431 protein-coding genes, 6 tRNA genes, 1 other RNA gene and 2 riboswitches (1 of these 440 only partly in view) are annotated in these 461,373 nt (G+C 67.8%); of the genes, 211 read left to right on the top strand and 227 right to left on the bottom strand.

Going from position 1 to position 461,373, the window contains the following annotated elements; translation table 11 throughout:
- Positions 1–135: 135 nt before the first annotated feature.
- On the bottom strand, positions 136–1,416 hold the full coding sequence (locus ABT313_RS13815) for a helix-turn-helix domain-containing protein (RefSeq protein ID WP_502883976.1): 1,281 nt from the start codon (positions 1,414–1,416) through the stop codon (positions 136–138).
- A 297-nt stretch (positions 1,417–1,713) separates the two neighbouring features.
- Here ABT313_RS13815 and ABT313_RS13825 point away from each other — a divergent pair, with 297 nt between their 5' ends.
- The 10 genes from ABT313_RS13825 to ABT313_RS13870 all read left to right on the top strand — a co-directional run bounded on the left by ABT313_RS13825 (position 1,714) and on the right by ABT313_RS13870 (position 7,413).
- A complete protein-coding gene (locus ABT313_RS13825; protein WP_350852190.1) occupies positions 1,714–1,914 on the top strand; it encodes a hypothetical protein in 201 nt (66 codons plus the stop codon).
- An 82-nt stretch (positions 1,915–1,996) separates the two neighbouring features.
- A complete protein-coding gene (locus ABT313_RS13830; RefSeq protein WP_350852193.1) occupies positions 1,997–2,323 on the top strand; it encodes a hypothetical protein in 327 nt (108 codons plus the stop codon).
- A gap of 224 nt (positions 2,324–2,547) precedes the next feature.
- A complete protein-coding gene (locus ABT313_RS13835; RefSeq protein WP_350852196.1) occupies positions 2,548–2,808 on the top strand; it encodes a hypothetical protein in 261 nt (86 codons plus the stop codon).
- A 14-nt stretch (positions 2,809–2,822) separates the two neighbouring features.
- Complete coding sequence (locus ABT313_RS13840) at positions 2,823–3,662, top strand: DddA-like double-stranded DNA deaminase toxin (RefSeq protein ID WP_350852199.1); 840 nt, start codon at positions 2,823–2,825, stop codon at positions 3,660–3,662.
- 15 nt (positions 3,663–3,677) lie between these two features.
- On the top strand, positions 3,678–4,130 hold the full coding sequence (locus ABT313_RS13845) for an Imm1 family immunity protein (protein WP_350852201.1): 453 nt from the start codon (positions 3,678–3,680) through the stop codon (positions 4,128–4,130).
- Positions 4,131–4,274: 144 nt separating this feature from the next.
- Entirely contained in the window at positions 4,275–4,511 is a 237-nt protein-coding gene (locus tag ABT313_RS13850) for a hypothetical protein (protein ID WP_350852203.1), read from the top strand.
- Positions 4,492–5,004 carry a DUF6879 family protein gene (locus ABT313_RS13855; protein ID WP_350852206.1) on the top strand — a complete coding sequence of 171 codons (513 nt, stop codon included), beginning with the start codon at positions 4,492–4,494 and terminating at the stop codon, positions 5,002–5,004. Before ABT313_RS13850 ends, ABT313_RS13855 begins: the two co-directional genes overlap by 20 nt.
- A gap of 4 nt (positions 5,005–5,008) precedes the next feature.
- Positions 5,009–5,866, top strand: coding sequence for a helix-turn-helix domain-containing protein (locus ABT313_RS13860; RefSeq protein ID WP_350852209.1), 858 nt, complete (start codon positions 5,009–5,011; stop codon positions 5,864–5,866).
- An 81-nt stretch (positions 5,867–5,947) separates the two neighbouring features.
- Positions 5,948–6,424 carry a hypothetical protein gene (locus ABT313_RS13865; protein WP_350852212.1) on the top strand — a complete coding sequence of 159 codons (477 nt, stop codon included), beginning with the start codon at positions 5,948–5,950 and terminating at the stop codon, positions 6,422–6,424.
- Between the two features lie 413 nt (positions 6,425–6,837).
- Positions 6,838–7,413 carry an HD domain-containing protein gene (locus ABT313_RS13870; RefSeq protein ID WP_350852215.1) on the top strand — a complete coding sequence of 192 codons (576 nt, stop codon included), beginning with the start codon at positions 6,838–6,840 and terminating at the stop codon, positions 7,411–7,413.
- Positions 7,414–7,722: 309 nt separating this feature from the next.
- Here ABT313_RS13870 and ABT313_RS13875 read toward each other — a convergent pair whose 3' ends face one another.
- The 4 genes from ABT313_RS13875 to ABT313_RS13890 form a co-directional block, all read right to left on the bottom strand.
- A complete protein-coding gene (locus ABT313_RS13875) occupies positions 7,723–8,613 on the bottom strand; it encodes a Rossmann-fold NAD(P)-binding domain-containing protein (RefSeq protein WP_350852218.1) in 891 nt (296 codons plus the stop codon).
- Between the two features lie 226 nt (positions 8,614–8,839).
- Complete coding sequence (locus ABT313_RS13880; protein WP_350852221.1) at positions 8,840–9,013, bottom strand: hypothetical protein; 174 nt, start codon at positions 9,011–9,013, stop codon at positions 8,840–8,842.
- Positions 9,014–9,608: 595 nt separating this feature from the next.
- Positions 9,609–10,466 (bottom strand): hypothetical protein, encoded by an 858-nt coding sequence (locus ABT313_RS13885; RefSeq protein WP_350852224.1) that lies wholly within the window; start codon positions 10,464–10,466, stop codon positions 9,609–9,611.
- 47 nt (positions 10,467–10,513) lie between these two features.
- Positions 10,514–11,464: a DUF262 domain-containing protein gene (locus ABT313_RS13890; protein ID WP_350852226.1), complete on the bottom strand. Its 951-nt coding sequence runs from the start codon at positions 11,462–11,464 to the stop codon at positions 10,514–10,516.
- A gap of 240 nt (positions 11,465–11,704) precedes the next feature.
- Here ABT313_RS13890 and ABT313_RS13895 point away from each other — a divergent pair, with 240 nt between their 5' ends.
- The 10 genes from ABT313_RS13895 to ABT313_RS13940 all read left to right on the top strand — a co-directional run bounded on the left by ABT313_RS13895 (position 11,705) and on the right by ABT313_RS13940 (position 28,479).
- The gene (locus ABT313_RS13895) at positions 11,705–12,892 is read left to right on the top strand and encodes a TRAFAC clade GTPase domain-containing protein (protein ID WP_350852229.1); all 1,188 of its coding nucleotides are present in this window, start codon (positions 11,705–11,707) and stop codon (positions 12,890–12,892) included.
- Positions 12,893–13,898: 1,006 nt separating this feature from the next.
- Complete coding sequence (mobF, locus tag ABT313_RS13900; protein ID WP_350852231.1) at positions 13,899–17,525, top strand: MobF family relaxase; 3,627 nt, start codon at positions 13,899–13,901, stop codon at positions 17,523–17,525.
- Between the two features lie 374 nt (positions 17,526–17,899).
- A complete protein-coding gene (locus tag ABT313_RS13905) occupies positions 17,900–18,178 on the top strand; it encodes a hypothetical protein (protein WP_350852234.1) in 279 nt (92 codons plus the stop codon).
- Between the two features lie 592 nt (positions 18,179–18,770).
- The gene (locus ABT313_RS13910; protein ID WP_350852236.1) at positions 18,771–19,730 is read left to right on the top strand and encodes a 5'-nucleotidase; all 960 of its coding nucleotides are present in this window, start codon (positions 18,771–18,773) and stop codon (positions 19,728–19,730) included.
- Positions 19,731–20,120: 390 nt separating this feature from the next.
- Entirely contained in the window at positions 20,121–21,728 is a 1,608-nt protein-coding gene (locus ABT313_RS13915; RefSeq protein WP_502883977.1) for a metallophosphoesterase family protein, read from the top strand.
- A gap of 655 nt (positions 21,729–22,383) precedes the next feature.
- A complete protein-coding gene (locus ABT313_RS13920; RefSeq protein ID WP_350852242.1) occupies positions 22,384–22,935 on the top strand; it encodes a hypothetical protein in 552 nt (183 codons plus the stop codon).
- Entirely contained in the window at positions 22,935–23,474 is a 540-nt protein-coding gene (locus ABT313_RS13925; protein WP_350852245.1) for an NUDIX domain-containing protein, read from the top strand. The genes ABT313_RS13920 and ABT313_RS13925 overlap by 1 nt, the downstream gene beginning before the upstream one ends.
- Positions 23,475–23,586: 112 nt before the next feature.
- Entirely contained in the window at positions 23,587–24,093 is a 507-nt protein-coding gene (locus tag ABT313_RS13930) for an SLATT domain-containing protein (RefSeq protein WP_350855083.1), read from the top strand.
- Positions 24,094–24,463: 370 nt separating this feature from the next.
- Positions 24,464–27,700, top strand: a complete 3,237-nt coding sequence (locus tag ABT313_RS13935; protein WP_350852247.1) for a P-loop NTPase — start codon at positions 24,464–24,466, stop codon at positions 27,698–27,700.
- Positions 27,697–28,479: a hypothetical protein gene (locus ABT313_RS13940; RefSeq protein WP_350852250.1), complete on the top strand. Its 783-nt coding sequence runs from the start codon at positions 27,697–27,699 to the stop codon at positions 28,477–28,479. Before ABT313_RS13935 ends, ABT313_RS13940 begins: the two co-directional genes overlap by 4 nt.
- 1,000 nt (positions 28,480–29,479) lie before the next feature.
- Here ABT313_RS13940 and ABT313_RS13945 read toward each other — a convergent pair.
- Positions 29,480–30,910, bottom strand: coding sequence for a helix-turn-helix domain-containing protein (locus ABT313_RS13945; protein WP_350852253.1), 1,431 nt, complete (start codon positions 30,908–30,910; stop codon positions 29,480–29,482).
- A gap of 245 nt (positions 30,911–31,155) precedes the next feature.
- Positions 31,156–31,228, bottom strand: a tRNA-Lys gene (locus ABT313_RS13950).
- 305 nt (positions 31,229–31,533) lie between these two features.
- Between ABT313_RS13950 and ABT313_RS13955 the strand changes: the two genes are divergently transcribed.
- On the top strand, positions 31,534–32,157 hold the full coding sequence (locus tag ABT313_RS13955) for a G5 domain-containing protein (protein WP_350852256.1): 624 nt from the start codon (positions 31,534–31,536) through the stop codon (positions 32,155–32,157).
- On the opposite strand, the gene ABT313_RS13960 is transcribed toward ABT313_RS13955, so the two are convergent.
- The 3 genes from ABT313_RS13960 to ABT313_RS13970 are packed head-to-tail and all read right to left on the bottom strand — an operon-like array spanning position 32,154 to position 33,578.
- Entirely contained in the window at positions 32,154–32,672 is a 519-nt protein-coding gene (locus ABT313_RS13960) for a YceI family protein (protein ID WP_350852259.1), read from the bottom strand. The two genes, ABT313_RS13955 and ABT313_RS13960, sit on opposite strands and share 4 nt — an antisense overlap.
- 31 nt (positions 32,673–32,703) lie before the next feature.
- Positions 32,704–33,123 (bottom strand): pyridoxamine 5'-phosphate oxidase family protein, encoded by a 420-nt coding sequence (locus tag ABT313_RS13965; RefSeq protein WP_350852262.1) that lies wholly within the window; start codon positions 33,121–33,123, stop codon positions 32,704–32,706.
- A gap of 53 nt (positions 33,124–33,176) precedes the next feature.
- Positions 33,177–33,578 carry a hypothetical protein gene (locus tag ABT313_RS13970; RefSeq protein WP_350852265.1) on the bottom strand — a complete coding sequence of 134 codons (402 nt, stop codon included), beginning with the start codon at positions 33,576–33,578 and terminating at the stop codon, positions 33,177–33,179.
- Between the two features lie 69 nt (positions 33,579–33,647).
- Between ABT313_RS13970 and ABT313_RS13975 the strand changes: the two genes are divergently transcribed.
- The 3 genes from ABT313_RS13975 (at position 33,648) to ABT313_RS13985 (ending at position 37,425) form a co-directional block, all read left to right on the top strand.
- Positions 33,648–33,803: a hypothetical protein gene (locus tag ABT313_RS13975; RefSeq protein ID WP_350852268.1), complete on the top strand. Its 156-nt coding sequence runs from the start codon at positions 33,648–33,650 to the stop codon at positions 33,801–33,803.
- Between the two features lie 69 nt (positions 33,804–33,872).
- Positions 33,873–34,748 (top strand): ArsR/SmtB family transcription factor, encoded by an 876-nt coding sequence (locus ABT313_RS13980; RefSeq protein ID WP_502883978.1) that lies wholly within the window; start codon positions 33,873–33,875, stop codon positions 34,746–34,748.
- A gap of 118 nt (positions 34,749–34,866) precedes the next feature.
- Positions 34,867–37,425, top strand: a complete 2,559-nt coding sequence (locus ABT313_RS13985) for a glycosyl hydrolase (RefSeq protein WP_350852274.1) — start codon at positions 34,867–34,869, stop codon at positions 37,423–37,425.
- Here the strand turns inward: ABT313_RS13985 and ABT313_RS13990 are convergent.
- Positions 37,422–38,423, bottom strand: coding sequence for a LacI family DNA-binding transcriptional regulator (locus tag ABT313_RS13990; protein WP_350852277.1), 1,002 nt, complete (start codon positions 38,421–38,423; stop codon positions 37,422–37,424). The genes ABT313_RS13985 and ABT313_RS13990 overlap by 4 nt on opposite strands.
- Positions 38,424–38,476: 53 nt before the next feature.
- Positions 38,477–38,588: riboswitch (TPP riboswitch) on the top strand.
- Between ABT313_RS13990 and thiS the strand changes: the two genes are divergently transcribed.
- Both thiS and ABT313_RS14000 read left to right on the top strand, forming a co-directional pair.
- Positions 38,579–38,782, top strand: a complete 204-nt coding sequence (thiS, locus tag ABT313_RS13995; protein WP_134105784.1) for a sulfur carrier protein ThiS — start codon at positions 38,579–38,581, stop codon at positions 38,780–38,782. (Overlaps the previous riboswitch by 10 nt.)
- Before the next feature lies 1 nt (position 38,783).
- A complete protein-coding gene (locus tag ABT313_RS14000; RefSeq protein ID WP_350852280.1) occupies positions 38,784–39,557 on the top strand; it encodes a thiazole synthase in 774 nt (257 codons plus the stop codon).
- Here the strand turns inward: ABT313_RS14000 and ABT313_RS14005 are convergent.
- On the bottom strand, positions 39,532–41,394 hold the full coding sequence (locus ABT313_RS14005; RefSeq protein ID WP_350852283.1) for a DUF6807 family protein: 1,863 nt from the start codon (positions 41,392–41,394) through the stop codon (positions 39,532–39,534). The genes ABT313_RS14000 and ABT313_RS14005 overlap by 26 nt on opposite strands.
- Positions 41,395–41,454: 60 nt before the next feature.
- Here ABT313_RS14005 and ABT313_RS14010 point away from each other — a divergent pair, with 60 nt between their 5' ends.
- Positions 41,455–41,841: a RidA family protein gene (locus tag ABT313_RS14010; protein WP_350852286.1), complete on the top strand. Its 387-nt coding sequence runs from the start codon at positions 41,455–41,457 to the stop codon at positions 41,839–41,841.
- On the opposite strand, the gene ABT313_RS14015 is transcribed toward ABT313_RS14010, so the two are convergent.
- Together ABT313_RS14015 and ABT313_RS14020 are read right to left on the bottom strand one after the other, a co-directional pair.
- Positions 41,838–42,710, bottom strand: coding sequence for a serine hydrolase (locus ABT313_RS14015; protein ID WP_350852289.1), 873 nt, complete (start codon positions 42,708–42,710; stop codon positions 41,838–41,840). The two genes, ABT313_RS14010 and ABT313_RS14015, sit on opposite strands and share 4 nt — an antisense overlap.
- Entirely contained in the window at positions 42,707–43,582 is an 876-nt protein-coding gene (locus ABT313_RS14020) for a LysR family transcriptional regulator (protein ID WP_350852292.1), read from the bottom strand. Before ABT313_RS14020 ends, ABT313_RS14015 begins: the two co-directional genes overlap by 4 nt.
- Before the next feature lie 116 nt (positions 43,583–43,698).
- On the opposite strand from ABT313_RS14020, the gene ABT313_RS14025 reads away from it, so the two are divergent.
- On the top strand, positions 43,699–44,631 hold the full coding sequence (locus ABT313_RS14025; protein ID WP_350852294.1) for an MBL fold metallo-hydrolase: 933 nt from the start codon (positions 43,699–43,701) through the stop codon (positions 44,629–44,631).
- On the opposite strand, the gene ABT313_RS14030 is transcribed toward ABT313_RS14025, so the two are convergent.
- Together ABT313_RS14030 and pdxR (ABT313_RS14035) are read right to left on the bottom strand one after the other, a co-directional pair.
- Positions 44,621–45,355 carry a GNAT family N-acetyltransferase gene (locus tag ABT313_RS14030; RefSeq protein ID WP_350852297.1) on the bottom strand — a complete coding sequence of 245 codons (735 nt, stop codon included), beginning with the start codon at positions 45,353–45,355 and terminating at the stop codon, positions 44,621–44,623. The two genes, ABT313_RS14025 and ABT313_RS14030, sit on opposite strands and share 11 nt — an antisense overlap.
- A 52-nt stretch (positions 45,356–45,407) precedes the next feature.
- The gene (pdxR, locus tag ABT313_RS14035) at positions 45,408–46,808 is read right to left on the bottom strand and encodes a MocR-like pyridoxine biosynthesis transcription factor PdxR (RefSeq protein WP_350852300.1); all 1,401 of its coding nucleotides are present in this window, start codon (positions 46,806–46,808) and stop codon (positions 45,408–45,410) included.
- A gap of 107 nt (positions 46,809–46,915) precedes the next feature.
- On the opposite strand from pdxR (ABT313_RS14035), the gene ABT313_RS14040 reads away from it, so the two are divergent.
- From ABT313_RS14040 to ABT313_RS14050, 3 genes are read left to right on the top strand one after another with little or no spacing between them, the layout of a single operon-like run.
- Positions 46,916–48,202 carry an FAD-binding oxidoreductase gene (locus ABT313_RS14040; protein ID WP_350852303.1) on the top strand — a complete coding sequence of 429 codons (1,287 nt, stop codon included), beginning with the start codon at positions 46,916–46,918 and terminating at the stop codon, positions 48,200–48,202.
- Positions 48,203–48,218: 16 nt separating this feature from the next.
- Positions 48,219–48,578: a DUF1622 domain-containing protein gene (locus tag ABT313_RS14045; protein ID WP_350852306.1), complete on the top strand. Its 360-nt coding sequence runs from the start codon at positions 48,219–48,221 to the stop codon at positions 48,576–48,578.
- Positions 48,579–48,585: 7 nt separating this feature from the next.
- Positions 48,586–49,089, top strand: a complete 504-nt coding sequence (locus ABT313_RS14050) for a tetratricopeptide repeat protein (RefSeq protein ID WP_350852309.1) — start codon at positions 48,586–48,588, stop codon at positions 49,087–49,089.
- A gap of 5 nt (positions 49,090–49,094) precedes the next feature.
- Here ABT313_RS14050 and ABT313_RS14055 read toward each other — a convergent pair whose 3' ends face one another.
- From ABT313_RS14055 to ABT313_RS14070, 4 genes are all read right to left on the bottom strand, one after another.
- Positions 49,095–49,943: an SAM-dependent methyltransferase gene (locus tag ABT313_RS14055; protein WP_350852312.1), complete on the bottom strand. Its 849-nt coding sequence runs from the start codon at positions 49,941–49,943 to the stop codon at positions 49,095–49,097.
- Between the two features lie 102 nt (positions 49,944–50,045).
- The gene (locus ABT313_RS14060) at positions 50,046–50,483 is read right to left on the bottom strand and encodes a rhodanese-like domain-containing protein (protein ID WP_350852315.1); all 438 of its coding nucleotides are present in this window, start codon (positions 50,481–50,483) and stop codon (positions 50,046–50,048) included.
- Positions 50,484–50,548: 65 nt separating this feature from the next.
- Positions 50,549–52,435 carry a Na+/H+ antiporter NhaA gene (gene nhaA / locus ABT313_RS14065; RefSeq protein WP_350852317.1) on the bottom strand — a complete coding sequence of 629 codons (1,887 nt, stop codon included), beginning with the start codon at positions 52,433–52,435 and terminating at the stop codon, positions 50,549–50,551.
- A 661-nt stretch (positions 52,436–53,096) separates the two neighbouring features.
- Positions 53,097–53,534 carry a GNAT family N-acetyltransferase gene (locus ABT313_RS14070; protein ID WP_350852320.1) on the bottom strand — a complete coding sequence of 146 codons (438 nt, stop codon included), beginning with the start codon at positions 53,532–53,534 and terminating at the stop codon, positions 53,097–53,099.
- Between the two features lie 304 nt (positions 53,535–53,838).
- Here ABT313_RS14070 and ABT313_RS14075 point away from each other — a divergent pair, with 304 nt between their 5' ends.
- The 3 genes from ABT313_RS14075 (at position 53,839) to ABT313_RS14085 (ending at position 56,631) form a co-directional block, all read left to right on the top strand.
- Positions 53,839–54,537 (top strand): GAF and ANTAR domain-containing protein, encoded by a 699-nt coding sequence (locus ABT313_RS14075; RefSeq protein ID WP_350852324.1) that lies wholly within the window; start codon positions 53,839–53,841, stop codon positions 54,535–54,537.
- Positions 54,538–54,798: 261 nt separating this feature from the next.
- On the top strand, positions 54,799–55,944 hold the full coding sequence (locus ABT313_RS14080; protein ID WP_350852327.1) for an ROK family transcriptional regulator: 1,146 nt from the start codon (positions 54,799–54,801) through the stop codon (positions 55,942–55,944).
- 36 nt (positions 55,945–55,980) lie between these two features.
- Positions 55,981–56,631 (top strand): GNAT family N-acetyltransferase, encoded by a 651-nt coding sequence (locus tag ABT313_RS14085; protein ID WP_350852330.1) that lies wholly within the window; start codon positions 55,981–55,983, stop codon positions 56,629–56,631.
- On the opposite strand, the gene ABT313_RS14090 is transcribed toward ABT313_RS14085, so the two are convergent.
- Positions 56,575–57,111: a CGNR zinc finger domain-containing protein gene (locus ABT313_RS14090; protein WP_350852333.1), complete on the bottom strand. Its 537-nt coding sequence runs from the start codon at positions 57,109–57,111 to the stop codon at positions 56,575–56,577. The two genes, ABT313_RS14085 and ABT313_RS14090, sit on opposite strands and share 57 nt — an antisense overlap.
- Positions 57,112–57,260: 149 nt before the next feature.
- Here ABT313_RS14090 and alr point away from each other — a divergent pair, with 149 nt between their 5' ends.
- The 9 genes from alr (at position 57,261) to ABT313_RS14135 (ending at position 66,932) form a co-directional block, all read left to right on the top strand.
- The gene (gene alr / locus ABT313_RS14095) at positions 57,261–58,397 is read left to right on the top strand and encodes an alanine racemase (protein ID WP_350852336.1); all 1,137 of its coding nucleotides are present in this window, start codon (positions 57,261–57,263) and stop codon (positions 58,395–58,397) included.
- A complete protein-coding gene (locus ABT313_RS14100; RefSeq protein ID WP_350852338.1) occupies positions 58,394–59,359 on the top strand; it encodes a D-alanine--D-alanine ligase family protein in 966 nt (321 codons plus the stop codon). The genes alr and ABT313_RS14100 overlap by 4 nt, the downstream gene beginning before the upstream one ends.
- Positions 59,356–59,976, top strand: a complete 621-nt coding sequence (locus tag ABT313_RS14105; protein WP_350852341.1) for a M15 family metallopeptidase — start codon at positions 59,356–59,358, stop codon at positions 59,974–59,976. The genes ABT313_RS14100 and ABT313_RS14105 overlap by 4 nt, the downstream gene beginning before the upstream one ends.
- A 71-nt stretch (positions 59,977–60,047) precedes the next feature.
- The gene (locus ABT313_RS14110) at positions 60,048–60,542 is read left to right on the top strand and encodes an NAD(P)H-dependent oxidoreductase subunit E (protein ID WP_350852344.1); all 495 of its coding nucleotides are present in this window, start codon (positions 60,048–60,050) and stop codon (positions 60,540–60,542) included.
- On the top strand, positions 60,539–62,050 hold the full coding sequence (locus tag ABT313_RS14115) for a formate dehydrogenase beta subunit (protein WP_350852347.1): 1,512 nt from the start codon (positions 60,539–60,541) through the stop codon (positions 62,048–62,050). The genes ABT313_RS14110 and ABT313_RS14115 overlap by 4 nt, the downstream gene beginning before the upstream one ends.
- Complete coding sequence (fdhF, locus tag ABT313_RS14120; protein ID WP_350852350.1) at positions 62,047–64,869, top strand: formate dehydrogenase subunit alpha; 2,823 nt, start codon at positions 62,047–62,049, stop codon at positions 64,867–64,869. Before ABT313_RS14115 ends, fdhF begins: the two co-directional genes overlap by 4 nt.
- A complete protein-coding gene (locus ABT313_RS14125; protein ID WP_350852353.1) occupies positions 64,866–65,087 on the top strand; it encodes a formate dehydrogenase subunit delta in 222 nt (73 codons plus the stop codon). The genes fdhF and ABT313_RS14125 overlap by 4 nt, the downstream gene beginning before the upstream one ends.
- 131 nt (positions 65,088–65,218) lie before the next feature.
- Positions 65,219–66,406: a molybdopterin molybdotransferase MoeA gene (locus ABT313_RS14130; RefSeq protein ID WP_350852356.1), complete on the top strand. Its 1,188-nt coding sequence runs from the start codon at positions 65,219–65,221 to the stop codon at positions 66,404–66,406.
- Between the two features lie 37 nt (positions 66,407–66,443).
- Positions 66,444–66,932, top strand: a complete 489-nt coding sequence (locus ABT313_RS14135) for an SRPBCC family protein (protein ID WP_350852359.1) — start codon at positions 66,444–66,446, stop codon at positions 66,930–66,932.
- Here ABT313_RS14135 and ABT313_RS14140 read toward each other — a convergent pair.
- Together ABT313_RS14140 and ABT313_RS14145 are read right to left on the bottom strand one after the other, a co-directional pair.
- Positions 66,916–67,341 (bottom strand): MerR family transcriptional regulator, encoded by a 426-nt coding sequence (locus ABT313_RS14140; protein ID WP_350852362.1) that lies wholly within the window; start codon positions 67,339–67,341, stop codon positions 66,916–66,918. The two genes, ABT313_RS14135 and ABT313_RS14140, sit on opposite strands and share 17 nt — an antisense overlap.
- Positions 67,342–67,367: 26 nt before the next feature.
- Entirely contained in the window at positions 67,368–68,402 is a 1,035-nt protein-coding gene (locus ABT313_RS14145) for an aminotransferase class V-fold PLP-dependent enzyme (protein WP_350852365.1), read from the bottom strand.
- Between the two features lie 544 nt (positions 68,403–68,946).
- Here ABT313_RS14145 and ABT313_RS14150 point away from each other — a divergent pair.
- The 8 genes from ABT313_RS14150 to ABT313_RS14185 all read left to right on the top strand — a co-directional run bounded on the left by ABT313_RS14150 (position 68,947) and on the right by ABT313_RS14185 (position 76,819).
- The gene (locus ABT313_RS14150) at positions 68,947–69,144 is read left to right on the top strand and encodes a hypothetical protein (RefSeq protein WP_350852368.1); all 198 of its coding nucleotides are present in this window, start codon (positions 68,947–68,949) and stop codon (positions 69,142–69,144) included.
- A gap of 37 nt (positions 69,145–69,181) precedes the next feature.
- A complete protein-coding gene (locus tag ABT313_RS14155) occupies positions 69,182–70,192 on the top strand; it encodes a LacI family DNA-binding transcriptional regulator (protein ID WP_350852371.1) in 1,011 nt (336 codons plus the stop codon).
- A gap of 96 nt (positions 70,193–70,288) precedes the next feature.
- Positions 70,289–71,578, top strand: coding sequence for an extracellular solute-binding protein (locus ABT313_RS14160; RefSeq protein WP_350852373.1), 1,290 nt, complete (start codon positions 70,289–70,291; stop codon positions 71,576–71,578).
- A 13-nt stretch (positions 71,579–71,591) separates the two neighbouring features.
- Complete coding sequence (locus tag ABT313_RS14165; RefSeq protein ID WP_350852376.1) at positions 71,592–72,476, top strand: carbohydrate ABC transporter permease; 885 nt, start codon at positions 71,592–71,594, stop codon at positions 72,474–72,476.
- On the top strand, positions 72,473–73,372 hold the full coding sequence (locus tag ABT313_RS14170; protein WP_350852378.1) for a carbohydrate ABC transporter permease: 900 nt from the start codon (positions 72,473–72,475) through the stop codon (positions 73,370–73,372). Before ABT313_RS14165 ends, ABT313_RS14170 begins: the two co-directional genes overlap by 4 nt.
- Positions 73,373–73,396: 24 nt before the next feature.
- Positions 73,397–74,899 (top strand): arabinosylfuranosidase ArfA, encoded by a 1,503-nt coding sequence (gene arfA / locus ABT313_RS14175; RefSeq protein ID WP_350852381.1) that lies wholly within the window; start codon positions 73,397–73,399, stop codon positions 74,897–74,899.
- A gap of 54 nt (positions 74,900–74,953) precedes the next feature.
- Positions 74,954–76,138: a Si-specific NAD(P)(+) transhydrogenase gene (gene sthA / locus ABT313_RS14180; protein ID WP_350852384.1), complete on the top strand. Its 1,185-nt coding sequence runs from the start codon at positions 74,954–74,956 to the stop codon at positions 76,136–76,138.
- Between the two features lie 63 nt (positions 76,139–76,201).
- Positions 76,202–76,819, top strand: a complete 618-nt coding sequence (locus ABT313_RS14185) for a TMEM175 family protein (protein WP_350852386.1) — start codon at positions 76,202–76,204, stop codon at positions 76,817–76,819.
- On the opposite strand, the gene ABT313_RS14190 is transcribed toward ABT313_RS14185, so the two are convergent.
- Both ABT313_RS14190 and ABT313_RS14195 read right to left on the bottom strand, forming a co-directional pair.
- Positions 76,803–77,255, bottom strand: coding sequence for a GNAT family N-acetyltransferase (locus tag ABT313_RS14190; RefSeq protein WP_350852389.1), 453 nt, complete (start codon positions 77,253–77,255; stop codon positions 76,803–76,805). The genes ABT313_RS14185 and ABT313_RS14190 overlap by 17 nt on opposite strands.
- Before the next feature lie 10 nt (positions 77,256–77,265).
- Positions 77,266–77,970, bottom strand: coding sequence for a siderophore-interacting protein (locus tag ABT313_RS14195; RefSeq protein ID WP_350852392.1), 705 nt, complete (start codon positions 77,968–77,970; stop codon positions 77,266–77,268).
- 108 nt (positions 77,971–78,078) lie between these two features.
- On the opposite strand from ABT313_RS14195, the gene ABT313_RS14200 reads away from it, so the two are divergent.
- The 3 genes from ABT313_RS14200 to ABT313_RS14210 all read left to right on the top strand — a co-directional run bounded on the left by ABT313_RS14200 (position 78,079) and on the right by ABT313_RS14210 (position 82,772).
- Complete coding sequence (locus ABT313_RS14200; protein WP_350852395.1) at positions 78,079–80,670, top strand: GNAT family N-acetyltransferase; 2,592 nt, start codon at positions 78,079–78,081, stop codon at positions 80,668–80,670.
- Between the two features lie 446 nt (positions 80,671–81,116).
- The gene (locus ABT313_RS14205; protein ID WP_350852398.1) at positions 81,117–81,851 is read left to right on the top strand and encodes a Type 1 glutamine amidotransferase-like domain-containing protein; all 735 of its coding nucleotides are present in this window, start codon (positions 81,117–81,119) and stop codon (positions 81,849–81,851) included.
- A gap of 129 nt (positions 81,852–81,980) precedes the next feature.
- A complete protein-coding gene (locus ABT313_RS14210; RefSeq protein ID WP_350852400.1) occupies positions 81,981–82,772 on the top strand; it encodes an aminoglycoside phosphotransferase family protein in 792 nt (263 codons plus the stop codon).
- Here ABT313_RS14210 and ABT313_RS14215 read toward each other — a convergent pair.
- Positions 82,769–83,602: a phosphotransferase gene (locus ABT313_RS14215; RefSeq protein WP_350852403.1), complete on the bottom strand. Its 834-nt coding sequence runs from the start codon at positions 83,600–83,602 to the stop codon at positions 82,769–82,771. The genes ABT313_RS14210 and ABT313_RS14215 overlap by 4 nt on opposite strands.
- 14 nt (positions 83,603–83,616) lie before the next feature.
- A complete protein-coding gene (locus tag ABT313_RS14220; protein ID WP_350852406.1) occupies positions 83,617–83,916 on the bottom strand; it encodes a VOC family protein in 300 nt (99 codons plus the stop codon).
- Positions 83,917–84,034: 118 nt separating this feature from the next.
- On the opposite strand from ABT313_RS14220, the gene ABT313_RS14225 reads away from it, so the two are divergent.
- Positions 84,035–84,874, top strand: a complete 840-nt coding sequence (locus ABT313_RS14225; protein WP_350852409.1) for a nucleotidyltransferase domain-containing protein — start codon at positions 84,035–84,037, stop codon at positions 84,872–84,874.
- Here the strand turns inward: ABT313_RS14225 and ABT313_RS14230 are convergent, their stop codons facing one another.
- Positions 84,875–85,690 (bottom strand): SAM-dependent methyltransferase, encoded by an 816-nt coding sequence (locus ABT313_RS14230; protein WP_350852412.1) that lies wholly within the window; start codon positions 85,688–85,690, stop codon positions 84,875–84,877.
- Between the two features lie 140 nt (positions 85,691–85,830).
- Between ABT313_RS14230 and ABT313_RS14235 the strand changes: the two genes are divergently transcribed.
- Complete coding sequence (locus ABT313_RS14235; RefSeq protein ID WP_350852415.1) at positions 85,831–87,414, top strand: AfsR/SARP family transcriptional regulator; 1,584 nt, start codon at positions 85,831–85,833, stop codon at positions 87,412–87,414.
- 31 nt (positions 87,415–87,445) lie between these two features.
- Positions 87,446–88,093, top strand: coding sequence for a helix-turn-helix transcriptional regulator (locus tag ABT313_RS14240; RefSeq protein WP_350852418.1), 648 nt, complete (start codon positions 87,446–87,448; stop codon positions 88,091–88,093).
- Positions 88,094–88,356: 263 nt separating this feature from the next.
- Here ABT313_RS14240 and ABT313_RS14245 read toward each other — a convergent pair whose 3' ends face one another.
- From ABT313_RS14245 to glgX, 4 genes are all read right to left on the bottom strand, one after another.
- Positions 88,357–88,545, bottom strand: a complete 189-nt coding sequence (locus tag ABT313_RS14245) for a hypothetical protein (protein WP_350852420.1) — start codon at positions 88,543–88,545, stop codon at positions 88,357–88,359.
- A gap of 156 nt (positions 88,546–88,701) precedes the next feature.
- Positions 88,702–90,429, bottom strand: a complete 1,728-nt coding sequence (gene treZ / locus ABT313_RS14250; protein ID WP_350852423.1) for a malto-oligosyltrehalose trehalohydrolase — start codon at positions 90,427–90,429, stop codon at positions 88,702–88,704.
- 1 nt (position 90,430) lies between these two features.
- Complete coding sequence (treY, locus tag ABT313_RS14255) at positions 90,431–92,827, bottom strand: malto-oligosyltrehalose synthase (RefSeq protein ID WP_350852426.1); 2,397 nt, start codon at positions 92,825–92,827, stop codon at positions 90,431–90,433.
- The gene (glgX, locus tag ABT313_RS14260) at positions 92,824–94,941 is read right to left on the bottom strand and encodes a glycogen debranching protein GlgX (RefSeq protein WP_350852429.1); all 2,118 of its coding nucleotides are present in this window, start codon (positions 94,939–94,941) and stop codon (positions 92,824–92,826) included. Before glgX ends, treY begins: the two co-directional genes overlap by 4 nt.
- A 260-nt stretch (positions 94,942–95,201) precedes the next feature.
- Here glgX and ABT313_RS14265 point away from each other — a divergent pair, with 260 nt between their 5' ends.
- Together ABT313_RS14265 and ABT313_RS14270 are read left to right on the top strand one after the other, a co-directional pair.
- Entirely contained in the window at positions 95,202–95,642 is a 441-nt protein-coding gene (locus ABT313_RS14265; RefSeq protein ID WP_350852432.1) for a hypothetical protein, read from the top strand.
- Positions 95,639–97,774 (top strand): bifunctional polysaccharide deacetylase/glycosyltransferase family 2 protein, encoded by a 2,136-nt coding sequence (locus ABT313_RS14270; RefSeq protein WP_350852435.1) that lies wholly within the window; start codon positions 95,639–95,641, stop codon positions 97,772–97,774. The genes ABT313_RS14265 and ABT313_RS14270 overlap by 4 nt, the downstream gene beginning before the upstream one ends.
- On the opposite strand, the gene ABT313_RS14275 is transcribed toward ABT313_RS14270, so the two are convergent.
- Entirely contained in the window at positions 97,764–98,426 is a 663-nt protein-coding gene (locus ABT313_RS14275; protein ID WP_350852438.1) for a TetR/AcrR family transcriptional regulator, read from the bottom strand. The two genes, ABT313_RS14270 and ABT313_RS14275, sit on opposite strands and share 11 nt — an antisense overlap.
- Positions 98,427–98,493: 67 nt before the next feature.
- On the opposite strand from ABT313_RS14275, the gene ABT313_RS14280 reads away from it, so the two are divergent.
- The 6 genes from ABT313_RS14280 to ABT313_RS14305 are packed head-to-tail and all read left to right on the top strand — an operon-like array spanning position 98,494 to position 104,260.
- The gene (locus ABT313_RS14280) at positions 98,494–99,183 is read left to right on the top strand and encodes a DUF4386 domain-containing protein (protein ID WP_350852441.1); all 690 of its coding nucleotides are present in this window, start codon (positions 98,494–98,496) and stop codon (positions 99,181–99,183) included.
- 3 nt (positions 99,184–99,186) lie between these two features.
- Positions 99,187–99,939, top strand: a complete 753-nt coding sequence (locus ABT313_RS14285; RefSeq protein WP_350852444.1) for a S1 family peptidase — start codon at positions 99,187–99,189, stop codon at positions 99,937–99,939.
- Between the two features lie 5 nt (positions 99,940–99,944).
- The gene (locus ABT313_RS14290; protein WP_350852447.1) at positions 99,945–100,328 is read left to right on the top strand and encodes a cupin domain-containing protein; all 384 of its coding nucleotides are present in this window, start codon (positions 99,945–99,947) and stop codon (positions 100,326–100,328) included.
- Between the two features lie 50 nt (positions 100,329–100,378).
- Positions 100,379–102,142, top strand: coding sequence for a polysaccharide deacetylase family protein (locus tag ABT313_RS14295; protein WP_350852450.1), 1,764 nt, complete (start codon positions 100,379–100,381; stop codon positions 102,140–102,142).
- Positions 102,124–103,272, top strand: coding sequence for a DegT/DnrJ/EryC1/StrS family aminotransferase (locus ABT313_RS14300; protein ID WP_350852453.1), 1,149 nt, complete (start codon positions 102,124–102,126; stop codon positions 103,270–103,272). Before ABT313_RS14295 ends, ABT313_RS14300 begins: the two co-directional genes overlap by 19 nt.
- 7 nt (positions 103,273–103,279) lie before the next feature.
- A complete protein-coding gene (locus ABT313_RS14305; protein ID WP_350852456.1) occupies positions 103,280–104,260 on the top strand; it encodes a phosphotransferase enzyme family protein in 981 nt (326 codons plus the stop codon).
- On the opposite strand, the gene ABT313_RS14310 is transcribed toward ABT313_RS14305, so the two are convergent.
- From ABT313_RS14310 to ABT313_RS14365, 12 genes are all read right to left on the bottom strand, one after another.
- On the bottom strand, positions 104,214–105,446 hold the full coding sequence (locus ABT313_RS14310; protein WP_350852459.1) for a hypothetical protein: 1,233 nt from the start codon (positions 105,444–105,446) through the stop codon (positions 104,214–104,216). The genes ABT313_RS14305 and ABT313_RS14310 overlap by 47 nt on opposite strands.
- Positions 105,447–105,497: 51 nt before the next feature.
- Positions 105,498–106,271: an ATP-binding cassette domain-containing protein gene (locus ABT313_RS14315; protein ID WP_350852462.1), complete on the bottom strand. Its 774-nt coding sequence runs from the start codon at positions 106,269–106,271 to the stop codon at positions 105,498–105,500.
- Positions 106,264–107,238 carry an ABC transporter ATP-binding protein gene (locus tag ABT313_RS14320; protein WP_350852465.1) on the bottom strand — a complete coding sequence of 325 codons (975 nt, stop codon included), beginning with the start codon at positions 107,236–107,238 and terminating at the stop codon, positions 106,264–106,266. The genes ABT313_RS14315 and ABT313_RS14320 overlap by 8 nt, the downstream gene beginning before the upstream one ends.
- A complete protein-coding gene (locus ABT313_RS14325) occupies positions 107,235–108,143 on the bottom strand; it encodes an ABC transporter permease (RefSeq protein WP_350852468.1) in 909 nt (302 codons plus the stop codon). The genes ABT313_RS14320 and ABT313_RS14325 overlap by 4 nt, the downstream gene beginning before the upstream one ends.
- On the bottom strand, positions 108,130–109,107 hold the full coding sequence (locus ABT313_RS14330) for an ABC transporter permease (protein WP_350852471.1): 978 nt from the start codon (positions 109,105–109,107) through the stop codon (positions 108,130–108,132). The genes ABT313_RS14325 and ABT313_RS14330 overlap by 14 nt, the downstream gene beginning before the upstream one ends.
- A 2-nt stretch (positions 109,108–109,109) precedes the next feature.
- Entirely contained in the window at positions 109,110–110,906 is a 1,797-nt protein-coding gene (locus ABT313_RS14335) for a peptide ABC transporter substrate-binding protein (protein WP_350852474.1), read from the bottom strand.
- Between the two features lie 138 nt (positions 110,907–111,044).
- On the bottom strand, positions 111,045–112,610 hold the full coding sequence (gene aceB / locus ABT313_RS14340; protein WP_350852477.1) for a malate synthase A: 1,566 nt from the start codon (positions 112,608–112,610) through the stop codon (positions 111,045–111,047).
- A 10-nt stretch (positions 112,611–112,620) separates the two neighbouring features.
- Positions 112,621–114,618, bottom strand: coding sequence for a beta-galactosidase (locus ABT313_RS14345; protein ID WP_350852480.1), 1,998 nt, complete (start codon positions 114,616–114,618; stop codon positions 112,621–112,623).
- A gap of 20 nt (positions 114,619–114,638) precedes the next feature.
- On the bottom strand, positions 114,639–116,102 hold the full coding sequence (locus ABT313_RS14350; protein ID WP_350852483.1) for a glycoside hydrolase family protein: 1,464 nt from the start codon (positions 116,100–116,102) through the stop codon (positions 114,639–114,641).
- Positions 116,099–116,914: a carbohydrate ABC transporter permease gene (locus ABT313_RS14355; RefSeq protein WP_350852486.1), complete on the bottom strand. Its 816-nt coding sequence runs from the start codon at positions 116,912–116,914 to the stop codon at positions 116,099–116,101. The genes ABT313_RS14350 and ABT313_RS14355 overlap by 4 nt, the downstream gene beginning before the upstream one ends.
- A complete protein-coding gene (locus tag ABT313_RS14360; protein WP_350852489.1) occupies positions 116,911–117,843 on the bottom strand; it encodes a carbohydrate ABC transporter permease in 933 nt (310 codons plus the stop codon). Before ABT313_RS14360 ends, ABT313_RS14355 begins: the two co-directional genes overlap by 4 nt.
- Before the next feature lie 5 nt (positions 117,844–117,848).
- Positions 117,849–119,150 carry an ABC transporter substrate-binding protein gene (locus ABT313_RS14365; protein WP_350852492.1) on the bottom strand — a complete coding sequence of 434 codons (1,302 nt, stop codon included), beginning with the start codon at positions 119,148–119,150 and terminating at the stop codon, positions 117,849–117,851.
- Between the two features lie 136 nt (positions 119,151–119,286).
- Here ABT313_RS14365 and ABT313_RS14370 point away from each other — a divergent pair, with 136 nt between their 5' ends.
- Positions 119,287–120,291, top strand: a complete 1,005-nt coding sequence (locus ABT313_RS14370; protein ID WP_350852495.1) for a LacI family DNA-binding transcriptional regulator — start codon at positions 119,287–119,289, stop codon at positions 120,289–120,291.
- On the opposite strand, the gene ABT313_RS14375 is transcribed toward ABT313_RS14370, so the two are convergent.
- The 5 genes from ABT313_RS14375 to ABT313_RS14395 all read right to left on the bottom strand — a co-directional run bounded on the left by ABT313_RS14375 (position 120,271) and on the right by ABT313_RS14395 (position 126,268).
- Positions 120,271–120,603, bottom strand: coding sequence for a hypothetical protein (locus ABT313_RS14375; RefSeq protein WP_350852498.1), 333 nt, complete (start codon positions 120,601–120,603; stop codon positions 120,271–120,273). The two genes, ABT313_RS14370 and ABT313_RS14375, sit on opposite strands and share 21 nt — an antisense overlap.
- A 370-nt stretch (positions 120,604–120,973) precedes the next feature.
- A complete protein-coding gene (locus tag ABT313_RS14380) occupies positions 120,974–121,807 on the bottom strand; it encodes a hypothetical protein (RefSeq protein WP_350852501.1) in 834 nt (277 codons plus the stop codon).
- Between the two features lie 71 nt (positions 121,808–121,878).
- Entirely contained in the window at positions 121,879–122,736 is an 858-nt protein-coding gene (locus ABT313_RS14385; RefSeq protein WP_350852504.1) for an LLM class F420-dependent oxidoreductase, read from the bottom strand.
- Positions 122,733–123,296 (bottom strand): TetR/AcrR family transcriptional regulator, encoded by a 564-nt coding sequence (locus tag ABT313_RS14390; protein ID WP_350852507.1) that lies wholly within the window; start codon positions 123,294–123,296, stop codon positions 122,733–122,735. The genes ABT313_RS14385 and ABT313_RS14390 overlap by 4 nt, the downstream gene beginning before the upstream one ends.
- Positions 123,297–123,391: 95 nt before the next feature.
- Positions 123,392–126,268 carry a S8 family serine peptidase gene (locus ABT313_RS14395; RefSeq protein WP_350852510.1) on the bottom strand — a complete coding sequence of 959 codons (2,877 nt, stop codon included), beginning with the start codon at positions 126,266–126,268 and terminating at the stop codon, positions 123,392–123,394.
- 269 nt (positions 126,269–126,537) lie between these two features.
- On the opposite strand from ABT313_RS14395, the gene ABT313_RS14400 reads away from it, so the two are divergent.
- The 4 genes from ABT313_RS14400 to ABT313_RS14415 all read left to right on the top strand — a co-directional run bounded on the left by ABT313_RS14400 (position 126,538) and on the right by ABT313_RS14415 (position 130,351).
- Positions 126,538–127,128, top strand: coding sequence for a Pr6Pr family membrane protein (locus tag ABT313_RS14400; RefSeq protein WP_350852513.1), 591 nt, complete (start codon positions 126,538–126,540; stop codon positions 127,126–127,128).
- 1 nt (position 127,129) lies between these two features.
- Positions 127,130–127,666 (top strand): GrpB family protein, encoded by a 537-nt coding sequence (locus ABT313_RS14405; protein ID WP_350852516.1) that lies wholly within the window; start codon positions 127,130–127,132, stop codon positions 127,664–127,666.
- Between the two features lie 470 nt (positions 127,667–128,136).
- Positions 128,137–129,207 (top strand): glycosyltransferase family 2 protein, encoded by a 1,071-nt coding sequence (locus ABT313_RS14410; RefSeq protein WP_350852519.1) that lies wholly within the window; start codon positions 128,137–128,139, stop codon positions 129,205–129,207.
- Positions 129,125–130,351: a hypothetical protein gene (locus ABT313_RS14415; protein ID WP_350852522.1), complete on the top strand. Its 1,227-nt coding sequence runs from the start codon at positions 129,125–129,127 to the stop codon at positions 130,349–130,351. Before ABT313_RS14410 ends, ABT313_RS14415 begins: the two co-directional genes overlap by 83 nt.
- Here the strand turns inward: ABT313_RS14415 and ABT313_RS14420 are convergent.
- Positions 130,325–130,894 (bottom strand): TIGR03086 family metal-binding protein, encoded by a 570-nt coding sequence (locus ABT313_RS14420; protein WP_350852525.1) that lies wholly within the window; start codon positions 130,892–130,894, stop codon positions 130,325–130,327. The genes ABT313_RS14415 and ABT313_RS14420 overlap by 27 nt on opposite strands.
- 126 nt (positions 130,895–131,020) lie before the next feature.
- Between ABT313_RS14420 and ABT313_RS14425 the strand changes: the two genes are divergently transcribed.
- The gene (locus ABT313_RS14425) at positions 131,021–131,968 is read left to right on the top strand and encodes an aldo/keto reductase (protein ID WP_350852528.1); all 948 of its coding nucleotides are present in this window, start codon (positions 131,021–131,023) and stop codon (positions 131,966–131,968) included.
- Positions 131,965–132,309: a YciI family protein gene (locus ABT313_RS14430; RefSeq protein ID WP_137252283.1), complete on the top strand. Its 345-nt coding sequence runs from the start codon at positions 131,965–131,967 to the stop codon at positions 132,307–132,309. Before ABT313_RS14425 ends, ABT313_RS14430 begins: the two co-directional genes overlap by 4 nt.
- Here the strand turns inward: ABT313_RS14430 and ABT313_RS14435 are convergent.
- The 9 genes from ABT313_RS14435 to ABT313_RS14475 form a co-directional block, all read right to left on the bottom strand.
- The gene (locus ABT313_RS14435; RefSeq protein ID WP_350852533.1) at positions 132,306–132,494 is read right to left on the bottom strand and encodes a GNAT family protein; all 189 of its coding nucleotides are present in this window, start codon (positions 132,492–132,494) and stop codon (positions 132,306–132,308) included. The genes ABT313_RS14430 and ABT313_RS14435 overlap by 4 nt on opposite strands.
- A gap of 132 nt (positions 132,495–132,626) precedes the next feature.
- Positions 132,627–132,914, bottom strand: coding sequence for an antibiotic biosynthesis monooxygenase (locus ABT313_RS14440; protein WP_350852536.1), 288 nt, complete (start codon positions 132,912–132,914; stop codon positions 132,627–132,629).
- A gap of 10 nt (positions 132,915–132,924) precedes the next feature.
- Positions 132,925–134,073, bottom strand: a complete 1,149-nt coding sequence (locus ABT313_RS14445) for a VWA domain-containing protein (RefSeq protein ID WP_350852539.1) — start codon at positions 134,071–134,073, stop codon at positions 132,925–132,927.
- Positions 134,070–136,238: a DUF5682 family protein gene (locus ABT313_RS14450; protein ID WP_350852542.1), complete on the bottom strand. Its 2,169-nt coding sequence runs from the start codon at positions 136,236–136,238 to the stop codon at positions 134,070–134,072. The genes ABT313_RS14445 and ABT313_RS14450 overlap by 4 nt, the downstream gene beginning before the upstream one ends.
- Positions 136,235–137,317 (bottom strand): ATP-binding protein, encoded by a 1,083-nt coding sequence (locus ABT313_RS14455; RefSeq protein WP_350852545.1) that lies wholly within the window; start codon positions 137,315–137,317, stop codon positions 136,235–136,237. Before ABT313_RS14455 ends, ABT313_RS14450 begins: the two co-directional genes overlap by 4 nt.
- Entirely contained in the window at positions 137,314–138,717 is a 1,404-nt protein-coding gene (locus ABT313_RS14460) for a DUF5691 domain-containing protein (RefSeq protein ID WP_350852548.1), read from the bottom strand. The genes ABT313_RS14455 and ABT313_RS14460 overlap by 4 nt, the downstream gene beginning before the upstream one ends.
- Positions 138,718–138,739: 22 nt before the next feature.
- Positions 138,740–140,038 (bottom strand): SWIM zinc finger family protein, encoded by a 1,299-nt coding sequence (locus tag ABT313_RS14465; protein ID WP_350852551.1) that lies wholly within the window; start codon positions 140,036–140,038, stop codon positions 138,740–138,742.
- Between the two features lie 195 nt (positions 140,039–140,233).
- Complete coding sequence (locus ABT313_RS14470; protein ID WP_350852554.1) at positions 140,234–142,762, bottom strand: MFS transporter; 2,529 nt, start codon at positions 142,760–142,762, stop codon at positions 140,234–140,236.
- 274 nt (positions 142,763–143,036) lie between these two features.
- On the bottom strand, positions 143,037–143,909 hold the full coding sequence (locus tag ABT313_RS14475) for a LysR family transcriptional regulator (protein ID WP_350852557.1): 873 nt from the start codon (positions 143,907–143,909) through the stop codon (positions 143,037–143,039).
- 78 nt (positions 143,910–143,987) lie between these two features.
- On the opposite strand from ABT313_RS14475, the gene ABT313_RS14480 reads away from it, so the two are divergent.
- Entirely contained in the window at positions 143,988–144,887 is a 900-nt protein-coding gene (locus tag ABT313_RS14480) for a TIGR03564 family F420-dependent LLM class oxidoreductase (RefSeq protein ID WP_350852560.1), read from the top strand.
- 39 nt (positions 144,888–144,926) lie between these two features.
- Positions 144,927–145,988: a serine hydrolase domain-containing protein gene (locus ABT313_RS14485; RefSeq protein WP_350852563.1), complete on the top strand. Its 1,062-nt coding sequence runs from the start codon at positions 144,927–144,929 to the stop codon at positions 145,986–145,988.
- Positions 145,989–146,017: 29 nt separating this feature from the next.
- On the opposite strand, the gene ABT313_RS14490 is transcribed toward ABT313_RS14485, so the two are convergent.
- Positions 146,018–146,194, bottom strand: coding sequence for a hypothetical protein (locus tag ABT313_RS14490; protein WP_350852566.1), 177 nt, complete (start codon positions 146,192–146,194; stop codon positions 146,018–146,020).
- 126 nt (positions 146,195–146,320) lie between these two features.
- Between ABT313_RS14490 and ABT313_RS14495 the strand changes: the two genes are divergently transcribed.
- A complete protein-coding gene (locus ABT313_RS14495) occupies positions 146,321–146,812 on the top strand; it encodes a DNA polymerase ligase N-terminal domain-containing protein (RefSeq protein ID WP_350852568.1) in 492 nt (163 codons plus the stop codon).
- On the opposite strand, the gene ABT313_RS14500 is transcribed toward ABT313_RS14495, so the two are convergent.
- The 5 genes from ABT313_RS14500 to ABT313_RS14520 all read right to left on the bottom strand — a co-directional run bounded on the left by ABT313_RS14500 (position 146,813) and on the right by ABT313_RS14520 (position 150,589).
- Positions 146,813–147,460 carry a nitroreductase family protein gene (locus ABT313_RS14500; protein ID WP_350852571.1) on the bottom strand — a complete coding sequence of 216 codons (648 nt, stop codon included), beginning with the start codon at positions 147,458–147,460 and terminating at the stop codon, positions 146,813–146,815.
- 13 nt (positions 147,461–147,473) lie between these two features.
- On the bottom strand, positions 147,474–148,427 hold the full coding sequence (locus ABT313_RS14505; RefSeq protein ID WP_350852574.1) for a penicillin-insensitive murein endopeptidase: 954 nt from the start codon (positions 148,425–148,427) through the stop codon (positions 147,474–147,476).
- Between the two features lie 67 nt (positions 148,428–148,494).
- Positions 148,495–149,112 (bottom strand): L-threonylcarbamoyladenylate synthase, encoded by a 618-nt coding sequence (locus tag ABT313_RS14510; RefSeq protein WP_350852577.1) that lies wholly within the window; start codon positions 149,110–149,112, stop codon positions 148,495–148,497.
- 11 nt (positions 149,113–149,123) lie between these two features.
- Positions 149,124–149,648: a class F sortase gene (locus tag ABT313_RS14515; protein WP_350852580.1), complete on the bottom strand. Its 525-nt coding sequence runs from the start codon at positions 149,646–149,648 to the stop codon at positions 149,124–149,126.
- A gap of 125 nt (positions 149,649–149,773) precedes the next feature.
- On the bottom strand, positions 149,774–150,589 hold the full coding sequence (locus tag ABT313_RS14520; RefSeq protein WP_350852583.1) for a DUF4397 domain-containing protein: 816 nt from the start codon (positions 150,587–150,589) through the stop codon (positions 149,774–149,776).
- Positions 150,590–150,878: 289 nt separating this feature from the next.
- Between ABT313_RS14520 and ABT313_RS14525 the strand changes: the two genes are divergently transcribed.
- Together ABT313_RS14525 and ABT313_RS14530 are read left to right on the top strand one after the other, a co-directional pair.
- Positions 150,879–151,595 (top strand): hypothetical protein, encoded by a 717-nt coding sequence (locus tag ABT313_RS14525; RefSeq protein ID WP_350852586.1) that lies wholly within the window; start codon positions 150,879–150,881, stop codon positions 151,593–151,595.
- A gap of 4 nt (positions 151,596–151,599) precedes the next feature.
- Positions 151,600–153,099 (top strand): MFS transporter, encoded by a 1,500-nt coding sequence (locus ABT313_RS14530; RefSeq protein WP_350852589.1) that lies wholly within the window; start codon positions 151,600–151,602, stop codon positions 153,097–153,099.
- Between the two features lie 15 nt (positions 153,100–153,114).
- Here ABT313_RS14530 and ABT313_RS14535 read toward each other — a convergent pair whose 3' ends face one another.
- Positions 153,115–153,852 carry a DNA alkylation repair protein gene (locus ABT313_RS14535; RefSeq protein WP_350852592.1) on the bottom strand — a complete coding sequence of 246 codons (738 nt, stop codon included), beginning with the start codon at positions 153,850–153,852 and terminating at the stop codon, positions 153,115–153,117.
- A 230-nt stretch (positions 153,853–154,082) separates the two neighbouring features.
- Between ABT313_RS14535 and ABT313_RS14540 the strand changes: the two genes are divergently transcribed.
- Both ABT313_RS14540 and ABT313_RS14545 read left to right on the top strand, forming a co-directional pair.
- On the top strand, positions 154,083–154,433 hold the full coding sequence (locus ABT313_RS14540; RefSeq protein WP_350852595.1) for an STAS domain-containing protein: 351 nt from the start codon (positions 154,083–154,085) through the stop codon (positions 154,431–154,433).
- 56 nt (positions 154,434–154,489) lie between these two features.
- Positions 154,490–155,215, top strand: coding sequence for a polyprenol monophosphomannose synthase (locus ABT313_RS14545; RefSeq protein WP_350852598.1), 726 nt, complete (start codon positions 154,490–154,492; stop codon positions 155,213–155,215).
- Positions 155,216–155,233: 18 nt separating this feature from the next.
- On the opposite strand, the gene ABT313_RS14550 is transcribed toward ABT313_RS14545, so the two are convergent.
- Positions 155,234–155,581: a metallopeptidase family protein gene (locus tag ABT313_RS14550; protein ID WP_502883997.1), complete on the bottom strand. Its 348-nt coding sequence runs from the start codon at positions 155,579–155,581 to the stop codon at positions 155,234–155,236.
- 20 nt (positions 155,582–155,601) lie between these two features.
- Complete coding sequence (locus ABT313_RS14555) at positions 155,602–156,522, bottom strand: hypothetical protein (protein ID WP_350852604.1); 921 nt, start codon at positions 156,520–156,522, stop codon at positions 155,602–155,604.
- 141 nt (positions 156,523–156,663) lie between these two features.
- Between ABT313_RS14555 and ABT313_RS14560 the strand changes: the two genes are divergently transcribed.
- The 4 genes from ABT313_RS14560 to ABT313_RS14575 all read left to right on the top strand — a co-directional run bounded on the left by ABT313_RS14560 (position 156,664) and on the right by ABT313_RS14575 (position 158,315).
- Entirely contained in the window at positions 156,664–157,860 is a 1,197-nt protein-coding gene (locus tag ABT313_RS14560) for an ImmA/IrrE family metallo-endopeptidase (protein ID WP_350852607.1), read from the top strand.
- Positions 157,861–157,983: 123 nt separating this feature from the next.
- Positions 157,984–158,056 (top strand) — tRNA-Glu (locus ABT313_RS14565).
- Positions 158,057–158,115: 59 nt separating this feature from the next.
- Positions 158,116–158,192, top strand: a tRNA-Asp gene (locus tag ABT313_RS14570).
- A 47-nt stretch (positions 158,193–158,239) separates the two neighbouring features.
- A tRNA-Phe gene (locus tag ABT313_RS14575) sits at positions 158,240–158,315 on the top strand.
- A 403-nt stretch (positions 158,316–158,718) separates the two neighbouring features.
- Here the strand turns inward: ABT313_RS14575 and ABT313_RS14580 are convergent.
- Together ABT313_RS14580 and ABT313_RS14585 are read right to left on the bottom strand one after the other, a co-directional pair.
- A complete protein-coding gene (locus ABT313_RS14580) occupies positions 158,719–159,375 on the bottom strand; it encodes a response regulator (protein WP_350852610.1) in 657 nt (218 codons plus the stop codon).
- Positions 159,372–160,514 (bottom strand): sensor histidine kinase, encoded by a 1,143-nt coding sequence (locus tag ABT313_RS14585; RefSeq protein WP_350852613.1) that lies wholly within the window; start codon positions 160,512–160,514, stop codon positions 159,372–159,374. The genes ABT313_RS14580 and ABT313_RS14585 overlap by 4 nt, the downstream gene beginning before the upstream one ends.
- 155 nt (positions 160,515–160,669) lie before the next feature.
- On the opposite strand from ABT313_RS14585, the gene ABT313_RS14590 reads away from it, so the two are divergent.
- Entirely contained in the window at positions 160,670–162,832 is a 2,163-nt protein-coding gene (locus ABT313_RS14590; protein WP_350852616.1) for an MMPL family transporter, read from the top strand.
- 296 nt (positions 162,833–163,128) lie between these two features.
- On the top strand, positions 163,129–163,764 hold the full coding sequence (locus ABT313_RS14595) for a hypothetical protein (protein ID WP_350852619.1): 636 nt from the start codon (positions 163,129–163,131) through the stop codon (positions 163,762–163,764).
- On the opposite strand, the gene ABT313_RS14600 is transcribed toward ABT313_RS14595, so the two are convergent.
- Positions 163,748–164,485: a phosphotransferase family protein gene (locus tag ABT313_RS14600; RefSeq protein WP_350852622.1), complete on the bottom strand. Its 738-nt coding sequence runs from the start codon at positions 164,483–164,485 to the stop codon at positions 163,748–163,750. The two genes, ABT313_RS14595 and ABT313_RS14600, sit on opposite strands and share 17 nt — an antisense overlap.
- Before the next feature lie 452 nt (positions 164,486–164,937).
- Here ABT313_RS14600 and ABT313_RS14605 point away from each other — a divergent pair, with 452 nt between their 5' ends.
- Entirely contained in the window at positions 164,938–165,945 is a 1,008-nt protein-coding gene (locus tag ABT313_RS14605; RefSeq protein WP_350852625.1) for a hypothetical protein, read from the top strand.
- On the top strand, positions 165,942–167,159 hold the full coding sequence (locus tag ABT313_RS14610) for a hypothetical protein (RefSeq protein ID WP_350852628.1): 1,218 nt from the start codon (positions 165,942–165,944) through the stop codon (positions 167,157–167,159). Before ABT313_RS14605 ends, ABT313_RS14610 begins: the two co-directional genes overlap by 4 nt.
- Here ABT313_RS14610 and ABT313_RS14615 read toward each other — a convergent pair.
- The 5 genes from ABT313_RS14615 to ABT313_RS14635 form a co-directional block, all read right to left on the bottom strand.
- A complete protein-coding gene (locus ABT313_RS14615) occupies positions 167,106–167,582 on the bottom strand; it encodes a GNAT family N-acetyltransferase (RefSeq protein WP_350852630.1) in 477 nt (158 codons plus the stop codon). The two genes, ABT313_RS14610 and ABT313_RS14615, sit on opposite strands and share 54 nt — an antisense overlap.
- Before the next feature lie 88 nt (positions 167,583–167,670).
- Positions 167,671–168,009, bottom strand: coding sequence for a hypothetical protein (locus ABT313_RS14620; protein WP_350852633.1), 339 nt, complete (start codon positions 168,007–168,009; stop codon positions 167,671–167,673).
- 12 nt (positions 168,010–168,021) lie between these two features.
- On the bottom strand, positions 168,022–169,092 hold the full coding sequence (locus tag ABT313_RS14625; protein ID WP_350852636.1) for a serine hydrolase domain-containing protein: 1,071 nt from the start codon (positions 169,090–169,092) through the stop codon (positions 168,022–168,024).
- Positions 169,093–169,170: 78 nt separating this feature from the next.
- Positions 169,171–169,773, bottom strand: a complete 603-nt coding sequence (locus tag ABT313_RS14630; protein ID WP_350852639.1) for a tyrosine-protein phosphatase — start codon at positions 169,771–169,773, stop codon at positions 169,171–169,173.
- A 40-nt stretch (positions 169,774–169,813) separates the two neighbouring features.
- Complete coding sequence (locus tag ABT313_RS14635; protein ID WP_350852642.1) at positions 169,814–171,238, bottom strand: MFS transporter; 1,425 nt, start codon at positions 171,236–171,238, stop codon at positions 169,814–169,816.
- A gap of 92 nt (positions 171,239–171,330) precedes the next feature.
- Here ABT313_RS14635 and ABT313_RS14640 point away from each other — a divergent pair, with 92 nt between their 5' ends.
- Positions 171,331–171,993, top strand: a complete 663-nt coding sequence (locus tag ABT313_RS14640) for a TetR/AcrR family transcriptional regulator (RefSeq protein ID WP_350852645.1) — start codon at positions 171,331–171,333, stop codon at positions 171,991–171,993.
- An 80-nt stretch (positions 171,994–172,073) separates the two neighbouring features.
- Positions 172,074–172,259, top strand: coding sequence for a YegP family protein (locus tag ABT313_RS14645; protein ID WP_350852648.1), 186 nt, complete (start codon positions 172,074–172,076; stop codon positions 172,257–172,259).
- 62 nt (positions 172,260–172,321) lie between these two features.
- Here ABT313_RS14645 and ABT313_RS14650 read toward each other — a convergent pair whose 3' ends face one another.
- Positions 172,322–172,684 carry a YciI family protein gene (locus ABT313_RS14650; protein WP_350852651.1) on the bottom strand — a complete coding sequence of 121 codons (363 nt, stop codon included), beginning with the start codon at positions 172,682–172,684 and terminating at the stop codon, positions 172,322–172,324.
- A gap of 100 nt (positions 172,685–172,784) precedes the next feature.
- Between ABT313_RS14650 and ABT313_RS14655 the strand changes: the two genes are divergently transcribed.
- Both ABT313_RS14655 and ABT313_RS14660 read left to right on the top strand, forming a co-directional pair.
- Positions 172,785–173,738 carry a pyridoxal-phosphate dependent enzyme gene (locus ABT313_RS14655; protein WP_350852654.1) on the top strand — a complete coding sequence of 318 codons (954 nt, stop codon included), beginning with the start codon at positions 172,785–172,787 and terminating at the stop codon, positions 173,736–173,738.
- Between the two features lie 299 nt (positions 173,739–174,037).
- Positions 174,038–174,205, top strand: a riboswitch (cyclic di-AMP (ydaO/yuaA leader).
- Entirely contained in the window at positions 174,205–175,050 is an 846-nt protein-coding gene (locus ABT313_RS14660; protein WP_350852657.1) for a C40 family peptidase, read from the top strand. (Overlaps the previous riboswitch by 1 nt.)
- Before the next feature lie 134 nt (positions 175,051–175,184).
- Here ABT313_RS14660 and ABT313_RS14665 read toward each other — a convergent pair whose 3' ends face one another.
- Both ABT313_RS14665 and ABT313_RS14670 read right to left on the bottom strand, forming a co-directional pair.
- A complete protein-coding gene (locus ABT313_RS14665; protein ID WP_350852660.1) occupies positions 175,185–175,841 on the bottom strand; it encodes a response regulator in 657 nt (218 codons plus the stop codon).
- Positions 175,838–177,031, bottom strand: coding sequence for a sensor histidine kinase (locus tag ABT313_RS14670; RefSeq protein WP_350852663.1), 1,194 nt, complete (start codon positions 177,029–177,031; stop codon positions 175,838–175,840). Before ABT313_RS14670 ends, ABT313_RS14665 begins: the two co-directional genes overlap by 4 nt.
- Before the next feature lie 143 nt (positions 177,032–177,174).
- Between ABT313_RS14670 and ABT313_RS14675 the strand changes: the two genes are divergently transcribed.
- From ABT313_RS14675 to ABT313_RS14685, 3 genes are all read left to right on the top strand, one after another.
- On the top strand, positions 177,175–178,059 hold the full coding sequence (locus tag ABT313_RS14675; protein ID WP_350852666.1) for an ABC transporter ATP-binding protein: 885 nt from the start codon (positions 177,175–177,177) through the stop codon (positions 178,057–178,059).
- A gap of 32 nt (positions 178,060–178,091) precedes the next feature.
- Positions 178,092–178,901: an ABC transporter permease gene (locus tag ABT313_RS14680; protein ID WP_350852668.1), complete on the top strand. Its 810-nt coding sequence runs from the start codon at positions 178,092–178,094 to the stop codon at positions 178,899–178,901.
- 194 nt (positions 178,902–179,095) lie between these two features.
- Positions 179,096–179,281, top strand: coding sequence for a DUF3073 domain-containing protein (locus ABT313_RS14685; protein WP_130387089.1), 186 nt, complete (start codon positions 179,096–179,098; stop codon positions 179,279–179,281).
- A gap of 175 nt (positions 179,282–179,456) precedes the next feature.
- On the opposite strand, the gene purM is transcribed toward ABT313_RS14685, so the two are convergent.
- Both purM and purF read right to left on the bottom strand, forming a co-directional pair.
- The gene (gene purM, locus ABT313_RS14690; RefSeq protein WP_350852672.1) at positions 179,457–180,530 is read right to left on the bottom strand and encodes a phosphoribosylformylglycinamidine cyclo-ligase; all 1,074 of its coding nucleotides are present in this window, start codon (positions 180,528–180,530) and stop codon (positions 179,457–179,459) included.
- An 81-nt stretch (positions 180,531–180,611) separates the two neighbouring features.
- Complete coding sequence (purF, locus tag ABT313_RS14695; protein ID WP_502883982.1) at positions 180,612–182,177, bottom strand: amidophosphoribosyltransferase; 1,566 nt, start codon at positions 182,175–182,177, stop codon at positions 180,612–180,614.
- A 261-nt stretch (positions 182,178–182,438) separates the two neighbouring features.
- On the opposite strand from purF, the gene ABT313_RS14700 reads away from it, so the two are divergent.
- A complete protein-coding gene (locus ABT313_RS14700) occupies positions 182,439–183,419 on the top strand; it encodes a helix-turn-helix transcriptional regulator (protein ID WP_350852678.1) in 981 nt (326 codons plus the stop codon).
- Between the two features lie 5 nt (positions 183,420–183,424).
- Complete coding sequence (locus ABT313_RS14705; RefSeq protein ID WP_350852681.1) at positions 183,425–184,411, top strand: helix-turn-helix transcriptional regulator; 987 nt, start codon at positions 183,425–183,427, stop codon at positions 184,409–184,411.
- A gap of 377 nt (positions 184,412–184,788) precedes the next feature.
- Here ABT313_RS14705 and ABT313_RS14710 read toward each other — a convergent pair whose 3' ends face one another.
- From ABT313_RS14710 to ABT313_RS14725, 4 genes are read right to left on the bottom strand one after another with little or no spacing between them, the layout of a single operon-like run.
- Positions 184,789–186,159, bottom strand: a complete 1,371-nt coding sequence (locus ABT313_RS14710; protein WP_350852684.1) for an NAD(P)(+) transhydrogenase (Re/Si-specific) subunit beta — start codon at positions 186,157–186,159, stop codon at positions 184,789–184,791.
- Complete coding sequence (locus ABT313_RS14715) at positions 186,156–186,461, bottom strand: NAD(P) transhydrogenase subunit alpha part 2 (RefSeq protein WP_130446026.1); 306 nt, start codon at positions 186,459–186,461, stop codon at positions 186,156–186,158. Before ABT313_RS14715 ends, ABT313_RS14710 begins: the two co-directional genes overlap by 4 nt.
- Positions 186,461–187,582: an NAD(P) transhydrogenase subunit alpha gene (locus tag ABT313_RS14720; protein WP_350852687.1), complete on the bottom strand. Its 1,122-nt coding sequence runs from the start codon at positions 187,580–187,582 to the stop codon at positions 186,461–186,463. Before ABT313_RS14720 ends, ABT313_RS14715 begins: the two co-directional genes overlap by 1 nt.
- Before the next feature lie 43 nt (positions 187,583–187,625).
- Positions 187,626–188,960, bottom strand: a complete 1,335-nt coding sequence (locus ABT313_RS14725; protein WP_350852690.1) for a dipeptidase — start codon at positions 188,958–188,960, stop codon at positions 187,626–187,628.
- 117 nt (positions 188,961–189,077) lie between these two features.
- Between ABT313_RS14725 and ABT313_RS14730 the strand changes: the two genes are divergently transcribed.
- The gene (locus ABT313_RS14730) at positions 189,078–190,013 is read left to right on the top strand and encodes a hypothetical protein (RefSeq protein WP_350852693.1); all 936 of its coding nucleotides are present in this window, start codon (positions 189,078–189,080) and stop codon (positions 190,011–190,013) included.
- Here the strand turns inward: ABT313_RS14730 and ABT313_RS14735 are convergent.
- Positions 190,010–191,437, bottom strand: a complete 1,428-nt coding sequence (locus tag ABT313_RS14735; protein WP_350852696.1) for a serine/threonine-protein kinase — start codon at positions 191,435–191,437, stop codon at positions 190,010–190,012. The genes ABT313_RS14730 and ABT313_RS14735 overlap by 4 nt on opposite strands.
- Positions 191,438–191,610: 173 nt before the next feature.
- Between ABT313_RS14735 and ABT313_RS14740 the strand changes: the two genes are divergently transcribed.
- The 9 genes from ABT313_RS14740 to ABT313_RS14780 all read left to right on the top strand — a co-directional run bounded on the left by ABT313_RS14740 (position 191,611) and on the right by ABT313_RS14780 (position 200,746).
- The gene (locus ABT313_RS14740; RefSeq protein ID WP_350852699.1) at positions 191,611–192,771 is read left to right on the top strand and encodes a hypothetical protein; all 1,161 of its coding nucleotides are present in this window, start codon (positions 191,611–191,613) and stop codon (positions 192,769–192,771) included.
- A 1-nt stretch (position 192,772) separates the two neighbouring features.
- The gene (locus ABT313_RS14745; protein ID WP_350852701.1) at positions 192,773–193,993 is read left to right on the top strand and encodes a hypothetical protein; all 1,221 of its coding nucleotides are present in this window, start codon (positions 192,773–192,775) and stop codon (positions 193,991–193,993) included.
- A 57-nt stretch (positions 193,994–194,050) separates the two neighbouring features.
- On the top strand, positions 194,051–194,782 hold the full coding sequence (locus ABT313_RS14750; RefSeq protein ID WP_350852704.1) for a metallophosphoesterase family protein: 732 nt from the start codon (positions 194,051–194,053) through the stop codon (positions 194,780–194,782).
- Positions 194,783–194,799: 17 nt separating this feature from the next.
- Complete coding sequence (locus tag ABT313_RS14755) at positions 194,800–195,924, top strand: histidine kinase (RefSeq protein ID WP_350852706.1); 1,125 nt, start codon at positions 194,800–194,802, stop codon at positions 195,922–195,924.
- Positions 195,925–195,933: 9 nt separating this feature from the next.
- Positions 195,934–196,680, top strand: coding sequence for a LytR/AlgR family response regulator transcription factor (locus tag ABT313_RS14760; RefSeq protein WP_350852709.1), 747 nt, complete (start codon positions 195,934–195,936; stop codon positions 196,678–196,680).
- Positions 196,677–197,057 (top strand): hypothetical protein, encoded by a 381-nt coding sequence (locus tag ABT313_RS14765; RefSeq protein ID WP_350852712.1) that lies wholly within the window; start codon positions 196,677–196,679, stop codon positions 197,055–197,057. The genes ABT313_RS14760 and ABT313_RS14765 overlap by 4 nt, the downstream gene beginning before the upstream one ends.
- The gene (locus tag ABT313_RS14770) at positions 197,058–198,596 is read left to right on the top strand and encodes a sodium/solute symporter (RefSeq protein ID WP_350852715.1); all 1,539 of its coding nucleotides are present in this window, start codon (positions 197,058–197,060) and stop codon (positions 198,594–198,596) included.
- Between the two features lie 174 nt (positions 198,597–198,770).
- Complete coding sequence (locus ABT313_RS14775) at positions 198,771–199,103, top strand: DUF485 domain-containing protein (RefSeq protein WP_350852717.1); 333 nt, start codon at positions 198,771–198,773, stop codon at positions 199,101–199,103.
- 11 nt (positions 199,104–199,114) lie between these two features.
- The gene (locus tag ABT313_RS14780) at positions 199,115–200,746 is read left to right on the top strand and encodes a monocarboxylic acid transporter (RefSeq protein WP_350855085.1); all 1,632 of its coding nucleotides are present in this window, start codon (positions 199,115–199,117) and stop codon (positions 200,744–200,746) included.
- A 114-nt stretch (positions 200,747–200,860) separates the two neighbouring features.
- On the opposite strand, the gene ABT313_RS14785 is transcribed toward ABT313_RS14780, so the two are convergent.
- Genes ABT313_RS14785 through ABT313_RS14795 form a run of 3 tightly spaced genes read right to left on the bottom strand, consistent with a single transcriptional unit; the run spans position 200,861 to position 203,317 of the window.
- Entirely contained in the window at positions 200,861–202,348 is a 1,488-nt protein-coding gene (locus ABT313_RS14785) for a CYTH and CHAD domain-containing protein (protein WP_350852720.1), read from the bottom strand.
- Positions 202,349–202,379: 31 nt separating this feature from the next.
- On the bottom strand, positions 202,380–202,520 hold the full coding sequence (locus ABT313_RS14790; protein WP_350852723.1) for a hypothetical protein: 141 nt from the start codon (positions 202,518–202,520) through the stop codon (positions 202,380–202,382).
- Positions 202,517–203,317 carry a methyltransferase gene (locus ABT313_RS14795; RefSeq protein ID WP_350852726.1) on the bottom strand — a complete coding sequence of 267 codons (801 nt, stop codon included), beginning with the start codon at positions 203,315–203,317 and terminating at the stop codon, positions 202,517–202,519. Before ABT313_RS14795 ends, ABT313_RS14790 begins: the two co-directional genes overlap by 4 nt.
- A gap of 28 nt (positions 203,318–203,345) precedes the next feature.
- Between ABT313_RS14795 and pdxR (ABT313_RS14800) the strand changes: the two genes are divergently transcribed.
- On the top strand, positions 203,346–204,872 hold the full coding sequence (gene pdxR, locus ABT313_RS14800) for a MocR-like pyridoxine biosynthesis transcription factor PdxR (protein ID WP_350852729.1): 1,527 nt from the start codon (positions 203,346–203,348) through the stop codon (positions 204,870–204,872).
- A gap of 5 nt (positions 204,873–204,877) precedes the next feature.
- On the opposite strand, the gene ABT313_RS14805 is transcribed toward pdxR (ABT313_RS14800), so the two are convergent.
- Both ABT313_RS14805 and ABT313_RS14810 read right to left on the bottom strand, forming a co-directional pair.
- Positions 204,878–205,846 carry a hypothetical protein gene (locus tag ABT313_RS14805; protein ID WP_350852732.1) on the bottom strand — a complete coding sequence of 323 codons (969 nt, stop codon included), beginning with the start codon at positions 205,844–205,846 and terminating at the stop codon, positions 204,878–204,880.
- A gap of 13 nt (positions 205,847–205,859) precedes the next feature.
- Positions 205,860–207,146 (bottom strand): MFS transporter, encoded by a 1,287-nt coding sequence (locus tag ABT313_RS14810; protein ID WP_350852735.1) that lies wholly within the window; start codon positions 207,144–207,146, stop codon positions 205,860–205,862.
- Between the two features lie 185 nt (positions 207,147–207,331).
- Between ABT313_RS14810 and ABT313_RS14815 the strand changes: the two genes are divergently transcribed.
- A complete protein-coding gene (locus ABT313_RS14815) occupies positions 207,332–208,141 on the top strand; it encodes a hypothetical protein (protein WP_350852738.1) in 810 nt (269 codons plus the stop codon).
- A 43-nt stretch (positions 208,142–208,184) separates the two neighbouring features.
- On the opposite strand, the gene ABT313_RS14820 is transcribed toward ABT313_RS14815, so the two are convergent.
- Entirely contained in the window at positions 208,185–208,529 is a 345-nt protein-coding gene (locus ABT313_RS14820) for a sterol carrier family protein (RefSeq protein ID WP_350855088.1), read from the bottom strand.
- A gap of 89 nt (positions 208,530–208,618) precedes the next feature.
- Between ABT313_RS14820 and ABT313_RS14825 the strand changes: the two genes are divergently transcribed.
- On the top strand, positions 208,619–209,251 hold the full coding sequence (locus ABT313_RS14825; RefSeq protein ID WP_350852741.1) for a hypothetical protein: 633 nt from the start codon (positions 208,619–208,621) through the stop codon (positions 209,249–209,251).
- Here the strand turns inward: ABT313_RS14825 and ABT313_RS14830 are convergent.
- Together ABT313_RS14830 and ABT313_RS14835 are read right to left on the bottom strand one after the other, a co-directional pair.
- Positions 209,248–210,789 (bottom strand): alpha/beta hydrolase, encoded by a 1,542-nt coding sequence (locus ABT313_RS14830; RefSeq protein ID WP_350852744.1) that lies wholly within the window; start codon positions 210,787–210,789, stop codon positions 209,248–209,250. The genes ABT313_RS14825 and ABT313_RS14830 overlap by 4 nt on opposite strands.
- A complete protein-coding gene (locus tag ABT313_RS14835) occupies positions 210,786–211,778 on the bottom strand; it encodes a PSP1 domain-containing protein (RefSeq protein ID WP_350855089.1) in 993 nt (330 codons plus the stop codon). Before ABT313_RS14835 ends, ABT313_RS14830 begins: the two co-directional genes overlap by 4 nt.
- Before the next feature lie 92 nt (positions 211,779–211,870).
- On the opposite strand from ABT313_RS14835, the gene ABT313_RS14840 reads away from it, so the two are divergent.
- Together ABT313_RS14840 and ABT313_RS14845 are read left to right on the top strand one after the other, a co-directional pair.
- Positions 211,871–212,368 carry a SigE family RNA polymerase sigma factor gene (locus ABT313_RS14840; protein WP_350852747.1) on the top strand — a complete coding sequence of 166 codons (498 nt, stop codon included), beginning with the start codon at positions 211,871–211,873 and terminating at the stop codon, positions 212,366–212,368.
- Positions 212,365–212,919, top strand: a complete 555-nt coding sequence (locus tag ABT313_RS14845; RefSeq protein WP_350852750.1) for a hypothetical protein — start codon at positions 212,365–212,367, stop codon at positions 212,917–212,919. Before ABT313_RS14840 ends, ABT313_RS14845 begins: the two co-directional genes overlap by 4 nt.
- Here ABT313_RS14845 and ABT313_RS14850 read toward each other — a convergent pair whose 3' ends face one another.
- The 5 genes from ABT313_RS14850 to ABT313_RS14870 form a co-directional block, all read right to left on the bottom strand.
- On the bottom strand, positions 212,920–213,999 hold the full coding sequence (locus ABT313_RS14850; protein WP_350852753.1) for a DUF4190 domain-containing protein: 1,080 nt from the start codon (positions 213,997–213,999) through the stop codon (positions 212,920–212,922).
- A gap of 27 nt (positions 214,000–214,026) precedes the next feature.
- On the bottom strand, positions 214,027–214,695 hold the full coding sequence (locus ABT313_RS14855) for a DUF4190 domain-containing protein (protein ID WP_350852756.1): 669 nt from the start codon (positions 214,693–214,695) through the stop codon (positions 214,027–214,029).
- 122 nt (positions 214,696–214,817) lie between these two features.
- Positions 214,818–216,026: a DNA polymerase III subunit delta' gene (locus ABT313_RS14860; RefSeq protein WP_350852759.1), complete on the bottom strand. Its 1,209-nt coding sequence runs from the start codon at positions 216,024–216,026 to the stop codon at positions 214,818–214,820.
- Complete coding sequence (tmk, locus tag ABT313_RS14865; RefSeq protein ID WP_350852762.1) at positions 216,023–218,008, bottom strand: dTMP kinase; 1,986 nt, start codon at positions 218,006–218,008, stop codon at positions 216,023–216,025. Before tmk ends, ABT313_RS14860 begins: the two co-directional genes overlap by 4 nt.
- A gap of 9 nt (positions 218,009–218,017) precedes the next feature.
- Positions 218,018–219,112, bottom strand: a complete 1,095-nt coding sequence (locus ABT313_RS14870; RefSeq protein WP_350852765.1) for a pyridoxal phosphate-dependent aminotransferase — start codon at positions 219,110–219,112, stop codon at positions 218,018–218,020.
- 63 nt (positions 219,113–219,175) lie between these two features.
- Between ABT313_RS14870 and ABT313_RS14875 the strand changes: the two genes are divergently transcribed.
- The gene (locus ABT313_RS14875) at positions 219,176–220,588 is read left to right on the top strand and encodes an aminotransferase-like domain-containing protein (RefSeq protein WP_350852768.1); all 1,413 of its coding nucleotides are present in this window, start codon (positions 219,176–219,178) and stop codon (positions 220,586–220,588) included.
- A 115-nt stretch (positions 220,589–220,703) separates the two neighbouring features.
- Here ABT313_RS14875 and ABT313_RS14880 read toward each other — a convergent pair whose 3' ends face one another.
- The 4 genes from ABT313_RS14880 to ABT313_RS14895 all read right to left on the bottom strand — a co-directional run bounded on the left by ABT313_RS14880 (position 220,704) and on the right by ABT313_RS14895 (position 228,360).
- On the bottom strand, positions 220,704–223,478 hold the full coding sequence (locus ABT313_RS14880; RefSeq protein ID WP_350852771.1) for a glycoside hydrolase family 2 TIM barrel-domain containing protein: 2,775 nt from the start codon (positions 223,476–223,478) through the stop codon (positions 220,704–220,706).
- A gap of 66 nt (positions 223,479–223,544) precedes the next feature.
- Positions 223,545–223,976: a Fur family transcriptional regulator gene (locus ABT313_RS14885; protein WP_134105923.1), complete on the bottom strand. Its 432-nt coding sequence runs from the start codon at positions 223,974–223,976 to the stop codon at positions 223,545–223,547.
- A 10-nt stretch (positions 223,977–223,986) separates the two neighbouring features.
- The gene (gene topA / locus ABT313_RS14890) at positions 223,987–226,683 is read right to left on the bottom strand and encodes a type I DNA topoisomerase (RefSeq protein ID WP_350852775.1); all 2,697 of its coding nucleotides are present in this window, start codon (positions 226,681–226,683) and stop codon (positions 223,987–223,989) included.
- Positions 226,684–226,971: 288 nt separating this feature from the next.
- Complete coding sequence (locus tag ABT313_RS14895; RefSeq protein ID WP_350852778.1) at positions 226,972–228,360, bottom strand: alpha/beta hydrolase; 1,389 nt, start codon at positions 228,358–228,360, stop codon at positions 226,972–226,974.
- Positions 228,361–228,517: 157 nt separating this feature from the next.
- Between ABT313_RS14895 and ABT313_RS14900 the strand changes: the two genes are divergently transcribed.
- Positions 228,518–232,171: an NPCBM/NEW2 domain-containing protein gene (locus tag ABT313_RS14900; protein ID WP_350852781.1), complete on the top strand. Its 3,654-nt coding sequence runs from the start codon at positions 228,518–228,520 to the stop codon at positions 232,169–232,171.
- A 237-nt stretch (positions 232,172–232,408) separates the two neighbouring features.
- Complete coding sequence (locus ABT313_RS14905; RefSeq protein WP_350852784.1) at positions 232,409–233,851, top strand: DUF7059 domain-containing protein; 1,443 nt, start codon at positions 232,409–232,411, stop codon at positions 233,849–233,851.
- Here ABT313_RS14905 and ABT313_RS14910 read toward each other — a convergent pair.
- The gene (locus ABT313_RS14910) at positions 233,845–235,413 is read right to left on the bottom strand and encodes a GGDEF domain-containing protein (RefSeq protein WP_350852787.1); all 1,569 of its coding nucleotides are present in this window, start codon (positions 235,411–235,413) and stop codon (positions 233,845–233,847) included. The two genes, ABT313_RS14905 and ABT313_RS14910, sit on opposite strands and share 7 nt — an antisense overlap.
- Before the next feature lie 39 nt (positions 235,414–235,452).
- Complete coding sequence (locus ABT313_RS14915; protein ID WP_350852790.1) at positions 235,453–237,009, bottom strand: GGDEF domain-containing protein; 1,557 nt, start codon at positions 237,007–237,009, stop codon at positions 235,453–235,455.
- A 207-nt stretch (positions 237,010–237,216) separates the two neighbouring features.
- On the opposite strand from ABT313_RS14915, the gene ABT313_RS14920 reads away from it, so the two are divergent.
- Entirely contained in the window at positions 237,217–238,032 is an 816-nt protein-coding gene (locus tag ABT313_RS14920) for a TIGR03619 family F420-dependent LLM class oxidoreductase (protein ID WP_350852793.1), read from the top strand.
- Here the strand turns inward: ABT313_RS14920 and ABT313_RS14925 are convergent.
- The 8 genes from ABT313_RS14925 to ABT313_RS14960 all read right to left on the bottom strand — a co-directional run bounded on the left by ABT313_RS14925 (position 238,019) and on the right by ABT313_RS14960 (position 247,617).
- Entirely contained in the window at positions 238,019–238,507 is a 489-nt protein-coding gene (locus ABT313_RS14925; RefSeq protein ID WP_350852796.1) for an NUDIX domain-containing protein, read from the bottom strand. The two genes, ABT313_RS14920 and ABT313_RS14925, sit on opposite strands and share 14 nt — an antisense overlap.
- 270 nt (positions 238,508–238,777) lie before the next feature.
- Positions 238,778–240,082 carry a cytochrome P450 gene (locus tag ABT313_RS14930; RefSeq protein ID WP_350855092.1) on the bottom strand — a complete coding sequence of 435 codons (1,305 nt, stop codon included), beginning with the start codon at positions 240,080–240,082 and terminating at the stop codon, positions 238,778–238,780.
- A gap of 316 nt (positions 240,083–240,398) precedes the next feature.
- Positions 240,399–241,193, bottom strand: a complete 795-nt coding sequence (locus ABT313_RS14935; RefSeq protein WP_350852799.1) for a DUF2785 domain-containing protein — start codon at positions 241,191–241,193, stop codon at positions 240,399–240,401.
- A 174-nt stretch (positions 241,194–241,367) separates the two neighbouring features.
- Positions 241,368–242,132, bottom strand: a complete 765-nt coding sequence (locus ABT313_RS14940) for an ABC transporter permease (protein ID WP_350852802.1) — start codon at positions 242,130–242,132, stop codon at positions 241,368–241,370.
- Position 242,133: 1 nt separating this feature from the next.
- The gene (locus tag ABT313_RS14945) at positions 242,134–243,126 is read right to left on the bottom strand and encodes an ABC transporter ATP-binding protein (RefSeq protein ID WP_350852805.1); all 993 of its coding nucleotides are present in this window, start codon (positions 243,124–243,126) and stop codon (positions 242,134–242,136) included.
- A gap of 270 nt (positions 243,127–243,396) precedes the next feature.
- Positions 243,397–244,602, bottom strand: coding sequence for a DUF4142 domain-containing protein (locus ABT313_RS14950; RefSeq protein ID WP_350852808.1), 1,206 nt, complete (start codon positions 244,600–244,602; stop codon positions 243,397–243,399).
- A 126-nt stretch (positions 244,603–244,728) separates the two neighbouring features.
- Entirely contained in the window at positions 244,729–247,032 is a 2,304-nt protein-coding gene (locus tag ABT313_RS14955; RefSeq protein ID WP_350852811.1) for a sodium-translocating pyrophosphatase, read from the bottom strand.
- 225 nt (positions 247,033–247,257) lie between these two features.
- Positions 247,258–247,617, bottom strand: a complete 360-nt coding sequence (locus ABT313_RS14960; RefSeq protein WP_272948965.1) for an STAS domain-containing protein — start codon at positions 247,615–247,617, stop codon at positions 247,258–247,260.
- Between the two features lie 188 nt (positions 247,618–247,805).
- Here ABT313_RS14960 and ABT313_RS14965 point away from each other — a divergent pair, with 188 nt between their 5' ends.
- The 10 genes from ABT313_RS14965 (at position 247,806) to ABT313_RS15010 (ending at position 259,263) form a co-directional block, all read left to right on the top strand.
- Entirely contained in the window at positions 247,806–250,115 is a 2,310-nt protein-coding gene (locus tag ABT313_RS14965) for a DEAD/DEAH box helicase (protein ID WP_350852814.1), read from the top strand.
- Positions 250,116–250,153: 38 nt separating this feature from the next.
- A complete protein-coding gene (locus ABT313_RS14970; protein ID WP_350852817.1) occupies positions 250,154–250,555 on the top strand; it encodes a hypothetical protein in 402 nt (133 codons plus the stop codon).
- 317 nt (positions 250,556–250,872) lie between these two features.
- The gene (locus ABT313_RS14975; protein ID WP_350852820.1) at positions 250,873–251,640 is read left to right on the top strand and encodes a DNA-directed RNA polymerase subunit beta family protein; all 768 of its coding nucleotides are present in this window, start codon (positions 250,873–250,875) and stop codon (positions 251,638–251,640) included.
- Positions 251,641–252,232: 592 nt separating this feature from the next.
- Positions 252,233–253,663: an extracellular solute-binding protein gene (locus ABT313_RS14980; protein WP_350852823.1), complete on the top strand. Its 1,431-nt coding sequence runs from the start codon at positions 252,233–252,235 to the stop codon at positions 253,661–253,663.
- Complete coding sequence (locus ABT313_RS14985) at positions 253,663–254,580, top strand: carbohydrate ABC transporter permease (protein ID WP_350852826.1); 918 nt, start codon at positions 253,663–253,665, stop codon at positions 254,578–254,580. The genes ABT313_RS14980 and ABT313_RS14985 overlap by 1 nt, the downstream gene beginning before the upstream one ends.
- Positions 254,577–255,419, top strand: coding sequence for a carbohydrate ABC transporter permease (locus ABT313_RS14990; RefSeq protein ID WP_350852829.1), 843 nt, complete (start codon positions 254,577–254,579; stop codon positions 255,417–255,419). The genes ABT313_RS14985 and ABT313_RS14990 overlap by 4 nt, the downstream gene beginning before the upstream one ends.
- Entirely contained in the window at positions 255,419–256,567 is a 1,149-nt protein-coding gene (locus ABT313_RS14995) for an ABC transporter ATP-binding protein (protein ID WP_350852832.1), read from the top strand. Before ABT313_RS14990 ends, ABT313_RS14995 begins: the two co-directional genes overlap by 1 nt.
- A 40-nt stretch (positions 256,568–256,607) precedes the next feature.
- The gene (locus ABT313_RS15000; protein ID WP_350852835.1) at positions 256,608–257,855 is read left to right on the top strand and encodes a CehA/McbA family metallohydrolase; all 1,248 of its coding nucleotides are present in this window, start codon (positions 256,608–256,610) and stop codon (positions 257,853–257,855) included.
- A 23-nt stretch (positions 257,856–257,878) separates the two neighbouring features.
- Positions 257,879–258,283 carry a hypothetical protein gene (locus tag ABT313_RS15005; RefSeq protein WP_350852838.1) on the top strand — a complete coding sequence of 135 codons (405 nt, stop codon included), beginning with the start codon at positions 257,879–257,881 and terminating at the stop codon, positions 258,281–258,283.
- 14 nt (positions 258,284–258,297) lie between these two features.
- Positions 258,298–259,263 carry a phosphotransferase gene (locus ABT313_RS15010; RefSeq protein WP_350852841.1) on the top strand — a complete coding sequence of 322 codons (966 nt, stop codon included), beginning with the start codon at positions 258,298–258,300 and terminating at the stop codon, positions 259,261–259,263.
- Between the two features lie 88 nt (positions 259,264–259,351).
- On the opposite strand, the gene ABT313_RS15015 is transcribed toward ABT313_RS15010, so the two are convergent.
- The 3 genes from ABT313_RS15015 to ABT313_RS15020 form a co-directional block, all read right to left on the bottom strand.
- Complete coding sequence (locus ABT313_RS15015) at positions 259,352–259,972, bottom strand: response regulator (protein ID WP_350852843.1); 621 nt, start codon at positions 259,970–259,972, stop codon at positions 259,352–259,354.
- Positions 259,973–260,155: 183 nt separating this feature from the next.
- Entirely contained in the window at positions 260,156–260,998 is an 843-nt protein-coding gene (locus tag ABT313_RS44715; protein WP_502883987.1) for a pilus assembly protein TadG-related protein, read from the bottom strand.
- Positions 260,995–261,330, bottom strand: a complete 336-nt coding sequence (locus ABT313_RS15020; protein WP_350852846.1) for a TadE family type IV pilus minor pilin — start codon at positions 261,328–261,330, stop codon at positions 260,995–260,997. Before ABT313_RS15020 ends, ABT313_RS44715 begins: the two co-directional genes overlap by 4 nt.
- Before the next feature lie 157 nt (positions 261,331–261,487).
- On the opposite strand from ABT313_RS15020, the gene ABT313_RS15025 reads away from it, so the two are divergent.
- On the top strand, positions 261,488–261,733 hold the full coding sequence (locus ABT313_RS15025; RefSeq protein WP_350852848.1) for a hypothetical protein: 246 nt from the start codon (positions 261,488–261,490) through the stop codon (positions 261,731–261,733).
- A gap of 10 nt (positions 261,734–261,743) precedes the next feature.
- On the opposite strand, the gene ABT313_RS15030 is transcribed toward ABT313_RS15025, so the two are convergent.
- From ABT313_RS15030 to ssd, 5 genes are all read right to left on the bottom strand, one after another.
- On the bottom strand, positions 261,744–262,049 hold the full coding sequence (locus ABT313_RS15030; RefSeq protein WP_350852851.1) for a DUF4244 domain-containing protein: 306 nt from the start codon (positions 262,047–262,049) through the stop codon (positions 261,744–261,746).
- Positions 262,050–262,621: 572 nt separating this feature from the next.
- A complete protein-coding gene (locus ABT313_RS15035; RefSeq protein ID WP_350852854.1) occupies positions 262,622–263,338 on the bottom strand; it encodes a type II secretion system F family protein in 717 nt (238 codons plus the stop codon).
- Positions 263,331–263,915: a type II secretion system F family protein gene (locus tag ABT313_RS15040; RefSeq protein ID WP_350852857.1), complete on the bottom strand. Its 585-nt coding sequence runs from the start codon at positions 263,913–263,915 to the stop codon at positions 263,331–263,333. Before ABT313_RS15040 ends, ABT313_RS15035 begins: the two co-directional genes overlap by 8 nt.
- Positions 263,916–264,148: 233 nt before the next feature.
- Positions 264,149–265,324: a TadA family conjugal transfer-associated ATPase gene (locus tag ABT313_RS15045; RefSeq protein WP_350852860.1), complete on the bottom strand. Its 1,176-nt coding sequence runs from the start codon at positions 265,322–265,324 to the stop codon at positions 264,149–264,151.
- A 35-nt stretch (positions 265,325–265,359) separates the two neighbouring features.
- Positions 265,360–266,436 carry a septum site-determining protein Ssd gene (ssd, locus tag ABT313_RS15050; RefSeq protein WP_350852863.1) on the bottom strand — a complete coding sequence of 359 codons (1,077 nt, stop codon included), beginning with the start codon at positions 266,434–266,436 and terminating at the stop codon, positions 265,360–265,362.
- 205 nt (positions 266,437–266,641) lie between these two features.
- Here ssd and ABT313_RS15055 point away from each other — a divergent pair, with 205 nt between their 5' ends.
- Together ABT313_RS15055 and ABT313_RS15060 are read left to right on the top strand one after the other, a co-directional pair.
- Positions 266,642–268,375, top strand: a complete 1,734-nt coding sequence (locus tag ABT313_RS15055; RefSeq protein ID WP_350852866.1) for a glycosyl hydrolase family 18 protein — start codon at positions 266,642–266,644, stop codon at positions 268,373–268,375.
- A gap of 30 nt (positions 268,376–268,405) precedes the next feature.
- Positions 268,406–269,950, top strand: coding sequence for a cellulose binding domain-containing protein (locus ABT313_RS15060; RefSeq protein WP_350852869.1), 1,545 nt, complete (start codon positions 268,406–268,408; stop codon positions 269,948–269,950).
- A 51-nt stretch (positions 269,951–270,001) separates the two neighbouring features.
- Here ABT313_RS15060 and ABT313_RS15065 read toward each other — a convergent pair whose 3' ends face one another.
- Both ABT313_RS15065 and ABT313_RS15070 read right to left on the bottom strand, forming a co-directional pair.
- Positions 270,002–270,796 (bottom strand): SGNH/GDSL hydrolase family protein, encoded by a 795-nt coding sequence (locus tag ABT313_RS15065; protein WP_350852872.1) that lies wholly within the window; start codon positions 270,794–270,796, stop codon positions 270,002–270,004.
- An 88-nt stretch (positions 270,797–270,884) separates the two neighbouring features.
- Positions 270,885–271,772, bottom strand: a complete 888-nt coding sequence (locus ABT313_RS15070; RefSeq protein WP_350852875.1) for a LysR family transcriptional regulator — start codon at positions 271,770–271,772, stop codon at positions 270,885–270,887.
- Between the two features lie 71 nt (positions 271,773–271,843).
- Between ABT313_RS15070 and ABT313_RS15075 the strand changes: the two genes are divergently transcribed.
- The gene (locus tag ABT313_RS15075; protein ID WP_350852878.1) at positions 271,844–273,064 is read left to right on the top strand and encodes an MFS transporter; all 1,221 of its coding nucleotides are present in this window, start codon (positions 271,844–271,846) and stop codon (positions 273,062–273,064) included.
- Positions 273,061–273,510 carry an aminoacyl-tRNA deacylase gene (locus ABT313_RS15080; RefSeq protein WP_137252169.1) on the top strand — a complete coding sequence of 150 codons (450 nt, stop codon included), beginning with the start codon at positions 273,061–273,063 and terminating at the stop codon, positions 273,508–273,510. The genes ABT313_RS15075 and ABT313_RS15080 overlap by 4 nt, the downstream gene beginning before the upstream one ends.
- Here the strand turns inward: ABT313_RS15080 and ABT313_RS15085 are convergent.
- Both ABT313_RS15085 and ABT313_RS15090 read right to left on the bottom strand, forming a co-directional pair.
- Positions 273,507–274,415, bottom strand: a complete 909-nt coding sequence (locus tag ABT313_RS15085; RefSeq protein ID WP_350852882.1) for a helix-turn-helix domain-containing protein — start codon at positions 274,413–274,415, stop codon at positions 273,507–273,509. The genes ABT313_RS15080 and ABT313_RS15085 overlap by 4 nt on opposite strands.
- 2 nt (positions 274,416–274,417) lie before the next feature.
- The gene (locus ABT313_RS15090; RefSeq protein WP_350852885.1) at positions 274,418–276,091 is read right to left on the bottom strand and encodes a chitinase; all 1,674 of its coding nucleotides are present in this window, start codon (positions 276,089–276,091) and stop codon (positions 274,418–274,420) included.
- 404 nt (positions 276,092–276,495) lie between these two features.
- Between ABT313_RS15090 and ABT313_RS15095 the strand changes: the two genes are divergently transcribed.
- Positions 276,496–277,305, top strand: a complete 810-nt coding sequence (locus ABT313_RS15095; protein ID WP_502883988.1) for an HAD family hydrolase — start codon at positions 276,496–276,498, stop codon at positions 277,303–277,305.
- A gap of 271 nt (positions 277,306–277,576) precedes the next feature.
- Here ABT313_RS15095 and ABT313_RS15100 read toward each other — a convergent pair whose 3' ends face one another.
- The gene (locus ABT313_RS15100; RefSeq protein ID WP_350852891.1) at positions 277,577–278,350 is read right to left on the bottom strand and encodes a Fic family protein; all 774 of its coding nucleotides are present in this window, start codon (positions 278,348–278,350) and stop codon (positions 277,577–277,579) included.
- Positions 278,351–278,374: 24 nt separating this feature from the next.
- On the opposite strand from ABT313_RS15100, the gene ABT313_RS15105 reads away from it, so the two are divergent.
- The 4 genes from ABT313_RS15105 (at position 278,375) to ABT313_RS15120 (ending at position 284,424) form a co-directional block, all read left to right on the top strand.
- Positions 278,375–280,597: a bifunctional glycosyltransferase/CDP-glycerol:glycerophosphate glycerophosphotransferase gene (locus ABT313_RS15105; protein WP_350852894.1), complete on the top strand. Its 2,223-nt coding sequence runs from the start codon at positions 278,375–278,377 to the stop codon at positions 280,595–280,597.
- 129 nt (positions 280,598–280,726) lie between these two features.
- Positions 280,727–282,373, top strand: coding sequence for an arginine--tRNA ligase (argS, locus tag ABT313_RS15110; RefSeq protein ID WP_350855095.1), 1,647 nt, complete (start codon positions 280,727–280,729; stop codon positions 282,371–282,373).
- A gap of 16 nt (positions 282,374–282,389) precedes the next feature.
- Entirely contained in the window at positions 282,390–283,418 is a 1,029-nt protein-coding gene (locus ABT313_RS15115) for an alpha/beta hydrolase-fold protein (protein ID WP_350852897.1), read from the top strand.
- 40 nt (positions 283,419–283,458) lie between these two features.
- Positions 283,459–284,424: a GNAT family N-acetyltransferase gene (locus ABT313_RS15120; RefSeq protein WP_350852901.1), complete on the top strand. Its 966-nt coding sequence runs from the start codon at positions 283,459–283,461 to the stop codon at positions 284,422–284,424.
- On the opposite strand, the gene ABT313_RS15125 is transcribed toward ABT313_RS15120, so the two are convergent.
- On the bottom strand, positions 284,399–285,790 hold the full coding sequence (locus tag ABT313_RS15125) for an FAD-binding oxidoreductase (protein WP_350852904.1): 1,392 nt from the start codon (positions 285,788–285,790) through the stop codon (positions 284,399–284,401). The two genes, ABT313_RS15120 and ABT313_RS15125, sit on opposite strands and share 26 nt — an antisense overlap.
- 156 nt (positions 285,791–285,946) lie before the next feature.
- Between ABT313_RS15125 and ABT313_RS15130 the strand changes: the two genes are divergently transcribed.
- Both ABT313_RS15130 and ABT313_RS15135 read left to right on the top strand, forming a co-directional pair.
- The gene (locus ABT313_RS15130) at positions 285,947–287,152 is read left to right on the top strand and encodes a DUF2786 domain-containing protein (RefSeq protein WP_350852907.1); all 1,206 of its coding nucleotides are present in this window, start codon (positions 285,947–285,949) and stop codon (positions 287,150–287,152) included.
- Positions 287,149–287,667, top strand: a complete 519-nt coding sequence (locus ABT313_RS15135; RefSeq protein WP_350852910.1) for a dTDP-4-dehydrorhamnose 3,5-epimerase family protein — start codon at positions 287,149–287,151, stop codon at positions 287,665–287,667. The genes ABT313_RS15130 and ABT313_RS15135 overlap by 4 nt, the downstream gene beginning before the upstream one ends.
- Here the strand turns inward: ABT313_RS15135 and ABT313_RS15140 are convergent.
- A complete protein-coding gene (locus tag ABT313_RS15140; RefSeq protein WP_350852913.1) occupies positions 287,627–288,226 on the bottom strand; it encodes a TetR/AcrR family transcriptional regulator in 600 nt (199 codons plus the stop codon). The two genes, ABT313_RS15135 and ABT313_RS15140, sit on opposite strands and share 41 nt — an antisense overlap.
- 123 nt (positions 288,227–288,349) lie before the next feature.
- On the opposite strand from ABT313_RS15140, the gene ABT313_RS15145 reads away from it, so the two are divergent.
- Positions 288,350–289,843: an MFS transporter gene (locus tag ABT313_RS15145; RefSeq protein ID WP_350852916.1), complete on the top strand. Its 1,494-nt coding sequence runs from the start codon at positions 288,350–288,352 to the stop codon at positions 289,841–289,843.
- On the opposite strand, the gene ABT313_RS15150 is transcribed toward ABT313_RS15145, so the two are convergent.
- Genes ABT313_RS15150 through ABT313_RS15160 form a run of 3 tightly spaced genes read right to left on the bottom strand, consistent with a single transcriptional unit; the run spans position 289,807 to position 292,047 of the window.
- A complete protein-coding gene (locus tag ABT313_RS15150; protein ID WP_350852919.1) occupies positions 289,807–290,553 on the bottom strand; it encodes an SDR family NAD(P)-dependent oxidoreductase in 747 nt (248 codons plus the stop codon). The two genes, ABT313_RS15145 and ABT313_RS15150, sit on opposite strands and share 37 nt — an antisense overlap.
- Positions 290,546–291,799 carry an AMP-binding protein gene (locus ABT313_RS15155; protein ID WP_350852922.1) on the bottom strand — a complete coding sequence of 418 codons (1,254 nt, stop codon included), beginning with the start codon at positions 291,797–291,799 and terminating at the stop codon, positions 290,546–290,548. Before ABT313_RS15155 ends, ABT313_RS15150 begins: the two co-directional genes overlap by 8 nt.
- Entirely contained in the window at positions 291,796–292,047 is a 252-nt protein-coding gene (locus ABT313_RS15160; RefSeq protein ID WP_134105965.1) for a phosphopantetheine-binding protein, read from the bottom strand. The genes ABT313_RS15155 and ABT313_RS15160 overlap by 4 nt, the downstream gene beginning before the upstream one ends.
- A 173-nt stretch (positions 292,048–292,220) precedes the next feature.
- Here ABT313_RS15160 and ABT313_RS15165 point away from each other — a divergent pair, with 173 nt between their 5' ends.
- A complete protein-coding gene (locus tag ABT313_RS15165) occupies positions 292,221–294,659 on the top strand; it encodes a hypothetical protein (protein WP_350852925.1) in 2,439 nt (812 codons plus the stop codon).
- 3 nt (positions 294,660–294,662) lie between these two features.
- Here ABT313_RS15165 and ABT313_RS15170 read toward each other — a convergent pair whose 3' ends face one another.
- Positions 294,663–295,937: an ATP-binding protein gene (locus ABT313_RS15170; RefSeq protein WP_350852928.1), complete on the bottom strand. Its 1,275-nt coding sequence runs from the start codon at positions 295,935–295,937 to the stop codon at positions 294,663–294,665.
- 71 nt (positions 295,938–296,008) lie between these two features.
- Positions 296,009–297,586 carry a glycoside hydrolase family 10-like protein gene (locus ABT313_RS15175; RefSeq protein WP_350852931.1) on the bottom strand — a complete coding sequence of 526 codons (1,578 nt, stop codon included), beginning with the start codon at positions 297,584–297,586 and terminating at the stop codon, positions 296,009–296,011.
- Between the two features lie 84 nt (positions 297,587–297,670).
- On the opposite strand from ABT313_RS15175, the gene ABT313_RS15180 reads away from it, so the two are divergent.
- On the top strand, positions 297,671–298,177 hold the full coding sequence (locus tag ABT313_RS15180) for a GNAT family N-acetyltransferase (protein ID WP_350852933.1): 507 nt from the start codon (positions 297,671–297,673) through the stop codon (positions 298,175–298,177).
- Positions 298,177–299,229 (top strand): pseudaminic acid synthase, encoded by a 1,053-nt coding sequence (gene pseI, locus ABT313_RS15185; RefSeq protein WP_350852935.1) that lies wholly within the window; start codon positions 298,177–298,179, stop codon positions 299,227–299,229. The genes ABT313_RS15180 and pseI overlap by 1 nt, the downstream gene beginning before the upstream one ends.
- On the opposite strand, the gene ABT313_RS15190 is transcribed toward pseI, so the two are convergent.
- Positions 299,226–299,978 (bottom strand): hypothetical protein, encoded by a 753-nt coding sequence (locus ABT313_RS15190; RefSeq protein WP_350852938.1) that lies wholly within the window; start codon positions 299,976–299,978, stop codon positions 299,226–299,228. The two genes, pseI and ABT313_RS15190, sit on opposite strands and share 4 nt — an antisense overlap.
- Positions 299,979–300,139: 161 nt before the next feature.
- Between ABT313_RS15190 and ABT313_RS15195 the strand changes: the two genes are divergently transcribed.
- Positions 300,140–301,531 carry a class I SAM-dependent methyltransferase gene (locus ABT313_RS15195; protein ID WP_350852940.1) on the top strand — a complete coding sequence of 464 codons (1,392 nt, stop codon included), beginning with the start codon at positions 300,140–300,142 and terminating at the stop codon, positions 301,529–301,531.
- Here the strand turns inward: ABT313_RS15195 and ABT313_RS15200 are convergent.
- The 5 genes from ABT313_RS15200 to ABT313_RS15220 are packed head-to-tail and all read right to left on the bottom strand — an operon-like array spanning position 301,528 to position 309,437.
- The gene (locus tag ABT313_RS15200) at positions 301,528–303,675 is read right to left on the bottom strand and encodes a glycosyltransferase family 2 protein (RefSeq protein ID WP_350852943.1); all 2,148 of its coding nucleotides are present in this window, start codon (positions 303,673–303,675) and stop codon (positions 301,528–301,530) included. The genes ABT313_RS15195 and ABT313_RS15200 overlap by 4 nt on opposite strands.
- Complete coding sequence (locus ABT313_RS15205) at positions 303,672–305,540, bottom strand: hypothetical protein (protein WP_350852946.1); 1,869 nt, start codon at positions 305,538–305,540, stop codon at positions 303,672–303,674. Before ABT313_RS15205 ends, ABT313_RS15200 begins: the two co-directional genes overlap by 4 nt.
- Entirely contained in the window at positions 305,533–306,357 is an 825-nt protein-coding gene (locus ABT313_RS15210) for a DNA replication complex GINS family protein (RefSeq protein WP_350852949.1), read from the bottom strand. The genes ABT313_RS15205 and ABT313_RS15210 overlap by 8 nt, the downstream gene beginning before the upstream one ends.
- Positions 306,357–308,639, bottom strand: coding sequence for a glycosyltransferase family 2 protein (locus tag ABT313_RS15215; RefSeq protein WP_350852952.1), 2,283 nt, complete (start codon positions 308,637–308,639; stop codon positions 306,357–306,359). The genes ABT313_RS15210 and ABT313_RS15215 overlap by 1 nt, the downstream gene beginning before the upstream one ends.
- 45 nt (positions 308,640–308,684) lie before the next feature.
- Entirely contained in the window at positions 308,685–309,437 is a 753-nt protein-coding gene (locus ABT313_RS15220; protein WP_350852955.1) for an N-acetyltransferase, read from the bottom strand.
- Between the two features lie 96 nt (positions 309,438–309,533).
- Here ABT313_RS15220 and ABT313_RS15225 point away from each other — a divergent pair, with 96 nt between their 5' ends.
- Positions 309,534–311,762, top strand: a complete 2,229-nt coding sequence (locus tag ABT313_RS15225; RefSeq protein WP_350852958.1) for a hypothetical protein — start codon at positions 309,534–309,536, stop codon at positions 311,760–311,762.
- On the opposite strand, the gene ABT313_RS15230 is transcribed toward ABT313_RS15225, so the two are convergent.
- Positions 311,755–312,771 (bottom strand): PseG/SpsG family protein, encoded by a 1,017-nt coding sequence (locus ABT313_RS15230; protein WP_350852961.1) that lies wholly within the window; start codon positions 312,769–312,771, stop codon positions 311,755–311,757. The two genes, ABT313_RS15225 and ABT313_RS15230, sit on opposite strands and share 8 nt — an antisense overlap.
- 134 nt (positions 312,772–312,905) lie before the next feature.
- On the opposite strand from ABT313_RS15230, the gene pseB reads away from it, so the two are divergent.
- The 10 genes from pseB (at position 312,906) to ABT313_RS15280 (ending at position 325,535) form a co-directional block, all read left to right on the top strand.
- Positions 312,906–313,889 (top strand): UDP-N-acetylglucosamine 4,6-dehydratase (inverting), encoded by a 984-nt coding sequence (pseB, locus tag ABT313_RS15235; protein WP_350852964.1) that lies wholly within the window; start codon positions 312,906–312,908, stop codon positions 313,887–313,889.
- A gap of 2 nt (positions 313,890–313,891) precedes the next feature.
- Positions 313,892–315,016, top strand: coding sequence for a UDP-4-amino-4,6-dideoxy-N-acetyl-beta-L-altrosamine transaminase (gene pseC / locus ABT313_RS15240; RefSeq protein WP_350852966.1), 1,125 nt, complete (start codon positions 313,892–313,894; stop codon positions 315,014–315,016).
- 10 nt (positions 315,017–315,026) lie between these two features.
- The gene (locus ABT313_RS15245) at positions 315,027–316,517 is read left to right on the top strand and encodes a class I SAM-dependent methyltransferase (protein WP_350852969.1); all 1,491 of its coding nucleotides are present in this window, start codon (positions 315,027–315,029) and stop codon (positions 316,515–316,517) included.
- Positions 316,517–317,332, top strand: a complete 816-nt coding sequence (locus ABT313_RS15250) for a hypothetical protein (protein WP_350852972.1) — start codon at positions 316,517–316,519, stop codon at positions 317,330–317,332. Before ABT313_RS15245 ends, ABT313_RS15250 begins: the two co-directional genes overlap by 1 nt.
- The gene (locus ABT313_RS15255; protein ID WP_350852975.1) at positions 317,320–318,066 is read left to right on the top strand and encodes a cytidylyltransferase domain-containing protein; all 747 of its coding nucleotides are present in this window, start codon (positions 317,320–317,322) and stop codon (positions 318,064–318,066) included. The genes ABT313_RS15250 and ABT313_RS15255 overlap by 13 nt, the downstream gene beginning before the upstream one ends.
- A gap of 38 nt (positions 318,067–318,104) precedes the next feature.
- Entirely contained in the window at positions 318,105–318,941 is an 837-nt protein-coding gene (locus ABT313_RS15260) for a methyltransferase domain-containing protein (RefSeq protein WP_350852978.1), read from the top strand.
- A gap of 82 nt (positions 318,942–319,023) precedes the next feature.
- Complete coding sequence (locus tag ABT313_RS15265; RefSeq protein WP_350852981.1) at positions 319,024–319,368, top strand: DUF485 domain-containing protein; 345 nt, start codon at positions 319,024–319,026, stop codon at positions 319,366–319,368.
- Positions 319,365–321,002, top strand: coding sequence for a monocarboxylic acid transporter (locus ABT313_RS15270; RefSeq protein ID WP_350852984.1), 1,638 nt, complete (start codon positions 319,365–319,367; stop codon positions 321,000–321,002). Before ABT313_RS15265 ends, ABT313_RS15270 begins: the two co-directional genes overlap by 4 nt.
- Before the next feature lie 184 nt (positions 321,003–321,186).
- Positions 321,187–324,759, top strand: coding sequence for a discoidin domain-containing protein (locus ABT313_RS15275; RefSeq protein ID WP_350852987.1), 3,573 nt, complete (start codon positions 321,187–321,189; stop codon positions 324,757–324,759).
- Positions 324,760–325,034: 275 nt separating this feature from the next.
- The gene (locus tag ABT313_RS15280; protein WP_350852990.1) at positions 325,035–325,535 is read left to right on the top strand and encodes a hypothetical protein; all 501 of its coding nucleotides are present in this window, start codon (positions 325,035–325,037) and stop codon (positions 325,533–325,535) included.
- Positions 325,536–325,689: 154 nt separating this feature from the next.
- Here the strand turns inward: ABT313_RS15280 and ABT313_RS15285 are convergent, their stop codons facing one another.
- The 3 genes from ABT313_RS15285 to ABT313_RS15295 form a co-directional block, all read right to left on the bottom strand.
- Complete coding sequence (locus tag ABT313_RS15285; RefSeq protein ID WP_350852992.1) at positions 325,690–326,118, bottom strand: MarR family winged helix-turn-helix transcriptional regulator; 429 nt, start codon at positions 326,116–326,118, stop codon at positions 325,690–325,692.
- Between the two features lie 53 nt (positions 326,119–326,171).
- A complete protein-coding gene (gene asnB / locus ABT313_RS15290; protein WP_350852995.1) occupies positions 326,172–328,013 on the bottom strand; it encodes an asparagine synthase (glutamine-hydrolyzing) in 1,842 nt (613 codons plus the stop codon).
- A gap of 90 nt (positions 328,014–328,103) precedes the next feature.
- A complete protein-coding gene (locus ABT313_RS15295; protein WP_350852998.1) occupies positions 328,104–328,556 on the bottom strand; it encodes a hypothetical protein in 453 nt (150 codons plus the stop codon).
- A gap of 49 nt (positions 328,557–328,605) precedes the next feature.
- On the opposite strand from ABT313_RS15295, the gene ABT313_RS15300 reads away from it, so the two are divergent.
- Entirely contained in the window at positions 328,606–329,115 is a 510-nt protein-coding gene (locus ABT313_RS15300) for a DUF402 domain-containing protein (protein ID WP_350853001.1), read from the top strand.
- Between the two features lie 44 nt (positions 329,116–329,159).
- Here ABT313_RS15300 and acs read toward each other — a convergent pair whose 3' ends face one another.
- On the bottom strand, positions 329,160–331,094 hold the full coding sequence (gene acs / locus ABT313_RS15305) for an acetate--CoA ligase (protein ID WP_350855098.1): 1,935 nt from the start codon (positions 331,092–331,094) through the stop codon (positions 329,160–329,162).
- Positions 331,095–331,356: 262 nt separating this feature from the next.
- On the opposite strand from acs, the gene ABT313_RS15310 reads away from it, so the two are divergent.
- The gene (locus tag ABT313_RS15310) at positions 331,357–331,497 is read left to right on the top strand and encodes a hypothetical protein (RefSeq protein WP_350853004.1); all 141 of its coding nucleotides are present in this window, start codon (positions 331,357–331,359) and stop codon (positions 331,495–331,497) included.
- A gap of 166 nt (positions 331,498–331,663) precedes the next feature.
- Here ABT313_RS15310 and ABT313_RS15315 read toward each other — a convergent pair whose 3' ends face one another.
- Positions 331,664–332,107, bottom strand: coding sequence for a MarR family winged helix-turn-helix transcriptional regulator (locus ABT313_RS15315; protein WP_350853007.1), 444 nt, complete (start codon positions 332,105–332,107; stop codon positions 331,664–331,666).
- Between the two features lie 182 nt (positions 332,108–332,289).
- Here ABT313_RS15315 and ABT313_RS15320 point away from each other — a divergent pair, with 182 nt between their 5' ends.
- Positions 332,290–332,964: an SIS domain-containing protein gene (locus ABT313_RS15320; protein WP_350853010.1), complete on the top strand. Its 675-nt coding sequence runs from the start codon at positions 332,290–332,292 to the stop codon at positions 332,962–332,964.
- Between the two features lie 6 nt (positions 332,965–332,970).
- On the top strand, positions 332,971–333,522 hold the full coding sequence (locus tag ABT313_RS15325; protein WP_350853012.1) for a P-loop nucleotide/nucleoside kinase family protein: 552 nt from the start codon (positions 332,971–332,973) through the stop codon (positions 333,520–333,522).
- Positions 333,523–334,371: 849 nt separating this feature from the next.
- On the opposite strand, the gene ABT313_RS15330 is transcribed toward ABT313_RS15325, so the two are convergent.
- Positions 334,372–335,130 carry a GntR family transcriptional regulator gene (locus ABT313_RS15330; RefSeq protein ID WP_350853015.1) on the bottom strand — a complete coding sequence of 253 codons (759 nt, stop codon included), beginning with the start codon at positions 335,128–335,130 and terminating at the stop codon, positions 334,372–334,374.
- Positions 335,131–335,330: 200 nt separating this feature from the next.
- On the opposite strand from ABT313_RS15330, the gene ABT313_RS15335 reads away from it, so the two are divergent.
- Positions 335,331–336,278 (top strand): glutathione S-transferase family protein, encoded by a 948-nt coding sequence (locus tag ABT313_RS15335; RefSeq protein WP_350853018.1) that lies wholly within the window; start codon positions 335,331–335,333, stop codon positions 336,276–336,278.
- Here the strand turns inward: ABT313_RS15335 and ABT313_RS15340 are convergent.
- A complete protein-coding gene (locus ABT313_RS15340) occupies positions 336,271–336,861 on the bottom strand; it encodes a TetR/AcrR family transcriptional regulator (RefSeq protein ID WP_350855101.1) in 591 nt (196 codons plus the stop codon). The genes ABT313_RS15335 and ABT313_RS15340 overlap by 8 nt on opposite strands.
- A 40-nt stretch (positions 336,862–336,901) precedes the next feature.
- Here ABT313_RS15340 and ABT313_RS15345 point away from each other — a divergent pair, with 40 nt between their 5' ends.
- The 4 genes from ABT313_RS15345 (at position 336,902) to ABT313_RS15360 (ending at position 340,274) form a co-directional block, all read left to right on the top strand.
- Complete coding sequence (locus tag ABT313_RS15345; RefSeq protein ID WP_350853021.1) at positions 336,902–337,564, top strand: haloacid dehalogenase type II; 663 nt, start codon at positions 336,902–336,904, stop codon at positions 337,562–337,564.
- 70 nt (positions 337,565–337,634) lie between these two features.
- On the top strand, positions 337,635–338,849 hold the full coding sequence (gene nhaA, locus ABT313_RS15350) for a Na+/H+ antiporter NhaA (protein WP_350853024.1): 1,215 nt from the start codon (positions 337,635–337,637) through the stop codon (positions 338,847–338,849).
- A gap of 52 nt (positions 338,850–338,901) precedes the next feature.
- A complete protein-coding gene (locus tag ABT313_RS15355) occupies positions 338,902–339,345 on the top strand; it encodes a phage holin family protein (protein WP_350853027.1) in 444 nt (147 codons plus the stop codon).
- Positions 339,346–339,425: 80 nt separating this feature from the next.
- Positions 339,426–340,274, top strand: coding sequence for an alpha/beta fold hydrolase (locus tag ABT313_RS15360; protein WP_350853030.1), 849 nt, complete (start codon positions 339,426–339,428; stop codon positions 340,272–340,274).
- Here ABT313_RS15360 and ABT313_RS15365 read toward each other — a convergent pair.
- Genes ABT313_RS15365 through nth form a run of 6 tightly spaced genes read right to left on the bottom strand, consistent with a single transcriptional unit; the run spans position 340,237 to position 344,684 of the window.
- Positions 340,237–340,887, bottom strand: coding sequence for a hypothetical protein (locus tag ABT313_RS15365; RefSeq protein WP_350853033.1), 651 nt, complete (start codon positions 340,885–340,887; stop codon positions 340,237–340,239). The two genes, ABT313_RS15360 and ABT313_RS15365, sit on opposite strands and share 38 nt — an antisense overlap.
- Positions 340,884–341,384 (bottom strand): SigE family RNA polymerase sigma factor, encoded by a 501-nt coding sequence (locus ABT313_RS15370; protein WP_350853036.1) that lies wholly within the window; start codon positions 341,382–341,384, stop codon positions 340,884–340,886. Before ABT313_RS15370 ends, ABT313_RS15365 begins: the two co-directional genes overlap by 4 nt.
- Before the next feature lie 42 nt (positions 341,385–341,426).
- Entirely contained in the window at positions 341,427–342,599 is a 1,173-nt protein-coding gene (locus ABT313_RS15375) for a MarP family serine protease (protein ID WP_350853039.1), read from the bottom strand.
- Positions 342,596–343,300, bottom strand: a complete 705-nt coding sequence (locus ABT313_RS15380) for an NUDIX hydrolase (RefSeq protein WP_350853042.1) — start codon at positions 343,298–343,300, stop codon at positions 342,596–342,598. The genes ABT313_RS15375 and ABT313_RS15380 overlap by 4 nt, the downstream gene beginning before the upstream one ends.
- Positions 343,297–343,911 (bottom strand): TlpA family protein disulfide reductase, encoded by a 615-nt coding sequence (locus ABT313_RS15385; protein ID WP_350853045.1) that lies wholly within the window; start codon positions 343,909–343,911, stop codon positions 343,297–343,299. Before ABT313_RS15385 ends, ABT313_RS15380 begins: the two co-directional genes overlap by 4 nt.
- Positions 343,908–344,684, bottom strand: a complete 777-nt coding sequence (nth, locus tag ABT313_RS15390; protein ID WP_350853048.1) for an endonuclease III — start codon at positions 344,682–344,684, stop codon at positions 343,908–343,910. Before nth ends, ABT313_RS15385 begins: the two co-directional genes overlap by 4 nt.
- A 133-nt stretch (positions 344,685–344,817) precedes the next feature.
- On the opposite strand from nth, the gene ABT313_RS15395 reads away from it, so the two are divergent.
- On the top strand, positions 344,818–345,495 hold the full coding sequence (locus tag ABT313_RS15395) for a Crp/Fnr family transcriptional regulator (protein ID WP_130445909.1): 678 nt from the start codon (positions 344,818–344,820) through the stop codon (positions 345,493–345,495).
- Here ABT313_RS15395 and ABT313_RS15400 read toward each other — a convergent pair.
- Genes ABT313_RS15400 through sp36 form a run of 4 tightly spaced genes read right to left on the bottom strand, consistent with a single transcriptional unit; the run spans position 345,492 to position 347,764 of the window.
- Entirely contained in the window at positions 345,492–346,253 is a 762-nt protein-coding gene (locus ABT313_RS15400) for an MBL fold metallo-hydrolase (protein ID WP_350853051.1), read from the bottom strand. The genes ABT313_RS15395 and ABT313_RS15400 overlap by 4 nt on opposite strands.
- Positions 346,250–347,095: an NUDIX hydrolase gene (locus ABT313_RS15405; RefSeq protein WP_350853054.1), complete on the bottom strand. Its 846-nt coding sequence runs from the start codon at positions 347,093–347,095 to the stop codon at positions 346,250–346,252. Before ABT313_RS15405 ends, ABT313_RS15400 begins: the two co-directional genes overlap by 4 nt.
- Before the next feature lie 49 nt (positions 347,096–347,144).
- Positions 347,145–347,606: a RidA family protein gene (locus tag ABT313_RS15410; protein ID WP_350853057.1), complete on the bottom strand. Its 462-nt coding sequence runs from the start codon at positions 347,604–347,606 to the stop codon at positions 347,145–347,147.
- Positions 347,603–347,764: a Sp36 family protein gene (gene sp36 / locus ABT313_RS15415; protein ID WP_130386959.1), complete on the bottom strand. Its 162-nt coding sequence runs from the start codon at positions 347,762–347,764 to the stop codon at positions 347,603–347,605. The genes ABT313_RS15410 and sp36 overlap by 4 nt, the downstream gene beginning before the upstream one ends.
- Before the next feature lie 49 nt (positions 347,765–347,813).
- Here sp36 and bagA point away from each other — a divergent pair, with 49 nt between their 5' ends.
- The 4 genes from bagA to ABT313_RS15435 all read left to right on the top strand — a co-directional run bounded on the left by bagA (position 347,814) and on the right by ABT313_RS15435 (position 354,852).
- Entirely contained in the window at positions 347,814–348,764 is a 951-nt protein-coding gene (gene bagA / locus ABT313_RS15420) for an ATPase BagA (protein WP_350853061.1), read from the top strand.
- Complete coding sequence (gene bagB / locus ABT313_RS15425) at positions 348,761–349,882, top strand: ArsA family ATPase (protein WP_350853064.1); 1,122 nt, start codon at positions 348,761–348,763, stop codon at positions 349,880–349,882. Before bagA ends, bagB begins: the two co-directional genes overlap by 4 nt.
- A gap of 89 nt (positions 349,883–349,971) precedes the next feature.
- Positions 349,972–352,323, top strand: coding sequence for an endopeptidase La (gene lon / locus ABT313_RS15430; RefSeq protein WP_350853067.1), 2,352 nt, complete (start codon positions 349,972–349,974; stop codon positions 352,321–352,323).
- A 174-nt stretch (positions 352,324–352,497) separates the two neighbouring features.
- Complete coding sequence (locus ABT313_RS15435) at positions 352,498–354,852, top strand: penicillin-binding protein (protein ID WP_350853070.1); 2,355 nt, start codon at positions 352,498–352,500, stop codon at positions 354,850–354,852.
- Positions 354,853–355,443: 591 nt separating this feature from the next.
- Here the strand turns inward: ABT313_RS15435 and ABT313_RS15440 are convergent.
- A complete protein-coding gene (locus tag ABT313_RS15440) occupies positions 355,444–355,911 on the bottom strand; it encodes a GatB/YqeY domain-containing protein (protein WP_350853073.1) in 468 nt (155 codons plus the stop codon).
- Positions 355,912–355,937: 26 nt separating this feature from the next.
- Here ABT313_RS15440 and ABT313_RS15445 point away from each other — a divergent pair, with 26 nt between their 5' ends.
- The 9 genes from ABT313_RS15445 to ABT313_RS15485 all read left to right on the top strand — a co-directional run bounded on the left by ABT313_RS15445 (position 355,938) and on the right by ABT313_RS15485 (position 362,560).
- A complete protein-coding gene (locus tag ABT313_RS15445; protein ID WP_350853075.1) occupies positions 355,938–356,873 on the top strand; it encodes a metallophosphoesterase in 936 nt (311 codons plus the stop codon).
- Positions 356,874–356,897: 24 nt separating this feature from the next.
- Positions 356,898–356,974, top strand: a tRNA-Pro gene (locus tag ABT313_RS15450).
- Between the two features lie 72 nt (positions 356,975–357,046).
- Positions 357,047–358,360 carry a J domain-containing protein gene (locus tag ABT313_RS15455; RefSeq protein ID WP_350853078.1) on the top strand — a complete coding sequence of 438 codons (1,314 nt, stop codon included), beginning with the start codon at positions 357,047–357,049 and terminating at the stop codon, positions 358,358–358,360.
- A 9-nt stretch (positions 358,361–358,369) separates the two neighbouring features.
- A complete protein-coding gene (lipB, locus tag ABT313_RS15460; RefSeq protein ID WP_350853080.1) occupies positions 358,370–358,990 on the top strand; it encodes a lipoyl(octanoyl) transferase LipB in 621 nt (206 codons plus the stop codon).
- Between the two features lie 9 nt (positions 358,991–358,999).
- Positions 359,000–359,404 (top strand): hypothetical protein, encoded by a 405-nt coding sequence (locus ABT313_RS15465; protein ID WP_350853083.1) that lies wholly within the window; start codon positions 359,000–359,002, stop codon positions 359,402–359,404.
- On the top strand, positions 359,397–360,095 hold the full coding sequence (locus ABT313_RS15470; RefSeq protein ID WP_350853085.1) for a carbohydrate-binding family 9-like protein: 699 nt from the start codon (positions 359,397–359,399) through the stop codon (positions 360,093–360,095). Before ABT313_RS15465 ends, ABT313_RS15470 begins: the two co-directional genes overlap by 8 nt.
- Before the next feature lie 54 nt (positions 360,096–360,149).
- Positions 360,150–361,082 carry a tetratricopeptide repeat protein gene (locus ABT313_RS15475; protein ID WP_350853088.1) on the top strand — a complete coding sequence of 311 codons (933 nt, stop codon included), beginning with the start codon at positions 360,150–360,152 and terminating at the stop codon, positions 361,080–361,082.
- A gap of 86 nt (positions 361,083–361,168) precedes the next feature.
- Entirely contained in the window at positions 361,169–361,927 is a 759-nt protein-coding gene (locus ABT313_RS15480) for a CoA transferase subunit A (RefSeq protein WP_350853091.1), read from the top strand.
- A gap of 3 nt (positions 361,928–361,930) precedes the next feature.
- Positions 361,931–362,560: a CoA transferase subunit B gene (locus ABT313_RS15485; RefSeq protein WP_350853094.1), complete on the top strand. Its 630-nt coding sequence runs from the start codon at positions 361,931–361,933 to the stop codon at positions 362,558–362,560.
- Here ABT313_RS15485 and ABT313_RS15490 read toward each other — a convergent pair.
- Positions 362,550–363,791: an alpha/beta hydrolase family protein gene (locus tag ABT313_RS15490; RefSeq protein ID WP_350853096.1), complete on the bottom strand. Its 1,242-nt coding sequence runs from the start codon at positions 363,789–363,791 to the stop codon at positions 362,550–362,552. The two genes, ABT313_RS15485 and ABT313_RS15490, sit on opposite strands and share 11 nt — an antisense overlap.
- Before the next feature lie 75 nt (positions 363,792–363,866).
- Between ABT313_RS15490 and ABT313_RS15495 the strand changes: the two genes are divergently transcribed.
- Positions 363,867–364,772 carry a carbohydrate kinase family protein gene (locus tag ABT313_RS15495; RefSeq protein WP_350853099.1) on the top strand — a complete coding sequence of 302 codons (906 nt, stop codon included), beginning with the start codon at positions 363,867–363,869 and terminating at the stop codon, positions 364,770–364,772.
- A gap of 136 nt (positions 364,773–364,908) precedes the next feature.
- On the opposite strand, the gene ABT313_RS15500 is transcribed toward ABT313_RS15495, so the two are convergent.
- The 4 genes from ABT313_RS15500 to ABT313_RS15515 form a co-directional block, all read right to left on the bottom strand.
- Complete coding sequence (locus ABT313_RS15500; RefSeq protein ID WP_350853102.1) at positions 364,909–365,385, bottom strand: hypothetical protein; 477 nt, start codon at positions 365,383–365,385, stop codon at positions 364,909–364,911.
- 37 nt (positions 365,386–365,422) lie between these two features.
- The gene (locus ABT313_RS15505) at positions 365,423–366,103 is read right to left on the bottom strand and encodes an SDR family oxidoreductase (protein ID WP_350853105.1); all 681 of its coding nucleotides are present in this window, start codon (positions 366,101–366,103) and stop codon (positions 365,423–365,425) included.
- 487 nt (positions 366,104–366,590) lie between these two features.
- Positions 366,591–366,719 (bottom strand): hypothetical protein, encoded by a 129-nt coding sequence (locus ABT313_RS15510; RefSeq protein WP_350853108.1) that lies wholly within the window; start codon positions 366,717–366,719, stop codon positions 366,591–366,593.
- A 476-nt stretch (positions 366,720–367,195) separates the two neighbouring features.
- Positions 367,196–367,915 carry an NUDIX hydrolase gene (locus ABT313_RS15515; protein ID WP_350853111.1) on the bottom strand — a complete coding sequence of 240 codons (720 nt, stop codon included), beginning with the start codon at positions 367,913–367,915 and terminating at the stop codon, positions 367,196–367,198.
- A gap of 79 nt (positions 367,916–367,994) precedes the next feature.
- Between ABT313_RS15515 and ABT313_RS15520 the strand changes: the two genes are divergently transcribed.
- Positions 367,995–368,987, top strand: a complete 993-nt coding sequence (locus ABT313_RS15520) for an SPFH domain-containing protein (protein WP_350853114.1) — start codon at positions 367,995–367,997, stop codon at positions 368,985–368,987.
- 23 nt (positions 368,988–369,010) lie between these two features.
- The gene (locus tag ABT313_RS15525; RefSeq protein WP_350853117.1) at positions 369,011–369,859 is read left to right on the top strand and encodes an NAD(+)/NADH kinase; all 849 of its coding nucleotides are present in this window, start codon (positions 369,011–369,013) and stop codon (positions 369,857–369,859) included.
- 7 nt (positions 369,860–369,866) lie between these two features.
- On the opposite strand, the gene ABT313_RS15530 is transcribed toward ABT313_RS15525, so the two are convergent.
- Positions 369,867–370,613, bottom strand: a complete 747-nt coding sequence (locus ABT313_RS15530; RefSeq protein ID WP_350853119.1) for an SDR family oxidoreductase — start codon at positions 370,611–370,613, stop codon at positions 369,867–369,869.
- Positions 370,614–370,706: 93 nt separating this feature from the next.
- Between ABT313_RS15530 and ABT313_RS15535 the strand changes: the two genes are divergently transcribed.
- Entirely contained in the window at positions 370,707–371,510 is an 804-nt protein-coding gene (locus ABT313_RS15535; RefSeq protein WP_350853122.1) for a helix-turn-helix transcriptional regulator, read from the top strand.
- Here the strand turns inward: ABT313_RS15535 and ABT313_RS15540 are convergent, their stop codons facing one another.
- From ABT313_RS15540 to ABT313_RS15610, 15 genes are read right to left on the bottom strand one after another with little or no spacing between them, the layout of a single operon-like run.
- Positions 371,511–372,479 (bottom strand): hypothetical protein, encoded by a 969-nt coding sequence (locus tag ABT313_RS15540; RefSeq protein ID WP_350853125.1) that lies wholly within the window; start codon positions 372,477–372,479, stop codon positions 371,511–371,513.
- A gap of 47 nt (positions 372,480–372,526) precedes the next feature.
- Positions 372,527–373,666, bottom strand: coding sequence for a glycosyltransferase (locus tag ABT313_RS15545; RefSeq protein ID WP_350853128.1), 1,140 nt, complete (start codon positions 373,664–373,666; stop codon positions 372,527–372,529).
- 12 nt (positions 373,667–373,678) lie between these two features.
- Entirely contained in the window at positions 373,679–376,315 is a 2,637-nt protein-coding gene (locus tag ABT313_RS15550; RefSeq protein ID WP_350853131.1) for a glycosyltransferase family 4 protein, read from the bottom strand.
- Positions 376,312–377,613, bottom strand: coding sequence for a nucleotide sugar dehydrogenase (locus ABT313_RS15555; protein WP_350853134.1), 1,302 nt, complete (start codon positions 377,611–377,613; stop codon positions 376,312–376,314). Before ABT313_RS15555 ends, ABT313_RS15550 begins: the two co-directional genes overlap by 4 nt.
- Before the next feature lie 25 nt (positions 377,614–377,638).
- Positions 377,639–378,847: an acyltransferase family protein gene (locus ABT313_RS15560; protein WP_350853137.1), complete on the bottom strand. Its 1,209-nt coding sequence runs from the start codon at positions 378,845–378,847 to the stop codon at positions 377,639–377,641.
- A 4-nt stretch (positions 378,848–378,851) separates the two neighbouring features.
- Positions 378,852–379,904, bottom strand: a complete 1,053-nt coding sequence (gene wecB, locus ABT313_RS15565) for a non-hydrolyzing UDP-N-acetylglucosamine 2-epimerase (protein WP_350853141.1) — start codon at positions 379,902–379,904, stop codon at positions 378,852–378,854.
- Between the two features lie 2 nt (positions 379,905–379,906).
- Positions 379,907–380,908, bottom strand: a complete 1,002-nt coding sequence (locus ABT313_RS15570; RefSeq protein ID WP_350855102.1) for a Gfo/Idh/MocA family protein — start codon at positions 380,906–380,908, stop codon at positions 379,907–379,909.
- 2 nt (positions 380,909–380,910) lie between these two features.
- Positions 380,911–382,002 (bottom strand): DegT/DnrJ/EryC1/StrS family aminotransferase, encoded by a 1,092-nt coding sequence (locus ABT313_RS15575; protein WP_350855105.1) that lies wholly within the window; start codon positions 382,000–382,002, stop codon positions 380,911–380,913.
- Entirely contained in the window at positions 381,999–382,610 is a 612-nt protein-coding gene (locus ABT313_RS15580) for an acyltransferase (protein WP_502883989.1), read from the bottom strand. Before ABT313_RS15580 ends, ABT313_RS15575 begins: the two co-directional genes overlap by 4 nt.
- Complete coding sequence (locus tag ABT313_RS15585) at positions 382,607–383,800, bottom strand: hypothetical protein (RefSeq protein WP_350853144.1); 1,194 nt, start codon at positions 383,798–383,800, stop codon at positions 382,607–382,609. The genes ABT313_RS15580 and ABT313_RS15585 overlap by 4 nt, the downstream gene beginning before the upstream one ends.
- Entirely contained in the window at positions 383,793–384,509 is a 717-nt protein-coding gene (locus ABT313_RS15590) for a hypothetical protein (RefSeq protein ID WP_350853147.1), read from the bottom strand. Before ABT313_RS15590 ends, ABT313_RS15585 begins: the two co-directional genes overlap by 8 nt.
- The gene (locus tag ABT313_RS15595) at positions 384,506–385,828 is read right to left on the bottom strand and encodes a glycosyltransferase (protein WP_350853150.1); all 1,323 of its coding nucleotides are present in this window, start codon (positions 385,826–385,828) and stop codon (positions 384,506–384,508) included. The genes ABT313_RS15590 and ABT313_RS15595 overlap by 4 nt, the downstream gene beginning before the upstream one ends.
- The gene (locus tag ABT313_RS15600) at positions 385,825–386,919 is read right to left on the bottom strand and encodes a glycosyltransferase (protein WP_350853153.1); all 1,095 of its coding nucleotides are present in this window, start codon (positions 386,917–386,919) and stop codon (positions 385,825–385,827) included. The genes ABT313_RS15595 and ABT313_RS15600 overlap by 4 nt, the downstream gene beginning before the upstream one ends.
- Positions 386,920–386,922: 3 nt before the next feature.
- Entirely contained in the window at positions 386,923–387,741 is an 819-nt protein-coding gene (locus tag ABT313_RS15605; protein WP_350853156.1) for an ABC transporter ATP-binding protein, read from the bottom strand.
- Positions 387,728–388,594 (bottom strand): ABC transporter permease, encoded by an 867-nt coding sequence (locus ABT313_RS15610; protein WP_350853159.1) that lies wholly within the window; start codon positions 388,592–388,594, stop codon positions 387,728–387,730. Before ABT313_RS15610 ends, ABT313_RS15605 begins: the two co-directional genes overlap by 14 nt.
- Positions 388,595–389,795: 1,201 nt before the next feature.
- On the opposite strand from ABT313_RS15610, the gene ABT313_RS15615 reads away from it, so the two are divergent.
- Entirely contained in the window at positions 389,796–390,785 is a 990-nt protein-coding gene (locus ABT313_RS15615) for a helix-turn-helix domain-containing protein (RefSeq protein WP_130445874.1), read from the top strand.
- 53 nt (positions 390,786–390,838) lie between these two features.
- On the opposite strand, the gene ABT313_RS15620 is transcribed toward ABT313_RS15615, so the two are convergent.
- The gene (locus tag ABT313_RS15620; RefSeq protein ID WP_350853162.1) at positions 390,839–391,945 is read right to left on the bottom strand and encodes an aspartate-semialdehyde dehydrogenase; all 1,107 of its coding nucleotides are present in this window, start codon (positions 391,943–391,945) and stop codon (positions 390,839–390,841) included.
- Complete coding sequence (locus ABT313_RS15625; protein ID WP_134106040.1) at positions 391,942–393,210, bottom strand: aspartate kinase; 1,269 nt, start codon at positions 393,208–393,210, stop codon at positions 391,942–391,944. The genes ABT313_RS15620 and ABT313_RS15625 overlap by 4 nt, the downstream gene beginning before the upstream one ends.
- 266 nt (positions 393,211–393,476) lie before the next feature.
- Between ABT313_RS15625 and ABT313_RS15630 the strand changes: the two genes are divergently transcribed.
- Together ABT313_RS15630 and ABT313_RS15635 are read left to right on the top strand one after the other, a co-directional pair.
- A complete protein-coding gene (locus ABT313_RS15630) occupies positions 393,477–393,800 on the top strand; it encodes an ArsR/SmtB family transcription factor (RefSeq protein ID WP_130445872.1) in 324 nt (107 codons plus the stop codon).
- 34 nt (positions 393,801–393,834) lie between these two features.
- Positions 393,835–394,428, top strand: a complete 594-nt coding sequence (locus ABT313_RS15635; RefSeq protein WP_350853166.1) for a dihydrofolate reductase family protein — start codon at positions 393,835–393,837, stop codon at positions 394,426–394,428.
- Here the strand turns inward: ABT313_RS15635 and ABT313_RS15640 are convergent.
- Entirely contained in the window at positions 394,311–395,522 is a 1,212-nt protein-coding gene (locus tag ABT313_RS15640) for an MFS transporter (protein ID WP_350853169.1), read from the bottom strand. The two genes, ABT313_RS15635 and ABT313_RS15640, sit on opposite strands and share 118 nt — an antisense overlap.
- Before the next feature lie 94 nt (positions 395,523–395,616).
- Here ABT313_RS15640 and dinB point away from each other — a divergent pair, with 94 nt between their 5' ends.
- Positions 395,617–396,813, top strand: coding sequence for a DNA polymerase IV (gene dinB / locus ABT313_RS15645; protein ID WP_350855111.1), 1,197 nt, complete (start codon positions 395,617–395,619; stop codon positions 396,811–396,813).
- On the opposite strand, the gene ABT313_RS15650 is transcribed toward dinB, so the two are convergent.
- From ABT313_RS15650 to ABT313_RS15685, 8 genes are all read right to left on the bottom strand, one after another.
- Positions 396,810–397,286, bottom strand: a complete 477-nt coding sequence (locus ABT313_RS15650; RefSeq protein WP_350853172.1) for a GNAT family N-acetyltransferase — start codon at positions 397,284–397,286, stop codon at positions 396,810–396,812. The two genes, dinB and ABT313_RS15650, sit on opposite strands and share 4 nt — an antisense overlap.
- Positions 397,286–398,734 (bottom strand): serine/threonine-protein kinase, encoded by a 1,449-nt coding sequence (locus ABT313_RS15655; protein WP_350853175.1) that lies wholly within the window; start codon positions 398,732–398,734, stop codon positions 397,286–397,288. The genes ABT313_RS15650 and ABT313_RS15655 overlap by 1 nt, the downstream gene beginning before the upstream one ends.
- A gap of 21 nt (positions 398,735–398,755) precedes the next feature.
- A complete protein-coding gene (locus ABT313_RS15660) occupies positions 398,756–399,379 on the bottom strand; it encodes a hypothetical protein (protein ID WP_350853177.1) in 624 nt (207 codons plus the stop codon).
- A gap of 34 nt (positions 399,380–399,413) precedes the next feature.
- Positions 399,414–400,058 carry a DUF5063 domain-containing protein gene (locus ABT313_RS15665; RefSeq protein WP_137252074.1) on the bottom strand — a complete coding sequence of 215 codons (645 nt, stop codon included), beginning with the start codon at positions 400,056–400,058 and terminating at the stop codon, positions 399,414–399,416.
- On the bottom strand, positions 400,051–400,650 hold the full coding sequence (gene recR, locus ABT313_RS15670; RefSeq protein ID WP_350853180.1) for a recombination mediator RecR: 600 nt from the start codon (positions 400,648–400,650) through the stop codon (positions 400,051–400,053). Before recR ends, ABT313_RS15665 begins: the two co-directional genes overlap by 8 nt.
- A 1-nt stretch (position 400,651) precedes the next feature.
- A complete protein-coding gene (locus tag ABT313_RS15675; RefSeq protein WP_350853182.1) occupies positions 400,652–401,206 on the bottom strand; it encodes a YbaB/EbfC family nucleoid-associated protein in 555 nt (184 codons plus the stop codon).
- Between the two features lie 262 nt (positions 401,207–401,468).
- The gene (locus ABT313_RS15680; RefSeq protein ID WP_502883990.1) at positions 401,469–404,405 is read right to left on the bottom strand and encodes a DNA polymerase III subunit gamma and tau; all 2,937 of its coding nucleotides are present in this window, start codon (positions 404,403–404,405) and stop codon (positions 401,469–401,471) included.
- A gap of 105 nt (positions 404,406–404,510) precedes the next feature.
- Positions 404,511–405,149 (bottom strand): nucleoside/nucleotide kinase family protein, encoded by a 639-nt coding sequence (locus ABT313_RS15685; RefSeq protein ID WP_350853185.1) that lies wholly within the window; start codon positions 405,147–405,149, stop codon positions 404,511–404,513.
- Positions 405,150–405,205: 56 nt separating this feature from the next.
- Here ABT313_RS15685 and ABT313_RS15690 point away from each other — a divergent pair, with 56 nt between their 5' ends.
- Positions 405,206–406,021, top strand: coding sequence for a nucleotidyltransferase domain-containing protein (locus tag ABT313_RS15690; protein ID WP_350853187.1), 816 nt, complete (start codon positions 405,206–405,208; stop codon positions 406,019–406,021).
- 71 nt (positions 406,022–406,092) lie between these two features.
- Here ABT313_RS15690 and ABT313_RS15695 read toward each other — a convergent pair whose 3' ends face one another.
- Positions 406,093–407,718, bottom strand: a complete 1,626-nt coding sequence (locus tag ABT313_RS15695) for a long-chain fatty acid--CoA ligase (RefSeq protein WP_350853190.1) — start codon at positions 407,716–407,718, stop codon at positions 406,093–406,095.
- A gap of 164 nt (positions 407,719–407,882) precedes the next feature.
- Between ABT313_RS15695 and ABT313_RS15700 the strand changes: the two genes are divergently transcribed.
- From ABT313_RS15700 to ABT313_RS15710, 3 genes are read left to right on the top strand one after another with little or no spacing between them, the layout of a single operon-like run.
- Positions 407,883–408,359: a MarR family winged helix-turn-helix transcriptional regulator gene (locus ABT313_RS15700; RefSeq protein ID WP_350853193.1), complete on the top strand. Its 477-nt coding sequence runs from the start codon at positions 407,883–407,885 to the stop codon at positions 408,357–408,359.
- A 2-nt stretch (positions 408,360–408,361) separates the two neighbouring features.
- The gene (locus tag ABT313_RS15705; RefSeq protein ID WP_350853196.1) at positions 408,362–408,760 is read left to right on the top strand and encodes an SRPBCC family protein; all 399 of its coding nucleotides are present in this window, start codon (positions 408,362–408,364) and stop codon (positions 408,758–408,760) included.
- A gap of 36 nt (positions 408,761–408,796) precedes the next feature.
- On the top strand, positions 408,797–409,651 hold the full coding sequence (locus ABT313_RS15710; protein WP_350853199.1) for an alpha/beta fold hydrolase: 855 nt from the start codon (positions 408,797–408,799) through the stop codon (positions 409,649–409,651).
- On the opposite strand, the gene nadE is transcribed toward ABT313_RS15710, so the two are convergent.
- Complete coding sequence (gene nadE / locus ABT313_RS15715; RefSeq protein ID WP_350853201.1) at positions 409,644–410,462, bottom strand: NAD(+) synthase; 819 nt, start codon at positions 410,460–410,462, stop codon at positions 409,644–409,646. The two genes, ABT313_RS15710 and nadE, sit on opposite strands and share 8 nt — an antisense overlap.
- 28 nt (positions 410,463–410,490) lie before the next feature.
- Positions 410,491–410,587: signal recognition particle sRNA small type (gene ffs / locus ABT313_RS15720), an RNA gene on the bottom strand.
- Positions 410,588–410,693: 106 nt separating this feature from the next.
- On the opposite strand from ffs, the gene ABT313_RS15725 reads away from it, so the two are divergent.
- Positions 410,694–411,509, top strand: a complete 816-nt coding sequence (locus ABT313_RS15725) for a TIGR03620 family F420-dependent LLM class oxidoreductase (protein ID WP_350853204.1) — start codon at positions 410,694–410,696, stop codon at positions 411,507–411,509.
- Here the strand turns inward: ABT313_RS15725 and ABT313_RS15730 are convergent.
- Positions 411,486–412,010 carry a GNAT family N-acetyltransferase gene (locus tag ABT313_RS15730; protein ID WP_350853207.1) on the bottom strand — a complete coding sequence of 175 codons (525 nt, stop codon included), beginning with the start codon at positions 412,008–412,010 and terminating at the stop codon, positions 411,486–411,488. The genes ABT313_RS15725 and ABT313_RS15730 overlap by 24 nt on opposite strands.
- A 71-nt stretch (positions 412,011–412,081) precedes the next feature.
- Between ABT313_RS15730 and ABT313_RS15735 the strand changes: the two genes are divergently transcribed.
- Positions 412,082–412,169 (top strand) — tRNA-Ser (locus ABT313_RS15735).
- Positions 412,170–412,362: 193 nt separating this feature from the next.
- On the top strand, positions 412,363–413,154 hold the full coding sequence (locus tag ABT313_RS15740) for a DUF7019 family protein (protein WP_350853211.1): 792 nt from the start codon (positions 412,363–412,365) through the stop codon (positions 413,152–413,154).
- Positions 413,155–413,226: 72 nt separating this feature from the next.
- Here ABT313_RS15740 and ABT313_RS15745 read toward each other — a convergent pair whose 3' ends face one another.
- From ABT313_RS15745 to ABT313_RS15800, 12 genes are all read right to left on the bottom strand, one after another.
- Positions 413,227–414,387 carry a tyrosine-type recombinase/integrase gene (locus ABT313_RS15745; protein WP_350853214.1) on the bottom strand — a complete coding sequence of 387 codons (1,161 nt, stop codon included), beginning with the start codon at positions 414,385–414,387 and terminating at the stop codon, positions 413,227–413,229.
- A gap of 79 nt (positions 414,388–414,466) precedes the next feature.
- Positions 414,467–414,739, bottom strand: coding sequence for a helix-turn-helix domain-containing protein (locus ABT313_RS15750; protein WP_350853217.1), 273 nt, complete (start codon positions 414,737–414,739; stop codon positions 414,467–414,469).
- A gap of 80 nt (positions 414,740–414,819) precedes the next feature.
- Positions 414,820–416,478 carry a YfjI family protein gene (locus ABT313_RS15755; RefSeq protein WP_350853220.1) on the bottom strand — a complete coding sequence of 553 codons (1,659 nt, stop codon included), beginning with the start codon at positions 416,476–416,478 and terminating at the stop codon, positions 414,820–414,822.
- A complete protein-coding gene (locus tag ABT313_RS15760; RefSeq protein WP_502883991.1) occupies positions 416,475–417,359 on the bottom strand; it encodes a bifunctional DNA primase/polymerase in 885 nt (294 codons plus the stop codon). Before ABT313_RS15760 ends, ABT313_RS15755 begins: the two co-directional genes overlap by 4 nt.
- Positions 417,360–417,386: 27 nt before the next feature.
- A complete protein-coding gene (locus tag ABT313_RS15765) occupies positions 417,387–417,869 on the bottom strand; it encodes an RRQRL motif-containing zinc-binding protein (protein WP_350853224.1) in 483 nt (160 codons plus the stop codon).
- The gene (locus ABT313_RS15770) at positions 417,869–418,063 is read right to left on the bottom strand and encodes a hypothetical protein (RefSeq protein WP_350853227.1); all 195 of its coding nucleotides are present in this window, start codon (positions 418,061–418,063) and stop codon (positions 417,869–417,871) included. Before ABT313_RS15770 ends, ABT313_RS15765 begins: the two co-directional genes overlap by 1 nt.
- 30 nt (positions 418,064–418,093) lie before the next feature.
- Positions 418,094–418,420, bottom strand: a complete 327-nt coding sequence (locus ABT313_RS15775) for a hypothetical protein (protein WP_350853230.1) — start codon at positions 418,418–418,420, stop codon at positions 418,094–418,096.
- Positions 418,421–418,669: 249 nt separating this feature from the next.
- The gene (locus ABT313_RS15780; protein WP_350853233.1) at positions 418,670–421,039 is read right to left on the bottom strand and encodes a cell division protein FtsK; all 2,370 of its coding nucleotides are present in this window, start codon (positions 421,037–421,039) and stop codon (positions 418,670–418,672) included.
- The gene (locus ABT313_RS15785; protein ID WP_350853236.1) at positions 421,036–422,745 is read right to left on the bottom strand and encodes a DNA cytosine methyltransferase; all 1,710 of its coding nucleotides are present in this window, start codon (positions 422,743–422,745) and stop codon (positions 421,036–421,038) included. Before ABT313_RS15785 ends, ABT313_RS15780 begins: the two co-directional genes overlap by 4 nt.
- Entirely contained in the window at positions 422,745–423,704 is a 960-nt protein-coding gene (locus ABT313_RS15790; protein WP_350853239.1) for a hypothetical protein, read from the bottom strand. Before ABT313_RS15790 ends, ABT313_RS15785 begins: the two co-directional genes overlap by 1 nt.
- Complete coding sequence (locus ABT313_RS15795) at positions 423,701–423,925, bottom strand: hypothetical protein (RefSeq protein WP_350853242.1); 225 nt, start codon at positions 423,923–423,925, stop codon at positions 423,701–423,703. The genes ABT313_RS15790 and ABT313_RS15795 overlap by 4 nt, the downstream gene beginning before the upstream one ends.
- Entirely contained in the window at positions 423,922–424,170 is a 249-nt protein-coding gene (locus ABT313_RS15800; protein WP_350853245.1) for a DUF6284 family protein, read from the bottom strand. The genes ABT313_RS15795 and ABT313_RS15800 overlap by 4 nt, the downstream gene beginning before the upstream one ends.
- A gap of 197 nt (positions 424,171–424,367) precedes the next feature.
- Here ABT313_RS15800 and ABT313_RS15805 point away from each other — a divergent pair, with 197 nt between their 5' ends.
- From ABT313_RS15805 to ABT313_RS15815, 3 genes are all read left to right on the top strand, one after another.
- A complete protein-coding gene (locus ABT313_RS15805) occupies positions 424,368–425,222 on the top strand; it encodes a GntR family transcriptional regulator (RefSeq protein ID WP_350853248.1) in 855 nt (284 codons plus the stop codon).
- Positions 425,219–425,896 carry an HAD family hydrolase gene (locus ABT313_RS15810; RefSeq protein WP_350853251.1) on the top strand — a complete coding sequence of 226 codons (678 nt, stop codon included), beginning with the start codon at positions 425,219–425,221 and terminating at the stop codon, positions 425,894–425,896. The genes ABT313_RS15805 and ABT313_RS15810 overlap by 4 nt, the downstream gene beginning before the upstream one ends.
- Positions 425,897–425,957: 61 nt before the next feature.
- On the top strand, positions 425,958–428,216 hold the full coding sequence (locus ABT313_RS15815; protein ID WP_350853254.1) for a hypothetical protein: 2,259 nt from the start codon (positions 425,958–425,960) through the stop codon (positions 428,214–428,216).
- 414 nt (positions 428,217–428,630) lie between these two features.
- Here ABT313_RS15815 and ABT313_RS15820 read toward each other — a convergent pair whose 3' ends face one another.
- Complete coding sequence (locus ABT313_RS15820; protein ID WP_350853256.1) at positions 428,631–429,290, bottom strand: hypothetical protein; 660 nt, start codon at positions 429,288–429,290, stop codon at positions 428,631–428,633.
- Positions 429,291–430,086: 796 nt separating this feature from the next.
- Here ABT313_RS15820 and ABT313_RS15825 point away from each other — a divergent pair.
- Entirely contained in the window at positions 430,087–431,703 is a 1,617-nt protein-coding gene (locus ABT313_RS15825) for a purple acid phosphatase family protein (protein WP_350853259.1), read from the top strand.
- 119 nt (positions 431,704–431,822) lie between these two features.
- Here the strand turns inward: ABT313_RS15825 and ABT313_RS15830 are convergent, their stop codons facing one another.
- The 7 genes from ABT313_RS15830 to ABT313_RS15860 form a co-directional block, all read right to left on the bottom strand.
- Positions 431,823–432,224: a VOC family protein gene (locus ABT313_RS15830; RefSeq protein WP_350853261.1), complete on the bottom strand. Its 402-nt coding sequence runs from the start codon at positions 432,222–432,224 to the stop codon at positions 431,823–431,825.
- A 20-nt stretch (positions 432,225–432,244) separates the two neighbouring features.
- Positions 432,245–433,390 (bottom strand): RNA polymerase sigma factor, encoded by a 1,146-nt coding sequence (locus ABT313_RS15835; protein WP_502883992.1) that lies wholly within the window; start codon positions 433,388–433,390, stop codon positions 432,245–432,247.
- Positions 433,387–433,797 carry a YciI family protein gene (locus tag ABT313_RS15840; protein ID WP_350853266.1) on the bottom strand — a complete coding sequence of 137 codons (411 nt, stop codon included), beginning with the start codon at positions 433,795–433,797 and terminating at the stop codon, positions 433,387–433,389. The genes ABT313_RS15835 and ABT313_RS15840 overlap by 4 nt, the downstream gene beginning before the upstream one ends.
- 15 nt (positions 433,798–433,812) lie before the next feature.
- Positions 433,813–434,247, bottom strand: coding sequence for a VOC family protein (locus tag ABT313_RS15845; RefSeq protein ID WP_350853268.1), 435 nt, complete (start codon positions 434,245–434,247; stop codon positions 433,813–433,815).
- Positions 434,248–434,340: 93 nt separating this feature from the next.
- Positions 434,341–434,877 (bottom strand): AAA family ATPase, encoded by a 537-nt coding sequence (locus ABT313_RS15850; RefSeq protein WP_350853271.1) that lies wholly within the window; start codon positions 434,875–434,877, stop codon positions 434,341–434,343.
- Complete coding sequence (locus ABT313_RS15855) at positions 434,870–435,535, bottom strand: response regulator (protein ID WP_350853274.1); 666 nt, start codon at positions 435,533–435,535, stop codon at positions 434,870–434,872. The genes ABT313_RS15850 and ABT313_RS15855 overlap by 8 nt, the downstream gene beginning before the upstream one ends.
- Positions 435,532–436,326, bottom strand: a complete 795-nt coding sequence (locus tag ABT313_RS15860; RefSeq protein WP_350853277.1) for a sensor histidine kinase — start codon at positions 436,324–436,326, stop codon at positions 435,532–435,534. Before ABT313_RS15860 ends, ABT313_RS15855 begins: the two co-directional genes overlap by 4 nt.
- Before the next feature lie 138 nt (positions 436,327–436,464).
- Here ABT313_RS15860 and ABT313_RS15865 point away from each other — a divergent pair, with 138 nt between their 5' ends.
- Genes ABT313_RS15865 through ABT313_RS15885 form a run of 5 tightly spaced genes read left to right on the top strand, consistent with a single transcriptional unit; the run spans position 436,465 to position 441,497 of the window.
- The gene (locus ABT313_RS15865) at positions 436,465–437,172 is read left to right on the top strand and encodes an ABC transporter ATP-binding protein (RefSeq protein WP_350853280.1); all 708 of its coding nucleotides are present in this window, start codon (positions 436,465–436,467) and stop codon (positions 437,170–437,172) included.
- Entirely contained in the window at positions 437,169–439,499 is a 2,331-nt protein-coding gene (locus tag ABT313_RS15870; protein WP_350853282.1) for an ABC transporter permease, read from the top strand. Before ABT313_RS15865 ends, ABT313_RS15870 begins: the two co-directional genes overlap by 4 nt.
- A 33-nt stretch (positions 439,500–439,532) precedes the next feature.
- On the top strand, positions 439,533–440,285 hold the full coding sequence (locus tag ABT313_RS15875) for a RibD family protein (protein WP_350853285.1): 753 nt from the start codon (positions 439,533–439,535) through the stop codon (positions 440,283–440,285).
- Positions 440,282–440,770 carry a nucleotidyltransferase domain-containing protein gene (locus ABT313_RS15880; RefSeq protein WP_350853288.1) on the top strand — a complete coding sequence of 163 codons (489 nt, stop codon included), beginning with the start codon at positions 440,282–440,284 and terminating at the stop codon, positions 440,768–440,770. The genes ABT313_RS15875 and ABT313_RS15880 overlap by 4 nt, the downstream gene beginning before the upstream one ends.
- A complete protein-coding gene (locus ABT313_RS15885; protein WP_350853290.1) occupies positions 440,730–441,497 on the top strand; it encodes a class I SAM-dependent methyltransferase in 768 nt (255 codons plus the stop codon). The genes ABT313_RS15880 and ABT313_RS15885 overlap by 41 nt, the downstream gene beginning before the upstream one ends.
- Before the next feature lie 178 nt (positions 441,498–441,675).
- Here the strand turns inward: ABT313_RS15885 and ABT313_RS15890 are convergent, their stop codons facing one another.
- Positions 441,676–442,515 (bottom strand): nitroreductase/quinone reductase family protein, encoded by an 840-nt coding sequence (locus tag ABT313_RS15890; protein WP_350855116.1) that lies wholly within the window; start codon positions 442,513–442,515, stop codon positions 441,676–441,678.
- A gap of 149 nt (positions 442,516–442,664) precedes the next feature.
- On the opposite strand from ABT313_RS15890, the gene ABT313_RS15895 reads away from it, so the two are divergent.
- Entirely contained in the window at positions 442,665–443,198 is a 534-nt protein-coding gene (locus ABT313_RS15895; RefSeq protein WP_350853293.1) for a TetR/AcrR family transcriptional regulator, read from the top strand.
- A gap of 247 nt (positions 443,199–443,445) precedes the next feature.
- Here ABT313_RS15895 and ABT313_RS15900 read toward each other — a convergent pair whose 3' ends face one another.
- The 4 genes from ABT313_RS15900 to ABT313_RS15915 form a co-directional block, all read right to left on the bottom strand.
- The gene (locus ABT313_RS15900; protein ID WP_350853295.1) at positions 443,446–444,348 is read right to left on the bottom strand and encodes a carbohydrate ABC transporter permease; all 903 of its coding nucleotides are present in this window, start codon (positions 444,346–444,348) and stop codon (positions 443,446–443,448) included.
- The gene (locus ABT313_RS15905; protein ID WP_350853298.1) at positions 444,341–445,279 is read right to left on the bottom strand and encodes a carbohydrate ABC transporter permease; all 939 of its coding nucleotides are present in this window, start codon (positions 445,277–445,279) and stop codon (positions 444,341–444,343) included. The genes ABT313_RS15900 and ABT313_RS15905 overlap by 8 nt, the downstream gene beginning before the upstream one ends.
- Positions 445,276–446,550: an extracellular solute-binding protein gene (locus ABT313_RS15910; protein WP_350853300.1), complete on the bottom strand. Its 1,275-nt coding sequence runs from the start codon at positions 446,548–446,550 to the stop codon at positions 445,276–445,278. Before ABT313_RS15910 ends, ABT313_RS15905 begins: the two co-directional genes overlap by 4 nt.
- A gap of 106 nt (positions 446,551–446,656) precedes the next feature.
- Positions 446,657–447,751, bottom strand: a complete 1,095-nt coding sequence (locus tag ABT313_RS15915) for a substrate-binding domain-containing protein (RefSeq protein ID WP_350853303.1) — start codon at positions 447,749–447,751, stop codon at positions 446,657–446,659.
- A 75-nt stretch (positions 447,752–447,826) separates the two neighbouring features.
- Here ABT313_RS15915 and ABT313_RS15920 point away from each other — a divergent pair, with 75 nt between their 5' ends.
- A complete protein-coding gene (locus tag ABT313_RS15920; protein ID WP_350853306.1) occupies positions 447,827–448,444 on the top strand; it encodes a DUF624 domain-containing protein in 618 nt (205 codons plus the stop codon).
- Positions 448,445–448,508: 64 nt separating this feature from the next.
- Positions 448,509–449,990, top strand: coding sequence for an MFS transporter (locus tag ABT313_RS15925; RefSeq protein WP_350853309.1), 1,482 nt, complete (start codon positions 448,509–448,511; stop codon positions 449,988–449,990).
- 45 nt (positions 449,991–450,035) lie between these two features.
- Here the strand turns inward: ABT313_RS15925 and ABT313_RS15930 are convergent, their stop codons facing one another.
- Positions 450,036–450,410, bottom strand: a complete 375-nt coding sequence (locus tag ABT313_RS15930; RefSeq protein WP_350853311.1) for a hypothetical protein — start codon at positions 450,408–450,410, stop codon at positions 450,036–450,038.
- A 145-nt stretch (positions 450,411–450,555) separates the two neighbouring features.
- Between ABT313_RS15930 and ABT313_RS15935 the strand changes: the two genes are divergently transcribed.
- The 3 genes from ABT313_RS15935 to ABT313_RS15945 all read left to right on the top strand — a co-directional run bounded on the left by ABT313_RS15935 (position 450,556) and on the right by ABT313_RS15945 (position 453,682).
- Positions 450,556–453,069 carry a Tex family protein gene (locus ABT313_RS15935; RefSeq protein WP_350853314.1) on the top strand — a complete coding sequence of 838 codons (2,514 nt, stop codon included), beginning with the start codon at positions 450,556–450,558 and terminating at the stop codon, positions 453,067–453,069.
- A gap of 58 nt (positions 453,070–453,127) precedes the next feature.
- Positions 453,128–453,304, top strand: coding sequence for a dihydrofolate reductase family protein (locus tag ABT313_RS15940; protein ID WP_350853317.1), 177 nt, complete (start codon positions 453,128–453,130; stop codon positions 453,302–453,304).
- A 75-nt stretch (positions 453,305–453,379) separates the two neighbouring features.
- Positions 453,380–453,682: a dihydrofolate reductase family protein gene (locus ABT313_RS15945; protein WP_350855119.1), complete on the top strand. Its 303-nt coding sequence runs from the start codon at positions 453,380–453,382 to the stop codon at positions 453,680–453,682.
- Here ABT313_RS15945 and ABT313_RS15950 read toward each other — a convergent pair.
- Both ABT313_RS15950 and ABT313_RS15955 read right to left on the bottom strand, forming a co-directional pair.
- Entirely contained in the window at positions 453,664–453,864 is a 201-nt protein-coding gene (locus tag ABT313_RS15950) for a heavy-metal-associated domain-containing protein (protein ID WP_350853320.1), read from the bottom strand. The two genes, ABT313_RS15945 and ABT313_RS15950, sit on opposite strands and share 19 nt — an antisense overlap.
- Positions 453,861–454,241 (bottom strand): nuclear transport factor 2 family protein, encoded by a 381-nt coding sequence (locus ABT313_RS15955; RefSeq protein WP_350853323.1) that lies wholly within the window; start codon positions 454,239–454,241, stop codon positions 453,861–453,863. Before ABT313_RS15955 ends, ABT313_RS15950 begins: the two co-directional genes overlap by 4 nt.
- A 37-nt stretch (positions 454,242–454,278) precedes the next feature.
- On the opposite strand from ABT313_RS15955, the gene ABT313_RS15960 reads away from it, so the two are divergent.
- Positions 454,279–454,848 carry a TetR/AcrR family transcriptional regulator gene (locus ABT313_RS15960; protein ID WP_350853326.1) on the top strand — a complete coding sequence of 190 codons (570 nt, stop codon included), beginning with the start codon at positions 454,279–454,281 and terminating at the stop codon, positions 454,846–454,848.
- Positions 454,849–454,954: 106 nt separating this feature from the next.
- Here the strand turns inward: ABT313_RS15960 and ABT313_RS15965 are convergent, their stop codons facing one another.
- Both ABT313_RS15965 and ABT313_RS15970 read right to left on the bottom strand, forming a co-directional pair.
- Positions 454,955–455,731, bottom strand: a complete 777-nt coding sequence (locus ABT313_RS15965) for a GNAT family N-acetyltransferase (protein ID WP_350853329.1) — start codon at positions 455,729–455,731, stop codon at positions 454,955–454,957.
- A gap of 24 nt (positions 455,732–455,755) precedes the next feature.
- A complete protein-coding gene (locus ABT313_RS15970) occupies positions 455,756–456,268 on the bottom strand; it encodes a helix-turn-helix domain-containing protein (protein WP_350853332.1) in 513 nt (170 codons plus the stop codon).
- A 62-nt stretch (positions 456,269–456,330) separates the two neighbouring features.
- Between ABT313_RS15970 and ABT313_RS15975 the strand changes: the two genes are divergently transcribed.
- The 3 genes from ABT313_RS15975 to ABT313_RS15985 all read left to right on the top strand — a co-directional run bounded on the left by ABT313_RS15975 (position 456,331) and on the right by ABT313_RS15985 (position 458,329).
- Positions 456,331–457,518 carry an MFS transporter gene (locus ABT313_RS15975; protein WP_350853335.1) on the top strand — a complete coding sequence of 396 codons (1,188 nt, stop codon included), beginning with the start codon at positions 456,331–456,333 and terminating at the stop codon, positions 457,516–457,518.
- A gap of 299 nt (positions 457,519–457,817) precedes the next feature.
- A complete protein-coding gene (locus ABT313_RS15980) occupies positions 457,818–458,003 on the top strand; it encodes a hypothetical protein (protein WP_134106088.1) in 186 nt (61 codons plus the stop codon).
- Positions 458,000–458,329 carry a hypothetical protein gene (locus ABT313_RS15985; RefSeq protein WP_350853339.1) on the top strand — a complete coding sequence of 110 codons (330 nt, stop codon included), beginning with the start codon at positions 458,000–458,002 and terminating at the stop codon, positions 458,327–458,329. The genes ABT313_RS15980 and ABT313_RS15985 overlap by 4 nt, the downstream gene beginning before the upstream one ends.
- A 148-nt stretch (positions 458,330–458,477) precedes the next feature.
- On the opposite strand, the gene ABT313_RS15990 is transcribed toward ABT313_RS15985, so the two are convergent.
- Together ABT313_RS15990 and ABT313_RS15995 are read right to left on the bottom strand one after the other, a co-directional pair.
- Positions 458,478–459,194 carry a hypothetical protein gene (locus ABT313_RS15990; RefSeq protein WP_350853342.1) on the bottom strand — a complete coding sequence of 239 codons (717 nt, stop codon included), beginning with the start codon at positions 459,192–459,194 and terminating at the stop codon, positions 458,478–458,480.
- Between the two features lie 462 nt (positions 459,195–459,656).
- Positions 459,657–460,457: a methyltransferase domain-containing protein gene (locus ABT313_RS15995; protein ID WP_350853345.1), complete on the bottom strand. Its 801-nt coding sequence runs from the start codon at positions 460,455–460,457 to the stop codon at positions 459,657–459,659.
- Positions 460,458–460,546: 89 nt separating this feature from the next.
- Between ABT313_RS15995 and ABT313_RS16000 the strand changes: the two genes are divergently transcribed.
- Positions 460,547–461,373 carry the 5' portion of an aminoglycoside phosphotransferase family protein gene (locus ABT313_RS16000; RefSeq protein ID WP_350853348.1) on the top strand. 34 nt of this gene lie beyond the right edge of the window, so 827 of the gene's 861 nt are visible here — the first part of the coding sequence; it begins with the start codon at positions 460,547–460,549; the stop codon falls past the right edge of the window.

Below are 461,373 nucleotides of genomic sequence, written 5' to 3' on the forward strand. Positions count from 1 at the left end.
GCCGCGGCTTCTTCTTGCCCATGGACTCCATGATGAACATCCTCCCGGAGCACAAGCTCCTGATCTCGGATGTCCGTCAAAACGGGGCAGGCCCATGTTCGTTCGACAACAGCGTTGCTCCTTTGGACGGGGGTCTTACAGCGGCGAGCGCTCGACGGACAGGCGTGCCGAAATGTCCTCGCTCAAGCGCAACAGATGGGCATCGTGGCGGTGGCTGGAGAGTTCCTGGTTGAGGCCGGCGAGTTTGCGAGCGATGACGCCAGAACCAGACTGCTCTGTCAGATCCATGGCGGCGGTTGCGTAGCTCACCGTCTGCTCGACATCTCGGCGCATCACTCCTACGTTTGCCAGGTCCACGAGCACACTACCGCGCCGCCGCAACGACACCGACGTACTCAGTGCTGCTTGCAAGGACCTCTCCGCCAGGTCCGGTTTGCCGAGGAGGGTGTAGCAGGTGCCGCGTTGCTCAGGTAGCCGCGAGCCGTCGAAGCGCAGCCATCCTCCGGTCTGACTCTCGCTACCCAATCCTCTGACTTGTTCGGCCCGTTCCAGTGCTCGCTCGCAGGCACTCAGATCACCCAGTCCGGCGGCGACCTCGGCCTGTACGGCACTTACCCAATGGCGTGTGGAGAGGGCGCTATCGCCTTTAGCGGCCAGCTCGGCCGCCGAGGCCAACATCGGGACCGTGTCCGCGAACTGTTGTTCGTAAACGCTGATGAAGGCGTGCCGAGTCAAGGCACAGGCCCACATGTCGCGGGCACCCGCCTCGCGGGCAGCCTGTGCAGCCAGCGTGTAGCAGTGGGCTGCCGAGGTGTACTGGTCGTTGTCGAAGAAGACCTCGCCGGCCAGCTGGAATAGGTCACAAGTCAGCTCGCAGAGGGCTTGGCGCGTAGCTGCTCGGTGTGTCCGTTTCAGCCGGTCGACCAACTGAGCGAGTTGTTGCGTCACCAGTGGATACACGGCCTGCTTGGCAGTTGCCATCGCGAAGATCCGCCACAGCTGCTGGTTGAAGTTCGCCAGCTCAGAAACCGAGCCGACGTCCAGGGGCCCGCCGGCTGGGAACTCACTCCGGTCGCCGACCAACTCAGCTCCCGCAATAACGGTGCCCGCCAGGCTGAGGAGTCGCAGCAAGCCTCGGCGCGGCAAGTCGGTCTCGGCCAGGCTTCCAGGCATGACCATCTCAGCAGCTGGCCGCGATCCTGATGGTCCACTGTCGCCTAAGACGGCGTTGAGCTCCGCGCTTGAGACGCCCAGAGCCGCCGCGAGCCGCGGGCGGGCGAATGGCACTGGCACGGTACCGCCAGACTCCCAGCGCGCGACCGTCGAGCGGTCCACGCCGAGATGCTCGGCCAAGCGCTCCTGGCTGTACCCAGCAGCGCGTCGCCACTCAGCCAATCGAGTTCGCTTGCCTGCCACCGTCGTTTCTCCATCTCCCCAGCGGTTGCCGAGAGGCTGCCGCGACCGAGCGGCGCTCGTCAAGGATGCGCCAGAGATGCCACAAACGTGCGCTGTCGTGTACCCAGCGTAAGCGATGCAATAGGTCTAGGCCGGACTGGTGGTGTCGCTGGACCTTCCGCCCGCCCCGGCAGGTTGCCGCCCCTCATCCCGAGTAGGAGTTGGAAGCGCCATGACCGGTACATGGGTCCTCACGCTCGTCGCAGTTGTGCTGTACGGGTTCATGATCCGAGACATCTCGGAGGAGGTGCGTGGCAAGTGACTGCCCTCGTCGACGACCCACGCCTGCCCGACCGCCGTGTCCGGGTCTGGTTTGGTGAGCACGTCATCGCGGATTACACCGCCGAGCCGACGACTGCCATCCAGTACCAAGCCGCGATGACTCGACGCTTCGCCAGTCTTCGCATCACCATCGAGCCGGTGACCGTGTCGGCGGATGAAGATGCTGCTCACACATGAGCGGCCAGCACCGGCGCGGCCGATGGTCCCGACTTTGGGTGCGTCTGGTCGCGAAGTTCAGCCGGTGGGTGGACGAGGAGCAGTGACCGACTACACCCGACCCTTGTTGCTTGGCTATGCCCGACGTGACCTGTATCTGTCGGACCGACACGTCGACGATCTGAAGCGTGAACTCGAAGTGTTCGCGCAGCTCGAAGGCTTTGCCATGGGCTCGGTCTACGTCGAAGACCCCGACACCGCTCCGGCTGCGTTCGATGCGCTGGTCGCCTCGGTCAACCGCTACCAGATCGCGACGGTAGTCCTGCCAAGTCTGCGACACCTGGCGCTGCTCGGACACCCGGCAGAGGTACATGTGCAGTTCGAGCGCGTCACAGGGGCTCGCATCATGCCGCACGAGGTCGCCCCATGAACCGGCGGGATCGGTGGGGAGTCCTCCAGCTCAGCCCCTCACGTGCAGAAGATCGCTGCACACCCACCGATCCCGCCACTTGCGGTTCTTGTCCGAGTCCGCCTCTCCCCTGTGGACGGCTCGGCCAAGGACCTCCATTACCGGCTGGCGCGGGACGCGGAGGCGAGTCCGTCCTGCGCCAGCCGTTCCACCATCCCCACGACACCTCGGAGTGAGGCTCACCTATGTCCCAAGTCGAACAGATGAAGATGCAGCTGCACGGTCTGGCTGACCAGTCGCGGCAAGGCGCCGCCAGCTTGGCCGGGTTCAAGCAACGCTTCGAGCAGTCCAGCCAGCACGTGCACGCCCTGATTCGCGGTACGGCGACGCGGGCCGACCAGGACATCGCGATCATGCTCGACGCTGCAGCGAAGTCAGTCGACCAAGCCGTGCAATCGCTGCAGATCGCAGAAGCCGGCTGCCGCAGCTACGCCGACCAGATCTAGCCGGCCGCGGCCGCATGCCCTCCGAGCTGCAGCGGGTCGCCGAACAGCTGCTCGGCTGTCTCAACGAGTCCGCGCGGGCGGTGAGCTACCTGCACGATCGAGCTCGAAAGAGCCGCGAGGCGGCAGCATGGATCGGCGGCACGAGCAACAACCCGAGCGCCCGCATGGCCGCCATGCAGCTCGACCAGGCAGCGAGGCGATGCGAAGAAGCCGCCCACTACCTGTCGCAGGCTGACTCCCGGGCGAGGGCGTGGGTAGAGCAAATGGTCAGTGGCATCCGGACGACCGAGCCGAGCGGTGGGCCAGCAGGTCGTCGATCGCCCAGCCCAGCTGATGGCACCCCACGATCGGATCGACAGAAAGAAGGCAAGCAAGACCGCGAAGCGAGCACAACGGACAAGCTCACCGGAGTCGGCGACGAGACGATCCCGCGAGCCCCTTCCCGACCGTCGTCCAGCGAACCCGACAGGTTCGAACCCGTTGCCCGCGGCATCCTCGAGCGAGTGCCTGTCAGGAAGTTAGGTGACAAGACGCATGGCAAATGGATCAACGCTGCTGACGAGGAAGAGGATCTCGTGAGCGGCTATGACAACGACAGCGCCGACGTCAAGCGGTTCATGGAGGAGCACAACATCAGGATCGCACCGGGTCCGGACACCCTGGGGTCGCACGTCGAGGTCAAGTTCGCCATGCGGATGCGTCGTGACGGCCTGACAGACGAGACCATCATGATCAACAACAGACCCTGCCCCGGCCCGTACGGTTGTCATCGGAACCTGTGGAAGTTCCTCCCTGATGGGGCACGACTGACGGTGTACGGCCCGGACGGATTCAAACGCACCTATCCCGAGTAGAGAGACCAACGAAAGATGAGCTACAGCATCGAGGCCTACTACCGGCACGAACACGACGATCAGCCCCTCTTGATCCGTACTGACTCCGACGTCGAACAACTCGTTGACGAGTTGCTCGGCGAGACGTTCGATCACACGATGGCCGCTCTCTATCTCGCAGAACGGCCGCAGACAGACCAGGGCTATCCGGACCATGACTTCCGGGTCGGCGTCAACGCCGAACGCAAGCTCGGCGGCCTGAAGTTCGCCGGCACGGTCGACGGAGCCGAGGGCGTCTGGTACGCCGTCGGCCAGACCTCGCCGCACGACCGAGTCTTCTACGAGTACGCAGGCCATCCGGAAGACTTCGCGCTCGACTCCGAGGTTTCACTCGACGTACTGCGAGCGGCCGTCAAGGACTTCCTTCACAGCGGCGGCCAGCGACCCACAGGCGTTGAGTGGCGGCCGTGGCCCGAGAACGTCGGCTGAGTTCGATCTCGTAACCCCAGATCTGGCAAGTACCTTGCGCGGACTTGCGAGGTACACGCCAAGACGCTTGGCCACGGGCGGAGGACCGCTCGATGATTTGGCCGAGCACTACCCACAACGCAGTACCCAATCCGGGAGGTCATCGTGGCACTACAGTTCTACGGCAAGGATCCCGACTGCCCAGGCAACAACTGTCCTGCGGTTTTCCGCGACGAGGAGACTGGAGACGTGTACTTCCAGGGTGAGACGGTCGTCGATCCCGCACTGCTGGCCAGGCTGTCCGAGAACTGCGGGATCTCGGACTCAGAGTCTGTGGTGAAGCTGCCCGCCAGGATGGCGGAGATGATTGTGGAGGCGTGCCGTGCCGGAGCCGTCGTTTGATCAACTGCTCGCGAGCAGCAAGCAAATCGTGCTGAAGCTGGAACTCCACGACCAGTACATGCTCGACGATCCCGCATTCGCAGCATGGAGGGTGGGCGACCTAGACCAGGCGGTCCGCGAGTACGCGGGCTGGACGGAGATCGCCAGCTCGGCAACGGCGCGTGGTGTCACGTTGAAGCGCGTCCGGGTCGTCAGTGAACCGGTATCGGAGTACATCGCGTTCGAACATGCCCTGACCTCGCGAGTCAACGTGGTTGCCGGCGAGGCGATTCGCTGGGTACCTCGCGCGCGGGTGTCGGCGATCGCCCTGCCTGGCAACGACGTCTGGATCTTCGACGAGGCAACTCTGCAGTTCGGCCTCTTCGCCGGAGATGGGCGATTCGTCGGCAACGAGGTCAGCACGGATCCAGACGCAGTGAAGCTATGTCTCTCGGCGTTCGAGGCCGCCTGGGAGCTTGGGATCGACCACGAGCAGTACTCCGTTACGCTGTAGCGGGATGTCTGCTTCGCAATCCTCGAGTGCCCAAAGCGCCCGTCAGGCGCTCGCTGACCGGCTGCGGGATATCAGGCTTGACGCGGGACTGTCCGCGCGAGCCCTGGCCACCGCGGCCGGTTGGCATGAGGCCAAGACGTCGAAGATTGAGCACGGCAAACAGCAGCCCTCAGAGGCTGATCTCCGTACCTGGTGCGCAGTCTGCTCGGCGTCCGAACTGCTGCCGGAGCTCATCGCCGAGCTACGGTCCGTCGACTCGATGTGGCTGGACTGGCGACGCGCCGAACGAACCGGACTCCACCACCTCAACGCCTCCGTCCGCGACCTGTACGAACGCACCAGGCAGTACCGCTCCTACTGCCAGACCATGGTGCCCGGTCTCCTGCAGACCGCGGACTACACCACCGCCGTACTCACGTCGATCCGGGACCGCCGACGCGTCACGATCGACGACATCGACGCGACGGTAGCGGAACGCATGGACCGCCGACACATCCTCACCCAGCGCGGGCACACCTTCGCCTTCGTCCTCGAAGAGTCCGCTTTGCGCTACCAACTCGGCGGTCCGGCAGTGCTGGCACAACAACTGCGCCATCTGCTCGACGTCATGATGCTCGCATCCGTGAGCCTCGGTGTGATCCCCGCAGACGTGGACAGATCGTCACGGTGGCCGGTCGAAGACTTCTACATCTTCGACAACGTTCAGGCCAACGTGGAATTGGTGTCGGGCTTCCTCACGATCACTCACCCGCGGGAGATCGCCATGTACGCCGAAACCTTCACGGCACTCAGCAAGCTCGCCGTGTACGGATCAAGCGCTCGCGCCCTGATCAAAGCCTCGCTCGCGGATCTACCTACCTGACATCCTTTCCCCCTCAGGCGACGCGAGCAAGTTCGAGCAAGTTCATCGAGGCCATCAAGACCCGGCTCATACAGTCAGAGCGTGACCATCGGGAACAGATCTCGGGCTGGCAGGACCAGCCAGTACGACGTCGGGACCGTACAGCCCGCGGATTGCCTGCCGGACGGAGAGCACGGCCGACGAGTTCACACCGCAGGCAACTGCTACTCGCTGACCTGCAACTGCAGGCGCGATGACCGCAAGCAAGTCGCCAGGAGATCACCCGCATACGCCTACCTGTGCCTGCCTCTCCTCATCTGCCAACCTGAGGTCACACGCAGCAAAGAGCGCCTGGCAAGCTATGCAGCCGACGCCGGCCTCGAGCTCGCCGCGGTCTTCGTCGAGGAGGACTGGCTGTGCCTGTCGGCGTTCGAACGCCTTTTCCAAGCAACGATCCGCGACAAGGTTGAGGTTATCCTCCTGCCGAGCATGCTGCATTTCACGGTGCTCGGCTCACCACGCTCGATCAAGTCGTCTTTCGAAGCGGTCACTGGGGCACGCGTCGTCACGATTCCCTGACGTTCCGGCCCGGTACGACGGTCGTGGAATCAGGAGCGACGTCGGCCGGCGCCGTTCCGCCTCGGCTTGATCGGCCGACGCCGGCGACCACGCGAATCGAGCCGATCCTGAACGGCGCCGAGTTCGCGCTGCAGGCGCCGTACCGTCGACTCAAACCTGATCAGGAGTGCGGCTAGCGAACCACCTGCTCGAACATCTGACAGATCATGTGAATGCTCCGCTGAATATCCACTGCCTCTGGCAGCAGGAGCTCGCACGTCCAGAGGTTGGAGGACGACTGGGAATTCCGGGAACGAACCGGCCGACGAGTCGAAGCATCCGTCGGCGACAATCCCCCTGTCGGCAGCACCCTAGAGTTGAACAACCTGCGGTGCGCTGTGCAGTTGGCCAACCGATGACGAAACGGAGCAATCGTGACCGATGAGGCTACCGACCGGGACGCAACAGGAGTCGCCGCCTTCGCCTACGAGATGGGCGTGCTCAAGCGGCTCCGTCGGGCCGGATGGTGGCACGTCGGCGTCCGAGACCCCGAGTCCGTCGCAGAGCACAGCCTGCGCGTTGCCCAGCTCGCGGCGCTGATCGCCAGCGAGGAGGGCGGCGATCCGGCGCGGGCGGCGTACCTAGGGATGTGGCACGACTCCCAGGAGACCCGCATCGGCGACGTCCCGCACAGCGCCAAGCCGTACATGGATGTCGCGAGCAACGAACGCATCACCGAAGACCAGGTTGCCGTCCTCCCCGAGGCGGCAGCCAAGAGTATCCGTGAAGCCGTCACCGAGTACGAGGCCGCCGAGACGATCGAGGCCCGCTGCGCGAAAGACGCCGATCGGCTCGAGTGCCTCATGCAGGCCGTCGAATACGGCGAAGCCGGCTACAAGCGCGTCACCGGCTGGATCGAGTCATCCCGCGCCCGAATCCAGACCGACTTTGGCCGACGCCTCGCCGAAGCAGCTCTTCAAACCTCACCACTCGCCTGGCGCGACCGCTGACGCCCCCCAAGTCCTCGGCCCGTAGCGCAAACCTGAAAGCGGGCCGAGGTCGAATCGAGCAACTGTCTGGTCGGCTCACAAGCCGCGATTGACCTGATTCCGAAGAAACTGTGGACTTGAGCAATCAGATCGAGGACTTCAACTCCGAGGCGGTCTGGCGACTGGCGCTACCGAACGCTTGACGACTGGGCCTCATCCCAAGCGGTGAGGAGTTCAGCTTCCCATTCGGGGCGCATCCCAAGCTGGCCTTGCCGTGGGTGGTCGATGAGCCCGTCGCGGTGGAGCGCCTCTCTGAAGTCGTACAGAGTGTCACGCAGTGGTCTGCAGACGAATTCCCGCTTCGGCGGCGCGCCGGCCATCCACTTGCCAGGTACCTTCGGGGATTCGCCATAGCGGGATCTCCGTCCACTGTCGGACGCCCTGTTCATCCAGCCATCTGGGATCCACCCATGCCGGTTGGGCACGGTTTCCGGTCAGTGCCAGGCAGACGTCGATCAGGGCGCCGTACGTCGAGTGGCCGACCGGAGCGACGAGGTTGAAGACACCGTCCCGTTTCGCCTCAAGGGAATTGAGGAGGAACGTTGACACGTCGCGTACGTCGACTGGCTGAATGGGCTGCGCAGGTGGCGCAGGGAGTAGCCATCGACCGCCGCGTGCAGCTCTTGTCAGCAGCTTGAGTCCGCGGCCGACGTACTCACCTGGCCCCAGGATGACTCCGGGCCGCACTACCAAGCTGCGCATGTCTCCGTCCGTCGCAGCTGTCTCGCAGCCCGCCTTCAGCGTGCCGTACTGGCCGCCTATCGAGAGGGCGGCTAGCTCGGGGGAGTCTTCGGTGTAGGTCAGCGACGATGGCCAGGGCGCCGAATCCTCGCTGACAGGGACAGCAGGCCAATCGAGATAGGCACTCACGGTCGAGATGAGCACGTACTGCTCAATCTGCTTGCCGAGCGCCTCCGTCACCCGAGTGACGTCGATCGGTTCAAACGCGCTGGTGTCGATGAGCGCGTCCCATGGGCCAGACTCGGCCAGGCGCTGGAGGTCTACGTCGTTTCGACGATCGCCGAGAACGTGTGTCGCGCCAACTGGCGGCTGCCCATTCTTGCCACGGGAGAAAGCCGTGACCTCCCACCCCCGAGCCAAGGCATCGACGATCAGCGTTCGCCCCAGGAACCAGCTGCCACCGAGGATAAGAAGTCGCATGAGGCAATCTTGCCCTCCGACCGCGTGCCGGGATGACCGACGGAGTTGCGTTCCTCGCCACTCTCGCCCGGCCCAAGCTCCGCGGGTCGACGTGCGTCGCTCGCCATGAAACGACAGCCTCGATCCGAGCACCTTGCTTGCCAGACACGCGAGAGCCGCAAAAGACACGGGCAGGCCACTACCTACGTCCGAGATATTCGAGGCGGGCTGCAGAACCCGCTGCCGCCTAACGACGCTTTCCACCCTCGAAGCTGCCCGGAACGGTGTGGTCCATCGCGTCGACCCTGGCAGGTGCGGGCTTCCTGCTCCTCCCGCGGTCCTTCTTCTTGTCCTTGCCGGCTTCCAGGGGCTCGTATTTGCACTTGACGCATCTGCCGAGTTCGTTGTCGAACGAGAGCACAGACTTCTGCTTGTTGCAGATCGGGCACGTCCGAGTTCGTGCCGGTCCGCGGACCTTCGCCTTGCGGCCGAAGCCCTGCGCGCAGCGAGGGCGTTCCGGAGCACTGACACCTCTCGCCTGGGACAGCAGATACGCCTCGCACGAAGAGTGTGTGGCCAGATACTCCTGAGCCTCAGCAAGTTGCTCGGGCGTAGGTGGATTGTCCGCTGGTTCTACAGCGTCGCCGCTCGCGGCCTCAACGAGTGCTCGCATACGACGAAGCTTGCGTCGGTGTGCGGGTAGCAAGCGGTAGGCGGTGGTCATGCCGATCAACCTTCCTCGATTCAGACGAGCATCGCCAGACTGCCTGGTCCGACAATCAGATGTATCTTGCCGAGTCGCTATTCTCGGATGATCTTCTTCGACTCCAGGCGGTCCAGCAGACGACCGATGGCGACGTACGCTGCTCTGCCCAGTTCGTCGGGGACGCCGGCTGCATACGGTTGCCTGGTGCTAAGCACATGGCAGCGATGCCTGGTCGCGGTTCGCCAGCTAACGGGCAGGCACCTGTCCTTCCGCGCCTGGCGGCGGATTGGCGAGTGGGTCTTGCCGTGCGCTAGAGGACTTCGCTGACGCTCGGCTCCTCACCCGCCTCATCTTCGGGATCTTCTGGCTCGGACTCGAAGGCCTGCGATGTCTCAGTTCCGCCTTCGACTGCACGGGCGCCGATGTCGTGTGCGACTGCCTTGCCCATCACTCCTTCAATTAGGGCGCACAGCGCCGCCCGGCGGGCGACGAAAAAGTCGACGAACCTGTCTTCACGCAGAGCCGCCACCTCGACTTGATGCGCGGCGATGATGGCGTCGAGCTCCGCTGCCGGTATCCTTACCTGGCTCTCGAGGCTCTTCAGGTAGACCGAGGGCGCGTGTCCGCTGAGCTTGATGTTGGTCTTCTTCGCCAACGGCGTCTTGTTGACGATGCTCTCGCGGAGCTCGTCGTCGATGCCATTCTTGAAGCACCACGCTTTCGGGAAGATGTGATGGATGTCGACCTGCATGTCGAGGAAGTGCGCCTTGTCGAACGGCTGGTTCACCAGCCAGTCCACCGTGCCCTGTGCCATCAGCAGAGCGTAAACGCCCTTGTAGGCCGCGGAGTTGCGGGTACGCATCGAGTGCAGGCGGGATTCGACGAAGCTTGCATCCTCGATGGTCTTCGGGCGCTGCATCCTGTCGTCGTGCGACCGTGCCCAGGCTGGTACCTGCTCGAGATCGCGGGCGAATCGACTCTCGATCGCGGCGCCGTACAACTCGCCGAGCACGCCGCACCAGTACCACTGACGAAGAGCCTTGTGAACACCATGTACGTCGGCATCGTCGCCGAGAACGACCTTGATCGTCGCCAAGGGAACGATCTGCTTCGGATACGGAACATCCGCAGCGGTGTGGATGTGCTGCGAGTCAAGGAACCCGGCCACCCACTTGAGCGCCTCGCGGACCTTCGGCGCCCAGGTCAGGTAGTCGGTCAGCTCGAGCCGGAGGATGTCCTCCTTCTTGGCAGTCGTCGCTGTCGGTCCGTGGTACGACGCAAGCAGGCCAACGGCCTGCAGGAAGTCTGTGTTTCCAGGCCAGCCAGTACTGGATAGGCCGACATGATCTGCTGGGTATCGCGCCAGTCGTCATTGAGCCTGAAGTCCACGCCGTGCGTGTCGTAGTAAGCCTTGTCGCCGGCGAAGGTCGCCGTCAGCAACTCGAAGACGTTCAGCGCGAGCCCACCAGTGTTGACCTTCTCGAAGACGGTCGCGACCGCGGACTTGCTGGTCGACGTGTCGAGCTCGATCGCCGGGATGTTGTAGGTCGATGCCGGGCCGACCACGTTCGCGTGGAACTCCGCACCGGTCCCATCCTGAAGCGCGAACAGCCAAGTGACTGTCTCCGCACCGCCGAACAGCAACCGCAGCGGGAAGTACCCGTGCTCGCGTTCCTTGTCCTCATCAGACAGATCAAGGTCGATGTCTCTGCCGAAGTTGCTCCGGACGACGCCGTCGCCCGGCACCGAGATGATCGCGTCATCAAGTCTGTCTTCGCCCGCAAGGGCGGTCTTAATGTGGACGTAGTAGCGACGGCTCAGCTTCTTGCCCCGGCTGTCCTCGGTCTCGACCACGCCGGTGCCGGTGAGTGCCTGCGTCAGCGACGTCAGCCGTTGCTGACCGTCGAGCAGCAGCCAGTCGGGCTCGGTCTCCTCGCCGAGCGTGACGCCTTCGACTGGGCGCGGTTTGAACCTGATCTGATCGTTGCCCGTCTTCAGCAGCATCACGACGCCGAGCGGGTGGCCACGCAGTATCGTCACGAGTAGCTGACGAATACGCTCGTCCTCCCACTTGTACCCACGCTGGAAGTCCGGCAGCTGAATCTTCCCAGTCGTGGTCCACTTCAGGAAGTCACTCAACTCGTACAGTGGCGTCTGGAACCCCATCAGGCATAACCCCCATGACACGAAGCAGCGGCCGCTTGTCGTTCAAGCTCATCACCGCGCGCCTCCCGGCGCTCGATGCCTCTATATCGCCCGTGTGCACGCAGCGTTACAGCCTCCAGGCCGACCGGATGGTCGTGACGTTGTCCCGGGAGCGACGATCTCCACGCGAGGCCGGTGGAATAGCGGGCAGCGATCCCTTCATTTCCGGGTGTGGCAGACGGGGTGAGGTACGTTCGCGCCATGGCGAAATATCCCAGGATCCGTGAGCAGCACATCGCGGTTTTCGGAGAGGGCGGCTCCGGGAAGACGGTGCTGGTTTCCTCGTTCTTCGGGCCGACGCAGGAGGGTTCGTATTCGAACGAACTGTGGGACCTCGTCGCCGACGACACCGGGCAGGGCAACCGCCTCTACCGGAACTTCCTTGGCATGAGAGACCGCGCGAGAGCGCCGCTGACTACCCGCTTCGCGGCCACGACCTACTATTTCTCGGTCAAGCTCAAGGGCGGAGACAATACTGCGGCGAAGAAGCGGCCCTTCGACGCGCTGCGACTCGCATGGCACGACTACCCGGGGGAATGGTTCGAGGAGTCGCCGAGCAGCGAGGAAGAGGCCAATCGCCGCATCGACACATTCCGGTCACTGCTACGCTCCGATGTCGCGTTCTTGCTGGTGGATGGCCAGAAGTTGCTGGACCACGCGGGCGAGGAGGAGCGGTACCTCAAGTCCCTCTTGACGAACTTCCGCCAGGGTGTATTGCGACTCAAGGACGACCTGCTGGGCGATGGGGCCCCTTTGGTCGAGTTCCCCCGCATCTGGATGATGGCACTCTCAAAGGCGGATCTCTTCCCGGACTGGGATGTCTACACATTCCGCGACCTCGTGATCGAGAAGGCCGCCGATCACATCGACGATCTGCGCTCGACGCTTCGAGACCTCGTGGACACGCCTGACGCGCTCTCACTGGGTGAGGATTTCATGCTGCTCTCCTCGGCCAAGTTCGAACTCTCGGAAGTTGGCTCGGAGCCGGTGGAGATCGATGTGACCCAACGGGTCGGGCTGGACCTCATCCTGCCGGTGGCCTCCATGCTTCCCCTGGAACGCCGAGTTCAGTGGAACGAGCGGATGGAGATCCCAAGGAGGGTGCTGGACACGGTGGCGGACGGCGCCGACACCCTGGCTGCGGTTCTGGTGGGCGGGAAGGCCTTTGGCGTCGACAAGTTGGCGGCGAAGTTGCCGAAGGTTGGCCCGTACAGCAAGTTGGTGTTTCCTGCCCTGGCTGCGGCCGCCAAGCTGGCAGGGTCGCAACTCAGAGATCTCAATGCCCAGGCCAGGAAGGACCATGACTTCCTGACCGCGACGCTCACGCAGTTCAAGCTGGACCTGGAGCAAGGCATCAAGGACAAATTGCTCATCAGGAGCCTCAAGTGAGCACTCAGGACCTACCCGGGAGTCTCATCTGGGCCACTCGCGGGCGCTCCTGGGGGTTCCGGTTTCTGCTCGACGGGGGGTGGGCTGACCCTCTTCTGGACTATGAGCGCAGCTTCGCGGGTCTCGAGGGCGAGCCGACGACGTGCCGCCAGGCCCACGGGAAGGTAGCCCTGCGCTTTGCCGATCCTTTGGGGCGGAAAGATGCGGCCGGTCGGGTCATCCCACATGAGTTCGTCGTGTCTGGATACCTGGCCGACGGGATCGAGTCGGTCGAAGACGGCCTGCACCGAATCTGGCCGCTCGTTGCAGAGGCTTATGCCAGAGTCTGGGATGCCGAGATTCCCCCTTCGGCTGCGGACCTCGGCTTCACCACCCAAGGCCGTTGGCCCCCCGACACCACACGGCGTGCTGACAGCGACAGCGGGCGATAAGCCCCCACCCGTCCTAGCAGGACGCCTCCCGGACGGCGTCAACCAGCGTGGGTCGGTGCGGCTTTGACCGTGCGCACCACCCGCGCTGGCCTTCGCCAGCCAGTCGGTGAGCTTGCTCGTTGAAGTCCGCCGTCGATGCGAGCCTCCGGCCCGATTCGCTTCGAGCCAAGCCACTTCACGGAGGTCGAACGGAGCGCACCGGCCCGAGGCGTCAGGGGCCGCATTGTGCGGGTAAGACTTGGGCTGCGCGTTCACCCAACCCAACAATGCCATCGCGGTCGGGAGCATCGGGTGTCCCACCACATACCGATCACGGCACCGCCGGCGGCGCTCGCAGAACCTCGTACACCGCGAAGATTCGATGGATCTTTGCGAAACGCTGCGCGTCTGTACCGGCGCTCAGGTGAGGCTCGGTGAGTGAGCGCCTGCGAACCGGTCGGCGAAGGACCGCCTCAATCCCGGCACACCTCTTGCATGCTCGGGGCGACCCCGCGAGAGCCGTCTCGATCAGACCTGTGAGCGCTCAGCCGTTGAGCTGACATGAGCGACCTGGCGAATCTGCGCAACAGCCCCGTATGGGGCAGGCAACTGTGCTGAGTATCCACCGGATGAACGCCGGCGAGGGCTATCTGTACCTGCTTCGGCATGTCGCTGCTGGCGATGTCGATCGGCGGATGGCGACGCCGTTGACGGCGTACTACACCGCGTCGGGATACCCACATGGCCGTTGGATGGGCCACGGCCTTAGTGGCCTGGCCGATGGCGAGTTGGTCCCGGGGAGCGAGGTGACCGAGGCGCAGATGGCTGCACTGTTCGGGCGCGCGGAAGATCCGCTGACCGGCCGGACGCTCGGCGAGCCGTACCGGGTTTTCAAGAGTCCGGAGGAGCGGATCCGGGACCAAATCCGTGACCTGGACCCGGCCCTGACGGACCCCGAACGTGAGCACGCGGTGGCGCGGATCCGCCGGGAGGAAACGCGGAAGAAGTCGCGGCAGGCGGTCGCTGGGTTCGATCTCACGTTCTCTCCGGTGAAGTCGGTTTCGGCGCTGTGGGCGACTGCCGATGTGGGTATCCAGGAGCAGATCGTCGCTGCCCATCACGAAGCTGTCGCCGACGTGTTGTCGCTGATCGAGCAGCATGCGGCGTTCACCAGGAGCGGCGATGGCGGCATCGCTCAGCTGGATACTCGCGGGGTGATCGCGGCGGCGTTCGATCACTGGGACAGTCGCAGCGGCGACCCGCAACTGCACACTCACGTGGTGGTCGCGAACCGCGTGCAGGGCCCGGACGGCACCTGGCGGACCCTGGATGGGCGCGTGCTGTACCGGGCCGCGGTGGCGATGTCAGAGATCCACAACGTGCTTCTGGCCGACCATCTCACCCGCCGTCTCGGGGTGAATTGGGAGCTTCGCGAACGCGGTTCCCGGCGAAATCCGGCGTTCGAAATCAACGTGATTCCCGACGAACTGATCCGCGAGTTCTCCGCCAGAACCGCACAGATCGAGGCCAACCTCAACGCACTTCTCGACGACCGCGGCGACCAAATCCGGCCACCCGACCGCCGCGAAATGTACGCCCTACGGCAGCACGCAACCCTCATGAACCGCCCTGCCAAACACCACGCCCGACCCCTCGCCGTGCTCATGGAGCAGTGGCGCAAACGCGCCGATCAAGCGATCGGACATGACGCCGTCGCCGCCATCCAACGACCGCTCAACGCGGCCGGCGAGCGTCCCCTGGCAGCCGCAGACCTGAGCGCGGAAACGCTCGACGCGTACGGAGCCGCGACCGTCCTGACACTGCAAACCAAACGCGCGACCTGGACTCGCTGGAACCTCCTCGCCGAAGCAGCACGCCAAACCCGGCTCCTCCGTTTCGCCTCCACCAACGACCGGTTCGCCGCGCTGCAGACGATCCTCGAACGCGCCGAGCAGCGCTCGATCACCCTCACCGCACCCGACCTGGTCACTACCCCTGTCACCCGCGCCAGCGGCGAAGACGTGTTCACCATCCACAACGGCCAGATCTACACCTCACCCGTGATCCTCGGCGCCGAAGCAGTCCTGCTCGACCTCGCCCGCGACACCACCGGACCCACCATCGACCCAGCCACCATCCACACCGCCGGCCTCAGCCCTGACAAAGCCGCCGCACTCGTGCGAATCGCAGCCAGCGGACAGACGCTCGAGGCCCTGATCGGACCCGCCGGCACCGGCAAAACCAGCCTACTCTCCGCACTCACCGCCAACTGGGAAGCCAGGTACGGCGACGGGTCGATCATCGCCCTCGCGCCATCGTCAGCCGCCTCAACCATCCTGTCCGACGCCCTCGGCACCTCCACCGAGAACATCGCGAAATGGATCTACGAGTCCGCCGGCCTCGGCGCCGAACAACGCCGCGACCAGATCCAGCAGACGTCATACGCCGTACACCTGGCAGACCGGTCGCGCCGTCGACGGCGCCAGCAACGGCTTGCTGCACAGCTTGCCGCGCTACACGCCGAACACGACCGCTGGAGCTTCCACAAGAATCAGCTCGTCATCGTCGACGAAGCCTCCATGGCCGGCACCATGGAACTCGCCACAATCGCCCGCGCCGCCAACACCGCCGGCGCCAAACTCCTCCTCGTCGGAGACGACGCCCAACTCTCCGCAGCCGACACAGGAGGCGCCTTCCGCCTCATCGCCAAAGACACCGAAGCCGCCGAACTCACCGACGTCTGGCGCTTCACCAACCCCTGGGAACGCGACGCCAGCCTCGCCCTACGCCGCGGCGGACTCGACGCCATCGACGCATACGACAACCACCATCGGCTGACCGCGGGCTCATCAGAGGCGATGGAAGACGCCGCCTACAAAGCCTGGCTCACCGACACCCACCACGGCAAAGCCAGCCTGCTCATCGCCGCCGACAACACCACCGTCGCACGCCTCAACGCCCGCGCGCGCCTCGACCGCATCACCACCGGCGAAGTCGAACCCGACGGCATCGAACTCCACAACGGCAACCACGTCGGCCTAGGCGACCACATCGTCACGCGCCTCAACAACCGCCGCCTCCCCTACGGCCACCGCCAATTCGTCAAGAACGGCGACCACTGGACCGTCATCCACCGCTGGCCTGACGGCTCCCTCACCGTCCAAAACCACAACCGCGACACCGTCACCCTCCCCAGCAGTTACGTCCAGGAATCCGTCGAACTCGCCTACGCCACCACCGCCCACCGCGCCCAAGGCGCCACCGTAGACACCGCCCACATACTCGTCACCGACCAGCTCACCCGGGCCTTGATGTACGTCGGCATGACCCGCGGCCGCGACGCCAACAACGCCTACATCGCCACCCACCAAACCAGCTCGGACCTCCACGAACCCCACGCTGAACAGACCATGCAAGACGTCCTCGAAGACGTCCTCAACGACCCTGGCGTCGAGCAATCCGCCCACGAAGTCATGCGTCAAGAACTCGACAACGCCACCCGCCTCGACCGGCTCATCCCCATCCACGAACACCTCTGCCAACTCGACGCCAAGAACCGCTACCTGCCCGCGATCGCCGCCTCCGGCCTCGACCCATCCGACCAAGCCGCACTCCAAGCCTCCCCCGCCTACGGCCCACTCATCGCCGAACTCCGCCGCGCCGAAAACGCCGGCCTCGACATCACAGACGTACTCCACCGCGCCGTCGGCCAGTCACCACTCACAACTGCCAACGACCTCGCCGCCGTCATCCACCACAGAGTCCACCGCCTGACCGCCCGATCACTACACAAGACCGGCCACCACCCCGCACAGATCCTCGGCCTCATGACGCCAGCCACCCACGTCAGCGACCCCACACTCATCGCGCCGCTGCGCGAACTCGAATCCCAAATCATCGAACGTGCCAACAGGCTCGGCGACGACCTACTCACCAATCCACCCGCCTGGTACGGCGAATTGCGTCGTACAGCAAGCACTGCACCGCACCACCGACTCCGCGAACTCGCCCGCGACATAGCCGCCTACAGGGAGTGCTACCAGATCCAGGGCGATTCGATCCTCGGAGACGCGCCACCAGCCAGCGCCAGCGAGCAAAGCCGCCAGCGCTCCCGACTCATCAAGGTGCTGGCCGGCTTTTCATCGCAGACTCCCGAACAATTGACACACGAGGCAGGCGTCGTGGATGTGCCAACGCAGTCCGTCTCACCGCGGCCAGACTGACATCGCCACGGCCGGCTCAGGGCGCAGGTAACAACCGCACGAGCGCGCCCGCTCTTGCATGCGGCGAGCCTTCGACGCACAGCTCGCATTGCCACGTGGAGATCGGAAGCGGACAGCGCGAGCAACATACCGAGCGCTCACACTGGTACCGGGCACGCGCGCGGCCGCGTACGGTGTCCAGCGTGGCGACTGCTCCCGGGCATGGCGACGGCGATCCTGCCGACCTCGCCGACGCTCGTGACAAAGCCTGCCGGGGTACAGCTCGCGAGGTCGTGGCACAGGCGATGGCCCAAGTTGGGTGGGTGTCTGGCCGTACGCCGATCCTGCATCATGTAAGCCGGGGTCGGCTCGGCCGGGCGCGATGGTATCCCGGTGTGGCAGACAGCGTGGGCACACCGTGGCGTGATACCCCGTCATACGGACGGGCGGGATGGCGCGAACGTGCGGCATACCTCGGCGGCGATGAGATCTTCGCCGTTGACTACGGCGTCTGCGACCACTGCGCGATTGGCTGGGTCGAAGAAGCCGCTACCGCCGACGGATACACCCGCCCCGGGCTGGCAACCGCTGGACTGGCCGCGATCCGCGCGAGCCACCCGGGAATCACCTGGCACACCGCGGGCTGCCATCTGAAGGGCTTGGAGTCGTTCTGAGTCGCCGTCGGCCGCGATGTACCCGGCAGCTACACACACCAGCAATGCTGCATCAACTTGCACAGACCAGACCGCAGCTCCGCAGCCCGTCTCTTGTCGGTGACAAGCAGACTCGGTTCGAGCCGAGGGCGCTCCCGCAGCGTAGCCGCCAATCCTTGTCGTCACCCGAGACCTTTCGCGTCCACATGATGTCGAACCGCGCGGGACATCCCGGGACACGATCAATCGGATCCTCTCGGTCAACGGCTGTGTTCGATGGCGACCTGCACGCTACCAAATGCGCCAAGGTTGCAGCTGGCAGTGCCGGAGGGACTGTTGACCGGAGACCTCACCAGCGCGCTCAAGGCGTCTATGCCGCGACCAGCGTTCGTCATCCGTAGCGATCTGGCGATATTCAGGCTGGCGTCCTGAAGGCTCGCGGTCTGGCAGGCTGAGGTCATGGAGCGGAGCTCGGTCGAGCAGGACGACCTGCGGGGCGGATCTCGAGGTAAGAGCCGCGCTTCGCGGTACTGCTGCACTCGGGTTCAGAGACGCAGATCTGTATGTCAGCTGACGTGGTCTCTCAGCAACTAAGCGGCCTATCGGAGGACCAGTGGCTTACAAGCTAGACCGAAAACTCGTCGTCGGGATTGCATCCAGCGCACTGTTCGACCTAGGAGAGTCAGACGCCATATTTAGGCGCGATGGAGAGGATGCCTATCGCCAATTTCAAGGGAGACATCTCAATACTCAGCTTATGCCGGGAATTGCGTTCCCATTCATTCGTCGCCTGCTCTCGCTCAATGACTTAGCCTTGGATGGCGAGCGGCTCGTCGAGGTCATTGTCCTATCCCGCAACGATCCCGATACTGGCCTTCGCGTCATGCGGTCAATCGCGTCCCACGGCCTAGGAATCAGCCGCGCCATCTTCACGCAGGGACAAGCGCCATATCGATTTATGCCTTCTCTCAACATGTCTCTATTTCTCTCGGCAGACGAGAATAGTGTGTACGAAGCCGTAGCTGCAGGACTTCCTGCTGGTCGAGTACTGAGTTCATCGTTTGTAGATGATGCCGACGATCAGGAACTTCGAATTGCATTCGACTTCGACGGCGTTCTAGCGGATGACAAGTCGGAACGAGTGTTCCGGGATATCGGAATCACCGGATTTCGGATGTTCGAAGCTCGAAACCTGGCTACGCCTCACGATGCAGGTCCGCTTCGCGACTTCTTAAGAAGCATCAACCAGATTCAGCGTCGCGAGGATGAGCGCCACCGTGAAGATCCCAGCTACAGGAACCGAGTTCGCGTGGCAATCGTGACCGCACGCGACGCACCGACGCACGAGCGGGCACTCGTAAGCCTGAAGGCATGGGGCCTGCGGGTCAACGACGCGTTCTTTTTAGGCGGAATCGACAAGGGCCTGATCACCGATGTTCTCAGGCCGCACATCTACTTCGACGATCAACAAGTGCACCTAGAGCGCACATCGAAGGTCGTTCCCAGCGTTCACGTGCCATTTGGAATTGCCAACGCTCCGCGCACAACGACAGGCACCGACAGTGACGACTGACGGTGACATCAGACGGTAGCCAGACGCCTGCAATGCTCCTTTGACAGCTTCCCCCCGACGGCGCCAGGCGGCTACCCAGCCGGTCTCGGGCACCGCCCATGTACGGTCCACAGCCGATCGGCATCTCTTCAGCCATGCCTCTGACCATGCCATGGCGCCCGCCGGTGAGCCGTCCTCCGTCTTGTCGGCCGTACACGCTAGCATGCATCTCGTGTACCATCGTGCGTTCGACCTACGTCGTGCCGCGTCGGGTTGTCCGGGACCGACTCGATCGACTAATGCGAACGCGGCCGTGCATAGTGCGACCGGGGAGTACTTCGTCCGCCGAAGTAGCGTCGCCTGCGAGTCCGTTGTCGATCGCCGCGAGGAAGACCCGAGGGGAGTGGGCCAGTGGCGCCCAGCATATGGAGGCGACTTCGGACTGACAACCCGAACTTCCGACTCCAACTGGTTCTTCGATTCAGCAACCGGAGGATGGCTGCAGACCTCAACGGCACCATATGGCAGCATCTGCAGATCCTCAAACATACAGGACATTGCTGGTGGGGCTGGTGGCGAGCGCAGAACGCCCTGGATCTCCAGACCGACCCATCGGATGAGTTTAGCCGTCTATTGTCGTCCGGGCCGGCCTACATTGGGATCTTCAGCAAATCTCTCGGCCGAGCGTACATTGCAAAAGTGGACCAGGTCAGAACAAATCATGGCGAGCCCCTGATGACGCCCGAGCGAGCCGCGACACCTGCATACTATTCCTCCGAAGCATTTCCTGCGTGGTTTCGTCTTATCGAACTACGCCGCATCGATGATGTCGAAATATCGGAGATGTCTGAGACCGAAGCTGCCGAATCGGGGATACAGCTGGAAATGCTGGAGGATCTATTCCGCGAACTAGGCACTGTTGAACAGACCGTGATCTGGTTGGACGACGAGGTTGAGCCCAGCCTGCCGACAATGGAACAGGTCGAGAATTCCCGAATTCTGCACATCTCCGACCTCCATTTCGGCGAGAGCCACGAATGGCAGTCAAGCGCTACGCGGCATCCCGGCCGAGTCACGCTGGCCGACGCACTAGAACGGACGTTTGAGCAGCAAGGTCTCGCACCCACGGATACAGGTGTGATCGTGGTATCTGGCGATATCTCTGACCATGGCCCAGACAGAAACCGATATGAAGATGCTCTGGCCTTCTTCAATCGCTTGTTCTCGATGACGGGCCTGTCCTCAAAGAACCTGGTAATAACTCCCGGGAACCACGATGTAACAAGGCATGTGATAGACGGCGGGGAAACACAATTTGATTTCTCGCAACGCCAGTACGATGATAGAATCCGTCAAACTGAAGAATCATATCGCCAGTTTTGTGATGAATTATTTGGTGCGCCAACTGTTATCTCGCGCGTCCGCCGATTCAAGACCCCTTCAACGGAACTGAATTTCCTGCAACTGAATTCAACTCTGCCGCGCGACCAGTACACCAAAGAATATGGTTTCCTTGGCCTGGCACCGCTCGGGCAACTCGAAGGCCTCGGTAAACTCTACAGAGACGCTCGCGCTCGTTCAGAGATTGCTGTCAACATAGCCGTTCAGCATCATCACGTCGTGTCGACGGTCAAGGTCGAGCACGTCCCAGAGGCAATGGCTTCCGAAATACATGACCCGGTCTCAACCATGGTCGATCAGTCGAATCTTGTGGACTGGTGCACTCAATACAATATACGGCTCCTTCTTCACGGCCATCAGCACAAATTGAAATGCCGAGTGATCAGTGACAGGTTCTCGAACGCAGACGGGTTGTTTGTCACCGATGTGATCGGAGCTGGAACAGCTGGGGCCTCTTGGCGCGCCGACGGGGAGGGAATGTCGTTCAACCTGTACGACGTCGGCTCGGAAAATATTCGCTTTCGGAGCTTTGCTATGGATAGAGAGTTGACGCGCCAAGTCCCACTGCGAGATGCAGTGCTCCCAACGTCCGGATGGATGGTTCCCCGTGGCCGTTGACGAAAAGACTCCCGACCGCTCTCTCGTTGGATCGCGGTTGAACTGGATTGATGAAGTCCGCATATCATTGACGAGCGCATTGATTGACCGCCATCTAGCTCCGGCGGAGGCCGTGTTCCAGTGCGAGGGCGCCTTTCCGACGGTACCGCTTAGTCTCTTGCAAGAGTCTACGGTTCATGCTTTTTCGAGAACCCCGGGATCAGCGGAGCCGGCTACGGAAGTTGCGCGACGGCCGCCATGGAGGACCGCTGAGAATGACCTTCTAATGTCGGAGTGGTATTTCACCGAGGACACGATCGATGGCCTAGTTACGTCCTTTGTTCAGACTGGGGATCCGGTCATTTCAATTGGTTGCCCGACAGTGGCATTTCGGGCCGCAGAATCGATGTCCCGAACTATTCTCGTCGACGCGTCTCCTTGGGTCTCAATCGGAACCAGTCCACGGATTGATCATCGTCGACTCGACGTAACTGAAGCGCTGCGCATGGGCGGATGTGGCATCGGAGTCTACTTCATCGATCCTCCATGGCATTTTGACGACTACCGAGCTTGGCTTAGCGCAGTAGCGCCTGTCTTGGAGCCCGGATCACGCGTCTGTCTAGTATTGCCACAGCGCTTATCTTCGAGGGCATCGCAAGCTATCCGAACATATTGCATGGACTTTTTCGCCGCGCGCGGGAGATTCGATCTCCTACCGAATCACGTGGCTTACAGGACCCCGGAATTTGAGCGCGCGATGCTACTGGCCTCTGGTCTCCCGGTTGCCGACTGGCGTCGCGGGGACGTATTGGACGCCCGAATAGACCGGATTGTGCAGCCGGAGCTGATTGATTTCGACGCCCGTGATCTTAGCGATTGGAAGCCGTTCAATATAGGTGGGCGGGTAGTTCGCCTCAGACTTGCCAGCGACGTCACTGATGGTCCAGTGGAGTTCTCTCCGCCGCCTGGAGCGAAAGGTTGGGTGATTCTCAATCCTAGCCGTTCCGCACTGCGCGACGCACGAGTAAATTGCGTGACTTCGTCTGGCGTCGCCCTGAGGATTCGAAGCGGAGCGCGAATGTTGGCCGATTCGCTCGGCGATCTTGAGGCGGGCGTCGCACTGGAGGATGTCATACGACGCCTCGATGCTGGTGTGACGCATACAGGGCGTCTGGAAGAGCTGTTGCTCCAACTCGTCGGCGACAATCAAAAACGGGAGGCGCGCTAATGCGCAGGTACCTCGGTGAGGCATCAGGCGTCACTGTCACTGCAACGCCTCACTATTTCGGCAGGTTCCTCGTCATCAGACGCGCGCGTGACGATAGTCGATTTGGTGGTCATTGGGCGTTCCCGGGAGGGCGAGTTCACTATTTCGAACAGAATGACAGGTTCGGCGATAGCGACGATCGCCGTGTGCTTTGCGAGACCTTGACTGAAGCTGCAGTTCGAGAGGTTCGAGAAGAAACCGGGCTGCGAACGTCGGGGCTTGCCTTCTATACCGACTCGTATGACTCATTAGGCAACCGAGCCGCAGCACACTTTTGCATCGACGTTGAGGATGATCATGTTCTCGTGGATTCCGATGAGGTCATGGACTATCGGTGGGTGAGCACACAAGAGGAACTCCTCAAGTTGACGCCGAGGATAGCCGGGATCGAATACCATCTGGAATATATATTCGACGAGTTGTCCGGGCGCCACACCGGACCGTTTAGACCCCTGTCTATTCTGGACCTAACTCGGGCCGTTTATTCTGAGCATAGTTAGGAAGTTGCTTTGAATAGTTCAATCCAATCTACTATGTGTGCCGGCCGTGGCTAGAGCGATCCAGATAAACCCCCTTCCTTCGTACGACTCGTTCCACATTCGAGACGAGGATGTGTCGGCGCTTGCCGTCTACGAGTGGGCTGAGAGCCAATGCACCGAAGCATTTGACTGGTACATGGCCAGGCGGGTTTGGCCGTCACGTGTTTCCAAATTGCTGCGAGTGATGACTATAGCCCTCGGCGTCATCGGTTCAGGCGTCCCATTCTTCGCGTTGGCTTCTGATTCTCACATAAGTTCCGATTGGGGCTACTTGGGTCTCCTAGTTGCCGCCGGGTGCCTGCTGGGAGATCGAGCTTTCGGATTCTCAGCAAGTTGGTCACGGTATGTCAGGACGGCTATTTCCATAGAGAGTGAGATCGCATCGGCGCGGGCTGAACTACTCTCCGTATTGGCGGCTAATCCATTGCATAAGGATCGAAATGGCTTGATTGCGCAGATTGCCGTCACTCTCATAGCACGTACCAACGAAGCGGTCTCTCACGAGACGGCCGAGTGGATCGAGGATTTTCGTGGAGCGCAGGAGGAGCTTCGCGGCAAGGCTGGGACGCTCGGGCCCTAGATAGCCGACTATCGCACTGCGATTGCCGTATTGATTGACTCATGCGTTGACGCTAGTCGAGATTCCTGGTGACAAACATGCGTTACTACTGATCTGCTTGTGGGGACGCGGGAATGAGTTGGTTGCCGTGCGAGATCTGGAGTAGCCGCTGGGGGCGTGGATGTCGACGGTGGCCGATCGTGGCTTTGCCGAGGACATCGCAACGAGGCCGCGGGGTCGACGTGGGCTGAAAACGATCCACGGTCCGCTTCACGCCGATCGCTTGGCGACGGCCGATGGTGCCTGTAATTCGTCACCCAGGCGGTCACGACACTGGCCTGGCCGCGACTACCTTTGCTATGATGGTCGACTTTGCACAATGAGGAGAACGATGAGCGAACAGTCGTCCGAACTGCACCGCTTCGCCGCGCGGCTCGCTAGTGGCCCATCATTTCTTCTCCTGGGACAGTCGGCCACTCTCGCTGGCGATTCGCCGACCGCCCTGTATCCGTGGAGCGGCGTCTACACGTCGAACACCGGCAAGGGCATTGCTGATCGACTGCGCACTGACCAGCGAACCGTCTCGTCGGTAGCCGCGATGTCCGCGAACGCTTCTCGAAGTCAGACTGATCTTCAGGTCTGTTACCTCTTCGGTGGCGAACACCTTCCCGAGCCCGAGCAGCCTGCGAAGGATATCCTCGAGGCGGCTGACACGCGCCTCCGGGCGCTGCAGGAGCTTTCCCGCCTGGCGGGAGAAACGGTGACTCCCAGGGGCGTCATTGTGATCGATGGTTGGCGACCTGGTGACAAACTTCAATCTTCCGAACTCATTCCTGCGTTGCGTCCACTCGGCCCCGGACAAGCCCACCTCTTCTCTGCGGCCAGATGGGCCGACGACATGTATGTCAAGAGTCTGGCGAACGCGGGTCAGTTGGTCCTACATGACCAAGATCTGAGTGAAGCCCTGAGCGTCCTGGCTGAGTCTGGGGCGGTCAAACTTGACCTCAATGACGTCCGTGGCAGGGTTGCCGGCCATGTCATCGCGCTCGGCGACGGATTCACTGAGATTGACATTCACACGTGGAACCAGATTCGACGGTCAGCCCGTCCTGTCGACCTTGAGTTATTGACGCCGCCCGTCTTCAGTTCTGAGGCGGCCCGTTACCAGGAGTTTCGGAACTTCACTGGGGCACCGGACGGCTCTCCCCGATGGCGTGGTATCGCCGCTGGAATGAACGTCACACGTGACTTCGAGGAGAAGCTTGCGACGGCTGTGACCGAACGGCTGCACGAGCGAGGTCTTCCCAGCCCCGTTGTGCTCATCGGGCAGACTGCAACCGGCAAGACCATCGCGTTGGCTGCGCTCGCGATGAAGCTCGCGCAGGAAGGTGAGTTCGCCATTCTGCATCAGTCCCGACGGACGGTTCGCCCATCATTCGATGACATCGACATGTATGCCGGCTGGGCTGAGGAGCGCGGCGCAAAGGCCACTGTCCTGATCTGGGACGGCATGGTTCACCCCGGTGAGTACGAAGCTCTCGCGCGCCAGTTGCAGAACCGAGGCCGCAAGGTTCTCATCGTCGGATCTGCGTACCAACCGGACAGCGAGACTTCTCGACTCAGCAATTCGCAGTTCATCCCGGCCCCCGCCGATTTAAGTGCTGGCGAGTCGACGCAGCTCCTGGCGCTCCTCAATTCATTCGGGGTTGAATTCGCGGCGCCGAAGGGTGCACTCGATTCGAGCTTTCTGGCCTTTCTCTACCACATGCTCCCTGAGACTGAGTCCGCACTCCGGCGAGGTCTCTCGTACGAGCTGCGCGCCGCCGAGAAGGGCATGGAGCAGCTGGTGCGCAAGCGCGGCGTTGAGGCCACGCGAGAGAACCGTCTCACGGCGATGGCCGCAGCTTTGCAGGCCGCGGGGCTCGAGCTTCTCGAGCTGGCCCCAGAAACTGACAACGACGAGAAGCCACTCAACGAGCAGACGTTCCGTGAGCGCACCTCAATCCAGCGGGTAACGACGCTCGTGTTGGTTGCCGGTCGGCATGGCGTTCCAGTGCCGATCGACCTCGCGCTCCGAATCCTCGGTCGAGAGGGCTCTCAGAGCATCCGGGATGCACTGCGCGCGTTCGACATCATCCGCGAGGTCGACGATGACAGCGGCGAGTACTTCCTGACTGCACGCTCTCACCTGGAAGCCGAACTGCTCGCACAACACGAGATCCCGCTTGAAGTAGAGATCGAGGTCGTGACTGAGGCGATCCGAAACGTCCGAATCGTGGAGGGGTTCAGCAGCGGAGCCGATGAGGTCCAGTTCGTCGTCTCGCTGTTGGAGCGAATAGGCCCTAACTCCCGCAGCCCGAGGTATCGACCGTACTTCCACGAAATCTCGGAAGCGCTCCGCGAACGCAGAGGAGATTCGGGCAGAGTGCACCCCAGGCTCGTGCTTCAGGAGTCCACCTTCGCTCGCGCCTTTGTGCACTGGCAGCAGGAAGCACAGCAGGGGACGCCCGCCGACCGCATCTCCAGTCTCGAGCACAACAGCGACTTGCTGAATGAGGTCTTAGCCAACTCAGACCTTCGCGGCATGATGCGGCTTTCTCTGACTGTCGAACTGGCGTCGACGCTCGGATCGATCATGCACGAAATCCAGAGAGACGGAACGTCGGAACAGCCGGCGAACCTCGTGGGGAGACTGGACGAAATCCTTCGAGCAGTGATGGACGCGCGGGCAATCGATCCGGGCAACCTCCACCCCCTCGACGTCCTCGCGTGGTCGACGCTTGATGCCGTTCGGACAGAAAATCTGCCCCCGCAAGAGCGTCTCAACCGGTTGGCGAACGCTGTCGCCACGCTCGACTCGGTCGACCGCATCGCGCTCAACGAGAGGCAGCGCGCCCAGCTAGACATGCGCCTCAAGCAGCTACAGGAGCTCCTCGGAAACGACGATGCCGTCTGGGAGCGGCTCCGTAGCCTTGAGGTCAACAATGATCCTGCCGCGACGTACTTCCTGGCGAAGTTCGAAGCCGAGACGGGCCAGTCTGGCAAACGCGCCGCGCTCGATCGGCTTTGGGCAGCGCCGCGGACGACGCAGCAGGACTGGCGGTGTGCGCAGTTGCTGCTGGAGCTCACTTGGGAGGACTTGACGGGGAGTCACCTCCTCCAGGGCGAGCGCGTGCCCATCCACCTCTCGGATGCAACGGTCCGGACCCTACTACGGCTGTCTGCCGCTCTTCAGGACGCGGAACTTCCCGACCGATACAAGCTCCTCTTCGTCGAGGGTCTTGCGTACTTCGCGCTGGGAAATTACTCGGACGCCACGAGCACCTTTCGCGAGGTAGAGAATCTCACTCGTCAGCTGGCTCGCCGCATCAACACCGTGCTCGTCCTGGCAGATAGCGACCGGAAGCCCCTCGTGCACACTGGCCGAATCGAGTCGGTGGGTGGCAATTGGGGGAAGGTGCGCGTTGAGGAGCTTGCCACGACCCTCTGGTTCGAGCCGCGGCTGTTTTCCGCTTCGCAAGAGTTCGCTAGGAACCAGCAACTCCCGGGCTTTATCATCGGCTTCAAGCTCACTCGCGGTGCCGTAGCCGAACCGCGCACGATGTTCCGGACGCCGCAGAGCCGATGACGCATCATCTCAAGGCCATAGGCTTCAACAAGAAGGCCTGCACCGGCGCCGATCTGACGTACGAATCCGCGCCTGACGTCCACCCCATCGTCACATCTAAGGACAGTTTCGACAGGCTGGTTTCCGAGTACTATAAGTTCTTTCGCGAAGCCATGGCTGCCGACATTGCGTTTCTTCGAGGTGTTGAGGGCCATCGCGACATCCGGGAATTCGATGAGGCGATCTACCAGCTCCGAACAGCAAGACAACACGACGACAATGCCCAAGCAGTGGCCTTCTACGAGAAGTGGACCACCGACAACGGATCTTGGCAGATCGCCGGAGACGCATTGTCGCTGCTACTCCAGCGCGCGCTGTCGCAGCTCGCTCGCATCAGTAGCCGAGTACGCCGCGATCGGGGGCTGACGTCTGCATGGCGGGATCACGCGCAGGCTGAACCGGCGTCAGTCTTCGAGTCCGTATGCAACGACTTCAACGCGTCATTCGGCGAATCACGTAAGCAGCAGCTGATCAGGAATGTCGAGCGAAAGAAGCGACGGATCCGCGCGGGCCAGGATGTACGAGCTTGGGTCGAGTCATTCTGCGTTGAGGAGATTACCCACCAGTCAATCGATCTCCCGGTTCCCTACTACGAAGTGCTCGATCGGCTCGATCTCATTGGACGTCCACGAGCTCGAGCGGCCATCCTGCTGGCCTACTCGATTAGCGACTCAACGAGGCTGCGCGGTGAGGAGTTCCTCGCAAGGGTCGAGGCAGCTTGGAAGGTATCAGCCGCTTAAGCCTCGGTCCGCCGATGGGCCAGTGAGGTGAGTGTGCGCGAGAGGATGCCCTTCTGTACTGTGAGCCTGGGACTTGCGGCTGTACCAAACAGTCATCTGAGGAAGGCATCTTTTCGATGCGAAACTCTCACGGTCTTGGCAGACATCGGGGGGATCCATTCGACGATTCGAGCCTCGTGTTTGCTGTTGGTCTGGTACGAGCGCTAGCGCCGGCCAAGTCCACTGAGCTGCATCACCTTGCTGATCACCTCACGATACCGACTGACAAGGGGGCGACCGCTGGCTTGAAGATCGCCTCAGTCGCAAACGTGGGTGGTCGCAGACGCGTGATGGCGCTCGCCGGAATTTCCGAGCGTGTCAAGGTAGCCGCCGGGCGGATCGAGGTGCTGCCCGTCCTCGAGGCCCTACACCACATGGACCACGACCACCTCGACGTCGCTGACATTCGCGTACAGCTCGTCAGGATCGACGGAGGCCGCGGCACGATCCCTACTCGCAGCGTCTCGGCGTCGGGATTGCACATGAAGCCTGACCTCCCTGCCGCCGGTGCTCCCGCAGACCAGGTCTACCTCCTTCACTCGGTCTCAGCGTTTCCGAGGCCAGCGCCCGGGGCGAAAAGCGTTCCACTCCCAGCCAGCGGCGCACAGACGGTCGCCATCCGTGACCGGAATTCGCAGGTAGTCACATAGCCGACCCTGTCGCGGCGGTCGCCACCGATGAGCGAGCCGCTGTTGTCCGGACCATGGCGGAGCCTGACTACGAAACACATGAGGCCAACCCTGGCGTCCCTGGCCTAAGCCATCGATCCGACCGGGCGGGTTGAGGCTAAGAGATGCACTCACGTGCTGATGCAACAATCACGGGACCCTGAAGGCCATCTTATGTCAACCTTCAGGGCGGGCTTGTGACCCCAATCCGTAGCGACGTCAGCCGAGCGACATTTCATCCGTCCCGAGTGCCAGCGCCAGCCGCCACCCGTTTTAGGCATTGCCGGGTATTCTCACCAGAGGCCGAGGTTGGCGAATTCTTGGTCTAGGGCTTCGGCTGCGGAGGGGTTGTGGATTCGGCGGCCCATGTAGACGTCTTGGGTTATGGAGACTTGGGCTTGGCCTAGGTGGTCGGCTATTTGGCGGGCGGATTGGCCTCGGCGGTCTAGGGCGGTGGCGGTGGTTTTGCGGAAGGTGTGGGAGCGGATCCAGGTCAAAGCGTCTGAGGGTGAGGGTCGGGCTGCCTGGTCGACTTGGGCGCTGAGGGTGGGCGATGCGTTGAGGTTTATGCGGTAGGTCTTGACGAGGGTGGCTACGAGTTCGCGGTCGAGCTTGATGCGGCCGTTCTCGATTAGCTCGAGTCTGGTCTTTGGCCAGCCGAGTTTCGTGGCGACCTGTTTGCGGGTCAGGCCGGTTTGGAGGCGGGCGGATCGGAGGGTCTCGCCTAGGTCGCGGCGGGCGGTGCTGGCTACGGGGGACAGTGCTCGGCGGAGGGCTCGGCGGACGTTGGAGGGGTCTCGGAAGCCTCCGAGGGAGTCGGCGAAGATGGGGTCGTCGAGGCTCACGCCGGCTGCGTGGCGGCGGCGGAGCATGGTGACGGCCCCGTCGGGCAGGGGTAGGGCACGTACACCCGCCCTCGACTTCGGTGCCTTGCGGAGCAGGCTTTGGCCTGGGACGCGAACAACGGTGTGAGTGATTTGGACGGTGCTGGCTTCTAGGTCGACCTGCGACCACAGGACCGCGAGAGACTCACCGATTCGGACGCCTGTTCCGAGCATGAAGACGACGAGGTCCGGTAGGTCGGCGTGCCGGGCGGCTTCATCGGTGGTCAGCTGTTGGCGCAGGAGGGCGATCTCTTCGGTGGTCAGCGCTCGGGGCGGGTCTTTTGGGCCGGCCTCGACTGCTTCGACCTCGCGGACCGGGTTGACAGTCAGGGCGCCGTACCGGACGGCGAGTTGCATCATCCCGGAGATGACCGCGCGGCAAGTCTTCGCGGTGGGGCGGCCGGCGTTGCGCTTGATGGTTCCGATCACTCTGTCGATGCGGGGTGTCGTTGCCTCACCGATCAGGAGTTCACCGAGGGCAGGACGCACGTAGTTCTTGATGGCTGTGCGGTACGTCGTCAGCGTCGTCGGTGATCGCCGGCCGTCTTCGATACGTTCCTCGAGCTTCTCGATCCAGAGGTCGATGAGGTCGTTGATCTTGTCCGTCGGGCTCAGCTCGCCGTACTGCGAGACCTTTGCCCGGTCTCGTAGCTTCGTGAGTAGGCGGTGCTCGGCTGCGCCTTTGGTCTTGGCGGACGCGGTGACCTCACGGGTATGGCCGTCGTGGTCACGGAAGTACGCGGACGCGCGCCAGGCGACCACCTTGCCCTCGGCGTCCTTCCTCTGAGCACGGGATCGGACGTTGCCCCATGTTCCGATCGGAAGGTGCGGTCTGCTCATCTAGGCCCTCCACAGTCCAGCTGCACGTGGCAGCTCAACGTCTGGGCGGGCCGGGGATCGGACGAAACGGGAGCAGTGCGACACGATGCGAAACGTCGCTCAGCAACGCGCCGCCAGCTGGCTGCGCGGAGCCGCCGACCCCTCTGAAACGGGCATGCACCGGCCACTCGGAGTATTGGCAGAGTTTGCGCAGACCCAACTTTCCAGGCCGAGGCGCCAAACTGCGCCTGACCTGCGGAAACGGGTAGGCCCCGTGGGACTCGAACCCACAACCCGCGGATTAAAAGTCCGCTGCTCTGCCAGTTGAGCTAGAGGCCCTCAGTTGGTGAGGGGAACAGTGTGTCAGGTTTGGGGTCGGATTGCTTGGGCGGGGGTGATCGTCGGGGTGGTTACGGTGTGTGGTGGTTGGGGTTCGTTGGGAGTCGCCGTGCCTGCGGGCTGCCGTCGATCCTGGTGTGTCCGGTGCGACCGGTACTGCGTGGTAGGTCACGGAAGTGACGCAGTGAGGCGTGAGGTCTCGCGGGGTACCGCGCGATGGTGGTACAGATCGGAATTCGCCCGGGGGGTCCGGGTGCTGGTAGTCCTGCCGCGGGGGGAACCGACGGCGGGTTGGGGGGAACATCGTGTTGTTGATTCGTGCTGCGCTGGTTGTGGGGGTCGGCGGGCTTGTTGTTGGGTGTGGGGCGGACTCGGGTACGACGGCCGAGCAGCCGGCTGCGATCGCCAGCGTCCACGTCACGGCCACACCGCGACCGTCGCCGGTCATCAGCCAGGCCACGACCACTCCCGCGCCGATCACCAAGGCCACAGCGAAGCCGACGACCGCGACGACGTCGAAAGAGGTTGTCGAGTTGCGTGTCATTCCGTTCAAGAAGAGGACGGTGACCGATGACTCGCTTCCGAAGGGGGAGAAGACGGTTCGGACTAAGGGTGTGAACGGGACGCGGCGGTTGACGTATCGGGTGACGTTTGTGAATGGCGTGCAGACGGCGAAACACCTGCTTAGGCAGGAGGTTGCTAAGGAGCCGCGGACGCAGATCACCGCTGTCGGGACCAAGGTCGACGAGCCGGAGGAGCCGTCGGGGTGTGATCCGAACTACTCCGGGTGTGTTCCGATCGCTAGTGATGTCGACTGTTCGGGTGGGAGTGGGAACGGGCCGGAGTACGTCCAAGGTCCGATCCAGGTCATCGGGACCGACAAGTACCGTTTGGATGCCGATCACGACGGGATCGCCTGCGAGGATTAGGCGGCGACGAAGACCTGGAGGTCGAGGACCACGGTCGGGCTGACCAAGGCTGTGGTGAAGGCGTTCCAGTTGACCTGCCAGCGGGCGCGTTCGATGGTCAGTGCGGCGGCGAAGGCGATGTCGCCGCCGGGCGTGGAGACGAGTTCGAACGGGACCGTTACCGGGTGGGTGATGCCGCGGATCGTCAGGTCGCCGGTGACGTCAAACCTCGCCCGATCGACCTGCGAGACCTTCGTCGACACGAAGGTGATGATCGGATGCGTCTCCGCGCCGAGAAAGTCCTTGCGGAGCTGGGCGTCGCGGCGTCGGTCGCCGGTTTCGATGCTGTCCGCGCGGATCGTGAGCTGGGCGCTCGACCTGGCCGGATCGTCGCCGTCCAGGTGCACGGCGCCTTCGAACACGTCGAACCGGCCGCGCACCCGGGTGGCCATCCGGTGGCGCGCGACGAACCCGAGCCGCGTCCGCGCGGCGTCGAGCACGTAGTCACCGGTGAGCTGGTTGAGTGTCGTCGTCATACTGGGTCCGACGAGACAGCGGGTCGAAGTGTCAGCCGATGACCCCCGTGGTGATGCGTCGCGGGGTGATGTCGAACATCGAGTCCTCGGGTGGATCGGCCAGGTACGCCGCGCGGAACTCCTCCGGCAGGTACTTCTCCACCATCGCGTTGAGCAGGTCAGGGCTCAGCGGAAGCAGCCTGGCAACGCCTTGCATATTGAGGTACGTCGCAGTTGGTCCGTCGGCCGTCTGCACCGAGAGCGACAGCTCGCCTGACCCTTCACGGTGCAGCCGAGCCTTCTTCGACTTCGCCGGCGTCATCACCTGGAATCTGTTCTCGCCGGGCAAGTGGTGAAACCACACCGGTGTCACATGCGGCGACCAGCCCGGATCGTCGATCGCCAGCACAGCCACCAACGGCTGCGCCAGAAACTCGGCCGCCTCGTCATCGTCCATCGTCCGGAAACCCATGCAACCCTCCACTCATGAAGTAACCACCGACCCTGCCACGAGCCACCGACAGTTCAGGGAGTCGCGAGCGCAGTCGCGACCTCGACGAGCGCATCGTGGTACGCCTGGCTGGTGAAATCGGTGATGGTGGACCGAAGCCAGAAACCGGCGCGGCCGGCCCGGATGCGCTCGATCTGCTGCAAGGCGGCCGGGCTGTAGACGGCCTTGACCCGCCAGTTGGTCAGTTGCCTGGTCTGGACCCTTGCGGCGACGAAGCGCGCGGAGCCCCGGCCCCTGCCGACCACCTCGACGGTCTCCCAGCCCATGCCGCCGAAGCCGTCGGGGACGTAGAGCTTGGCGCCCGCGGGGAAGATCTTCAGGCCGCGCCGAGTCTGTGCACCGCCAGGTCCGTACGGTCGCTCTTCGACGACGTTGGCGACGATGCACCAGACGGCCGGCGGCTCTTCTGACGTCACCTCGGTCACCCTAGTAGCAACAGCAGTGGTTCATACTGCCGTCGTACGGACGAGAGCGAGGAGGGGTTGATGAGTGATCAGGATCCAGTTCAGCCGGATCTGAGTGAGGAAGAGGCTGAGGTCGGGTTCGATCTGGGGACGGACGTGGCGGAGCCGCAGACCGAGTTCGGGTCGCAGAGTTTCGATATTGCCAACGATCTTGGCTATGGGAACGGTCCGGCCTGAGTGCTGACGTACAAGCTGACCTCGCGGGATCTGGCGGAGGTGCGGTTTGCGGTTTCGCCGGTTGCGGAGATGGTGCTATCGTTCCGAGCCCTCAAAGAGCCCGGTCGGTTTCCGTTGCAGCTGGGGTGGGTGCGGGCGGTCCAGCCACGCACAAAAGAGCTCAACTGGGACGTACTGCGGTGGCTCGTCAACGACACGATGGGGAGCCCGGACTTCCTGACCCCGCGGCCCACCTCCCCGCTCACCCAGCTCACCGACGAACTCCAACTGATCGCCGAAGTGGGCAGCGAGACCTTCGCCCGACAGTTCCGAGCGGTCCACGGCGAACTCCCCAAGGACCTCACCATCGACAAGGTCCTCGAGGCATTGCGCCAGTACTGGGACGCCATGATGGCGCCGTACTGGGACCGGATGCGCACGCTCCTCTCGGCGGACATCAGCTACCGCGGCCACGTCCTCACCCAGCACGGGACCGGCGCCATGCTCAACGGGCTGGCGCCCGCGATCACGTACGCCGACGGACTGCTCAAGGTCGACCGCGTAGCAGCCGTGAGCCGGACCGAAGCGATCGACGGCCGCGGCCTCGTGCTCCAGCCGAGCCTGTTCGGCCCACACGCCGTGATCCCGTTCGACCCAGGAGCCGACCCGATCCTGGGCTACCCGCCTCGCGGACAGGCCAATCTGTGGTCGGTCGTCGAGCCACCATCACAACAAGATCTGGCTCAACTGATCGGTACGCCGCGCGCGCACATCCTTGAGCTGCTGACGCATCCCCGCACCACGACCGACCTGGCCGGCGAGCTGAAGGTGACGCCGTCGGCGGTGAGCCAGCATCTCCAACTGCTCCGTCGTACCGGACTCGTCGAGCCGCAACGCACCGGCAAGCAGGTGCTGTACCGCCCCACCGAACTCGCCGCCCTCCTCACCGGCGCCGAGCCCACCTGACGTCAAGGCGGTCGCGAGCTGTTGACACAGCGATCACCCACAGCGATAGTACAAATCGATTTGCATCACGTCGTGGCAGCCGACGTCTCACCTTTACCGCCCTGATCAAGGAGTCGGCATGAGACGTAGTCTTGCCATCGTTCTGGGAATTCTCCTGCTCTGCTTCGGCACTACCGCCCCCGCCCACGCGGCGACTCTCGCCCTCACCCCCATCACCCTCGGCAACGTGTTCACCGACGGCCAACAGGTCAAGATCGGCCTCAGTACAGACGCATCGTCGGTCACCTGGTCGGCCGCCGACGTCAACGGCACCGTCGTCGCGACCGGCAGCCAGGCCGCGGCGAGCACGCTGCAGGTCTCGGTCACCACCCGAGGCTGGTACAAGCTGACCGTCCAAGCCGGCACAGTCAGCGCGCAAACCACCTTCGCCATCCTCAGCCCACTCAGTACGTCGTCGGTCGCCGGCCTCACCACCAACCGTGTCGGCGATTTCGAGAACACCGCGGAAGGCTGGACCTTCTACCCGGGCAGCGAATTCCCGGGTGCAACCGGAAGCTTCGCACTCGACACGACCGACAACCACGATGGCACCAGCTCGGGCAAACTGTCCGGGAACTTCAGCGCCGGCGGGGCATACGTGAGCGTCAACCGCACACTCCCATCGGTCAACGCGTCCAGCGTCAGTTTCTGGGCCAAGTCCCCGAACCTGACGTTCCTCACGTTCCGCATCACCGACTCGACCGGCCAGGTCCACCAGCAGCGCCTAACGTTGTCCGGGGCAACTGATTGGCAGCCGCTCGGCGTCTCCCGGTTCGACGGCGGCAAGCAGTACGTCCACTTCGGCGGCGCCAACGACGGCGTCTGGCACGGTCCCGCCAAGGGCCTCGAGATCGTTCTCGACAAGGGCGCGATCACCGGCGCGACGAGCAGCAGCGTGAGCCTCGACGACTTCACCGTCAACGCCCTGTCGACCAAGCCGACCACACCGCTCGGCGACTACGAGAGCGCGGCCGAAGGCTGGTCGTTCTACCCCGGCAGCGAGTTCGCCGGCGCGACCGGCAGCCTCACCTACGACACGTCGAACCTGCAGGCCGGCGCACAGTCCGCGAAGCTCTCTGGTGACTTCACGGGCGGCGGCAACTACGTCGCGATCCAGCGCACGATGACGCCGATCAACCTGACCGCGCTGAGCCTATGGGTGAAGACGAGTCAGTTGTCGGCCATCGGTCTCCGGCTGACCGACGCGACCGGCCAGGTCCACCAGCAACGCCTGACGCTGTCCGGTTCCACGGCGTGGCAGCAGCTCAATGTCACCACCTTCAACGGAGGCACCGGCTACCTGCACTTCGGCGGCGCCGACGACGGCGTCTGGCACGGTCCCGCGAAGGCGATCATGCTCACGCTGGACAAGAGCCTGATCATCGGCGGCGGTACGACGGCCTCCGTCAACGTCGACGCGGTCGCGGCGACCACGCCCACGACGTACAACGGGGTCGGCACGCACTTCGCCGGGTCCTGGGCGCCGGACGCGATCCCGCTCGTCAGCCAGGCGGGTGCCCGGACTGCCCGCGATGAGGCGTACTGGTCCGCCGCCGAGACCACAGCCGGCACGTACGCGTTCCCGGCCAAGGTCACCACCTACCTGCAGTCCTTCCAGTCGAACGGTCTCGACCCGCTGATGGTCGCGGACTACGGCAACTGCCTCTACGACTGCCCCGACCAGCTCTTCAACGCGCCGTACACCGACGCCGGCCGGACCGCGTTCGCCAACTACGCCAACGCGCTGGCGAACCAGTACCCGCAGGTCCACAACCTCGCGGTGTGGAACGAGTGGGACGTCAACGCGGCCGGTCCGGCGAACAAGTCTCCGGACAGCTACCTCGCGCTGCTCAAGGCGACGTACACCAAGCTGAAGGCCACGCATCCCGATCTCACCATCGTCGGCGGCGGTGACACCGACGTGACACAGCAGGACTGGTTCACGACGTTCTGCCAGCTGGGCGGGCTCAAGTACCTCGACGTCGTGTCCATCCACCCGTACAACTTCCTGCACGCGCCGGAGAGTCTCGGTACGGCGATCGACCAGGTGCGCGCGACGATCCGGCAGTACAACGGCGGTGTCGACAAGCCGATCTGGATCACCGAGGCCGGCTGGTACACCGGCTCCGGCAGCGCGGTCCCGGTCGACGAGCCCACGCAGGCGATGTACATGGCCCGCGAGATGCTCAACGTCCCCGGCCACGACGTCGACCGGTTCTACATGTACGACTTCAAGAACGACGGCATCGACCCGGCCGCGGCCGAGAACAACTTCGGGCTCGTGCACAACGAGGCGGACGCGCTCGGCAAGTACACGCCCAAGCCGTCGTACGTCGCCTATGCGACAGCTGCTCGTCAGCTCCGCGGCGCGACGTTCCTCGGCAAGGAGTACCCGGGCAACGGTCTGATCGACCAGGTCTACGCAGGCAACGACGGTACGCCGTTCCGCGCGATCTGGGCCGCGTCCGGATCCAACACGACGGTGACGGTCAACGCGACCGGCCCCGTCCAGGTCACCAGCCTCTACGGGCTGACCAGCACGATGACACCCAACGCGAACGGCCAGATCACCGTCACGGTCGGCGTCTGGCCGACGTACATCTCGGGCTCGACCGTGACCTCGGTGACCGCCCCTTAGGCGGATTCCCGCGGTACGACGGAAGGCGCGAACAGAATGCGCTGCGGCAGGCCGGCGGCCGTCCCCGCCAGCCTGCCCAGCAGCACCCGGCCGACCGCGCGACCCTGCTCGCGCGGATCGCCCGCGATCGTGGTCAGCGACGGCGAGATCAGCGCGGCGGCCTCGATGTCGTCGAAACCCATCACGGCAAGGTCATCGGGTACGCGCAGGCCCCGGGCGCGGGCAACGTCGAGCGCTCCGATCGCGACCATGTCGTTCGTGCACAGCACCGCCCGCGGCGGTTTGCGTAGTTCGAGCAGCTGCTCCAGACCCGACGTACCACCGGCGCGGGAGAACTCCTCGCGGACGACCAACTGGCTGTTGAACCGCAGCCCGGCCGACGTCAGCGCGCGCCGGTAGCCTCGCACGCGGTCGGCCGGCGGACCGTCACCGGACGGACCGGTGATGAAGCCGATCCGGTGATAGCCGCGACCTATCAGGTACCGCGTCGCGATCTCCCCCGCCGCGAGGTCATCAGAGGTCAGTACGTCGATACCCGCCGAGGCCCGACGCCCGCCCATCAGCGCCACCGGGATCCCAGCCTCGACGGCCGCCGCGACGTCGCTCGCTTTGCTGTAGTAGCCGGCGAACACGATCGCATCGACGCTGCGAGTTACCATCCGTGCGACCAGATCCTTCTCAGCCGAAGGCGAGCCGTCGGTGTTTCCGATCAGCACTTGGTACCCGGGCTCGCTGACCACGTCGAGCAGGCCGCGCGCGACCGACGGGTAGAACGGGTTGGTGATGTCCGGCACGATCAGCGCGATCGTCTGCGTCCGCTGCATCCGCAGGCTGCGCGCGAGCTGGTTCGGCTCCCAGCCCAGCTCGTCCATCACCGACCGCACCCGGGCCTGGGTCGCCTCCGACACATGCCGCCGCCCGGACACCACATGCGAAACCGTCGTCGGGCTGACGCCCGCCCGGGCCGCCACATCCGAGATCCCAACCCGCTTGGCCAAGCCGCTCCCCTCCCGGACACCTTTGGTCACGATAGCGGCCCGGGCGCTATAGTCGAGAGGTCCGCGGGAGCTCGCAGGGAGTGGGCTGAGAGGGTGACTGCACCGTCACCGACCGCTGAACCTGAATCGGGTAATTCCGGCGTAGGGAGGAAGCGATGGAATCCGTCTGGGTGAACGGTACGGCGGTTGACGTGCCGGCCGGCAAGTCCGTGGCCGAGTTGATCACGGAGTACTCCGATCGCACGACCGGTATCGCGGTCGCGGTGAACCAGAACGTGCTGACCAAAGCCGAGTGGGCGCAGACGGCGCTCCAACCAGGCGACCGGGTCGAGATCGTCAGCGCGACGCAGGGAGGTTGAGATGGACGATCCACTGGAGCTCGGCGGGCGCACGTACACGTCCCGGCTCATCATGGGGACCGGCGGTTCGGCCAACCTGGAAGTGATGGAAGAGGCATTGATTGCCTCTGGCACCCAGTTGACCACGGTCGCGATGCGCCGCCTCGGGACCGGGCACGAGGGCTCGGTGCTCGACGTACTCAAGAAGCACAGCATCGACGTCCTGCCGAACACGGCCGGTTGCCACACCGCCGCCGAGGCCGTGCTGACCGCGAAGCTGGCGCGGGAGGCGTTGGAGACCGACCTGATCAAGGTCGAGGTCGTCGCCGACGATCACCTGCTGCTGCCCGACCCGTTCGAGCTGCTCGATGCCGTGGAAGCCTTGGTGGCGGACGGTTTCACCGTGCTGCCGTACACGAACGACGACCCGATCCTGGCCCGCCGGCTCGAGCAGGCAGGCTGCGCGGCTGTCATGCCGTTGGCCGCACCCATCGGTTCGGCGCTCGGGATCCGCAACCCGCACAACATCGCGCTGATCGCGGAAGCGGCGAACGTTCCGGTCATCGTCGACGCCGGCATCGGTACGGCGAGTGACGCCGCGCTGGCGATGGAGCTCGGGTGCGACGCGGTCATGCTCGCGACCCCGGTGACACGTGCGGAGAAGCCTGCCTTGATGGCCGCCGCGATGCGTGATGCTGTCTCCGCAGGACGAGCCGCGCGCCTCGCCGGTCGGGTCCCCCGCCGCTGGCAGTCCGCGCTGGCGTCGTCACCTACAACTGGTCTGCCAACGACTTAGCCTCGGCGAGGTCGACCGGCCGATCCAGCAGGAGCGCGGTGAGCGACAGCGTCAGCTCCTGGTTGGGTTGCAGCGTGAGCGGGCTGTCCCAGGCAAGCGCCGGGCACGCACCGACGTACGAGTCCGTGCGGAGGAACCAACGCCGTACGTCGTCGGGCTGCACCAGCAAGAGCGTCACGTCACCCTGGACGAAGGCCAGCCACGGACTTGTCGAACCGAAGGCGGCGTCGAGGCCCTCACCATCAGCCGACAGCACCGTAGTCCCGGCCACTGGCAGGCGCCAGAAGATCCCGCCGTACGCGGCGCCTTCCCGGCCGGCCGTGGTCGGGTTCTCGATCTGCACCGACCCGTAGCGCGCGGTCAGGACGCTCTGCCAGTCGAGTCGCCAGCCGCCGGCAGCGAGTTCGCCGACGAGACGACGACGTTCGACGAGCTGCGGCCGGCCTTGTTCGTCGTACCAGGTGATGTCGTCGATCAGCTCGTGACCGTCGGCCGTGACGCCACGACTGCGTTGCTGACCGTGGTTCGTCAGCAGGGTCGGGCCTTGGTCGCGAACGTACGTCCGGCCGCCCCAGTGCGAGGTGCCGTTGACGACCGGTACGGCGAGCGAGACGCCGTAGTGATGCCGGTGATCGACCGGACTGACCTCGGTCAGCGGATGCCCGCCGAGCGTACGAACCGGGTGCAGGTACGGCCGCGGCGCGTGCACCTGCGGCATCCGCCGGCCGAACTCGTACCGCGCGAGCAGGCCCGAATCGCTCCCGAGCGCGAAGATGTCGCCCTGCTGCTGCCACGCGAGCCGGCCAGGCGCCGTACCACCGGACGACCGCGGCGCCTGCGGCACCGGCCCCGTGCTCGCACGGACCGCCAGCCGCAGCTCAGGTACGTCGTCCGCGTCGCCGTTCGGTGCCGCGATCGACGCATGCAACCGCCGCCACGCCAGCTCCCCAAGGTCCTTCTGCGGCACGCGAACCGTCGTCAGCGACGGTACGGCGAACCGCGCCAGCCCGATGTCGTCCATCCCGGTCACCGACAGATCAGCCGGTACAGCGACGCCGACCTCGTTGAGCCGAGCCAGCAGACCGAACGCGACCAGATCGTTGAACGCGACCACCGCGGTCACATGCGACTCGAGCACCCGTTCCACCGCGGCGTACCCGTCCTCGATCGACCGCCCGCACTCGAGCCGGACAAGCTCCAGCCCCGGGATCTCCCGCTCGGCAATCTCAAGAGCTCGTAGCCGGAGCGTGTTCGACGCACTCGCCGCCGGGCCGGACAAGAACGCGAGCCGCCGATGCCCCAGCCCGACCAGGTGATCGACCACGATCCGTACGGCGCGGCCGTAATCGACCACCACCGACGAGACGTCCTCCGGGCCTTGCCGGTTGACGAGGATGACCGGCTGCACCTGCGGCAACAGCTCGAGCAACCGCTCCTCGTCCAACCGCGGCGAGACCATGATCAGCGCATCGCATCGCCGTCGCGCCTCGATCGCGATCGAGGCCTCGGCGGTCGGGTCCTCGTCGGTCTCGGCGACCAGCACCCGGTACCCGGCCGCCGCGGATGCGTTCGTGATGCCGCGAAGGATCTGCTGGAACAGCGGGTTGCCCAGATCGGGGACCACCAGCGCGACCATGTTCGTCCGGCCGAGGGACAGGCTGCGGGCCAGGTCGCTGGGCCGGTAGTTGAGCCGGTCGGCGGCCGCACGCACCCGGGCGACGATCTCGGGTGCGACAGTGAGCCGGCCGTTCATCACCCGGGACACGGTCGCCCGCGACACCTCCGCCAGCCGTGCGACGTCGGCGATCGTGATCGAGTCCTTCGGTGTCCGGCCCACCCCCGTATCCTCTCCCGACGGAAACCGGTTTCTCAACCCTTGCCGGGGTATATCTGGTGCATGAGCAACCTGGAGTATCCGAGCGCAGTTGGAGTTGCCCCCGGCAACGGTTACAGCCATGTCGTGACCGGTCACGGGCAGTGGGTGGCGATCGCGGGACAGGTCGCCCTGGACCCCGACGGCAAGCTCGTCGGCATCGGCGATCCCGGCGCCCAGGCCGAGCAGGTGTTCGCCAACCTGGAGCGATGCCTGGCCGGCGCCGGCGCGACCTTCGAGCAGGTGGCGAAGCTGACGGTCTTCGTCACCGACATCGCGTACCTGCCGGCGATCCGCGCCGTCCGCGACAAATACATCCCCGGCAACAAACCCGCGAGCACGGCGGTCCAGGTGGTCTCCCTGTTCAGCCCCGACGCCCTGGTGGAAATCGAGGCGTTCGCGATCGTCTAACGCAGCAGGTCCACAGCCACGCGGGCGGCCTCCCCGATGGCGGCGTCTACGCGTGGCTGCCGGATGTCGCCGCGGGCGGCGAGGGTGAAGACCGCGACGGCGTACGCCGTACCGCCCGGAAGCGTGATCACGCCGACCTCATGCCGCAGGGCGCCGAAGGTCCCGGTCTTCCCCGCGACGCGTACGCCGTCGTGCGGGAAGCCGGACGCCAATCGGTGCAGGAACACCTGCCTATGCATGGTCGCCTTGACGAACTCGGTCTGCCCCGGCGACAGCAACTCCCCCGCCCACAACCGCCGCAGCAACAGCGTCATGTCGCGGGCGCTGGATGCCGATGCGTTCACCGCTTCATAGACGCCGGCCGGATCGGTCTGGTCGTTGTCCGCGAGTACGGCGAGTGCCGCATCCGGATCGTTCGTTCGGGTACGACGCTGCAGGTCCCGCAGGTTGCCCGCGGTACCACGTCGTACCCAGGTCCGCTGCAGACCGAACGACGTGAGCAGCTCCGCTAGCCGAGGCAGCCTGACGATGTCGAGCAGCGCATCCGCGGAAGCGTTGTCGGACAGCGTCATCATCGACAGCGCCAGGTCCCGCAGCGACGCCGTGACCGGGTCCGCGAAGGTGGACAGCCCGGTCGGCCCACCGGTCTTGGTGGCCGGGTCGAGCGTGAGCTGCTGCCGTGGATCGAGTTCGCCGAGATCCACGAGCCGGCAGAACCCGGCCAGCAGCGGCAGCTTGTACACCGAGGCCAGCGGCACGATCCCGTCCGCGTCGACCTCGACCGTCGCGTCGGGCTCGTCCAGCGCGACCGCGTGCAGCCAGCCGCGGACACCGGCGTCCTCGAAGACCGCGCGGATGCGGGCGTTCACGAGGCCACCAGCGCTTCGGTCAGTTGGGCCATCACGTCGTTCGGGCGGAGGAACGGCGTACGCGTCCTCGACCAGACCAGCCGCAGCCGCAACGGCAGCGGATCGTCGGCGAGGCGATGCCGGGTCACGCCGGGCGCGGTCAGCGCCGGATCGGCGGTCACCACGATCGCCTGGCCCGCTGCGGCCATCGCCAGACCGGCTCGCTCATCGGTGACGACGACCGTGCCGCCGGTGGGTCGATGCAGGGCGAGCGTGTCCAGGAACAGGTCGCGGGCCGCCGGAGCCTCCGTCCGCGGGCGAATCGCTACCGGCAATCCCTTGAGCTGCCGCAATCCGACAACCTCCTCGTCCACGAAGCCGGCCGGCGCGAGCGCCCAGGTCGGAAGCAGCGAGACCGGACCGGCCTCGAGGCCGTCCAGCACGACGGGATGCAGTACGGCGGCCAGCGTCAACCGGCCCGTGGTGACCTGGTTGATCAGCGAGCTCGTCGAGGCGGTGACGACTGTGACCCGGCTGCCCGGGATCACCGCGCCGGCCGCGGCCGCGACGGCAGCACCGGCCGAGGGCGGGACTTCGGGCGCCAGACCGAGCCGGATCTCCGGCCCTTCGGGATCGCGGGCGACCGCAGCCTGGTGCAGCTCCTCGATCGAGGTCAGCGCGCGGCGTGCGTACGGCAGCAGCGCGGCTCCGGCGGGGGTGAGCTCGACCCGGCCGGCGCCGCGTTCGAACAGCTTGGCGCCGACGAGGGCCTCGAGGCGACGCAGGCCCTGGGACAGCGGCGGCTGGGTGATGCCGACGACCCGGGCCGCGTCGCCGAAGTGCTGCTCCTCGGCGAGTGCAATGAAAATCTGCAGATGTCTTTCAGTGAGCATGACGTGAATGACCTGCGGTGATATCTCCAGACAATCGCCCCATGCCTGAGAGCATATTCGACACCCGGCTCAGCGCTCGCCTTGACTGACGGTCCAGGACGACGAGAGGAGACAGCGTGAAGGTGAGTCGGAGAGGGATGCTGACAGGCGCGGCGGCTGTTGGCGCGGCTGCCGTGGGAGCGGCCGGCGTGGTCGGCCTTGAAGGCCGGAGTGAGGCAGCGACGACACCAGCCGCGGGGCGTGAGCCGGTGGAGCTGACCTGGTTCGGGACGCATGCGTGGCAGCTGCGCTGCGGGAAAGGCGTCGTACTGACCGATCCGTGGCTGACCCGGTTCAAGACCGGAACGTTCACGCCGGAAGGTGCGGACCCGAAGACGAAGCTCGTGATCAAGCCCGAGGTGATCGACAAGCACCTGAGCACGGCCGACGCGATCCTCGTGCATCACGGGCACTACGACCACATGGCCGATGTGCCTTACGTCGCGAAGAAGACGCAGGCGACCGTGCTGTGCACCGAGACGCACGCCAACCTGCTCCGCGCGATGCGAACGCCGGACGAGCTGCTCTCACCGGTCCGCGGCGGCGAGTACCTGCCGTTCGCCGGCTTCTCGGTCGAGGTGTTCCCGTCCCTGCATTCCTGCAGCGGCAAGCGGCACACGTACGCCTACCCGGGCTATCGGTACGCCGTACCGCCGCGTCCGCGCGTGATCGAGGACCTGGTCGAGGGCGGCACGCTCGCGTTCGTGATCACGATCGGCGGCCTGCGGATCCTCAGCCTGAGTACTGCGAACTTCGACCCGAACGCCCTGCGCGATCTGCAGGTCGACGTGATCTTCGCGGCCCCCGGCGGCGAACCGGGCATCACCGATCGCTTACTGCAGACCATCAAGCCGGTCCGCAAGGTGATCGCGACGCACTGGGACGACTTCGACAAGCCGCTCGACGACCCCGGTGTCCCCTGGACCGACCTAGCTCCGCTGCGCCAGTCGGTCGAGCGGACCGGCGCCGAGTTCGTCGTCCTCGATCACCTGCAGAAGGTCACGCTTTGACGCGGTAGTGGTACCGCGAGACGGTCCGGAAGCCGAGGTTGTCGTAGAGCGTGCGGGCCGGGATGTTGTCCTCCAGCACACTCAGCCACACCCACCTGGCTGTTGCCGCCTGCAACAAACCGCGGATGACGGCGGAGGCGAGGCCCTGCCGCCGGAAGCGTTCGTCGACGGCCAGGCAGTAGAGGCCGGCGGTGTCGTCGACGAGCGCCAGCCGGCCGATCGCCTTCACCTGCTCACCGTCGGGGATGCTTGCGTAGAGAGCCTTGCCCCGGGCAAGGATCTGCTCGGCGGTGGCCCGGTCGGCGGCGCCGCCGCGGCCGTCGACGCTCCACCAGCAGTCCATCCAGGCGGCGGACGGGGTCGAGGAAATATTCACCTCGTCCGCCGTCACGGGCAGCTTCGCGAGCACGTCGGAGAGCGCCGCGCACTGCACCAGCGTGGGGTTGCGCACGGCGTACCCGCGGGCTTCGAGGTGGACGTCCAGGTCGCTCGGCTGGACCGCCGGGCTGATCTGGAACGACGGCGTGATGCCGTGCGCGACGTACAGGCTTTCCACGTAATCCAAGGCCTTGTGGAGGTCGAACGGCGCATTGGCGGGCAGCACCGAGTTGGCTCGCAGGGTGACGCCGGCGTTGCGGCGGACCAGCCAGCCGTCGAGCTCGGTGTTGTCGGCGGCCGGCCAGGCCTGGTTCATCAGCGAGTCCATGCGAGCTTCGGCGATCACTCGACCAAGGGTAGAACCGTCCGGATTGAATTGCAATGAAATGGATATTTATTCATGCGGCGCGGATCGCGGCGATCGCGTCCGCGAGCAGATCGATGCCCTCGACAACTTCCTTCTGGTTGAGCGATCCGTAGCCGAAGACCAGCCCGGCCGGCCCCGAACCGGACACCCAGTACGGCGCCAGCCCGTACACGCCGAGCCCGCGCTCCAACGCCGCCGCCCGCACCGCGTCCTCGGTGAGATCCGGCGGCAGGAACGTCATCACGTGCAGCCCGGCCGACACCCCGACCGGCTCGAGCTCCGGGATCCGCGCCGCCAGCTCGTCCACCAGTGTGTCTCGCAAGAGCCGATACCGCGGCCGCATCCGCCGCAGGTGCCGGTCAAACTCACCGCGCGCGACGAAGTCCGCGAAGGCCAGTTGGTCGAAGACCGGGGACCCGCGATCGTCCATCAGCTTCGCCTGCGCCATCGGCTCGACCAGCCACGCCGGAAGGATCAGCCACCCCAGCCGCAGCCCGGGCGCGAGCGTCTTGCTCGCGGTCCCGGCGTACGCGACGCGCTCCGGCGCCAGCCCCTGCATCGCGCCGATCGGCTCGCGGTCGTAGCGGTACTCCGCGTCGTAGTCGTCCTCGATCACCAGCCCGTCGCGCCGAGCCGCCCACGCGACCAGCGCGGCCCGCGTCTCCGCCGAGGTCACCGCACCGGTCGGGAACTGATGGGCAGCGGTCACGAGCACCACATCCGCACCGGACCGCTCGAGCGCCTCGACGTCGACCCCCGATTCGAGCACCGGTACGCCGACCGCCTCGAGCCCCGCCGCCGCGGCGACGTCCCGCAGATCGTTGTCGGACGGGTCCTCGACGGCCAATCGCTTGTACCCCTGCGCGGCCAGCACCTGCAGCAGCAGCCGTGAACCCTGGGCGAACCCGTTGCAGATCAGCATGTTCTCGGGGCGCGCCGCCGTACCGCGGACCCGGTTGAGGTAGTCGGCGAGCGCCGTACGCAGCTCGATCGTGCCGCGACCGTCGAGGTAGGCGAGGCTGCGGTACGGCGTCTCGTTCAGCACCCGGCGTATCGATCGGAGCCACGCGGCGCGGGGGAACTGCGAGACGTCCGGCCGGCTGTAGCGGAAGTCGATACGCGGCGGGCCGCTCGCGGACCTGTGCGCGGCGGTCGGCTCGACCACGGCGATGTCCGCGACCTGGGTGTATCCGCCGGCCCGGCTGACCAGATACCCCTCGGCGACGAGTTGCTGATAGGCCTCGACGACCACGCCGCGGGACAGCCCGAGGTCCTGTGCCAGCGCGCGGGTGGACGGCATCACCGTGTCCGGCCGCAGCAGCCCGGCCCGGATCCGCGTCCGGATCCCGCTCTCCAACTGCTGATGCAGCGGTACGCCGTTGTCGCGCCGCAGCTCCACCAGGAGTTCCCCGGTCCCGGAACTGGTCCTCATTCGGCTCACACAACTGGACCTTATCGGAGTACCGCTTCGCTGTCAGGGTTGTGGACAGACCAAAACGACAGACCAGAACGACAGAGCCCGACTGGGAGTTGAGAGCGATGACCACGATGCTGCGCACCGGCGACGCCGGCTACGACGAGGCCCGGACCGTCTGGAACGCGATGATCGACCGCCGTCCGGCCGCGATCGCCCGGTGCTCGAGCACCGCCGACGTCGTCGAGGCCGTGCGGTTCGGCCAGGCGGCCGGGCTGGAGATCGCGGTCCGCTGCGGCGGTCACAACATCGCCGGCCTCTCGGTTCCCGACGGCGGGCTGATGATCGATCTGACGCCGATGAACGCGGTGCACGTTGACCCGTCGCAGAAGCGGGCCTGGGTGCAGGGCGGCGCGCTGCTCGGCGAGCTGGACAAGGCGGCGCAGGAGTACGGGCTGGCGACGACCGCAGGGAACGTCTCGCACACCGGCGTCGGCGGGCTGACGCTCGGCGGCGGGATGGGCTGGCTGGCCCGCCGGTTCGGCCTGGCCTGCGACAACGTCGTGTCCTACGAGGTCGTGACCGCGGACGGTTCGGTGGTCCGGGCGAGTGCGGACGAGAACCCCGAGCTGTTCTGGGGTCTGCGCGGCGGTGGCGGGAACTTCGGGATCGTCACCCGGTTCGAGTTCCAGTTGCACGAGATCGGGACGCGGGCGCTGATCGTCGAGCTGACCTACCCCGCGTCGGCCGGCTTCCCCGTACTGCGGGGTTGGCGTGACCTGAACTCGCAGGCTCCGCGCGAGGCGACCTTCACAGCGAGCATCAAGCCGGATTCGATCACGGTCGGCTACGTGTGGGTCGGCGAGGGCGGGTACAGCCTGCTGCCGGCGCTCCGCGCGCTCGGCCCGGTCGTCGACGAGGTTGTCGAGGAGACGACGTACCTGAAGCTGCAGACGCGCGACGACAGCGTGCAGGGTCACCGGTACCGGCGCTACTGGAAGGGGCACTACTTCAAGTCGCTGCCGGATGACGCGATCCGCGCGTTGCTGCGGACCCCGGGTCCGTCCGCGAGCCTGCAGGCGTACGGCGGCGCGATCGCCGACGTACCGGACGGGGACGCGGCGTTCAGCCACCGGGACACGCAGTTCGAGTTCGTCACCGCGACCCGGTGGGAGGACGCGGACGAGGACCAGGCGCGGATCGCCCAGCTCCGGGAGTACGCCGCGACGCTGGCGCAGTACGCGAGCGGTGCGTACGTGAACACGCTGAACGGCGACCCGATCCAGCGCGCGTTCCCGCCGGCGAAGCTGGCGCGGCTGGTCGCGCTGAAGACGGCGTACGACCCGGCGAACGTCTTCCACCTCAACCAGAACATCCGTCCCGGCGAGGCGGGTGCGGAGACCGCCGCCTGACTGGTACCTCTGGAGGGTGGACTTCGAGTCGGTGTTCGCCGATGTGGCCCGGGTGATCGAGGGCGCGGGCGTGGTCATCATGGCCGTCGGCCTGGCCGCCGTCCTGATCCGGTACGCCTATGACGTGGTCCGCAAGGGCGCCGGCAACTACGGCGCCCTGCGGGTCAACCTCGGCCGGGTGATCCTGCTCGGCCTGGAGATCCTGATCCTCGGCGACATCGTCCGGACGATCATCGTCGAGACGTCGGTCGAGAGCGTGCTGGTGCTCGGGCTGATCGTGGTGATCCGGACCGTGCTCAGCTTCACCCTCGAAGTCGAGATTTCGGGGTCCTGGCCGTGGCAGCAGCGCAATAACAACTCGACCGACGCGGCATGATGGAGATGTGAAGACTGAGCTGACGCCGGAGCTGGCCGCGACGATCGAGGAGGCGTTCGCCAAGCGGGACCGGGCGAACATGGGCCCGACGATCGCCTTCTTCGAGAAGCTGCTGAGCGAGCATCCGGACAACCCGCACGTGCTCTACGAGGTCGGCGGGTCCTACGACACTGCCGGCGAGGAGGAGAAGGCGGTCGGGTACTACGAGCGCGCGCTGCCGGGGCTGACCGGGGAGACGCGCCGCAAGTGCCTGCTGCAGTACGGCAGCACGCTGCGCAACCTCGGGCGGTTCGACGAGTCGCTGGCCGTGTTCAAGGACGCGTGCGCGGAGTTCCCGGAATCGGACTCGCTCCGGGTCTTCAAGGCGCTGACCCTGCACGCGGCCGGGAAGCAGGACAAGGCCCTGGCCACGCTGCTGCTGGTGATCGCCGACAAGGTCGACTCGGCCGAGATCAAGCGCTACGAGGCCGCGATCCGCGGGAACGCGGACTACCTGGCCAACCTCGGCTAGCTCGACTACTTCGCGGTCTTGCGGGCGACGCCGCCGTAGATGGCGTCGCGGATGTCGGCCGGGTGCTCCTCGTCGACGCGCCCGCCGGGAACGTGCCACTCGCCCAGCGGGACGACACCCGGCTCGAGGAGCTCCAGGTCGCCGAACAGGGACGTGATCTGCTCGACCGAACGGAACGCCAGGGTCGGGAACGCGTCCTTGACGTTCTCGAGCAGCTCGGTCACCAGCACGTCGACCGGACCGCCGTCGCCCGGGTTGCACGCGTGCGTGATCGCCAGATACGACCCCGGTGGCAGGGCGGCGACGTACTGCGCGGCGATCTCCCGGGTCTGCTCGTAGTCGTGGATGTGGTGCAGCATCAGCGCCATCACCAGCGCGACCGGCTCACCGCCGGTCAGCAGGTCCCTGATCGCCGGGTCCGCCAGCACCTCGTCGGGCTTGGTGAGGTCGGCGGCGGTGAACTGCGTCCGGTCGTTGTCGAGCAGGAGTGCCCGCCCGTGGGCGACCACGGACGGGTCGTTGTCGATGTAGATCACCGAGGCGTCGGCGTTGACCTTCTGGGCGATCTGGTGGGTGTTCTCCGCGGTCGGCAGGCCGGAGCCCGCGTCGATGAACCGCCGGATGCCGGCCTCGTCGGCCAGCCAGGTGATCACGTCGCGGAGCCAGGCCCGGTTCGCCCGGGCCCAGAGCGGGGTCTCCGGCGCGATCTTCATGATCTGCCGGTACAGCGCGCGATCGGACTCGTAGTTGTCCTTGCCGCCGAGGGCGTAGTCGTACACCCGCGCCACGCTCGGGCGCGTGGTGTCGATCCCGTGCGCGACCAGGCCGCTGTCATTCATCGGCTGATCGGTCACACTGTCTCCTCGCGTCGGTCCACTACGAGGGTAACGTACGCAGAGTCAGCGTTTCACCACGGCGAGTTCAATCTGTGTAAAACCTCAACGCTCACAGGGATTTCAGCACGCGCACGCCACCCCGCGCGGCGCGGTGAGCGGATCCGGCAGCCGTCGATCGACACCGTCGGCGGTCTCCACCGGCAGCCCTTCCCGGGCCCAGTACTCGAACCCGCCGATCATCTCCTTGACCGGATATCCCAGTTTCGCGAACTCGAGCGCGGCCCGGGTCGCGCCGTTGCATCCCGGCCCCCAGCAATACGTCACGACAGCCACACCTTCAGGTACGACGGACGCCGCCCGCGCCGCGATCTCCCGCGTCGGCAGGTGGACCGCGCCGGGGACGTGCCCCTGGTCCCAGCTCTCCTGGCTGCGACTGTCGATCAGCACCCAGCCGGTCACCCCGCCGCCGATGTCCGAGGCGACATCCGACACGTCTGTCTCGTACGCCAGCCGCTCCGCAAAGTGTGCGACGGCGGCCTGGTCGATCTGTTTGGTCATGCAGCCAGCGTCAGCCATCCGGCGGTACGGCGAACAGTGGCAGAAATGCCCTAGTGCATCAAGATTCAGCCATGACGCTGGGTGATCTTGGCCCGCGCCCGCGCCACCTTGATCGCCGCCTTCAACGACTCCACGTCGTACGCGCCGTAGTGCCGCTGACCGTTCACGAAGAACGTCGGCGTACCGGACACCCCGCTGGTATCGGCGGACTCGACGTCCTGCGCGACCCGGGCCGCGGCCACATGCCGCTTCACCTCGTCGTGCAGCTTGTCCGCGTCGAGGCCGAGCTCCCGCGCGTACCCCATCAGGTCGGCCGGCTGCAGGTTTTCCTGGTTCGCGAGCAGCAGGTCGTGCATCTCCCAGAACGCGCCCTGCGCGGCCGCGGCCTCGGCCACCTCGGCGGCGATCTGGGCCCTCGGGTGTACGTCGGACAGCGGCAGGTGCCGCCAGACGAATCGGAGGTCGTCGTCCTGCAGGACGTCGCGGACGATCGGCTCGGCCAGCCCACAGTACGGGCACTCGAAGTCGCCGTACTCGACCAGGGTCACCGACGCGTTCTTCGGACCGCGGATGTGGTCGCGCTCCGGATCGACCGGGTCGGTGAGGTCCTGCAGCTGCTCCGCGTTGCCGAGCAGCGCGTACGCCTTCTTCGGCGGGGAGAGCAGCTTGGCCGCGCGGAACACGACCCAGGTGAGCGCCGATGCGATGACCACCGCGGAAAGCAGGCCGACCTTCGCCTCGGCGAGCTGCGGGCCGTCGAACGCGATCGTTGCGATCAGCAAGGAGACGGTGAACCCGATCCCGGCGATCGTCCCGCTGCCGAGCACCGCCGCCCAGCCGACGCCCGCCCGGATCCGGCCGGCGCTGAGACGCTCCAGCAGCCACGACACCGAGGTGACCGCAACAGGCTTGCCGATCACGTACCCGAGCAGGATGCCGAGCGTGATCGGCGAGGTGAACGCGCGCCCGAGGAACGCCATGTCGATCGTCACACCGGCGTTCGCGAGGCCGAACAGCGGGACGATCAGGTAGCTGGTCCACGGGTGGTAGAGGTACTGCAGGCGCTCGTTCGGCGAGATCGTCGTGGTGAGGCCGACGGTCGCCGAGCGTGCGAGCTCCGGGGTCGGCTGCTCGCGGAACAGGCGGAACAGACCGGTCGCCTGCTCCAGCTCTTCTCGTCCGGGCGAGTACGCCGGAGCCGTCAGGCCGATCGCGAGACCGGCGACGACCGGGTCGACACCGGATTCGAGGAGGGCGGCCCACATGAGCACGCCGAGGACGGCGTACAGCCAGGTTTTGCGGACGTGGAACAGCGAGAGGGTCAGCACGACGGCGAACGCGATGATCGCCAGCACGAGCGACATCAGCTGGATGTCCTCGCTGTAGACGACCGCGATGACCACCAGCGCGAGCAGGTCGTCGACGACGAACACCGTCAGCAGGAACACGCGCACCCGATCCGGGACGCCGCGGCCGACCAGCGCGAGCAGGCCGAGGGCAAGCGCGGTGTCCGTGGACATCGCGACACCCCAACCGTGCGAGCCCGGTCCGCCGGCGTTGAACGCGAGGTAGATCAGCACGGGCGCGACCATGCCCGCGATCCCCGCGAGCATCGGCAGGACGAACCGGGTCCGATCACGGAGATCACCGAGATCGAACTCCCGCCGCGCCTCCAGCCCGACCACCAGGAAGAACAGGGTCATCAGCCCGCTGTTGATCCACTCCCGCAGATCCAGGCTCAGTACGTCGTCCCCGAGCCCGATCGACAGATGGGTCCGCCAGAAGTCGTCGTACATCCCCGGGAAGAGATTCGCCCAGAGCAGCGCGAGAACGATCGCGGCCGCAAGAACGCCGGAACTCCCCGCCTCGGTCCGAAGAAAGGACCGCAACGGCGCGGCAACCTCCCGCCGCCAGTTGGTCCTCCCACTGAACAGACCAGTCAAGTCCGCCACAGGGCAAACTCTAACCAGCTTCTTGCAGGAGATGTGGTTGGAGTGTGATCAGCCCACCGCGGTGCTCCGCGCGGCTCCTCCGTCGCCGTGCTACGCGCCGCCCCACCCACCCCCGGGCTCATCGCCCGGAGCATCCCTTCCGGCTATCGCCGGGATCTTCCGGCTGCCGCCGGACCTGCGCGCTGCCGCGCGGTCGACTGCCCCTGGCGAGGCTGATTCGTGTCTGTCGAGGTGGCTGCGGCCGACCCATCGCCGGGGCTACGCGCGACTCGTTCGTCGCCGTGCTCTGCGCCGCCCCACCTACCCCGGGGCTCATCGCCCGGACATTCTTCCGGCTATCGCCGGACCTGCAGGCTACCGCCCGCACCCGTGCGTGCTACCGCGCGGTCGACTGCCCCGTGGCGCTGCCGATTCGTGCTTGTCGAGGTGACTGCTGCAAGCCCGCTCGGTCGACCGCCTCGGGTGCCGCGTGGGCGTGATGATCGAGCTGATTACCCGTGCTGGGAGCCGGCCCGCGGTGAAACAGGTCTGGTGGTGAAGATGAGTTGGCGGGCGTACCGAAGGACGGGTAGTGGTCGAGTGGAGGCTCCGCGTCTGAGCGTGGCTGCCGCCGCGTGTATGGCGTGTCTTCGATCCACTACCCGTTCGTCGGTACCGCCCTTCAGATCAACGTCTTCTTGTAGAAGGTTGCGGAGTCCTCATACCCGAGGGCGAGGTAGAAGTCGCCGGCTCGGCGGCTGGCGAGTGCGAGGTACGAGGCGCCGACAGACCGGGCCCAGCTCTCGGCGTGATCCATCAGGAGACGTCCGATGCCGGCCTGTCGCATCTGCTCGTCGACCATGAGCTCCTCAACCCACGCGACCGGGCCGTTGGCCAGGAACGTGAGATGGCTGTTGCCGAGCAGATAACCGACGACGCCACGCTCAACGGTCTCCGCAACGAGCAGAAGTGTGTCCGGAGCACCGACCAGCTGCCGCCAGGTGGCGTCGAACGCAGCACGCTCGGGCTTGAACGAGGTCGCGAAGTCGCGCGCAAGCGGCCAGACCTGCTCGCCATCGGCTGGGCGAGCCGGGCGTATCAGAACTCGATTGTCGGACATCGGGCTAGTCTGCATCTCCCGCCGGACCGACCGACGACCGGCGCAGAGGGCGGCTGGTTCGCCGAGTCGTGGGAAGTGGCTGCGTTTCGGGAGCCAATCCTCACGACTGGGCGTTCCCGGCACGAACCATCTGCCACGACTCGGCGATCCCGCGCGGCCGGGGTTCTTGGGGTGGGGATCGCGGGGGCTACCTACGACTGCCGAGGGCCGGTGATGGTCTCGTTTCGGTGGAGTGGCTAACGGTGGGTGGGGGTTGGGCTGCATGATGTGCGTGCCCGAAGTACGAACTTGTTCTGGAGCCCCTGTGACCGAGTCTGATCTTGCTTCGTCGGCGGATACGTTCGCCCGGCTGGCGATCGAGTTGCATGATGCGCCTGGTGTCGAGGAGACCATCGATGCTGTTGTGCAGTTTGCGTTACAGGCTCTTAACTGCACGTACGCGGGCGTGGCCCTCTACACCCGCGGTTCGCGCGCGGAGATTGCCGCCGTCACGGACCCCGTCGTCGCGGATGTCTACGAGTTGCAGATCGAGACCGACAACGGTCCGCTGGTGACTGCGCTCCGCGAGCGTACGGCGGTTCTGATCCGCGACACCGACACCGACGGGCGCTGGCCGGAGTGGGCGGCGAAGGTGGCGGCGCTCGGGGTGCGCAGCGTTCTCGACGTACCGCTTGCGACCGGTGACGCAGCGCGACAGACCGTCGGTGTGCTGGGGTTGTACAGCCCGGTCCCGGACGCGTTCACCGAGGACGACGAGGCGATCGCGACCATTCTCGCGCGGCATGCGTCGGTCGCGGTGGCGTCGGCGCGGCACGAGGAGTCGATGGCGCAGGCGGTCGACGCACGGAAGCTGGTCGGCCAGGCGATGGGCATCCTGATGGAGCGCTTCGATGTGGACGCCGACCGGGCGTTCGCGATCCTCAAGCGGTACTCGCAGGACAACAACACCAAGCTCCGCGACGTCGCCCAGCATCTGATCGACACCCGGAAGCTCCCGCACTGAACCGTGCTGACCGGGCGCGACGCATTCTGACAGCGTTGTCCAGGCAACAAGGAGTGAAATCCGTTGCATACTTCGATGAGAGTTGGGTACTGCGCCTCCACGGTGTTCACTCGATTCGAGGGGTGTGGACATCTATCTGTCATTGGGTGAGCTTTGACGCCGGGGCTTGTGCGGCCAGAACGGCGGACCGGGTCACGTCCCGGCGTCCCTCACCCCTCGCGCCGTCGACTCGCGCGCTGATCCGCCGGTTACCCTGACGCAGTGGGTGCCTGGCAGCCGTTGTCCGGTCCGTCACGGCAGGTGGCGTTGGAGATCCTGCTGGACGGGCCGTTGTCGCGCGCCGAGCTCTCTCGCCGCGTCGGCCTGTCCCCAGGCAGCCTCACGCGCCTGACGAAACCCATGGTCGAGTCCGGCCTGCTCGTCGAGGTCGAAGGCGGTCCGACCGACGCCAGGGTCGGCCGCCCGTCGCAACCGCTCGACCTGGACGCGAACGCGCACCATTTCGTCGGCATCAAGCTGACCGGCGACTCCGCGATCGGCGTACTCACAACCCTGCGAGCTGACGTGATCGCCAGCGTCGAGCGTCCGCTCACGGACCCGACTCCTTCCGCGGTCGCCGAGCTCGTCCTCGAGCTCACCGACGAGCTGGCGATCCAGGTCCCGGGCGGTACGGCGATCACCGGGCTCGGCGTCTCGATCGGCGGTCGTGTCGCGAACGGGTCGGAAGTCCGCTGGGGCCCGTACCTCAACTGGGTCGACGTACCCTTCGGCGAGATCCTCGCCGCGCAGACCAGCGTCCCGGTAGTGGTCACGAACGACCTGACCTCGCTGACCGAGGCGACCCACTGGTTCGGCGCCGGGCGGAACTCGGACCGCTTCGTATTGGTCACGATCGGCGCCGGCGTCGGGTACGGGCTGGTCGTCCACAACCAGGTCGTCGACAGCCCTGACGTCACCATCGGCCTGATCGGTCACCACCCACTCCTCCCGGACGGCCCGACCTGCGACCGCGGCCATCGCGGCTGCGCGCTCGGCTTGCTGACCGTCGGTGCGATCACCGACCAGGTCGGTACGGCGATCGGCCGGCCCGTCGGGTACGACGAGGCCCTCGACCTCGCCGCTAAAGGTGATCCCGCGGCGCGCGAGGTGATCAGCCGGGCCGGTCGCGCCCTCGGCAAGCTGATCGCGGCGGCGGCGAACTTCACCATGCCCGAACTCGTCGTCCTCGGCGGTGAGGGCGTCCGGCTGGCCGAAGTCGCACACGACGACCTGCTGGCCGCCCTGCATGCCGACCGGCACCCGTCGGCCGCGGAGCTGCCGATGGTCCTGCAGCCGGCCGACTTCAGCGAGTGGGCCCGCGGCGCCGCGGTCGTCGCGATCCAGACCTTCGTCCTCGGCACCACGTAACTGACTAATAAGCAATAAACAGTTACACTCGCCGGCATGGACATCGTGAGGCGATGGCTGGAGGGCTGGCGGCTGTGCCGCGGGCTGGAGCCGGTGATCGAGTACGACGACGCCTATGCCGCCGTACTGCGGTTGCCCGGTCGCGAGCGGGAGTTGTTCGCGCGCAGCGACGACCCGGAGACCGTCGATCGGCTCGCGGCCGGGCTGGCACCGGATACCTGGCTGACTGTTACCACACAAACCGGTAACGAGATCGCTCGTCGGCTCGAGGCCGCCGGCGCCCGGCCGTTCGAAGAGCAGAAGACGCTGATGTCGATCAACCTGCACCAACACCCGAAGGCAACTGCGGAGTTCGAGTCGGACGGCCCCTTGGAGTACGTGCGGGTGCTGATCGACGGCACGGTCGCGGCCCACGGCATGATGGCGATCGTCGGTGACGACGCGGTGATGCACGACATCCAGACCGAACCGGCGTACCGGCGGCGCGGCCTGGGCAGCATCGTCATGGGGGCGTTGAGCCGGCGGGCGCTCGACCGCGGGGCGAGCACCGGCTTGCTGATGGCGACCACCGACGGGTTCCATCTCTACCGCAAGCTCGGCTGGTTGCCCGAGGCAACCATGGTGACGGCGTCAGGAGACGCGCGCGCGGTGGGCGGCGACCTTGGTGCGGTTCTGACAGGCCGTTGAGCAGAACCGCTGCGTCCGGTTGCGGGTCGAGTCGAGGAAGACGTCCTCACACCGGGTCGCCTCGCAGCGGCGCAGGCGATCGACCTCGTCGCTGCCGAGGAGCATCGCCACCGCGGTAGCGAGCTCGGCCAGCCAGCCCGCGGCCTCGTCCGGGCTGCCGAAGTGCAGGTGCCACGGTGCGCTGTCGCGGCGGACCAGTTGCGGCGCGGCCTTGGTCTCGCGGAGCAGCCCGTTCACCAGGTCGGCGGCGCCATCGACATCCGGCAGGCGCCGCAGAGCGTCGTACAGAGTCCTGGCGCCGGCCTCGTAGTCGGCGATGTCGATGTCGGGGACACGGTTGGTCGTCAGCCGGAGCGCCGCGCGCACGGCCTCGGCGTCGGGGGTCGCCGCCGGACGGCCCTGGCGCGGGTCGGATCCGAAGGTGTTCGCCAGCGCGATCGCCGCCGACAGCGACGCCTTCAGGTGATCGGTGGCCTCCACTCCTCCAGTATCCCCCGGAAAGTTCGGTGACTGGGGACAGGTTCATTCAGATGGATGACCGAGGTCATACCAGGGTCGTAGACGGCGGTTCCGCATCTCCGTCCGCGATCCGATGAAGCGGATCGTTGCCGGAAACAACAATGACTGCCATGTACCTGGTTCAGTCCCGCCACCGCCCGGCGACACGTGGGATCGCCGGATTGTCGGAGGCCGTCGTCGACCTGTCCGCCGTACGCGACAACGTCCGGGCCTTCCGGCAGCGGGTGCCGCAGGACGTGATGGCCGTGGTGAAGGCGGACGCCTTCGGGCACGGCGCAGTACCGGTAGCCCGGGCAGCAGTGGAGGCCGGGGCGACCTGGCTCGGCGTCGCGCATGCAGACGAGGCGTTGCAACTGCGCGCGGCCGGGCTGACCGTACCGATCCTGACCTGGTTGTACGACGCCGCAGAGCTCATGCTGCTCGGCGATATGGACATCGACGTGAGCGTCTCGACCGTCGCCGAGCTACAGCGAGTCGTCTCCATCCCATCCGTCCACTACGTGCACCTCAAGCTGGACACCGGTCTCCACCGGTCCGGCAGTGCACCTGACCAGTGGATCGAACTCACCCGAACGGCGGCGCACTACGAGGCGCTCGGCGCCGTCACGGTCCGCGGGATCTGGTCGCATCTGTCGCACGGCGACTCCGCCGACGCCGTGCAGAGCACGCGGCAGCTGCAGCTCCTGCGGACCGGGGTGGGTCTCGCGCACCGGGCCGGCCTGCGTCCCAGCGTCGTACACCTGGCGAACTCGGCCGGTGCGATCACGCTCGACGCGCCGGACTGCAACCTGGTCCGGATCGGCGCCGGTCTGTACGGGATCGACGAGCTCGGCCTCGGCCTGCGGCCCGCGATGCGGCTGGTGAGCAAGCTGGCCCAGGTACGGCGGGTCCGCGCGGGCGAAGGGGTTTCGTACGGGCACGACTTCGTCGCGGATCGGGACACCACGATCGGGCTCGTCCCGATCGGGTACGCCGACGGGATCCCGCGGGTCGCCGTACGGCAGGCGAGTGTGTGGTGCCACGGCGTACGGATGCCGGTGATCGGGCGGATCGCGATGGACCAGTTCGTCGTCGACGCCGGCGAGGCTGCGGTCGAACCGGGTGAACCGGTGACGATCTTCGGCGACGGATCCACCGGCGAACCGACGGCCGCCGAGTGGGCCGACTGGGCGGGCACCATCCCGCACGAGATCTACTGCGGCATCGGTTCGCGGGTGCCTCGCCGCTACCAGGAGGGCAATCGATGAAGGTCGCGGTGGTGATGGGCGGGGCGAGTCCGGAGCATCAGGTTTCGCTTGCCAGCGGCAAGGGGATCGCGAAGGCGGTCGAGATCCTCGGCCATACGGCGATCCCGATGGTGATCGATGCTGACGGCAACTGGATGGACGGGCAACATGAGGCGATCGAGATTCTGCAGGCGTGTGACGTCACCATCCCGGCGTTGCACGGCGAGGGCGGCGAAGACGGCCGGCTGCAAGGGTTTCTCGAGCAGCTGCACATTCCGTACGTCGGCAGCGGTATCGCCGCCAGCGCTGTCGGACTGGACAAGCACCTGACCAAGGCGGTCCTGCGAGCGCACGGAATCCCGGTCACGCCCGGCGTCACGCTGCGCGGGGCCGAGCTGGCCGACACCGAAGCAGGTCTGCAGAAGCTGAAGGCGGCCGGGCTGGACTTTCCGCTGTTCGTGAAGCCGGGCAACGGCGGATCGAGCTTTGGGGTGTCCAGGGCAACGAACCTCCCGACGCTGCTGGCTGCGATCGCGGATGCCGCCGTACTCGATCCGCATGTGCTCGTCGAGCGCGAGATGGTCGGCCGGGAGATCGACCTCGCGGTGCTCGAGTTCCCGGACGGGCGGGTCGAGACCGCGCCGGCGTTGGAGATCCACGCCGACCCGAAGCAGCCGTTCTTCGATGCGACCGCGAAGTACGACAGCGCGGCCACGCGGTTCGTCGTACCGGCTCCGCTGGATCCCGAGCTGGCCGAGCGGTTGCGGCGTACGGCGATCGACGTCTTCGAGGCCCTCGGGTGTGCCGGGCTTGCCCGGGTGGACTTCTTCGTACCGACCGATGGAGAGCCAGTGGTCAACGAGATCAACACGTTCCCCGGGTTCACGCCGGCGTCGCAGTTCCCGCGGATGTGGGCCGCGGCCGGGATGTCGTACGCCGAGGTGGTCGACACCCTGATCCGTACGGCGGTGGCGCGCGGATGACCGTACTACTGAGTGACGACCGGATCACCGGCATCCCCGCGATCGAGAACGGCGAACCCGTTGTCGACCTGTTCACGCGCGGTGTGGCGACGACCGGTCGCCAGTTCGCACGGGAGAGCGTCGCGGACCGGCTCGCGCTGGCCGATACGTTCCTGCCTGCTGGGATCCGGCTGCATGTCGTCGAGGGACTGCGCCCGATCGAGAGCCAGCAGGAGATCTACGACGGCTACCGCGCCGAACTGCAACGACTCCACCCCGGCATCTCCGACCACGACGTACATGTCCTCGCCAGCCGTTTCGTGTCCCCGATCGAGGTCGCGCCTCACGTAGCCGGCGCCGCGGTCGACCTGACCCTGGTAGGCGCCCACGGCCCGCTAGACCTAGGCACCCCCATCGACGCCACCCCCGAACAAAGCAACGGCGCCTGCTTCTTCGCCGCCACCAACATCAGCCGCGAGGCCCGCACCAACCGCACCCTCCTGGCCGACGTCCTAACCGCCGCCGGCCTCGTCAACTACCCCACCGAGTGGTGGCACTGGTCCTACGGCGACCGCTACTGGGCCTACACAGAAAACCACCCGGCCGCGCTCTACGGCCCCGCACACAGCCTGACCTGATAGACGTCGCCTATCAGGTCATAGGCAGGTTTGCTTTGACCGGGTGGTAGTGGCGACGGAATGTTGTATACATGACGAGCGAGGTCGTGGCTGCTGCCCCTGTGCCGATTCCCGGGCGTGCGCAGCGAGTGCGGGAGATTGCCGGTGAGTTGCGGGGGATGCGTGGGGCGTTGATCCCGATTCTGCATGCGGTGCAGGAGGAGCTCGGGTACGTCGCGCAGGACGATGTCGCGGTGGTGGCCGACGTACTCAACTTGTCGGTGGCCGAGGTGCACGGGGTCGTGACGTTCTACAAGGACTTCAGGCGGGCCGCTCCAGGGCGTACGACGGTGGCCGTTTGTCAGGCGGAGGCCTGTCGCGCGGTGGGCGCGGTCGAGTTGGCGGACTATGCCCGGCTGCGCACAGGTTGTGGGTTCGGCGAGACCTCGGCGGACGGGCGCATCACGCTCGAGGAAGTGTTCTGCTTCGGGAACTGTGCGCTCGGGCCGACGGTGCAGGTCGGCGGCAAGCTGCACGGCCGAGTCAGCCCGGCTCGCCTCGATGCCTTGCTGGGAGAAGCGCGATGAGGATCTTCGTACCGCGTGATTCGGCCGCTCGCTCGGTGGGAGCGGATGAGGTCGCCGAGCGGATCGAGGCTCGCGGCGCTGAAGTCGTCCGCACCGGCTCGCGGGGGATGCTGTGGCTGGAGCCGTTGGTCGAGGTGGAGACGTCTGCCGGGCGGATCGGGTACGGCCCGGTGGCGCCGGAGGACGTGGACGGGTTGATCGCCTCCGGGATGCTCGCGGGCGAAGGCGAGAACCTCGGCCTGGTGGAGGAACTGCCGTGGATGCGGCGGCAGGAGCGGCTGACGTTCAGGCGGGTCGGCGTGATCGATCCGTTGTCGGCCGAGGACTACGAAGCGCACGGCGGGATGAGTGGGTTGCGGCAGGCCCTGGCGATGACACCGGCCGATGTGGTCGAGGCTGTTGTCGAGTCGGGGTTGCGCGGGCGCGGCGGGGCGGGGTTTCCGACCGGGATCAAGTGGCAGACCGTGCTCGGCGCCGAGGCGGATCTCAAGTTCGTCTGTTGTAACGCGGACGAAGGCGATTCCGGCACGTTCGCGGATCGGATGCTGATCGAGGGCGATCCGTTCACGTTGATCGAGGGGATGACGATCGCGGCGTACGCGGTCGGTGCGGCCGAAGGGTACGTCTACCTGCGTTCGGAGTACCCGGACGCAGTCGACACGCTCAAGGCGGCGATCGAGCGGGCGCACGAGGAAGGCTGGTTGGGGCCGGACATTCTCGGCTCAGGGTTCGGCTTCGACCTGCATGTCCGGGTCGGCGCAGGTGCGTACATCTGCGGCGAAGAGACCTCGATGCTCGAGAGCCTGGAGGGCAAGCGCGGCATGGTCCGCGCCAAGCCTCCGATCCCTGCACTGGAAGGGCTTTTCGGCCGCCCGACCGTGGTCAACAACGTGTTGTCGTTGGCAACGGTCCCGACGATCCTCGCGCACGGGGCGGAGACGTACGCCGGCTACGGCTCGGGCCGGTCGCGAGGTACGAGCGTCTTCCAGCTCGGCGGGAACGTCGCCCGCGGCGGGATCGTCGAGACCGCCTTCGGCATCACGCTCGGCGAGCTGGTGAACGACTTCGGCGGCGGAACGGCCAGCGGACGGCCGACGCGCGCCGTCCAGGTCGGCGGCCCGCTCGGCGCGTATCTCCCGGTCGAGCAATTCGATCTTCCAATGGACTACGAGGAGTTCGCCAACGCCGGCGCGATGGTCGGGCATGGCGGGATCGTGGTGTTCGACGACACCGTGGACATGGCCGCGATGGCGCGGTTCGCGTTCGAGTTCTGCGCGGCCGAGTCGTGCGGCAAGTGCACGCCGTGCCGGGTCGGCGCGGTCCGCGGCGTCGAAACGATCGACCGCATCGTGACTGCAACAAACGGCACCGAACGCGACCAGAACCTCGTGGTCCTCGAGGACCTGTGCGAACTGATGACCGACGGCTCGCTCTGCGCGATGGGCGGCCTCACCCCGATGCCTGTACGCAGCGCCGTCCGCCACTTCGGAGAGGACTTCAACGCATGAGCCTGCTCAAAGAACCAGATTTCGGTACTCCGGCCCGGGCCGGCGAGGCGACGATCGAGCTGACCATCGACGGAGTCGACGTACGAGTTCCAGCCGGTACGTCGGTGATGCGCGCCGCGAAGGAGGCGGGTGTCGACGTACCGAAGTTGTGCGCGACCGACAACCTCGAGGCGTTCGGGTCCTGCCGCTTGTGCGTGGTCGAGATCGACGGCGTCAAAGGTACTCCAGCCTCCTGTACGACGCCGGTCCGCGACGGCATGAACGTCCGCACCCAGAACGAGCGGCTCGGCAAACTGCGCCGCGGCGTGATGGAGCTCTACATCTCCGACCACCCGCTCGACTGCCTGACCTGCTCGGCCAACGGCGACTGTGAACTGCAGGACATGGCCGGCGTCACCGGGCTGCGTGAGGTCCGCTACGGCTCGGGCGTCGAAGCCGGCGCCAACCACATGGATCTGGAGACCGACACCTCCAACCCGTACTTCGACTTCGAGGCGTCCAAGTGCATCGCGTGCTCGCGCTGCGTCCGCGCCTGCGACGAAGTACAAGGGACTCTGGCACTGACGATCGAGGGGCGTGGGTTTGATTCCAAGGTCGCGGCCGGTGCCGGGGTGCCGTTCTTCGAGTCGGACTGTGTGTCGTGCGGCGCCTGCGTCCAGGCGTGCCCGACCGCGACGCTGCAGGAGAAGTCGGTCGTCGAGCTCGGGATGCCGACGCGGACCGTCCTGACGACCTGCGCGTACTGCGGTGTCGGCTGCTCGTTCAAGGCCGAGCTGCGGGGCGACGAGCTGGTCCGGATGGTCCCGTACAAGAACGGCGGCGCGAACGAGGGTCACTCGTGTGTGAAGGGCCGGTTCGCGTTCGGGTACGCGAGTCACCCGGACCGGGTGATGGAGCCGATGGTGCGCGACACGATCGCCGACGAGTGGCGGACCGTGTCGTGGGAGGAAGCGATCGGCTTCACCGCGCGCCGGCTGCGGGAGATCCAGGCGCAGCACGGCCAGGGGTCGATCGGGGCGATCACGTCGTCGCGGACGACCAACGAAGAGGTGTACGCCGTCCAGAAGATGGTGCGAGCCGTCTTCGGCAACAACAACGTCGACACCTGCGCGCGGGTCTGCCACTCGCCGACCGGGTACGGGCTGAAGCAGACCTTCGGTGAATCCGCCGGTACGCAGGACTTCCGGTCGGTCGACGAGTCCGACGTGATCCTCGTGATCGGCTCGAACCCGACCGACGCGCACCCGGTGTTCGGGTCGCGGATGAAGCAACGGATCCGCCAGGGCGCGAAGCTGATCGTGATCGACCCGCGGCGCATCGACCTGGTCCGTACGCCGCATATCGAGGCGGCACACCACCTCGAACTGAGGCCCGGGACCAACGTCGCGATCATCAACGCGCTCGCACACGTCGTAGTCACCGAGGACCTGGTCGACCGTGAGTTCGTGACCGCACGCTGCGAGGACTTCGAGGCCTGGGCGGCGTTCATCGCGCAGCCGGAGCACAGTCCCGAGGCGGTCGCCGAGATCTGCGGCGTACCGGCCGACGAGATCCGGGCCGCGGCGCGGTTGTACGCGACTGGCGGGAACGCGGCCATCTACTACGGTCTCGGCGTCACCGAGCACAGCCAGGGCTCGACCATGGTGATGGGGATGGCCAACCTCGCGATGGCGACCGGCAACATCGGCCGGGCCGGCGTCGGCGTGAACCCGATGCGCGGTCAGAACAACGTGCAGGGGTCGTGCGACATGGGTTCGTTCCCGCACGAGCTGCCCGGGTACCGGCACGTGTCCGACGACGACGTCCGGTCGATCTACGAGCACCTCTGGGGCACGCCGATCCTCAACGAGCCGGGGCTGCGGATCCCGAACATGTTCGACGCCGCGATCGACGGATCGTTCAAGGCGCTGTTCGTCCAGGGCGAGGACATCGCGCAGTCCGATCCGAACACGCAGCACGTCTTCGCGGCGCTGGGTGCGCTGGATCTCCTGGTGGTACAGGATCTTTTCGTCAACGAGACCGCGAAGTTCGCGCACGTTCTGTTGCCGGGGACATCGTTCCTGGAGAAGGACGGGACGTTCACGAACGCCGAGCGGCGGATCAACCGGGTGCGGCCGATCATGGCGCCGCGGACCGGGAAGCAGGAGTGGGAGATCATCTGCGAGATCGCGCAGGCGATGGGGTACCCGATGCACTACGACTCGGCCGCGCAGATCATGGACGAGATCGCCATGACGACACCGACGTTCACCGGGGTCTCGTTCGCGAAGCTGGACGAGCTCGGGTCGATCCAGTGGCCGTGCAACGTCGAGCATCCGAGCGGTACGCCGATCATGCATGAGGACGAGTTCACCCGGGGCAAGGGCCGGTTCATGGAGACCATGTACGTGCCGACGTCGGAGCGGTCGACCCGGAAGTTCCCGCTGATCCTGACCACCGGGCGGATCCTCTCGCAGTACAACGTCGGCGCCCAGACCCGTCGTACGGCGAACGTCGCATGGCATGCCGAGGATGTGCTGGAGATCCATCCGCATGACGCCGAGGTACGCGGCGTGACGGACGGGGACCTGGTCGCGCTGTCGAGTCGGGTCGGGCGGACCGAGTTGCGGGCGCGGATCTCGGACCGGATACCCGTCGGCGTCTGCTACACGACGTTCCACCACCCGGTCAGCGGCGCGAACGTCGTCACCACGGACAACTCGGACTGGGCCACCAACTGTCCCGAGTACAAGGTCACCGCAGTGCAGGTGGACCTGATCCCGGCCACCGTCGCCGCCGACGCCGTCCGCGAGCCTGTCGTTGCAGGAGGCAACCGATGAGCAGCGGCGTGCCGCCGTACGTGCGGTTGGCGAACGAGATCGCGGCCCAGTTCGCCCACCGCTCCCCCGAAGACGCGGCGACCGCGATCGCCAACCACCTGAAGGCGACCTGGGACCCGCGGATGAAGCAGGCGCTGATCGCCCATGCCGCGTCGGGCGCGACCGACCTCTCGCCCGCGGCGGCGCTGGCCGCGCGCCACCTCGAAGGCGCTCTGTGACGTATCCCACCCTGTCCGGCGAGCGGGCTCCTTTCGACAACCGCGAGCGGGTTGGAGAGGGTGGTCCTGTGGAGGACGGGCCTGGGAACGCACCTTCCGGAGGCCGCCGTCTTCGGGCGCAGCGGGATGCCGTGGCGTGGGACGCGGCCCGGGTGCTCGCACACGCGGCGGCTCGCCCCGGCGCGGCGGTCTCGCGACCCCTGGGTGAGGCCGATGGATGCGTACTGGGTACGCCGCTTGTGTCGCCGGGCGCAGTCCCTCCGGTCGATCGCGCTGCGATGGACGGGTACGCCGTACGCGGTCCTGGTCCGTGGCAGGTGAGCGGCCATCTCGCGGCCGGCGCCGCGGATCCGGGGACGTTGGCCGACGGGCAGGCGACCGGGATCGTCACAGGAGCGGCGCTGCCGGAGGGTGCGACGGCTGTCGTGCGCTCCGAAGATGCGGTGGTGAACGGTGATCGGCTCGAGGGAGCGGCCAGGGAAGGCCGCCACATTCGCCGGGCCGGCGAGGAGTGCGGGCCCGGCGATCAACTGTTGCCGGCGGGTGTGGTCGTCGGCCCGGCCGTGCTCGGGTTGGCCGCGACGCTCGGGCTCAACCGGCTGACGGTCATCCCCCAGCCGACGGTCGCCGCACTCGTGACCGGAGACGAACTGGTCCACCGCGGCCCGTCCGGTCCGGGTCGCGTACGCGACGCGATCGGGCCCATGCTCCCGGGCCTGGTCACGCGCGCAGGCGCACGGCTGGTCGGCGGCTCGTCCGGAAATCAGCCGGGAACCAGCCCGCCGCGGCCAGCAGTGCAGCATCTGCCGGACTCGTTGGACGAACTCACCAGGGCGCTCGGCGAGACACAGGCCGACCTGATCCTGGTCTCCGGGTCGTCGGCTGCGGGACCAGAGGATCACCTTCGACCGGCGCTCAACGCGCTCGGTGCGGAGTTCGTCGTGGACGGCGTCGCCTGTCGGCCGGGTCATCCTCAGGCCCTGGCGCGGTTGGCCGACGGACGACTCGTGCTCGGACTCCCCGGGAACCCGTTCGCGGCCCTCGTCGCGTTCCTGACGCTCGGCGTCGCGGCCATCACCCGCATGCGCGGTCGCCGGCTCCCCGAGCTCGGCAACATCGCCGTACCCGGTGGTGTGCCGTGTCACCCGACCAGTACCCGGCTCGTCCCGGTGCGGCTGACGGCCCACGGCGCCGTACCGATCGGACATGGCGGATCTGCGATGCTCCGCGGGCCTGCTGTCGCCGACGCGCTGGCCGTCGTTGCCCCCGGTCCGGCCGAGGCCATCGCGGCGCGGCTCCTTCCCCTCGATCCGGCGTAAATGTCGAGGCCGGCGCGAGGCGTCCGACGTACCGGGCATGGATGACTACGGAGTGACCGGCTCGACCACCAACGTCGAGGTACTGATCAAGCTGCCGACCCGCGAGCTGTGGTCCGGCATCACCGCGATCGACCGGTACGGCGAGTGGAGCCCGGAGTGCTACTACGGCGCCTGGCTGGAGGAAGGTTCCCGTTTCGAGGCGCGCAACCGCTTCAAGGACGGGTTCGAGACGTACGTGACCTGCACAGTGACCGTCATGCAGGCGCCGTCCCGCTTCGGCTGGGACGTGTACGGCGACGAAGACGTGCCGTTCGCGCACTGGGAGTACGAGCTGGAGGACCGCGGTGCGGAGACGCTGGTCCGGCAGACGTTCACGCACGGACCCGGCAACAGCGGCATGCGGATGGGCGCGGTCGAGAACCCGGAGCGGGCCGCGGAAGCGATCCAGGGTCGTCTCGACCAGCTGGCGGCGAACATGCGAACGACACTCACCGCGATGGAGACAGCACTCAGGAAGCCTCGCTAGCGCTGGGCTGGGACGGGCCGACCCACAGGCACTCGGCCGTCCCGGCCTCGAGGTGTTCCTCGTAGACGCCGACCTTGTGGCTGATCACGCTCAGGCACTCGGTCAGGTCCTGGATCTGGGACGTGACGTGATCCTGGTGGCTGCGGAGCAGGGCCAGCCGATCCTGCTCGTTGCCGGGGCCCTGCCGGACCAGGTCGGTGTACTTGCGGATGGTGTCGAGCGGCATCCCGGACGAGCGGAACTTGATGCACATGTCCAGCCACTCGACATCGTCCTCGGTATACACACGCCGGCCGTTCGACTCGCGCCGTACCGGATCGGCCAGCAGACCCTCACGCTCGTAGAACCGGAGGGCGTGCACACTCAGCCCGGTCCGCTCCGCCACCTGCCCGATACTCAATCCACGCATGGGGCACCCTAACTCTGCTTCCAGTTCTACAGCAGGGGTTTGAGCGCCTCGAGAGCCTGCTGTACGTCGTCGTCGGTCGAGTAGATGTGGAACGACGCACGCAGCTTCCCGTCGCGTACGGCGGCCCGGATGCCCGCGGCCGCGAAGGCCTCCTGGGCTCCGGGAAGGCTGGTGCTGACGATCGCGCTGTTCGACGGTTCCAGGCCGAGGCCGGCGCGGAACGTGTTCGCGAGGGTGAGGTTGTGGCGGTTGATGGTGTCGACGCCGATCTGCTCGATCAACTCGAGCGCGGGTGCGGCACCGACGAAGCTGAACCAGGCCGGCGACTGGTCGAACCGCCGCGCGCCGGGGGCGAGGTCCATCACGGGTCCGTAGTACGACGCGTGGACGTCGCGGGCGGCGTACCAACCGGCGGCCGACGGGCGGCAACGCTCCTGGAGGCGGGGCGAAAGGTATCCGAGGGTGGCGCCGCGCGGCGACATCAACCACTTGTAGCTGTGGGCAATCAACGCGTCGACGCCGTCGATCCGCATCGGCAACCAGCCGAGCGCCTGCGACGCGTCGATCACCACCAACGCCCCGATCTCCTTGCTGGCAGCAATCACCGCCGGCAGATCGAGTACGACGCCGGTGGACGACTGCACCGCACTCACAGCCACCACGTCGATCCCCGGCGTGATCGCCGCCACCAGCTCATCACCCGGTACGGCGACCACCTGGACGCCACGGTCCGCTTGGACCTGCCACGGGAACACGTTCGATGTGAACTCGACTTCGTCGGTCAGCACCTTCGCCCCGTCCGGCAACGCCGCTGCGATCGGCACCATCGCGGCCGACACCGTGCTACCGACGAACACATCCGCCGCATCGGCCCCAACCAACCGCGCAAACGCTTCCCGCGCCTGCGTCGTCGACTCGTCCCACGGCTCCCAGCTCGTCCGACCCACCCGCCAGTCCCCGAGCGCCGCCTGCAACGCCTCCCACGCCGGCTTCGGCGGCAACCCGTACGACGCCGTGTTCAACCACCCCGGCTCCGCCTCCCACAACCCCTCAATCTCCACACCCACCACCCTAGGTGAAGCCCGCAAGGAAACCCGAGGCATCTCATATAAGCCCGAATAAACAAGAAGACGGCTGTTAAGAGTCTCGAGCAGGAGAGATAGGGGGCTACTCAGAAGCCCTCAAAAGGAAAGAACAAGAAAAGAAGCAAGTTTTAGAGTGGTGGCTGGCTCCGGTGGCGCACCGCAGGTTTGCCTGCGCGTAGTCGGCGCGGCCCCGGAGTGCAGTGTCACGCCGTACTCGGTCGCGACGAACTCACCGACCTCGTAGGCAAAGGCCAAGCGTTCTGTGGACCCTGCTTTCCGGAACAAAGTTGCCGCTGGGTGCAACATTCCTTCCGCAAAGCAGCCAGGAACCGCCGGCGCGCCGCGGGCAGTCGTGGTTGGGGAGGATCTTGTGCCCGAATCGGTGCAGGATCCTCCCCAAGTCCGGTCAGCCAGGGATCCCGGCAGATTTTCTGAATCGCTTTTCATGACTCGGTGGAGGGGCAGGGTTGGTTGTCGGGTCGTATGGTGGGGAGCAGCGAGTGTTGCCAGGGAGGGTGCGATGAGTTTCGACAGGCCTGGGCTGCCACATCCCGGTTACGAGCTGGACCCCGCGGTGGAGGACGTGCTGCGTGAGGAAGGCGTGGAGATGAAGGACGACGCGCCGGACATCGCCGACCACCCTGGCGGCGTGTCGGCGGGGCCGCAGCCGAATCCGCCACGCCGGCCGTCGGACGAAGGCGCGGCCGCGGAGGAGTGAGCTCTGCACTACCGTGGCTGCCCATGAGGGACATGCCATGGCGGTGACGATGCGTGACGTCGCGCGCGAGGCCGGCGTGTCTCCGAAGACGGTCTCGAACGTGATGAACGGCTATCCGTACATCCGTGCCGAGACGCGGACCAAGGTGCTGGCGGCGATCGATGCCCTCGGCTACCGGATGAACATCTCCGCCCGGAACCTGAAGTCCGGGCGGACCGGCGTGATCGGCCTCGCCGTACCCGAGCTGAGCAACCCGTACTTCGCGGAGCTCGCCGACGCGGCGATCGCGGCTGCCGGCGAGCACGGCCTGACGGTGATGATCGAGACCACCGGCGCCGACCGCGAACGGGAGCTGACCGCGCTGGCCCGGCCGCGCGGGCACCTGGTCGACGGCCTGCTGTACAGCCCGCTCGGGCTCGGCCCCGAGGACGTCGACCAGCTCCGCACGCACACCCCGGTGGTCCTGCTCGGCGAACGGATCTTCCACGGCCCGGTCGACCACGTCATGATCGACAACGTCGAGGCCACCAAGGCCGTCGTACGGCATCTCCTCGACCAGGGCCGCCGGCGGATCGCGGTGATCGGCGTGCGACCCCGGGAGGGCGTCGGCACCGCCGCCATCCGGTACGGCGCGTACGCGGACACGCTCAAGGAGTACGGCGTTCCTGTGCCCGAGGAGCTCGCCGTCTCGGGCGGCAAGTGGCACCGGTCGAGCGGGGCGGATGCGATGGCGGAGCTGCTCGCGACCGGGCAGAAATTCGACGCCGTCTTCGCCCTCAACGACACTCTGGCCCTCGGCGCGATCCGGGCGCTGGCCGCGCGCGGGGTGCGGATCCCGGACGACGTGGCGGTGGCCGGCTTCGACAACATCGACGAGGCCAGCTACAGCAGTCCGACCCTGACCACGGTCGACCCCAGCCGGGTCCACATCGCCCGGACCGCGGTCGAGCTCCTGGTCCAGCGGATGGCGGGCGACGCCTCCGAGCACCACGAGATCGTCGCCCCGTACGAACTCCACACCAGGGAATCCACCCTCGGCGCGAGCTGAAGTCTTGACGGTCCCGGAGCAGTCGGGGCATCCTCTCTACACCGATGTAGTACATCGGTGTAGAGAAATCGTGCTCCACTCCGCCCTGGAGGACAGATGCTCCCTCACTCCCCTCCCTTCCGTCCGCGGCGTCGAGCCGTGCTGGGTGGCATGCTCGGCGCCCTCGCCCTGACCGGCTGCGGCACGTTCGACTCCAAACCCAAGGTCCGGGAATGGAACCTGTTCGGCGGCGGCGACGGTGCCCGCCTGCTGCAGATCCACGACCAGTACGTCGCCGAGCACCCGGACGTCGCGTTCCAGGCGCACACGCTGGCCTGGGGCCCGCCGTTCTACACCAAGCTCGCGATGTCGGCGGCCGGCGGCCGGGCGCCCGAGGTCGCGACCATGCACATGTCCCGGCTGAAGGGTTTCAGCCCCACAACCATGCTCGACCCGATCCCGGTGGAGCTGCTCGAGAACGCCGGCGTCCGCCAGTCCGACTTCCTGCCGGCGACCTGGGACCGCTGCGTCATCGACGGCAAGCTGTACGCCGTACCGCTGGACCAGCACCCGTTCGTCCTCTACTACAACCTGGAGATCTGCAAGAAGGCCGGACTGCTCGGGCCGGACAACAAGATCAAGCCGGTCAAGGGCGTCACGCCGTTCCTCGACATGCTCCGCGCGGTCAAGGAGACCACCGGCAAGTACGCCGTCTCCGTCGACACCACCAGCCCGTGGCGGCTCTGGTGGACGCTCTACGGCCAGCTCGAGGGCGAATTCTTCAGCCCCGACGGCAAGGAGCTGGTGATCGACGACACCAAGGCACTCGAGGCCCTGGACTTGATCGCGAAGCTCGCGAGCGAAGGCCTCACGCCGCGCTCGGCGAACTACGCGGCCCTGGTCGCCCAGTTCAGCAACGGGGAGGCCGGGCTGAGTTTCAACGGCGAGTGGGAGGTCACGACGTACCAGACCGCGAAGCTGCCGTTCAGCATGGCGCCGTTCCCGGTCGTGTACGACGTACCGAAGTTCCAGGGTGACTCGCACACGTTCGTGTTGCCGCACCAGGCGCACCGCAACGCCGACGACACGAAGGCGACCGTCGAGTACATCGCCTGGATGCTCAAGCACAGCGTCGAATGGGCGGCCGGCGGGCACATCCCGGCGTACCAGCCGGTGGTGAAGAGCCAGGAGTACCTGGAGCTCAAGCCGCAGGCGGAGTACCGCAGTGTTGCTCCGAACGTGTTCTACGACCCGGACGCGTGGTTCAGCGGCTCGGGAGCACAGCTGGAGAACGAGTCCGCGGCGGCCTTCAGTGGGATCGCGACCGGACAAGCCACACCCAAGTCTGCGCTCGCGCAGTTCAAGGCTGCCACTCAGAAGCTCCTCGACACCCCGTCCCCGGTCTGACAGGAGAACGCCCATGCAAAGACCGGATTGGAAGCAACGTTGGGGCGGCCTGTTCTTCGTCGCGCCGTTCCTGCTGCTGTTCGCGCTGTTCATGCTCTGGCCGATCGCCTCGGGTTTCTGGAACAGCTTCTTCAACACGAGCCTGGCCGGTGTCAAACACGAGTTCCTCGGCCTGCAGAACTGGCGGGACCTGTTCGGCGACCCGGCCGTCTGGTCGTCGCTGAAGAACACGCTCGTCTTCACCGCGATGAGTACGCCGCCGCTGGTGATCATCGCGCTCCTGATGGCCCTGCTGGCCAACCGCAAGGGCATCCTCGGCTGGCTCCTGCGCTTCTCGTACTTCGCTCCGTTCGTCCTGCCGGCGACCGTGGTGACGCTGATCTGGGTGTGGATCTACCAGCCCGGCTTCGGTCTGGTGAACGGGCTGCTGACGGCCGGCGGATTCGCCGAGATCGACTGGCTGAACACCGAGAACAGGGCGATGCTCGCGGTGGTGATCACGACCGTCTGGTGGACGGTCGGGTTCAACTTCCTGCTCTATCTCGCCGCCCTGCAAGGGATTCCGGCGCAGGTCTACGAGGCGGCCGCGATCGACGGGGCGGACGGCCGGCAGCAGCTGTTCCGGATCACGCTGCCGCTGCTGAGCCGGACCACCGGGCTGATCGTCGTACTGCAACTGGTCGCGTCGTTGAAGATCTTCGACCAGATCTACCTGATGACCAACGGCGGGCCGAACTACGCGACCCGGCCGATCATCCAGTACATCTACGAATCCGGCTTCACCAGCTACCGGATCGGCTACGCGTCGGCGATCTCGTACCTGTTCTTCGCGGTCATCGTGATCGTCGCGGTCGCCCAGTTCAAACTGTTCTCCGGCCGAGGGGAGGCGGCGGCATGACGACCACGACGATGCCGACCGAACGGCGGTCCGCCGCGCCTGTCAGCAAGCCGGCCCATAGCGGTCCGGTGAAACCGCGCTGGACCTTCGCCGGAACCGCGACTGCCGTCGGTGCGGTGATCCTCGCCGTACTCTGGCTCGTCCCCCTGCTCTGGGCTCTCGACACGTCGCTGAAGCCGGAGCCGGAGACCACCCGGGCGCCGATCACCTGGTTGCCCGAGGCACCGACCGGCGACGCCTACCGGTCCGTGATCGAGCAGGGCGACCTGATCCGCTGGTTCCTCAACAGCACGGTCGTCTCCGTTCTCGTGACCACTCTGACGCTGTTCGTCTCCGTGCTGGCGGCGTACGGCTTCTCGCGGACGAAGTTCCCGGGGCGCCGGGTGCTGTTCGGCCTGATCATCGCCGGCATCCTGGTGCCGCCGCAGGTGCTGATCGTGCCGCTGTTCCAGGAGATGACCGGCCTCGGTCTGGTCGACACCTACTGGGGCATCGTGCTGCCGCAGGTGGTCGCGCCGGTGATGGTGTTCGTGCTGAAGAAGTTCTTCGACGGCATCTCCCGCGACTACGAGGACGCCGCCCGGGTCGACGGCGCGTCCCGGTGGCGGATCGTCTGGAGCGTGATGGTGCCGATGTCGCGGCCGATCCTGGTTGCCGTCGGCATCTTCACGTTCATCGGGGCCTGGAACAACTTCCTCTGGCCCTTCATCGTGACCACCGACCCGTCAATGATGACGATCCCGGTCGGCCTCGCCAACGTGCAGGGCTCGTACGGCCTGCGCTACGCCCAGATCATGGCATCGGCCGTGCTGGGCGGACTTCCGTTGCTGATCGTCTACGCCCTGTTCCAGCGCCACGTCGTCCGCGGTGTGGGCGACGCGGGGATCAAGGGCTAGACAAACTCTGACAGGAGCAACCTGGTGCCTGCTGCCAACCTGACCATCGACCCCGCGTTCACGATCGCGCCCGTGAACCGGCGTACCTTCGGTACGTTCGTCGAGCACATGGGCCGGTGTGTCTACACCGGCATCTACGAACCCGGCCATGCGACCGCCGACGAGGACGGCTTCCGCAAGGACGTCCTCGAGCTGACCCGGGAGCTCGGCGTGTCCCTGGTGCGTTACCCCGGCGGCAACTTCGTCTCCGGTTACCGCTGGGAGGACGGTGTCGGCCCGCGGGACCAGCGGCCGCGCCGGCTCGACCTGGCCTGGCACAGCGTCGAGACCAACGAGTTCGGTCTGGACGAGTTCGGCAAGTGGTGCGCGAAGGCGGGCCTCGAGCCGATGATGGCGCTCAACCTCGGGACGCGGGGCGTCCAGGAGGCGCTGGACCTGCTCGAGTACGCGAACCACCCGGGCGGTACGGCGTTGTCGGATCTGCGCGAGCAGCATGGCGCGGCGCCGTACGGGATCAAACTGTGGTGCCTGGGCAACGAGTTGGACGGGCCGTGGCAGGTCGGTCACAAGACGCCGACCGAGTACGGGCGCCTCGCGGCGGAGACCGCGCGGGCGATGCGGATGATCGAGCCGGACCTGCAGCTGGTCGCATGCGGATCGTCGTCGTCGCGGATGCCGCTGTTCGGGACCTGGGAGCGCGACGTACTGCGGGAGACCTACGACCTCGTCGAGTACGTCTCCTGCCACGCGTACTACGGGAACGACGACGGCGACACCGCCTCGTTCCTGGCGTCCGCGGTGAACATGGACCACTTCATCGAGTCCGTGATCGCGACCGCGGATCACGTCGGCGCGGAACTCAAGAGCAGCAAGAAGATCAGCATCTCGTTCGACGAGTGGAACGTCTGGTACGGCGAGCGCTCCCGTCGTACCGACGGCCCGCACGATCAGTGGGAGGTCGCGCCGCGACGGATCGAGGACGAGTACAACGTCACCGATGCCGTTGTCCTCGGCAACCTGTTGATCTCGTTGCTGCGGCACAGCGACCGGGTCGGCGTCGCCTGCCTGGCCCAGCTCGCGAACGTGATCGCCCCGATCATGACCGAGCCCGGCGGCGCGGCCTGGCGGCAGCCGACGTTCCACCCGTTCGCGATCACGTCCCGGCTCGCGGCCGGTCAGGTCCTCCGGGTCGAGACCGATTCGCCGCTCACCACGACGGCGAAGTACGGCGAGGTACCGGCGGTCGACGCGGTTGCGACGTACGACGAGGGCAAGGTCGCGATCTTCGCCGTCAACCGGTCGACCGACGGCCCGATCGAGGTCACCATCGACGTCAGCCGCACCGGTGTCACGACCGTCGCCGAGGCGCTGATCATGCACGACGCGGACCCGCTGGCCGTCAACTCGTCCACCGACCCCGACCGCGTCGTTCCGCAACAGCTCGAGGCGGCCACGCTTGTCGACGGCAAGCTGACCGTTACGCTCCCGGCCATCAGCTGGACAGCTGTTTCACTGTCGACTGACTGATCCTCCTGTACCAGACTGGGTGCCTGTAGGCGCCCAGTCTGGTGGGGAGATCCGATGTACGACTACGACCTCGTGGTGATCGGGTCCGGCCCGGGTGGGCAGAAGGCCGCGATCGCCGGTGCGAAGCTGGGTAAGCGGGTGGCGGTGGTCGAGCGGATCTCGATGCTCGGCGGCGTCTGCGTCAACACCGGCACGATTCCGTCCAAGACACTGCGCGAGGCCGTGCTCTACCTGACCGGGATGGCGCTGCGCGATCTGTACGGCGCGAGCTACCGGGTGAAGTCCGAGATCACCATCGCGGACCTGATGGCCCGGACCCAACATGTCGTCGGCCGTGAGGTCGAGGTGGTCCGGGCACAGCTGCTGCGCAACCACGTCGAACTGCTGCACGGTACGGCGAGCTTCGTCGACTCGCACACGGTCCAGGTGATCGGGACCGGGCGTGGCGAAACGAGCACGGTCACCGCCGAGAAGATCGTGATCGCCACCGGCACCCGGCCCGCCAGGCCTGCGCAGATCGAGTTCGACGACCGGCATGTGCTCGACTCCGACGCGATCCTCAAGCTCGAGAAGGTGCCGGGCTCGATGGTCGTGGTCGGCGCCGGTGTGATCGGGATCGAGTACGCGTCGATGTTCGCCGCGCTCGGGACCCGGGTGACCGTGGTCGAGAAGCGCGACCGGATGCTCGAGTTCTGCGATCCCGAGGTGGTCGAGTCGCTGAAGTTCCATCTGCGCGACCAGGCAGTCACCTTCCGGTTCGGCGAGGAGGTCGAGCGGGTGGAGGTCTCCGAACGCGGCACGGTCACCTCACTGGCCAGCGGCAAGCGGATCCCGGCCGAGATGGTGATGTACTCCGCCGGCCGCCAGGGCGTCACCGACGCGCTCAACCTGGAGGCCGCGGGGCTCGAGGCGGACGCGCGAGGCCGGATCAAGGTCGACGAGCACTACCGGACCACGGTCGAGCACATCTACGCCGTCGGCGACGTGATCGGCTTTCCGGCGCTCGCCGCGAACAGCATGGATCAAGGCCGGCTCGCGGCGTACCACGCCTTCGGTGAACCGGCCCGGGAGTTGGCCGGGTTCGTCCACATCGGCCAGGCGATCATGGGCTGCGGCGGCACGGTCGACTACCTGGTCGACACGGTCCTGAACTACCCGACGTTGTCCGAGGCCTACAAGGTCGCGGCGCTCGACGTCACCAACAAGATCCGCGCCCTCGATGCGTTCGGCACCGACTGATTACGCTCAAGGCGATCAGTTCTGCGGCCCGTTCACCGGTGTAGTAGTTCAGACTGTGTGCCCGTGAGCACTCAGTCCGACCTAGCGGAGACCAACCGGCTGGAAGCGTTCAGTGACGGCGTCTTCGCGATCGCGATCACCCTTCTCGTTCTCGAACTGCACAGTCCCGAGCTCGAGGAGGGGCAGCGGCTGTGGCCCGCCCTGCTGGACGAGTGGCCGCAGTTCGCGGCGTACCTGACCAGCTTCGCGATCCTCGGCATCATGTGGGTCAACCACCACTCGATGTTCCGGCAGATCCAGCGCGCCGATCGCGGGCTGATGTTCCTCAACCTGCTGCTGTTGTTGTGGACGACGCTGTTGCCGTTCCCGACGAGTCTGTTCGCCGAGCATCTCGAGGACGACTCGATCAACGCGAACGTCGCAGCTGCCGTCTACAGCGCGAACCTGACGCTGGCGGCGATCTCGTTCAGCCTGATCTGGTGGCACGTACTGCGCCATCACCTGGTCGAGCACGAGATGACGAAGTCGCAGATGCGCAGATCGCTGATCCGCTACTCGATGGGCACGGTGATCTACGGCGCCTGCATCGGGATCTCGTTCATCTCCGCCCAGGTGACGCTGCTGATCGTGTTCCTGCTCGCGCTGTACTACGGGTTCGAGCAGGTCAGGACCCGCGGCTGAACTGGGTTACGAAGATGCCGGGGGCAACTTCCAGCCTGGCGACCTCCGCGTAACCGCGGGACTTGTAGAGGTTGACCGCGGGAGTGTTGTCCGAGCCGGTCGAGACCAGGCTGACCGGTCGCGGCGCGAGCTGGTCGAGATGATCGAGCAGCGCCTTGCCGTGGCCGCGGCGGGCGTGGGCCGGATCGACGATCAGCCGGGCGATCTCGACCGTGTCGTCGGTCGGGAACTCGTACGCGACCGCGCCGACCAGCAGCGACCCCTCGTACCGGCCGAGCCAGTGCTCGGTGGACTGAAGGAGTCCGGCCAGGTCCTCGTGGAGGGGCGGGATGCCGTCGAAGCCGATCAGTTCGGCCTCGACGGCGTACGCGGCGTGCTGGATCTGCAGCAACCGCTCGGCGAGGGCATGGTCGGTGAGGTCGAGCGGCGTGATCACGCCGGCAAGATTACGCGGCCTTCCAGTAGCCGAGGGACTTCACGCGATGCTTCGGCACGGCGAGATCCTTCAGGACGTACGACGTGAGCGCGCGCGTGGTCGCGGTGTCGCACGCGATCCAGACGAAGGTGTCGGCGCCGATCTCGTCCTTGAGCTCGGTCTTCACGTGCTCGACCAGCTGCGACCGCGGGACGGTCCTCAGGTCGTGGTGTTCCTCGGTCCGGAACGGCAGCTCGTGATCGAGGTCGTGGGTGGTCTCGAACCAGATCGTCGCCGGCAGCTTCGGGGCGACCGCGAGCAGCGAGTTGATCGCAGGCAACGACGCCGGATCGCCGATCACCAGCAGCCGCGGCGGCAACGGGTCCGGAACCTCGAAGCCGGTCCCCTGCACCGTCGCCTCGATCGTGTCGCCGGGCTCGGCCTTCCGCGACCAGTCGCTCGCACACCCGTCGTGCAGCGCGAACTCCAGGCTGAACGTGCCGGCCTCGACATCCGGATCGACCAGCGTGTAGGCGCGCTGGTGCGGCTTGCCCGCGTTGTCGAACCAGAGCCGCACCCACATCGTCGGATGGACGCCGATCGCCTGCAGCAGACCGCCGTCGGTGAAGTGCACGCGGCGGTAGCGCTCGGTGACCTGTTCGGCGCCCGTCACGGTGAAGACGAAGTCCTTCCCGCGGAACAGCTTGAGCACCACGCCTTCCCAGCCGTGCCCCACTCCACACCTCCGGCGACAATTGCTCTTGCGATCATGGATAGCTGCTGCGTAAGTTAGCCCAGAAATTAGCCAAGCCTAACCTAACTTATAATGGAACGAGGCACGTTTGTGAATGCGAGAGTGTTCCGGGACACGTACGGCGTGCCGCAGCTTCAAGCCGGCGATCCTCTCGCGTTGGTGTACCTGCAGGGTGTGAACGCCGCCCGGGACCGGGCCTGGCAGATCGAGCTCGAACGTCGGCGCTACCTGGGGACGAGCGCCGCGTTCCTGGGCGCGGAGGCGGCCGGGTGGGATGTGTTCGCGCGTCAGGCCCGGCTGGCCGACACGGCGCAGCGATGCTTCGAGTCGCTCGATGACGAGACGCGCGAGTGGGTCACGGCGTACGTCGAGGGCGTGAATCATGCGCTGCCGGGCGGGGCCTTGCGGGCGCCGGAGTTCGCCGAGACCGGGTTGACGCTGCAGGAGTGGGAGCCGTGGACGCCGCTCGGGATCTGGCTGGCGGTGCATGTCCTGTTCGCCGGCTTCCCGACGAAGTTGTGGCGGACGCATGTCGCGCGGCATCTCGGCGAGGACGCGTTGGATCTGTTCAGCTCCGAGGGGCCGCACGGGGCCGGGAGCAACGGATGGCTGATCCCCGGCTCGCATACCGCGTCGGGTCAGGCGATCGTGGCGGGCGATCCGCATCGGTACGTCGAGAGCCCGGGCGTCTACCAGCAGATCCGGCTGACGTGCCCGGAGTACGACGTATTGGGTCTTGCCGTGCCTGGTATTCCGGGCCTGGCGCACTTCGGGCACACGGGTGGCGTCGCGTGGGCGATCACGAACGCGATGGCCGACTATCAGGACCTGTACGCCGAGCAGCTCCGGCGAACTGCCAATGGCGTCGAGGCGCTTGGCCCGGACGGTTGGAAGGCGGCGGCGACACATCGCGAGGTGGTCGAGGTCGCCGGTGCGGACCCGATCGAGGTCGAGGTGATCGAGACCGAGCGCGGTCCGATCATTCAGGACGGCATCAGTCTGCGCTACCCGCCCCGGGTCACCGGGCGGCTAGGGTTCGAGGTGATGGCTCGGTTGCTCCGGGCAACCACTGTGGCGGATGTCGACTCCGCGTTCGACGAGTGGGTCGAACCGGTGAACGTGGTGCTGGCGGCTGATACCGCGGGTGGGCTGCTGCACCGTACGGCGGGGCTCGTGCCGCGGCGGCATGAGAGCAACCGGATGCGCGTCGTACCGGCTTGGGCGGCGGAGCATCAGTGGGACGGGTGGTACGACCCGATGCCGCGGGAGGACGTGGACGGTCCTGCGGTGATGGCGAACGCTCGGGAGCTGGCGGCGCCGTTGGGCGTCGAGTTCGCGGCGCCGCATCGCTCGGACCGGATCCGCGAACTGGTGAACGCCCGGACCGACTGGTCCGTCGACGACATGCCTTCGATCCACAAGGACACGTTCCTCGGGTCGGCCGGCTCCGTCCTCGACCTCCTGACCGATCTCGAGGATCTCTCGACGCAAGCCGTTGCCCTACGCACCGAGTTGCTCACGTGGGACCGTCGCATGGACGCCACGAGCACGACGGCCTCGTCGTACGCCGCACTCCGCAAGGCACTCATCTCGCGGCTCACCGACCACTTCACGATCCTCGAGAACGCTGAGGTCGCCGCGGTGTTCGCGCCGTGGATGGATCCGCTGACACACGTCTCGTACGCACTCGAGAACCTGGTGGCGGCAGACCTTCCGGAGATCAATCTCGGCTGGCTGGCGCGGGAGGCTCTGGAGGACGTTGCCGCGCACAAGCCTCGACCGCCGTGGGGTGAGACGCATCAGCTCTCGCCGCTGCATGCCTTGCGCGGGCCGGTGTTCGCGCGGGACGAGGAGCCGTACGACCTGGCGCTGTCCGGCGATCATCACTGTGTCATGTCGACGTCGAGCCTGCCCGGGCTCACCGACGTCTGCATTCGTGCGTCGGCCGCTCGGTACGCGTGGGATGTTGCCGATCGCACGGCCAGCAAGTGGATTGTGCCGCTCGGCGCGTCCGGCGTACTCGGGGATCCGCATCATCACGACCAGCTGCCGTTGTGGCTGAACGGATCGCTGGCTCCGGCGGTCGCTGCGACGGATCGTGAGGAGGGCGGTTATTCGGTTGAGGTGGACGGGTTCGGCACGGTCCGGCTCGAGGAGGCCGATCCGGCGCGGGACCTCGATCTGATTCACGGCTGGGTGACGGCCGAGCGGGCGACGTACTGGGGTATGGGTGAGCTGTCGCGCGACGAGATCGCTGCCACGTATCGGTTCCTGGACTCGGTGCCCACGCATCACGTGTACGTCGTACGGCTGGACGAGACGCCGGTCGCGCTGCTGCAGACCTACGACCCGCAGGCGGATCCGGCCGGTGCGGCGTACGACGTCAAGGCCGGCGATCTCGGGCTGCACCTGCTGATCGCGCCCGGTGATCCGCAGCCGGGCTTCACCGCCAACCTGCTGAAGGCCCTGGCAGCGTTCGTGTTCGAGCACCTCGGGCATCCGCGCCTGGTGGTCGAGCCCGACGTACGCAACACCCGGGCCATCGACCGCTTCCACCGCACCGGCTTCACCCTCGGCCCCGAGGCCAAGATCCCCCAACCCGACGGCTCAACCAAAACAGCCCAATTCGCCTTCCTCACCAAAGCCCAGTTCCTGGACTCCCGGCCGGGTGGTCGATCATGAGGCTGAGCCGGCCCGAGATAAGCCTTCAGGTACTGCATGTGCGCGGCTGCCCCAACCTGGCACCGATGCTGGAGCGGCTTGCAGAGGTTAGCGACCTCCCGGTTGCTACCCGGGAGATCCGTAGCGACGCCGATGCCGTCGAGGCGGGAATGGCGGGCTCCCCGACCCTGCTGATCGACGGCAACGACCCGTTTGCCGAACCAGGCTCGGCTGTGTGCGGACTCGCCTGCCGGCTGTACCGCGACGAGGCCGGCCGGACCGTCCCGGTGCCATCCACCGGACAGCTCCAGGCCGCGCTCGCAGCCGCGGACCGGCCGGGACCCCCGGCGGTGCCAGCGGGCGGTTCTGGACAAAATCTTGGGGTTGGTGTCGGATCGGAGCGGAGCTGTTCGTTGCAAGGTTGAGCGGCCGCACGCTCCCCGTACGCGCAACCAAGGAAAGGCATCATGAAGCTTCTGCTGACTTCCGCTGGGATCCACAACGCGAGCATCGAGCAGGCGCTGGTCGAGCTGCTCGGCAAACCGATCGCCGAGTCGACCGCGCTCGTCGTCCCGACCTCCATCTACCCGTTCCGCGGTGGGCAGTTCGGTGCGTATCGGGTCATCACCGGCAACGGCCCGTCTCGGCTGACCGACCTGGGCTGGAAGTCCCTGGGAGTCCTCGAACTGTCGGTGCTGCCGAGTATCGAAGAGGACGCCTGGGTGCCGACGGTCCGCGAGGCCGACGCCTTGCTGTTCTGGGGCGGCGACCCGCTGTTCCTCGCCAACTGGATGCGCCGTTCCGGCCTCGCCGACCTGTTGCCGACGCTGCGCCCCGAGGCCGTGTACGTCGGGGTCAGCGCGAGCAGCATCGCCGCGGCCTCCACCTTCGTGGAGACGTACACCGAACAGCCCCGCGGCACCGACGGACCGCTCAAGTCGGAAGAGGTTGTCTTCAACACCCCCGACGGTGATCTTCACCGGCTCCTGGTCACCGGTGAAGGAGCCGGGCTGGTCGACTTCGCGGTCATCCCGCACTTCGAACACCCCGACCACACCGACGCCTCGCTGGCGAACGCCGAGAAGTGGGCCGCCCACATCCCGGCGCCGACGTACGCGATCGACGACGACACCGCTATCAAGGTCGTCGACGGCACGGTCGAGGTCGTCTCCGAGGGTCAGTGGAAGCTGTTCAACCACTAGACCCCTACCCGGTCACGTGCCAGGATCTGCGAGTGCGGGAAGGGTAGAGGCGCAGGCGGCACGCAGCCGACCGAGCGGACAATGAAGTGGGCCGTCGATTCGATCGGCGGCGATGCCACGATCAGATCGGTGCAAACGCTGCATGACGATCAAGGTCCGTGGCGGCTGCAGGTCGACATGCGTGGTGGTGAAAGGCATTTCGTACTGCGTTCGCTCACCCCGCGCATCGCCGCGGGGTTGATCGCTACGGGCGCGGCGGCGCTCGAGGTTGCCGAGCTGCACCGCTTGCGGGCTCCGCGGCTGGTCGCGAAGGACCTCGACGGCCGCGCGGCCGGCGTACCGGCAACGCTGGAGACTGTTGCTGCAGGCAACACGACGTGGCCGCGCTTGTTGTCTGTCGCGCGGCTCCGTGCTGCCGGCGCGACGCTCGCGCAGGTCCATGCGGTCCGGCTCGAGCCCAGCTCTCACCTGCCGCTCCGGATACGTCCCATCGCGGTCGACTACTTCGCTAGGGATCGGCGGCTGGGTCAGATGCCGACCTCGCCACTCCTCAGACAAGCAGACGAGTTGATCCAGAGCATGCCTCAGCCCCAGGGCGAGAACGTCTTTGTCCACGGAGATGTCTGGCCGGGCAACATGGCCTGGACGAGCGACGCCAGCTGCACCTTGATCGACTGGAAGACCGCTGGTGTCGGCAATCCGGGCGTCGATCTCGGCGAGCTACGCAAGCAGATCGCCATCACGTACGGCACGACGACCGCGGACATCGTGGAAGCCTGGCAAGAAGCCTCCGGTACGGCGGCCACGAACATCCCGTACTGGGACGCAGTTGCCGCCCTCAACACCCCGACGACTCTCTACAGCCCCGAGGCCACCGCGCGGCGTGATGCGTTCCTGCAGGCAGCCCTCGACCAGCTCTAGCGCGAGGAGTCGAGCGCTTCTCGCAGCTCAACGAGCCCGTCGAGACCCAACTGGCGACCGTTGGGGAACTGGTCGCCTCGATCCCAGCGCCACGTGGTGACCATCGCCAGCACGAGGATCCGGCACAAGCTGACCAGGTCTTGATCGGCCTCCGGGTACTGCGCGCTGACGTCCTCGGGCGCGTGCGCGAGGTCGAACTCGATCGGCCCACGGCAGCAGGTCTCGAGATCGATGAACAGAGGTCCCTGCTTCGTGTTGAGCAGGTTCCCCGGGTGCGGCTCGCCGTGCAGCAGCTGCTCCGGTGCACCGCGCTCGATGATCGTCCGGCGCAGGTAGCGCAACGCGTCGTCGAGAAGCTCCCGGCCCGCGTCGGCGAGTTCCGGCGTACTCTCGCGGTTTGCTACGAGTTCCTGGGCTTCTGCGATGCGATCCGTGAAATGCGGCGACGCGGTGTCGATCTTGCGCATCCCCGCATGCAGCCGTTCGAGCGCGTCGGCGTAGTCGGCCGGCGCGATCACGTCAGGCACGGATTCGTAGTACGTCCAGAGCGTGACGACGAAGCCGTCACGTTCATAGGGCCGCGGCTCCGCGCGAGGTTCGAGAGCAGCCATCGGGCTTCCGAGTTCGACCAACTGCTGAGCAAGATCGATCTCGAACTGCGCATTCTGCTCGTCCACCGGCGCCACGCGAGCCATCACGTCACACGGCAACAGCCGAAGGGCCAACTTGTTCGAGTTGTGCAGAAAGGTCACATCGTCCACTGCCAACTCGAGCGCCGAAGCAATCACCTTGACCGCCTCAACCGCCCGCACCACCTCAGCCGCCTCCATACCGCGCCGTACTCCTATCCGTCGTTGCGTTCGAGACAGAATTCGTTGCCTTCAGGATCGGCCATCATGATCCAGCCCCCAGGCTCCGCCGTACGCCGATCGTCGACCACCACCGCCCCGAGCGCCTGCAGCCGAGCGAGTTCGTCGCCCTGCGAACCACCCTGCGGCAGCAGGTCGAGGTGAACCCGGTTCTTCACACCCTTCGGCTCGGGCACCTCGACGAACACCAACCGCGGACCGTCCCGCTCCGGATCCCCCACCACCCAGAACGGGTTCCCCGGCATCTCCACCTTTTCCGCGGGCCAGCGTGTCACCGCACTCTAGAACCGCGCTACCGACGCGGAATCCGCACAATCGAAGGTGACATTCAGGATCGCACTGTGCATGGGGCTCCCCGGGGAAGCTGTTGGCCTAGGAGCATCATGGACGTTCATGACTGACAATGCGCGCGAATATTCGGTAACCGGCAACCCGGCGGACTCCGGACAGCAAGCCCTGATCGAGCGGGTTGAACGCGTTCTCAGCCAGGACGATCGGGTGCTGGGGGTGTGGCTGGTCGGTAGTTTCGGGCGGGGGACGCAGGATCGGTTCAGTGACGTCGATCTGTGGGTTGTCGTCGCCGCGGACGACGCGGACGGCTTCTGTGACGATTGGCCGAAGTTCTCCGACGAGATCTCGCCGACGGTGTTCCGGCGCCCGCTCGGCAAGCGGGTCTTCAACCACATCACGCCGGACTGGCTGCGCTTCGACGTCTCGGTGGGTACGCCGGACACGCTCGCCAGCCGCACACGCTCGACCGCGAAGCCGGTGTACGACCCGCACGGATTGAGCGCTGAGCTCGCAGCACCGGCCGCACCGAAACAGCCGGACCCAGCCCGGGTCCAGTCGATCACCGTCGAGTTCCTCCGCGTACTCGGTCTGCTGCCGGTCGCGATCGGACGCGAGGAGTACGTCGTCGGCGAGTCAGGCGCCGGCTTGCTGCGACAGATGCTGATCGACCTGATGCTCGAGGACGTCGCCGTCGAGGACCGAGGCGGCGTGCTGCACCTCAACGGCCTACTCCCGGCGGACCGTCAGCAGATCCTCGCGAACCTTCCACCTCTCGAAGCCACTCGCGAGTCAGTGATCACGGCCAACCTGACCTGCGCCGCGCACTTCCTCCCGCTGGCCCGCACCCTCCACACAACCTGCGGGCTGCCCTGGCCCGAGGACCTCGAAACAGCAGCCCGCCGGCACCTGTCGACGACCCTGTCGCTCGACCTACCCGCGTAGCTAGTTCTTGCGGGCGAGGACCGCGGCGATCAGGCGCTGGTAGTCGTTGGGGTCTTCGGGCGGGTTGTCGTTACGCCATTCCGAGGCGGCGACCAGGCCGGGCTCCAGGACGGTGAAGCCATCGCCGAAGAGAGCGAGGATCTGCTCGTCGGTGCGCCAGCGGCCGCGGCCGAGCGAACCCTGGAGTACGGCCTCGAGCTCCTGGCTGCGAGGGTCGTTCTCGCTGCGGAAGTGGCTGATGAAGACGTGGCTGCCGGACGCGATGCGGTCGTGCCAGAAGCGGACGATGGCGGCCGGGTCCTCGTCGTCGTTCACGTGGTGGAGCGTGGCGCTGAAGATCACGCCGACGGGCTTGCCGAAGTCGATCAGCCGCACGGTGTCGGGGTGCTCGATGATCGCCTTCGGCTCGCGCAGGTCGGCCTGGATCACCGTGGTGTTGTCGTTCTCGGCGAGCAGCGCGCGTCCGTGGGCGAGCACGATCGGGTCGTTGTCGACGTACACGACCTTCGCGTCGGGGGCGTACCGCTGGGCGACCTGGTGCACGTTGTCGGCGGTCGGCAGGCCGCTGCCGAGGTCGATGAACTGCCGCACCGGCGTGTTCGTGACGATCTCCCGGACCGCGCGGGTCAGCGCGCCGCGGTTGTCGTACGCGATCATCCGCGAGCCCGGCAGTTCGTTGATGAACCTGTCCCCGAACGCGCGGTCCACGGCGAAGTTGTCCTTGCCCCCGAGCAGGTAGTCGTACGTCCGGGCGATACTCGGCTTGGTCGTGTCGAACGGGTACGCCGAGCCCACCGGCTCGTCTGCGTCAGCCATCGCGCGGAGTCCTTCCTGTCGAGACAGCTGTCACTCTATGCGACGCGGAAACTACCTCGCCCCGGACCCCGGCCAGTCGCGTTCTACCGGCATCCGGCGGTGTCATCGAAATGTCATCGCCGCCCCGGATCGTATGTGTCATGAACGGTCGCGCAGCGCACACATCAGCCCGGTTGAGCTTCCGCGTGCTGGGCCCGCTCGAGGTCGACGGACCCGACGGACACCCGCTGGACCTCTGCGGCGGGAAGCCGGCGACGGTGCTGACCTTGCTCCTGCTGCACCGCAACGCCTGGGTCAGCACGGAGCAGCTCGTCGACGCAGTCTGGGCCGGCCGGGACGTGCCGGCGTCCGCGCAGAACAACCTGAAGACGTACGTCTGGCAGCTTCGCCGCTCGCTCCCGGAGGAGCGCATCGAGAGCCGCCCGGGCGCGTACCGGGTGCGCGTCTGCCCCGGTGAGCTGGATGCCGACGTTGCCGCCGCGCTGTGCGACCAGGCGCGTGAGCTGCTCAGCCGCCGGGACTCGGCCGAAGCGATCACGGTCGTCAAGCGGGCTCTCGGGCTATGGCGTGGTGCGCCGTACGACGGTCTGACGGGGGAAGCCACGTCGGCAGTCGACCGGCTGACAGAGCTGCACCGTGCGTTGCGTGAGGACCTCGCGGAAGCGGCACTGCTGCTCGATCGGCCCGCGGAGGCGATCGCCGTACTGCGGGCGCTCACCGAGGAGGAGCCGCTCCGGGAACTGGCGTGGGCTCGGCTGATGGCGGCGTACCGGCAGGTGGGGCGCCGGCACGACGCGCTGGCGGCGTACCAGCGGGCTCGTACGGCGCTCGTCCGCGACCTCGGGATCGAGCCGGGCGCCGAACTGACCGCGGTGCACCAGCAGATCCTCAGCGAGGAACCCATGCCGGCGACCCGGGTCAGCTCGAACCTACCGCCGCGCGTCCCCGGCTTCGTCGGCCGCCAGCCTGAGCTGCGCGCCCTGCGCGATGCCCGTGGCGTGGTCACGATCGACGGGATGCCGGGCATCGGCAAGACCGCCTTCGCGCTCGAGGTCGCCGCGGCATCGGGGATCGCGACCCAGCAGTACGTCGACCTGGACCGGCCGACATCATTGCCCACGGCAACAGGCCTGCTGATCCTGGACAACGTCGAGGACGCGGGGCAGATCCGGCATCTGCTGCCGAACGACACGGACTCGCTCGTGCTGGTCATCAGCCGTCGTCGGCTCGCCGGTCTCGACCGTACGGCGGCGATCACGCTCGACGTACTGGCTCCGTCTGATGCTGCCCGCATGACCGATGTCGAGCAGGTCCTGAACTGCTGCGGCGGTCATCCCGGCGCGATCCGCCAGCTGGCCGAGCGGCTGCGCAACCGGCAGCCGTGGACGGTCACGCGGATGGCGGCGCGCTTCGACGACCCGGCAGCGCGGACCCAAGCGCTGGCGGAGCTGCTGGCCCGCTTCGACGACGTGTACGACGGTCTGCCCGGCGCGGCGCAGCGGCTGTACCAGCTGATCGCGATGACCCCGCGGTTCGATCTCCGTCAGGCTGCGCGAGTCACGGGCACGGATCGGGCCGACGCGGAGCTCATGGTCGACGTACTGATGGACCACAACCTGGTCACCGAGCCGGCGCCGGGACGCTTCGAGCTCTCGCCCGTCGTCCGTGACCACGCCAGCCAGCTGCTGATCGCAACCGGCCCGAAAGCCGAGCTCGTCGCATGACCGCCACGCTTCCTCTGGGGGTATCTCGCTCATGACTGTCACCATGCTCAACCGGCCTACGGGCTTCCAGCAGATCCCTGCCCACAGCGGGCTTGCCGAGCTTCTCGCCTCCGCGGAGGACGAGGTGATCGCGATGAGCACGCTGACCCCGGCCGGGCCGACGTTCGGGCCGCGCGAGGTCAAGCACGGCGTGCGCTACCGGGCGATCTACCCCGACCACGCGCGGACCACGCCGACTCTCGGCCGGCACCTCGGTGCGTTGTCACTGGCAGGCGTGGCGGTGCGCACGACCCCACAGGTGCCGATGAGCGCGATCGTCATCGACGGCGCGGTCGCGGTGCTGCCCGCGGACACCACGAACGGCAGCGTCGCCGTACTGCGGCTGACCAGCGTGGTCGTCGCCGCTCTCGAGTTGTTCGAGCGGATGTGGCCGGACGCTGTACCGCTGGCCGACCGCGACCTGCCGGACGACACCGACCTGTCCCTGCGGGAGCAGGAGATGCTGCGTCTACTCGCCCTCGGCGCGACCGACGAGGTGGCCGCCGCCCAACTCGACATCTCGGTCCGGACCGTACGCCGAATGGTCGCGCAGATCATGAACCGCCTCGGCGCCCGCAGCCGCTTCCAAGCCGGCGTCAAAGCCGCCGACCGCGGCTGGCTCCTAGACCGCGCCTCTTGACCAAACCATCCGGGGCCACCGGCGTACCCACGCAGGCCGGCGGGTGGGCGCGTCGCACAACCGAACCTCCGGCTGACCGCCGAAGGCTGCCACCATTCTAAATCTCTTTATCTCGCGTCTTTCCTTTGTCTTTCCTCTTTGGTCTTGTTCTTCTGTTGCTGTTTGCTGGGCGTGCCGGAGGGGCCGTCGTCGAGGGCTGGGGCGACGGCCGCTCATACGGCTGGACGGTGGCCTGGTCTGGCGGGCCCTGCCACCGGGGTGCGTCAGTTCAGTGTGTGTTTGGGTAGCTCGTGGTCGCGGCGGCGATCCGGCTTGGTTTCGTGGGCCGCGTGGTCGGCAGTGCGTGGGGCCGGGCACACCGGGCCGCGACGGATCGGACCGCCGCCCAGTCTCCGGCTCTTCCACTGCTTTTCTTCGTAGTCGTAGTAGGTGTCGACGCCTCCGACAGTCATCCGGTCCTCCCTTTGACCCCCCGTCCCCTGCTGGCCCATCAACAGTCCGTCACGACCGCACCAGCAGACAAGCGATTCCGGAAATCACCACGGATCAACACGCTCGAACGCCGGGATGTGTTGGTTTGCCCCACAAATGTGCAGCGTTGGAAAGTCTCAGACGGAGACGATCGCGACGCCGTGACCGGGCAACCACACTCCGCCGCCGGTCAGCTCGGCCGCGCCGAACGACATCACCAGGTACTGCGGGTCCACGTCGACGGGTACGACGTCGTCCTCGGCAGCCAGGTTCGCGACCACCCGCAGACTGCCGCGCGTCACCACCAGCCACGCCGCGGCCGGGTCGAACGAGATCCCGACCGACTCCAGCCGGTCGTCCCGCAGCTCCGGCATCCGCGCCCGGAACGTGAGCAGATGCCGGTACCACATCAGGATCTCGTGATGGGGTGAATCGTCCGGCTCCGACCAGTCGAGGACAGAGCTGCGCCAGGTCCGCGGATCCTGGGGGTCCGGGATCTCCTCGGCATCCCACCCGAACTCCGCGAATTCCCGCCGGCGCCCGGTCCGGACCGCCTCGGCCAGCTCCGGCTCACCGAAGTCCGTGAAGAACCGCCACGGCGTCGAGGTGCCCCACTCCTCACCCATGAACAGCATCGGTGTGTACGGCGACGTCAGCACCAGCGCCGCACCGATCGCGAGCTGGCCCGTCGTCAGCGCAGGCCGGTCACCGAGAGCCCGGTTGCCGATCTGGTCGTGGTTCGACGTGTAGGCGAGGAACTGGCCGCCGTGGTCCTTGCGTGGATCGACCGGATGTCCCCAGATCTTGCCGCGGAACGTCGAGTACGTCCCGTCGTGCATGAACACCCGCGTCAGCGTCTTCGCGAACACAGCAGGGTCGCCGAAGTCCACGTAGTACCCGAAGCGCTCGCCGGTCAGCAGCGAGTGCAGCGCGTGGTGGAAGTCGTCGCTCCACTGCGCGGTCATGCCCATCCCACCGGTGGACACCGGCTCGACAGTGCGCGGATCGTTGAGGTCGGACTCGGCTACGAGGCCCAGTGGTCGTCCAAGCTCCAGCGAGAGCTCAGCGGTCTCGTCCGACAGTTGCTGGAGCAGATGCGTCGGGCTGTCGTCCACCAGTGCGTGTACGGCGTCCAGTCGCAAGGCGTCGACGTGGAAGTCGCGAAACCAGCGCAGGGCGTTGTCACAGATCCACCGGCGTACCTCTGTGCTGCCGGTGTCGTCGAGGTTGACCGCTGGACCCCATGGCGTCGAGTGGCGGTTCGTGAAGTACGGACCGAAGCTGCCGAGGTAGTTCCCGCTCGGGCCGAGGTGGTTGTAGACGACATCGAGGCAAACGGCCAGTCCGGCCTCGTGGCAGTGGTTGACGAACCGCTGCAGCGCCTCCGGTCCGCCGTACGGCTCGTGGACGGCGTAGAGGTCCACACCGTCGTACCCCCAGCCCTGTACGCCGGGGAACGCGGCGACCGGTAGCAGCGAGACCACCTCCACCCCCAGCACGGCCAAGTAGTCCAGGTGCTCGGCGGCCGCGTCCAGCGTGCCGCCGGCGGTGAAGGTGCCCAGGTGCAGCTCGTAGAAGACAGACCCGCGCACGTCGCGGCCGGTCCAGTTGTCGTCGCTCCACTCGAACCGGTCCGGCTCGAACACCCGACTGAACCCGTGGACGCCGTCCGGCTGCCACGCGCTGCGTGGATCGGGCATCGGGTCGCTGCCGTCGACGGAGTACGCGTAGTCGGTGCCATGGTGCGCTTCGACGACGTGACGCTCCCACCAGCCGTCCGGTGCGAAGCGCATCGGCAGTACGCCGTCGCGCAGTACCAGGTCGACGTTGGTTGCCTCAGGCACCCAGACGCGGAAGGTGTGCATGTCAGCTCCTGACCAGCAGGGCCACTGGCAGGTCTGTCAGCAGGTCTTCGATTCTGGCAGCACCACTGCCTACCTCGCGACCGGTCAGCACGTTCTTCCACTGTCCGCTCGGCAGTACTACGGCGCTGTCGCCCCAGCCACCCAGACGCTGCAGCGCCGCGGGCAGTCTGGTCGCAACCGTGATGACCGCGTCGCCACGGGCAAAGGCGACCGCATGCCCGTTGGACGTCGGGAGCGGCGCGTAGCTGCCGGCGAAGGCGTCCGGGTACTGCCGTCGGATGCGGAGTGCGCGTGAGGTGATCAGCAGCTTCTCGTCGGAGAGGTCCTCCGGCTTTCCACCGTCGTCCAGATGCTGCAGCCGCTGGATGCGCCGGTCGTAGTCCACAGACCGCCGGTTGTCCGGGTCGACCAGCGACAGGTCCACCAGCTCGGTCCCCTGGTAGACATCCGGTACGCCGGGCATCGTGAGCTGCACGAGCTTCTGCCCGAGGGTGGCCGCCCTGACGTAGCCGGCCTGGTCGTCGGCGAAGCGGCGTACTGAGTCGAGGACGCTGGAGTCCTGCAGGACAGCGGTGACGAAGGCAGCGACCGTTTGCTCGTACTCCTCGTCCGGTGAGGTCCAGGACGTGTTGCGTTTGGCCTCACGGATCGCCTTGAGCAGGTAGGCCTGCATGCGGTCCTCAGCGAGCGGCCCGTCATCCCATGTGCCGAACAGCGTCTGCCAGAACAGGTACTCCGTACTCCCGTCCAGCAGCGGACTGCGGTGGTCCTCCGACAGGCGACGCCACTCGCGGACTGCCTCTGCCCACGCGGCGGGCTGCTCGGAAAGCACTCCGAGTCGAGCGCGCACGTCCTCCGAGCGCTTCGTGTCGTGCGTCGACAGCGTGGTCATCGTCTTCGGCCAGTGCTTGTTCAACTGGGTCGCGTACGCGTGGAACTCCTCCGGCGTGACACCGAAGTGCTCCGGGTCCCCACCGACCTCGTTCAGCGAGGTCAGCCGGAACCACCGGTAGAACGCAGTGTCCTCAACGCCCTTGGCCATCACCGGACCGCACGTCTGCTGGAAGCGCACGATCAGCTCGGCCCGCGCCCGCTCGTCGATCGTGCTGGTCTCCCGACCGAGCAGCAGGTGCAGCACCAGGTCGAGCGTGGCCTGCCGGTCCTCGTCGAGATTGCCGCGCGCCTTCTCCGCTGCCCGCTCCAACGCAGCGACCGCGGCCGGCGACGGCTCCTCGCCCGGTACGACGTACGCGCGGTAGACGTCGAAGTGCACCAGAAGCTCAGCGACAACCTCATGGAACGCCCGCCGCGTGTGGTCACGCAGTCGTACGTCGTCCTGGCAGATGCGCGCGAGCAGCTCCACCAGACGATGCACCTCGGCGTACTGCCCGTGCTGGACGATCTCGCGCTTCGCCTCCTCCACGACCGGCCCGAAGTCGGCTGGAGCACCGGTGAGCTCGGAGTGCAGGGCTGTCAGCGGTGCAGCTCCGGACGGGTCGACGAACAGGCCGCCCACGCGCAGCAGGGCGTCGTATCCGGTCGTGCCGGCGCAGGGCCAGTCACCCGGCAGCTCTTCGTCGCCCTCGAGGATCTTCTCCACCACTACCCACGCGCCGCCAGTGCGCTCGGCCAGCCGGCGCAGGTACCCACGCGGGTCGGCCAGACCGTCCGGGTGGTCGATGCGGAAACCGTTGAGCTTGCCTTCGTTCAGCAACGCCAGGAGGAGCTGGTGTGTCGCGTCGAAGACCTCCTGTGTTTCCTGACGGATCGCAGCGAGCGTGTCGACGTCGAAGAAGCGCCGGTAGTTCAGCTCCTCGTCAGCAACCCGCCAGTGCGCGAGGCGGTACCACTGCTCGGTGACCAGCGCGGCGATGGGCAGGTCCTCGGTCCCCGGGCGGAGCGGGTACTCGTGCTCGTAGTACCGCAGTACGCCGTCCTCGACGGACAGCTCGCCGTCAGCCAGCACCTTGCCGATCCGCTGACCCAACACTGCCATCAACAACGGCTGGTTGCCCGAACCCCAGTCGACGTCGAACCACTCCGCGTACTGCGAACCCGGACCGAGCCGCAGCACCGACCAGAGCGCCGTGTTCAGGCTGGCCGGCGTCGGTACGGCGACATGGTTCGGTACCACGTCCGCGATCGCACCCATGCGGCTCTCGGCCAGCCGTGCCGACAACCGCTCGAACGCGGGCTGTCCGCCCATCGGCTCGGACAGCCTGCTGTGGTCGACTACGTCGTACCCGTGGGTGGAACCGGGCGCAGCCTGGAGGATCGGGGACAGGTACGCGTGGGAGATCCCGAGGCCCTGCAGGTACGGGACTACCGCGGCGGCGGCGTCGAAGCCGAACTCCGCGCGGAGCTGAAACCGGTAGGTGGCCTGCGGGACCCCCCTCATCCGGCGGCCTGCCTCGGGCGGGTCAGAACCAGCGTGCTGCGGGCCTCCAACTGGACGGTATTGCCGGCGGGATGCGGCTCGTCGCTCGCGCCGCCGGTGGCACTCGCCGTGTCGACCGCCACCGTCCAGCTCTCGCCGTACTCCTCCGGTGGCAGCAGGAAGTCGACCGGCTCGTAGTTGCTGTTCATCAGCACCAGGAACGAGTCGTCGACCACCGGCTCACCGCGTGGGTCCGGCTCCGAGATCGCGTCGCCGTTCAGGAAGACCGCGATCGCGCGGGCGTCGTTCTGCTGCCAGTCGCCGTTCTGCATCTCGGTGCCCTTGGGCGTGAACCACACCAGGTCCCCGAGGCCGTCGACGCCGGTGTCGCCGTGGAAGAAGCGTCGGCGGCGCAGCACCGGGTGGTTGTTGCGCAGCCGGACCACGGACCGCGTGAACTCGAGCAGGTGCTTCTGCGGCTCGCTCAGCTCCCAGTCCACCCAGGCGATCTCGTTGTCCTGGCAGTACACGTTGTTGTTGCCCTGCTGCGTCCGGCCGAGCTCGTCGCCGTGGGCGATCATCGGCACGCCCTGCGAGATCAGCAGCGTGGTGAGGAAGTTGCGCTGCTGGTTGGCCCGCAGCCGCAGTACTTCGGGGTCGTCGGTCGGGCCCTCGACGCCGCAGTTCCACGAGCGGTTGTGACTCTCGCCGTCCTTGCCGCCCTCGCCGTTCGCCTCGTTGTGCTTGTCGTTGTACGAGACCAGGTCGCGCAGCGTGAAGCCGTCGTGGGCGGTGATGAAGTTGATGCTCGCCAGCGGCCGGCGGCTGTCGTCCTGGTAGAGGTCCGAGGAGCCGGTCAGCCGGGACGCGAACTCGGCCAGCGTGTACTGCTCACCACGCCAGAAGTCCCGGACGGTGTCGCGGAACTTCCCGTTCCACTCCGTCCACAGCGGTGGGAAGTTGCCCACCTGGTAGCCGCCGTCGCCGACGTCCCACGGCTCGGCGATCAGCTTCACCTGACTCACCACCGGGTCCTGCTGGACCAGGTCGAAGAACGCCGACAGGCGATCGACCTCGTGGAACTGACGGGCCAGCGTGGCCGCCAGGTCGAAGCGGAAGCCGTCCACGTGCATCTCGGTGACCCAGTAGCGCAGCGAGTCCATGATCAGCTGCAGCACGTGCGGGTGCCGCATCAGCAGGCTGTTGCCGGTGCCGGTGGTGTCGTAGTAGTGCCGCTTGTCCTCGTCGACCAGCCGGTAGTACGCCGCGTTGTCGATGCCCTTGAACGACAGGGTCGGACCGAACTCGTTCCCCTCGGCGGTGTGGTTGTAGACCACGTCGAGGATGACCTCGATATCCGCCTCGTGCAGGGCCTTCACCATCGCCTTGAACTCGGTCACCTGCTGCCCGAGCGTGCCGGTGGACGAGTAGGCGTTGTTCGGCGCGAAGAAGCCGATCGTGTTGTAGCCCCAGTAGTTGGACAGGCCGAGCTCCTGCAGGTGGCCGTCCTGGGCGAACTGGTGCACCGGCATCAGTTCGATCGCCGACACCCCGAGCTCCTTGAGGTGCTCGATGGTCGCCGGGTGCCCGATGCCGGCGTACGTGCCGCGGATGTTCTCCGGCAGGCCGGGGTGCGTCTTGGTGAGGCCCTTGACGTGCGCCTCGTAGATCACCGTCTCGTGGTACGCGTGGCCCGGCGGACGGTCGTTGCTCCAGTCGAAGAACGGGTTGGTGACCACCGAGAGCATGGTGTGCTCGCGGTTGTCCATCGTGTTCAGCTCGTCCGGCTTCGCGAACCGGTAGCTGAACAGCGACTCGTCCCCGTCGATCTGCCCGTCGATCGCCTTCGCGTACGGGTCCAGCAGGAGCTTGGACGGGTTGCACCGGTGGCCCTCGGCCGGGTTGTACGGGCCGTGCACGCGGAAGCCGTACCGCTGTCCCGGCTGCACCGCCGGCAGGTATCCGTGGTGCACGAAACCGTCCACCTCGGTCAGCTGCACCAGCTGCTCGGTGCCGTCGTCACCGATCAGCGCCAGATCCACTCGTTCGGCAACCTCCGAGAACACCGCGAAGTTCGTCCCGGCGCCGTCGTACGTGGCGCCGAGAGGGTAAGGACGACCAGGCCATTTCTGCACCTGACGACAGTAGCCACCTCCACCCCCAGGCACCCCACGGCGGGGTGTTTCTGTCCGGAGAATTCACCGGGCAAGGGGTTGCAGGAAGCTGCAAGAGCTTTAACGTCCCAAAACCGACACAGTTGGGCTAAGCTCCAGCGCTTGTGAAACCGCCTTCCCCGCGGCGGCCGGTCTTCCTGGATTCGACCGGACGCCGTCGTCGCACGATCCGAAGAACCGGGGCCTTCCTGGCCGTCCCTACTGTCGGTTACCTCATCCTCATGGCCAGTAGCCTTCTCGGCGGGCCGCGCATGGACACCCCGCTGATTCCGCTCCCCGAGGCCGCCAAACCTCACCACCGTCCTTCCCCGCCCGCCGAAGCCGCTGCGGATACACCCCGGCCCACCGAGGACCACACCGCGACGCCTGGCGACGGGCCTACCGAGCAGCCGTCGTCGACCACAGGTACGACGGCTCCCACCGACAGCCCGACCGCTGTCCCGACCACGACGCTCGTGCCGCCGCCGACCGTGGTCCCCCCGACACTGACCGTCGCACCGACGACCGCTCCGACCACGGCACCAGGCCGAACCAACTCGCCTACCGCGACCGCCACGCCGACCACCACGCCGACGGCGACCACGACCACGACCACGACCACGACGCACGGCAACAAGCCGACCACACCGCCCGGCCGGACCAAGACGCCGACCAAGCCGTGAGCCGGCCGGTCGCGCGGCGGGCCAAGCAGGTCCCGCTCCGGACGCACTGGTTCGTGCTGACGATGCTGCTGGTCTGTCTGTCCACGATGCTGCTGCTGAACGGCTACACGCACCACATGTTCGGCGCGGAGCCGGACGGCGCGGTCAAGGCGGCCGGCGGGTCCAGTACAGTGCCGCGGTCGATCGTGACCGGCGGCCCGGTCATCGACGCCGGCCCCGGCGTACCGCGCTCGGTGTCGCCGCACGCTCGTACCATCGCGCTCACGTTCGACGACGGGCCCGACCCGGTCTGGACGCCGAAGATCCTCGACCTGCTCCGGGCGCAGAAGGTCCACGCGACCTTCTTCGTCGTCGGTACGGCGGTCGCCGCGCACCCGGAGCTGGCCCGCCGCATAGTCGCCGAAGGCCACCAGATCGCCGTCCACACCTTCACCCACGCGAACCTGTCGACCACTGCGGGCTGGCGACGCTCCCTCGAGCTCCGGCAGAGCCAGCTGATCCTCGCCGGCGCCACCGGAGTCACTACGACGCTGCTCCGTCCCCCGTACTCCTCAGAGCCGAGGGCGCTCAGCGATCGCGACTGGGCCGCGCTGCAGCAGATCCGCCAGGCGGGTTATCTCGCCGTACTGACCAGCCAGGACAGTGAGGACTGGCGGCGCCCCGGGACCGACCAGGTGATCGCCAATTCGATGCCACGCAGCACTGCCGGACAGGTGCTGCTGATGCACGACGCCGGGGGTGACCGCAGCGAGACCGTCGAGGCGCTGAGCAAACTGCTGCCCCGGCTGAAAGCCCGCGGGTTCCGGTTCGCCACGGTCAGCGACGCAGTCGGTCTGCCGGACCCGACCCACCAAGCCGGCCTGCTCGACCGCGGCCGCGGTCTCGCGGTGATCTGGGTGATGCGGATCAGCGATGCCGTCCTGTCGTTGATCACCTGGCTCCTGTACGCCGCCGGCGCGCTGAGCGTGTTGCGTGCGATCACCACTGTCATCGCTGCTCGCCGGCATTCCCGGATGCGCGGCTGGACCTGGGGACCACCAGTGACCGAACCGGTCAGCGTGATCGTTCCGGCGTACAACGAGAGCGCCGGGATCGAGGCGGCGATCCGGTCGCTGGTCGCATCGGACCATCCGGTCGAAGTGATCGTCGTCGACGACGGGTCGACCGACGGTACGGCGGACGTCGTCGAGGCGCTGGTCAGGAACGAGGGCCTCCCCGGGGTCCGGGTGATCCGGCAGCCGAACGCGGGCAAGCCGGTCGCGCTCAACACCGGCCTCCGCGCCGCGCGGTACGAGCTGATCGTCATGGTCGACGGCGACACGGTCTTCGAACCGGATGCGGTCCGGAATCTCGTCCAGCCGTTCGCACACCCGGGTGTCGGGGCGGTGTCGGGCAATGCCAAGGTCGGCAACCGGCGCGGCCTGCTCGGCCGGTGGCAGCACATCGAGTACGTGATCGGGTTCAACCTGGACCGGCGGCTGTTCGATCTGGCCGAGTGCATGCCGACGGTCCCCGGCGCGGTCGGCGGGTTCCGCCGTACGGCGCTGGAGCGGATCGGCGGACTGAGCGACGTGACGCTCGCAGAGGACACCGACCTGACCATGGCGCTGTGCCGGGACGGGTGGCGGGTCGTCTACGAGGAGAGCGCGGTGGCGTGGACCGAAGCGCCGGCCTCGTTCGGCGCACTGTGGCGGCAGCGGTACCGCTGGTGCTACGGCACGCTGCAGGCGATGTGGAAGCACCGCGGCGCGATGGTGCAGCGCGGTACGGCCGGGAAGTTCGGGCGACGCGGGCTGACGTACCTGATGCTGTTCCAGGTACTGCTCCCGCTGCTGGCGCCGGTAGTGGACGTGTTCGCGATCTACGGCCTCGTGTTCCTCAACCCGGTCCGCGTGCTGTCCGTGTGGGTCGGCTTCGTACTCCTGCAGCTGGTCATGGGTTTCTACGCCTTCCGCCTGGACGGCGAACGGGCCGGTCCGCTGTGGACACTCCCGCTACAGCAGTTCGTCTACCGCCAGCTCATGTACCTGGTCGTCATCCAGTCGGTCTTCACCGCACTGGCCGGCACCCGGCTCCGCTGGCAACGCATGGAGCGCTACGGCAGCCTGCAGGCGCCGACTACTACTTCGTGATGCCGTCCAGGATGCGGTGCAGACCCCACAGGTACTGCTCGGTCGTGACGAAGCGGGCCATGGTCGGGACCGCGGCGGCGGACCGGGGGAAGACCTCTGCAGGGATCTGCTCGTAGGTGGCACGGCGGCGGGCGACGCGATCGGCCTCGGGCGGCAGGGGGCCGGGGCCGGTCTCGTCGGAAACCTCCAGCGCGATCGAGCCGAGGACGTAAACGATCAGCAGGTACGTCGAACGCGCGGCCTCGACCGGATCGACGCCGGCGTCGATGAGGAGACCGAGGAGGCGCTCGTTCAGCGCCGTCGTCCGGGGACCGTCCATCGGACCCGTCATCAGCAGCGCGCCGGCGCCGGGGTGGGCGACCAGATTCGCGCGGACGTCGAGCGCGAGGGCCTCGATACGGTCGCGCCAGGACAGTGACTCGTCGGCGAAACCGCCGCTGTCGGCGTCACCGAGCAGCTTCTCGACCAGCGCCGCGATCACGGCCGACTTGTCGGGGAAGTAGGTGTAGACGGCGTTCGGCGCGACGCCGACCTTCGCCGCGATGCCGCGGATCGACGCTTGGCCGCCCTCGTCCAGGAGCTGCAGCGCGGCGGTCAGGAGCTCGTCCTCGGTCAGGGTTCGTCGCGGCCCGGGCCGCCCTCTCGTAGCCATCTCTGGACAGCGTACAGAATTACCTGCAGACTATCTCTGTACGCCGTACAATTTCTTGGGAGGGGTCATGCGCCGTACCACCGGAATCCTGTTCGTGATCGCAGCCGTGAGCTTCGCCGTCGCCGCGAGCGTGCTGTCCGCGACGTTCGACTGGCCGGACATCCTGCGCGAGCCGGCCGACAAGGTGCTGAGGTCGTACGTCGACGGCGGCGCCGGCCTGACCTGGACCTGGTTCGCCACCGCCTGGACGTACGGGCTGCTGGCGATCCCGATCCTGTTGTTGCCGCAGGCAATCAAGCGGACGGACTCGACGATGCTGCGGGTCGCGACCGCGCTGGGCGCGATGTCGGTCCTGCTGTCGTTGATCGGCTTCCTGCGCTGGGTTTTCGTCGTACCGCCGTTGGCTCACGCCTACGTGGACGGGGATGCGTCGGCAGCCGCGGCCTGGACCGCGCAGCACCAGTTCGGCGGGGCGTTGCTGGGTGAGCATCTGGGGCAGGTGCTCGCGATCGTGTGGAGCGTTCTGGTGAGCGTCGTCATCCTGCAGACCGGGGTGTTGCCGCGGTGGATCGGCTGGGTCGGACTGGCGGCGAGTGCGCTCTACCTGGCGAACCAGGGCGACGTGCTCGCGACCGCCGTACCCGGCTTCCCGGTGTGGGATGCGGCCGGACTGCTCGGGAGTACGGCGTGGGGGTTGTGGACGATCCTGCTCGGCGTGGGAGTTTACTTGCAGCGATCGTTGTCTCACCTGGAGTAGTGAATGTTGAAGCGGGCTGCACTTGTTGTCGGGGTTCTGCTGGCCGTCACGGCCGGCGCGAAACCGGTCGTCGTCGGCGGGACGCTCGCGAGCGCCACCGAGGCGCCGTGGGCGATCGCGCTGAACAACACCCAGTCCGCGGATTCCAGCGGCCGGTACTGCGGCGCCACACTCGTGAAGCCGAACAAGATCGTCACGGCAGCGCACTGCATGGACGAGGACATCTCGACGTACTACGCGGTCCAGGGGCGGGCGAATCTCGCGGACGACTCCGTCGGGCAGACGTCGGCGATCAGCAAGGTGTGGATCCACCCGGGGTACAACACGAAGGACAACCGCTACGACTTCGCCGTACTGACGTTGGCGAAGCCGTTCACCGGAGTGCCGGTGCTGCCGCTGGAGACGCGGGCCCGGGCGGACCGCAACGGCGTCGTGCCGACGGTCTACGGCTGGGGCGACACGGAGGGAACCGGGCAGGACGACACCTTGCAGAAGGCCGCGGTGCCGGACCTCGGGGACAAGACCTGCTTGGCGGTGAAGAGCTACGTCACGAACGGGTACGCCGCCGCGACCAACGTCTGCGCCGGGTACCTCAACGGCGGGATCGACGCCTGCCAAGGCGATTCCGGCGGCCCGCTGGTGCTGAACGGCCGGCTGCTCGGTGTCGTCTCATGGGGACAAGGTTGCGCGCAGGCCGGTAAGCCCGGTGTCTACGCCGAGACCGCCGCCGTCGCGAAGGCGTTGCTGCAACACTGAGGGGTATGCCCGAACCAGTCCGAGTCATCAAGGCCGGCGACCTGGTCGCCGCTGATCCGACCGACGGCATGCTCCGGATGCGAGCCTTCGAACTCCCGATCCTGTGGGCCGGCCAGGTCATCACCCAGCCCGGCGCGATCTCCGGCTGGCACCACCACGACAAGAACGAGAGCAGCCTCTACATCGTCCGCGGCGTACTCCGCCTCGAGTTCGAGGGCACCGACGAGTACCTCGACGCGGTGGCCGGCGACTTCGTCCATGTCCCGGCCTTCACCATCCACCGCGAGAGCAACCCCAGTTCGGACCCGTCGCTTGCCATCATCGCCCGGGCCGGCGGCGGCATCCCGACCGTCAACGTCGACCCGCCGAGTTATTACGGGCGTCCATAACTGATATTTGGGTCTTGCCGAAGATAGAGGCGTGCGGCAGGGTTGGCCGCGTGCCAGAACGTCATGCGGTCTCGGTCGTGGACAACAAGGTGGCGACAGAGCAGGCCCACCAGGCGGGCCAGGACGCCTGGTGGGTCTATCTGGATGAGGTGCTCGGTCATCTGCGCCTGCCCTATCGGACGATCTCTCTGTCCGAAGCCCATGTTTCGGATAGTAGCATTCTGGTCTTCGCGACCACTGCCGAAGCCGACCCGGGGCTCGAGCAGTGGGTCCGCGACGGCGGCGTACTGATCCTGGTCGGCGACCCCGGTCCGCTGTCTGCACTTGCCGGGGTATCGGCGGACGGTCCGGTGCCGGAGGACCACGTCGTACTGGCCGAAAGCCCGGTGTGGTCGTCCCGGCCACCTGTTGCGTTGCACGCCGTCGGCGGGAGTCGGCTCACGGGGTCCGACGTCGAGGTGCTCGCACAGTGGGACTCCTCGGATGCGGCCGCGATCACGCTGCGCCGGCTCGGCCACGGCGTCGTGCTGACATACGGCGTCGACCTGTGGCAGAGCATCGTCCGCATCCAGCAGGGGTACGTCGTGACCGCGGACGGCGAACCGGCCACCGACGGTACCGCGCCGATCGACGACGGCGTCCTCAAGTGCGAGGACGGGATGACGCTCAGCTTCGAACGGGACCGCGCGATGCCGCCGGGTGAGCCGGAACTGGTCGAGCCGTTCACGCATACGTATCCACCGCCGAGCGCCGTTCCGATGTTCGACCAACCGCAGGCGGACTGGTGGTGCTCGCTGTTCGCGCAGAGCCTGTGGTGGGGCGCGGAACACACCGGCGCCGTGGTGCCGTGGCTCGGGTACTGGCCGGCCGGAGTCGACGCGGTTGCGCACATGTCGCACGACTCCGACGGCAATGAAGAGGAGGAGGGCCAGGCTGCACTCGACGCCTTCGCCGAGGCAGACGTCAAGGTCACCTGGTGTCACGTCTTCCCCGGCGGGTACTCCGCCGATCTGCACACCGCGATCACCGCGGCCGGACACGAGAATGCCCTGCATTACAACGCGATGGGCGACGCCGACCTCGCCGTCTGGGGCTGGCCGCAGATCCGGGCGCAGTACGCCTGGGCGCAGGCCGTCACGGGCACCGAGGACATCATCTCGAACAAGAACCACTACACCCGCTGGGAAGGCTGGACCGAGTTCTACCTCTGGTGCGAGCGGCTGGGCATCCAGATCGACGAGTCGCGCGGTCCGAGCAAGCAGGGTGATATCGGGTTCGTGTTCGGCGCGGCACACGTCTCGTACCCGATGGGACCAGTTGCTGAGGGCAACCGGTTGTTCGACGTACTGAATCTGCCGTTGCACACGCAGGATCTCGCGTGGGCCGGCCACTCCGCGGTGCGCGATGTGATCCTGGACGGCGCGCAGGCTGTCCACGGCGTTGCACACTTCCTGTTTCACGGTCCGCACCTGCACAAGCGGCCGGCGACCCGATCAGCCTGCCTTGAGCTCGCGGCCGAGGTGCGACGGCGTGGTATGCCGTGGTGGACGGCCGGCCGGATCAATGCCTGGGAGCGCGGCCGGCGCGGCGTGACCCTGTCGGTCGAGCCGGTGGCGGACGGGATTGCCGTGCAGGCGTTCGCGGTCGAGCCGGTGGCGGCTGCCGCGGTGCTGCTCGCCGTACCAGAAGGTTCAGACCCGATCGTCAAGGAGGGCGAGGGATCGGCCCGGCTGGTCGTCCGGCACGGCCGGTCCTTCGTCGAGCTGTCCGCAGATCTCGTTGCCGGAGACAACAGATGGGTGATCACGCCATGATGCCGGAGTGGCCGCAGTACGACGATGACGAGGCGAAGGCCCTGCTCGAGGTGTTGAACTCGGGGAACTGGGGCAGCACCAGCGGCGATGTCGTCGCGACGTTCGAGCGGGAGTTCGCGGCGTACCAGCAGGCGGGTTTCGGGATCTGCCTGAGCAACGGGACGCTGGCCATCGCGGCGGCGCTCCGGGCCGCGGGTGTCGGCATCGGCGACGAGGTGATCGTGCCGCCGTACACCTTCATCGCGACTGCCTCGGCGGCGCTGTTCGTGGGTGCGGTTCCGGTCTTCGCGGACGTGGACCCGGACACCCACCTACTCGATCCGGTGGCCGTCGAGGCCACGATCACCGAGCGGACGAAGGCGGTCGTCGTTGTCCATCTCGCCGGTCGCCCAGCTGACCTGGACGCGTTCACCGCGCTCGGGACGCGCCACGGCCTGACCATCGTCGAGGACGCTGCCCAGGCGCACGGCGCGGCGTACAAAGGCCGTCCGGTCGGCGCGATCGGCGACCTCGGCACGTTCAGCTTCCAGAGCAGCAAGAACATCACGGCCGGCGAGGGCGGCGCCGTCCTCACCGACAACGAGACGCTGGCCGGTGCCCTGTACTCGCTCGTCAATGTCGGCCGCGTGCCGGGCGGCGGCTGGTACCAACACGAGGCCGTCGGCTACAACCTCCGGCTGACCGAGTTCCAGGCCGCGATCCTCAGAGTCCAACTCCGCCGGCACCCCGCCGTCCAAGAGGTCCGCGAACGCAACGCCCGCCTGCTGACGGACCTCCTCCGCGACGTCGACGGCATCCACCTGGCTCCCGAAGACCCGGCCATCACCGCCCACGGCCGCCACCTGTTCCTCCTCCGGCTTCCCAACCGCCGCGACGCCGTCCTGCAGTCCCTCACCGCGGCCGGCCTCACCCGAGCCTCCAGCGGCTACGTCCCCCTGCACCGCAACGCCGCAGTGCTCCGCGAGGCGAAAACGATCAGCGACAAACTCGGCCAGCCCTACCCGACCGCCGACTGCCCGAACGCCGACGCAGTCTCGGCGGACACTATCTGGCTGCCCCAGACGTATCTCCTAGGTACCGAAGACCAAACGCGAACGATCGCCACCACGATCACCAACGCTGTCAGGTAGGGAGCCGTTGTACACACCGTCCCCCGAAGAGGTCGCGAACGCATTCGACCTGGGCGAGCCCGTCGGCGGGCTCGTGCACTTCAGGCGGGGCGGTGCCGACGTCTGGCGGCTCGACACCGCGACCGGAAGCTATTTCGTCAAAGGCTATTTGACGACTCCCGACGGTCAGTCGACCGACCAGCTGGCACATGCGATGGCGTTCGAGCGCGACGCGCGCGCGGCACACATCGACATGCCGGAGCCGGTCGTGCCGATCGATCCGCTCCTGGATTGGGTGACTCGCATCGAGGAGCGGCTGTTTCGGGTGTATCGCTGGATCGAGCACCGGACGTACGACGGAGACGTCTCGGCCTGGCTCGGGCGGACGATGGCGCAAGTCCATCAACTGCAGCCGGCCGGACCGATTGGGCTGCCCGAGTGGTGGCGGCCCGCGGTTCAATCACCCGAGACCTGGGAGGGCTGGTTCGCCAAGGCCAGAGAACGTGACGTGGCCTGGGCTGGACTCTGCGCGGACAGCCTCCCGCACATCCTCGCGGCCACCGAACGCCTCTCCGAACTGCTCGACGTCGCCCCGGACATCGTCACGACGCATGGTGACTTCAAGACCCACAACATCGTCATGTCCGACTCCGGCCCGGTCCTCGTCGACTGGGACAGCGTGCGAACCGACAGCGCGGCCCTCGAGGCCGGCCGGGTCGCCTACATCTTCGGCGCCGGCGACCCCGAGCAGATCAACCGGATCCTCACGGCGTACGTCGAAGCCGGCGGCGAGCTCGGATGGGCCGGGCCCGACCTGTTCCTGAGCGTGACCCGAAATCACCTCCAGATCCTCGCCGAGCAGATCCGCGTCTCACTCGGCGAGGCCACGGCGGCCGACTGGATGGGCGACCCCGCGACGATCGAGGCCACGATCGCCGATCTGCTGCTCAGGGCCGCCGGACTCAGTCAGCTTCCTCGTCGGTGCGGCGGCGGCGCACTCGGTCGGTGAGCCGGCTGGAAAGCTTGCCCGTTGTCGATCTGGCCAGGTCGAAGGTCTCGTTGCCGAGGCGCCTGGCGGCGTCGACGCCGTCGGCTCCCGCGTCGAATGCCTTGTCCCGCACTTCCGTGGCCGCGTCCGTCCACTTTCGCGCTTCCAGTGATTCGCGGCAGCGCTCGATCCCGAGCCGCCCGTGGAACTCCACGACGTTCTGCGCGACCTGGTTGCTCGAATCCACCACCTCCCGGGAGGAGGTCGGGTGCAGCAGCACCTTGGTGTTCGCCGTACCGGCGGCGGCATCCATGCGTGCCATCAGCCGCTCGGTGCTCCGCGAGATCAGATCCAGCCGGTTGTTCCGTGCCGCGCGGAGGGCGAGACGATGCCGGTCGAGCTCGTCCGGTGAGGCATCCAGGACGCGGTCGAGTTCGAGGATGCCGATCGCGTCCTGCAGCTGGAAGCAGCGGGCCAGCACGGCGAGCCATTCCTCAACCGTGGACCTGGCTTCCTTGGCCGTCTTGGCGAGCTCGCCGATCTTGGGCTCAGCTTCCAGCTTCTCCGCGAGGGCGTCGAGCTGACGCAGCGCGTACGCCTGGGTTGTCGCGATCGTCAGCGTCGTCGCCTGCACCTTCGACCACGTGACCTCCGAGACCCGGCCCACCTGGTCGCGAATCGTCATGGCCTCCCGCAGTACGAAATCCACGCCGATCAGGTCCGCGAACACGGAGTCCTTCTGGGCGCGGAGTACGTCGTCGACCTTCTTGTCGATCGTGGCGAGATAGTCGGTGATCTCGTCCATCGCCTGCTGCATGGCAAGCTGCGCCATGATCCCGGCCGCACCGGCCAGCACCGCCGGGTTGGTCAGCAACGAGCCCTTCGTGAACTCGACGAACCCTTTGATCTGGCCGTGATTCCCCTTCAACACCCCAGTCTTGTAACCCTTGGCGCTCTCCCTCAGCCCGAGCTTCTTCGCGAGCTGCGCGGATTCCTTGGTCATCTTCACCCAGCGACCCGAGTTGGCCGCAATCTCCGAGCCTGCCTGCGCGGCAATGGACCCGGCGCTGAGGGCAGAGCTGAGTCGCGGCAGTCCGAGGTCCTTCGATTGCAGTCCCTCTGAGACAAGAAAGCGCTCAACAGCTGCCGGGTCCCCGAGAACCGCCAACCCGTCGTCGTCGCTGATCAGCTGAATTTCGTCGTCCATCCCCGGCTTCCCCCACCTGCGATGAGTCGATGTCGCACACCGGCGACAAGACTACGACAGGACCGGGAGTACGGCGGAGAGAAGTTGCCGCGTGTAATCGTCCTTGGGGGCGCGGAACAGATGCTCGGTCGGGCCTTCTTCGACTACCTGGCCCTTGTTCATCACGGCTACCCGGTCGGCCAGGCGTTCGACCACGGCCAGGTTGTGGGAGATGAACAGCATGGAGAGGCCGAGTCGGTTGCGGAGGTCGGTGAACAGCTCGAGGATCTGCGCCTGGATCGAGACGTCCAGCGAGGAGGTCGGCTCGTCGCACACGAGTAGCTCCGGCTCGAGCGCCAGCGCGCGGGCGATCGCGATCCGCTGCTGCTGTCCGCCGGAGAACTGTCGCGGGTACAGCTCCGCGTTGTGGGTGTTGATGCCGACGAGGTCGAGAAGCTCGAGTGCTCGGGTACGGCGGGACGCCTTGTCGCCGCGGTCGTGCAGACGGAGCGGCTCCATCACGTTGCCGATCGCGCTGAAGTGTGGCAGGAGCGAGCCGTACGGGTTCTGGAAGACCATCTGCATGCGCGGCCGTAGCTCCCGCAGTTCACGTGCCGGCAGCTCGCCGAGGTCCTTCCCGTCGAACACGACGCGGCCCGACGTACACGTCTGCAATCCCATCATCAGCCGGGCCACTGTCGACTTCCCACTGCCGCTCTCGCCGACCAGGCCGAGCGTCTCGCCCCGATGCACGGTGAGCGAGACGTCATCGACAGCGCGAACCTCACCCGCACGGCTGCGGAAGACTTTGCTCACCGACTCGGCACGGACCAGTTCGTCAGGCATCGACAGTCACCTTCCAGCAGGCGGCGTCCCGGTCGGGGCCGATGGTCAGGATCTCCTGCTCGGTCTGGCACCGCGGCAGCTCGGCCCGCGCGCAGCGCGGATGGAACGCACACCCCACCGGACGCCGGGACAGGTCCGGCGGGCTGCCGGGGATCGGCCGGAGAGCCAACTCCCGCCCGCCGACCTCGACACTCGACCCGAGCAGCCCGACCGTGTACGGATGCCGCGGATCGTCGAGCAACGAAGCCATCGGCGCCCGCTCGACCACGCGACCGGCGTACATCACGACAGCGTCGTCGCAGAAGTACCGGGCGACACCGAGGTCGTGCGTGATCATGATCACCCCGGTGCCGCGGTCCTTCAGACCCTTCAACAGGTCCAGGATCTGACGCTGAACAGTCACGTCGACGGCCGTCGTCGGCTCGTCGGCGATGAGCAGGTCCGGCTCGGTCACCATCGCCATCGCGATCATCGCCCGCTGCCGCATCCCGCCGGACAACTGGAACGGGTACGTCCGGATCCGCTTCTCGGGGTCCGGAATACCGACATCACCCAAGGCCCGGATCGCCCGCTTGCGCGCTTCGGCCTTGTTGCACAGGCCGTGCCAGATCAGGTGCTCGGTGAGTTGGCGTTCCAGTGTCAGTGTCGGGTTCATCGCCTCCATCGCGCTCTGGAACACCATCGCGATCTCGCGGCCGCGGATCTTCCGCAGTTCCTTGTCGCCGATCGCGAGCAGGTCCCGGCCGCCGAAGTACGCCTGGCCGCCGGTGATCCGCGCGGTCCGCGGCAGGATCCCCATCACGCTGCGCATCGTCACGCTCTTGCCGCTGCCGCTCTCGCCGACGATTGCGAGCGCCTGCCCACGCCGTACGTCGAACGACACACCGTCGACCGCGGTCAACGAGCCGCCGTCCCGCTTGAACGTCGTCCGCAGGTCACGCACCGACAGCAAGGCCTCGTCGTTCATCGCTGCTCCCCGCTCGGGTCGAAGGCATCCCGTACGCCGTCACCGATCCACGTGAACGCCAGCAACGTCAACGCGAACAACACGGCCGGGGCGACCAGCATGTGCGGCGCCGCCAGCAGGTACCGGCTGCCCTCGCTGATCATCGCGCCCCACGACGGCGTCGGTGGCTGGACACCGAGGCCGAGCAGCGCCAGCCCGGCCTCGGCGGCGATCGCCGCCGGGATCGCGAAGCTGGTGGTGACCAGGATCGGCCCGATCGCGTTCGGCAGGATGTAGCGGATCGCGATCGTGCTGCCCTTCGCGCCCATCGACCGGGCCGCCTCGACGTACTCGCGTTCCTTGATCGTCATCACCTGCGCCCGGACCAGCCGGGCCTGGGTGACCCAGGACGCGATCCCGATCGCGACCACCAGCGCGAAGATGCTGCGACCGAGCACCGTCACCATCACCACCGCGAACAGATAACTCGGGAACGCGTACATCACATCGGTGAATGCCATCAGCAACGATTCGACCCGGCCGCCGAGATACCCGGCGAGCAGTCCGATCGCCAGCGCCAGCACGAGCGCGGTCAACTCGGCGCCGAAGGCAACCGTCAAGGCTGTCTGCAGACCGTAGATCAGCCGGCTGAGAATGTCCCGCCCGAGCAGATCGGTCCCGAGCAGATGCCCCTCGGAGCCGGGCCCGGCCAGCTTGTGCTGGATGTCGGTCTCTTCATAGCCGTACGGCGCGATCAGCGGCGCCGCGATCGCCGTGATGATCAGCAGCGAGCAGAAGATCAGACTGCCGAACGCCAACCGGTGCTTGCGAAACCGCGACCAGGCCCGGGCCAACGGCCCACGTGCGGCCCGCTCAGTCTGCTCGGACTCACCGGTAGCGGCCGAGATGCCTTCAGTGGCCGTCATCGGAAACACCTCCCACCGTGCGGATGCGGGGATCGAGGAAGCGATAGATCAGGTCGACGGCCAGGTTCGTCACCATCAGGATCAGCGCGAAGAACAACGCCGTACCCATCAGCAGCGGCATGTCCCGGCTGGCGGCCGCGTTCGCGAAGTACAGCCCGAGCCCCGGGATCCGCAGCAGCGCCTCGACGAACACAGTCCCGGTCATCAAGGCCGCCAGCAGCGGTCCGGCCACGGTGACCAACGGGATCAACGAGTTGCGCAACGCATGCCGGACGATCACCGTACGCCGCGGGCCGCCCTTGGCGATCGCGGCCGTGACGTACTCCTCGCGCAACGTCTCCAGCATGCTCGACCGCACGTACCGCGCGAGCACCGCCGCCGGCCCGAGGCTGAGCGCGAGCACCGGCAGGATCAGGTCCTTCGGGCCGTTCCAGCCGCCGGACGGCAACAACTTCAAGGTTGCCGAGAACAACAAGATCATGAACGCCGCACTCAGATAGCTGGGCAGTGCGTGCCCGAGCGTGACCACGAACATCGTCCCGTGATCGGTCTTGCTGTTCTGCCGCAACGCCGCGAACACCCCGACCGGTACGGCGATCAGCAGCGCGAGCAGGACCGCGAGCAACGCCAGCGTGGCCGACACCGGGAACGCCTCCGCGATGATGTCCTGCACATTGCGGCTCGCGTACTTGTACGACGGCCCGAAGTCCCAGACGACCGCGCCCTTCATGAAGATCAGATACTGCTTCCAGACCGGTACGTCGGCGCCGTACCGGCTCTCGAGCTCGCCGACCATCGATTCGGTGCCGACACCGCCGAAGTTCGTCGCGCCGCTGTTCACCCGCTGCAGGTCCGCGAAGTTGCCGGGGGCAAGTTGTAGCAGCGTGAAGGTCAGGATCGACACCGCGATCAGGGACAGGACCAACCGCACCAGCCGCTTACCGATGTAGCCGGCGAGCCTCACGGTCAGCTCCCTACGCTCAGCGGCTTGAGGTAGAAGTAGTCCGGGTACGCGCGCAACTGCAGGCCGTGCACCTTCGGTTTGACCGCGTGGAACAGGCTCAGCCAGAGCACCGGCAGGTACAGGTACTGCTCCTCGCGCAGCTTGGCGGCCTGCTTGTACAGGTCGGTGCGCTTCGCGTCGTCCGGCTCGACGTTGGCCTTGTCGACCAACGAGCCGATCTCCCGCGCGGGAGCCGAAGCGTGCTCGGCCAGGATCGCGTTGAGTTGCGCGGTCTTGTCGGCCGGCTTCAGGTTCTTGTTGTCCTGCAAGGCCTGGTACTTCTGCCACTGGTCGCTCGGCAGGCTGATCTCCTGTACGTTCTTCGGCGACCAGAGCGAACCGACCATCGTCGGCCACGTCGGCAACCCGGCGAACGTGCCGTAGTAGAAGCCGATGTAGTTGCCCTTCTGGACCTGCCAGCGCCGCTCGGTGTACACACCGGCCTCGACGTGGTCGACGCTCGCCTTGATGCCGAGCTGCTTGGTCCAGCTGTCCACGATCGCATCGGCGAGCGTGGTATCCGGGACGCCGACCAGGAGCCGCACCGGCGGCAGGCCCTGCCCGTTCGGATAGCCGGCCTCGGCCAGCAGCCGCTTCGCCTCGGCGGTGTCGTCCTTGATCCCGATGCTCTCGTCCCAGCCGGCGGTCCGGCTGGTCACCAGCGAAACCCCGGGCTCCTGACCCGGCTGCACACCGGCCAGCGTCTTGCGGTCGAGCGCGAGCGACAACGCCTTGCGGACCCGGACGTCCTCCATCGCCTTGTGCTGGCTCCGGAGCTTCGCCAGGTACAGGATGCTGTAGTTCTCGGTCTGCTGGAGCTGCTTCGACAGGTCCGCATCCTTCTGGAACCGCAGTACGTCGGGGCCGGCGAGCTGGACCAGGTCCGTCTCGCCGTTCTCGTACGGCACGGTCGCGGTCGCCGCCGCGCTGGGCTCGACGAGGTTGACCTGGATCCGGCCCAGCTTCACGTTGTCGCGGTCCCAGTACTTCTCGTTGGGCACCAGGATCAGCCGCGAGTTCGCGACCCATTCGCTGACCGTGTACGGACCGTTGGACACGTAGTTCGGCGGGTTCTGCCAGTCCTTCGGCTTGCTCTCGACCAGGTCCATCGGCAGCGGCAGCATCGCCGGGTGGGTGAGCGCCAGCAGGAAGTCCGGGTTCGGGTTCGAGAGGGTCAGGACCAGCTCGTGGTCCCCGTTCGCCTTCACGCCGACCTTCGACCAGTCGGTCAGTACGCCGGACAGGAAGTCCTGGGCGCCCTTGATCCCGGTCGCGGTCTGGTAGCTGTTGGCACCGAGCGTCGTACCGCCGGCCGAGCCGCCCGCGGGGGTGAACAGCCGCTTGTACGTCCGCTCGAAGTCCTTGGCGACGACCGGCTTGCCGTCGGACCACTGAGCGTTGTCGCGGAGGGTGAACGTGTAGGTCAGGTGGTCGTCGGAGATCTTCCACTCGGACGCGACGGCCGGCTGGACGTTGTCGCCCTTCTCCGTCTGGGTGACCAGGCCCTCGGAGATCCCGCGGCTGAGGATCCACATTCCGTTGGTGATCACCTGGGGGTCGAGCACCTCGACCGGGACGTAGTCGATCTTCAGCGTCGACTGGCCGCCGGCGGCCTTGTCGTTGTCGTCGCCGAACAGGCCGCAGCCGGTCAGCGACCAGCTGCCGCCGAGGGCGGCGATGGTCAGACCGGACAGTCGCAGGAAGTCGCGCCGGGTCTGACCGACCGGCGGCACCGAGGTGGACCACACAGGCTTGGGCAAGGGAGTGCCGCCTTTCTGGCGTCCGGAACTCGACTTATGGTCGCGACCGTAGGGCCGTCGCAGCGTCGATGTCAACGCTTTACGGCCATTACCGAAAAGATCGTGACCAGCGGTCCAGAAAGGCGGCAGATCTCCTTGTCAGCTGAAGCGTTCGTACGCCGGGAGCGTGAGGAAGTCGGTGTACTCGTCGGCCAGGGCCACCTCGAGGAACAGCGAGCGGGCCGCACCGTAGCGATCAGGGTTGCCGAGCTTGCCGATCTCATCGTCCGCGATCCGCTCGACCAGATCGGTGGTTACGGTCTCGCCGGTGTCGAGGACGACCTGGTTGCGGCGCCACTGCCAGATCTGCGAGCGGGAGATCTCCGCGGTGGCCGCGTCCTCCATCAGGTTGAAGATGCCGACGGCACCGGTGCCCTCGAGCCAGGCGGCCAGATACTGCACGGCGACGCTGACGTTGTTGCGCAGGCCGGCCTCGGTGACCTCACCCGGCGTGGCAGCTACGTCCAGCAGCTGCTCGGCCGTGACTGCGACGTCCTCGCGGAGCTTGTCGACCTGGTTCGGCTTGTCGCCGAGCACCGAGTCGAACACCGCCCGGCAGGTCTCGACCATGCCCGGGTGCGCGACCCACGAGCCGTCGAAGCCGTCCCCGGCCTCGCGGGTCTTGTCGGCCTGGACCTTCGCGAACGCCTGCTCGTTCACCGCGGGGTCCTTGCTCGGGATGAACGCCGCCATCCCGCCGATCGCGTGTGCGCCGCGCTTGTGGCACGTCCGCACCAGGAGCTCGGTGTAGGCGCGCATGAACGGCACCGTCATCGTCACGCTGTTCCGGTCCGGCAGCTGGAAGTCCGTGCCGCGGGTCCGGTGGGTCTTGATCACGCTGAACATGTAGTCCCAGCGCCCGGCGTTCAGGCCGGCGGAGTGGTCCCGCAGTTCGTACAGGATCTCTTCCATCTCGAACGCGGCCGGGTACGTCTCGATCAGCACGGTCGCCCGGATCGTCCCGCGCGGGATCCCGATCGTGTCCTGCGCGGTCACGAACACGTCGTTCCAGAGTCGCGCCTCCAGGTGCGACTCCATCTTCGGCAGGTAGAAGTACGGCCCCTGCCCGCGGGCGATCTGCAGCTCCGCGCAGGCGGCGAAGTACAGCGCGAAGTCGACCAGCGAACCGCTGACCGGCTGGCCGTCGACCTGGATGTGCTTCTCCGGCAGGTGCCAGCCCCGCGGCCGGACGACGATCGTCGCGAGCTCCTCGTCCGGCTTCAGCGCGTAGCTCTTCGCGTCGGTGCTGAAGTCGATCCGCCGGGTGATCGCGTCGAGCAGGTTGAGCTGACCGCCGACCACGTTCTCCCAGGTGGGCGTGTTCGCGTCCTCCTGGTCGGCCAGCCAGACCTTGGCGCCGGAGTTCAGCGCGTTGATCGTCATCTTCCGGTCGGTCGGGCCGGTGATCTCGACCCGCCGGTCGACCAGGCCCGGAGCGGCGGGCGCAACCCGCCACTCCGGGTCGTCCCGGACGTCCTTCGTCTCCGGCAGGAACCCCAGCGACGCCCCGGCCGCGATCTCCGCGACCCGCTGCTCGCGGCGCTCCAGCAGCTCTTTGCGTCGCCCGTCGTACGTGCGGTGCAAGGTCTCGATGAGTCCGAGCGCGCGCTCGGTGAGAATCTCGTCGTACCGCTCGTTCATCGGGCCGGTGACGTCGATGGACACTAGGGGCTCCTTAGCTGACTACTACGACTTCGTGATCGGTGATGCGGTCTACCTCGACCGTAATCCAGCCGTCCTGCTCCTTCACTTCTACCTCATCACCCGAGACGAGGAGTCGCGCTCGCGACCCGGTCACCCTGAGCGACACCGTGAACGGCCCGGCGGGCGTGAACTCCTCCAGACGGCCGCGCCAGGCGCCACCCTGATCAAGGTTGACCAGGTGCAGGACGTGCCGGTCACCCTGCTTGTAGAGCTGACAATCCAGTACGCCGGCACCGTCCACGCGCAGCGGGTTGCCGTCGTGCCGGACCAGGTTCGCGAGCACCTTCCCGTGATCCGGGTGATGATGCTTCGCGTACTGCCGATCGAGGTCGGCCGCGAGGTACGCCGTACGCTCGCCGAGTACCAGCGCCGGGGTGTCGCCCCGCGGCTCCTCCATCCACGACTTCTCCGGCGGATAGATCGGGAACGGCGGGATCCAGGTCAGCGCAGGCTTGTCCGCCTCCACCACCTCCAACTGCCCGCCGAACGGCAGGACGTCGGTGTCGCCGTCGAAAACCGACCGGTCCTCGATCCGCAGGTAGCTGTGACTGTCGTAGTTCTCCCAGTCCGTCACCGTCCCGTCGCCCAGCCGCTTGCCTGTGTGCCGGACTCCCAGCAGGTCACCCAATGCCCAGTCGTCGCGGCGATCGCCCCACTCGTCGTAGAGCCCCGACTCGCCGGTCACGACCAGACGGCCGCTGTAGGCCTGCAGTTGCGCGATCTGCTCGTCGGTCAGCACACCGACGTTCGGTACGACGATCACGTCGAAGCGATCGTCGACCTCGGTCGTCGGCAGGTACGGGATGCGTGCCCGGACGAGCGCATCCACCCACCCGCGGTAGGGCAGCTGACTCACCGTCTCCGGCTCGTCCTTCCCGTGGAAGTCGACACTGCGCTGACTCCACAACAGCCCGACCGTAGCCACCGGCTCCCGATCGACGAGGAACTCCTCGTTGGCCTGGTGCCACTCGAAAAGCGGCTGCGCCGTCGCGTACTGCCGACGGTCGTCATGCACCGACCCGATGTGATGCCACCACGGCTGGATCCCGCCGGCCCAGCCCTCGATGGCCCACATCCGCGCCTCCGGCTCGGGTTTGCTCCCGAGCCGGAACGTCGGTACGCCGGCGTCGTACATCGCCGTGCTCTCCGGGATCAGCGTGTCCCAGCCGAGCAGCCCGTGCAGGCGCTTGCCGGAGTCCGCGTTCGCCTGGAACCCGGACTCCTCGTGCCGCCACTGCGAGTCCAGCATGAAGATCGACGCCCGCTTGCAGATCGCGACGTCGTCGCGCAGCCTCTTGCTCTGCGCAACGACCTCGCCCCCGTTCATCCCGATCCACAAACAGTCCGGACCGCCCGCACGCCGGGTCACTTCGTTGTTCAGGTCCCACACCGCGAGCCGCTGGTCGTAACTCCAGCGGATCCACTGTCGGTAGACCGGGTCGGTCCAGTCCGGTGACTTGGGCAGGTCCTGACCGAAGCTGTCACGGCAGTTCGGGCAGTAGCAGATCGAGTCGCGCCCGAGGCCGCTCCAGCTGTTGTCGGTCAGGCCGTCCGGTCCGGTGCGTTCGATGATCTCCTCGAGGATCCCGGTGAGGAAGTCCTTGTAGTACGGGCCGGTGACACAGGCGACGTACAGCTGGCCGGCCCGATAAGGGTTGCCGTCGGCATCGATCGCGAACCAGTCCGGATGCGCGTCGTACAAGGGCTGGTGCGCCCGGTTCGAGTCCATCCGGGCCAGCACCGTCAGCCCGTCCTCCTGCGCGAGCTTCGCGATCTCGCCGTACAGGTCACGATCACCGAGGTACTCCGCCCGGTGCTGCAGCTCGAACTTGCTCGGGTAGTACGCGACGATCCCGCCGGCGTTGACGATCACCCCTTGGATCTTCGTACGACGCCAGTGCTGCCGCCACCACTCGGCGTCGTACCGGGCCGGATCCTTCTCGGTGAGATTCGTCTGCGCCCACCGCAAGGTCCTTTGATACCAAGGTTTCACTTCAGGCTCCGGACCGCGTCGCCCGCGCCGGACAGGTTCTCCAGCAGCATCTCGGAGTACTTGCGGCTGAGTACGACGCCTTCCGCGCCGCCCGCGAACGCTGCCAGCGTGGCGTCCCGCACAGACTCGCGGGTGCACGCGGTGAGCTCACCCTCGTTGTCGTCCCAGTTGATCTTGGTCCCGAGATCGCGCGGCTTCTCGAGCCCGCGCTGCTTGGCGACGCCCACCGGAATATCGATGTCGATACCCGGGTAGATCTTGCTCTGACCGCCGACTCCGGCGACGGCGCGTGCGGTCTCCCGGCGTACGTACTCCGCGGTGAAACCGGCCTGCGGCAGCTTCGCGTAGTCACCCTCGTCGAGCTGCAGCAGCTTCATCATCAGCGGGTAGACGTCATCGGGCTCGGCGTCCGCGAACAGCGCACCGCAGATGCTCTTGATCCAGGTGAAGAACCGCGGCCCGGCGCAGTTGTTGTAGATGACCACCTTGATGAAGTCGGAGAACTTCGCCATCTCGGTGTAGTCCTGATCCGCCCGGTAGAACGGGCTGAACGAGATGTTGTGATACACGTGCCAACCGACCTCGACCTCCGGCGAGATCGACTTGGCCACACCGTAGATGTCGCGGTACAGCTGGCGCTGGCTCTCCGTCCACAACGTCTGCCAGGCCAGTACTTCGGGGAAGTTGAGCAGGATCCGCCAGAAGGTGACGAACGCACCGTCGACCGGGCGCTCTCCGGCGCCGACCCGGGCGTTCCAGTCGACCAGCTCGCGGTAGCCCTGCATCGCCCGGTTCACGTCGATCCCACGCTCGCGGGCGACCGCGCGGCAGTGCGGGCAGAAGCAGCCGATCTCCGCCACGTCCGGCGTACTCTGCATCAGCAGGTTCAGCGGACCGGGCCGCTCGGAGCACCAGGCCAGGCCGTCGAGCTCGTAGCTCTGCACGTAGTCCTCGACGAAGCCGAGGTGCCAGTTCCGGTAATCGGGGTTGTTGAAGCACGGACGCCGTCCCGGCCGGCCCCAGGCGTCCACCTCGAGCACCTTGGCGAAGTTCGGGTAGGTACGAAGCTGCCGAGCGCCTCCACTTTCCTCCATCCAGGCGTAGGACTTGATGCCGCGCTCCTTCGCCTTCGGGATCACCTCCGCGAACAGGTCGAGCTCCGGATGCTCGGGCGCCTGCCCGGCAGAGCCGAGGACGGTGTTCCCGTAGTACTGCGGGTGCGTGGTCGCGTAGTTCCCGCCGACCCAGCCGAGGTCGTACTCCTGGACGCCGTGGTCGGGGATCGGGTGGCCGGGAATCTGCCGGCCGCCGGTTCCCCGGGTCCAGGTCGGTGTGGCCAGGAACAGCGCGTTGACCGCGCCGCGCTCGGCCAGGATGTCGAGTGTCTGGTCGACGCCTTCGTCGACGAACGAGATGGCTCCGATCTGCATGGCAACGACCCGATCGGGCACGATGCTCACCCCTTCATTCCTGTCATCGTGATGCCTTGGATGAAATAGCGCTGGGCGAAAAGGAAGACGGCGATGACCGGTACGACGGAGATCGTCGCGCCTGCCATCAGCAGACTGATCTTGGTGAAGTACTCGCCCTGGAACTGGGCGAGCGCCACCGGCAACGTCTGCAGGTTCTCGGACGTGATGTAGATCAACGGACCGAACAGGTCGTTCCACGATTCGAGGAACGTGAAGACCCCGATCGCGGCGAGCGCCGGCTTGGTCTGCGGCAGCATGATCCGCCAATAGATCCCGAACGTGGACGCGCCGTCGATCTTGCCGGCGTCCTCGAGCTCGTTCGGAATGGTCAGGAACGACTGCCGCATGAGGAAGGTCGCGAACACCGGAGTGAGCACCTTCGGCACCCACAGCGGGTACTGCGTGTCCACCCAGCCGATGTGCTGGAAGACGATGTACTGCGGGATCAGGTACGCGATCCCCGGGATGATCGAGGTGGCGAGCAGCACCATGAACGCGATGTCCCGGCCGGCGAACTTCAGCCGCGCGAACGCGTAGCCGGCCATCGACGCGACGATCAGGATGCCGATCACGTTGAAGGCGGCGAGTTTCACGCTGTTCCACAGGAACACCGGGATCAGGTCGAACACCTCGCCGTAGTTGCTCCACTGGGTGTCCGTGGGCAGGAACTTCGGCGGCGAACTCAGCACCTTCGCCTCGGGCCGCAGTGACGCACTGATCATCCAGACCAGCGGCGCCAGGAACGCGACCGCGAACAACGACATCACGACGTACTGCGAAGTCTTTCCGACGATTCTCATGAGTAGAACACCCACCTCTTCTGCAGCTTCCACTGCAGGAAGGTGACGGCCGCGATCACCACGAACAGGATCCACGCCATCGCCGAGGCGTAGCCGACCTTCCCGTAGCTGAACGCGTTCTGATAGATGTTGTAGATGTAGACGCTGGTGGCGTGACCGGGCCCGCCTTTGGTCATCACGTAGATCAGGCCGAAGACCTGGAACGACGAGATGAACTGCGTGATCAGCAGGAACAGGAAGTGCGGTGTCAGCAGCGGCAACGTGATGAACCGCAGCCGCTGCCACGCTCCGGCGCCGTCGATCTTCGCGGACTCGAAGAACTCGTTCGGCAGGCCCTGCAGACCGGCGAGCAGGATGATCATCGGGTAGCCGATGCCCTGCCAGACGCTGACCATGATCACGGCCGGCATCGCCCAACTCGAGCTCGACAGCCATTGCGGCCCGCTGATCCCGAGCTGGCTGAGCAGACCGTTGATCACGCCGTTGTCGGGTTGGAAGAACCAGAACCAGACGAACCCGATCGCCACCACGTTCGTCACGTACGGCGCGAAGTACGCCGTCCGGAAGAACGCGACGCCCTTGATCGGGCGGGCGCACAGCAACGCCAGGACCAGGCCGATGCCGATCGTCAGCGGGATGCTCGCCAGCGTGAAGTAGACCGTGTTCTTGAATGTCTGCAGGAAGAGCGGGTCGTCGGTGAACATCTCGGAGAAGTTCTTCAAGCCGACGAACTTCGGCGGCGAGATGCCGTTCCAATCGGTCAGCGACGCGACGATCGAGACCAGGATCGGGAAGAACTGGAACGCCACCACCCCGACCACGATCGGGCTGATGAACAGCCAGCCGGTCAGGTTCTGTTTGCGGCGGGCGCGGCGTACGTCGTTGACCCGGACCGCGGTCTTGTCGCGCTCCATCGTGATGGTTGCCATCGACATCAACCCTTCAAGGCGTTCTCCACCTGTGATTTGACGCCTTGGAGAACGTCGGCGACCGGCTTCTCGCAGTTGTAGGCCGTGTCCAGCGCGGGCCGGTACAGCTCGCGGGCGCCGATGGTGTTCTTGGTCTGGTTGGTCGCGGTCAGGTGCTTCGAGGCCTCGGCGAACAGCTCGATATGCGCTGGCGCCTTCCCGTTCGGCGCCAGGTCGGCCGCCGCCTTGAGGTTGATCGGGGTGAACGCGCCGCCCTGGAGCAGGATCTTGCCGCCGTCCTCACTGGCGAGGTACTTCAGCAGGTCCCAGGCCGCGTCGGGGTTCTTCGCCTTCTTCGGGATGCAGAACACGATCACGCTGGACTCGGTCTTCTGCTCCACGTCACCAGGCGGCGGAGCGACGTCCCAGGTGAAGTCCTTGACCGTCTGCCGCATGTACGGCACGGTGCCGAAGGTCGCGAACATCATGGCGATCTTGCCCTGGGCAAACATCTGGTTCTGGATGCTGTCCTGCTGCAGCGCCGACCACGGCGGTTGCACCTTGTCCTTGCAGGTCAGGTCCGTGGCCCACTGCAGCGCCTCGGACTCCTTCGAGTCCGACAGCGTGAACTGCGTGCCGTCCTTGGAGAAGATGCCGGTCTGACTGCCGTGGTTGACCGTGAACGTCTGCTCGTACCCGGTGTCCAGGTAGACCAGCGCGCCGTACTGCTTCTTCGCCGGGTCGGTGAGCTTCTTCGCCTTCTCCTCGAAGTCGGACCAGGTCCAGCCGTCGTGCGACCACGTCGTCGGCGGCAGCGGTACGCCGGCCTGCTTGAACAGATCGACGTTGTAGAAGATCAGGCGGGGCTCGTAGCCGAGGACCCACGCGGTGTGCGAGCCGTCGGGCTGCTGCGGGAAGTCGAACGTCTCTTTGGCGAACTGCGACGTATCGAGCTTGTCCTTGTCGATGTAGGGCTTCAGGTCCAGCAGGGCTCCCTGCTGGGAGAAACCGCGGACGAAGTCGTCGTTGATCCGCATCACGTCCGGCGGACTGCCGCCCGCGATCAGCGTGCGCATCTTGGTGTCGTATTCCTGGGTGACGGCGGGCTGGATGGTGACCTTGGTGCCCGATTCCTTCTCGAACGCCTGGATCGCCTGCTCCAGCGGGTTGCCCTTGACCTGCTCCCAGTTGAGGAAGGTGAGGCTCTTGCCCCCACCTCCACCTGCATTGCCGTTGCCGCCGCAGCCGGCCAGTACTCCCGCAGCTGCGGCTCCCGTCAGTCCGGCGAGAAACCTGCGGCGGCTCAGGTTGGAGAAGTGTGTCTGCACCGGAATCTCCCATCCACTTCGGGATGAATACGTATACAATGAATACGTATACACACTGCCTCCGGCGTGGTCAACGGCCTGGGGCGAGACTCTTGAGTAGGGTTCAGCATTTGGACGATGAGGGGAGGCGGGGTCGATGGCACGACCACCGACGAGTAGGGACCTGGCCCGGCTGGCGGGAGTTTCGCAGGCGACGGTCTCCCGGGTGCTGACCAACAATCCGAAGGTCAACCCGGAGACCAGGGCACGGGTCCTGCAGGTGCTGAAGGACGCCAACTACACGCCGAACGCGTTGGCGCGGGCGATGAAGACCGGGCGGACCGACACGATCGGCGTGTTCATGACCCGCGTGACGAGTCCGTTCCATGCCGAGCTGCTCGACGAGATCGGGCGCGTGCTGAGTTCGGTCGGTCTGCACATGATCCTGTGGAACATCGAGCACGACCCGGAGGAGACGGTCGCGGAGGTGCTGCACCAGCGCCTCGTCGACGGGTTCCTGCTGACGTCGGCGACGTACGACTCGAAGCTGCACACGATGGCGCTCGCCTCGGGGACGCCGACCGTGCTGGTGCACCGCGGGATCGACGGACTCGACTGCGACCAGGTCGTCGGCGACAACTGGCAGGGAGCGTACGACGCCGGGAAGTACCTCGTCGACCACGGCCACACCGACATCGGGCTCGTCACGCTGACCGCCACCGGGAACACGTCCCGGGACCGCGACCAAGGTTTCCGCACGGCACTCGCCGACGCCGGCGTGAAGATCAAACCCAGCAACATCGTCACGGTCGGCGTACCGCACTCCGACGGCCACGCCGCCGCCGAGAAGCTGCTGTCCAAGAAGAAACCGCCGACCGCGATCTACACGGTCACCGACCTGCTCGCCTTCGGCATCCTCGACGGCGCCCGCGCGGTCGGCGCCCGGGTCCCCGACGACGTCTGGGTGATCGGCTTCGACAACACCGAGATGGCCGCCTGGGAATCCTTCGACCTCACCTCGGTCGAGCAACCCACCCATAGCATCGTCGAGACCGGCGTCGACCTCCTCCGTCAACGCATCGCCGACCCCGACCGCCCGACCGAAATCGTCACCCTCCCCTGCCCGCTGGCAATCCGAGGGTCAACAGCCAACCGGCGGTAACGGATTGAGCCGAGTCCCGAGCAGTATCCCGAGCCGTGCGTAGGCGGCCCTGCCATCGGGAAACCTCGTGCTCTCGGCTCGCCAGGCAGTGCGGCAGAGGGCAGGAAACCCGCCTCGGCCCTTGCACACCCGCTCGACGATCGCCGGGTCGACCATGGTGACTCCCGTGCCTGCCACGTCGAGCAACGACCCCGCCTGCAGGTAGTGCGACAAGGGTTTGGTCGGCTTCTCGATGTCGACATGCTCGTAGATCGCGGCCTCCACGTCCGCGATCTCGTGCGCCGCCGTACCCGCGGGAGCTGTCTCCCGCACTGCCTCGACTCCTGCGGCAGTGAAGCATCTGCCTTCCACGGGCGCGAACAGGCCGATGTCGTGCAACATCGCGGCCACGTACACAGGTCCGGGTCCACGTTTGCTTGCGTTCCGTCGGCGTACGCCAGCGCCATCCCGAACCACCAGGTCCGCACCGAGTGCTCGAGGAAGCCCGGGCCTAGCAGTTTCCTGCCGGCCTTCTCCGCGTCGGCGCCCCAGCCCGTGACCGGCGGCGTCAGCACCACCTGCGGAGGCAACGCCGCCCCGCGCTTCCCCAGCCGGTACGCCGCCACCTCGACCCCGGTCGACACCGACCGCCCCACCACGGTCGGGAACAACCGCAGCCTGTCCTTCGTGCTGAGGACCTCGCTCATTCCGACTTGGACTCCTCCGTGTCCGCACGCCACTGTTCAGCGGTCCGAAGCACCCAGTACAGCAGGAAGAGACCGAGCAGAGCGGTTTCGATCCACAGGATCCCGGATGATCTGGCGATGAGTCCGATCACCAGGCAGACGAGCATCGCGACCGCGATCACCCCGTAGGCACGGCCGAAGATCTTCTGCTCCCGCACCCCCGCGACCGGCTGATGACGCTTTCCCAGGGCACTCATGAAGACGATGCCGATGATGACCGCGAACAGGAGGGCGGCCGAGGTGTAGTGCGCATTGCGGTTGAAGCTGCCCGGAGAGCTCGCGAGCCAGATGATCCCCGCCAGCCAGAGCACCACAGATGCGACGAACCCGATGATCTCTGTCCGGCCCCACTTGGCGTCGCCCTTCGCAGTCAGTCCGAGGACCAGTGCGACCAGCAGCGCGACTCCACCAACGACGAAGTACGCGAACATGTTGTTGGCGATGTCCACCGCCGCGCGACGCGAAACGATGGCTTCGGACGAGCAACTGCCGGCGTTCGGCGTCGGGACGAACGCAACGACCGGGGCAAGCAGGCCGCCGAGGTTCAGCAGGACGTCCTTCAGCGTCGTTGCGCCTTTGAGGACGATCATGCAGGCGCCGACCGTGACCAGCGCACCGATGAACACCGCGTGCACCGGCGTGTAGTAGTACGCACTGATCGAGCCTTGCCAGCACCCCGGGGCCTTGGCACGCTCCCGCAGGATCGCCACCGCGAGCAGGATCAGAACGGCGATCATCGCGAGCCGTAGGTAGTTGTAGGTCCTCTTCTCGAAATCGTTCCCGGCGGACATAGCTGTCCTCTCTCCCTGACGAGACTCCCCTTACCTGTGCGGAGGCTCGGGAGGGCGCGGGAGATACCTCGTCAGGTCAGTTTCGGGAGGACCTCGGCGAGGAGTTTGGCGTGGTCTTCCGGTGCGGTCAGGCCCAGGTTCATGGTGTTGATGCAGAGGTGGGTGGCGCCCAGGTCTCGCCAGCCGGCGGCGAAGGTGGGCCAGTCCTGTTCGGGGACGGCGGCGAGGGTGAGTCTGGCCTCGATGCCGATCGATTCCGGGTCGCGGCCGGCGTCTTCGGCGGCTTGGCGGATCGTGGCGATCTGCTGCCGCGCGTGGTCGTCGGGTGCGGACTGCGGCATCCAGCCGTCGCCGATCCGGCCGGTACGTCGGAGTACGGCGTCGGCACTGCCACCGAACCAGACCGGGATCTGGCGGCCGGGCAACGGATTCAGGCCGGCCTCGACGATCTCGTGGTACTTGCCGTCGTACGAGATCACCGGCTCGGTCCAGAGCTTGCGCAGTACGTCGACCTGTTCCTCCAGCAGGGCGCCGCGCTGTTTGAACGGTACGCCGAGCGCCTGGTACTCGACCTGGTTCCACCCGATGCCGACACCGAGCCGAAGCCGGCCACCACTCAGCACGTCGACCTCGGCGGCCTGCTTCGCGACCAGCGAGGTCTGCCGTTGCGGCAGCACGAGTACGCCGGTCACCAGCTCGAGGTTCGTCGTGATCGCCGCCATGTACCCGAACAGTACGAAGACCTCGTGGAACAAGGACTTGTCGGTGTACCCGGTCCAGCCCGGCCGGTTCGCGGGATCCGCGCCGAGCACGTGGTCGTAGGCGAGCGCATGGTTGTACCCGGCCTGCTCCACGGTCGTCGTCCAGTCACGCACGACCCTCGGATCCGCGCCGATCTCGAGTTGGGGGAACACCGCACCGATCTTCACTTCGTAGCCTCCGGCAACAAGTCGATCAATCCCTGGACCGCCAGCTCGAACGGCTCCGTCGAACCGGCCGCCCGCGCAAGCACATACCCTCCCTGCAACACCGCCGCCACCGTCGCCGCGATCCGCTGCGGATCCAGCGAGTCCGGGTACTCACCGGACCGCTTGCCCTCCGCAACCACCTCGGCCAGCCGCTGCCGCAACCACTCGAAGGTCTCGGCAACCGGTGCCCGCAACTCCGGATCCGCAATCACGTCGGGATCCGCGGTCAACCGCCCCACCTGGCACCCCTTGAGCACATCCCGCTCCCGCTCGAGATACCCGGCGATCCGCTCACTGGCCGACCCGTCGCCGGTCAGCTGCACATCAGCAGCTGCCCTGAGCTCGGCCCCCGACCGCTCGATCGCCGCCTTCGCCAACTCCGCCTTCCCCGCGAAGTGGTGATACATACTCCCCTGCCCGGCATCAGCGGCCCGCTGAATCGCCTTCGGCGAGGTCCCGACGTACCCCCGCTCCCACAACAACTCCTGCGTACTACGAATCAACCGCTCCACCGTCTCCACGCCGCCCACTGTACCCACAGGTACAGCCCCAGGAGATGAAGCTGGGGAGGATCTTGCGCCCGAATCGGAGCAGGATCCTCCCCAGCTCGTCGACGTCAGCTGACGGTGACGATCTTGTTGGCGGTGAAGGCCTGGGCGTGGTCGGCGTCGGCCGGGAACCAGACGCGGTAGGCGATCGGGCCGCGGATAGCAGGCTTGATACCGAAGGCGTACTTGCCCGAGGTGCTCAGCTTGACCGAGGCGATCGACTTCCAGACCTTGCTGCCGTACTGCTGCAGGTAAACAACCTTGCCGGCGTGCGCAGGCGCGACGTACCCGCTGAACGCGGTCGTCGCACCGAGCTTGATCGCGGTCGGTGCGAGGGTCGCGGACATCGTTGGTGCGACCTGCACAGTGATGTCGGCAGTGCGGGTACCCATCAGGGTCTCGTTGCCGGGGAACGTCAGCATCAGCACCGACGACACCGTCGGCTTGTAGGCGATGGACGGAATCAGGCCCATCCCGTTCGTCTGCTTCGCGGCGAGCAGGGTGAACTTCGTCGAGTTGATCGGCCGCACGTACACGTTCACCGGCAGCAGCGAGTACGAGACGTTGTCGATCCGCTGCGTGCTGCCCTTGATCGTGATCGAGCCGCCGTACGGGATCGCCGTCGACGAGACCGAGATCCCCGACTTCATCCCGAGCACCTGCTTGATCGCGGGCGCGCTGTAGTGCCCGGCCCGGTCCTTGATCCACGCGGCATACGTGTACGTCGTACCCTGCGCGAGGCCCGTGTTCTTGACCGCGGTCCCGGTGCCGGCGTACACGAGCGTGCCGGTCGTCGTCGTCGGCGCCTTGCTCCCGACGTTGCGGCGGACGATCACCTGGTCGAGATCCGGCGTGGTCGGGATCTTCCACGACAGGCTGGCGGCCAGGTAGGCGCCGGTGCCGGAGAGCTGCACCGGCTGCGGGATCAGGTCCTGCGTGGTGAAGGCCGAGGTGAACGGCGCCAACGGCGTTCCGTCGCTTTCCTGGAGGCCGGTCCCGACGATCAGCAACGGGCTCGCCTCGGGCAGCGTGGTGACCGGAGTGAGGACGGCCTGCCGGTTGGCGGCGTCGACCGAGATCTCCATGTCGACCACCGCACCGGTCGTCGCATTGCGCACCTGGAGTCCGCCGGAGGTGAGAGCGCCCTGGTCGACGTCCCGCGCGAACGTGACCGTCACCTTGCTACCGACCGGCACGTTGCTCGCCAGGTGGCCGGGCTGGATGTCGCGAACCGGGTACGCCGGGATCGGCGTCGTCGCGACGCTGCCGACCACGTTGGTGACCTTGATCGAGTACGCGCGGCTGTCGCGGGACCCGTTGGCGTTGCGGACCGAGATGTAGGTGGTCGCGTCCGGCAGCCTGACGGACGTGCTGGCGGTCAGCGCCTGCGGAATCTCGTATCCGTCACCGTCCACCGGCGGCTCCGGCTTCTGGACGAAGGACAGCGGCTTGAGGTTGGCGTCGTACACCGAGACGACCGGGCCGAAGTTCTGTGCGTAGGTGCCGGAGTCGAACATCGCTCCGGTGACGTCGATGCGCACGTCGTGGACGCCGGCGGCCGGGACCTGGTACCAGTCGACGTCACCTTCGACGCCGATCGTCCCCGAGGCCGCGACTCCGGCGGTCAGCGTGCCCGCGCGGACCGGCTGATCGTTGGTATCGGCCGCGCCCATGGCGAAGTCGGTCGTCCGCGCGCCGCCGAGGGCGGCGTAGGCGTCGAGGATGCCGGCGCCGTAGTAGGGGTCGGTGCCGCGGGGGCCGGCGTCGCGGGCGGTGGCCTTGAGCCGGCCCATCACCTGGGCGGGCGTGAACGTGGGCCACTTGTTGCGGACCAGGGCAGCGACGCCGGCGACGATCGGGGAGGAGAACGACGTACCGGCGAGGCCGAGGAAGTACGGCTCGTAGCCGGCCGGGGTGCCGGCGCGGGGTGCGGTGCTGGTGATGTCGTAGCCGGGAGCGGCGAGGTCGACGGAGTCGCCGTACGTGCTGAAGCTGGTCAGGACGCCGGCCGCGTTCGTCGCGCCGACCGACAGGACCTCCGGGTACGCCGCCGGGTAGTGCAGCGACGAGTCGCCGGTGTTGCCGGCCGCAGCGACCAGTACGACGCCCTTGGCTACCGCGTTCTGGATCGCGGTGTGCAGGATCGGGTCGTCGCCCTCACCGCCGAGGGACATGTTGATCACCCGGACGCCGTTCTTGACCGCCCAGTTGATGCCGTTGATCACGTTCGTGTCGTCGCCCGAGCCGGTGTCGTCCAGCACCTTGACCGGGCGGACCTTCGCGCTCCACGCCACGCCCGCGATACCGGCGCTGTTGGACGTGCCGGCCGCGATGATGCCGGTGGTCGCCGTACCGTGGCCGTCGCCGTCGTTCGGCGGGAGCGCGGTGTTGAAGGTGTTGTAGCCGGGCAGCAGGTGACCGGCGAGGTCCGGGTGGCCGGCGTCGACCCCGGTGTCGAGGACGCCGATCGTCTGGTCGCCGGCGCTCTTGGAGAGGTCCCAGGCCTTGTCGACGCGGACGGTCGACAGATACTTCTGGTAGTTCGCGTACAGCCAGTCGTTCGGGATTGCGGACTTCTGCCGGATGTAGTTGAGCGAGGCAAGCTGCACCGACGGGTCGGCCTTGAACTTCTTCAGCAGCTCCGGCGCCGGGCTGTCACCGGTGACCTTGACGACGTCCGAGGTGACGGACACGTCGGGCGTGCCCTTGACCTTGGCCACCGCGGCCTTACGTGCCGAAGTCGTCGCCTTCGGCTTGAACTGCACGATCACCGACTTCGGGTCGTACTTCGGACCGCTCGCCGCGGCAGGCTGGAACTTCGCATGCCGGACCTTCGGCTCGGCGGACTCCGCGGCGTTACCGGATGAACCGGTAACCACCACGACCGACCCCGCAACCAGCGCAGCCGGCAGGGCCAGCCGCAACAAACGCGCCTTACGCAACACCGCAACTCCCAGGACCTCAGTCGGGCGGATCGGAACCAGATCTGGTCCCGGCCATAAATCGCGCGGATCTCAGTCGGCGTTACAGGTTCTGCATCTTCCTGCAATCCAGACCTGTAGAACGCGCCCCTGTGCTCCCGGCGTGGCGGCTTGGGACCTGGTGCCGGGCGGCCTGAAGAATGGCAAAGGTGGTGACCTCAGCTGGGCGCACGCGAGCCGTGGCCGTTTCCCGGTGGTGGCACGGGCTGATAGCGGCGGTCATCCTCGCCTCGTTGATTATCCAACTCGTCCTGATCTTCACCGGTGGCGCGGACGCCAACTCGGGCGACGCCGGTGCCACGCTCAGCATCGGGACCCGGCTCTGGAGGCTGTTCAGCTTCTTCACCATCCAGAGCAACCTGATCGTGCTCGCGGTCGCCATCGGCCTGGTACTCCGCCCGTTGCGGGACGGATCGCGATGGGGCGTCGTACGCCTTGACTCACTGCTCGGAATCGTCATCACCGGGCTGGTCTTCGCGATCATCCTGGCCCCGCAGGTCCACCTCACCGGTTGGGCGCTCGTGGCCACTATCGGCTTCCATTACGTCTCGCCGTGGGCGACGCTCGCCGCCTGGCTCGTCCTCGGGCCGCGTCCCCGGATGACGTGGCGGGTGGTCGCGTACGCGTTCGTGTGGCCGCTCGCCTGGCTCGTCTACATCTTCACCCAGGGCGCCTTCACCGACTGGTACCCGTACCCGTTCCTTGACGTCACCGACATCGGCCTCGCGACCGCTCTGCGCAACGCCGTACTGGTCCTCGTCGTCGGGGTCCTGCTCGCCGCCGGCCTGAAGACGGTCGACGGCAAGCTCTCGTACCTTCGCTGACATGATCCACATCGAGCCGTACGACGCAGCCTGGCCCGACCGCTTCGCCGAACTCGGCCGCGGACTGCGTGAGGCGCTCGGGGACATCGCGCTGCGGATCGACCACATCGGCTCCACCGCCGTACCGGGCCTCGCCGCCAAGCCGATCATCGATATCCAGATCTCCGTCGCCGCGCTCGAGCCGGTCGATCCGTTCCGGGTGCCGCTGGAGGCGCGTGGATACGTATTCCGCGCCGACAACCCCGAACGCACCAAACGCTACTTCCGCGAACCACCCGGCACACCCCGCACCCACATCCACGTCCGCAAGCTGGGCAGCTTCTCCCAGCAGTTCCCCCTCCTCTTCCGCGACTACCTCCGCACCCACCCCGAGGAGCTAGGCCCGTACGAGTCGCTGAAGCGCTCCCTCGCCGCCCAATACCCCGACGACCGTGCGGCCTACACCAACGCCAAACTCCCCTGGTTCTGGCAAACCATCCACCAAGCCGACACCTGGTCCCAACAAACCGGCTGGGAACCCGGGCCCACCGACGCCTGACCACCACGAGCCCCCCTGCCCGCCGGCAGCACGGACCCCCTGCGGCAAAACGGCGCCTTTCCTCCGACCACATGGACGCGCGTCCCCGCTCGCGGGACCGGCTCCACCCCGCCCAGCACCTGAGCGCCTGACAAGCACTCCGCGCGCCGAAGGCGCCAGAGCAGCTGCCGCCGCGAAGCGGTGCACTCTCACCCAACCGGCTCCGCACCGGCCAACACCTGGCGCCTGAGCACAGGGCCCGCGGGACGCAGTCCGTGCACGCCGAAGGCGCCGTGGGAACAGGAACCGCGAGCGGCGACCACTCCGCCCAACCAGCTTCACACCGCCGAGCACCTGACCGCGTGACCAGCGATCCGCGCGCCGAAGGCGCTAGAAGAACTGTCGCCGCGGAGCGGTGTCCTTTCTGCCGGGTGGCATCACACACCAGTTGGATGGGCGGCGGTTGGTGGGGACCGATAGTCTCGGGCGCCATGAGCACCAGCGTCGCCATTGCGGTGATTACCTTCAGGCGACCTGCTCTGTTGCGGGGGTTATTGACCAGTCTGCAGGCTCAGGAGCTGCCTGCAGATTCGGATTATGCGATCCGGATCGTGGTGGTGGACAACGACGCGGACGGGTCAGCGGCGGCGGTTCTGGAGGAGTTCGGCGCGGGTACGCCGTACCCGATCCAGTCGGTGGTCGAACCGGAGCCGGGAATCCCCTTCGCCCGGGAGAAGTCCGTCGAGCTGTGCTGGAACGACGACGCCCTGATCTTCGTGGACGACGACGAGACCGCCCCGCCCGGCTGGCTCGGAAAGCTCCTGCACGCCTGGGAGTCCACCGGCGCCGACGTCGTCACCGGGCCGGTGAAGGGCAACCTCCCGCCCGGCGCCCCGCCGTGGAACCACTACAGCGACGTCCACGACTCGACCGGCAAGCACACCACCGGCGAGGAGCTCCGCAAGGCGTACACGAACAACACGCTGGTCAGCCGCCGCGTTTACCACGCGGTCACGCCCGGATTCCATCCCGCGTTCCGCTACACCGGCTCCAGCGACCTGCACTTCTTCCTCCGCGTCCACCGGGCCGGGTTCCGGATCGTGTGGTGCGAGGAGGCCTGCATCGCCGAGGAGGTGCCGGTCGGCCGGACCACGCTGCACTGGCTGGTACGCCGTGCGTTCCGCTCCGGCTCCGGCGACACGATCAGCCGGCTGCTGATCCGCCCGGGCGCGATCAGCTACGTGCTGGTTCTGGCCTATGCTTCGGCCCGGGTGATCTCGGCGATCGGGTTCGCCCTCGCCGGGCTGCTGCTCGGCCGGAAGACGCACCTGCTGAAGGCAGTCCGCCGGTTCTTCTCGGGCGTCGGCAGTCTCGCGGGGATAGTAGGGATCAACCATGACGAGTACCGGGAACGGCACGGGTCCGGCCACGGCCCCGGGCCGGCCGACGGTGACGGAGCTGTGCCGGGCAATCTGGCAGGTGGAGACGGACCTGGGGCTGCTCGGGTGGCAGACCAGCGGAGCTCACCCCTGGCCGATCATCCGGATGCGCGTCTTCCATGAGCTGACCCGCCGTACCGGCATCCACGGAGCACCCCATCCGGTCCGGCGCACGCCGTACGACAAGGCCGCTCTGGTCGCGAAGCATGTCGCCGGGATCGTCACCCGCTCGCCGTTCCCCGGCCGGTACGACGCACTCGTCGTACCGCATCCGCGGAAACCGAACGGTGTCGAGATCTACACCGACGTCCTCCGCGACACGCTCGGCGACAGCGCTCTGATTCTCGACTCGGGGATCAACGGCACCCCGCTCCCCGGCAGCAAGAACCTCGACTTCTTCACGTCCGCGGCCGGCGCGATCCACCCTCGCACGACCGACGACCGAGGGATCGGCGAGGCGCTGGAGAAACTCACCGGTGTCCGCGTCCCGGTCGGCGCGATCCTCGCCCGCGAAGTACCGAAGCACCTGCGGCTGCGGGCCCTGTACCGCGCGCTGCTCAAGCGGCACCGGATCAAGACCGTGTACGTCGTGGTCGCGTACTTCCATCAGCACATCGTCGGCGCCGCCCGCGACCTCGGGATCCGCGTGGTCGAGCTGCAGCACGGCGCGATCAGCCCGTTCCACCTCGGCTACAGCTACCCTGGCCGGCCGACGGTCGCGGACCAGCCGGACGAGCTGTGGTGCTTCGGGTCGTACTGGACCGACGTCGCCGACCTGCCCGCGGGGATGCGGACCGAGGTGATCGGCGCGACGTTCCTGCCGACGCCGGGGCCGAAGGATCCGCGGCGAGTGGTGTTCCTGTCGCAAGGCACTGTCGGCGCGGAGCTCGTGCAGGTCGCGGACGCGGTTGCCAAAGAGAATCCGCAGCTCGATGTCGTCTATCGGCTGCACCCGAGCGAGCGGCCCGAGGACTACACGATCCCGTCCGGCGTGCAGCTGTCGACCGGCGGGAGCACACTCGACCTGCTCGCCACAGCGACGTACCAGGTCGGTGTCTCGACGACGGCGCTCTTCGAGGGCATGGCGCTCGGCTGCCGTACGGCGGTTGCGGACCTGCCCGGCCACGAGTACCTGGACCCGGCTATCGCGCGCGGCCACGCCGTACTCATGAGCCGGCCCTCCGACCTGCAGCAGGCGCCGCTGTGCCCGACGCCTGAGATCTACTACGCGCCGAGCAACCTACGGCTGGCGGCCGAGAAGGCCTAGCAGGCGGTCCTGGAGCGGGGCATCGGGCGCGACGTGTACTTCGGCGCCGTACACCTCGATGCCCTCGCCGAACGCGCCGGGCGTCCGGTACTTCGCCATCAGGTCCGGCGGGATCGCGACCGCGGTCGCCCAGAGCCGTTCGACGTCGACCGGCTCGATCGTCTCGTCCTGACCGGTTGCGCGGGCGAGGTCCCAGCCGTGCAGGACGAGGTCGTCGGAGACCACCTGGTCGATGTGCTGCTCGACCGTCATCCGGCCGCCCGGCGTACCGGTCTCGGACAACGCGGCGACGGGGTCGTCGAGGACGTCCTCGATCGCGGCCCGCGCTTCCTGGAAGGCGCCGAGCGGATCGTCCGTCGGATGCAACTTCCGGGCGATCGGAACCAGCATCACCCCGTGCATCGTGACGACGTGCTCGACCACGTCGCGCGCGGTCCATTTCACGCACGGCGACTGGTTCTCCCACTGGTCCGGCGCGACCCCCGCGACCTTCCGCTCGAACGCCTCGGCCCGCCGCCGATACCGCTCCGCGATCTCACCCATCCCCGCATCTTGCCGCCCACCGCAACCCGGCGGAAGGGTGCGCTGAACTGGCGGCGGACACCCGGGCCTGTCGGTGGGTGTGCGCGTGGCGGTGGACTGTCGGTGGGAGCTTCTAGAGTCCTTGGCGTGCGGACGGTGGAGCTGGGGCGGACGGGGTTGCGGGTCAGTCAGTTGGGGTTGGGGCTGGCTTCGATCGGGGGGATGTTCGCGGCTGTTTCGCAGCAGCAGGCGGTGGCGACGATCGACCGGGCTTGGGAGCTGGGCGTCCGGCTGTTCGACACCGCGCCGGTGTACGGGTACGGCTTGTCCGAGCAGCGGGCCGGGCTGGCTCTGCGCGGTCGGGCGCGCGGGGAGTTCGTGCTGTGCAGCAAGGTGGGCCGGCTGATCGAGCCGGGTGGCCCGGATCTGCAGCCGATCTGGGCCGAGCCGCCGGCCGGCCTCGGGCCGCGGCTCGATTACTCGTACGCCGCGACGATCCGGTCGTTCGAGGCGAGCCTGGAGCGGATGGGGATCGACCGGATCGACATCCTGCACATCCACGATCCCGACCTCGACTACCTGACCGCGTCGACCGAGGCGTTCCGGGCGCTCACCGAGCTCCGCGGCCGCGGCACGATCGGGGCGATCTCGCTCGGCGTCAACCACGCGGACGTGGCGGCGCGGTTCCTCCGCGAGACCTCAGGAGTCGACTGCGTCCTGCTCGCCGGGCGGTACACGCTCCTCGACCAGACCGGCGAGCACGAACTCCTGCCGCTCTGCGAGAAGCTCGACGTCGCCGTGCTCGCCGCCGGGGTGTTCCAGGGCGGAGTCCTCGCCGACACCGTGAACGGCGCGCCCCACGGATACGAGCGGGTCCCGAAGGAGGTGCTCCGGCGCATCGACGTACTGCGGGAGCTCTGCCGGCAGCACGACGTACCGCTGCTGGCGGCCGCGGTGCAGTTCCCGTTGACGCATCCCGCCGTACCAGCGGTGGTCGTCGGGGCGCGGAGCCCGCGGGAGATCACCGAGATCGCGGCGTGGCTCGATCACGACATCCCCGATGCGTTCTGGGGCGGTCTAAGGTCTCGGCTATGAGGTACATGCTGCTGCACAAGACCAATGACAGTCTCGAGGCGGGCAACCCGCCCGATCCGGAGATCCTCGAGCGGGCGGACGCCGTGCTGGAGGAGATGCGGCAGGCCGGGGTGCTGGTGCTCGGCGAAGGGCTGATGCCGAGCTCGCGTGGTGCGCGGGTCACGTTCCCGGTGCCGGGTCAGCCGCGGGTGATCGACGGCCCGTTCGCCGAGACCAAGGAGCTCGTCGCGGGCGTCTCGATCATCCGCGTCGACTCCAAGGAGGAGGCCGTCCAGTGGGCCCTCCGCTTCGCCGAGGCCGACCCGTACACCCCGATCGACATCCTCGAGATCGCGGGCTAGCGCTTCAGATGCAGGATCGGGTACGGCTTGCCGGTTGAGTCCGTCTCACTGCGCGACACCTGCGCGAAGCCGTGGCGCTGGTAGAAGCCGATGGCCTGCGGGTTCTGTTCGTTGACGTCGACCGAGGTGGCGGCGAAGTGCGCGAACGCGTGCTCCAGCAGCAGACTCCCGCCGCGCCATCTCACCGAACGACCCGCGCACCAACGGCCGGAAGAGGTCCAGATCCGCCTCGGTGACGAAGTCGTGCGTCGCCCGCACCGACGCCTCCCACAGCTCCGCGGCGCGGTCGTACTCGCTCGGCTCGATCCCGCTGATATTCACTCGGCCAGGGTGCCCTCTTCGGCTACGACGAGCGAGTCGATTGCCGCGAAGAACCGGGCGATCCCCGGCCGGTTCGGGCCCTTCTCACGGGAAGTCGCGAAGTCCTCCGGGGTCGCCCACTCGACGATGTCCAGCCACTCGTTGTCCGGCAGCCGCACGAGCCGCGCGCCCAGGAACCCGGCCCGGTCGGCCTCGAAGTCCTTCAGCATCTCCGCGCGAGCGGCCAGCAGTTCCTCGGTCTTCTCGGCGAGCACGCGGAAGCGGGTCAGTTCGACGGTGGTCATCGGATTCCTCTCACGTCAGGTTTGTGGACGCCCAGTTGGTGATGTCCTCGTGCCGGATCGCAGCAGCCATCAGGTCCGGGAACAGGTCCGGTGTGCAGGCAAACGTCGGTACGCCGAGGTCCGCCAGCGCGGCGGCGTTCTCGGCGTCGTACGACGGGGTGCCCGAGTCCGCCAGCGCCAGCAGAGCAATCACCTGTACGCCGGACTCCACCAGGGAACGCGCCCGTCGCAGCATCTCTTCCCGTACGCCGCCTTCGTAAAGATCGGAGATCAGCACGAGCACCGTCTCGGCCGGCTTCGTCACGAGCTCTTCGCAGTACGCCAGAGCCCGGTTGATATCCGTCCCGCCGCCGAGCTGCGTCCCGAACAGTACGTCGACCGGGTCCTCGAGCTGGTCCGTCAGATCAACCACGGCGGTGTCGAATACGACCAGCGACGTCCGCAAAGTCCGGATCGACCCGAGCACGGCGCCGAACAGCGACGCATAGACCACCGACTCCGCCATCGACCCCGATTGGTCGATCGCCAGCACGATGTCCCGCTGCACGCTGTGGTTGCGTCGCGCGTACCCGACCAGCCGGTCCGGCACGATCGTCCCGAGGGTCGGCGAGAAGTGCTTCAGGTTGATCTGGATCGTGCGGTCCCAGTCGATGTCCGAGTGCCGCGGCCGCGTCGTACGTCCGGCCCGGTCGAGCGCGCCGGTGACCGCTGCCCGCGTCCGCTCCGCCAGCCGGGCCTCGAGTTCGGCGACGACCCGGCCGACCACGTCCCGCGCGGTCTGCTTGGTCTCCTCGGGCATCACCTCGTTCAGCGCAAGCAACGTGCTGACCAGGTGTACGTCGGGCTCGACCGCGCCGAGCAGCTCCGGCTCCATCAGCATCCGCGTGATGCCGAGCCGCTCGACCGCGTCCCGCTGCATGACCTGTACGACGGTGCTCGGGAAGTACTGCCGGATGTCGCCCAACCACCGCGCCACCCGCGGCGCCGACGAGCCCAGCCCGGACGACCGCTGACTGCCGGACTCGCCCTCCGCGGCGTCGTACAGCGCGGCCAGCGCGGCGTCGACCGAGCGGTCCTCGGGCGACAGCGTCGTACCGGTCTCTTCCTCGGCCTCGCCACCCAGCACGAGCCGCCAGCGCCGCATCCGCTCGTCGTTCATGACACCCCCAGCAACTGAGCGACGACAGGCAGAGCCGTCGCCGCCAACTCGGCATCAAGATCGTTGTCGTCAGCAACAACCAGCGACGCGGGGTCCGCCAGCACCCGGGCTCGCGAGCCGATCGAGCGCCGCTCCGGCGCCGCGAAGGTCCCGAAGGTACGCCGCAACAACGGCAGCACCTCGACGAACGCATCGTCGGGGATCGCACCCATCCACTCGTCAACCAACGCGAGCAGCCGCTCGTCGTGCACGAGCAACAACCCACCGCCGGCAAGGAATCCCTCGACGTACCCGGCTGCTTCCGCCGTCGCCGTACCAGGCGATAACGCTCGCCCCAACCGCAGGGCGACCTCATGATCGGGCAGCCGCGACGTGTCCAGCATCAACCGCGTCAGCCGTCCCCGGATCAGCGGCGGCACCGAGGCGCGATCGCTCAGCCCTTCCAATGTGTTCAGCCACTCGGCGCGCACGTCCTCAGCCAGCAGCACGGTCGCGTCCTGCACCCCGTCGATCAGCTCCTGTACGGCGGTCGCCGCGTCCGGGTCGAGCCCGTGGACCGTCCGACCGAGTCCGGCGCACACCCGCGACACCATCCGACCCGCGACCGAGGCGAGGCCGGCCGTGTCGGTCCCGCGTACGTCGCCGTACCGGGAGGCTCGCGCGAGAGCGGGGAGGGCTGCCATCAGGTGGCCGACATCGGCGTCGGCGGCCGCGCGGGTGTCGATCCCTTGCAGCAAAGGCGGGAGCGCGTCTGCGAGATCGGCGAGCAGCGACTTCTCCAGCGCGGCCGTGACATCGGCCAAGGTCGGGGAGTCGGCGGCCTTCAGCATCACGGTCGTCGCTGCACCGAGGACCGTCGTACCGTGGGCGCCCGCGGCAACCAACTCGACCTCGAGTCCCGGGTCCCAGGCCAGCCGCCACATCTCGCGGAAGGTGCCCTGGGCCCGCCGTTCGTCGACGGCAGGGACGCCCCAGTCGACACCGAGAATCCTCAACCTGTGCAGGAGTCTGGACTTCTCCAAGTCGTTCGACTTCCGCAGGTCGAGTTCGATCACGCGCTCGGTCGCGTCCCGTTTCATCCGCAGCCGCCTCGCGTGGGCCGCCAGGTCTGCCGCCACCGGCGCCTGCGGCGTCTCACCCGGCACCGACCCGAGGAGCTCACCGACAACAGCCTCCCTCGTGACAAGATCCAGGAGTACGTCGTTGCCGCCGCACAGCACCGCCCGGGTCGCCTCGGTCACCTCACTGAGCCCCGCGAGTGGGCGTTCCCTCAACGCAGCAAGGGTATCCGCAAGCCGCACGGCCTCGATGACGTGTGCGCTGGAGACCGGCAGGTCCTCGTCCCGCAGCACCTGGGCGACCTTCGACAGCCAGCGGGTGGTGATCTGGTCGGGCGCGGTGAACAGGTGGTGGTACCAGCCGGGGGACGTGATGCCGGCGCCGTACCCACTCGTCGCTGCCAGGCGGCCGTGCGTCCACGGCACCCAGGTGCAGGCGATCTTTCGCTTCGGCAGGCCCTTGAGGATCCGCTGATCGTGTGTTGCTGGAGGCAACGGCAGCTCGAGCGCGGGGACGTGCCAGGCGCCGCAGACCACGGCGATCCGCTCGAAGCCCTCGCGGATCGCCTTGCGCAGCACGGTTCTCATGTAGGCCTCGCGTTGCGCTTCACGACCTTTGGCCTCGGAGTCGCGGCGCAGTTCGCGCATCGCGTCGGCGATCACCGTGAACGGCTCGGCCCCGTCGCGGCGCGACTCGATCACGTCGTCCCACCAGCGCTCGGGGTCGTCGTACCCGCCTGCCTCGGCCAGTGTCGCGAGCGGATCCATCGATGCCGAACGCCCGCCTGATGAGGCGAACTGTTGGGCCGCCGGCAGGTCGCAGAACCGCACCGGAACCCCGGCTGCTAGGCCGTACTTGATCGCCTGCCACTCGGGGCTGAACACCGCGAACGGCCAGAACGCGGCCCGCGTCGAGTCGTCGACCGCGTACGCGAGCAGAGCGACCGGCGGCTCCATCTCGTCCGACGCCGCCAGCTCGACGATCTTGTCGGCCTCCGGTGGTCCCTCGATCAGCACCACGTCAGGCCGCAGCTCGGCCAGCGCGGTCGCCACCGCGCGCGCCGATCCCGGCCCGTGATGCCGGATCCCGAGCAGGTGAACGGTCATCCGGAGATCTCTCGACAGGCGCGGTAGAACGGCGCCCAGTCGTCGCGCTCGCGCACCACGGTCTCGAGATACTCCGACCACACGACCCGGTCCGCGGCCGGATCCTTCACGACCGCACCGAGGATGCCGCCGGCAACATCTGTCGGCCGCAGTACGCCGTCGCCGAAGTGGGCGGCAAGCGCGAGGCCGCCGGTGACGACGCTGATCGCCTCCGCGGTCGACAAAGTTGCCGACGGCGACTTCACCGCCGTACGACCGTCCTCGGTCCGGCCGGAGCGCAGCTCGCGGAAGATCGTCACCACGCGGCGGATCTCGTCGAGCGCGTCGTCCGGCTGCGGCAGCTCCAGCGCCGAACCCAGCTGCGCGACCCGGCGCGAGACGATCTCGACCTCGTCGTCCGCGGATTCGGGCAGCGGGAGTACGACGGTGTTGAAGCGCCGGCGCAACGCCGACGACAACTCGTTGACACCCTTGTCGCGATCGTTGGCGGTGGCAATGACGTTGAATCCCTTACGGGCTTGGACTTCCGTGGCCAGCTCGGCGATCGGCAGCGCCTTCTCGGACAGGATCGTGATCAGCGCGTCCTGTACGTCGGACGGCATGCGCGTGAGCTCTTCGATCCGGGCGATCTTCGCCTCAGCCATCGCGCGCTGCACCGGACTCGGCACGAGCGCGGCCTCGCTGGGGCCTTGGGCAATCAACTGGGCGTAGTTCCACCCGTACCGGATCGCTTCCTCCGCAGTACCCGCCGTACCCTGCACGAGCAGCGTCGAGTCCCCGCTGATCGCGGCGGCGAGATGCTCGCTCACCCAGGTCTTCGCCGTTCCCGGTACACCGAGCAGCAACAACGCTCGATCCGTGGCGAGCGTAGCGACGGCGACCTCGACCAGCCGCCGCGGTCCGACGTACTTCGGTGAGATCTCGGTGTCGCCCGCCTTGCCGCCGAGCAGGTACGTGACGACGGCCGACGGCGACAGCCGCCACGCCGGCGGGCGCGGTTTGTCGTCGACGGCCTCGAGCGCGCGCAACTCGTCGGCGTACTCGACTTCCGCGTGCGGGCGAAGGACCTCAGTTGTCATGACAGCTCCTCGTACATTTCGCGGCGGAAGGTCAAGGTCTCGACCAGGCGGCGACGCCAGGTGTCTTCCTCGCCGGTGGATTCGCGGGTGATCGGATGGTCGAGTACGTCGGGCGGTACGGCGCGGGCCGCGATGCTGGCGAGCCGGGCCCAGGCGCGGTTGGAGCCGACCTTGGCGAGCTGGTCCAGGATCATGCTCGCGAGCGACTCCGGCCACGGGACCGGCAGTCCGCCGACGAGTTCGGTGACGTCGACCGTCTTCCGCAGTACGTCGACCGCGCGGGCCCACTCGTCGGCGGGCAACAAGCGCAACAGCTCCGCGGGGCTGCGGTCCCCGGTCGAGGCCTCCGACTGAAGCAGAGCACGCGCCCACTCGGCGGAACCCTCACGGATGGCAGCCTCGGTCCAGGCCGCTTGGAGAATGTCGGGCGCACAACCTTCGACAGGTGTCTGCAGCCAGGCGAGATCCATCGCCGGCAAGGGCGTGTTGGCAACGATCTGCAGGAACCACCAGGCGCGTTTGCCGATGCCTTCCGGGTTCTGCGAGTCGATGCCGTCGCGTTCCATCGACTGTGACAGCCGCTTCGGCAGGTCGACCGCGAGGACGCCCTGGCTGGGGATGAGGTGCGAATGCAGACGCTCGGTCATGCGTTCGCCGTACTTCGAGCCGGGTATTCGCGCGAGCAGGCGGGCGGCGGATCGACGTACCTCACGGGAACGGTCGTCGAGGGCGGATTCCAGGAAGGCCTCGTCCGGCAGGGACAGACCGTCGGTGAGCAGACCGAGGAAGTCGGCTCGGGTGGCTGCGGACTCGGTCGGCCAGACCTCCGCGAGCGCTTCGCGGGCTGCCTCCGGGTCGTGCTGGCGGAGGGTGCGCAGCCAGGTGCGGCGCTGGACGGCGTTTCCGTGGGTCCAGTACTCCGGGTCGTTGCTCTCAGCAACTGCGGCGTGGAGATAGCGCCACTCGGGGTTGAGATCCGCGAGCCAGCGTGCACGGCGACCGGCGGCCGCGATCACCAGCGGACGGTACTCGGCGCGATGGCGGGCGTAGTCGGCCAGGGCCGGCAGGTGTTCGGGTGGCACGCCCCAGCCACGGGCATCGGCCGCCCGCAACCACTCGCCGAGCGCAGAGGTCTGGAATCCGCCGAGCATCGCGGCGAGGCGGCGGATCGCGACCGGGCGGGGCAGGGGGCGGTCCTCGCCTGGTGCGGCGGGGATCGGCTCGAGGTCGCGGAGCGGCTTGCGACCGGCGCGTTTGTAGACGGTTGCGAGGGCGGCCGCGTCCAGGAGGCCGCCGTCGCCGAGGCGTTCCTGGATGTGCTCCGGGAGCTCCTCGAAGTGCGCCGGGCGGCGATCTGTGCCGAGCAGCGCCGAGCTGACGAGACCGTCCCAGCCCTTCACGATCGCACCAGCCGATCCGCGTTCACAGGATCACCGGCCGTTCGTCGCGCCAGCATGTCATCGGGCGCAGGCCGGCGCGGTTCCACTCGCCTGCGACCGTGATCGGGTCACCCGCCGAGACGGCGAGGAGCTTCCAGGCGTCCCATCCCGGCAGTAGCTCGAGCCCGTCGCCGGCGGCGTCGACCAGCGCCCACCCCTCACCAAGGCGGGCCGGTCGGACGTCCTGGAGTACCAGCGGCCAGCGTTCGTTCCACGGGTCGGCGGCGAGGGATTCGACGTACGAGGCGAGGGCTTGGTGGGTTGTGAAACCGGTGGGGCGTGGCGCGGGCCGGCGCGGGTCGGTCTGGGTGAGGAGGGCGCGCATCGGGAGGGCGCCCGGATAGAACGAGAGCGTGCCGGGGACGTACTCGCCCGGTCGTGCTGGGAGCGGGTCCAGCGGACGGCCGGCGGCGGCGAACGTGAGGATCAGGCCGAGGCGGCCGGTTGTTGCCCCACGCAACCAGACGCGGCGGACCGTGAGACGGTCGTCGGGCTCGATCACGCGGCCGAGCATCAGCCAATCGTCCTGGACCTTCTCGCCCTCAGCGAGGACGCGGGCGGTCTCGGTGGACCAGCCGATCCGGCTCAGAACGGTGTCGGCCAGCGACGGCGGAAGCTCGGCGAGGCGGTCGTGGGCGGAGACGATCAGGTGGACGAGGGAGAGCTCCTCGAGGAGCTCGCCCGGCCATCCGTGACCGCGGCCGACGACGGCGGCTGCACGACGTACCGCTCCTGCGACGCCTGGAGCTTGGGCATCAACCATACGCGCGGCCAGGCGGCTGAGCTCCGTGTACGCCCGCTGGTCGAACCCGCCGAGGCCGACGCGAACCTGGTCGTCCAGCCAGCCCTTCAACTCGGCCATGCCGCTCGAGACGCGGTCTGCCCGACGCGCGGCGCGCTGCTGGGCCGCGATCGGGTCGGCGACCTCGCCGGGCTTCCGCTCCGGCTGCTCGGCGCGGGTGGCGCGCTGGTCGACCCAGGTCTTCACCCAGTCGGGCTCATCACCCGGCCGCACCTCGCCCGCAGCGTTGAGCAGCATCAGCCCTAGTGCGTGTTTGCAGGGGAACTTCCGGCTAGGGCAGGAGCACTTGTACGCCGGTCCGCTCAGGTCAACCGCAGTCTGGTACGGCTGCTTGCCACTCCCCTGGCACAACCCCCACACCGCACGCTCGGACGCCCCCGCCTCCGCCCACTTCCCAGCCCGGGCCAACCCCTGCCCAGCCTTCGCGGACGCAGCATCAGGCGCCAACCCCAACACCTGCTCCACGTCCCACAACCCCACACCGCTCCCTTCCCCACCGACCTACCCCGAAGCATGCCACCCACCCCCGACACCCCACCCCCACCCTTCCCCCGAGTCGTGGCGAACGGCCCCCGGTCATCCGCCGAGTCGTGAGTTCCGGCACTTTTCAGCAACCCAAATCCACGACTGGCCGAACCAAGCCGTCGCCAATCCCCACGACTCGGCGGAGGTGGGTCAGCCGAACGGCTGGCGGTCGGGGCTGGCGGTGGCGTCGGGGTAGCCGTTGCCGGTGGCGTGCGGGAGGTACGGCGATGTCCCGTCCGAGGTGAACGGGGGCGGTGCGCTCGACGACGAAGCCGTCACCGCAGGTTGAGCGCCCGCCTCGTCCTGCGCGGCCGCATACGCGGTGTTCGGCGCGGAGGCGGCGCCCGGGGCGGACGGTGGGGGTGGGGTGGTGGAGAGGGTGTCTCGGACGGTGGATAGGAGGCGTTCTTCGATCAACTGGAGTTCGGTTATGCGGGTGCGGATTTCTGCTTCTTCGGATCTGGCTTCGGTTAGGAGTTGGTCGGCTTCGGCTTGGGCGGTGGCGCGGAGGTGGTCGGCGGTGCGTTGGCTGGCGCTGAGGACGCTGAGTTCGTACCTGCGGAGTTCGTCGACGAGCTCGCCCTGGGGGCGCTGGGAGTCGAGGATCGCGGCGGCGGGCTGCGGGATGCCGGCGTCGGGGAGCGTGCCCTCGAGGTCGGCGATCTGCTGGTCTACGCGGGTGAACAGGTCCTTCACGTCGGTACGCATCTGCCGGATCGCGGTCGCGGCCGCCTGTACGCGCTCGTTCGCCTCACGCTCTCGTTCGCGGGCCGTCCGCTCGGCCGAGGTGATCACGTCGAGCGCCACGACCGCCGCACGTTCCGCGGGGTCGTCCGCGTCCCTGCCAGACATCCCACCAGACCCCGCCACCGCGTTAGAGCCTGGTACGCCGTCAGCCCCGTCCGCGCCCGCGGACCCGACTGCGCCGCCCCATCCGGTCGCCCCGGACGATCCGGTAGCCCCGATCGCGCCCGCGGGCCCGGTCGGACCGTCAGCCGCGAGGGCGTCGGTGGATTCGGGGGCGCCGGGCTCCTGCGCCGTACCGTCCGCAGTCATCGCGACGGTTCGCCGTAGGGGGACCTCGTGGATGAAGAGGACTGCGAGGAGGCTTACCAGGGCGGCGCCGGCGGCGATTACGAAGATGCGGCCGGTGGCGTCGCCGTACGCGTGGCGCACGATCTCCGCGACCGGGGCCGGGAGTGAGTTCACGTCCAGCACGCTGCCCGACCCGCCCTGGGCCGCGGCGGCCGCGGCCGGACCGAGGTCGCGGAGGTGTTCGGTGATCAGGTCCGTCACCCGCGTCGCCAGGACCGCGCCGAGGACCGACACCCCGACCGCACCTCCCAGGCTGCGGAAGAACGTGACCGACGCGCTCGCCGCGCCGACCTCACTCACGTCCACGGTGTTCTGTACGGCGAGCACCAGGTTCTGCATCATCATGCCCATGCCGATGCCCATCGAGAGCATCCCGAGCCCGATGTACCAGTACGGCGACGTGTGGTCGATCGTCCCGAGTACGCCGAGCCCCGCGGTCAGGAACAACCCGCCGAGCACCAGGTACCGCTTCCACTTCCCGAACCGCGTGATCAGCTGACCCGATCCGACCGACCCGAGGAACGACCCGAACATCATCGGGATCGTCAGCAGCCCCGCCTCGGTCGCGCTGTACCCGCGCGCCACCTGGAAGTACTGCCCGAGGAACACCGCGCTGCCGAACATCGCGAGCCCCACCGAGAGGCTCGCGAGGATCGCCAGCGCCGTCGTCCGCTCCCGCACCACGCGCACCGGTACGAGCGGCTCACGCGCGTGCACCTCGACGACCACAGCCAGCACAGCGAGCACCGCAGTACCGCCGAGGTAGGCACCCGTCTGCCACGACCACCACGGGAAATGCTCGCCCGCGAACGACACCCAGATCAGCGGCAAGCTCGCCGCACCCGCGATCAGGATCGCTCCGAGGTAGTCCATCCGCACGCGACGTTTCACCACCGGCAGGTGCAGGAACCGCTGCAGAACGATCAGCGACACCACGGCGAGCGGCACGCACACGTAGAAGCACCAGCGCCAGCCCAGCCACGAGGTGTCCACGATCACGCCGCCGACAAGCGGCCCGGACACGGTCGCGAGCGCCATCACCGCACCCATGTAGCCCGAGTACCGGCCGCGGTTGCGGGGCGGGATCGCCGCACCGACGATCGCCTGCGCGAGCGCCATCAGCCCGCCCATCGCGAGCCCCTGCAGGACCCGCGCGCCGATCAGGAACGGCACGTTCTGCGAGGCGCCGGCCAGCACCGAGCCGGTGACGAACATGACGATCGCGAGCTGCACGAGCAGCTTCTTGCTGATCAGGTCCGACAACTTGCCCCACACCGGCGTCGACACGGTCATCGCGAGCAGGCTGGCGGTGACTACCCAGGTGTACTGCGTCTGCGAGCCCTCGAGGTCCGCGATGATCGTCGGCAGCGCGTTGCTGACGATCGTCGAGCTGAGGACCGCGGTGAACAGCGCGGCGAGCAGCCCGGCGAGGATCTCGAGGATCTCCCGGTGCGACAACTCGGCCGCAGCCGTCGGCGGAGTCGGCGGCGGTGTGGTCGCCGGCTCTCCTTCGGCGTATCGGGAGCGATATCGGTGCGGGGTGCCGGCCGAGGGTGTGGCCGGCGAGGTCTGAGTGGCAGACATCTGTTTCCGTTCGTACGGCGGGATCGCGACGACCGGGGAGCAGTGCCGTGCACTGTCCCCCGGGGCGGAAACGGCTGACTTGTCCTCACACCAGCCCGATATTTTGGTTGCAACTACCAACAATATCCCCGCAGCGTCAGCGACCGCTCACCGGGAGCCAGCAACCGCTCGCCGAAAAGATCGCCGGGAATTATGAGACGAGCCCTCCTCGGAACTCGCTTTCCGACGTACGATCCCGTGTTTGTTGAGTAATCAACACCCCTCGGCGGAGCTGTCAGGGCCCGCCGGGGGGCTCATCACCGAACGCCTCGACGAGGACGCGGGCACACTCCGTCTGCCCTGGGCCCATCACCAGGTTGCCCGGGGCCGTTTCCGGCGGATTGAGCAGCCCCATCCAGAGCGCGCCCTCGGCGGATTCGCAGGCCGTCCCGTAGACGACGGTCCACGCCGGCGACCCCGTCGACATCTCGACGACCGCCGACTCGAAGTCCTCGATCGGCCGACCGATCAACGGCTCGAAGCCGGCCTCACGGCACGCGGCCACCAGATGGTCACGCAGCCAGGTGTCGTCGGCAGGCAACCGGAGCGGAAGCCCCGCGAGGTCGACCAGCTTGACGCCGTCGTCCGACCGGTACGCCGTCGGAACCAGAACCGACAACGGATCACGCCAAAGTTCGATCACCTGAAGATCGGCGGCCGCGAGGTCGCCGCGGACGAACGCGATATCCAGCTCCCCCGAACGCAGCGCGCCCAGGTACTCCGCTGTCGAGCCGGAGCTGAGCTGGATCTCGAGGTCGGGCGTGTGCGCACGGAGGGCGGTCAGGCCGCGCTCCAACCGGTCCCGCAGCCCCGGTGCCATGCCAATACGGAGTACGCCGGAACGCCCGGACGCGAGCTCCGCGGCGACCTCCGCCGCTCGATCCGCGGCAGACAGAACCGCGCGGGCCTCGCGCAGCATGCGTTCGCCGTCGCCGGTCAGCCGCACGTGCCGCGACGACCGGTCGAGCAGTCGCAGCCCGAGCTCGCGTTCGAGCCGGGCGACCTGCTGACTGACCGCGGGCTGGACGATGTTCAGTCGCTCGGCGGCCCGGCCGAAGTGCAGCTCCTCGGCAACGGTGACGAAGTACCGCAACTGCCGCAGCTCCATCAGCGATCACGACTCCTTATCGCTGTACAGCGTAACTGCGTCTGGGTCGGCGGCCGCGGTGCCCGTTGACTGGTGGACATGAGGATCGGACTGTGGATCGACGAAGAAGGCAAGACCATCGACGAGATCGGCGCCGCCGCGAAGGCCGCCGAGGACAACGGCATCGACCGGGTCTGGTTCAGCCAGCGACTCGGCTGGGACGCGTTGACGCTGATCGCCGGCGTCGCGTCGTACACCTCGACCATCGGGTACGCCGTCGGCGTCGTCCCGGTGTACCCGCGCCACCCGCTCGCCCTCGCGGCGCAGGCGCTCAGCGTGCAGGCACTGACCGGCAACCGGTTGACGCTCGGGGTCGGCGCGAGCCACCCGCATATGGTGGAAGGGATGTTCGGCCTCTCGATGGACCGCCCCGCGGCGTACGTCCGCGAGTACGTCGAAGCGCTCGGCCCGCTGCTCGCCGGTGCGCCGACCGACTACGCGGGCGAACGGCTGACGGCGCGCGGCCAACTGCAGATCGCCGGAGCCGAGGCGCCCGAACTCATCCTGGCCGCGCTCGGCCCGCGGATGCTCAAGACCGCCGGCGAACTGACCGCTGGTACGACGACCAGCTGGGCCGGCCCCGAGGTCATCGAGAGCTTCATCCGCCCGACGATCGACGCAGCGGCGACCGCGGCCGGCCGACCGCAGCCCCAGGTCATCGCCGGAGTCTGCGTCGCGGTCACGGACGATCCGGACGCGACCCGGAACTGGATCGGGTCCCACTACGGCGCGGCCGGCGACATGCCGTCGTACCGCGCGGTGCTCGATCGCGGCGGCAAGGCCGGGCCGGAGGAGACCGCGGTCCTGGGCGACGAGGAGACGGTGGCCAAGGAGCTGCAGCGCTACGCGGACGCCGGTACGACGGAATTCCTGTTTTGCCCGGTCGGGACGGAAGCGGAGGTCGAGCGCACGGTCAGGTTCGCGTTGGACTATGCATAGATGGTGTCGAACGTCCCAAACCCGCTCCGACGTACCTGTATGGAACTTCAGCAGACAGTCCAGAAGCGGATCGACGAACTGGCCGAGACGGAACTCGGGCTGCAGGTCGCCGTTTATCGGCACGGTGAGCTGCTGGTGGACGCGGTCGCCGGCGACGGCGTGACGTCGGAGACCTTGTACTACGCGGCCTCGACCGGGAAGGGCGCGTCCGCGACCGTCGCGAACGTGCTGGTGGATCGCGGAGTGCTCGACTACGACCAGCCGATCGTCGAGATCTGGCCCGAGTTCGGTGCGCACGGGAAGGACCGAGCGACGCTACGGCACGTGCTGACGCACTCGGTCGGCCTGCCGGCGCTGCCGCCTGACGCGACCCACGAGTCGTTCCCCACGATTCCGGCGTACCTCGCGGCCGCTGAGCCGTGGTGGGAGCCGGGGACGAAGATGACGTACCACGCGGAGACGTTCGGCCTGCTGGTCGGTGAGATCGTCCGGCGCGCAACCGGCCGGTCGATCTCCGACGTACTGCGGGAGCTCGTCGCCCCGCTCGGTATCGAGAACGACGTGTTCTTCGCGCTGCCGCCGGATCAGCGGGACCGGCTGATGCCGCTGGTTGAACCCGAGGGCGCCGAGGAGACGTTCCAGATGCTGGCCGGGATGTTCAGCAAAGTCATGCCGCCGGCGATGCAGCCGCGGGCCGCCGGGCTGAACCGGCCCGAGCAGTTGGCGATCGAGGACCCGTCGAGCGCGATCCTCACCGCCCGTGGCATCGCCAAGTTGTACGCCGGGCTGATCGGCGAGGTGGACGGCGTACGGCTGGTCCGTCCTCAGGCCGTGCCCGTGATCACCGGCCCGGCATTGGTCGCGCAGGACGAATTGCTCGGCAATACCGCGACGATGGCGCTCGGCTATGCGATCGGCCGGCTGGGGTCCACGGCGGAGGAGAGCCCGGCGACGTTCGGCTGGCCGGGTATGGGCGGGAGTATCGCCTGGGCCGACACGCGCTCAGGCGTTGCGTTCGCACTGACCAGGACGCTGTTCGACCCGACCGGTTCCGCGTCCGCGGTCGAGATCGGCAACCTGGTTGCGAAAGCACTTTGCTGAAAACCCTTTAGGGTAAGGGCTTTCAGCTTTCAGGATTCGCGGACCGAGCGCTGGTCGACCCAGACGAGGTGGCCGTGGTGGCTGACGAGAACCTCGTCGGCCCCGGCCGCCCCGGTCCGTCGACCGAGCTCCTGGCCTGCGATCCAGCGTCCGGCGATGAGGATCTGGACGGCGATCGGCCGCGCCGGTGAAGGGGCTACGGGCATGGCACCTGCTTCTGGACAGGGGCGGATGAAATGGGAAGGTTGTGGGGCTGGTTTCCCAACCAGTGGCAAGCCTACAACCGCCGCAGGACCGATCGTTAGTTGTAATTCAAATTCCTCAGGAGCCTGATGCCGAAGCCGATTTTCGTCGTCCAGCTGCATGATGCGAGACGGCTGCATTACGACGTACGGCTCGAGGTGGACGGGGTGCTGAAGTCGTGGGCGGTGCCGCGCGGACCGTCGCTCGACCCGATGGTGAAGCGGCTCGCGGTGTTCACCTCGGACCACGATCTGGAGTACGCGTCGTACGAGGGGGTGCACCGCGATGCGCAGTACGGCAGCGGTGCGGTGATCGTGTGGGACGCCGGCGTCTACACGAACCTGACCCGCGACGACCGGCACCAGCTCGTCGATCCCGCGGAGGCGATCGAGCGCGGACACTTGAAGGTGCAACTGCACGGCGTGAAGCTCAACGGCGCGTGGGCCTTCACGCGGACGGGCGCCGATTGGTTGCTGGTCAAGGTGAAGGACGCGGACGCCGACCCAGGGCTGGACCTGACGGTGACCGAGCCCCGGTCGGTGCTGAGCGGGCTGACCATCGAGGAGATGGCCGCCTCGTGATCACCAGCTGTCGACGTGGAGAACTTCGTCGAGCGGCTGCCGCGCGGCTGATTTGAAGTCGGTCCCGATCGTGTACGCCGTGGGGATCAGCACCGTCTGCCGGATGTCCTCCGGAAGACCGAGCAGCTCCGACACCTCCCGCTCGAAGCTCAGGTGCAGCGTGGTCCACGCCGTACCGAGGGCACGGGCGCGGGCGGCGAGCATGTAGCTCCACGCCGACGGCAGGATCGAGCCCCACAGGCCGGCCTGGTTCCCGGCAGGCAGCGAGTGGACCTTGAGGCAGGGGATCACCAGCACCGGGACCTGGCCCATCCGCTCCCCCAAGTAGGCCACGCTGTCGCCGACCCGGCGCTGGACCGGGCCGCGCTCGGGGTCGTCGGCGTGCAGCTTGCCGGCCGCACCCGGCCCGGCGAGGTACTCCTCGACCGACCGGCGGTAGTACTCACCGATGGCCGCACGCTTCTCGGCATCCGTGACTACCAGCCAGTGCCACGTCTGCCGGTTGCTCCCCGACGGCGCCTGCAGGGCGATCTCGATGCACTCCCGGATCAGCTCCATCGGCACGGGTCGCTCGAGGTCGAGGCGCTTGCGGACGGTGCGGGTGGTCGTCAGCAGTTCGTCGGGGTTCAGGTCCAAGGTGTAGGTCACGCTGGACAGTTTGTCAGCAGACATAGGTGCTGTTCGGGTGCACCTTCTCGCAGTACCGGACGTGCAGGTGGTTGTCGTGGGCCGGCCAGTTCATCGTCAGGCCCTCGTTGATCAGCGTCGGGTCGTTGAACCAGATGTACTTCACATGCCCGGGCGCCGCGGCACGGACGGCCTGGATCAGCTGGCGGGTGGCAGCCCGGTCGTACGTCGGGCTCTCCCAGGTGATCCGGCCCGCGGTGCATTGCGCGTTGTCGGTGCGGATCGGCCAGATGTCGATGTCCATGCCGTTGTCGTGGCTCGCGTGACCCGGGATGTCACCGCCGTGCTCGAACCCGGCATCGCCGTACGGGATCTTGCCGTGGCTCGTGAACGACTTGGCGGCCGCTTCCAGCTGGGCGATCGGGGCGGCTGCCGCCCAGTTGGCCGCCGTATCGTTGCCGTCCGGGTCCTGGTCGCACAGGTTGCTCGCGAAGTCGGGGTAGTCGTAGTGCCAGGCGAGGTTGCGCCAGGTGATCGGTCCGACGATGCCGTCCGCGCCGATCCCCGCGTGCGACTGGAACGAGACGAGCGCGTCGTGGACCGCCGTACTGAAGACGCCGTCGACCGGGAGGCTCAGGCGGCGCTTGGCGTTCAGCTCGACCTGGAGCGCCTTCACCGCGGCGTTGTTGTCACCGGAGCGAATCGTCGGCGTCAACGCTGTCCAGGTCTGCGGCCCGACGATCCCGTCGACGCCCAATCCCTTCGCGGTCTGGAACGCTTTGGCCGCGGTGACGGTGGACGCGCCGAATACGCCGTCCGCGTCGACGGTCTGCCCGGCGTACTGGAGCAGGAACTGGATCGCCTGTACGTCGGCGCCGCGGTTCCCACTGCTCTGGGTCGGGAAGAAGGCGTTGGCGTAGGCCTGCGCGGACGCCGGCACCAGCGCGGTGATCAACAGGACGGACAAGGCCAGCAAGGCGCGTCGCATGATTCCTCCGGGGCGGATGAGGACCTGGTAACTCAGTAACGCGCATCCGCCCCGATCGGGCAAGGGCTCACTCGAACGGAGTCGGGTCTCCCGCGCCGACGCGGACGAGCTCCGGGACGTCGTCGGAGAAGTCGACGACGGTGGTCGGCTCGGTGCCGGCCTCACCCTCGATGACGGCGTCGATCTGGTTGTCGAGCTCTTCCTTGATCTCCCAGCCTTGCGTCATCGGCTCCTCGTGGCCGGGGAGGAGCAGCGTGCTGGAGACGAGTGGCTCGCCGAGCTCCGCGACCAGGGCCTGGGTGACCACGTGATCCGGGATGCGTACGCCGACGGTCTTCTTCTTCGGGTGCAGCAGCCGGCGCGGAACTTCCTTGGTGGCCGGGAGGATGAACGTGTAGCTGCCCGGCGTGGCCGCCTTGATCGAGCGGAAGACGGCGTTGCTGATGTGCACGAACTGCCCGAGCTGGGCGAAATTCTCGCAGACCAGCGTGAAGTGGTGCCGGTCGTCCAGGTGCCGGATGGTCCGGATCCGGTCGATCCCCTCGCGGTTCCCCAGCTGGCAGCCGAGCGCGTAGCAGGAGTCGGTCGGGTACGCGATCAGCCCGTCCTCGCGGAGCAGGTCCACCACCTGCCCGATCGCCCGCCGCTGAGGATTCTCGGGATGAACATCGAAATACCTGGCCATGACCGGCGAGCCTACTTGGCCAGCCCGATCGGGATTGCGGTCACCACGAGGTTGTCCTCGTAGCCGCCCTGATCGCGGTGGTAGGCACCCGTGCAGGTGATGAGGACCAGCCGGTGATCGCCGGTCTGGTCGAACGCGCCGCTCTTGGTCGCGAGCGCATCCTTGCGCACCGACCGGATCGACACGACCCGGTACGACGCCGTGTGGCCGGCGCCGTTGAGCACAACGGTCTCGCCCGGCCGCACGTTGAGCAGACGGGCGAAGAAGCCGATCCCGTCGTTCTTGGAGTCGACGTGACCCGCCAGCACGACCGAGCCGAACGGGTCACCGGCCTCGGCGCCACCGTCCCACCAGCCGACCCGTTGTGGCATGGCCGGCACCTGGAGCTGCCCGTCGACGGTAGTTGCCGGCAGCACCGGTGCGTCCTTGCCGCCCGGCAGTACGACCTGTTGCGGGACGAACCGGACGCGCTGGCTAGGGGCCGGCGTGCCGATCCGGCCCGGCGGCGCGGACATCGGCTCCGTCGGAGTCGGCACCTGAGACGGCGAGCCCTCGTGGGTGAAGCCGAACGTGGGAGTCGGTGTCGGCGCCGCGCCGCTCGCCCCGGCGGCACAACCCGCCAGGGCGAGACAGCACAGCGCCGTACCGAACAGTCCGCGCTTCAGCGGCGGACCACCTTCCGGGCAGTGACGACCGCGACGCCCAGTGCGGCGAGGAACACCACGACCCACAGTCCGGACTGGCCGGCGGGGCTCTGCGCCTGGTCGAGCCCTGCCGCCTGTCCACCTGTTCCGGTGTTCACCACACCCGGCTTCGCCGACCCGGTGGCCGGTACCTTGATCGTGCCGAGGGCAACGGTCATCGTCTTCTGACTCGGTGACCCGATCGCGAAGACCCGGGTCAGGTAACCGGCCTTGACCGGTAGGTCCAGCGGCCCGAGAACAACCGGTGACGTCGCGCCGGTCGGAACGATATCCACCTTGTAGGTGGCCGCCGGAACGACTACGTCGAGTGATTCACCGTTCGCTACGTTACGGAATAGCACCTGTCCGTTCACCCGAATGTCAGCCGGCCCGACCGCCGCGTCGTGCGCGACCCGCAATCCGGCTTTATCCGCCGGCACCGCGGTCAACTTGTTCGCGTACGTCGTGATCAGCGGCGCACCCGTCGGCGACACCGGCTGGTGGATGACGACGTCCAGACTGGCCCCGGAGCCGGCCGAGACCTCCCGCTGGATGACGACCTTCCCGCCTTGCTTCGCAGTGATCATCCGCTTGCCGGATGCGACTCCGAACGGCCCGACGAGCTTCCCACCTGCGACTCCGGTGGCGACCTGGTGACCGTCGACACTGATGTCCAAACTGCGTCCGGGCAGCCCCTGGACGAAGTACAGGTTGGCCCCCGCGGCAGCCTGCGCCGGTACCGTCAGAACCGCCGGCGCCGCCGCGACCGTTACGGCGAGCAGCAGCGAAAGCACCCTGCGAATTACCGGACCACGAATTCTCGAAATACTCAGGGACACCGCCCGGAATTGTCCGGACACGCTCCGTTCCTGCATTTCCTTCCCCCTCCGATGTTCGCCGGAAAATAGCGTAAGCATTTCCCTACCCCACGAATTCGGGCGTATCGTAAGCGCAAGTCCGACCTGTCCGGAAGGGGCCGCGCTGGTCTCGATTGTGGCCAGGTCCGTTATGGGGAGACGGTGACTCGTGCCAGGACCTGGCTCGCGGCTTTTTCCCGGGTTCCTCCCCGAGCGGGCATCGGGGGTGGAGGAGACCGGACGGACGGGAGTACGAATCCTTGCGGCGGTCGCGCTGGTGCTGGGGTACAGCGCGACCGTCGCTTGTTCGCACGCCGGCACCCTCCCGGTCGCGCCGAGTCCCGGGCTGAACAGTTCGCGTCCGTCAGGCAGTACGCCGACGGCCAGGCCGACCACGCCCGGTCCGGGCGAGACCGTTCCCGGCATCCAGTTGATCGCCGTACCGCACCGGGACGGCTCGTTCGACATGACCGAGAACGTGATGTTGCCTACGGCCACCGACATCCTGCCGCTGCAGCTCCCGTCGCCAGGTGACCACCTGCCCGGAATGATGGCCCGGACGACGCCCCGGGTCACCAATCTGAAGGTGGTCGCCGACGACCAGACGGTGCCGATCGCGGACACCACGGTGACGGCGGCCGACGACCTGCCGCTGACCGTGTCCGCCACCAGGATCCGGCTGACGTACACGCTGTCCGGATCGGCGGTGCTTGCCTCTCCCTCGACATCGACGCGGGCCGGCGCGGCCATCCGGCCGCTCACCACCGGCGCCGGCGCGACCCTGCCGACCGACGTCACGGTGACCAGCGGTCTGCTCAATGCGATCTGCCCGCTGCTGCCGGAGACCCGCTGCGCGGTCGGCGATCCGCCCATCCTCGGGATCCAGGCCGGCATCCCGGCCAGCAAGGCCCTCGTCGTGCTGCAACTCGATCTGCCACGCTGACTACATGACGGATGAGCGGATCGCTCTGGGCACGGCCCGGGGCCGGTGGGTGCTGGCGGCGACGGCACTCGGGTCGGGGATGGCGTTCCTGGACGGCACGGTCGTGAACGTCGCGCTGCCGGCGATGGGCGAGGACCTGAATGCGGACGTCGCCGGCCTGCAGTGGATCGTCAACGGTTACATGCTGATGCTCGCCTCGCTCGTGCTGCTCAGCGGCTCGATCGGCGACCGGCTCGGACGACGGCGGACGTACGTCGTCGGAGTGATCTGGTTCGCCGTCGCCTCGGTGGTGTGCGCGATCGCGCCGACCCTCGAGGTGATGATCGCCGGGCGGGTGCTGCAGGGCATCGGCGGTGCGCTGCTGACACCGGGCAGCCTGGCGATCCTGCAGACCTCGTTCCAGCACTCCGACCGCGGCAAGGCGGTCGGCACCTGGTCCGGCCTCACCTCGGTCGCGGCGGCCGTCGGCCCGTTCGTCGGCGGCACCCTGGTCGACAGCGGTTACTGGCAGCTGATCTTCCTGCTCAACGTCCCGATCGCACTCGTCACCGTCCTGGTCACGCTCCGGCACGTGCCCGAGAGCCGCGACGAGAGCGCCGGCGGCAAGCTCGACGTCAACGGCGCCATCCTGGCCACGCTCGGCCTGGCCGGTCTCACGTACGGCCTGATCAGTGCCGGTGACCACGGGTTCGGCGACCCACTGGTCCTGACCAGTCTGGCGATCGGCGTACTCGCCTTCGCGGGGTTCATCGAGGTGGAGCGCCGCAGCTCGCACCCGATGCTGCCGCTGAGCATCTTCGCCAACCGGCGCTTCACCGGCGCGAACCTGGTCACCGTCGTCGTGTACGGCGGTCTCGGAACCGCGACCTTCCTCCTGGTGGTCTATCTGCAGACCGCACTCGGCTACTCCGCCTTGTGGGCCGGCGCGTCCTTGTTGCCGATGACCCTGCTGATGTTCTTCCTGTCCGGGTACGCCGGCGGCCTGTCGGACCGGATCGGCGCCCGCATCCCGATGACGGTCGGACCGGCGCTGATGGCTGTCGGGTTCTTGCTGATGCTGCGGATCAACAGCGAGTCGAGCTACGTCAGCGCCGTACTGCCGGCTGTCGTGGTGCTCGGGCTCGGCCTGGTCTCGACCGTCGCGCCGCTGACCGCGACCGTCATGTCATCGGTTGCGGACCACCACGCGGGTATCGCCTCCGGCGTGAACAACGCGGTCGCCCGGTCCGCGCAACTGATGGCGGTCGCGGCGATCCCGGTGGCGGCCGGCATCACCGGCAACGCATACCGCGACCCGGTTGCCTTCCACAACGGATTCGGGAAGGCCCTGTGGATCTCCGCAGTACTCGCGGCCGGCGGCGGCCTGATCGCCTGGGTGATGCTGGGCGATCGTCCCGGCAAGGCGGCCCGTCAGGTGCAGCCCGCCGGGATCCATCACCGCCATTGCGCGCTCGAGGCGCCGCCCCTTGCCGACGCGCAGCCCCAGGCGCAGCCGCGCGGCTGATTTGTCGACTTTTGTCTAGCGCAGCGCGAGGTAGTGCTTGCGGCTGACCTGGTCGAGACGTTCGATCGCGTAGCGGAGCATCGTGCGCGGCATCCGGGTCGCGTACTCGTCGAGGAAGTCGCGCAGCCCGGCCTCGGAGACGCGTTTACCTGCCTCGCGCAACATCCAGCCGGACGCCTTGTGGATCAGGTCCTCCCGGTCGTCGAGGACCTCGGCGGCCAGCTTGAACGTGTCGTCGATCTGACCTCGGCCGATCAGGAACTGCGTGGCGACCAGCGCGATCCGGCGTTCCCAGAGGCTGCTCGAGTGGATGAGCGTGTAGAGCTCGTCCCGGGGTTTGTCGAGCAGGTACCCGCCGACGACCTGCGGAGCACTGCAGTCGACGAGATCCCAGTTGTTGATGTACGCCGTACTGCGTAGGTACAGCTCGTGGATCGCGGTGAGCTCGGCCGGGTCCGCCGTACGCGGCTTGAGGGCACGGGTGGCGCGATCGGCCAACAGGCAGAGGATCGCCAGGCGGTGCTCGTGAATCGGACTGGTCAGTGCCTGTTCCAGCTCGGGCAAAGGCAGGCCGGCCTGCAGGTACGGCTTGAGGATCCCGCGGATCGTCGACAACTTCACACCGACCATCTGGTCGCCGTGGCCGTACCCGCCGGGCTGGAGCTGGAAGTAGCGCGCGAGCACCTCCGCGACGACCGGATCAGCCGCGGCATCGACCGCCTCGAGCAGATCCTTGGTGATCAGACCAGCCATGTCGCCTTGTCTATCACCCGTGCTGGGTCTGACGTTTGCTTTAGTGCCAAGCGGTTGCGAGGTGAGGTCACGCTCCGGGGTCGATCACCGGTACACCCGTTGTGACGCTCGTGCGTTGGGGCATACGGTGAGACGAAGGGCAGTCCACTATCCGCCAGGACCCGCGTTCATGGCGCTACCCCGGGGGAGATACCCGCGTGACAAGCAATCCAGACCCGCGGGACGGCGAAATGATCCGAACCACCTTCGACGCAGTCACCGTCGAAATCGAACCCGGCGTACTGCTCGTCCGGATGTCCGGTGAGATCGACATCGCCACCACCGACTTCGCCGCCGAATCGATCCGCGCCGCGGTCGCCCCGCCGGCCCGCCTGGTGCTGATCGAGCTGTCGGCCGTCACGTTCTGCAGCTCGGCCGGCCTCGGCAACCTGGTCGAGGCGCGCAACCTGGCCGGGCAGCACAACATCACCCTGGCCCTGGTCGGCGTCGGCCGGCCGGTCGACCGCCCGCTCAGCGTCACCGGTCTCGGCGGCCAGTTCCGCATCTACAGCACCGTCGAAGAGGCGCTCTCCGAACTCTGAAATCAGCTGTGGTCGGCGGATACGGTAGCTTTCGGTGTCTCCGACAAAGGAAAGTCATGGGTGAGCTAGCCAAGATCGTGGTCGTGGTGCCGACCTACAACGAGCGGGAGAACCTGCCCGTGCTGGCCGGACTCCTGTCCGACCTGAACCTGCCCGGCCTGGAGCTTCTCGTTGTCGACGACAACTCCCCCGACGGTACGGGCGACATCGCCGACGAGCTGGCGAAGGAGTCGCCGGAGCGGGTCGGCGTACTGCACCGGACCGTCAAGGACGGGCTGGGCCGTGCGTACGTCGCCGGGATCACCCGGGCGCTCGACGAGGGCGCCGACATCGTCATCCAGATGGACGCGGACCTGTCCCACCCGGCGTCGGTGATCCCGACCATGGTCGAGATGCTGCGGACCACGGACGCCGCAGTCGTGATCGGTTCGCGGTACGTCCCGGGCGGCTCCGCGGCTGCCGAATGGGGCTGGCACCGGCGGGCGCTGTCCGCCTGGGCGAACTTCTACGTGAACGCGATCCTGCGGCTGCACGTGAAGGACGCCACGGCCGGCTTCAAGGCGTGGAAGGCGGACACCCTGCGCTGGATCGACGTCGCGTCGATCGCGAGCAACGGGTACTCGTTCCAGGTCGAGATGAACTACCGGACGGTCAAGCGCGGCCTGAAGATCGCCGAGACGCCGATCCGCTTCGAGGAGCGCACCGAGGGCGTCTCGAAGATGTCGCTGAAGGTCCAGCTCGAGTCGGCGCTGATGCCGTGGAAGCTGCTCTTCAACCGCTGAGCCTTGGTGTAGCCCGCCTTAGCCGTAGCCCAGCTCGTGCAGGCGGGCGTCGTCGATGCCGAAGTGGTGCGCGATCTCGTGCACCACTGTGACGTTCACCTCGTCGAGGACGTCACCGAAGGTGTCGCAGATCTTCAGGGTCGGGTTGCGGTAGATCGTGATCCGGTCCGGCAGGACGCCGCCGTACTCGTGCCCGCGCTCGGTCAGCGGGATGCCCTCGTAGATCCCGAGCAGCTCCGGATCGCCCGGCGGCGGATCGTCCTCGACGAAGACCGCCACGTTCTCGATGTACGCCGCGAGCTCCTCGGGTATCTCGTCCAGCGCCTGCGAGACCAGCGCCTCGAAGTTCGCCCGGCTCATCTCCATCACACGTCCAGCCTAGTGACCTACAGCCAGCCCTGGCGCGACGCTTGGACGCCGAGCTGGAACCGGGTCTGCGCTCCGAGCGCCTCCTGCAGCCGGCCGATCCGGCGCGCGATCGTCCGCTCGCTGACGCCGAACTCGCGCGCGATCGACTCGTCGGTCAGCCCCGCACTCAGGTAGGTCAGCAGCCGCTTCGATTCCAGGCTCGGCGCGGCGTTCACGTCGTTCAGCTCGGTCCCGCCGGTGATCGGTACGGCGATCCGCCACAGGGCCTCGAAGATCCGGGCCAGTCCACCCAGCAGCGGAGACTGGTGAACCACCATCGCGACGAACTCCGGCCCGCGCTCAACCTCCGCTCGTGCGCCGACCAGGGCCCAGCGATCGTCGACGATCGTGATGTTCAGCGGCACGTACGGGAACACCCGGGCCTGCTCGCCCGCGTCGATACAGGCCTGGACCATGTGCAGCGCGTTGGCGTCCTGGAGCACGTGTGCGCCGTAGATGACCTCGTACCGCACGCCTCGCTCCAACGCGTCGAACATGCCCTCGACGATCTTGAGCTCGCGGGCCGCGAGGTTGCCCGTCGTCATGGCCCGGACGTGGTCCTGTGCGTCCTTCTGGACCGAGTTGAGCACGGCCTGCGAGGCGGGGTACGTCGGGAGGATCTCGAGGTAGTCCTGCCGGCCGGCCGCCGACTTCCAGAGCTCGTTGAGCAGCTCGGCGCTGTCGCGGGCCAGCTCGGCCTGCTTGGTGTGACGCTCGGCGAGCGCATCCATCGCTCGTCGCGGCGGGCGGATCACCAGCTCGCCGTCGGTCCGCTCGACCAGGCCGAGCGCCAGGAGCTCGGCCACCGCGGCCTCGTCGTCCACCGGCTTGCCGTGCAGGAGATCGACGTACGCCGACTCCGCCTCGGCCGACAAGCCCAACGCCCGCAGCGGTTCCATGCCCCTGTGTACCACCGGGCGACAGATTCCCGCCATGCCGGATTCTGACAGCGGCAAACGCTCGCAGCCGGCTTCCGAGGCTGCTGATACTGAGGCCTCCCCGTCCCTAGGAGTTTTCCTCCCCCGTCCATTGGAGTTTGTATGAGGAAGAGCATTGTCTGGTCGGCAGTCGCCGGTCTGGGCCTGTCGCTCGGCCTGCTGACCGCCCCGGCCTCTGCCGTCGATGTCGCTGCCCCGGCCGCCGGCCCGCTTGCTGCTCGGGTTGCCGCCGGCGCGCCGGTCTCGGTCGAGGCGCAGCAGGTCATCGACCACCTGCCGGAGATGCGCGCGCAGGCCGACGCCGTCCGGGAGCGGCTCGGGCTGCCCGACAACCCGGTCCGCGACGCGGTGCTGAACGCGATCGACCCCACGCAGTACGAGTGCTCCGACGCCACGCCCCCGGTGCTGAGCGCGATCCTGCCCGACGTGGCGTCGATGACGATCGACCAGCTGACGGCCCTGCTGACCATCGTGATCTACGACGTCCCGCTGATGGATGCCCTGTACTTCCCCCAGCAGGGTCCGTTCACCTTCGGCGCGCGAGGTGAGTTCACTCACACCGTGAACAAGACCTTCAAGGACCTGAAGGGGTTCTGGGACATCCCGTCGAAGGACGTCGAACTGGTGCCGGCGCACGGCCGGATCATGCTGGACGCCGAACGCGACTACCGCGTGTTCACTGTGCTGTACGGCGCGAACCCGGCGCAGTCGCGGTTCTCCGCCGACCTGATCGCCCGGGAGCTGCGCAGCCCCGTGCTGGGCTGGGGCGACCTGCCGATCTTCTCGTTCAACGCGTTCGCTGCGCCCGGCGGCGAGGACGTCCCGGGGTACGGGAAGTCGCACCGCCGGATCGCGTACGGCGACGGCGTACTGGACGGGTTCGCCCAGGTCGGTCTGTCCGACGTGGCGCCGTCCGCGATCCTGGCGCACGAGTTCGGTCATCAGGTGCAGTTCTCCGACGACCTGATGCGGCCCGAGCTGCCCGCACCCGAGGCGTCGCGGTGGGCCGAACTCGAGGCGGACGCGTTCAGCGCCTACTTCCTCACCCACGCGCGCGGCGAGTCGATGAACTGGAAGCGGGTGCACGACTTCGGCCAGATGTTCTACCAGCTGGGCGACTGCGGCTTCACCAGCGCCGGCCACCACGGCACCCCGAACCAGCGGATGCGCTCGGCCCTGTGGGCCGCCGGCCTGGCCGCCTCGCTCCGGCCGCGCGGACACATCCTGCCGTCGCGGACGTTCAACGACTTCTTCACCGCGCAGTACCCGCAGCTGATCGCGCCCGACGCGACCAGCTGATCCCAGGCGCCGTACGCCGACCACCTGCGGCGTACGGCGCCCCCTGGAATCTCGTTTTGGAGCCGCGGCCCAACTCCTCTATGCTTACGGCTGTCCCTGGAGCTTCGGCTCCCGCGGGTCCGAGTCCCCATCGTCTAGTGGCCTAGGACGCTGCCCTTTCAAGGCGGTAACGCGGGTTCGAATCCCGTTGGGGATACGGCCGAAAGGCCGGTGCAGAACAGGCTCGAAGATGCTGTAGGATCATCGAGTCATTGAGGCCCAGTGGCGCAGTTGGTTAGCGTGCCGCCCTGTCACGGCGGAGGTCGCGGGTTCGAGTCCCGTCTGGGTCGCCAGGAGAAGGCGGCGGTGTCCACAACACCGCCGCCGCCGTTTCTCCCCGGGTCAGGTAGCTCAGCTGGTAGAGCGTCCGCCTGAAAAGCGGAAGGTCGGCGGTTCGAGACCGCCCCTGACCACCACCACCCTCTCCGCACACCGGGGAGGGATTTTTCTTTCCCACGCACGCGACGTGGCCCTGATCACTCGGGCCGCGGGTCCACCGCACCACTCCGGAATGTCGACCATGGCGACGAGATCAATGTCCGGGTGACGGTTGCCGGGTACGTCGTGGTGCGCCTGTCGATGCTGTCGCCCGCAACGATCCCGATCGCGCGCCGGCGGCGCGCAAGTACATCTCGTCGATCGGGTGGGCTGGGTTGTGCTCGCCTTCTCGCACCTGCCGAACTGGTTGTTCGGTGTACTCGCGATTCCGCTGTTGTCGTCGCTGTCAACGCCCTGGTGCATGGCGAACAAGGCTGGACCTTCGATGCCGGCCTGCTGACGGTCGCGGGCATCGGTCTGACCTTTGACGGCCTACGGCTCTCAGGGCTTGATGCGGCCGGTTTCGTAGGCCCAGATGGCTATTTCTACTCGGTTTCGGGCGTTGATTTTGGCCATTACCGCGGTCAGGTGGGTCTTCACGGTGCTGAGGCTGATGTGCAGGTCGGTTGCGATCTCGGCGTTGGTGCGGCCGGTGGCGGCGGCGATCAGGACCTGTTCCTCGCGGGCGGTCAGTGGCTCGATCGGTTCGACTGCCGAGCGGGCGGTCGGTGGCTCGGAGAACGCGGCCAGCAGCCGTGCGGTGATCCGCGGCGCGATCAGTGCGTCGCCGTTGGCGGCGGCGTGGATCGCCTGGACCAGAAGGTCCGGCCCGGCGTCCTTGAGCAGGAATCCACGCGCTCCGGCCTTCAGAGCGCCGTACACGTACTCGTCGAGATCGAAGGTGGTGATCACCACGATCGGCAGCGGGTCGGCGACGCCGGGCCCGGCCAGTTGGCGGGTTGCCGCGATCCCGTCCAGCCCGGGCATCCTGATGTCGAGCAGACACACGTCGGGGCGCAGCCGGCGAGCGAACTGCACTGCTTCCGAACCGTCGGCCGCCTGACCGACCACCTCGATACCGGGCTGGGCATCAAGGATCATCGCCAGTCCGGTCCGGACGAGATCCTGGTCGTCGGCGACGAGTACCCGGATCGTCATCGGCCGCCCGCCGTTCGGGGCAGCACCACGTCGACGGACCAGCCCCGGTCCGGATCAGGGCCCGCGGCGAGCGTGCCGCCGAGCAGCGTCGCGCGCTCGGTCATCCCCACCAGACCGTAACCTCCCGAGTTCCTCGAGGTCGCTTCCCCGTTGTCGCGGACGGTCAGCCGGACGGAGTCGTCGTACGACGTCAGCCGGACGTCGATGCGCGTTGCGTGCCGGGCATGCCGTACGGCGTTCGTGATCGATTCCTGCGCGATCCGGTAGATCGCTGCGCCGACCGCTGGTCCGACGTCGCCGAGGTCACCCGACACCTCGACCTCGACCCGCGGCCGGTCCCCGACACTGCGGGCGAGCCGCTCCAGGTCGCCCACTCCCGGCTGTGGGACGAGCGCCGCCGTACCGTCATCGCGCAGTAGGCCGACCATCGCCCGCATCTCGGCCAGCGTCCGCGTGCCTTCCGCCTCGATGACGGCGAGCGCATCGACCGCGGCTTCTGGGCGAGTGGCGGCGACGGCTCGGCCGGCCTGGGCTCGGATGACGATCGCCGACACATGGTGAGCGACCGTGTCGTGCAGCTCCCGGGCCAACTGCTCACGCTCCCGGAGTCGCACCTGGTCCAGTTCGCGGTGCCGGGCGGTCCACCGATAGCGGACCGCGAGCCCGACTGTCGCGGGGAAGAGCAGGAACATGCTGCCGAACGCCGCCTCGGCGTATCCGTTGAAGTCGCTGGCGATTCCCAGCACCAGCGCCACCAGGATGAACGCCAGCCCGATGAGGAACTCGCGGCCGGATCCCCAGCGAGCCAGTGAGTACGGCAGCACCACCACGCAGATCATCGTGTAGAGCCCGAAGGTCGCGTTCCCGGTGACCAGGGTGACGAGGTTGATCACGATCAGGAGGCCGAATACAGCGGCCACCACCGTCAACGGACGGGTACGACGCCACAGCAGAGCGCACACGACGGCGGCGGCGATCACGATCGCAGCTGGTCTCCACGCGACGTCCTCGCGGAATACGCCTTCGAGAACGACCGCCGTCAGCAGGCCGCCGACGAGCACCCAGTCACGCCACACCCGCCTGGGTGGCTCGGGCGCTCGCGGCTCGGCCAGCAGCGAGCGGACGGCGTTTCTCAGCATGCCCACAGCGTAGGGACTCCGGACGCCGAGCGGATCGGCTCAAAGTACGGGACGCGACCTGGCTGTTCGGCCGACGGAAGTCCGGCTCATCGCCCGAGGTGGCAGCCGCCTGTTCGGCCGCACGCTGAACCCAACTCTCGCCGAAGGGATCCATGATGAGGTCGAATCTGTACAGACTGGGCCGGTACGCCGCACGTCGCCCCTGGGTGGTGATCGGGGCGTGGCTGGTTGTCGCAGCGCTCGTGATCGCGGCATCCGGCGCCTTCGGCAAGAAACTCGAGGACTCGTTCGGGGCGCCCGGCGTGGATTCGCAAGCCGCCACCGACCTGCTGTCGGCTGCCGGAGCGGATCAGGCCGGGCTCACGGCGCAGGTAGTCGTCACTCCGCGCGACTCGACGTCGACGCTCAACTCGCCTGACCTGCGAACCGCTCTGACCCGGATTCAATCGGCTGCGGCGTCGTTGCCGCACGTGCTGAGGGCCGGCGATCCCGTCATTTCGCCGGACGGTCGCGTCGGGCTCATCCGGCTGCAGTACCCGGTACTCGAGAAGCTCGAGCCGAGCGACCTCGAGCAGCTCAAGACCCTGGCGGCGGTCGACTCGCCGCTGCGGATCGAGCTGGGCGGGGATCTCTTCTACGCGTTCGAGCAAGGCCAGGCCGGTCTCGGTGAAGCGGTCGGGTTGATCGCGGCGGTGGTGATCCTGCTGCTCGCGTTCGGATCGATCATCGCGATGGGCCTGCCGATCGGGATGGCGGTGTTCGGGCTCGCGCTCGCGGTCAGTTCACTGTCCCTGGTCACGTATCTCATCGACCTGCCCAGTTGGGCGCCCGTGCTCGGCAGCATGATCGGGCTCGGAGTGGGCATCGACTACGCGCTGATCATCGTCACGCGGCATCGGGAGTATCTGTCCCGGGGAATGTCGGTCGCGGAGTCGGTCGGGAGTGCGGTCGCGACTGCCGGACAGGCTGTGCTCTTCGCCGGCGGCACGGTCGTGATCGCGATTCTCGGGCTGGTGGTGGCCGGCGTACCGTTCGTCACCGCGGGTGGGATTGCGGTCTCGCTGATCGTGCTGACCATGGTGCTCGCCTCCATCACCTTGCTGCCGGCGTTCCTGGGTCTGGCCGGCCACTGGATCAATCGCATTCGGGTACGTCGGGTGCGGCCGTCGCCTGGTTCGGGTTGGCAGCGGTGGGCCGGGCACGTGTCCAAGCACGCCGCCGCGTACGCCGTCAGCGCCACCGTGCTGCTGCTGGCGCTGGCCGCACCCGTGCTCGCACTCCGCGTCGGCACACCCGATGACGGCGCACTTCCCGTGCAACGCACCGAGCGCCGGGCGTACGACCTGGTCGCCGCGGGATTCGGTGCCGGTAGCAACGGTCCGCTAGTGGTCGCCGTCGACATCTCGCGCGATCCGGGCGTCGTACAGCCCCTGTTCGACGCCGTGCGCGCCGATCAGGGCATCGCATCGGTCGCACCTCCTGCGGTGAACACCGCGGCCGGCGTCGCGACGCTGATCGCCGTACCGACGACTGGACCGCAGGACGACGCCACGATGACGACCGTCAAGCGGCTGCGCGCGGAGGTCTTTCCTTCGGTACTGCGGAACAGTCCGGCGAAGGCTCATGTCGGTGGTCAGACGGCGACCCTCGCAGATGTGGGGGCGCGGGTCAACGATCGGCTGCCGTGGTTCATCGGGGCCGTGATCCTGTTGTCCGTCGTGCTGCTCACCGTGGTCTTCCGGTCGGTCGTCGTACCGCTGAAGGCCGCGCTGATGAACCTGCTCAGCATCGGCGCGTCCTTCGGCGTCATCGTGATGATCTTCCAGTGGGGCTGGGCCGCGGACCTGATCGGGCTGGACTCGACCATTCCGATCCTTCCGTTCATCCCGATGTTCATGTTCGCCGTGGTGTTCGGGCTCTCGATGGATTACGAGGTCTTCCTCCTCACCCGGATCCGCGAGGAGTACGTGCGTACCCAGGACAACACCGCCTCGACCATCCACGGCATCACCACCACCGGCCGCGTGATCACGTCGGCAGCGCTGATCATGATCACGGTCTTCGTCAGCTTCTCCCTTGCCGACGACCCAACGGCCAAGATGTTCGGCCTGGGCCTGGCCACCGCGGTCCTGGTCGACGCGACGGTCGTCCGGCTGATTCTCGTACCGGCCCTGATGAAGCTGCTGGGCGACGCGAACTGGTGGACACCGGCTTGGCTCAACCACCGGTCGCCCTGGACAAAGGCGCGGCATGCCGATCCCGGAACCGCTGTCGAACTGGCAGGCGAACCAGGCTCGGACATGTCATTGCAGAGATGACAGGATCGACCCATCGTCACGGTGAGGGCTCCTCTGCAACAAGTCCGGTGAACTCTTCAGCGGGTTTGGGCATCCCATGGATGTTTGCAGGACGGTGATGAGGGGAGATCGTGGTGCTTCCGGGTCCGGTGCGGGATTTGTGTGAGCGGTATCTGGTGTTGGTTGAGCAGGAGTTGCCGGCGGGGTTGGTTACTGGGGTTTATCTGCGTGGTGGGGTGGCGTTCGGGGAGTGGGCGGCGCTGCAGTCTGATGTTGACTTTGTGGCCACGGTTGCTCATCGGCCGGAGGCGGATGAGGTGGAGGCTTTGCGGGGCGTGCACGCTCTGATGGCGGAGTACTCGGCTATTCACTTTGACGGGCCGTACTTGCTGGCCTCTGACCTCGCGAGTGATCCGCGGACCGTGCCGCCGGTGCCGGAGATGCTGAATACCGGGACGGTCGAGGTGCTTGCGTCGCCGTCGTGGATTGTTGCCTGGCATGAGTTGGCGCGGAGTGGGGTCACAATCGCCGGACCGGAGCTGTCCACACTCGACATCTGGACTGACGAGAAGGCGCTGCATGAGTACACCGTCGACAACCTCGACACGTACTGGCGCCGCAACGCAGAGGGCCTGACCCGGGCAACGCCTGCGGACCTGCCGGCGGATGAGCGCGAGCGCGACTACCTCCTGTCGCACTGCATCGTCGGCTCCGTGCGCCTGCACCATCTCCTCGTCACTGGCGACATGACCGCGAAGTCCCGCGCCGCCCGCTGGGCACTGACGTACTACGACAACCGCTGGCACCGAGTACTGACCGAGGGCCTGCGTCTCCGCGAAGGCACCGGCCCTTCGACGTACGACGACCAGACCGAACTACTCGCCGACACCCGCGACCTCCTGGCGTACGTCGTGGAGACCGGCACCGGCAAGCCCGTCACATCGCGGCTCTGAGGACGTCGAATTCGCAGCCTGGGGAGTTGGGGTCGAAGCCGTGTTCGACGAGCCAGCGGGAGGCGGAGAGGCTTCGGAGGGACCACCAGCCGCGGATTACGTCGACGTCTACGTCGGTGCCGTAGCCGGCCAGGAGGCCGGGCAGGCATTCCTCATGGCCGAGGGTGAGGATGGCCAGGTCGTACAGGGGGTCGCCTTGGCTTGCCTCGGACCAGTCGATGATGCCGGTGACCTTGTCGTCCTGGACGAAGATGTGCGTGATCTGCAGGTCTCCGTGGATGAAGGCCGGGGTCCATGGGCGGAGTGCGGCCCCGGCGACTTCGCGGTTCCGTTTGACCAGGTCGGCGGGAAGGGTGCCGCTCGAGATCAGCCAGTCGCATTCGTTGTCGAGGCGCTCGATGATCTTGTCGAGGTTCGGGCCGGGCCATGGCGGCAGCGGCGCCTCGTGCAGCGTCCGTACGGCGGCACCCGCCGCAGCCCAGGCGGCCGGCGAAGCGGGCGACGGCTCACCGAGTACGCCGAGCGCAAACCCCGGAACGACAGCGAGGGCAAGCACAGGCGGCTTGCGCCACAGGATCTCTGGGGTGGGGACGGGCGCGAGGGCCATCGCCTCGACCTCGACGTCGATATTCGCCTGATCGGCGTCGATCTTCAGGAACACGTCACCGACCCGCAGCGTCGCTCGTTCGCTATGGGCTACGACAACCTTGACCTCGTCCACGCGCGCCATCCTTGCGGGTAAGACCACCTGCGTCACTGGAATATCGGGGGTCGACAGCTGAGACGACCCTCGGAGGTGGCGTATTTCGGCGTATTGTGCGAGTTCAGTTGGATTCAGGTCGACTTCGGTACTACGGTAGAGCGATGGTGTACTGCGGCTAGCTGAACACGGATCGTGAGCAGGGAAACGCAGGGAGTCGACGAAGCTGAGCGGCGCAGGCAGCGAAGGATCTTCGGTGCGGAGTTCAGATGAAGTCAGTGGAGTCGGGTAGAGCGGGTATAGGATCAGCCGGTCCGTGGCACCCGTAGTTGGCTGAGCAGATTTCGGGAGTGACAGTGGCCCCCTCACCAGAGGCCGTACGACTCGCCCGGAGGCTTCGTGAGCTCCGCGAGTCGCAGCGACTGACCCAGAAAGATCTTTCGCTTGCGCTCAGCTCCGACACACGTGTCGCGGTGGCAACGATCAGTTCGTGGGAGTCACAGGGCAACCCGAAACTGCCGCCGGAAGAACGTCTGCGTTCGTATGCGCTGCTTTTCGCGAAGTCCGTCGTACCAGTGGCCACGCGGGTGCCGCGTGAGCAAGATCTGAGCGCAGCGGAGCGAGAGCGCTTCAACGCTCTTCATCGTGAGCTGGTCGGGCTGCGGGACGGCGTTCGCCAACAAGCGACCTCGTCGGCCCTCGGCGGCTCTTACACCTTCGACTTCGAGTCCGGTCCGATCACGCTGGTCTGCCCTGAAGCTCCAGCGGAGGGACGCTCTCCGCTTGCGGAAGAGGACAACCCGAACTACACCCGGTTGTATAAGTACGCCGACCTCGACGCGTTGATTGAAATGTGGGGCCATGTGCGCGCCTCCAACCCCGAGCTCCGCACACGGCACGTAGTTCCTTCCGAGGTGAGCGCAGACAACCTGTCAGGCCACCTCATCCTGCTCGGCGGCATCGCCTGGAACCAGGTCACCGGCCGTCTGCTACGAGTGCTCGACCAACTGCCGATCCGGCAGATGTCCGTCGCGGACCTGGCCGATGGCGAGATCTTCCGATCACGCGACGGCCGCGAGTACCGGCCCATGTGGGAAGAGCTCAAGGACGCCACCCATGACGCGCCGACAAAAGCTGAGCTGGAGGCATTCCAGGCGCAGGACGCCTGGAAAGATGACACTCCGCGGGAATTGGTCGAAGACGTCGCCCTCCTGGCCCGGCTGCGCAATCCGTTCAACCACAGCCGGACGATCACCATCTGCAATGGCGTCTACAGCCGCGGTGTCCTGGGCTCGGTACGCACGCTCACCGACGATGCTGTCCGCGAACGCAACGAGGCCTTCCTGGCTAACAGGTTCCCGGGCGGAATCTTTGGTCTGCTCCTGCGCGTCCCAGTGATCAACGGCGAAGCCGTCACCCCTGACTTGGAAATCCCGGAGAACCGCCTCTACGAGTGGTCCCCCGAGGAGGAGGACGAATGAGCCGTCAGCTCACGCACGGCCAGTCCCACGCGTCGCTGCTGCGTGATGTCTCCGCCGCTGTGGCGCCAGTAGCGCGCAGCCGGCTGGACGCGATCGTTGTGCCGGCGGCCCGGCCGGCATCAGCCCTGCAAGATGTCATCACGCTTTCTGCCACCCTGTCCGTGCCGCTGGTCATCCTGTGCAGCCGGCAGGCACAGGTCGGACAGGTCGTGCGTCGGGTGGAGCGGACGTTCGGCGCCAGAGCCCTGGTCGTCGATGTGCCCGAGAACTACAAACTTCCGTACGACGCCCCGCTGACGTCAGGCCCCGAGTTCAAGATGGCGTCGGCCGGCCGCTCCAGCGACCTCAGCGCCAAGCGGAACATCGGCTTGCTGCTCGGCCGGATGCGGGGCTGGAACAAGATCCTGTTCGTCGATGACGACATCAGCCAGTTCAACCCGTGGGATGTCGAGCGCCTGTCCGGGACTCTCGACCGGCATCCGGTCGCTTCGATGGTCAGCAGACAGTTCCCTGACAACTCGGTGGTCTGTCACGCGCGACGGCTGGCCGGCTTCAAGCAGGACGTGTTCGTCAGCGGAGCGGCGCTGGGCGTCAATCTCCAGCAGCCGGGTTTGTCGTTCTTCGCCGATGTCTACAACGAGGACTGGTTCTTCTTCGCGCGGCACGCGGCCGAGCGGTCGTTGCCGAGGATCGGCGAGGTCCGGCAGGCGAAGTACGCACCGTTCGCGGATCCGGGACGGGCGGATCGCGAGGAGTTCGGCGACATACTGGCAGAGGGCCTGTATGCGCTCTTCGAAAGCACACCTCGGTGGACATTCAAGGAGCAACTGGCGGCCGCTACCCGCAAGAGTCTGTGGCGAGAGTTCATCGAGATCCGGTTGGAGACAATCGAAGAGACGATTGCTGCGCTGTCCCAGGCCCAACTGTCAGCGAATCCGGTCGAATACCTGAGGATGCTCGACGCCCACGAATCGCTCCGAGTCGCAGAGAAGCGGGCCTCGAGCATCACGCCTGACCTGTGCGTCGACTTCATCCAGAAATGGCAAGAGGACGAGTTGCAGTGGGAGCAGGTGCTGTGGCGCTACACCTCGGAGCTCTCTGATCGCGACGCATTGGCTGAGCTCGGGCTTCAGACCTGGGCCTCTTGTGGGTACGGCGTATCAGCGCGCATCGAAGCGCAGACGAATCTCCAGCCGACCGGAACCGTCGGCTAGCGGCTGCCACTCGCCCGTTGGGGTGAAGCCGAGGCGTTCGTAGACCTCACGGGCGACGGAGTTCGTGTCCAGCACCCAAACTCGCCACTCGGTGACTTCCGGCTCGACCTCGGTGAGATGGCCGAAGATTGATCGCAGGATTCCGGTACGCCGGTGTCGTGGATCGACCCAGACCGATTCGACGTGGCGTTCGTACGGCGGTCGGCCGTCGACGCGGACCGAGCTGGCCAGGCCGATCACCCGTGTCTGGTGACTAGCGACGATCCAGCGCATCCGGGCGAAGCGTTCTCGCCATTCGGGCTCGCCGACTGCCAGCTCGTCCTCGTACTCCGAGATGTACGCCGACGGCGAATCCTTGAGCGCCCGGAGGCGGACTTCCCGGGCGATGGTCCAGTCGTCGGCATCGAGCGTGGCGAGTTCCAAGGTCCCGGTCCCCCTCGGTCGACGGCAGCAACGCATCCATCCCAGTCTCGCCGTTTCGCCCGAGGGCCAAACCGATTGCCGGACAATCTCACATTCCCAGGGCATCTCCCGGGAAGCTCCGGGTGGGGTGGATCCGGTAGCTGAACACGCCCGCGCGCACCCCCGGATCGTCGTCCATGAGCCGCCGTACGTCGTCCGCGGTCCCCGGGAAGATGCCGATACCGCAGAGCGGGGAATCGTCCCGGATCGGGCAGACGACGTTCAGCAGACCGTCCGCGCGGAGCTCGAAATTTCGCCGGCCGTGTTCCCAGATGATCGCGTCGGCCCCGTCGGCGCCGTACTGCGGTCCTTCCTCGAGGAGTACGACCGTGTACTCGCGGGTCGTGCTCATCGCTGCGCGCATCTGGTCGTCCGTGAACCGAGTCATGCAGTCAACGTGTCACGAGCAGAACGCCTTGTCGAGGAAGGCGTCGACGGTGGCGTCCGGGTTGGTCGGCAGGTGCGGCGTGACGGCAACGGTTGCCTGCCGGCGGGGGTCGGCCGTGGAGAACGAGTAGGCCTGGTAGGCGAGGGCATCGCCGTCGTTGCCGTAGACACGGATTCGGCAGTCGGTGTCGTGCCAGGAGAGACCGAGGCCGTACGTCCCGCCCTCGGTTCCCGGTGTCTTCATCGCCTGCAGCAGCCGCGGCGGGAGCAGATGCCCGCCGAGCAGGGCCGAGAAGAAGCGGTTGAGGTCGTGGGTCGTCGAGATGATGTCGCCGCCGGCGCCGAACAGGGTCGGGTTCATCTCGGTCCAGTCGAGCTGCCCGCCGTCCTTGGGTACGTATCCCTGCGGATGTGGTCCCGGGATACGCGTCGACGTCCGCGGCATCGTCGTACCGTGCAGTCCGAGCGGGCGGATGATGCGGCGCTCGATCTCGTCGGAGTACGTCCGGCCGGTGACCTTCTTGATGATCTCGCCGACGAGCAGGTAGTTGGTGTTGGAGTAGTCGAACTGCGAACCCGGCTTGTCGAACACCGGCGGATTCGCCAGCGCGCGCTCGATCTGCTCGCTCGCGGTCCAGGTCCGGAACCGAAGCGCGTAGAAGTCCTCGCTCGGCGGCATCGGCAACGTGTTCTTGTAGTCGTACAAACCGCTGGTGTGGTTGAGCAATTGCCGCACCGTGATGTTCTCGCCGTTCGGTACGACGCCCGGCAACCAACGCTCGACCGAATCGTCGAGCCGGATGCGCCCTTCGGCGACCAATTGCAGTACGACGGTGGCGACGAACGTCTTCGTGATACTGCCGGCCCGGAACCGCCCGTCCACCGGAACCTTCCGCGAGGTCCCCAGCTCAGCGACGCCACTACTCCCACGCCAGACCTGCGCCCCGTTCCGCACCTCGGCCAGCGCGCCGATCGACGCCACCCCGTCGAGGCTCTTCTGCAGATCGCCACCTCTTGAAGGCGAAGCCGGCACCACCGCCGTCATCGCGGCAGTCACCAACGCAACCATTCCCTGCACCAGCATCCCGATCTCCTCTTGTCCGTCCGAGCCTCCAACCCTTCCCGGCACGGACAGCACAAACATCGGGGATCGCCCGGGGAATCACCCCGTCAGCCGACCTATCAATCCATCCAGTTGCTCAGTGGTAGCCCCGGACTTCAGCAGGTACGCAGCCGTTCCGCCGTACTGCGTGTGCACGTGATCAAGCAGCCGGACCATGATGTCCGCCGGGTCCCCGGAAGCTTCGTAGTCGGCGGCAACCACTTCACGTGGCAACCCGACCAGATCGAGAATCAACGCGACGATGACCCCGGTCCGGTCCTTGCCCGCATGGCAGCTCACCACCACACACCCCGCAGGCGCCTCCGCAATCGCCACAACCGCCGAGGCAACCCGCTCGGCGTAGTCGTCGACCATGATCCGGTACTGCTCGAACAACCCCGCCTCCGACACGTCCGGATCCGCCGGGTCCCACAGCGGCATGACCCGCACTCGCGGATCGTCGGTCAACGGGGACCGGAACGTCTCGGCCTCCCAGAAACTCCGCAGATCCACGAAGCGGCTGATCTGAGCAGCCTCGACGGCAGCAAGGCCGGCGGCGGACAGCTGGTCGAGATTGTCGCTGCGGATCAGTCGACCCGGCTGGATCGGACCGCCGCCCAGATCCCTTACATTGCTGCAGTCCGGCCAGGTCAAGGGTTGCATGGCAACCACAGTAACCTGGCCGGATGTTGCCTCAAGCAACTTATGCCGCGGCAGTCGCCTCGGCGAGCTGCTCGGACGTCGGCTGCAGCTGCGGCGTCGCCAGGGTCAGCAGGACGTTGGCGACGGCGAAGGCAGCAGCTGCCAGTAGGCCGCGCTCGTACCCTGACTGCAGCGCTTGCAGCTGGCTGGCGCCATGGGTCAGCTCGCTGGTCGTGTGGCTGATGGACAGGGTGGTGACGATCGCCAGACCCAGCGCGCCGCCTACCTGGTACATCGCGTTGACCACACCGGAGGCTGCGCCGGCCTCAGCCGGCCGCACCTCGGAGACCGCGTTGATCTGACCCGGTACGCCGACACCGATGATGCCGAAGCCGAAGATGATCAGACCGGGCAGCAGTTGCGAGCTATAGCTACCGGTGACGTCCGCCTGCGAGAGGAGCAGCAGACCGATGACGCTCAGGACCGCACCGGCGAGCTGGACGGTCCGAGTGCCGAGTCGCTGCACCAACTGGGACGCCAGTACCGCACCGACGATCGCCGCGCCGCCCATCGGCAGGAAGTGAATGCCGGCCTCGAGTGCACTGTCACCACGCACCTGCTGCAGGTAGATAGCAGTCAGGAAGAACATCGACAGGAACCCAGCACCGTTCAGCGCCAGCGTCGCACCGGACACACTCAGCGCCCGCGACCGGAACAGCCGCAGCGGCACCAGCGGAGCAGCGGACCGCGACTCCACCACGACGAACGCCACCAGCAGGAGCACACCGGCAGTCAGTACGCCGACAACCTCGAACGACCCCCACCCAGACGGCTCGGACCGCACCACGCCGTACACGACCGACATCAGACCGGCCGTGCCGAGCACGGCGCCGAGGGTGTCGAACGTACGGCGACCCGTCGAGTGCCGCAGGTCCGGGACGAAGACCGGGATCAGGGCGATCAGTGCGATCACGATCGGCACATTCACGAAGAAGACCCACTGCCAGCTGAGGGAGTCGACGAGTACGCCGCCCGCGACCACGCCGAGCGTGCCGCCGAGACCGGCGAGACCACCCCAGACGCCCATCGCGATGTTGCGCTCACGCCCGTGCGCGAAGGTCATGGTCAGGATGGCCAGCGCCGCAGGTGACAGCAGCGCTCCGCCGAGGCCCTGGACCGCACGGGCGCCGATCAGGAACTCCGGGGAGTTGGAAAGGCCGGCGACGAGGCTGGTCGCGCCGAACAGGACGAGGCCCGCGGTGAACACGCGGCGCGGACCGAGCAGGTCGGCCATCCGCCCGCCCAGGAGCAGGAAGCCGCCGAAGAGCAGTGTGTACGCGTTGATGACCCACTGCAGGGAGTCGGCGGAGAAGTTCAGGTCCGCCTGGATGTGGGGCAACGCGACGTTCACGATCGTCACGTCGAGCACCACGATGAACTGCGCCAGAGCCAGCACCGCCAGGGTGGCCCAAGGACTGCGTCGCATTGCCGTACCTCACTCGGTTGAGAGTCTACGCTGTATGTATACGCCGTAAGCTTACGGAGTAGACACTAGGTCTACGGTGTAGACTTGTCAACGTGATTACCAAGGAGACCTCCCGCCGCCTCGATCCGGAGAAGGTCGTCGACAGCGCGCTGGCCATCGCCGACGACGAAGGACCGGCCGCGGTCTCGTTCCGGAAGCTGGCCGCGCAGCACGACGTCACGCCGATGGCGCTGTACCGGCACTTCAAGGACAAGGACGACCTGCTGGCCGCGATCGGGGACCGCATCCTGGCCGACGTCGTACTGCCGGTGCCGAACGGCGAGCGCTGGGACAAGCAGCTCCACACGCTGCTCGGCGCGTTCGTGACCGCGCTCCGCGGGCACCCCCGGCTGGCGGACCTGACGCTGCCGCGGATCCTGATCACCGAGCCCGGCCTGGCACTGGCCGAGCGGGCGCTCGAGCTGCTCGTCGAGGGCGGATTCACCGTCGACGACGCGGCCGAGGTCGGCCGGCAGGCGATCTGCTCACTGATCTCCTTGGTGACCACAGACCCGATCGCCCGCGAGGTCAGCGACCCCGAGGCCCGCGAGGCGTCCCTGCGGCGCAAGCGGGCATCCCTCGGGGCCCTGTCCCCCGAGCGCTACCCGATGATCACGTCCGCCGCCGGCGCCCTGATCTGCCCGGAGTCCCGGGACCGGTACTACGAGATCGGCCTCGACCTGGTCGTGGCAGGCATCCGCGGCATCCGCGAGTAGGGGGTGTCTGGCGCCCCACACGCGTCCGAGAGGACTACGCTCCGAGACGGAGCGATACCACTCTCTATGGAGGTACATCGATGGCGGGGAAGTTCGAGCTGTACAAGGACAAGTCCGGCGAGTTCAGGTTTCGCCTGAAGGCCGGTAACGGCGAGGTCATCGCGACCAGCAGCGAGAGCTACACGACCAAGGCCGCGGCACAGAACGGGATCGACTCGGTCAAGCGGAACGCGGGCGACGCGAACGTCGACGACCAGACCGACTGAAACGTCAACAAAACAAGGGGGTTCTCCACAGTCTGAGGAGAACCCCCTTCGTTGTGATGCGGTCAGAGACCGTCCGCGAACTCGACCCCGCGAACCTCGACACCGAGCCCCTCGATCCCCGCGTCCGGGATCATCGCGGCCAGCTCCAGCGCGCGCTCCCGGGACGCCACGTCCACCAGGTAGAAGCCGCCGAGGAACTCCTTCGACTCCACGAACGGCCCGTCGGTCACCGCCGGGAGACCGCCCCGGACTGTGACGACCGCGGACTGCGCCGGCTGCTCCAGCGCGACCGTGCTGTGGAACTCGCCCGACGCCTTGATCGTGTCCATGAACTTCTGGTGTCCGGACCCGATGGCCTGCTGCTCGGCCTCGGGCAGCGCGGCCAGCACATCGGGGTTGATGTTCAGAACCAGTAGGTACTTCACGGTTTCTCCTTCACCCGCGGCCCCCGGAATGGGTGCCTCTCGTCCATCAGTACGGAGCGGGTCGGCGCACTTTGACATCGCCCGCGGATAACGTCGGATCGTGCTGAGTCTCACAGATGTCCGGGCCGCCGCTGAGCGCCTGAAGGGTGTCGCCCACCGTACGCCGGTCCTCACGTCGCGAACGCTCGACGAGCGGGTCGGGGCGGAGGTGTTCCTGAAGGCGGAGAACTTCCAGCGGATCGGCGCTTTCAAGTTCCGGGGCGCGTACAACGCGATCAGCCGGCTCACCGCGGAGCAGCTCGAGGCGGGCGTCGCGGCATACTCCTCGGGTAATCACGCGCAGGCGGTCGCGCTGGCGGCCCGGCTCGCCGGGACGAGCGCGGTGATCCTGATGCCGGAGGACGCGCCGCCGACGAAGGTCGCCGCCACCCGCGGGTACGGCGCCGAGGTGGTCACGTACGACCGCTACACCCAGGATCGGGCCGCCCTGGCGCACGAGCTGGCGACCGAACGCGGGCGCACGCTGATCCCGCCGTACGACAACTACGACGTGATGGCCGGGCAGGGGACCGTCGCGGTCGAGTTGCTCGAAGAGGTCGGGCATCTGGGCGCCCTGCTGGTTCCGGTCGGTGGCGGCGGGCTGATGGCCGGCTGTGCGACCGCGGCGACGCTGATGTGCCCCGGGATCCGGATGATCGGGGTCGAACCGGCGGCCGGCGACGACCACGCCCGCTCGCTGGCCGCGGGCGAGCGGGTCGAGATCGCCGTACCGCGGACGATCGCGGACGGGCAGGCGATCTCGACGCCGGGCGAGCTGACGTTCGCGGTGAACCGGCGGCTGGTCGAGTCGTTCGAGCTGGTCAGCGACGAGGAGATCGTGGCGGCGATGGCGTTCGCGTTCGAGCGGCTGAAGATCGTGCTGGAGCCGAGCGGGGCGAGCGCGCTGGCCGCGTTGCTGGCCGGACGGATCCACGGGATGCCGGAGCGCGTCGGAGTGGTGCTGTCCGGCGGGAACGTGGGGCTGGAGCGGTTCCGCGAGCTGCTCGAAAAATAGCTGAATTCGCAAGGATTTTAGGGTGCCCTGACCACCCTCTGTGCCCGTTGTCACAGAAAGCGACCATTGATTGTGACCGAGGTCACACCGAAGCCCTCATTTGCCGCCTGAGCCCCGCTCAGACGCGCTCAGGACACCTGGTGTTCATCCAGGCTCCCTGATCCGTCAGATGCCCTCTCAGGGGCATTCGGGAGGGTCTTTGTGGATCTGAGGGTTTGCGTCGTGATCGTTCTGTTATACAGTCGTCGGCGGTTCGGTAAACAACACGAACCGCACGTGGGTCAACGCCGAGCCCTGCCAGGGCCCATGTGCTCCCCTCGAAAACCATGGCAGGGGTGGGGGACCCAGGAAGTTGGGTCTCGACCGTGAGTGGTCGAAACCCTGGGGTGAAGTCCGCGGGAGCGGACCGGGCTATGAATCCCAGCCCGAACCCGACAGCTAACTTCACAGGCGTCGGGAGACAACCATGCCCGTCACTGCCCGACGGACGTCGCTTTCGCGCGCCGTCAGCCAGCTTTCCAGTACCGACCGGCCTACCGGCCGGACCCTGGCGAAGCACCGTAGGACCAGCAAGCCCGCGACGCCCCGCGCCGCAGCCGCCGTTCTGTCGGTCGGCCTCGCTGTTGGCGGTGGAGCCGCCCTCAGCCTCACCACCACCCCGGCGACCGCCTCCGCGGCCACCATGACCGCTGCCCAGCAGCGCGGCCACATGAGCATCCCGAGCCGGCCGTTGCTCCGGTTCCGTGACTCCGGCCCGACCGTCAAGTACGTCCAGCGCGCCCTGCACCTGGGGCCGGACGGCTACTTCGGCACCAGCACCGTCCGGGTGCTGAAGAAGTTCCAGGCGTCCTGGGGCCTCAAGGCCACCGGCTACATGGACAAGAACACCTGGGGCCGGCTGACGTGGGCCGCCAAGCACAAGGTGCTCTACGGCAAGGCCGGCGCGAGCTCCGGCACCACCACCTTCCGGGCCAAGGTGCTGCGGGAGGCGGCCAAGCTCAAGGGCACGCCGTACCGCTACGGCGGCACGACCACCCGCGGCTTCGACTGCTCCGGCTACACCGGCTACGTGTACAAGAAGGCCGGTCACAAGCTGCCGCGCACGTCGCGCCAGCAGTACAGCGCGACCAAGCACATCAGCCGCAAGGCCGCCAAGCCGGGTGACCTCGTGTTCTTCCGCAACGGTGGCGGCGGTGTGTACCACGTCGGCATCTACGCCGGCGGGAACATGCTGTGGCACGCCTCGAAGCCGGGTCGCCCGGTCGCCAAGGCGAAGATCTGGACCAGCAGCGTGGCCTTCGGCCGCATCTGAGTCCTGACCGGCGGCGCCCTTCCCCCCATCGGGTGCCGCTGGTCGTCAGCGTCCTATCCCCCCAGGCACGCTGGCCATGAAACCGGCCGGGCCGTCGATCCCCCACCCCTCCGACGGCCGGGCCGGTTTCCTATTCAGTCGTCCAGCAGGCCGGCTTCGTAGGCGAGGATCGCGACCTGGACGCGGTTCGTCGCGTCGAGTTTCACCAGGGCGCGGGAGACGTGCGCCTTCACGGTGGCCTCGCTCATGAAGAGCTTCCGGCCGATGTCGGCGTTCTGCAGGCCGCGGCCGACCTCGATCAGCACCTCGCGTTCGCGTTCGGTGAGCTTGCTGATCCGCTCGCGCGCCACCCGCCGCCGGTCCGTCCGCGGGTCCCCGGCGAAGTGCCCGATCAGCCGCCGCGTCACCGCCGGCGAGAGCATCGCATCCCCGGCCGCGACGACCTTGATCGCCTGCACCAGCTCGCGCGGCGGCGTGTCCTTGAGCAGGAACCCGCTGGCCCCGGCCTGCAGGGCACGGAACACGTAGTCGTCCAGGTCGAACGTCGTCAGTACGACGATCTTCGGCGGATCCGGCAGCGCCTGCACCTCCCGGGTCGCGGCCAGCCCGTCCAGCCGTGGCATCCGGATGTCCATCAGTACGACGTCCGGCTGATGCTCCTTCACCATCGCCGCGGCGTCCGCACCGTCCTCGGCCTCGGCGACCACCTCGAGCTCGTCGTCCGACTCGAGGATCATCTTCAGCCCGGCCCGGACCAGCGCCTCGTCGTCCACGATCAGCAGCCGCGTCATCGCTCCCCTTCGTCCACGAATACAGGCTCGGCATCTTGTTTACGGTCGTCCCACGGCAGCCAGGCTTCGACCCGCCAGCCGCCTTCGAGCGTCGGCCCGGTCGTCAACCGGCCGCCGACCAACTGCACCCGCTCGCGCAAGCCGACCAGGCCCGCACCGGCGCCAGGAAGCAGTGAACCAGCAGCCACCGGCCGTACGTTCGTCACCCTCACCGTCACGCCCTCGCCCCGAGCACCATGGACCCACACTTCGGTCGCGGCGCCGCGCGCGTGCTTGTGCACATTGGTCAGCGACTCCTGCACCAGCCGATAGACGGTCCGGCCGACCGAATCCGGTACGTCGTCGGGCAGCGCAACGTCGTACCCGACCGTCACACCCGCGTTGCGCGAGGCCTCGATCAGCCGCTCGAGATCCGCGGCCTGCGGCACGGGCGCCAGGTCGGCACCGGCGACGCTGACGTCGGACCGCAGTACGCCGAGGACCTCGCGCAGGTCCTCCATGGCCTGCCGGGCGGTCTCGCGGATGAGCTTGGCCGAGCCTTCGACCTTGTCAGGGCCGACCGCCGGGTTCACCTCGAGACCGCCGGCATGCAGCGCGATCAACGAGACCTTGTGCGCGAGTACGTCGTGCATCTCCTGCGCGATCCGGGATCGCTCGCCGAGCCGGGCCTGCTCGCTGCGCAGCTCGCGCTCGGCCTCGGCGCGCTCGGCCCGGTCCCGCAGCGACGCCATCAGGTCGCGGCGAGCACCGACGTACGCACCGATCGCGATCCAGGTCCCGACCAGGAACGGGCCGGTGAAGATCGGGACCCAGATCGACCCCTTGCCACCGCCCCAGGTGTTCAGTACGTAGGCGGCGTACGACGCGAGACCGAGGATCGCCAGGGCCAGGTCGCGGCGACGGATCGACAGCGTCAGCAGGGCCAGCCCCATCGGGACGAAGATCCCGCCGGTCAGCATCGCCACCACGGCGATCGCGGTGACCGTCACAGGGAACCGCCGGCGCCAGAGCAGCGCGACCGAGGCGAAGATGCCGGCACCGAGGACGTACCAGTCCTTGGGGCTCCAGCCGCCTCCGCCGGACGCGGCCTGCGCGACTATCGAGAGCAGGCTGAAGGCGACGTACAAGAAGTCGCGCACGCGCGGGGCATGCCTGACCCACCAGGCGTACCACCGGCGCAACCGTCGCATTCCGTCACTGTAGTTCTACGGTCGACGCGATCACGTCCCCCTTCCGGGTGGGGTTCGGGGCCGTCGCCGACAACTTTCGTAGGGGGTGGCCGCAGCCGCTCGTCCGATGTGCGAACGGGGTCGCCGGCGGTTGACTCGATGTCATGATCACCGTCGAGAACCTGACCAAGCGCTACGGCAGCACCACGGCTGTCCAGGACGTGTCGTTCACCGTGCAGCCCGGCAGCATCACCGGCTTCCTCGGCCCGAACGGCGCCGGCAAGTCGACCACGCTGCGGATGCTCACCGGCCTGACGCCGCCGACCTCCGGCACCGCCACCATCACCGGCAAGCGGTACGCCGACCTGCCGAACCCCGGCCGGGTCGTCGGAGTCATGCTGGACGCCGCCGCGCAGCACCCGGGCCGCACCGGCCGCGAGACGCTGCTGCTGAACGCGAGCCTGCTCGGGGTGCCTAAGGCGCGCACCGACGAGATGCTCGAGGCGGTCGGACTCAGCCACGCCGCGAAGCGCCGCGTCGGTCAGTACTCGCTCGGGATGCGGCAGCGGCTCGGCATCGCGGCCGCGCTGCTCGGCGACCCCGCCGTACTGATCCTCGACGAGCCCGCCAACGGGATGGACCCGGAGGGCATCCGGTGGATGCGCGGGCTGCTGCAGGACTTCGCCGCCCGTGGCGGCACTGTGATCCTGTCCAGCCACCTGCTCGGTGAGGTGCAGGCGACCGTCGACCGGCTGGTCGTCATCGGCGGCGGCAGGATCGTCGCCGACGGCTCGCTGGACGAACTGCTCGCGGGGAGCGGCACTCTGGTCCGCGGCCTCGACCCGATCGGCCTGAACCAGGCCCTGACCGCGGCCGGCCTGAACCTCGAGCCGCTCGCCGACGGCGCGCTGCGCGTCGACGCCACTGCCGAGCAGGTCGGGCGAGCCGCCGCCGCTGCCGGTCAGATCCTGATCGAACTCCGCCAGAGCGACGGCGCCGGCCTGGAGGAGCTGTTCTTCCAGCTGACCGCAGCGCCCGTCGCCGCTTGATCACACCTACTTCTCTTCAGGAGCTCATCGCTATGACCACCGTGACCGAAGACGTCCCGACCACCGCACCGGCCAAGCACCGGGCCGAGGTAGCGACCGCGCTGCCGCCCGCCCGCGGCCAGTCATTTCTGAAACTAGTTGCAATCGAACTACGCAAATCCGTCAACACCCGCAGCGGCCGGGTCTTGATCGCCGCGATCCTGCTGATCGCCGTGGCCGCGCTGACCTGGCAGATGACCCATCTGCCGCGGGGTGCAGCAGGATTCGACGGCTTCCTCGGGGCCGCATCCACCGGCGTGATGCTGTTGCTCCCGGTGATCGGCGTGATGGCGATGACGTCGGAGTGGACGCAGCGGACCGCGCTGACCACGTTCACGCTGTCGCCGCGCCGGGTCCGGGTGCAGCTGGCCAAGTTCGTCTCGGCTGTCGTACTGAGCGCGGTCGTGATGACCGTTGTCGTCGCGCTGGCGCTCGCCAGCACTGCGCTGGCCGGCGGGGTCACCGACCACGCTGCGTCGTACGCCGGACTGGGCGGCCAACTGGCCGGCGCCTACCTGACTGTGGCGCTGAATGTCGTGATGGGCGCCGCGTTCGGTGCGGTCATCCCGCAGACAGCGGTCGCGATCCTGGCGTTCTTCATCGCGCCGACCGCGTGGTCGCTGGCCGGGCCGGCGCTGTTCAAGGACAACGCCAACTACCTGGACGTGTTCGGCGCACTCGGCCGGATCGCGGAGCGGGATCTGCACGGGATGGTGCCCGAGACGCTGACCGCGGTCGGGGTCTGGATCGTCCTTCCGACCATCGTCGGACTGTGGGCTAGCTCACGTCGCGAAGTGAAGTAACGGGGCCGGACGCGGTGGGGTGGGCCGGTTTGAGGGGACCGGTCCACCCCATCGATGCTGTGATCGGACCTCTGGGCGGGGGCGGTGCGTGTGTCGATCCCGCGCTCCGGGTATCCTTGAACCACGATTACTGACGACTGATCCGTGGGCGCCACGCAGCGTACCCGGTTGACTTGTGCGAGGGGGTCGACGCTATGGGGCGCGGCCGTGCAAAGGCCAAGCAGACGAAGGTCGCACGCGACCTGAAGTACCGCACCTGGGACACCGACTTGGACCAGCTCAAGCGTGAGCTGTCCGGTGACCAGGGTGGCGACCGTTCTGCGAACGGCGAGAACGACGGCGACGGAGACGACGCCGACGACTACCACCCCCGTCGGTAAGCAACATCAGCCCGGCTGAGCTGCTCAGGCGCCCTTCGGGGTGACTGAGCAGTTCACCGTGCGTCCGACGAGAACCACCACACCAGCACCACCTGTGGCGGATCAGCGGTCGTAGCTGCCCGAGGCGTCGGACAGCTCGTTCCAGAGCCGCTTCCAGGTGGTGCTGGATGCAGGTCTACCTGGCGTAGGCGCCTTCGAGGGTGACGGTGCCGCCCGGCGTCGCGGTGACCTCGCCGCATACCCAGGCGGGGATGTCGCGGGCGGCCAGCGCCCGGATCGCCGCGTCGGCAGCCGACGGGTCGAGCACTGCGACCATGCCGGCGCCCATGTTCAGCGTCTTCTCCAGCTCCGGCAGCGCCACGTCGCCGAGCAGCCCGACGAGCCCGAACACCGGCGCCGGCGTCCACGTCGACCTGTCGATCCGGACCGACAGCTCATCTGGGATCACGCGCGCCAGGTTCGCGGCGAAGCCACCGCCGGTGATGTGCGACATCGCGTGCAGCGGCCGCTCGTCCGCGTCGTTCAGCTCCTGGATCAACTCCAGGCAGTGCTTGGCGTAGACCCGGGTCGGCGTGAGCAGGACCTCGCCCAGCGTCGTACCGAGCTCCGGCACCTCGCGGTCCAGCGTCCACTTGGCCCGGTCGAAGAACACGTGCCGGACCAGGCTGTACCCGTTCGAGTGCAGTCCCGACGACGCCATCGCCAGTACGACGTCGCCCGCGCGCACCCGCTCCGCGCCGAGCACCTCGTCCGCCTCGACCACACCGGTCGCCGCACCGGCCACGTCGTACTCGTCTGCTTTCAGCAGACCCGGGTGCTCCGCGGTCTCGCCGCCCACCAGCGCCGTACCGGCCTCGACACATGCCTCCGCGATGCCCTTCACGATCTGCGCGATCGTCTCCGGGACCACCTTGCCGGTGCAGATGTAGTCGGTCATGAACAGCGGCTCCGCGCCGCACACGACCAGGTCGTCGACGACCATCCCGACCAGGTCGAACCCGATCGTGTCGTGCTTGTCCAGCTTCTGCGCGATCGCGACCTTGGTCCCGATCCCGTCCGTCGACGTCGCCAGCAGCGGCCGGCGGTACGACGTCAGGGCGGTCGCGTCGAACAGGCCGGCGAACCCGCCGAGCCCACCGACCACCTCGGGGCGGGTCGCCTTCGCCACCCACTCCTTCATCAGCTCGACGGCGCGGTCACCGGCCTCGATGTCGACCCCGGCGGACGCGTAGCTCGCGCCTTCGCTCACGTTCTTCTCCTCGGTACGGCGGTACTCCGGGCGTCCGGCGGATCGCCGCCTCCCGGGGACTGGACTACGGGCGGCTCGATCTCACGGACGACTCAGGGCGTCGGCCGCGCCGCCACCGCCGGAGACCGTGGCCAGGCCGTCGGCGTCGGTCACCGGCAGCTCGAGCAGGTGCTTGCCGAGGTGCTCCGGGTCGGGCAGGGCGACCGGGTAGACGCCGTCGAAGCAGGCCCGGCAGAGCCGCTCCTTCGGGACCGTCGTCGCCTCGACCAGGTTGTCGAGGCTGATGTACCCGAGCGAGTCGGCGCCGAGCGAACGGCAGATCTCCTCGGTGTTCAGCCCGTTGGCGATCAGCTCGGCCCGGCTGGCGAAGTCGATGCCGTAGAAGCACGGCCACTTCACCGGCGGCGCGGTGATGCGGACGTGGATCTCCTTGGCGCCGGCCTCGCGCAGCATCCGGATCACGGCGCGCTGGGTGTTGCCGCGGACGATCGTGTCGTCGACGACGACCAGGCGCTTGCCCTCGATCACCTCGCGCAGCGGGTTCAGCTTCAGGCGGATGCCGAGCTGGCGGATCGTCTGGCTCGGCTGGATGAACGTGCGGCCGACGTACGCGTTCTTGACCAGGCCGGAACCGTAGGGGATGCCGGACTCCTCGGCGTACCCGATCGCGCCCGGGGTGCCGGACTCGGGGGTCGCGATGACCAGGTCGGCGTCGGCGGGGTGCTCCTGGGCCAGCTTGCGGCCGATCTCGACGCGGGTCGAGTAGATCCGCTGGCCGGAGATCTGGGTGTCCGGGCGGGCCAGGTACACGAACTCGAACAGACAGCCCTTGGGGTCTGGCTCGGCGAACTTGGTCGACCGGAGACCGTCGGCGTCGATCGCGACGATCTCACCCGGCTCGACCTCGCGGATGAACGAGGCGCCGACGATGTCGAGGGCCGCGGTCTCGCTGGCGACCACCCAGCCGCGCTCGAGCCGGCCGAGGACCAGCGGACGGATGCCCTGCGGGTCGCGGGCGGCGTACAGGGTGTTCTCGTCCATGAAGATCAGGCTGAACGCGCCCTTGACCTTCGGGAGGATCTTGGCGGCGGCCTCTTCGATCGTCAGGTCCGGGTACCCGGCCAGCATCGAGGTGAGGATGTCGGTGTCGGACGACGCACCGTGCTTGGCGTTCGCCTTCGCGTGGTCGACGTCGGCGTCGAGACCGAGATCCAGGTCGCCTTCACCGTTCAGGCTGGCGGCGAGCTCGCTGGTATTGGTCAGGTTGCCGTTGTGGCCAAGCGCGATCGACCCGGTCGCCGTGGACCGGAACGTCGGCTGTGCGTTGGCCCAGACACTGGAACCAGTCGTCGAGTACCGGCAGTGGCCGATCGCGATGTGCCCTCTGAGCGACGCCAGCGTGGCCTCGTCGAAGGCCTGGCTGACCAGCCCCATGTCCTTGTAGACCAGAATCTGCGACCCGTTACTGACCGCGATTCCCGCCGACTCCTGCCCCCGGTGCTGCAAGGCATAGAGCCCGAAGTAGGTGAGCTTGGCAACCTCTTCGCCAGGCGCCCAAACCCCGAACACCCCACAAGCATCCTGCGGACCCAGATCCTGCGGGTCGAGTTCATGAGTAAGCCGACCATCGCCACGAGCCACCCCCACAGTCTACGGGACGCCGAAGCGCCCCATGACCGCGTCCGCTACCAGCAGGCGTTGATGGCGCCGCAGGCCGGCTCCTGGCCGGTAGACGCTGATGCTGCGAGCGGTGTCCCGAACGACAGTACGATCACAGCACCGACCACAATCAGCAACTTCTTGATCACAACCTGTCCCTTCAAATAACTTCGAAACCGCCATTGGGTGCTCTTTATAGACGCTGTCTGTATATGGTCGGTTCCGACAAGTTTCTGGAGGAGAGGGATCGTGCTCGAGCCGCTGGGGGTGGACGAAGCCACTTTTGCGGTCTATCACGCCCTTCTCAGCCACCCAGACAGTACGCCGGAGCAGATTGCCGCGCTAGTAAGTCGTTCCGTCACCGATGTAGACGAGCTGCTGGACAGGCTCCGGGAGCTCGAGTTGCTGGTGCCGACCTGGACGAACCCCGAGGCGGAGCATGCGGTCCATCCACGCGTCGGATTGACGAGCCTGGCTGAACGTCGCCGGACCGAGCTCAACAAGATGCTGGGCGAGCTAAAGGAGGCGGAAGCCTCCGCGGACGTGGTGGCAGAGCAGTACAACGAGCTGCTGACCGCTCGCAGCAGTGGGGACGTCGAGATCCTCAAGGGTCGCGCCAACGCCTCCCGGCGGATCGAGGAGCTTGCGCTGAAGGCGCGAGACACGTTCTGGTGTCTGGTTCCGACGCACCTTGATGACACAGTGCATCCGACAGAGAAGTCGCCTGACTTCTCTCTGCTGGAGCGTGGCTTGAAGTTGCGGACGGTGTACCTGCAGAGCATGTCGGCCTCCAAGCAAGCCGTCGAATACGCCGCCGCGATCCACCGCCTCGGTGGTGAGGTCCGAGCAACCCCCACGCTTCCGATGCGCCTGCTGATCTTCGACCAGGAGATCGCGATCATGCCGATGGACCCACAGAGCCCAACGGCAGGCGCAGTCATCCACCGCACGCCCGCGGTTGTGTCCGTCGCTATGGCCCTCTTCGACGCCTACTGGTCACGCGCAACCGAGATGTTCGACCCCGACGACCGCGATGAGACCCCTCTCACGCCGCATGAATCTGAGGTACTACGGCTGCTCGCCGGCGGAGCCAAGGACGAGCAAGTGGCGCGTCTGCTCGGCATCTCTCTCCGCACGGCCCGGCGCATCACCGCCAACCTCTCCGAACGCCTCGACGCCGCGAGTCGGTTCGAGCTTGGGGTGGCTGCTGCCAAGCGTGGCTGGGTCTGAGGGCGTTGTTCGACTCTTCTGGGCTGACCGAGGAGTTGCTTGCGGTCTACCGGACGTTGCTGCAGAAGCCGGAGTTCGGGCGCGAGTCGCGGCTGAACGAACTGGCGGCCGAGCTCGAGCAGACCGAGGCCGAGACAGCCAGGGATCTCGAGAAGCTGCGCGAGCTGGGTTTCCTCGTGCCGAGCTGGATCGACGGCGTGGAGTATCCGCTCGATCCGTCCGTGACCTTCAGTCGCCTGGCCGCACGGCGACAGCAGGAAATCGAATCGTTGAGCAACGAACTGCGATCGGACCAGCTGGCCGCAGACAAGTTCACGGCGGACCTCGCGAACTTCCTGGTGCAGAGAACAACTCCCGATGTCGAAATCCTCGAAGGTCGCGAGCTCGCCAACCAGCGAATGCAGCATTTCGAGCCGAAGAAATCAATCTGGGGAATTAATGAGGGCGACCGGGTCGTAAACATGGACCCCAAGGTCCTGCCCGACCGACATCATTTGGACCGCGGGATCGAGATCCGGTACATCTACTCGGAGGCTTTCTGGAAAAGGCCAGGCGCACCCGAGTTCGTACAGCTTCTGACCAGCCTCGGCGGAACGGTTCGAATCACGCCGTCAGTTCCGTTCAGACTGGTTATCTTCGACGACGAGTCGGCGGTGATGGGGATCGACCCCGACGACCACACCGTCGGCGCCGTCGTCCACCACAGCCGCGCCGTGGTGCGACTGGCCATGGAGCTGCACCTCAACCTGTGGGACCGCGCCGTCGACCCACTCAAGGAGGAGCGGTGGGCCAGGGAGGGCGGCATCAGCGCGCAAGAGGCCGAGTTCCTCAGGCTCTTGGTGCATGGAGCGACCGACGAGCAGGTCGCCCGCAAGCTGGGGGTTTCTATGCGGACCGTGCGGCGGATTGCGGCGAAGCTCAGTGAGCAGGTGGGGGCTTCGGGGCGGTTTGAACTGGGGGTTCGGGCGGCGCAGCGGGGGTGGGTGGATTAGCCCCAGTCCCAGGCGCGGGAAAGGGGTGGGGTCGGGCAGGGCACAGCGGTCTCCTCTGGGGCGGGGGGAAGGAGAGGGAAAGGGGTGCGCGCCGGCCCGGGCCTCTCGTGGGGAAAGTGAAACAGAGGGGTTGCGGGCGGGCAACGGAGTGGGGTGGCCGGGGTAGGTCGTTGGCCGGGGGCGGCCAGGGGGCGGTGGAAGATAACGGCGCGGTGGAGTGCCGGAAGCAATACGGCAGACTGCGCCGCCGGAAGGGCATGGCGAAGCGGCCTGGACCGGTCTGGTTATGGGTCGGCAGGAAGGTGTCAAATGGTTGCGGGGAAAGCCGGAGCGTGGTTTAGTACGCGGCTTTCCCTATGACAACGTTTTCTTGCGGGTTAGACGGTCTTCAATGCACCCAGCAGCTTGGTCAGGGACTCCCGGGCGTCGCCGAACAACAACGTCGTACGCGGGTCGTAGAGCAGCTCGTTCTCGATGCCGGCGAAGCCGGGGCGCATCGAGCGTTTGAGGAAGATCACGCGCTGGGCCTCGTCGGCGTTCAGGATCGGCATGCCGTAGATCGGGGCCGACGGGGTGTTGCGGGCGGCCGGGTTGACCACGTCGTTCGCGCCGACGACCAGGACCACGTCCGTCGTCTTGAAGTCGCCGTTGATGTCGTCCATCTCGCGGAGCTGGTCGTACGGGACCTGGGCCTCGGCGAGCAGTACGTTCATGTGGCCGGGCATCCGGCCGGCGACCGGGTGGATCGCGTAGTCGACCTTCACGCCGCGCGACTGCAGCTCCTCGACCAGGTCGCGCAGGACGTGCTGCGCCTGGGCGACCGCCAGACCGTACCCGGGCACGATGATGACCTTGTTCGCGTACCCGAGCAGGATCGCCACGTCCTCCGGCCCGCCCGAGATCACCGGCCGCTCCGACGCCGTACCGGCGCCCAGCGTCGACCCGCCCCGCACAGCGCCGAAGAGGATGTTGAACACGGACCGCCCCATCGCGTCCGCCATCAGCTTGGTCAGCAACGTACCGGCCGCGCCGACGAGCGTTCCCGCGATCAGCAGCAGCGTGTTGCCCAGCACATAACCGCCCGCGGCCACCGTCAGACCGGTGAACGCGTTCAGCAACGAGATGACGATCGGTACGTCGGCACCGCCCACCGGCAGCACCAGCATCACGCCGATCGCGAGCCCCACCAGGCAGAGCAGTACGCCGACCCACACGCGCGGGTCCGACACCAGCCAGACGCCCAACGCCACCCCGCCGAGGATCGACGCGACGAACAGCACCGGCAGACCCGGGAAGGTCACCGGCCGCGTCGTCATCAGCTCCTGCAGCTTCGTGAACGTCACCACCGACCCGGAGAAGCTCACCGCTCCGACCAGGATCGTGAACGCCGAAGCAATCGCCGCCACCGTCGCGTCTGACGACACCTCGTCGAGCTCGAGCAGGGCGACCAGGGCGGCCGCGCCGCCGCCGACACCGTTGAACAAGGCAACGAGCTGCGGCATCTGGGTCATCTGCACCCGCCGCGACCCGACTACACCGCCGATGGTGCCGATGATCAGCGCGATCAGGATCGGCGCCAGGTGGTCCGGCTTGTACGCCGCGAACGTGATCAGCACCGCGAGTACGGCGCCCGCAGCACCGATCAGGTTGCCGGTCCGGGCGCTGCGCGGCGACGAGAGTGCCTTCAGCGCGACGATGAAGCAGACCGCGGAGACCAGATAGCCGATCTGGGCCCAGGTGGGGATCACTTGTGCAGCTCCTTCTTACGAGCCCCCGGACCTTTGAACATCTCCAGCATCCGGTCCGTGACGACGAACCCGCCGACCATGTTCACGGTCGCGAGGACGACGGCCAGCAGCCCGACGATCACCACGATGACCGAGTCGGCCGAGCCGGTGACGATGATGGCGCCGACCAGGATGACGCCGTGGATCGCGTTCGCCCCGGACATCAGCGGGGTGTGCAACGTCGAGGAGACCTTGCTGATCACCTCGACCCCGACGAACGCCGCGAGGACGAAGATCGTCAGCAGCGCAATGGACTCGGTCATCAAGCCTGGCCTTTCAGGAGCTCGCGGGTGGGCTCGTGGAGCACGCTGCCGTCGTGGGTGACGCAGCAGCCGCGGACGATCTCGTCGTCGAAGTCGGGGTCGAAGGCGGCGTTCCGGGTCATCAGCCGGATCAGGTTGGCGATGTTCTGACCGTAGAGCCGCGACGCCGGACCCGCCATCTGCGATGGTACGTTCGCGCCGCCCCAGACGAGCGCCTCGCCGATGGTCAGCTCGGTCCCGGCCACGGACCCTTCGACGTTGCCGCCCTGCTCGGACGCCAGGTCGACCACGACCGAGCCCGGCTTCATCTGCTCGACCATCGACCGCGTCACGAGCATCGGAGCGGTCCGCCCCGGTACGGCGGCGGTCGTGATCAGCGCGTCCGCGGCCGCGACGTACGGCGTGAGCAGCTCCCGCTGGAGCTGCGCGCGTTCCGGCGTCATCTCGCGGGCGTATCCGCCGGGTCCGTCCAGCGTGCCCAGCTCGAGCTCGATCGGTACGGCGCCCATCGACGCGATCTCCTCGGCGGCCGCCGTACGGACGTCGTACGCCTTCACCACCGCACCGAGCCGCTTGGCGGTCGCGATCGCCTGCAGGCCGGCGACACCGGCTCCGAGGACGACGACCTGGGCCGGCGGGACGGTGCCGGCCGCGGTCATGTTCAGCGGGAAGAAGCGCGGGAGCCGTTCGGCTGCGACGATCGCCGCCCGGTATCCGGCGACCAGCGCCTGCGAGGACAGCGCGTCCATCGACTGGGCCCGCGAGATCCGCGGGATCAGCTCCATCGCGAACGCCGTCAGCTTGGCCCGCGTTGCGGTGCGGACCACATCCGGCGGGTTCGTCGGCAGGAACGACATCAGCGCCGTACCGGCGTGCAACCGCTGCAGGCGCTCGCGTTCCAGCGGCTGGACCGAGGCCACGATCGTGGCCGCGTGGTCGGCGCCCCAGGCCACGTCGGCGCCGGCATCGCGGTACTGGTCGTCGGAGAACAGCGCGCGTTCACCGGCGGCCGGCTCGACCGCGACCTCGTAGCCGAGCTCGATCAGTTTCGCGACTTGTTCCGGCACCAGCGCGACCCGGCGCTCCGCCGGTCTCGTCTCCCGTACGACTGCGATCTTCACTCGCCGAAACCTATGCCAAACACTGGGTCGCCGAAAAGCCCGGTCACGCCTGGTCGGCCAGGTTCTGAAGTAACAATGCTTCAGCCAGGCACACCTTGGTGAACTCTTCGAGGTGGAGGCCTTCGTCGATTCCGTGGGCGCGGGTGTCGGGATCCTCGACGCCGGTGACCAGGATCGTTGCCTGCGGGAACGTCTGCTGGAACTCCGCGATGAACGGGATCGAGCCGCCCATCCCCATGTCGATCGGGTCGACGCCCCAGGCAGTCCTGAAAGCAGACCGGGCCGCTTCGTAGCCGGCGCCACGTGCGTTCACGCTGCACGGCTGACCGGTCTGGCCCTCGGTCACCGTCACCTGCGCACCCCAAGGCGCATTGCGCTCCAGGTGCTCGGCCAGCGCCGCACTGGCCTTCACGGCGTCGTCACCAGGGGCCACCCGCAGGCTCACCTTCGCCCGTGCGACCGGGATGAGGGTGTTGCTGGCCTCAGCCACCGACGGTGCGTCGATGCCGACCACAGAAATCGACGGCCGAGTCCACAGCCGGTCCACCAACGAGCCGGTGCCAGTCAGACGCACAGAGTCGAGCACGGACGACTCGGCACGCAGCCGGGCCTCCCCGTAGTCCACATCGGCTGCCCGCGACGCATGCAGCCCGTCAACGGCCACATCGCCCTTGTCGTCGTGCAGTGTGGCCAGCAAACGGCACAGTGCGGACAGTGCGTCCGGGACAGGCCCACCGAACAGACCAGAGTGCACGGCGTGCTCGAGAGTGCGGACCTCGACGTACGACTCGACCAGACCGCGCAGTGACACAGTCAGGGCGGGCCGTCCGATCTCCCAGTTGCCGGAGTCCGCGATGACGATCGCGTCGGCGGCCAACTCCTCGGAGTACTCCTCCAGCAGTTGCAGCAGGGTCGGCGAACCGATCTCCTCCTCACCCTCGACGAAAACCGTCACGCCGACGGGCAGATCGTTGCCGAAGGCCCGTACGGCGGCGAGGTGTGCGGCGATCCCGGCCTTGTCGTCGGCGGCGCCGCGACCGTACAGCCGGTCGCCGCGCTCGGTCGGCTCGAACGGGTCCGAGGTCCACTGCTCGACCGCTCCGGTCGGCTGGACGTCGTGGTGCGCGTAGAGCAGGACGGTCGGCTTTCCGGCCGGGGCCGGCTTCTTCGCGATCACCGCCGGCGCACCGTCGCCGGCCCGGACGATCTTCACCGTGAAGCCTTCGGCCTCGAACAACGCGGCGGTCGCTTCGGCGGACCGCTGGACGTCGGCCGCACGGGCCGGTTCGTAACTGACCGACGGGATCCGGATGAGGTCCTCGAGGTCGGCACGGACGCTGGGCAGAACGCGGTCGATCGCCGCGGACAGATCGGTCATGCGACAACCGTACGGCGTCCGTTCGCCGATCTGCCGCCCGGTGAGCCCTCGCCCGTCGCTCATTACCGATTTACTCTGGGATTCTCGTAGGTTTCCGCCCAACCTCCGGAGGTCACCATGCGCATTCTCGCCATCCCGACCGCCTTTCTCATCACTGCCGCCGCCCTCACCGCCGCCCTCCCGGCGCAGGCCGCGATCAGCTGCGACACCGCCACCACCGGCGGCGCCACGTTCTACGACGGGCCGTCCGCGTCGAAGAAGTACGACGCCCGGTTCAGCAACAGCGCGAGCATCCCGAACCTCAGCACGTACACCCCGCAAGGCGCCGGCACTTGGTACAACTGGGACGGCTTCGGCAAGAACCTGCTCCTGGTCGCGGCGTACCGCGCCGGCGCCGACTCCGAGATCTACGGCATCGACCCGTCCACCGGCTCCACGGTCGGCGTGGTCGCGATCGCCGAGTCACACGTCGGAGGGATCACTGTGAGCAAGGGCTGGGCCTTCGTGGCCGGCCAGGGCAGCAGCATCCGCAAGTACCGGCTGACCGAGCTACGCGACGCTCTGAAGGCCGCTGGTACTCCGTACCTGGCGCAGGTCGGTACTGCCCGCGACGTCGCCGGCTCGTCCTTCATCGGGAGCTATGGCGACTCGCTGTTCGCCGGGACGTTCAACGACACCGGCCGCGGGACCATGTACGAGTACAAGATCGCCGACGACGGCACGCTGACCACTCAGTCCGGTGCCTGGGAGATCCCGACCAAGACGCAGGGGCTCACCGTCACCGCGAACCACTTCATCTACAGCACGTCATACGGGCGTGGGAACCGCAGCAACATCTACGTGGTGAAGCGCGGCCAGAAGGACCTGGACGCCGCCGCACTGAGCTGCTTCCGCGCGCCGAGCATGACCGAGGGCATCACGGAGTACAACGGGACCGCCTACCTGGTCTACGAGTCCGGCTCGTACCTGTACTCGTCGGACCCGGCCACGCTGAACGTCATCCCGCGCATGCACAAGGCATCGATCTCGTCGCTGACGTCGCTGGTGCCTTAAGGCTTGTACGCCGCCGAGTCGAGCACGCTGGTCCGGGTCTTCTCATCAGATGCCCGCACCTGGATCCGGAGCAGCGTGTTCGAACCCACCTGCCGGTACTGCTCGACGATGCTCGGGTTGGATCCACAGTTGAGCTGGAACGTGACAGTCTGCTGGCCACCGAGGGTGCTCTGGGCCCCGGGACCCGCGGTGCAGCCGTCAGGCGCTGTGACGCTGCTCGGCAGCGACTGCGCGTTCACCACGCCGACGAAGACGCCTTCGATCGCAGAGTTCGTCTGCCACGCGGACGTGTTGGTGCTGACGAGGAGCGACTGCTGCCCGTCAACGGCTTTCTGCTTCCACGCGCGTGGAACCTCTACCGACAGGGGTTTGTCGTCCACCTTGATCGGGCGGGTCAGGACGTACTCGTACCCGGCGTACCCACCGGCTGCTGCAAGAACCAGCGCAGCGAGCGTGGTGATCACTGCTGCACGCCGGCGGCGCTTGGGCTTCACCGGGACGGTCTGCTCGTTCGAGCTGGCCAGTGCGGTCGCCTGGTCGACCGGAGCGGCGGCCGGTGCCGGTGCGGGCATCTCCGCAGCCGGAACCAGCCCAGCCGGGACCTTGCCCGTGGTGTGCGCTTCTCGCAGCGCATTGAGGAAGCTGTCGAGGTCGGGCCATCGCTGGTCGCGGTCCGGCTCGAGAGCACGCCGTACGACGACGTCGATCGCGTCCGGTACGTCCTCGCGCAGCGTGGTCATCGACGGCGGCGGTGCGTCGATCTGCATCACCGCACCGAGGCTGGCCACGCCGTGCGGCGCCTGCCCGGTGAAGGCGGCGTACGCGACGGCGCCCAGCGAGTACAGGTCGGCTCGGTGGTCCAGGCGGTCGCCCATCACCTGCTCCGGAGCGACGTACGCCGGGGTGCCACCCGGCATCGTGATCCGCGACACCTCTGCCAACGACTTGCCCAGTCCGAGGTCGGACAGCATCGCGCGGTCGCCGGCGGCGGAGTCGGTGCGGAAGAGCACGTTGGCCGGCTTAACGTCCCGGTGCAGCACACCGCGGGCGTGCAGGTGCTTCAGGCCGCGGCCGACCTGCGTGATGATCCGGACCGCCTCGCCGAACTCGAGCGGCCCGGCCTTGATCCGCTCCGCGAGCGTGCCGCCGTCGGCGTACGTCAGCACCATGAACGGGCGGCCGTCGTCGGCCTCGCCGATGTCGTGGACACCGACGACGTACAGCGAGTCGACCTTGCGCAGGAACCGGCCCTCGGCCAGGAAGCGACGACGCACGTCCTCGTCCTCGACCCAGTTCTCGGACAGGATCTTGACCGCGACCTCGGCGTCCAGTTGCTCGTCGCGGGCCAGCCAAACGGTCGCGAAACCTCCGGCACCCACCCGGCGGACCAGGGAGTACCGGCCGATCCGGGGTGGCTGGTCCATGGCGCAATTATGCTCGATCCGTCCTGCGACTCGTTCGCTGGAGTGAACCAAGCGGTGTTTTCCGACGTCAGATCTCCCGACAGCGGGCCTTGAGTCCCGCTCGGCCGTGGTCCGCCGCACGGTCCCCACCAGCCGTGCCACGACCATGTTCGTTTGTTGTTAGGAGATCGCCGATGCGAGTGCAGAACGGCCGCCTGGTCGGCCTCGTCGCAGCCGTCGCCGTGGCCGCCATCGCGGGCGGCGGAGCCCTCGCCTACCGCCAAGGCCCCGAGACCGCGGCAGCCGAGGCCGCGCCGCTTTCCACCTCGCCGTCCGCTGTCACCGTCAGCTCCACGACGCCCAGGCCGACACCGACGCCCGCCAAGACTCCGACGCCGAGCAGCACCACGCCGACCGGACCGTTGAAGACGAAGATCGCCCTCGACAAGCTCCCGACCGGCCGTGCGCCGCAGATCGCGTACCTGACCGGCCGGACGATCCGCGGCGGCGCCGGCGGCGACGTCAAGGTCCCGGGCACGGCCGAGATCCAGGAGGTCGCCCGGCTCGGCTCGTCGGCCCTCGCGGTGGTCACCAAGGGCTACGGCACCGAGATGCTGACGATCGACACCGACGGCAAGATCACCGCGCGGACCCCGGACATCACCCAGATCGTCACCACCGACGACGGACTCGGCGCGGCGTACGTCGGCTCGCGACTGAAGGAGTCCGGCGAGGAGACAGGGGTCGTCACCTTGTACGCCGAGCAGGCCCAGGGCCAGGGCGGCGTCAAGAAGGTAACGGTGCCGAACATCTGGAACACCTCCCTGCTGGGCTACCGCGACGGAAAGCTCTACTTCGACGCGTCGTCCACCCAGGACGGAAAGTCCACGCTGCGGGAGTGGACTCCGGCTGAATCGAAGATCATCACGCTCGACTCGGTCCCGCAGGCGATGGCTGTCTCGAGCGTCGGTACGGCGGGCTCGCTGACCACGCTGGCCGACCAGAACAGCTGCAGCAGTCTCCTGACGGTGCCGGCCGGCAAGCGACTCTGGCGCACCTGCGACTACCAGATCGTCGGCTTCACCCCGGACGGCGCCACCGCGATCGCCGGTCCGATGTACCAGGACGGCTATGGCAACGGCATCGCCGCTGTGCTGGACGCCAAGAAGGGCACTCTGCTGCACGAGTGGTCCGGAGTGTTCCGCCAGTGGGTCCCCGAGGACGACCAGCACCTGCTCCTACTCGCCGACACCGGCGACGAGACACCTGCTTCCATCATCCGCTGCACCGTGACTACCGGTGCCTGCGAACTCGCCACGCCCCTTGCCAAGGGCCCACTACTGATCGGGGACTGAGTTGACGACTCCGCCCAAGCGACAGCTGAACGGTCGTCTGATTGCTGTCGTCGCGGCCGTTGCTGTGGCTGCTGTCGCCGTCGGCGGAGCCCTCGCCTACCGCCAGAGCCCTGAGCCGGCTTCTTCGAACCTCGCTGCGCCACTGGGCGGTACGCCGAGCCCAACACCGTCACCGACGCCGACCCCGGTGCTTACCTCGACCCCGGTCGCGGTGTCGAAACCGACCCCGAAGCCGTCGCTCACGCCGAAGCCCCCGTCGACGACGACACCCGAGGCTCCTTCCGGCCCGGTCGCTCTCGAGGCGGCCAAGCTGACGCAGGGGCGGGATCCGCAGCTGGCCTATCGCTTCGACCGCACGGTGCTCGGCGCCGGCAAGGAGCTGAAGGTCCCGAGCAGCGGCAGTCTGATGGAGGTGGCCCGCCTGGGCACCAGCGTGCTCGCAACGACGTCCGGCGGGGAGCTGCTGAAGGTCGGCTCCAGCGGGGCGGTGATCAGCCGCACGCCGCATGTCATGACCCTCGCCGGGACCGCCGACCAGTCGGCCGTGGCGTACGCGACCACGCCGCCGGTGGTCGTCGGCGAGCAGACGTACGGCGCGAAGCTCTACACGGACAACGGCGCTTCGGTGAGGTCTCTGGATCTCCCGGACGTCCAGAGCATCTACGTGCTCGCGTACACGAAGGACAAGATCTACTACAAGGCCTCCGTGAAGGGCTCTGAGACAACCCTGAAGCTCTACTCGTGGACGCCGGGCGCCGCCAAGCCCGTGGCGGTGAAGACAGTGACCGGTGACGTGCTGGCTGTCTCCGAGGACGGCCGCCTCGCTTCGGCACTGCCCTCGAAGAACACCGGCGACGGCTGCTCCACGGTCGTCGAGATCGCCACCGGCAGGAAGCGGTTCAAGACCTGCGACTACCGGGTCACCGGCTTCACTCCCGACGGCAGCGTGGCAATCGGCACACCGGCGTACGGCGACAGCTACTGCAGCAACATCATCACCGCGCTGGACTCGCGTTCCGGCTCCGTAGAACGCCAGTGGAGTGGCTGCTTCTACGAGGCCGTCGCAGAGGACGAGCAGCACCTGCTGATGGTCGCCGTCGTGGCCGGCGGCGGTCAGGATCCGAACACGAAGACAACAGTCGTGCGTTGCGCCCTCGATACCGCGGCGTGTGAGCGCGCGACCGGGATCGTCGCCGCGAAGCAGGTCGACTTCGCCCGCTGATCTCTGCTCTGAGCAGATGTCCCTTTGCAGCAAGGGTTTTCACGGCAGACTGCGGGTATGACCACGGTTGCCGTACTGGCTGACATTCATGGGGTGCTGCCCGCGTTGGAGGCAGTGCTGGCGGATGCTCAGGATGCTGATCTGATCGTGCTGGCTGGGGACATCGCCAGTGGGCCGCAGCCAGTGGAGACACTGGATGTCTTGACGGCGCTGGGCGATCGGGCGGTGTGGGTGCGCGGTAACGCGGACCGGGAGCTGGTCGAGATGGCTCGGGGGACGTACGACGCCAAGCCGCCGGACGAGGTGAGTCCATGGGCTGCGGAGCAGCTGCGGCCGGACCAGGTCGAGCTGCTGGCCGGACTGCCCACCACCGTGACAATCGGAGAAGCGCTGTACTGCCACGCCACTCCGCGCGACGACGAGGAGATGGTGCTGGTCGACAGTCCGATCTCGCGGTGGGCCACGGTGTTCAGCGGGCTGCCCGCTGAGGTCAGGACGGTCGTGTGCGGCCACACGCACATGCCGTTCGCCCGTCAGGTCGATCGGCGCCTGGTAGTGAACGCAGGCAGCGTCGGCATGCCGTACGGCGCACCCGGTCCGAGCTGGGCGTTGCTCACCGAGGACGCCGTACAACTGCGTCGATCCGCGCTGGACGCCGCCGCGGCAGCGGACCGGATCGTGCGCGAGTCGACGTACCCAGGGCGCGAGGCGTGGGTTGCGGAGTACCTGCTGAGCACCTACTCCGACACGGAGGCGCTGGAGGCTTTCAGGCCGCGTGCGGAGGGCTGACCGGTTACCGTCAGGGGGTGTTCGCGCGGCGGAGGAAGCATTTCGGGACTCCGGCCGACAAGGCGACGTATGCGACCCTCCATACCGCCTCGTTGGCCAGCCCGCACCTGCGCGAAGGTCTGACGCCGGCAGCGGCAGGCAAAGCGAGCCGCCACCTCAGGGACCTCCTCGGTACGGCGGCCATCGCGATCTGCGACTCGTCCGGCGTACTGGCGTGGGACGGCGTCGGCGGACCGTACGAGAGCAACCACCGCCGTGACGCCAAGGACCTCGCCGCGCCGACACTCCGCTCGGGCCGAACCGCAGTACTAGGTGCACACGACGTGGCCTGTGGCGATCCGCAGTGCCCGATCCGTACGGCCGTGGTCGCGCCGATCGTCACCGAGGAGCGCGTGGTCGCCGTACTGGTCGCGTACAGCAACAACACCTCCGCTGCCCTGGTCAGGGCGACCGAGGAGGTCGCGCGGTGGGTCTCGGGCCAGGTGGAGCTTGCAGAGCTCAACAAGGAACGTACGCGGGCTATGGAGGCAGAGCTGCGGGCACTGCGCGCCCAGATCAGCCCACACTTCATCTACAACGCTCTGGCCGCTATAGCGTCGTTCGTCCGCACAGATCCCGAGCGGGCGCGAGAGCTCCTCCTGGAGTTCGCTGACTTCTCCCGGTACGCACTGCGGCGCGGCGGCGAGTTCACCACGCTGGCTGACGAGCTGCGCAACGTGGAGCGCTATCTGGTGCTGGAGCAGGCCCGCTTCGGCGAGCGGCTCAAGGTGTCGCTGCAGATCGCGCCGGAGGTGCTGCCGGTGGTCATCCCGTTCCTTGTCGTCCAGCCGCTGGTGGAGAACGCAGTACGGCATGGGCTCGAGGCCGGGGCCGGCTCGATCACGATCCGCGCCCGGGACCGGATCAACGAGGCAGAGATCAGCGTGGAGGACGACGGCGCCGGCAGCGACCCCGAGGTGATCCGGGCCGCCCTGTCCGGCGAGACCGGTAGCGACTCGGTCGGCCTCGGCAACGTCGACGCCCGGCTGCGGCAGGTGTACGGCGACGCGTACGGCCTGGTCGTGGAGACCGCACTGGACGCGGGCACGAAGGTAACTTTCCGCATCCCCAAATACTCCTCAGGTGTGCACGCGTCCCCTTAGTGTGAGGGCATGGCCGACACTCCCTTGCGCGTCCTGGTCGCGGATGACGAGGAGCCCGCCCGTGCCGAGCTGGTGTATCTGCTGAGCCAGGACCCGCGGATCGGAGAGATCAAGACCGCGTCCGACGGCCCGGAGGCGCTGAAGATCCTGCAGGCCTCCGACCTGGACGTGGTGTTCTGCGACATCAAGATGCCCGGTCTGGACGGCATCGACCTGGCCAGTGTGCTGTCCAAGTTCCGCCAGCCGCGTCCGCGGATCGTCTTCGTCACCGCGTACGACGAACACGCCGTGGCCGCCTTCGAGCTCGACGCGGCCGACTACGTCATGAAGCCGGTCCGGGCCGAGCGCCTGGCCGAGGCGGTACGCCGGGTCGTCACCGCGGGCGCACCGGCCGCGCTGCAGTCGCCGGACGACACCGAGGACGAGACGATCTCGGTAGAGCTGGCCGGCGTCACCCGGTTCGTCCTGCGTTCGACAGTCCGGTACGTCGAGGCGCAGGGCGACTACGCCCGTCTGCACACCGGCCAGAACTCACACCTGGTCCGCATCCCGCTCAGCACGCTGGAGGAGCGCTGGCGCGACGCCGGGTTCACACGGATCCACCGCAGCACCCTGGTCGCACTGGCCCACATCGATGAGATGCGGGTCGACGGCGGCCGGTGTGCGGTCCGCGTCGGCGGCGACTGGCTCCCGGTGAGCCGACGGCACACCCGCGAGCTACGCGACCTCCTGGTCCGATCGACGTCGTTGCGATGAGCACTCCGGAAGGGCCGCGGCGGGTCCGGGTCACGAGCCCGCGTACCAGCGCGGCACGGCGTCCGATCATCCCCACCGGCACGCGCGAGATCGACGAGCAGACCAGGCTCGGTGAGATCTACATGCTCTCGCTGGTGCAGTCGCAGCTCCGGCTGGCGCTGGCCGTCATCGGCGGCGTAGTACTCGTCCTCGGCAGCATCCCGCTGCTCTTCTGGCTCGTCCCGCCGACCAGGACCCTGTCCATCTTCGGCCTGCCGTTGCCGTGGGTGATCCTCGGCATCCTGGTCTACCCGGTCGTGTACGTCGCCGCCCGCGTCTACGTCCGCCACGCCGAGCGGATCGAGGCCGAGTTCACCGAGTTCGTCGGACGGAAATAGATGTCGTCGGCAATCAGTTTGAGTGCGATCGGGTTGGTGGTTGCGGCGACGATCGGGATCGGGTTGTTCGGGCTGCGGATCTCGCGGACGACGAGCGACTTCTACGTCGCCAGTCGTGCGGTCAGTCCGCGCTGGAACGCCTCGGCGATCAGCGGCGAGTACCTGTCGGCCGCGTCGTTCCTCGGCGTCGCCGGTCTGGTGCTGGTGAACGGCGCCGACATGCTGTGGTTCTCGGTCGGCTACACCGTCGGCTACCTGATGCTGCTGGTCCTGGTGGCGGCTCCCCTGCGCCGGTCCGGCGCGTACACGCTGCCCGATTTCGCCGAGACCCGCTTCGAGTCCGCCGCCGTACGCCGGATCTGCGCGGGACTCGTGGTCGGCATCGGCACGCTCTACCTCCTCCCGCAGCTGCACGGTGCCGGCCTCGCCGTCCAAACCGTCACCGGGGCGCCGCCGCAGGTCGGGGCGATGATCGTCGCGGTGATCGTGGTGATCAACGTAGCCGCGGGCGGGATGCGCTCGATCACCTTCGTGCAGGCGTTCCAGTACTGGCTGAAGCTGACAGCGTTGGCGGCGCCAATCTTCGTGATCCTGCTCGCGTGGCACCAGCCGACCGGCGTACTCGACTCACTCCACGGCGCGGCCGCCACCTGGGCCGAGCCGTTGTCGCGCGCCGGCGGTCGCGACCATCCGCTGTACGCGACCTATTCGTTGCTCCTGGCCCTTTGTTTCGGGACGATGGGGCTCCCGCACGTCCTGGTCCGCTTCTACACCAACCCGGACGGCCGCGCGGCCCGCCGTACGACGGTCGTCGTGCTCGCGCTGCTCGGCCTGTTCTACCTCTTCCCACCGATGTACGCCGTCCTCGGGCGAACGTTCGCGCCCGACCTGGTGGCCAGCGGTGGGGACACCGTCGTACTCGAGCTGCCTGGACGTGTTTTCCCTGGTACAGCAGGGGATCTGCTCGGTGCACTGGTCGCCGCCGGGGCGTTCGCGGCGTTCCTGTCGACGTCGTCGGGGTTGACGGTCGCGATCGCCGGGGTGATCGACCAGGATCTGCTGCGGAGCCGGTTGCGCGAGTGGACGGGCGGCGATTACGTCGCAGTGAACAGCTTCCGGATCGCGGCGCTGATCGCGATGGTCGTGCCCTACTTGGCGTTCACGGTGACCGGCGCGTTGAGTCTCGCGGACACCGTCGGGCTCGCGTTTGCCCTTGCTGCGTCGACGTTCTGCCCTCTACTGGTGCTGGGGATCTGGTGGCGGCGGATGTCGACGACCGGCGCGGCAGCCGGGCTGGTCGTCGGCGGGATCGCCGCCAGCGCCGCCGCGCTGATCAACGTGGCAGGTGCGCCGCAAGGTGGTTGGCCCCGCGCGCTCGTCGGGCAGCCGGCCGCGTGGACGATGCCGCTCGCGTTCGTCACCGTCATCGTGGTCTCGAAGCTCACCCCGGACCGCATCCCGGCCGGCACCGCCCGCAGCATGGTCCGCCTGCACACCCCGGAGGCCGTCGACGTCGACCGCGGCCTGCCGTCGCGGTGAGACCGCTCGTCGTGTGATTCCTACCGCTCGGCGCAGCTGACCGATCCACCGAGCGACTGGTCTGCTCCGCTGAGCGCTCGATGCGCGCCGGTGCTGTCGGCGGCTGGTGACGCACGCCACAGTACGACGTGCCCGGCCTCTTCCGCCCGGCTCGATCCACCTGGAGGCTCGCCGATGAGTGATACGCGCGATCCGGAGCTCACGACGTACCGGGATGTCCAGCTGTCGCCGGACTTCTCCGAACTGCGTCGCCGGTTCCGGCGGTTCGTGTTCCCGATGACCGCCCTGTTCCTGGTCTGGTACTTCGTCTACGTCCTGCTCGCCGACTACGCACACGGCTTCATGTCGCACAAGGTCGGCGGCAACATCACCGTCGCGCTGCTGTTCGGGCTCGGCCAGTTCGTGTCGACGTTCGCGATCACGCTGATCTACGTCCGCTGGGCCGACCGCCGGCTCGACCCGGATGCCGAGAAGCTGCGCCACCAGATCGAGGGAGAAGTCCAGTGACCGCCCCACTGATGTTGCCGCTGGCAACAGACATCGGCAACCCGACCGTCAACATCGTCATCTTCGCGTTGTTCGTGGTGGCCACGCTGGCGATCGTGTTCCGGGCCTCCCGCAACAACAAGACCGCGGCCGACTTCTACGCCGGCGGCCGCTCGTTCACCGGCCCGCAGAACGGCATCGCGATCTCCGGCGACTACCTGTCCGCCGCCTCGTTCCTCGGCATCGCCGGCGCGATCGCACTGAACGGGTACGACGGCTTCCTGTACTCGATCGGCTTCCTCGTCGCGTGGCTAGTGGCACTGCTACTAGTTGCCGAGCTACTACGGAACACCGGCCGCTTCACGATGGCCGACGTCCTGTCGTTCCGGCTCAAGCAGCGGCCGGTCCGGATGGCGGCCGCGATCTCGACCCTCGTCGTCTGCTTCTTCTACCTGCTGGCGCAGATGGCAGGCGCCGGCGGTCTGGTCGCGCTGCTGCTCGGCGTCAGCCACCGGGCCGGACAGAGCATCGTGATCGCCGTGGTCGGCATCCTGATGATCACCTACGTCCTGGTCGGCGGCATGAAGGGCACCACCTGGGTGCAGATCGTCAAGGCCGTGCTGCTCGTCATCGGCGCCGGCATCATGACGCTCTGGGTGCTCGCGAAGTACGCCTTCAACCTGTCCAGCCTGCTCGGCGCGGCCGTCGACAAGAGCCCGGCCGCCGGCGAGAAGCTGCTGTCGCCCGGCCTGCAGTACGGCGCCACCGGCGTCACCAAGCTGGACTTCATCTCACTGGCTCTCGCGCTGGTGCTCGGCACCGCCGGTCTCCCGCACGTGCTGATGCGCTTCTACACGGTTCCGGACTCGAAGGAAGCCCGCCGCAGCGTCAGCTGGGCGATCTGGATCATCGGCATCTTCTACCTGTTCACGCTCGTCCTCGGGTACGGCGCTGCCGCGATCGTCGGCCCGGACCGGATCAAGGCCGCACCGGGCAAGGCGAACTCGGCCGCACCGCTGCTCGCGTTCGAACTCGGCGGCGAGGTCCTGCTCGGCGTCATCTCCGCGGTCGCGTTCGCCACGATCCTCGCCGTGGTGGCGGGCCTCACGATCACCGCGAGTACGTCGTTCGCCCACGACATCTACGGCCAGATCATCAAGAAGGGCCAGATCAGCGGTGACGGCGAGGTCCGCGTCGCGCGGTACACCGCGGTCGTGATCGGCATCGTCGCGATCATCGGCGGTATCTTCGCCAACGGCCAGAACATCGCGTTCCTGGTGGCACTGGCGTTCGCGGTCGCGGCAAGTGCGAACCTGCCGACGATCCTGTACTCGCTGTTCTGGCGGCGCTTCAACACTCGCGGCGCCCTCTGGAGCATCTACGGCGGCCTGGCCTCGACGATCATCCTGATCGTGTTCAGCCCGGTCGTCTCCGGCAAGGTCGACAAGAAGACCGGCGCCAGCCTGTCGATGATCACCGACACGAGCATCGACTTCCACTGGTTCCCGCTCGACAACCCGGGCATCGTGACGATCCCGCTGGCCTTCGTCCTCGGCTGGCTCGGAACCGTCACCAGCAAGGAGCCGGTCGACGTCGACCGCTTCGCCGAAATGGAGGTCCGCTCCCTCACCGGCGCCGGCGCCGAGAAGGCGGTCCAACACTAAAGACCTGTCAGGCAGGCCCTGCTGAATCGACGCGGACCTGCCTGACAGCCCCAAACTCCGGGCGGCCAGGTAGGCGAGTACCTGACCGCCCGGATCACGTTCCAGGGCCGGCCGTCAGAACCCGAGGGTGGGCCAGAGTTTGTAGAAGGCGTCTCGAGAGGTGTTGCCGCGGATCTCTTCAGCGGCGTGCAGCCGGCCGAAGGTGAAGGGGTTGCCGCCGTCGGCGAAGACCTCCAGGGCGAGCTGGTGGAGGAGCTCGCGAGAGACAACCGAGTCCTGGTGTTCGCCGAGGATCTCCTGGACCTCTTCGGCCCGAGCGGCCAGCGCCGACGCCTCGTCACCCAGGACGGGTACGGCGGACTCCGCGGCGTACCGCAACCGCTTGGCGGCCTTGCGGACCTCGTGGAGTTCGTGGTCCTGCCCGGCCACCGTCTCCGCGGCCTGCGAGCGCTTGACCGCCTTCCGCATCCGCTTGCGGTCGTGGCCGAGGATGTCGTCGATCTGCTTGCTCGCCTTACGGTCGTCGCCGGTCACCGGCGGCTTCGCGATCAGCTCGTCCAAGGCATCGAGCAGCCGGAAGTACCGCTCGCTCTCGAGCGCCGCGAGCGCACCCGCGCGGCCGTCCTTGTAGACCCGGCGCAGGTGGTCGTCGATCCGTCCGGCGACACGGCCGATCACGAGCTCGACCGGCTGCTCCGCAACCTCGGCCGCGAAGTGCTCGCGCTGCACCTCCGCATCCCGCGCGACCCCGAGCTCACCCGCCAGCCACTTCAGCTCGGCCCGGAGCTCGTCACCGGCCTCGCGATCGATCACCGGACGGTACGTAGCCAGCGCCGACCGCAGCCGCCGCGTCGCAACCCGGAACTTGTGGATCGAGTCCGGGACGTCACGCCGTACCTCGGGGTCCCGCTCGTGGATCGCCTGCACCTGCGCAGCGGCGTACGCCCGGAACACATCGGACGTCCGCGGCTTCTTCGGCAGCGTCCAGTCCACGGTCGACGGCACCCGCTTGCCGAGCGCCCGTGCCAGCTTGCTCGGACCGCTCGCGGGCCGCGCGCCGGCCGACCGCAGCAGCTCACCGGCGTCCTCGAGCAACTGCTTGTCCCCGGAGACCAGCTCGACCTCCCACTCGCGCCAGCTCTCCGGCTCTCCGCCCTCGACCGTCGCGGTCACGCTGTCGTCGGCGACCTCCGCGAGTACGGCGCCGTCCGCGTCGAGCAGGCGGTGGACGATCCGCCTCGTCCGCAGACTCACCACCGGTACCAGCGCGTGATCGCGCGCATGCACCCGAACCGTGCGGACGACTGCGATCGGCACACTGCGCACCGATCGCCCGAGCGGGTGGTGGACCTCGAGCCGCTCACCCGACGACACCGGGAACTTCACATGCCAGCCGTCGTCCTCACCACCGGTACGCCGGCGCAGCGTCACCTTGTTAGCGGCCAGGTCGAGGTCGGCGGTGTCGTAGTACACCGCCTCGAGATCGAGCTCGACGGGTTGGGCGACGCTCGCGACCCCGGGCAGCTCGTGCAGCGCCGGCAGGATCACGCTGTCGTCGACGTCGTACTTCGTCTCGATCTCTAGCTGCTCAGTTCCCGGCATACCCCCTGTTTACCAGGCGTTCATGAACTGGTCAGGTTAGTGCGCGGAGATCGGCGACAAGTCGTTGCAGGTCGCGGTCCTCGATGCCGTTGACGGTCGTGCGGATCTGTCTGCGCTGGTTGCGATTCAGGGCCCGGCAGACCGCTGCGACGAGGACGAGTAGGGCGATCATGTGCGACCAACTCCCTTGAAGAACGTGTAGTGGAAGGTGCCGCCGGGCTCGGCGGTCCGCTCGAGGTCGCGGATGCCCGCGGCCCACTCGGCCTCGGTACGGCGGCCGGCCGCGATCGCGCGGTCCCGGACGGACTCGACCATCGCGATGAACGTCTTGCGGGTGAAGCCGTCGACGAGGTGCGGGAGCGTCTGGTCGGCGTACACGGTCCGTGGCTCGACGTGTACGCCGCCGTACCCGGCCTGCTCGAGGAGCGGCTGGAGGCGCCGGCCGATGAGCGAGTCGCCGCCCGCCTCGGCCTGGAGGTCGACGAGGCAATCGACGGCGGCTTGGGCCCGCGTGCTGCGCGGGTGATAGATGGCGGAGCCGTGGTCGCCTTCGATCACCGTGATCGTGCCGCCGGGGTTCAGCAGGTCGCGCAGGTTGACGAGAGCCTTGCCCGGATCCGCGAGGTGCTCGAGGACGAAGCAGACGAAGATGTGGTCGAACTTCTCGCCGCGCAAGTCGTGGAGGTCCGCGTGGCGCCAGTCGACTGTCGCGTCCGGCGCGTGGACGGCGACGCGGGCCTTCGCCTGGGCGAGCGATTCTTCGGAGACATCGAGGGATACGAGTTCGATGCCGGGGCTGCGGGTGACCAGCTGTACGGTCTGCGCGCCGACTCCGCAGCCTGCTTCCAGCACTCGGCTGCCGGCCGGGTAGGTGGTGCCGCCGTGGAGGAGGTCGGCGAGCGTTCCGGCCTGGTCAGCCAGGCGGCGGGTCTCCGCCGGGGTGTAGCCGTGGACGTAGTCAGTTCCCATACTTCTAAGATCCGACGACAATGGTCCTGTGAACAGGTCCAATCCGGGGAGAAGTGGTCGGTCCAATGGAGGCGCCGACTTCCTGCAACTGGATCCGGCCGAGGCGCCGCCCGGCGGTCTCGCGGACTGGCTCACCGACCGCCTCCGCACCGCGATCGCCACCGGCCACCTCCCGGTCGGCACCCGCCTCCCCGCCACCCGCACCCTCGCCACCGACCTCGGCATCTCCCGAGGCATAGTCACCGAGTCCTACCAACGCCTCACCGAGGACGGCCACGTCACCGGCCGAGGCCGCGCCGGCACGGTTGTGGTGGGCACCGGCAACTCGACAGGACGTAGTCGTCTACGTACACCTCCTCGCCCGCCTGGCACACCGGCAGAAGAGAGTGGAACGGGCGACGCCTCCTGTCCATCTGCAGATCTGAGTGGTCCCGGCCTCGAGATCTTCGACAACCTCCGGGCGGCACCGGCAAGGATCGACCTCACGCCGGGGGTGCCAGATCTGGCGGCGTTTCCGCGGGCGGCCTGGCTGCGGGCTGAGCGGGCGGTGCTCAAAGACCTGGAGTCGGCAAGCTTCGGGTACGGCGATCCGGCGGGGACGCCTGCCCTCCGGGGAGCCGTCGCCAACTGGCTCGCGCGCAACCGCGGGATCGCTGCGGACCCGGACGACGTGATCGTCGTGGCCGGTGTGGCGCAGGCGATCGGGCTGGTGGCGCAGGTGCTCGCGCAGCGCGGCGTACACGAGATCGCCGTCGAGGATCCGGGCTCGCTCGGATCCCGGCAGCACCTGCAGAACTGGGGTATGCAGACCCCGCCGATCCCCGTCGACGACCGCGGCCTGCAGGTCGACGTACTGCGGGAATCCGGAGCCGGCGTGGTGATGGTGACGCCGGCCCACCACTTCCCGACCGGCGTCGTGCTCGACGGTGAACGTCGTCGCGAGCTGATCCGGTGGGCAGCCGAGGGCGGGCTGATCATCGAGGACGACTACGACGCCGAACACCGGTACGACCGCCCGCCGGTCCCCGCACTCCGCGCGATGCTGGCCGACCGAATCGTCTACGCGGGCAGCATCTCCAAGCTCCTCGCACCGTCCTTGCGAATCGGCTGGATGCTCGCTCCCTCGCAGTACAAGGACGAACTCATCGGCCGCAAGCGCCTGGCCGACCTCGGCAACGCGGCACTTCCGCAGCTCACGCTCGCCCACCTGATGGAGTCCGGCGAACTCGAACGCCACCTGCGCTTCCTCCGCCGCCGGCACCGCGTCCGCCGGGACGCGATGGTCGCCGCCATCCACAACTACTTGCCCACCGCAACCATTCACGGTGCCGCCGCGGGCCTGCACCTCACGATCACCTTCGACGACCCCACCGACGACGCCGACCTGGCCGCGGCAGCCCTGGCCAAGGGAGTCAAAACCCATCCCCTGTCCTGGCACAGCCAACTCCCGCACGCCCCCGGCCTCGTCCTGGGCTACGCCGCCCGCACCCCGACCGAGATCACCGAGGCCATCGCCACGATCGCCGAGGCCGGATCCGTACCGAAGAACGGGTAGCGGTCTCAGCGGGTGTAGAGCTGGGCCATCGAGAGCGCGAACTGGGTCATCAGGTCCGGGTTGATCGCGCGTGCCGGCAGCGGCACCAGGTCGACGAGTTTGTCGTCGCCGACGCGGATCGTGGTGCGGCCGGTGGCGGTGTCGACGTACCCCTCGTCGCCGAGCGGGAGGGACTGGGAGGTCGCGGCCTTGCGGATCGGGACCATCAGGGCCTTCGCCTGCGGCGTACGGCGGACCGAGGTGTACAGCACGCTCGTCGCGGTGATCCAGCCGCAGACCGGGTCGCCGAGGGCGGTCTCGCCGTCCCGCCGGACCATCGCCGGGCCGTCCATCACCTTCTCGGCCGCGGACGTGCCGCGCTCACAGTCCGGCCGGGTGATCAACAGTTCGGGATCCGGCAGACCCGGCGCCTGCGCGATCGCGTCCTGACCCAGCACGACGTACTTGGCGAGCGTCGCCTTGGGTCCGGTGATCTTGTACAGCCGGCCGTTCAGCAGGAACACGACGAACGTGCTCGTGCCGTACCCGCCGTCGCCCAGCAGCGCCGGCTTGGCCGGCTCCTTCTTCGTCGCCGCATAGGCCCGCTGCGTCGCCGCCAACGTCGCCTTTGTTGCCGGAAGCACCGAAGTCTCGACCTTCAGCACCGGCCCGTTCGACGCCGTGCTGAGCGTCAGCTGACAGACGTCGTACGTCGGAAGGCCGAAGTCGACCGGTGGCGTCTCCGGCTGGATGTTCGCGACCGGCAGACCGAGCGTCGACATCACCAGCGCGGAATCCATCCGCACGCACAGCGTCTCCGCGAGCTTCGAACCGGTCGACGGTGTCGCGGACGGCGTGTCCGACGGGGTCTCCGAAGGCGTCTGCGAAACCGACACCAGCGGCGGCGCACTCGGCGCGTCCTCCTGCCCGGGTCCGCTACAGCCCGCGAGCAGCGCAGCCACCAGCCCAGCGGTCACTACCCGGCGGATTCGCATGATGACTGGAAGCCTAACGGGCGGCGCGGAGGTCCCTTTCGCGGACGGCGTGTTCGTCGGTACGGGCGTCGTACCGCCAGAACTCGCGCAGCCAGGCGGCGGTGCCGACCACGCCGATGACGCACAGTGCGCCGCCGCTGACGATCGCCGTCCGGACGCTGGTGAGGTCGGCGACCAGACCGGAGCGCGCCTGGCCGCCGAGCGGGCCGAGGGAGTACCCGAGCATCTCGATCCCGGCCAGCCGGCCGCGCATCTCGTCGGGGATCGTCTGGTTCCAGATCACCGAGCGGAACAGCACCGACACCATGTCGGCAGCCCCGGCCAGCGCGAAGAACCCGATCGCGAACCAGATGTTCGGCGCCAGCCCGGCGATACCGACCGCGGCGCCCCAGCCCATCGTGGCCAGCACCACCGCCCGGCCCTGGTGATGGACGTGCTTGGCCCAGCCGCTGGTCAGCGAAGCGCACATCGCGCCGATCGCCTCGGCGCTGTACAGGAGACCGAGCAGTTTCGGCTCCTTCAGGATGTCGGTCGCGAACGCCGGGAACAGCACGATCGGCATCGCCAGGAACATCCCGACCATGTCCACCAGGTACGTCGCCAGCAGGTCCTTGCGGCGGAACGCGTACATGATCCCGCCGCCGATCGCGCGCAGACTCGGCGCGGTGGTGTGGTCCCCGGCCTTGTACGAACCGAGCCGGGAGTAGAGCAACGTCGCGAAGACGATCCCGGTCAGCTCGATGGCAAACGCCCAGGTCACGCCCGCCGTACCGACCAGGACGCCGCCCAGCGCGGGACCGGCGAGCTGGCCGACCTGTGAGGTCAGCGAGCTCAGCGCGACCGCGGCCGGGATCTCCTGGTGGCGGACCACGCGCGGCAGGAGCGCCTCCCGCGAGGGCCGCTGCAGCGACGAGGCGACGGCGTTCAGCGCGCCGCAGACGTAGATCAGCCAGACCTGCGGGTGTGCGAGCAGCGTGTTGGTCACCATCAGCGCGGAGATCACGACTTGGGCGATCCCGGTGCCGACGAGCAGCTTGCGGCGCTCGACGTGGTCGGCCAGGGCACCGCCGTACAGACCGAACACGACGAGTGGTGCGATCGTCACCAGACCCATCGCGCCGACGGCGAAGTTCGATCCGGTCAGTTGGTACAGCTGGTACGGCAGGGCGACGTATCCGACCATGCCACCGAGGAAGAACACCGATCCGGAGACCAGCAGGATGCGGAAGTCACGGGAACCACGCCACGGGGTCAGATCGACGCGCAACCGGGCCAGTCGCGTGCGGAGACTTGCTGCCACCGCAACATAGTGACAGGTCCTACCGGTAGCGACGAACCTGATTTCCCACCAGCCTTTCGAGCACCGTCGAATCGTCGGGCCGCGACCCTCCGAGCGCCCTAGCGTGGAACCGATTGGTTGCCCAGGGCGTCAATCTCACCGGCCGGGACCGCCCGGCCGGTTCTCGGGAAACGGAGACGAACCGCATGATCTCGATCAAGTCGGCACGCACCCGGCTGCTCGCCACGCTCGCCGCGGGCGCTGCCGCCGGTGCCACGCTGCTTGTTCCGCCGGCCGCCCACGCCGCCGGTACGGCGACCACGTCGGCCACTTCGGCCACTTCGGCCACTGCCACGACCGCCGTGTCGGCGGTGCTGAAGCCGGGTGAGTACCTGAAGCCGGGCCAGTACCGTCGCTCGCCCAACGGGATCTACACGCTCATCATGCAGACCGACGGCAACGCCGTCCTCTACAAGGGCCGCACCGCGCTGTGGGCCTCGGCGACGAACCGCAAGTCCTCGAGCCTGATCATGCAGCGCGACGGCAACCTGGTCGTCATCTCCGGCCGTACGCCGGTCTGGGCCAGCAACACCGGCGGCAGCACCGGTGCGTACCTCGCCGTCCAGAACGACTCCAACCTGGTCATCTACAACGTCCGCAACAAGGCGGTCTGGTTCCGGCACATGGTGATCGGCACGCTCGGCTCCGGCCGGCTGCTGAACCCCTACGACATGCTGTTCTCGCCCAGCCGGATCTTCCGCCTGCAGATGCAGACCGACGGCAACCTCGTGATGGTCAAGAACGGCAAGACCCCGGTGTGGTCCACCAAGACGGTCAGCAAGGGCGCGTTCGCGGTCATGCAGCAGGACGGCAACTTCGTCGTCTACAGCGCCGCCAAGAAGGCCCTGTGGTCCAGCAAGACCGTCCGCAAGGGCTCCGTGCTGCAGATGAACAACGACGGCCGCCTGGTCATCGTGTACGGCCGTACGGCGGTTTGGTCCACCTCCGCCCACTGAAAATCGTGAGCCGCGGTGCTACAGGGGAGCACCGCGGCTCCTTTCATGCCCGGACCAGCGGCAGCAGGCCGGTCAGGTCGGTGCGCTCGCCGCTGGCGCGGAGTTTGCCGGTCGACCGGGCGTCGGCCCAGGTGGTGCGGCCCAGCGCGACGTCGATCCACAGCTCCGGCGGGAGTTCGATCACGGCGCCCGGCGTACCGCGGGTGTGCCGCGGGCCCTCGATGCACTGCACCGCGCCGTACGGCGGGACGCGGACCTCGACGGCGTGACCCGGCGCCTTTGCCACCAAGAGTTTCAGCAGTTCCTTCGTGAGCAGTTTCAAGTCGGCGCGCTCCGCCGTACCGTCGTTGTAGCGCTGCAACGCCTGCTGGAACGCGGGTTCGGACATCTCCACGACGTGCCAGCGTACGCGCGGGTTTGCGGTGACGCCCCTCTCGTCAGCGATAATCGGCCAGGAGAGAGGGAAGCGAGGTCGGGATGCTCACGCCCAGGCACCAGGCGCTGCTGATGACACTGGCGGGGATGACCGTCGGTGTAGCCGTGTTCGGCGCGGTGCTCGCCATCAACGGCGGCAATCCGTTCGCCACCGACAACAACACCTCGGTGGGGATCGTGACCTCGGCCCCACCCAGCACCCCGGCCTGTTCCGGTTGTCTCGAGCCCGGCTCCCTGCAGTACGTCGTGCAGGACTTCGGCACCGACGACGACCCGGTGTCCGCGGAGGTCCCGGCCGGCTGGAAGAGCGCCCAGGACGGCACCCGGCCGAAGTTCCTCGACCCGACCGGTGTCTGGCAGGTCCGGTTCGACACGCGGGGCAGCAAGCAGAGCCCGGACCAGCTGGTCGCCGGCCGCGAGCACAGCATCGACGAGCGCAACCTGAAGGTGCTCAGCCGTGACAACGGCACGCTGGTCTACACCTACACCGACCAGTCCCGCGGGCCGCGGATGGGCCTGTCACGCTGGATCTCGCTCGACGGCGGCAAGACGACAGCGGTGGAGATCACCGTCGGCGGCCGCCCACAGGACGAGGCCGGCCTCCGCGCCGTGCTCCAGCATGCGACCGACACCCTCAACCTGCAGGTCGCACCGGGCGACACCCGCCCGAACTAACACTTGATGTCGGTGGCTGGTGTGTTGCCCTGGACCAGGTAGCTCTCGACGACGTTCTTCACGCACGCGTTGCCCGACAGGTATGCCGTGTGTCCGTCGCCGTCGCGGGTAACCAGGACACCGCTTTCCAGCTGGTGCGCCAGCCCGACGGCCCACTCGTACGGCGTGGCCGGGTCGCGCGTCGTACCGACGACCATGATCGGCTTCGCGCCGGCCGCCTTGATCTTGTGCGGCTGGTTGACCGGCTTGACCGGCCAGTTCGCGCACGACACCGACGACCAGGCGAGGAACTCGCCGAACCGCGGTGACGCCGCCTTGTACGCCGGCAGGTTCGCCTCGATCTGCGCGATCGAGGTGAAATCGGGGTGATCGAGGCAGTTGATCGCGATGTTCACCTCGTTCGAGTTGTCGGCGTACCCGCTCTGCTGCCGGTCGGTGTACTCGTCGGCGAGCGCGAGCAGGCGGGCGCCGTTGCCCGCGAGCCCGTCGGCGACGGCGTCCTCGAGCCGCGGCCAGAAGTCCTTCAGGTACAGCGGGTAGATCAGGCCGAGGATGACGAGGGCCTGCGTGACCTTGCGGTTCCCGTCGCCGGGCAGCGGGTTCGCGTCGCTGTCCTTGATCAGCTGGTCGACCTTCGCGAGCACCTCGGTCTTGCTGCTGCCGAGCTTGCAGGACCGCTGCGCGCAGTCCTCCGCGAACGCGTCCAGCGCCTTGTCGAAGCCCTTCGCCTGCGCGATCCCCAGCTGCTCGTTGGTGATCGACGGGTCGACCGCGCCGTCCAGCACCATCCGGCCGACGTTCTTCGGGAACAGCTCGGCGTACGTCGCGCCGAGGTACGTGCCGTACGACATCCCCAGGTAGTACAGCTGCGGGTCGCCGACGATGCCGCGCAGTACGTCGATGTCGCGCGCCGCGTCCTTGGTCGACAGATGCGGCAGCAGGCGGCCGGAGCGCGCCTCACAGCCGGCGGCGAAGATCTTCGCCTCCTTGTCGAGGTCCGCGATCTCGGCCGCGTTGTCCGGGCTGCCGTCGGCGGCGATCATCGTGTCCAGCTGTTCGGTGTCCAGGCACTTGACCGGCGTGGACTCGCCGACCCCGCGCGGGTCCCAGCCGATGATGTCGAACTTCCGCAGCAGCGAGGAGCCGAACAGCATCGGCGCCTGCCCGGCGAACTCCTGCCCCGACGCGCCCGGACCGCCCGGGTTGATGAACAGCGTGCCGAGCCGGCCGCCGCGGTCCCGCGCCAGCACCTTCCGCGCCCGCAGCTCGATCGTCTGGCCGGCCGGCTTGGTGTAGTCGAGCGGGACCAGGATGGTCGCGCACTGCTGGTTGGATCCGCAGCGTTCCCAGTCCGGCTTCTGCTGGTAGAACTTCTCCAGCCCGGCCGGGATCGGGCCGACGGGTGCGCTGGGCGGGTTGCTGCCGATACCGGGCGCCGGGGCGCCGTCGTCCGCGTTCTGGGCGCGACTGGCCACCCCGCATCCGCTCGCCAGGACCGCAAGAGTTGCCACCAGTACGGTCGACCTGCGGAATCTCACTGCGCGGTTTCTCCCTCGTCGTCATGGTGCAGGCGGCGGCGCCGGCGCGGTTTCCGGGCCCGCCGCTCCTCGCGGGCCTCTTCCTCCGGTACGGCGTCCACTGCGGGCGTGGCGTCTGCTGCGGGCGTGGCGGCTGGTTCGACCGGGGCGGCGTCCGGGGTCGTCGTACTGGATGCCTCGTACTGCTGCCGGGGCGAGCACACGTCCGCGCGGCTGCAGGCGCAGCGCCGGCCCGAGGCCGCCAACCGGACGACCACGGTGTCGCTCGGCACGTTGTGCCCGACCACCACTCCATCACCCGCGGGGGTCTCCACCGCGGTCCCCAGCGCCGGGGCCTTCGCGTTGAACTCCTGGTAGAGCGGGTGCTCGTACTTCAGGCAGCACATCAGCCGGCCGCACGCACCAGAAATCTTCAGCGGGTTCAGCGGGAGGTCCTGGTCCTTCGCCATCCGCACGCTGACCGGCTCGAAATCCTTCAGGAACGTCGCGCAGCACAGATCCCGACCGCACGGCCCGATCCCGCCCTGCAACCGGGCTTCGTCGCGCGCGCCGACCTGCCGGAGCTCGATCCGCGCCCTCAGCGCCCGGGCCAGATCCCGGACGAGTTCACGGAAATCCACCCGGTGCGGGGCCGAGAAGTACACGATCACCAACTGGTCGACATCCGGCCGCCGGTCGACGAAATCGATCCCGACCACCTTCATCGGCAGGTCGTGCTGCCGGATCGTCCGCTTGGCGATCACCCGCGCGTCGGCCCGCCGCTGCCGGTTCTGCTCGTCGCGATCCAGGTCCTTCGCGGTCGCGATGCCCGCACACAGCGGCAGCCCGCCGACCTCGTCGGTGACGTACTGCGGCGCCCACACGCACTCGGCCACCTCGGGCCCGTCGTCAGTAGGCACGAGCACCTTGTCCCCCACCCGGGGCCGAAACTCGCCCGGGTCCAGGTAGTAAAGCCGCCCGTACCGCTCGAACGACACCGCCATCACCATGCCCACGCCGTCAGAGTACTGGCAGATTGTTCAGGTCGACCCTCAACGTCGCGGACCGGTTGTTCGTCTGCATCAATGAGAGGGGTGGTGGGGTGACCGACTGGGAGCCTGCGTTCCGGGCGTTGCTGTCCTCGCGGGGCGGCGCGCTCCGGAGCTATGCCTATCTGCTGACCGGCGACGCGAGTACGGCCGGTGACCTCGTCCAGGAAGCGCTCACGCGGGTGTTCAGCCGGCGGCGGATCGGTGGGGACGTCAACGAACTCGAGGCGTACGTGCGCCGCGCGATGCTCAACCAGTACATCGACAGCCGCCGCCGACTCAGGCGCTGGAACGCGACCCGCCACCTGCTGGTCGACCTCCCGCACCACGACGACGACCAACTGGCGGTGGCGGACGAAGTACGGCGAGCGCTCGCGACCCTGTCACCGAAGCAGCGGGCCTGCGTCGTACTGCGCTACTACGAGGACCTGACCGTCACCGAGATCGCCGACGAACTCGGCTGCGCCGAGGGCACCGTGAAGCGCCACCTGGCCGACGCCAGGGCCAAACTCGCCACCCAACTCGGCGTCCCGGAGGAGAGCACCCAATGACAGACCTACAAGACCTGCTCCGAGCCACAGCCGCCCAGGGAAGCGACGCCGTCGACCTGGCAGAGGACGCCGTCGCCGACCGCATCCGCCACCGCCGCACCCGAACCCGACGCCTCACACTCGGCGCCACAACCCTGGCTGCCGCAGCCGTGATCGCAGGTACCGCGTGGGCCGTCCACCCCGGCCCACAGACGCCAACAGCAACCGGGCCGTCGGCACCCGCCGTCCCGCCGCGAATCGTCACCTCCGACGTGGACAATCTCAGCGGAATGGAAGCAGCTCTCCCGACAACGCTGACCGCCGACGCCAACGGATGCGTCCGGCCGGGTCACTCGAACACGACTCTCGTGTGGCCCCGCGGCTACACGGTCCGCGGAACTCCGGACTCCTTCGAAATCCTGGACGCCGAAGGCAAGCCGGTCGCCCACTCGGGCGCCCCGCTCACCATCGGCGGCGGAGGTGCAGACAGATTCCAGAACACCTGGGCGGGCCGGGAATGCGCCACCGGCGGACACCTGTGGATGGTCGGCGGGATCAGCGCCCGACGCTAGCTAGCGGTGGCTGTTCTTGACTGTGCTGGTGAGTTTTTCGTTGTCGGGGCCGTAGACCGCGCAGACGACCAGACGGTCGTTGTCCTCCCAGATGGACCTGGTGGGGGTCCAGTACGAGAGATCCAGCTCGGAGTCGTCGGGGGATTTGCCGACATAGCTGGTGAATCTGGGGCTGCACGCGCGGTCGGCGGCTTTGTCCACGCCGTTGTCGCCCGGATACGGGCCCTCGGGAAGAGTGACGTCGGCGATGACCTCGCCGTCGTGGGCGAGGGTGCACGGCTGGCGGACGACCTCGGCCTCCTGGCTGCCATCGTCGAAGCATTCACCGACGGCCAGGTCGTCGACGCTGGTCGTCGGGCCGGCCGAGTACGACGAGACCGGTTCGGGCGAGCCGTAGTCGTCGTCGTACGACGAGCCGAGCGCGATCACGAGCCCGATCAGGACGACGTACCCGATCGTCACGAGTGAACCGATCACCAGTCCGGCGATCGCCATCCCCTTGCCGGCCTGCCCGCGGCGGTTGATCTGCACGAGCGCGGCGATGCCGAGACCGATCGCGACCGGCGCGGACAGACCGATGAAGATCCCGCCGATCCCGGTCGCCAGCGCCGCGGCCGCGAGCCCGTTCGTCCCGCCCGACCCCGTGTAGCCGTAGCCGTATCCGTACGGCGCCGGCGGTTGGCCGTACTGCGCCGGATACTGCCCCGGCCCGTAGCCCTGCCCGTACGCCGAATGCGGCGGCTGCGGCCCGTACGGCGGCTGCCCGGAAGCCCCGTACTGCGGCTGCCCCTGCCCATAAGCCGGCTGCCCATAAGCCGGTTGCCCATAAGCCGGCTGCCCAGGCGGCCCGTACTGCGGCTGACCGGCGGGCGGCTGCGGTTGTCCCGGCGCCACCCAAGGCGACCCGGCCTGCTGCGCCTGCGTCGGCTCCGGCCGCCCGTACGTCGGGAATGCCCGCGTCGGCTCCTGGGTGGGGAAGACCTGCGTCGGGTCCTGGGTCGGGAACGACCGGGTGGCGTCCTGGGCGGCGTCGTGCGGCCTGTCCTGCGGACGTTCTGGTTCGTACGGTGGCTGAGTCACGCTATCCCCACTGCTCCCCCGCGGGCATTACCGCTGTGATCCGCGCATCGTACCCGTCAGCTTGGTCCCCGGCATCCCGACCAGACACAGGACGTTGCCGTCAGCAACGTCACGATCTTCCAGTACGACGTAGTACATGTCCAGCTCGGACCGCTCGTACGGCTTGCCGATGAACTCGAGGAACGCGCCCGCGCACTGCTGCGTCGCCACCGTCCCGGTCTGCGCGACCGACAACCCCACGAGCGCCGCGCGCACCTTCGCGTACGCCTCCCCGGTGTGCGGCACCGCGCAGTCCGCGATCCGCACCAGCTTCAGCGCATCGGCGTCCAGGTCGGCGTCGAAGCAGCGCCCGACGGCGACCTGCGAGATCGACACCGTCCGGCCGATCCCTTCCCGGTGTTCGCCGATCAGGTTGAGCGTCACCGCGACCGCGGTCGCGATCACCCAGGCCAGCGAGACCAGCAACGCGCCGTACGCGAGCCGTTTCCCGCGGCCACCGGTCCGCTTGATCCGCCGCAACGCGATCGCGGCCAGGACCACGGCGATCGGCACCATCCCGGGCAGGCTGGTCGCGAGCGCGGCGACGGCGTACTTGTCCTGTTTCTGCTGCGCCGGGGTCGGGACACCCTCGAGCCATGACTCAGCCGACGGCAACGGCTGCCGCGCAGGCTGGATCTCGGAGGGCGGCTGGTTCATCGGTGTCCGTTCGGCGAAAGTGCCGAGCGATCTGCTTCACCCGGACACCCAGTCATCGGACCCGCTGGTCTCGGTGTTACACCACCCGCCCAGTTATCGGACGTGCACCCCGGAACGTGACCTCAGCGCAGTACGCGGCGCGGGATCGTGAAGCCGTCGCTGCGGCCCTCGAACAACGAGACCGTCATCGCCTCCAGGGCGACCAGCGGCGCGACGTTCGCCTCGATCGCCTCGCGGCACATCCCGATCGCGTCGATCCGGCGAACGGTCTGCTCGGGTGTCGTCCGCGCCGCGAGCTGCTCGACGTTGCGGTGCAACTCTGCGTTGATCAGCTCGCTACCCGATCGGGTCTGCACGACCAGCACATCCCGGTACAGCGCCATCAGATCGACGAGTGACCGGTCGAGCACGTCGCGTTCCCAGCGTTTGGCACGGGCCTTCTGCTGATCCTCGAGCTCCTTCAGCGCGGCGTTCGCCTCGCGCGGCTTGGCGCCCTTGGTCCCGACGCCGAGCGCCTGCTCGAGCGCGGCCCGCTCCTTCTCGTCGACCTTCTCGGCGCTTGCCTTCGCCTCGACCTTGGCCGCCTCGACCAGCTGTTGTGCCGCCTTCAAGCACGCTCCGAGGTCACGCAACGCGAACGGGACCTCGAGCACCTTGCTCCGCCGCTCGCGGACCTCTTCGTCACGAGCCAGCGCCCGCGCCCGGCCGATATGCCCCTGTGCGGCCCGCGCGGCGAACCAGGCCAGCTCCTGATCCACGTCGAGCTTGCGGCTCAGCATCTCCGCGACCGCGGCGACCGGCGGCGTACGCAGCACCAGCAGACGGCAGCGCGAACGAATCGTCGGTACGACGTCCTCGACCGTCGGCGCGCACAGCACCCACACGGTCCGCGGTGCGGGCTCCTCGATGCTCTTCAGCAGGGCGTCCGCGGCCTGCTCGGTCAGGCGATCCGCGTCCTCGATCACCATCACCTGCCACCGGCCCTGGGTCGGGCTCATCGCGGCCCGGCGGACCAGTTCACGGACCTCGCTGACCCGGATCGACAACAGCTCGGTGCGGATCAACGACACGTCGGGGTGCGCCCCGCTGAGCGCCGTACGGCATTCGTTGCACTCGCCGCAGCCTTGGTTTGCGCACTGCAGGGCGGCCGCGAACGCGCGACCCGCGTTCGACCGGCCGGATCCCGGCGGACCGGTGATCAGCCAGGCATGCGTCATCCCGGCGACCGCAGCGCCCTTTTCTCCACGCAGCACGCCAGCCGCGCCGTCAACGGCCCTCCGCAGCACGGCGACGGCCGGGTCCTGGCCGACCAGGTCGTCCCAGACACTCATAGGTCCACCTTCGGGAGGATCGGCTGGAGGCGGGCGCGGATCTGTTTGGCGATGTCCTCGCGGTCCTGGGCGGCGTCGATGACCAGGTAATACTGCGGTTCGGCCGCCGCCAACTCGAGGAACGCGTGCCGCACCCGCTCGTGGAACTCGTCGGACTGTGCCTCGATCCGGTCCCGCTCCTCGAACCGGCCGAGACCGCGCTTCGGCGGCAGATCGAGCAGGATCGTGAGGTTCGGCCGGAGGTCGTCGGTGGCCCAGCGATTCACCCGCTCGACGTCGGACACATCCAGATCCCGCCCGGAGCCCTGGTAGGCCAGCGCGGAGTCGACGTACCGGTCGGTGATCACGACTGCGCCGGCCTTGAGCGCCGGCTTGATCACGGAGTCGACGTGCTCGGCCTTGTCGGCGGCGTACAGCAACGCCTCCGTGCGGTGCGAGATGTCGCCGGTCGCCGGGTCGAGGACGATCTGCCGCAACGTCTTGCCGAGCTCGGTCGCGCCCGGCTCGCGGGTCAGCAGGACCTGTTGCCCCTGCTCCTCCAGCCATTTCACGAGCAGCGCGGACTGCGTCGACTTGCCGGCCCCGTCACCGCCCTCGATGGCGATGAACAGGCCGGTCGTCGGGTAGTCACCGCGGGTCTTGCCGAAGCTCCGCCGTACGTCGCGCCAGAACGGGACGCCCGGGCGGTCGTCCATCTGCCGCCAGGCCAGCAGACCGATGACCCCGGCCAGGATCGCGGCCGCGAGCATCGTCATCGAGGCACCGTTGTACGTCGCCGAGTGGCCGCGGATCGTCCACGTGTGCCGGCCGATCGCACCGGCGGCGAACGGCGCGATCGCCAGCGTGACCGCGAGCACCGTGCGGACGGCTGACTGCACGAACGCGAACGTCCGCCCGCGAACAGCATCCGGTACTTCGAGACCGAGCAGCGTGTACCCGGAAACCCACGAGCCGCCCGCGCAGAACCCGAGCAGGATCGCGATCATCGTGGCGATCTCGATCTGCTGGATCAACGCCAGCCCGGCCAAGCAGACGCCGGACCCGACCAGCCCGGCCGCGAACAACCGCCGCCGCGACAGCCCGGAGAAGATCCGCGGCGCGAACCCCATCCCCAGCGCGAGACCGCCGAAGACCGCACCGAACAGCACGCCGTACCCGGGGTCGCCGGCGCCGAGGTCCTCGACGTACGTCCGGCCCAGTCCGACCACGACCGCACCGGCCGCGAACGCCCCGGAGATGCCGACCACGAGACCGCGGACCACCGGCGTGCCGGTGACGTAGGACCAGCCCTCGACCATCGTCCGCCACAGCGTCGGATGGTCCTCGTGATCGTGGACCGCGCGGCCGATCTCGGCGACCGACACGATTGCGAACGCGGAGACGACGAACGTCGCGGCGTTCACGTACACCGCGAGGTCGATGGAGAAGTCGCCCGCCCAGCGAGTGACCAGGGTGATCGCGGTGAAGATCACCGCGGCCGGAAGCGCGGTGCCGTACGTCGTGATCAGGCTGATCTGGTTGGCCGCTTCGAGCCGGTGCCGGGGAATCAGGTTCGGCACCGAGGCGTCCTTGGCCGGACCCCAGATCAGGCTGACGATCTCGATCAGCACGGTCGCGATCAGCAGCCAGGTCAGCGTGCCGACGATCGGGATCGTGACGAAGAACGCGGCCCGGATCAGGTCGCCGAGGATCATCGTCCAGCGCCGGTCCAGCCGGTCGGCGACCCAGCCGGCCACCGGACCCATCACCAGCGCGGGCAGCACGCGGAGGAACAGCACGCCGCCGATCGCGAAGTTCGCCGCCTGGTAGTTGTCGCCGGCGAACGACTTCGCCATCGCGGTCAGCGCCAGCAGCCCGATCCAGTCGCCGAGGCTCGACAACCCGAACCCGATCCACAGCCGCCGGAACGCGCGGATCCGCAACACCGCGCGCACGTCATGCGCCGGTGCGGGATCGGTCAGCGGGTCGTAAGCCTCCGGCACGCCTAAAGACTAGTGGGCCGCACGGACAGCCTCACGCAGCGCATCCAGCGCCGCCTTCAGCTCACCCGCCGCCGGGTACCCGAACCCCAGCCGGAACACCCGCGCCTCGTCCCCGAACCAGCCCCCGTCGGCCAGCCGCACACCCCGGTCCGCCGCCTCCTGCTTGAACCGGACGGGATCGACCTTCAGTCGCACCACGCACAAGGCCCCGGCATCCGGCCGGACCCACTCGACCACATCGCTGTTCTCCTGAACCCAGTTCTGGGCGATCCGAAGGTTCTCCGCCAGCCAAGACCTTCGTGCCCCGAGGATCTGGTCCTCCTGCTCGAGCACTCGCACCGCCATCGCCTCGGTCACCGGCGCCGCGGATACGACCGTGCTGAACTTCCCGGTCGTCAGCTGGTCCACCAGTTCGTCATCAGTGCTCACGACCCACCCGATCCGTAGCCCGGCGGCCCCGTGACACTTCGACAGCGAGGCCACCGACACAACCCTCGCGCCAAGGTGAACGGCGGTCTCCGCAACCGGATCATCGCCGTACGACGCCACCCGGTACGTCTCGTCGACCATCAAATACGCGTCCGGGCACACCTCGCCCATCGCGATCACGATGTCCTGCAGCGTTTCCCGCGCTATCGCAACACCTGACGGGTTCTGCGGAGTCGTCAGGCTGACCAGCTTGGTCTCCGGCGTGAGCTGCGCCCGGACGGCATCGGCCGTCACGCGGTACCCATCGTCGAAGGTCAGCGGAATCACCCGCACGTCAGCGCCGAGCGACGCGTAGATGTTGCGGGTGTTCGGGAACAGCGGGTTGGTCGTCACGACCTGCCCGCCGCGCTCGAGCAGCAGGTACGACAGCAGGAAGATCCCGTGCATCCCGCCGACCGTGACGACGACCTGATCCGGCCGTACGCCGTGCCGCTCGGCGATCGCGGCCCGCAGCCGGGGGTCGCCGGCCGACGTGCCGTAGCCGAGCTCGAGATCCGCCAGCTCCGGCGTCAGCACGTCCGCCAGCCGGAGGTCCGGCCCGTAGCTCTCGCCCAGGTCGTGCACGGGCTGCTCGGCCGTCAGGGACATGATCTCGTTGCGCGGGAAGGTGGCCATAACGCCATCGTTCTGGGCCTGGTCTGGCGACCCCAGAGCCAATCCGGCAGAATTGGTTCGCAGATGAGACCAATCGAGGTGGTTGAGCGGTTGGGCCGTTGGTCGTCCGGCCGCGGCCCGCTGTACGTGCTGCTCGCGGCCCGCCTCCGCCAGCTGATCGATGACGGCGAACTCCCTCCGGGCGTGCTCCTGCCGCCGGACAGGGCGCTGGCCGGTGCGCTCGCAGTCGGCCGTACGACGGTGGTCGCGGCGTACGACCTACTCCGCGCCGAAGGCCGGATCAACCGTCGCCAGGGCAGTGGCACACGGGTGGCCGGCGTACCGTCCGGCGGTCCGGTCGAGGACGCCCCGGTCGACCCGATCTTCCTGGACTCGTTGGAGGCGCGCGACGACGACGTACTGCTCGCCATCTGCGCAGCCCCCGGCGATCCGCCGCCGCAGGTTGCCGAGGCGTTCGTGGAGATCGCTCCGGAGCTCGGTCGGATCAGCGATGACATCGGCTACTACCCGTACGGTCACCCAGCGCTGCGGAAGGCGCTGGCTGGTCGGTACACGGCTCGCGGCGTACGGACGTCGTTCGAGCAGATCCTGGTCACCAACGGCGGCCAGCAGGCCCTGTCCTTGCTGGCGCATGCTCTGGTCTCGCCTGGTGACCAGGTGCTCGTTGAGGCACCGACGTACCCGGGCGCGCTGGAGGTGTTCCGCGAGGAGGGCGCTGTACTGCGGGGGCTTCCGGTCGGGCTGGACGGGTTCGAGGCGGCCGTGCGGGAGCGGCGTCCTGCGCTGGCCTACGTGATTCCGACGTACCAGAACCCGACGGGGTCAGTGATGTCGGCGCTCACCCGCCAGCGGCTGGCCGGAGCTGGCATCCCGCTGATCGAGGACGAGGTGCCTGCGGACCTCGGGTTCCCTGGAGAGCTGCAGCCGACGCCAATGGCGGCGTACTCCGACTCTGTGATCTCGATCGGCTCACTCAGCAAGAGCATCTGGGGCGGCCTACGGATCGGCTGGATCCGCGCGTCCACGCCCCTGATCAACCGGCTGGCCCGGCTGCGCGCCGTACACGACCTGGGCGGAAACGTCCCCACCCAGCTGGCCGCCGTACGCCTGCTGCCGCTGTTGGACGGTCCCGGCCTGCACCACACCCTCAAGTCACGCCACGACCACCTGCACCGGCTCCTCACGCAGGCCTTCCCCACCTGGGAGATCCCGACCGTCACCGGCGGCCAGTGCCTCTGGGTCCGCCTCCCGTACGGCGACGGCACATCCTTCGCCCAAACCGCACTCCGCCACGGCCTGGCCATCCTCCCCGGCGCCAGCCTGGACGTCACCGGCAACAGCGACACCCACATCCGCCTACACTTCCGAGCCCCCGAACCACCCCTCACCCAAGCCGCCCACCGCCTAACCACAGCCTGGTCCGCCTACCACCCACCGGCGACCCGAGCACACCCCCGCCCAACCATCGCAATCTGACGGCGGACGTGCAGCACTCACCAACCTGGTCCTTCAACGGCTGACACGCTGCGGCTCAGCCTGCACGAGCCTGCCGGAGGTTGGTTGGTGAGTGGCGCAGGTCCGGCATCCGGATTCAGCTGGTGAAACGGAGGGTGAGGGTGGCGGGGGCGGTTTTGAGTTTGTCGCGGTCGGGGAGGGCGGGGCCGCAGGCGGCTGTGCCTACGCCGGTCTGGGCGATGTCCAGAGTGACGTAGGTGGTGTCGCCGGGGACCAGGTCCGGGGTGTGCTTGGCCGTCTCCAGTGCCTGGCTCGTCCAGTCGCGGACGGTCAGGCCGAAGAGCTCGTTGACTGCCTCGACGCGCAGACCGTCCAGCTGGGCCCAGCGGGTGTCGATGCGGTGGCCGTTCTCCTGGGGCCGGACGTACGGCGTCTGCAGCTCGGCGACCGTGGCGGAGTACTTGCCGACCGCGGCAGCTTCGCGCGTGTCGACGTATGCCTCGTTGGGGCCGGTGCCGAACCACTCGACCCGCTCCACCTTCGGCAGCTCGAACGTGATGCCGAGCCGCGGCAACACCTCCGGGAACAAGCCTTCCGGTACGACGCTGAGCTCGAGCACCACGCCGTTGTCGACAGCCGTCCAACGCCACGTACTACGCAGACCCCACTGCAACGCGGGCGGCGCAGTCCGGGTCACAACCTCCCAGGCACCGTCCTGCTCGCCCTGCGAAACGATCCGATGCTGCACCCGGTGCAACCCCTGCTCCCGCCAAGCGTCGGCAACACCCGGGATCGCATCGTTGTCGATCGGCGCCCGCCACACGTCCAGCCGCACGTTCTCCAGCCCGGCGACGCTGATTCCCTGCACGCCGGTGGTTCCCGAGGCAGGCGAGCCGGACGGAAGAGCAGCAGCCGGGGCCGGCTCGTCCAGGCGGATCTGGCCCCAAGCGATGCGGTGACCAGCGTCGGCCCATGACGTCGCGTCGGCCAGCTCGGCAGTAACCGTCAGCCAGGTCTCGGGGCGAGCGTCGCGCTGCTTCTCGATCCCCGGCGGCAGCTCGACCGACACGGTCTCGCCCGGTGCGATCACCGGAACCGGCAGACCGCCGCCCCCGATGACCTCGCCTTCGGCCTCGAGCCGCAGCGTGAAGTTCAGGTGGCTGGTGTCCAGCACCTCGTACCGGTTGGTGATCGACACTCGGTTGCCATCAGCAACGATCCGGAGCGGCTCGATCACCTTGACGTACTCGTGCATCCCCGGCGACGGCGTACGGTCCGGGAACAGCAGCCCGTCGCAGACGAAGTTGCCGTCGTGGATGGTCTCGCCGAAGTCGCCGCCGTACGCATAGACCTCGCGTCCGTCGATCGTCGTGCGCAGACCGTGGTCGATGAACTCCCAGATGAATCCGCCCTGGCAGCGCGGGTACTTCTCGAACACCTCGCGGTAGTCGAGCAGCCCGCCCGGCCCGTTCCCCATCGCATGCCCGTACTCGCACAGGATGAAGGGAAGGTTGCGATAAAGACTGCTGTCCGCCCCGATCTCCGCGCAGCCCTCCGGCGAGGTGTACATCCGCGAGTAGATGTCGACGAACTCCGCCTCGGTGTCGCGCTCGTAGTGCACCGGCCGCGACGGGTCGAGCGCCTTCACCGCGTCGTACATGTCCTTCAGGTTCGAGCCCATCCCGCACTCGTTGCCGAGCGACCAGATCACGATCGACGGGTGGTTCTTGTCGCGGTGCACCGTACGCCGCATGCGGTCGACCAGGTCGTCGCGGAACCGCGGATCCATCACCGGGTTCGGCAGCTTCGGCGGCTGCGGCTCGTACCCGAACCCGTGCGACTCCAGATCGCACTCGTCGATCACGTACAGCCCGTACTCGTCGCACAGCGAGAGGAAGTGCGGGTGCGGCGGGTAGTGACTCGTGCGGACCGCGTTGATCCCGGCCCGCTTCATGATCAGTACGTCGTCGAGCATGTCCTGCTCGGTCAGCGTGCGACCCCGGTCCGGGTGGAACTCGTGCCGGTTGACGCCGTTGAACAGCACCCGATTGCCGTTGACAGTGAAGATCCCGTCGACGATCGCGACGGTCCGGAACCCGATCCGCAGCCGCACCTCGCCGCCCGCGCTCCGCAGTACGGCGTCGTACAACCGCGGCACCTCGGCACTCCACGGCTGCACGCCCTCGACACGCACGTGCTCACCCGTCGCCACCGTCAGATCCAGCTCAGGCACCGAAACCGTGCCCGGTACGTCGGACTCGACGAGGAGCGTGCCGGCGCCGTCGATGTGGTCCCACGCGGCCTTGACGAAGACGTCGGTCGGCGCGTCCGGACGGAGCGCGAGCAGGTTGACCTCGCGGAAGATCCCGGACAGCCACCACATGTCCTGGTCCTCGACGTAGCTGCCGACCGACCACTGGTGCACGCGGACCGCGATCCGCGCTTCCTTGCCTGGGGCAACCAACGAGGTGATGTCGAACTCCGAGGGCAGCCGCGACCCCGACGACCAGCCGACCTCGGAGCCGTTCACGAACACGGCGAACCGCGAGTCGACGCCCTCGAACCGCAGCACGATCCGCGCGCCGTCCCAGTTCGCCGGCACCGTCACGGTCCGGACGTAGTCGCCGGTCGGGTTGTCGGTCGGCACGTACGGCGGCTCGAGCGGGAACGGATAGACCACGTTCGTGTACGCCGGGGCGCCGTACCCGCTCAGCTGCCAGTGACCGGGGACCGCGATCGTGTCCCAGCCGGAGGTGTCCGGGTCCTTCAGATCGTCCGGCGCGTCCGCCACCGTCGGTGACAGCCGGAAGCTCCAGTCCCCGCTGAGCGCCAACCGCCCGGAGTCGTCGTCCAGCCAGGCGCGCGGCGCCAGCACGTTCTCACCGGAGGCAAAGTCCTCGACATAGGTCACAGCCCCAGACCCTAAGCCAACTCTGTTCATGAATCCACACCGATGAACAGATATGGACAGCAGGCCTCAGCGCGAGCAGTTCTGGCACACTCCGACCAGCGCGACCTGCTCGGGCGCGAGATGGAAGCCGAGCTCGCGGGCGAGCTTCTTCCGGGCCGACTCGAGCACGTCGCCCGGGGCGTCGTACACCGTGCCGCACTCGGAGCAGCGCAGATGCAGGTGGCGCGGGGCCAGGTCGCCGGCCAGGTGGTACGTCGTACCGGCTCGACCGAGGTGGACGTGGGTGACGAGGCCGAACTCGCCCAGCGCGTCGAGCGCCCGGTACACGGTCGCGCGGTGGATCCCCGGGCGCAGCTGCTCGGCCCGCTCGCCGATCTGCTCCGCGCTCAGGTGCTCCTCGGTGCCCGCCAGCACCTCGACCACCGCGAGCCGGGCGGGCGTGACCCGCTCGCCCCGCTCGCGGAGCCGCTGCGCGCTGACCTCGACCGCACTCGTCATGGGCGCTCCCTCAGGACTTCTTCGCCGCCGACTTCTTCGCGGTGGTCTTCTTGGCCGGCGCCTTCTTGGCCGTCGTCTTCTTCGCGGCGGTCTTCTTGGCGGCCGTCTTCTTGGTCGTCGTCTTCTTCGCCGTGGACTTCTTCGCGGTCTTCTTCACCGGCCCGCGGGCCCGTTTGTCGGCCAGCAGCTCGGCCGCGCGGAGCAGCGAGATCGTCTCGACCGCGTCGTCCTTGCGGAGCGTCGCGTTGGTCTCGCCGTCGGTGACGTACGGGCCGAAGCGGCCCTCCTTCACCACGATCGGCTTCTTGGACTCCGGGTCCTCGCCCAGCTCCTTGAGCGGCGGGGCGGCGGCCCGGCGACCGCGCTGCTTCGGCTCGGAGTAGATCTTCAGCGCCTCTTCGAGCGTGATGTCGAACATCTGCTCCTCGGTCGCCAGCGACCGCGAGTCCGTGCCCTTCTTCAGGTACGGCCCGTAGCGCCCGTTCTGCGCCGTGATCTCGTCGCCCGACTCCGGGTCCTTGCCGACCACGCGCGGCAGCGACAGCAGCTTCATCGCGTCGTCGAGGCCGACGTTCTCCAGCGTCATCGACTTCAGCAGCGACCCGGTCCGCGGCTTGGAGCCCTTCGGCGCGTCCTCCGGCAGCACCTCGGTCACGTACGGCCCGAAACGGCCCGCCTTGGCCACGACCTTCAGCCCGGTGTCCGGCGCAGTACCGAGGTCGAGCTCGACGCCCGACGGCTGGGCCAGCAGCTCGTGCGCCTTCTCGACCGTCAGCTCGTCCGGCGGCAGGTCCTCCGGCACGTTCGCGCGGCGCTCGTCCTTGTCCTCGACGTACGGCCCGTAGCGGCCGACGCGGAGCACGATCCCGGTGTCGGCGCCGCCGACCGGGAACGTCGACATCTGCCGGGCGTCGATGTCGCCGAGGTCGGTGACCATCGACTTCAGGCCCTCGAGCTGGTCGTCGCCGAAGTAGAACCGCGACAGCACGCCCTCACGCTGCAGGTCACCGGCCGCGACCTCGTCGAGCACGTCCTCCATCGTCGCCGTGAACGCGTAGTCCACCAGCCTGGTGAAGTGCTCCTCGAGCAGCCGGACGACCGCGAACGCCAGCCAGGCCGGAACCAGCGCCTGCCCCTTCTTGTAGATGTACCCGCGGGCCACGTTGGTGCCGAGGATCGTCGCGTACGTCGACGGGCGGCCGATCTCGCGCTCTTCCATCTCGCGGATCAGCGTGGCTTCGGTGTAACGCGCCGGCGGTTTGGTCTCGTGCCCGGACGCGACCACCTCGGACGCGGGCAGTACGTCGCCCTCGTGCACATCCGGCAGCCGGGTCTCCTGGTCGTCCGTCCCGGCGGACGGGTCGTCCGCGCCCTCGACGTACGCCTTGAGGAAGCCGTGGAACGTGATCACCCGGCCGGACGAGGTGAACTCGCACTGCTCGCCGGTCGCCGCGGTCGCGTCGATCTTGATCGAGACGCTGTTGCCGACCGCGTCCCGCATCTGGGACGCGATCGTCCGCATCCAGATCAGCTCGTAGAGCCGGAACTCACTGCCGCTCAGACCGGTCTGCGCCGGAGTCTGGAACGTCTCGCCGGCCGGCCGGATCGCCTCGTGCGCCTCCTGGGCGTTCTTCACCTTGGAGGTGTAGACGCGCGGCTTGTCCGGCAGGTACGACGCGCCGTACAACTCGCGGACCTGGGCCCGGGCGGCGGTGATCGCGGTGTCCGACAGCGTGACGCTGTCGGTACGCATATAGGTGATGTTGCCGTTCTCGTAGAGCCGCTGGGCGACCTGCATGGTCTGCGACGCGGACATGCCGAGCTTGCGGCCGGCCTCCTGCTGCAGCGTGGTCGTCCGGAACGGCGCGTACGGCTTGCGGGTGTACGGCTTGGACTCGATCGAGCGGACCGTGAACTGCGACTCCCGCAGCGCGCCGGCCAGCGCGGTCGCGGTCGCCTCGTTCAGATGGACGGTGTTCGCGCCCTTGAGCTCACCGGTCGAACTGAAGTCGCGGCCCTGCGCCACCCGCTTGCTGTCCACCGAGACCAGGCGGGAGGGGAAGAGTCGCGGGTTCCGGTCCTCGCCGGCGTCCAGCGTGGCGTCGAGATCCCAGTACGAGGCGCTGCGGAACGCGATCCGCTCGCGCTCCCGGTCGACCACCATCCGGATCGCGACCGACTGCACCCGGCCCGCCGACAGCCGCGGCATGACCTTCTTCCACAGCACCGGGGAGACCTCGTACCCGTACAGCCGGTCGAGGATCCGGCGCGCCTCCTGGGCGTCGACCAGGTCCTCGTCGATGTCCCGGGCGTTGCCGACCGCGTCCTGGATCGCCTTCGGGGTGATCTCGTGGAAGACCATCCGCTTGACCGGGACCTTCGGCTTCAGCTCCTCGAGCAGGTGCCAGGCGATCGCCTCGCCCTCGCGGTCCTCATCTGTGGCCAGGAAGAGCTCGTCGGCGCCCTTGAGCAGGTCCTTGAGCTTGCGGATCTGCGCCTTCTTGTCGGCCGGTACGACGTACAGCGGGTCGAAGTGCTCGTCGACGTTCACGCCCAGCCGTGCCCACGGCAGGCCCTTGTACTTCGCCGGGATCTCGTCGGCCCCGCTCGGCAGGTCGCGGATGTGGCCGAAGCTGGACTCCACCACGTACCCGGACCCCAGGAAGCCGGCAATCATCCGCGCCTTCTTCGGCGACTCGACGATCACCAAACGGGTCCCTGCCGCTGTTCTGGTCCCTGCTGCCCCTGCCACTGCGCTCCCTACTCTCGTCCTGCCGACAACGCGCCCGGCCCCCACGTCTGTTCCCCGAGCACAGACCGACCCCGCCCGAGGACAGAGTACGGCCGACGGCAACGCATTTCTCAACGCACCGTAACGGGTGAGGCCCCGGACCCGCCTCCCAGGATTTCAGAAAGTGGCGAACACCCCATCGTCACCGCGCGTCGCGATGCCGCCACGGTGGGCGTGGCGAATCTCTGTCGAGAGTACGCCGTCTCAGCGGGCGAAGCGCACTTCCGGGAACTTCGGGGAGTCACCGCGGAGCAGAAGCGACGGCCGGCGACGCAGCGTCTGGTCGAAGAATGCGGCGATGTACTCGCGCTGCGCCAGCACGCTCCGCGCCGGTTTCGCGCTGCCGACGAGCGCCTTCATCACCGAGGTGATGATCGGGTCCTCGCCGTAGATGTCGTGGAAGAGCTGGGAGAAGATGAACTGGTAGTCGGTGAACGCCTTCTGCTTCGTGCCGGCCAGCGCCAGGTTGAGTTTGCCGCCGCGCTGCGCCTTCCAGAAGCTCGCCCAGGACGCGTCATAAGTGTCCTGGGCCGGATCCGTCCGCTGCGTCTCGGCTGATCCGAACAGCAGGAACGGCCGGTCCAGACCTCTTTCCGCGACCTCCCCGAACGGGCCTTTGGCGCGGTCGTCCTGGAGCGTGCCGTCCAGATCGATGCCGGCCGCGATCCGCTCGTCCTGCAGCATGGTGTTCGCGGTCGCGTAGCCGCCGAGCCCGATCCCGAACATGCCGATCTTGCGCAGGTCCAGCCCGTCCGCGAGGTCCTTCGGCAGATCCTTGCCGTCGGCATCGACCTTGCGGCCGTCGGCCATCCGCTCGAGCTGGTCCAGGACGAACCGCGCGTCCGCGGTCCGGGCCTCGACCGCGGCCCGGATCTGGTCCGGACCGGGCGGTTCCGATTCGGGCGCACCCGGCAGGAACCGGCCGCCGGGGAACTCCACCGGCGTCTCGTGCGAGTGGTCGATCGTCACCACGACGTACCCACGGCTGGCGAGGTCCTCGACCTGCGCGGTGTTCACGAACCGGCTGTACTGGAAACCGGGAGAGAACAGTACGACGGGATGCCGCATCGGCTGCGCCGGCACGTCGACCCGCGCGTGCGTCTGGGTGCCGGCGAAGTCGAACGAACCGCTCGGCAGGGCCAGCCCGTACTCGCCCGTCCAGGCGTCGTCGACCTCGACCGACGTACGCGGGGGCATGTACTTGGCGAAGGGCGCGGTCCCGAACATGCCGGCCGGGTACCAGAGGCTGATCATCAGCTCGCGCTGTCCGCTGGGCATGGTCGGATCCGGGCGCGAGCGGTCGATCAGGTGGACCTCGGTCGTCCCGAGCGCCTTCCGGCCGGTCGGCTCCGGGAGCCGGAACCTCACCGGGTGGAAGTTCGGATCGTCCTGGGCGCGGAGGCCGGCCGGCCCGGGGCCGGGGCCGGCTGGCGCGGGGCCGGCTGGCGCGTCGGGGTCGATCTGGGCTGCTTGTGCCCACCCCGGCCAGGCGGCGGCGATACCCGCGGCGAGGCCGGCGGTCAGGCCGGCGCCCAGGACGTGACGCCTGGTGAAGACGTGACTGCTGGGGCTGCTGGGACGCCGGTTGCTCATGCGACTCATCGTCATCGCCCCGTTTCACCCCGTGATGGCGACACGGTTTCAACTTCGTCACGGGTGACCTGGTGACAACGGGTCTCCGGTGCGCTTCACTGTGCACATCTTGTTCATTGATGCGTGAAGTGAGGCAGTCGTGAGCATCTTTGTCCGCATGAAACGTTCAGTAGTCGCCTTGGCTCTGCTAGCAGGCGCACTTGTGTACACCGCGGCTCCCGCGCAGGCCGCGGCAACCACGCTCGGTGACGTCACCGGCTTCGCGGCCGACAGAGCGACGTACACCCTCAGCGCCGGCCCGGCGAAGGTGCGGGTGGTGTTCCTGAAGGACGACGTCTTCCGGCTGTGGATGGCGCCGGACGGGAACTTCACCGACCCCGCGAACACCCCGCCCACCGATCCGGGCGCCCCGGCGTCCAACATCGTCACGAAGACCGACTACGGCACGCCGCGGACCTCCTGGCGTGATCGTGGCAGCTACTACTCGCTCACGACCGGCAAGATCGAGGTCCGTGCGCAGAAGAGCCCGCTGAAGTTCTCGCTGTACCGGTCGAACGGGCAGCTGGTCTGGTCCGAGGCCGCGCCGCTGTCCTGGACCGACACGTCCACGACCCAGACCCTGGCGCGTGGCGCGAACGAGCAGTTCTTCGGCGGCGGCATGCAGAACGGCCGCTTCTCGCACCGGGACCAGACGATCAAGGTCTCCAAGGACTTCAACTGGGAGGACGGCGGCAACCCGAACGCGTCGCCGTACTACATGAGCACCGCGGGGTACGGCGTACTCCGGAACACGTTCGACCCGGGTAGTTACAGCTTCACTAGTCCGGTTGTAACTACTCACGATGAGAAGCGGTTCGACGCGTACTACTTCGTCGGCGATCTGAAGACCTCGCTCGACCGCTACACCGAGCTGACCGGCCGGCCTTTCATGCCGCCGATCTACGGCCTCGAGTACGGCGATTCGGACTGCTACAACCGTGGCCACTACGCGACGGACCCGGATCCCAGCAACGACTGGAAGGTCAACCCGGACAAGGTGACCACGCTGGACGCGGTGAAGGTCGCACAGCGGTTCAAGGACGAGGACATGCCGGGCGGCTGGATGCTCGTCAACGACGACTACGGCTGTGGGTATTCCGCCAACACCGACTCCGAGCAGGTCGACGGCACCTGGTGGGGGAAGCGCGACATCCCGGCGCTGAAGCAGACCGGGGACGAGTTGCGCCAGCGGAACATCCAGATGGGTCTGTGGACGCAGTCCGACCTGGACAGGCAGCCGGCCGAGGTCGGCGACGCCGGTGTGCGCGTGCGGAAGCTCGACGTCGCGTGGGTCGGTCCTGGCTACCGGTACGCGCTGAGCGCCTGCGACACCGCGCATGACGGTATCGAGCAGTACAGCAACGCCCGCGGGTTCGCGTGGATGGTCGAGGGCTGGGCCGGCGCGCAACGGTGCGCGGTGCAGTGGACCGGCGACCACAGCGGCTCGCTCGACGCGATCAAGTGGCAGATCCCGGCGATCACCGGGTCCGGCAACTCGGGTATCGCGTACAGCGCGGGTGACGTCGACGGCATCTTCGGCGGCAGCGCCACGTCGTACGTGCGTGACCTGCAGTGGAAGGTGTTCAACCCGGCGTTCATGAGCATGTCCGGCTGGTCGACCCCGGCGTACAAGCAGCCCTGGGCGTACGGCGACCCGTACACCTCGATCAACCGCAAGTACCTGAAGCTGCGCGAGCGGCTGCTGCCGTACTTCTACACGTACGCCGCCGAGGCACACCGGACCGGAGCTCCGCTGAACCGGTCGCTGGTGCTGGAGTACCCGAACGACCCTCGCACCTGGGACGACACCACGAAGTACGAGTTCCTGGCCGGCAAGGAGTTCCTGGTCGCGCCGATGTACGGCGCGGACGAGGTGAAGAACGGGATCTACCTGCCGGCCGGACGTTGGGTCGACTACTGGACCGGTCGCGTGTACCAGGGCCCGACGACGGTCAACGGCTACCACGCGGCGCTCGACACGCTGCCGCTGTTCGTGAAGGCCGGCGCCGTCGTACCGATGTGGAAGTCCGGCATCAACAACGCCGCCGAACAAGGCTTCGGCGACCGCGTGACCGTCGACATCTACCCGTCGGGCAAGTCGTCGTTCAGCCTCTACGAGGACGACCGCGTGACCCGCTCGACGAAGTCCGCCACGCAGACGTTCGCCGTCGACGCACCGACCGACGGCCGCGGCGACATCACCGTGACCATCGGCCGCAGCAACGGTTCGTACGACGGCAAGCCCGCGGCACGCCCGTACGAACTGACGCTCCACACCGGCACCGCCCCGCACAACGTCACCATCGACGGGCGTCCGGCCAAGTGGAGCTTCGCCAACGGGGTCGTCACGGTGCAGACCGCGTCGATCGCCACCTCGCGGTCCGCCGTGGTCCGCCTGTCCGGCACCTCTTCGGTCGGCGGTCCGGACGTCAGGAACACCTTCGGCACGCCGGAGCTCACGACGCCGTCGCTGTGGAATGCGCCTGGCCAGGCAACCGAGGTGACCGCGACGTTCCGCAACAGCACCTCGGACACCGTCCGCAACGTCGATCTGGCCATGCAGGTTCCGGCCGGCTGGACTGTCACGGGAGCCAACCGGTTCGCGTCGGTCCGGCCCGGCCAGACCGTCAGCACCAAGCTGCAGGTGACACCCGGTGCGGACGTCAAGCCGGCGAGCTTCACCCTGGCATTGAAGGCAAGTTACGTTGCCCAAGGCAAGAGCTACTCCAACTCCGCTTCGGCGACAGCCGAGTTGCCGTACGCATCGTTGTCCCAGGCAGCCAACCTGGTCGGCATCAGCGATGCAAACACTTATAAACAAGGCAATTTCGACGGATCGGGTGACAGCTTCAACGGCGAAGCGCTGGCAGCCGCCGGCTACTCGCCGGGCGCCACGGTCACGGTCCAGGACGCTCAGTTCACTTGGCCGACCGGAGCTCCGGGGACGCCGAACGTGGTGAAGAACCAGTCCGCGCCGATCTTGGTCTCCGGCACGGGATCGCACCTTGCTCTGCTCGGAGCCGGCGCGAGTCTCAACGCTCGCGGTACCGTCACCATCATCTACACCGACGGCACCACGTCCGAAGGCACCTTCCAGTTGCCGAACTGGTGCTGCCAGGACCCGACCACCGGCGGCGCCAAGCTCGCCGTCTCGGTCAAGGGGCGTTACACACCAGCGGGTCTGGGCAATACGACGACGGACTATCGCGTCTTCTACACCGCCGTACCGCTCGATCCCGGCAAGACCGTGAAGGCGATCAAGCTGCCCGGCGGCGGGCTCGGGTTCTTCGCCGCCACGATCGCCGACAAACCGTTGCCTCCGGCACCTACTGGGGAGAACTGGGTCAGTGACCTGGAGTTCCTGGACTCGACCAACGGCTGGGGCCCGGTCGAACGCGACCACAGCAACGGTGAAGACGGAGCCGGCGACGGCGGCCCGATCACGCTGGACGGGGTCACGTACGCGAAGGGCCTGGGCGCACACGCACCTTCGTCGGTCAGCGTCCAGCTCGGCGGCAACTGCACCACGTTCACCAGCAGCCTCGGCATCGACGACGAGATGGAGGACCGCGGCAAAGTCACCTTCAAGGTCCTCACCGACGGTGTCGCCAAGTACACGTCCGACCAGTTGACCGGCACGTCCCCCACCGCCACCACAACAGTCGACGTCACCGGCGCCCAAACCCTCACCCTCCAAGTCACCGACGGAGGCGACGGCAACACCAGCGACCACGCCGACTGGGCCAACGCCAAACTCACCTGCAAACCCTAGAAAGACCTACCTTCCCACTCTCGCCCACCGGCCCACCCTCGCCCGCTCCGGCCCACCCGCCCGCTCTCGTTTGCTGGGTCCACCCACCAATTTGGTGGGTGGACCCAGCAAATCGGGGGTTCCCCACGCTTATACAGGGTGTGGAACCCCCAACAGGATGGGTCCACCCACCAAATGCGTCGCAGGCGGGGCGGCCGGGGCAGACGGGGGCGGCGACGAGGATGGGAGGATGGCGGCGTGGATCAGTTGACGGGGTACGACGTGGCGGGACTTAGGGCGGCGTTCGGGGCTGCGGGCTACACCGTGGACGGGGTGGCCGAGCGGCTTGGGGAGCAGGCTAATGGGGCGTTGGGGCGGAACGAGACGGCGCCGGCGGTTCGGCGTACGGGGGCGGGGGATGCGCTTGACACGATGATTCGGTTGTTCTTGTTGCAGCGTCCGGTGGCGGAAACGCTTGTGGGCAAGGCGTTTCCGGGGATCGATCTAGTTGCTCTGGGCATCGTCGCGGTATCGGGCGGCGAGGCGAGGGCGGTGCTCGACATCCGGCCGTTCGCGGAGGACGAGCGGGAGTGGTGGGTGGTTGCCGACCCCACCCCGGGGCTCGACGGGCGGCGGGAGCCGATGCGGTCCGACTACGTGCTCGGGATCGCGCCGGCCAGCCTGAGCCTGATTCACCTCACCGTCCCGATCAAGGCGGATCGTGCGCTCGACATCGGCACCGGCTGCGGCATCCAATCGCTGCACCTCGCCGACCGCGTCAACCAGCTCGTCGCCACCGACGTCAACCCGCGTGCGCTGCAGCTGGCCCGGTGGACGGCGGCGCTCAACCACATCGACCTCGACGTCCGCGACGGCAGCCTGTACGAGCCGGTCCGCGGTGAGCGGTTCGACCTGATTGTCAGCAACCCGCCGTACGTCATCTCCCCGCCCGGCGGCGACCTGACCTACCGCGAGACCGGGTACGCCGGTGACGCCGTCGTCGAGCAGCTCATCAGGCAAGCGCCGGACCACCTCACCGACGGCGGCTGGTGCCAGCTGCTCGCCAACTGGACCTGCGTCCGCGGCCAGGACTGGCAGGACCGCATCGCCACCTGGACAGCGGACCGCTCCGCCTGGGCCGTCCAGCGCGAGCAGCTCGACCCGTCCGAGTACGTCGAACTCTGGCTGCGCGACGCCGGCCTGCACGGCTCACCGCAGTACACCACCAGATACGACGAGTGGATGCGCTATCTGGACGACCAGAACGTCGAAGCGATCGGCATGGGCTGGATCAGCCTGCACAACGTCGAAGGCACCCTCGACGCCGAGTCCTGGCCGTACGAGATCGAGCGTCCCATCGGTCCGCACGTCCTGCACCGCTTCGAACGTCTGGAAGGTCTCCCCGCCGACCTGACCGCGCTGCATTTCCGCGTCGCCGACGACGTCATCCAGGAGACCACCGGCCAACCGGGCGCCGAGGACCCGGCCACGATCGTTCTGCGACGCCAGCGTGGCATGCGCCGTGCGGAGCAGGTCGACACCGTGCTGGCCGGCTTCGTAGGTGCTTGTGACGGTGATCTGAGCACCGGCCAGATTCTCGCGGCCCTAGCGGACCTGATGGACCGCCCGGTGGTCGACGTACTGTCCGACTACCTCCCGCAGATCAGAAACCTCGTCGTGGAAGGCTTCCTGAACTACTGAGCCGCCCGCCGGCGCCGGCGCTTCTCGGCGTACATGCGCCGGTCGGCCTCGGTCAGCAGGTCACTCACCGACGTACCGTCTGTGCTGCTCGCCTGCCCCACACTCAGCCGCAGCATCGCGAACCACGGCGCCAGCGCCTGCGCCGCCTCCCGGTCCGCCGCGGTCTTGATCCGCTCGACGAGCTCGGGCGCGCCACGCTCGTCCGGATTGTCGAGTACGACGACGAACTCGTCCCCGCCCGCCCGCGCCACCACGTCCTCCGCGCGGCACTGCTCCTTCAGCAGCTGCCCGACACGCCGCAGTACCTCATCACCACACGCATGTCCGTAGCTGTCGTTGACGACCTTCAGGTTGTCGACATCGATCGCGATCACCGCCACCGATCGACCCGAGTCCCGCGCGACCGACATCCGCTCGTCCAGAGCGCGCCGATTGCCGACACCGGTCAGCGGGTCCTCACGAGCCGCCCGCCACTCGGCGTCGTGCCGAATCGACAGCTCATGGCTCGCCAGCGCAGTCCGTACGGCGTACAGCCCACGCAGCCGCTCCGCCCACCACCCTCTGCTGATCGCCCGCGCATACTGCAGCCCGGTAGACGCACCGACGTCACCTGACTCGGCCACGATCCGTACGGCGGTGTGCCGGATCAGCGCCTCGACCGGCGGATCCGACGTCGGCGGCAACTCGCTCGCCGACCGTCCCGCGGCCTCCATCGCCTCGTCGACCCGGCCGAGCGTCAGGTACGCCCTGGCCAAGTACGCGCCCGCGATCGAAGCCAGCTCGAGATCACCGATCTTCGCCAACTGGTCGCGACAGTCCTTCAGGATCACGACGGCCTCGGCCCCGTCCCCGGCGTCGTTGCTCGCCGCGAGCCACATCCGCCCGACCATCGGCCAGTACCCGAGCAGGTCGGCCGCGAGGATCGCGTCGACCGCCTCACCCGCCCACCGATGCGCGGCCCGCCGGCGCTGCTTGATCTCCTCGTCGTACGACGTGTCGCCGAGCCGCTCGAGCTCGTGGGCCCAGCGCAGGTTCGACTCGGCCAGGTTGAGCCGGTTGATCGCGGGCGCCTCGGGCAGCCCGAGCGGATCGTGATCACCCTCTGCGGCGAGCTCGAAGTGCGGGATGCACAACTCGTACAGCCGGAGCAGGTCGTAGGCGTAGCCGAGGCCGGTGTGCGCCCAGCCGGCCAGACCGAGATCGCGGGTCCGTGACAGCGCGTTCTCCGCGGCGACCAGGTCCGCGACCGAGTCACCGCCTTCGCCGGTCCGGATCAGCGTGACGATCCGCAGCGCGATCGCGTTCGCCTCCCAGCCCGGCTCGTCGATCGCGCGGGCGACCCGGATACAGCCGTCGACGGCGTCCAGCGCCTCGATCGCGTCGGTGGCGTGATGCGCCGCGACGGCCCGCACGTACTCCGCCGCCGCCCGCTCGTGACTCGGCTCCGGATCCAGCTCGGCCAGCAGCTCGTTGAGCTCGAGCCCAGCCTCGGCCGGACTGCCCGACTGCGCCCGCGTCATCGCCGCCGCGATCCGTGCCGTCACCCCCGACGTCTCGCGCACCACACCTCCCTACCCTGACTCACTTGTTGCAAGTGCCCGTCACCTGTTGCGGCGCTTGTCCTCGTAGAGGCGCACATCCGCCCGCGCGATCAACTGCTCGACACCGAGTCCCTCGGCGGTTGCTGCGTATCCGAGGCTCAGCCCGAGCCGGCGCAACCACGGCTTCTCCGTCGACGCCGCGATCGCCTCGACGGCGATCCGGATCCGCTCGGCCAACTGGGCACCGCCTTTGGCGTCGGGCTGATCGAGGACCACGAAGAACTCGTCGCCTCCCGATCGAACCACGGCATCGGTCGCTCGCGCCTGTTCTACCAGGAGATTTGCCACAACCTGCAGCAATTCGTCCCCGCAGGCGTGCCCGAAGGTGTCGTTGACGATCTTCAGGTTGTCCACATCGATGGCCAGCAAGGTGACCGCCCGCCCGGAGTCACGGGCCGCCGTCAGCCGCTCGTCGAGCGCGCGGCGATTCCCCACGCCGGTCAGCGGATCCTGCCGCGCCGCGTGCCACTCGGCGTCGTGCCGGGCCGGGAGATCGTGCACGGCAAGCGCATGCCGGACGGCGTTCAGCGCCCGCTGCCGCTCCTTCCACCACCCACGCGCGACCGAGCGCGCGTACTCCAAGCCGGCCACGGCTCCCGGCGTACCTTCGAGAGCATCGATCTCCGAACGGGTCTGCAGGACGAGGACATGTGTCGATGGGTCGGCCAACGGAATCAGGTCGTCGGCCGCCCGGTCCGCCGCGGCCTTGGCCTCCTCGAGCTTCCGCTGCGCCTTCAGGGCCCTGGCCAGGTACGCGCCGGCGATCGCGAGCCGCTCGGTCTCGCCGAGCTTGCTGATCTCGTCGCGGATGTCGGTCAGCTCGGCGACCGCATGCTCCGGGTTCGCGGCGGTAACGGCCGCGGCAAGCCACAGACGGGCGCTCAGACGCCAGAACTCCTGGCTCTCGTCGTTGACTATCACCCGCTCGGCCTCACGCGCCCAGTACGCCGCTGACGCCAGGCGCTCCTCGATCTCCCTTGTATACAAAGGATCGCCGAGGCGCTCGAGCTCATGGGCCCAGCGCAGGTACGTCTCTGCGAGGTTCAAGCGATCGATCGCCTCGGACTCGGCCAGCTCGAACACGTCCTCGTCGAGCCCGGTCGCCAGCTCGTAGTGCGGGATGCAGAGCTCGAACAGCCGCAGGACGTCGTACGCGTAGCCGAGGCCGGTGTGCGCCCAGGCGGTCAGTCCCAGGTCCTTGGTCCGGCTCAAGGCCGCTTCAGCCGCGACCAGGTCGTTCACGGTGTCGCCGCCGCGGCCGCTGCGGGCGAGGTTGATGATGCGGATCGGGAGGGCGTTCGCTTCCCAGCCGGGTTCGTCGATCGCCCGGCCGACCTCGATACAGGCGTCGACCGCCCGCAGCGCCTCGTCGGCGTCACTGGCGTGGTGGGCCGTCACGCCGCGCACGTACTCTACGGCAGCCAGCCGGTAGCTCGGCTCCGCACCCAGCTCGGACCGGATCGCCTCGATCTCCGCCGCGGCCATCGCATGCCCGCCGGACTGAGCGGCGGTCATCGCGGCGGCAATCCGGGCGGTCAGCTCATCGCCCGTCGCCATCTCCCCAATCCCCATACCCGCCGACGGCCCTTCCCTGTTCCGTCACCCGCACCTCGGGCCGGACCGCCCATTGTGACCACCCACCCCGCATCCTGTCACGACCCGATCCGGCCAACGACCACCTAGTGCCACAAAGACACTACTCACGAGAACCACCAGTGCCGCAATTTGCCCTGCCCTCAGGGGCAGGGTTCTAGGGTCGGCGGGGTGAAATTCGCCGTTGCATACAGCACACCAGGGCAAGGCATGGATCCGGACCGTCTGGTCGAGTTCGCCCAGCACGCGGAGGCCTGCGGGTTCGAGGGGCTGTACGTCCCCGAGCACGTCGCCCTCTACCGCGGCGCGTCCTTGGGCGGCTTCGAACTGCCGACCACGCTCGAGTACGCCGATCCGCTCGACCTGCTCACGTACGTCGCTGCGGCGACAGACCATCTCCTGCTGGGCACCGCAGTACTGCTGCTGCCGTACCACCACCCGGTCACGCTGGCGAAGCGCCTCGCCACCATCGACGTACTGTCCAAGGGCCGGATGCGCCTGCTGACCGTCGGCCTAGGCAGTCTCGCCGGCGAGGCCCACGCCGTAGGAGTCGACTACGCCACCCGAGGCCGCCGAGCCGACGAGGCCATCGACGTACTGCGCCTGCTGTGGTCGGGCGGACCGGACGGGGTCAGCCACTCAGGCGAGTTCTACAACTTCGAGAACCTCACCAGCTACCCCCACCCGCTGGCCTCCCTCCCCATCCACATAGGCGGCTCCTCCCGCGCCGCCGCCCGCCGAGCCGCCCTCCGCGGCAACGGCTACTTCCCAGGCGGCAACCTCCCACCCACCGAACGCGCAGCCCAGTGGGACCTGGCCCGCAAGACATCTCCTCGGGACAACCTCGAATACACCCGCTGGGCGTCTACCGACCTAACCCCCGTGGCCGTTCACTCCTACGCCCGGCAAGGCGTTACCCGCCTGGTGATCAACCCCCAGTCGCTGGAAGACCTGACCACCTTCGCCCACCGCTTCAGCTTGTCCTGACCGGCTTCCCGTTCTCGCAGTACCAGACCGAGCCGTCCTTCGCCGCGGTCAACGCCACCTCGACCCGGTCCGCCAGCAACGGCTTCACCAGGCTTCGTGTCTCGGCCGGGTCGTAGAACCCGGCCGACACGATCTCCCCGTCCGGGAAGGTGAGCTCTCCAACCTCAGCGTCGCTCAGCACACCCCCGTCGAACACAAACACAATCGCCTCCGGCCGCCCCTCGTACGTGTGCACGTGGTCCACCACCAACAGCCGCCCGATTCCCCGCTCCCACCCAAGCTCTTCCCGCAACTCCCGAGCCGCCCCGTCCCACGGCGACTCGTCAGCCTCAACCGCTCCCCCCGGTATCTCCCAGTTGACCTTGTACGACGGCTCAACCAGCAGCACCCGCCCATCCCCCGCCCGAAACACCACCCCAGCCACCACCCGCTTCCGAGCCAACCCAGCCGCGTACTCCACATCCACACCCACCACACCCTTCCGTCAGCCCGATAGACGACCATCCCCCCACAAGAGTTCGCCCCAACTGCCGACCGGACGACGGTTCGTGTACTGCGGCGCAGCCCCGGACGAGCAGGTGTAGCGGACCCGTGCCCGTGGTCCCGGAAACACATCCGCCTCGCCGGATGTGGGCGAGGCGGATGGCGGGTTGCGGCTGCCGCGGAGCGGCCAAAAGTCAGCCGCCGCGAAGCGGTGTCCTTTGTCCGCCGCCGGAGCGGTGTGCTTCAGGCGGAGCGGTGTCGTTTAGACGGCGGCTTGGTTGGTTGAGGCTGCGTGGAGTTGGACGGGGAGGGACTCGACGCCGTAGACGATGGAGAAGTCGCGGAAGCGGAGTTGTTCTTCGGGTACGGCGAGGGACAAGTCCGGGAAGCGGTGGGCCAGCGCAGTGAACGCGGCGCGCAGTTCCATCCGCGCCAGCTCGGCGCCGACGCAGCGGTGCATGCCATGGCCGAAGGCGAGGTGGGCGGCGGACACGGTACGGCGGGGGTAGAAGTCCTCCGCGTCCGGGCCGAAGATCTGCTTGTCGCGGTCCGCGCCGGACAGCGACACCGCGACCAGGTCGCCCTTCTTCACCTGCTGGCCGAACAGCTCCTGGTCGTGCCGGGCGAACCGCGGGAACGCGACCTGGACAACCGTCAAGTACCGCAGCAGCTCCTCGACGATCACGTCGACGGCGCCCGGCTCGTTCCGGATCAGCTCGAAGTTCGCCGGGTCGCGCAGCAGCACCAGCGTGCCGAGCGCGAGCATGCTCGCCGACGTCTCGTACCCGCCCAGGAACACGCCGTCGGCAAGCCCGCCGAGCTCGATGTCGTCCAGGTCGTCGCCCTGCTCGCGGATGATCGACCCGATCAGCCCGTCGCCGGGGTTGGTCCGCTGCTTGCGAACGATCTCGAACAGGAAGTCCCGGGACTCCGACGCCGACCCGAACACCCCGATCCCGCCGCCGGACAGGTCGAAACGGGCCGGCCCGAGCGCGCGGAAGCGATCGCGGTCCTGCTCCTCGACGCCGAGCAGGTCCGCGATCAGCAGGAACGGCACGTTGAAGGCGAAGTCCGACACGATGTCGACGACCGGGCCCTTGGCCTCCATCTGGTCCAGCTGGTCGTTGACGATCTTCTCGATCGCCGGCTCGAGCCGGGCCAGCTTGCGCTTGGTGAACTCGGGGGTGAGCAGCTTCCGCAGGCGCGTGTGGTCCGGCGGATCGGTGAACCCGAGCCCGCCGATACCTTCCGACGGCTTGTTCGGGTCCGAGCCGACCAGCGGCCGGATGTCGTTGCTGAAGTTCGTCGTGTCGGCGAGCACGGACTTGGCCTCCGCGTGCCCGCTGACCACCCAGACGTTCAGCCCGAACAGGTGGGCCAGCTTGTGCACCGGCTCGGTCTCCCGCACCTCTGCCAACGCCGGCACCGGGTCGAGACCCTGCCGGCGCAGCGGCATCGAGACCGAGCTGGGGAACATCCGCATCTTCGACAGGTCGAGACCACCTTTGCGGGTGGTCCTACTGAGAATGCGGTTGCCGACCCATCTCTTCAGGTATGTCGCAACCATGACTTCCACGCGCCCTCTCTAGAACCCGCTGCCCCCGACGGCTTTGTAGCTCAAAGCTAACCTTGCCGGGGACCAGATCTGATGGTGTTGGCACTACTTGGGTAGTGGCGTTGGCACCACCATGGGAGGGGGCCATGGCCTGCCAGCAGAGACCTTGTCACGGACGAGCCCTCCACTGCCACCTGACTTCACCTGTACTCCGCCCTGGACCTCGACATGCCGTTGCTCGGGGAGGATTCAGGGAAAAACAAGACGAAAGTCGGATGCGTCGTACCCCACCAGGTAGTTGCCCCGAGCCTGCATCACCTGTGAGCGCTCAGAGATAGTACGGCGTGACGATGCGCAGTACGTCGGCCAGCTTGGTCTTGACCTCTTCGCGTCGCGGGATCGGCGTGAGCTTTTTCTCATCCCCGACCCGCAGACCGTGATCGGCGAACACGTATACAACCCGCAACGTGCGGATCGTGTTCGTCACCTCGGGAGTGATGCCTTCGGCCGGCGGGTTCGAGAGCGCGCGGATCACCGGGTCGAGCCATTCGACCGCGTCGGACTCGGTCAGGTCGTCGCGGGTGAGCGTCGCGGCCAGCGCGTACCCGAGCCGGTCGTCCTCCATGTCCCGCAGCACGTACGACGTCGGCGTCAGCAACCGCCCGATCCCGAGCCGCAGCACCTGCATCGGCTCGACCGCCGGGTGCTGCCCGAGCGCCCCGAGCAGGTCGGCCCCGTGCGCGATCGCGTGCAGCCAGCCGAGCTTCTCGTCGTACCCGCGCAGGTCCTCCTCGGCGACATACCAGCGCTCGAACGGCGGCACCCAGTGCGGCTCGAAGACGCCCGCGGTCACGATGCAGTCGAGGATCAGCGGCGCGAAGGTCCGGACCTGGATCTCCGGGTCGCCGAATCGCGGAATCATCTCGTCGCCGAGTGCCCGCAGCTGGTCGGTCGTCAGTACGCCGCGGCCGATCCAGGTCGCGAGGACGGAGTACCCGTGCCGGTCCCGTACGACGGGATCCGGTGATCGCAGCATGCCCACCAGCTCGGCCACCAGCTCGTCCGTCGAGCGGTCCTCGGGGACCGCGTAACCAGCCTCGCGCACCTGCGCCCAATCGGTCATGCGCGGCACCGTAGACGCTGGCCGGGCCACCCGCCAACCTTTGATCAACAGGAGAAACGGCCCGCGGTCCATCCGGTCTCCCGGATGTACCACGGGCCGTCGCGGCCAGGACCCCTCAGCCCGGCCGGGCTCCCTGCCCCGGTCAGGGCCCCTCAACCTCGACCGGGGTGGCTTCTACGCGTCGCGCTTGCTCGCCGAGAAGAGGGCGATCGCCATCAGCGCGGCCGCCCAGCCGGCGAAGTACAGCAAGGCCCACCATGGTCCGAGAGCGAAGTCGCTGCCCCCGGCGCCCGGACCGGCCAGACCGAAGTCCTGGCCCTGGTTCAGGAACGAGCTGCCGTTCGCGAACGGCGCCCACTTGGCCAGGTCGTCGCCGACCTTGGGGATCAGGTTGACCAGGTTCTCGACCAGCAGCGGCCAGAGGATCAGGATCGCGATCGCACCGGCGCTCTGCCGGATCAGGATCCCGACCGCCACCGCGATCACCGCGGAGATCGCGAAGACCAGGCCCTGGCCGGCCAGCAGCCGCCACTCGGCCCCGGTGTTGATCGACAGGTCCGCGTTGCTCGCGAACAGGCTGCCGACGCCCCACGCGCCGAACGACGCGATCAGGCCGATGACACCGGACAGGAACGCCACCACCGCGGTCTTGCCGAGCAGCAGCGCGGCACGCTGCGGAACGGCCTGGAAGCTGGTCCGGATGGTGCCGAACCGGTACTCCGTGGTGACGGCCAGCGCGGCCATCACCATCATCACCATCTGGCTGAGCTGGGCGCCCGGCTGGGTGATGAAGATCGTCGCCTGCTGCTCGTCGGCACCCTTCAGGAAGCCGGTCGTCAGCGCCGCGAACCCGACGGTCAGCACGGCCGCGACGACCATGCACCACCACGGCGAACGGGTGGAGAAGAGCTTGATCCGCTCGACAGTGATCACCGACATGTCAGTTGTCCTCCTTCGGACCCGCGGCCACCTCGGCACCCGAGGGCGCGTCGAGCTGGGTCACGGCAGCGATCTCGTCGTGCGCGTGGTACTCGACCGAGTCTCCGGTCATCTGCATGAACGCCTGCTCCAGCGAACCGCGCTGCAGCGTCAGCTCGTGCAGCACGATGCCGTGCGCGGCAGCGGCCTCGCCGACCTGGTCGGTGGTCAGGTCGCCCTCGACGAAGAGCACCTTGCCCTCGTTCTCGACGTCCTCGATCCGGGTGACCAGCTGCTGCTCGTGCAGTACACCGGCCAGCTGGTCGAGCTGCGGCGTACGGACCTTGACCGTCGTGCCGCTGGCGCGGTCGACGAACTCCTGCGTCGTGCTCTGCGCGATCAGCTTGCCGCGGCCGATGACGACCAGGTCCTCGGCGGTCAGTGCCATCTCGGACAGCAGGTGGCTGGAGACCAGCACGGTCCGGCCCTCGTCGGCCAGCCGGTGCATGAAGGTCCGGATCCAGACGATGCCCTCGGGGTCGAGGCCGTTGACCGGCTCGTCGAACAGCAGCACCTCGGGGTCGCCGAGCAGCGCACCGGCGATACCGAGCCGCTGCGACATACCGAGCGAGAAGGCGCCGGCGCGCTTGTTCGCGACGGCGGACAGGCCGACCATCTCGAGCGCCTTGTCGACGGAGTCCTTCGGCAGCTTGTTGGACGCGGCCATCCAGGTCAGGTGCGCACGCGCCGAGCGGTTCGGGTGCACCCACTTGGCGTCCAGCAGCGCGCCGACCTTGGTCAGCGGCTTGTGCAGATCCCGGTAGCGCTGGCCGTCGATCGTGACCGATCCGGACGTCGGGGTATCGAGTCCGAGGATCATCCGCATGGTGGTCGACTTGCCGGCCCCGTTCGGGCCGAGGAAGCCGGTCACCCGCCCCGGTTTCACCTCGAAAGACAGGTTGTCAACGGCAACTGTTGCGCCGTATCGCTTGGTGAGGCCCTTTGCCTCGATCATCGCCGTACTCCTCTTTCGGTGGCGCACCTGGTAGTGGACTGTGTAGCACTCAGTATCGAGGTCAGCGGGGCCTGGATCATCGGACCCCGGGCGGATCCGGTGTGTCCACCCGTGGGTTGATTCTGCCGTCCGCCGGATGCCGGCTGCTATCGGTTAAAGCCCTGACCACGACCCCGACGATCCCCTATCAGCGGGTCTTCCCACATCAGCCGAAAGTCGACGGACCGCCGTACTTCGGTCGGTAGCAGGTGGAAGTGACTACCAAACGGCTCAGACCACCGGGACGCCGTACAGCACCAGGTTGTGGGTGTAGCGATTCGCCTTGTGGTCGTACGCACCGGTGCAGGTGACCAGCACCAGACGCGGCTTCCCGGCGCCCTGGAAGAGGTCGCGCGGCAACGCACTCTGCAAGTAGGTGCGCCGAGCCACGATCTTGTACCGGTGCACGTGTCCGTCCCCACCCGTCACCGAGACCTTGGCACCGACGGGTACTTCGGACAGCCCAGCGAACACCGCGCGCCCGGAACGGGCCGTATCCACATGTCCGGCAAGCAGCACAGTCCCGCCCTCGGAGCCCGGCGCCGCGCCCGCAGCCCACCAACCCACGGCATTCGGCGACGCCGGCATCTGCAGCTGGCCGTCACTCCCGGTAGCGACCGGCTGCACCGGCGCGTTCTTGACACCTTGCAGTTTCAACCGAACCGGCGGAATCGCAGCTTCCCGGTCCTCCACGCCCGCACCGGCTGACGGTACCTTCCCGGTGTTGCCGGGCGTCCCGAAGATCATGACGAGCCCGGCCACGAGAGCTCCGACACCGAGGACGCGCCGCCGCATCGACTTCTGCTTACCGACCAGGAGAAGCAGCGCTCCGAGCCCGAGCAGGACCAGAGCCGCCCGCGAGCGTGCCTGCTGGGCGTCGCCGACCTGACCGCCGTTCCCGGTGGGCACGACCGGTTTGGTCGTGACGACCTTGCAAGGACCTGCCACCATCTGCAGATCCATCTCGACGACGGGCTTCGCGCCCTCGGCCACCGACTCGACCGCCGGCGAGGAGGCCTTGGGCAGGTCGCCGTTGATCAGCGCGAGGTACTGCTGGTGCTGCGTCCGCTGCAACGCGAGCCACGCCGCGTCGTACTCGCTCGTCCCCGACTTGGCTCCGACGGCGTCGAGCTGCCGGAGCTGTGCCGTCGACGGCAGCGTCGGCAGTTTGATGCCGAAACGGGTGGCGAGCTCGGTCTCCTGCGCGGCGAGCTTGCGATGGTCACGTTCCAGCTGGACGGCCACGGTCCGCACGCACGAGCTTTGGCCCTGCGAGTTCGCCGCGTGGGCGGCGACGATGATCGTCAGATTGAACTGGTGGGCCGCGATGAGGTACGTCGAGTCCGGCGTCGGCGGCGCGGCGTCCGCCTGCTGTGCCGCCGCCCAGAGGCCGGCCATGAGCACGATGATCAAAGCAACTGTCCGCCGGAGAGACATCGACCGTGCCACCTCCCAACGGACGTTTCGACGTACAAAACAGTACGGGCGTGGGGTGGTCCCGGTCCACGCGAAACGGCCCGCCGATCAACCGATCGGCGGGCCGTTCCAGCAGCTACTGCGGTACTACGCGGCCGCGTTCACCTCGGCCGGGGTGTCGGAGATGACCGACTCCCGGCGCTTGGAGACGTAGACCGCGGCGGCCAGGATGATCACCGCGACGACCGCGATGATGATCCGGAGCGCCTTGTTCGGGTCGTCGCCGATCGCGGACATCCCGACGACGGCCGGAGCGATCAGCACCGAGACCAGGTTCATCACCTTGATCAGCGGGTTGATGGCCGGGCCGGCGGTGTCCTTGAACGGGTCGCCGACGGTGTCACCGATGACAGTGGCCTCGTGAGCCGGCGAACCCTTGCCGCCCCAGTTGCCGTCCTCGACCAGCTTCTTGGCGTTGTCCCAGGCTCCACCGGAGTTGGCCAGGAAGACCGCCATCAGCGTGCCGGCGCCGATCGCACCGGCCAGGTAGCCGGCCAGCGCCGCGGCGCCGAGGCCGAAGCCGACGGCGATCGGGGCGGTCAGCGCGAGCAGACCAGGCGTGGCCAGCTCCCGCAGCGAGTCCCGGGTGCAGATGTCGACGACCTTGCCGTACTCCGGCTTGCCCGTCCCCTCCATGATCCCGGGGATGTCGCGGAACTGGCGACGAACCTCGTACACGACCGCACCGGCGGCGCGGCCGACGGCGTTGATCGCGAGCCCGGAGAACATGAACACGACGGCCGCACCGAGGATGATGCCGACCAGCGTGCCCGGGTTGAAGACCAGTGCCTCGGCCTCGAACTTCGGGTAGTTGTCGGACAGCGAGGTCCGGATCGCGTCGGTGAACGAACCGAACAGCGCGGTCGCGGCCAGTACGGCGGTCGCGATCGCGATGCCCTTGGTGATGGCCTTCGTGGTGTTGCCGACGGCGTCCAGCTCGGTCAGGATCTGGGCCGCCTCGCCGTCCACGTCACCGGACATCTCGGCGATGCCCTGCGCGTTGTCGGAGACCGGACCGAAGGTGTCCATCGCGACGATGACGCCGACGGTGGTGAGCAGACCGCAGCCGGCCAGCGCGATCGCGAACAGCGCGACCACACCGGAACCGCCGACCAGGAAGGCGCCGTACACGGCCGCCGCGATCACGACCGCGGTGTAGACGGCGGACTCGAAGCCGACCGAGATACCCGACAGGATCACGGTCGCGGCACCGGTCAGCGAGGTCTTGCCGACGTCCTTGACCGGCTTGTCCTCGGTGCCGGTGTAGTAACCGGTCAGCGCCAGGATGACGGCCGCCAGCACGATGCCGATGATCACCGAGACGGTGGCGATCAGCCGCGGGTCGCCGTCGTACGCGGCGATCGCGCCGCTCGCGCCGGTCAGGTCCTTGAAGCTGCCGGGCAGGTAGACGAACGCCGCCACCGCACAGAGCACGGCGGAGATGATCGCGGAGATGTAGAAGGCCCGGTTGATCGTCCGCAGGCCGTTCTCGCCGGTGCGCGGACGGGTCAGGAAGACGCCGATGACCGCGGTGATCGCGCCGATGGTCGGAACGATCAGCGGGAAGATCAGGCCCTGCTCGCCGAACGCCGCCTTGCCCAGGATCAGCGAGGCGACCAGCATCACGGCGTACGACTCGAACAGGTCGGCCGCCATACCGGCGCAGTCACCGACGTTGTCGCCCACGTTGTCGGCGATCGTCGCCGCGTTCCGGGGGTCGTCCTCGGGGATGTTCTGCTCGACCTTGCCGACCAGGTCGGCGCCGACGTCGGCGGCCTTGGTGAAGATACCGCCGCCGACACGCATGAACATGGCGAGCATCGCGGCGCCGAAGCCGAAGCCCTCGAGCACCGTCGGAGCGTCACCCTTGAAGATCAGCACGACCAATGCGGCGCCGAACAGGCCGAGGCCCACGGTCGCCATGCCGACGGTGCCACCGGTGCGGAACGCGACCCGCATCGCCGGGTTGCGGCCCTCGTCGCGGGCCGCCGCGGCGACCCGGACGTTGGCGCGCGTCGCGAGCCACATGCCCAGGTACCCGATCGCGGCGGAGAAGCCCGCTCCGACCAGGAAGAAGACGGAGCGGAAGATCTTCAGCGTGGTCTCGTTGCCGCCGTCGGTGTGAGCCGGCAGCAGGAACAGCAACAGGAACGCGACAACGGCGAAGATCGACAATGTCCGGAACTGCCGGTTCAGGTACGCAGATGCGCCTTCCTGAACCGCCGCGGCGATCGTCTTCATGTTCTCGGTGCCATCGTTCGCGGCAAGCACCTGGCCCCGGAAGACCATCGCGATGACGACCGCGAGGATCGCGATCACCCCGACGACGATCACCAGTGTGGTGTTGCTCGACGAAAGATCCACCGCTTGTGGCACAAGCCGTGCGGACATCCGTCCTCCTTGTAGGCAACCCATCCAGGCTTGACGGCCCCCGTCTGCCGCAACCGAAGGGTTGGGGAAATACGACACAACGCCAATGGACTGGCGCGGTGGGCTACTCTAACGGGTTCCCGACCAGACCTGACGACAGGGTGGTCTACGCCATACCCGGGTGCCTGAGCAAGCAGCTCACTCTTCGTAGCCCTGTGGACACCTTTTCGCTTCGAATCGTCGGAGTCAGATCGCCGAGGCGACGTCCGGGTGGATGTCGAACACCTTGGTCAGACCGGTGATCCGGAAGATCTTCAGCAGCCGTTCCTGGGTGCAGACCAGGGACAGCGATCCGTCGTGGGTGCGCACCCGTTTCAGCCCGCCGACGAGAACGCCGAGGCCGGTGGAGTCCAGGAACTCCACGCGTTCCAGGTCGATGACCAGGTCGTAGACCCCTTCATCGACGAGCGCGGCGATCTTCTCGCGGAGCTTCGGTGCGGTGTAGACGTCGATCTCCCCCGCCACCTCGATGACGGTGCGCCCGCCCTCGGCGCGCGCGGTCAGCGACAGATCCACTTCGGCCTCCGATCCCGTGAACTGCTGCATTCAACCATGTACGGACCGTGAGTAAGACCCGCTACCGAAAACTCTTTCATCTCGTCAGACCGAAGTCGATTCCCGTCCGGAAAAAGCCGCGTGCATCCGACCGTGTGCATCCGACCGTGCACGCCGCCCGTGCACTCTCAGCTCGTCCTCAGCAGATTGCTGTCCGTACGGCGCACTAGGCTCACGGTATGCGTGCAGGTGGTGAGGCGGAGGCTGTCCTGAAACGCCTGGCCGCCGGCCGTGACGACCGGTTGACGCATGTCGAGTCCGTGCCGGCGCGGTTGGGGCAAACGTGTGATTGGCCGCGCTGGGTCCCGGACGAGGTGCTCGGCCAGCTCCGCGACGCCGGCATCACGGCCCCGTGGACCCACCAGGTCGCCACGGCCGAAGCGGCGTACGCCGGGAAGCACGTCGTCGTCGCGACCGGGACCGCATCCGGGAAGTCGCTGGGATACCTGCTGCCGGCCTTTGCGACGTTGAGCATTGCGCAGGCAGCCTCACCCCATCGCCGGACGGCGTCCTTGTTGTACCTGTCTCCGACGAAGGCGCTGGCCCACGACCAGCTGCGCGCTGTCTCGGTGTACACCGTGCCCGGGCTGCGGGCGACGACGCTGGACGGGGACTCCGAGCGGAGCGAGCGGGACTGGGCCCGTGACCACGCGACGTACGTGCTGAGCAACCCGGACATGTTGCACCGCTCGGTGCTGCCCAATCACCAGCGCTGGGCGCGTTTTCTGGGCTGCCTGCAGTACGTCGTGGTCGACGAGTGCCACCACTACCGCGGCGTCTTCGGTGCGCACGTCGCCGGCGTACTGCGGCGGCTGCGGCGGGTCTGCGCGCAGTACGGAGCTCATCCGATCTTCATCTGCGCTTCCGCGACTGTCGCCGAGCCGGCGGTCTCAGGCGAACGCTTGACCGGCCTGCCGATGGTGGAGGTCGTCGAGGACGGCTCTCCGCGCGGAGGTATCGCTTTCGGTCTGTGGGAGCCGCCACTGACCGCACTGCATGGCGAGAACGGCGCACCGGTACGCCGTTCCGCCACGGCCGAGGTGGCCGACCTGCTGAGCGATCTGGTCGTCACTGGCGTCCGGACTGTGGCCTTCGTCCGTTCGCGGCGAGGAGCGGAGTCAGTCGCACTGACAGCCCGCGAGAACCTGGCGGAGGTCGACCCGACGCTGATCGACCAGGTGTCGGCGTACCGGGCCGGCTATCTGCCGGAGGAGCGCAGACGGCTCGAGGGGATGCTGCAGAGTGGTGAGCTGACCGGTGTCGCGGCAACCAACGCGCTCGAGCTGGGCATCGACATCGCGGGGCTGGACGCCGTCCTGCTGTCTGGCTGGCCTGGCACCCGCGCATCGCTGTGGCAGCAGGCCGGGCGCGCCGGACGAGCAGGTGGGGACGCGCTGGCGTTACTGATCGCCCGCGACGACCCGCTGGACACCTATCTGGTGCGCCATCCGCGCGCCATCTTCGGCCGCCCGGTCGAGGCGACGGTGTTCAACCCCGAGAACCCTTATGTCCTCGGGCCGCAGCTGTGTGCGGCCGCGCAGGAGGTGCCGCTGACCGCCGACGACTTCGAGGTCTTCGGCAGCACCACCGAGTCCGTCATCGCCCAACTGGTCCGGCAAGGTCTGCTGCGCGAGCGGCCGCACGGCTGGTTCTGGACGCGCCGCGAGCGGGCAGTCGACGCCATCGACATCCGGTCGGCCGGTGGGAAGACCGTGCAGATCGTGGAGGACCGGACCGGTCGCCTGCTCGGCACGGTCGACGGCGGCTCGGCACACTCCTCCGTCCACGAGGGCGCCGTCTACGTCCACGCCGGCGAGTCGTACCTGGTCCGCTCACTCGACCTCGAGGAGCACGCCGCCGTCGTCGAGCCGGCCTCCCCGGACTACACGACGTTCGCGCGGGACACGACGGAGATCAGCATCCTGGCGACCGAGGAGACCTGCAACTGGGGTACGGCGGAGCTGTCGCGTGGCTGGGTCCAGGTGAAGAGCCAGGTGATCTCGTACCAGCGCAAGCTGATCGCGACCGGCGACGTACTCGACGAACAGCCCCTTGACCTCCCCGAGCGCACGCTCCGGACCAAGGCGGTCTGGTGGACGATGCCCGACATCGCGGTCGAGGATCTGGGCCTGTCCGACGTACCGGGGGCGGCCCACGCCGCCGAGCACGCGTCGATCGGTCTGCTCCCACTGTTCGCCACCTGCGACCGCTGGGACATCGGCGGCGTCTCCACCGCCCGCCACGCCGACACCGGCCGCCTCACCGTCTTCGTGTACGACGGCCACCCGGGCGGGGCCGGATTCGCCGAACACGGCTATTCCGCGGCGCGCGAGTGGTTGACCGCGACACGCGAGGCGATTGCACACTGTGAATGTACGGATGGATGCCCGTCGTGCGTACAGTCGCCAAAGTGTGGGAACCAGAACAACCCACTCGACAAGAGCGGCGCGGTGGCGCTGCTCTCCGCATTGCTGAGCAGTGAGGCCTGAAAGGGCCGGCCTCGGGGCCGGCAGAAAGGCAGCTTGCCATGGCCGTCCTCGGAATCGTCCTGATCGCCCTCGCGGTGCTGTTCGGTCTGGGCGTCTCGGTGTCCTCGACCGCGTCCACCAAACTCGAGGTCTTCGGCGTCGACTTCGGCGTCTCGGTACCGACCGTGTTCTTCCTCGGCGCGCTGGCCGGCGCGGCGCTCATCTTCGGGCTCTGGCTGCTCAAGAAGGGGCTCGGCCGCGGGTACCGCCGGCGCAAGCAGATGCGTGAGCTGCGCGCCCAGGCGACGACCACGCCGAGTGACACCGTCGGCGGTGAGGTCACAGAGGGTGATACCGCCAAACCCGCTCTCGAGACCACCGCGGACGCCCCCGCGGACGAACGTCTGACCACCGAGCAGGAGCTCGCACCGGACCCCAGTGACACCAAACAACCGCACTGACCACTCTGTTGCCTACGGCATCAACTATCCCGGGAAGCTACCGGGATATCACCGGATTGCCGTAAGATCTCGATCACCTCACAGCGGTCGCACGGCGACCCGGCAGCCCGATTTCGATGCCTTGCGCAACGAGATCGGGGTGGCAGTTAGTTGCCATTGGCATCAAGTTTCGCGAGATCGCCATAACCTCCCCCGCCACACCTGTGCCTTACTTGTTGTGGCGTCAACGTCGCGCTGAGTCACTGCCGGGGTACCGGCTGCGCACGGGGTCCCGACGACCTGACGCCTGCGAGATAGCACGACCTCTGGAGGTTGTCTTGATCATCCGTAAGCTGTTCAGCCGCACCGGCGTGGCAGTCCTCGCGGTCAGCGTCGCACTCGCCACCGCCGTACCGGCCCAGGCCGCGAACCCCGTCTCCGGCGGTTCGAAGACACCGGGCGTCTCGGTGGGCGTGGCGCAACAGATCGCCACTCGCTCGGACACGCGCTACTGCCTGACGTTCGTCGCGGCCGCCAAGGTCCCGATGGCCGTCATGATGGCGTGTGCCCCGGGCAAGGAGGGCAAGACCCAGGAGTGGATCTACACCGAGTCCGGCCAGTTGCAGGTCGCGATGAGCAAGAGCGTCGGTGGCGCCCTTGCCAAGACCGGAGCCTGCCTGGACAGCGGTGCGGACCTGGCGAAGGTACCTGCCGCCGCGCCACTGCTGGTGCTGCCCTGCCGTGACGGCTCCGGGCAGAAGTGGAGCTACGACGAGGACGCCGGCACGTTCGTGAACGCCGCCAGCGGTCTCGCCCTGACATCGCTGCTTGGCAAGGGGAAGGCCAAGCAGGCACAACCGACCGGCAGCATGAGCGCAGCCGGCACGCCGATCCAGGCCTGGGCCGGGCTCCCGGTGCCGAGCCTGGACATCCTGGGCGCGGTCCTGGCGCTCGTGAACGCGCTGCTGGCGTCGCTGGGCCTGGCCCTGCCGCTGCCGATCGCGGGCGCGGCGGCCAGCCTGCTGTCGCTGCTGCGGCCGCAACTGCCGATCCCGGCCCAGATGACGGTGCTGCCGAAGCAGATGATGCAGCTGGCCCAGAGCTGACCTGAGGAGGTTCCAGCCAGACAGACGGTCGGCCCCGACAACATGTCGGGGCCGACCGTTTTCTCTCCTTCGAATCGACGTGAATCTTCAGTTGTGTCTGGTGAAGCGAACGACCGCCGCTCGATGCTCGGGGATGACATCGGGTATCCGCGCTGCTTGCGCGTCAGCGGGAGCCCGGCGTCGTCGTCACCGCTCGGCCGTCAGGTCCGCAGCCGTCACCAGGCGGCCGCGGTCACCACCAACACCAGTGATGGCAGTGATCAAGCAGGTCGTCGAGAAGGCAAGCAACTCCGTGAAGCAGTCCCATGTCTGTCACCTCCGATCCACTGAACCGGTCGGCAAGACAGTAGCTCCGATCCTCACGCTCTGTATCTAGTCAACTACCTGTTGCCACAGAACCTTGAGCATCCTTTAACTCTTCCGCAATGCGTGCCGCGGAATCCCGGCTTGACAGCGGCGTCTTGGTTGCCTACAGCACCGGTCAACGTTCATCCGGGGTTGGGAAAAAGTCTTCACATAGTCGTTTGAGAGTGACAATCTTTGACCGGCATGTCTCCGGCACCGTCGCCGGTCCACCTTCCTAGGAGCCCTGATGCGATCTCTCTCGCGGTTGACCACCGCCGGCGTCCTCGGCGCCGCCGCCCTCGCGCTGCTCACCGGATGTCTCGGGTCGTCCTCCGACTCGGGCAGCAGCGGCCAGGACGCGAACCGGAACGCCGACGCCAAGAAGGTCGAGCTGACCATCGGCTCGAACTCGGTCAAGGGCGGTAAGAGCAGCGCCGGGGCGACCTTCCTCGAAGACGTGCTGATCCCGAAGTTCGTCGCCGACCAGAAGGGCAAGGGCGTCGACGTCACGGTCAAGTTCCAGGGCGACGGCTCCGACGACGAGGTCTACAAGCAGAAGCTGTCCCTCGACCTGTCGAACAAGTCCGGACCGGACCTGTTCCAGATCGACGGCATCTGGGTCGGCGAGTTCGCCCAGGCCGGCTACATCAAGCCGCTGACCGACACCGTCGGCGACGCCGCCAAGGTGAACGACTGGGACGGCTGGAAGCAGATCCCGGAATCGGTCCAGGCGCTCGGCAGCTTCAACGGCCAGCGGTACGGCGTACCGGGCGGCACCGACGGCCGGGTGCTCTACTTCAACAAGAAACTGTTCCAGCAGGCCGGTCTGCCCGCCGACTGGCAGCCGAAGTCGTGGGACGACATCATCTCGGCCGGCCAGGCGCTGAAGAAGCTGCCCGGCGTGACGCCGATCCAGATCAACGCCGGTACGGCGATGGGCGAGGCGACCACCATGCAGGGCGTGCTGCCGCTGCTGGTCGGCACCGGCGCGACCGTCAACACCGACGGCAAGTGGCTGGGCAACACCCCGCAACTGCGCCAGGTGCTGGACTTCTACCACCAGATCTACAGCACCGGTCTGGGCGACCCTGTGCTGCAGAAGGAGGCCAAGGGCCGGGACAAGTCGTTCGCCGAGTTCGCGGCGAACAAGATCGGCATCCTGGGCGAGAGCGACTACTTCTGGCGCAGCGTGGTCGAGCCCAAGGAGGGCGTCGCGAAGATGGCCGACCGCGACAGCGCGGTGGGCTGGGCGATGATCCCGGCGATGAAGCCGGGCTCCGGCGTGAAGGGCCAGGACTTCGTCTCGATGTCCGGCGGCGGCGCGACCGTGATCAACCCGAACACGAAGTTCCCGCAGCAGGCATGGGATCTGCTGCAGTTCATGAACTCCGCGGAGATGGTGAAGGCGTCGCTGGACGGGGCCGCGAAGATCACGCAGCGGTCCGACGTGAACAGCGAAGTACTCGCGAGCGACCCGATGCTGAGCTTCATCGCCGACAAGGTCCTGCCGATCACCCAGTTCCGTCCGGGGATGGCGGAGTACCCGAAGATCTCGGCGGCGCTGCAGCAGGCGACCGCGGACGTGGTGGCCGGCAAGAGCACCGACGCCGCGGCATCGGCGTACGAGAAGGCGGTCGAGACCGCGGCCGGCGGCAAGGACAAGGTCACCAGTAACTGATGGCTTCCGCATCTGCTCCCGCGACGGGCGTGCAGGGTCGTGCGCCCGCGCGGGATGTCGCGGGGCTCGGCGTCGGCCGTGCCCTCGGCTTCGTCGCGCCCGCGTTCCTGCTGATCGGCGCGTTCCTGATCTTCCCCGCGCTGTGGACGATCTACATCGGCATCACGAACTACCGGCTGACCGGCGTCGAGGCCGTGTCGCCGTCGATCGTGGGCCTGTCGAACTACACGAAGGCTCTGAACGACGCGCTGTTCCACAACGCGTTGTGGCTGACACTGGTGTTCGTCCTCGGTTCGGCGATCATCGGGCAGAACGTGCTCGGCTTCACACTGGCCTGGATCATGCGGCGGACGCGACCCGCAGTACGCCGTACCGTCGAGGCCTTCGTCCTGCTCGCGTGGATCCTGCCGTCGACGGTCGTCGCCTATCTGTGGGTCGCGTTCTACGACCGCGACGGCGGTACGTTGAACAGTCTGCTCGGTACTTCCGGGACCGCGTGGCTGATCGATTATCCGATGGCCTGCCTCGTGGTCTTCAACACGTGGCGCGGTACGGCGTTCTCGATGATGCTCTACTCGTCCGCGCTGCAGGCCGTCCCGCCGTCGCAGCTGGAGTCGGCCCGGATGGTCGGCGCCTCGGGCTGGCAGACGCTGCGGGACGTGGTGTTCCCGCACATCCGCGGACACGTGCTGACGAACACGCTGCTGATCTCGCTGTGGACGGCGAACGACTTCTCGCCGTTCCTGCTCACCAAGGGCGGGCCGAACCACGAGTCCGAGACGGTGCCGGTGTACATCTACAACGTGGCGCTGCAGGGCGGTGAGCTCGGATACTCGTCGGCGATCTCGTTCCTGCTGCTGATCGCGAACCTGCTGGTCTCACTGGTGTACCTGCGGCTGCTGAGGAGGCGCTCGTGAGCACGCGGCCGTTGCCGGCAACCCCGGCCTTCGTCCTGCGCCGCATTGGCTTCTACGTGCTGATCTGCGCGATCACGCTGTTCTTCGCCGTACCGATGCTGTGGATCGCCTCGGCGCCGTTCGACGCCTCGCCGGGTCTGGGCGTGCATTGGCCGGACTGGACGCTGGAGAACTTCCGGAAGACGCTCGAGCATCCGTACGCGATGCACTCGATGGTCAACTCGCTGCTGATCTGCGTGACGACCGCCCTTGCGGTGACTGCTTTCGCGGCGTTGGCGTCGTACGCCCTGTCGCGGGTGCGCATCCCGGGGCGGGACGCGTTGCTCTACGGGTTGCTGCTGCTGTCGTCGGTGGTGACCGGTACGGCGGCGATGGTGCCGATCTTCGTGATGATGTTCCAGCTCGGGCTGATCGACTCGCGGTTCGGGGTCGCGCTGGTGATGACCGGCGGGTTGTTGCCGGCGGCAATCTTCATCCTGAAGGACTTCGTCGACGCGGTACCGAAGTCGTACGAGGAGTCGGCGCGGGTGTTCGGCGCGTCGACCGGCCAGATCCTGCGCGACGTCGTACTGCCGGTCGCACGGCCCGGGCTCGCGACGATCATGGTCTGGGCGTTCGTCAACTCCTGGGGCAATTTCCTGGTGCCCTTCCTGCTTCTCCGGTCGATCGACAAGCAGCCCGGTGCGGTGCTGATGCAGACCCTCACCGACGAAGGCGGCAGTGTGAACCTGCAGGTGCTGCCGGTGTTCTCGCTGCTGTTCTCGATCCCGGTCGTCGTGCTGTACCTGTTGGTGAACTCGCGGTACGGGTTCCGCTTCCATGGAGGGATCAAGAGCTGATGGCGGGCATCGACATCGAAGGCCTCGCAACCGTCTACCCGAACGGCGTACGCGCCGTCGACGGGCTGGACCTGCACGTGGCCGACGGCGAGTTCTTCGCCCTCCTCGGTCCGTCCGGTTGCGGCAAGACCACCCTGCTCCGGACAATCGCCGGGCTGGAGGCGGCATCCGAGGGCACCGTCCGGATCGATTCGGCCGACGTGACCCGGACGGAGCCCGGCAAGCGCGGGGTGGCGATGGTCTTCCAGGACTACGCGCTCTTTCCCCACATGAACGTCTCCGAGAACATCACCTATCCCCTGAAGGTACGCCGCGTCGCCGCGGCCACCCGGTCCGAAGTTGCCACTCGCACCGCCGGCGAGCTGTCCTTGCAGGGGTTGCTGGAACGCAAGCCGGCACAGCTGTCCGGCGGGCAGCAACAGCGTGTCGCGCTGGCCCGCGCGATCGCGTCCGAGGGCAAGGTGTTGCTGCTGGACGAGCCGCTGTCGAACCTCGACGCCCGGCTCCGCCTCGAGGCCCGTACCTTTCTGAAGAAGCTCCAACGCGACCTCGGCATCACCACGGTCTTCGTCACCCACGACCAGGCCGAGGCTCTCGCGCTCGCGGATCGCATCGCTGTCATGGACTCCGGCAAGCTTCGCCAGCTGGGCTCTCCGCGCGAGGTCTTCGCCCGGCCCGCCAACACCTTCGTGGCCAACTTCATCGGCTCGACCCCGATGAACCTCCTCCCAGGCAAGGTCGGGACCTCCTCCGGCACCACCTCCAGCCGGAACAGCTCGGCTGCTTCCGACTCCAGCGCCGCGGTCGGCATGGTCTCGGTGGCGGGCGGATCGTTGCCTGCAGCCACCTTCTCCACCCCGGCCGGCGCCGAGGTCACCGTCGGCATCCGCCCCGAGTACCTCACCGTCGCCTCCGGTGATGTCACCGGACCCGCCCTCCGCGGCATCGTCGTGGTCGCCGAGAACCTTGGCACCCAATCCCTGGTCACCGTCGACTGCGACGGCACCCTCGTCGGCGTCACCGTCCCCGAAGAAGCCGAACCTGCTCCAGGCACCGCAGTCGCCCTCACCGCCCCCGCTGCCCGGGTCCTGCTCTACGACCACGAGTCCGGCGAACTCCTGGCCCGCCAACCCGCTCCGGTCGCCTGATGCCCACCACGTCGCACCGCCGCTGCCGGGAGATCACCTGATGGCTGTCACGTCCTACCGTCGGCGCTGGACGTTGGACGATCGGGCCGAATCCCCCTGGCACTCGCTACCCGTCGACATTCCGGCCGATTGCCCCGGTCTCCTGGTCACGCTCACGATCCCGCCGGTCGACGGGGCCGTCATCGACATCGGCTGCGAGGGCGCGGCCGGCTGGCGTGGTTGGTCCGGCGGCGCCCGCCAGACCTTCGCCATCACACCTGACGCCGCCACCCCCGGCTACCTCCCGGGCGAACTCGAACCAGGCACTTGGTGGGTCGTCCTCGGCCTCCACCGGATCCCGGTCGAAGGCGTCGAGCTCCTCGTCGAGGCGACCACCGGCCCGGTCGCCACGATTCCCGGTCTGAACGAGTACGCTGACGCGACCGCGGCTATCGCAGTACCGCCGCGACCACCGCGCCGTACTCTCCCTGCATCTTCCGGTCTGAAGTGGATCGCGGGCGACTTCCACGCCCACACGCTCCACTCCGACGGCTCCACGCCGGTCGCCAACCTGGCTGCGCTGGGTGTGTCGGCCGGTCTCGACGTACTCGCGGTCACCGACCACAACACCGTCGCCCACCACGCCGAACTCCCGTCGCTCGGCAACCGGTTCGGGATCGGCCTCATCCCCGGCCAGGAAGTAACGACCGACACCGGGCACGCCAACGCCTTCGGCGAGATCGGCGCGATCGACTTCCGCAAACCCGCGGCCACCTGGGTCTCCGAGGTCGCCCGCCGCGGCGGCCTGCTCTCGATCAACCACCCTCTCGGCGGCGACTGCTCCTGGCGCCACCCGCTTCCCGAACACCCACCCCTGGCCGAAATCTGGCACTCCTCCTGGCTCGACCACACCTGGGGCGGCCCCATCGCCTGGTGGCAAGCCTGGGGCCTCGAAGGCACAACCCCCATCGGTGGCAGCGACTGGCACAACCCCACCTCGTTCACACCACCAGGCAGCCCCACGACCTGGATCGCCGTAGACGCCGACGCCGAAGGCCCCAACGAACTCGCGGCCGCCACTCTCGAAGCCCTCGCGGCCGGCCGAACTTCGCTCTCCTGGTCCTATACCTCTCCTGTCTTGGTGCGAGTCGACGACGAACTGGTCGCCCTGGACGCACCCAACACCCTCGTCATAGCCGCGGACGGCACCCGCCACCCCGTCCGTTCGTCCGTCGAGCGGATCCCCGGGACACGCGGCCCGCACATCCTCGTCACTCACACGGGAGAGTTCCTGGCGACGTGCGCCTGAACGTTTTCCTGCAGACTGACTTCATGACGAGCGAGCGACCCCAGGTGATCGTGGTAGATGCTGCGAACGTCGTCGGCTCCCGCCCCGACGGCTGGTGGCGCGACCGCGCCGGCGCAGCTCGACGTCTCCTGACGAAGCTCGCCGCACTCCAGCAACGCCTGCAGGACACGACCGACATCATCGTGATCCTCGAAGGAGCCGCCCGAAGCGCCGTCTCGGGCCCTGACGCTCCCGACACCGGCACCCTCCGTGTCGTCCTCGCCCCGGGCTCGGGCGACGACACCATCGCCCTCGTGACGGCCGAGGCCGCGGCGCAACCCAACAGCCCCGAGGTCACCGTCGTCACCGCCGACCGAGGCCTCCGGCAGCGCACAGACCCCACCGGTGCGACCGCAGTCGGCCCCCGCTGGCTCCTGGACCAGATCTAGCCTTGACCCGCGCGGTGGAATCCATCACGAAGGCCTTCGGACTGGGCCGATCCGTCCAGCCTCTGACGCCCGTCCAGCACACCAGCTTCGAGACCTGGCGTCTTCGAACAGCCACAGCCGACTATCTCGTCAAGCGCCTGTGGGGCCTCGATGACCCACCATGGTGGACCCACATCGAGCAGGGCATGGCGCTGGAGGCGGCCGCACTCGCGCAAGGCCTGCCAATCGCCCAGCCGATCGAGCCGCGAGATCCGGCCTTCGGGTACGCGGCTCGGGTGCACGACTTCGGCACTGTTCGCCTCTACGACTGGATCGAGCATCGCACGCTCCAACCTGCCGATGACGTCGCAGCGTGGCTCGGACGGGTCGCTGCGCGGCTCCACGGGCTGATGCCGCTGACCGGCGTACAACCTGAATGGCGTTGGTGGGGAGTCTTCCCCCGCGATCGTTGGGAGGAGTGGGCAACACTCGGCCGAAGCCAGGACAAGCCATGGGCAGCTGCACTCAGTCAGAAGGTCGGCTTCTTCGACGAGCTTGGCCAGTCGATCCGGGCCGCGTTTACCTCGGCCGACGACCAAGTACTGAGCCACGGCGACCTCGAACCCTACAACGTCCTCGTCTCGGCCGACGGCCCGATCCTGATCGACTGGGAGAGCGTGGCCTGCGAAAGCGCCACCCTGGAGATCTCCCGCGCCGCGCTGAGTTTCGGCGGTGACAACCCCGCCCGGATCTCCCGCATCCTCCAGGAGTACGTCGACGCCGGCGGCGTGCTGGCCCCGATCGGCGACGACCTGTTCCTTCGCAAGATCTCGCTTCGCCTGTGCCACCTCGCGGAACGCCTTGACGTCGAAGTCGGCATGGAACGCCCACCCGGCTGGATGCAAGGACAAGACTCCGCCGCCCTGATCCGCAAGGATCTCGACACGCTCGCCCACACCGTTGACCACCTCCGCGACCTCGCCACAACCTGCCTTAGCTAGTCACACCACCCAGCCAGACCCACCCACCGTGTGCACTCCGCGCACTCTTCCAGCCCGTCCAGCCCGGGCGGGAGAGGCGGCAGCTGGTCTAGTCGAGGAGCCAGCCGTTTTGTTCGGCTACTTGGATGGCGTCGGAGCGGGTGCGGGCTCCGGTTTTGCCGATTGCGGACCAGAGGCGGGTGCGAACGACGCGCTCGGAGACCTGCAGCTTGCGTGCCATCAGGGCTACGGAACCACCTTCGCGGGCGGCGCGCAGTGTGTCGGTCTCGTTCTGGTCGAGCGGCGTCTCGGAGTACTGGAGGGTTTCCGCAGCGAGGTTCGCGTCGACCACGCGGAGGCCCAGGTGCACGCGGCGTACCGCATCTGCGAGCTGCGGCGCCGGACAGCCTTTCAGCGCGAACCCTTTCGCGCCGGCGTCCAGCCCGCGGCGAAGGTGCACCGGCCGACCGTACGTCGTGAGCATGACGACGCGGCACTCCGGCATCGACGTACGCAGCTTGGTGGTGACGGTGATGCTGTGGTTCCCCGGTCCGCCGGCGTCGAGCAGAGCGACGTTGGCGCGGTGTCGTTTCGCCGCACCTACGACGTCGTCGGTTCTGTTGAGCTCGGCAACGATCTCCAGATCGCGCTCGCGCTCCAGACCGCTGCGGAGCAAGCCTCGGCTGAGGATCTGGTCATCGACCAGCAACAGCCGAATCCGGTCGGGCAAACGGGCCTCCGAGGTATCCGTCCGGGCGTCGGGGAAGTACGTCCGGGAAGATGAGTTGGACTCGGTTCCAGATCATGGAGCGCGGCAACACGGGTAGTCCACATCAACGCGGCATCTCTACCAGATTGCGACCAGATCGCGACCACACCAGAACCAGGCTCAAGTTTGCCCTGTCGGGCGACGTCAGAGCGGACCGGCCCGGGCAGTCGCGCTCAGCGTTGGACGACCCAGCGGAAGATCAAGCTCGAGTGACACCTCCACGGTTACAGCGTCGGCGGTGGTGGCGCAGTTGGATAGGTGAACTTTGTTCAGGATCGCGATGCGAGCGGCGGTTTCACACGGCGTCGCAGGTGCACCGTCGCTCGGAGGTTGGTCTGCGCTTGACGTTTGCGTGGCACGAGTTCCCTGCCTGGTCAGCGAAGTGCCACCGTGCTCGAAGTACGTGCTAGCTGCCGCGTCAGCCGGTGGATTCGCAATCGTCGCCGCAAGTTCCGTCGCAGGTTCCGATGCCGCGGACGGGACCTGCGCGGCGGCCGGCGCGAAGACCGGCTTCGGGGCGAAGACGGCTGTCGGCGCGAGTTCCGTCGTGGGCTCCACGGCCCCAGCCGAGAACAGATTGGCGGGCGGCATGTAGGCCTCGGTCGCGGCGAACGCGGCGGGCCGGGCGAACGCATTTGTCGGCGCGAACGCCACAGGCGGTGCGAACGCCGTAGGCGGTGCGAACGCTGCAGGCGGTGCGAACGCTGCAGGCGGTGCGAACACGTTTCTCGGGGCGAAGGCGTTTGTCGGTGGAGTGGCTGTTGTCGGTGGAGTGGCTGTTGTCGGTGCAGCGGCTGACGGTGGCAGGTTGGCTGGTGTGGTCAGGGATTGGGCGGCGCTTAGGGCAGTTAGGTCTGCGGCGGCGGTGAGTTTGTGGCGGGCGGTGGAGATGGTGGACCAGAGGGTTGCTGCGGCTAGGGCTGTGGTGAGGAGTACTGCGGCCAGGAGGGTGTGGACGGTGGCACTGCCTCGTTCCGAGCGGGTCATGGGGTCGTCTCCGGTTCGGCTTGGAGGGTGGCGATTGCTGTTAGGCGGGTGGGAGTTAGGAGGGTGAGGAGTGGAGGGGTGTGAGTCGGGGTTGCGGTGACGGTTACGTGGATGTCTGAGGTGTCGCGGGTGATGGTGATCGTGCTGCTGGGGATGGTGCGGTGGCCGATGGCTTTGGCTTGGTCGAGTGGTTCGCCGCGGGCTGCTGCGCGGGCTACGTCTCGGGCTGCGTCGATGCATCGGATGTTGAGTACGACGAGGCTGATGGACCAGATGCCCAGCAAGAGCAGGGAAAACAGGACAGGCAGTGCGATCGCCAACTCAGCCGTCACCGCACCTCGGTCGCCGCGCTGTCGCCCCTCGGTGGCGCGAGAACAAGCCGAGGAGTACGAGCCGGTTGCGGGGTTCGCACCGGCGGTGTGACCGGAGGCCGACCTCTGGTGGGAGGCCGCGGCGTGTTGGCCGGGGTCGGCGGTGGAGCGCGCGCCGGTGGATGAGCCCGAACCCGTCGTGGGGTTCGAGGCCGTGGTGTGGCTGCAGGTCGCGGTGTGGTGGGAAGCCGGCGTGTGGTGGGAAGCCGGCGTGTGGTGGGAAGCCGGCGTGTGGTGGGAGGACGGCGCGTCGTGGGGGGACGGCGAGCGGCTTGTGGGGTTGGGGTGGTACGTGGGGAGGTGGGGCATTGGGGTCCTTGGGGGTGGCGACCGGTCGGGAGGGGTGGGCCGACCGGTCGCCTGATTGGGGATGGTTAGAGGTGGACGCCTTCTACGCCGGCGAGTTTGAGGGCGTAGTTGATGAGGGCTTTGAGGGCGTTTTGCATGACCGGGGATTTGAGCAGGGCTACCAGGATTCCGCCTAGGCCGCAGGCGGCGACGATGGTTACGGCGTACTCGGCGGTTGCGGCGCCGCGTTCTGTGCGGGTGCGGAGGTTTCGGAGGGTGCGTGGGCGGAGGCGGCGGAGGGTGCGGGCGCGGCGATGTTCGCGGGCGCTGGGCAGGACGTGCCCGCGGACGCTGGGCAGGACGGGCTCGGGAGTGATGGAGCTGAGCGGCATGGAAGTCCAAGGGGTCAGGGGCGCGGAGGTCTGTGGGAGGAACGGGTCTGGGGAGTGGGAGTGGGTCGGCTCCAAGGCGCGGGGGTGGGTCGGCTCTTCGGTGTGGGAGTGAGTCCGCGCGTCGGCATGCGTGCTCGTTGGTACTGCGGTGCGGGGATGGGTCGGTTCTTCGGTGTGGGAGTGAGTCCGCGCGTCGGCGTACGTGCTCGTTGGCACTGCGGTGCGGGGGTGGGGCGGCTCTTCGGTGTGGGAGTGAGTCCGCGCGTCGGCATACGTGCTCGTTGGCACTGCGGTGCGGGAGGGGGTCGGCGCTTCGGTGTGGGGGTGAGTCCGTTTCTCGGTGTGGGAGTGGGTTGGCTCTTCGGTGTTGCAGCGGGGCGCGTGGGGTGTGTCGGAGGGAGTGGCTTGGGGAGTGGAGTTGTTGACGAGGTCGGTTCGAGCCGAGTGGTGGTAGTTGCCTAGGGCTACTAGTGGAATGGACATTTGCTGCCTCCTGGGGAAGTGGCGGGGTGGTTCATGGAGAACATGCCGTTGCGGGGTGGGGTTTTGGTTGGGGAGTTTTGGGTTGTGGATTACGGGGTTTGGAGGTACGGGAGCAGCGAGCCAGCAGTGGTGGGGACTATGGAGAGGAGGACGAAGGCTGGGAGGAAGCAGAGGCCTAGCGGGAGGGCGGCTCGGGACTCGGTGGCTCGGGCTTGTCGGTCGGCGGTGTGGTGGTGGGAGCGGCGGGTTTCGTCGGAGAGGTGCTCGAGGGTTTTGGAGAGGGCGGCGCCGGAGCGGAGGGAGCGGGTGATGGCTCGGGCCATGGGGGCGCAAGCGGGTTCGGCGCGTAGGTGAGACCAGGCCATGGCTGGGTCGGCGCCGAGGGCGAGGTGGTGGGCGATCTTGGTGAAGAGGTCGGCCAAGGGGCCGGGGAGGGCTTCGGCTACGAGGGTTAGGGCGTGTTGGGGTGGGCGGCCGGCTCGGAGGCAGGCGGTCAGTAGGTCGATGGCTAGGGGGAGGTCGCGGGCTAGTTGGGCGTTGCGTTGTTTGGTGGCGGCTGGTTCCAGGCGGGCTAGGGCTCGCGGGACGGCGTACAGGGCGATGGCAGCTGGGAGGGCGCCCCAGGGGAGGCCGATGAGGAGTACGGCGCCTAGGGCTGTGATGGCTGCGGCTAGGTGGTGGTGGGGTGGGGTTCGCGGGGTGGTACGGGGTTGGGGGCGGGCTAGGCGGCGGAGGTTCGGGCGGGGCGGGATTGCGAGATAGGTGCTTAGGGCAACTGCTGTTGCGGCGGCGAAGGCTTCAGGCATTTGGGGCTTCGGGTTGGGCGAGGCGGGTGGTCCAGTGGAGGCCTGCAGTGGTGAGGGTCAGGCCGGCTGCCAGGCAGAGCCAGCCGGGCGGGGTGGCGGTGAGGAACACGAGAGGGTGGGCGCCCAGTGCGTAGCCGAGGGCTATGCCGAAGGCGGGGAGGACGGCGAGGATTCGGGCGGTGGAGCGGGCACCGGCGAGGCTGGATTCGGTTTGGCGGTGGATGGCTTCATCGGCTCGGAGGGAGTTGGCCAGGCGTTCGGTGAGGGCCGCGAAGGCGGCGCCGGATTCCTCGGTGACGCGCCAGGCGGCGGCCAGGGCTCGGAGGCTGGTGGCGCCCGGCTTGGTTGATGCCCGGATCAGGGCGGTGGGTACGTCGGCGCCGAGCTTGGCTGCGGCGTGGGCTACCTCCAAGTCGGGGCTGATCGAGGCTGCGCCCTCCAGGGCGGCGATGGGCGGACGGCCGGCAGAGAGGTCTGCGGCTAGTACGTCGAGGGCTTCAATGATGTTGGCGCGGCGGGCGGCGGTGGCCTTCTGCAGCTGGTGTTGGGCTCGTTGGTTGGCGATCAGGATCAGCACTGCGGTGATGGCGAGGGCTGAGACGAGGGCTTGAGGGCCGAGGATCGCGGTGGCCAGGGCGGTTGGAGGAGCCAGGAGCGCTGCTCGGATTAGGCGGGTTCGAAAGGATCCGGGGGTTGGCTGCGGACGGGTGAGGTTCGGTTGGGATTGCAGGCGATGGAGGGCTGCGGCTGGCGGTGGAAGCGCGAGCGTGCAGGTTAGGAGGGTGAGCGCGGCTGCGAGGAAGGCTGGGTTCATGCCGCACCCACGGCAGCGACGGGAAGGTTGGTGAAGAGGTGTGCGGGTGGGTGGAGGGTGAGGGTGTTGTCGGGGTGGAAGGTGACGGCAGGTTGCGTGGTTGGAGGGCCGTTGGGGTGAGCGGTCAAGGTGTGGATCTCGGCGATTCGGCGGCGGCCCTTGGAGGTCCGGGTCAGGTGGATCACGGCGTGCAGGGCTGAGGTCATCTGGCTGTGGATGGCTTCTCGGGTGAGGCCGGCCAGAGAACCCAGCGCTTCCAGGCGAGCGGGTACGTCGGCGGCCGAGTTGGCGTGGATGGTGCCGCAGCCGCCTTCGTGGCCGGTGTTCAACGCGATCAGTAGGTCGACGACTTCGGGACCGCGGACCTCGCCGACCACCAAACGATCTGGGCGCATGCGGAGGGCTTGGCGGACGAGGTCTCGGAGGGAGATTTCGCCGGTGCCTTCGACATTGGGTGGGCGGGCTTCGAGGCGGACTACGTGTGGGTGGTCGGGGCGTAGTTCGCTGGCGTCCTCTACCAGGACCAGGCGTTCGGACGGGTCGGTCAGGGAGAGTAGGGAGTTGAGGAGGGTGGTCTTGCCTGTCCCGGTACCGCCGCTGATCAGGAACGCCAGGCGGGAGTCGAGAAGGTCGCGCAGGATCGTCACACCGGCCTGCGGGAGCGCACCGGCGGCTACGAGATCGTCGAGAGTGAAGACCTTCCGAGACGGGACGCGGAGCGACAGGCAGGTGCCCGGAGCGGCGATCGGGGCGAGTACGGCGTGGAAGCGGGTGCCATCGGAGAGCCGGACGTCGACGTACGGCGTGGAGTCGTCGAGGCGGCGGCCGGCTGCGGCGGCGAGCCGGGTGGCCAGGCGGCGGATGGCGGGCTCGTCGCCGGTGCGGATGGCGACGAACTCGAGGCCGCGGCCGCGGTCGATGTAGACCTCGTCCGGGCCGTTCACCAGGATGTCGGTCACGCCTGGCTCGGCCAGGAGGCTGTCGAGTGGGCCGGCGCCCAGGGCTTCTCGGCGGAGGGCGGTGACAACGGCGAGGACCATGGCGTCGCCGCAGATGGTGCCGCCGGCGCGGAGGGCCGCCGCCACATGGACGGGAGTGGGCTCGGCGCCGGTGACCGCCAGCGTGCCGCGGACGCGGTCGAGCAGGTCGGCGGGGACAACTGCGGTGGTCACAGAATCACCAACTCGGATAGGTGGAGCGGCGGCGGTCATGCCGCTACCGGATGGGCCAGGTTGAAGAGGTCCAGCAGAGTTGTGGCGGCTCGGGTCAGAGGGCTTCGAGCGCCGAGAATGAAGCGGCCCTGATCCATGGCGGCGGGAAGCGCCCGGTCGATGCCGAGTTTTGTTGCTAACGGCAAGGAGAGATGGGTCGATACGTCAGCAGGTGACAGCGCGGGGCGGGTGCTGCGGGCTACGACGCGCAGGTCGCCGGCGACGGAACGGAGAGGGCCGGAGAGGCGTTTGGCGGCCGCGACAGAACGGACGTCACAGGGGACGACCAGGAGGGTCGCGGTCGAGCGGATGAACCCTTCCTCGACGGTTGGATCTGCGCGGCGAGGCAGGTCCAGGACGACGAGATCGTTGCTGCGTTGCGCCGCGCCGATGACTGAGCTCATCGTGTCCGGCGGCAGCACGGTGACGTCGGACTGATCCCAGGACAGGACAGCGAGGCCGTCGACGGATGGCAGCGCCGAGCGGAGAGCGGCAGCACTGACGCGACCCGAAGCATTGAGAAGCTTCGGCCAGCGGTCGCCGGGATCGCGTTCGATGCCTAGGGCGAGCTCTATGCCGCCGCCGAGTGGATCGCCGTCGATGAGCATCGTCCGGTATCCGCGCCGATTGCCGAGGACCGCGACCGCGGCGGCGAGCGTGGTGGCACCAGCTCCCCCGCAGCCGCCGACGAAGGCGAGCGTGACGGCCTTCCGATTCACACCGTCCAGTGCGTCGGCCAATTTGCCGGCGAGCAAGGACTCGTCGTCGGGAAGACGACAGACGACGTCAGCGCCGACGTCGAAGGCGCAGCGGTAGAGATCGTCGCCGTCGAGCGCCGAGCCGACCACGACGACTCCCGGTCGCTGGGTGGGCTGCAGGCGAGCCAACGGCTCGGCCAGGTCGCGGCCGATCACAACCAGCGAGCAGGTCTGCCAGTTGCGCCGGAGGCCGTGGAGGTCCGGCTCGACCAGGGGCGTCACGGAAGCGGCCGCGGCCAGCCGCAGGAGATCGTCGAGGAGGGCGTCGTTGGTAGTTGCCATGAGCACCGAGGTGGTTGGTGATTTCGTGTCCATGCCAAGAAGATGCCGTTGCCGGGCGTGCTCTGCGCACACGAGCGGAATCCCTGTGGACAAAGCGTTGTCGGGTTTCCGTCAGCAGCGGGAACCCGCCACGACGAGGCGGCGACCAACCCGTCGGGAACGGTTACGGTTCCTTTCGAAGCGTCTTTAACTAAATTTCACCGGACCGCTTCCGTCCCATCGCTCCGGAGGATCTCTGATGAGTCGATTACGCCTGTTCGCCGCCACCTCAGCCGTCGCGGCCACCGCCCTGCTCACCGCCGCCGGAGTGTCTCTCGCCGGCCCGGACACCGCCACCACCGCCAACGCCGCCACCACAGCGACCAGCGGTGGCGTCAAGACGGCGTACTTCACCCAGTGGGGTATCTACGCCAACGGTTTCTACCCCAAGAACCTGATCACCACCGGCGCGGCCGGCAAGCTGGACTTCCTGAACTACGCCTTCGCGAACATCGATCCGACGAACCACACCTGCTTCATGGCCAACAAGGCCGCTTCGCAGGACGAGAACAACCCGAACGCCGGTGACGGCGCGGGTGACGCGTTCGCGGACTACGGCAAGTCGTACGGCGCGGACATCAGCGTCGACGGTGTCGGCGACGTGTGGAACCAGCCGATCCAGGGGAACTTCAACCAGCTGAAGAAGCTCAAGGCGAAGTACCCGAACCTGAAGATCCTGATCTCGATCGGCGGCTGGACGTACTCGAAGTACTTCTCGGACGCGGCCTCGACCGATGCCAAGCGCAAGGCGTTCGTGAGCTCCTGCGTGAACATGTTCCTCAAGGGCGACCTGCCGGTCATCGACGGGTTCGGCGGCGCCGGCTCGGCAGCAGGCATCTTCGACGGTGTCGACATCGACTGGGAGTACCCGGGCTCGCCGAACGGTCACGTCGGCAACCACTACAGCGCAGCCGACAAGCAGAACTTCACGTCGTTGCTGGCCGAGTTCCGCAGCCAACTCGATGCGTACGGCAGCCAGACTGGCAAGCGGTACTACCTGACCGCTGCCACTCCGGCCGGCCAGGACAAGATCGCCACGATCGAGACCAACAAGATCGGGCAGTACCTCGACTACAACAACGTGATGACGTACGACATGCACGGCGGCTGGGAAGCTACCGGGCCGACGAACTTCCAGGACCCGCTCTACACAGCGCCGAACGACCCGAGCAACCCGATCCCGCCGGGTCAGGGCAAGTACTCCGTCGACGCTGCGGTGAAGGCGTGGACGACCGGAGACGCGGCGTACGGCATCCCCGGCGGGTTCCCGGCGAACAAGCTGAGCATCGGATACCCCTTCTATTACAGGGGATGGAAGGGCGTACCGGCCACGGCCAACGGCAAGTACCAGACCGCTACCGGACCGGCCGACGGGCATGCACTGAGCGGCAACGTGCCGGGCGTCTCGTTCTACAAGGAGCTCACCGGCTTCGTGGACAACCCCTCCAGCACGTACTTCGACGACGCGACGAAGTCCTCGTGGTTCTACAGCAACGGCACCTTCTGGTCCGGTGACAACGCCCAGTCGATCAAGGCGAAGGCCGACTACCAGCACTGCAACGGTCTGGCCGGCGCGATGATGTACTCCCTCGAGGCGCTCGACCCGGGAGTCACCCTCTTCAACAACGTGGTCGACTCGGTCAACGCCAGCACCGCCGGCTGCAGCGGCCCGCCAACGACGCCGCCCACCACACCGCCGACCACGCCGCCAACAACACCGCCTACGACTCCCCCGACCACGCCTCCCACCACACCTCCCACCACACCGCCGACGACGCCGCCCACATCGGCTACTCCGTGGGCGCCGAACACGACGTACGCGACCGGTGCGCTGGTGACCTACAACGGCGTCACCTACAAGTGCATCCAGGGCCACACGTCCCTGACCGGCTGGGAGCCACCGAACGTCCCCGCATTGTGGGGCCGGGTCTGATCACGTACCGCCCCAACTGATCGGAGCATCATGAAACGACGTATCACTCTGGCGATAGCGGCCATCTCGGCCGTGGTCATCGCCCTACTGACCGCACAAGCGGCCAGCGCGGCAGGGGTCTCTGCCACCTTCACCAAAGTGTCCGACTGGGGCAGCGGCTTCGAGGGCAAGGTGACCGTCACCAACGGCACCACGAGCTCCCTCAGCACCTGGTCGGTAGCGCTCGACTTCCCATCCGGCTACACCGTCACCAGCACCTGGGACGCCAACCACACCAGCAGCGGACAGACGCACACGTTCACTCCGCCGAGCTGGGCCGGACCTCTCGCCCCAGGAGCAACTGTCAGCTTCGGCTTCAACGGCAGCCCGGGCAACTTTGCCGGCGTCGCCGCCTGCCGTCTGAACGGCGGCTCCTGCTCGGGCGGCGGTGGCGGCACCGCCCCCGGTGCACCCACAGGCCTCTCGGGTACGGCGTCAGGCACGTCCGTCAACCTGTCCTGGTCCGCAGCATCGGGCGCGACGAGCTACAACGTCTACCGCAACGGCTCGAAGGTCGGCTCGCCCAGCGGCACGTCCTATACGGACTCCGGCCTCAGCGCCAACACGTCGTACTCGTACCAGGTGAGCGCGTCCAACAGCGCAGGTGAGGGACCGAAGAGCAACACCATCTCGGTCACCACGGGCACTGGCGGCGGCAACACCGGCAGCAAGCAGGCCGCGCCGTACCTCTACATGGGCTGGGGCGACCCGCCGAGCCCGTCGACCGTGATGAACGCCACCGGGATCAAGTGGTTCACCATGGCGTTCGTCCTGTCGGGCGGCGGCTGCAGCCCGGCCTGGGACGGCAGCCGTCCGCTCCAAGGCGGCGCCGATGCCAACGCGATCAGCCAGATCCGAGCCGGCGGCGGTGACGTCGTACCGTCGTTCGGCGGCTGGAGCGGCAACAAGCTCGGCCCGAACTGCAGCACCCCCGAGGCGCTGGCCGGCGCGTACCAGCAGGTCATCAACGCCTACAGCCTGAAGGCGATCGACATAGACATCGAGAACTCCGACGAGTTCGAGAACGAGGCCGTGCAGGACCGCATCCTGACCGCGCTGAAGATCGTCAAGCAGAACAACCCGGGGATCCAGACCATCGTCACGTTCGGTACGTCGACGACCGGTCCGACGTACTACGGCAACCGGCTGATCGACCAGTCCAAGGCGCTCGGCGCGAACATCGACATCTTCACGCTGATGCCGTTCGACTTCGGCAGCTCGAACATCTACAACGACACGGTCGGCGCGTCCCAGGGCCTGAACAACAAGCTGAAGTCCACCTTCGGCTGGTCCACCGCGGAGGCGTACGCGCACCAGGGCATCTCCGGCATGAACGGTCTGTCGGACCAGCAGGAGATGACCACGACCGCGACCTGGCAGAACATCACCAACTGGGCCAAGAGCAACGGGCTCGGCCGGCTGGCGTTCTGGTCGGTCAACCGCGACCGCGGTTGCGCCGGCGGCGGTGTGGTCTCGAACTGCAGCGGCATCGCCCAGGGCGACTGGGACTTCACCCGCATCACCGCAGGATTCTGACCCGGCGGTACGGCGGGATGCGCGTCGGCATCCCGCCGTACTCCGGAAGACTCAGCCGGCCTTGATCGCGTCGATGATCAGGCTGTTGCGGGCATTCTGCCCGAGCGGCTTCGACGGGTGCAGGCCGTCGCGGAGATAGCGGGCCAGCCGGTTCGGGCTGGACGCCAGGTGCTCCGCCCAGTGAATGATCCGCAGGTTGTCGTAGCGGCGCGCGGCCTCGGAGAGCTGGAGGTTGATCCACGCGCTGTTGCGCTGGTCGGCGAGCCTGATCTCCGGGATGAACGCCGTTCGAGCAGCCTGCACGTTGACCCAGTAGACGGTCCGTTCCGGGCCGGCGATCTGCATCGTACGGTCAACCTGAGCCGCGACTGCCGGTGGTGTGAAGATGTCGTTGGAGCCGACTGACATCAGGATCCGATGGGGCAGGCCGTAGTCCTGGGCCCAGGTGTCCAGCGCGTCGACCGCCGGCGTCACCGGGCGGCCAGCCCAGTTGTGGACGGCGGTCATGATGCCGAGCTTCGCGAGCTGTCGGACCAGGGCCGGCCCGTCCTGGACCCCGATGCTGTCGCCGAACATGAAGACACCGTCGGTCTCTCGCGTCCGGCGGATCTGCGCCTCGTTCGAGATCGCTCGCGCTTGTTGAGCCCACGCGCCGAGCACGCCGGAGCCGTAGTTGCCCAGATTGGCCAGTCCGGTCGCGTCGTCCGCCCGGGACTGCGGCGAGACCGGAGCCGCCTCGGCGGCGGAGGCAGCGGACGCCGCCGCAACCGTCGACGCAGCCGCCGCCGTCCCAGCTGCGAACAGCAGCCGGCGACTCGGCCGGAACGAACCCAGGCGCTTCCTCACGGAGGAAAGAGTGCGGTGGAAAGGCCTCTCACTGCAAGTCGACACCTGGAAAATTGGACGAACGCTACGGAAGTCGCTGTCTCAGCAGTCAGCTGGACGTGACCGGCCGGGATCGCACGAACGTCCGGAAACGTTCCGCCGCAGGCGTCAGCGGCGTACTCAGTCGCCACGCCATCCCGATCTCCCGACGGGCCTGTACGCCGGCCAGCGGGACGGACACCGCACCGCTGTCATTCCCGCGGACCGCACCGGCCGGGAGGATCGCCACACCGAGGCCCGCACCGACCAGACTGTCGATCGTGGCCAGGTCGGTCGCCTGGAACGCGAACTGCGGAGTGAATCCCGCGGCCTCGCACAGCCGGTCCGTCACCCGCTGGAAGCCGAAGCCGGGCTGCAGCGCGACGAACGGCTCGTCCCGGACCTCCTCCAGCTCGACCCGGTGCCGAGAAGCCAGAGCGTGCCCAGGCGGCACGTGCAGGCAGAGCCGCTGTCGCTCCAGCAGATGCCAGCCGAAGTGGTCCGGGTCCGGCCGGGGCGCGATGATCGCGATCTCGGCCTCACCGGTCTCGAGGTCCTGGACGATGTCGTGGGCCGGCTCCTGCCGCAGCGCGAACCCGATGTTCGGCGCTTCTGCGCGGAACGCCTTCAGCAGGTCCGGCATCAGGCTCGTCGCGACCGAATGCAGGAACGCCAGCCGCACGGTCCCGGACTCCGGGTCGACGAGAGCATCAATGCGCCTGCGAGCGGTGTCGACCGCAGCCGTCCCGGCCCGCGCGGCCTCCAGCACCAGCCGGCCGTACGGATTCAGCCGCACACCGCGGCGTTCCCGCTCGAACAACGCCACCCCGAACGCCTTCTCGACCCGCTGCAGCGACCGGGACAGATTCGGCTGGCTCGTGCCCAACGCAGCGGCCGCCTCGGTCAGGTGCTCGGTCTCCGCGAGTACGGCGAACCACCGCAGATCCTCGACATGCATACTGAAAGCGTATCGATTTCTGCCGAGATCGACATTTTACGTATCGCTCCAGGCGTGCGACCGTCGAAGACATGCACCAGTCCGTTGCTCGCCAGACCGGGTATCTGCCCGGAGACCCGGAGTACCGCAAGCTCTCCGTCGCGCTGTTCGCGGCCGGACTGGCCACGTTCGCTCTGCTCTACAGCACGCAGCCGCTGCTGCCCCAGCTCGTCGACGCGTTCCATGTCTCCCCGAGCCAGAGCGCGTTCAGCGTGTCGTTCGCCACGTTCGGACTGGGTCTCGCGCTTCTGGTCGCGGGGCCGGCGTCGGAGGTTCTCGGCCGTACCAATCTGATGCGCTGGTCGGTCGCTGCAACCACCGGGTTCGCACTGCTCAGCGCCTTCGCTCCGACGTGGCACACGCTGCTGGCACTGCGCGGTCTGCAAGGGATCGCGATGGCCGGTCTGCCAGCAGTCGCGATGGCTTATCTGCGCGAGGAGGTGCACCAGGACAGTCACGCGCGGGCCAGCGGCCTCTACATCGCGGGTACTGCGGTCGGCGGCATGGCCGGGCGCCTCATCGCGGGCGGGTTGTCAGACCTCGGCGGTTGGCGATTCGCGACCGGTGGGATCGCCGCGGTCGGCGTACTGTGCGCAGCCGTCGTGTGGCTGCTTCTTCCCGCGTCGCGGAACTTCCGCCCCAGCCCAGCCCGTCGCCGGCGCGACCTTTTCTCGGTCCAGGTGCTGAAGGATCCTGCCCTGCTGGCCCTCTACGGGATTGCCGCCACAGCCGTGGGTGCGTTCGTCGCCGTTTACAACGGAGCGGTCTTCCGGCTGTCCGGTTCGCCGTACCACCTGAGTGCTGGAGCGGCAGGGCTGGTCTTCTGTGTCTATCTGCTCGGATCGGCCAGCTCGGCGACGGCAGGTACGCTCGCCGACCGCTACGGGCGACGGGCAGTCGTGCCGATCGGGTGTCTGATCACCCTGGCCGGAGTAGCCATCACGCTCGCCGCTCCGCTGCCGCTCATCGTGCTCGGGCTGGCTGTCATGACGGCAGGGTTCTTCGCGGTGCACGGAGTGGCCAGCGGCTGGGTGCCAGCTCGAGCCCATGCGAGCGGAGTCGGGACCGGTCAGGCCTCGAGCATGTACCTCTTCTCGTTCTACCTGGGTTCCTCGGTCTTCGGAGGCCTCGCTGGTACGGCGTGGAGCCACGGAGGCTGGACCGGGGTCGCGCTCGAGGCCGGGACTCTGTTCGCGATCAGCCTGGTCCTTTCCGTGCTGCTCAAGCAGACGAATGCGAAACTGACCAGGTGACGAAGGCGACGGATGCGGCTGACCAGTTGGGACTCACCTACGAGGTGACCAGGCACGGCCGGGTGAACTCGTTGGAGGAGGCCGCGGCGGCGCGGGGTATCGAGCCGGCCCGGTTGATCAAGACGATCGTGGTGCGGCTGTCGGACGACGACTACCGGTTCGTCCTGGTGCCAGGTGATCGCGAGATCGCGTGGCCGAAGCTGCGGGCGCTGCTCGGCGTGAACCGGATCTCGATGCCGGACAAGGACACTGCGTTCGACGTCACCGGCTACGTGCGCGGGACGATCACGCCGCTCGGCAGCACGCACGCCTGGCCGGTGATCGCGGACGAGCGGATCACCGGCACGATCTCCATCGGCGGTGGGGACCACGGTGTCGGCATCACCGTTGACGCCCAGGCGCTTGCCAAGGCCCTGAACGCAACGGTGGCAGACGTCACGGACTAGACGAGCAGACCGCGTTGTCCGGCGCGGAGTCCGGCCTGGAAGCGGGTCGTTGCGTCCAACGCCTTGAGAATGCGCTGCATCCGGCGCTCTACGGTTCGCTGAGCCACTCCTAGGCGGCGGGCTATGGCTTGGTCTGTCAGGCCTGCGGCAGCCAGCGACAGGAGCTGCTGGTCGTCCGACGTCAGCGGGCCTTCCGAGACCGCCGGCGTCAATGGACTCGCCTGCTGCCACAACAGGTCGAACAGACGAAGCAGCGCGTCCAGCAGGCTGGACGGACCGAGCTCAACGACCACATCGGACGACGTCGGGAGGAGAGCGGTCCGGCGGTCGATGACGATCAGCTTGAGCGGTACGTCGCGCAGCATCCGGCAGCAACCCGACGACCGGGCCGCAATCAGATCACCGGGCTCCGACAAGGACGCCATGTCGTAGATCGTTCGGTACCTCACACCGTGCGCCCGACGCGGCTCCACGGCGTACGGCATGCGATCCAGCACGAGTACTTCGGTCTGTGCGCACTGCTGGGCCTGGTAGAACCGCTGCGCGATCGCCTCGGCGCCTCGGATGACCGTGAACGCATCCGGTTGCCGGAACTCGGCAGTCAGCACCGAAGCACCCAGCCGGGCCTCGACGATCGCGGCCTGCTTCCGCAACGCGAGCAGCTCGACCGCAGCCTCCGGCACGGCCGGTAGGTAGCGGGCCGGACGGCCTGGCGTACGGGACGCCAGGCCGAGCGACAGCAGGGACCGTAGATGCCGGCCGACCCGGTTGGCGGGCCAGTCGACGAACGTGGTCAGGTCAGTGGCTGTGGACTCCGGTTGGGCCAGAAGCGCCCGGTAGAGCTGCTCGTCCTCCGAGCAGACACCGAGCGCCTCCAGCACCGGAGCCGGTCGATAGCTGTGCATGATCAGGGCAGCGAGTGCACGTGGCCGCCGACCTGGTTCGCGAACTGGTTGCCGTTCGACGCGTCCCAGTTGGTCGACCAGGTCATCGCTCCGCGCAGCGAGGGCCACGGGGAGCTCGGCCGGTAGTTGCCGCAGCCGGTGCCCTTGGTCAGGCAGTCCAGAGCGTTGTTGACGACGGTCGGCGAGACGTACCCGCTACCCGCCGCCCGTGACGACGCCGGCAGGCCGAGGCCGACCTGGTCGGGACGCAGCCCGCCCTGCAGCATGATGCAGGCCTGTGCGGTGATGAAGTCGACCGAGCCCTGCGAGTAGACCTGTCCGTCGCAGCCGTTCATCGAGCCGGAGTTGTAGTACTGCACGTTGACGATGGTCAGGATGTCCTTGATCGCCAGCGCCAGCTTGAAGTACTCGAACGACGTGCTCTGCATGTCGATCGTCTGGGGCGCCATGGTGATCACCAGTCCGCTGCCGAACTGGCTCTGCAGGCTGCGCAGCGCCTGACCCATGTACTGCGCGTTGACCCCGTTCTCGAGGTCGATGTCGATCCCGTCGAAGCCGTAGGTCCGCAGCACCGACAGGGCACTGGATGCGAAGTTGGACGCGGCCGTGGGGTCGGCAACCGAGATGGTGCCGTTCTGGCCGCCGACGGACAGGATGACCTTCTTACCGGCCGCCTGCTTCGCCGCGATGTCGGCCTTGAACTGCGCGACCGTGTAGCCACCGAGGCCGGCACTGTCCAGGTTGAACGTGATGGCGCCCGGCCGCGACGAGTCGGCGTCGGCGAATGCCACTGCGATCAGGTCGTACGCCGCCGGCACGTCGGAGATCTTCTGCACGGTCGCGCCGTTGTTGAAGTTCTGCCAGTACCCGGTGAGCACATGCGCCGGCAGGTTGCCGACAGGCGGGTTGGTGCCACCGTCCGACGTGGTGCCGGACACGGTCGCGCCGTACGCCGAGCAGTTGCCGCTCGGGTCACATGCGCGCACCTTGAACGAGTACGTCGTCGATGCAGCGAGACCAGTAGCGGTCCAGCTGGTGACGTTGCCGACGCTCTGAGCGGCTCCCGTCCCGCGGACCACGTCGTAGTGGTCGATCCCGTTCGCGTCGGACGCAGCAGACCAGTTGAGCTTCAGCGAGCTGGAGGTCGGGCTGCCGACGGTCAGACCACCTGGCGTCGACGGGGGCGTGGTGTCCGCCGTTCCTCCGGGTCCGTCCAGGACCACGTCGTCAACCTGGTACGCCGGAAGCGCGTACCAACTGTGGACATAGATCGTCACCGTGGAGCTGGTCGACGTGAACGGAACCGTCAACTGGCTCCAGCCGGACGAGGTTGTCCACGTACTGGGACCACCATCCACGCCGAGGTAGACGTTCGAGCCCTTGACCCACGCCGACAGCGTGTACGCCGTATTGGGCTGTACCGCTATCGACTGCGAGCACCGGGCGATGTCGCTCCCGCTCGGTGTCGCCTGAAGGGCGTACGAGCCGGAGTGCGGGGCGGACGTCGTGACGCCGCCGGCCGCGCACGACCAGCCCGACAGCGTGCCGGACTCGAAGCCAGCGTTCGTGACGAGATTGGTAGCCGCGGAGGCGGAACCGGGGGCCAGGAAGGCCATGAGTACGGCGAGCAGGCTGATGACGACCGCTGCCTGGGGGCGGTACGCAGGCGGTTTCATGTTCTACAACCTGTGACCAGGCAATTACATTGTCAAGACCCTGCATAAAGTGGGAACGCTCTCACGCCCAGAAAAGCGAGAATCTTTACGCTTACTTGGCTGAACGGAGAAAGGCGACGGCCCCCGGCGGGGGGGTGACCGGGGGCCGTCTTCGGCCACGGGCTCGGGGGGAGGAGCCGGGGGCCGTTCAGGAGGCGACAGTCTGCCACTGTCAGGAGGTATGTACCCCCCAAGACCGGGCTTCACACATCTCAGTTCGATTTCGACTGATCCGCTGTCACCCAGGCGCCGATCACGCCCGATCGGGCGCTTTCAGCCAGTGTCACTGTCACACTGATCAACAGTCTAACGGGATACCGGCCCAGGCAAAAGCCCGGGTCCCCCGGCGTTTCGCCCAACTGCCTATGCTCGGTCCCATGGCGCACCCCGGGACGGCTCGAGCGGCGGCTTTCTTCGATCTGGACAAGACCATTCTGGCGCGCTCCAGCACGCTCGCGTTCTCCCGGCCGTTCTACGCCGGTGGGCTGATCAACCGCCGGACCGTACTGCGGAGCGCGTACGCCCAGTTCGTCTACCTGCTCGGCGGCGCCGACCACGACCAGATGGAGCGGATGCGCGAGTACATCTCGGCGATGTGCACCGGCTGGGACGTGGCGACGGTGAAGGCGATCGTCGCCGACACCCTGGACCACATCGTCCGGCCGATGATCCACACCGAGGCGGTCGAGCTGATCGCGGAGCACCACGCGGCCGGCCGGGACGTGGTGATCGTGTCGTCGTCCGGCGCCGAGGTGGTCGAGCCGATCGGCGCGATGCTCGGCGCCGACAAGGTGATCGCCACCCGGATGGTCGTTGCCGACGGCAAGTACACCGGCGAGATCGCCGACTATGCGTACGGTCCGAACAAGGTGACCGCGATCGAGGCGCTCGCCGCTGCCGAGGGTTACGACCTATCCACGTCCTACGGTTACTCGGATTCGATCACCGACGAGCCGCTGCTGGCCGCGGTCGGGCACCCGTTCGCGGTCAACCCGGACAAGGCGTTGCGCCGGATCGCGGTCGAGCGCGGGTGGCCCGTACTGGAGTTCGCCGAGCCCGTCGAGCGCGCCGGTTTCCCCGGCGTACGGCGTCCTGCCGTTGCCGCCGGCGTGGTCGCGGCGATCGCCGCCGGTGCGCTGCTGCTGGCCTCCCGCCGGCGTTCGCGGAGTGTCTGAAAGCTGAAGATAGCTTCATTGTTCTCAACTCCATGAAGACGCCGCATCCCCTTCCCAGAAAGGGGTTTCAGGAGTACAAAGGAAGCACAAAGGACTTTCGGGTCCGGTAGAGATTGCACGGCAACCAGGCACCCACGCGGCGACCAGCCCATCCCAAACGGGCAGCGCGACCCAGGCCAGACCTGTGGCGGCAAACCGGTGCACGCATGGTAACCAGGGTGTTGTGCCAGCGACGGCGTTCTCAATCTGAGAACGCCGTCCGCATGTCAGCTCAGGAGACCAGCGGCGAGAGCTCGGCGCCCTTTGTCACGACCTCGCAGGACCGCAGCAACCAATCACGGACTCCGGTCAATCCTTGCACTGCGTAGTCGGTCAGCCCGCTCGCATACGACGCCTGCAACACATAGTGACCGCCCTCGGGCACCGTGACCGCGACCGGATCGATGCCCCGGGCAACCAATAGGCAGCGCTCGGCGGCCCGGGCAACCAGTCCGTTGGCGCTCGGGAACGGCCGGAGGACGGCGAGCTCGGCGTGCACGATCGCGGCCACGACCAGGCCGGGCGCCTTGGTCGGGCGGGTCAGGTTCTGCGCGAGAGCGCTCAACCGCTCCCACATCTCGTCCGCGGCGGGTGCCGGCGGCAGCCCCGGGATGTCGTCCGGCACTGCTTCCCGACTGGTCCGGAGATGGCCCAACTGGTCCTCGTCGCTCAGATCGGCCGCGGCCAACTGGTGCAGTCTGGTCCAGACCTGCACCGGTGCCTTGTCCAGCTGCGGCGCGAGCGCCATCAGCTCCCCCGTCAGCCGGACCGCCCCGGAAGCCAGCCCGTCCGCGGCACCCCGGCGTACCTCGTCGGGCGTCGACGTACTGCCGGCCAGGGCGGCGGAGGCGTGGGCGCCACGCAGCAGGGCCTCGGCGGTCATGTCCGTACCGACCCGGCGCAGCCCTCGGTCCCGGAGCAGCACGTCGACCGCATCCCGGGCCGCAGCCGCTGCCGACCCGACCCCCTCCAGCCCAGCCAACGGCTCGAACACGTCAACACTCATGCCTGCACCCTAGGATGACTTCGTATGGCGCTCGGCACCGTCCCCAGGTTCAGCATCGTGGTCCCCTGCCATGCCTCGCGGGCGTGGTTGCGGCCATGCTTGGACTCTGTGCTGAGCCAGTCGTTCACCGATTTCGAGGTGATCGGGGTCGACGACGCGGACCCGGACGGCTCCGGGCGGATCCTGGACGAGTACGCCGCGGCGGACCCGCGGGTGCGGGCACTGCACCTGGACGAGAACATCGGGCTCGGGCTGACGCGGAACGCCGGGCTGAAGGAGTGCCGCGGCGAGTACGTGCTGTTCCTGGACGCCGACGACACCTACGCGCCGGGCTCGCTGGACGCGATCGCTACCCGGATCGACAACACGAACCAGCCGGACATCGTGATGTTCGGCTACGAGCGGATCTTCTGGGACGGCCGGGTGGTCGCGAGTCAGCGGCAGGAGGCGTTCGCGCGGGAGGGCGCCGGCGTGTTCACCGCGGCCGAGCGGCCGATCTTCCTGACCTTCCTCGAGGTGGTCTGGAACAAGGCGTACCGGCGGGAGTTCCTCACCCGGCACAGCTTCGCGTTCACCTCCGGCTTCTACGAGGACGCGCCCTGGACGTACTCGACGATGCTGACCGCCGAGCGGATCGCCACCCTGGACCGGGTCGTCGTGCACTACCGGCAGCACCGGACCGGCGGCAACATCCACGCCACCGGCGGGCGCCGGCAGTGGGACATCTTCGACCAGTACGACCGGGTGCACGCGTTCATCCAGTCCGACCCGGACCTGGCCGGCTGGCGCCGGTTCGCGTTCGACCGGTCGCTGGACCACATCGTCGCCGTACTCGCGAAGCCGGAGCGGATCGCGTCTGACGACCGGGCCGAGTTCTTCCACGCGGCCCACGCGTTCGCCAAGCGCTGGAAGCCCGAGGGCTACACCACGGACCGGACGGCGCGCGGCTTCAAGCGCTGGCTGCTGATCCACGACGACTACGCGACCTACTCGACCCTGAAGCTCAGCTCGCGGATGCTGCACGGCCCGAGCCCGCGTAAGACGGTCCGCAAGATCCTGCGCCGCAGCAAACTCGACCCCAACCTGGCCGCGTACACGGCGTACTGGTTCAAGCAGTACGCCTGCAACCCGCGGGCGATCTACGAGAAGGCGGCCGAGCGGGCGCCGCACATCCGCGGGGTCTGGGTGGTCGACAACGATCACTTGGCCGCGATCCCGGAGGGCATCGAGTACGTCGTCGCGGACTCCCCGGCGTACGAGAAGCTGCTCAGCAAGGCGACGTACTTCGTCAGCAACATGAACTGGCCGAAGGAACTCGAGAAGCGCGAGGGCCAGATCCACCTGCAGACCCAGCACGGCACGCCGCTGAAGACGATGGGTACCGATCTGCGCAACTTCCCGCAGGCCGCGAAGGGTCTCGACCTCGAGGAGCTGATGCGCCAGGTCGACCGCTGGGACTTCAACCTCTCCTCGAACCGGTACTCCTCGGAGATCTGGGAGCGCACCTACCCGGCGTACTTCGAGGAGCTCGAGTACGGCTACCCGCGGAACGACCGGCTGCTCACCGCGACCCTCGACGACGTCCGGGCGATCCGGGCCGCACTGGGCTTCGACGACTCGCACCTGGTCATCCTGTACGCGCCGACGTTCCGCGACGGCGTCGACTCGGTCCGGCTGCCGACCGGGTTGAAGGATCTCGGCGGCACCGGCCTCCAGCTCGACCCGGGCCAGCTGGCCCGCGCGGCCGGCGAGCACGGCCGGGTGCTCGTGCGGACGCACTATTCGTTGTCCACGGCACCGGAAACGCACGACGGCAAGGTGCTCGACGTGTCCCGGCACCTGCGGGTCGAGGACCTGATGCTGGCGGCCGACGTACTGATCTCGGACTACTCGTCGATCACCTTCGACTACGCCAACCTCGACCGGCCGATGATGCTGCACGTCGAGGACCAGGGCTTCTACGACGGCCGGCGCGGGACGTACTTCGACGTTGCCGACTTCCCGCCCGGGGTGGTGGCGCGGTCGTCCGCGGAGCTGTTCGCCGCGTTGCGGAACGGCACGTTCGCCACGCCGGAGGCGGCCAAGCACCGGCACCTCTACCGGGAGAAGTTCTGCGAGTTCGACGACGGGCAGGCGGCCGAGCGCGTCGTACGGCGGGTGTTCCTGGGCGAGACCGAGGTACCGGCGATCGTGCCGTTGGCCGACCGGTCACCGGCACCGTCGGCGTACTTCGTGCATAATGGCTGACATGTCGATCAGCTTGAAGCCCGTCCACGCCGCGCGCGTGAGCTTCAGCCTGCGACGACGACGCACTGTCTGAACACCCCAGCCTGTTCCAGTCGCGTCTCTTTGAAGGACCCCGTTATGTCTGCAGTTCTGCCTGTCCTTGCCACCAGACTGTCCGCTGCCGCCGAGGCCGCTTTCGGTACGCCGTACGACCCGGAGTTGCGGGCGGCGACCAAGCCCGAGTTCGGCCACTACCAGAGCAACCTGGCGCTGCGGATCGGCAATGCACTCAAGCAGCCGCCGCGGGAGGTCGCCGCGCGCCTGATCGGGGAGCTGCAGGTCGACGACCTCTGCGAGAACCCGTCGATCGCCGGGCCGGGATTCATCAATCTGACGCTGCTGCCGTCGACGTTGGCGAAGGCAGTCAACGAACCGGAATCCTTTACCAGTAACGGCCAACGGGTCGTCGTCGACTACTCGCAGCCGAACGTCGCGAAGCAGATGCACGTCGGCCATCTGCGGTCGACGGTCATCGGCGACGCTTTGTGCAATGTGCTGACCTACGTCGGGTACGAGGTGATCCGGCAGAACCACGTGGGCGACTGGGGAACGCAGTACGGGATGATGATCGAGCAGCTGCTCGAGGAGGAGCTCGCCGCGGAATCCCTTGATCTACAAGGGTTGCAGCTGCTGTACGAGCGGAGCCGGAGGCACTTCGACAGCGACGGCGCCTTTGCTGACGCAGCCAGACTGCGGGTGGTGAAGCTGCAGTCGGGAGACGCGGAGACGCGGGCGATCTGGCAGCACATGGTGGACGTGTCGCTGGACGACTTCGAGCAGGTGTATGCCCTCCTCGGGTCGAAGTTGCAACGGGCGGATGTGGTTGGTGAGAGCGCCTACAACGACGACCTGCCGCAGGTGGTGGCTGAGCTCGAGCAGCAAGGCCTGCTGACCGAGTCCGACGGCGCCATGTGCGCTTTCCTGCCCGGTTACCTGGGACGGGACGGCGAACCGTTGCCCGTGATCGTGCGGAAGTCGGACGGTGGTTTCGGCTACAGCGCAACGGACCTGGCCGCCGTCAGACACCGGGTCAGCACCCTGCACGCCGACCGGATCGTCTACGTCGTCGACCACCGGCAGGCGCTGCACTTCGACATGATCTTCACGTTGGCGCGGACCGCGGGGTGGCTGCCGGCCGACGTACCGGCGGAGCATGTGGCGTTCGGTACGGTACTCGGACCGAACGGGAAACCCTTCAAAACAAGGGAAGGCGGGACGGTCAAGCTCGTCGACCTGCTGGAGAGCGCGGTGGCAAAGGCGAGTGCCAGCGGGGAGGCTACAGCGCGGGCCGTCGGGATCGGTGCGGTCAAGTACGCCGACCTGTCGAGCGACCGGGGTAACGACTACGTGTTCGACCTGGACCGGATGGTTGCGATGACCGGCAACACCGGACCGTACCTCCAGTACGCCCATGCCCGGCTCACGAGGCTCCTGTCCAAGGCTGAGGCGTCGACTGAGGTCACCGGACTCAAGGACCCCGCCGAGCAGCGGTTGGCCCTCCTGCTCTCCGGCTTCGCAGCGGCCGTCGCCCAGGTGGCCGAGACGCTGCAGCCGCACAGACTCTGCACCTATCTGTACGACGTGGCGTCCGCCCTCTCCACCTTCTACGAGCAGTGCCCGGTTCTCGGCAGCGAAGGCGCGACCAGAGCAAGCCGGATCGCCCTCTGCACGGCAACCCGCAGTGTGTTGCAGGATGGACTCGGCCTGCTCGGTATCGAGGCCCCTGACGCGATGTGACCCACTGGAGGTACGGATGCTGCCGTGGTCGGCTGAACTCAACGGACGCCTGGACCAACTGACGTTCACGAGCGAACTGCTGCGCGGGAACCCGCTCGGCGATCCACACGAGCGTCCGGTGCTGGTCTACCTGCCACCGGGGTACGACGAGTCCGAGGACCGCTACCCGTCCATCTACGTGACGATGGGCTACACCGGTCATGTCGGGATGTGGTTCAACCGGACTCCGTTCCGCCAGCCGTACCCGGAGTTGCTGGACGCCATGTTCGCCGACGAGAGCGTGCCGCGGGCAGTAGTGGTGTTCGTCGACTCCTGGACGAAGTACGGCGGCAGCCAGTGCCTCGACTCGCCCGGCACAGGTCAGTACCAGTCGTACCTGTGCGACGAGATCGTGCCGTGGGTCGACGCGACGTACCGGACCATCCCAGACCGCGACCACCGCGCTGTCACCGGCAAGTCGAGTGGCGGGTACACGGCGATGGTCATGCCGTTGCTGCGGCCGGATGTGTTCGGGGCGCTCGCTACACATGCCGGTGACGCGCTCTTCGACGTCTGCTACCGGCCGGAGTTCCCGGAGCGTGCGCGGACGCTGCGGGACAAGTACGACGGCAGCTACGAGAAGTACTTCGCGGATCTGGCGACGAGGACCGGCCGTACGACGAACGAGGACCTGCACCTGCTGGAGATGTACGGCTACGCGTCGGCGTACTCCGCTGAGCCCGACGGCACGGTCCTAATGCCGTTCGACGACCTGGGGTCGATCGTCCCCGAGGTCTGGGCGCGCTGGCTGTCGCGGGACCCGGTCGAGATGGTCAAGGAGCCGCAGTACGCCGACGCACTGCGCTCGCTGCGGGCGGTGTGGATCGACGCGGGCCGGCAGGACGAGTACTACCTGGACCTGGGGGCGACCGCGTTCCACCGGGCCGCCCGCGAGACCGGTCTGCCGGACGAGCGGATCCACTTCGAGCTGTTCGAGGGCACCCACGGCGGTATCGAGTACCGCTATCCGATGGCGGTGCGGTGGCTTGCCGAGCAGCTGAGCTAATTGACGTGCCGTGGCCCGGCGGACGTCGTACCTTCGTCCCATGAACTGGCCGGAGGGGATCCAAGCGCGCCCGATCGACAAGGGTGACGTGGAGGCGTGGGCGGAGTTGCTGGCCGCCAAGGAGAAGGTCGACCAGGACGGCGAGAACTTCAGCGCCGAGGACCTGGCCGAGCAACTGGACCACCCGCACCTGGCCCGGGACACCATCGGCCTGTGGTCCGGCGACCGGATGATCGGCTACGGCATCGCGCAGGTGAAGTCCGCCGTGGTGGACGTGGACCGAGTCAACGCCGAGGGCACCATCGACCCCGAGTGGCGCCGGCAGGGTCTCGGCACGACGCTGATGCGCTGGCTGATCGAGCGGGCCGGCGAGCTGCACACCGCCAAGCACCCCGAGGCCCCCGGCCAGGTCGGCGTCGGAGCGAGCAGTGCCAACACCGGTGCGGACCGGATGCTGCGCAACCTCGGGTTCGAGGCAGAGCGTTACTTCTTCGACATGCGCCGGCCGCTCGACCAGCCGGTCCCGGACTCACCGGTGCCCGACGGTCTGAAGCTGAGGTCGTACGACACGTCGTACGAGGAGGCATTGCGGCTGGCCCACTACGAGGCCTTCTCCGACCACTGGGGCTGGACGCCGCCCACCACGGAGGGCTGGCGCGCCAGGAATGTCGGATTGCGCGCGTTCCGCGGCCAGCAGTCGTACTACGTCATGGACGGCGATACCGTCGCGGCGTACGTCAACGGCTACGAGTGGGAAGCGGACACCGAGGTGACCGGCGTCCGGGAGCTGTACATCGGCCAGGTCGGCACCCGGCGTGCGTACCGCGGGCGCGGACTGGCCCGTGCGGCCCTGGCGAAGGTGCTCACCAAGGCCGCAGAGGCCGGATACCAGCGGGCCGCGCTCGGCGTCGACGCCGACAACCCCACCGGAGCCCTCGGGCTGTACGAGGGCCTCGGCTTCGTCACTCACCAGAAGTTCATCAGCTACCAATTGCCGCTGGGTTGATGTTCTGGTTGCGGTGGAACACGTTGTCCGGGTCGTACTTCCGCTTCAGCTCCACCAGTCGGTCGAACTTGTCGCCGTACGACGCCCGGAGCCGGTCCGCGTCCGGCTCCGCCATACCGTTCACGTAGCTGCCGATGTTGATCGCGTACGGCTGGACGGCGTCCCAGAAGGTTCGCACCCAGGCGCGCTCGGCTTCCAGGGCCTCAGGGACCGGCGTGGTCGCGATGATGAACATCGCGTAGCGCTCGGTCCGTTGGCCGCCGAACGCGGTGGCGTCGTCCGCGGTCTCGAGATAGCCCTCGTCGAGGTGGTAGATCATGGCGGCCGACATCGGCGACGTCTTGTGCACCTGCTGTGACGTGTACACCTCGATCGCTTCGTCGGACAGCGTCTCGAGGTACGCGCCCTTCTCGTAGTGGTACATCCCCGGGCCGTTCGCCTCGTCGAGCAGCTGCTGTACGGCGACGTACGGCATCGGCGTGACCATCTGGAACAGCGGCGGCAGCGCCTCCTGCAGCCGGGCCACTGCGTCGGCGTGCTGCTCGGGCGCGCCGAACCCGACCACAACCAGGGCGAACCCCGGCTTGAAGTGGTGCTCCTCCGGGACGAACGGCGCCGGCGGCGCGTTCAAGGCCGCGATCACCACGTTGACCTCACGCGGCAGTGTCGGGATCACCTCGCGGGCCGCCCGGAGCAGCTCCGCGCCCTGGTCCTGCCCCCAGAACGCCAGGCCGAAGTTCACGATCGGACCGGCCGGGTGCAGCCGGAACTCGAACTCGGTGACCACGCCGAAGTTGCCGCCGCCACCACGCACCGCCCAGAACAGGTCGGCGTTCTCGTCCTCCGCGGCACGCACGATGCTGCCGTCCGCGGTGACCAGCTGGACCGACTCCAGGTTGTCGATGGTGAGCCCGTGCATCCGGGTCAACCAGCCCATGCCCCCGCCGAGCGTGAGCCCGCCGACGCCGGTGTGGCCGATCAGCCCGGCCGGTACGGCGAGGCCGTGTTCCTGCGTGGCCGCGTCGAGATCCCGCAACAGCGCACCGCCGCCGACGCGAGCCCGCCGCGCCTCGGGATCCACCGTGACCTGGTTGAGCCGGCTCAGGTCGATCATCAGTCCGCCGTCCACCGACGACAACCCGGCAATGCTGTGGCCGCCGCCGCGGACGGCGATCTCGAGCCCCTCCGCCACTGCATACCGGACGGCTGCCTGCACGTCCTCGGCCGAACCAACCTGGGCGATCACCGCCGGCTCCCGGACGTGCTCTGCGTTCCACAGCCGGCGCGCAGTGTCGTACCCGTCGTCCTCCGGTGCGAACACGGCTCCGCTCACGGCCGCGCGCAGTTCCCCCACAGTCTGCGTCATGTACTTGTCCCCTCCCCGATGTCTTGCCGCCAGGCTAGGTGCCCGGCTCCGCTGCGTCAGCGTCCTTTCGGGCAGCCTGCAGAGTGACGGGCGTTATCCACAAGGGAACGGATTCCCGTTTGGGCAGGAACTTCGGTGAGTGTCAGACTCGACGGCGTGAGTGACGAGGAAATCCTGCGATTGTTACCGATCACGGCTGCTGTCGTGGCGGTGCGCGACGATCGCGCCGACGAACACCTGGCCCGCCTGGGCGCGTACGACGAGCGCGACCAGGCGCAGGTGGACCGTTGCCTGCAAGGGTTCCTCAGCGGCCTGCTCCGCACGACGTGGGAGCGCGGCTGGGCGCCGGCCGACGTCGTCCAGCACGGCCGCCGCAGTCTGGATCCGGGCGTCGAGCCGCTGCTGCTGGCCGCGATCGCCGCCGAACACGTGGGCTACAAGGCCGCGACGATCGACTCGCGCTGGCTCGAGCAGCTGGTCGACCTCGGCGTGCCGCAACCCTTCACCGAGTTGAGCCTGACCGCGTGGGCCGCCGGTGCCCGCGTCGGCCGCTACCTCACCTTGCACCATGCGCTGTCGCTGGCCGGATTCCTCCAGACGCTCCCGGTGCTGGCTCGGATCTTTCCGCTGCCCGGCACGACTGTCCGCCAGGCCCACCACGTCGTGCCGGCCAACGGGAAGATGCTGGCGCGGATTCGTGCGCTGCTCGCGAAGGCGGAGGCGACCGAGTTCCCGGACGAGGCCGAAGCGCTGTCCGGGAAGGCGCAGGAGTTGATGGCCAAGTTCTCGCTGGACAGTGCGCTGGTCGAGGCCGATGTGGAGATCCCGGACGACTCGGCTGCGCGACGGCTGTGGGTCGAGACGCCGTACGTCTCGGCCAAAGCTCAGCTGGTCGGCGCGGTCGCCTCGGCGAACCGGTGCCGGACGGTCGTGATCGACGAGCTGGCGGTGGTCACTATCGTCGGCGCGGAGGTGGATCTGCAGCACACCGAGATCCTCAGCACCTCCCTGCTGGTGCAGGCGAACCGGGCGATGATTGCTGCTGGCAAGCACATCGGCCATCGCGGAGAGTCCAGGACGCGCTCGTTCCGCCAGTCGTTCCTGATGGCGTATGCGTTGCGGATCGGCGAGCGGCTGGAGCAGACCGCCGCGGCGACCCAGGCCGCCGTACCGGAAGCGGATGCCGGTCGGCTGCTGCCGGTGCTGGCCAAACGGGAGGAGCAGGTGGACGCGCTGTTCGCGCAGCTCTTCCCGAACACGACGACCCGGCGGACGCGCATCACCAACGGCGCCGGCTGGCACGCGGGCCTGACCGCCGCCGACCAGGCCCAACTCGACGCCCGCCGGCAGGTCCGCCGGTGAAGATCGAGGAGACCACGATCCCCGGCGTACTGAGGATCGCGCTGGAGGTGAAGCCCAACGACGACGGGTGGTTCAAGGAGAACTTCCACCGCGAGAAGCTGGCCGAGCTCGGGATGGACGTCGTCCAGCACAACGTCGCGTACTTCGCCGAGGCCGGCATCGTCCGCGGCATCCACGCCGAGCCGTGGGACAAGTACCTGTCGCCGTCGTCGGGCCGGGTGTTCGCCGCGATCGTCGACCTGCGGGACAACGAGACGTTCGGCCGGGTGGAGACGTTCGAGCTCGGTCCGGAGCAGGCGTTGTTCGTGCCGCGGGACGTCGGGAACTCGTTCTGCACGGTGACGCCGCACACGACGTACAACTTCCTGGTGAACGAGCACTGGTCGCCGGAGCGGGTGGCCGTCGACCTCTTCGACCCGGAGCTGGCGATCGACTGGCCGGCAGAGGAGCTGAGCTACACCGAGCGGGACGCCGCTAACCCTTCGCTGGCGCAGCTGCGGGAGCAGCGGGCCTGAGCCCGCAGAGCACGATGTCGAGCAGGCGATTGGCTTGCTCGGGCTCGATGTCGCGACCCATGTTGATACCGCCGACCAGTCGCATGACGTCCGCCAGGTCCAGCTCCTGCCGCACCTCGCCGGCCGCTTTCGCCTTGTCCAGCAGGAGATTCCCGGCCTCCTGCACGTTCACCTTGCAGGCCTTGAAGAACGGCGAGTCTTTGCCCAGGGCAACCGTAAGCTCGCTCGCCAGCGTGCCCTTGGACAGGCCGTACCCGAGGAAGCTGCGCAGCCACGCGGCCAGCGCCTCGAACGGCTCCAGCTCGCGGTCGAAGTCGTACGCGCGGTCGCAGACGGACTGGATCTCCTCGACGTAGACCGCCTCGAGCAGGGCGGTACGGCTCGGGAACCGGCGGTACAGCGTGCCGATACCGACACCGGCGCGACGGGCGATCTCCTCCAGCGAGGTGTCGGTGCCGTGCTCCGCGAAAGTCTCCCGGGCGGCCGTCACCAGGCGGTCGTAGTTCCGGGCCGCGTCCGCACGGTTCGGCCGCGCGCACGGCAGTGGTTGCGGCGCCATCCAACCTCCTCGCACAGGTCCGTTCACAATATCGCTTGCAAAGCGGAGGATGCCTCCGTATCGTATCCGGAGGAGCGCTCCGCTTTCTCTCACAACTGTAACCCCTGCGGGGTAAGGAGCAATATGTCGGCAACAGCCGCGGCGCCGGCCGGCGCCAGATCCGGCACGCCCGCTCGGCGGCCGGGGGTAGTACTCGCAGTAATCCTGGTCACCCAGCTGATGGTGATCCTCGACGGCACCGTGGTGAACATCGCGATGCCGCACATTCAGCAGGCCCTGCACTTCAGCCCGTCCAGCCTGTCGTGGGTCCAGAACGCCTACGCACTCGCGTTCGGCGGTCTGCTGCTGCTCGGCGCCCGCGCCGGTGACCTGCTCGGCCGCCGCCGGGTGTTCATCACCGGTATCAGTGTCTTCACGCTCGCCTCGCTGCTCGGCGGTCTCGCGCCGAACGCGGAGCTGCTGCTCGCCGCCCGCGTCCTGCAGGGCATCGGTGGCGCGATCGCTGCTCCGGCCGCGCTGACGCTGCTGATGCTCACGTACCGCGAAGGCCCCGAGCGGATGAAGGCGCTCGGCTACTACAGCCTCGTCTCGTCCGGCGGCGGCAGCGTCGGCCTGGTCCTCGGGGGCATGCTGACCGAGTGGGCGTCCTGGCGTTGGGGCCTGTTCGTGAACGTCCCGATCGGTATCGCGCTGGTCTTCGCCGCACGACGCGTGCTGACCGAGACCGAGCCTGAGACCGGCCGGTTCGACGTGGCCGGTGCGCTCACCTCGACGCTCGGCATCACGTCACTCGTCTACGGCTTCATCCGGGTCGCTGAGGCCGGCTGGACCTCGGCCGAAGTACTGGCTTCCTTTGCCGTCGGTGTGGTGCTGCTGGTCTCGTTCGTCATGATCGAGCGCCGGGTCAGCCACCCGATCGTGCCGTTGCGGCTGTTCAAGTCCGCCGCCCGGTCGACGTCGTACCTGACGATGCTGCTGGTCGTCGGCACGATGTTCGGGATGTTCTTCTTCCTGACGCAGTACCTGCAGGGTGTGCTCGGACTCCGGCCGGTGGCCGCCGGTCTGGCCTTCCTGCCGATGACCGGTCTGCTGTTCACCGCGTCACGCGTCGTACCGCGGCTGGTCGCCCGGATCGACGGAGCGAAGCTGATGCTGGCCGGATCGACGCTGGTCGCGCTGGGCACCGTCTGGCTGACCCGGCTGGACGCGCACAGCACCTACTTGCACGACGTGGTCGGTCCGCTGCTGCTGTTCGGCGGCGGCGCCGGGATGATCTTCATCCCGCTGGTCGGCCGGGCCATCTCAGGTGTCGCACCGGAGGACTCGGGCGCCGCGTCCGGCATGCTGAACGTGGTCCAGCAGGTCGGCGGCGCACTGGGCCTCGGCATCCTGGTCACGATCTTCGGTACGGCGAGCCGCAACTCGACCTCGAGGATCCCGCGTGAGGTCCTGGTCGACGGCGTCCACGCAGCCTTCATCGGGGCGTTGGTGTACGCCGGGCTCACGCTGACCATGATCGTGATCAGCGTCCGTCCGTGGAACTGGTTCCGCACACAGCCGGAGCCGGTCGAGAGCCTGACTCAGATCGAGGCAGCGCCGTCCACGACCAGCACCTGACCGTTGATGTTCGTGTTCTCCAGCAGGAGCATGCGGACGACCGGCAGCACGTCCTCCGGCTCGGTCAGGTGACCGGTCGGAGTACGCCGGACGATCTGGTCGAGCTGGGTCTGGCCGAGGACCGCGGACATCTCCGAGGCGAAGAAGCCCGGTGCGACCGAGTTGGCGAGGATGCGGCCACCGAGCTCACGAGCGAGTGAGCGGGTGGCCGCGTCCATGCCGCCCTTGGTCGCCGAGTACGCGACCAGGCCGGGATAGCCGCGTTGCGCGCAGATCGAGGTGATGTTGACGATCCGGCCCTTCAGTCCCTTGGCCAGCATCCGGCGCAGGACGAAGCGGGTCAGGATCAACGGCGACGTCAGGTTCGTCCGGATGATCTCGGCCAGGTGATCCGCCGAGGTGTGGACGTGCAAGGAGTCCTGGCCGATCGCCGCATTGTTGACCAAGGCATCGATCGGCCCGAGCGCCTGCTCGACCTCCTTTACGAAGGCCTGAGCGGCGTCGGCGTCGTTGACGTCGACCGCGCCGTAGTGCAGATGGTCCGGGTACTTCTCGCCGAGCGCCGTCAGCTCCGGTGTGACGGTCCGGGCGAAGGCCGCGACCTTGAGCCCGGCTGCGAGCAGGTCGGTGACGATCGCCAGGCCGAGACCGCGCGAGCCGCCCGACACCAGCACGACCGAGGCCGGCGGGACAAGACTGACTTCAGACATCACTCTTCAGGGATTCCTTCTGCGGGATCTCGTCGAGGAACTTGATCCTCCGGGGTACGCCGTAGTCAGGCAGCCGGGTCGAGCACCACTGCACCAGGTCGGCATCCGTGATCGGGCCGAGCGCGCGGTTCGGGACGACCTCGGCCGCGACCATCCGGCCGACCAGCGGCGCCTTGCGCGCGAACACCCGCGCCCACGAAACACCCGGATGACCCATCAGCACGTTGCGGACCACGCCCGCCGACACCTTCGATCCGCCGACGTTGATCTCGTCGGTGTCCAGGCGCCCGGTGATCAGCACGCGGTCGCCGTCGTACTCGATCCGGTCGCCGGTGCGGACGGCGCCGACCAGGCCCGCGCCGTGATGCGGCGAGCGGATCACCAGCTCGTCACCCTCGACGGAAAGCACCGGACGCTCCGGGTCGGGCTCACGGTCCAGCCAGGTCTTCGGGAACCCGGCCTTGCCGTCGTGCACCACGATCGAGGCGCCGACCTCGGAGGACGCGTAGATCCAGGAGATCCGCGTCTTCGGGAAGATCTCCCGCAGCTGGTCGAGGATGGCCTGATCGACCGGTTCGCCGCCGAGCGTGATCTGCTCCAGCGGTACGGCGGCGAGCGCGTCGGCGTCGCGGTAGATCGCCTGCCGCCAGAACGTCGGCGTACCCGAGGCGGCTGTGACGCCGTGCTCGGCCGCGATCGCGGGCCACTCCTCGAGCTCGCTGGGCTCGATCACGACCAGGCCCTGATCGGCCTGGGTCAGTGAGAGCGTGACGACCTGCCACCAGGCGTAGGTCCCGGGCGAGTACGGCAGCAGCCAGGTGCGCGGCGGTTGATCCCCGGTGACCGTGGTCAGGGACTCGAGGGTGTGGCCGATGCGCTTCGGGCGGCCGGTCGAACCGGACGTGAGCAGCCAGGCCCGGCCGGACTCCTCGACACGCTTCAGCTTGGCCGGGGTCACTGCCCCATCGGGCAGGACGATCGCGAACCCGGACTCGCCGAGTTCCTCGCGCATCCGCATGTCCACCCGGGACTCGGCGGCGACCAGCAGCTCGGTGCCGTGGACCGCATGGTGGCGCAGAGAGGCGAGCGCGTCGGCGCCGCTGTCTACCAGCACGGCTGCGGGCGACGGCAGTTGCGGCAGCTTGTGCAGCGTCCGCCAGGTCAGGCGCTTACCGGCGACGACGACAGTGTTGTCGTCACCGATCAGGGCGGTGGTCCGGCGGCGGCTGGTCACGGCGGCCGTCACGCAGACTGAAGTTGCTCGATGAAGTCCAGTACGTCGCCGACCGTCGCGATCCGGCGCAGCCCGGGGGCATCGAAGTTCAGCTCGTCGCCGAGCTCGTCCTCCACCCGGAGGGCCAGCTCGGAGAAGTCGAGCGATCGGAACCCGATCTCGCGGAGATCCGCTGTGTCGTCGGCCGGCAATGATCGGCCCTGGGCCGTCATCACCTCACCCATCATCTCCCTGACCCGACCCCGCGCCACCGAACTCATAGTCCCGAAGCCTAGCGGGTCACTGCCGGGCCCCCAGGCTGTCAACCGTTTGACCATCGGGACCTCCCGGCGACTAAGCGGTGTGGGAGGTTACTGAGTGTAAATGCGAACTTCACCGCGGTAAACGCCTCACCGGCCACGAACGCGACTCGTCGGACTCATACACTGACGCGATGATCAGAGCGGGCAGGCGCCGTGCCGCGGGAAGCGGCAAGCGGATCGCGGCGCTGGCGAGCCTGCCTGTCCTGCCGGTGGCCTGGTTCGTGGCGCTGCAGGAGCATCCGCCGTGGATGCCCGCGGCGTACCTCGGTTATCTGCTGGTCGTGATCGTCGTACCGGGCACGATGTTCTGGCGCCGGCTGACCGGCGGCGTCGGGTGGTTCTCGGCCGACATCGTCCTCGGTACTGCGTTCGGCCTGGCCGTCGAGGCGCTGCTCTATCCGATCGGGATGCTGTTCAACATGCCGTTCGCGGCGTTGCTGATGCCGGCGCTGGCTCTCGGGGTGTGGCGGGCGTTGCCGCGCCGCAAGCTGCCCGAGCGGCCGACGCCGTGGTGGTCGATCGCCGGTGCGATGGTCGCGGTCGGCGTCGCGGCTGCGTGGTTCGTCCGCGTCGGCTCGCGGCTCATCCCGCTCGACGGGTCGGAGGCGCTGCGACCCAACTCGGATGCGCCGCACAACCTCGCGCTCGCGGGTGAGGTGACGCACCACTTCCCGCCGCGGGTCCCGTACGCCGATGGTGGATGGCTGACCAGCCACTGGACGGCGTACGACCACATCGCGTCGGCGCACTGGATCACGAGTGTGCCGCTCGACGTACTGACGCACCGGATGGTGCCGTTCGCCTGGATACTGTTGACGGTGCTGGGTGCGGCCGCGGTCGGGATGATGCTGACCGGTCGTGCTGTGGCCGCACCGATCGCTGCTGGGCTCGTGGTGGCCGGGGGCGATCTGGTTGCGTGGCCGTGGGCGGTGTCCGACCGAGTGTTCGCGGACGGGCCGTTTTCCCTTGGACAGCTGACCAATCCGCCGCAGGCCTTCTCCACGGTGTTGCTGCTGCCGCTGATAGCGGTCACTGCGGTGCTGCTGAGGCGCCAGTCGCCCAAAACGCGTGGTGAGTTGTTTCGGCTCTACGTTGCGGCCGGAGTGCTCGTTGCGGCGCTGGCCTTGACGAAAGCGACCGCACTGCCCATTTACGCGACCGGTCTGGCTGTTGCGTGGATCTATCTGACGGTCCGGGCCGGTCGACTCAACCTGCGTGCTCTGGTGCTCGGTGTGGGCGTGGCAGCGGCGTACGCGTTGACGTTCTTCTTCGTGCTGGGTGGTGCGGCGTCGAGCGTGCGGTTCGATCCGGGGGCGACGTTCGACAGCCTGGCGGATCGGATGGGCGGTGGGTCTGCTGTCCCGGTGATCGCCGTGGTCGTGGTGGTCGGGTGGGTCATGCCGGTGGTCGGTGCGTTGCTGATCAAGCGGCGGTTGGCGCGCGACCCGATGGTGGTCTTCCTGCTGGCCGGATTCGTCGCTGCGGTGCTGGGTGCGTCGCTGTTGGCGGATCGTGGTGACACGCCGCTGTTCTTCGTGCGGACCGGGTTCATCTTCGGGGTGCTGCTGGCCACGTGGGGGCTCGGGTCGTTGGAGCGGCGTCAGTACTGGATCGCTGGTGTGGCGTTGTTGATCGGCGTCGCTGCCATCTACTGGGGTCGTTATCGCTCGGACAGTTCGTGTACGTCGGGGGGCTGCTTCGGCCAGGGCCTCGTGGTCGCGCTGGTGATCGCTGCGCTCGGCATCGGCGTCTTCGGGCTGGTGTTGCGCGGCTCCCGTCGTACCTGGGCTGTCATCGCGGTCGCGGTGCTGGTGGGTATGACGGTGTCGCCGACGGTGGCGGCCATACGGAAGTTCGCCAGCCCGCCGTTGACGTCGTACGAGTCGATCGCGCCGGGCGGGATCGAGGCGGCGCGGTTCATCCGCCGGAACTCGGGGTCGGACGACCGGATCGCCACCAATCTGCACTGCCACCAGGCGCGGGCGTCCCATTGCCAGATCGGCTCGTACTGGATCGCCGGGTACGCCGAGCGACGCGTGCTGGTGGAGGGGTGGTCGTACCAGACCCGCGTCGACGACACGTATCCCGCCGGCGTGCAGGGACCGTACTCGGACCAGGAGCAGCTGCAGCTGAACGACGAGGTCTTCAGCAACCCCACCCGCCAGCTCATCGAAACGCTCCGCACGAAGTACGACGTGCAGTGGCTACTGCTCGACGACCGAGTCAGCGCCCCACCGAAGAACCTGGACAAGCTGACCGAACTCAGGTTCCAGCTGGGCACCGTCCGCGTCTACCAGATCTACCCGCCACCCCCGGAGAACCCGTTCCCTACCAGAACTCCCTCCCCAACCGGCAGCCCAACCAGCACGCCGAGCTTTCCCACAACCACACCCAGCTTCCCGACAAACACCTCCAGCTTCCCGACCACCCAACCCCCAGGCCAAACCCAACAGACCCAGCCCTTCCCCACCGGCAGCCTCCCCACCAACAGCCTGCCAGCCTCACCCACCTTCCCCACAGGCCCACCCCCGACCCAACAAACAACCACACCAGGCCTCAAGAGCCCGTAGGGCTTAAGGTCCGAGCAGCGCGGCCGGAACGACGAGGATCCCGTCCTGCCGCCGATAGGCCTCGCTTCCGGTGCAGATCACCATCGCGTCCAACAGATCCGCACCAATCTCGGATCTCAACCAGCGCAGGTGTTTGACGTCATCGTCGGTCACGAACGGCGCCAGCTTGACCTCGATCGCCAGCACCCGGTGGTCGGCGCGCTCGACGATGAGATCCACCTCGTGATCGCCGTTCCTGGTTCGCAGATGCCGAACGACCGCTTCGGCCGCCTGCGCGTACACGCGCACGTCAAGAGTTACCAGCGACTCGAAGAGCTGGCCGAGCAGGACACCGTCGCGGATCCGCGGGTGTCCCTTCAGCTCGTCGTCCAGCAGCGCATCCACTCCGACTCCGAGGAGGGCCGCCGCCAGCGCCGGGTCGGCCAGATGGTGCTTCGGCGACGACGCCAGCCGACTGAGGCGGTTTCGGGTCGGCAGCCAGGCCTCGACGGGCTCGAGCAGCCACAGCTGACTCAAGACATCGCGGTACACCATCGTGGTGGTCTTGGCCGGCTTGTCGCTGTCACCCGCGGTCGCGGCGTCGAGGATCGCGTTGTACGACGCGGTGGTCGCGGTCGCGGCGGCGTACGCGGCCAACCACGCCCGCAGGGTGGCGGGGCGCCGGACCAGATGTCCTTGCTCGGGGAAGTCCCGCTCCACGATCCGATCGAGGTAGCCGGCGAGCTGTGCGCGCCGGGGCCGATCGGTCAGCGGTCTGATGCCGGGGAAGCCGGACCGGACGATCTCCTCGGTGTACTGCGGTAGTTGGACATCCGTCGTACCGCTGACAGGATCCTTGGCGCCGGTCAGCAGACCCCGGATGCTGACGGTCGGCGACTCGATACCGCGCTCGAACAACGACATCGGACGCATCCGCAGACGGACGATCCGGCCGGCTCCGGAGTGGGTCGGCGCGTCGACCGGGCTTGCGCTGCCGGTCAGAAGGAAGCGGCCCGGCGTCGCGTCGCGGTCGACGCTACGCCGGACCTGGTCCCACACAGGTGGATGAAGCTGCCATTCGTCGACCAGAACCGGCGGCTTTGCCCGATCCAGACGATCTGGATCAGCCTCCAGCAGAAGCCGCCGAGCCGGATCGTCGAGCGCATACACCGTCTGCGCCCGCCGGACCGCCGTCGCCGTCTTCCCGACGCCCTTCGGGCCATCGAGCGTGACAGCCGGCAGACCGGCGAGCAACTCGTCCAGCTCCGCGTCGACAATCCGCTCCAGGTACGCATCCATGCCACTAGACTACCGTTAGCAGCAATTGGACCCTACCGTTAGCAGGGCTCCAGCACTACCGTTCGCAGATTTCAGCGGAGGGAGACTGCGGGGATTGCGGGGCTCTGGTTAGACAGGCGGTCCAGGGCGGTGATGGTGTAGAGGTAGGCCTTGCCTGGGGTGGCGGTTGGGTCTAGGTAGGACTGGGTGGGGCCGGTGGAGCGGACGGTCGTAAGTAGGTTGCGGGCGTCGTTGTCGGGGCAGTGGTCGTTGCCCAGGAGTTCGCGGCGGTAGATCGCGTAGGACGTGGTGTCGTTCGACGTGCGGGACCACTTGAGTTGTACGCCGGTTGCAGTGCGCGAGGCGTGGACCGCGTGGGCGGGCAGCGGCGGGCGGGAGTCGAGGGCGGGCATCGCGGGGATCAGCGCCGGCCTGGTGTACCAGGTGTTGTTGAGGAGCGTGGTCGCACCGAGCCGGTCGGCGCGGACGTCCTTGGCGGAGAAGAAGATGTTGCCCTTCACCTCAGGGATCGCGCTGTCGAACGCCATGTGGTCACTCAGCTCGGCAGGGTCCGACCAGTCCGGCGACTGGGTCGACGTACCGACCTTGTACGTCGCCTCGCCGATGTAGAGGTGGACGTGCGTACCGCGGACCTGGTCGGCCCACCACGGGACGATCTTGTTGTAGTCGGCCGGTGCGAACCCGCCGGCCCAGTACACCTGCGGGACGATGTAGTCGATCCACTCCTCGCGGACCCACTTGCGGGTGTCCGCAGCGAGGTCGTCGTACGTCTGCACGCCGGCCGTCGTGTCGGTGCCCTCCGGGTCGGTCGCCTTGTTCCGCCAGACCGCGAACGGGGAGATGCCGAACTTTATCCACGGCTTGATCGCGTGCATCTTCTGGCTCAGCTCGCTGATCAGCAGGTCGATGTTGTGCCGCCGCCAGGCCTGCAGATCCGTGTAGCCGTCGGCGTACTGCGCGAACGTCGCCGCGTCGTCGAAGGTCTGGCCGGCCACCGGGTACGGGTAGAAGTAGTCGTCGAAGTGCACGCCGTCGATGTCGTACCGCGAGACGGCGTCCATGATCGCGTCCTCGACCAGCTTGCGAGCGGCCGGGATGCCGGGGTTGTAGTAGAGCTTCCCGCCGTACGTGACAACCCAGTCCGGGTGCAGCCGCGCCGGGTGCGTCGGGATGAGCGCGTTGATGTCCGTGCCCATCGACAGCCGGTACGGGTTGAACCACGCGTGCAGCTCGAGGTTCCGCTTGTGCGCCTCGGCGACCGCGAACGCCAGGGGGTCGTAGCCGGGGTCGCCGCCCTGCGTCCCGGTCAGGTACTGCGACCAGGGCTCCACCTTCGACGGCCAGAACGCGTCCGCGGTCGGGCGGACCTGCAGGACGACCGCGTTGTGGTGCTGGCGTACGGCGTCGTCGAGCCAGCCGATCAGTTCGGCCTGCTGCTGTGCGGCGCTGAGACCGGTCTTCGACGGCCAGTCGATGTTCACCACCGACGAGATCCAGCTCGCCCGGAACTGCCGCAGTGGAGTGGTCGCGCTGGGCGCGCACTTCTGCTGGTCCGTGGGCGCCTGCGCGGCCGACGCCGTACCGGTCAGCCCGCTCAGCAACAGCCCCGCCGTCACGCCCAAGACACCCATGGCTCGCCAGACTCTCATGTCACTCTCCGACCGTCGTTCAAGCTGAAGTCGAAAGATGTTTACACATCCGGGCACCTGAAGAGAAGACGCTAGGTTAGGTACATGCTGCGGACCGCTACGAACGCCGATGTCGACACCATCCGGCGGTTGCGAAACCAGCAGCCGAATCGCGACGTCAGCATCACCTCGCACGAGATCTCGGCCGACGAACACGCTGCGTGGTGGGCGAAGACGTCGACGGATCCCAGCCGGCGCGTCCTGATCTACCAACGCGACGGCGCGACGGCCGGCGTCGTGAACTTCTTCGACCTCGAAGGCGCGTCCGGCGCGTGGGGGTTCTTCCTCGACGCCGACGGGCTCGCCGAGCGCGGGGAGACGCTGCCGGCGTGGATCGAGGTGATGCGCGAGGCGACGGCGTACGCGTTCGACGAGCTCGGTCTCGACGTACTCACCGGCGAGGTGCTCGAGCACAACGCGGTGGTCCGGCAGATGAACCGCCGCTTCCGGTTCGTCGAAGGTACGCCGGAGGTCCGGTACGCCGACGGCCGCGAGCTCACCGTGATACCCATCAGCCTGCGCAAGCAGGACCGCAGACCCCAGGGGAAATGATGCGCACCACCATCGAGATCGGCGGCGTGCCGGTCGGGCCGGATCACCAGCCGTTCGTGATCGCGGAGATGTCCGGGAACCACAACGGCGACCTCTCGCGCGCGTTGGACATCGTGCGGGCGGTCGCGGAGTCCGGCGCACAGGCGCTGAAGCTGCAGACGTACACCGCGGACACGATGACGCTCGACCTCGACCTGCCCGCGTTCCGGCTGCCGGCCGAACACGAGCTGTGGAGCGAGGCGCGGCTGTACGACCTGTACGAGGAGGCGCACACCCCGTGGGCCTGGCACGAGCCGATCTTCGAGCTGGCGGCCTCGCTCGGGCTCGTCGCGTTCTCGTCGGCGTTCGACCAGACCGCGATCGACTTCCTCGAGAAGCTGAACGTGCCGGCGTACAAGGTCGCGTCGAACGAGATCGGTGACCTGCCGCTGGTCCGCGGGATGGCGGAGACCGGGAAGCCGATCATCATCTCCACCGGCTCCGCGACGCTGACCGACATCGACGCCGCGGTCCGGGCCGCGCGATCGACCGGCAACGAGCAGATCATCGTCCTGTCGTGTACGGCGAGCTACCCCGCCCCGCCCGAGCAGTCGAACCTGCGCGGCATCCCGGTCCTGCGCGACGCACTCGACGTCCAGGTCGGCCTGTCGGACCACACGATGGGTATCGGAGCAGCCGTGGCCGCGGTGGCGCTCGGCGCGACGGTGATCGAGAAGCACGTGACGCTGAAGCGGGTCGACGGCGGCGTCGACTCCGCGTTCTCGCTCGAGCCGTGGGAGCTGGAGCTGCTCGTCGAGAGCACCCGCGTCGCCCAACTCTCCCTGGGCAAACCGGTCATCGGCCCCAAACAGGCCGAAGAGAACGTCCTCCGCTTCCGCCGCTCCCTCTACGTCACCCGCGACGTCCGAGCCGGCGACCCCATCACCTCCGAGAACGTTCGCTCCATCCGCCCCGCCGGCGGCCTCGCCCCCGACCTCTTCCAACAGGTCAACGGCCGCCCCTTCCGCACATCAGTCAAGGCCGGCACACCGCTGACGTGGGACCTGCTCTAACCCGCCTTCAAACCAGCCGCAATACGATCACGAGCCTCCCGCGCCAGTGCGAGGAACGCCGCCTCGGTACCGGTCGGCCCGGTCAGCCGGAGCTCCACCAGGTAGGTCGGCGTGCGGTAGTACAGGATCCGCTCGGTCCACCGCCCGTGCGCGATCGGGAAGCTGCGGCGCAGGTAGCGGGATCTCTCGCCGAATCCCGGCAGCGACTGATCGACCACCGACGCGTGGCCGGTGCCGTCGATCCGGATGTCAGCGCACTCGGCGGGCGTCCGCGTGTACTGGTCGATGTACCGGTCCGCGGACGCACCGACGAGCTCAATGATCCGCACCTGCACGTACGGCTCGAGGTCCCCGACCCACGGTCCCAGCTCGAGCTGCGTCGAGGCCCCCGGAGCATCCGACGGCACGAAGTCCCCGTACGGAACGGTGAGCCCACCGGTGCGGATCACCGATCGGCAAGCCTCCGGCTCGACCGACCGTCCGGCGAGCGGATCCGGTCGCGGCGTGAACGTCCGGTTCGGCGGCAGGAAATCCGTGTTCCACACGAGCCGATACCGCCCGAACTGCAGTGACGGCACAGCCGCCAACTGGAAGGCGGTGTAGCGGTACGACGGCGGGGCCGAAGCTGCCGGTGTGGGCGTGGCGACGGCGGCCGACGGTGAAGGCGCGGGGCGCGACTCCGGCGTACTGCAGCCGGCCACCGTGAGCAGGCATACGGCTGCGAGCGACCAGCGGGTCAGGCGCGGCATGCCGAGGCCCCTTCTCCTGGGATTATGTGGTGTCGAGGAATGGTAGCGGGGAAGGGTTTGGTGTGACCGAGTACTTGTTGTTTCCGGGGCGGCATCATGTTTTGACTCGGTTTCAGGGGGAGTTTCTGCAGCGGTTCGTGGGGCGGACCGTGGTGTGGGCGGTGACGTCGGCCAACCATCGGACGACGAAGCGGAATCCGGTGGGGTTCGATCGGCGGGAGGCGGCGATCGAGCGGTTCAGTGTCGCGACCGGGATCCGGTCGTTGGTGGTGGGCGTTGTCGACACACCGCCGACGGACGAGTTCGCTGAAGTGACGGTGAAGGCGATCGAGGCCGGGACGGATGATCTCGTCCGGTTGACGCCGTCGAACACACTCGTGGCGTGTTCGACGCCCGCGGTCGCCAAGTTGTACGAGCGGCTCGGGTTCAGCGTCATCGGGGTCGAGCCTGACGGTGTCGCACACCCGTGGGACGTCCTGCTGATGATTGCTGCGGGCAACGAGCAGTGGAAGGAGCTCGCGCATCCGGCGACTGTGGACGTGTTCGAGCGATATGCGCTGGACGCGCACGTCGCGCGGTGCGTGAACGACCCGGTGGTCGGCGACGACGGCGGTCTCACCACGACCCGCGACTACAAGACGTACGCCGACGCGTTCGAAACCGCCGCGGACCGGAAATGGCAGCAGATAAAGGACTTCGTCCGCCCCGGACGCATTCTCGACATCGGCTGCGCGACCGGCGCGACCCTGCAACTCGTCGACGCGGACCCGCGTTTTCACGAGTCGGACCTGATCGGCGTCGAGGTCGCCCGGCATTTGTACGCCGAATGCGTGCACAAGAAAGAGCAGGGCCTCTTCACCAACCCGAACGTCTATTTCTACCAACGCAACATGCTCGGCTCGGCCGTCTTCCCGCCGCGGTCGATCGACACCACGTTGACGCTCGCCCTCACCCACGAGATCTGGTCGTACGCCGACGGCTCGCGCCCCGACACCGTCCAGCGCTTCGCCGACGCACTCTTCGCGCACACCGCGCCGCAGGGCGTCTGGATCAACTCCGATGTCTGCGGCCCCGACGAGCCCGCCCGCCCCGTCGTACTGCGGCTGGACGACAGCGACGGCGAGAACCCACGAGATGTCACCGAGCTCGAAGCGCTGAACGACCCAGCGGCGTACGTCGCCAAGCTCTCGACCCGCGCACGGTTCTTCCAGTTCGCGCACGACTTCCGGCGCAACGCGAAGGTCGCGTTCGCGTTCGAGGTAGCCGGCGACGGCATCACGCTCCGGCTGGCCGATGCGATGGACTTCCTGACCCGCAAGGACTACGTCGACAACTGGCTGAGTGAGACGCACGAACAGTTCTGCGGCCTGGACTTCGCCGGCTGGTCCGCGGTCGCCGAACGCGCCGGCTTCACCATCGACCCGGCCTCGACGGCCTGGCGCAACGACTGGGTGATCGAAAACCGCATCGCCCCGGTCGCCTCGATCACCACCCCCGACGGCGACCCGGTCGACTGGCCGGTCACCCACCAACTGCTGGTCGCGAGGCGCTAGCTCACCTCGAGATGCAGGGTGCCGGCGAGTGGCCGTAGGGCGACCACGTGCCGCCCGCGGGTGATCAGGAGCGGCAACCGGCTGGACAGGAACGGCTCGCATTGCACGGCATGCGACGTACCGTCCGGCGCGGTCGCGAAGAGGATCCAGTCGGCCGGCTCCAGCGCCGCCATCTCGACCACGGCAGCCCAGCCGTCGTCGGACACGGTACGACGGCACGCGACGTCCACGTGGTCGTCGGAATCGGGCAGGTACCGTCGCCAGCTGAAGTCGACGTCACCCCAATCGGGGCCGCGCACAACCAACATGTTGCCAGCAGCAACCGCAGCGGTCGCGGTCATCCGGATCGGGGACTCGTGCAGGTTCACATAGCCGCCGGTCGACCGCGTCAGCATCACCACGCGACCGCCCTCGGCGTGTGAAACCAATCGGTCGCCCGCGGTCCACAGCAGCACCTGCTCGCGACCTTCCGGCCCGCGCATCCGGAACGCCCGCGTCGTCCGCTGGCTGAACGGATCGTCGGGGTTGATCTCCTCGAGCATCGGCAAGATCGGCAGCCGCGCGGTGAAGTCGCGGCCGTGAACCTCGAGCGGCAGCTGCTCCTCGCCGCCCGACAACGGCCGGCTGACGAACAGCGACGGCTCGTCGAACGCGGACCGGCCGTGCAGCACGAGCGCATCGGGCGTCTGCTCGACGGACGTCAGCCGGCACGGATCCGCCAACCGCCGTACGGCGAAGGCGCCTTCCTTGCCTGGGCCTGGCTGGATCCAGCTGGTCCCGTCGATCCACATCCCCGGCGGCCACCCTGGACTGCCCGCCTTCTGACCGCGCAGCATGTCCCGGCGACGGATCCCGCCGACCCGCATCCGTACGTCGAAGTGGGACGGACCCGCCGGGCATTTGGCGAGCAGTTCCCGGCTGACGCGGACCTCGAACCCGACGAGGCTCTCCTCGCCGCGCAGGTCGGTCGCGGGCAACCGCCGTACCGGAAGTCGATAGTTCCGGCCCGCGATGACCAGACCGATCCGGAGGTTTGACGGCTTGGACTGCAGGTGGCGGATCTCTGCGGTACCCCGCACCGACAGCTCGCCGTCGATCCAGGTCACCTCGCGGATGCTCGTCGCGAGCGTGAAGTCGGTCTTGGCGAGTGGCAGGTGTTCCTGCGCGGCGTCCGGGTCGAGGGCGATCAGGCGCAGCACCTCCACGTCGCCCGCGCGGAGAGCGTCGAACTGCAACTGAGCGAGCCGCGGCGCAGTGTCGAGTACGGCGTCGTCCAGCCGGCCGAGGAGTTCGCTCGTCAGCTCGACGAGGTGCTGCTCTTCCTCCGGGGGCACGGTGCCGAACGCGGAGAAGACCGAGTGCAGGTCGATCTGGCGGAAGTGCGCGTGCACCCGATGACGGATCTCCGGCAGCGCGTCCTCGATCTCGTCCAGTACGAGCCCCGCCGAGGCGACGCGGTCGCGGATGTTCGCGAGCTGGAACTTCTGCTGCGTGATCGAGTCACCTGACTCGCGCTCGCGCCAGAAGTACACCGGCGCCGCGATCGTGTCGACGGTGATTGCGTCCAGGTGCGCCTTGATCGTGACCGGGTAGTCCTCGTACCGGATCGCGGGGAAGCGGTAGCCGTACTCGTCCCAGAACGAGCGCCGGTAGACCTTGTTCCACACCATCCGATCGAGGACGAGCTGCGGCGTCTCGGAGATGTGCGTCGCGAACCGGTCCTCGGTGAACGTTTGGCCGTGCAGCCACGACGGCCGTACGCCGTAGCTGTTGTTGAACCGTCGCGCGTTGCCGCCGGCGAAGTCCGAACCGGTCCGGTCGAGGGCCTTGATCAGCAGGCCGAACCCGTGCCGGGTCACCAGGTCGTCGCTGTCGACGAACGTGATGTACTCCCCCGTCGCGTGCTCCACCCCGGTGTTGCGCGCCGGACCGAGCCCGGCGTTGTCCTGCTGGACGATCCGGAACCGTCCGTCGCGGGCGCACATCTCCTTCGCGACGACGGCGCTGTCGTCCGGCGAACCGTCGTCGACCAGGATCGCCTCGAAATCGCCCCAGGTCTGGCGCGCGATCGAGTCCAGGCAGTCCCCGATGTACGCGCCGACGTTGTAGAACGGCACCACCACCGACAGGCGCGGACGGCTCATCGCTTGCGGATCCGGCGGGCGAGCTTGCGGGCCACGGTCTTGGGCTTGCGGACCTGCGCGGCGTGGAAGATCACCCGCGAGACGGCGTACGTGCGGGAACCGCGGATGCGCTCGTGGGCGCTGGTGAGCCGCTGCAGCTGGCCGCGGAGTTCGCGGATGCGGTTCTCGCGCGTCTTCATCGCCTTGTTGCGGAAGCCGAGCGTGCGCTCGAGCCCGTATACGTGGCCCTTGAGCTCGAACAGCTCCTGCTTGGTCGCCTCGGCTGCCGCCAGAGCCGTGCGTACGTCGATGGTGTCCTTGCGGGTTTCGAGTACGACGTCCAGCGCGGCCGCCAACTCCTTGCCGCGAGCAACTTGTTGGGCGGTCGCCGGGGCGGTGTCGGGTGAGGTCGCCTGGAGCTGTTCGGGCGGCTCGATCCCGGACATCCCGAGCCACGCGGACACCAGGTCGTCGCCCACCATCCACGGCGGCCACGGATGCCGGCGGTGCTGTCGTGTCAGCCGATCCTGGAACCGCACCCAGGCTGCCGCCAGCAGGTCGGCCTTGTCCACAGCTTCCTGGGCCACCCACGGGGAGACGCCGTGGGCGAAAGATTCGCCGTCGAAGACGAGGTCGTCCCAGCGGACGATCACGCGCGATTCCGTCACCCACTCGCCGAGGTCGGCGGCGAGCTTGCGGAAGGCGGGGACGTCCTCGGCGGCGGCGAGCCGGAACAACACTGTCTCGACCGAGACACCTGCGGGGACCGTGGTGGGGACCACGGACGGGTCGAAGAAGAGCAGACTCCCGCGGACGCAGTCCGGCATGCCGGAGCTGGCAGGTGCCGAACCGGCCGACGCGGGTGCCTCGCTCACCGGCGCTGACGGCGCGGACGGCGCGGACGGCGCTGACGGCGCGGACGGCGCGGACGGCGCGGACGGCGCGGACGGCGCGGACGGCGCGGACGGCGCGGACGGCGCGGACGGCGCGGAGGCTGACGAGGGCTCGGGCGAGGTGGCAGGGCCGATGGTGCTGGTGGTGGACCAGCCGGTGAGGTCTTCGTCGGCGGTGAGGACTGCTTGGGCGGTTTGGGTGTAGATGTCGTGGGAGGGCTGAGCGCCGCAGACGGTCAGCCAGCCGGTCGGGACCGAGGCCAGCAGGCCGGCTCGGGCGGCGGTGTCGACGCCTTCGTTGGGCGGTGACAGGAGCGGTGCGTCGATGGACTCGAGCGCACCGACCGCCAACCGAGTCGGCAGCTCGCCGGGGCGGGCGCTTGCGGCGACGTCGGCGCGGATGAACGTGCGCGACCCGAAGTCGGCGTACACCTCGGCTCGCCACGGGAGCGCAGCCTTCAGCTGGTCGACAGAGACCGGGCGTGTGGGGTCGTCGTGGAGCGGACGCCACTCGTCGTCGCCGTGGCGTTCGTGCGCGGGTCGGCTGTCCAGGAGGTTCAGCAGCGAGAACTCGTTCTCCAGCGCGAGTACGACGACCGCGTCCGGCGCCGCAAGCCGGGACAACGCCGCGAGCCGCTCCGTCCACGACAGGTCGGCGCTGTCGTAGCCCAGCACCCGGTCCAAGCCGTCGGTCGCGATGATCACGTCGTACGGCTGACCCTCCAGCCCGTCCAGCGCGCCCGCGATCACCTGCAGGCACGGGCCGAAGTCCTCGCCGAGCTGCTGTGCATCGGCGACAGAGCGGACCAGGATCGTCACGTCGGCGGAGTGCGCCAGCACGGACTCGATCTGCTGCGGCGCGTGCGGCCCGAGGATCAGCGTCCGGCGGTTGGCCGGTACGACATCGGTCAGCAACGCAGCAAGCGCCGGCCGCGGCGTCGTGTGATCGGTCCACGGCTGCATCTCACCCAGGACCACCTGAACCTCAGACACGCTCTCTCCAATCGAACAGGCTCCGCAGTTCGGCGGCCGGCATCATCCAGGGCTTCCCTAGCTCTAGGTCGGTGGTTGCGCGCGCGGCCTCGAGGTCGATGGTCTTGCCGAGCATCTCCGGCCACAGGCGCTCGATCCGGCTCTGCCCGCCGAACAGCGGGTTCTCGCCTTCCATCTCCATCGGGTCGCCGTACACCGCCGGTTCGCAGCCGGCCGCGATGCCGTAGAAGATCGCGGTCGACAGCCGGTTGGCCGCGACCCGCTTGTGCTTGCGCAGTTCGGCGAGCTGCTTGAACAGGAAGCGCCGATCGGTCCCCTCGTACGAGAACCCGCGCCGCCCGAACGACACCACGCGGAACCCGGCGTCCTCGTAGAACCCGCGCACCTCGGGCCGGTCGTACTCCGTGTAGTACAGGCTGAACGTCACCGGCCCGGGCTCGGTCTCGCTGATCTCGTCGATCAGCCGCCGGTGGTCGCCGTGGATCTTGCCGCCTTCCCACCCGTGGAAGAGGAACCACAGCGTGCCCTCACGCTCGACCGGCTCCTCCGGCTCGGGCTCGAGCTCCATCAGGTACAGGAACGGCGCACCGATGCTGTGGTAGTTCCGCCGGCCGAGCGCGTGCCCGCGACGACGCGGCGCATCGCTCCAGGTGAACCGCCAGGCGCCGTCGTAGAACTCGTGCACCGGGTTCCAGCCGCAGCCGATGTTCCAGCCGTGCTGCAGGTATCCCCGCAGCCGCGGCGGATGGTCGAAGTCGAATCCGGCGTACCGCGACAGGATGTGCGTCTGACCGTAGTAGTGGTTGTGGTGATGCATCAGCGCACCTCGACATGCAGAGTGCCGGCATGGGGTCGGACTGCGAGCGCGTGCATCCCGTGAGTAATTGCCAACGGCAACCGGCTGCACAGGAAGGGCTCGCACTGTACGGCGTGGGCCGCACCGTCGGGGGAGGTTGCGAACAGGATCCAGTCGGCCAGCGCCGCGAGCGGGTCGACCGACAGCTTCACCGCCGTCACCGGGATCAACGAGTCGACGCCGACCGCGGCCGACCACCCGTCGGCGGACACGGTACGACGGCATGCGACGTCCAGGTGGTCGTCGGACTCGGCCAGGTACCGCCGCCAGCTGAAGGTGACGTCACAGCCCTCGGATCCGCGCACGACCAACTGATTGCCCTCAGCAACAGCATGGGCCGCGGTCGTCCGGATCGGCGACTCGTGCAGGTTCACGTACCCGCCGGTCGACCGGGTCAGCGTGACGACCCTGTCGTCGACAACCCGCGAGACGGCCGAGTCACCGGCAGTCCACAGCAGTACACGCTGCTGCCGGTCCGGACCGTGGACCCGGAACGACCGCGTCGTCCGCTGACCGAAGGGATCGTCGTGGTTCGCCGCCGCGAGGATGTCTCGAATCGGCAGCCGGGCGGTGAAGTCACGCCCGTCGACCTCCAGCGGGATCTCTTCCTCGCCGCCGACGACCGGCCGGCTGAGGTGCAGCTCCGGCTCGTCGAACGACGCCCGCCCGTGCAGCACGAGCTCGTCCGCGGTCTGCTCGACCGCGGTCAACCGGCACGGGTCCGTGAGCCGCCGCAGCGAGAACCAGCCGTACTTGCCCGGACCCGGCTGGATCCAGTTCGTCTCGTCGATCCACGCACCCGGCGCCCAGCCAGGGCTCCCCGGTCCTTGGCCGCCGAGCATGCCCTTCCGGTCCCGCCGCCCCGATCGCATCCGCACCTCGAAGTGCGCGGGCGCCCCCGTGCAGCGGGCGAGCAGTTCAGGATCCAGCAGTACTTCGAATCCGACCAGCGACTTGTCCCCGTGCAGGTCCAGCGCGGCGTACCGGCGTACCTCGAGGGGATGTGAGTTGTCGTCGACGACCAGCGCGATCTGCAGGTTCGACGAGCGGTTCGTCTCCAGGTGGCGGATCTCGGCGGTGCCTCTGACCGACAGCTTGCCGTCGACCCAGACGACCTCGCGCACGCTCGTCGCGAGGGTCAGGTCCTGCTCGCGCAGCCCGTACAACCTGCGCGGTACGACCGTCTCGCCCTGGCCCGGGTAGTTGTAGTCGAGCTGCCGCGAACGTTTGGCGCGTGGAACGGCCCGGGCGCCGCCGCGAAGCCCGCCGGAGTTGCGGAAGACCGCGAGCCGGCGGAGCAGCTCGACATCGCCGGCCCGGAGCGCAGCGTGCTGGATCCGGTCATACCTATGAGTGGCAGCCAGTACGTCGCTGTCGATCCGGTCGAGCAGCTCCCGGGACAGGTCGACCAGGTGCTGCTCCTCCTCGGCCGGCACGGTCCCGAACGCGGACATCAGCGTTAGTACGTCGATCTGCGCCAGGTGCGCATGGGTGCGCCGGCGGACCACCGGGACCGCGTCCTCGACCAGGTCGATCACCATGCCGGCCGAGGTGACCCGGTCGCGGATGTTGCCGAGCTGGAACTTCTGCTGGGTGATCGACTCGCCCGACTCGCGCTCGCGCCAGTAGTAGACGGCCTGCGTGATGGTGTCGACGGTGACTGCGTCCAGGTGCGCCTTGAGCGCGACCGGATAGTCCTCGTACCGGATCGGGGGGAACGTGTAGCCGTACTCGGTCCAGAACGAGCGGCGGTAGACCTTGTTCCAGAGCATCCGGTCCAGGACCAGGTCGGGGAACTCGGTCACGTGCGTCGCATGCCGGACCCGCGCGAACGGTTGCTTGTGCAGCCAGGACGGCCGGACCCCGAAGCTGTTGTTGAACCGCCTGGCGTTGCCGCCGGCGAAGTCTGAACCGGTTCGGTCCAGGGTCCGGACCAGCGCGGCGAAGCCGTACCGCGAGACCAGGTCGTCGCCGTCGACGAACGCCAGGTACTCGCCGGTCGCCTCGCTGATACCTCGGTCGCGGGCAGGGCCGGGGCCGGCGTTGTCCTGCTGGATCAGCCGGAACCTCGGGTCCCGGTCGCAGAACTCCTTGGCGACGACAGCGCTGTCGTCCGGCGAGCCGTCGTCGACGAGGATCGCCTCGAAGTCGCTCCAGGCCTGCCGGGCAATCGATTCCAGGCAGTCTCCGAGGTAGTCGCCGACGCCGTAGAAGGGCACCACCACGCTCAGCCGCGGCGTCACTCCGGTGTTTCCTCCCTCGACAGCGGTACGCGGGCCCCCAGGGGACTACGTAGCGGCAACGAGGTGGACCGTCAGGAGGTTATGCACCGGTTCGAACCCGTAACGCGCCCAGATCCGCTGGATACCGGTCTGGTGGCCCTGCGTCGAGACGACCAGCCGACGGGTGGTGCACGCGTCCTCGATCGCGGCCAGCAGGTGGCCGTACCGTCCGCGGCCCTGCTCGGCCGGTACGACGCCGGCCAGCTGGATCTCGGTCCAGGAGCGCTGCTGGTCGATGGCTGCCAGCGCGAGCACCCGCCGGTCCGGACCGCGCAGTACGACGGCGCCCGCGTCGGCGATGCGCCGCCGCGCCCAGTCCTGCCGGCCGGCCAGCGCGAGGGTCCGGTCGAAGATCGGGTTGGAGCAGTAGTGGTTGCCGGAGTCGCCGAAGACGTCCGCGACCAGGTCATCGACCAGATCGGCGTCGGCAGTGGGCTCGAGTTGGGTGCTGAAGCCGGCCAGCGGCGCGGGGCGCCGGCCCTTGCCGGTCGGCAGCGACCAGTAGACGACGGTGTCGGCCAGCAGCGCCTGGCGCGGTCCGCCGGCCAGCGCGGCGAACCAGGTGGTCTCGCGGGCCGGGTAGCGCAGCACGATCACGTCCGCGGTCGACCGCTCGACGGCGCCCAGCACCTCGGCCAGCGGCGTACCGGCGGAGGCGGAGACGGACATCCGGTCGATCGAGACCCCGAACCGCTTCGCCGCGTCAACGGACGGCCGGACGGTCAGTTCGCCGGCCTCGAGAGCGTCGTACCAACTCATAGGGCGTCGAGCTTAGGGCATGGCGGTGACCTCGGACGTGACCACCCGTGAATCGCCGGGCACGCTCTGCGGCGAATTTCACATTAGTGTTACGGCATGCGCGCGAGAGCGAGGCGGCGGGGGCCGCGTACTGCGGGGCCTTCCCTTTCCGGTCTGGTCGCGGGACTGGCGGTCGTGGTGCTGGCGCTGGTCCTGCTCGGGCTGCATGCGACGTTCTTCGAGCTCATCCGGTTCGTGCTGTTCACCGGTGTCGCGGTCATGCTTCCCGGGTTCGCGCTGTGGCGGCTGATCGGCGGGTACGGGCGCAACCTGGTCGAGGACCTGTCCGCGGGGTTCGCGGTCGGCACGGCCGGGCAGGTGCTGGTCTATCTGGCCAGTGCGTCGATCGGTCTGCAGGCGTGGTCGTGGGTGTGGGCGCCGGTCGTGCTGGTGGTCGCGTTCGTCGACAGTGACGCCCGAGCGCGGGTCTGGCGGCGGGTCGAGCAACCACTCCGACCGCTGCAGGCGTGGCTGCTCGCTGCGTCGACCGCGGTGGTGCTGCTGATCGTGTACCGCCGCGGTCCGGGGCAGTTCCTCCCGGCGTACACGGATCCGCTGCGGGCGTACCCGGATCTGGCCTTTCAGCAGGCACTGGCCGCGAGTGCGAAGTACGACGTACCTATCTCGACGTTGTGGCTCGGCGGGGAGCCGATGAAGTACCACACGTTCTTCCACCAGGCGACGGCTGCGACGCAGTGGGGTACGCGGATCGATCTGACCGATCTGATCCACTCGCTGAGCTGGCTGCCGCTGTTCCTCGCTGGGTGCGGACTGGTGTTCGCGCTGACCTCTCGGCTCGCTCCGACTGCGGAGTCGGGTGCCACCTGGGCCGGTCCGCTCGCAGTGTTCGTCGCTGGTCTCGGCGGGGCCATGCAGCCGCTGGCCGGGGTTGGACTGGGCGGCGTGTCCACTGCGGTTGCCGCGTACCTGAGTCCGACGCAGAACCTCGGAGTACTGATCGCGCTGGCCGTGTGCATCGTTGCGGTGGACCTGTTGCGGTCCGACGGTAGGCAGCGCAGCCGGTGGGTGTTGCTGGTGCTGCTCGCGCTGGTCGCGGCCGGGGCGAAGTCGACGATTCTGCCGCTGGTGGGCGTCGGGTTCGCCTTCGCGTTCCTGCACTTGGGGCTGGCCCGGCGGAGCACTCGGCCGGCGTTCTACGGCGGGTTGCTGTCGCTGGCGGTGTTCGTGGCTGCGTTGATCACGATCTTCGGCGGGAGCACGTGGGGGACGGAGATCAAGCCGTTCGAGACGTTCGTCCAGCTGGCGCCGTACCCGCTGCTTATGTCGAACCCGAACGCACAGTTGTTGTCTGGGGCAACGACCTTGCTGAGTTGGGGGCTGGCCGCGTCGGGGTTGTTCTTCCTCGGCCGCAGGTGGCGGGACACCGGCGCGGTGTTCCTGGCCGGCTTCGTGGTGGCGGGGTTGCTAGGCACGCTGCTGACGACGCAGTCCGGTGTCAGCCAGCTCTACTTCCTCCGTACGGCGTTCCCCGTGGTCGCCGTACTGGCGTCTGTCGGGCTGGCGAACCTGGTCGGGCGACTCGGCGATCGGCGAGCCGTTGTGCTGGTCGGTGTGGCCGGACTGCTCGGTCTGGTGGCGCTGGCGATCGCCCGATGGCAGTCCGCTGATCTGCCCGGCATCAAGGCGCCATGGCTCTGGACGCTGGCTGCCGTCTTGGCGGTTGCTGTGCTGGTGGCAGTGGTCTGGAAGCTGGCGCGGCGGCCTGGCAACTTCTTCGTTGCGTTGCTGGGTGCTGCGGTGGCAGCGTGCATGATCGGCGCGACGCTGGTGCCTCTGCAGGCACTCGTGTCGGACAAGGCGTCGAATCTGGTCTTCGCGCACCCGTTCCGCGGCGGTGCGACCGCTGCTGAGGCAGGCGCTGCGCGGTGGCTCCAGCGCAACAGCACACCGGGCGATCTGGTCGCGACCAACGCGCACTGCATCATCCAACGCAACGGCCTCTGCGACAGCCGGCACTTCTGGCTCGCTGCATTGTCGGAGCGCCCAGTGCTGATCGAAGGCTGGTCGTACTCCAACCAGGCCAACCGGATCGCTCTCACCACCGGCGGCAACCCGAGCCTCATCCCCTACTGGGACAGCAGCGAACTGGCTGCCAACGACACCGCCTTCAAGTCGCCCACGCCTGCGTCGATCGAGCGACTACGCCGGGCCGGAGTGCGCTGGCTGTACGCCGACAACCGCGCCGGCGGAGTGTCACCCACGCTCCGCAACTACGTCCGCCTGCGCCACGCCACCCTGGACGCAACCGTCTACGAGCTCAGATGAGCTGCAGAAGGGCGTCGGCCACCCGCTCACGCCCTCTGCCGTCGACCAGCTCCCAGCCCGCACTGGCCAACCGGCCACGCTCAGCCGGGTCAGTCAGCAACCGCTTGAGAACTGTGACCGCGGACGACGCATCTGTCTCCAGTGCACTCAACAGACCCAGCCCAGCCGCCGCACCGGTGTCGACTGCGCGCTCGTAGCCCATGACCTGGTTGTCGACCACACAGACCAGTCCGGTCGTTGCACCGAGACAGAGCAGCTCCCAGGTCGACGTACCGGACGCACTGATGGTCAGGTCGGCAGTGCGCACCTCGGCGGCCAGCTGGCTGGTCGGAGCGATGACCTGGAGGTGCTGCTGCGGCTGCAGCTCGACCGCGGTGATCCGTGCGGCCAGATCGGGACTGGGCGCGACCACGGTGGCCTCGAACGGCAGACCGGTCGCCGCTAGCGCGCGGGCGACGTACGGACCGGCGCCGAAGGCATCCGTGCCACCGAAGAACGCGAACACCTTCGGTACTGCGGTCTGCCGGGCAGCGGGCGGTTCTGTCGGACGGTGCTGGAGGACCTCGTCGCGGATCATCACGTACGGCAGACCGGCAAGCCGGACCGAGTCCCGCGGCAGCGTGGGGTGGTCGAGCTCAGCGGCGAGGTTCTGGTCGACCAGGACGTCGGCCTCCGCGCCACGGAAGTCACCGTCGACGATCGCCAGCGTGGGAAGCGCACGGGCCGCCGAGTAGACGGATGCATCCAGGTCGTAGGAGTCGAAGACGACCGCGTCCAGCCCCAGCCGTTCGAAGAGCTCGAGATGCTCGGCGGGCGTCCAGACCGCCGGATGTACGTCGATGCCGCGCGCGGCGATCTGGTCCGCCGCCCACGGCACGGTGTGCGCGTCGCAGATGAACAGCAGCTCGACGTCGCGGCGGCGTACCTCCTCGGCGAGCGCCAGGCAGCGCATCACGTGACCGATACCCCGGGCGGGCCCCACATCACATCGCACTCCGACGCGTCTCACGGCCGACAGCGTACGTTTGATCACGCCTGGCTGAGACAGTGGATTAAAGGGCTCGCTCACGGGGCAGCTATTGTTTCGAGGTCCGTACCGCGTGTGTGCGGTTCGGAACTGTCCGTCAGAAGGGTCCCGCTCGCGTGTCAATCCTTACCGGCTCAGACATCCTGGTCACCGGCGGCACCGGGTCGTTCGGCCGGAGTTTCGTACGGCACGCGCTGGACCAGCTGAACCCGCGCCGGATCATCGTCTTCAGCCGCGACGAGCTGAAGCAGTGGGAGGTCCGCCAGCTGTTCGGCGACGACCCGCGGCTGCGGTTCTTCCTCGGCGACGTCCGCGACCGGAGCCGGTTGCTGCGGGCGATGCACCGGGTGGACTACGTCGTACACGCCGCGGCGCTGAAGCAGGTGGACAGCGGTGAGTACAACCCGTGGGAGTTCGTCCAGACCAACGTCATCGGCTCGCAGAATGTCATCGAGGCGGCCATCGACTGCGGCGTGAAGCGGGTCGTGGCGTTGTCGACGGACAAGGCGTCGAGCCCGATCAACCTGTACGGCGCGACCAAGCTGACGGCGGACAAGCTCTTCATCAACGGCAACCACTACGCGGCGGCGTACGACACCCGCTTCAGCGTCGTGCGGTACGGCAACGTGATGGGCAGCCGGGGTTCGATCATCCCGAAGTTCCGCGCGCTGCACGCGGCCGGGCAGTCGCTGCCGATCACCGATCTGCGCTGCACCCGGTTCCTGATCACGCTGCCGGAGGCGGTCGAGTTCGTCGTCGACTCGTTCGACCTGATGACCGGCGGTGAGCTGTACGTGCCGCGGATCCCGTCGATGAAGGTCACCGACCTGGCCGAGGCGATCGCGCCCGGCGCGACCATGCACGACGTCGGACTGCGCCCGGGCGAGAAGCTGCACGAGGAGATGATCAGCCCGGAGGAAGGCCGCCGCGCGCTGTCCCTCGGCAACCGCTTCGTCCTCCAGCCCGACCTGGCCACCTGGGGCTACCAGCCGCCCGCGGACGGGCGTGCGGTCGGGGACGATTTCCACTACGCGTCGGACACCAACGACCAGTGGTACTCGATCGAGGAGATCCGCAAGATCCTCGAGAGCGACGTCTGACCGTGCTTCCGTACGGACGGCAGTCGATCTCCGAGGAAGACATCGAGGCGGTCACCGCCGTACTGCGGGGTGACTGGCTCACCACCGGGCCTGCGGTCACCGCCTTCGAGGAGGCGGTGTCGAAGCTCGCAGGCGGGCATCGCGCAGTCAGTTGTACGTCGGGCACGGCGGCGCTGCACATCGCGTACGCCGCCCTGGGCGTCGGGCCCGGCGACGAGGTCGTCACCACACCGATGACGTTCGTAGCCACCGCCTCTTGCGCCGCAATGCTCGGCGCTCGCATCGTCTTCGCCGACGTCGACTACGACACCGCGCTGCTGGATCCGGTGGCGGTCGAGGCCTCGCTCTCTGAGCAGACCAAGGTCATCGCGGCGGTCGACTATGCCGGCCAAGCCGCTGACTACCCTGCGCTCCAGGCGTTGGCCGATCGGGTCGGTGCTCGGACGCTGGCCGACGCGGCCCACTCGGTCGGCGGATCGTTCGAGGGCCGCCCGGTCGGCGACCTCGCCGATGTCACCACGATGTCGTTCTTCCCGACGAAGAACCTCACCACCGGCGAAGGCGGCGCGGTCGTCTCCAAGGACCCTGCGATCGCCCAGCGCGCCCACGAGTTCCACTTCATCGGTCTCGTCCGCGACCCCGCACGCTTCGAGCTTACCGACGAGGGCCCGTGGCACCAGGAGGTCCACGAGTACGGCGTGAACTACCGCCTCACCGACCTCGGCGCGGCGCTCGGGCTGTCACAGCTGGCCCGGCTCGCGGAGTTCAAGCGCCGCCGGACCGAGATCACCGCCCGTTACAACGAGGCGTTCGCAGGCGTGGACGGGCTGCGTACGCCGGTGCAGCGCGCCGGCGCCGACCCGATGTGGCACCTGTACCCCGTCCGTGTGCTCGGCGGACGCCGGCGCGAGGTCTTCGAGCGGATGCGGGCCGCGGGTATCGGCGTACAGGTCAACTACATTCCCGTCTACTGGCATCCGGTGTTCGCGCGGCAGGGGTACCAGCGCGGGTCGTGCCCGAACGCGGAGCAGTACTACGCCGAGGAGCTGTCACTACCGCTCTTCCCGGGCCTCACCGACAGCGACGCAGACCGAGTGATCGAGACTCTTCTGGGGTTGATTCAGTAACGTGACGGATGTGACCCGATCGAATCTGGTCGGTGGGGAGATGCTCAACTGGTCGGATCTGCACCCGGGAGATGCCCGGGGTGCGGCCGGCGGGGCTGCGGCGACGGCGCTCCTGGCCGCTACCCTCCAGCCCGAGGACTCCGTGCTGATCGCCGGCCCGCACGCCGCCGAGCTCGTCACCACCGTCGCCGGTCAGGTGACGTCGGTGGATCTGCTGGTGCGCTCCGCTCCGGATGCTGAGGAACTCGCCGAGCAGCTCGCGGAGACCAAGGGCGAGGTGTACTGCGGCTCGGTCGACCGTTTCGCGGTCGACGAGCAGAGCGGTGGGACGAACGACCGGTACGACGTCATCGTCGCGCTCGACGGGCTGGATCGGCTGGTCGGCCCGGACACTGCACGCTTCCCGTGGGCCGAGGCGCTCGGACGGTTGCTGGGACGGCTGGCGCCGGGTGGGCGGTTGCTGCTGGGCGCGGAGAACTCGTTCGGGTTCCAACGGCTGGTGCAGCCGGACATCACCGCGGCGCTCCCGCGGGATGAAGACTGGGGCCGGGAGATCGGAGATCGCGCACCGTCCGGCCTCAAACCACTCACCACCGCACTCCAAGCAGCCGGCGTTGCCGACGCAGGTCCCGCTGCTGACGCAGGCACCGTAGGCGACGCAGGCACCGTAGGCCACGCAGGCACCGTAGGCCACGCAGGCACAGTGCGGGCCTACGCGGTTTTCCCGTCGTTGATCCAGGCAGATGTCGCGCTCAGCGACGTCCACGGGTTCGCGGCTGTCGTTGCCGCGCGGGCTGTTGCCTCGCGCAATGATGGCCCGGTGCTGATGGATCCGTACCGGCTCGTGCTCGACGCGGCCGCGGCGGGACTAGGTCTAGAGCTGGCTCCGTCCTGGTACTTCGTGATCGGCGCCGACGCCCCCGCCGTACTGCCTGAAGGCTCCGTGCCGGGCGGGGACGGTGTGCTGCTGGAAGAGCACCTGCTGATGGCGCTGCGCGCTGATGACCAGGCCGAGCTTCGGCGGATCATCCCCGGCTACGTGGCATGGCTCGGCACCGGCGGGAACGGTTCGCCGGACAACGTGATCCTCGACGGGTCGTCGTACCGGTTGTTCGGGGAACCGCAAGAGCTGGACGTCGTCGAGCACCTGGCACGATTCGCCCGGCGCGCGCTGGAAAGTGGCTCTCGGCAACCATGGCCGGCAGCAGCTGATCCGCACACCCTGACCGCACGGTTGGCTGCGATGGCCGGGATCACCGTGCCTGAGCAGGACTTCACTCCGGACGAAGTGATCCGACCGCGCGGCAGCGCCGAGCAACTCGCGACCGTCGCCCGGCTCGCCGACGAGCTCGCCCACGCGAGCGCCCGCGCGATCCTCTTCGAAGGGACCGTCAGCGGCATCCGCCGTTCGCTCCCCTACCGCGTCGGCCACGGCGTCCTCAACCCGGCGCGCGTCATCCGCCGCCGCCTCAAGCGGGTCCTGCGCAAGGTGCGCCGCTGATGCACCACGCCAACCACTTCTACGGCCACGCCAACATCATGGCGTCGTACGCCGGACTGCAGAAGCCACCGCGGATCTGGGGCTACCTGCAGCACGGCTGGAACATCCTCGACGGGTTCGCGCACGGCACGAACTTCGCGCCGGGGATGCCGAAGTTCGTCTGGTCCGACAGCGTCCGCCGCCGCGGGCACGCGCTGGGCCTGCGCAACTACTCGGTGATCGGCTCGGTCTGGCTGTACCTGCTCAAGGTGCACCCGGAGCTCGCCACCCCGGCAAAGCGGGCCAAGGGCACCATTTTCTACCCGTTCCACGGCTGGGAAGGCCAGCACGTGCTCGGCGACCACGGCCGGATCGTTGCCTCGATCAACGAGCACGAGACCGGCCCGGTGACCGTCTGCCTGTACTGGAACGAGTACGACAAACCCGCGATCCGCAACGTCTACAAGGACGCCGGGTTCCGGGTGATCACGCACGGCTACCGCGGCCTGCACTGGCGGCGTACCAACGCCAAGTTCCTGGTCAACCAGCTCCGCGAACTCCGCAAGCACGAGCGGGTCGCCTCCAACCGGCTCAGCTCCGCCGTTCTGTACGGCGCCTCGCTCGGCCTGCAGCCCGGGGTCTACGGTGATCCCATGGTGCTGGAGAACGAGCACCCGTCGTTCGGCGGCCAGGCGCGGATCAAACGGTTGTGGCCGGAGCTCGACCAGCCGTTCGTCCCGGCGGCGGTCGCGCGTGAGTTCACCGATACCGAGCTGGGCGTCGACCATGTCGCCGGTCCGGCCGAGATCCGGGAGATGTTCCGATGGAACCCCTGAAGGTAGGCATCATCACGCAGGTGCGCGTGACCAGCACGCGGCTGCCGGCCAAGGTGCTGCTGAGCGTAGCGGGCCGTTCGTACCTCGAGCACCACCTCGACCGGCTGAGCCGCACCGGTCTGCCGGTGATCGTTGCCACCACCACCAACCTTCACGACGACTTGGTGGTGCAGGTGTGCCACGAGGACGGAATCCCGGTCTTCCGCGGCAGCGAGGACGACGTCCTGAGCCGGTTCGCAGGTGCCGCCCGCGAGCACGAGCTGGACGCGATCGTCCGGGTGACGTCCGACTGCCCGCTGATCGACCCGGAGATCGTTGCCGCGGGCGTCGATCGGTGGCGGGCCGAGAACGACCTCGACCTGTACATCTCGAACTGCCTGGAGCGGACCTACCCGCGCGGCATGGACTTCGAGATCTTCTCCACCGCCCGGTTGTACGACGCGGAGGCGAAGGCGACGCTGAAGGCCGACCGCGAGCACGTCACGCCGTACCTGCACCAGAACCGGTCGGGCGAGATGCGGTTGCTCAATCTGCCCTGGTCCGGCGGCTCCAAGAACGCAGCGCAGTACCGGCTCACGCTCGACACGGCCGACGACTGGAAGTTGCTCGACGCCCTCATCGAGGACTTCGATGCGCCCCGGCTCAGCTGCGCCGAACTGGTCGCGATCCTGGACGCCCACCCGGAGCTGGCCGCGCTGAACGCGCACATCGAGCAGAAGAAGCTCGGCGAGTGACAGCGCGCAGCCCGTTCACTACGGCATGATTTACGGTGATGACCACCGATGATCCAGCCGGAGACGCCGCGGACGGCCCGGCCAGCGGCGCGCACGCGGCGCGGGCGAAGTCGTTCGGCGCCGTCGCGGCCGCGTACGACGCGGGCCGGCCGACGTTCCCGGTCGAGTCGCTGATCTGGATCCTGGGCCCGGGCCGCGGACTGCAGGTCCTCGATCTGGGGGCCGGCACCGGCAAGCTCGCCGCGGTCGCCGCCGAACTCGGCCACGACGTGATCGCGGTCGACCCGTCACAGGAGATGCTCGAGGTCTGCCGCCGGCGCTCCGGTATCGACACGATGGTCGGCGCCGCGGAGTCGATCCCGCTGGCCCACGCCTCGGTCGACGCGGTCATCGTCGGGCAGGCGTTCCACTGGTTCGACCACGCCCGCGCGCTGCCGGAGATCGCCCGTGTCCTGCGGCCGAACGGCGTACTGGGTCTGCTCTGGAACAACGCGGACACCGTGGTGCCGTGGGTCCGCCGGATCTTCCAGGTCATGCAGGGTGACGGCGTCGGCGGCAGCGACCGGTTCGACCCGGTGCCGCTGCTCGACCAGTCGAACCTGTTCACCCCGCCCGAGTTCGCCCGGTTCCGGCACTGGCACGACCTGAACCGCGAGGGCCTGCGGCAGCTGGCCCAGTCGCACTCGCGGGTCGCCGTCCTCAAGGACACCCGGCGCGACCAGGTCCTGGACCAGATCGAGCTGATCTACGAGCACACCGCCCGGCCGCCGGAGGCGCTGCGGATGCCGTACTTCACCGATTGTTTCCGCGCGCACCCCAGCGAGTTCGCCAACTACCGCCGTACCGTCGACGGGCCGGTCGCACCGCATCTCTAGAAACGTTTTGGTTGCGGTCGGTCACAAAACGGAGACTTGCGGCTAACGTGCACCTGTTCGTGTCCGGGCAAAAGGGGATCTGATGGACGACCAGGCGGTGCGCGAGCGGGATAGCCGCGCATACGAGGCTGTGCACGAGGCGGCCGATTTCACCGAGCTGAAACGGCGCTACCGGAACTTCGTGGTGCCGTGGACCATCGCCTTCATGGCCTGGTACCTGGCGTACGTCGCCTGCTGCAACTGGGCCCGCGGCTTCATGAGCCACCGGATCGGCGACAGCCACATCAACGTCGCGCTGATCTTCGGCCTGCTGCAGTTCGTGTCGACGTTTGTGATCGCCGCGCTGTACGGGCGCTTCGCCAACCGCAAGCTCGATCCGCTGGCCCACGGCCTGAACGCCAAGTACAAGAGGGAGCGCCGCCGGTGACCACGCTTCTCGTCCCCCTGGCAACCGAGCCGGGGAACCGGGCGCTGACCATCTCGCTGTTCACTGCGGTCGTTGCCGTGACGCTCTACATCACCTGGTGGGCGTCCCGGCAGAACAAGACCGCGGCCGACTACTACGCCGGCGGCCGCTCGTTCAGCGGCTCGCAGAACGGCCTCGCCGTCGCGGGCGACTACATGTCCGCGGCGTCGTTCCTCGGCATCTCCGGCCAGATCGCGCTCTACGGGTACGACGGCTTCCTGTACTCGATCGGCTTCCTGGTCGCGTGGCTAGTGGCATTGCTCCTAGTTGCAGAGCTACTACGGAACTCGGGCCGCTTCACGATGGCCGACCAGCTCGCGTTCCGGATGAAGCAGCGCCCGGTGCGTACGGCGGCCGCGACCTCGACGATCGTGGTGTCGATCTTCTACCTGCTGGCCCAGATGGTCGGCGCCGGCTCGCTGGTCGGGCTGCTGCTCGGGGTGAAGAGCGAGGGCGTGAAGGCCGCCGTGATCGTCCTGGTCGGCGCGCTGATGATCATCTACGTGACGATCGGCGGCATGAAGGGCACCACCTGGGTGCAGATCGTGAAGGCCGTACTGCTGATGGCCGGCACCGTCGTGATCACGTTCCTCGTACTGCTGAAGTTCCACTTCAACCTCTCGGACCTGCTCGGCTCGGCGGCGGCGAAGTCCGGCCACGGCGAGTCGTTCCTGCAGCCCGGTCTGCTGTATGGCAAGGACCTCACCGGCCAGATCGACTTCCTGTCCCTCGGCCTCGCGCTGGTCCTCGGTACGGCGGGTCTGCCGCACATCCTGATCCGCTTCTACACCGTGCCGGACTCGCGCTCGGCCAGGCGCTCGGTGCAGTGGGCGATCGGCCTGATCGGCGTGTTCTACCTGATGACGCTGGCCCTCGGTTTCGGCGCCGCGGCGCTGCTCGACACCGGCAAGGGTTCGGCGGTGGCCGAGTCCAAGGGCAACGTCGCGTCGCCGTTGCTGGCGGAGTCCGTCGGCGGAGGCGCCGGGTCGATCGGCGGGGCGATCCTGCTGGCGCTGATCGCGGCGGTCGCGTTCGCGACGATCCTCGCGGTGGTCGCCGGGCTCACGCTGACCTCGGCGTCGTCGTTCGCGCACGACCTCTACGCGAACGTCATCGCGAAGGAGAAGCCGTCGGAGAAGTCCGAGCTGCGGGTGGCGCGGTTCGCCGCGGTCGGGATCGGTGCGGTGGCGATCGCGCTGGCGATCCCGGCGCAGAAGCTGAACATCGCGTTCCTGGTCGCGCTGGCGTTCGCGGTCGCGGCCTCGGCGAACCTGCCGGCGCTGCTGTTCAACCTGTTCTGGAAGCGGTTCAACACCGCGGGGGCGACCTGGAGCATCTACGGCGGCCTGATCTCCGCCGTCGTACTGGTCGTGTTCTCGCCGGTGGTGTCCGGCAAGCCGACGTCGATGATCACCGGCGCGGACTTCTCCTGGTTCCCGCTGTCGAACCCGGGCATCGTGTCGATCCCGCTGGGCTTCCTGTTCGGCGTCCTCGGCACGTACCTCGGCCGGGACAGGTCCAGCGAGCAGCGGTACAACGAACTCTCGGTCCGGGCGCTCACCGGCGCCGGTGCGGAGGGTCCCGCCAAGCACTGACACTCGTTCCTCGAAGGCCCGGCTCGCTGCCTGCGAGCCGGGCCTTCGTCGTTCCCGAACCGTTGACGCCTGCGTGATGGTGCCGTAACAATGAGCCATCGCCGCGCAAGAAATGAGCAAGTCAACGAAAGTTTTGGACTCACGCGCGGCAGCTCTTCCCTGACCCGCCCACCAGGAGAGGCCCATGCGTATTCCGAGATGGCGGTTGCTGACCGCCTTGCTGGCTGCGAGTCTCGCGGCGGCACCCCTCGTCCGACCGGCGCCGGCCGCCCAGGCCGCCGTACTCGCCGGACCCAATCTCGCCGCCGGCAAAGCCGCCTCGGCCAGTAGCAGCACCCAGAGCTACGTCGCGTCGAACGTGACCGACGGCATTCAGAGCAGCTACTGGGAGAGCGCGAACAACGCGTTCCCGCAGTGGGTCCAGGTCGACCTCGGCTCGTCGGTCGCGACCAACCAGGTCGTGCTCAAGCTGCCGACCGCGAACTGGGGTGCCCGCGACGAGACCCTCGCGGTCCAGGGCAGCGTGGACGGGCAGAACTTCACCGACCTGTCCGCGTCCGCGGCGCGCACGTTCAGCCCGCCGAACAACACCGTGACGGTCGACTACGGTACGGCGACAACGCGGTACGTCCGGATCCGGATCACCGCGAACACCGGCTGGCCGGCCGGGCAACTGTCCGAGCTCGAGGTCTACGGACCGGCGACCGGTGACACCCAGGCTCCCACCGCCCCGGGCGGCCTGGCCTTCACCGAGCCCGGCGCCGGCCAGATCCGCCTCACCTGGAACGCGTCGACCGACAACGTCGGCGTCACCGGGTACGACGTCTACGCGAACGGTCAGCTGCGCACCAGCGTGACCGGACTGACGTACACCGACAACCAGCCGGCCAACGTGTCGGTGTCGTACTTCGTCCGCGCGAAGGATGCTGCTGGCAACCAATCGGCCAACAGCAACACCGTCACCCGCAACGGCAGTGGCGGACCGGGCAGCAATCTCGCGCTGCACAAGCCGATCACCGCGTCCGGGTACACGTTCACCTACGTGCCGGCGAACGCGAACGACGACGACGTGACGACGTACTGGGAGGGCAACGCCAACCCGGCGACGCTGACCACGCAGCTCGGTGCGAACGCGGATCTGAGCTCGATCGTGGTCCGGCTCAACCCGGACTCGGCGTGGGGCCCGCGCACGCAGACGTTCTCGATCCTCGGTCGGGAGCAGAGCTCGTCGTCGTTCACCACGATCGTTGCCTCCGCGTCGTATGCCTTCAACCCGTCGAGCGGTAACAGCGTCACGATCCCGGTCAGCGCACGGGTTGCCGACGTACGGCTGAACTTCACCGGGAACACCGGCGCGCCGGCCGGGCAGGTCGCCGAGTTGCAGGTGCTCGGCGTACCGGCGCCGAACCCGGACCTCACCTTGTCGGGCGTCAGTTGGACACCGACGTCACCGGTCGAGACCGACGCGATCACGGTCCGCGCGACGGTGAACAACGGCGGTACGGCGGCCTCCGCGGCAACCGACGTGAACTTCTACCTCGGGGCCACCAAGGTCGGTACGGCGGCGGTCGGCGCACTCGCGGCCGGGGCGTCGACGACGGTCAGCGCATCGATCGGAACGCGCGATGCAGGCTCGTACTCGTTGAGCGCGAAGGTCGACGAGGCCAACACGGTGATCGAGCAGAACGACGGGAACAACACCGCCGCCGCCTCCGGGCCTCTCGTGGTGACGCCGGTTGCGAGTTCCGACCTCGTCGCGTCGGCGGTCAACTGGACGCCCGGCAACCCGTCCGCGGGAAACTCCGTCGCCTTCTCGGTTGCTCTGCGCAACCAGGGCAGTGTCGCCTCTGCGTCTGGTGCGCATGGGATCACGCTGACGGTGCTGAACGGGTCGACCGTGGTGACGACGTTGACCGGTTCGTACAACGGCGCGATCGCGGCCGGCGCGACCACGTCAGCCGTTGCTCTTGGCAACTGGACCGCGGCGAACGGCCGGTACACCGTGCGGGTAGTGATTGCGGACGACGCCAACGAGCTGCCGGTGAAGCGGACCAACAACACCAGTGAGCGGCCGCTGTTCGTCGGCCGTGGCGCGAACATGCCTTACGACCACCTCGAGGCCGAGGACGCCTCGGTCGGCGGCGGTGCGGCCGTCATCGGGCCGAACCGGACGATCGGCGACCTGGCCGGTGAAGCGTCCGGCCGGCGTGCGGTGACGCTCAACTCGAACGGCTCGTACGTCGAGTTCACCACGCGGGCGTCGACGAACACGCTGGTCACGCGGTTCTCGATGCCGGACTCGGCGGGTGGCGGCGGCCAGACCTCGTCGATCAGCGTCTATGTGAACGGCAGCTTCGCCAAGACGTTGCCGCTGACCTCGAAGTACGCCTGGCTGTACGGCGCGGAGGCGTCACCGAACAACTCGCCAGGGTCGGGGCCGGCGCGGCACATCTACGACGAAGCCAATCTGATGCTCGACCAGACGTATCCGGCCGGGACGAAGATCCGGCTGCAGAAGGACCCGTCGAACGGTTCGACGTACTCGATCGACTTCATCGACACCGAGGCGGCTTCCGTGATCCCGAATCCGGGCGCGGGATACGTGACGCCGTCCGGATTCACGCAGCAGGACGTGCAGAGCGCGCTCGACCGGGTGCGGCAGGACACCACACTGCAGGGCGTGTACCTGCCGGCGGGTGAATACCAGACGTCGTCGAAGTTCAATGTCTACGGGCGGGCGATTCGGGTCGTCGGCGCGGGACCGTGGTTCACGCGGTTCGTGGCGCCGCAGAGCCAGTCGAACACCGATGTCGGGTTCGATGCGCAGTCGTTGGCGAACGGGTCGACGTTCAGCGGGTTCTCGTACTTCGGGAACTACGACAGCCGTAACGACGGCCCGGGCAAGGTGTTCAACTTCGCCGGTACGTCGAACATGACCATCGACAACATCTGGGTCGAGCACCAGATGTGCCTGTACTGGGGCGCGAACACCGACAACTCGGTGATCAAGAACTCGCGGATCCGGGACACGTTCGCCGACGGCATCAACATGACGAACGGGTCGGCCGGGAACACCGTCAGCAACAACGACGCACGCTCGACCGGCGACGACAGTTTCGCGCTCTTCAACGCCACCGACAACGGCGGCGGGGAGGTCCGGGACAACGTCTTCGAGAACCTGTCCGCGTCCTTGACGTGGCGGGCGGCCGGGTTCGCGGTGTACGGCGGGACCAACAACATCTTCCGCAATCTGTACGCGGCGGACATGCTCACATATCCCGGGATCACGATCAGTTCGCTCGACTTCGGCATTCCGATGAACGGCTTCGGCGCGACGCCGCCGACGGTCTTCGAGAATGCTTCGGTGGTGCGCTCCGGCGGGCATTTCTGGGGTAATCAGGCCTTCCCCGGGGTGTGGATCTTCTCGGCATCGAAGATCTTCCAGGGAATTCGCGTGAATGATCTCGATGTCGTCGATCCGACGTACAGCGGAATCATGTTCCAGACCAACTATGTCGGCGGTCAGCCGCAGTTCCCGGTCGCCGACACCGTCTTCACCGACACCACCATCACCGGAGCCCGAAAGTCCGGCGACGCCTTCGACTCCAAGTCAGGCTTCGCCCTCTGGGCCAACGAACTCCCCGAACCCGGCCAAGGCCCAGCCGTCGGCACCGCCACCTTCAACAACCTGACCCTCACCAACAACGCGGTAGACATCCAAAACACCACCACCACCTTCACCATCACCCGCCACTAACCCAAAGGAGCCGCCGGAGACTCGTCCCCTCCGGCGGCTCCCTCGTGCGCGGACCCGGCTCGTCAACCGTCCGGATGGCTGCCGAGCCAACTTCCAAGGGATTCTCCTATCCCGAGGCATCACCACCATAACGCCTTGTTGTATCCGCATCCGGGGCATTTTCCAATCTGCCCCAGGTTGCCCCGAGATGCCCCGGCGTCACACCGGACAACCGGCCCAGCTACGTGTGAAGCTCAACCCTTGCCACTCAACAAGGCGGGGTAATGCCGATCCACGTGTTCGTCGACGAGAACAAGACTCGGGGATTCCTGATGGTTGGCGCCCGGTGCCCGTCAGGTGACGTCGCGGTCAACCGCAAGGCGCTTCGCGGGTTACTCCTGCCTGGACAGGAACGACTGCATTTCAGGCACGAGACCGATGCGCGCCGCAAACAGATCCTTGACGTCATCGCCGGGCTGCACCTTCTGGTCGACATCTATGCGACCGAGCAAGAGACGCTCGCCAACCGGCGGCGCTGTCTCGAAGCCATCGTTCGCGACACGGCAGCTGATGCCGAGCGCCTCGTGGTCGAGCGGGACGAGTCGACCATTGCGCGGGACCGGGAGACGCTGCACGCCGCATGCCAGCGCTTCGAGTGCTTCGACCTCCGGTGGGAGCTGATGGTGCCGAAGCTGGATCCACTGCTGTGGGTGCCCGATGCCATCGGCTGGGCGTGGGCCCGCGCAGGACACTGGCGCCGCACAGTCGCGACGTTCAGTGGCCTGCGCGACCTCTGAAGAAAGCGCGAGACCCGGCTCACCGACCGTCCGGATGGCTGCCGGGTCCACTTCAAGGGACTCTTCTGTCCACGAGCAAGATCAACTGTAGCCGGAGTTTGTGGGTCGGGGAGCGGTTTTTCGTATCTGCCCCTGGAAACCCCTGGAAACCCCGTTAGAGGTCTTTGGTTATTCGGTTGAGGGCTTGGCCGGCTTTGAGGACCAGGGCTCGGTCGGTTTCGTCGAGGCGGTTGAGGAGGTGGGAGAGTTCTTCGGCGACTTGCTGGCCGGAGGCCTGGACGGTGGCGGCGCCGGCTTCGGTGAGGACTACGGCGGTGGCTCGGCCGTCGACCGGGTCGGGCTCGCGGCGGACCAGGCCGGCCTCTTCGAGGGCGGCGACCGTGGTGGTCGCGGTGGGTTGGGAGCAGGGGACCCGGGTGGCGATCTCGCCGATCCGGATCGGTTGCTCGTCGGCGATCAGCATCAGCGCCAGGAACTGCGTCGGGTGCATGACCGTGGTGGTCCTGCTCCGGCGCAGGTGTCTGACGATCCGGTGCATGCTCACCAGGAGCAGCAGAGTCTCGGCCGCCGCCATGTGCGCCATGTAGATCACCTCCGTCGGGAAGCGCCATCCTGGCACAGGCAGCCAAACAACTCCTACAACGAGAGCCTGATATCTGGGTGATAAAGGTCAATCCAGGTCGCCAGCGACAGCGTCTGCTCCAATTGTCGCCGCCCGGCCGCCTCCACCGCCCGCGCCGCCTGATCGACGCTCTCCCGGTCGACCAACTCGAACACCGGATGCCGATCCGCCACCAGTTCGCGGACCTGGCCCGCCAGCGCCTCGACGTACGCCGGGTCCTGCGTCTGCGGGTACGGCGACTTGCGCCGGTCCACCACCGACTGCGGAAGGACGTCGCTGGTCGCCGCCCGCAGCAGGCTCTTCTCGTACCCGTCGAACGTCTTCATCGACCACGGCGTGTTGTATACGTATTCAACCAGCCGGTGGTCGCAGAACGGCACCCGTACCTCGAGCCCGACCGCCATGCTCATCCGGTCCTTGCGGTCGAGCAGGATCCGCACCATCCGGGTCAGGTGCAGGTAGCAGACCTTCCGCATCGCCCACTCGTCGTCGGACTCGCCCTCGAGCCGCTCGACCTCGCGCACCGCCTCGGCGTACCGGTCCCGCAGGTGACCGCCGAGATCGAGCTGCCTCAGCACGTCCTTCCGGAGCGCGTGGACCTGGCCGGGCTGCCGCCGCGACGCCATGTACGCGATCCACGGGAAGATCGGTCGGTTCCGCACCTCGGGGTCGTGGAACCACAGGTATCCGCCGAACACCTCGTCCGCCGACTCGCCGGACAGCGCGACCGTCGACTGCTCCCGGATCGCCGAGAACAGCAGGTACAGCGAGTTGTAGATGTCCCCGCCGAGCGGCGCGTCGTTCGCCCGGACCACCTTCCGGCGGATCTCCGGATCGGTCAGCACGGCGTTGTCCAGCACGATGTCCGAGTGCTGCGAATGCACCAGATCCGCGACGTCGTGCACGTACGGCGTGTCCGGCGTACCGCGGAGCTCGGTCGGCTGGAAGTTCTCCTCCTGCCCGACGAAGTCGACCGCGAAGCTGCGGACCTTCTTCCCCTCCTCCGCGAGCTGACCGGCCGCGAGCGCGGTGATCGCACTGGAGTCGAGCCCACCCGACAACAGCACACACCGCGGTACGTCGGCCACGAGCTGCCGCCGCGTGATGTCGTCGAGCAGCTCCCGGATGTGCGCGACCGAGGTGTCCTGGTCGTCGGTGTGCTGCCGGGTCTCCAGGCGCCAGTACGTACTGCGGTGGATGCCAGCGCGATCGACCGTGACCACGGTCCCCGGCTCGACCTCGAACATCCCGGCCCACAGCGACTTGCCCGGCGTCTTCGACACCGTGAGCAGCTCGCGCAGGCCGTCGACCTCGACAACGGCCGGTACGGCGGGGTTGGCCAGGATCGCCTTCGGCTCCGAGCCGAACAGCACGCCGTCCCCGGTCGGGTAGTAGAAGAACGGCTTGATCCCCATCCGGTCGCGGACCATCACCAGGGTCTCGGTCCGCGGGTCCCAGATGGCGAGCGCGTACATCCCGTTCAGCCGCTCGGCGAACGCCGTACCCCACTCGACGTACGCGCGGAGCACGACCTCGGTGTCGGAGTCGGTCGTGAACGCGTGCCCGCGGCGGCGGAGCTCGTCGCGCAGCTCGGTGTAGTTGTAGACCTCACCGCTGTAGACCATCCCGAGCGTGATCGTGCGCCCGTCGTGGGCGACCTCGGTGGTCATCGGCTGCTCGCCGCCGGGGAGGTCGATGACCGCGAGTCTGCGGTGCCCGAGCGCGACGTGCGGCGAGTACCAGGTGCCTCTCGCGTCCGGCCCGCGGCACGACATCGTCTCGGTCATCGCATCGACGACCTCCCGCTTCGCGTCGAGATCCTGCCGGTACGCCACCCACCCGGTGATGCCACACATACGGCCGCTCCTCCGTCTCGCGAGATGCATTCCCTTCCAATGTATTTCTCGCGATGAGTGACACAAGTGTTCGTTTTCGTGACCAAGCTCTCAGAGATGTACGGCGACGACTCCGAGCGCGAACGCGACACCCGCGAGACCGAGCATCGTGGTCGCGAGGACGATCAGCCGGCGCTGAAGCACCGGCAGCTCGGCCGCGGTAGCGAAGATGCGCTGCGGCCAGTGGCGCCACGAGACGTACCAGAAAATGCCGCTGGCGATCAGCAGCAGGACGCCCTTCACGGCATGGATCCACCAGTGGCTGTGATCGATCACCAGCATGAGCAGACCGGTGACCGCGATCGCGCCGACCAGCCCGACCACCTTCCACCGGTTGCCCGAGGCAATCACCGCGGTGAGCTGCTCCCGCCCGTCGTCATCGGCCCCGAAGTACCGCTTCAACTTCGGCTGGACGACGAACAACGAGTAGGCCATCCCACCGACCCAAGCAGCAGCCAACCCGGCATGAACAACCGCCAACCCAGCCACCACTCCGGAGCTCACGCCCCGACAGTAGACCTCAGCAGGTCCGCCGCCGTGAAAGAGTCGCGCAATGGACAACGTGCAGGTGTACCACCGCAGCGGCCAGTGGTGTTCGGGGCGCAGGCTCGACGATGTCGTCGCCTACGACGTGAAGATCCTGCCCCAATATCAGGTCGCCGGACGCCCCACGGTCGACCGCAGCTACCTCCTGCTCAACGAGGGCGTCCAACTGACCAGGCCCGCCGTCTTCGAGGGCCCGGTCGAGGGCTGGTGGTACGTCGACCTCGTCGAAATCGAGCACACCGACACCGGCCTCCTCGTCCACGATCTGTACGTCGACCTGCTGATCCCACCTGCCGCGAACCGCTACCAGGTCCTCGACCTCGACGAGTTCGCCGACGCCCTGCGCGCCGGCCAGATCACCCCGACCCAGTGCGCAACCGTCCTCCACCAAACCCAACAATTCATCAACCGCTACCTCCGCCGCGAGGAGGAAGGACCCATCGGCCCGGGGGCGCCGTTCCCGCCGTCGCGAGTGACGGAACTCGAAGCACTCCCGCCGTTGCTCGTCGAAACGTGAGCAGGCCCCCGGTAAGAACCGAGGGCCTGCTGACTGGCTGAAACCTAGTCTTCGTCGGACTTGCCGGCGGCGAGGTTGGTTTTGATCAGGTCCATGACGGTGGAGTCGGCGAGGGTGGTGACGTCGCCTACCTCGCGGTTCTCGGCGACGTCGCGGAGGAGGCGGCGCATGATCTTGCCGGAGCGGGTCTTGGGGAGCTCGGAGACGACCATGATCTGGCGGGGCTTGGCGATCGGGCCGATCTCCTTGGCGACGTGGTTGCGGAGTTCCTGGACCACGTCGGGGCCGCCGTCACCGGCCTCGGAGCGGAGGATGACGAAGGCCGCGATCGCCTGACCGGTGGTCGGGTCGGACGCGCCGACGACGGCCGCCTCAGCCACCTTCGGGTGCGAGACCAGGGCGGACTCGATCTCGGTCGTCGACAACCGGTGGCCGGACACGTTCATCACGTCGTCGACGCGGCCGAGCAGCCACAGGTCGCCGTCCTCGTCCTTCTTCGCGCCGTCGCCGGCGAAGTACACGCCCGGCCAGCGGGACCAGTAGGTGTCGATGAAGCGCTGGTCGTCGCCCCACAGCGTCCGGAGCATCGACGGCCAGGGCTTGGTGATCACGAGGTACCCACCGGACCCGTCCGGCACCGAGTTGCCCGAGTCGTCCACGACGTCGACCGACACACCCGGGATCGCCCGCATCGCGGCGCCCGGCTTGCCGGCGGTCACACCCGGCAGCGGCGAGATCATGTGCATACCGGTCTCGGTCTGCCACCAGGTGTCGACGACCGGCGCCTTGTTCCCGCCGATGTTCTCGCGGTACCAGATGTACGCCTCGGGGTTGATCGGCTCGCCGACCGACCCGATCACCCGCAGCGTCGACAGGTCGAACTTCGCCGGGATGTCCGCGCCCCACTTCATGAACGTGCGGATCGCGGTCGGAGCGCAGTACAGGATCGAGACCTTGTACTTCTGCACGATCTCCCACCAGCGGCCCTGGTGCGGGGTGTCCGGGGTGCCTTCGTACAGCACGGAGGTGGTCGCGTTCGCGAGGGCGCCGTACACGATGTAGCTGTGGCCGGTGACCCAGCCGATGTCGGCGGCGGTCCAGTACACGTCGGTGTCGGGCTTGAGGTCGAAGACGCCCCACTGCGTGTACGACGTACCGACCAGGTAGCCGCCGGTCGTGTGCAGGATGCCCTTCGGCTTGCCCGTGCTGCCGGACGTGTACATCACGTACAGCGGGTGCTCGGCATCGAAGGCCTCGGGAGTGTGCTCCGCGGACTGCTTGCCGACGAAGTCCTCCCACCACAGGTCGCGGTCCTCGACCATCGCGGTCTCCTGGCCGGTGCGCTTGACCACGAGCACGTTGCGTACGTCGGGGCAGTCCTCCAGCGCGGCGTCCACGGCGGGCTTCAGCGCCGCCGGCGCACCGCGGCGGTACCCGCCGTCAGACGTGATCACGATGCGGGCGTCGCAGTCCAGGATCCGGTCCTTCAGCGCCTCGGACGAGAAGCCGCCGAAGATCACCGTGTGCGGCGCGCCGATCCGGGCGCAGGCGAGCATCGCGACGACCGTCTCCGGGATCATCGGCATGTAGATCGCGACGATCTCGCCGGCCCGGACGTTCAGCTCGAGCAGCGCGTTGGCCGCCTTGCTGACCTCGTCCTTGAGCTGCGCGTAGGTGATCTCGCGGGTGTCACCGGGCTCGCCCTCGAAGTAGTACGCGACCTTGTCGCCGAGACCGTTCTCGACGTGGCGGTCGACGCAGTTGTACGCGGCGTTCAGCTTGCCGTCGGCGTACCACTTGGCGAACGGCGGGTTGCTCCAGTCCAGCGTCTCCGTCGGCTCGGTGGCCCAGGTGATCCGCTTGGCCTGCTCGGCCCAGAACCCCTCCGGGTCGGCCGCGGCCCGCTCGTACGCGTCGGCCTTGAGGTTCGCGTTCGCGGCGAGCTCGGCGGGCGGCTCGAAGCGGCGCTCCTCGTGCATCAGGTTCGACAGCGCCTCGGACTGGGCCTCGGGCTTGGGTGACTCTGCATTCGTCACGTCGACGACTCCTCATCGCTGGCTTCGGCGCGCCGGCGCGCCCGGTTACCTTTCTACCAACGCTGACCCTGCCACGGAACCGGGGTATCGCCGAGTCGTTTCGAATCTGCGCCGAACAGGACCGATTCCGGGCCCGGCGGAGCAGAAATCCGGCGTACGGCGGAACCATCGCGGCCGGGCGTGCATCGGAAAAGATGTGAACGCGATGCAGACCGACTCCCAGCCGACCCCCGTCACCGAGGAACGCCGGAAGATCTCGCGGGCCGCCCGCCGCCGGGTCCACGCTCGCGAACTACGCGTCCGCCGCACTCAGCGAGCGGCTCGCGCCCAGCTGCCGAACGTGTAGTCCCAGTGTCCTGAGTCGGAGGTTCGGCGAGCGATTTCGGTGGTCAGGTGCGTGCATCGTGGTGCTTGGTCAGTGGCCTCGATGCGGAGCATCGTGGGCGCTGGGCAAGTGCCGCGAGGTGCGTGCCTGGGCGCCGAAAGCGCCGTCGAACCTCCGACTCAGGACACTAGAGATCCTGGTGGTAGCCCAGGAGCTTGGTGAGGATCGTGGTCAGCCGCGCACGGTCGGTGGCCGACAGCGGCGCGAAGATCTCTTCCTGCGCCTTGCCGACCAGGTTCGTCAGCCGCTTGTACTGCCGCTTGCCGGCCGTCGTGATCGTGATGATGTTGCGCCGGGCATCGGCCGGGTCCGGGCTGCGTTCGACGTACCCCTCGCCCTCCAGCTCGTTGAGCGCGGCAACTACGTCGCTGCGGTCGATGCAGCTGCGCCGCCCGAGCTCTGCCTGACTGGCCGGACCGAACTCCACCAGGGTCGCCAGCAGCCGGAAGTGGTACGCCCGCGCACCCCCGGCGGCGAACGACTCGGTGACGATCCGGTGCGCCTGGGCCGCGCTCTGGGTCAGCAGCCAGCTCGGCAACTGAGTCAGGGCGGTCGGAGTCTGCTCGTCCACCCGGGCAGTCTAAGCGGAGACAGGTTCGTCCCCGGTGAACCCAGCGTTGGCAGCACCTACGATTCGCCCGCCGGCGTCGTTGCGGTGAGCAAGATTCCTGCCTGGCGAGCCTGCGGTCGCCAGAAATAGTGGTCTAGTCGGGTTGCTCGCGGGCCGGGGAGCCGGGGCGATAGGTTCGGGGTATGGCTGGGGCTGAGGAGTACTTCGGTAAGGCGTTGGCAGTCGCGCACCAGGCGGCCGAGACGCAGCTCGGGGCGATCCGGGTGGCCGCCGGGCTGGTCGCGGAGGCGCTGGCCGGCGGGAAGCGGTTCTGGGTGTTCGGGACCGGGCACAGCCACCTGCTGGCCGAGGAGCTGTACGGACGCGCCGGCGGGCTGGCCGACGTACGGGCGATTCTCGAACCCGGGCTGATGCTGCACGAGGGGCTGGAGAAGAGCTCGCTGCTCGAACGGCTGCCCGGTCTGGCCGAGGTTCTGCTGGAGATCAACCAACTGGAGTCCGGCGATGTCGTACTGATCGCCTCGAACTCGGGCCGGAACGCCGTACCTGTCGAGTTCGCTCTGGGTGCACGGCAGCGGGGTGCCCTGGTGATCGCGCTGACGTCTCTCGCCCACACCACGGCGACGACGTCCCGCGCGCCGGGCGGACAGCGGTTGTTCGAGACCGCGGACGTGGTGATCGACAACTGCGGCGTACCGGGTGATGCGTTGATCGAGGTCCCGGGGTCGCCGGAGCTCACCGGCGCCACGTCGACGATGGTCGGCGCGATGCTCGTCCAGGCACTGACCGTCGAGATCGTCACCCGCTTGGTGGAACGCGGCGAGACCCCGAACGTTATGCGCAGTTTGAACGTCTAGACAGTCATGAAGCAGTTCCTTCTGCAGATGTCCGGTATTCCAGGATCCGGGAAGTCCACGATCGCGCGGCAGGTCGGCACGCGGTACGGCGCTGTCGTGGTCGACCTCGATGTCATCCGGAGCGCGGCCCTCGACGGCGGCGTACCGGTCGAGGAGAGCGGTCCGGTCGCCTATCCGGTCATGTTCGCCCTGGCACGGAACCTTCTGGATCAAGGCTTCAACGTCGTCATCGACAGCCCCTGCGGGTACGACGAGATTCTGGTGACGGGCCGGGCGATGGCTGATGAGCGGGGGGTCGCTTACAAGTACGTGGAGGCCGACACGGACGACCTCACGTTGATCGACGAGCGCCTCACTTCCCGGGCGCCGCTGCGAAGCCAACGCCGGGGCATCAATCTCCACGCCGTCGACGCAGGCGGGGCGGACGCTGATGGCGAACAGCTGTTCCAAGCCTGGCTCCTACGCACGAAGCGCCCACCCGACGGCTACCTACGGGTCGACGCCACCAAGCCAATAGACGTGATCCTTGCGGAGGTCGGCACTTACCTCGAGCTTTAGCCGGGAGTAGCTGCCCCGCGTGCTACGCAGCCGCCTCTCGTCGCCCTGCTCCTCGGCGCGGCCGCTCCGCGCGCCCCACCCACCCCCCGGCTACCGCCGGTGCATCCTTTCCGGCTACCGCCGGCTTCTTCCGACTATCGCCGAGTTCTGCCGGCTGCCGCCGGGTTCTTGGGGCTGTCGCCCGGTTACCGGCTCATCGCCCGATCTGCCGGCTGCCGCCGGGTTCTTCCGGCTATCGCCCGGTTACCGGCTCATCGCCGGGCCTGCCGGCTACCGCCGGGTTCTTCCGGCTACCGCCGGGTTCTTGGGGCTGTCGCCCGGTTACCGGCTCATCGCCGGGCCTGCCTGCTATCGCTGGGTCCTTCCGGCTTATCGCCGGGTTCGTCCAGTTGCCGCCGGGGTTCCGGCTTATCGCCAGACGTGCCGACTGCCGCCGGCGAGTTGAGCGCAGTCGCCTGCGGTTCGCGCGCTGCCGCTCGCGCAGCGACCGCAGGGGGTTCTCAGGCTTGGGGACAGACCAAACCCTTTATAGCCGCTCGGCAATCAGCCGAGGAGCTAGCAGCCACACGCGAGCGCCAGCGAGCACGGCGGCCGCAGCCGTAGCCCGGGCGACCGCCGGAAGAGATGCACCGGGACGAGTTCGCGACACCTGCCCGGCCCGACCCCAGCACTCACACGCGAGCGCGAGCGAGCAAACGCGGCGGCAGCCGGAAGTCCCAGCGATAGCTGGAAGGGATGCACCGGCGATGAGCCGGGGGTGGGTGGGCAGCGCGCGGAGCTGACGCGCCGAGGAGCGGAGCGACGAGAAACGGCTGCGTAGCGCGCGGAGGTTGACCGCAGGAGTTCAGCTCAGGTGGCGCGGTAGGCGACGGTGATGTCGTAGCGGTCCGAGCGGTACACCGAGCGGCCGAATTCGATGACCTGGTCGGTGGCGGTTCGGGGGGCGACGGTGATGATGAGGCAGGGGGTCGAGTTGTCGATCTCGAGGAGTTCGGCGTCGCCGGGCTCGGGTGGGGCGGCGACGATCGAGGCGGAGACCATGCCGAGGGTTACGCCGTACCGGGTGGAGAGTTCGGTGTAGAGGGACTTCTCGGCGAAGTCGATCTCGTCGAGGCCGGGGTAGCGCTGCAGGGAGAGGGCGGTGCGCTCGATCGCCATCGGGTCGCCGTCTGCGGTGCGGAGGCGGACCAGGTGCAGGACGGGGGTGCCGATCGGCTCTTCGAGCTCGCGGGCGAGGTCCTCGTCGGCGGCGCCGACGCGGTGTTCGAGGACCTTGGCGCCAGGCTGGATACCGCGGTTGATCATGTCCTGGCTGAACGACGAGGCGAGCATCCGCGACGGGCGGGGCTCGGCGACGAAGGTGCCGCCGCCGGGGCGACGGTTGGCCAGGCCTTCGGCCACGACCCGGTCCACTTCCTGCCGGACCGTCATCCGGGCGACGCCGAAGCGCTCGGCCAGGACGCGCTCGGACGGCAGCACGGTACCGACGGCCAGCGAGCGGGTGAGGTTCTCCAGAATCTCGCGAATCTGGTCACCCTTCGGACGATCGGGCCGCAGCTCGGTAGGGAGCTCGGCGAGATCGCCGGGGTTGTTCCGTGGGCGGGCCATGAGCTCAAGTATCCCTGGGAATCTGCCCGGCAAACCGGTTGCCGGGGTACGCGGGCCGCGGTCAGTCGTACCGCGCAAGACGTTCGCGACGACTTTGTCCCGAACGACCTTGTCAGCCCGACTGTAACGTCCAGTGCCGTCTCACGGCCAGTGACCATCCACAGCCTCAGCCAATTACCAGCAGGGGTAGTTTTACCGTTATGACCCCGGGACAGTTCGTGCAGGAGACGTCGTCGGCCGGCGAATGGAAGCGGCAGGGCAACAGGTTCACCGGCCGCATCACGAGGGACTCGACCTCGAAACCCGGCGAAGGCCCGGACGATCAAGGTCGCTGGCCGGTCGAGCCGGGCCGGTACCGGCTGGTCGTCAGCCTGGCCTGCCCCTGGGCGCACCGCTCCGTCATCGTCCGCCGGCTGCTCGGCCTGGAGGACGCGATCAGCCTCGCGATCGTCGACCCGATCCGCGACGAGCGCGGCTGGCGGTTCACCCTCGACGCTGATGACACGGACCCCGTCCTCGGCATCAAGTTCCTCTCCGAGGCATACCTGCGCACGGACCCGACGTACGACGGACGCGTGACCGTGCCTGCCATCGTCGACACGAAGACCGGCGACGTGGTCACGAACGACTACCCGCAGATCACGCTCGACCTCTCAACGGAGTGGACCGACTTCCACAAACCCGGCGCCCCGCAGCTGATCCCGCCGGATCGCGCGGAGATGGACGTACTGATCGACGAGATCTACCGCGACGTGAACAACGGCGTCTACCGCTGCGGTTTCGCCACCAGCCAGGAGGCGTACGACGAGGCGTACGACGCCCTCTTCGCGCGGCTCGACGTACTCGAGGAGCGGCTGAAAGACCGCGACTACCTGCTGGGAGACACGCTTCGCGAGGTGGACATCCGGCTGTTCACGACACTGGTTCGCTTCGACGCGGTGTACCACGGCCACTTCAAGTGCAACCGGCAGAAGCTGACCGAGTTCCCCAACCTGTGGGCGTACGCGCGCCGCCTGTACCAGCGCCCGGGCTTCGGCGAGACGGTCGACTTCGACCAGATCAAGCGGCACTACTACGTCACCCACGAGAACATCAACCCGACCGGCATCGTCCCGAAGGGCCCTGATCCGCGCGTCTGGATCAGCTAGCCAGCGCCGCCAGTGCAGCAGTGACCGCCGACCTCAGCTGGGAACGGGTCGCACCGGATCGTGACCGCAGGTTCACCGCGTATGCGAGCAGCGTGAGCAGCTCCGCCGCGCCCTCCACCTCGACCCCGGACCGCAACTCCTCGTTGCTCTGAGCAACCGTCAAGGCGGCGGCGAGCGCATCCCGCAGTACGGCGTGATGCTCCGCGAGCACCGTCCGTACCGCTTCCGGCGGGTTCTCGGCGTTCGCGTTCGCCATCATGCAGCCCCATCCGGCGTACTCCCCCGAGAGCCGCAGCCGCAGCAGCCGGTCGAAGAACGCACGGACCGCCCCCAGCCCGCGACCGTCCGCGGCCAGTTGGTCGAACATCGGCCGCGACCGGTGCTCGAGGTAGCGCCGGGCCGCCGCCGCATACAGGTCGTCCTTGCCACCGAAGGCGTTGTACAGACTCGAGCGGCTCAGCCCGGTCGCGGCCACCACGTCCTGGATCCCGGTGGCCGCGCTCCCACGACGCCAGAACAACTGCTCGACCGTGGCCAGCGCTTCCGCCTCGTCGAAGTGTTTGACATCCGCCACACCCGGCATCATATCTTGGAACGACCGATCCAAGATATGAGGAGTCGTGATGATCGACGTACTGGTGCTCGACGTCAACGAGACCCTGACGAACATGGAGCCGCTCCGGGACGGGTTCGAGGCCGTGGGCCTGCCCCGGCACAGCCTCGACGCGTGGTTCGCGGCGACACTGCGGGACGGGTTCGCGCTGACCGCGGTCGATGCGTACGCCGACTTCCGCGAGCTCGCCGCCGAACTCCTGGAGGCGCAGCTGATCGCGGCCGGGATCGAGCCGAACGACGAGACGGTCACGAGCGTGCTGTCCGGATTCACCCGCCTGCCGCTGCACCCGGACGTCGAACCGGGGCTGCGCCGGATCCACGAGGCCGGCATCCGCATCGTCACGCTGACGAACGGGTCCGCGGCGATGTCGAAGGAGGTCTTCGAGAAGGGCGGGATCATGCCGTTCCTCGAGCACCGCCTCGAGGTGGCCACGCCGCAGCGCTGGAAGCCGCACCCGGACGCCTACCGGTACGCCGCGGACGTGTGCGCGGTGCCGGTGGAACGGATGGCGCTCGCCGCGGTCCACCCCTGGGACATCGACGGCGCGCGCCGGGCCGGGCTGAACGGGTTCTACCTCGACCGGCGGCACACGCCGTACCCCAAGTCGTTCCTCGCGCCGGACCTCGTCGTTCCCGATTTCGAAGCCCTGGCCGCGGAGATCACCAGGTAGAATCGGTCACCGGGTGTGCCGGGAAGTCTGGTCGGCGTCCGTCCGACCGACCCCGAAATGAAGGGCCGACATGAGCCAGCACCCGCGGATCCGGCAGAAGAAGCGCGCATTCCCCCGCATCCTCGGGCGTGAACGCGCGTTCCTCGCAGACACGCTGCGTGCTGAGACCACCGGCGGCCTGTTGTTGCTCGCGGCCACTGTTGTCGCGCTGGCCTGGGCGAACTCCCCCTGGCAGGACGCGTACCACCACCTCCGCGACGCCCAGCTCGGCCCGCTGACGGTCGAGGCCTGGGCGTCCGACGGCGCGCTGGCGTTGTTCTTCTACCTGGCCGGTGTCGAGCTGAAGCGTGAACTCGTCGTCGGCACCTTGTCGAAGCTCAACGAGGCCGTCGTACCGGTGGTCGCGGCGATCTCCGGAATGGTGCTCCCGGCAATCATCTACTTGATCACGAACCTGGTCGCGGACGACGGCAAGCCGCACGGCTGGGCGGTTCCGACCGCGACCGATATCGCGTTCGCGCTGGCCGTGCTGGCGATAGTCGGGTCGTCGCTGCCAAGTGCGCTGCGGGCCTTTCTGCTCACGCTGGCGGTGGTGGACGATTTCGGCGCGATCCTCGTGATCGCGGTGTTCTTCTCGCACGGCTTCCACCTGCTCTCGCTGCTTGCCGCGGTCGCCCTGATCGCGCTCTGGTATCTCCTCCAGCGACGCCGCGTCCGTACGCCGTTCCTGTACGTGCCAATCGCGCTCGCGACCTGGTGGTTCATGCACGAGTCGGGGATCCACGCGACGATCGCCGGCGTCGCGCTCGGGCTGGTCACTCGCGTCGTCGCGGATCCCGGCGAGAAGCACGCCCCGGCGGAGCGGATCGAGCACCGCCTGCGGCCGTGGTCGGCGGGCGTCGCCGTACCGGTGTTCGCCCTGTTCGCAGCAGGCGTCACGTTGAGCGGGACCGCGATACGGCAGATGCTGACCGACCCGGTCGCGATCGGCGTGGTCGCGGGGCTGCTGGTCGGCAAATCCCTCGGGGTGTTCGGCGGGTCCTGGCTGACCGCACGCTTCACGCGGGCCGAGCTGAACTCCGACCTCGCCTGGCGAGACGTCGCCGCGGTCTCCGTGCTGGCGGGCATCGGTTTCACGGTCGCGCTGCTGATCGCCCAGCTCGCGTTCGGATCGGACGCGGCGCAGGTCGAACGCGCCAAGGCCGCCGTACTGGTCGCCTCGGTCCTCGCCGCGCTGATCGCCGCCGGCCTGCTGGCTCGCCGAAACCGCGCGTACGCGGATTGACCTCGGGTACGGACGGTAGTGTCAGGCTACGGACGTGTGGGAAGGAGTTGCGATGTCGATGGGGCAGAACGGGGACGAGCCCACGGTCGGCCAGCTTGTCGCGAATGCCAGCAAGGAACTGTCCAGCCTGGTCCGCAGTGAGGTCGAGCTCGCCAAGACCGAGCTGAAGAAGACCGCGGTCGCGGCCGGCACCGGTGCCGGTATGTTCGCGGCGGCGGCGTTCCTGGCGCTGCTCGCGGTCATCCTGCTGAGCATCGCCGCGGCGTACGGACTGACCGCGGCCGGCCTGCACCCGGCCATCGCGTTCCTGATCGTGGCCGGCGCCTACCTGCTGGTCGGCGCGATCCTGGTCTTCATCGGGATGCGAGCCCTGAAGAGCGCCAAGGGTCCGGAGCGGACGATCGAGACCTCGAAGCAGTCGGTCGAGGCGCTCAAGGCGATCGGCAAGGGCGACGAGGAGCACGCGGCCCTGCCTGAGTCAGGCGTACGGCGCTGAGCCCGGCAGGAGTCGTCGACCTCCTGGTCGACGGCCCCTGGTCGCACTCACTGGTCGCGGCCAACGGGGCCCGGTTCCATGTGGCCGAGTGCGGCGCGGCAGACGACCCGCTCGTCCTGTTCTTGCACGGCTTTCCCGAGTTCTGGTGGGCCTGGCGACACCAACTGCCGGTCGTCGCGGCCGCCGGCTACCGCGCGGTGGCGATGGACCTGCGTGGGTACGGCGCGAGCGACAAGACACCCCGCGGCTACGACCCGTACACCGCGGCAGCTGACGTCTCCGGCGTCATCCGATCCCTCGGCGCCACCGACGCAGTGATCGTCGGCCACGGCTGGGGCGGCTTCATCGCCTGGTCAGCCGCAGTACTAACCCCCCGCCAGGTCCGCGGGGTAGCAGCTGTTTCAGCACCACACCCGCTCGTCCTGGCCCGCGCCGGTCGCGCCAAGGCGTTGAGCCGGACGGCGTGGTTCCAGCTCCCAATCTTCCCTGAACGGCGGTTGCTCGCACACGACGGCATCCACATCGAGGGCCTCCTGCGCGCCTGGGCCGCACCGAACGGCGCTTTCCCTGACGCCGAGGCGTCCCGCCGCTACCGCGCCGCACTCCAGGTCTGGCCGGCCCCGCACTGCGCCCTCGAATACCACCGCTGGTTCGCCCGCTCGCGACTCCGCCCGGACGGCCGCAAGTACTCCGCGAAGATGCGTACGCCGGTCGCCGTACCCGTGCTGCAGGTCCACGGTGCGCAGGACTCCGCCATCTCTCCGACCGCAACAACCCCAGCCGGCCTCGTCACCGCTCCCCTCCGCCACGAGCTGATCGCCTCCGCCGGCCATTTCGCCCACGAGGAAACACCGGACACCCTCAACCGCATCCTGCTTGACTGGATGAGCGCTACCAGGTCTGAGAATCGGCCGCCAAAGTCGCAGTGACCACCCAGAAAGGACCGTGGTGCTCGACGCGGTACGTCGCGGTCTCCCGGTGGTTGCAGTCGTGGAAGAGACTCACCTGGACCTCGAGGTGGTCGCCCTTGTCGATCGCGTCGGCGATCTGGATCACTCCGACCCGGTTGTCCCGGCAGGTCGGCGGGGCTGGCGCCATCTCCCCGTGGAACTGGAGCGGCGCGATCCTTCGCGCCAGGTAGGCCATCGTCTCCCGCTGGTCCGCGGATATCGGCGGGCCTTTGCGGGCATGCTTCGTCCCGACGTCGGACAGGTCCAGCACGATCACCGACCGCCAGGCGCCGGCGGTTGGTTTCACGCTCCGGAGCAAGGTCTCGATCGAGGCGGTCCAGATCAGCGCGTCGTCATCGGCCCTGCGGGTAGGCATCGGGAACGCCGCCGGTGGCGCCGAGTCGGCGGCTCCGGTCCGGTTGACGGCGTACAGGACTCCGGCCAGTACGACGAGGACCGCTGCGGCCGCGAGCAGGGCGGGCAGCGGACTCCAGCGTTTGGTGGCCGCAGGCAATCTATCGATCAGTTCTTCTTGCTCGGCAAAGGTTTCGCGGAGGAGCTCGCCGAGCTCGTCGTCGGTCAGCCTGGTCATCTCTGCGCCTCCTCGGCGGACAGTGCCTCTCGTAAGGTCGCCAACGCGCGCGCGGCGTTGGTGCGGACCGTGACGGGCGCGATGCCGAGCACCTCGGCGATCTCGGAGTCGGGGAGGTCCTCGTAGTACCGCAGGACGAGGACGGTGCGCTGCTTGCGAGGCAGCCCCGCGAGCAGACGCCAGGCGGCGTCTCGCTGTGCCAGGCGACTGCCGATGTCCTCGCGGGACGCCTGGTCCACCGGCTCTGCCAGCGGGACCTCGCTGTTCTTCAGCAAGCGGCGCCAGCCGAGGAACTCGTTCACCACCATGGTCCGCAGATAGGCCTCGGGATGGTCGAGCGCACCAATTCGCGCCCACCGGCGGTAGGCACGCGCGAAGACCGTCTGGACCAGGTCCTCCGCGCTGTGCACACCGCCGGTCAGCATCAGCCCGAGCCGCAGCAGCCGCCGTTCACTCGCCCGCACGACCTCGTCGAACGAGAGCGCGTCCGTCGTCACCGTCACAACCCTTCAATGCGGCGGCAGCGCGGTCCCGTTGCATCAGGTGCAGGACTGGGTGGAGACCTCTTGGGTTGCGTTGGTGCCGGTGCGGGCGTCGGCGGCGACCTGTTCGGCGGTGAGGACGTAGCCGGTGCGGTTGTCTTCGACCGAGGCGGCGAAGACCACGCCGTACACCGTGCCTCTGGCCGAGAGCAGCGGGCCGCCGGAGTTGCCGGGGCGGACCGAGGCCCAGATCGAGAACGCGTCGCGGGTGACGGTCTTGTCGCCGTAGATGTCCGGGCCGCGGAGCCGTTCCTCGGAGCGGATCCTGGCCGGCTCGGAGTCGAACGGGCCGTTCTCGGGGTACCCGAGCACGACCGCCGAGTCGTCGGCCTTGCCGGCGAAGTCGAAGGTCAGCGGCTGTTCCTTCAAGTTCGGCACGTAGAGCACCGCGATGTCGGTCTCGGGGTCGAACACGACCACCCGGGCGTCGTACTTCTTCCCGTTCACCTCGACCGACGGCGAGCTGACCCCGGCGACGACGTGTGCGTTCGTCATCACCCGCTGCGGCGCGTACACGAATCCGCTGCCCTCGAGACCGCGGGAGCAACTGGCGACCCCGGTCACCTTCGCGATCCGGCTGTACGCCGACCGCACCGGCTGCTGACGCGCGATCGCGCTGTCCGGCGGCTGCGTCTCCCGGATCCGCTCCGGCACGAACGGGTCGAGGAACCGAGGGAACAGGTCGGTGTTCACCACGTCGTTGAACGACTGCAGCGCACGATCGGCGCTGTTCGGCAGGACTTCGTCGACCTTCGCCAGCACCTGCGACCCGCGGACCGCCGACGTCACGCTCGGGATCCGCGCGCCGCTGACCGCGACACCGAGCACCCAGGCGACGATCAGCACCGACGCGGCGGCCAGCGCGGCGCCGCCGAGCGCGTCGAGGAACCGGATCGGTTTCCAGGACAGCCGGTTGCGCACCCTGGTCCCGACCATGGCCCCGAGCATTCGGCCGAGCGCGGCCAGTCCCACCACCAGCACCAGCGCGGCGAACGACACCGTCACGCTCGGTGAGAAGTGGTCCAGAATCCTGGGGACGCCCCAGACGCCGATCGCGGCACCGCCGAGCAGGCCGAGCGTGGCGCACGCCCCGAGCACGAACCCTTCGACGTACCCCGAGATCGCCACCAGTGCCGCGGTGCCGAGCACCGCCCAGTCGAGCCAGCTCATTCCACGCCTTCCGACTTGTCCCCGTGCCTCCGCCAGGCCGCCTCGACCAGTCGGTCGGGCAACGGTACGACGACCGAGGGGTCCCAGTCGCGGCGCCATCCGCCGAGAAGGAGCAATTTATCCAGCAACCCGGCCGTGAATCCCCAGATGTAGAGGTCGTCGACGACGAACGCCGGCCCGATGAATCCGGACGGGTGCAGGCAGCTGATCCGGTTCGCCGGGTCGGCCAGCGCGCTGATCGGTACCTCGTGTACCGACGCGACCTCGGCCGGGTCGACCACCGCGACCGGCGACGGCTCCCGCCACCACGCCAGCACCGGCGACACGGCGAAGTTGCTCACCGGCACCCAGAGCGCCGGCCAGATCGAGAACGGCACGACGCCGGCCGGATCCAGCCCGGTCTCCTCCTCGGCCTCGCGCAAGGCCGTCCGGATCAGGCCCTCGTCACCGGTCCCGTCCTCGGGATCGGCGCCGCCGCCGGGGAACGCCATCTGCCCGGCATGGCTGCGCAACGTCCAGGCCCGCTCGGTCAGCAGCACCTCGGGCCCGTCGTTGCCCTCAGCAAGCAAGATCAGGACGGCGGACTTCCGCACCGACGGGTCGTCCGGCGGCAGGAAGCGGGACAACTGGTTCGGGTCGACGTCGTCGGAGGCCTTCGCCAACGGCTGTAACCAGTCCGGGATCTCCACATCGAAGGTCATCGCGCGTGCGCCTCCACCAGCTGATCGAGCTGCTGCTGCGAGGTGAGTACGCCGCGATGCACGAAGGCGACCGCGCCGTCGGAGTCGATGAAGGCGGTCAGCGGCGGCCCGCCGATCTTCAACGCCCGCTGGATCGCCTTGTCCCGGTCGACGACGTGCGGGTACGTCAGCCCCTCGTCGGTCGCGAACTTCACCGCCAGCTCCGGCCGCGGGTCGTCGTAGTCGATCCCGAGCATCTTGACGGTCCCCGCCTTGGCCAGCTCGGCCAGGTACGGCGCTTCGTCGCGGCACGGGCCGCACCACTGCGCCCACACGTTGATCACGAGCGGACCGCGGAGGTCGGCGAGCCGGACGTCCGGGCCGCTGCCCAAACACGGCAGGCTGACGTCCGGCAGGCCGTTGGTCGTCGGCGGTTTCGACGGCGTGGACGGGCACGCCGGCAGCTTGTCCGCCCCGGCGACAGCACTGCGGCTCGCCGACGGCTGACCGCCGTCACCGGCTCGCTCCGATCCACACGCCGCCAGTGTCGCCGACAGCACCAACGCGACCGCCCCGGCGATCAACGCTGCGCGACGGCGGTACGGCGTACCGGATCGGAGCGGTCGGTTCACGCCGGGACCTTCACCAGCTTCGCGGCGACCTCGGGGTCGGTGGGGCCGGCGCCGTACGACGGGCACCACTGGGCGATCGGGCAGGCGCCGCAGGCCGGCTTCTTGGCGTGGCAGCGGCGGCGGCCGTGGAAGATCAGCCGGTGCGACAGCATCGTCCAGTCCTTCTTCGGGAAGAGCTCGCCGATGATGAGCTCGACCTTGACCGGGTCCTCCTCGGCGGTCCAGCCGAACCGGCGGACCAGGCGGCCGAAGTGCGTGTCGACGGTGATCCCGGGGACGCCGAACGCGTTGCCGAGGACCACGTTGGCCGTCTTCCGGCCGGTGCCCGGGAGCTTCACCAGCTCGGTCAGCTTGCCGGGCACGACGCCGTCGTAGTCGTCGACCAGGGCCTGACCGAGCTTCATCACGCTGTTGGTCTTGGCCCGGAAGAAGCCGGTCGGCTTGAGGATGGCCTCCATCTCGTCCCGGTCGGCCTCGGCGTACGCCTGGGCCGTGGGGTACTTCGCGAAGAGCGTGGGGGTCACCTTGTTCACCGTGACGTCGGTGGTCTGGGCCGACAGGATGGTGGCCACCAGCAACTCGAGCGGGGTGGTGAAGTCCAGCTCGCAGTGGGCGTCGGGGTAGGTGTCGGTGAGCACCTTGTGCATCTTGCGGGCCCGCCGGACCAGCTGGGTGTGGGTCTCGTCGACGAACAGCGGGGCCTTGCGGGGGAGCTTGAGAACCACGTCCGGGAGGGCTCCCGGGACTGGTTCCGCGACACGCGGGGATGGCATGGAGGCAAGCCTACGTGGCGGTGCCGACACCCGAGGGGCTACGGTTTTGTGGCGACCGGGTGTGAACGACCCGGTGCCGGACGGGGCAGATCCCCCGCCCGAAGTCGTGGTCGAAGGTCCTAGGAGGCCCAAAGTGGATGCCGCAGTGCTCCGACAGGCACCGCTGTTCAGTCAGCTCGACGACGAGGCGGCCGACGCCCTGGCCGCATCGATGTCCGAGAGCCGGCTGCGGCGCGGCCAGGTGCTGTTCCACGAGGGCGATTCCGGTGATCGGCTGTTCGTCGTGGTCGAGGGCAAGGTCAAGCTGGGGCGTACGTCGGCCGACGGGCGGGAGAACCTGATCGCCGTGCTCGGCCCGGGCCAGATGTTCGGCGAGCTGTCGCTGTTCGACCCGGGACCGCGGTCCGCGACCGTCACCGCCGTCACCGACGCCCAGCTGATGTCGCTGACCCACGACGAGCTGCTCCGCTGGCTGGACGGGCGCCCCGCGGTGGCCCGCGGCCTGCTGCTGCAGCTGGCCGGGCGACTGCGCAAGGTCTCCGACGTGGTGGCCGACCTGGTCTTCTCCGACGTACCGGGGCGGGTCGCCAAGGCCCTGCTCGACCTGGCCAGCCGGTTCGGGCGCACCGCCGACGACGGCGTACACGTCCACCACGACCTCACCCAGGAGGAGCTGGCCCAGCTGGTCGGCGCCTCCCGCGAGACCGTGAACAAGGCCCTCGCCGACTTCGCCTCCCGCGGCTGGGTCCGCCTCGAGCCTCGCTCCGTAGTACTCCTCGACGTCGACCGCCTGCAGCGGCGGGCGCGCTAGCGGTTCAGGTAGTCGAGTTGGGCCCGCACCGAGCGTTCGGCGGCGGGCCAGAGGATCTTGTCGACGTCGGCGTAGACGTGTTCGACGATCGCCCTGGGGGTCGTGTGGCCCTCGGCGACGGCTGCGCGGACCTGGTTGAGGCGTTCTTCGCGGTGGTTGATGTAGTAGGTGAGTACGGCGGCGGGGTCGTCGATGACGGGGCCGTGGCCGGGGAGCAGGCGCGCCACGCCGGCCGGTGAGTTGGCGAAGGCGCGGAGGCGGTTCAGGGAGTCGAGGTAGGGGCCCAGGGCACCATCCGGGTGCGCGACGACCGACGTACCGCGGCCGAGGACCGTGTCGCCCGTGAGCAGCGAGCCGTCCTGCGGGAGCCAGAAGCAGACCGAGTCGAGGGTGTGGCCGGGGGTCGGCAGGACCTCGATCCGCAGGCCGTCGGCGGTGATCACGTCGCCTTCGGACAGCCCGTGGGCGTGGTCGGTGGGGATCCGGAAGGCGGGATCCACCGCCCGTACGCCGCAGCCGGCCCTGTTGGCGAACCAGGCGGCACCCTCGGAGTGGTCCGGGTGCTTGTGGGTCAGCAGTACGACGGCTACCCGGGAAGCCGCCTCCAGGACCGCGGTGAGGTGGTCCTCGAGCAGCGGGCCGGGGTCGACGACGACCGAGCGCTCGCCGTCCGGCGCTTTCAGGATCCAGGTGTTGGTGCCGTCCAGCGTCATCGGGCCGGGGTTGTCCGCCCGCACGAGCGTCGCGTACTCGGTCATGTCGTCTCCAGATAGGCCTGGTCGCCGTCGATCCGCACGGTCGGCATGATGGTCCGGATCTCGCGGTCCCCCGCACCGGCCAGCACCCCGGCGATGTCGTCGTACTGCGTGAGGTCGCGGCAGCACAGGTACGTCGGGGGCAGCATGAGCGTCTCGCCCGCGTCGACGGCTGCTACGGCGTCTCCCGGCCTGACCCACGCGACCTGGTCGGACTCACTCGTCACGTCCCGGGTCAGCTGACCTGCTGGGAGCGCGGCGACGAAGAAGGCGGTGTCGTACCGCTTGGGCTCGAACTCGGGTGTGATCCAGTGCGCCCAGGCGCGGAGCAGATCTGCGCGGAGGAGGAGCCTGCGCCGGTGCAGGAAGTCGGCGAACCTCAGCTCGCCCGCTTCCAGGGCCACTCGGTCGGCTTCCCAGTCCGGACCGGTCGTGTCGCCGACCACAGCCTCCGTGGACGGGCCGGCGAGGAGCACACCGGACTCCTCGAAGGTCTCCCGTACTGCGGCGGCCACGTAGGCCGCAGCCAACTCGGCCGAGCACCCGAGCCGGTCGGCAAAGTCCTCCGGTGGCGGACCCGACCAGGAGTCAGCTATCGCCGAGTCAGCCGGGTCAACCCGCCCACCGGGGAACACCGTCATCCCCGCAGCAAACGCCATAGTCCGCTGCCGCCGCAGCAGATAAACCTCCAACCCGCCTGCTCCAGCGGTGGCTGGGGATTGGCGGAGGAGGATGACGGTGGCGGCGGGGCGGGGGGTGACGGGGGTGCGGGTGCCTCGGGCGTACGCGAGGGCCGTCTCGGCCATTCGGCCGTGCATCAGCTCCGAGCGCAGGTCGCGCATCATCGCCCCACCCGCCCGTGGGCGGGGAGGGCGATGGGGCCGGTGCGGTTGATCAGCCGACCTCGACGATCAGTTCGACCTCGACCGGTGCGTCCAGCGGCAGGACGGGTACGCCGACCGCGCTGCGGGCGTGCTGCCCGGCCTCGCCGAAGACCTGGCCGAACAGCTCGGAGGCGCCGTTGGCGACCTGCGGCTGACCGGTGAAGTCCGGCGTGGACGCGATGAACGCGACCGCCTTGACGATCCGCTTCACGTTCGCCAGGTCGCCGATCTCGGCCTTGACCGCGGCCAGCGCGTTCAGCGCGCACTGCTGGGCGCACTCGCTGGCGACCTCGGCGCTGACCTCGCCGCCGACCTTGCCGGTGGCGATCAGCGTGCCCTCGCGCAGCGGCAGCTGACCGGACGTGTAGACGAGGTCACCGGTCCGGACCGACGGCACGTACGCGGCGACCGGCTTGGCCACGTCGGGCAGCTTCAGGCCGAGCTCGGCGAGCTTCTCCTCGGGGTGGCTCATTTGTCCTCGATCTCCCGCTTGAAGTAGGCGACCAGGTTCTCCGGGTTCATCCCCGGGACGACCTGGACCAACTCCCAGCCGTCCTGGCCGAAGTTGTCCAGGATCTCCTTGGTCGAGTGGACCAGCAGCGGCGCGGTGAAGTACTCGAACTTCTTCATGAAGGGGACTCTAACGGTGTGTCTCAGGACACGTCCTACCCTGGGACCTATGGCGCGACTGCACGTGGTCACCGGTAAAGGGGGGACCGGGAAGACGACTGTTGCGGCCGCGATGGCTCTTTCGCTGGCCGACGAGGGCAAGCGGGTTCTGCTCTGCGAGGTCGAGGGCCGCCAGGGGCTCGCCCAGCTCTTCGACGTACCGCCGCTGCCGTACGTCGAACGCCGCATCGCTCAGGGTCCCGGCGGCGGCGAGGTGTTCGCGCTGGCCGTGGATGCCGAGGCCGCGCTGCTCGAGTACCTCGACATGTACTACCACCTCGGCCGCGCCGGGAAAGCGCTGGAGAAGGTCGGCGCGATCGACTTCGTCACCACGATCGCCCCGGGGCTCCGCGACGTACTGCTCACCGGCAAGGTCTACGAGGCGACCCGGCGCAAGGCGCACGGGCGGCTCGCGTACGACGCGGTGGTGCTGGACGCCCCGCCGACCGGGCGGATCGGCCGCTTCCTGAACGTGAACCACGAGGTCGCCGGACTGGCCAAGGTCGGACCGATCCGTAACCAGGCGGACGCGATCATGGGCATGCTGCGCTCGGACGTCACCCAGGTCCACCTGGTCACGCTGCTCGAGGAGATGCCGGTCCAGGAGACGCTGGACGCGGTCGAGCAGCTGGAGAAGATCGATCTGCGGATCGGCTCGATCGTGGTGAACATGGTCCGCAACAGCCCGCTCGACGACGACGCGCTGGCCCTTGCGGTGAAGGAGAAACTGCCCACCGCCGAGCTGACCAGGGGCCTCAAGGCGGCCGGGATCACGCTCGCCGACGACCTGGTCGGGACGCTCGCGGCCGAGGCCCACGACCACGCCATCCGGGTCGGGCTCGAACGCGAGAACCGCGACCGGATAGATGCCCTGGGCAAGAAAGTCGTCGAGCTCGAGCTGCAGCCCGAGGGGATCGACCACGGCGCCCTGTTCGACCTGGCCGAGGAGCTGCGCGCATGACAGAGCTCGACCTGGATGCCCTGATCGATGATGCGGGAACGCGGATCATCGTCACCTGCGGCGCGGGCGGGGTCGGCAAGACCACGACGGCCGCGGCGCTGGGACTGCGGGCGGCGGAGCGCGGGCGGAAGGTCGTCGTACTGACGATCGACCCGGCGCGGCGGCTGGCGCAGTCGCTCGGGCTGACCGAGCTGGACAACACCCCGCGCGCGGTGGCCGAGGTGAACGCCGCGAACGGCGGCCGGCTGGACGCGATGATGCTCGACATGAAACGGACGTTCGACGACGTCGTCCTGCAGCACGCGACACCGGACAAGGCCGAGCAGATCCTCGCGAATCCCTTCTACCAGGCGCTTTCCTCGTCGTTCGCGGGCACGCAGGAGTACATGGCGATGGAGAAGCTCGGGCAGCTGCACAAGCAGGCCGAGCAGACCGGCGACTGGGACCTGATCGTCGTCGACACCCCGCCGTCGCGGTCCGCGCTGGACTTCCTGGACGCGCCGGAGCGGCTGGCGTCGCTGCTCGAGGGTCGCTTCCTCCGGCTGCTGCTGGCGCCCGCACGCGGGCCGTTCAAGTTGATGTCGGCCGGCGTGAACATGGCGATGTCGGTGCTCAACAAGGTCCTCGGCGCCCAGGTGCTGACCGACGTACAAACGTTTGTCGCTGCGTTCGACACGTTGTTCGGCGGGTTCCGGCAGCGGGCCGAGCAGACGGTCGCCTTGCTGCGCGAGCCGCACACGGCGTTCCTCGTGGTGGCCGCCCCGCAGAACGACGCGCTGCGCGAGGCGTCGTACTTCGCCGAGCGGCTGCGGGCCGAGGGAATGCCGCTGGCCGGAGTCGTGCTGAACCGGGTGACGAACTCGCAGGCCACGGAATTGTCGGCGGAGCGGTCACTGGCTGCAGCCGAGAAGCTCGAGGAAGCGGACAAGTCGCCGTTGACGGCCGCAGTACTGCGGTTGCACGCGGACAAGATGCAACAGGTCGTCGGCGACCACCGCCGGGCCGACCGCTTCCGCCGCGGCCACCGCGCCATCCGGACCGTCGAGGTGCCGGCTCTGGCCGACGACGTACACGACCTGACCGGTCTACGCCAGATCGGCGATCTGCTCACGGCGTGATCCGTTTCACCCTCAGCGAACGCCGGGAATTACCTGCTTACACCCGTGGTTGAGCCTGTCAGACTCAACTTGGAAAAGGGTGTGACAGCGTGACCGATACGTTGAATCTTCCGGTACTGCCGCTGGACGACGTCGTGGTCCTGCCGGGAATGGTCGTGCCGGTCCGACTCGCCGACAGCGAGGCCCGGGCGGCCATCGACGCCGCGCAGGCTGCGGGTCAGGACCAGGTGCTCCTGGTGCCGCGGCTGGACGGAAAATATGCCAAGGCCGGAACGCTCGGTGAGATCGAGCAGATCGGCCGGCTGCCGGGCGGTGCCCAGGCGGCCGTGATCCGCGGGACCCAGCGGGTCCGCATCGGCGCCGGGACGACCGGCCCGGGTGCGGCGCTGTGGGTGGGCGCGACGGTGATGCACGAGATCACCGACGACCGCTCCGTCGAGCTGGCCCGCGAATACAAGACTCTGACGACCTCCGTGCTGCAGCGTCGCGGCGCGTACCAGGTCATCGACTCCATCAAGCAGGTCGACGACCCCTCCGAGCTGTCCGACCTGGCCGGCTACGCGTCGTATCTCAACAACGAGCAGAAGTCCTGGCTGGTCGAGAACGCGAACGTGTCCGAGCGGCTGGAGAAGCTGATCGGCTGGGTGAAGGACCACCTCGCCGAGCTCGAGGTCTCCGAGACGATCCAGAAGGACGTCCAGGAGGGTATGGAGAAGCAGCAGCGGGAGTTCCTGCTGCGCCAGCAGATGGCCGCGATCCGCAAGGAGCTGGCCGAGCTGGACGGTAAGGCCGAGTCCGAGGAAGAGGACTACCGGGCCCGCGTCGAGGCGGCCGACCTGCCGGAGCACGTCCGCAAGGCCGCGCTCTCCGAGGTCGACAAGCTCGAGCGGACCGCCGAGCAGTCCCCCGAGGTCGGCTGGATCCGCACCTGGCTGGACACCGTTCTCGAGCTGCCGTGGAACGAGCGGACCGAGGACAGCTACGACATCCGCGAGGCGCGGGCCGTGCTGGACGCGGACCACGCCGGACTGGACGACGTGAAGCAGCGCATCACCGAGTACCTGGCGGTACGGCGTCGCCGCGCGGACCGTGGTCTCGGAGTGGTCGGCGGACGCCGCAGTGGCGCCGTACTGGCCCTGGTCGGTCCTCCTGGTGTGGGTAAGACCTCGCTGGGTGAGTCCGTGGCGCGGGCGATGGGACGGAAGTTCGTCCGGGTCGCTCTGGGTGGTGTGCGGGACGAGGCCGAGATCCGCGGTCACCGGCGTACGTACGTCGGTGCGCTGCCGGGCCGGATCGTCCGGGCGATCACCGAGGCGGGTTCGATGAACCCCGTCGTACTGCTGGACGAGATCGACAAGGTCGGTGCGGACTACCGGGGCGACCCGACTGCCGCGCTGCTGGAGGTCCTGGACCCGGCGCAGAACCACACCTTCCGGGACCACTACCTGGAGGTCGAGCTGGACCTGTCCGACGTGGTCTTCCTGGCCACGGCGAACGTGCTGGACTCCATCCCGGCGCCGCTGCTGGACCGGATGGAACTGGTGCAGCTGGACGGGTACACCGAGGACGAGAAGGTCATCATCGCCCGTGACCACTTGCTCCCGCGTCAGCTGGAGCGGGCGGGCCTGACGGCGGACGAGGTGTCCATCGAGGACTCGGCCCTGCGGGTGCTCGCGGGTGAGTACACCCGGGAGGCCGGCGTACGGCAGCTGGAGCGGTCGATCTCCCGCGTACTGCGGAAGGTGACGGCGAAGCTGGCCCTGGGCGAGGAGCTCGGTGCGCTGACCATCGGCGGCGACAACCTGAAGGAGTACCTGGGTTCGCCGAAGTTCACTCCGGAGTCGGCCGAGCGTACGGCGCTTCCGGGTGTGGCGACCGGACTGGCGGTGACCGGTGCGGGTGGTGATGTGCTCTTCGTCGAGGCGTCGCTGGCCGACAAGGAGACCGGCCCGACCGGAGTCACGCTGACCGGACAGCTCGGTGACGTGATGAAGGAGTCGGCGCAGATCGCCCTGTCGTACCTGCGCTCGCACGGTGCGGAGCTGGGGCTGCCGGTAGGCGACCTGGCCGAGCGGAACGCTCACATCCACGTGCCGGCCGGTGCTGTCCCGAAGGACGGACCGTCGGCGGGTGTGACGATGACGACGGCGCTGGCGTCGCTGCTGTCCGGACGGCCGGTCCGTTCGGAGGTCGCGATGACCGGTGAGGTGTCGCTGACCGGACGGGTGCTCCCGATCGGTGGGGTGAAGCAGAAGCTGCTCGCCGCCCACCGGGCCGGGCTGACCACGATCCTGATCCCGAAGCGGAACGAGCCGGACCTGGAGGACGTACCCGCGTCCGTGCTCGCGGAGCTGACCGTTCACCCGGTGAGCGACGTCCGCGAGGTGCTGGAGCTGGCCCTGGAGCCGGCCGAGGTACAGGCACACCAGTACGCCGCGTAACGCAGTACCTTTTCGAGGGCCCGGGCAGCTGCCCGGGCCCTCGTTCTTTTGGATGAACTTTGTCCAGACAGTGTGACCGAAGTCATAAGCGCAGCGGTAACCCAAACAGCGCATCCCGTAGTCTCTATAACCATGCGCGTCAGGGAAAAGGGTGACCGGGGAGTCGTCCAATCTGTGGTTCTGTTCCTTGGGGTGAGCGTGCTGTCGGGGGCCCTGGCCGCCGGTCTCGCCATCCCGTTCGCCGGTCTCGCCGGGTTCACCACAGAGAAGACATCCACCACTCTGCAGGACCTGCCGCAGCAGTTCGACGAAGTACCGCTCAAGCAGAAGAGCACGATCCTGGCCGCCGACGGATCCGTGATCGCGACGCTGGCCGAGCAGAACCGGGTGCCGGTGAAGCTGGCCCAGGTGGCGCCGATCATGCAGAAGGCGATCGTCGCGATCGAGGACGACCGGTTCTACGAGCACGGCGCGCTGGACCTCAAGGGCACGCTGCGCGCGCTGCTGCAGAACCAGTCCGCCGGATCGGTGCAGCAGGGCGGTTCGAGCATCACCCAGCAGTACGTGAAGATCAGCCTGGTCGAGAAGGCGAAGACGCCCGAGGAGGTCGCCGCCGCGACCGCCGACAACTACCAGCGCAAGGTCGCCGAGCTGCGGTACGCGATCGCGGTCGAGAAGCAGTACTCGAAGCAGGAGATCCTGGAGAAGTACCTCAACCTCGCCAACTTCGGCGACGGCGCGTGGGGCATCCAGGCCGCGGCCCAGCACTACTTCTCGGTGAACGCCTCCCAGCTGACGCTGCCGCAGGCCGCGATGCTGGCCGGCCTGGTGAAGAACCCGACCGGCTACGACCCGACCAACAACGCCAAGCGCGCCAAGGACCGCCGCGACGTGGTCATCAAGCGGATGCTCGAGCTGCACGTCATCTCGGTCTCCCAGGCCAACTCGGCGCTGAAGACGCCGGTCATCGACCCGGCCAAGGTCCGCTCGAACAAGCTCGGCTGCGGCAACGGCCCGTACCCGTTCTACTGCGAGTACGTCGTCTCCGAGCTCGAGAACAACACGGCGTTCGGCAAGACGAAGGCCGACCGGGCCAACTACCTGAAGACCGCCGGCCTGACGATCCGGACGTCGCTCGACCCGAAGATCCAGGCAGACGCGCAGCGATCGATCGACACCCACTCCAAGCCGACCGACCAGGCGATCGCGGCGATCACGATCGTCGAGCCGGGTACGGGCCTGGTGAAGGCGATGGCGCAGAGCCGCGCGTATGGCAGCAAGCGCGGGCAGACGGCGTACAACTACAACGCCCCTAAGACGTATCCGGGCGGCTTCGGCGGATTCCAGAACGGTTCGACGATGAAGGCCTTCACGATCGCCGCGGCGATCCAGAAGGGCATACCGCTCACCTACAAGATCAACTCGCCGAGCCCGCTGAACATGGGCGGCATGAAGTACACCGACTGCAACGGCTCGCACAAGGTCGTCGACGGCTACTCGCCAAAGAACTCGACGTCGAACGTGCCGGACCCGACCATGGTCCAGGCGGCCCAGAAGTCCACGAACACGTACTTCCTGCAGTTGTCGCTGCGGACGGGTCTGTGCCCGATCGCCAAGATCGCGGCCTCCCTGGGCATGTACAACGCGCAGGACCTCAGCCCGCTCAAGCAGGTCCCGTCGATGACTCTGGGCATCGACCCGATCTCGCCGCTCCAGCTGGCCGGTGCGTACGCCGCCTTCGCCGCGCGCGGCATGTACTGCAGCCCGTGGGTGGTCACCTCGGTCCGGGACTCCGCCGGCAAGCCGATCAGCAACCGCGGCGCGGACTGCAAGCAGGCCATAGCGCCGGAGGTCGCCGACGGCGTCAACGCGGTCCTGCACCAGGTCATGGAGCCGAACGGGACCGGCGGCAAGCTCAAGTTCGGCAACAGCGACCTGGCCGGTAAGACCGGAACCATCAACGAAGCCAAGGCTGTCTGGTACGCCGGTTACTCGACCAGGCTTGCCGCGGCCGCGACAGTGGGCGACGCCTCCCTGCCGTACGACCCGCTGCAGGGCCAGACGCTCAACGGCCACGGCATTCACGACCCGACAGGTTCCGGCACCGCCGGCCCGATCTGGGAGGCCGCGATGAAGGCCGCCCTGCAGGGCTACCCGACCACGCACTTCGTCGCGCCGTCGGACAAGATCCAGCGCGGCGACGTGAAGAGCCTCCCGTTCGTCAACGGCATGAACCCCGACGACGCCGCCAACAAGCTCCGCCAGGCAGGCTTCGACGTAGCGATCGCCAGCGGCACAGTCAACTCCGACGAGACCGCCGGCACCGTCGCCTACACGGACCCCCGCCAACGCGACGGCGCCCCCGAAGGCTCCCTGGTAACGATCTACGTCTCCAACGGCAACAACAAGAACCAGCCCAACAAACCCCAGAACACCACCAAACCCCCGGGCGGCCCCACCACCATCAACCCCAACTGCCCACCCTGGAACCCCAAATACCCCAACTGCGGCGGCCGCGGCCACGGCTGAGGTTCACCCGCACGCCCGGACCAGCTTTCCGGAACAAAACTGCCAGTGAGCGCCAACATCTTTCCGGAAAGCGAGGCCTCGGCCACCGCCGGCTTCGGTCTCGCAGATGGCCCTGGCGATCAAGCTTTTCGCGGTGGAACGTCTGAGGGGCTAACCCCTGAGTTGGTGGGTTGGCGGCCCTGCATGCCAGGGCTAGTGGTGCGGGGGTGACCTGCAACTGGACAGGAGGTGTGCCTTCCTGACCGGCCCCAGCCCGCTGGCGCACACCGGAAACCGAGCCGGACAACCCGACATCTCCTGTCGAGATGCCGCCTGCAGTGGGAGTTGACCGCCTGGCTGAGTTCGGCTCTCTCCGGTGATCGCCGTAGGTCGAGACAGGCATCCGCTGGTCGGGCCAGCCGGCGAACGCAGTCTGACTCTCGAGAACCCGGCGACCTCGGCGCATACAGCAGGACGGCGCCCGCCAACCGCCGCTGGACCGGCGGACCCGGCCAGGCACCCGGCTCCCACTCTATTTTCTGTGTTTCTTCCTTGTTCTTTTCTTCTGGGTGTTCTTGTTCTTCAAGGTATTCGGCGCGTGTGGATGACCCGTCAGGCGCCTAGTTGGCGTTTTACTTCGGCCGAGACGATGGAGCCGTCGGCTTTGCCTTTGACCTTGGGTTGGAGGGCGCCCATTACCTTGCCGATGCCGCGGGGGCCCAGGTCGGCGGCGCCGGTTGCGGCGATGGCTTCGGTGACGAGGGTTTTGATTTCGTCTTCGGTGAGTTGTTCGGGGAGGTACTCGGCGAGGATGTCCGCCTCGGCCTGTTCCTTGTCGGCGAGTTCCGCGCGGCCGGCGTCGCGGTAGGCGACGACGGACTCGCGGCGCTTCTTCGCCTCCGAGCCGAGCACGTCGACGATCTCGGTGTCGCTGAGCTCGCGAGCCTCCTTGCCGGCCACCTCCGCCTTGGTGATCGCGGTGAGCGCCATCCGCAGGGTCGACTTGCGGATCTCGTCGCGGGCCTTGAGGGCTGCGGTCATGTCGTCGTGCAGGCGCTGCTTCATTCCGGAGTTGGACATGACCATGATTGTGGCAGGCTGGAGAAGTGAGTATCGCCAGGACCGCCCTGAAGACCACAGCCGTCGTCGGCGCCGTAGGTGCTGCCTGCGTCGCGTACGCGGCCGCGATCGAGGTGCGCTGGTTCACACTGCGCAGAGTCACGGTGCCGGTGCTGTCCGCGGGGAGCGACCCGCTGAAGGTGCTGCACCTGTCCGACCTGCACCTGTGGCCCACGCAGGAGAAGAAGATCCGCTGGGTCAACGAGCTCGCCGCGCTCGAGCCCGACCTGATCGTCAACACCGGCGACAACCTCTCGCACGAGGACTCGGTCCGCCCGCTGCTGCGTGCGTACGGCGATCTGCTCGACCTGCCCGGCGTGTTCGTGTTCGGCTCCAACGACTACTGGAAGCCGCACTTCAAGAACCCGGGCAAGTACTTGCTGCCGGCCCACAAGCAGCGGCACAAGCCGCACGGCCCCGACCTGCCGTACGAGGAGATGCGCCGCGCGTTCACCGGCGCCGGCTGGACCGACCTCAACAACGCCAAGGCCACCCTGAAGGTCAACGGCCTGCGCCTGGACTTCGCCGGCACCGACGACCCGCACATCAGGCGCGACCGGTACGACGAGGTCGCGGGCGAGATCGACCCGACGGCCGACCTGTCCGTCGGAGTGACCCACGCGCCGTACCAGCGGGTCCTGAACGGGTTCGTCGGCGACGGGTATCCCCTGGTCCTGGCCGGTCATACGCACGGCGGCCAGCTGGCGGTGCCGCTGTACGGCGCGCTCGTGACCAACTGCGACCTCGACACGTCCCGTGTGAAGGGCCTGTCCACCTGGGGGTACGACGGCCGCCAGGCGGCCCTGCACGTGTCCGCGGGCCTCGGTACGTCGCCGTACGCGCCGGTGCGATTCGCGTGCCGGCCGGAGGCGACGCTGCTCACGCTCGTCCCACGGAATAACCCGATTTCGTTCGGACGCTGAGCACATGTAAGCTACTCGCGACTTCGGGCTGTGGCGCAGCTTGGTAGCGCGCTTCGTTCGGGACGAAGAGGTCGCAGGTTCAAATCCTGTCAGCCCGACCAACACTCAGGGCCAGTCACTTAGGTGGCTGGCCCTGAGTGCGTTACCAGGCCTGTCGTCGAGAGGTGCGCTGGGTGTCCGACCACTACGAGGTGCTGAACGTCGAGCGAACCGCCACGACGGCGGAGATCAAGTCGGCGTACCGGCGCCTGGTCCGTCAGGTCCACCCGGACCAGGGCGGTAACGCTGCGCTGTTCCGGGTCGTGCAAGAGGCGTGGACGACGCTCGGCGATCCGGCGAAGCGCGCGGCATACGACCGCACGCTGGACGGTCAGACGAATGCTCAGCCGAGTGCTCCGCAGTACGAGGAACCGACGTACACGCCGCGCCCCGAGCCGGAGCCCGAGCCGGCGCCGGACCCGTTCACCTGGACGCAGACGTCGTATCAGCCCCCGCCCCAGACCTCGCACGCGGCGGCGGAGCCGCTGTCGGGCGGCATCGAGGTCGTGCCCGCGTTCGGACGCTGGCGGCTGCCGGCGCTGTTGTCGCTGGCCGTCCTGACACTGCTGGACATCGCAATCATCGCCATCGGCGGTCTCGACGGCACGTGGGACATCGTCTTCGCCGTCGGCACTGTCGCGATGATCGTGGTGGCAATGCCGCCGCACTGGAGCCGGCGGATTCCGCTGCGCAGACTGCTCAAGGCCTTCGGCATCGTTACCGCCGTGCTGTACTTCCTGGTTCTGTTCCCGTTCTCGAAGAGCGGCGCCACCGCGCTCCAGCGAGTCGTGATCATCGCGCTGCTCATCGGCCTCGTGCTCGTCCGGGTCCTGACCGGCAGGTGGTCGAAGGTCCACAAGCTGGACAAGACCATCGACGCGACGGCGGCGTACGACTTCAATCTCTGGGGCCGCCCCGGCGAGCCGCTCGTGGACGACGGGCGTACGGCCTGGCTCTCGCCGTCCGACGTACTGCGGCATCGGCGTACCGCCCGGATTCTGGACTCGGTGGTCAACGCGCTCCCCGCGTCGAAGCTGGTGCACGGTGCCCGGATCGGCGACGTGGCTGTCAGCCACCTGCTCCTCAACGGTCATCGCGTCGCCTTGATCTCGTCGGTCGTCGGCCCGCCGGGGCACTACGCGCTCGACGCGTACGGCGCGTTGCAGCTGAACGGCATGCCGGTCGACAGCCCGGTCTCCGGACTGGACGCCGCCGTTGCCGCTTGGCGGAGCCGACTCGCCCCCGTGGAGGTGCGCGGCTTCCTGATCGTCCACCCGCCGGTCGACGGCCAGGGCGGCATCACCGCCCCGCTGGGAACCGAGGCCGCCGTCACCTGCTTGCCGGCGCAGACCGCGGCCAACCAACTCCAGGCCTGGCTGCAGCCGGAGGGCCTCCTGCTCGACCGCCTGACGCTGTACGACATCCTGTACCGCGCGCCGTATGCCTAGGCTGAATGCATGCAGCGAGTTGAGCTGGGTGAGGTCGAGTACGACGTGGCCGCGAAGGACATGCGCGGCTGGGTCGAGGAGCGGATCGAGGGCAAGGCCGAGGACCGGCTGTTCCTGCTGAGCCATCCGCCGGTGATCACGTACGGGCCGCGCACGTCCCTGGACGATCTGCCCGCCGGTACGCCGGCGGTCGCAGTGGACCGCGGCGGCTTCGCGACGTACCACGGACCGGGCCAGCTGGTCGGGTACCTGGTCATCGACCTGAAGCAGCGCGGGCCGGTCGACATCGTCCGCTGGGTCGAGAACGGGCTGATCGACGCGCTCGGCTCGCTCGGCTTCCCGCTGGTACGCCGGGACACGCCGAAGGGCGCGAGCAGCCTGGTCGGGGTGTGGACCGAGGACGGGCGGAAGCTGTGCTCGATCGGCATGCGGATCCGGCGCGGCGTGACCAGCCACGGCTTCTCGGTCAACGTCGATCCCGACATGACTGTGTTTCACACATTCACGAGCTGCGGGCTGCACGACGTCACGATGACCTCGCTGGCCGAGCTCGCGGCCGAACGCGGCGTACCCGGGCCGACCGACGCGGAGGTGCGTGACGCGATCGCGAACTCCCTGGGAGCCCGATAGCCTTCGGGAATGAGTGAGGGACGGTACGACGCCCCGCCGCTGCCGCCGGCGCTGATCCTGGCCGTTGTCGGCCTGCTGTGCGGGTTCGCGACGATCGCCTTCGTCTGGCTGAGCGAGCGCAGTTGCGACCGGTTCCGCGACACCACGAACTGCGGTGCGCTCGGGCTTCCGCTGCTGGTGCTGATCGTGGTCGTGACGATGGTGCTCGGCGGCCTCGCGCTCAGCCGGCTGGCGATGCCGCACCCGCGGCTCGTCCCGTTCCTCGGGGTCGCGTTCATGGTGGCGCTCGTCGTCGCGTTCCTGACCGGTCACCTGGACTCGCCGTGGATCGTCGCCGTCGTACCGGCGCTGACCGCGATGACCTTCCTGCTCGCCAATCTCGTCGCCCGACTGCTGGAGCGTGCCGATGCCTGACCTGCCCGTCTACGAGTGCCCGCGGACCGCGACCGCGCCGAATCTCGACGGCACCCTGACCGACCCCGCCTGGGAGGCCGCGCCCTGGACCACGGACTTCGTCCCGATCCACGACGGCCCCGCGCCGCGGTTCCGGACCCGGGCGAAGCTGATGTACGACGATCGGTACCTGTACGTCGGCGGCCTGCTCGAGGAGCCGCACATCTGGTCGACGATGACCGAGAAGAACAGCAAGCTGTTCCACGAGAACAACTTCGAGCTGTTCCTGGACCCGGACGGCGACGGGCTGAACTACTACGAGTTCGAGATCAACCCGCTGGGCACGATCTGGGAGCTGACGCTGCCCAAGCCGTACGTCGACGGCGGCCTGCCGATCGACCCGACCAACCTGCCCGGTCTGCGGACCGCGGTCCACCTCGACGGCACCGTCAACGACCCGTCCGACACCGATACCGCGTGGTCGGTCGAGCTCGCCGTACCGTGGGCCGACCTGGCGTCGTACAACGCGGGCCGGGCGACGCCGCCGAACCCGGGTGACGAGTGGCGGATGAACCTGATGCGCTGCGAGTGGCCGCACGAGGTCGTCGACGGCGCGTACGTGAAGGGTGAGCAGATCGAGTTCTGGGTCTGGTCGCCGCAGGGCATCGAGGACATGCACCGGCCGGACCGCTGGGGCGTACTTCGTTTCTGACGGCGTGTGACCCCCGTGACCTGGCGTTAACAGGGCCGCGCAACAATGAGGTACGTGAACTTGGGGGGCTCCGGAGCACCGAACAGTCTGGAGGCGGACCAGGTCGTCAGCGCGATCGAGCGCGCGTGTGAGAGCGACCTGCGGACCGCCCTGCGGCTCGTTGCGCGTTACTCGGCGTACTGGTGGTCCAACGGGCTCCAGGACGAAGCAGCGGCCGCGGCCGAGCGGGTCCTGAGCATGCTCGGCCGGACCGTCCCGGTCGGGCTGGACGAGGAGTACCTGCTCGCCGTCATCCACGGCGCCGGGTCGGCCGAGCAGGAGCAACTGGAGCTCGCCCAGCAGATCGTCCTGACGACGACCGGCCCGTTCCAGTACTCCGTGACCGTGCTGCTCTGGTCACTGGTCTTCGGACCGTTCGAGCCGGCCGAGGTGGTCGATGAGGTGCTGGAGCGCAACGAGGCCGGCGACGCGTGGGCGCGGGCCGCTGTGGAGCTCTGCCGGGGCTATCCGGGGCTGACTGCGGCTGCGCCGGCCGACGCCGCGCAGGCCTTGCGTACGGCGCTCGGCCGCTTCCGGATGCTCGAGGACCGCTGGGGGATGTTCCTGGCCCTGTGCTCGCTCCGCCAGGTCGTCGACGAGCCGCTGGACGTCACCACAGAGGCCCTGGAGCTCGCGGAGCAGCTGTGCCTCGCTGAGGAGACCGCTCTGCTGCTGTGTGAGCGCGCCGACCTCTACAGGCGGCTAGGGAAGCTGGAGGACGCCCACGCGGACTACAGCCGCGCACTGTCCATCGGTGAGCACGCAGAACTCGCCGAGACTGTCGCGGCGGCGCGGCTGGGGCTGGCGCGTACCGCCCGGCACTCCGGCAACGCTCCGGCCGCTCGCACCCACCTCTCGGCCGTCCTCAACCTCCCCAACCTGGAGGACGCCCACTTCGAGGCCCTCCACGAGCTGCGTGTGCTCAACGCCTCCGAAGCCACCGCATAGGTGTGGTGCCAGCCACATCGCGGCGGGCGGTGCTGCTGGTTAGAGTCGGGAGCGAATCGGCACCGACGACTGCAACGGAGCAGCTGATGGACAAGACGTACGGGTCGCCGCAGGAAGCGGTGGCGGACATCGGGGACGGCGCGAGCCTCGCGGTCGGGGGCTTCGGGTTGTGCGGCAACCCGATGCAGCTGATCAGCGCTCTGCACGACAAGGGGGTGAGCGGGCTCAGCGTGGTGTCGAACAACTGCGGCGTCGACGACTGGGGCCTGGGCATCCTGCTCGCGGACAAGCGCATCGCGAAGATGACCTCGTCGTACGTCGGGGAGAACAAGGAGTTCGCCCGCCAGTTCCTGACCGGCGAGCTGGAGGTCGAGCTGACGCCGCAGGGCACGCTGGCCGAGAAGCTGCGCGCCGGCGGCTGCGGGATCGCTGCGTTCTACACGCTGGCCGGTGTCGGCACGCAGGTCGCGGAGGGCGGGCTGCCGCAGAAGTACAACGCGGACGGCTCGGTCGCGAAGGCGTCGGCACCGAAGGAGACGCGGGAGATCAACGGTACGACGTACGTGCTGGAGGACTCGATCACCACGGACTTCGGACTGGTGCACGCACTGAAGGGCGACACCCACGGCAACCTGGTCTTCGACCGGAGCGCGCGCAACTTCAACCCGCTGGCCGCGATGGCCGGCCGGGTGACGATCGCGCAGGTCGAGGAGCTGGTCCAGCCTGGTGAGCTGGACCCGGACTCGATCCACCTGCCCGGTGTCTACGTACAGCGTGTTGTTGCCGTCGGCAAGGATATCGAGAAGCGGATCGAGAAGCTCACCGTACAGAAGACGGAGGTCTGAGCCATGCCACTCACCCGTGAGCAGATGGCGGCGCGGGCAGCCGCCGAGCTGGACGACGGCTCGTACGTGAACCTCGGCATCGGACTGCCGACCCTGGTCCCGAACTACATCCCGGACGGTGTCACCGTCGTACTGCAGTCCGAGAACGGCATCCTCGGCGTCGGGCCGTACCCGGTCGCGGGCGAGGAGGACCCGGACCTGATCAACGCCGGCAAGGAGACCGTCACCACGCTGCCAGGCGCGTCGTTCTTCGACTCGTCGCTGTCGTTCGGGATGATCCGCGGCGGTGCGATCGACGCGGCCATCCTCGGCGCCATGCAGGTCTCGGCCAAGGGCGACCTGTCGAACTGGATGATCCCCGGCAAGATGGTCAAGGGCATGGGCGGCGCGATGGATCTCGTGCACGGCGCCAAGCGCGTGATCGTGCTGATGGAGCATGTCGCCAAGGACGGTTCGCACAAGATCCTGGAGGAGTGCGACCTGCCGTACACCGGTCGCGGCGTGGTCAACCGGATCATCACCGACCTCGCCGTCCTCGACATCACCGACGACGGCCTGCAGCTGGTCGAGCTCGCCGACGGGGTCACCTTCGACGAGCTCCAATCCAAGACAGGTGCACCGATCAAGCAATGAACCTGGTCTCCGGTAGCGCCCGGCTCCAGTTGGCCGGGCGCTGCCGGAGGTGCTGGTCGAAGAACGCCGGGATGTAGGTGCGGAGAGCGCGGAGTACGTCGGCCGCGTCCGCCGTACCGACGGTGTCGTCGATCAGCTGCGGCGGGACCGTGATGAAGCGCTGGAACCACGGGATCAGCGCCTGGTGGTCGATGAAGCTGTAGTGCCGGCCGTTGGGCAGGTTGAGGTCGCGTTTCCAGCCGGTCGAGCGGTCCCAGAACATGCCCCACGACGGGTCGGTGTGGTGGTCGTGCGGGCCGGGGCCGATCGCCCCGGAGCCCATCAGCAGGAACGGCCGGTCGGTGCCCTTCGCGACGGTCGGGCAGTCGGCCGGGTCGTCGTACCCGTAGCCGAGCTCGCCGTCCAGGTCGATGGCGGCGCGAATCCGTCGGTCGGTTGTGAGCAGGTCGATCGAGCTGAGTCCGCCGGCCGAGTGGCCGTAGGCGCCGATGCGGTTGAGGTCGAAGAGGTCGTTGAGACCTTGCGGGAGGGGACGCTGCTCGGCGTCGGGGTTCTCGCCGCGCGCCAGGCGGGTGATGCTGTCGAGGACGAACTGCAGATCGGCGTACCGGGTCGAGCGGGCGAGCAGCGCGTACGGCGTGGTCGGCAGGGTCTGTACTTCGAGCCGGCCGCCGGGGAACTCGACGCCCGCGACCTCGTACGTGTGGTCGACCGTGACGACGACGTACCCGCGGCTGGCGAGCTCCGCGACGCTGATCGACGCGAGCCCACGCGGTACGCCGAAGCCTGGTGAAAAGAGGACGACCGGTCGACGACCGCGGCTGACCGGGGCGAGCAGGCCACCATGGCTCCTCGCGCCGATCCAGTCGATGGTGCCGACGGGTTGTTCCAGCGCGAGTGCGGCGCCCTCGGCGTACACCTGGGCGGTGAGTGGGGGCAGGTACGGCGCGGGTGCCGCGGGGCGGCTGGCCGGGTACCAGATGCTGATCATCAGCTCGCGCGGGCGGCCGGGCACATACGGGTCCTCCCGCCGATGATCAACAAGATGCACCTCGGTCGTGCCGACGAGGAACGGGCCGGTCGGCCGCGGCAGACGGATCGGCACGCCTGCCTTGCCCGCCTTGTGTCCGGCCGAGGCACCGAGTCCGGGCGCTCCCGTCAGCTGGGAGGCGGCGAGGCTGCCGAGTGGAGTGAGGACGGCTGAGGTCAGAAGCTGTCGGCGATTGAGCATGGACTGACTGTGCCTGGAGACCAACTGTACGTTCAGCTTCCGAAAGACACCTGTGATCGTGGACGAAAGTCGGGTATGACGGGACCCGTGGAGTTGGATGTGCTGGTGATCGGTGGAGTAGGGATCGACACGATCGTGCGGGTGCCGAGCCTGCCGTTGGCTGATGCCGACTCGATCGCGGTCGATCCGATCGAGTCGTACCTGGCGCACACCGGACACGGTGTCGCGCTCGGCTGCCACCTGCTCGGCTTGAACGCCGGCCTGGTGGACGTGATCGGCGACGACCCCGAGGGCGCGCGCATCCGCCGTACCTACCAGGAGCTCGGCCTCCCGCTGCGCGTCGCGCTGCACCCGAGCGGTACCCGTCGATCGGTCAACCTGGTCAGCCCGGACGGCCGCCGGCTCTCGATGTACGACGGCCGTCACCCGGCCGGGCTGCGGGTCGACCCGGGCCTGTGGCGACCGGTGCTGCGCCAGGCCCAGCACGTCCACGTCTCGATCATGGACTTCGCCCGCGACGCCCTCGGCGACGCGATCGCCGCCGACCGCTCGATCTCCACCGACCTGCACGACTGGGACGGCCGCAACGACCACCACAAGGACTTCGCGACCGCCTCGGACATCGTCTTCGTCTCGACCAGCTCGCTACCGTCCGACGGCGTCGAGTGGATCCTCGCCAACGGCCGCGCCGAGGTCGTCGTCGCGATGGCCGGCGCCGACGGCAGCTACCTCCACGTCCGCGGCGAACCCGTCCGCCACTTCCCCGCCATCGCCTTCCCCGACCGCCCCGTCATCGACACCAACGGCGCCGGCGACGCCTACGTAGCCGCCTTCCTGGCCCGCTACCTCGACGGCGCCCCCTGGCCCGACGCTGCCCTCGCCGGCACCATCGCCGGCGCCTGGGCCTGCGGCACCCCCGGCACCCACACCAACCTCATCACCGCCGAAGAACTAGCCATCCGAAGCCGAGCAGCCCTGTGAAGGTGCGGGGTCTGTATACTGGCAGCAGCTCAGGGCATTAGCCCTCGGGAAGTGAACCCAGCAGTCATCCGGACGGTTGGCGAGCCGGGTTTCGCGCGTCTAGACCCGAACCACGGTCGAGTACGACGCGACGAAGTCACGCCACTCCCCGCCTTTCACCCAGGACCAAGCGACCGCGTCGGGCGTCCACAACATCGGATCCGCATGCGCCGCCAGCAATTCGTACTGCAGTGTCGGAGCAACCGTGCCGCCGCACAGCTTGGAACAGCACCTGCTTGTCCACCGTCACGGTCGACTCATCCCGCTCGACCACGAGCCGCTCCGCCGAGCCCGCGATGTCTTGCACCAAAGCCGAAAGACAACTCCGCCGGGCAGCGATGTCATTCCTTTCCGCCTGGTACAGGCGAGCCGCGGGCCCGATCTCACCAATGACCGCGAGGATCTTGCGCCGTCTCGCCGGTGACTCCTTGGTGAAATGGATCCGCCGTTCGCGAGGCATCAGCAGACCGGCCATCGTTCGGCGGTGTTCATTCACCTCTGCTGCCGGACACATGATTGCCGCCATGAGAAGACCATTGGTCTTGCTCTCGTCGACAAACACGTGCTCAGGCATGGGGTGAACTCTAAGTGTCTGCTACGACAGCACAAAGTCACGGCCGAGGAGCCAGCTGTTCGAAGTGGAAAGCGCGGATGAAGCAGTCGCGGGGCTGGGTGACGGCGAACAGGATGCAGTCGACTACTGAGGCGGCTGTGAGGTTCGAGCTGGCGTCTCTGGGTCCGTCTTGGACGAAGTCGGGTGGGAAGAGGGAGATGACGCGGATACCCTCGGGACGCAGGCGGGCCGACAGGATCTCGGCGTACCCGGCCTGGGCGTGCTTGGCGGCGTAGAAGGCTGCGTGGGCTTCGGAGCGGTGTTGACCTGGCTCTCCGGCTGCTGAGATCAGGTTGACGATGTCGGGGCGGTCGGAGGCTCTGAGGAGTGGGAGTAGCCGCTCGGTGAGCAGGACGGTGCCGGTTGCGGCGCCGGCGATCGTGTTGGTGATGTCTTCCGGCTCTGCCTCGGGGCCGAGGTAGCGGGCGCCGCTGTTCACGAGGATGTCCAGACGGTCGAGCTCCAGCCGCTCGATCGACGCCGAGTCAGCAAGATCGAGTACGGCGGCAGTCGCCGTACCACCTGCTGCGCGGACGAGGGCCGCAGTCTCCTCCGCCGCAGTCTGCGTACGAGCCGTAGCAACCACCCGAGCCCCGCGGGCCCCAAACGCAAGAGCAACCTTGCGCCCGGTATCCCGCCCAGCCCCCGTCACCAGCACCTGCCGCCCATCAAACGTCATAAACCCACCCAAACACCTCAACCCCACACGAACTCAACCCAACCCACCCCTCACCCCGCCGCAACCCCCGCGCCCTCCCTCCGCCGGCCTCCCGCGGAGTACCCACACCCTCCCCACGCACTTTCTCCCGCCGCAGCCCCCTCCCACGGACAGGCGCCGCACCAGCCACCTCACGCAGTACTCCGCGCCGCACCTCACGCCATACCTCCGCGCCTCACCCACCACGCCGTACCCGTACGCCATCCCACCCACGCCGTACCCCTACGCCATCCCATCCACGCCGCACCTGCCGCCGTACCCCGCCGTACCCGGCACCACCCCACGCCGCACTCGCCGCCTGCGCCGTACCCGGCCATGCCGTAATCGCTCGCTGTACCTCCGCCGCTGCCCGACGCCGCACTCCAGCGCTGTACCCGCTCGCCGTACCACCGCCGCCACCAGGCCCCGTACCTCGCACCGCACCCCGCGTACGCCGCACTCCCGCGCTCTAGCCGCCGGCCGAACCCGGCCGCCACACCGGCGCCACCTCGCGCCGTACTCCCAGCCCGACCCGTCGACGCCGTACCGCCGCACTCCCGCGCCGGCCGCAGCCGCGCAGTACCTGGGGCGAGCTCACGCCGTACCTCCGCCGCCGCACTTCCGCGCTGTACCCGCTCGCCGTACCACCGCCGCCACCAGGCGCCGTACCTCGCACCGCACCCCGTGTGCGCCGCACTCTCGCGCTCTAGCCACCCGCCATACCCGGCGGCTGCACCCAGCCAGCGCGACCCCTCGCCGTCCCCCCGCCGACGCCGTACCGCCCGCCCAAGACCAGCAGTACCTCGGCACCTACCGGGCGCCGCACGCACGCCGGGCCCGCCTCCCCCGCGCAGTACCCGCCGCCGAGCCTGGCGCCGCCTCTCGCCGCACCTCACGCCGTACCCCGGCCCCAGCCGCCAGCGCCGTACTCGCAGTACCCCACCTCCACCGCACCCCGCGCCGGACCCGCACCCAGCCGCCGTACCAGCGGCCGGCTCGCGCCGTACTTCACGCCTCACGCGCTGCGCGTCACCAGCCTGCGCCGTACCCGGCGCCGTACCCGTGAGGTGGGTGTCAGGCTCGGGTCATTGGGGGGTGGAGGGTGGTGGCTGTGCCGCGGTGGAAGAGTTGGGCGGGGCGGCCGCCGTCTCGGGTGGTTGTGGTGCCGGCGGGGACGACGAAGTCGGCGGTCTTGGTGACCTTGCGGTGGAAGTTGCGGGGGTCTAGCGGCGTGCCCCAGACCGCCTCGTAGACGCCGCGCAGCTCGGAGATCGTGAACTCTGGTGGGCAGAACGCCGTCGCCAGCGGTGAGTACTCGAGCTTCGCCCGCGCCCGCTCCACCCCGTCCGCCAGGATCCGGCGGTGGTCGAAGGCCAGCTCCGCGTCGCCTGAGGCACCGTCGACCGAGGCGACGTCGACCCAGTGGGCCGACGCTGCGTCGGAGCCGGCGATCGGCGTGGGCAGGTCGGGGACCAGGGCGAGGTAAGCGACGCTGACCACGCGGCCGCGTGGGTCGCGGTCGGGGGCGCCGTATGTCGCGATCTGTTCGAGGTGGATCCGGTCCGAGGACAGTCCGGTCTCCTCCGCGAGCTCTCGACGCGCGGTCGTCTCCAGGTCCTCGTCGGGCCGGACGAACCCGCCGGGCAGCGCCCAGCGTCCCTGGTACGGCGCGATGCCGCGGCGGATCAGCAGCACCTGGAGGCGGCCGTCGCGCACGGTCAGGATGACCAGGTCGGCGGCCAGGCCGAGCGGCTCGAAGTCCGCGCTGCCCCCGGTACGGGATTTCCTCTCCATGAAGCCCACTCTAATCGTCACCTTGACGAGAAGCTACGGCAGCCCTTATCGTCAAAATGACGACAAGGAGAACGAAGAGATGGCAGACATCACCCGGTTCCGCTTCATCAGTCACCTGCGAGCCAACCCCACCACCCACGTGCGGCACCTGCGCAACGGCAAGGTCGCGCACGACGGCGCCGGCCAGGCGTTCTGGTTCCGGGCGCTGAACTCGTCGCTGAGCGAGATCCCGATCGACGACCGCGAGCAGCCCCTGCTGTTCCACGGCCGCACTCAGGACTTCCAGGACGTCGCCGTGCAGGCCAGCGTGACGTACCGCGTCACCGACCCGGCGCTGGCGTCCAGCCGCCTCGACTTCGGGATCGACCCGGACACGGGGCTGTGGCGAGCCACTCCGCTCGAGCAGCTCGGTGGTCTGCTGACTGAGCTCGCCCAGCAGACCGCTCTGGACCTGCTGGCGCGGATGACGCTGACGGAGGCCCTGTCGGAGGGCATGACAGGTCTGCGTACGGCGGTCGGCAGCGGACTGCGCAATGACCAGCGGCTGACCGGTCTCGGCATCGGCGTGGAGGACGTGCGCGTGGTCGCCGTACGGGCGGAGCGGGATGTCGAGAAGGCGCTGCAGACCCCGACCCGCGAGATGGTGCAGCAGGCGGCGGACAAGGCGACGTACGAACGTCGCGCGATGGCCGTCGAGCGGGAGCGTTCGATCGCGGAGAACGAGCTGCAGAATCAGATCGAGCTCGCCCGCCGCGAGGAACAACTCGTGAACCAGCGCGGTCAGAACGAGCGTCTACGCGCGACCGAAGCCGTAGCGGCGGAGGCGATCACGACTGAGGCCGCGGCGAGCCAGCAGCGGACGCTGAGCCAGGCCGAGGCCGACGCGAAGCGCGTCATCGGCGCTGCGGAAGCTGCCGCGGAGAAGGCTCTGCTGGACGCGTACGCCGACCTGGACCAGGGCACGATCCTCGCGCTCGCGATCAAGCAGGGCGCCCTGCCGGAGATCGGGACACTGAACCTGACGCCGGACCTGCTCACCCCGCTGCTGACGAAGTTGGCCGAAACGCGATGAGCCTCCCACCCAGGGCGGTGATCGTGCATCGGGCGACCGAGTTGACCGAGTTGGTCGCCCGGCACGGTACGCGGCAGCAGGCCGGGTTCTTCCTGGCCGGGCGCGGGCGTGATCTGGCCGAGCTCGATGTGCGGCACCAGGCCCAGCAGGACGCGCTCGCCACGGTGTCGGCGGCGATCCCGCTGGACTGGCGCCGAGCTGTTGCCGAGCGCAACGATCTCGACCGGTTCGGGTTCGGGCCGGAGGACGTCGTGATCGCGGTCGGCCAGGACGGGCTGGTCGCGAACGTCGCGAAGTACCTCGACGGGCAGCCGGTGATCGGCATCAACCCCGAGCCGGCCCGCAACCCCGGCGTACTCGTGCCGCACGAACCCGACGCGATCGCGGACCTGCTCATCACTCGGACCGTCGCCGAGCGCACGATGGTTGCCGCGAGCACCGATGACGGCCAGCAACTGCTGGCGTTGAACGAGGTGTACGTCGGCCACCGCACACACCAGTCCGCCCGCTACCGCCTGAGTTCGCCCGACGGGCTGCCCGAGCGGCAGTCGTCGTCGGGGATCCTGGTCGGCACCGGGACCGGATCGACCGGCTGGTGCCGATCCGCGTGGCAGGAACGACGGAGTCCGCTCGGGCTGCCGGCACCGACCGATCCGATGCTGTGCTGGTTCGTCCGCGAGGCGTGGCCGTCGCCGGCAACCGGCACCGACAACACCGAAGGGTTGCTCAAGGCGCCGGATTCGCTGACGATCACGGCCGAGTCGGACCTCGTCGTGTTCGGCGACGGGATCGAGTCCGACACGCTCGCCGTGACCTGGGGTCAGCGCGTCGAGGTCGGCGTGGCAGCGGTGAAATTGCACCTCGTCGTCTGAGCAGGCGCTAGATCTCCTTCGACGGCTGGATGATCAGGTGCGGCAGATTCACCTCGCGCGGACGACCGACGACGTACGCGATGAGCTCCGCGACCTCGCTCACCGGGACGGCGGGGAGGCTGCTGCGGAGGTCGTCGACCATCGATTGCAAGTCGGTCGGGAAGCTGTCGGCGAGTTCGGTGCCGTCGATCATGCCGGGCTCGAGGGTGGTCACCCGGATACCTTCACCGGCGAGTTCGGCCCGCAACGTGCGGGTCAGGTGGCTGACGCCGGCCTTCGAGGCGCCGTACGCCGCCATGCCCGGGTTGAACCGGTCTGCGGCCAGCGAGGACACGTTGATCAAGTCGGTCGTCCGGGTCGCGGCGGACCGTCTGAGCGCCGGCAGGAAGGCATGCGTGACGGTGATGACACCGGTCAGATTGACCTCGACGGTACGACGCCAGTCCGCGAGCGGCCCGTCGGCGAACGGGATGACGGACATCAGCCCGGCGTTGTTCACCAGCAGGTCGACATCGCCGAAACGCTCCTGCACTTGCGCTGCGGCCTCGGCCACGGACTCCTCGGACGTGACGTCGGCCGGTACGACGAACGCCGTACCGCCGGCCTCCGCGATCTGCGCCGCCACCTTCTCGAGGCGGTCGCGACGACGGGCGAGGAGCGCGACGGATGCGCCGTCCGCGGCGAGACGAGTGGCGATGGCTGCGCCGATTCCGCTGGCGGCGCCGGTGACGAGTGCGATACGTGAAGTGCTCATGGGTCTACGGTCCGCCCCGCGGCGATGGCGCAGAAGGTCCGCTTTCACCATAGGTCTGGCAGTACCACCCAGCGTCCCGGGGATACTGGAGCGGTGAGTGCGCTGGGAGAGTTCTTGCAGACCAGGCGGGCGCGGGTCGGGCCTGAGGACGTCGGGTTGCGGCCAGGGCCGGATCGTCGCGTCACCGGCCTGCGCCGCGAGGAGGTCGCGCTGCTCGCGAACGTGAGCGTCGACTACTACATCCGCCTCGAGCAGGGTCGCGCCGCAAACCCTTCCGTCGCGGTGCTGACCGCGGTCGCGGACGCTCTCCGGATGGACCAGGCAGAGCGTGATCACCTGCGCTCATTGGCCTGCGCGGCCCCACCCGCCGTACCGCCGACGGCGCCTGTCCGCCCGCAGCTGAAGGCGATGCTGGACGCGATGCAGGATCTCCCCGCAATCGTCGTAGACCGCCTGAGCAACGTGCTCGCGTGGAACTCCGCCGCGTTGTCGGTGATCGCCGACTTCGAGGACCCGGCGCAACGGAACCTCGCCCGCCACTACTTCCTGGATCCGTCGTCGCGCACGTTCTACGCCGACTGGGAAACCGTCGCCGAGGACGCAGTCGCGCTGCTTCGTCGCGCATCGTCCGAGTACGTCGAGGATGCGGAGCTGGCGGCACTGGTACGAGAACTCCGCACCGCCAGCCCCGACTTCGAGCGTTTCTGGCTCTCCCAGAACGTCCAGAACCGCTCCCACTGCCCGAAGACCCTCAACCACCCGCTGGCCGGCCCTCTCACCTTCACCTTGGAGCCCCTCCAACTCCCGGGCGACACCGACCAGTTCGTTCTCACCTACACCCCCGCCGACCAGCCCACCAGAACTTGGCTGGCCGACCGCATCCCGCTACAGAAGTAGCTACTCGCCGTTGGCCGTGTCGTAGACGGGGATGGTCACCCAGCGGAAGTTGACCGGGTCACTGAGGTTGCCGGCCACCTCGCCGCGGGACTGGATCACAGTGGACAGGCCGTTCGCGTGGCCCACGGCGTACAGGTAGTTCTTCTTGGTGTCCTTGTCGATGCCGAGCAGCAGCGTGCCGTACTGACCACAGCCCATCGCCGACAGCGTCTCGAAGCCCTGCCACGTCCGCGTGCGGACCTGCTTCACAACCGGCTTCATCGGGGACGCGGCCGGGATGCGGATCGTGTACAGCGCCCCGCCGCGCGTGTTCGCCAGGAAGGTGTCGTACGTCGGGGTCTTGGCGATCAGCGTCATCGACTTCACCGACGAGAAGCCCGGATACGATCCGGCCGCGTGCCAGCCCTTCCCGTCGACGTTCCAGCGGAACAGCACGCCGTCGTTGCGCAGCGCGTACGACGCCGACCGGTAGATCTTCTTCGACCAGTCCGGGCTCTCGTAGTCCGAGGTCTCGAGGAACGTGAAGCTGCCCCAGCCGCCGCCGATCCGGCTCAGCGACTTGTTGTCGATCGTGCCGTCGCCGTACTCCTGGTAGGAGCTGTAGTAGAGCGCGTCACCGATCACGACGTACCCGTAGCGATCGGTGCCGGAGATGTCCGGCTCGATCGTCTGCCGCGCGCTCAGCCGGACCTGGCCGGGCGCGTACACCCCGGGACTGGTCCAGTCGTCCGGAGTCGTCGGCGGTACCGTCGCGGTCGGGTCAGCGAAGTGGTGCCCGCCGCTGGCGGTCACCCCGCCCTGCCAGACGAAGCAGGCGTTGGCCTGCGCCGCGGTGATCTTCCGGTTGGTCCCCGGCACCGTCGCCCCGGGCTTGGTCGGGTCAGGTTTCGCGGCGTGCGCAGCTGCCGGCATTAAGGCGGTCAGGGCAAGTGCCGCACAGCCCGCCAAAGCAGTCAGTCGTCGATTCATGTCCACCCCTTTCACACCCTCTGATACAGAGCGGACGCGAAAGGTTGTCAGAATTCGGCGTAGGCAGCTGTGAGGGTGGCTGCGTCGTGTTCCCAGTTGAGCTCCGCGGCCGCGGAACGAACACCGTCGGTGTAGGTGCTGTAGTTGTCGATCACCGAGCGGACCGCGTCGGTCAGCGACTGCGCGTTGCCGGGCTCGTACAAACCGCCGAGCTTGTACTGCGTGACAACCGCACGCAGTTCAGGGAGGTCGGCGGCGACGACCGGAACGCCGGCGCGGACCGCGTGGAAGAGCTTGTTGGGAAGGGCAAGGCGGTGGTTCTCGCAGGTGTTCGTGAGAGTCACCAGCGAGATTCCGTACGTGCGGAGCGTGTCGTCGACCTCGTCGATCGAGCGCTCCGCCACCGTCTCCACCGGGCCCAGATCCAAGCGATAGTTGGGATCCACCGACCCCATCAACACGGTCCGGAACGGCAGCAGTTGCCGTGCCGCGGCAACAACCGTCGGCAGATCGCGTCCGGCGCCGACGCGTCCGGCGTACAACAACCCCTCCGGCCGATCCGGCGCCGGCGGTACGTCGTCCGCCCGCGGGAACGTGTTCCGTACGACGCGAACGTCCGACAACCCGCGTGAACGCAACCGCGCAGCGATCCCGTCCGACACGGTGAACACGACCCGTGCGCGCGACGCCAGCGATACCTCGTACCGCCGCCCGCGCGCCCGCCACAACGGCGTCGGCCGGCCCGGCAGCGCCCGGTCGAACCACAGCTCGTGGCTGTCGTAAACCAGCGACGCGGACCATCGCGACGCGTACTCCGCAGCCAGCTCCAGCGTGTTGAAGTCATGCGCATGCACGACATCAACCGGCCCGGCTGCGGCCACAACCGGCGCCGCTGCAGTCCGCCAGTGCTTCTCGGTGCGGTTGCGGTGCTCGGGCAGCAACAGCCACCGCCCGAACCGCTTCGCCAGCACCTTAGGCCCGGAATGCCCGTGCCCGACGGTCAGCCCGCCGTTCCCGGTCCGTAGACCGGAGGAGCGGGAGACTGACTCCACCGTGATCCCCGGGCCGATCTCGAAGCCGTCAGGGACGTCACGGCCGATCACGTGCAGCGTGTGACCGGCCGCGGCCAGAGCCGTGGCCTCCCGCAGGATCCGCGAGTCCCCGGCGATCGGGGACTGCGCGATCATCAGAATCCGCACTTACTCGCCGCCGGATGAGCTGGAGCGCTGCGGACCGACCTCGTTGTTCAGGAACGGCAGCAGCACCTCGACCGACCGGTGCCCGTCGTGCAGGTCCCGGACGTAGCCGGGTCCGGCGTCGGCGATCTTCCGGGCCGAGTCACGCTCGCTGACCAGCCGCTCGATCACCTCGGACAGGTCGTCCGGCGTCGCCTCGGCGATCGGCAGATCGCTCGGCAGCAGGTCCCGGACCGGGTCCGCGATGTGGCCGACGGTGACCCGGCCGGCGGCCATCGCCTCACAGGCGAAGACGCCGTACGAACCGAGCAGCATCTGGTCGACGACGATGTCGGCGTCCTTGACCATCTCGGCCAGCTCCGCGTGCGGCACACCCTGCACCCGCTGGTACTTGATCAGGCCGCGCGCGTCCAGATCGGTCAGCACCGGGTCGACGTACGCCGAGCCCTTGAGCGCACTGGCCGACGGCGCGTGCAGCACCACCGGAACGTCGCGCTCGAGCACCGGCCGGTTCGACGCGAAGCCCTCGACGTCGACCGCCAGCGGGATCCAGATGCCGTTGTCGACGAACTCCAGCAGGTCCGGCGTGGTCACGTAGACCGGGCCGTCGTACCCCTGCAGGTGCCGGCGCATGTTGTCGTTGCCGGACTGCAGCCGCTGGGTCAGCTCGTCCTCGGGGTTGCGGAACGGCGAGTACCGGTACCGCGCCCGGTGCAGGGCCGGATCGCGGATCTCCGAGCCGTGGAACAGCACGCCGTGCTTGATCCCGGCCTGCTCGAGGATCGGTACGTCGGTGGTCCACATCTGCCCGCGCAGCTGGCCGAACATCGGCCGGCCCGCCTCGAACAGCACGTGCGTGACCTCACGCAACGCGTACGCGGTCAGCTCGAGCTGCCAGCGCAGATCGGTCCGGTACTGCTTGTAGGTCCCGGTCCGGTGCACCTTGAAGTCGAACGAACCGCTGCCCGTGGTCAGCGACTCGACCTTGACGTCCGGCACCTCACGCTCAACCGCGGTCGCCCACAGCCAGGCCTGGCCCGCGCTGTTGACCGGGCCGATCAACAGGTGCGGCTGCTTCTTCTCCACCGCCCCGCCCTGGCGGACGACGTCCAGCTGACGCCCGGTGAGCTCGCCGTACAGCGTGCGCAGGTTGGCAGCCTGGCCTGCCCAGGACACCTCCTGCTGGTAGACCGGGTCCGCGACCCGCTCCCGGTAGCTGTCGAGGTCCGCGAGCACCGTCCGCACCTTGGCGGCGAGGTCCCTGGTGTCCTCGGCGGTGAAGACCTCGCCGATGCGCGTGCGCTCGACGAACTCCTTCATGCTCGGCATGTTGCTGACGACCACCGGCAGACCGGCGAAGGCGTACTCGAACAGCTTGTTCGGCAGCGCCATCTCGTGGCTTGGGTAGCGCAGGATCGGGATCAGCCCGACGTCCGCGGTCCGCAGGAACGCGACCACCTCGTCCGGCTTCACCGGTTCCAGGCAGTGCAGACGGTCCTGCACCTTGAGCTGCACCGCCTGAGTCTGCAGCTCACGGACGGCGTCCGTCGCAACGCCCGGCACACACACAACGGCCAGGTGCACGTCCGGCAGGTCGACCAGCGCCTGTACGGCGGTGTGGACGCCACGCGCCCGCGTCACGCCACCGCTGTAAACCAGCAGCGGTACGTCGGGGGCCAGGCCGATCTGGCTGCGGATGTCGGACACCTCGACCGACACGTCAGCAGGGTTCGGCGTGTTCATCACGACCGTCGGCCGGAGCTTGAGCTTGTGCTCGGCCTGCAGCCGGGTGGCAATCGCCGGGCTGACCGTGATCACCCGGTCCGCGTCGCCGATGTACTCGCGCTCGTGGTTGGCCCAGGCCGCGATCGAACGCCGGGTGCGGGCACCGTACTGCGAGAGGCCGGCGACGTACTCGTGCGCGTCGTAGACAACCTTCAGCGTCCGGCCGCGCAGCGCCGCGCGACCGGCGGCGCGGGTCGCGACACCGATCACGTGCATGTCGTGCGCGTGCACCACGTCCGGCTCGAGGCGGTCGATCAGGTCGCCGAACGCGAGCTCCAGGTCCAGCGCCTCGGGGTGCAGCTTGCGCCACGGCGCCGGCCAGGGCAGCCGGTGCAGCACCCCGTCGTACGCCCGCCAGCTGAACTTGAACGGTGCATCGGCCTTGTTGCCCACGCCCTTGCGGACCCAGCTGGCCCGCTCGGCGGCCTTCCAGCGCGCCCGGCGGAGCAGGCGGGTGCCGACGCCGGCCTTGAACTTGAGCGGATTTCCCTGGCCCGCCTTCGCCCGTGCGATCGCATGCCCGGAGTCGGCCTTGAGCTCCTTCAGCTCGGCCTGGATCCGTTCGCTGCGCGCCACGTACGTCGCGCGGTACCTGTACCCCACCAACGGCGGCCGCCAGTTGCGTCGCGCCGTACGGCTTCGTTTCCGTTCCTCACGCAGTGCGAAAGGCACCGCCACCCGGACGATCAGCGCTCCGTCGAGCATCTCCCTCGACGGCAGGCCGCTGGCCGAGACCCCGAGCACAGTTACCTCTGCTCCGGTCTCGGCCAGTGCTGCGGCCTCCTTGCGGACCCTACTGTCGTTGGTGACGTCGTTGGCGACCATCATCACGACCCGCAGGTCGGCAGTTGTCACTGGCTGACCGACCTTCCGATCACAATCCGACGGACACCCGCCCAGCGCGCTGGGTCGGTGCGGTCACGGCCGTCGACGAGCACCTTCACACCCGGCAGGTCGGCCGGGCTCAGCTGTGCGTAGTCGGCATGGTCGGCCTGCAGCACGGCCGCGTCCACCGGCGTGCCCAGCGTGTACGGCGTGAAGCCGAGCCCCTGGAGCTCCTCGTCGGTGTACAGCGGGTCGTGCACGGACACCTCGGCGCCGCGCGCCTTCAGCGCCTCGACAGCCGGGAAGACGCCGGAGAACGCCGTCTCCTTCACGCCACCACGGTACGCCGCGCCGAGCACGACCACCTTCGCGCCCTTCAGGTCGCCGAAAGCGCCCTCGAGCAGGCCGATGGTGTAGTCCGGCATCCCGGCGTTCGCCTCGCGGGCGGCGCGGACAACGGTTGCCTCCGGGTCGGTCCACAGGTACAGCCGCGGGTAGACCGGGATGCAGTGGCCGCCGACCGCGATACCGGGCCGGTGGATGTGGCTGTACGGCTGCGAGTTCGACGCCTCGATCACGGCGTGTACGTCGATGCCGTTCTGGCCGGCGAACCGGGCGAACTGGTTCGCGAGGCCGATGTTCACATCGCGGTAGGTGGTCTCGGCCAGCTTCGCCAGCTCCGACGCCTCGGCCGAACCGAGGTCCCAGACGCCGTTCGCGCGCGGCAGGTCGGGACGCTCGTCGAAGTCCAGCACCGCCTCGTAGAAGGCGGTCGCACGCTTCGCGCCCTCCTCGGACAGGCCGCCGACCAGCTTCGGGTACTTGCGCAGGTCCGCGAAGACCCGGCCGGTGAGGACGCGCTCCGGGGAGAACACCAAGTGGAAGTCGGTGCCCTCGGTCAGACCGGAGATCTCCTCGATCATCGGCTTCCACCGGTTGCGGGTGGTGCCGACCGGGAGCGTGGTCTCGTAGCTGACCAGGGTGCCGGGGCTCAGGTGCTCGGACAGCGAACGGGTCGCGTTCTCCATCCAGCCGAACTCGGGCTCGCCGGTCTTCTCGTCGACGAACAGCGGCACGACCACGACCACCGCGTCGCTGTTCGGGATGGCGTCCGCGTAGTCCGTGGTCGCCCGCAGACGGCCGTCGGCCACGGTCTCGGCGAGCAGCTCCTGCAGGTGGGCCTCACCCGGGAACGGCTCCTTGCCGGCGTTCACCATCTCGACGAACTTCTCGTTGATGTCGACGCCGACGACCTGATGGCCCTTGGCCGCGAACTGGACCGCCAGCGGCAGTCCGATCTTGCCTAAGGCAACAACACTGACACGCACAGGTTCTCCACTAGGTAGTGATTCTTCATCGGGGGCCCCGGAGCTTCCGTTCCAGCGGGTGCTCGACGAACTTGTAGAGCAGCCACGAGGCAATGATCGAGAGGACGAGGACACCGGCGTACCACGTCAGGTTGGACCAGCCGATCGGGCCGGCCACACCGTGGTGCTCCTTGATCGCGTACAGGATCGTGGCGTGCACCAGGTAGAAGGCGTAGGACCATTGGCCCAGCGCGACCATCGGCTTGCTGCGCAGCAGCGACCGGCCGCCGCGGGTGTCGCGGGCCGCGACCGCGAGGATCAGGAAGCCGTACAGGAAGGTGAGGACCTCCTTCTGGCACAGGCCCATGGTGATCGCGCCGGGGAAGGTGGCCGCGTGCTTACCGGAGTACCAGAGGATGTACAGACCGCCGCCGGTGACCAGGAACGCGAACCACACCGGGATCCGCGGCTTCCAGCCCGATCGCAGCGAGATCGCCAGACCGATACCGAACAGGAACGCCACTGAATGCAGGATCGGTTGCGGCAGGATCGGTACGACGTCCTTGTAGTGGAACAGCGCCAATCGGTACGCACCGCCGGCCACCAGCACCGTGACGCACAGGATCAGGCCGCCGGCCGTCTTCAGCCGCTGCGTGGCCCGCCAGACGAACGGGAAGTACGCGTAGAAGAACGCCTCCACCGACAGCGTCCAGCCGGCCGGGTTGCCGCCGTACAAGATCGTCGGGTTGTTCGACCAGCCGTGCAGCAGGAACAGTGACAGCACCAGCACAGTGACCGAGATCGGCTTGATCCAGGACATGCCTGCCGGCGGGTCGGCCCGGTAGAAGACGAAGAACGCCGCGACCAGCGTGAGGAAGTACAGCGGGAAGATCCGGGCGAGCCGGCGCCGGTAGAACGTCCGGATCTTCGTGCCCTTCTGGGCAGACCAGGTGAGCACGAAACCGGACAGCACGAAGAAGAACGTGACGCCGGAGGTGCCGAACTTCAGGAAGTCGAAGATCGGCAGCGGCGCCAGGTTGGTCATGTGGTGGCAGAACACGAAGAAGGCCGCCCACCAGCGCAGGCCGGTGAGCGACTCGACTCGTGGCAGCCGTCCCGCGCGGGAGGCCGGCGGTGTGCCGGACTCCCCCGGGAAGGCACTGACAGGCGCGCCGGGCGGCGGGGTCCCCACATCTGTCGACCCGGGCAACTCCTGGGTCGACGGCGTCTGGTTCTCTTCGGCGGCCTTCGTCATGTAGTTACTCCGCGAGAGTGGCTACGACACGCTCAGCAGCGTGGCCGTCGCCGTAGGGCATCGGGCGTTCCCCCGTGGGAGCCGGCCGGGCGGCCAACTCGGGCAGCTTACTCACGTCGGATGTCAACACGTTCCATCCGTCCTCCAGCGTCTCCACCCACTCGGTCTCGGTGCGCAGCGTGGTGCACACCCGGCCGAGCAGGAACGCCTCCTTCTGGAGGCCGCCGGAGTCGGTCACCACACCGGCCGAACCGAGGACGGCCGCGACCATCTCCGGGTAGGCCAGCGGCTCGCGGACGTGCAGCGAACCGTCCGGACGCTCCAGCTTGATGCCGTGCTCCGCGCACTTCGCGACCAGCCGCGGATGGGCCAGCAGCAGCACCGGCGAACCGGCCGCGGCCAGACCGTCGACGATCCCGGCCAGCCGCTCCGGGTCGTCGGTGTTCTCGGCCCGGTGGATGGTCGAGACGACGTACTCGCCCTGCTTGAACGGGAGGTCCAGCGGCTGGTTCCCGACCGCGTCGCGGACCCGGAAGCAGACGTCGGTCATCACGTCACCGACCAGCCGGGACTTGGCCTGCAGGCCCTCGTTGGCCAGGTGGTCCATCGCCACCTGGGTCGGCGCGAGCAGCAGGTCGGCCGCGTGGTCGGTCAGCACCCGGTTGTGCTCCTCCGGCATCAGCCGGTTGAACGAGCGCAGGCCGGCCTCGAGGTGCGCGACCGGCAGGTGCATCTTCACCGCGGACAGGGCGCCGGCGAGCGTCGAGTTCGTGTCGCCGTACACCAGCACCCAGTCGGGCTTGTGCTCGTCCAGTACGGCGTCCATCGCGGCCAGCATGGCCCCGGTCTGGACGCCGTGGCTGCCGGACCCGACGCCCAGGTGGACGTCCGGGTCCGGGATCCGCAGATCGGCGAAGAACACGTCGGACATGTTCTTGTCGTAGTGCTGCCCGGTGTGCACGATCACGTGCTGGTGCTCCGTGGCAGCGAATGCCTCTGCCACGGGCGCCAGCTTCACGAACTGTGGGCGAGCCCCGACAACACTCAGAACCTTCATGACTAGACAGACTCCCCGGCGACCTTGATGGTTCGATCCTCGGCGGCGGACTGGATCACGGCCTCGGCCACCGCCACGGTGGTCAGACCCTGCTGCAGCGTGACGATGTCGGCGTCCTTGCCCAGGACCGCGTCGCGGAAGGCCTCGTGCTCGGTCTTCAGCGGCTCCGGCTTGCTGATCGCGTACCGGATCATGTCGCCCTCGCTGACACCGCGGAAGTGCGCGACGTCGTCCCACGCGGTCTGCACGGTGCCGTTGGCGTGGAAGGTCAGGTCGGCCGTCAGGGTGTCGGCGATGAACGCACCCCGCTCGCCAGTGACGACCGTCATCCGCTCCTTCATCGGGGACAGCCAGTTGATCAGGTGGCTGGTGACCGTGCCGTCGGCCAGCTTGCCGGTGACGGCGATCAGGTCCTCGTACTGCCGGCCCGACTTGTGGGCGCTCTGCGCGGACACCGTGACGAACGGCGACTGCGTCACCCACGCGGTCAGGTCGATGTCGTGGGTGGCCAGGTCGAGCACCACGCCGACGTCGGCGATCCGGGCCGGGAACGGGCCCTGGCGACGGGTGGTGATCTGGTAGATGTCACCCAGCTCGCCGGCCTCGAGGCGGACCCGCAGCGCCTGCAGCGCCGGGTTGTACCGCTCGATGTGGCCGACCGCGCCGACCAGCCCGGCCGCCTCGAACGCCTTCGCGATCTCGGTCGCCTCGGACGAGGAGCCGGCCAGCGGCTTCTCGATCATCGCGTGCACGCCGGCCTCGGCCAGCGCCTTCGCGATCTCGGCGTGGTACTGCGTCGGCACCGCGACCATGCAGTAGTCGAGCTTCTCGGCGATCAGCTGCTCGATGTTCTCGTGCACCGGACGACCACCGGCCACGTTGAACTTGTCACCGCCCGGGTCGGCGACCGCAACCAGGTCGACGCCCTCGAGGGAGGCCAGCACGCGAGCGTGGTGCCGTCCCATCATGCCCAGGCCGATCAGGCCCGCACGCAGGTTCGCCATGGTCACGCACCCGCCTTCGCCACGGTGTTCACCGCGGCCACGATCCGGTTCAGGTCGTCCTCGGACAGCGAGGGGTGGACCGGCAGCGAGAGCACCTCGGCCGCGGCCTTCTCGGTCTCCGGCAGATCCAGCTCGCGCTGGAACGAGGGGAGCCGGTGGTTCGGGATCGGGTAGTACACGCCGCAGCCGACGCCGTACTCCGTGCGCAGCGCGTTCGCGAAGCCGTCGCGGTCCTCGGTCACCCGGATCGTGTACTGGTGGTACACGTGGCTGGCCTCGGCGGCCACGGCCGGGATGCCGACACCGGCGAGGTTCGCGTCCAGGAAGGCCGCGTTCTCCTGCCGCTGCTTGGTCCAGCCGCCGACCTTGGTCAGCTGCACCCGGCCGATGGCGGCGTGCAGGTCGGTCATCCGGTTGTTCAGGCCGACGACCTCGTTCTCGTACTGCTTGAGCATGCCCTGGTTGCGGTACAGCCGCATCCGGCGCTCGATGTCGGCGTTCGCGACCGAGTTCATGCCGCCCTCACCCGACGTCATGTTCTTGGTCGGGTACAGGCTGAACATCGCGAACTCGCCGAAGGTGCCGACCGGCGCGCCGTTCCAGGTGGCGCCGTGGGCCTGCGCGGCGTCCTCGTAGATCTGGATGCCGTGCTTGTCCGCGATCTCCTGCAGCGCGGTCATGTTGGCCGGGTGACCGAACAGGTGCACCGGCATGACGGCCTTGGTCTTCTCGGTGATCGCTGCCTCGACCGCCTTCGGGTCCAGGCAGAAGTACGTCGGCTCGATGTCGACGAACACCGGGGTGGCGCCGGTCAGCGCGACGCTGTTCGCGGTGGCGGCGAAGGTGAACGACGGGACGATGACCTCGTCACCCGGTCCGACGCCCGCGGCCAGCAGGCCGAGGTGGAGACCCGACGTGCCCGAGTTCGTCGCGACGCACGCACGGCCGGAGACCAGCGCTGCGCCGAACTCCTGCTCGAACGCCGCTACCTCGGGGCCCTGGGCCAGCATGCCGGACTGCATGACACGGTCGACGGCCTCGCGCTCCTCCTTCCCGATGATCGGCTTCGCGGCCGGAATCGGCTGCACCATCAGTTCTCCTCCAGGTTTTCTTCGGCCGGCCGCAGCCGCCCGTCGGTTTCGATGTACATCTCGCCCGTGTTCGGGCACTTCCACTCGCCGTCACCGACGGAGAGCAGCGGAACTCCGGCCTTGCCGACCCACTTGAGCCGACGAGCCGGAACCCCGGCGACCAGCGCGAAGTCTGGCACGTCCTTGGTCACCACCGCACCGGCGGCGACAGTGGCCCAGCGGCCGATGGTGACCGGGGCCACGCAGACGCTGCGCGCACCGAGCGAGCAGCCTTCCTTCATCGTCACCCCGACCGGTTCCCAGTCGTGCCCGCTCTTCGGCGACCCGTCCGGGTTCACCGCGCGCGGGAAGTAGTCGTTGGTGAGCACGACGGCCGGTCCGATGAACACACCGTCCTCGAGCGAGGCGGGCTCGTACACCAGCGCGTAGTTCTGGATCTTGCAGTTGTCGCCCATCCGGACCCCGGTCCCGACGTACGCGCCGCGGCCGATGATGCAGTTCTTGCCGAGGACGGCGTTCTCGCGGATCTGCGCGAGGTGCCAGACCGACGAACCGTCGCCGATCTGGGCGCTGTCGTCGACGTCAGCGGACGGCGCGATGCGGGACGTCACAGGGTCTCCTTCAGGGTCAGCCAGGTTTTCAGTACTTCGGCCGAGCGGCGTCCGTCGTGCAGGTCCGTCACGAAGCCGGGGCCGGCCGCCGCCCGCTCGGCGGCGGCGTCACGATCGGCGATCAGACCGCTGACGACCTCACCCAGGGTGTCGGGATCCGCCTCCACGATCGGGACCTCTCGCCCGGCCAGACTACGCACCCGCTCGCGTACGCCGTCACCGACGTACGAAACGACGATCCGCCCGGCGGCCAGCGCTTCCGCGGCCGCCACGCCGTACAGACCGATCCGGAGTTGGTCGACAACGATGTCGGCGTCGCCGATCACGGCCGGCATGCCGCTGTGCGGTACGCCGGTGATGCGGCGGTACTCGATCTGTCCGCTTTCCTGCAGCGCGGACAGGACGGTGTCGATCTCCGCGGTGCCCTTGAGCTTCGCGTTCGACGGAACGTGAGCGACGACGGGCTTGTCGTGGCCGAACAGCGGCCGTGCGGCTTGCTGCCAGGGCGCCGGGTCGATCGCGACCGGCAGCCACTGCGCGTTCGGTACGTCGTCCAGCAGGTCGACCGTGGAGACGAAGACCGGAAGATTCAGCGACTCGACGAGCTCGGCGTGCCGGCGGGCCTGCGCCTCCAGCCGCTCGGTCAGCTCGTCACCCGGGGTGAACGGCGACCACTGCTCGCGCTTCGCGTGCCGGCTGGGCAGGCGGATGTCGGAGCCGTGGAAGAGCAGCGAGACGTTGATGCCCTTCGCGAGCATCGCCTCGATGTCGGGGGTCGCGTCCGCGTAGCCGCGGGAGCCGAAGACCGGGCGCAGCGACTCGACCATCACGTGCGTGTAGTTCGACAGGACGTGCTGCTGCTGGGCGCGCTGCCAGCGGGTCTGGCCGAACCACGCCAGCGGCACGCCGTAGTCGTTCTTGAATTCGAACTGGCCCTTGCGTTGCAGGGTGAACGAGACGGCGTCGACATCCGGCAGGGTCTGAGCGGCCTGTGCCCAGGCGTGGCCCTGACCGGCGGAGTTGGTCGGTCCGACCCACATCCGCACCGGCGTCGCAGCGGCCGGCGGGAACGCCGGCAGCTGCGCGAACGAGTACCGCAAGCCCCGGAGCCGCCGCCGGACCGCTCCCGCGGTCCGGGCCAGCGGCGCCGGCAGGTGCTCGCGGATCGTCATCGTCGTCGTGTCACCCATTACCTGCTGGTGCCTTCAACTGGTCGAACTCACGGCGGGCGGCCGGCAGACCGAGCACCACCGGGGTGCTGGCCTTCCGCTGGCCGAGGTTCCAGCCGGCCCAGATCGCACCGGCGTCCAGCGCCACGACCACGTCGGCCTTGTCGATCGTCGCCATTACGTCCCGCCGGCTGAGCACCCGCTCCCAGTAGTTCTTCCCGAGATCGTTCGTCGCCCGCTGCCCACGCAGGAACTTCACCGGCGCCGACGTCTTAATTGCCTTAGGCAACATCCGCCCGGCAACCTTACGCGCCCTCCGCGCCCGCCACTCGACCGCCTTCACAACCCGCTTGGCCCCAGTCGGCTTCGGCTTCGGGGCAGGCTTCGGCTGCGGTGCCGGTTCAGCGGCGGCGACCTCGGCTGCGGCCGGGGCGATGTTCGCCTCGTCGGCGACTACGGCTGCCGGGTCGGCGACGGCCTCCGGCGCGATGACAGCGTCGGGAGCCTCCTCCGACAGCTCCGCCGCCGGCTCCGGCTCGGGGGCCGGTTGGGCGGGCATGCGGCCGGGGCCGATGAGGGTGAAGGTGTTGACCTTGTCGGCGACCCACGCGGACGGGGCTACCCAGCCGACGACGTCGATGACGATGTTCTGGTCGCCGAGGTCCTCACGGACCTGGTCGAAGTACGTCGGCGGAAGGCGCCGCGTGGACAGCAGTACGACGGTGTTCATGCCGCAACCCCCTTCACGGACGCAGCCAGCGACTCGATCCGCGGATCCAGCTGCAGGTCCCGCCGGTACGACGCACCGAACTCACGCGCCTTCGCCCGGATCCCCTCGTCCGCGGTCCGCGCCGCGTGCGCCGCCTCGACCAGCGCCGCCGCGATCGCCTCCGGCGTCACGTCCGACACCGGGAACCACAACGGATGACCCCGCAGTACGTCGGACGCCGCGTTCTCCGGGTCGTGCACCGACACCACCGGCAGCCCGGTCGCGAGGTACTCGAACACCTTGCCACTCGTCACGTACCGCCCCTTGCCCAGCATCAGCAGCTGGACGTCGAACTCGTCGTACGCCTTGGCGATCTCGGCCTTGCCGACCGGGCCTTCGTAGCTGACCCCGGCCTCGGCCGCGCTGTTGATCGTCGCGAGCATGTCGGCCCGCGGCTGCGCGTAGTACCCGAGGTAGCCGTGGATCTTCGCCTTCGCGCCGGCCAGTTCCTCGGACTGCTCCTTGGCGAGCTTCCAGCCCTCGACGAAGTCGGCCAGCGGCACCTTCGGCGACACGGTCCCGACGTACCCGAAGACCAGCGGGCGGTCGGTCACCGCGCCACGGTCGGCGGTGTCCGGCACCAGGTCGGGGTCGAAGCCGTTCGCGACCGTGTGCATCTTCGACGCGTGCGCCGGGTAGAGCTTCTCGTGCCACTCCTTGATCGGGTCGTTGACGAACCAGACCTCACGAGCGGACTCGACCAGCTTCTTCTCCCACTTGGCCGCGCGGCTGTTCGGCTCGTGCAGCCGGTCGCCGGTGAACACGTCCAGCAGCCACGCATCGCGGTAGTCCATCACGTACGGCACCTGGAACTTCTTGTGCAGGTGGTACGCCGCGGTGAACGCGACATGCGGGTTCGCGGTGGCGACGGTCAGGTCGACCTTGTGCGCCTTGTGGATCTGCTCCGCGGCCTTCTCGATCACCGAGCGCCACGGCCCGTACCCGGTCTCCGGGAACGGGATCTGGTCCTGCTTGGTGCGCCACTTGCTCCACAGCTTCGGGTTCTGCGCCCGGCGCTTGGACCACTTGCGCAGATCGGCTTCGAGGATCGGCCACTCGAACGGGACCCGGACGACCTCGACGGCGGGGTCGACCCGCTCCTCGAGGGTCAGGTCCGCACCGGTGAACCGGAAGAACGTGTCGCGGTCGGCCGTCAGCACGGTCACCTTCCAGCCGAGCGCGGCGAACCGGTTGGCCGTGGCCAGTGCCCGGTAGACACCGCCGCCCCGGCAGGGCGGGAAGCCCCAGGCGACGTACAACAGGTGAGGGCGGTCGGTCATGCACTTCCCTTTAGCAGTTTGAGAATCGCGTCGGCCAGGTCGTCGTACGGCGTGGTCGTGGGCAGATGTTCGGCCGCCCACTGCAGTGCATGATCATGCAACTTCTCCAGCTCACCGGGGTCCGCGGACCAGCGCCGCAAGGTCTCGGCGGCCTCCGCCACCGAGTCCACCAGGACTCCGCCACCGGACTCCTCGATCACCCTGGACTGCCGGGGCAGCCGGGTGGAGAGCACGGGAAGACCGCTGGCGAGGTACTCGTAGATCTTGGACGGCATCGCTTCGATGAACGCCGGCGTCGGCTGCAGCATGGCCAGGCTCGCCCAGGCACCCTGTGCGATCCGCCAGGCGTCCGCGGGTGGCTGGCGCCCGTGCAGCCGGACGCGGCCGGCCAGCTCGGGCTCCTCGATCCGGGCTTCGAGCTTGTCCCGGTCCGACGGTGCGACCGGGCCGACCAGGTCGAGAGACCACTCCGGCGCCGCGGCGACGGTCTCGACCATGTCGAACAGTCCACGGCTTTCCCGGAGGTCACCGACGTACACAGCGCGCGGAGCGCCGGTCGCGGGTGCCGGGGCCAGGAAGCCGTGATCAGGAAGGTTCTGGACCACCAGGCGGTGCTTGGCCTGGTGCGGCGCCAAGTGCGAATCGGCGACCACGGTGAGGTCGGCTCCCGCGGCCAGCTTCGAACCGGCGCGCACGATCAACCGGGCCGGCAGGCCCGCCGGACCCTTGGCCCAGGCGCGGTCGGCCAGCAGCCGCTCGTAGTCCTCGTGGACGTCGACGACCAGCTTGCGCCGCCGCAGGCCGGTGACGAGACGGGCGATCGGGATCATGTCCGGATCGACCGTCATCACCACCTTCGCCTTCGTCCGCCACGGCAGCACGGCCGTGCGGGCCAGCCGCTGCACCATCGTGCCGCGCGGCCCGGCGTGCACGACGGCGCCCGCCGGCCCGCCGCTCGCCTCACCGAGGCCCCAGAGCTCGACCGTGAGGTCGCGGTTCTGCAGAGCCGCGGTGATCTTGTGCAGGCGCGCGTCGGCCACGTCGTGACCGGTCGTGATGATCCCCACGTCCGGCGCCGTGCTGGGTGACATCGGTCAGAGGTCCTCGAGTGAGACGGCTTCTTCTTCCCCGACCTGCAGGAACTTGGTGTAGGCCTGGATGACCTCGTTGGGCTCGCCGCGCATCATCAACTTGCCCTTGTGCAGCCAGATGCAGTCGTTGCACATCTCGCGGACGCTGCTCATCGCGTGGCTGACCAGGAACATCGTCCGGCTGTTCGAGACCAGCTCGCCCATCTTGGCCGCGGCCTTGGTCTTGAACGACGCGTCACCGGCGGACAGCGCCTCGTCGATCAGCAGGATGTCCGGGTCCATGTGCACCGCGACGGAGAACGCCAGCCGGCTGAACATGCCGGACGAGTACGTCCGCATCGGCATCTCCATGAAGTCACCGAGCTCGGCGAACTCGGCGATCTCCTCGTACCGCGCCTCGATCTCCTTGCGGCTCAGGCCGGCCGCCAGGCCGCCCAGCACCACGTTCTCCTTGCCGGACAGCGCGGCGTTGAAGCCGACACCCAGCGACAGCAGCGTGGAGACCCGGCCGTGCACCTCGATCCGGCCCGACGTCGGCGGCAGGATGCCGGCCACCGCGCGCATCAGCGTCGACTTGCCGGCGCCGTTCGCGCCGATGATGCCGATCGTGGTGCCGTGGTTGACGTCGAAGGACACGTTCTGGACGGCCTTGACCTCGCGGACGGCGCGCTCGCCGCGGCCGAGCCGGATGATCGCGCTCTTGAAGGTCGGCACCCGCTCGAACGTCGTCCGGTAGGTGATCGACACGTCCTGCACCTTGACGGCGGGGATGTCCGAGGGGCTCTTCTGCATCGGCTTCTTCTCGGTCTCAGAGACGGACAACGAACTCACGCTCCCTCGACATGAAGAACAACGAGCCGATCACGAACGCGGCCCCGGCGAACACCACAGCGCCCGCCCACATCTTCCACTCCGGGACGTGGCCCTTGACCAGCAGATCGGTCCAGCCGCCCAGCAGCGAGTAGAGCGGGTTGTACTGGATGAAGCCCTTGAACTTCGCGGGTGCCTGCTCGGCGAACCAGAGCACCGGCGACATGTACAGCCAGATGCGCACGAAGTACGGCAGGAAGCTGGTGGTGTCGCGGAAGTACACCTGCAGCGCGGCGAAGATCATCCCCATACCGGCCGCGAAGATCGTCAGTAGCACCAGGAACACCGGCGCGAGCAGCATCTGCCAGTGCAGCTTCAGGCCCACGATGACGTGGATCGCGACGTACACGACCAGGGTCGGCAGGAACCGGAAGAACGCCGTCCGGACCGCGGACAGCGGGAGCAGCATCCGCGGGAACGACTGGTTCATCAGCAGCTTGCCGCCGCCGACCACGCTGGCCGCACCGGCCGTCATCGCACCCGAGAAGTAGTAGAAGGCGAACAGGCCGCCGCACATGTGAGCGAACCGCAGTCCGGCATCCACCTTGGTCGCGCCACCGGCGATGATGTCGGTGAGCAGGTAATAGACCAAGGCGAGCAACAGCGGGTTCAGCACCAGCCACACCTGGCCGAAGAAGGTGTTCGTGTGGGCACCCCGGATGTTGGTCCGGGACATCTCCGCTGCGAACTCTCTCCGCTGCCACAGCGCCTTGAAGTACGGGCGCAGGGCCGGCAGGCCGACCTTGTGTGGTTCGTACACGTGCACCGACGGGTTGAACTCCTCGTCGACGCTAGTCGCGTTCATTCAGGCGACGCCTCTCTCTGCCGGAAAATTTGATCCACGATGGCCGAGCACCTGGGTTTCGGCGACTGCCGCCCGGGGTACGGCGGCGTGCCACGCAGACCGGGAAGCAGAGTAGCGGATCGGCTTCAACGCCGACGACACAGCGGTCCTCCTTAGTGAGCAACGACGTACAGACGGCTACGAAACCCCGTACGACACTGCGTCAGCAACACCTGAGTCGTCCTTCGCCGATCGTTATCCGGAATATACATTTGACAGGCAGCGACGACCAAAACGCCTTGCAGCCAAGTCAAATCGCGGTCAATTCATGGGTACGACGCTACGCACCGAGGCGAAGTTGACGTGACCTGCCACACCGGTCCCGTGACTGCTGTGATCACAGGAGTCAGGTGTTATCGGCGGGACCCCGGAAGATGCTTCCTGGCCGGAGCGGGCCGGGCGGAGGACGTGACGCGCAACATCACATCCGCGCTCCCCATGGACAGCCTCACCATCCACGGAGCACCGGTCTGCACCTCCCGGGGTACCACCGTCGACCCGGAGCAGCGTCCGCGCTGGGCGGAAACGGACGCACGCCGTACCGGATCGGCCGGCACGATGACCAGGGCGGCGGTCATCGCACCTCGAGTCCGTCCCCAGAAGGGCTGCGGACGCCGGCAGGTGCGCGCAGCTGATGTGGGGACGGACCGGAGGCCGGCGGAGGACAGCGACGGCTGGAATCCCTGCAAAGATGCCAGCGCGCTGGGGACGGCAGCATCGACACGAGCGGCTACGGCACACGGCGGAACCGGTCGCATCGGGCTTCTCCTCCTCATCGGCCTCACGATTGGAGATGCCACAGTTTGTACACCCTCCAGCACAGCCGGTGATGGCACGGAAGTGCGAGGGCACCGATGCGCCGGGATCGAGACCCAACCGAAACAGGCTCCGCTGACGAGACAGCGAACAGAGGCCAGAATTGGAACAGCAGCCCGGCGGCGCTCAGGTGGTCCGTCGCCGGGCTGCTGGACCTCAATTCTCGCTCACAACTGCGCGGAAATGGTGGCCAGATGGTGACACGGCACAAGAATGTTGATCGAACAACAAATATCGCTGCGCGCATACACGTCGACACGGACCGTTCCGACGGCGCTGGACCGCCCCCTCTACGCTTGAGGGACGGTAGCGGACGGTGACAGCACTGGGAAGGGAGGGGAGCAACGTGAGCACAACCGACACGGAGCGTGCCGGCCATTTGAAGGTGCTCGGGCTCAACGACGACGAGATCGAGGTCTACCAGCATCTGCTGCGGACCGGACCGTCGTCGATCACCGAACTGGACGACGCGGTCCCGGACCGGGAACACCCGATCGACTCGATCCTGAGCGGGCTCGTGCAGGCCGGGCTGGCCCGGCGGTCCGGCTCGGACCACTCCCGCTACCTGCCGGTGCCCCCGGACGCCGGCCTGGAGGCCCTGACGCTGCGGCGCGAGTCGGAGCTGAAGCAGGCCCGGATCGACGTCCTGAACGCGTACGACGAGTTCCGCCGGACCGTGCACAACGAGTCGACCACGCACCTGATCGAGGTGGTCACCGGTAGCGCGATCGTCGAGCGGATCCACCAGATCAAGGGCGGCGCGCAGCGGGAGATCCTGGCCATCGACTCCCCGCCGTACTACATCGGCGGTCCGAACCAGGAGGAGATCGACCACCTGAAGCGCGGCGTCGCCTACCGGGTCGTGTACTCACCGGAGTCCGTCGAGGTGCCCGGCTACCTGACCGAGAACATCCTCCCGTGCGTGGAGGCGGGCGAGCAGGCGCGCGTGCTGCCCGACGTACCGGCGAAGCTGACCATCATCGACGGGTCGATCGCCTACGTCTCGATGTCGGTGCGCGATACCGAGGTGAACCGTTCGCTGCTGATCATCCGGCCGAGCAGCCTGCTGACCGCACTGATCGGCATGTTCGAGCTCTGCTGGCGCAACGCGCTACCGCTGCACGCGTCGGTCGGCACCGAGGACGACCGCCTGGAGCCGATCGAACGCCGCCTGCTGGCCCTCCTGGCCACCGGCGCCGCCGACGACACCATCGCCCGCACCCTCGGCATCAGCCGCCGCACGTTCTTCCGCTACCTCGAACGCCTGATGAACCGCACCGGCGCCAGCACCCGCTTCCAACTAGCCCTCCACGCCGCCCGCGAAAACTGGCTCTAGAACACACCAAAAAGGCCCGCACACGGTCGCGTGTGCGGGCCTCTCCGTGTCCGTCAGGCCTTCGCCGGAGAAAACTCCTTGGCCACGACCTCGGCGATCTGGGCTGTGTTGAGTGCGGCGCCCTTGCGGAGATTGTCGCCGCAGACGAACAGCTCGAGCTCGTTCGGGTCGTCGAGGGACTTGCGGATCCGGCCGACCCAGGTCGGGTCGGTGCCGACGACATCGGCCGGCGTCGGGAACTCGCCCTCGGCCGGGTTGTCGAACAGCAGCACGCCCGGAGCATCCCGCAGTACCTCTCGCGCACCGTCCGCGTCGACCTCCTGCACGAACCGCGCATGCACCGACAACGAGTGCGTCGTCACGACCGGCACCCGCACACAGGTAGCGGACACCTTCAGATCCGGCAGCCCAAGGATCTTGCGGGACTCGTTGCGGACCTTGAGCTCCTCCGACGACCAGCCGTCGTCCTTGAGCGAGCCGGCCCACGGCACGACGTTCAGCGCGAGCGGCGCCGGGAACGGCCCGAGATCGTTGCCCACGACCCGCCGTACGTCGCCCGGCGAACTCCCCAGCTCGCGATTGCCCGACACCTTGGTCAGCTGGTCGTACAGCGCGTCGATCCCGGCCTGCCCGGCACCCGACGCGGCCTGGTACGACGCCACGACGAGCTGCTCGAGCTCGTAGCGGTGGTGCAGCGCACCCATCGCCACGATCATCGACAGCGTCGTGCAGTTCGGGTTGGAGATGATGCCCTTCGGCCGGTTCCGCGCGGCCTCGGCGTTCACCTCCGGCACCACCAGCGGTACGTCGGGATCCATCCGGAACGCGCCGGAGTTGTCCACCACGACCGCGCCCTTGGCGGCCGCGATCGGCGCCCAGTGCGCGGACACCTCGTCCGGTACGTCGAACATCGCCACATCGATACCGTCGAAGGCGTCCTCGCTGATCGCGACGACCTCGACCTCCTCGCCGCGGACCTTCAGCCGTTTACCCGCGGAGCGCTCGGACGCGATCAGCCGGATCTCTCCCCAGACGTTCTCCCGGGTCGAGAGCAGGGTCAGCATCACCGACCCGACGGCTCCGGTCGCACCGACCACCGCCAGCGATGGCAGGCCCGCCCGGTCCTCGATCGTGTTCTCCACAGCGCTCACAGGGGTCACCGTCCAGTTCCTCCGTACACGACAGCCTGGGTGTGCTCGTCGTCCAGATCGAATGCGGTGTGCGCCGCGGTCACGGCAGCATCCACCAGGTTCTCGTCCACGACCACCGAGATCCGGATCTCCGAGGTGGAGATCATCTCGATGTTCACGCCCGCGTTGGCGAGTGCGGAGAAGAACTTCGCCGAAACGCCCGGGTGCGAGCGCATTCCGACACCGACCACCGAGACCTTGCCGATCTGGTCGTCGTACAGCAACTGCTCGTAGCCGACCTCGTCCTTGATCCGGGCCAGGGCGGACATCGCCCGGGCGCCGTCGACGCGGGGCAGCGTGAACGAGATGTCCGTGCGGTTGGTGGCGATCGCCGAGACGTTCTGCACGATCATGTCGATGTTGGTCTCGGCGCCGGCGACCGTCTCGAAGATCCGGGCCGCCTCACCGGGCTTGTCCGGTACGCCGACGACCGTGATCTTGGCCTCGTTGCGGTCCTGGACCACGCCGGAGATTATCGCCTGTTCCATCTCATCCATTTCCTTGGCATCGACGACCCAGGTGCCTTCCTTCTGCGAGAAGGAGGAACGCACGTGGACGGGGACGTTGTAGCGCCGCGCGTACTCGACGCAACGCAGGTGGAGCACCTTGGCGCCGCAGGCGGCCATCTCGAGCATCTCCTCGTAGGAGATCTTCGGGATGTGCTTGGCGGCCGGCACGATCCGCGGGTCCGCGGTGAAGATGCCGTCCACGTCGGTGTAGATCTCGCAGTAGTCCGCCTCGAGCGCGGCGGCCAGCGCCACCGCGGTGGTGTCGGAGGCGCCGCGGCCCATCGTGGTGATGTCCTTGGTGTCCTGGGCGACGCCCTGGAAACCGGCCACGATCGCGATGTGGCCCTCGCCGAGGGCGCCCTCGATCCGGCCCGGCGTGATGTCGATGATGCGCGCGTTGCCGTGCGCGGACGTCGTGATCACACCGGCCTGCGAACCGGTGAAACTGCGTGCTTCGTAGCCCAGGTTGGCGATCGCCATCGCCAGCAGCGCGGCGGAGATCCGCTCACCCGAGGTGAGCAGCATGTCCAGCTCGCGCGGCGGGGGCAGCGGAGAGACCTGCTGGGCCAGGTCCATCAGTTCGTCGGTGGTGTCGCCCATGGCGGAGATCACCACTACGACGTCGTTCCCGGCCTTCTTTGTCGCGACGATCCGTTGGGCCACGCGCTTGATGCAATCGGCGTCGGCGACCGAAGAACCGCCGTACTTGTGTACGACGCGTCCCACAGTGTTTCTCCTCAAACCACTGGTTGCGGTACGCCGTGCGGCGTTGCACCAGGCGTAGTCTCGTCGGTCATTCTAGCCGTGACCTGACCGTTGCCTACCGGCCGACCAGCACCCGGGCCGGCTGGGCTTGAGACCTTCCCCACCCCACCGCCCCGGTCGTCCGGCAGATCACTGTCAGTACCGGAAGGTTCCCCGGGACCGGCCGTCGCCAACCGCAAACCGTCCGGTGACTTGTTCATATAAGTCATCACTGAAATACTTGTCCGGTGCACGCGTTCGACATCCTCGGCGATCCGGTCCGGCGCCGGATCCTTGAGCTGCTCGCCGACGGCGAGCTGCCGGCCGGCAGCATCGCCGGCACGATCGGCGCCGAGTTCGGCATCAGCCAGCCGGCGGTGTCCCAGCACCTGCGGGTGCTCCGCGACAACGGCTTCGCGACCGTGACCGTCGACGGCACCCGCCGGCTGTACGCCGTCGACCCCGGCCCGCTGCGCGAGATCGACACCTGGCTGGACCGGTATCGCAAGTTCTGGATCAACCGCCTGGACGCCCTGGAGACCGAACTGCACCGCGGCCGCCGCAAGGACTGACAACCTTCGGCCTGGAGTTTGCATCTGGCTTGGTATGCGGAACATCGTCGCCAGGTTGTGCATGTCCGAAGACGGCATCGTCGAGCGGCCGGAGCAGTGGCTGACCGAGCCCCAGCGGGCCCTCGGGGAACTGGTGGCCGGAGCCGGCACCGTGCTGCTCGGCCGCAAGACCTTCGAGCGGTACGCCGGAACACTGACCGGCCTCGAGCACACCCGGAACCTGGTGATCGGATCCCGTCCGGTGGTCGCGCGGCCGGGCACCGAGATGCTGCAGGGCGACACCCGCCGCGTGCTCTCCGCCCTGAAGGCAGTGCCCGGCGACGACCTGCACGTGATCGGCAGTCTGTCGCTGGTCCGCTCGCTGCTGCGGTGGCGGCTGATCGACGAGGTCTCGCTGCTCATCCACCCGGTCGCCGCGGGCCGGGGCATGCTGCTGGATCGTCGTCCACTGCGGCTGATCTCGATGTGCGCGCGCGACGGCGGCGTACTCGAGGCGAACTACCGCGTGCGCTATGCGGCGACCGCCGTACCCTCCAGTCCGCTTGTCTCGGCCGGCCGGTGGGGCGGCACGCGAAGCAGGGACAGGGTCGCGAGTACGGCGAGGCCGGCCGTCAGGACCCACGCGTAGCGAACGCCGAACGCCTCGACCACCGCGCCGGCCACAGCGGAGCCGATCGCTGAGCCGACCATGCCACCGCTCTGCGTCCAGCCGAAGATCTCGGTGTGCGCAGCCGTCGGTGTGAGCGCGCCGACACGCTCATAGAGGGCTGCCACGGTCGGTGCGATCATGCAGCCCGTCGCGAACATCGCTATCGCCAGTGCGACCACGGAGGCCGTGGCGAAGATGCAGACCGCGACCAGCGCGGAGAAGACCAGCATCCGCCGCCAGACTGCCGACGTACGGCCGCCGGGAAGCGCCCCGTTGATCACACCGCCGGTCACACTCCCCACCGCAGCCACAGTCTCGAGAATGCCTGCAATCAAACGGTTGCCGTGCTCATCGGCCACGGCGACCATGCCGAGCGACATCGACGCGAAGCCCATCACCAGACAGGCCCAGGCGATCAGGATCGGCGTGCGGTGCGAGTGGAAGATCAACTGCCAGGCAGTAGGACGCGGTCCGGCCGCAGCGTCGTGCGGTACGTCGGTCCGCTGGTTCATACCGAACCACCAGATAGCGGCGGCTGCCGTAACGGCACACGCCAGCAGGCCGGCGCGCGGACTGGCGAAGCTGACCATCACTGCGCCGAGCATCGGACCGAAGACGAACAGGAGCTCCTGCGCCGTCGCATCCAGCGAGTAGACGGCCCTCAGCCGGGAGCCGTGCACAATCCGCGGCCAGTTCGCGCGGAGTGCCGAGGTGACCGGTGAGACGAAGACACCGGCCAGCACAGCGGCGATCGGAAGCAGCCGGTACCAGCTGTAGGGCATCAGGGCGAGCACTGCCATCCACAGCCCCCACGCCATCCCCGTGCCGATGACGACCTTCCGTGCGCCCTTGCGGTCCGCCATCCGTGACCAGACCACGCTGGCGACCGCAGTACCGACCGAGTAGGCACCTGCCACCACACCGGCCCAGCCGAAGTTGCCGGCGGCGTCCTTCGCCAGGAACGACAGCGGGACCATCGTCGCCAGCACCGGCATCCGCGCGACCAGCGCCGAGGCCAGGAGCGCCACGACGCCGTGGGTCTTCCAGAGATCGCGGTACGCCGTCAGGTCCATAAGCTGCATTCTTTCCTGACAACGTCGGCCACCGCCTCGGGAATTCTCCCTATCTCGTTTTGTCGGTGGTATATGCGAACATGTGTTCGTGTCCATGGTGTCGCTGGGTGGTGCGAACATCCTGCATGCCGACCTCGACGCGTTCTACGCGTCGGTCGAGCAGCGGGACGACCCGCGCCTGCGCGGCCGCCCGGTGATCGTCGGCGCGGGCGTGGTGCTCGCCTGCAGCTACGAGGCCAAGGCGTACGGCGTGCGGACGGCGATGAACGGCGGCCAGGCGCTGCGCCGCTGTCCCGGCGCGATCGTCGTCGAGCCGCGGATGTCGGCGTACTCCGAGGCCAGCAAGGCCGTGTTCAAGGTCTTCGAGGACACGACGCCGCTGGTCGAGGGGCTGTCGATCGACGAGGCGTTCCTGGACGTGGGCGGCCTGCGCAAGATCCGCGGCACGCCGGTCGAGATCGCGCGACGGCTGCGGGCCGAGGTGCTGGCACGGGTCGGTCTGCCGATCACGGTCGGGGTGGCGCGGACGAAGTTCCTGGCGAAGGTCGCGAGCGGGGTCGCGAAGCCCGACGGGCTGCTCGAGGTCGCGCCGGACCGCGAGCTGGAGTTCCTGCATCCGCTGGACGTTTCGCGGCTGTGGGGCGTCGGCGAGGTGACGGCGGAGAAGCTGCGCAACCGCGGGCTCACGAAGGTCGGCGATGTCGCGATCCTGCCCGAGGCCGCGTTGGTCGCGATGCTCGGGCGGGCGTCCGGGCGGCATCTGCATGCCCTGGCGCACAACCGGGATCCGCGCCCGATCGAGGTCGGCCGGCGGCGCCGGTCGATCGGCTCGCAGCGTGCGCTGGGCCGGTCACCGAAGTCGCCGGCGACGCTCGACGCCGTGCTGGCCGGCCTGGTCGACCGCGTCACCCGCCGGATGCGCAACGCGGGGCGCTCGGGCCGGACGGTCACACTCCGGCTGCGCTTCGACGACTTCACCCGGGCGACCCGCTCCCATACGTTGCCCCAGGCAACGGATCAGACACGGGCGATCCTGATCACGGCCCGGGCGCTGCTCCGGGCCGCGCATCCGCTGATCGCCGCCCAGGGCCTCACGATGATCGGCATCTCGGTCGGCAACTTGGAGAACGAGGCAGCGTTGCAGCTGGCGCTGCCGTTCGACAAGGCGGCGAACAACGAGCTCGACTCGGCGCTGGATCAGGTCAAGGACAAGTTCGGCACGGACGCGATCACTCGCGGCATCCTGCTGGGCAAGCGGCCGGGGCTAGAGATGCCGATGCTGCCCGATTAGTCGAGTCGCAGTTCCAGCACCAGTTCGTCGTGGAGTGGGATGCCGTAGGCGCCGGTGAGCGGGATCGTGGGTTTGAGTTTGCGGGACTCGTCGACGGCGCCGGGTCTGATCTCGACGATGCGCATGCCGCGGCGCTGGTAGAAGCGGAGGGCGTCGACGTTGTCGTTCGTGGTGATCAGCCAGAGTCGCCGGGCGCCGGCGGCTTTTGCGGTTTCGGCGGCGGCTTCGAGAAGGGCTGTGCCTACGCCCAGGTGCGGCACCGGGGCGTCGATCGTGACGACCTCCAGCTCCTGGTCCTCCAGGTTGTACGTGAGCAGCCCGATGATGCGGTCGCCCTCTTCGGCCACGATGGCAGGCAGCGTGGTGGCGTCGTACGCGACGCCGTGGGCGACTGCGATGTGACTGCCCCACGACTGGATGAGCAGCTCGCTGATTCTTAGGCTGTCGGCGGTGGTGGCTGGTCGGATCTTCATCAGTAGGAATTGTCGTGAATGCGGCCCGCGTACCAGTTGAGGGCGGCGCGGAGTTCGTTGACCTGTGTCTGACGGCGGACGCGGGTGGCACCGTGCGCGATCGGATAGATCCGCAGGCCGCCGTGGTGACGACGGTGCGAGACCGGCAACTGGTTCTCGTACTGCGGTTCGAGCCAGGCGATCAGCCAGGGGCGTTTGCTGTCGCCGCCGACGTGGAGGCGTGTCACGCCGTACCAGGGGATGGTGGCTTCGCGGTAGGCGCGGTTGACCGTCAATCCCTGTGGAGACAGGTGGAGGACGACCTTTGGCCTGAGTACGAGAATCCAGTGACGGATCGCGAGGTACGCGAAGGTGAGGGAGATGAGGGCGTAGACCGTCGCGAGGGCGGGCCGGGCTTGCACTCGTGGATCGGACGGAATGAAGCCGAGAGCGATCAGCGTGGTGATCGCGGCAAACAAGGCCGGTCGAGCTCGGCTGGTCGCGAACCTCGCCCCAACCGCAGTTGGCGCCGGGCTGCCGCTCGGTGCTGGGGCTTGGGTGAAGGCTTCGGTCGGCGTGGGTAATGGCGGCAACCCTTGGACTGCTGTTGGCGGCAGGATCCTGGTGGCGGGTGGCAGGACGATCGTGGGCGGGTGGAGAAGGGCCGTCGGGACGGGCGGGCCCAGGATCTGCAGGATCTCCAGTGGTGTCGGGCGTTGCGCAGGATCGCGAGCCAGGCACCGGCGTACGACGTCGTGCAGCGGGCCCGGGAGCGGTGGGATGTGCGGATGCTCGTTGACGATCCGGTGCAGCATCGACGCCGGATTCCCGGTCGCGAACGGACCACGCCCGGACGCCGCGAACACCAGCACCGCACCGAGCGCGAACAGATCGCTCGCCGGCCCGATCCCGGTCCCGGTGATCTGCTCCGGCGACAGGTAACCCGGCGTACCGATCACCATGCCGGTCGCCGTCAGGCTCGCGTCCTCCAAGGCTCGCGCGATACCGAAGTCGATCACACGCGGCCCGTTGTCGGTCAGGACGATGTTCGACGGCTTCAGATCGCGATGGACGACGCCGCTCGCGTGGATCGCCATCAACGCCTCGGCCAGCCCGCTCGCGAGCAACTGCACTCCCGCCGGCGCCAACGGCCCCGACGTCTCGACCGCCTTCTGCAGCGTGGGTCCCGGCAGGTACTCCGTCGCGAGCCACGGCCGCTCGGCATCCGGATCAGCATCGACAACTGCCGCCGTGAACGCGCCGCTCACCTTGCGCGCAGCGTCGATCTCGCGGGCGAACCGCGCCCGGAAGCCGGAATCACCGGCCAGCTCATCGCGAACCACCTTCACCGCGACCAGCCGCCCACCCGGCGAACGCGCGAGGTAGACCGCACCCATCGCCCCACGGCCGAGCCGGCCCTGGATCGCGAACGATCCGACCACCGCCGGATCGTGTGGATGCGTTGTCATCGGGCGACACGCTAACGCGCATCAGGATCGCGGGTAACCGATCTCGGCGATCCCTTCGGACAGATCGCTCAATCGTCGCTGCCTGTTCAGCGACGTGACGACGTACTCCGTCAGCGGCATCAGCGCGTACACGTGCCGGATCGCGTCGAGGTCGAGCGCGACTTCGTAGTACTCCTCGGCGAACGTCAGGTACGCCTCGGGCCGCCCGTCCGCGACCAGCTCGAACAGCCAGTCGGCGCCGTCGCGGTCCACGTTCTCTACCGGGCCGGAGCTCCAGGCCGGGTCATCCGTCGTACGCCAGAAGCACACGGTCGCGCGGGGCACCCCGTCGTCACTGAACGCCTTCTCGTCCCGCGCGGCATGAAACACCTCGGGCACGCCGTCGACCAGGCCGGGCCACAGCTCGTGCCCGTTCACGTACGGCGACATCGGCGACTCGTGGTCGAACCCGTACGCGAACGCGCCGTCCGGCGAGAACACGATCGAGTACTCACCACCGGATCCGTCCCGCATCAACGCAGCTTCCTCGGTCTCGGACCATCGTGCGTCGAACTCGTAATACCTGGTGCTCGCGTCCTCGTTGAGCACCAGGTCAAGCACCGCCAATGCCCGACTGACCCGCCGGACGGCCGCAGGATCCGGCATCCGCCGGATCACGTCATGAACAGACACCCTGAGGTCAGCGGCGCTGGACAGCTTCTTCGGCGACCTCGACGAGTTCGCGGTCGGTTGCCTCGGTCTCCGCGTCGTGGGCCGGCTCGAGCCGGTCGTGTGCGATCAGCGACTGGATGGCCCGCAGTACTGCGCTCGCGGCCGCACCCCAGGTGGAGACGTACGAGAACTGCCACCACCACAGCGCCTCGACGACCCGGCCGTCCTCGTAGTGCGCGAGGCCGTGCACGAGGTCGGTCGCGATCGCGGTGAGGTCGTCGGAGAGCCGGTTGACGGTGATCTCCGGCGGAGCGGCGTACGGGTCGAAGACCTCGGCGTACTCGTCCAGGCCCTCGAACAGCACCGCGAGCCGGTCACGCATCGCGTCGAGGTCCGGGTCCGGCCCGGCGTCGCTCTCGAACCGCTCCTCCGGGACGAAGTCCTCGAACGCACCCAGCCGGCCGCCGGCGAGCAGCAGCTGGCTCACCTCGAGCAGCAGGTACGGCAGGGAGGCGAGGCCTTCGTCGACCCCGTCCTCGTCCGGCTGCGCGGCGATGTCGCGCACCGAGATCAGGAAGCTCCGGACCTGGTCGGCGATCTGTTCGGCGAACTCGGTGAGGTCCTCGGAGTCCGTGGCCAATGCGCGCTCTGCAATATCGGTTGGTTCAGTCATCGATTGATCGTCGCCCTTCAAACGCCCGTCCGAGTGTGACCTCGTCGGCATACTCGAGGTCACCGCCTACAGGAAGTCCACTAGCCAATCGGGTGACGCGCAACCCCATGGGCCGCAGCAGGCGGCTCAGGTAGGTGGCCGTCGCCTCACCCTCCAGGTTCGGATCGGTGGCCAGGATGATCTCGGTCACCTCACCGCTGGCCAGCCGCTGCATCAGTTCCTTGATCCGCAGCTCGTCCGGCCCGATCCCCTCGATCGGCGAGATAGCCCCGCCGAGCACGTGGTACCGGCCGCGGAACTCGCGGGTGCGCTCGATCGCGACCACGTCCTTGGCCTCTTCGACCACACAGATCAGACTCAGGTCCCGGCGCGGGTCACGGCAGATCCGGCACTGCGCTTCCTCCGCGACGTTGCCGCAGATCTCGCAGAACTTGACCTTCTCCTTGACCTGCACGAGCACATGCGCAAGCCGCCGTACGTCGGTCTCGTCGGCCGCGAGCAGGTGGAACGCGATCCGCTGCGCGGACTTCGGGCCCACTCCGGGCAACCGCCCCAGCTCGTCGATGAGATCCTGAACGGCCCCTTCGTACACGTCAGCCCGGGTTCTGACCGGGCGTGCCGGTCCCGCTCCCCGGGTTCACGAACCCGACACCGCCATGAGACTCGTCCTGCGCCTGGCCACGGCTGTCGCCCGTGCCGCTCTCAGGGTCATCGCCCGGGCCGGACTCGACCGCCGGGGGCGCACTGGGCAGGCCGAAACCTGCCGGCGCCGACTGCCCGGCCGGAGCTCCGCCGAAACCGGGGATCCCGCCCTCGCCACCGAACGCGCCGCCCAGCCCACCGGCGAGCGGACCCATGGCGGCGGCAGCGGCCTGCTTCGCGTTCTCGGAGGCGTCGCGGACCGCGGCGACCACCAGGTCGGCCAGCGTCTCGGTGTCGTCGGGGTCGACGGCTTCCTTCTTGATGTCCAGGCTGAGCAGCTCGCCCGTGCCGGACACCAGGGCGGTCACCAGACCGCCACCGGCCGACCCCTCGATCTCCTGACCTTCGAGGTCTGCCTGCGCTTCCATCAGCTGGTTCTGCATCGCCTGCGCCTGCGCGAGCAGGTTGGACATGTCGAAGCCCCCAGCACCGCCACCGTCGAACACTGCGATCTCCTCGTCCGAACCGCTCTCCCGAGCCCCAAGCTTGCCTACCCGGCGCCGGACACGCGTCCGACGACCGGAGAACTCAACACTAGCCGGTCGGTCGGACAACCCCACGAACACCCAGAAACCGACCTGTCTCCCCAAAGTTATCCACAGCCTTGTGGACATCTTTTCCCACAAGGCTGTGGACACTGTGGACACTCACCGCCGGACAGTAGGCCGCAGCTGTGGACAGTGCTGTGTGAGCGAATTTCAGCTGAACTCAGTTGGTCTCTTCGGTGATCATCTGCGCGCCGAGGGTCTCCCTCAACAGGTCCGTATGCGTCCGCGGATCGTCATCCAGCACCATGTCGTCCTCGCCGATCGAGGCAGCTTCCTCCTCCGGCGTCAACGGCACCTCAGGCACAACCGGCGCCCGCGCCGCAGCCCGAGCCTGCTCAGCCGCCACCGCAGCCTCCGCCGCCCGCCGCTTACTGGCCGCCTGCTCCCGCCGATCCTCGACCGACTGCTTCGGAGCCTGCTCGGCGGAAGGCTGCGGAGCAGGCCGGGCCGCCTGACGGTCTTCCCACGGGTCCTCGGGAGGTACGTCGTACTCCGTGTCTGGTGGCTCTTGCAGAGCGACCGCCGCGCCGGCACCTTCTGTCCACTGACCGGATCGCGCGCCCTCAACTCCAGCCGCGCCTCGCTCAGCCCCTGCAGAAGCCGGCCGCCCACCGTCACCAGCCGCCGGTCCACCGCCTGGCACGCTGGCGCTCAAACCCGCCGACCCGGTACCCGACCCTGACGTGTGCCCACCCGGGTGATCGATCCCGGCATTGGCCCCGGTCCCCGCCGCCGAACCGTCACCGCTCGCGACACCGCTCGCGACACCGCCGGGCATCCCAGCCGCCGCGTCCGAACGCCCGCCAGCAGATTCAGCCGCTGCCGATCCAGGCGCAGCTGATCCAGGCGCAGCAGACCCAGGCGCAGCAGACCCAGGTGCAGCAGACCCGACGGCGCCAGGTCCGGGAGCGCCGGCTCCTGGACTGTTCGTAGCAGGACCATCTGCATGAGCCGGGCTCGAATCGCCTGGGCCATCAGGACTCACCCTGCCGCCACCCGGCTGAGGCGCAAACCCACCCGGCTGGCGACCGGGATCACCCGACTGCGGGCCAGGACCGCCCGACTGCGGGCCAGGGCGGTTGGTCCCTCCGCCACCGGCACCCGGGTCGCTCGACGGATCGACGACCGCTTCGATGCGGCGATCGACACCGATGGTGTCCACCATCGCCTGCCGAAGGATGTCGTCACTTCCGGACCGCGCAAAGCTCTCCCGAGCCCCCGCGTTCACCAGCCCGAGCGTCAACGTCTGATCGTCGATCGCGATCACCTGCGCGTTCTGGCTCAGCATGATCCAAGCAAACCGCCGCTTGCTCTTCACAGCCTCCAAAACCTCAGGCCACAACCGCCGAATATCCGCCAACCCAACACCCCCACCAGAGGCACCCCCACCAGCCGCAGCCCCGCCCCCCGCGGAACCTGCACCACCGGCAGGTGCACCACTCGGAGCCGCGCCGCTGGGCGAGGTGTCCGGACCATCGCCCCAGGCACCAGTACGCCCACCGCCTCCAGCCGAACCCGCACCATCAGCAGACGGGCTGCTGGGAGCCGCGCTCGGGATTCGGGTTGGCTCAGCGCTCGCCGAAGCTGCCCCAGCACCTGCCCCACCCGCACCGACTCCACCCGCAGCAGCCACAGCTCCAGCCGCTCCGTCACCCGCGCCGGCTACTGATCCACCGCCTGAAGCAGCTCGATCAGTCGGGCCGGCCGGAGCATCGCCGCCCGGCCTGCTCACAGCCGCCCCGTGGGAGGTACCTCCGGCTGTTGCGGCGGCTCGTGCGGCTGCGCGGCTGGTTGCGGCGTCTGCTCCCGGCACGCCGACGTCGCCAGGCAGGCCAGCCCCCGGCGTGCCTCCGGCGAATGCGGGCGCTTGGCCGGCGGGCGCCGTACCAGCGGCTGGCGGCGCGGATTCCGGCGTACCAGCTGGGGCTCCTATGGTCAGGCGGCGTTCCATGCGGTCCAGGCGGGCCTGGATGCCGTTGGTGGAATCGTCGGCGCCGGGGAGGAGGACCTTGGCGCAGATCAGTTCGAGTTGGAGGCGTGGGGCTGTCGCGCCGCGCATCTCGAGCAGACCGGCGGCGACGATGTCCGCCGCGCGCGTCAGCTCTGCCGGACCGATGCCGGCTGCCTGCGTCTGGAGACGCTCGCCCTGGTCCTCGGCTGCTTCGATCAGACCGGACGCGACAGCGTTGGGTACGGCGGACAGCACGACCAGGTCACGCAACCGCCGCAGCAGGTCCTCGGCGAACCGCTTCGGGTCCTGGCCGGTCTCGATGACCTTCTCGATCGTCTCGAACACCGCCGCGCTGTCATGCGCCGCGAACCCGTCCACACAAGCATCCAGCAACGAGTCAGGCGTGAAACCGAGCAGCGCGACCGCCAGCTCGTACGTCACGCCTTCCGGCCCAGCTCCACCGATCAACTGGTCCAGCACGCTCAGCGAGTCACGCACCGAACCCGCACCGGCGCGCACCACCAGCGGCAGCGCGGCCGGCTCGATCGCCACGCCCTCGGACTCGCACAGCGTGGCCATGTAGTCGGCCAGCACCTTCGGCGGCACCAGGCGGAACGGGTAGTGGTGCGTCCGCGACCGGATCGTCCCGATGACCTTGTCAGGCTCGGTGGTGGCGAAGATGAACTTGAGGTGCGGCGGCGGCTCCTCGACCAGCTTCAGCAGGGCGTTGAAGCCCTGCGTGGTCACCATGTGCGCCTCGTCGATGATGTAGATCTTGTAGCGGCTCTCGACCGGCGCGAAGAACGCCCGCTCGCGCAGGTCGCGCGCGTCGTCGACACCGCCGTGCGACGCCGCGTCGATCTCGATCACGTCGATGCTGCCGGGGCCGCCGCGCGCCAGGTCGGTGCACGACTTGCACACGCCACACGGCTCGGCGATCGGGCCTTTCTCGCAGTTGATCGCACGGGCGAGGATCCGCGCACTGGTCGTCTTTCCACACCCGCGCGGTCCGGAGAACAGGTAGGCGTGATTGACCCGGTTGTTGCTCAACGCGTTGCGCAACGGAGCCGTGACATGATCCTGCCCGATCACCTCCGCGAAGGTCTCCGGGCGGTACCGGCGATACAAGGCAAGGGGCGCTTCCACCCGGCAACCCTAGCGCTGCCGTCGGACATTTCCTCGCCCGCGCACCCGCCGCCCGACTGGTCGCGTCGGACGATCACAATCGCACAACCAGCGCCTGGGACCGGATCAGGTACTGCGAGCCCGGATCGCCGGATGAGCCGGGTCGTGGTGGTCGATGACGACGGTGGCGGTCGCGGCGGGATCGCAATGCGCCTGGTACGCCCGCCAGCCCGGGATGAACTGCGTCTCGAACACCTCCCGCGTGGCGTCCTCCCCGCCGTATCGGTCGCGGTCGCGGAGCAGGCCGCGCCGAAGCATCTCGTCCTCACCGATGTGCAGACAGATGCCGACGTCCCAGTACGGACGTAGCGCGGTCTGCAACAAAAACACTCCATCGACAAGCAGGACAGCGTCGTACGGCGCGGTGCCGGTCGCGCCCTCCGCGTCTCGATAGCACAGATCGCCGCCAGGCCCGAGTGGGATCAGCAGTCCGGCAATCAAGGCAGCCAGGTCGAAGTTGTCATCGAAATAGCCGGCCGCTGGCACGCCCGGGGACTGCGGGCGCTCCTCGACCGGCCTGATGTAGTCGTCCACGCTGACTCGGATCGCTGGACGGACGCCGGACAACGCGACGGCGAGCTCGTCGGCCAGTGTCGTCTTGCCGGCCGTATCCGGCCCGTCCACCGCGACCCGCACCGGACGATCGCGGGAAATGCCGTCGATGACCTCGACCAACTGAGTCAGCACAGCCTGCCGAGTCGTCACCTTGCGACCGTAGAGCCCCGACCTGAGGAAAGGCAGACACGGTTTAGCGTGGCGTGATGGTGACTGGGGATGAGCGGCAGCAAGGAGTTATCGCGCGGGCTCAGGAGGTGCTGCCCCGCGACGACCGGGTGCTCGGGGTGTATCTGATTGGGAGCTATGCGACGGGTGCGGCCGACCGGTTCAGCGATGTCGACCTGCATCTCGTGGTGACGGACGACAGCCTGGAGTGGTTCGGCGACCATTGGGACGACGTACTGCGGGAGCTGACCGGACCGACCGTCTTGACCGACAAGGTCCCGGGCTTGATCGGCGGACTAGGGATCACGCCGGACTGGTTACACGTGGACCTGTTCGCCCACCCGCTGGCATCATTCGAACGGGATCAGTACGACGGCGTCCGGGTCCTCTTCGACCGGGACGGCACGCTGTTCCCCGACGGCGATATCGCAGCGGAGGGCGGACGGCCCGGCGAACCGTACTGGCCGGCTTCGAACGTCAACCTGTTCTTCTATTTCCTCGGGAACCTGGTCACGGTCCTCGGCCGCGACGAGCGGATCGTCGGCAACCAGGGCGTCGGCGCCATCCGCGACCAACTCGTCGCGCTCCTGCTGGCCGAACGCGGCGTACGCCGGACCACCGGACTCAAGCGCCTCAACGCCCTCCTCTCCGACGAACAACGCGCCGCGCTCGAGGCCGTGCCCGCCGTCGGCACCGATCCCGCCGAGATCATCGCGGCGAATCAGTACATCTGCCGTCAGTTCATCACCCGCGGCACCGCCCTGGCCAAGCGGACCGGAAATGCTTGGCCGACCGAGTTCGTCGACGCAACCCTCACGCACCTCCGCAATCACTTCCAGATCGACTTCGCCTGACCCCGCCAACTTCTGATGGTTGCCGAAGGCATACACCTCGCATGCCCACGGCAACCAAACTGGGCACCGACTCACTCCATGTGGTAGTTGGCGAACCGGGTGCGGAGGTCCTTCTTGGAGAACTTGCCGACCGAGGTCTTCGGGACCTCGTCGATGAACTCGACGGCGTCCGGGACCCACCACTTCGCGACGAGCGGACGCAGGTATTCGAGGATCTCCTCGCCGGTCACTGTCGCCCCCTCCTGGACGACGATGCAGGCAAGTGGCCGCTCATCCCACTTCGGATGTGGCACACCGATGACTGCTGCTTCTCGGACTGCCGGGTGGGCCATCAGCAGGTTCTCGAGCTCGACCGAGCTGATCCACTCGCCGCCGGACTTCACCAGATCCTTCGTCCGGTCGACGATCCGCACCGAACCGTACTGGTCGATCGCGGCGACGTCGCCCGTCTTCATCCAGCCGTCCTCGGTGTTCAGCTGGACACCGTTGTCGGGCCGGTAGTACTCGGCGGCGATCCACGGGCCACGGACCTGCAGCTCGCCGGTGGCCTCGTCGTCCCAGGGCAGGGCGTCGATCGAACCGGGCTCGACGATGCGCACCTCGACGCCGGGCAGGGGCAGACCGGCCCGGGCCCGGAGGTGGGCCTGCTCCTCCTCGGGAAGGTCAGCGCTCCGCGCGGGAACGTGGGACGCGGTCGCGACCGGACTCGTCTCGGTCATCCCCCACGCCTGCAGGATCGGCCGGCCGAGCTTCTCCCGGAACGCCTCCGACAGCGCCAGCGGGACCGCGGAGCCGCCACACGGGATCCGCCGCAGCTTCGGCAGCTCGACGCCGTCCAGCAACGGCAACAGCCCCTGCCAGATCGTCGGCACCCCGGCCGACAGCGTGACCTCCTGCTCCTGAAGCAGCTTGAGGATCCCCGCCGGCGTCATGTCAGGCCCCGGGAACACCAGCGACGCGCCGGCCATCGGCGCCGCGTGCGCCAGACCCCACGCGTTCGCATGGAACATCGGGACGACCGGCATCACCGTGTCCGTCTCGGTCAGCCCGATCCCGCTGTTCGTCAGCACGCCGATCGAGTGCAGCCAGGTGGACCGATGCGAATAGACCACGCCCTTCGGATGCCCCGTCGTACCGCTCGTGTAGCACATCGCGGCGGCCTGGTTCTCGTCCTCGACGTGGAACTCGACCGGCTCCGCCGCGGCCAGCAGCTGCTCGTAGTCGTGGAACCGTGGGTCGTCCGGGACCTCCGCACCCGGCGCCCCGGCCGGCAGGTCGTCCATCACGACCACGTGCCGAACCTCCGGGAGCCGCTCGAGCAGCGGCAGGAACAGCCCCAGCAACGAGCGGTCGACGAACACGACCTCGTCCTCGGCGTGATTCGCGATGTAGACGATCTGGTCCGGGAAGAGCCTGATGTTGAGCGTGTGCAGCACTCGGCCGGTGCAGGGCGCGGCGAAGTACAGCTCGAGGTGGCGCCCTGAGTTCCACGCGAACGTCCCGACGCGGCCGTCGGCGGTGATCCCGAGCGTGTCCAGGACGCCGCCCAGCCGTCTGGTCCGCTCCGCCCACTCGGCGTACGTCAGCTTGGTCGGCGCCGGACCGCCGGTGTGGACGGTCTTGTCCGGGTAGAACTGCTCGGCCCGGCGGAAGATCGTGTCCAGGGACAGTTGGTAGTTCTGCATCAGACCCTTCATGCAGACACTGTGCCAGTCGCGATGTGGCCTTGGCCATGACCTCAACCGGACTTTCTCCGGCACTCTTCCGGAACCCGTCGCCTGAGGCAACAGCTACCGACCGATTCCGGTGACACTCCGGCCTGATAGATGATATGACATACGTGTCGTGTAACATATTTGCCATGAAGGTTGTCGAGGAGCTTCGCTATCTGGTGCTGGCGATCCAGCGCGAGGGCAATCGGCTGCTCGCTACCGAGCTACGCCCGCTGGGCATAACTCCTTCCCAGGCAGAGGTTCTCCGCGTCCTGCGGGACCATGGTCCGCTCACCCTCAACGCCCTCGGCGGGTTGCTCGTCTGCGAGACCGGCAACAGCCCGAGCCGCCTCGTCGATCGCCTCGTCGCCCAAGGCCTGGTGAAACGGGGTATCGACACGGTCGACCGGCGCTACCTCACGCTCAGCCTCACCGCGCAGGGCCGGGCCCTGCACCGCCGCATCATCACCGCCGAAAACCGGCTGCACCGCACCATGAACGATCTCGTCGCCGGCCACGCCCTCGACGAGACCATCAGCACACTCCGCACGCTCGCCGGCGCCTTCCCGGCCGGCGCGGCACTGGCCCGTCGCCGGGATCCCGAACTCGCCACTCAGGAGAACTAGTCATGGAACAGGCCACCGAAGTCATCCACGCCGGCCCCGCGGCGATCCGCCATGTCCTGCTCGACGCGCTCGCCCTCCCGGAGTGGAACGAGGCGTTCCTGGCGATCGACGGACCTGCCGAGGCGGAGCTCGGCAGCAGCTATGCGCTGCGGGTCCGGCCCGGTTTCGCCGGCGAGCTGCAGTACACAGTGGTCGAGCCGGACCGGATCGAGATCAGCTGGCAGGTGCCCGGGTTCTGCGAGGTCGGGACGTGGACGATCGGTCCGGACGGCCGCGTTACTCACACGTTCGAGCAGTCCGGTCCGCTGGCGACCGTCCTGCGCCCGGCGTACCGGAACATCGCGACCATCCGCCTGGCCCGCCTCGCCAACCGCGTCCGTCAGTTCAGCCACGCTGCCTGACGTACGGCGACCCGCGGCCGCCGTACGCTCCCTGGCATGCTCATGGAGATCCGTGGCAGCAGGCTGTACGTCGATCAGCGCGGCCACGAAGACGCCCCGCCGCTGCTGTTCATCCACGGCGGACCTGGCGCCGGCTCGTACGACTTCCTGGCCTTCCAGGGCGATCGGCTCAGCCGGCGTTTCCGGCTGATCGCGGTGGACCAGCGCGGCGTACAGCAGTCCGATCCGCTGACCGGACCGGTGAGCGAGCAGGACCTGATCGCCGACTTCGAGGCGCTCCGCGAGCAGCTCGGAGTAGAGCAGTGGTCGATCCTCGGCCACTCGTACGGCGGTCGCCTGGCGCTCCGGTACGCCGTCGCTCACCCGGTCGCCGTGACCAAGGTCGTCTTCGAGAACCCGGGCTGGGACATGGTGCTGGCCAGCGACACTCTCGTAGGCGCAGCGCTGTCACTGCTCCCTGGTCTGGAGGCTCCACCGCCCCACACCGGTCCGGCAACGAAGGCCATGTGGGACGAGCGGATCGCGGTGATCGCTCAGCTCGGCGACCGCCGGATGGAGATCTACACCGGACCAGACGCCCGGGACCTCCAGCTGCCGGCGGACACTGAGATCTCAGACGAGTTCCACTCGCGCTCCGGCCACTTCCACGACCAGATCACCCGATCAGCCAGCTTCGGCGAACCAGTGCTGCAGCACCTCGCTGAGCTCACCCAGCCCGCACTGCTCATCAAGGGCGAGTACGACCCGGCCACCAGTAAGCAGGAGATCGAGCTGTTCCGGTCCGACGTACCGAACGGCACCTATTACTACGCGGCCGGCACCGGCCACTTCGCACACGCGGAGCAGCCAGACCTCTACGCCGAGCTGGTGACGGAGTTCTTGCTCAGCTGAACGCCAGCGGCACTGCGCGCTTGTGAGCGGTACGGCGGTGCGTGGCGATGATCGTGCTCGCCGCCTTCTCGTCGACGTCGAGCCCCTCGAGGAAGTCGTCGATCTCGTCGTACGTCACGCCCAGCACGGCCTCGTCGGGCACGCCGGGGTTGTTCGTCTCCAGGTCGGCCGTCGGCACCTTGCCAGTGGTCTCCGGGTCCGCACCGAGCCGCTCGCCGACCGCCCGGACGCGGCGCTTGTTCAGACCGGACAGCGGTGTCAGGTCGCAGGCGCCGTCGCCGTACTTGGTGAAGAAGCCCATCACCGCCTCCGCCGCGTGGTCCGTGCCGATCACCAGCGCGCCGCGGGCACCGGCCACGACGTACTGCGCCACCATGCGCTGGCGTGCCTTGATGTTGCCGACGTGGAAGTCCTCACGGTCACCGAGCCCGGCGTGGCGCACCGACTCGACCATGGCGTCCGTGGCCGGCTTGATGTTCACGTCGAGCGTCTCATCGGGCTTGATGAACCCCAGTGCGCGCTGGGCGTCCGCCTCGTCGGCCTGCACGCCATACGGCAGCCGCATCGCGACGAAGGTCGCCTGGCCGCCCTCGGACCTGATCCGCTCGACCGCCAACTGTCCGAGCCGCCCTCCGACCGCGGAGTCGACGCCGCCGCTGATGGCGAGCACGTAGCCCGCCGCGCCGGTCGTCCGGAGCTGGTCGGCCAGGAACTCGACCCGCTGCTCGATCTCGCTGTCCACGTCGAACCTCGCGGGGACGCCGAGCTCGGCGATGATCAGTTCCTGCAGGTAACGGCTCTCGGGATTCATCGGACTCCTCACGACGCCAGGCCCCGGACATAAGGATTCCCCGCGCACCCGGAAGAGCTCACTTACCCTTGCTGCCTTCCGGCCCTGGGGGGTTTGGGCGAGATACCGCCACGCGGGGAACCAGCCATGAGTGTACGGGATCCCTCCGGCCAACCGGGAATCGGACTCCACCGCCCACGCTCTGAGCGAACAGCCTGGCCACCTGACCCGATCCGGGCTCACCCTGGATGAGTGACGGATCATCAATTCGGCCCGTTCGGGATCACGACCGGGCTGGACAGCAGTGCTGAGTCGATTGCCGCAGCGCAGGCGGCGGAGCAGTCCGGGTACCCCGCGATCTGGCTGTCCGGCGGTCCGCTGCCCGGGCTGCAGACGATCGTCGACCTGGTCGGAGCGACGACCTCGATCAAGTTCGTCAGCGGGATTCTGGGAGTGACGCAGTACAGCGCGGCCGATGTGAGTGCGACGTACGCCGCACTCGAAGCGAGCGCGCCGGGTCGGTTCACCGCTGGTCTTGGCGGGGCGCACGGTCCCAAGCCGATCGCGACGCTCAACGCGTATCTGGACGAGCTGGACGTACCTGTGGAGCGCCGGGTGCTCGCTGCGCTCGGTCCGAAGATGCTGGCTTTGGCCGGCCAGCGGACTGCCGGCGCGTACCCATTCCTGACCAGTGCGGCGTACTCCGCCGAGGCGCGGAAGGTCCTGGGCCCGGACAAGCTCCTGGCGGTCAGCCACCTCGTCGTACTCGAGCCGGACGGGGACCGGGCACGGGCGATCGCTCGGGACACGATCAGCTTCTTCACGCGGATCCCGGGGTACATCGCGTCGCTGAAGCGGCAGGGGTTCGATGAGCGCGATCAGGCCTCGTTGCCCGACCACATGGTCGACGCACTGGCCGCTTGGGGCAGTCCAGCCGACATTAAGGCGAAGCTGAGTGAGCATCTGGACGCTGGTGCTGATCACGTCGCAGTCAATGTGATCACCGGTGAGACCGGTCCGCAGCCGATCGAGCAGTGGCGGACGCTAGCTCCCACTCTGCTCGGCTAGCGGCTTCTCGTAGAGGCGGGCGACCGACTCCAACTTGTCGTAGCGGTACGGGCGCTCCTCACCGGTCGACTCGAACCCTTGCCGCCGCCAGAACCCGGCGGCGACCTCAGCATTGGTGTCGACCACGGCGAGGCGCAGCGTGCGGATCTCGGGCCAGGTGGTCCCGACGTACCGCTCGACGAGGCCGTACGTCGCCCCGCCGTACCCGAGACCCTGGTGCTTGGCGTGGACCTCGAGCAGGCCGATGAAGGCAGTCTGGTCGTTGGGGAAACCTCTGAGCAGGTCAACGACCGCAACCAGCCGGTCCGCGGCGAAAGCGCCCAGTACGACCTTGGACTCCTCCGGCAGGTCCTCCGGACGCATCATCAGCAGGCTCTGCGCGTCCGCCGATCCAGGCGGGTAGCCGGTGATGCGCTCGGTATACCCAGGATCGGACTCGATCAGCTCCTGCAGCGCGTCCACGTCACCCGGCCCGATCAGCCGCAGTACCAGCTCGTCCATGCAGCCGACCCTAGACGAGCAGTCTCCCCCGATTTCGGATTCCCCCGCTCCCTTCGGTATCCTCTCCGCTTGGAGGATTCGCCTAGAGGCCTAGGGCGCACGCTTGGAAAGCGTGTTGGGGGCAACCCCTCACGAGTTCGAATCTCGTATCCTCCGCCACTCCCCCAGAGTGAAGAACCCGCAGGTCAAAGCGCGGTTTCGAACTTTCGGACGGTCGACAACAGCCGGGGCGGCTCCCACATCTGGGAGCCGCCCCGGAACCGTCTGGTCTCAGTTTTGGTCTCAGTTGTCGGTGGTCTACCCATATTGCGAGCACAGGCACCCATGGCAGGCACGGACGAGAGGCGGCGGCATGGTCACGGACAACTGGCCCGTCGATGTGAAGTACTGCTCACGGCGGCTCGTCCGTCAGATCGTGCAGCAGGACGCTGCACCTCGAAGGAAGTGGCTGAAGGGGATCGGCATCAGCGCCGGTGTCGCCCCTGCTGGCATCTCAGCGGATCTCGGGCCGTCTGAGGCAGATCACGGCAACCTCTACGACCTTGTCCGACGCGCGACCGCTGCGGTCTCGGACAACACCGGGACGCTTGCGTCACCAGGCGAGTATGTGCGCACGACCCTCGACGTCACTTGGGGCGCAATCCCAGTCCATATGGGATGGGAGCGAGCGCAGAATGTACGGGTGGCGAGCTTCTTCGCGAACGCGGAGGTCGCCGGCGTCGGCGGTGTGTTCCTTGGCCTGTTCGGCTCAGCGACCAACTTCCTCGGGATCGCGCAGGACGAGTACCGCGGAGGCTGGATGCCGTCTGAGGTCGAAGGCCTCTATCAGATCCTGGACGACACGTCCGAACCCGGAGACCCAGAGGTTTCGACCGAATTCATCCACTGGGACCAAGACCTCGACTCAGAATCGCGGATCCATTCAGCCGTGACGCTCTACCAAACAGCATCCGCCCACGGCGGAGGCGCGGTGGAGCTTCTCTTCAAGCCGTATCTGACTGCGCACGATGTCGATCTGTCCTTTCATGGCCTGAGGTCGCATGACAAGAGCGGCCGCTACGGGCTCGTCATGCTCGGCGCGCCAATCTGGGTGTCGACACCCCTGCCCGGGGCGGACCGAACAGCGCTCCCGTTTGCTCCATGACCAAAGACATGCGGCCTCGACCGGAGTCGAGGCCGCATTCGATCCGCTACGCGCGAACTGAAACCCCGTGGATCACGCGCTTTCGTCTTCGACAGCCTCAGGCGCTGCCCAGAGCAACCCTCCGAGCCGCTTAGCGATATCTCGCCGGATCGGGTCCGTCATGTGCTGGTATCGAGCTGCCATCGCCGTGGATGACCAACCCATCACACCCATCGCGGCTACTTCGGTGACGCCCAGGGCGAGAAGCATCGTCGCGGCCGTGTGCCGAGCGTCGTGTAGCCGCGCTTCACGGACGCCAGCTCGACGCAGCAGCGCCTTCCATTCGTGGTGGTCGGTGTTCGGGTTCAGTGGCGTTCCGGTCGTTCCGGCGAACACCCAGTCACCATCGGTCCAGAGTTGGCGTGCCCGTCGTCTCTCTACATCTTGTGCGGCCTTCTGTTGCCGGAGCAGCGTGACGAGCTGGTCGGGCAGTCCGATGGCACGTTTGCCGGCGCGACTCTTTGTCTCACCGATGAGCGCATTCACCCGGATCTTCTGCGGGCAGAAGCCAGGTGAGCGTCCGCACGTCTCGCCGCATCCGTGGTCGTAGATGGGCCGCAGCGCCGTCCACTTCACTCGCAGTTCCTTGTTGTCGAGGTCTACATCGGACCAGCGGAGCGCCAGAGCCTCACCCTGCCGCAAACCGAGCGACAGCGCGATTGCCCAGCGCGCACTGTTCCGGTGCTTTCCGGCCTCGGTCATGATTCGTTGAGCATCCTCGACCGAGTACGGCTCGATTTCCTCATCGGCCAGACGCGGACCCTTTGCAATCTTGGCGACATTCCGCTTCACGTGCCCACGGCGTAGCGCCTCCCCCAACGCAACTCTCGCGGTTCGGTGGACCTGGTGGGCTGTCGCCGGTTTGCTGCCGTTCTTGATCATGCGCTGGTAGAAGGACTCCAGGTGTTCGGGTTCGAGCTTGATCAGCTTGTGCGCTCCAAGCCCGGGTATCAGGTGCTTGGTGACAGCAACCCGATAGGCCGAATAACTGGTCTGCCGCAGATGGGGCTTGGCGATGTTCTCAAGCCAATGCTCGAGCCATGCTCCGAAGGTCCACTTGTCGCCCGCCTTCGTGACCGTGCCCTCGTCCCGCTCCTTCTCCAGCTCCTTGACCTTCTTGACTACCTCTGCCTTGCTCTTGCGGTTGATGTGTCGCCGGTCCGGCGTGCCGTTGTCCTTCACACCAACGGTCACGCGGCCATGCCACCGCCCGTCGACAGATTGGTAAATGCTGGACCGCCCATTGGGGTTTCGCTTCACTGGTCGGTTCTCCTCAGGCAGCAGTCGCAGTGTGGGTTTGGGAGCGCAGACGAGCGACGTACTCGTCCAGGCATTCGGCGGGGATTCGCCTCAGTCGGCCCACCGCAACCGACTCGACTTCGCCCGTCCGCACCAAGGCGAACAGGCTCGTGCGCCCGATGCCAAGGCGCTGTGCGGCCTGCTCGACAGTGAGGAGTAGCGGTGTCGCTGAGAGGCCTTCTGAGGTGGACATCTGGTGTGAACTCCCCTGGTCGGTGATGCGCTCTTCGAACCTTGCGGTCGTCATCGGAAGGTGCTCCTTCGGAGGGTCCAGAGGCAGTGACAAAAGTGACAGAACTCCGGCGGGCAGGGGTTTTGGCACTTTTGTCACTGCGTCGCCAGGACTGCGGGGTGTACTTCGTACATCGAGGGTGGGCGTCCTTTGGCGGGCTTGTCTGCGGCGCCGGGGCGGCGGATATAGCCGTGGTCTTCGAGCACGTTGAACGCGGGCTCCAGGTCGGCGGCGGAAGCGAATCGGGCGCGGCCATGGAGGGAGCGGAGGGCATCTCGTCGGCTGATGGTGTGGAGTCCGGTCTTATTGCACTGCTTGGTGATCCAGTCGAGGACTTCACGTGCGGCATCGAGGTCGGGGTGGGATTGGCCCATGAGGTCGTAGACGGCTAGGGCGTGGTCGAGGTAGTAGCGGCCGATGCGTTCGGCGGCGTGCATGGTGTCGGCGGTGATGGGGGTGGCGTAGCCGGTGGTGAAGGTGTGGGCGAGGTGGAGCAGTGCGGCGAGTCGGACGACGGCTCCGGCGAGTTTGGAGGCCCAGTCGGTGATGGCTGCGAGTTGTCCGGTGCGGGGGTGGAGTCGGGGTTCGATCCAGTCTTGGAAGTCGAGCAGGATCTGCCGGGCGTCAGGAGTGAGGTCCAGGGTGTGCGGGGTGTCGTGGTCGGCCAGGAGGAGAACGAGGGTTCGTAGTGCGTCGCGGTAGGTCTGCTCGGTGGGTTCGGGGACGGGTTGGGCTTGGTTGTCGCGCTGTCCGACGGTGTTGACGGGCAGGCTGTAGAGGATGCGGGCCAGGACGCCTCGGTCGCGGAAGCCGGGTTGGGCGGCGAGGCCCTGCAGAGTGCCGGGTTGGGTGGTGACGCCGAGGGTGAGCGCGGGCCGGTCGATGGACTCGGCTTCGCGGCCCTTGCGATCGACCTGGAGCTTGTCGCCGGCGTGGCCTTTGAGGAACACGCCGAGGTTGGGGGCGGCGGAGTAGCGGGTGCCGGTGAGGGTGGCGAACACGTCGCCTTCGGCGGACAGAACTGCGATCCGGCCGCCGTGGGTGGCCATCAGGGACACGCACGACTCGGGGGTGACGTCGTCGGTCATCAACCGGGGCACGGCGGGCACCGTGATCGCGGCGGCTTCCTTGGCGGCGGCGGTGGCGTCGGCCAGTGCCTCGTGTGGGTTGGCGGTGGCGCGTTCGGCCTTCTTGGCCAGGTCTTCGGCGCGGGCGTGAGCGATCCGGGCGGCCAGCTCGGCTTCCACGCGCTGTTCTGCGGTGGTCTCCTGCAACGCGGTTTCGGCATCGGCCAACGGCCCGGTCATGGCACGAAAGACCGGTGACTTGCGCGACCCGGGCGGCAGCGCGGTGACGGTGTAGAGGTTGACCTGTTCGAGCCAGGACCGATCGACCTGCACGAGCACCTTGCCGCCTGCTGCGGTGGACAGGCAGGCCAGCGCCACCGACCCAGCTAGGTCGGCCGGGGTCTGGGTGGCTTCGGCGACCGCGGTCACCTGGTCGGCCAGCCAGCCGGGGAACACGTCAACCGGGAACGGGCGCAACAACCGATCGGTCTTCAGCGGCACCGGGACGCCGTCCCACACCGGCCCGTCTGAGCCTGCCTCCGAGGTCGCCTGCGAGGCTGCGGGCGGTCCCATCTGGTCGTGATGCAATGGTGTGTGCTGAGTTCTGATCGGTGTCGGCTCGGTGGGTTCCCATGGGTCTTCGGGTGGCTCGATCAGGTGCCAGTCGGGGATGTGCTCGGCGCTCATGCTGCGGCGATCCCTTCGTCGCGGAAGCCTCCGGTGATGGCGGCTCGGATGTCTCGGTCGCTTTGCTGGGCGAGGTGTCCGGCGTCGGTCAGTACGGCGATGGCGTCGGCGTGGTCGATCGCTCCTGCCGCGACGAGCCGTGCGACGCCTCTGGCGGCCCCGTAGAGGGTGGTGCGGCGCCTGCCTTCAGGGGCGTTTCGTACGGCGGCCAGGTGGGCGCTCAGGAGCTTGTCGGGATGGGAGATGCTCCCGCCTCCGGGCCGGGTGGTGGGTTGGCCGGCGGGCGGGTTCTGGACTGCGGGTGGTGGGTCGATCGCGGCGAGGAGTCCGGGCGGGGGCATCTCCACGTCGGTGGCGGTGGTTCCCCACTGGTAGGGGCGGCGGGTGCGGTGGTGGATCGAGGGCGGCAGGACGACGTAGCCGCCGTCGGCCTTGATGTCGATCCCGGGCCGGTTCGGCATCGGCCGGGAGGCGATGTGTTGCCCGGTGTGGTGGCCGGGGTGGCGGTAGTACAGGTGCAGGCCGCCGGAACCGGTGTGGACGTGCAGAGTGCGCGGGACGAGCCGCTGGGTCATCAGGTCGGACAGGCTGTGGTCGCCGCCGTGCGCGGGGTCCACGTCCACCACGAGCAGCCCGGAGACGGCACCGGTACGGACGGCGAGCTGTCCGCGCGGGACGGCGGCGAGGATCGCGGCGACGCGGGCCGGGGCGGTGGTGGCGGCGTAGAACCCGTGGCAGGTCAGGTGCCCGCAGGTCGCCGGGTCGTGGGCGTCGCGTGGGCAGTCGTTGCAGTTGGCAACGGGTCGCTTGGAGCGTCCGAGCACGAACACCGGCCAGCCACGGTCGGCGGCTTGCAAGGCGGCGATCAGCATGCCTGTCACGGGAAGATTCCTCCTCGAGTCGCGGGGTCAGGCGGCGTACGGGTAGGTCGTGCTCTGCGGGGTGTGGTCGCACACCGGGCAGTCAGGGTCAGTTCTGTCGTGGTCGGCGTGGGCGATGCATGCCTCACACCGGCCGTCCGACGTGGGGATGCAGTAGTCCCAGACCAGGCCACACAGGCGGCAGCGGCGGCGTGCCCGCATGGCCTTGTCGAGGGCGTTGAGCTGGTCCGGGGAGGTGACGCGGGACGGTTTCGCGAGGTCGAGGCGGTACAGCCAGGCCCACCGCTGCCCGCCTCGCCACACCAGCAGCGCGTACGGTTCCTGGCCGCCGGGACAGATCCGCATCGCACGGAGCTGGCGGCGCGTGGCCAGGCCGGCGGGTGCCCACCGGAACCGGAACACCGGTGTCCCGTGGTGGTCCCAGCCGAGTGCCTGTTGGCCGTTCCACAGCTCGATCCAGCGTGACGCGGCCGGGTGCAGACTCGCCTTGTCCAGCAGACGCGGGGCCATCAGAAGTGCCACCACCGGCGGCGGCGTTCGGCGCGGTCGAGCCGGTCTCGGGCGGCAAGCGCTTCGTCGGTCTCGTTCTCGGTCGAGTACTGGGTGAAGTCGGCGAGCGCGGCCTTGTACTCCTCAGCCGGGCTCAGCGCCTCGGTGTCGGCGGGCTTGCGGGTCCTGCGGGAGTTGCGCGAGGTGCGGGTCATGACGGTTCGGTCTCCTGGATCGGTCGTGGGTCAGCGGTTGCGGCGGTTGTGGTGGTTGCGGTGGTGGTCGATGAGGCGTCGGCCGATCCGGGTGCGTCGGCCGGTGCCTTTGCAGCGGCGGCAGTTGCGGAAGGCCTTGCCGTGCGGGGCGCGGGACTTGCCCGAGCCTGCGCACTTGGTGCAGTTGGCGTAGGGGAAGATCAGGCAGCCGAGCAGGTAGAGCGCGACGACGGCCAGGCCGGTGCCGATCCAGACGGCGACGCGTTGGGTGTGGGTCAGCGGCTGGTGCTCGGTCACGATGCTGGCGGGCAGAACGGTCGCGGCGAACAGCCACAGGAGATGGTTCGCGGGCACCACAGTCAGTCACCTTCTGTAGTCGGATGTAGGCGTGCCGAGTGGAGGCGGCGGCCCTGGTGCGGGTCGTTCGCCGGGATCTGGGGTCGGGGTTAGCTGCCGGTGATCGGGTTAGGTTCCTCACTCGGCGAGTGAGATCGGGTGAATGTGGCCCTGACCTGCGGTTAGTTACCGAGTGAGCCGAGTTAACCGGGGCCGGAAACGGGCTGGTCAGAGCCGCTCAGAGCGGGTTTCCGACCCCGGGACTCGGAGCTAACTGGCCAGCGACTCCCCGGTCTCCCCGCCGTCGTCCGCCGCGCCGGCGTCCCGCTCCCGCAGCACGATCGCGTTACGGACGGTAGTCGGGTCGAGGGGGTAGCGGTTCCCGGTCGAGGGGACCTTGATGCCGTGGTCCGCAGCGAGCAGTTCCCGCAGCGCCTTGCCGCTCAGCGTCTGGTACGGCGTCCAGGTCGGCGCGAGCCGCTTCAGCAGCGCGGGCACGTCGGCGATGTTGACCAACTCGGTGTCGAGGACCTCGTCCAGGTCGGCGAGCAGGTCGCGAGTCTCGATCGCCGGCCGCTCTACCTCGGTCGGCGCGGGCATGTTGCGCTTCTTGATCGCGGCCAGCGCCCGGTCGATCAGCGGCGTGATCTGGTCGTTGTCCTTGGCAACCGACAGGAAGTACCACTGGACGATCTCCGACCGCGACGCGCTGAATCCCCGTGTGACGGCGGTTCCCCGGTCCTTACCGGCGATCAGGTCGGTGGCGCGGATGCCTTGTTTGTAAGCGCCCTGGCCCAAGAGGGCGTCGTTGGCGGTGTGGTCGGCGACGTAGAACGCGATGCCGTTGGTTGAGTTGCGGGTGATGTCGCGCGGGATGGACGTCGCGGTTGGTGCCTGGGTTGAGGTGATCAGGTGGATGCCGCGCTTGCGTCCGAGTTGGACGATCTGGGTCGCGTAGTAGCTGATCTCCTTGCCGTACTCGGCGTGGTTGTATGCCACGTGGGCTTCCTCGATCAGCGCGACGATGACGTGCAGGCCGACGTTCTTGTCGGCGATCTTGCGGTCAACCTCGGGGATCTCGTAGCGGTCGAGCAGGTCGCCGCGCGACTGCATCTCCTCGAACAGTTCCTTCAGGTCGTCGCGGATCTGGCGCATCGAGTCGTCGTCCGCGCCACGGACGTAGCGCGAGCAGCGCGGCCGGAACCGCTCGAAGTCGAAGTTCATGTCCGGCACCCAGATCCGCAGCTCCGCGGTCGGATCAAGCGCGACGCCCATCATCGCAACGCGGGCGGCGCTGGACTTGCCCTGCTCAGGGGCGCCGCCGACGATCGTGTTCCGCCCGGTGATCGGCATGAAGATCGCGTCGCCGCGCAGCGTGCGGCCCGCCGGAATGCCCTTGAACACGTCCACCAGGCCGCCGTCCAGCAGCGGGTACGGCCCGGCACCTTCAGCGAGTGCGCCCTTGTCGGCGACCCACAGGTCAAGGATTCCGGCCTCGTCGCCCACGGTCGGCCACACCTCCGACGCGGCCCGGTGAAGACCGGTCGCCAGGTCGGTGCGGCGCTTGCCGATCTCGGCAGCGGGCACACCGGCAGGCAGCCGCACCACGGCGTGCGTACCGCGTCCCAACTGCCGCGCCGGCGTGATGAACTGCAGCTTGTAGCCCTCCTTCAGGTAGCGGGTGATGTTGCCGATCCGCAGCGCGTCCAGCGCGCGGGCGATCGTGGACTCGTCCACTGTCGCTTCGTAGGTGTCGTCGCTGGTCGTGACCAGCCAGTTCGGCGGCTCTGCGCGGCGCTTGCCTTCTCGGTACAGGGCCAGCACGAGCAGGAACGGCAGCGCGATCACGAACAGCCCCCACACGAACGTCACGGCGGCGATCACGAAGCCGATCACGGCGAAGAAGCCGAGCCACACGCCGGTGAACGATCCGTTGCCGGTGAGCTTGGTCAGCACGGCGATCACGAACACGGCCAGCGGGATGCCAATGAGCGTCGCGGCGAGCACCTTCACCAGGCCGATGAACAGCCGGGGCAGGTCCATCAACCGGCGGTGGCGGCGCTCGGTGGCCATCTCCTTGCGGTCGGCCCACTCCTTCAGCGCTTCCCGGTCGCCGACCGCCTCGGCGGCCTTGATCTGGCGCCGGTAGACACCCATCGTGGACGCGTCCCACGCCCGCTTCGCGAACGACTCCGCACCCTGCACCACCGTCCAGGTGTGCCGCAACGTCGCCTTGCCCACCTTCACCGTCGGCTCGTGAGACTTGACTGCGACCGCCGCCGACTTCGCCACCCGCGCCGGTGCCATCGCACGGCGCACCACCACCGCACCACGCGACTGCAACCGCCGATCGAGTTCGGCCGACTCCTCCTCCGACAACACGTGAACGTCGCCGTCGTCGGTCTCGTGGTCGCTGTCGTGAACGTCGCCGCCTTCGGTCGCGGGGACTCGCTCGGCATCGACGTGAACGATGGGCTGAACATCGTCCTGAAAGCCGTCCTGAACGTCTTCGTGAATGGTGTCCTGAACGGTTCCGTGATCGTCGCCGTGAAGCCGGTGGACGTTGTCGTGGTCGTTCACGAGGTTCCCTTCCGGGTGGTGGTCACGAGTGGTCGGGTTCGGTGCGGTCGGGCCGTTCATCGGCTCGCCTCTTCGCTGTGGAGCACGGCACGCAGACGGGCACCGATCCACTCGCCGACAGCGGGGGTGACGGCGTTGCCGTAGCCGTCCACCTGGTCGCGGGCAGATCCCCACACCACGTAGGTGCCTGGGTGGTCGCCGAAACTCACGTCGAAGCCGCAGCCCCGGCCGATCTCGTGGGCGGCCATCATCCGGAAGTAGCACTCGGCGAGCGTCAGGTCGGACAGGGCCGCCCGCCACTCTGCCGCGAGTACGGCGGTCGTGTCGCGCGAGGTCAGGGCACCCAGCGGGTCAATGACCGGGTGCGGCGCGGTCTCGGTTCCGGTGGACCCGTTCTGCTTGTACCAGCCGGTGAACAACAGGCCCGGGATCTGCTCTGCGGTGACGGTCGGCATCGCCTCGGTGTGGATGGTCGGAGTGGTGTTCTTCCGGAACGGCAGAACACCACTGGACAGCAGCGCCATAGTCTCCGAGCCACCCTGTGTCGGCAGAGGTTCGGCGGTACCTCGCGCGGCGCCCTGGAAGTTGTCCACGGCCAGCAAGACAGCCTTCTCGTGCGTGGTGGTGACGGTGTCCATCGGGCGGGTGAGGTGCTGCCCGTCGCCGTTGTGGCGGTGTGCAGCGATGACGTGGCCGGTGGACAGGATCGCGGTCTCCTGCTGGCTGGTCTGGGTAGACATCGGCTGCGACAACGAACGCTCGACACCGCGTGTGGACTTGGCGGGCATGAGCACGGCGGGGAAGTCGGCGAACCGCTGACGGCACCGCTCGGCCCGTGCCATCGTCGCCGGGGCCAGCGGCTTATCCCGGTCGCCGATGCGGGTGCCGAGGTTGGACAGGTCAAGCGCGGCCAGCGACGGCGTGTACGGCGGCACCAGCGGGCGACGGCACGACGGGCACCGGTACTCGTACTGCTTGCCGTAGCTGACGGACCCGGTCGGAGTGATCCCGGTCTTCCACGTCCACACGGCCTCTACGACGGTCGAGCAGTGGGAGCACCACGACGGTGGGCGGTGCTCGAGGTCCGGTGTCGGCAGCGACTTGTCCCAGAACACCCAGTAGCCGCGGTTGCGGGACTGCCCGACCCCGAAGAACATCGAGTTCAGGAACAAGACCTTGTGGCAGTAGCCGAGGTTCTCGAACTGGCGCAGCCACCACCGGTAGGTGGACCCGTCCCCGACCTTCCGCTTACCAGGCACCAGGTTTCCCCACGACTGCAGCTCGGTCGTGCACTCCACGAGGATTAGTCGCGGGTGGTGCATGGCGGCGTAGTGCAGGACGCAGTTGGCCGTGGCCCGGTCACGCTCGGAACGGGTGACGCGTTCGTCGTAGTCGGGGTCGTCCAGGTCGAACAGCGTGAGTCCTTGGCTGTACGCCTTCATCGTGTTGGCGGGCGAGTGGTTCACGCAGGACACGCCGGCGGTAAGCAGATCGGCGGCCGGTAGATCCCGTACGTCGTGGTAGTCGGACGATTCCGGATTGGCCAAGTCGGCGATCCAGTGCTCCGTGGTCGGGTGGTTCGCCTCGTGCACCTCGACCTTGTAGGCGTTGTGGTTCGCGGCGGTGATCACGTCAAAACCGGCGCGCACGATGCCCTGTGTCAGGCCACCGAAGCCGGAGAACAGGTCGAGCGCCTCCAACGTGTCGTGTCGGAACCGCCGCCTGCTCACCGCCGGGCGGTGGGTCGCAACCCGTGCGCGGCTCATCAGGCCGCCGCCTTCTCGATCGACTCGACCGCAGCCGCGACGGGCGCGAGCTCATCGCGGACACCGGCGGCCACCTTGGCCGACAGGCCAGCAGAGCAACCCGTCGCCTTGCGCGCCCATGCCGGGGTCACCTCATCAGGGGTGGTTCCGGACTCGACAGCGGCCAGGCCGGCGGCCACGTAATCGGCCAGCAGCATCCGACCCGCCTTGGCGCCTCGGCCGGTCTTCCGGCGAGGTTGTGACGGCTTGCGCGGTGCCCGCGTGGACTTGGTCTTGGAGCCGCTGTCGGGAGATGCCCCCTCCTCCGCCGTAGGAGCCGATTCCAGCGCCACAGGGGCGGGGGGCATCTCCTGCGTCACCACCGGAACGGCGAGCGGTTCGGCGGCCTTCTGAGGGTCGGCCAGCGCGGCGGCCTGTCCGGCCCGCAGTACCGCTTCGGTCAACCGGTCCCGCAGCACCGGCGCGGTCTCGGCGGCACAGAACACCAGCAGCGGCGGAACCGAGTGCAGCACGATCCCGGCCACATCGCCCTTGCCGAACGACGCCCACGTGTTCATCACGTACGTTGCAGCGAACGCGAACCGCTTCGTCCGGCCGATCCACCTCGTGTGGTCGCTCACCTGGTACCGGGCGGTGATCTGCTCCGCACGCAGCACAGCGATCAGCACCAGCGAAACCATCGGGTCCAGCAACCACGCGGCCAGCCACGGCAGCGAACCCACCACCGCGCCACCGGCAGCGAACGCCTGCACATTCACCATCGTGAACGCCAAACCCAACACGATCCCGACCCACATGCACCGATCCACCTGCGTCCGGATCGACTCCACCCGCAGCGCCACCACATCCGGGTGGGTCGAGAGCGCCCGCACCTGCGATGCTTCCGCCGCGGACGCCCGAAGCTTGTCCACTCCGGACGCCTGTCCGTTGCCAGCCGCAACCATCTCGGTCGTGGTCATCGAGTCTCACCTCCGGTGAGGTGGTTGGCGACCCAGCCGCCGGCGTGCGGCAGGGTGTCGGTGGTGTGCAAGACGTGATCGCCGTGCCAGACGATCCACGCCGTCCCCAGCGCCGTACGGGGCGAGACGACCTGCACCAGGTCGAAGCCCGCGAGCTTCCACCAGCCCAGATCGACCTGGACGAGATCCCATACGGGCAGCTCGGCAACCTGTGTAGTCATGCCGCGCCCTCCGACTCCGGGTCGCGGTCGGCCCGCCCCCGGCCCACCTCCAGCACCCGGCGCTCCGCCCGCCTGATCCGGCGCGTCTCCAGCTCCGACGCGTACGGACCGGCGTTGATGAACGCGATCTGCGCGTCCAACAGGTCCAGTTCAGCCGCGATCAGCGGCCACTCCGCCTCGATACCGGCCAGATCCGCAGCGGTCGGCTCCTCGCTGCTGACGGCCGACAGGTGGATGATGCTCATGGGTTGTGCTCCTCTTCAGACGGTTAGTACGACCCAGGCGTCTCGGCGGGTGCCACCGCCGAGACGCCACCTGACTAGGGGGCTAGCCTGCCTAGCCAGATTTCTCGTAGACAGAAAGCTACATAGGCGGGCTAGCCAGGTCAAGCATCTGAACAGGATCGTCCTAGCCTGCCTAGTCAGCTAGTAGGCTTGCGGCCATGGAGCAACAGCTAGATCCGTCTGACCCGCGACCGCCGTTCAAGCAGGTTGCCAACGCTCTACGCGCGGCGATCCTCACGAAGAAGGTGAAGGCGGGCGAAAAGCTCCCGTCTCAGAACGAGCTGGCGACGCAGTACGGCGTTGCCCGGATGACCATCCAGCAGGCACTACGGATCTTGCGCGACGAGGGCTTGATCGTGTCGCGCGTCGGCAGCGGTGTGTACGTACGCGAGCAGGCAGACCAGGCCGTCGGTCTTCGTCCGCACATTGAAAAGGCATTCGAGCAGGACGCCGTACGGATCGACTTCGCCGGGCTGACCGGGGAAACACTCCTCGGCGCGCTTGAGGAGCCAATCGACCGCATTAGGCGCGGCCGTCTAACTCCGCAGTCGATCAATATCCGCATGCTCCTGCCGGATTTCAACCAACCGATTGCCGTGCCGTCTCGCGCCGGCGACGCTCCTGGAGATGACTCGCGCGTACGGGCTCGAGTAGCACGAATTGCGCACAGGTCGGCAGGCGAGATCATCCAGTCTGTCCGCGAACTCGGGGAGCTGGGACTCGTCTCGAAAACCCAAGTTGAGGCGCGTGTGGTTGTCGGGCTACCGATGATGTTCAAGCTCTACGCCTTGAACGATGAGGAGATCTTCTTCGGGTTCTACCCAGTCGTGGAGCGCGAGGTAGAGATCGAGGGACAGGCCGTCTCGATCTTCGATGCGGTCGGCAAAGACACCGTCCTTTTCCATCATTCGACCAGCGACAACGACCAGGCCACGGGATCTCAGTACGTCGACCAGGCTCGCCGGTGGTTCGAGAGCCTTTGGGGCACGCTCGGGCAGGTCCGCGACCTGTGACTACTGATCCACTCCGGCAGTTGTTCGCGTCGGCCGAGGCAGTCCTGTTCGACTTCGACGGACCGATCTGCTCCGTATTCGACGGCTATCCTGCGCAGCGCATCACGGCCGAGCTGCTCAAGCTGGCCGGCGCGATCCCCCACGACCTTGACGATGCCCTGCGCAAGGCTTCCGGGCCTCACGACCTGCTGCTAGCGGCCGCCGATGATCCGGGACTCGCTACACGGCTTGAGCGTGCCCTACAGGCCGCCGAGCTGAAAGCAGTGGAGTCGGCACTGCCTACTCCTGGGGCAGCAGAGTCGCTGTCCGCCTGCCAGAGCAGCGGGAAGTTGGTCGCGATCGTGAGCAACAACTACGCCGAAGCCGTCGTGCGCTACCTCACCCGCATCGGCTTGGCCGACCTTGTAGCCCATGTCGAGGGACGCGACCCCGCCGACCCAACTCTGATGAAGCCCAGCCCTCACCTGATTGAGAACGCTACAAGGGCACTCGGTGTGCGTGCGGCAGTATGCGTCTTCATTGGCGACCAGACGAGCGACATGGAGGCCGGTCGCACAGCCGGAGCCCGAACGATTGGTTACGCAAACAAACCAGGCAAGTCCGATGCCCTGGCGGTTGCCGGGGCCGAAGCGGTTGTGGCCACAATGTCGGAGGTAGCCGCAGCGATCCGATGACGGACGTTCCAGAGGCGGCCGAACTATTGGGGGGCAGATGCCAGTCGTTTCGGGGACGGTAATGGTTCGTCCTGCGCGGGTAGGGATCGTGCTGGATGGTCCCAGCCTGACTGATCTGGCTTCTGCCGTCCGCGCGGCGTCTTCAGCCTGGGGCGGAATGTACTACCCGATCATCGATCTGGCACGCCAGGATGACTGGCGTAGGACCATGGAAGCACTTGCGGTCGACTTCCTGTGGCCGATTATGGAGACGCCTGCGGCCGAAGAAATTGCTAGACAAGTCGGGTGGACGTGGCGCGGAGCTAAGCAGTTTGGCGCGTTTGCCCCACCCGAAGCAGATAGCTCGATACTGCATCGCGTGTTGCGCGCAGACGAATGGATACCGACACTCGCACCAGACTCGCTTATTGCGCCAAACTGGGCGGATGACGACCCTCTGGCAGCTCTGTTTTCGACGTGGCTAGGCAGAATCGATGATAGCGACATACTCTCAAGTGAACGCTATTTGCCGACCGCCCGACAGGTTTCGTTCGCATCTAGCGAGCCTTTGCCAAGTTTCACCGGTTCCGTGACGCCCATCAGACTCACCGCGAGTCAGATTGATTACCAAGGCGAGACCGTCGGCTCGGGAGTTTTAGTAATCGACCCCGGCAACGTACAGAATCTCATTCGATTCTGGAACATCCGCGCAGCAGGCGGAGGAGTCATACCTTGGCCTCGTGGTCACGACGGATTCGCTGAACCCTTGGTTAGACAGTGGCTAGAAAGCCTGTACCCGGCCGCGGCTGAAAGAACGCGCGAGAGATACATCAATCTCGAAGTCATCGACTCTGAGTCCGATGAATCACCAGAGCTATTGCGAAGCCTGCTTAACGAGTTTGGCATCGACTCGACCACCGCTTCGTTCGCTTACCCTCATGGCTGGTACAACAGGCACCCCCTGATGACTGAGTATGTCGTGGACTTTTCATCCACGGCCAGCAATGAAGACTGGTCCATCACCGCATCGACACCGAGCTTGCCTTTCGCGCGCAAGTGGGACGGGTGGCCGGGAGTAATCGCGGCCGAGGTAGGCATCTACCGCGACGAGACCGGCCCGGACCGAGCGGCCTACGCGCCGAGACTCCGCCGCATCTCCGACTTCATCGTCAACGCAGACAATATGTCGCCCTTTCAGCGCGCAACGGGCGAGGGCGCTGTCTACGGACTACAGGCGTCGACCAAGAGCGTTAACGTCGCCTTGCTACATCCGCTCGACATCTTTTCGACTATGTTCAATAAGGACGATGCCACCTTCGATCAGTCCGACGACGGACGATTTTCAACCCGGCTCGCTGAGACCCTCGGTGCGACCATCACGACGGCAGCAACTCAGCCCGCGGTGCGTGCCGTCTTGATGGAAACATCTGAGCATTCAGAGGCAGGCATCTCGTTCCCGCATTTGCTACAGATCGCCGAGCGCGAACGCGGCATGTGGCCAGACATCTTCCAGCGCACGACGCCCAAGGATTATGCCAGGCAGGTCGTGATGTGGCTCTTGGACCGCAATCTTCTGCGTCCAGTGCTGCCCGTCAAGTGCCCGAAATGTCGCAATGAGTCGCTACTCGATCCTGACTCAATCTCACACACGCTCATCTGTGAATTCTGCTCCTGGCGGTTCACGCTTGGCGTCACGCTCGGCCGCGAGGGTCGGCGCGCCGACTGGCGTTACAGACTCTCTGGCCATGTAGCAAAGTCGAAATTGAAGGCAGCTCTGCCGGTTCTGGCGACCAATGCCGTCCTGTCCGCCATCAAGCGATCGAACCCCTCCCTGACGAAGCTAGACGGTCTTTTGATCAAGAGCAAAGACCTCGAAGCAGAATTCGACGTTGCCGCTATAGTCGATAGCACCAATCCGACGGTCGTACTGGGTGAAGTCAAGAACTCTAACAAGATCAATGCACAAGACATCGCCAATTTGACGGCAGCTCAAGCCATGCTTCGATCAGTCAATATCGATTGCTACATCCTCGTCGCGACGCTCAAGCAGCAACTTGCGTCAGAGGAAATCTCTCTCCTGCGAGAGTTGTGCGAACGCGCCCCACAAGTACTTCACAGTGATGGACTGATTCTGCCTGCAGTCCCCATAGTGTGGACTGGAAGCGATCTCTCGGTGCCCTGGTCGTCCGAGCAACACCCGTGGCGAGGCGAGGATCATTGGCAGGGAGCCTCGTCCATCGCGCTCAACTCGTGCAAGAAGAATCTCGCACTCGACGCCTGGGGCATGGCCGGCGGCGGCCCATCGGATCCACGCTTCGCGTTCGCCTGGCAAACCGACTGACGCAGAGTTCTCCGGCGTCCGCGACAGTAGGCCAGGTGCATCGACCTGTGCGTGGTCTGAGTTTTGGTCTCAGTCGTGACCGTTCATTGCCGTTCAGCGACGTACATCGGTTCGGTCCTCCAGCCGAGATGGACGGGCCGTCGAGCTATCACGAACGAAGATCAGAGGAATAACCCAGCAGGAGGTCGAGGCTTTCTCCAACGGCCGTCCAGTCATGGGGCAGCTAGCCGCGCGACCCCGGGTGGTCTGCGGACTGGGGTCCCCGTAGCCGCATTCTAAAGCGGCACGTGACGGGCCCTGACTCGTGACCCTGCCCGAGGGCGCACCACCAGATGGCGCAGACGGTGCATGCCGCGCGACAGTTATCCATAGGCCGGAGAACACATCCCCTCGGACGCCCTGTCGGTCTGGGGCCTATTTTGCTACTGCAATGATTATTCCAGCGATCCCCGCAATCGCACCGACGGCGCTCCAGATCACGTCCCAATTTCGCGGAGCACGTGAGCCATCTGGCATCAACTCGAACCACCGACGCCCGCGCAAGAACGAACTGGACCCAAATGCCAATAGTATTCCCGCCAGGAAAATGCACCAGGGGATAATTGAGTCTCTCTCAAAGACTCCCATGTTCGGGTTCTCGTGCATGACAAGCAGGGAAGAAGTCCCGAGCCCCAGAATGACCATTGCCATCGGCGCTACAAGCCCGCCTAGAATTGAACGTTCACCAAGACACCAATCGCGAAAACGAAGCAGCCATCTCGGTGCCTTCCGGATGGACCAGAGGCGCTCCTCGATGCGCAGCGCGTGCGCTCGCGCCTCTCCGCTACCTAATGTCGCAATGGATGAGCGATCCTCGCCGAACTCAATCTGGACCAACAGGATGCTTGCATCCGAGAAAGCGATTCGAGCGAAAAGTGTCTCGACCGCGGCGAGGGACGCGACACGGTCCAGGTCCTCTATGCTCTCTAAAGCCGATTCGGCTTGGGATACGCCTCGCCACTGAACTTTCAGGCTCCGTTTAACAGCCTTGCCCTCCACCAAGAGACCGAGCAGATCTTTGGCCTCGCTCAGCATTAGTGAGATCCGCGGAACCCTCACGACTTCTGGCGTTGGCGGAGGGGCTATCAGCGGCATAGAACTTGGCTGACCGACGTCACTCCCGACCACAGACAACTGCTTTTGACTGGCGGTCTCCGAATCCCCACCAACCGGCTTATTCTCATTCGTCGCCGACATTCGGCCCCCTCATTGCAATTGATCGCGGGCCCGAGTCCCCCCCGTGCCCATGGGCGCCTAAGACTACCCCCTGCTGAGCCCGAAAACGGGCCAGGCATCCGATCGTCAGTTTGAGGCCCGGCAGCGGGATCGAGCCCTGGTCTCCGATGGCTCCCGGATCGAATTCTGTGTGGCCAGGTCCTGACGTGCCCAAGGGACTCTGGTCTCAGTTTTGGTCTCATTCATGACCGTTCATCGCCGTTCAGGGACGTACGCCGGGGTCGCCGCGCAGGCGAGCCGGATGGCCAGAGCACCGTCCCGGACGGACTTCCAAGGAATTGGAAAGCGTGTTGGGGGCAACCCCTCACGAGTTCGAATCTCGTATCCTCCGCCATCTCAGAGGGCCGGATCACTATCGTGGTCCGGCCTTTTGGCGTTCGCTGTCGCGCTCTCGTCTCAACGGGCCGACCACGGTTGCTGTCCGTTGGGCTGACTGCCATCTGACGTTCATGCGCGTTCCGCTGCGCCGGTCGTTCGTGGTTCTTAGCGTCCGTCTGTGTGCGCACCACTGGGCTGCCGCAGACCGCTGTCGGGTTCGGACGGCTGCTGTCCGGTTGGTGTTCGGCTGCACCCGACGACGCGAAAGGCCCCCGGAATGTCCGAAGCACCCAAGCAAACTCGAATCTCTCGTCGGAACGCGCTCGGCGTCCTCGGCGCGTCCGTGTCCGGCGCCGCCGCCGGGCCGCTGATCCTCGGCGCCGGAACCGCCGAGGCAGTCCCGGCGAGGTCGGAGGTCACCGGGCTCACCACCGGCTCGACCACGACGCCCGTCCAGGGCCTGCACCTGACCTTCGGCGCCGACCCGCGCCACCAGATGGTCGTCTCCTGGGTCACCGACGCGGCCGTCAAGAAGCCGCGCGTCGTCTACGGCACGCTGAGTGGCGGCTTCGGCTCGACGGTGCACGCTACGACGAAGACCTACGTGGACGGCACCTCCGGGCGGACCGTCTGGGTCCATCACGCGCTGATCAACAACCTCAGGGCCGATACCGACTACCTGTACGCAGCGCAGCACGACGGCGCCACCCCCGACGCCGGCACCTTCCACACGGCGCCGTCCGGCAGGGCTCCGTTCACCTTCACCAGTTTCGGCGACCAGGGTTCGCCCAGTGTGACGTGGAAGGCCGGAGCGAACCCGGCCGACGCCTCGGGCCGGGACTTCGAGCCCAACGCCACGCCCGCCTCTGCCGACATCGTCACCGGCATCGAGAAGGTCGGCCCGCTGTTCCACCTCCTGAACGGTGACCTGTGCTACGCCAACACCGGCCCCGACCGCGTCCGCGTCTGGCACGACTTCCTCGCCAACAACAGCCGCTCGGCGCGATTCCGTCCGTGGATGCCGTGCGCGGGTAACCATGAGATCGAGGCGGGGAACGGCAAGCTCGGTCTCGACGCCTATCAGACCTACTTCGAGCTGCCCTCGACCGAGAACCAGCCCGAGCTCGACAACCTCTGGTACTCCTTCACGGTCGGCTCGGTGAAGGTGATCGCCCTCCAGAACGACGACATCGCCCTGCAGGAGGGCGGCGATATCTACATCAACGGCTACTCCGGCGGCCGGCAGCTCGCCTGGCTGGAGCGGGAGCTCAAGTCGGCACGAGCCTCGAGCGACATCGACTGGATCGTGGTCTGCATGCACCAGGTGATGATCAGCTCTGCGACCGCCGCGAACGGCGCCGACGTCGCACTGCGCGCGGCGTACGGGCCGCTGTTCGACAAGTACGGCGTCGACCTGGTGGTCTGTGGCCACGAGCACGACTACGAGCGCTCATTGGCGGTGCGTGGCGTCGTCCCCGGCAGCGTCACTCTCACACCGAACCCGAGTCAGACCGCACTCGACGTGGTCGACAGCGCGCACGGTACGACGCACATGGTCCTCGGCGGTGGCGGCGTGTCCGGCATCACCAACAACAGCTTCACGACCGACGACGCCGACGGTCACGGACATCACTCGGCACTCGTCCAGATGGAGCACGTCGGTAAGTTCAACTCGGTCAAGGAGCAGGAGACGGCGATCTGGATCGGCGTCCGCGACGCGGAGCACCCGTACGGCTTCGCCGAGTTCAGCGTCGATCCGGGCCGTCACCCCGGTGACATGACCCGCATCTACGTCACCTACTACAACATCATCACGCCCACCGGCGAGCTGTCGGTTTTCGAGAAGTTCACACTCCAACGCCGCCGTAGTGACGGCGGCCACGGCGGGCACTGATCACGTCTCCTCCGCAAGCTTCCCAGGCACGAAGCCGCAGGTCGGCGGGTGATTCTGCCGCAGGAGACGAGAACGACAGAGGGGGCCGGGCGCTTGGCGTCCGGCCCCTCTGCATGGTGCTAGAGGCACAGGCAGAAGGGGTTGCCGTGGGGGTCGAGCATGACTCGGACGTGGGCTTGGGGCTGGTCGACGGCGAGGGTTGCGCCTGCTTGGAGGGCCCAGGTGACGGCCTCGTCTAGGTCGTCCACGCCTATGTCGAGGTGCGTTGTCGCGTTCTGATGACCGGGCTTGCTTGGCCAGACTGGTCGCTCGTGGTGCTGGTCGGACTCGATGTTGATGGCGAGGAGGGTCCTGTCTGGGGCGTCCTCGGGTGGGTGGAGCTGGCCCCAGCCGCCTTTCGGGCCTTCGTCGACGATCTGCCAGCCGAGCAGGCGCTCGTAGAACCTGGCCAGCTCCCGGGCGTGCGGCTCCGGTGCTGCCGTGATGGTGACGGCGCCTATCCGCATTCGAGGTCGCGTCATGCGGGAACCGTACACGTGCCTCAGCTGCGTAGTTCGGTGTTGAGGCGGGCGGCCTGGCGGGTTAGGTGGTCGCGTTCGGGGAAGTTGGAGGCTGCGTGGGCGGCCTCGGCGTACAGGCGGGCTGCGGTGGCCAGGTCGCCGGCGCGTTCGTGTAGGTAGGCGGCGGCTGCGGTGTGGCGAGGTAGGGCGGGGTCCAGGACGGCCAGGGCGGCTAGACCGGCGCGGGGGCCGTCTGCCTCGCCTAGGGCGACTGCACGGTTGAGGCGGGCTACCGGGTTGTCGGTGAGGCGGATCAGCTCGTCGTACCACTCGACGATCTGGACCCAGTCGGTCTCCTCGGCGGTCTGGGCGTCGGCGTGGAGGGCAGCGATAGCGGCCTGGGCCTGGAATTCGCCCAGCCGGTCGCGCGCGAGGGCTGCCTGGAGTATCTCGACTCCTGAGGCGATCAGACTGGTGTCCCAGAGGCTGCGGTCCTGCTCTGCGAGCGGTACGAGGCTGCCGTCCGGGCGGGTCCGTGCAGGACGCCTGGCGTGGTGGAGCAGCATGAGTGCGAGGAGGCCGGCGACCTCCTCGTGGTTGGTGATGGCAGCCAACTGCCGGGTGAGTCGGATTGCCTCAGCAGCGAGGTCTACGTCGCCGGAGTACCCCTCGTTGAAGACCAGGTAGAGCACGCGGACCACCGTGGCGACGTCACCGGGCTGGTTGAAGCGGACTCCCGATACGGTCCGCTTGGCGCGGCTGATCCGCTGAGCCATGGTTGCCTCAGGCACCAAGTACGCTTCGGCGATCTGACGCGTGGTCAGACCGCCCACCGCGCGCAGCGTCAGCGCGACGGACGACGCCGGCGTCAACGAGGGGTGAGCGCACAGGAAGTACAGCTGCAGCGTGTCGTCCACAGCGCCACCCGGAGCAGGTGTCGGCTCGGCCTCGACGCGTTCTTCGCGGTTCCGGCGGGAGTTCTCGGCGCGGGTAGCGTCCAGGAACTTGCGCCAGGCAACAGTCACCAGCCAGCCCTTGGGGTCCCGCGGCGGGTCGCTCGGCCAGACACGCACGGCTTCGAGCAGAGCGTCCTGTACGGCGTCCTCGGCCGGCGCGAAGTCGGCCCCACGCCGTACGAGGACGCCTATCACTGCGGGTACGAGATCCCGCAGCAGTTGCTCGTTCACTCGGTGACCGTGGGCGGCTCGCCCCAGAACGGCCGGACCTCGAGCCATTCGTGCAGCGGCTTCCCACCGGGACCAGGAGCCGCCGAGAGCTCAGCAGCCAACGCCACCGCACGGTCCCACGACTCCACGTCGATCACGTACCACCCGGCGATCAGGTCCTTGGTCTCGGCGAACGGTCCGTCGGTCACTGGCGGTTGCCCCTCCCCGCCGTACCGCACGAACGCGCCCTCGGGCGTCAGCGCCTGCATGTCGATGAACTCGCCCGTCTCCTCCAGCCGCGCGCCGAAGTCGCTCATGAACTGCAGGTGGGCGTTGATCTCCTCGGGCGTCCACTGGTCCATCGGACCGGCATCCACGACGGGGGCCGGGCCGCCTTGGTAGTGCTTGAGTAGCAAGTACTTGGCCATCAGATTCTCCCTGTCTCAGTTGAGCTGCTCGGCGAGGCCGATGATGACGCCCCCGAGGGCGCGGACGTAGCAGAGCCGGTAGGTGTCGCCGTACTGCACGACCTCAGCGACCAGCTCGGCGCCGTGTTTGCGCAGCCGGGGCAGCAGCTCCTCGATGTCGTCGACGCGGTACATGACGCGGTGCATGGCAACCATGTGGTACGGCGCATTCTCGGGTACGGCGGGACTCGCCACGGGCGTCAGGTACTGCGACAGCTCGAGCCGCCCGTGCCCGTCCGGCACCCGCATCATCGCGATCTCACAGCGAATACCGTCGATCCCGACCGTCTTGTCCGCCCACGGCCCCTCGACCTGCGCCCTCCCCTCCAATTCCAGCCCAAGCTCGGTGAAGAAGGCGACAGCGGCATCCATGTCCGCAACGACAATCCCGACGTTGTCCATCTGAATCATGACGGTGGCTCTCCTAGCTCCTCGCAATCTCTGACATCCCCGGGACGAACCCACTTTCACGTTCTCGACATCACACCCGAAGATTTCCGGAAATTAGTTCACGCGGGCGCGGTCCGGGGCCTCGGTGAGGATTTGGTGGGCGGTTTGGGTGGGGGTTTGGGCGGAGGTGTCGAGCCACCAGCCGGTGGTGCCGAAGTCGCGTTTCATGGTGGCTTCGAGGGTTTCGTAGTCGTCGAAGTCGAAGCGGTCGGCCGGGTCGCGGATGGTGTTGCGGTGGCGGCAGGTGTCGATTCCTGGGGACAGGACGACGAAGAGGACCTGGCGGGGTGCGAGCAGGTCGAGGAAGAAGTCCAGCTTCTCGCGGGACGCGACCATGGCGTCGATCAGTGGAGTGAAGCCGGCGTCGATGAAGTTGTTCGCGACGGCGCACAGGTTGCGGTGCAGGAGTTCTACCTGGCGGGCTGCCTCGTCAGCGGGCTCGCCGAGGGCCCAGACGAAGCCGTTGACGATCAGCCGGTTGAACTCGTCGCCGTCGAGTCGAGCCGACCGTGAGAGCTGCTGGGCGACCAGTCTGGTGACGGTCGATTTGCCGGCGCCGGGCATTCCGGTCACCAGGATGCAACTAGTCATCACGGCTCCCAGGGGAGACCAGACCGGTCTCGTAGGCGAGGACCACGGCCTGGGCTCGGTCGCGCAGGCTCAGTTTGGCGAAGATGCGGGCGACGTGGGTCTTCACGGTGGCCTCGCTCAGGGCGAGTTCCGTGGCTAGCTCGGCGTTGGAGAGGCCATGGCCCATCAGGGTGAGTACCTCCAGTTCGCGTGGGGTCAGGCTGGTCAGGTCACGGTGGATGGCCGGTGCTGTCGCAGCCGGTACGGCGAACCGCTCTACCAGCCGACGGGTGATCGACGGGGCCAGGAGCGCGTCACCGGTGGTCACCAGGCGTACTGCGGCTGCCAGGTGCTCCGGCGTGACGTCCTTCAGCAGGAAGCCACTCGCCCCAGCTGCCAGAGCGGCGTACACGTAGCGGTCGAGGTCGAAGGTCGTGAGGATCAGTACGCGGCAGTCAGTCGGGCCGGCGAGGATGCGGCGGGTGGCCTCGAGGCCGTCCATGACGGGCATGCGGATGTCCATCAGTACGACGTCCGGGCTCAGACGTCGTACCGCGTCCACAGCCTCCGCACCGTCCGCTGCCTCTCCGACGACCTCGATGCCGCGGGCTTTGAGGATCATCTGGAAGCCGGTCCGCACCAGGGCCTGGTCGTCCGCGATCACCACTCTGGTTGTCATGGGCGCTCCAGCGGGAGCTTGGCGCGTACCCGGAAGCCGCCGCCGAGTCGTCGACGGGCGTCCAGGTCGCCGCCGTACACCGCCACCCGCTGCTTCAGCCCGAGCAGACCGCGTCCGCCGCCTTCCGGAGTGGGCGGCCGACCGCCGGTCAGGATGCTAGGGCCGCTGTTGAGGATCTCCACGCGCAGAGCATGGGGTGCGTACCGCACTGTCACCTCAGCCTTCACACCGTCGCCGTGCTTCAGCGCGTTCGTCAGCGCCTCCTGAATGATCCGGTACGCCGTGACGTCGACGCCCGTCGGAAGCGGGCGAGGCTCTCCGGACACCCGCACCTCCACAGGTAGTCCAGCAAAGGCGATCCGGTCGATCAGCTCACTGAGCCGGCTCAAAGTCGGCTGCGGCGAGAGGGCCTCGTCGTCCTCACCTGCGGCCTTCGGCGCGAGCACACCGAGTAGGTGGCGCAGCTCAGCCATGGTGTCGCGACCTGCTGCCTCTACTGCAAGCAGAGCCGCCTCCGCGTCACCAGGCGACGTTGCCAGGACTTGCCGAGCCGCACCGGTCTGGATGACCATCACGCTGACGTTGTGGCTCACGATGTCGTGCAGGTCGTGCGCTATCCGTGCCCGCTCGGCGTCGACCGCGCTGCGGGCCGCCGTCTCCCGTTCACGCTCCAGCAACCACCCGCGCTCCTCCAGCGCTCGGGTATGGGCACGCCGCGCCCGGATGAGTGCGAACGCGAGCACACCGGCCAGCACGGCCAGTACGGCGACGAGCAGCCACAGGGTGATCACACCTCCACTGTCCCAAAGCTGCTCGCCGAACCACATCATCCGCCCGGCGCACGCCGTACATCTGCAGGATGACGGCCCGCGGAGATTACGTCGGCAGGGTGACGTCAGCGGCGGCTGAGCGGCCCTAGCGTGAGCAGCATGACGGAGGACCTAGGCAACGAACAGGCGGTCGTACGGCTCACCGACGTGCGCAAGGAGTACGGCGAATCGGTCGCGCTCGACGGTGTGTCGCTGGAGATCCACGCCGGCGAGGCGGTCGCGGTCATGGGACCGTCCGGCAGCGGCAAGTCCACACTGCTCAGCATGGTGGCCGGACTGGACCGGCCGACGTCAGGAGCCGTCGTGGTGCACGGCGACGACCTGGGGTCGCTGAACGAGAAGGGGCTGGCACTGTTCCGGCGCCGCCGGATCGGCATGATCTTTCAGTTCTTCAACCTGCTGGACGACCTGTCTGCTCTCGACAACGTCGCACTGGCCGCGCAGCTCACTGGTACGTCGGCGCCGCACGCACGCAAGCGTGCACTCGAGCTCTTCGAGGAGCTGGGCATCAGCGACCGCCGCAACACCTACCCAGCGCAGCTGAGCGGCGGTGAGCGACAGCGTGTCGCCGTCGCACGCGCACTGATGAACCGTCCGGCGATTCTGCTCGCCGACGAACCCACTGGTGCGCTGGACACCCGTGCCGGCGAGCAGGTGATGGACCTGCTGCTTGACCTCAACCAGATCGGTCAGACGCTGCTGCTGGTCACCCACGACCAGCAGCTGGCCACGCGGTGCGCCAGCCGGGTCATCGACTTCGTCGACGGCCAGATCGCCGGCGAGCGCGCTCTGGAGCGTACGTCGTGAGCGCCGTCTGGCCGGTGTCGCGCGCGGCGGTACGCCGACGTCGCGTGCAGACCGTGGTGATCGGCGTCGTCGTACTGCTCTCTACCACGATGATCGTCGTCGCACTGGGGTTGCTGGCGGCTTCGAGCGGCCCGTTCGACCAGGCGTACTCCCGGCAGAGCGGTGCGCACCTGGTGGCGTCGTACGACCCCAGCAAGGTCAGCGACAGTCAGCTGACCAAGTCGGCGGCCGGTGCAAAGGCGTACGCCGGTCCGTTCGCTCTGGCGACACTGGATCTGGGGTCGAACGGGAGCTTCGGCGAACCGGAGTCCCTGGTGACGGTCGGACGCGCCGACCCGGGCGGACCGGTCGACCGCCTCAACGTCTGGAAGGGGCGCTGGGCGGCCAAGGCGGGTGAGATCGTCCTGAACCGGAACCCCACCGCATCCGAGGGCTTTGGTGCACCGACTCTCGGATCGACTATGAACGCGGGGGGACAGACGCTGACGATCGTCGGCTTCGCGTACAGCGTGAGCCAGTCCGGGGATGCGTGGGTCACACCGGCACAGATGACCTCACTGAAGCCGACAGCCACGCAGATGCTGTACCGCTTCGCTCAGGCGGCGACCAACGAGCAGGTGTCTGCCGGCCAGGCCGCAGTAACCTCCGGACTGCCGTCCGGCGCACTGGTGGGCACGCAGTCGTACCTCGGGCTGCGAGCACTCGCTACCGGTGAGCCGAACACGTTCGTGCCGTTCCTCATGGTCTTCGGCTGGCTGGGTCTGGCTGTCGCAGTGCTGATTGTCGCCAACGTGGTCAGTGGCGCTGTGGTCTCCGGCTTCAAGCACATCGGCGTACTGAAGGCGCTGGGTTTCACACCGACACAGGTCATGGCTGTTTACCTGACGATGATCTCCATCCCCGCGATCATCGGATGCGCCGGCGGCACCGTGCTGGGTAACGTGCTCGCAGAGTCCTTGCTGACAAGGGCTTTCGAGAACTATGGCGCCGAGGGTGTCACCGTGCCCATCTGGGTGGACGTGGCCGTCGTACTCGGCGTACCTGTGCTGGTGGCGCTGTCTGCGCTTCTGCCGTCGCTGCGGGCGCGGAGTCTGTCGGCAGCTGAGGCGATCAGTGCGGGCAGTGCTCCCCGGGCAGGACGTGGGCTGCGGGTGCAGCGTTGGCTGAGCGGTACTCGGTTGCCGCGGGCAGTGTCCCTTGGACTGGGGCTCCCGTTCGCACGGCCTGCCCGTACCGCGTTGACGCTGGCGGCCGTCGTACTGGGGGTGACGAGTGTGACGCTGGCGGTCGGGCTGGGGAAGTCGCTCACGACCTACCAGACTGCTGCTAGTCGGGTGGATGCCGTGGACGTAGCGCTGTTTGCGCGCCCGGCTGACGGCGGACCGGGGGCGAACGATCCGCAGGCACCTCCTGCGCCCAAACTGAGCGATGCGGCGGACGAGGCGCTGATCCGGTCGACGCCGGGCGCAGAGTCAGTCGCTGCGAGTGCGGATCTGCCGATGCGGCTGGCTGGGACCAGTACGGACTTGCGGGTGTCGTTCTATCGCGGGGACTTCCAGCAGCTCGGCTATCGGATCCTGGACGGCCGCTGGTTCGACGGTCCGGGTCAGGTGGTCGTCTCGGAGCGGTTCCTGCGGCAGCGTGGTCTGGCGGTCGGCGACACCATCACGCTGCAGTCCGAGGGGAAGACCGTACGGGCGCAGATAGTTGGTAAGGCGATGTACAACTCAGGTGATGAGGTGCTGTCGAACTGGCAGACGCTGGCGCTGGTGGCACCGTCGCTGCGGGCGTCGCTGTACGAGATCAACGTCAAGCGGGGTACGGATCTGGATGCGTTCGTGCAGGCGGTCCAGAAGGGTGACCCGGGTCTGATCCGGACCGACGGTCAGGACGCCGGCAGCTTCGTCGCGATCGTGCTGGCGACGGTTGTACTGCTCACTCTGATGCTGGGGACGGTAGCTGCGCTGGGTGTCTTCAACACCGTCATCCTCAACACCCGAGAACGGCGCCGCGATCTCGGCATGCTGAAGTCGATCGGGATGACACCTGCCCAGGTCACCATGATGGTCGTGACGTCGATGACCGCTCTGGGCGCTGTCGGCGGCGTACTAGGTATTCCGTTGGGGATCGTGGCGCATCGCCTGGTCGTCCCGGCGATGGCCAACGGCGCTCAGGTGGAGGTCCCGGCGTTCATGCTCCAGGTCTATCCCTGGTCGCTGCTGCTCCTCCTGGTGGTCGCCGGGATCCTCATCGCCGCCGCCGGCGCCTATTTCCCTGCGCGCTCAGCAGCCAACACCACGATCGCCAAGGTCCTCCACAACGAATGAAAACTGTCGGAAGGCCTTGATAGGAAGACTTTCATGGGAGACAGAGCGCGAGTCGTAGTGTCGGTGACGGCCTCGGTCGACGGACGGGTGACCGTCGGCCGGGACCGTCTCCTGCTGTCCGACGAGGCCGGGAAGCTGTGGCATTCGTTGTGGCCGGACGGGTTCATGACGATGAACAATGCACGTACTGCGTTGCTGGAGGAGTTGTACGCGCCGACGGCGATCCTCGAAGGCAGCGGGACGTTCGTCACTGTGGACACCGGGCCATTGGAGTTGCCCGAAGCAACCATTTCGTACGACGACTTCCTGCCGGACGACGTGGTGCACGATCCGGAGCACCGCAAATGGTTCACAGTTGTGGACGGTCGCGGGCGCGTCCAGTGGAGGGAGAAGGGCGGGGGCGGGACCGACCTGCTGGTCCTCACCTCCCGTGCCACGCCGGCGGCGTACCTCGCCTATCTGCGACGCGAGAACATCCCGTACCTCGTCGCCGGCGAGGAGCATGTGGATCTGGAGCTTGCGTTGCAGCGGATGCGCGAGCGCCTCGGCGTCACGTACGTCGTGTCCGAGGCCGGCGGCGGGCTGAACGGCGCCTTGTTGCGGGAGGATCTGATCGACGAGCTACATCTGATTCTGTTCCCAGCTGCTATCGGAGGTGCGGGTGTGCCGACTGTGTTCGACGGACCGGAGCTCGAGCCCGGAGCGCTCCCGACCCGGCTGCGGCTCGTGTCCAGCAGCACCACGACCGACGGCGTGGTGAGCCTTCGCTACGAGGTGGTTCGATGACGGCGGAGCGCGCGCTTGAGGTGCTAAGAGCCCTGGCCGGCTTGGACGTCTGGGTCGACGGCGGCTGGGGCGTGGACGCATTGGTCGGTCGGCAGACGCGTACACACGGCGATCTGGATCTGGGCGTGGCTCGGCCGGAGCTGGATCGGGTGGTGGAGGTGCTGGGTGGGCTCGGGTACGAGATCAGCGACGCGCGCTACCTACAGGTCACCGTGCAACTGACCCACGCGGACGGCCATCGAATCGACCTGCATCCGAGCACGCCGATGCCAGGCGGCGGAACCGAACAACTCGACTTCGACGGCAACACCTACTTCATCCCAGCACCCGTCGACGGCCAGATCGCCGGCCAGCCAGTGCGATGCATGCCGGCCAGCGCACAGCGGCGGTCGCATGAGGGATACAAGTTCAGACCGGAGGACGTCCACGATATGCAGTTGCTCGATGAGATTGACTTGGCACATGGACGAGGTGGTCGCGGGTAATCGGGTGGTGTGGGAGCAGGCTTCGACGAAACATGTTCGGGAGTATGACGAGCTGCTCGAGGAGGCTCGGGGCGGTCGGCTGTTGTTTGAGCGGGAGTATGAATTGCTTGGCCCGGTGCTGGCTCGTCGGCCGGAAGTGGTGCATCTGCAGAGTGGGCATGGGCTGGATGACATCGGGCTCGTCAAAGCGGGTGCGCAGAGCGTCATCGGGATCGACTACAGCTCGGTGGCCGCGGGTGCTGCGCAGCGGCGTGCTCGGGAGCTGGGCGTGGCGTGTCACTACCTGGTGGCCGAGGTGCCCGGCGTACCGATCCAGGACGCGTGCGCCGATCTCGTCTACACCGGCAAGGGTGCGCTGATCTGGATGCGGGACATCGACGCCTGGGCGCGGGATATTGCGCGGGTACTGCGGCCTGGCGGTCACCTGTTCATGTACGAGTCCCACCCGGCAGCCCCCTTGTGGACGTGGGACGAGGACGAGCCGCGGATCCGTCCGGACCGCAGCTACTTCGCCGAGTCGCACATCAACGACACGTTCCCCGCCAACGGCGCCCGCGAGTGGCAGTGGAACCTCGGCCAGATCGTCACCGCGATCACCGCAGCCGGCCTGCACCTAGAAACCCTCGAGGAGTACGCCGAACCCTTCTGGCGACCACAGGACAACACAATCGCCGCCGCCTGGTCCGGCCGCCTCCCCAACTCCTACGCGCTACTGGCCCGCCGCTGACCCCGGCTCACCAGACCGTCAGCACGCGACGACCGGATCCAGCAGTAAAGCTCCACCAGGTCAGAGAGCTCGCTCGAACTGGCCGCGAGCGGCCGACCGGGCTGCGCGTGTCAAAGCAGCCCAGCCGGCCGCCGGGAAGTCCTCGGTCACGGCCTCGACCGTAGACCCGGCGTGGGCGTCAGAGGTATGGGAGGAGTTCCGCCTCCTCGCGGTCGAGGTGGGCGTTGAGCTGGGTGATTAGCTCGTCGATCTGGGGGAGGATCTCCGCAGACGGAGTCGCGGCGAGGCGTTCCAGCTTCTCCAGCAGTGCGGCGATCTTGTCGTGTTCGGTCTGTAGTGCGGCGATGACGTCGGTCAGCTCGGGATGCTGTTCAAGCAGTGCCGGGAAGAGGCCGGTTGACTCGCCGGTGTGGTGGTAATGCAGGCCCTGGCAGGCAGTCAGGCAGTTGATCCGGAGCTGGGCGCCCAGCGTGCCGGACTTCGCGACCTCGGCCCGGATCAGCGAAAGCTCGCGTCGGAACGCCGCGTGGATGGTCTTCAAAGCCTCGGCGAACGACGAGCCGAACGGCGGCGGACCGGGTCGCTGGACGAGCGCGACGACCGGAATGGTCCGCGTGGTCTGCGCCTGGTAGTCGCCCCACCCGGGATCGGCCTCGACCAAGCGCGCGAAGACCTCGTCGCGCTCGGCCCCACGCAGTACGACGGCTGTCGCCTGATAGGTGAACAGGCCGAGGTCGACGGTGACCTCGGGATCGGCGAGCAGGTTGTGGTACCAGGCCGGGTGGTTGGGGCTGCCGCCGGCCGAGCCGACGACGAGGACCCGGTCGCGGTCCGGGTAGTACCCGACGATCGCGGTGCGCGGCTGCCCGGAGCGCGCGCCAGTTGTTGTCAGGAGCAACAACCTGGAGTTCTCGAACGGACCGCCGACCTGGCCGGCGTTCGCCCGGAACTCGTCGATGAGCTGTGCAGTGAAATCGTTCAGGATTCGCTTCTCTCGTGTGTCGTGACAGGAATGCAGACGTGGAGAGAAGCGCCGGCGGCGCCCGCGCGGCGTTCAGAACGCAGCCGGGACCCCAACTCGTGAATGGCTGGAAGCAGCCGACCCGGCAGTCACGCCGCGATCGTACCCAAACCGGCGGGCCAACCCAACCAGGAGACAATGTCTACGTGTCCCTGCCCGACAGGCTCGTCCAGGCCGGCGTCGAACTCCTCGAGGAGGAGGGCCTCGGCAACCTCACCCTGCGCGCGATCGCCCGCCGTACCGGCGTCTCGCACGGCGCACCCAGGCGCTACTTCCCGACCCACAACGCGCTCCTGGCCGCGATCGCGGCAACCGGGCTGGCGGACCTGGCCGCCCGACTCGCCCCGACCGACGGATCACCTGAGGACCAACTGGTCGACGCGGGTCGCCGCTATCTCGAGTTCGCCGCCGAACGCCCCGGCATGTTCGACCTGCTCTTCCGTCACGACCTGCTGGCCGGGGCCGGCGGCAACCTCCGCGCGACCTCGCTCCCCCTGTTCCAGACCTTCGTCGACCTCGTCGCGCGACTTCACCCCGCCGAAGCCGAACTCCGCGCCACCGCCCTGTGGACAAACCTCCACGGGCTGGCCACGCTCCGCGCCACCAACGCGCTCGAGCTCCTCGGCACCACCGACCTCGCCCCGATGATCCGGTACGTCGTCCGCGCGCACACCGCCTGATTCCTTACCGAACGTCGTCGCGCGCATGCGAAACGTCGTACATCGCGCGGAGTTCGGCAAATCATTTCGGGTACTAGCGAAAAAACCTCATGAATGCTGTAACGGCGGGCACACTGCGCCGATAAACCGGACGAGTGACCCAGTGGGGGGACTACGTGGGAAGCTCCGGTGTTTCTTCGGGACCACCGCATGTGGAGGGGGCCTCGCAGGTGCTCACCCGGGGCGGGGTGAGCACCTGTTCGAGGATCTAGCCCTTGATGCCCACGTTCGCCATGCCTTCGACGAAGCGCTTCTGGGCGAACACGAACAGCACGATCATCGGCAGCGTCGCCAGCGCCGTACCGGCCATCAGGTACGGCCACTGAATCTCGGCCGGGTTCTGCGAGAAGATCGCCAGCCCGAGCTGCAGCGGGCGCATCTCGTCCGACGTCGTGATCATCAGCGGCCAGAGGAAGCCGTTCCAGGCGGCCTCGATCTGGAACACCGCGATCGTGATCAGGGCCGGCTTGATCAGCGGGGTCATGATCCGCAGGAAGATCCCGAACTCGCTGAGCCCATCCACCCGGGCCGCCTGCGCGAGCTCGTCCGGCAGCGACACGTAGAACTGCCGGGCCAGGAACGTGAACAGCGGGGCCGCGCCCAGCGGGATGATCAGACCCCACCAGGAGTTCAGCCAGCCGATACCGCCGTGGCCGAGGATGTTGTTGCCGCCGAACAGCGGGATCGACTTCACGATCATGAACAGCGGCACCAGGATGATCTGGAACGGCACCAGCAGCAGCACGATGAAGTAGTTCAGCAGCGACTTGGCGCCCCGGATCGGCGCCTTGGCCAGCGCGTACCCGGCCATCGTGCAGACGACGAGGGTGAACGCCGTCTCGCCGACCGCGATGAACAGGCTGTTGCGGAAGTACCGCAGGAACGGCGCGCTCTGCATCGCCTCGACGAAGTTGTGCCAGCGCAGCTCACCGGGCAGCCAGTTGAACTGCTGCACCTCGAGGTCGCTCTTGAACGACGTCAGCAGCATCCACAGGAACGGCACGATCATCAGCAGCGCGCCGATGATCAGGACGACGTACAGGGCGATCCGGCCCAGGTTGACCGACGACGGCTTGCCCGATCGCACCGCCGGCAACGTTGCGCTAGTCATTGGTGTCCGCCTTCTGCAGGAAGCGTCCGACGCCGATGAACGCTGCGATCACGATCATCATGATCACGGTCTCCGCGGACGCGTAGCCGAGTTTCAGGTCCTGGAACGCGTTCTGGTAGATGTCGAGCACCAGTACGCGGGTATCGCTGCCGGGTCCGCCGCGCGTCATCACGTACACCAGGTCGAACACCTGGAAGGTGCCCACGATCGACGTGATCAGCACGAAGAACTGCACCGGGCCGAGCGACGGCCAGGTGACGTTGACGAAACGCTGCCAGCGGCTGGCGCCGTCCAAGTCGGCCGACTCCAGCAGGTCACGGGAGACACCCTGCAGCGCGGCCAGGTAGATGATGATCTTGGTGCCGAGGCCCTGCCAGATGCCGACCACCATCAGCGACGGCAGCGCGGTCGCCGGGTCGGCCAGCCAGCGGTTCGGCGCGAAGCCGAACAGCTGCAGGAACCCGTTCGCGAGCCCGGAGCCCGGGTTGTAGATCCAGAGCCAGATGGTGGCGATGGCAACGGTCGCGGTCACCGTCGGGATGTAGAACGCGGTCCGGAAGAAGCCGAGGCCGCGGATCTTCTGGTTCAGCCCGACCGCGACCGCGAGGGCGATCGCCATCGAGATCGGGATCACCACGATCGCGTACAGGACCGTGTGCCACAGCGAGGCCAGGAAGTCGACGTCGCGGGCGAGGTCGGCGTAGTTGCCGAACCCGACCCAGGACCAGGTGTCACCGAAGCTGTAGTCGGTGAGGCTCAGGACCAGGACGGCGACCACCGGGATGACGATGAAGACGGCCGAGTGCAGCAGGGCCGGCGTCAGCAGGGCCCAGCCGGCGCGCTTCTGGCCCTTGAGCAGCGTGCCGGTGTCCTTGGCGGTAGGTACCTTGCGCGGGGTGTCCAGTGCTGGACGTTCAAGAGTTGTGCTCATCGTGACTGTCCTGCCAGGTTGTGCAGCACTTTGGCGGGATCCTTCTGTCCGAGGACCGCCTGGGTGAGCTGGATATCGAAGTTGCCGCGCATCTCGAGCCAGTTGGACGGCACTTCGTTCTCGTTCGCGGCGTACTGCAGACCGTTCGCGGTGAAGTTGCTCAACGGGTTCGACTCCGCCTGCGGCGAGGTGCCGGCGTCCTTGTAGGCCGGGATCTTCTTGTTCAGCTTGGCGATCGCGTCCAGCGTCGGCTTGTTGACCATGGTCTGGATGAAGGCCCAGGCCGCGTCCTTGTGGTGGCTGCGGGACCCGATCGACGCCAGGTCACCACCGACGTACTCGATCTCCTTGCCGCTGTCGAAGCGGAAGAACTTCAGGTCGTCGCAGTTCTTCTTGCCGATGCCCTTGTCGGAGCAGTCGACGGCTCCGTTGACGATTCCCATCGCGGCCTCACCAGTCAGCACCAGTGGCTGCTGGGCCGCGTTGGTCTGCCCGTACGGCTGGACGTTGTTGATCATCGACTTGATCCACAGCAGCGTGTCCAGGCCGGCCTTGTTGTCGAAGTTCGGCTCGCCGCCGACGTACAGCGGCGTACCGGTCGACGCCAGGAACGTGGTGAACGACTGCCGGAAGCCGGTCGCGGAGGCGAGGTCGAAGCCGCTGCGGGTGATGTTGCCGTTCTTGTCCCGCTTGGTCAGCTTCTCGGCCGCCACCTTGATGTCGGCCAGCGACGTCGGCGGCTTGTTCGGGTCGAGGCCCGCCTCGATGAACGCGCTCTTGCGGAGCGCGACCGCCCGGGCGTCGGCGAGCAGCGGGTAGGCGTACAACTTCTTGTTGTACGTGACCGCCGGGATCAGCGCCGGGGTGCTCTTCTCCTTGATGAAGTCCGGCGTCACGCCGTACTTGCCCAGGTCCTCGAAGATGTTCTTGGACGCGAACGGCTGGACCCAGCCGACGCCGGTGACCATCACGTCGTACGGGATCCCGGCCGCGATCGAGGTGGCCAGCTTCTCGTTCAGGTTGTTGTACGTCGCGAAGTCCGGCTCGACCTTCATCTTCGGATAGGTCTTGTGGAACTCGTCGACGACGTTCTGGAACGCCTCGCGCCCCTTGGTACTGGGCGGGAACGACGGGATCAGCACCCGCAACGTCCCGGTCGCCTCGGCCGGCGGTACGCCGTCCGTGCTCTTGTCGATCACCCCGCTGCCACACCCACTGACCACCACGCTGAGCGCAGCCGCCAGCACGGTCAGTCCCACACCTCGTCTCACAGGGGAACTCCTTCGCTGCCTGTTCCAGCCGGGGGCCCACGACCCCTCAAGTGCAGCGAAAGTATGGGAAAGGGCTTTCCTCGTCAATACCTCACCGCTCGAACGATCACATTCGATCAAAGCCGGCGGTTGCGGGGATGGCTGCGGGGTGTTCGAGGGTGCCGCAGGAGGTTCGGATGTTGAGGGTGGGGAGGAGGCTTAGGTGTTGGGTGGGGGTGGTGGGGGTTTGGAGTTTGCGGAGGAGGAGGTCGCAGGCGGTTTCGCCGAGGGCTCGGCGGGCGGGGGAGATTGCGGTGAGGGGTACTACGGCCAGGGACGCGGTGACGTCGTTGTAGGCGATGACGGCCAGATCTTCGGGGACGCGGAGGCCTAGTTCCATGGCGCGTTCGACGAGGCGGGCGCCGTGTTCGTCGGAGTGGACCAGGACGGCGCGGGTGCCGAAGGACTCGCATTCGGCGAGGAAGGCGTCGAGTTGGGTGATGGCGCCGGGGTCGTCGCCGCGCATCGGGAGGTCGACGGGTGAGAGGAAGACCTCGACGCCGAGCGCCTTCGCGGCGGTTTCGATGCCGCGTCGCAGCCAGTACGCCGTGACCGTGGCCTGCAGGTTGACCGCGATCCGGCGGTGACCGAGCGCGACGAAATGCCGCAGCGCCAGCATCGCGCCGTACGCGTGGTCGGTGCGGACGTGGTCGTACTCGCGGTTCACGTGCGGGAACCCGAACGCCCGCTCCATGAGCACGACCGGTACGTCGATGTCGTCCAGTCTCGAATCGAGCCGGTGCGCGTCGCCGTCGCCGAGCGCGGTGCTGATCAGCAGGCCGGCGACCCCGATCCCGAGCACCTTGTCGATCCGGTCGCGCTCCATCGTCACGTCGTACCCGGAGACACCGAGGACCAGGCGGGCGCCGTACTTGTCGGCCATCGCCTCGGCGCCGCGGATCACGTCGGAGTAGTACGACGCCGCGCTCGGGACGATGATGCCGATCGTCAGCTGACTCCCGCGGGTGCCCTGGTCGGCCGTGCCGGTGCCGATCGCGCCGCCGTGCACGCGGCGGAGCAGGCCGGCGGAGTCCAGTTCGGCCAGGTCCCGGCGTACTGTGATCGCGGAGACGCCCAGCTCGGCCACCAGATCGGCCACCCGGAGCCGGCCGTGCCGCCGCAGGCTCCGCAGGATCAGCTCGTGGCGCTCCTGTGCAAGCATGCGGTCCCCTGATCTTCGCGTGATTGTTCGTGATCATACGATCAAGGAACGCCCGGACGGAACGAGGAGGGGTCGGTGGACAACGCCAACCGGACGAACACCGTGCTCAGCAAGTTGTCGGTCGTCGGCGACCTGCTGATGCTGCAGCTGGTGTTCCTCGTGCTCGGCCTGGGCATCGTCACGCTCTTCCCGGCCGCGTTCGCGATGCAGCGGGTGCTGGCGGACGCGATCAGCCAGGACAAGCCGAAGCTGCTGCGGCGGTACTTCGGGGAGTTCCGCTGGGCGATGAAGCAGTTCTGGCTGTCCGGATTCGGCCTGTACGCCGGTGCCGTGCTGCTCGCGTTCGGCCTGTCGTTCTGGGCGTACTCGTCCGGACCGGTCCGCGTGTTCGCACTGGTGGTGCTGATCCCGCTCACCGGGATGATCCTCGGGCTCTACCTGAGCGGACTGGCTGTCCTCCCCCAGGCGGCCAAGGACTCCACGATGAAGACGGTCTTCCGGTCGGCCAACCTGTTCCTGCTGCGGCGGCCGCTGCCGGTGGCCGGCGGGGTCGTCGTACTGCTCACCTGGTTCGCCCTGGCGGCGACAGTGCCCACACTGCTCGTTGTCGGGTCCGGACTGGTCCCGGCGCTCACGGCGTACACGATCTCTCGGCAGCGTCGCGAAAAAACTTCTGAAGACGTGTCAATCTGAGGTCTGCCAGTTCGACGTATGGGTGTAAGGCCCCCAAAACGACGAACTGCAAGGAGACCCCGAGATGTACGCGACGACCGACTCCCTGGCGACTCCGCCGGCCACGCAGGGCGGCCGGTCGCGCTGGCTGGCCCTCTACACCCTCTGCGCGGGCATGTTGATGATCGTGCTCGACGTGACCGTGGTGAATGTGGCCCTGCCGGCCATCCAGGACGACCTCGGCTTCACCAGCTCCTCCCTGGCGTGGGTGGTCAACGCCTACCTGATCGCCTTCGGCGGGCTGCTCCTGCTGGCCGGCCGGCTGGGCGACCTGCTCGGCAGGCGGAACATCTTCACCGCCGGACTGATCGTCTTCACCGCCGCCTCCGTGCTGTGCGGCCTGGCGCAGACGCAGGAGCTGCTCGTCATCGCCCGGTTCATCCAGGGCGTCGGCGGTGCACTGACCTCCGCAGTCATCCTCGGCATGATCGTGACGCTGTTCCCCGAGCCGCGGGAGCAGGCCAAGGCGATCGGCGTGTACGCGTTCGTAGCGTCCGCCGGCGGCTCGATCGGTCTGCTGGCCGGTGGCGTCCTGACGCAGGCGATCAGCTGGCACTGGATCTTCTTCGTGAACCTGCCGCTCGGCGTGCTGACCGCAGTACTCGCGGTGAAGCTGATCGAGAAGGACAAGGGTCTGGGGATCGGCAAGGGCACCGACGTACCGGGTGCTGTGCTGATCACCGCGGCACTGATGGTCGGCGTGTTCACCATCGTCAAGCCGGCTGCTGAGCTGGGCTGGACCGCTCCGCGGACGCTGGCGCTGGCTGCCGCGACGCTGGTACTGCTGGCCGGCTTCATCGTCCGTGAGGCGACCGCCGCCATCCCGCTGGTGCCGCTGCGGATCTTCCGCTCCAGGACGCTGACCGGTGCGAACCTGATCCAGGCGCTGTCTGCCTCCGGGATGTTCGGCATCTTCTTCCTGGGCTCGCTGTACCTGCAGCGGGTGCTCGGGTACGACGCTCTGGAGATCGGACTGGCCTTCCTGCCGACCACCGTGGTGATGGGGCTGCTGTCGGTGAAGTACTCCGAGAAGCTGGTCATGCGCTTCGGCCCGCGCCGCCCGCTGATCGCCGGACTGTCCCTGATCGTCGTCGGACTGGGGCTCTTCACCCAGGCGCCGGTCGGTGGCAACTACTTCGTCCACGTACTGCCGGTGCTGGTCCTGCTGGGTCTGGGCGGCGGCGTCTGCTTCCCGGCTCTGATGGGCCTGTCGATGTCAGACGTGAAGCCCGAGGACGCCGGCCTGGCCTCCGGCCTGATCGGCACCATGGGTGAGGTCGGCGCCGCCCTGGGCCTGGCCATCCTGGCCACCCTCTCCGCCACCCGCACCGCCGCCAGCACCAAGCCGGCCCTCGAGGCCCTGACCTCCGGCTACCACTTCTCCTTCGCCGTAGCCGCCGCCATCGTCGCCGCCTCAGTAGCCATCGCAGTCACCGTCATGCGCCAACCCAAGCCGGCGACAGAAACCGAGGAAGCCCCCGACCGCACCCTCTGCGAAGCCGCCTGATTCTCACCCGAACTCCCCGGCGACCACCCGGTCGCGGGGAGTTCGTCAGGTACGGCGCCGCCTGCCTAGGCCTGCCACCGTGGCGAGCGCGCCTATCGCGAGCGCGATGAGTGCGCTCTTCACGGTGCTGAGGAAGTAGCTGAGGAAGACGAAGCCACTGCCGCCGATGACGGCGAACGCCATGAGGTGACCCAGCGGCTGACGGGCTTCGAGCCAGGTGTCGAGGCGACCATCCTGGGCGAACGGCACCATGCCCAAGACTGCAAACACAACCAGGATGGCGGCTCGCGCCACAAGGTCCAGCGTTGGATGCCGGACGGCACCGACCACCGACGCGCCCGCGAGCGTGAGCAGCAAGAGCCGGCTCAGGATGCGCGGCGGTCTCGTCGTGCCCTCGACGTACCTGGTGAACTGCCCCATATGTTCCTCCCCGGAGCGATGATCGCACGAGGTTGTCCACAGGGTGAGGGATCTGGTTTCGGGGTGGGGGGTGGGATGGGGAAGGATATGGAGCCTCGTCGGGGCAGAATGTTCGGCGGGTTTGTCGGTAGAGGGGAATCGGACAGTGGTGGTGCAGTCGATCGAGCGGCGGATCGCGGATGAGCTCGAGGTGGGTGAGAACCAGGTGCGGGCGGCGGTCGGGCTGCTCGACGAGGGGTCTACCGTGCCGTTCATCGCGCGGTACCGCAAAGAGGTCACCGGAGAGCTCGACGACGCGCAGTTGCGCACGCTCGAGGAGCGGCTGCGGTATCTGCGGGAGCTCGAGGAGCGCCGGCAGACCGTGCTCGAGTCGATCGAGAGCCAGGGCAAGCTCGACGACGCGCTGAAGGAGCAGATCCTCGCCGCGGACACCAAGTCCCGGCTCGAGGACATCTACCTGCCGTTCAAGCCCAAGCGCCGGACCAAGGCGATGATCGCCCGGGAGAACGGTCTCGAGCCGCTCGCCGACGGGCTGATGTCCGACCCGGACGTCGAGCCGTTCGCCGCGGCCGCGGTGTTCGTGAACGCCGAGGTACCCGACCCGCAGGCCGCCCTCGACGGCGCCCGCGCGATCCTGGTCGAGCGGTTCGCCGAGGACGCCGATTTGATCGGTGAGCTCCGTGAGCGCCTGTGGGAGCAGGGCCGGTTGGCCTCCGCCGTGCGGGAGGGCAAGGAGACCGACGGCGCCAAGTTCTCGGACTACTTCGACTTCGACGAGCCGTTCACGAAGATGCCGTCGCACCGGATCCTCGCGCTGTTCCGCGGCGAGAAGGAGGACGTGCTGACGGTCTCGGTCGAGCCGCTGCCCGCGGGCGTCGAGGTCGACGGACCGACGGAGTACGAGACGACCATCGCCCGCAAGGTCGGCGTCGACAACCAGGGCCGCCCGGCCGACAAGTGGCTGGTCGAGACGGTCCGCTGGGCCTGGCGGACGAAGATCCTCGTGCACCTCGGCATCGATCTGCGGATGCGGTTGCGGCAGGTCGCCGAGGACGAGGCGATCCGGGTGTTCGCGGCCAACCTGCGCGACCTGCTGCTGGCCGCCCCGGCCGGCACCCGCGCGACGATGGGCCTCGACCCGGGCTTCCGCACCGGCGTGAAGGTCGCGGTCGTCGACGCCACCGGCAAGGTCGTCAACACCGGCGTCATCTACCCGCACGTCCCGCAGAACCAGTGGGACAAGTCGATCGCCACGCTGGCCGCGCTCGCCGCCGCGCACAACGTCGAACTCATTGCCATCGGCAACGGTACGGCGTCGCGCGAGACGGACAAGCTGGCCGGCGAACTGATCGCCAAGCACCCCGAGCTCAAGCTCACCAAGGCCGTGGTCAGCGAGGCGGGCGCCTCGGTGTACTCCGCGTCGGCGTTCGCGTCCCAGGAATTGCCCGGCATGGACGTGTCGCTGCGCGGCGCGGTCTCGATCGCGCGCCGCCTGCAGGACCCGCTGGCCGAGTTGGTGAAGATCGACCCGAAGTCGATCGGCGTCGGCCAGTACCAGCACGACCTCCCGGAGAACTCGCTGTCCCGCTCGCTCGACGCGGTCGTCGAGGACTGTGTGAACGCGGTCGGCGTCGACCTCAACACCGCCTCCGCGCCGCTGCTCACCCGGGTCTCCGGCATCACGCCGGGGCTGGCCGACAACATCGTCCAGCACCGCGACGTCAACGGCCCGTTCAAGTCGCGTACGGCGCTGCGCGAGGTCGCGCGCCTCGGACCGAAGGCGTTCGAGCAGGCTGCCGGGTTCCTCCGGATCCCCGACGGCGACGACCCGCTCGACACCTCGAGCGTGCACCCGGAGGCATACCCGGTCGTACGCCGGATCCTCGACGCGACCGGGTCGGATGTGAAGTCGCTGATCGGGTCGTCGGAGCTGAAGCGGCTGAAGGCGGCCGACTTCGTCGACGACATGTTCGGTCTGCCGACCGTCACGGACATCCTGGCCGAGCTGGAGAAGCCGGGGCGGGACCCGCGGCCGGCGTTCAAGACCGCGGTGTTCGCCGAGGGTGTGGACAAGATCGCCGACCTGAAGCCGGGGATGCGGCTGGAGGGTCAGGTCACCAACGTGGCCGCGTTCGGCGCGTTCATCGACATCGGCGTGCACCAGGACGGGTTGGCCCACGTGTCCGCGCTGTCGAAGAACTTCGTCAAGGACCCGCGCGAGGTGGTCAAGCCCGGCGACATCGTCAAGGTGAAGGTGCTCGAGGTCGACATCCCGCGCCAGCGAATCTCCCTCACGCTGCGCCTGGACGACGAGCCGGGAGCCGGCGGCGGACGCCCCGGCGACCGAGGCTCCCGCCAAGGCCAAGCAGGAGGCCAGGGCGGTCAGGGCGGTCGCGGGCAAAGCCGCGGTCAGAGCGGCGGCCAAGGCGGTCAAGGCGGCCGTGGTGGTTCCGGCCAAGGCGGTCGCGGCCAGGGCGGACCAGGGCGTGGCGGCTCGGGCGAGCAAGGTCGCGGTGGTCAAGGTGGCCAGGGCGGTCGCGGTGGGAACCGCGGGCCGGGCCAGGGCGGTCAGGGGCGTGGCGGTAAGCAGTCCGAGACCCCGATGGACGAGACCTCGCTCGCCGAGGCGTTCCGGAACGCAGGTTTCACGGTCCGCTGATGTCGAAGGGTGACGACCGGTTCCGACGTACCAGATGAATCCCACCAGGAGGAGTCTGATGCGCGACCTGATCGTCACCCAGAACATCACCGTCGACGGCGTGATCGAGGCGGGTGACTGGTTCGGGCCGGCCGACGGCGGCCCGGAGGTGCTCGAGACGCTGCGCAAGCAGATGGAGCGAGCCGACGCGTTTCTCACCGGCCGCGTGACGTTCGAGCAGATGCGCGGCTACTAGCCCGCCCAGACGGACGACCCGACCGGCGTCTCGGCGTACCTCAACCAGGTCCAGAAGTACGTCGTCAGCTCGAGCCTGCAGGATCCCGACTGGCAGCCGACCACGATCCTGCGCGGTCTCGACGACGTACGCCGCCTGAAGGCCACCGCCGGCAGCGACATCGTCTGCACCGGCAGCATCGACCTCACCCATCAGCTGGTCGCCGCCGACCTTGTCGACGAGTACCGCCTGTTCGTCTACCCGACGGTGGTGGCCGCCGGCCGCCGCCTGTTCCCCAACGGCTCACCACAAACGCTGACCCTCAGCAACTGCACCCGGTTCGAAAGCGGCGTCGCGCTCCTGACATACCGCAGTACGGCTCAGGGCGCGAACTCGTAGCCGGCGGCTTCGACCGCGGCGCGGATCGCGTCGGATTCGACAACGCGATCTGCAGACAGGGCAACCATCCCGGTCACCAGATCGACCGTGACCGCGTCGACGCCGGGCAATGCCTCGAGTTCCTCGGTGACGAAGCCGACGCAGTGCGCGCAGGTCATCCCGAGCACGCGGAACGTCGTCATGACGCGCTCACGTCGCGCGTGGCCTGCGTGGTACGACGGATTCGTCCGTCAGGTGCCACCTCGCCGAAGAGGTAGACCTCGGTCGAGATGGTCCGCCCGCGCCGCAGTTCGGCGTGGATCGTGAACCGCGCGGCCACCCGGTCCTCGGTGCGGATCGCCTCGTGGACGTCGTACGAGCAGGAGACCAGGTTCTTCCGGAGCGGGCGGAGATGGTCGATCAGGCGTTGCCGGTCGAGCGTGATCCCGTCGGCGATCTGTTCGATGTCGGGCGTGTAGTACCGGTCCACGACCGCTGCGGCATCGCCGCCCGCGACCACCTCGCGGGTGAACGAGCCGAAGAAGTCCGCGACGAACTCCCGTGCGCTTAAATCTGACATACCGTCAAAGATAAGCCTCTCCGGTAACCTTTACAAGGTGTCAGAGAACAAGCCCGTACGACGCCGCCGCGCCGACGCGGACCGGAGCCGGACCGCGATCCTCGCCGCCGCTGTCACCGTGCTCGACGAGCGGATCGACGCGGGCCTCGAGCGCGTTGCCGAAGCGGCCGGCGTCACGCGGCAGACGGTGTACGCACACTTCCCGTCCCGCGACGTACTCCTCAGTGCCGTCGTCGACGAGCTCACCCGCGAAATGCTGACGGCGATCGACGCGCTCGACCTCGACCAAGGCCCGGCGCTGGACAAGTTGCTGCAGTTGATCGACCTGAGCTGGCAGGGTTTCGAACAACACCCCCTGCTCCTCCACCTACCCCAAACGCCCGGCCCGGACGACCGGCACGACCCGGTGATCGAGCGACTCGGCCGGCTGATTCGCCGCGGTCAGCGGGCCGGGGAAATCACCCGGGAATTCTCCGCCGACTGGCTGGTCATGGCGCTGATCGCCCTCGGCCACACGGCCGGCGAGTCGGTGTCCACCGGCCGCCTCCCGGCCAAGAAGGCGACCACGGCCCTCCACGCCAGCATCAGTCGGCTACTCCAGCCCTGACCGAACGCTAACGACAGGAGGTAGTCGACCCCGGAGCCCGGGCGCAGGCTCAACTCAGCCGCCGGTAGAGCTGGAAACAGCACTACCTCCTGTCGTTAGGCAGGAGTCAGCGGAGGTCGGCCAGGTGCTCGCCGGGATCACCCAAGTGGACGGCTGTGGCTTGGGGTTTGTAGCCGAGGCGGCGGTAGATGCGGTCGGCTCCGTCGTCGCCGGGTGTCAGCCACGCCAGGGTCGCGCGGCCGAGGTCGAATGCGATCTGGGTCGCGTAGGCGGTGGCGATGGCGCCCAAGCCACGGCGGCGGTGGCTGTGGATCGTGCCCACGCCGGCGACCTCCGAGACCTCGTCGGCGACAGCCGTCCAGGCTGCAGTAGCCGCTGGTACGTCGTCCACGTAAACGACGACCGCTCCGCCGTCCGCGGCATCGGGCTTGTACGGGAAGTCGGCGCCATCCATCTCGTACGCCTCGGCGCCGACCGCGTTCGCGACGGACTGCTCCTCCGGCGACGACACCACCTGCACCGTCGTACCAGCCGGCAGTGGCGGGACGACCAGCTCACGAGGCTCGACGACAAGCAGCGGGAGGTGCGACACGATCGTCATCCCCTGGGCCTCGAGCGCCTCTGCCAGGCCGGAATTCGCCTCCTCGACGAACTCCGCGTGTACCCAGCGCCCTTCGGCGGCGAACGCCTGGCGGATCGTTTCGATCGCCCATGGGATCTCGTCCGGGTCGAACGGCTGCCCGGGCTCGGCGGCGAGTACGCCGGACAGGTACCAGGCGTCGTTGTCGTGCAACATGCCGGCCAGCGGCCCGGCGATCACCTGCCGCTTCAAGCGCGCCGAACCGGTCAACTGAGCCGCGGCGATCCGCGCACCGATGTCCATGCCCCGGACCCTACGGTGCGCCGATCACAGCCCGCGACCTGATTGCGCGAGCTGGAGCAGGTCGAGGAATCGGCTCAGGTCGGCCGCGCTCGGCGGGCGACCGAGCACGACCGCGAGCGAGTCGAGCGCCGCAACCAGATCACGGCGAACCGCCGCCCGAGACCTGCCCCGACCAACCCCACCAACCCCACCGCCTCCAGCCGACCCCGCAGATCCCGCCGCTCCAGCCGACCCACCGGCTCGAGCAGCTCCAGCGCCGCCGGCGAGCAACGCGACAACCGACTCAGCCCGCTCGGACCCGGCCAGCAACTCGGACCCAACCGACACCGGAGCAGCCGGCTCCGAGTCCCCGATCCGCACCTCGAGCTGCGCCCCGAGCGCCGTCGCCAGCCGATCCAGCGCGGCGACTGTCGGGTTACCCCGTCCGTTCTCCAGGTTCGCGATGTACGGGACGGACAGACCGGCGTCGACGGCCACCGACGCGATGGTTCGCCCGGCCGCCTTGCGACGGTCGCGCAGTACGTCACCCAACTCCATGGGAGATATCTTCACAGAAAACTCTTGCTCATGTCTATTCCCAGAGGATAGATTCCGGCGACGTGAGAGATTTCCGGAGGCTCTGGTTCAGCGGCGCGGTGTCGGGCATCGGGTCCTGGCTGCTGATCGTGGCGATCCCGTTCTACGTGTTCGCGTTGACCGGGTCGGCAGTCGCGACCGGACTGGCCTTGGCCCTCGAAGCCCTTCCGGCGTTGCTGATCGGCCCCTGGGCCGGCGTACTGCTCGATCGCTGGGACCTGGCGCGGGCGATGTGGATCGCGGATCTCGCCAGCGCCGCCGCGGTCGGGTTGATCCTGTTCGCCGACCGGGACCACGTCTGGCTGATCTACCTCGCGATCCTGCTCGAGAACACCGCGACCACGGTCTTCCGGCCCGCCGTACGCGCCCTGCTCCCGGCCGTCGTCGGCACTGGCAGCGAACTCGCGAAAGCCAACGCCATCAACGCCGTCACCGGCAGCGCAACAAGGCTGGCGGCACCACCGCTCGGCGCGCTCCTGCTGGCGGGACCCGGGATCAAGTTCGTACTGATCGTCGACATCATCAGCTACTTGTTGTCAGCGGCAACAATCGCGACGGTGCGCACGCGTCGGCACCCGGCCACCGGCGTACCGCCGCGACCGCTCGAAGGACTCCGCGCCGTCATCAACCATCGAGCGCTCCGCGGCATCCTCCTCGGCCAGACCGTCTTCCTCACCGCGAACGCCGGCCTGACTGCGCTGCTGGTGCCGTTCACCGTCGACCGCCTGCACTCCGCCGGGTACGTCGTCGGCTACCTGATCTCCGGCCTCGGCGCCGGATACCTCATCGGCGCCGCCCTCAGCACGAGGGCCGCCCGACTCCTCGGCACCCGCGAACTACTCACCCTGACCCAATTCGCCACGGCCCTGGCGTACTTCGCACTGTTCAATGCGCCGAACGCCCCACTGGCCGTCGCCGCAGCAGTTCTGATCGGCCTGCCCGGCAGCATTCTGCTCATCACCGTCGAGACCACCATTCAACGGACAGCGCCGACCGCCGTCCTGGCGAGCATCGGCGCACTCTTCTTCGCCGCCGACTCGCTCGCCCTGCTGATCGGCGCCCTCGCCGCCCCTGCGATGACGCTGATCCTCCAGCTACCCGTCGCCCTGAACCTCATCGCGGCACTGGCCGTCTGCGCCGCGGTCCTCACGCTGATCGTCGTACCGCGCCATCCCGCAAGCTTCACCCGGCCGGGCACATTCAATGCGTGAGCGAATCAGTGCAAAGGGTTAGCAGGACGTCATAGATTTTAGTTCTGATTGAATGCCCGGGGCGTCTCCGAATCGTTATCGGCACATTGCTGCAAACATTCTTGACATGATTTCCTGACCCCGGGGTACCGGCCGGAGAGGCCGTTGACCTGCAGGTTCGTAGGGTTTCCCTACTCTGCGTTAGGCCTCTGTAAAGGTCCCTTCCAAACTGTTCCGAAGGGCCCCGCCGATGTTGTGTTCTTTACTCAGCGCCGAACAAAGCCGTTCGGGGCACACCACACACTGCTGAAGGAACCGCGATGACCGAGACGCTGGAGACCCCCGCAACGCACCGTCGGGTGCGGGTCTGGTTCGGCGCTCACCCGATCGCGGACCACACCACGAACGTGGAGCAGGCGGGGCAGTACGAGGAAGCCATGCGTCGGCGGTTCGCCTCCCTCCGGGTGACGAGCGAGCCGGTGCTGGTGGACACGGCAGAACGATGACCACCCGGCCGACGCTGCTCGGGTACGTACGGGCCGACGCGCTGAGCTGCGCGGAGGAGCTGGCCGCGGCAACCGATTCACTCGCCGCATTCGCCAGCGCGGAGGGATTCACCCTCGGCACCGTCTACACCGAGCGCGATGCGGCCGAGTCAGCTGCGTTCCACGCCCTGCTCGACGAAGTGAAGCGGTCCGATGTCCGGGCGGTCGTCGTACCGACCATGAACCACCTCGGCGTGGACAACGGCGCTCCGGCGGCGCTGCGCCAGCACCTCGAGTTCCACCAGGCGCAGGTCTGGACGGTCGACTCGATAGTGACAACTCCATAGACAAGCGGAGCTGACGTCTTGACCCCTGCATCGGCGTCGGTTCCGCTCTCCACCTCCACAGCTGCACCGGGGATGCCCGGGCGGTAGTGGACCAACAAGGCCCCACCGGCTGCTACCGGTGGGGCCTTGCCCATGTGTTCGACGCTGTTCAGGCGACGATCGTGTACCCGTACCGCTTCATCTCCGCGGCGACCGAGCTGTTGAAGATCCCGGTGACCTCGAGCTTGAAGTGCAGTTGCACCTTCCGGATCACCCGCTGGAAGTGCAGGTGCCACGGCACGCCCGCCGCCGGCACCGTCTCGGCCTTGGTGATCGCGCCGACGCGCGGGTGCGCCGCCCAGGCGATCACCCGGGCCCGGTCCGCGCCCCACACGCCGGTCATCGCATCGTGCGTCCGCGCGTACGCCATCGCGGCCAGCGAGATCGTCGAGTCCGGCACCGGCTGCTTCGGCGGGTGTGCCTTCAGGTACAGCTCCCAGGTCATCCCGTAGTACCCGGGCGGCCCGTCGTCCTTGCCCCGGTTGGCCAGCCCGTTGAGCTTGCGGTGGTACTCCGTCACCTGGACCGCCGCGCCCCGGGACAGGTCCTTGTCGCCGACCGCGATCCCGTGCACGTGGTACGGCCAGTTGCCCTGCGCCGGCGTCCGCAGCCAGGCCGCGAACCCGACCGCGCGCATCGCCTTCAGCACCGCGACCCGCTGCGCGGCGCTCTTCGTCCGTACGTCGATGTCGACCGCCCCGCCGCCGTCGTGGGTGCCGGCCGACGCCTCCACGCCGCCCTTGTTGTACGAACCCTGCAGGATGGCGAACTTGGACTTGTACAGCTGTTCGGCGGCCTCGACCATCGCCACCGTTCGCTTGTTCATCGTGACGCCACGCCAGGAAATCCTTGCCTCAGGCATCTTTATCCCCGGTCGCCGGGCCGAGGATCAGCTCCGCGTCCTCGGCGGCGCCGAGCGCCTCCAGCTGGTCCAGCTCGTCGTCGGTCAACTCGTCGTCGAACACTTCCGGCATTGCCCCGTTCCTTCCCCCTGATCGATCGCGCGCCGACCCCCGGCGGGCGAAATCGCAACCCAGCGTAGGTGGGTTCCAGGTCAGGTAACTAGGTGTAAAGGTTTGAGGAACGTGAAGTTTTCCGTCCGGTTCGCGTGCCGGGGTGTGTGCGAAGCCACCGTTTGGGGTACCTGTAGGTGGTCCCGCGGTTCGGTCAGTGCCATTCGGGCATGGGTGGTGTTCACCGAGCCGCGAGTTCTCCCACTGAGGGGCGGGAGAACGACCGGCCCGGCGGGTGTGTCTCTCCCAGGATGCACCCGCCGGGGTACGGGGTCTCACAGTGCGGAAGCGACGAACAGATACCTGTTCAGGCTGAAGAAGTAGCTCGGCCCCAGACTCCGCAGATCGTCCGCCCAGGCGCGCGCGTCCTGTTCCGTTACGCCCGCGTGCCCCGGCACGAACCCCGAAACGATGTCGATCAGCCCGGCACTGTACGTCCGCGCGTCGTACGCCGTGTTCAGGATCGGCACCACCTGCTCGTGGGTGAGTGTGAAACCGGACTTGGCCAGTACGTCGGCCAGCGTCCGGGGCAGATGTGGATCGGCGAGATGGTCCTCGAACGCGGTCAGCACCCGGGCCATTCGCTCGTCGTCACTCGACCGCCACACCACCGATCCCCAGTCGGTGTCGAGCAGTACGACGCGACCGGCCGGCCGCAGCACCCGCCGTACCTCCTCGAGCGCGCCGGCCACGTCGTCGACGTACTCGAAGACCTGGGTCGACACGACCACGTCGAAACTCTCGGCCGGATGCGGGATCCGGTTGACCGTAGCCAGCTCCAGCTCGATCCGTGGCCCGCCGGGGACGTCCGTCCTGGTTCCCGCGATCGCCAGCATGCTCTCGCTGATGTCGATCCCGCAGATCCGGCCGTCCGGCCCGACCTCGCCGGCCATCTCTTCCGCGAGCAACCCGGGTCCGACACCGACGTCCAGCACCCGGTCTCCCGGCCGCAACGCCAAGGCCGCGCGGACGACCCGCCGCTGCTCGACCACGTCCGGCGTCGTGTACACAGACTCGATCTGCCGGGAAACTCCGGGGTCGAACTGCAACCCGTCAATCTCAACCTCTCCGCCCATGTCCCACATCATGGTCCGCGATTCCGTTCCCGGGGAGGCCTTCTGGAAATCGAGGGGCGTGCCCTCGAATGCCCCGCTACCGTTTCAGGGTGATCGAGCTGCCCCGGACGTTCCTCGAAATGCCGCGCTGGTGGACCGAAGGGCAGGCCTGGCTGGAGTCGCTGCCCCGCCTTGTCGACGAGCAGTGCCGGCGCTGGAACCTCGCGATCGCAGGCCCGATCGCTCACGGGTCGAACGCGATCGTCGTGCCGGTCGTCCGGGACTGCGTGGAGCTCGCGCTGCGGATGTCGTTGCCCGGGGACGAGGACGTGACGCAGCAGGTCCGGGCGCTGAACTGGTGGGACGGCCGCGGCATGGTCCAGTTGTGGGACGACGATGCCGACGCCGGGGCGATGCTGCTCGAGCGGCTGTCGACCCCGTTGACGTCACGGCCGATCGACGAAGTGATGGCCGTACTCGGGCAGCTGATGCGAAGGATCGCCGTACCCGGACCGGACGACGCGCTGTCGACCGGGGACATCGTGACGACGCGATCGGCCGAGCTGGAGCCGCAGTGGGAGCGGCTCGGCCGTCCGTTCGACGCCGCGATCCTGCGCGAGGCGCTCGACATCGCGCCGACCGAGACCACGTCGACCGCGGCAGTCAACGGCGACTTCCACTCCGGCCAGGTCCTCGCCGGACACCGGGAAGCCTGGCTGATGGTCGACCCGGTGCTGTACCGCGGCGACATCGAGTTCGACCTCGGCCGCGTTCTCTGGTGGGACCTCGACCGGATGACCGACATCGTCCCGTACTTCGATATCGCGGTCCGCGAGGCCGGCCTGGACCGGGACCGCGCCCGCGACTGGGTGATCTGGCGGACCGTCGACTACTGGCTGTGGGGACTTCAGGCCGGCCTGACCGAGGACCCGGTCCG

Source organism: Kribbella sp. NPDC000426 (genome assembly GCF_040300265.1).
In the GTDB taxonomy this organism is placed as follows: Bacteria; Actinomycetota; Actinomycetes; order Propionibacteriales; family Kribbellaceae; genus Kribbella.

Bases quoted from the DNA above. Each gene is read 5' to 3' on its own strand.
- ABT313_RS15495 (WP_350853099.1), top strand. From the start codon at position 363,867: ATGACGGGACCCGTGGAGTTGGATGTGCTGGTGATCGGTGGAGTAGGG.
- ABT313_RS15635 (WP_350853166.1), top strand. From the start codon at position 393,835: ATGCGGAACATCGTCGCCAGGTTGTGCATGTCCGAAGACGGCATCGTC.
- nhaA (WP_350853024.1), top strand. From the start codon at position 337,635: ATGAGCCAGCACCCGCGGATCCGGCAGAAGAAGCGCGCATTCCCCCGC.
- ABT313_RS15490 (WP_350853096.1), bottom strand. From the start codon at position 363,791: ATGCTCAATCGCCGACAGCTTCTGACCTCAGCCGTCCTCACTCCACTC.
- ABT313_RS15915 (WP_350853303.1), bottom strand. From the start codon at position 447,751: ATGCTTGCACAGGAGCGCCACGAGCTGATCCTGCGGAGCCTGCGGCGG.
- ABT313_RS15785 (WP_350853236.1), bottom strand. From the start codon at position 422,745: ATGAGCCGCGCACGGGTTGCGACCCACCGCCCGGCGGTGAGCAGGCGG.
- ABT313_RS15610 (WP_350853159.1), bottom strand. From the start codon at position 388,594: ATGAACGCGACTAGCGTCGACGAGGAGTTCAACCCGTCGGTGCACGTG.
- ABT313_RS15225 (WP_350852958.1), top strand. From the start codon at position 309,534: ATGCGCGCGAGAGCGAGGCGGCGGGGGCCGCGTACTGCGGGGCCTTCC.
- ABT313_RS14480 (WP_350852560.1), top strand. From the start codon at position 143,988: ATGAGGATCGGACTGTGGATCGACGAAGAAGGCAAGACCATCGACGAG.
- ABT313_RS14140 (WP_350852362.1), bottom strand. From the start codon at position 67,341: ATGCGTGGATTGAGTATCGGGCAGGTGGCGGAGCGGACCGGGCTGAGT.
- ABT313_RS14610 (WP_350852628.1), top strand. From the start codon at position 165,942: ATGAGCCGTCAGCTCACGCACGGCCAGTCCCACGCGTCGCTGCTGCGT.
- ABT313_RS14355 (WP_350852486.1), bottom strand. From the start codon at position 116,914: ATGAGAATCGTCGGAAAGACTTCGCAGTACGTCGTGATGTCGTTGTTC.
- ABT313_RS14940 (WP_350852802.1), bottom strand. From the start codon at position 242,132: ATGTCGGTGATCACTGTCGAGCGGATCAAGCTCTTCTCCACCCGTTCG.
- ABT313_RS14160 (WP_350852373.1), top strand. From the start codon at position 70,289: ATGCTCCCTCACTCCCCTCCCTTCCGTCCGCGGCGTCGAGCCGTGCTG.
- ABT313_RS15340 (WP_350855101.1), bottom strand. From the start codon at position 336,861: ATGCCGGGTGTGGCGGATGTCAAACACTTCGACGAGGCGGAAGCGCTG.
- ABT313_RS14320 (WP_350852465.1), bottom strand. From the start codon at position 107,238: ATGAACGACGAGGCCTTGCTGTCGGTGCGTGACCTGCGGACGACGTTC.
- ABT313_RS15780 (WP_350853233.1), bottom strand. From the start codon at position 421,039: ATGAACGGCCCGACCGCACCGAACCCGACCACTCGTGACCACCACCCG.
- ABT313_RS15410 (WP_350853057.1), bottom strand. From the start codon at position 347,606: ATGAGCCACCCCGAGGAGAAGCTCGCCGAGCTCGGCCTGAAGCTGCCC.
- ABT313_RS15660 (WP_350853177.1), bottom strand. From the start codon at position 399,379: ATGCCGGATCCTGCGGCCGTCCGGCGGGTCAGTCGGGCATTGGCGGTG.
- ABT313_RS13960 (WP_350852259.1), bottom strand. From the start codon at position 32,672: ATGACGACGACACTCAACCAGCTCACCGGTGACTACGTGCTCGACGCC.
- ABT313_RS15170 (WP_350852928.1), bottom strand. From the start codon at position 295,937: ATGGATGCGTACCTGGAGCGGATTGTCGACGCGGAGCTGGACGAGTTG.
- ABT313_RS14780 (WP_350855085.1), top strand. From the start codon at position 199,115: ATGTTGCCGCTGGCAACAGACATCGGCAACCCGACCGTCAACATCGTC.
- ABT313_RS15825 (WP_350853259.1), top strand. From the start codon at position 430,087: ATGTCCGAAGCACCCAAGCAAACTCGAATCTCTCGTCGGAACGCGCTC.
- ABT313_RS15190 (WP_350852938.1), bottom strand. From the start codon at position 299,978: ATGCCGCGCCTGACCCGCTGGTCGCTCGCAGCCGTATGCCTGCTCACG.
- ABT313_RS15570 (WP_350855102.1), bottom strand. From the start codon at position 380,908: ATGGCGAACCTGCGTGCGGGCCTGATCGGCCTGGGCATGATGGGACGG.
- ABT313_RS13935 (WP_350852247.1), top strand. From the start codon at position 24,464: ATGAGCGAACAGTCGTCCGAACTGCACCGCTTCGCCGCGCGGCTCGCT.
- ABT313_RS15650 (WP_350853172.1), bottom strand. From the start codon at position 397,286: ATGAAGATCCGACCAGCCACCACCGCCGACAGCCTAAGAATCAGCGAG.
- ABT313_RS15300 (WP_350853001.1), top strand. From the start codon at position 328,606: ATGGACAACGTGCAGGTGTACCACCGCAGCGGCCAGTGGTGTTCGGGG.
- ABT313_RS15260 (WP_350852978.1), top strand. From the start codon at position 318,105: ATGACCACCGATGATCCAGCCGGAGACGCCGCGGACGGCCCGGCCAGC.
- ABT313_RS14235 (WP_350852415.1), top strand. From the start codon at position 85,831: ATGAACGGTCGCGCAGCGCACACATCAGCCCGGTTGAGCTTCCGCGTG.
- ABT313_RS14805 (WP_350852732.1), bottom strand. From the start codon at position 205,846: ATGCGAATCCGCCGGGTAGTGACCGCTGGGCTGGTGGCTGCGCTGCTC.
- ABT313_RS15695 (WP_350853190.1), bottom strand. From the start codon at position 407,718: ATGAAGGGTCTGATGCAGAACTACCAACTGTCCCTGGACACGATCTTC.
- ABT313_RS14430 (WP_137252283.1), top strand. From the start codon at position 131,965: ATGAGGTACATGCTGCTGCACAAGACCAATGACAGTCTCGAGGCGGGC.
- ABT313_RS15900 (WP_350853295.1), bottom strand. From the start codon at position 444,348: ATGACTAGCGCAACGTTGCCGGCGGTGCGATCGGGCAAGCCGTCGTCG.
- ABT313_RS15150 (WP_350852919.1), bottom strand. From the start codon at position 290,553: ATGTCTGAAGTCAGTCTTGTCCCGCCGGCCTCGGTCGTGCTGGTGTCG.
- ABT313_RS15930 (WP_350853311.1), bottom strand. From the start codon at position 450,410: ATGGGGCAGTTCACCAGGTACGTCGAGGGCACGACGAGACCGCCGCGC.
- ABT313_RS14835 (WP_350855089.1), bottom strand. From the start codon at position 211,778: ATGGTGATGGCGGTGTCGTTCGAGCGGTACGGGCGGCTTTACTACCTG.
- ABT313_RS15765 (WP_350853224.1), bottom strand. From the start codon at position 417,869: ATGGCCCCGCGTCTGCTGGACAAGGCGAGTCTGCACCCGGCCGCGTCA.
- ABT313_RS15875 (WP_350853285.1), top strand. From the start codon at position 439,533: ATGGGAGACAGAGCGCGAGTCGTAGTGTCGGTGACGGCCTCGGTCGAC.
- thiS (WP_134105784.1), top strand. From the start codon at position 38,579: ATGGAATCCGTCTGGGTGAACGGTACGGCGGTTGACGTGCCGGCCGGC.
- ABT313_RS14125 (WP_350852353.1), top strand. From the start codon at position 64,866: ATGAGCAGCGGCGTGCCGCCGTACGTGCGGTTGGCGAACGAGATCGCG.
- ABT313_RS14915 (WP_350852790.1), bottom strand. From the start codon at position 237,009: ATGGCGACGGGCGATGAGCTGACCGCCCGGATTGCCGCCGCGATGACC.
- ABT313_RS15700 (WP_350853193.1), top strand. From the start codon at position 407,883: ATGAAGGTTGTCGAGGAGCTTCGCTATCTGGTGCTGGCGATCCAGCGC.
- ABT313_RS14870 (WP_350852765.1), bottom strand. From the start codon at position 219,112: ATGGCCACCTTCCCGCGCAACGAGATCATGTCCCTGACGGCCGAGCAG.
- ABT313_RS15865 (WP_350853280.1), top strand. From the start codon at position 436,465: ATGACGGAGGACCTAGGCAACGAACAGGCGGTCGTACGGCTCACCGAC.
- ABT313_RS14040 (WP_350852303.1), top strand. From the start codon at position 46,916: ATGACCACGATGCTGCGCACCGGCGACGCCGGCTACGACGAGGCCCGG.
- ABT313_RS14875 (WP_350852768.1), top strand. From the start codon at position 219,176: ATGAGACCAATCGAGGTGGTTGAGCGGTTGGGCCGTTGGTCGTCCGGC.
- ABT313_RS15740 (WP_350853211.1), top strand. From the start codon at position 412,363: ATGGTCACGGACAACTGGCCCGTCGATGTGAAGTACTGCTCACGGCGG.
- ABT313_RS15325 (WP_350853012.1), top strand. From the start codon at position 332,971: ATGAAGCAGTTCCTTCTGCAGATGTCCGGTATTCCAGGATCCGGGAAG.
- ABT313_RS14540 (WP_350852595.1), top strand. From the start codon at position 154,083: ATGATCCGAACCACCTTCGACGCAGTCACCGTCGAAATCGAACCCGGC.
- ABT313_RS14675 (WP_350852666.1), top strand. From the start codon at position 177,175: ATGATCACCGTCGAGAACCTGACCAAGCGCTACGGCAGCACCACGGCT.
- ABT313_RS14625 (WP_350852636.1), bottom strand. From the start codon at position 169,092: ATGCTGGTGCAGGGAATGGTTGCGTTGGTGACTGCCGCGATGACGGCG.
- ABT313_RS14965 (WP_350852814.1), top strand. From the start codon at position 247,806: ATGCGTGCAGGTGGTGAGGCGGAGGCTGTCCTGAAACGCCTGGCCGCC.
- ABT313_RS14860 (WP_350852759.1), bottom strand. From the start codon at position 216,026: ATGAGTGTCTGGGACGACCTGGTCGGCCAGGACCCGGCCGTCGCCGTG.
- ABT313_RS14285 (WP_350852444.1), top strand. From the start codon at position 99,187: ATGTTGAAGCGGGCTGCACTTGTTGTCGGGGTTCTGCTGGCCGTCACG.
- ABT313_RS14545 (WP_350852598.1), top strand. From the start codon at position 154,490: ATGGGTGAGCTAGCCAAGATCGTGGTCGTGGTGCCGACCTACAACGAG.
- ABT313_RS15030 (WP_350852851.1), bottom strand. From the start codon at position 262,049: ATGCCGCTCAGCTCCATCACTCCCGAGCCCGTCCTGCCCAGCGTCCGC.
- ABT313_RS15365 (WP_350853033.1), bottom strand. From the start codon at position 340,887: ATGACCAGGCTGACCGACGACGAGCTCGGCGAGCTCCTCCGCGAAACC.
- ABT313_RS15790 (WP_350853239.1), bottom strand. From the start codon at position 423,704: ATGACCACGACCGAGATGGTTGCGGCTGGCAACGGACAGGCGTCCGGA.
- ABT313_RS14535 (WP_350852592.1), bottom strand. From the start codon at position 153,852: ATGGCTGGTCTGATCACCAAGGATCTGCTCGAGGCGGTCGATGCCGCG.
- ABT313_RS14970 (WP_350852817.1), top strand. From the start codon at position 250,154: ATGGCCGTCCTCGGAATCGTCCTGATCGCCCTCGCGGTGCTGTTCGGT.
- ABT313_RS15730 (WP_350853207.1), bottom strand. From the start codon at position 412,010: ATGGACGAGCTGGTACTGCGGCTGATCGGGCCGGGTGACGTGGACGCG.
- ABT313_RS15805 (WP_350853248.1), top strand. From the start codon at position 424,368: ATGGAGCAACAGCTAGATCCGTCTGACCCGCGACCGCCGTTCAAGCAG.
- ABT313_RS14670 (WP_350852663.1), bottom strand. From the start codon at position 177,031: ATGCGACGGTTGCGCCGGTGGTACGCCTGGTGGGTCAGGCATGCCCCG.
- ABT313_RS15465 (WP_350853083.1), top strand. From the start codon at position 359,000: ATGAGTGAGGGACGGTACGACGCCCCGCCGCTGCCGCCGGCGCTGATC.
- ABT313_RS13840 (WP_350852199.1), top strand. From the start codon at position 2,823: ATGCCCTCCGAGCTGCAGCGGGTCGCCGAACAGCTGCTCGGCTGTCTC.
- ABT313_RS15705 (WP_350853196.1), top strand. From the start codon at position 408,362: ATGGAACAGGCCACCGAAGTCATCCACGCCGGCCCCGCGGCGATCCGC.
- ABT313_RS15120 (WP_350852901.1), top strand. From the start codon at position 283,459: ATGAACTGGCCGGAGGGGATCCAAGCGCGCCCGATCGACAAGGGTGAC.
- ABT313_RS13860 (WP_350852209.1), top strand. From the start codon at position 5,009: ATGTCTGCTTCGCAATCCTCGAGTGCCCAAAGCGCCCGTCAGGCGCTC.
- ABT313_RS15500 (WP_350853102.1), bottom strand. From the start codon at position 365,385: ATGCCTGAGCACGTGTTTGTCGACGAGAGCAAGACCAATGGTCTTCTC.
- ABT313_RS14450 (WP_350852542.1), bottom strand. From the start codon at position 136,238: ATGACCGTTCACCTGCTCGGGATCCGGCATCACGGGCCGGGATCGGCG.
- ABT313_RS15085 (WP_350852882.1), bottom strand. From the start codon at position 274,415: ATGCACAGCTATCGACCGGCTCCGGTGCTGGAGGCGCTCGGTGTCTGC.
- ABT313_RS15275 (WP_350852987.1), top strand. From the start codon at position 321,187: ATGCGTATTCCGAGATGGCGGTTGCTGACCGCCTTGCTGGCTGCGAGT.
- ABT313_RS13890 (WP_350852226.1), bottom strand. From the start codon at position 11,464: ATGGGGTTCCAGACGCCACTGTACGAGTTGAGTGACTTCCTGAAGTGG.
- ABT313_RS15560 (WP_350853137.1), bottom strand. From the start codon at position 378,847: ATGACGAAGGCCGCCGAAGAGAACCAGACGCCGTCGACCCAGGAGTTG.
- ABT313_RS15665 (WP_137252074.1), bottom strand. From the start codon at position 400,058: ATGACTGAACCAACCGATATTGCAGAGCGCGCATTGGCCACGGACTCC.
- ABT313_RS15095 (WP_502883988.1), top strand. From the start codon at position 276,496: ATGCTCGGTCCCATGGCGCACCCCGGGACGGCTCGAGCGGCGGCTTTC.
- ABT313_RS15005 (WP_350852838.1), top strand. From the start codon at position 257,879: ATGACGAGCGAGCGACCCCAGGTGATCGTGGTAGATGCTGCGAACGTC.
- ABT313_RS14660 (WP_350852657.1), top strand. From the start codon at position 174,205: ATGCCCGTCACTGCCCGACGGACGTCGCTTTCGCGCGCCGTCAGCCAG.
- mobF (WP_350852231.1), top strand. From the start codon at position 13,899: ATGGGGCAGGCAACTGTGCTGAGTATCCACCGGATGAACGCCGGCGAG.
- ABT313_RS14470 (WP_350852554.1), bottom strand. From the start codon at position 142,762: ATGTCTGCCACTCAGACCTCGCCGGCCACACCCTCGGCCGGCACCCCG.
- ABT313_RS15885 (WP_350853290.1), top strand. From the start codon at position 440,730: ATGAGATTGACTTGGCACATGGACGAGGTGGTCGCGGGTAATCGGGTG.
- ABT313_RS15220 (WP_350852955.1), bottom strand. From the start codon at position 309,437: ATGAGTTGGTACGACGCTCTCGAGGCCGGCGAACTGACCGTCCGGCCG.
- ABT313_RS14070 (WP_350852320.1), bottom strand. From the start codon at position 53,534: ATGTCCGACAATCGAGTTCTGATACGCCCGGCTCGCCCAGCCGATGGC.
- ABT313_RS15965 (WP_350853329.1), bottom strand. From the start codon at position 455,731: ATGGACATCGGTGCGCGGATCGCCGCGGCTCAGTTGACCGGTTCGGCG.
- dinB (WP_350855111.1), top strand. From the start codon at position 395,617: ATGGTGTCGCTGGGTGGTGCGAACATCCTGCATGCCGACCTCGACGCG.
- ABT313_RS15200 (WP_350852943.1), bottom strand. From the start codon at position 303,675: ATGAGCCGTCCGCGCCTGTCGGTGGTGGTGCCGTTCTACAACGTCGGC.
- ABT313_RS15470 (WP_350853085.1), top strand. From the start codon at position 359,397: ATGCCTGACCTGCCCGTCTACGAGTGCCCGCGGACCGCGACCGCGCCG.
- ABT313_RS14760 (WP_350852709.1), top strand. From the start codon at position 195,934: ATGGCCGACACTCCCTTGCGCGTCCTGGTCGCGGATGACGAGGAGCCC.
- ABT313_RS14680 (WP_350852668.1), top strand. From the start codon at position 178,092: ATGACCACCGTGACCGAAGACGTCCCGACCACCGCACCGGCCAAGCAC.
- ABT313_RS15335 (WP_350853018.1), top strand. From the start codon at position 335,331: ATGACCCCGGGACAGTTCGTGCAGGAGACGTCGTCGGCCGGCGAATGG.
- ABT313_RS14580 (WP_350852610.1), bottom strand. From the start codon at position 159,375: ATGACGATCCGGGTACTCGTCGCCGACGACCAGGATCTCGTCCGGACC.
- fdhF (WP_350852350.1), top strand. From the start codon at position 62,047: ATGAGCCTGCTCAAAGAACCAGATTTCGGTACTCCGGCCCGGGCCGGC.
- ABT313_RS15950 (WP_350853320.1), bottom strand. From the start codon at position 453,864: ATGACGACGTTCCGCGTGCTCGGGATGACCTGCGCGCACTGCGTCGGC.
- ABT313_RS15250 (WP_350852972.1), top strand. From the start codon at position 316,517: ATGCACCACGCCAACCACTTCTACGGCCACGCCAACATCATGGCGTCG.
- ABT313_RS15880 (WP_350853288.1), top strand. From the start codon at position 440,282: ATGACGGCGGAGCGCGCGCTTGAGGTGCTAAGAGCCCTGGCCGGCTTG.
- ABT313_RS14560 (WP_350852607.1), top strand. From the start codon at position 156,664: ATGAGGAAGAGCATTGTCTGGTCGGCAGTCGCCGGTCTGGGCCTGTCG.
- ABT313_RS14105 (WP_350852341.1), top strand. From the start codon at position 59,356: ATGACCGTACTACTGAGTGACGACCGGATCACCGGCATCCCCGCGATC.
- ABT313_RS15090 (WP_350852885.1), bottom strand. From the start codon at position 276,091: ATGAAACCGCCTGCGTACCGCCCCCAGGCAGCGGTCGTCATCAGCCTG.
- ABT313_RS15140 (WP_350852913.1), bottom strand. From the start codon at position 288,226: ATGGCGCCGCAACCACTGCCGTGCGCGCGGCCGAACCGTGCGGACGCG.
- ABT313_RS14950 (WP_350852808.1), bottom strand. From the start codon at position 244,602: ATGTCTCTCCGGCGGACAGTTGCTTTGATCATCGTGCTCATGGCCGGC.
- ABT313_RS14100 (WP_350852338.1), top strand. From the start codon at position 58,394: ATGAAGGTCGCGGTGGTGATGGGCGGGGCGAGTCCGGAGCATCAGGTT.
- ABT313_RS14475 (WP_350852557.1), bottom strand. From the start codon at position 143,909: ATGGAGCTGCGGCAGTTGCGGTACTTCGTCACCGTTGCCGAGGAGCTG.
- ABT313_RS14985 (WP_350852826.1), top strand. From the start codon at position 253,663: ATGGCTTCCGCATCTGCTCCCGCGACGGGCGTGCAGGGTCGTGCGCCC.
- ABT313_RS15320 (WP_350853010.1), top strand. From the start codon at position 332,290: ATGGCTGGGGCTGAGGAGTACTTCGGTAAGGCGTTGGCAGTCGCGCAC.
- ABT313_RS15160 (WP_134105965.1), bottom strand. From the start codon at position 292,047: ATGAGTTCGGTGGCGCGGGGTCGGGTCAGGGAGATGATGGGTGAGGTG.
- ABT313_RS15145 (WP_350852916.1), top strand. From the start codon at position 288,350: ATGTCGGCAACAGCCGCGGCGCCGGCCGGCGCCAGATCCGGCACGCCC.
- ABT313_RS15830 (WP_350853261.1), bottom strand. From the start codon at position 432,224: ATGACGCGACCTCGAATGCGGATAGGCGCCGTCACCATCACGGCAGCA.
- nadE (WP_350853201.1), bottom strand. From the start codon at position 410,462: ATGAATCCCGAGAGCCGTTACCTGCAGGAACTGATCATCGCCGAGCTC.
- ABT313_RS15310 (WP_350853004.1), top strand. From the start codon at position 331,357: ATGCAGACCGACTCCCAGCCGACCCCCGTCACCGAGGAACGCCGGAAG.
- ABT313_RS15210 (WP_350852949.1), bottom strand. From the start codon at position 306,357: ATGCATCACCACAACCACTACTACGGTCAGACGCACATCCTGTCGCGG.
- ABT313_RS13895 (WP_350852229.1), top strand. From the start codon at position 11,705: ATGGCGAAATATCCCAGGATCCGTGAGCAGCACATCGCGGTTTTCGGA.
- ABT313_RS14935 (WP_350852799.1), bottom strand. From the start codon at position 241,193: ATGACCGATTGGGCGCAGGTGCGCGAGGCTGGTTACGCGGTCCCCGAG.
- ABT313_RS15115 (WP_350852897.1), top strand. From the start codon at position 282,390: ATGCTGCCGTGGTCGGCTGAACTCAACGGACGCCTGGACCAACTGACG.
- ABT313_RS15265 (WP_350852981.1), top strand. From the start codon at position 319,024: ATGGACGACCAGGCGGTGCGCGAGCGGGATAGCCGCGCATACGAGGCT.
- ABT313_RS14765 (WP_350852712.1), top strand. From the start codon at position 196,677: ATGAGCACTCCGGAAGGGCCGCGGCGGGTCCGGGTCACGAGCCCGCGT.
- alr (WP_350852336.1), top strand. From the start codon at position 57,261: ATGTACCTGGTTCAGTCCCGCCACCGCCCGGCGACACGTGGGATCGCC.
- wecB (WP_350853141.1), bottom strand. From the start codon at position 379,904: ATGAAGGTTCTGAGTGTTGTCGGGGCTCGCCCACAGTTCGTGAAGCTG.
- ABT313_RS15955 (WP_350853323.1), bottom strand. From the start codon at position 454,241: ATGTCAGATTTAAGCGCACGGGAGTTCGTCGCGGACTTCTTCGGCTCG.
- ABT313_RS15590 (WP_350853147.1), bottom strand. From the start codon at position 384,509: ATGAACACCGTCGTACTGCTGTCCACGCGGCGCCTTCCGCCGACGTAC.
- ABT313_RS15375 (WP_350853039.1), bottom strand. From the start codon at position 342,599: ATGAGCTGGCTCGACTGGGCGGTGCTCGGCACCGCGGCACTGGTGGCG.
- ABT313_RS14960 (WP_272948965.1), bottom strand. From the start codon at position 247,617: ATGCAGCAGTTCACGGGATCGGAGGCCGAAGTGGATCTGTCGCTGACC.
- ABT313_RS14485 (WP_350852563.1), top strand. From the start codon at position 144,927: ATGGAACTTCAGCAGACAGTCCAGAAGCGGATCGACGAACTGGCCGAG.
- ABT313_RS14685 (WP_130387089.1), top strand. From the start codon at position 179,096: ATGGGGCGCGGCCGTGCAAAGGCCAAGCAGACGAAGGTCGCACGCGAC.
- ABT313_RS14730 (WP_350852693.1), top strand. From the start codon at position 189,078: ATGCGCATTCTCGCCATCCCGACCGCCTTTCTCATCACTGCCGCCGCC.
- ABT313_RS14825 (WP_350852741.1), top strand. From the start codon at position 208,619: ATGCTCACGCCCAGGCACCAGGCGCTGCTGATGACACTGGCGGGGATG.
- ABT313_RS14440 (WP_350852536.1), bottom strand. From the start codon at position 132,914: ATGACCACCGTCGAACTGACCCGCTTCCGCGTGCTCGCCGAGAAGACC.
- ABT313_RS14310 (WP_350852459.1), bottom strand. From the start codon at position 105,446: ATGGACGACGAAATTCAGCTGATCAGCGACGACGACGGGTTGGCGGTT.
- ABT313_RS14420 (WP_350852525.1), bottom strand. From the start codon at position 130,894: ATGGGTGAGATCGCGGAGCGGTATCGGCGGCGGGCCGAGGCGTTCGAG.
- ABT313_RS13845 (WP_350852201.1), top strand. From the start codon at position 3,678: ATGAGCTACAGCATCGAGGCCTACTACCGGCACGAACACGACGATCAG.
- ABT313_RS13965 (WP_350852262.1), bottom strand. From the start codon at position 33,123: ATGGGTTTCCGGACGATGGACGATGACGAGGCGGCCGAGTTTCTGGCG.
- nth (WP_350853048.1), bottom strand. From the start codon at position 344,684: ATGCCATCCCCGCGTGTCGCGGAACCAGTCCCGGGAGCCCTCCCGGAC.
- ABT313_RS14085 (WP_350852330.1), top strand. From the start codon at position 55,981: ATGGACATCGTGAGGCGATGGCTGGAGGGCTGGCGGCTGTGCCGCGGG.
- bagB (WP_350853064.1), top strand. From the start codon at position 348,761: ATGACAGAGCTCGACCTGGATGCCCTGATCGATGATGCGGGAACGCGG.
- ABT313_RS14715 (WP_130446026.1), bottom strand. From the start codon at position 186,461: ATGACCGAGTCCATTGCGCTGCTGACGATCTTCGTCCTCGCGGCGTTC.
- ABT313_RS15405 (WP_350853054.1), bottom strand. From the start codon at position 347,095: ATGATGCGCGACCTGCGCTCGGAGCTGATGCACGGCCGAATGGCCGAG.
- ABT313_RS14370 (WP_350852495.1), top strand. From the start codon at position 119,287: ATGGCACGACCACCGACGAGTAGGGACCTGGCCCGGCTGGCGGGAGTT.
- ABT313_RS14155 (WP_350852371.1), top strand. From the start codon at position 69,182: ATGGCGGTGACGATGCGTGACGTCGCGCGCGAGGCCGGCGTGTCTCCG.
- ABT313_RS14280 (WP_350852441.1), top strand. From the start codon at position 98,494: ATGCGCCGTACCACCGGAATCCTGTTCGTGATCGCAGCCGTGAGCTTC.
- ABT313_RS14170 (WP_350852378.1), top strand. From the start codon at position 72,473: ATGACGACCACGACGATGCCGACCGAACGGCGGTCCGCCGCGCCTGTC.
- ABT313_RS14945 (WP_350852805.1), bottom strand. From the start codon at position 243,126: ATGATCGAGGCAAAGGGCCTCACCAAGCGATACGGCGCAACAGTTGCC.
- ABT313_RS14020 (WP_350852292.1), bottom strand. From the start codon at position 43,582: ATGCTCACTGAAAGACATCTGCAGATTTTCATTGCACTCGCCGAGGAG.
- ABT313_RS14325 (WP_350852468.1), bottom strand. From the start codon at position 108,143: ATGACGGCCACTGAAGGCATCTCGGCCGCTACCGGTGAGTCCGAGCAG.
- ABT313_RS14770 (WP_350852715.1), top strand. From the start codon at position 197,058: ATGTCGTCGGCAATCAGTTTGAGTGCGATCGGGTTGGTGGTTGCGGCG.
- ABT313_RS14245 (WP_350852420.1), bottom strand. From the start codon at position 88,545: ATGACTGTCGGAGGCGTCGACACCTACTACGACTACGAAGAAAAGCAG.
- ABT313_RS14555 (WP_350852604.1), bottom strand. From the start codon at position 156,522: ATGGAACCGCTGCGGGCGTTGGGCTTGTCGGCCGAGGCGGAGTCGGCG.
- ABT313_RS14510 (WP_350852577.1), bottom strand. From the start codon at position 149,112: ATGGCCAGGTATTTCGATGTTCATCCCGAGAATCCTCAGCGGCGGGCG.
- ABT313_RS14845 (WP_350852750.1), top strand. From the start codon at position 212,365: ATGACAGACCTACAAGACCTGCTCCGAGCCACAGCCGCCCAGGGAAGC.
- ABT313_RS13985 (WP_350852274.1), top strand. From the start codon at position 34,867: ATGAGACGTAGTCTTGCCATCGTTCTGGGAATTCTCCTGCTCTGCTTC.
- ABT313_RS14900 (WP_350852781.1), top strand. From the start codon at position 228,518: ATGAAACGTTCAGTAGTCGCCTTGGCTCTGCTAGCAGGCGCACTTGTG.
- treY (WP_350852426.1), bottom strand. From the start codon at position 92,827: ATGAGGGGGGTCCCGCAGGCCACCTACCGGTTTCAGCTCCGCGCGGAG.
- ABT313_RS14410 (WP_350852519.1), top strand. From the start codon at position 128,137: ATGAGCACCAGCGTCGCCATTGCGGTGATTACCTTCAGGCGACCTGCT.
- ABT313_RS14530 (WP_350852589.1), top strand. From the start codon at position 151,600: ATGACGGATGAGCGGATCGCTCTGGGCACGGCCCGGGGCCGGTGGGTG.
- ABT313_RS14135 (WP_350852359.1), top strand. From the start codon at position 66,444: ATGGATGACTACGGAGTGACCGGCTCGACCACCAACGTCGAGGTACTG.
- ABT313_RS15070 (WP_350852875.1), bottom strand. From the start codon at position 271,772: ATGCATGTCGAGGATCTGCGGTGGTTCGCCGTACTCGCGGAGACCGAG.
- ABT313_RS14885 (WP_134105923.1), bottom strand. From the start codon at position 223,976: ATGACGAGTGCGGTCGAGGTCAGCGCGCAGCGGCTCCGCGAGCGGGGC.
- ABT313_RS14785 (WP_350852720.1), bottom strand. From the start codon at position 202,348: ATGCCGGGAACTGAGCAGCTAGAGATCGAGACGAAGTACGACGTCGAC.
- ABT313_RS15990 (WP_350853342.1), bottom strand. From the start codon at position 459,194: ATGAACAAGCGAACGGTGGCGATGGTCGAGGCCGCCGAACAGCTGTAC.
- ABT313_RS14635 (WP_350852642.1), bottom strand. From the start codon at position 171,238: ATGCGACGCAGTCCTTGGGCCACCCTGGCGGTGCTGGCTCTGGCGCAG.
- ABT313_RS14895 (WP_350852778.1), bottom strand. From the start codon at position 228,360: ATGAGCAACCGGCGTCCCAGCAGCCCCAGCAGTCACGTCTTCACCAGG.
- ABT313_RS15285 (WP_350852992.1), bottom strand. From the start codon at position 326,118: ATGGCGCACATGGCGGCGGCCGAGACTCTGCTGCTCCTGGTGAGCATG.
- ABT313_RS15515 (WP_350853111.1), bottom strand. From the start codon at position 367,915: ATGGAGAGGAAATCCCGTACCGGGGGCAGCGCGGACTTCGAGCCGCTC.
- ABT313_RS15980 (WP_134106088.1), top strand. From the start codon at position 457,818: ATGACCGAGACGCTGGAGACCCCCGCAACGCACCGTCGGGTGCGGGTC.
- ABT313_RS13875 (WP_350852218.1), bottom strand. From the start codon at position 8,613: ATGCGACTTCTTATCCTCGGTGGCAGCTGGTTCCTGGGGCGAACGCTG.
- asnB (WP_350852995.1), bottom strand. From the start codon at position 328,013: ATGTGTGGCATCACCGGGTGGGTGGCGTACCGGCAGGATCTCGACGCG.
- ABT313_RS14225 (WP_350852409.1), top strand. From the start codon at position 84,035: ATGACTGACAATGCGCGCGAATATTCGGTAACCGGCAACCCGGCGGAC.
- ABT313_RS15595 (WP_350853150.1), bottom strand. From the start codon at position 385,828: ATGACCGACCGCCCTCACCTGTTGTACGTCGCCTGGGGCTTCCCGCCC.
- ABT313_RS13940 (WP_350852250.1), top strand. From the start codon at position 27,697: ATGACGCATCATCTCAAGGCCATAGGCTTCAACAAGAAGGCCTGCACC.
- ABT313_RS15380 (WP_350853042.1), bottom strand. From the start codon at position 343,300: ATGACCTTCGATGTGGAGATCCCGGACTGGTTACAGCCGTTGGCGAAG.
- ABT313_RS13835 (WP_350852196.1), top strand. From the start codon at position 2,548: ATGTCCCAAGTCGAACAGATGAAGATGCAGCTGCACGGTCTGGCTGAC.
- ABT313_RS14550 (WP_502883997.1), bottom strand. From the start codon at position 155,581: ATGGAGATGAGCCGGGCGAACTTCGAGGCGCTGGTCTCGCAGGCGCTG.
- ABT313_RS13975 (WP_350852268.1), top strand. From the start codon at position 33,648: ATGAGTGATCAGGATCCAGTTCAGCCGGATCTGAGTGAGGAAGAGGCT.
- ABT313_RS14790 (WP_350852723.1), bottom strand. From the start codon at position 202,520: ATGATCGCCCTACTCGTCCTCGTCGCAGCGGTCTGCCGGGCCCTGAAT.
- ABT313_RS15770 (WP_350853227.1), bottom strand. From the start codon at position 418,063: ATGACCCGCACCTCGCGCAACTCCCGCAGGACCCGCAAGCCCGCCGAC.
- ABT313_RS15355 (WP_350853027.1), top strand. From the start codon at position 338,902: ATGTCGATGGGGCAGAACGGGGACGAGCCCACGGTCGGCCAGCTTGTC.
- ABT313_RS15330 (WP_350853015.1), bottom strand. From the start codon at position 335,130: ATGGCCCGCCCACGGAACAACCCCGGCGATCTCGCCGAGCTCCCTACC.
- ABT313_RS14275 (WP_350852438.1), bottom strand. From the start codon at position 98,426: ATGGCTACGAGAGGGCGGCCCGGGCCGCGACGAACCCTGACCGAGGAC.
- ABT313_RS14725 (WP_350852690.1), bottom strand. From the start codon at position 188,960: ATGACCGATCTGTCCGCGGCGATCGACCGCGTTCTGCCCAGCGTCCGT.
- ABT313_RS14645 (WP_350852648.1), top strand. From the start codon at position 172,074: ATGGCGGGGAAGTTCGAGCTGTACAAGGACAAGTCCGGCGAGTTCAGG.
- ABT313_RS15035 (WP_350852854.1), bottom strand. From the start codon at position 263,338: ATGCCTGAAGCCTTCGCCGCCGCAACAGCAGTTGCCCTAAGCACCTAT.
- acs (WP_350855098.1), bottom strand. From the start codon at position 331,094: ATGCACGAGGAGCGCCGCTTCGAGCCGCCCGCCGAGCTCGCCGCGAAC.
- ABT313_RS15755 (WP_350853220.1), bottom strand. From the start codon at position 416,478: ATGAGCGCCGAGCACATCCCCGACTGGCACCTGATCGAGCCACCCGAA.
- ABT313_RS14815 (WP_350852738.1), top strand. From the start codon at position 207,332: ATGATCTCGATCAAGTCGGCACGCACCCGGCTGCTCGCCACGCTCGCC.
- ABT313_RS15100 (WP_350852891.1), bottom strand. From the start codon at position 278,350: ATGAGTGTTGACGTGTTCGAGCCGTTGGCTGGGCTGGAGGGGGTCGGG.
- ABT313_RS14110 (WP_350852344.1), top strand. From the start codon at position 60,048: ATGACGAGCGAGGTCGTGGCTGCTGCCCCTGTGCCGATTCCCGGGCGT.
- ABT313_RS15520 (WP_350853114.1), top strand. From the start codon at position 367,995: ATGGCAGACATCACCCGGTTCCGCTTCATCAGTCACCTGCGAGCCAAC.
- ABT313_RS13980 (WP_502883978.1), top strand. From the start codon at position 33,873: ATGGTGCTATCGTTCCGAGCCCTCAAAGAGCCCGGTCGGTTTCCGTTG.
- ABT313_RS15485 (WP_350853094.1), top strand. From the start codon at position 361,931: ATGCCACTCACCCGTGAGCAGATGGCGGCGCGGGCAGCCGCCGAGCTG.
- ABT313_RS14205 (WP_350852398.1), top strand. From the start codon at position 81,117: ATGAAGCTTCTGCTGACTTCCGCTGGGATCCACAACGCGAGCATCGAG.
- ABT313_RS15850 (WP_350853271.1), bottom strand. From the start codon at position 434,877: ATGACTAGTTGCATCCTGGTGACCGGAATGCCCGGCGCCGGCAAATCG.
- ABT313_RS14795 (WP_350852726.1), bottom strand. From the start codon at position 203,317: ATGGGAACTGACTACGTCCACGGCTACACCCCGGCGGAGACCCGCCGC.
- ABT313_RS15970 (WP_350853332.1), bottom strand. From the start codon at position 456,268: ATGGAGTTGGGTGACGTACTGCGCGACCGTCGCAAGGCGGCCGGGCGA.
- ssd (WP_350852863.1), bottom strand. From the start codon at position 266,436: ATGGACACGAAATCACCAACCACCTCGGTGCTCATGGCAACTACCAAC.
- ABT313_RS15075 (WP_350852878.1), top strand. From the start codon at position 271,844: ATGCACCAGTCCGTTGCTCGCCAGACCGGGTATCTGCCCGGAGACCCG.
- ABT313_RS15540 (WP_350853125.1), bottom strand. From the start codon at position 372,479: ATGAATCGACGACTGACTGCTTTGGCGGGCTGTGCGGCACTTGCCCTG.
- ABT313_RS14360 (WP_350852489.1), bottom strand. From the start codon at position 117,843: ATGGCAACCATCACGATGGAGCGCGACAAGACCGCGGTCCGGGTCAAC.
- ABT313_RS15125 (WP_350852904.1), bottom strand. From the start codon at position 285,790: ATGACGCAGACTGTGGGGGAACTGCGCGCGGCCGTGAGCGGAGCCGTG.
- ABT313_RS15060 (WP_350852869.1), top strand. From the start codon at position 268,406: ATGAAACGACGTATCACTCTGGCGATAGCGGCCATCTCGGCCGTGGTC.
- ABT313_RS14735 (WP_350852696.1), bottom strand. From the start codon at position 191,437: ATGGACCAGCCACCCCGGATCGGCCGGTACTCCCTGGTCCGCCGGGTG.
- ABT313_RS14300 (WP_350852453.1), top strand. From the start codon at position 102,124: ATGGGTGATCACGCCATGATGCCGGAGTGGCCGCAGTACGACGATGAC.
- ABT313_RS14000 (WP_350852280.1), top strand. From the start codon at position 38,784: ATGGACGATCCACTGGAGCTCGGCGGGCGCACGTACACGTCCCGGCTC.
- ABT313_RS15710 (WP_350853199.1), top strand. From the start codon at position 408,797: ATGCTCATGGAGATCCGTGGCAGCAGGCTGTACGTCGATCAGCGCGGC.
- ABT313_RS14665 (WP_350852660.1), bottom strand. From the start codon at position 175,841: ATGACGCGGCTGCTGATCGTGGACGACGAGGCGCTGGTCCGGGCCGGG.
- ABT313_RS15105 (WP_350852894.1), top strand. From the start codon at position 278,375: ATGGCGCTCGGCACCGTCCCCAGGTTCAGCATCGTGGTCCCCTGCCAT.
- ABT313_RS14855 (WP_350852756.1), bottom strand. From the start codon at position 214,695: ATGAACCAGCCGCCCTCCGAGATCCAGCCTGCGCGGCAGCCGTTGCCG.
- ABT313_RS14265 (WP_350852432.1), top strand. From the start codon at position 95,202: ATGGCCAGTAGCCTTCTCGGCGGGCCGCGCATGGACACCCCGCTGATT.
- ABT313_RS15345 (WP_350853021.1), top strand. From the start codon at position 336,902: ATGATCGACGTACTGGTGCTCGACGTCAACGAGACCCTGACGAACATG.
- ABT313_RS15925 (WP_350853309.1), top strand. From the start codon at position 448,509: ATGTACGCGACGACCGACTCCCTGGCGACTCCGCCGGCCACGCAGGGC.
- ABT313_RS15690 (WP_350853187.1), top strand. From the start codon at position 405,206: ATGGTGACTGGGGATGAGCGGCAGCAAGGAGTTATCGCGCGGGCTCAG.
- ABT313_RS15995 (WP_350853345.1), bottom strand. From the start codon at position 460,457: ATGGGCGGAGAGGTTGAGATTGACGGGTTGCAGTTCGACCCCGGAGTT.
- ABT313_RS14445 (WP_350852539.1), bottom strand. From the start codon at position 134,073: ATGAACGACGAGCGGATGCGGCGCTGGCGGCTCGTGCTGGGTGGCGAG.
- ABT313_RS15815 (WP_350853254.1), top strand. From the start codon at position 425,958: ATGGTTCGTCCTGCGCGGGTAGGGATCGTGCTGGATGGTCCCAGCCTG.
- ABT313_RS14955 (WP_350852811.1), bottom strand. From the start codon at position 247,032: ATGTCCGCACGGCTTGTGCCACAAGCGGTGGATCTTTCGTCGAGCAAC.
- ABT313_RS15940 (WP_350853317.1), top strand. From the start codon at position 453,128: ATGCGCGACCTGATCGTCACCCAGAACATCACCGTCGACGGCGTGATC.
- bagA (WP_350853061.1), top strand. From the start codon at position 347,814: ATGGCGCGACTGCACGTGGTCACCGGTAAAGGGGGGACCGGGAAGACG.
- ABT313_RS15000 (WP_350852835.1), top strand. From the start codon at position 256,608: ATGGCTGTCACGTCCTACCGTCGGCGCTGGACGTTGGACGATCGGGCC.
- ABT313_RS14215 (WP_350852403.1), bottom strand. From the start codon at position 83,602: ATGGAGGCGGCTGAGGTGGTGCGGGCGGTTGAGGCGGTCAAGGTGATT.
- ABT313_RS14315 (WP_350852462.1), bottom strand. From the start codon at position 106,271: ATGCCTGACGAACTGGTCCGTGCCGAGTCGGTGAGCAAAGTCTTCCGC.
- ABT313_RS15440 (WP_350853073.1), bottom strand. From the start codon at position 355,911: ATGTCCAACTCCGGAATGAAGCAGCGCCTGCACGACGACATGACCGCA.
- ABT313_RS14060 (WP_350852315.1), bottom strand. From the start codon at position 50,483: ATGACCAAACAGATCGACCAGGCCGCCGTCGCACACTTTGCGGAGCGG.
- ABT313_RS14290 (WP_350852447.1), top strand. From the start codon at position 99,945: ATGCCCGAACCAGTCCGAGTCATCAAGGCCGGCGACCTGGTCGCCGCT.
- ABT313_RS14820 (WP_350855088.1), bottom strand. From the start codon at position 208,529: ATGTCCGAACCCGCGTTCCAGCAGGCGTTGCAGCGCTACAACGACGGT.
- ABT313_RS15180 (WP_350852933.1), top strand. From the start codon at position 297,671: ATGCTGCGGACCGCTACGAACGCCGATGTCGACACCATCCGGCGGTTG.
- ABT313_RS14930 (WP_350855092.1), bottom strand. From the start codon at position 240,082: ATGGTTGCGACATACCTGAAGAGATGGGTCGGCAACCGCATTCTCAGT.
- ABT313_RS15255 (WP_350852975.1), top strand. From the start codon at position 317,320: ATGGAACCCCTGAAGGTAGGCATCATCACGCAGGTGCGCGTGACCAGC.
- ABT313_RS15055 (WP_350852866.1), top strand. From the start codon at position 266,642: ATGAGTCGATTACGCCTGTTCGCCGCCACCTCAGCCGTCGCGGCCACC.
- ABT313_RS15175 (WP_350852931.1), bottom strand. From the start codon at position 297,586: ATGAGAGTCTGGCGAGCCATGGGTGTCTTGGGCGTGACGGCGGGGCTG.
- ABT313_RS14585 (WP_350852613.1), bottom strand. From the start codon at position 160,514: ATGCTGAGAAACGCCGTCCGCTCGCTGCTGGCCGAGCCGCGAGCGCCC.
- ABT313_RS14455 (WP_350852545.1), bottom strand. From the start codon at position 137,317: ATGACAACTGAGGTCCTTCGCCCGCACGCGGAAGTCGAGTACGCCGAC.
- ABT313_RS15545 (WP_350853128.1), bottom strand. From the start codon at position 373,666: ATGATCGCGCAGTCCCCGATCGCCGGGGACTCGCGGATCCTGCGGGAG.
- ABT313_RS15985 (WP_350853339.1), top strand. From the start codon at position 458,000: ATGACCACCCGGCCGACGCTGCTCGGGTACGTACGGGCCGACGCGCTG.
- ABT313_RS14380 (WP_350852501.1), bottom strand. From the start codon at position 121,807: ATGTCCGCCGGGAACGATTTCGAGAAGAGGACCTACAACTACCTACGG.
- ABT313_RS14150 (WP_350852368.1), top strand. From the start codon at position 68,947: ATGAGTTTCGACAGGCCTGGGCTGCCACATCCCGGTTACGAGCTGGAC.
- ABT313_RS15640 (WP_350853169.1), bottom strand. From the start codon at position 395,522: ATGGACCTGACGGCGTACCGCGATCTCTGGAAGACCCACGGCGTCGTG.
- ABT313_RS14505 (WP_350852574.1), bottom strand. From the start codon at position 148,427: ATGCGACGCGCCTTGCTGGCCTTGTCCGTCCTGTTGATCACCGCGCTG.
- pdxR (WP_350852300.1), bottom strand. From the start codon at position 46,808: ATGAGGACCAGTTCCGGGACCGGGGAACTCCTGGTGGAGCTGCGGCGC.
- ABT313_RS14620 (WP_350852633.1), bottom strand. From the start codon at position 168,009: ATGACTCGGTTCACGGACGACCAGATGCGCGCAGCGATGAGCACGACC.
- ABT313_RS14165 (WP_350852376.1), top strand. From the start codon at position 71,592: ATGCAAAGACCGGATTGGAAGCAACGTTGGGGCGGCCTGTTCTTCGTC.
- ABT313_RS15480 (WP_350853091.1), top strand. From the start codon at position 361,169: ATGGACAAGACGTACGGGTCGCCGCAGGAAGCGGTGGCGGACATCGGG.
- ABT313_RS15905 (WP_350853298.1), bottom strand. From the start codon at position 445,279: ATGAGCACAACTCTTGAACGTCCAGCACTGGACACCCCGCGCAAGGTA.
- ABT313_RS15600 (WP_350853153.1), bottom strand. From the start codon at position 386,919: ATGTCACCCAGCACGGCGCCGGACGTGGGGATCATCACGACCGGTCAC.
- ABT313_RS15795 (WP_350853242.1), bottom strand. From the start codon at position 423,925: ATGACTACACAGGTTGCCGAGCTGCCCGTATGGGATCTCGTCCAGGTC.
- pseI (WP_350852935.1), top strand. From the start codon at position 298,177: ATGCGCACCACCATCGAGATCGGCGGCGTGCCGGTCGGGCCGGATCAC.
- ABT313_RS14750 (WP_350852704.1), top strand. From the start codon at position 194,051: ATGACCACGGTTGCCGTACTGGCTGACATTCATGGGGTGCTGCCCGCG.
- ABT313_RS15855 (WP_350853274.1), bottom strand. From the start codon at position 435,535: ATGACAACCAGAGTGGTGATCGCGGACGACCAGGCCCTGGTGCGGACC.
- ABT313_RS13925 (WP_350852245.1), top strand. From the start codon at position 22,935: ATGCGCAGGTACCTCGGTGAGGCATCAGGCGTCACTGTCACTGCAACG.
- treZ (WP_350852423.1), bottom strand. From the start codon at position 90,429: ATGCACACCTTCCGCGTCTGGGTGCCTGAGGCAACCAACGTCGACCTG.
- ABT313_RS15820 (WP_350853256.1), bottom strand. From the start codon at position 429,290: ATGCTGAGCGAGGCCAAAGATCTGCTCGGTCTCTTGGTGGAGGGCAAG.
- sthA (WP_350852384.1), top strand. From the start codon at position 74,954: ATGTACGACTACGACCTCGTGGTGATCGGGTCCGGCCCGGGTGGGCAG.
- ABT313_RS15505 (WP_350853105.1), bottom strand. From the start codon at position 366,103: ATGACGTTTGATGGGCGGCAGGTGCTGGTGACGGGGGCTGGGCGGGAT.
- sp36 (WP_130386959.1), bottom strand. From the start codon at position 347,764: ATGAAGAAGTTCGAGTACTTCACCGCGCCGCTGCTGGTCCACTCGACC.
- ABT313_RS14495 (WP_350852568.1), top strand. From the start codon at position 146,321: ATGCCGAAGCCGATTTTCGTCGTCCAGCTGCATGATGCGAGACGGCTG.
- ABT313_RS14775 (WP_350852717.1), top strand. From the start codon at position 198,771: ATGAGTGATACGCGCGATCCGGAGCTCACGACGTACCGGGATGTCCAG.
- ABT313_RS14115 (WP_350852347.1), top strand. From the start codon at position 60,539: ATGAGGATCTTCGTACCGCGTGATTCGGCCGCTCGCTCGGTGGGAGCG.
- ABT313_RS14010 (WP_350852286.1), top strand. From the start codon at position 41,455: ATGAGCAACCTGGAGTATCCGAGCGCAGTTGGAGTTGCCCCCGGCAAC.
- ABT313_RS15840 (WP_350853266.1), bottom strand. From the start codon at position 433,797: ATGGCCAAGTACTTGCTACTCAAGCACTACCAAGGCGGCCCGGCCCCC.
- ABT313_RS15165 (WP_350852925.1), top strand. From the start codon at position 292,221: ATGATCAGAGCGGGCAGGCGCCGTGCCGCGGGAAGCGGCAAGCGGATC.
- ABT313_RS15845 (WP_350853268.1), bottom strand. From the start codon at position 434,247: ATGATTCAGATGGACAACGTCGGGATTGTCGTTGCGGACATGGATGCC.
- ABT313_RS15585 (WP_350853144.1), bottom strand. From the start codon at position 383,800: ATGGGTGACACGACGACGATGACGATCCGCGAGCACCTGCCGGCGCCG.
- ABT313_RS14980 (WP_350852823.1), top strand. From the start codon at position 252,233: ATGCGATCTCTCTCGCGGTTGACCACCGCCGGCGTCCTCGGCGCCGCC.
- ABT313_RS15750 (WP_350853217.1), bottom strand. From the start codon at position 414,739: ATGACGACCGCAAGGTTCGAAGAGCGCATCACCGACCAGGGGAGTTCA.
- ABT313_RS14490 (WP_350852566.1), bottom strand. From the start codon at position 146,194: ATGCCCGTAGCCCCTTCACCGGCGCGGCCGATCGCCGTCCAGATCCTC.
- ABT313_RS13945 (WP_350852253.1), bottom strand. From the start codon at position 30,910: ATGAGCAGACCGCACCTTCCGATCGGAACATGGGGCAACGTCCGATCC.
- ABT313_RS44715 (WP_502883987.1), bottom strand. From the start codon at position 260,998: ATGACCCGCTCGGAACGAGGCAGTGCCACCGTCCACACCCTCCTGGCC.
- lipB (WP_350853080.1), top strand. From the start codon at position 358,370: ATGCAGCGAGTTGAGCTGGGTGAGGTCGAGTACGACGTGGCCGCGAAG.
- ABT313_RS15530 (WP_350853119.1), bottom strand. From the start codon at position 370,613: ATGAGCACTTCACGTATCGCACTCGTCACCGGCGCCGCCAGCGGAATC.
- ABT313_RS15400 (WP_350853051.1), bottom strand. From the start codon at position 346,253: ATGACCGAGTACGCGACGCTCGTGCGGGCGGACAACCCCGGCCCGATG.
- ABT313_RS14405 (WP_350852516.1), top strand. From the start codon at position 127,130: ATGATCCACATCGAGCCGTACGACGCAGCCTGGCCCGACCGCTTCGCC.
- ABT313_RS15800 (WP_350853245.1), bottom strand. From the start codon at position 424,170: ATGAGCATCATCCACCTGTCGGCCGTCAGCAGCGAGGAGCCGACCGCT.
- ABT313_RS15655 (WP_350853175.1), bottom strand. From the start codon at position 398,734: ATGACAACGCATCCACACGATCCGGCGGTGGTCGGATCGTTCGCGATC.
- ABT313_RS14630 (WP_350852639.1), bottom strand. From the start codon at position 169,773: ATGCAACCCTTGACCTGGCCGGACTGCAGCAATGTAAGGGATCTGGGC.
- ABT313_RS14590 (WP_350852616.1), top strand. From the start codon at position 160,670: ATGAGGTCGAATCTGTACAGACTGGGCCGGTACGCCGCACGTCGCCCC.
- ABT313_RS14240 (WP_350852418.1), top strand. From the start codon at position 87,446: ATGACTGTCACCATGCTCAACCGGCCTACGGGCTTCCAGCAGATCCCT.
- ABT313_RS14230 (WP_350852412.1), bottom strand. From the start codon at position 85,690: ATGGCTGACGCAGACGAGCCGGTGGGCTCGGCGTACCCGTTCGACACG.
- ABT313_RS14740 (WP_350852699.1), top strand. From the start codon at position 191,611: ATGCGAGTGCAGAACGGCCGCCTGGTCGGCCTCGTCGCAGCCGTCGCC.
- ABT313_RS14995 (WP_350852832.1), top strand. From the start codon at position 255,419: ATGGCGGGCATCGACATCGAAGGCCTCGCAACCGTCTACCCGAACGGC.
- ABT313_RS13920 (WP_350852242.1), top strand. From the start codon at position 22,384: ATGGACTTTTTCGCCGCGCGCGGGAGATTCGATCTCCTACCGAATCAC.